The sequence below is a fragment of the Paenibacillus daejeonensis DSM 15491 genome (assembly GCF_000378385.1).
Classification (GTDB): Bacteria; Bacillota; Bacilli; order Paenibacillales; family Paenibacillaceae; genus Paenibacillus_D; species Paenibacillus_D daejeonensis.
In genome coordinates, this window is the sequence record NZ_KB899659.1 from 896,818 (window position 1) to 1,352,869 (window position 456,052).

Consider the following 456,052-nt stretch of genomic DNA (forward strand, 5'->3'; position numbering starts at 1 on the left):
GTCCTTTGTTGTAGAGCTGGATGAAAATCCATTGCGTCCACTTGTAATAATCAGGATCAGTTGTGCTGATCTCGCGGTCCCAATCGTACGAGAAACCAAGGGATTTGATCTGACGGCGAAAATTGTCAATGTTGACAAAGGTAATGTCTCTCGGATGCTTGCCGGTATCCAGAGCGTGCTGCTCCGCCGGCAAGCCGAATGCGTCCCAGCCCATGGGATGCAGGACATTGTAGCCCCGCATACGCTTATAGCGCGAGACGATATCCGTTGCGGTATACCCTTCCGGGTGACCGACATGCAGTCCGGCTCCTGAAGGGTAGGGGAACATATCGAGGGCGTAGAATTTCGGCTTGGCCGGATCCTCGGTCGTTTTGAAGGTTTGCTTTTCATCCCAGTATTGCTGCCATTTCGGCTCTAAGGTCAGCGGTTGATAGCCCGCTTGCGCTTGTCTTTCATCGGTCATGCTCGTAAGCCTCCTGAAATAAAATATGCGTTCGTACCACTTAAGTCTGTGTTCAAAATGGTTTAACAACCTCTTTAAAAACAAAAAAACTCCCGCCCCAGCGCATTGGCTAGGGACGAGAGAGTTATTCCCGTGGTACCACCCTAGTTAGCGGCGGACATGCTTTGCCCGTCACTCACTTTGAATCCCTTATCGCGGGACAGACGGCGACGACCGGTACCGCGAGGTACTCAGGCCACGCAGGCTCCAAGGCGAGTTCATCCGCTCTTCCGGTTCGGCTCGCACCACACGCCGACTCTCTGATCCGGTTCACGCACTACTACTCCTCTTCCTTGCCCTGACTTATCGGTTAACTTTCCCTTATTCTAATCAAGGCCCCAGCCGCTGTCAAGCTTGATAGCCCGCCTATTTCACCGCAGCGAAAAATAGCCGTTCGCTATCCGCCTCAGGCGACTTCAACTGAAAGTCGGCAAATGTCTCTATCCTGGAGAAGCCCGCCCGCTTAAGCGCGGCTGTCAGCCACTCTGGATCATAAGCCCGCTGAATATGAACTTCCTCAATCCGGTGAAACAAGGCCTCTCCCGGACGTTCGGTACGTGCGAAAATCGTCAGTTGATGCTCAATTTCTCTGCGCTGGGCATCGTAATCGCTTGTCCAAATATAAGCGATATCCCGCTCGTCCAGCGTAAACGGCTGCTCCTCTGCGTAACGCTGGAGTTGCAGGGGCGCATGCACGTCAAACAGGAACACGCCGCCTTCCTTCAATCCTCTCCAGGTCGCCTGCAGTGCGGATTCTACATCATCCGGTTCCGTCAAATAGTTGAGACAATCACAAAAGGAGACGCACGCATCCACCGGTTCGGGCAGCTCCCATTCTCTCATATCCTGCTGCAGCCATCGGATGGAGCCGCGGCCCGGCATCAGGGCCTCGCGAGGCGACTCCTCCCACTTGCTGCGCGCCACAGTTAGCATATCGGCGGAGAGGTCGATGCCATAGACCTGAAATCCCGATCTAGCCAGCGGAATAGATAAGCTCCCCGTCCCGCAGCCCAAATCGGCAACCGATTTTGGAATTCCGTATCGCTCCCAGCACTGGCGCATGAAGCCCAGCCAATCGGGATAAGGCATGTCTTCCATCAACCGGTCATAGACCGATGCAAATTGTCGATAGGCTCGCATAAATCCTCCAAAGAGTTAGTCGCTGGCCGGGCTAGGTGACGGCCCCTCTCCTGCCTGTTCTTGATCTTGGCCGGCGAGATACGTCCAGCTGCCATCCTGCGTGATCAGGCGCTCACGCATCAGCTTGCCCAGCGCCCGTTTGAACGCAGACTTGCTAATCCCGAAGCGCTGTTTGATAATATCGGCTGGTGTCTCGTCAGAGTAAGGCATTGCTCCGCGGGGCCGTTCCTTCAAAAACGCCAGAATCCGTTCAGCATCCTCGATTCGGCCCACTTGCTTGAGCGGCGCCGTCGACAGGTTGACCCGCCCATCCTCACGAATGAAAGTCACTCGGGCCTGTACACGTTCTCCCAGCCGAAGTGGCTTGATCCGCTCATCGGCTGGAATGAAGCCATACGCACCAAAGCCGACAACACCGCCATCAATCAGAACAAAAGAACCGATCTGCAGTGTCTTGGTTACCCAGCCTTCTACTGTCTGGTTGCGCCAAGTGTCTGGTGCTGCAAATACAAGGGGAGCAAGCTCCTGTTCACCTGCCAGTTTGGCCACCAGCCGACCAGCCCGGTCATGAGCCAAGGTTACAAACACTTCATCACCCGGCATTGGACGGTATTCACGCAGCTCCGGCAATTCCGAAATCGGCAGCAGCAGCTGCCGTCCCAGCCCAATCTCGAGAAAGCAGCCCAGACGCGCATGGATATCCGCAACCTTAAGCCGCTTCATTTCGCCGAGCTGGATGAGCGGTTGGCGCATCGTAGCTGCGATCCGATCTTCCGAATCATGATAGACAAACACCTCAACCGTGTCACCAGCCTTGGGCCGGTGGCCAACGATCTCCGAGTAATGTAGCAGCACCTCGCGTCCCCCTGGCTCGCTGCTCAGATAATAACCGTTCGGCGGTGCCTCGCGGACAACTGTCAGCTGCTGGGTCTGTCCGGCGGTCAGCGTCATGCGAACTCCACAACCTTGGCGTCCGACCATAGCCGTTCGATATTGTAGTAGTCCCGCTCGTCGCGGTGGAAGATATGGACCACCACATCCCCCAAATCCATCAGAACCCAACGGGCAGAATCCATGCCTTCAATTCCGCGGATCATGCCGCCTTTGGCCTCCACTTGCTTGCGAACCTCCGTAGCAATGGATTGTACCTGGATGTCCGAATTTCCGTGACAAATCACGAAATAATCGGCCACCAGCGAAATTCCGGTCAAATTCAATGCAATCAACCGATTCGCTTTTTTCTCTTCTGCTGCACTTGCAGCAATTTGCATTAACGCTTCCGAAGTCAATGTCATGCCTCAGCCTCCTTAAGAATCAAGTTATTGCGTGCGAGCAATGTCAAGGGATAGATACGTTTGCCTTTTTCAATCAAAAACAAGATTGTTGTGTCCAGTCCTGCCAGGATCGCCTTCTCCAAGCTCTGCTCCGCCAGTTCACGAATATCGGACACCAGCGGGAAGCTCCGGCCCGGCTCAATCAGATCAGCCAGCCAGACAATCTTCTCCAAGTGAGACATCCCCGGACGACCGGAGGTGTGAAACCGGATCGCATCCAGAACCTGCGGATCTGTAATCCCATAATCGCGGCGGGCCGCGTAGGCTCCAGCGTAAGCGTGCCAGAGCTCTTTATCATGATCGAGCACTTCCAGATATTCGCCTTCCTCCCGGATCGCTTCCGCCATCTTCTCCACAGGCCATTGTTTGGCCACATCATGGAGGATGACCGCGAGCTCGGCCTGTTCGGGATCCCCGCCATACCGTTTCACAAGATCGGCTGCCGTGCTCATCACACCTTCAGTATGATACCAGCGCCGTGATGACATCTGTGCCTGTACGGACTCCATTAGTGCCTTACGATCCATAGAGTTCATTCCTTTTAATGAATTGATACACTTTATCAGGTACCAGAAAACGGATAGATCGGCCTGCCCCGCGCCGCGCGCGAATATCGGTCGATGATATATCAATGAGCGGCATCTCGCAGCGCTGCAGTTTCTCACGCACACCAGCAGGCAAGCTGCCGGTATCCATTGTGACGCCTGGGCGTTCCACCACGACAAAGGAGACCAGCTCTGCCAATTCTTCAATCTGATGCCATTGCTGGAGATCATTCACCCGGTCGGCACCTATGATAAAGGAAAATTCCCGGCCCGGGTACAGCTCACGCAGCGACTTCACCGTATCAATCGTGTACGACGTGCCGCCACGCTCCAGCTCAAGGTCCATTGCCCGGAAGTGTGGCTGAAAATCAATCGCCCGGTATACCATCTCCAGACGCTCTTCGGAAGATGCATGCGGTGCATGATCCTTGAGCGGTGGCGTGGCGGCGGGAATAAACCAGATTTCGTCGAGTCCACAAGCCTCGCGGGCCGACTCGGCGGCAAGCAAATGTCCATAATGTATCGGATCGAAGGTGCCGCCCATTAAACCAACCTGAATCATACTTCACCCTCCCCCTGTATTCGGTTTATTTCAAGCATTCCGTGATCGAACAACGAGGAGTCGCTGCGAGAAAGAGGGGGCTTCCGATCGCTGTTGTCCCCAGATTTTATGATTTGTACCGCTTTAGCGGTTAAAATCCGGGGACAAAGGCGAGCGTTTCACTTCTCCAGCCGCCCTCTTCCTCTCCGCTCTTCCGACTTTGTTCTTATCAAGTCTGAGAATAAACGCTCATGTTAACAAAAAAGCCAAATCGACTCCCGCCATTATGGCAGTTCGATGGTTTTGTGGTCGGTGGACTCTTTGTAGAGTACGATGGTCTTGCCGATGACCTGTACCAGCTCGGCGCCGGAACCAGCTGCCAGTTCAGCTCCGATAGCTTTGGGGTCTTCATCACAGTTGTTGAGGACGGAGATCTTCATCAGCTCCCGTGTCTCAATCGCTTCCTGGATATGACGGATCAAATGCTCGTTGGTGCCACCTTTGCCGACCTGGAAGATCGGGGTCAGATGGTGCGCAAGCGAGCGCAGATGACGCTTTTGTTTGCCTGTTAACATAAGGATGGTTCCTTCTTTCTTCGTCTAAGATTGACCTAGGGCGGCAAGCACGCTCTCCCGCATCGCTGCAGCGGGGGCTGGTTTGCCGGTCCAGTATTCGAATGCATAAGCACCCTGGTAAATAAACATGCCCAGGCCGCCGTGAATCCGGCAGCCTCTGGCTTCGGCTTCTTTCAATAACGAGGTCTTCAGCGGATTGTAGATCAAATCGCTGACAACGGTATCTGGTCGCAGCCACGCCGGATCCATCGGCAGCGCATCGACTAGCGGGTGCATGCCAATCGACGTCGTATTGATTACAATATCAGCTTGTCCGCACCAGTGAGACAACTCCGCCTGGGAAATGGGCACCAGCTCGCCTTTATCTTCATAAGCCGCCGCGAGGGCCTGGGCCTTGTCCGACGTGCGATTGCTGATGACGAGTCGACCAGGGCGCTCCTTAACGAGAGCATGGATGATCCCTCGTGCGGCACCACCGGCCCCAAGCAGCAAGATCGTTTTGCCCTCCAATTCAGCGGTCGCTTCCTCTTTGAGCGAGCGTACATAACCAATGCCATCCGTATTATAACCTGTTAGCCGGCCATCCCGATTTACAATCGTATTTACTGCGCCAATGGCTTGTGCACTGGCGTCGATCTCGTCCAAAAACGGAATCACTTCCTGCTTGTGCGGGATGGTGACGTTCACACCGGCAATCCCCATTGCTCGCACCCCGCCGATAAAATCCTTCAGCATGGGCGGCGTAATATGAAAAGCCATATAGGCGCCATTCACTCCGGTCTCTGCAAATGCCCTGTTCATCATTACTGGCGATTTGGAATGTCTGACCGGATCTCCAATGACCCCGTACAACGTCGTATGGCTGTCAATTGCAGCAATTGTCATAGCTTGGTTGCTCCCCTTTATTCCCGAGCTTATATAATGGCTTCCCGCAGCAGCACCTTGACCCCCTTGGGGGCATAGATGTCCACGAGCGCGCCTGTTTTGCCGTTGGCCTGAATCCAGCCGAGTCCCGAGATGAAGATATCCTGCCTCTTATCCCGCGGAATCCGCAGCGAATGTCTGGTCCACTCCGGTATTTCCCCAAGCATGTCCTCGTTCGGCGGTGCCAGCACGGTCCCGGCATGGGTCCGGTACAATTCATCCGCCCGCTCCAGCTTGGTCCGGTGCGGCTTGATGCCCGGAGCTATATAGACCGTAAAGGATTGTCGTTCCCCCTGGACAAAATCAAAGCGTGCCAGGGCGCCAAAGAATAAAGTCTGCTGCTCATTCAACTGGTACACAAGCGGTTTAAGCGTATGCTCCGGCAGAATAGTCTGCAGAATCTGTTTGGGAACCATCTCGGTAAGCCGGCTCGGGTATACAATACCCGGCGTATCAATGATTGCTTTGCCGTCTTCCAGCGGAATCCGCACAGCATCCAAGGTTGTACCCGGGTAGCGTGAGGTAGTCAGCTCGCGATCGAGATCGCTGTAATCCCGAATCAATCGATTAATTAGCGTAGATTTGCCTACATTGGTCGCTCCGACCACATAGACATCTCTTCCATCTCTGTATCGATCCAGCGCCTCGATCACCCGGTCGAAGCCGAGATTGCGCTTGGCACTGCATAGCAGCACATCGACCGTCCGCAGGCCGTGGGCCTTCGCTTGCTGCTGCACCCAGTTCCGAAGCCGGTTCAGGTTGGTCACCTTCGGCAACAGATCCACCTTGTTCACGACCAGGAGAACCGGATTGTTGCCGACAAAACGCTGCAGTCCCGAGATGAGGCTGCCTTCGAAATCGAACAAATCGACAATATGCACAACCAGGCTGTCTGTTGCAGCAATTCCGCTCAACAACCGCAGGAAATCATCCTGGTCAATCGTGACGCTCGCGGCGTCATTGTAATTCTTAATTCGGAAGCAGCGCTGACAGATAGCCGGATCGCGCGTCAGCGCAGTTTCCGGCACATATCCGGACCGATCCTGGTCCGTTGTCTGCAGCTTAACTCCACAGCCCGCACAATGCTCGGACGTTACGGTTTCTTGCTCTTTCACTTCTTGTCCTCCTCGGGCCACAGCCCTTTTTTGCGTAGTCTCGACAGGGCAATCTTCTCGATCTGCCGGTTCACCCTCGTCATAATGCCTTCATCCTTGGGCGCAATGGGGGTGACCAGAATGGTGTGCAGCCCCATTCTACGGCCGCCCAGTACATCCGTGAGCATCTGATCGCCAATGACGACTGTCGATTCAGCCTTCAGCTCCAGTACTTCCAGCGCCCTGCGAAACGAGCGGTTGGCCGGCTTGCGGGCCGCATGGATAAACGGGATATTAATCGGATCACAGAATTTCGATACCCGCGTCTGATTATTGTTGGACACAATGACAACTCGAAACCCAAGATCGCGCACAACATCCAGCCAGGCAACTAGTTCTGGGGTCGCGATCGGGTCGCGAGCACCGACCAGCGTATTATCGAGATCGGTAATAATGCCCCGGATGCCCTTTTCCTTCAGTTTATGAAGATCAATATCATAGACGGTATTGACAATTGTATTCGGCAGCAGCCGTGTAAACATAGCTTCGACTCCCTTGCTTTACGTACCTTCATCTTAGGGAAAACTATACCATAGAAGAGGAATTTGTTGCAAAGCAGCATCTCTGCATGCAAACCGCCGGAAGCAGCCTGCCTTCATGGCAGGCGCCCCCGGCGGCTGGGATCAGAGTCGTTCTCTGATCGATTTCACTTTGGCAACAATTCGTTCTGCCTCGTCAGATGTCGCTTCGGTTCCGCTGTATTTAGCCTTCTCAAACTGCAATAATACCTCTTGAAAATCATCACGCAGGAAGTTGCGTCGCTCGGACCAGACGGCCACGGCTTCGCGAAGCGTTTCATGCTCATTATAGTCAAGGCCGTTGCGCTTGCAGTAACGCAGCAGCTTCTCGGTCTCCCAAATAATCCGTTGATTGGCCGAGTACGAGCGGAAACGGAACTTGATTACCGCATCTACGATTTGTCGGCGGCGCATCCAGATCAGGATGATACCGATGACTGCGGCAGCAATTGCGCCAATCAGTGGCACGTTGCTGGATTGGGCTTGTTCCTCTTGCACCACCGGCGGTTCAACCGGCGCGGTATCTTCGGTAATCGGAAGCTCTGGCGTCTCCTGGGAAACGGCATAAGGATAAGAAAATCCTGATGTCGGCTCGAACGGAATCCAGCCATACCCTTCAAAGTACAGTTCCACCCAGGAATGGGCATCGGCATTACGTACGGTATACGTACCTGCCCCGTCTGGATTAAGCTCGATCTCGGGTGGGATGCCCATTTCCATATCCGGAATACCAGAGGATATAATACCCGGCGCATACCCCTTTACCCAACGTGTAGGGATGCCTTCGATCCGCGTCATAACCGCCATTGCGGTCGAGTAATAATCGCAATAGCCTTCCAGCACTTCGAACAAGAATGCATCCACAAAATCCTCACTCACCCGATTGTCGATATCGGGCGTGTTGGTGTAGATGAAGTTGTCTCTAAGATACGTTTCGATCGCTTTTGCCTTGTCATAAGGAGTTTCGGCCTCTGCCGTAATGGTTGCTGTCAGTTCATATACCCGGTCCGGCACAGTGTCCGGAATTTGCAGGTACATATTATTCTTTTGACTATTGCCCAGATCGGTCGAGGCCGCCCTCAGCCCCTCCTCGTCCAGGACAGCCATGGTCGATGTGAGCGTGTAGCTCGACGGGTAAGACACAGGCGTGTTCTGACTGGGCCAGTGCAGCTCCCATGAACCCGGGAGCCAGGACACTCTTCCGGGAATCGGGAAGTTCTCGCCTTCGCTGTCTGCCACGGAGACAAGCGACGAAATCGGAGCTCCGCCAAACAATACGGGGAGCGGTTCCTCCCGGATCATGTTCACAATTTGGGTAACCTCAATCGTCTCGACGTCAGCGGTTGGTCCATCTTCAATCGGAAGCTGCTCCTCGCTGACAATCCCAATCATTGAGCCTTCCCGGCGCTCACCGGGAGCATCGACCCAGCCTTCGCCGGTATACTCCGCCTTGCTCTCCCCGCGCCAGTAGCTCTTACGATCCGTGGACACGGTCATGACGGAGGAATAGTCAAATTCAAAACCGCCACCCAACGTCTCATCGTTCCGGCTGTACCCCGACCGACTGTCTCCATTATTACTCTGTGTGGAGACGGGTCCTTTCTCACCCACAAACGATGGGACCGTCTCTCCGCGCGATTCCCGCCAGATCGTATAAGGATCCTTGAGGACGGGCGCGACATTAGGGACAAACAAACCAGAGGCCATAACAAGCGACAACACGAGTAGGGTCGGCAGCACCAAGGCGGCCGGATACTCGATCAGATGACCCCAGCTCTCCGGATGCTTGGATTGAAATTTGGCAAAGTGTTCTGCGACCAGCCAGATTAAACCGATAAAGATCGTCCAAGCTACCTTATCCCACAACACAATCGGTGTGAACGAATCGGCGATTAATAACGTCAGCATGCAGCCTGAGATAACTAGCACGACGTGCGAACGGGACGTCGCCCACTGACCGGCCAGCGAATAAAACAACCAGACGCCAAGTACGATCCACAGGAAAGGATGTACCTGTGTCGCGTGCGCTTCCAGCCAGAATGCCCATTCCCTGGAATCCGGCGGCGAATTCGCAAAGCCCAGCCAGCGAAAATCGGTAAACTGCAATGTCAGGGCGATAATTAAAGCGAGCTGGACTATGCCACGATAAACGCGACGGCCAGGCACCAGCAGTTCTACAATGACGCTGGCGATCAGCGTCAGTCCCACAATATAGTAAGTCTCTTCCCACCAGTATCCATCAAGGGTACCTAGTACTTGCCAGATTAGAACGGCGACAAACAGATACGAAAGACGGGGATACCATTGGTCGACGATGGAGTGAAACCAATCACGAGCCAATCGCACTCACACCACCTCCTTCCAGCTGTCCCGGCAGCTCCTGCAGGTGACGGACCGTGTAGAACGGCCAGCCGCGGCTGCGGATCAACCGCTGCCAGGATTCGTCCTGGCTGGCTGCACCGGGAGCCTGATCATCGGTGATATAGATCATGCAAGGCACAAGACCGGTACGCTCCAGCCATTGCATGGACTTGACTGTCTCTTCTCCGCCTTGGGGAGTAATAAGAACGGCAAAGGATCCTGGTGCCAGCAGGGTCCCCGCTTGCTTGAGCGCTGTATAGAGGGGCAGGGGACTGTCCGCAGCCACACCTACCAAATGGCTCATCAATACCTTGCGCTGTGCCGGTGTCGACCGTGGCGAGAACCCTTCGGCAGTATCGCCAACAGATACGAGACCCATAGCGGTTTCTCTGCGAATACCATGCTCAAACAGCGAGGCAGCCACAGATACAGCCAGCTCGAATCGGTCTCCCTGCGGATAAGCCTGCTCATTCCTGTCAAGAATGACAACAGTACGAGGCAACGCTTCCCGTTCAAATTCTTTGGATTTCCATTCTCCTGTCTTGGCTGTCGCATTCCAGTGAACCCTGGACAGCCGATCACCATAATGGTATTCCCGCACGCCGTTAAGCTGGGTTGTCTCTTTGGATGAACGGGAGGAGGCCGCATGGGAGAACGGTCCCTTCATCCCTCGATTGAGCTGCCGCCAATAGCGGATAGCGATCGTCTGGGGTAACACGCGGAATTCACCTGGAGAGGAGAACTGCCCAGTGTGCTCGAATAGGCCGAAGATATCCCAGGTTGAGCAGACCGTTGGCGCGAACCTGTAGTTCCCGCGAGCAAGCGGTGGAGTCAAATAGGATATCTCGCCTCCGCGACGCAAGTCAGGTACAAACGGAATCTCGAACGGCATCTCTCCCTGACCTTCGCGGACCAGCTTCTCCCGCACCATCACATAGGGAATTGGCCAAATCCCAGGTACTCGGAGTTGAAGCTTGACCTCCTGACGCGTGCCTGCAGGCAACGACTCACCTGTGCCGCCCTTGTGCTGTAACCGTCTGGTCCCCTGTGTACGGGCGACGCCGCTCCAGCGTCCAAGAATCAGATAGACCAACAACACGTTGACGATCATGAATACCATGAATGAGGTTTTGCCGCCCTGAAAAAGCAAATAGAACACACAGGTGATGTATAGCGAGGCCACCAGCCACCAGCGGGAGACTTTGGTTTTCAGGATATCCATCGGTTAACGCTCCAACCGGATCGGCACCTTTGTCTGTTGCACAACCTCTTCAATCACCTCATCAGGGGTAAGACCGTTGATTCGGCTTTCGGTATGCAGCAGCAGCCGGTGTCCCAACACCGACGGAACGAGATCTTTGATATCGTCAGGCAACACATAATCTCGTGACTGAAGAAACGCATAGGCCTTGACAGCGCCTAGCAGTGAAATCGCCGCACGCGGGCTCGCACCGAGCTGTACGCCTGCGTGTTCCCTTGTGCCTCTTACAATACGAATCAGATAATCTCCCAGCGCCTCATCAATGTGGACGCGGCGCACACGCTCCTGAATACGGAGAATATCCTCTACCTCTGCCACCTGCTCCAGCCGATCCAGCAGCTGGCCGGACTGATGGCTTAGCACCATTTGCAATTCGGTGGCTTCATCGGGATAACCCAGCGTCAGTTTGACCATGAAACGGTCAAGTTGGGCTTCTGGCAGGGTATAAGTTCCTTCGAATTCAATGGGGTTCTGGGTTGCGAACAAGAGAAAAGGCGAGGGCAGATCATGCGTAAAGCCGTCCACGCTGACCCGACGCTCCTCCATGACTTCCAGTAGTGCAGACTGCGTCTTGGTCGTTGCCCGGTTAATTTCGTCGGCAAGCAATATATTCGCCATAACCGGACCCGGACGGAAGACAAATTGCTCGTCGCGGGGATGAAAAATAGAAACGCCCGTAATATCGGTGGGCAATAAGTCAGGGTTACATTGAATACGACGGAATTGTCCGCCAATGGAACGGGCAAGAGCTTTGACAAGCTGGGTTTTTCCGGTGCCCGGCACATCTTCGAGCAGTACGTGTCCGCCTGCCAGCAAGGCCGTCATAAGCAGGCCGATTTCTTTACTTTTGCCCAAGATACAAGATTCGAGATTCTGCCTGATGACAGAGCAAAGCTGCATATCTGTATTCGGATTGTCCATGCGGATCCCTCCCGGATAGTGGATACAAGCAAAAAACGGCAGCCGCCAGTACAAAGACGGGGGGTTCCGTTTGAAAAAAATCTCGAGCTTTTGTAAACTCCTGAGCTCGAGATATGTACACAAAGCATCCTAAAAAAGACACTATAACTCTATTTTACAGGAATGACGGGATATAATCCAATCGTTGAACCTCCAAAAAAAATTGGAGGATCCCACAGGACCCTCCAAGCGGCGCAAACCGTTCTCCCGTATGGGATTCCGGTGCCAGTATTAACCTTTGGGCCGCACGATCAACGCAGCCAAAAATGAAAAGATAATCGCCGCGGATATGCCAGCGCTCGTGACCTTGAAAATCCCCGTTATGATTCCGATCCAGCCGCTTGCATGCAGCTCGGTGAGCGCTCCGTGGACCAAGGCGTTGCCAAAGCTCGTAATCGGGACGGTCGCTCCGGCACCCGCAAAGTCAACCAGAGGCTCATACCAGCCCAGTCCATCTACGATGGCTCCCACAACGACAAGCGTCGACATCGTATGCGCTGGAGTAAGCTTCAATACGTCAAACATCAATTGGCCGATTACGCAGATGCCGCCGCCGACCAGAAAGGCCCATAAAAATTGCATGCTTCTTCATCCCTTTCCTTCGATCGATACTGCGTGTGCGATACAGGGGATGGTTTCCCCTTGCTGATAGGACAACGGCGATAACAACGCGCCGGTTGCAACGACAAGCACCCGTCGCAGCTCGCCTGCCGCCAGCCGTTTGAGAAGATGACCATAGGTTACGACAGCAGAGCACCCACAGCCGCTCCCGCCAGCTTGTACCTTCTGCTTGGCTACATCAAAAATCATAAGGCCGCAGTCGTTAAAGACGGTCTTCTCCATCGGAATGCCGCTGCGCGCCAGCAAGTCCTTGGCGATTGGATGTCCCACTCCTGCGAGATCGCCGGTTACAATTAAATCGTAGTCGGCTGGGGTACGGCCAGTGTCATTGAAATGCTGGGTAAGCGTGTCTACTGCAGCAGGCGCCATAGCCGCCCCCATGTTGAAGGGATCTGTTACACCAAGATCGATAATCTTGCCAATTGTTGCTGACGTGATGACCGGTCCGTCTCCTTGCTCGGAGACAATGGCCGCACCCGCCCCTGTTACGGTGTATTGAGCGGTCGGCGGCTTCTGCGAACCATACTCCGTCGGGAAACGGAATTGTTTCTCCACAGTACAATTATGACTGCAGGTGCCTGCCAGCACATGATGTGCCGAGCCCGAATTCACCAGCTGCGCAGCTAGCGCCAGAGTTTCCATAGACGTCGAGCAGGCACCGAATACACCCAGATAAGGCACTCCCAGATCACGAGCGGCAAAGCTGCTGCTGATAATCTGGTTCATAAGATCGCCGCCGACATAAAACTGCAGATCATCCTTCTGCAGCCCTGAGCTCTGGATGGCAAAATCCGATGCCTGCTCCATAATTAATCGTTCGGCTTTTTCCCAGCTCTTCTGCTGCATATCCAACTCCGGATGCACAAGATCAAAATCAGCAGCAAGTGGACCCTCTCCTTCATCCGGACCGACAACCGTACCAACTCCGGTGATGACCGGCCGATTTTCGAACCACCATGTATGTTTGCCCTTCAGCATCTTATTGCCCCCCGGTTCCCAGAATCAGATGCACGATGCCAACGAAAAACGCCGCAACGGTACCAAATACGATAACCGAACCAGCCAGCTTGAACATGTTGCCGCCGACGCCCAGCACCAGACCTTCGCTGCGGTACTCCAGCGCTGCAGAGCACATGGAGTTGGCAAAGCCGGTTACAGGAACGGCAGAACCTGCTCCCGCCCACTGCGCCAACTTGTCATACACGCCGAGACTGGTGAGAATAACTGCGATAAGTATCAGGGTGGCTACGGTCGGATTACTTGCTTGGGTTTCTGTCATTTTAAGATAAGTCATATACAGATTTTGGATCAGCTGCCCGAAGGTACAGATAGCTCCGCCTACGAGAAAAGCCTTCACACAATTGGTGCCGATGGAGCGCGATGGCTCCCGCACTTGGGCAAAGGACTTGTACTCTTTGGCCGACATCGACATGGGCTTGAACTGCTGGCGTTCCTTGCTGGACATGAGGCTTCCTCCCGTCTGGATTCGTCTCTCTTCATTATGGATGTTTGCCGCCAAAGTTATGCTCACCTTTGCAGTATAGGTCCGCTATAACGATTTTGATTCCCACCTTAAGTCATGTATAGTGATAGGAAACAATGGAGATCATTCACGGCAATACGAAAGGAGTATGCTCTTATGACAACTAAAGCCTGGTCATGCCTCCTCGCTCTCTGTCTCCTGCTTGCCAGCGGCTGTGGTACAAACACGGGAAATCAACCGGTACCTGCGCCCAACCAGACAGAACCTGAACCAGTGCCAGCCCCGGCTCCTGGACCTGAAGAAGCTCCCGAGGATCCCGTCACGGCTCAATTAAACGCGATGTCGCTGGAGGAAAAGCTTGGCCAGTTAGTCATATTTGGCTTGGAAGGAACATCACTGCAGCAGGAAACAAGAGAAATGATGGATCGCTATAAGGTGGGCGGTTTCATTTTTTATCAGGATAATATTGAGGATATGGCCCAGACAGCAAGTCTGGTTAATGAGCTGAAAGAGGCGAATCGCGAACAATCCGTACCGTTATTCCTCGGTATCGATCAGGAGGGCGGGCGTGTTGACCGAATGCCTGCAGACGTCACAAGCGTCCCCAGCCCGCGCATGGTTGCGGAGCAAGATGATAAACGCTACTCCTATGCCAGCGGGCTTGCCTTGGGAACGCAGGTTAGAGCGCTTGGATTAAATCTCGACTTTGCTCCTGTCCTGGATGTGAACAGTAATCCCAACAATCCAGTGATTGGGGACAGGGCTTATGGGGACGTGCCTGAGCAAGTCATTCGTCATGGTCTGGAGGCCATGGAAGGCATTCGTTCTGCCCGTGTCATCCCTGTCGTCAAGCACTTTCCGGGTCATGGGGATACAGACGTCGATTCACATCTGGACTTGCCTGTCATCCACAAGTCTCAAGAAGAGCTGAAGAAATTTGAGCTCAAGCCATTTGAAGCAGCAGTTGAATCGCAGGCAGATGCAGTAATGGTAGCTCATCTGTTGATTCCTGACCTTGATGAGACGTACCCTGCATCCCTATCCCGTGCAATTATTAACGACCTGCTGCGTGAAGAGATGGGGTATGAGGGGGTCATCATGACCGATGACCTGACCATGAAGGGCATCACCAAGCACCGTACGGTAGGAGAAGCGGCGGTCCTCTCCTTGCAGGCAGGTAGTGACATCGTCCTCATCGGTCATCACCATGGCCAGCAAGCGGAGGTCATGGAGGCCTTGAAAGCAAGTCTGGATAATGGTCAACTTTCCCTTTCCGAGATTGACGCCAAAGCTGCTAGAGTGCTGCGGTTGAAGCAGGCTTTCCAGCTGACGGATGATCCCGTGGAGGCTATTGCGCCGAAGGCACTCAACGAACAGATCGAGACGATTTTGTCAGACGAGCGCTAATTATTTTTGGTGAAAACAAATAAAAAGGTGCCGCCGTCACAGTTCAATGACGTCGGCACCTTTTTCTACTCTGATTATGTTATAAAGCTTCCATCTTCTCAACAATTTGGTCGATCAGCAGATTGGCCGACATGATACCGCCCGAGAGATTCCAGATCACTTCATCGACCTGGAACGCCGTATCGTTCTTCCCTACATTGAGATTGGCGAACAACGGATCAGCCATCCAAGCCTGCTGATTTTTGGTACCACCCTTCTCCTCATCGTAGTCCGCATTAAAGAAGAACATGACGTCACCATCCAGCGCCTCAATCCGTTCCTTCTCGATGACTTCCATGAAATTATCCACATCTTGCGATTCCGGACGGGCAACTCCAAGGTCGCTCAGGATTGTACCGGCAAAAGTATCCTTTTGGTAGATACGCACCGTTTCTGGCAGGAAGCGCACAAGTGAGACTTTCAACTGAGTCTTGTCCCCAAGAGCTGCTGTGGCTTCTTCGATATGGGCATCGTAATCCGCCATGGCTTGCTCCCCTTCGGCTTGTTTGTTGACGGCCTCCGAGTAGAGGGCAAAATTAACCTTCCATTGGCCCGCCAAATCAGCGGACAGGACCGTAGGCGCAATTTCCTTGAGCTGCGAGTAGATTTCCTCATGACGGATTTTGTTGCCGATGATAAGATCCGGCTGCAGGCTCAGAATGAGTTCGAGGTTCGGCTGCGACTCGTCGCCCAGCTCCGTGACGCCTTCCATCTGATCGGCAATATGCGGGAACCAGCCATCGCCCAGCCCAGAGTTGACTGCACCTACTGGAGTAACCCCCAGCTCCAGCAAGGCCTCCGTCCCCTCTTGTGTCAGCACGACTACACGTTCGGGGGTGCCTGTGAGCTCTGTCGTTTCCATCGCGTGTTCAACCTGACGCGTCTGGTCTTGGGTTTCTTCTGCAGGCGGATCAGCAGGTTGCTCCGCGCCAGCCTCTGCATTGGTAGCAGCCGCCGGCTCCTCGGCCGGTGTATTGTTGCCGCCGCCACAGGCGGACAGGACTAAGAGCATTGCCAGCAGCAGCAGGGCCGCCGACCAGAGTGAAGACGTGCGTGTAGAAGCTTTCATGAGTTTCATTCTCTCCCTTATTTTGATCTCTAACGAAAATTACGACTTCTATACAACAAGTAAAAGAAAAACGGTGCCCCTATCGCAGCAGTAAATATCCCTGCAGGCAAATCGTAAGGCATAAAAGCCAGTCTGCCGATCATATCCGCTCCCACCATCAGCGAGGCGCCAATGAGAGCCGACATGGGGATAATCCATTGGTAGCGCACGCCGACCAGACTCCGGGCGATATGCGGCGCCATCAGACCAATAAATCCGACTGCCCCAGCCATCCCTACTGCCGCACCTGCCAGCAAGACACTAATGAGCAGGACGAAGAGACGGCTGCGGTTAACCGGGTCTCCCAGTCCGGAAGCGACGGGATCACCCAAGGCCAAAACATTGAGCTTGCGCGCAGTGAGCCAGGCGAGTGGCAGACACACAGCCACCCACGGCAGCAGCACATAAACCTCAACCCAAGAGGCGCCATACACGGTGCCGGTCAGCCAATTGAGTACCTGCGATGCCTTGAAGGACGAGCCACTAATCAGCAGGAACGTAGTCAGTGCAGACATCGCTGTCGATATGCCAACCCCAATCAGAATCAGCCGATGCGGCGAGGAGCCTCCCCGCCACCCTAAAATGTAGATCAGCGCAGCCGTCACGAAGGCACCGCTGATTGCTGCAACAGGCAGCCAATGAATGCTAAAGGCACCTCCGGTCAAGGTCAAAAACGCTACTGCAGCCGCTGATGCGCCGCCCCCTACACCCATAATGTCCGGCGAGGCTAACGGGTTGCGAAAGACCCCTTGCATTAGTGCGCCAGCGACGCCAAGCCCTCCTCCAACCAAAATCGCCACAAGTGTCCGCGGCAATCGCAGCCTGTGAACCAGCATGTGGCTCTGCGGATCACCGCCTCCGAAAAATGCGGCCACGACCTCGAAGATCGGCAAAGACAGAGCTCCGTAAGCAATACTGAGGACGGTTAGAATCCACAGGACAGCTATTGCTGCAATTAGCAGTAAGGTGTTCTTGGCGACAGCTTGTTTTTTGCCGTCTTGCTTCATTCGCTTCGCCTCCGTGCCAGATAGATCAGGAAGGGTACGCCAAGCAAGGCGGTGGTCACACCAACCGGCACAGAGCGCGGCATGAGCAGGAACCGCGAGGCCGTATCCGCAGCAACCAGCAGCGTAGCGCCTGAAAGGGCGCAGAACGGCAAGAGCCAAAAGTGATTGTTGCCAATCAGATAGCGGCATATATGTGGCACCATGAGACCCACAAAGGCGATCGGTCCCGCCAGTGCTACCGACCCTCCCGCCAGCAGCACGATGGCGATGAGTGTGAGGCCCTTGGCTGCAAATGCCCACTGTCCGAGACCTTTGGCTACATCATCGTCCATGGCCATGATATTGAGCGACCGGCCTAGCAACATGGCCATGCACCATCCGATAGCCAAATAGGGTAGCAGCTCCAGCAGACTGTCCAGCTTGCGTCCAGTCACTGAACCGACCATCCAGAACAGGAGTTCATCCAGCGAAGCGTTATTCAGAAGCATCAGCCCCGAAGTAATGGATGAACCAAAGGCTGCAAATGCAGTGCCTGCGAGCGTCATCCTCACAGGTCTGAACCCGCCTCTTCCGGCAGCCCCCAGTAAAATGACAAGCAAACTGCTGACTGCGGCCCCTGCAAATGCCACCCAGATCATGCCGGCCAAATCCAAATCCCAACTGGTCATTGTGACAACAACGACGATGAATAGCACGGCCCCCGCGTTAACTCCCAGTACCGATGGCGAAGCCAGCGGATTGCGGGTCAGCACTTGCATCATCGCCCCAGCGATCGCCAGACTGGCACCTACAGCAGCACCAATCAGCACCGCCGGGATGCGAACGGTACGAATGATCAAGTGCTCATTGGTACCGTCAAACCGGTACAGCGCGTCTTGCAGCTGCGCCAGGCTGAAGGTGTGATAGCCGTACAGGACTCCCGCCAGCATGACAACCAGCAGGATAATACCTGCCCCTGCCAGCGCAAATCCTTTAGCCACGGGATGTTTGATCAAACTGTTCACGTCGGTTGTGCTTCCCCCCATATTGCAACGTCTCTCTTTAGATCAATGAGAACAATTATCATTATAAGCGACCACTATAACTATGCCTATGGATGCCATTGCCCCCTTTGCATGGATGTTATTGCACAGCGCAATGGATTAGCTGCCACTTGCAGCAAGGGTTCCATGCTGCCGTGCACGCAGCCATGCAATATCTCTGGATAAGCGGCCGGTTGGATCAGGTCCGAACCACTCTACCGCGCCATAAATGGGCAAGGGGGCAAGCTCCGCGAGCAGAGATCGATAATCTATGGCACCTTCTGACAATCCACGCATGCCCTTGCGATTGCCGCTGGCGGCGTAGACCTGCTCTGGCGCAAAGACGCCGACATGATCCAGATGATCAATATTTTTCAAATGCAGACTGCGCGTCCAAGTCTCTAACTGGAGCCATCCCTCAAGGGGCGCCGTTCCCGTCTCCCATAAGTGCAGGACATCCAGATTTAACCCCAATACACCAGGACATGCACTTGCGGCTTGACGCATTATCTTAACCGTCACTTCCAGATGATCGAGCAGGGTGCCGGGGTGCGTCTCCATCAGCAGTTCTATCCCCGACTCGCGACAGCTCTGCCCTAGTGACAAGGCATGCTCGATAATGGCTTCACGCTCTCCATGCGTCAGGTCTCTGCTCGCCCGGTTGCCGGCAAAAATCCGGATACGTCGGGCGCCGAACCAGCGAGCACGTTCGATCTGACGGAGGCAGTGCTCCCGACTCGCCGCCCGATCGGCCTGAGGTGATATATCAATATAATCGCTGATCATGGAGATCTCCCTTCCAGTCGCGCGCAGATAGCGTAGATCCTCTGCCGCTTGCCGGCGGTCCAGATCATATAACTGGGATGCGTGCGCCCCCCACAGCTCGATGCCCTCATAGTCCAACCGATCAGCGAGTTCGATCAGTGTTCGAAATGACGTCAGCTGATGCCGGTAAGAGATGGTGCACAGCGCATGCCTCATCCCGTTCGACCTCCCTCCGCAACCGCTTCGGCCTGTGCCGATGCCGGCTGAGTAACGACTTTACGCCACGCTTGATATTGCCGTTGAATTTCTTGCTTTATCTCCCGCTCAATGGCATCCACTTCATCCAGATTGTCATACAGCACGGGTAGCAAGGCGCGGTTTCCTGTCATTGCGAGTTTCACGGACATGTAATGGGCCGTCGAATACCCTTGTGCCAAGTCTTCGATCTGGTTCGCCCAGCGGAGAAAATGGTCGCGGGAATATCCGAGCGTATCCTGAAAATACATCAATGCGTATTCATAGCCGTATTTGCGAACTGCCAGCACCTTGAGCTGCTTGAGTTGCTCCAGGAGGGAGCCTAGGCCAGCCCCTTGCTCGTCTGCATCCGCCTTACGGATAATCACTCTTACTTGCTCGGTGAGCGGATTGTAGTCTAGCTGGAAGGTATCAGCAAACCAACGGTCCACCATGCTCAGATCAGGCGAGGTAATCTGGTCCGCGTCAATCAGGTAGCCCGCTCCGTCCTCCAATCCGGCGATTGCCGCCAGCACATCGCTTTTGTCCGCCTCACCCTCCCAGCGGAAATCCGGATCAAAGACAAACCAGCGATTCTCGTCCGCCGTTTTAGACACCATCAGATAGTGCGGAAACGGACTCAGATTGGCTTTCGTTTCACGGCCTGGCAGCAGACACATATCCAACATGACCAAAACATAACGGTGCTCCGGCTTGTCCTCAAGCAAGCTTAGCAAGGTAGCCATATTGGTCTCTTTGGTGGCTTGTTTGTCATACCAGTTGCGGACCTTCAGTCCGAACATCCTCTCATATTGATCAAGCAGCGGCTGATGAGTAAGAGCCTCGTCATGATAAGCCAGTCCTCCGGCCTTCGAAATGGCAAAGGGAGTATCCCAGACGCCAAAATAAAACGGCCGATGATCGACTTCACTGCGTCGTTTAATAATTTCGCATAGACAGCTCATCAGACAATGGATTTTTATCATGCCTGCCGCACCTCCCCTTGCACCGCAGCGGGCGACAACGTCAACATAAAATCGAGCAAAGCGCCAATGGTGACATAGGCTTTGGGATTCACTTCATGCTCCGGAATATCAAGCTTCATCTCCAGCTCGATCCAGACAATCAGCTGCATCAGCATGATTGAATCCACGCCCAGATCCTCATGAAGTCGGTGTCCGTCCTCCAACGTTTCCGGTAATTGATTCAGCTGCAGCTGGTCGGTCATAACTCCGCGAAGCTGCGTGCGATATGCTTCTCTCTTCATCCTTGCTCCTCCTCTGTTAATCGATGGCGGCTGATTTTACCAGATGGCAACCGCGGAATGCGCTCAACCAGACGAATTTGTGCGGGGACCTGATACCCGGGGAGCCGCGTGCGGCAAGCGGCCTGTATAACCTGCTCCGTCAGTGGCTCCCGGCCCACAACCAACGCATGCACTCGTTCTCCCATGACGGGATGCCGCCCCCGATACACAACAGCCTCGGCCACACCCGGAATATCCAACAGCACATGTTCTACTGCGGAAGGCAACACTTTGCGCCCGGACACATTGATCAGATCGTCAGTTCTTGCCATTACAACCAGCTTGCCCCCCGCTTGGATGCTGCCGAGGTCGCCTGTCGCGATCCGACGATCCGTCGGTCGATGATGCACTATAATTTCTTGCGGCTGTGACAGGCTTGCCCCGGCTGACAATTGATGCGTATCAAGGGGCAGGCCGACGTCCTGTACCTCTTCGGCTTCGGTGCTGAGCGAGATGCAGCCCAGCTCCGAGCAACCATACTGCTGCATCAGCCGCCGGGACGAGCGCTGCAACCGTTCGAAGAGAGGCGGCGTCAGCGGGGCCCCGGAATTCATCAGGGTATGGAAAACCGGCTGCCCGCCTGCCAACGCGTCCAAAACATGCAGGAGAATGGGCACACCATAGACGAGATGCTCCGGGTGCTCTCGCAGCATGGCCAGCATCCGCTTGGGATTGCGGCTGTCTTCAATCTGTGCGGTCACTCCCCGCCGCTGCGCCGACATCACGCCGCAGATTAAACCGTAGCTATGCGAGACCGGTGCCAGAATAACTGGCGTGAGTTGCTCAATTCCTAGTCCCTGCTGCAATGCCCGGTTATAGGCATCACATTCTGTCTCAATTGATGACCAGCTCCTGCCGATAACCCGGGCAGGTCCCGTGGTGCCGGAGCTCAGCTGCAGTAGCCCGGGCTCTCTTGCGGCCGCAGGAGCAGGCAGATCCAGGACGCGCTCCGGCGAGCCGAATAACAAGACATGACAATCAGCTTCAATGGCACGTTCTACAGCTTCGTCGATCGTCGTTGTTTCCTGCAATAGCAGGACGGAAGCCCCCTCTTCCTTCAGATAAAGGGCCAGCGCCGCAGTCTCATGCCCGGAGTTCATACAGACCCCAAATGTTTTGCCAGTTGGCCTTATCAGATGAGGAAGCCGGCGAAATGCGCTCCACCGCTCTGATAACGTGTGGCTTAACATAAATTCCCTCCTGTCGTTATCTCTTGTTTTCTCCCACGCAGCGCCACTGCCAGCGGATTAGCTGCCGTGTGGGTATAGGTTGCATTGACATCCGGATATAGCCTGCCTCTGGTGAGAGATTCCACCTCGCAGAGCGGTACGTACAAGTCAAATTGTTGATATCGCTGCTCCAGCTCGGGATGTCTATCGCGGTGAGCCTCCAGTTCATCCACTACAATTGCCCAGCAGCGGCTCTCAGACAAGTCATAGTGCCGATCGAGTACCCAGGTAATCTCACCCAAGTTAAACAACAATAACGCGTCCATGAGCGTATCTCTTACCGTCTCCTCCGAGCTTTGCTCGAATAGCGCATCAACAGGAGCCAGTGTGAAGTTCTCGTGAATGGCAGCGAAATTCGGACAAGCCTCTGGGGCCGCTAACGCCGATTTGCAATAATAGTACCCCTCATGAAAATCCTTCAGCGCCGCTCGTGCAGGTAGACCATCCCGGTGAATCAGAATCATATTCTGACCATGTGACTCCAGCGCAACGCCATGGGCTATTAGCAGATGAGCTACGGGAAGCACTGTCCGGCGGACCAGCTCGCGCCACCATGCCTCTGCCCCCAACCGCTGAATCCAAGGATCAATATAGGCCACCCCTTGTTTATCCACATAGCATAATGAGTTGAAAGGAACGGCAGACTCCTCCGGCAGGAGTCGGAGCTCCAAATTGTCCCGCCACAGGCAAGCCAGCACGCCATAGATTTGTGGCTCAACACAGGGATCAGCTGGCGGCGGATCAAAGACCACGCCAGCGAATTCATGAAGCAGCACCAGTTTTGCTTCATCCCGCAAATAGGCATCTCCGTCAACCATCGACTGCAGCCACCCGGAGACAGCTGGCGCACTGGCCACCGAATGGGGCGACAGGTAGCGGGAGGCGGAGGTGTTAATCAGGCTCATGGCCAATTTGACATTGGGAGCTCCCTGCCGCTCTTGGTTGTGCAGTGTCCGGATGGACTGCAAAGGCTGGTACAGCTCGCCAGCCAAACCAAGGACGATGACCTCTCCAGCATGAATATACGGCGCCATCGCATGGGCCAGCTGATGCTGCCACTGCCAAGGATGAACGGGGAGAAGCTTATACTGCCGGGAATCTCTCCCTTGGGTTCGAATCATTTGCGCGAACCGTTCGACGGCTTCCTCGCCCAGTTCTTCAATCAGGAGCTCAGGAAAACTCCAGCCCTCGGCGATTGCGCTGTAGGTCCACTGCTCCGATACGGCCAGCCACAGCAACTGAAGCGCGGGTGCAAACTCCGGACCATAGGCCTGATTGTCTCGATAATCGAAGCCGATGCGGGATTTGTAGGATGGATGATAACGATGCCCGTCAGGAAGTGCAGCTTCCAGCTCATAATAAGTTAATTCTTGCAGCGTCTGTGGCGTATCTCCGGCGTGAAATACCGACAGTGTATCCTTGAGCAGCGTCTCTTCCAGTTCACGGATAAACACAGCCAGATGCGCTGGTTTCACTTCCGAATTCCGAAACAGTTCCGTCATCAGTAAAGCAAGCGAATCTGCGGGCCGCCTGCCCTGTTCATCTGAGCGGATGATCAGATGATTCAACCGGACGCGCCCGAAGCTGGCTGTAATGCGTCCTTGACACCGATAATTCACCCTCTTGCCATTGTTCTGGGTGCCCCGGAGTACAAAAACTCGCGTTGCCGCTTGATCCGGATTGCCTGTATGTCCGGTTTCCTCCATGGGTGCCGCAATGTCACAGGGCACAAGCTGCTCATAGATCAAGGACTCCAGTAATTGTCTCATGATGCGCTGCCTGCAATCTGTGTAAGCTCTGGATCGCAGTGCAGCTTGGACATGAAGGGCCTCTTGCTCCCATACCGTACTCATCGTCCACCTCCAGCCGCAGTTGCCAGGGCCGACTCGCTGCTGCGCTCCGGAGACAAACGGCGAGCGGAGCGGTTCATGAGGGGATTGGGAATGGAAACATAGACGGATTGATGCTCCAGTGGAAGCTCCAGTTCATCCATATCATGCAGACGGGTTAGCAAATTAGCCTTGCATGGCAAATGCTCCGCGCTCAAGAGACGCTGCAGAAAACGAGACGGCTGCCGGTCCATCGGCACAAACGCCGCCAATTCCCTGCGCAGCTCCAGTAGAAGCAGACGTTCATCGATCAGTCCCGAGCCGCCGAAGCCGCTGATCAGACCAAAGTGATGATTGACCATCAAGTAATAAATCAGATGCTCGTCCGTAACGGCATCCTCATATACATCCCCGCTCTCCGTCCCAATGCCGGGAAGCTCTTGCTCTAGCGACTCCTTCATTGAATGGCAAAAATAATAGCCTTGATTATCCCGGAAATATAGCTTGTTAGGGTACCCGCCGCTCATGTGGAGCACACAATTTTGCTGATGCGCCTCTAGCGCGATGCCATGCTTCAAGTAAAGCCACACGAAGGGCCGCAAGCCGATTTGCAAGTACCGGCGAAACCAGTCGATGCTCACTTCCGCTACAGGACGCCCCTCACGTTCTGCAATCGAGTAGATGATGTGTGCCAGATGGGAATCACCGCCAGGCAACGGGTCCTGCACCAACGCTGCAATCAGTGCGCAGTCCTGTTCTCCGCCACCCCGGAACGGATTGTCACGCAGCACCACCTCAAATCCGGAATCCGTAGCTTCCCCACCCAGACGAAGCGTCAGATAGGCGGGATCCCGAATAATCTGAAATCCCTTGAATCGCCGGATATCCTCTCCAATCCGTGTGGTCAGCAGACGGCTTATCTCCACCCCGCTTGCCAGCTCCTTGCGTCTCATGACACGCAGTGAATTTGTCAATTTCACACGAACCGAGAATTTCAGCATGTAGGGACTTCCCGGATGGTAGACAGTTCTCAGCGACGATGTTGCTGTGTAATGGCGCCCCTGTTCCCCTGCATAGTGCAGCTTGCCGCTTGCCAGATGCCGCTTGACCTCGGGTTGTTCCAGCAGCCAGGCCGCCTGGAGGGGATGTACAGGAATCGGTGTGTAAGCTGTATGAGTATTGTGTTGCACAAGGTCCGCTTCTTGCAGCTGGTTGAGCAGCAGCTCACGCACCAGCTCCGAAGCTGTGGCTGACTCTGCCGACTCCTCTTCCACCAAAGAGGGATGAGCCATGAAATAGTGAAGCTGGAACTGTCCTCCCAATTCAGGACAATAGCTCTCAGCCTCCCGGTCCGTCATCCCTTGTCTGCTCTTGGGTGTAGGGTGAAACTGATGACCGGTAAATAGAGACTGTTCGGCGGCGATATACCCTGCTCCCGGCTCCGCCAGTTGGCCTTCCATTCGGCAAGCCACATATTGCGCGGTGCACCGGCAGCTCTCGATCAGACGCAGCAATAACTCCCCTGATGGGACCGGCACCCCGTTCGATAATGCTAGCTCCTTAAAAAGCAACGCCCCGATTGTCACGTAATCTCCTGCTATTGGCTCCTGCTGCAACGAAGTACGATAGTAAACCGGGTGCTTAAAATGATGGCGTCCTGTCCGGGAGTAATAGTCCACACCGAGCAGCAGCTGCACACCTTGGTTACTCAGCTCGCACAGGTAGACACCTGCCTTGCCAGGGCACCATTCGGACGGAGCCTTGGCAGCTAGGATCCACTCCCCCTGCCCCGTTTCACGCAAATAACAATTCAACACCTGTTGCAGAGCCGCTTGCTCTGCAATGGCTTCTGCCGTTATCATCAAACCCCTCCTCGCTTCCATGTTATGGGTCGGTTTCCACCTCAATATAGCGACTATAGTCAGTTCCTGGGAATGCACCGCATTGTCCGGTTCCAATGGACGACATTGTCTCTGCTGTGTTCGTGCCGATGACATGAATCGCTGGGATCCCAGCTATAGCAACGGACAAAAGAGTTTGCTTTTGTACAGATAGTTTGGATATAATAATGATAATCATTCTCATGATAATTTTCTCATTAAGCATACTTCTATTAATCCAGTAAAGGATGTTAGCTCATGAGCCACGTGATCCAGCGATCTACATATGCATTAGCCGATCTTCACAAGCATCATTACACCCGCAGCGAGGCCATGCGACCCTTTCGTACCAGCGGCTATGCCCTGATCTTTCTCTATGAAGGAAGTGCAAAACTATCGATTCATCACCGGCGGCATGCGCTGCGTCCCGGCAGCTGCTGCTTGCTCGCGCCCGGCACATGGGTTAAATGCGAAGCAGGCCGCAGCGGCGCTGCTCTCTATCTCCTGACATACGACTCCCTGAATGCTGCGGCTGACGCAGGTCTGGCTGGTTCAGAGCTGCCACCGCATGATGAAGCTGTTCATATGCTCACCCACACGCCGGCTATGATTACCTTGCTGACGCAAATCGAGCAGCTCGCCCATCAAACAGACGATGCCTCCTACTTCCGTCGCCAGGCTTTATTCTATGAACTGCTGCATCTCATCAGTCTCGTACAGAGCTCTGAAGACAAGCCAGCTCATGACGCCATTCAAATGACCGTGCATTACATGGACAGTCATTACATGAATGATCTCCAAGTCGGCAAGCTTCCCGAGATGGCCAACCTGACCCCAAGCGCATACTGCCGGGCGTTCAAGAAATCCGTCGGCGTCTCGCCGGGTACGTATCTGACGCAGCTGAGAATCCGCAAGGCCAAGGAGCTTCTACGCGTAACGGGACGCTCCACACTGAAGGATATTGCCCAGAGTGTGGGGTTTAATGATGAGCTCTATTTCAGTCGTGTATTCAAAAAATCCGAGGGTGTTTCGCCGACGGTGTATGCCTCCTCCCGTTCCACCCGCGTAGCCGTCGTCAGCCATTTGTTCCTGCAGGATCACCTGCTATCGCTTGGCATCCAGCCGGTGGCTGCGCCAGCATTTCCCAGTGTGTATGCTGGGTCAAGCGGCTTCCCCCGTTATCTGCAACAGCAGCTGCAAGGGACGCGCCCACTTAATGCCGAATCGCAGATCGTACTGGGCGAAGTCCAGGAGCTTGAACCGGATATGATCATTAAGATGGCCTTCCAGGGTAACCCCAGCGACAGCAGCTGGCAGCGCGCCGAGAACGCCATCTGCCTCGAAGGCTTCCCCGAATGGTATAACTATGTCGAGGCACTCGGCTCTCTGCTGAGCAAGGAGTCTCAGGCCGAGGCTGTAATCCGCCGGGTCGAGCAGATCGAGAGCGTCTATCGGAGCAAGCTACAGCCTGTAACAGCCGCCGTTGGCGAGTTGCTCATCGTGCGTGCGCTACCGGGTGACTTTCGAATCTATGGGGCTCATAGTCATGCACTTAGCGGACTTATTTATCGGGTGTTTGGCTTTGAGGCCGATCCGCGGGCCTCTCACGCGTTTTATAAGCGAGATACCTGGGAGACCTTGCTGCAATGGGACCCAGCCAGCATTTTATTTGTCTGGAGCGATCCTCAGGAGTTGGCCCGGCTCCGTCAACTGCCATCCTGGCGTGAGCTGCGCGCGGTCCGAGAGGGACGCGTCTATTGTCCGGATACCAGGGAATGGGACCCCTGGGGACCTTCCGGACGCGAGTATACTATCTATGACGGGGCCCGTTACTTTCAGCAGGCGGTGCCGCAACGGCTGGTTCTATAGTCCGTCCAGGATAGCAAAAAAACCGTCCGATGCGGCCAAGACAGACGCTCTTGGTCGCATACGGACGGTTTTATGTTGATTCCTTCGCTTATCGGTCGATCAGCGTAATCCGTTCGCTGGCAGGAATTCGCGGCGCCGCATGTGGGATTCCTGCGGGATAGCCGACATGCAGGTTTCCTACTGCTCGCTCGCCTGGCTGGATGCCGACGGCCTCACGGAACACCTGCTCATTGAGCCAGGGATACGTCTCCCAGACCATGCCAATGCCTTGTTCCCAAGCCAGCAAGCTCAAGTTATGAATGACAATCGCCGTTGACGCGTAATCCTCCTCCCGCACCTGCAGGTAAGGATTCTCCTTCATGACGATGGTAACAATCATCGGATTGCTCATAATTTTTTTATAATACTTCTCGCCGGTTGCCTGCTTCTTCTGCGGATCCCACTCCCAGCGCTCATTCATTGTCCTGCAGGCCTCAGCGATCGCCTTGCGCCCGTCTCCACAGCTAATGATAAACCGCCAAGGCTGCGTCAACCGATGGTTAGGCGCCCACACGGCAGTATCCAACAGCTCCATAATAAGCTCAGCTGGCACTTCGCGGTCCTGGAACCTGTGCACGCTGCGGCGTTCCCGAATCAATTGCTTCAAATCCATAGGGTGCAAACCTCCATCCTCATAGTCCTCCTACACTATAGCCGAAGCTTGCGGCCAAGACTATGGACGGCATTGACCGATTGGGATGGATAATTCACCACCTGCCTAACTTAATCCAAGGTAAAGCTGCCGGAGCCCGTTCGTACCTCAAGCAGCACATCGCCGTTGCCAAAAGCTCCACGAATCCGCTTGCGGTCATCACCGTCCTGGACAAAGCTGTCCCAATGGATGCGTCCACGGCCGGAGCCACCGTCATAACGAACCTCGAGCGATTGAGGCTCGTGGGCCAGTTCAACCGTAACACTGCCACTGCCCGTCTCAAGCTTCGTGTCTTGGATCAGTTCATCCACTTCCATCTCAATGCTGCCGCTGCCTGCCCGGCCATTGACCTGGGCTGTTCCATCCTGCAGCTCGATACTGCCGCTGCCGCTATCTACAGTCAGCTGCCGCAGCTCATAATTTTCTACCTGGATGCTGCCGCTGCCGGTGCGGAGAGACACATCACCACCGTATATCCCATCCAGCTCGATGGAGCCACTACCTGTCTTCGCGATCAATTTCTCTGCCTGGATTTGATAACCTTCCACATCTCCTGAGCCGGCTTCCAGATCTCCTGTATCTGCCTGAATGTTGTCCAGCTCTATATCCCCACTGCCCGTGTTCAGTCGCAGCAGGCTGGCTGACACCTCTGATGCGTTCAGGTCGCCGCTGCCCGCAGAAGCCGCGAGCTCCTGCCACTGCCGCCGGGGCACTTCAACTGTAAGGTTCAGATTGGTGAACGAGAACCCAAAGCCGCTCTGCTGCTGCACCTGAACCTCGATGGCGCCGCCGCGCTCGCGCAGCGTCACATCCGGGCTGCTGGTTCCAACAGCGAATCCCCGCTGACGTCCGTACAGATGGACTCGGACTTCCTCTCCATCCACGGGAATCAGCTCAATGTCTGCAGATCCGGCATTGATTCGCAGCCGCTCTGCCTCCGCAGCATTTTGGCTTTTGCTAATATCTACTGCCGATCCCAGCCCAAGTCCATCGAGCGGGCCGCCACCCCTCACCATCGAAAACAAAATTACGACGCCTACTACAACGAGTACGATGCCCATTAACCGCTTCATTGCGCAACCTCCCTGAGTCGTTCTTCCTAATGTTGCTATTATACCAGCGTATCATTCCTGGAAACTACCGTCGCTCGGATGAAAAGTTCCCCCGACTCAGGTCCAGGTCCTGAAGGGTGGAAGGCTAACCATCTTCGCGATAGGAATTATTGCCTCTGGCATGATATAGTAGTCCATATGATTATCTCGTTTGGAGAGGAGGCATGCCAGTATGCCGCATCTTGTCGTTCGTGGCGTTTCTGCTGAAGCGCTGCGCTCAGTAGCCCCTGCATTAGTTCAGCAACTGGCCAAGCTGTGTGAGTGCGGGACCGACAACTTTACAGTAAACGGGCTGCATACAACTGCCGCTTGGGGTGGAGCACCCGACGATCCGCCCTTCGCTTTTGTCGAGGTCGGCTGGTTTGAAAGAGGTAACGAAATCCGTGATCGCTTCGCTCGCCTCGTTACCGAAAGTTTAATGCCTTTGGGCCTTGCCGAGGTCGAGGTTGTTTTTGTGACCTATCGCGAAGAGGCCTATTACATTAATGGTTCTGCTGTAAGTGAGCTTTGATCCCCCTTTCAGCAAGTGCTACAGCAGCTGGAGAGCCTGATTTGGGCACTAAGCCATTCTCACGATGTCCGTTAGAATTGCAAATGGGACGTTTCAGGCCTAATAGGTGCTGTGGCGACCGTTACAGAAAAAATGTATCCTGGGTGATGCGCGATAGCCGATACAGCATGAATCGACACTCTCCTCACAAGCGTTAGCTCATCAACCTGGGGAAGCCTTTATCCTTCTTACCTTCAAAAAAAGCTGTACCCTCCTGATTAGTTGAGGGTACAGCCTTTTTTTGCTTAACGCTTCGCCTTATAAAACTCATGGTACCAATGGTGCCGGTAGAAATGAGGTCCTCCAGATCTTAATCGGTTAGAGCCGTTTAACTATTTCTCCCTACGAGCGCTCGCTCAATCATTTTCACCCATTCTGGTAATTCTGCCGTGTGGTGCTTTATTTGAGTCCAATCAGCTTCCAGCATAATTTCGCCACCAGCACCACTATTATCAATAATAATTAAATGACTAATGAGCTCCAAATGGTTAATTAAATTGTTAATAGAAGTTTGTTGTCGACGGAGTATGTCTACTGTCTCGATATGATGACCACCATTTCGAACACGTGCTGCCACGCGCTCAATATTAAGCGAACATCACCAAGGCCTACATAGAACATAATGATCTCAAAACCATTCGCTTTCGCCTCGCGCATTTGACGGATTACATTACCGCCTGCGAGTGTTTTTTATTCATTTGGAAAGTTTAGATCGTTCATTCTAACGACTTCACCATTGCTGTATTCTTTTACAAATGCACCATCCCTGGTTTTATAAACAATGTATGTGTCATTTGCCTTTGCGTCTATTTTTGCACGGTCTCCCGTGAGTCTAATTAGCTTGCCTAAGTCTTTTGTGCGATTCATTCCAACCCAGCCTCCAATGCTAAGCATTTATTCGAATTATACCATAGCAGTGAATACGCCTGCAGACTGAAAAAGCCGGCATAGCCGGCTCTTCTTAGAAAATAAAGTCTTCACCGCTTCGCCTTATAAAACTCATGGTACAGCTTCATCAGCGCCCGCTTCTCGATCCGCGACACATAGCTGCGGCTGATACCCAGCTCCTTCGCAATTTCCCGCTGCGTCCGTTCGTCACCGCCGTGTACCAGACCGAAGCGGCCGATGACGACTTCCTTCTCCCGGTCATCCAATATATCGAGGTTTTTGTAGATTTTGCTTTTCTCGATCTTGAGCTGCACTTTGTCCGCTACTTCATCCGATTCCGTTCCGAGGATGTCAATCAAAGTAATTTCGTTGCCCTCTTTGTCCGTACCAATTGGGTCATGAAGAGAGACATCCTTGCGCGTCTTCTTCAAGCTGCGAAGATGCATCAGGATTTCCTCTTCAATGTCAGTAGGGGTGCTAAAAGGTATAAATATCCGTCCGATCCTTAAATACCCTTACTTCTCTGACCACGATGCGTATCAGCGCCTGTCGATCCTCGAAAGTCCACTCTTCGTCCGCTCTGGAGAAATAGAACGCTGCTGCTTCCTGCATCAAGTGTTGGCTGCGCTCCTTAGAGTTTTCCTGTTGCATCGTTGTACGTAGCTGCTCCACTTTTGCTGCCATCGTCTTCTCCCGGTCAGTCAATGCACGCATTTCCACCCGGATGGCTTCCTGGCTTTCCTCGTCATCATCAAAGGTTGTGAACAGCTTAATCAGCTTCTTGCGTTTTTCTCGACACTTCTCCACTTCATTCTGTAGACGATCTATTTCATTAACCTCAAATGATGATTGCTCTTGATGCTCTTCAGCTGCTGCAGCAATCTCGTCTGGATGATTAAGCCAACCTACAACTGTATCCCATACAAGCTTGTCGAGTGTCTCGCAGCGCATTCGCATGCCACAGCCCTTGTGCTTTGCGCCGGAGTAATTTTTTAGGTCAGTATATTCCAGTACATAAACTCCCCAACTCTTGTCCCGGCGTCCTGTCATCGTATTATTGCAATCCCCGCAACGAACAAGCCCTGAGAGAAGATACTTTCTCAAAGATTCTGGAGCAAACCGCCTTTTGGATTCTGCAATGTACAGTTGGGCTGTCTCAAATGTCTGCTCATCGATAATCATCGGGATTTCGGTATAGGCCCACTCTTCCTCTGGCCTCAATTTCATTCTGACTTTTTCGTCAGCATCACGATATTTGTTTCCTACCATACCTTCGGTGTTCCACCGGTTCTGCGCGTACTGTCCAGTGTATGAGCGATTGAGGAGGAGTTGCCTCACCACTTGCCGATGCCAGACGGCGGCACCTCGCTTTGTTGGTACGCCGTGCTCTGTGAGATATACGGCTATGCCGTTAATCCCCTTAACTAAGTTGTTGGGTTTAACAAACGCCTCAAAGATAAACCTGACGATCGCCGCCTCTGCTTCATTGATGACATATGTACTATTAACGGCGTCATAATCATAACCGTACATCTTGGAGTTTTTAACGACCTTCCCCTGGCTCGCTTTCTCCCGCCTGCCCCGGCTGGTCCGCTCGGTAATCTTGGCTTTCTCAAATTGGCTGAACGCACCGCGCATCTGGAAAAATAGAATGCCTTCCGGCGTCTTCTTGTAATCGTGATTGACGAAGACCAACTCAGCTCGTTTCTCGATCTCGTTCGCCAGTAGCAACTGGATCATCAGATCACGGCTCAGCCGGTCCGGATCCCAACAGATGACCTTTGTAATGATGCCATCCTTAATATCCTTCCGCAGCCGGTCCATTGCTGGGCGGGACATCAACGCCCCGCTGACGCCCTCATCTATATATTCAATGATTTCTTCCTCAATCCCGGCTTTCGTCCGGTTCTCCTTCATCTGGTCGCTCACGGAGTATTTGCTCTGCTCGTCGTCGCTTATCCGACCATAAAGCCCCGTTGCCATTGAGTTCCCTCCTAGCCATGGTTAGGAGATAATTGTAACACTCCCGTCTGACCCTGTCATTAGAGTCACCTTCTATCAAATTGACATGCATGGGTGCATCACCTCATAAAGATGATATGCAGCCATACATTGTCCACTTGCGAAAAAATCCACGGCAGCAACCGAGGCTCATCGATATTTATTTCGCCAATTATTGGGACCAGGCTCAAACGCATAGATGACCCTGGCCACCCCTGCCTCCCGATCCCACTCTATGTAGTCGGCCTGCTGCAGCTCAGTCAGTGCATCCATGATTGTCTCCAGATCACGTTGGGACATCTGGAGAAGCAGTAAGTAATCCATTTTGGTCGAATCGTGCCGGTTGCAGTTAAAGAGGATCCGCAGCAGTTTGCGGGCATGGTCGCTCAGCATGGCTCAACGGACTCGATGTCCCGCATGTCGATCCAGTACCCATCAACGAGTATTCGCTGCCGCTGCGCATGTACGCGGTCGACACGGCCAGTCACCAACTGCTCCTCGTACGGATGATAGACACGAACCTTCACGGCACTCCCGTGCTGCAGCGATTCGGCAAGGCGCTCTTGCATTTGCTCAAGCTCCTGTTCATCCAACTCGATGCGATCCCTCCGCTTAAGCTGCTGGCGTTGCTCCTGCATCCTGACACGATGCTCTGGCAGTATCATGCGGCTCGACTCCCATAGACCGTTCCCTTCCAACTTTTTAGGCATATGCACCCTCCCGGATTCTCTCGACGGCCATTATGTTACCCACGATCAGGATACGCGGTGCGCTAGCCTTATGGCAGTAGACATGAGCCCGGCCATTATTGACACTGCGCACTTCTACGATCCGCTTGCTAAAATTACCGCTCTGGTCCATGTAGATGATTTCAACAGTGCTGCCAACGTATTTACTAAACATGGTGACCACTCCTTCGAACGTTTGTTCTTATTATATGCGAATGTACGTTCGATTATCAACAAGAAAAAAGAGCCATGGATTACTCCGCTGGCTCACCTCTCATGATCTGCTGGACCTTTTGTACTTTCTCTGACATCCCAGGGTTCTGCTCAGTGTACGACCGGAATGCTTCCTGGAGCAGAACACCCTTTTCCGTTTGGCTCACGAAGGCCCAAGTATCGAGCAGATCGATAAAGTCATCGTCGAATCGGTAGCTTGTCGTCGTCTTGGATTTGGTCATTCTGCTTGCTCTGGGATATGCGTCATGATGTCGTTCGGCTGGCAACTAAACCTGCTGCATATCTTGTCGATCGTCTCCATAGATACGTACTCATCTTTGCCAAGCTTCGCCAGAGTCGCGCTGGATAGTCCCAGTTCTTCGCGCAACTGTGTGCGGTTCATGTCGTTCTCCAGCAGCATGTGCCAGAGCTTCTTATAAGAAAACATACCGTTCACTTCTTTCTAAATGATATATGTACATGATACATCTAAATGTTTAGATATGCAAATAATATCTTTACTTTATATTTAGAACATGTTATAATATATTTAGAAAGTTAAAGATTAGCTTTCCGAAAGGGTGAACAAGGGAATGCAAGATTGGGTGAACCTCCTCACGGCGGCTATACAGTTACTGGCAGCAATCATCATCTACAAGGCCGCTACGAAAGAGGACAACAAAAAAGGAACCCCACGCAAGCGCCGCAAACGCAAGTAAGGTTCCCGGAAGGTCGGATCGCACCCGGCCTTCCTCCCAATCTTAACATAAGCAGCACCAATTATATAGAGGGAGATGATCGGATGAACTACACAATGAACATCAATGAGGAAAGCATTGGGGCACTGAACATGGCGATCGCCGACCGGCGGCGGACCATTGAACAGATTCTTACGACCATGACCAGCGGCGGAATGAAGCAAGCATACGAGGCAGAGTTGGCGGCCCTCAATCAAGCTGGTGAAGCACTCGGAATGGCAACCATCTAATCTAGGGGCTCCGGCCCCTCCTGGAGGTGACGGTATGATCGAGACAATGTCCTACTATCTTTCAGTGGCGGCGCTGATTATGAGCTGCGCGGCGTTCGGAGTAGCGCTGAGAATGTATAAACGCAAATAGCCGGCGGGCTTACGCGGGGAGGATTACTATGCAAATTGAAATCTATAAGACAGCCTGCTCATCCTGCGGCGGCACGTTCTACGAGTTGGACGGTGCGCTGGACAACTGTCCCCACTGTAATGCAGAAACGGACGAAGCCACCACCAATGATACGTTGACCGCAACGGTGGAGATTGACTGGCGGACGGGTGTAGTAACGATTAAACAAGACAACTGATTACTTATGACCGACCTGCTGAGGTCGGTTTTTTATTGGAACACCTCCCACATATCGCCAAATATATAGTACAATAGTCTTATTTCATGCAAAAAAATATCATTAAAGGGGACTGTCATGACTTTAAAAGGAATCGGAATACGTATTTCACCTTCGGAAATTCATTATACAATTTTAGAAAAACTTGAGGACGATTCTATATCATACACCAACGAGATTATGATTGTACCAAAAGCTTTAGATCCCTCACGTCAACTTTCTTATATCAGAACTAATTTATTCTCATTAATATGTGAACTTAATATAACTAGAGCTGGACTAAAAACAGCAGAAGGATTATCGCAGAAAAAAAGCATATTCCGACTCAACCTTGAAGGGGTAGTTCAGGAACTTTTCTCAAACAGTTCAATTGTGAGCTACTATGCAGGGACACTGACCTCAATTGCATCAAGACTAGGAACTACCAGTACAATAATCAAAGGTTGTTGTGCGGGCGAAAACACCTTTAACATTAATGATTGGGATAGCATGACTAAAAATCATCGGGAAAGTTATCTTGCGGCTCTTGCTTCAATTCAAAATCGATAGTTCGGAGGATAAAAATGATAATTATTAACGGAGTTCAATCAACCTTAAGATTAGATAAATGGAGAACACTTGGTTTAGAGGGTAGAAATTCAACTGTATCTGTTTGTTTAGACACACAACTTAGCGAGGTATTAGTTCTAAAAGAAATAACCAAGGATTCTTTAGATGCTCAACAAGTTGATGACTATTTCTTGGAATCGAAAATGTTAAACGCTTCGAGTCATCCTCACATAATGCCCATTCGTCACGCCAGTAGTGATGAAAGTACTATTTACATCACAATGCCCTTCTACGAAAAAGGATCTTTGAATACTTTAATGGACACTAAATTTCTAACTCCAAAAGAAATTATTAAGTATTCCCTCGATTTCCTGAGCGGTCTACTATTCATTCACACAAAAGAATTGCTCCATTTAGATATCAAGCCTACTAATGTAGTTATAAATGACAACGACAGGGCTATCTTGACTGACTTCGGATTATCTAGATATCTAAATGAGAACGGGCTTGCGGATCAAGCTATGCAATACTCACGGCATAGATCACCTGAGTCATATTCCATTGACGCTAAATCAATAAAAGATGATATATATCAAACTGGCCTCACATTGTATCGAATGGCTAATGGCAATCAGGTTTTCAAGGAGCAATTCGAGTTATTACAACATCAATGTAACTTTGACCCCGTACAAATCGGAGTTCAAGTACAAGGAGGGGTTTTTCCGGACAGGAATTTCTTCCTTCCCCACATACCGAAACCAATTAGGAACATAATAAAAAAAGCTCTACACCTCAATCCCGATAGACGTTATAAAAACGTATTGGAAATAATAAATGCTCTAAGCAAGATTGACGAAAAACTCAATTGGGAGTACACTTTGGATACTAACACGAACACACATTCTTGGTCCCTTGATGAAGGCAACTCCATCACTAGTGTTATTTTGGATTCAAATTTGGTAGTGTCGTCTACAAAATTAACAAAATCCAGTCAGAGGACTAGGAACAATAATACAATTAGAGGAACGTTCGGCTCATTGCCGGAGGCTTTTGCATATCTTGAAGGTAAGTTAGAATAAAAATCTTGCAGAGGAGGGATTGGAGATGCATAAAGAGTCGAGAAAACTTTCTCGGGATTGGCTCGCAAATCCAAATAAGGACATTCCTCTGCAGGAGCTATGGAAAAAAAACAATTCCGTGGTTCTTACTGATAACAAGAAAATAATCGATTTGGGTAATGGTTACGATATCATAAAGCCCATTGATACTAGCAAAAAATTTAAATGAAGATCCGCCCAGCCCATAGGCTAGGCGGTTTTTTTTGCTATGCCACAAGAATGCTTGCTGTCTTACTTGGGCCGTCCCAGGACACGGTACCGCCCAGGACCTCTGCAACAGCCCGCAGCGCTACGTAAGTAACTCCGTCGATTAACTGACCATAGACCGGCTTTCCGTCGACGCTAGCTGTCTTCGTGACGTTATCCCAACTTACTGACTTCCCTGCCGCCTCTCCCACCGATCGCAGCGGCGCAAGGGCTCGATCAGCTATCAACACGCCGCTAGCGACTGCTCGACCATTGACCAAGATACGGACTGCTGGGTACTGCGGTTGGATGGCTGCAGGCGCAGCAACGTCCGCCCGGAATTTACTCATGCTTATGACCGGGCAAGCTTTCCAACTGTAGCCCGGGTACTCGCTGTGCCCCTTGATCTCTTTTGCTGATGGGATGTTGCCCTGCAGGTACCATACAAGCTTAATAGCCGCCTGGTACTGTGCAGTTGAAGGCTTCTGGCTGCGGAAGTCGCCGACCAAACAGATGCCCAGCGCGTGACGATTGCTGTTGCCCACGTGGAAGCCAACCTGCGTCCAGTCCAGGCATTGACTGACTGTTCCATCCTGGCTGATAACGTAAGTATAAGCAATGCCCGGCCAGTTGTTGGTGCCGACATGGTAATTTGCGAAAGCTGCAGCTGATCCGGTAAGGGTCAAGGAATGATGAATCGCAATAGACCTGATGTCGGTCAGTTTGCGCGTCGCGTAACGCTTTGAAGCATGCCGCGGCAGCTTACCGCGTAAGTCAGTGATGTTCAATGGAGAGCGCCCCCTTTTCCTTCTGTTGCTGCGCATTGAAGTCCTGAACCGCCTTCTCGATAGCAGCCTGAATACTCAACGGGTCAAACTCAATGCCATTTTTACGCAGCATGCCTTCTACATATTTGACCGCGTCACTCAGCTTCTCGGGGCCGCCTTTTTCCCTCCAGGTTGTCTCAGCCAGCGCCGCGCCTTCTGCGGCCAACTTGTGCAGGATCTCGCGCTGTGCAGCCGTTGTCCGGGATGCCAACCACTCATTGACCTTCGTACGCAGTGTAGCTGCAATGCCCAATAAAACAACAACGAGGATGCTCACAAGAGCATCCCCGATCGCACCGATATGTGGTTGTAATTGTTCCATTTATTCATCACCCTTATCATGTATTTTTTCGATCCACCTCAACCTCAAATTGAACGCTTTCCGCTTTGTGAGCCAGGCCATAATAACCAGTGCAGAGGTTGTACCGATCTGCGATACCATCCAAAAGACACGCTGCACACGCTCCAGATCATAAGTCCGATATCCAAACACATCGCTGGATCTCATCCAGACTGCAACAAGCATCTTCGTATCGTAAGAGACCAAAAAAAAGAACATCGCCATTATAAACAAATAGACGTGTCCCACTTTAAACTGTTTGATATAGATGCCTGCATGTGCCAGTATGACGTATGTCGCGCACCCCACTGCAATGATGTACAGCAGCAGCGTGCCCCAATCAATCCAATCTATCTCAGTCATTGGCATTTATCTCCTTCGGGGCATACTCAAAATATTTCGCAAAATTGTTGCTTCTGATCTCTTCACGCAGCTCCGCGTTGGCCGTTTGGTCTTGGATGATGCTAAGCCGGACTACGCGGTCTGCTCGGCTGATATCGGCCTCCTTAGCTCGGAGCTGACGGGAAAAACGGCGTAACAATCGCATGAACATGCAAATCATCCTCTCCGCGCCTCGTCTCTCTTAAGGTTATTAACCGCTATCGTGACCTGCTCAACCGCTTGTGTAGTAGCCCCCAGCTGCTTGACGGCATCGTCGCGTTGCTGCTCTACCTTGGTCAGAAACTCCCTCGGCACCAACTCCCCTTTTAGGATTTTTCGCATGATGAACATGAGCAATCCAAAGGATACGATAGCGAAGATTGGCACGATACCATATTTGTCTATTAACGAGGCCCACCCCGATACCTGATCATGCGTCACGCGCTGACCCCCCCACTCAAAATAAAAAGCCCTGCACAAGGCAGAGCTTATATAACTATAGATCAGCAATTACGCCCACGATTTTCCGCCACTTGCCGACCAACTCATGACTTTCTTGGCAACCTCCGCATCCTCATCGTTTTCAATGAGATTGCTTTTGAAATGGTGAGGAATCAATTGTCCCGACGCCTCTTTTCTTGCCGCAACCTCTTCAACAGAGGCGATGACACGTGCTGGGTTGCCTGCCACAACCATACCTTCTGGCACGTCTTTAGTCACAATCGCACCGGCGGCAATAATAGTGTTTGATTCGATAGTGACTCCAGGCAATATTATTGCTCCGCGACCAATGAAGACATTGTCCTTGATAACTACTGGCGCCACAAATCGTTTTCCATTATGCAAGACCAAACTATCATCATGCGCCAGAATTTCAGCTCGTGTAATCGTGCAACGGTTGCCAATTTTAATCAGCCATGGATAGACCGCATCGAAAGTGCTGTCATAAATCACTACACTCTCACCTATGACCATACCCAATTGCCGATACCGATCTATCCTCTCGGACATTGACGCGTCTTTCGCATAATAACCAAGAAATTTATTGATTTTGTTAGCGATCTTTTTCTTGATGCTCAACTGAACAACCCCATTCCCCGTATTTGATACATATTGTATCACGGAGGAATGGATTTTTCTAGGAGGATTATGGAGTGACCGCTACGTTGTATAACAATTCAGGTGCATGCTTATATAAGAGGGCCTCAATTAAATGTCCGGCTCCGAACACCATAAACTTAGCATATCCTAAAACACCTGTCTCGGGATGAATCGCCTCTGGTGTCGTGCCGTACTTGGCTTGAGTATTGACCCACTTGCTTAACACGATATCAGCCTCTGCGCGGAATCCGTAACGATACATGCCAGCAATCAAGGTGCCGTCGATCATAGGGCGACTGCCGCCATACATCCAGTTAGCTCCGTTGTATGACGGGTAGTCCCGGCTCATTGTGCGCATTCCGTACTGCCCAAAGAACATATTTGGATCCATGATATTCGGGAGCATGCGATCTGCTTGTGCCTGAGTTGCGATACCAGACCATAGAGCCAAATAACTACGGAATGTTTTGTATTGGTACTTAGCCATCTTGTCGGCACCAGCCACCCCAAGCTCCTTGAACCAACCTTGCGTGTCGTCCCAACAGTGCTGACGGAAACTGTCGCGCAGGCGTGTTGTCCAGAGTGTCCAGTAATCAATTTCAGCCTGAGGTTTGCTAAGGTACTGAGCAATTCCAAGCATGGACATGGCGTAGTCGTAGAGCTCGCACTGTGTCTTCACGTCAGCTGTAACCGTGGTCACGCCGCCCGGTGACAATGGTGATTCCTCTTGAATCTCTGTATCTGTCGGCGCGGTCAAGAGATAAACACCTTGCGCCCAATCTGGATGTTGGTAGCCCGGCTTTGTGATCCAGAAGGTAAAGACCAGCTTCATCTTGTCATAGATGCTGTTAATGAAATCCACTTCATCTGTCGCTTTGAGATACCGGAGAGCTGCGCGGCCAATTTGCTGGGCTGCATTCTGAACCCTGCCATTCACTCGGTCATTGCCAGTCCCCGTCCCCCAGAACGTTGGGTCACCTCGCCAGAACCCCGTAACAGGATCAACGATGTAATTAAAGTTGTAATCCAACTGGTCGCGGACCAACTGAGGATCGATGCCGACCATGCCAACAATCGCCTCTCCTGTGTCCCCGGACCAAGAAGCATTCCATCGTGCCAAGCTGGCAAAGAGGATGTTGAACTGCTTGCCGTTGTATGCCTGACGTTCCGGTTGATAGTTAGAGTTGCTGCGCTTGTTGTATTCCATTGTCCATAAGAACTGACGGTACGCTTTGAGATCGCGGCCACCCATACCTGTAGGAACGGGGAGTGCTGACACCCTTTGATTCCAGTAACGAAGCGTCCCTTCAAAACTTGTGTTCGGCACGTTGGCCGTAGCTTGCTTGGCTGCAGCCTCTGTTACACCGATTCCAACCACCCAGCGGAAGACAACCTTCTGAGTCCGATTATCGCCCAGGCTGGCGGATAAATATGCATTGTGATCCTGAGCCCCTGACATCTCCAATGTGTCAGTGCCGGTCGGCAAAGCGCCCGACGAGAAGTGTTGGTTATTGTCGTACGTCGTAGCAAAGTGATGTCCAGTGCTTTTATGGTTTATCGGACGCACAAACCGCCATGTCGCATTGTTCGGATTACCAATCGTAATGAACGAACTGCCATCCAACGCAGCATCATATCCGATTGTGATACCGGTTTGATCCGACCTGGACATTGCACCCCAGCAAATGCTGACTGCGTTTTGAAGGCGGATTTGATTATTACTCGCATCTGGAGCAACCTCAACTTCACAGTAAAGCGCGTCCCGGACGCCCGGTACCGCGTACCAGCGTTGAATGAGACGGAATTTGCTTTGTGGGTTTGCCCCTATTTGGATGATGCCGGACCAAATCGAAACCCCAGGATAACCGAATAGTTTTACATCAGTCGCACCATGACTCTTCCGGGACCATAATCCCAAACCAGCCATATGCAAGCATAGTGATCCATAACCAACCGAGTTGGTTCGGTTGAAGCTGTTTGCATATGTCGTTTCCATGCCAGATACAACCGCTAGTGGCTGGGTCGCACCAAAAAAGAAGTTGCCATCCAAACCGGTATCTCGTAGTTGCCCAACCGAAAACGGTAGTCCGTCACTGATGACCGGGATAGGCGCATCTTCCATAATGAACGAGGACGGCTGACCTTGGGTAATTCCTGATGCGATGACTTCGCCACCCGATTGATTCAGCTTAGAACGTACATCTGGTGACAATTTGTCTTCTGTGACTGCCCCTTCCTGCAGCTTGGCAGTTGAGACGCTGTCGTCGTCCGGCTCCCCGCCTCCCCCGCCCGAGCCTCCGACAATTCTTACGTTCAAACTGCCGTCCTCGTTAAACCCCTGGACGACTTGCCCGCCCTCGGTCATGTACCTACCATTCTGGAGGGAAACATTCTTTATGCTCATTGATTACTCTCCTTTCTGGGCTTCCCCTTGTTCTCTAATCAGACGAGCAATAGCCATCTCGGCACCCAAACCAAGTTTATTGATATCAACCGAAAGCTGCTGCGGCTGATTTTCAATGGTCTTGAATAACATCATTCCGGGTGCATCCTCGCCATTCAATTCCGTGACTACCTGGGCAATCCTCCGAAGGGCTTCGGCATACTTGTCGGCTAGGAAATGATTAGATCCGAAGCTTTCGAATAGGATAGTAACGGTAAGTTCCCCGACTTCGGCTTTTTGTTTAATCTCATAATCCTTGAAGCCAACCAGCAAATGCTGTTTCGCCACCTCTGCCATGGTTGTTTCCTCCCATAAGAAAAGGCCCCGCATTTGCGGAGCCCTTCGTATTATTTAATGTTGTCATACTCTTTTGGATACTCGAGATCGGCAAGGAAATCATTAATGCTTTGAATTGTCTCTTGCCCGTAAGTATAAACATTAAAGTCTTTCTTAAGCATGTACAGTTCAAGGGTTATTACGCGCACTTCGAGAGCGGCAAATGCTGCCCGACTGACTGCACTTCTAATATCTCGTTGTATTCGATATCCCGGAGAGGTTTCAAAATTTTTGAGTGACACTACCCTTTTGTCCAGTTCGCCAATAGCTGTGCGGAGACTGTCTTTTGACATAGATGTCTCAATAGCTACTGCATCACTCTTCATTCCGTTAATGATTCCATTGAACTTTTTGATGAACTCAATTTCTTCGCCGACCTTGCTTCGTTTGTTCCGGATCTCAGAGTCTTCTTTAACATCTAAGGCTTTCGTATAGACATCCCAGGATGACTGCAACTCCTTGGCCTGATAATGACCTTCCGCCTGAGTAACCAGTTCCTCAAACTCTTTATCCGTTGAACTGCAGGCCGTGATCAGCAAGGCTGTCAGGATAAAAGCCAATATAGTGTGCCTTTTCATTACTCCAGCTCTGCCTTCTGGGCTTCGAGCTCGGCCAGCTCGGCACTCAGTTTCTCGTGCTCTGCTTTCAGCTTGTTGTACTCGGCAACCTTTTCGGGAGTAGGATTCGTTTGATTCCGTATGGCGTCGTGCTGTATTTGCGCGGCTTGTTCCCAAACGATATCGACTTCCTTACGCTTATCGGAAATCTTTTGATTCAATTCATCCAATTCATTTGCAACAGCAACATTTGAATCGTCTGTTACAGAATCAGGAGCGCCGTTATTTGATGAAGCTGATTCCCCGTCATCTTTTTGATTCATAAGTATTTTTTTATCTACGAAGTCCACTTCAAATCCTCCCATCTCAGCAATGGACCGTACCGGCGCATAACTCTTTCCGTCGATTATAATTGCCTTCTCAACAGGGATTCCGGCAACCACAATTTCCGTTTCTCCTTGAACTTTCTTGCCCACGAGAGCTGCGATGTCAGCGCCGTATACACTAGTAGTTAGCATGACAGCAGCCCCTATAAATGCTCCAGTTAACAAGTAAGACAGCTTTTTCATGATTAAATGTATCCTCCTAATAAGGTATTTGGGATATTATACCTTATCGGCTAGGATCGGTCGATCATTAAGAGGATGATCCTGTTGTTCGGTATGTGCCTCCTCCTGTGTTTGGATTGTTCTGGAGATTGCCGTGGTTATGGTGAGCTGTGGTGACATCATGCGTATGTCCTTTTTCAGATTTGTTATCGAGTGCGGTGGTCAAGTTGTCGATCTGAGTTTGAAGACCATCCATACGAGTATCTTGGGACGTGTCCTTTAGCTGAAGTAAAGCCAGCATAAAGTCCAAGTGCTGTTGAAGAGTTTGCTGCCGCGATACGCTAAATAATCTAGTCCAGTCGGGAACTTCAACGTTAAATCCAGAGCCAGGGCGAAGCTTTACACTTCTGTCTGAACTCAGACTTAAATCTTTATAACCATGCAATGCAGGAAGGCCCAGGGTAGAACCCAAGGAAAAGCTACTCTCACCTAAAGTAGTCCCGACTATTCCCGGTTCCCCCAAAATACCTGGCATGAATTCAATGTTTGTCTGCGCATCCGTGTAGACTCCCAGTCGATTACCCACAATGTTCATCATCGATTTAGGGAAGCTTGCCGACGTTTGAACCGTCGCACCAGTCACCGTGCCGCCCTGGATAATCGCACCGATGACCTGACCGCCTTCTACGATAGATGCGATAACTCGACCTGAATACCTAGCGTCTCCCGTCTCAGCATCCTGCCAGACTGTTCTTGCCCCCGCCTTATTGAACAGCACCACACCGTACTCTCCCGGTGCAATCTGGCCCAACTGCGCCCGGATACGCTCCAGGTCATCCGATACCGTAATGCCGATACCATCGACCAGCGTAATGGAGTCGTCGTACTTGACGCCCTTGAGGACGGCGTTCTTGCTCGTATAGACCATGGCCTTCTTTGATGCCACGGTCGCCCGGAAGATGTAATCAGCCTCCGTCAGCTCCCGGAAGTTGGCGAGTGAGACGCGGCCTCGTTTGGGCTCGAACGGGTACCGCTCGAAGGTCTGGACGCGGGCATCAAAGTGATAGCCCATTTCTTCATCACGGACGGTCACCGTGTCTCCAGCGCCGCGGATCTGCTCTGCAAGGTACTCGGCATCTACTTTCTCCAGCTGCACAAACTCTACGTCATAGGTGGCCTTGGGAATCTCCACGTCTCTCAGATGCTTCTGCATGGCTGACAGCAGCGCCGCCTTGTCCTCGATCTCCGGGAACTCGACTTTGCCCTCATATGGACGGGACGGGTCGAAGTGAGGCGAGTCGATGTACTTGACGCTGTAGCCCGGGAGACCCTCAATCGTCAGGCCGTTTTTGCCGTAGCCGTAAAGTCTCGTGACACGCTCCATGTTCTGCAGCTTCCGTTTGATGCCGGCCATGTTTTTTCGATAGCGAATCTCGGCGCCCCGGTTCGCTCCGGCCCGGGTGGTCAGCGTGATCGTGTAATTGTCGTACTCGAGCTCGGCGTTGTACATCGCCCGGACGGTCTGCAGCAGGTCGTTCTTCTGAGCCTCGCCGAAATCGAACACGTCCTCCGGCTGAAAGCTGCCCTGCACCGCCATTTGGAACGGCGTACCGTTGCCCAGCAGCGCCAGCATAGCAGCAGGAGGCTGCGCTGCAAGGAACTCGATATAATCGTCCAGGTAAAACCTCGACAGCTCAAACGCGACGTGGTGGGCCTCCACAACCTTATAAATCTTACGACCTTGCCGGATCTCCTCAACTGACTTGATGGCGAAGTGTTGCCCGCGCTCAATGTCCGGAGGGAACCTTACCTCGTTCTCCAAGATCAGACCCTCGTAACGCTCCTCGTCGCCTTCCTCTCGCGGATAAGCAAACGTCACGTAGTAATTGCCGTTCAGTTCCTCCATGACGCGGACTTCCATGGCTGACGCCAGCACCGCCCGGCCCTGCGCTGTGTGCAGCTCCAACCGGCTTCGAAACTTGTTCATTTCATCCCTCCTACAAATACCGGTCCTGATGTGTGACACGTGTCTGGACGCTGCGTGACGGCGACGAATCGGTGTATCGGATCTCGTTGCGGCCCGGGTTGATGTTGAAGAAATCCCCGGTATAGCCGACCAGCACGCCGTTCTTGGTGACCTTCAGTTTGCGAACGTCGATGACAATCTTCTCGCCTGGCGCCAGCGTTCCGCTAATGGCGATCTGATCCACCCGCCAGCGGCTGCCCGCGCCCAGCACCTCGACGGCGAGTTCGACCGGCTGCGGATTGGCCTTCATTTCCCGCAGGAAGCTGCCCAGCACCTCAGTCTCGATCTCAATCGGCCCCGGTACCCCAACGACCTCACGGATGAAGCTACCCAGCACCTCGACAGCAGCCTCCACTTCCCCGCCTGCGCGGATCTCCCGGAGGAAACGACCTTCCACCTCAACCTCAGCTTCAACCGTACCGCCGCCGTAGATGACGGTCGAGAATGACGACGGGCGGTTGAACGGCGCTCGGTTAAACGGGGCGTACATCAGCATCCCTCCTTCCCATTAGAGTAGCCCCGCCTAAGCAGGGCCACGTCATTACTCTCCTTGCAGCGGTTGGCCGTCAGTGCCCAATCCCAGCGCCGTCAGCTCTGCCTCAACAGCAGGCTTAAGCGTTGCAGGGATCTGCTCATACTGCCGACGCCCGGCGATGATCAGCGTCACATATACCGTTACGATTGCCATGGTATCACCTCCCAGCAAATAAAATAGGAGCCTTACCAGGACGCGAGTAATCACGTCGGGTCAGCCCCTCCAAGCATCATTTCATATAGATCCGCTACCACTTCCATGAGCATAAGGTTTTGCGCCTGCAGCTCCTCGACCTGCTGCGACAACGGTGGGCGGTACACGGGCGGTGTTTCTTCGCCGGGCTCTCGGTAACTGAATATGAGATTACCCGTCTCCAGGTCGACCCGGTAGCCACTGGCCTGAGCGAAGTCCTCCGCCAGCTCGCCGTATTCCAACTCCAGCAGGCCGACAGTCTCCGGTACCCGTTCCGCTAGGGCGGTATAGCTCGCAAAGTCTTGCTCCTGCGTTGTCTCCACTACATCACCGCTGCGTTCCCCCGTGTCTACGAGGACATTGCCGGTTGATAATTCATAATAAATTCGTCTTCCGATGTCCATGTGGTCCTCCTATTCCTCATAAACTATATAAGAGAATGTGATATTTTCGTGAGCTGGCACTTGGATTCGCCCACTACTTCTAACGAAACCTGGCGATGCGGTTGTGTAAACAAATGATGTATAGTTTCTGCCGCCTACAAATATGTGCGGGAAGTACACAGAATAAATAACAAGTTCATCCATATCTCCCCTGCTCAGGACAATAGTCCCCGGCGTGAAAGCGAGGCCTGTTAAATTCACAACTCCCCGATTCATCGTTCCTCCACCAACCGGATAAAATTGCTGAGACGCAGAACTTGATGTTATCGTTCCGGTAGCCGTCCGCTTACCTGCTATTAAAGTCCCCGTTAACCCGAAAATGGTCATCCCAGCGCGAATATTCGCAGCCTGAAAAGTAGGATCAGAGATTGTTACACGATTCCCGGTGTCTCCTGGATAGAATCCCGGTTGGGGACGGATTTGAATTGATGTGCCGGAGCTAGTTCCCGATTGACCTGCCACAATGCCAGTCCGATTTACAATTGTCCCGTTAACCAATCCATCTTCGGTACCAATCGTCTTACCCGCCAACACGTCTCCTGCTGCGGCGTCACCGTACTCACCCCCTTCACCCGTTAATATAAAAGCCGCCGAACCGTCGTATACGAGCGAGTAGATGCCGCCGTTCTTCAGCAGGCCCGCAGGAGGCGCGGAGCCATTGGGACGCCGGATAGGCCGCGCACCCAGCCCGTTAACGTTGATCGTCGGTGTCGCGCCATTGTCCGCGTGAAGCTGCACCGTCACACGCAGGCCAGCCGATAATACCGGAACAGGCGAGAGCGTCAGCGTGTAGGCCGTAGCCGATCCCGCCGTGACTCCGTAACCGTTGCGGTTAGCGGATAGCGATTCTTGGGCCGTCACCCGTCCGCCCATTGTCGCGATATCGACCGTATTGTTATCCGTGTGCGCCTGAATGTAATCAAGCGCGAAGTCTACCGTATCCAGGTGCGTCATCACCCGCGCCAGCTGCTCTACCACCCACCCGAGGACGCTGCCGATGTTAGCGCCATAGGCGATCATGGCCTCGGACACGGCCGTGGTGTAGGTGTGGCGGTCCAGGACGGAATAGGAAACGTAATAATCTTTCGTGGCGTCATAATCAGCTTCACGGATCGAGGCGTTAGGGTATCCGTACGTAGCGTTCGGCGTGCCTCTTCGTCCGATTGTCCAACCGCTGTCCTGTTGTGCCTCTCGATAGATACCGATAATCTGGTCGGGACGCTGTGCAAACGGTGCGGTTGGCGGCACAAGGTTATTGATCCAGTAAAGCCGATTCGCTGCGTCATAGACCGGCACAACCTTTTCTCGTAGCACTCGACCTGTCGCAATCTCCACGATATTTGACCCCGGATGCACCGTCAGCGCTCCGCTATGCGGTACGGGCTCCCAGCCGGGCGCTGCGAGGCGATATATAACCTTGGCGGACATGTTGGCGGAGCTCTCGAACTGCTGCCGCGTCGTTCCCTTCGCGACGAAAAAATCGATTATGTTTGGCGATTGGTGTGTCGAGAAGGTGCCGATATTAGACGCGCTATCCGCCGGTCCTGGTTGATATGACATGCCTTCTATTGTCACCAATTCCCCGCGCGTGGGGACTGTCGAAGTGTCCATGTCCTGCGGCTTTGTGTATCTAATACGATCGACATTAGTTAAGGCCGTCGATATGCTATTAAACGTCAACTCCCCAAGCGTCGTCTGTCCCAGTGCCCGCCATACCTCGCCCTTAGTCGCGTCGTAGATGTCCCGGATACCGTTGGGAAGGCTAGGGAGCGTCACGTCCGCAATATGGCGCTGATCCTCCTGCGGTACAAAGGACGGGGGCAGTGCGCTGACGTCGCCGAGTACGAGCATTGGATTAATCATGTTAACCTGATCCGTTACTGTTGACTGCTTGTCAAATGTTACAGTGATTTCGTTGTGGATACCAGTGTTGAAAGTACGTACCTTCTCTGATGTCGCAGACAATAATGTTGCCACTCCACCACCGACTACGGATGTCCGGTTATCTCCGTCTCCTCTATCAAGTGTGTACGTCCGGTTAGGGACAACGGGAAGAGTGATTCGATTCGTCTGATTGCCGGATGAACCTGCCGCGATAATCGCCTTGTAAGGTTCCGTCTGTTGAACACCAGCGCTTAGTGTCCACGCTCCAAATGGCGGCAGCAGATTCCGCCCCTTCACCGACACCAACACGCCCCTCACCGATTGCATGCCGTCGATGTACGGATAGCGAGCCGCCAGCTTATCGCCGGACCATTCAGGATCAACGTTGATCAGCGCGTGTTCCTGTGGAGTTGTTTCGTAGAACGCAAAAGCGTCCATCCAAAACGTTGATCCAGTAGCCCCTGAAAGAAGCTGCAACTCACCAAGTTCATATACAAACTTATGAATGAACACGCCGGAAGAATCGTTCTCGGGTATGTTAACAGTCGTGTTATTTCTCCTGAATCTCCAAAGCCCAGACCCGACTGAACGATAAGGAATAATTGCAAGGTATGTTTGGCCGACTTTTAATACGCCTTCCAAAATCCAGCGGTATACAATGTTCCCGGATGCCGTAGCTACGTTCATGAGACTTTGAGTCCCAACCACCGCGAACTCCGTCGACTTCGTCATACCATACGTATTGGTCACGTTGTCTGAGTTACCTAGATTGCCCAGCAAGTTATACCGCGTCTGCCCCAGCACCACGACGCCAGCAGGTGACGCCTGATCCGCCTCGATGATCGTCTGGCCTTGCTTGATAGTGTGGGTTAGGGTGGATGCTTCTTTGTTCTGGTCGTTTAGGATTCGCACGTTCTCCTGCAAGGAAGCAAGGTCCTGCGCCGTCATCAGACGTGCTGCACGGGTGCCTGAGGGCCATGACTTGGCGGTGGTGCCATTATAGCCCCGTTCGCAGCCTGTGAGCGTGTTACCGCTCTTGGCTGTGTACAAGACGGTCTCGGCGGACTCGTCGGGCCCCGTAGATGGGTAGATTACGATAACGTTAGGTCCGTCCGGCAGGTCCGCTACCGACGTCAGCCCTATCGTTGTGATTGCCGCCGTAATGGCCCCGGATAGCTCTGTCGTCCGGCTTAGAGTGGCCGGGGCGTACATGGGCTGTAATTCTGGCATCTATGCTCCTCCTCTCTAAGGAAAACGGACAATGAAGCGGTTTTGCTCACCGATAAATTTGTCATTCTGAACAATTGAACGTGGATCTAGCGAATCATAGGACATCAAGTTGCCGCCTGTTAAAGCGTCGAAGATTCCGAAGTGAGAAACCAATCCTTGTGTTCCTGTCGCAACAGCAAAGGGGATTTCGGCAGGATTTTTTATCGTCATCTTGTTATTCTCGATGGCGGCAGCAGCAAAAGCGATTGGCCTACGAGCATAGCCGCCACCCGACACTTCCGTTCCTGTGTTGTTCTTCGTTGGATTACTGGTGAAGAGCGCTAGGTAAATGGTTCCAGGTGGTGTGTACGGTGTATTCCGGAATGCGTGATTAAGTAACCTCTGCTCAAGATGATAAGAGAGTGGCACGATATCGCCTCCTATTCAATTTTGTATTCGTTAATGATCGTGATTCCACTGACCGTCTGGGTGCTGCTTGTGTTGGTCAGCTCAATGACTGGCGGTGTCGCCTCGCTGCCCTCTGACAGGATCGTAATCAAAGAAGGCGACGCCGTAAGCGTCGTCTCGAAGATGGACTCCTGTCCGTAAGCAAATGGGTCCGTACACTTGAAGCTGAAGTCCAGGACGCCGTATTTGCCGAACTGCTCCGGTGTCAGGCGGCCTGATAGCTTAGCGTAATAGAGCCGATCCGGCACATCATCAAAGATCAGGACACCTGCAGCCAGCGTTGGCTTGAGCCAGGTTAAAATCTGTGACTGCCGGACCTTGAACTGAGCGTCATTGGGGTCAATGTCGATCTTGACGTCGATCGGCCGCTTTCCCCACTCACTGCCGTAGTCGATGACGCCCGCAATACCGTCAACCTGGTCCTCGTACTCTCGGATGTCCGGGGTATGGACCGTGTAGCTCAGCAGGTTCACACCAAACTCCGAGCAATGCCGCCCCCGGTAGGTAAAGCCGTATCCGTTAGCCAACGCCTCCACCCCCCGCCAGTTGTTTACGCAGCTGCTCAGCATGACCTGATGCCTGACGTTGAAGACTCTGGAGGTCCAACGCATCCTCAATGACCGTGTCGTGCATCTCCATGATGACTTGCCTTTCGATGATGGTCTGCCCGCCACCCTGTACCGCGCCGATCAAACTGCCAATTTGCTTATCCGTCAGAACATTCTCGCTACGCTTCAGGATTCCTAGGATCTCGTCAGGCATCAGCATGTCGGGCATGCGGAAATTGAACTCCCCCGCCCGGCCGCCGGTATGGTAGAGCGGAACACCGTTGAGCATCCATTTGCCGCTGCCGGGGTCATATGTCGCACCTACCAGGTTGCCAAGCTTCTCATTATCAGCTGCAAGGCTACTCTTACCAGCAGCATCCGCATTATGCCAGTTCCGGCTATTTGCCTGCATCTGATAGACCAGTGATTGCTTGTATGGGTCGAGGGCGTTGGGCGCTGGAGCCGTCTTGGTCGTTATGGCTTCCATTTCTTTTTGGAAGGCTTCCATCTCCTGCTTGATCTTTCCGTTGGTCTCAACAAACGCTTGGAACCGGACGTCTTCTGTCAGCAGGTAGATGTCGCGGAAGTCACCATTGAAGTCATCGATCGCAGTCTTGAGGTCCTCATACCAGGTATCCATGTCACGCTTCTGCTGGTCCAGGGCATCAAGCTTCTGGTCTCTCTCATCCTGCAGCGCACGCTTCTGGTCGTCCAGGTCCATCTTCCGCAATTGCTCCTGCAGTTCCTCAAACCGCTTGCGGCCTTTCTCGGATGTGGCCAACCGGTATTTCTCGGCCTCCTCAATGATTTCCTGACGATCCTTGCCGCGCTCTGCCTCATCCATGGCTTTGAGCTGATCGTCGTAGAATTTCTGAGTTGCTTTCCTACGCTCATCGAGTGCATCCAGCTCAGCCTTCCGCTGCTTGTCGATGTTGTCTAGGACAGCCTTGGTGGACTCCTTGCTTCGCTTCTCCTGCTCTTGGGCAAGGTCTTTCGCTAGACGCTCATCATCCTTGCGGAGCGACATTCTAGCGTCGTACATGGCCTTGTCAGCGCGCTTGTAGTGGTCGCTATCTTTATCGTACCGCGCCCGCACCCGCGTCCAGGCGTCCAACTGCATCTCCGTGATCTCGCGCTCAGTCGCACCAAGCTCCGTCATCCGGCGGGTCTCCATCTCGATCCACTGGGCGGAGGCATCAAATGCTTGCTTGGCTGCCTGCTCGTCGAGCTTGCGAAGGTTCATCCGCTGTTGGTACATCACCTTATCCGCATTCTTGTAAAAGTCAGTGTCCTTCTCGTAACGATTCCGGACCCGCGTCCACGCCTCCAATTGGAATTCAGTGATCGCCTGCTCGCTCGCGCCCTTCTCTGTCATGCGCCGAACCTCAGCTTCAATCCATTGTGTCGATGCCTCGTAGCGCTCCTTGGCAGCCTGCTCGGTCTTTTTCTTGGCTTCCTCATCTCTCTTCTTTTTGTCTGCGGCCATTTGATCCTCCAGCCGCTGGCGCCGGGACTCTGCATCGATCCAGATATCGTCGTACTTTTTATAACGTTCGGCCAATTCTCCCAGCCGTTTGAGTTCCTCCGCTTCAGACATCTTATTGAGTAGTTTCTGCTTCTCGATCCACTGTAGGGATGCTCGGTAGGCTTCCTGCGCAAGTTGCTCGGCTGTCTTTTCCTTTTTGCCCTTTGGCTCTTTCTTTCCCTTCTTCTTTTTGTCCTTGTCCGCACTCGCCGAGTCGTAATCTGGACGCTGGTACGTAAAGCGATCCCAAACCCCTTCGGTAATAGCAGCCAGGTCTTTGTCAATCTCGTTAATCAATAACTGATATTCGTTCTTTTCTTTCTGGACCTGCTGTGTCATACGCTGAATTTCCTCGGCGGACTGCTGCATGGATGGGTGTAATCCCATAGGTATCCCAAAAGGATTGGGCACTTGCGGCAGCGTCAGTGTCTTAGGCTTCTGAGATTCAGAGATCGCTGCGAGTGCGTTCAATTGCTTCTGAGCCAGCTTGAGCTTTTCCTCCGTCTCAATGCGCCAAGCATTCAGCCTGCCCCGTGACGCGGCTACCGTATCCGCAATGGAATCTCTTTCGGTTTGAATAAGCTCGGAGAGGTAATCAGTATTCTTGATGATCCACCGTCCGTGTTCATCCAATTCAGATACCAGACCAGGGTACTCTTTGGTAAGTTGCTGCACCACTCGTGAGAGTTGCGCCTGCTGCTCCTCATTGAGTTTGGTCTTGCCTGCTAGATCGCTGTATTCCCTGCTCAAGGCATTAATCGTATCTATCTTTTGTACCTTTGCTGCTACATCTCGCAGTTCTGCGCGCTCAATCTCTACAAGAGCAGGTACGGATTCTTGCAAAGCTGAATTCATCTTTTCAATTGCATTCTCAGCTTCTTCCACAGTAGAGTAATCCATTGATCGAAGCTCTTTATCTACAGCCTTTATTGCGTCCGCGAGCTCGAACATTTCATGAGTATTCTGGATCGTCCCTCGCCCTGATTCAGCTTCCTTCTCGCGCCTTGTATACTCCTCCATCAATGCATTTCTTTCAGCCAGGATACCGTTCAATGTATCGATATCCGACTGGAGCGCCTGCACTTCGCTAGTCGACCTGTCAAGCGGACTTTCAGCAAGCTTTGCATTCAATTCCTCTTGATTCTGAGCAAATTTCAATATTGACTCTGATGCCAGATCGGAGGCGGTTGAGTATGCCAACACGCCAGCTGCTATGGCACCAATGCCTGCAATAGCCCACCCTATTGGACCCATCGAGACATTCAGGGCCACCATAGCGGCTCTAACAGCTCCAAGCACTGTAACCAGGGATGTCAATATGGCAACCAATCCAGTCACGGCTACACCTGCAGCGGCCGTCCCCGCGACGACCTCGCGATTCTCCGCTGCCCACTTACCAAAATCTACGATGAGTGGCTGCAGTCGATTCATAACCTCTTCGAGCAGAGGCATGAAGGACTCGCCCAGTTCAGCTCGGGCCTCAGCAATTGTTTTGTTGAACGACGTCTGTGTTCCTGTGTAGCCTTCCAGAGCTCGCTCAGCGTTGCCAGCAAACAATGCAGCCTCTTGCATCATTCCGTTGTAAGCGGCTTGAGCCTTCTGGCTTTCCGTGAGCTTACCTGCTGTTGTTCCGATGGACTTAGCATATCGATCGTACATAACCGATAGGTTGGTTGTAATGCCAGCACTATCCGTCAGTGAGGAGTTTTGCATCTTGATACCCTGGGTAGCCCGCACAACTGCCTCGCCCCACTCAAAATGCGACTCCCGATTATAGGCAGCGGCATCCCCGAGGGCAATGATAAGGTCGATAGACTCCTGCAGACCATAACCAGTCGAGAGCGTTGTTTTCAACGCCTCCGCTGACTCTTTAAGAGTCATGAAACCACGGGCCTCCAATTGCTGTGCAGCCTCTGTCACATCGTCCACATTGTGTCCCAGTGAATTGGCGACCTCACCTAAGCCGGTAACGGAGTTTTGCAACTCCAGAGTTTCACCAGTCAGTGTCTTCATGACTCCGACCATTTTATTAAGCGCCACATTCGCCCCGAGAGCCACAAGTCCTGTTTGGATGGTCTCTATGCCCCCAGCTGCCTTACGAGCCTCATCGTCGGTTTCCTTTAGAGCATCGTTTACCTTGTCAATCTGCGTGCTTTGCTGGCCGACTTGGTTGATTGCATCCTCAATCTGCAATATTTCCTTGGCCGTCTTGTCGGACAAGGCCCAAATTCTTTGTGCTGTCTGATCTGATGTTGCGGTAAGACGAATGATTGAGGCTTCTGTATTCAATATTTGCTCGTGGAGTTTTGTTTTTCGCGCCTCGTTAAATGTGGTTTCATAGGATTGTTTCAGCTCGGTCAGTTTCTTTTTCTGAACGTCGATCCTGGCATTGACGTTTTCCAGTGTGGAAGTCAGTTGAGTTATCTGTCCACGAGACTTGGCAACATTAGAAATTGCCGTCTCAATGCCTCCAAAATCTGCTGCCGTCTTTTTTCCCTGCTCTCCGAGATCAGCAAAATCCTTCCGTACTGCGCGAACCTCTTGCTTCATCTGGTTGGCCTCTGCAGTTAGCCGGGCCCTCAGTTCGCCGATTACGCTTGACACATTATCACCTGCCCATCCTACGCGCTTTGAGCGCTTCGTATTGTTCCTTTGCTGACTTAGGCTGTTCCTTAGGTGGCTTCGGTAGCCGTTCCTGCAGTCGTTTAATCGTGCCCTCTCGCCCCTTCTTGTCGGAATGCGGGAACGAGATAACATCGATGTTATCTAACAGTTCCTTTGCCTGCCGCTGGTCCTTGATGGTAAGCAACTCCGGAAGGTCGATGAAGTAATAATCCTCCTCAATCTGTCGCTGCGATTTGTCGAGCAAGATGCAGCACCGCATCACGAACTCATCAACGGTTAAAGATTGCTTTGGCCCATTCCCTTCATCAAGCTCTGCACGAATTGCTTCGCCATCGGAGGAATCAGGCCGTCGACGTTTCCCAGGGCCGCATTCATATCGTTGCGTTCCCAGGTTAGTCGCAAAAACTCAGTGCATTGCGCAAAGCTGGCTTCTTCGTCTAGGTACTCTATAGGTAAATCGCTAAGTAGCGAAGTGAGTTCGTAGATTTCGTCAATGGCCACATCTGCGCCGGCCACGATAAATACAGCCCTGTCTTCCTCGGACTGCATGAATAATTTCACGAGGTAATCGCCGATCGTGCCGATATGCTCGGTCAGCTTCTTGAGTCGTTTACGTGTAAGCTTAGGGATCTCAACCATCTTATTGCCGAGCTTAACCCGGTCTTTCTTTTTTAAAAAATGATCTAACATAAAAGCCCTCCCCAAATGAAATAGGAGAGGGCGTGAACCCTCTCATGGCATTAATTATGCTGTCGCGCTGATGTCTCCCCAGGTGTAGAGCAGGCCCGGCGGCGTGCTGTCCAGGCTTGGGTAAGCCGTGGCTGAAATGGTGAATCGGCGGTTGTTGTCCAGTACGTACGAGGCATTCATGTCGAACTTGATGCCGACGGACTCGATGTAAATGAATTGGTTCGGGTCCGTCACACCTACTGGCATGATGACCGCCCGGCGCCGTGGCAATTCTTTGCCCGCCAGACCGTACACCTCGTATTTGACTTTAGTCGGAACATCGCCATCGACTACCTTTTCGGCGTTCGGGTTAAACGAAACAACTTTTTCGAAGTCAAGAATCGGCGTCTCAAAAGCAATCGTGCCCGTAGAGCCTGTATAAATTGATTTCACCGGAGCCGTACCCATCTGATCCACCGGAGGCTCGTAGTACGTGCTCTCCGTAGTGAACGTGATGCCGCCCTGCGTATAGTCGAAGCGCGCAGCGTCAGTATCTGGTGTGCCATCCTCGTCAACACCCCAGATGAAGATGCCAGGACCTGCGTAGATTTGATCTGCAATACTCATACGATTGCATCCTCCCTCACATAGAAAATAAAATTGGTCGAGTACATGGGCCGACTGTCATTATCCAATCCCAAGTGAATGGGGTTTGGCTGGACGGCAGTACTCGAAAAGACATGCGAACTGCCGGCGGCGTAGTTGACCCGTCGGTGTAAATGTTTGATAAGCTGCTTTGCATACGATGCAGCGCCTACCATATTGGCCGGGTTGGTTTTGTACGACTTGCCTTTGACAACGACTTGGAAGGTCGGCCGTTCAGTCGGCACATAGCCATGGGCCTCGAAGCCGCCGGTACCGAAGACGAACAGGCATGGAAATTTGCTCTCGGGAAGATCAGCCGGGATGAAGTTAGGGTCAGGATAGACGCTCAGGCCGATGCCCGTCAGATACTCGATAAGATCGGATTCTAACATCAGCGTCCGCCCCCTAACACCTTGGATAGCTCCTCAAGAATCAGGTCCTCGTTCATCTTCAGAGCGTTCTCCAAATACTTCTTGCCCGGCTGATAGCCACCGTGGCTACCTTTGCTGCGCGTCTTCTCGCCTGGCGTTAGCGTCACTAGCGTTCCCTTAGCCGTCTTGCGGAAGCCCTCGTGCTGCACCATGGCATAATCGTTAACCTCCGGACTCGCGCCCAGATCGACGTAAGAGACGCCGATCAACTGTTTGACCTCCCCAACCACCAGTGCTGACTCAAGGTCTCCGGAATCAATTGGTGCCAGTTTCTTAGCGTCATGAATTATCTTGAGTGCCAGCCTGGTCAGCGCCGCATCGATGTGCTCGTCGATATCGTCATGTAGGCTTTCCAGAGCAGAGACGATACTCTCCAGACCATCAAACCGAATCTGGAACACGTTTTTATTGGGCATAGACAATCACCTTCTTCACGTCGTCGGTGCCGATGAACTTTCGGATTTCGTAGTGCTCGACGTCGTATCGTACTTCCGCGCCAATAGCATTGAGATACATAAAGTAATCGTCGAAGCTGATTGGATGCGCGCCTTCAAGGTGGATTTCACCGTTAACTTGGACCTCCTCGCCACGGGCGTTCTTGATGATCTTTTGTTCCTCGACCACCTTGGCATCGAGCACCCGGGTCGTAGGCGGCAGAGGTCGGCCCCAGTCGTCTTTGGCGTGGTGATAATGCGTCACCCGCCCGGGATACCCGAATAGGCTCATATCAACGCACCACCAAACTGCCTCTGTGACGTCTCCTCGGCTTCCAAGTCCTCCAGCTCTTGTGCTGTCAGGCCAAGGACGGCCCGCACGTCAGGAGCGACGACAGGCCGCTCACCATCTTTGTAAGTGACCGTCTCCCCGTTATCCGTGACCGTTTTAATGCCATGCTTCTGGTATTTGAGCGCTGGGTCGATGCCCTGTAGCTCCCAAATGGTCTGATAGGCCACGATGTCAACAGTCAGCTCCACGTCCGGATACCAGCGTGCCAGGTTGCGCTCAGCCTGTGTGACGGCAACTGCCGGCTTCTTCGCCCGGTCCCAGGCTTCGGAGTCCAGGACGTTGGCATCAATCCACGCTCCGACAACAACCGGATCCATAACGATCACCTACTCTTTCGCGGCTGCCTTGTCTGCCCTGGCTTTATCAGCTGCAGCTTTCTTTGCGTCGGCGTCGGCCTTGGCCTTCTCCTCGGCTGCTTTCTTCTCAGCCTCTGCTGCCTGTTCTTCGGCTTCCTTTTCTTCCTTGGTCTTTGGCAGAAGCTCGGCAGCGCCGATGTCGATCAGCCGTTGACCTTCCTTGTCGTCGATGCCACGGATCTCTCCGCCAGCCTCCAGCCACTCGCCGCCGTGCTTGACCGTGCCCTTTACCTTGAGATTCACCTTCATCACCCTTTCTGTGGAATGAAAAAAGGAGCCCTATGAAAGAGCTCCTTAAACGACGGTTGCGGACATTACGCTGTCTGCGTAAGGGAAGACCGGGAATGCCAGGTTGACGCCGACAGTACGCAGGCGCAGTGGATGCTTGCTGACAAGATCACGGAACACGTAGATGCCCATGTCGCCTGTCACTTCAGCATCGATGCCATCAACCATGGATTCGGTGGTTTCAGCCCATAGATAGTTGCCAAGCGGACCGTCAGGCAGCATTACGAAACGATCTTGAGGCGCCATGCGCACGGTTGTAGTCGCCAGTCTGTTGCCAGTCAGCGCATCGTTCTCTGTACGAGCTTGAGTGTCGTACGTTGCGATACGTGGCAGACCCAGCGAATCCAGTACCGAATCCAGTTGAGCCATTGTAAGCTGTGGTGGATTGGCGCTGCCCGATGGGTCACCGTGGAATGCTACCCTGAACGATTTGTTCTGCAGCAGGAGCGCAGCAATCTTCTGGGTTGTGAATGCTCTGGTAAGTCGCACGCCTCGGTCGGCTTGGTACTGGTACCATCTTTGCATGTCCTCAATCGGACGGGAGTTCTCGGTGTCGCTCCAGCGATCTGTACCAGTCAGGACCGGCTTTTGATCATTGACGAAACCGTAATCCACACTGATCCTCACGTCACCCTCGGCGTAGCTGATCGCGCCCAAGCTAACGGCCTGCATGGCGATCCATTCACGGCGTGACCGGATGGCGTCAACCGCATACTTCCCGTCATCCAACTGTTCACGAACGATACGTTTAATCTCTTGGGTTCGAAGGCCGCCACCTTGGTTAGCCATCAACAGCAGCCTGATAAGTTTCTCATCCATCCAGCGGCCACGCTGCAGCTTAGGAATCTCGACTTGCGTACCGCTCACGCCTTCACGCGAACCGTAACGGGTTTCCGTTCCAAGTTCAGCGATCTGCGCCATAACAGGCAGACGGGAAGAGGCTTTAATAACATCGACAGTCAGTTCGTCCGTCTGTTGAGGCGGGAACAAGATTGACTGCCAGTAGTCGTTTGGTACCGAGATATTACTCGCATAGGTAAGCAGTTCCTCACCGGAAAGTGCTTCCTCAAGCATCAGCATTTCATTCATAAGTTCATCTCATTCCTTCCTGGATGTATTGATTAGGCAAATACAATGTGTGGCATTTTATCGCGTAGCGCTTGATTGACAGTAACAGGGATGCGAGCCGCAACAACCTTAGCGACTTCGAAACCACCGACAACCTCGTCGCCATCCTTAACGTTGACCGTGCGCTTAAGGATGACAGTCGGGTTCTGGCTGCCGTTAGTGCCCGATGCGTTATAAGGAACATATTTGCCGGACGCGGTCAGTTTCGCCATCGGCATGCCCTTCAAGATGATCTTGTTACCATCGCTGTCAGCTGTAACGGCTGCTGAATCGATTGTGATACCGTTGTTCACCTCGCGCACCACTTCCAGCGAAGCGAGAAGCTCATAATCCGAATCAACTTCGAATCGATTTCTTGGCTGCAATCTCATGCGTGTCCACTCTCCTTATCGTTTCCAGGGATCGTTAGCCGCCGGCGCTGATGTTCCCTCGCCTTGAGCCAACTTTTTCATGCGTTCCATACGATCTTTCTTAGATTCACCACTACCGCCACCGACTTGGGCTCCAAAAGCACCACCAGGCTTTTGCTTTCCCAGGTGCGGTTTCTTTTTAAGCAGCTCTTCCAGCGCTTCCTTCACACCTTCAAGCTCACCCTTGTCGTTCTCCTTGACCTGGTCCAGATCAGCCAGCTTGCGCGCATCTTCCCAGTCCGCGAACCCGAGTTCGTTCGCCAAAACCTTCACCTCGGCATTCAACAGGCGGTTGAATGTTTTCTCGTTGTTTGCCTTCTCGCGCTCTTTCATCTTGTCTTCGAGCAGCTTTTCGATGTCGGCAGGATCTGGCTTGCCTTCTCCTCCAGCGCCGCCCTTGCCGCCCTCAGGCTTCTTGAGCGCCTCTTTCATGGCCTCGACCGAGTCATAGCCCAGTTCCTTAGCCAGCGCCTTCTGAGCGGCCTTCTCAGCGCGTGGCAGTCGGCTTTGCACATGCTGGTCCAGGTCAGCCTGGGTAAATGTCTTCTCCCCGCCGCCAGAGCCTCCAGCACCTTCGCTACCTTCTCCACCGCCGCCAGCTCCTCCACCTTCCCCGCCGCCGGTATCGGCAAACATCTGCAGGTTCAGTCTCAAGCCGTATGGTTTCGTTCCAAATTTAATCATGTTAACCTCCTGTTTTAAGTCCGGGTGGACTGCCGGGTAGCAGTTTAATGTCATGCCACGTTTTGGACATAAAAAAAGCCGTGCTTCACGGCCTGGACAGTTGAATGGTATGATTGCCTAAAAAAGGAAGTGCTACAGTAATGTATAGAGGAAAATGGACTCCGGCTCAAAATGCTCTTATCATAGGTGTTTTGCCTGAGTTTAGGCATCGTGTTAGCAGTGGTCAGACTCAGAGATCCGCCGCATTACTTCTTGCTAATCATCTGATTAGCCACAATGCACCTTTCCAGTTTCTAAACAACAGAATTAATAACGTAAAGAGTCCCGATAACACAATTGCTCAGCATATTATTCGAATGAATAAAATTGCAAAGGGACAACATCCGTCCCGAAGAGCCATGCCCCACGAGATGCCTTGGTTTAATGTGTATCCTTGATTTGTCGGTTCGCATCTCTGTAAAGATCCTGCAGCTCTTTGTACTTGGCCGTCCCTCTCGCCTTATGGCTGGCAAACTGTCGTAAACTTGGCGTGTCATCAGGCAGCAGCGCTTTGTATCGGATCCACTGATTACGGGTGGCGTTCTTCCTCGATTTGTCGCGCTGCAGTTGCTCGTATCGCTGTTTTGCGTGCGCTGTCCGGTTGTCATTAAACGGTCGATTGGATAGTTCCAGCATCCGGCTGACTTCCTCAGGCTCCGTATACTCTTCTATCCAAGCTGATACCGAGTGGACGCAGTGTGCATGATATGGGGGCCGCTGCTCGAGCTTGGGGAAGCGTGGGTCATTACCACTGATGCTGTACACCCGGCCCTGCATGGTCGCGCAGTATCCACAGGTTATCCCCACGTAGTTCACGTAGACGAGGTCGAGGCCATTCTGCACGATCATGTTCTCGGCCCCAGTGACGTGCGCCTTGCGCTGATGATACTGCACCACGCCCGCCATGTACTTATCAGCCGGTACCTTCGCGCCACTCTTGGTGATGATGCCCGTGATCTGACGCTCTGAGAGGCTGCGTACAGCGTCCTTGGTTGCCTTCCTCCTGCTGATGCCATCAACCAACGAACGCTCGTTAGCGCGGCGCACGGCGTCTGTGATGCGCTGTTTAGCATCGGCACTCATGTTGTCGCTGGCCTCTAAGATGCTATAAAACGATTCGTCCATGATCGACTGCACCGCTTGCTGGTGTATGATCGGTCGGATCGACGCGTTCAGCGTACCCGCCGCCACACCTGCCGCAACAATGCCCTCCACGGCCCCGCGAACGCCCAGCATGTAGCTGTCACCCAGTATGTCGGCCATCTGGTCCCCTGCCCGCTGGGTTAGCTCGTTGATGATCTCATCCACTTGCCTAAGCAGCTCGGCAGCCCGGCGCCACGACCATGAGCCCTCCTCCATTTGCTGCAGCAACTCCAACAGCCTGTCACCAGCGTCAGCATAGAGGATGACCATGTTTTCAATCTTCTTACTCATTCAGCCTCACCCTCGGCGGTTGTACCATTGTGGGGCTGAGACTATCAACGGATTCATCATTCTGGATCTTCTCCATCTCAGCCAGAATAGCTTTTTCACTCCACTTCTTGTTCATCTTACGAACAGTTGTCTCAAGAGACTGCACACCCTCCCGGTACTTCTCGATTTCTTCCCGGTCAGCCTCGCTTTCAGCCTTAGGCAACATATCTCCCCACTCAATAACGGGGTCGCTGACTTCCATATCGGTGTTACCCAGCGCGTTCTGAAGGATCATGCTTTTGCGTATAGCTGCCTTTAGCGCCTCGTCAAACTTGGACTGGATCGATTCAGCCTTGATTACCGACTGGATCCAGAGATAGAGAAGCGCGACGCCGGTTTCCCCGCGGGCCTCCTCCAGTCCGGCAGCCTGCGCCGATGTCTTGGATATCGCCAGCAGGTTTTCAATCATCCTTTTGACGTGTTCGAAGGACTGCTCCATCTTCGCATCCCAAGTGATGTATTGCGGCACCGCACCTGTTTGCTCATCAAAGGATACTACTTCCAGATCAGCACTACGGACGAATCGACCGCCATAATGCCTGTTGTTCTGGTTTGCCACCTCATTCCAGAGCGAACGGGGGATAGCCAAGCGTGGCTTTCCGTGCTTCTCGAAGACAACAGAGTCTCGGGTGATCGTCCAGTTGATCTCCTCCTGGATAATGTCGATGTCGCGCAGTGCTGAGCGGCCCCGGGGCTGCATCAGCGTGGCGTCGTTGGTGATAAGCCCGCACATCAATTCCCCGACTCCAGGAAGGTCCTGGTCTTCTGGTATCTCGAGCTCGTAATCAGCAGCGTACTTCCCGGTATCGATCTGTTCCGCGACGTTGTCGCCCTCCATCAGAAAGGTCAGTTGCTCAATGTTCAGATCGTCGCCATCCAACCGCTGCCGTTCAACTCGCAGGAACTTCTTTTTGTTCTGGTCATCGCCTTGCTCCTCAACCCAAGCAATGTCCGCGCCGCGCCCGTCCTCGTGCTCAAGGTATTTGTCGCCCAAGAGCCACTCAAACCAAACCTTGCCGCGCTCATCCCGGCGAATCCGGTAAGCGATCAGTCCGTCGACCTGGTGCTGTGTCACTGCTGACCAGATCTTACTGTTGGCTGATGACGCCTTGACGACAGCAGAAACAAATTCAAGCTCCGCCTTACCTTCCTCCGTGTCCGCTGATATGTTACCAAGAGATCGGTTGATCAAGTCGGCCGGCACCTCTGCTACGAGCGAGCAGAAATTGACCGTGACATACGGGTTGTGCCTGGTTACATTGATCGCCTCAATGCGCGGTCGTCTTGTAAAGCTCGACGATCTCCGGCGCAGTATCCGTTCAGTTGTCACCGTTTGACCAGCCCGGGGGAAAATCAGCTCGTGTTCGCCCTCATACAGCATGCGGTAATACCACATGTCTGTGATTTCCTGATCGTATGGCGGCGGCGGGAACCGCTTCTTCGTATAAATGATGGTCACGCTTCAGACCTCCTTTCCAGGCAATAAAAAAAGCCGCTCAGTTGAGCGACTGCAGGAATTCTGTTACTTCTTTGACCAATTCGTCATAGACCTTATCTCTGCTAACTTGGCTATTAGAGTTAATGTGACCATAGTAATCAAACTCATAAGAACCGATCTTCTGGTTGTCTTCCCAGACTTCTATTGCAAGCAGGTCAGTTGTAGCCGCAAATGCTTGAGGCAACGAATCTAGCATGAACTGCTGGTCTGTCGTAACTATTTCAGGCAATGAGTAGTTGTATAACTCTCCTACCAGGACAATATATATCCGCATCGACGCACCTCCATAAGCCATATTATAGCAGATTACCAACCTGCAGGTCGCTCGTTAGTGTAACGCATCTCCGGCCGTCTCAGCGGCTCAGCCGAATACCTCAGCGCAGCCATGGCGTCGTCGAATGCGTTGACCGGTTCGTCCAGATAAAGCCCCGTCTTCTTATCCTTCTTCCAGGACCACTGCTGGATCTCTTTAATCGTGTTGACGCAGTCCGGATGAATGTGAATCTTCCGCTGCTTCAGGTAGTCAATCTGCGCCTGGACGCTGCCGGGCTCCTTGACGACTGCTGAAGCGTTGTACCCGGCATTCTGCCACATCATGATCCGGTCCGGCTCCGCCGAGTCGCAATACATCGCCAGGTACTTGCTCAGCTTCTTGCGGTCTGCTATCTCGATAATGGCGTCTGTGGCCATCTCATGCACGTATATCTCGTCGCACACGAAAAACTCACCGTCTTTGATGCCGACCGTGAGTATCGCATTCGCATGGTTAAAGCCGAAGTCTTGCCCGTGATGCATCGTATCGAACATCTCGAATGAGGTGTCGAAGTCATGGATAACGAAGTTCTTGAAGATCAGGCCGCCCAGCTCGCCCCATTCACCTTCTCCGTATATCGCATAACCCTCCGGGTCCTCTTCCTTCCTTCGCAGCATCCTGCGATGATAGGCCGGATCAATAAAGCGATTCTGCAAGTAGGTCGAGTGGTGCGTTAATACGTCCGGGCTCTCACGGTCAAAATATTTGGGCTTGATCCAGTGAGTGGCTGATACTGGGTTGAATGTGAATGTAATCTGGTAGTATAGGTTTGGGTTCAGCAGCAGGCCGCGAAGCCGGTCATCAAGGATGTCGATGTCCGATTCCTGCAGTTCCGTCGCTTCCTCTACCCAGATCCATACCAGCTTACCGACCGCGAAGTTGATCGATTTGAGCTTCTCCCGGTCCCGGGCATCGTTAACGCCACGAAATATAATCTCGTTGCCAGTCACCCGGCTGCGGATCGTTAATGGCGACCGCAGGACCTCCCAATACTCCTCTGCGCGATCTCCATATATCCGGTTGATTGCGCCTGTCAGTTCTGCAAATGTGCTGTTGCGGTTGGTCTCGTTGACCTTGCGGACACATAGCAGGTTTGCACCGGCATACTTCGGGTCGCCAAGCTTCAGGATGTAATCCTGAGCGATGTTGACCGACTTGCCAGAGCCCGCGCTGCCGCGTAGCGCCCGGTACCGCCGTTGTGTACGGTTGACCTCTTGGAAGTGACGATTGAATTGCACCTTAACCGCGCTCATGGCTCACCATCTCCATAGTCGATCTCGATGCGCAGCGGCTCCTTGTTGGTGTTCTTTTTAAGAACGTTAGCCTCTGCCTGCGCTTTGTCGACCTGAGCCCGCAGCAAGTTCACGCGCTGCCGTTGCTCCTCTTGCACTTCCTCAGCTGGCAGACTGCGCAGCATCTCCTCATATTGCTTGATCATGGAGGAGAGCCGGGCCATGGCGGCTGTCTGGGCGTTAAGGGCTGCAGCTTGCTTATCCCAGGCGAACTGGATTTCCCATTCTTCCTTTTCAACATCCATATCGCCCATTGCCATGGACTCGCGTTTCTTGACTTCCTTCGTCATATCGTCGCGATCAAGAACAAACATGATCTTCTGGGCCCTAACAATGTTGGTCCAGGCAATGCGGATGGAGGTCCACAACATTTCGAGCTGAGGGAATTCGGCTGTAGCATCGAATATCTCCAGCGTTTCCTCATCGTCCGGCATGAACTTGCGGAAGAGACCGTGTTTAACCGCGTTGTCGTTGCCAGGCGGAGCCCCGCCGTTGTTGCCGGCTGCGTTCTTGTTGCCTTTCGGCGCGCCTCGACCACGGGGCTTCGGATCCGGCTGTTCTTCCCACTTATAGTAATTTTTCCACTTGCGGATCAATGCAGGAGTGACACCAAGCTCGGCAGCTATTGCTGCAGGCTTCATCGTTCGGCCGCTGCTGCACCACATCTGGAAGGCTTTCTTCTGGACCTCACTCTGTTCTCTTGCCATCAGATCATCAACCCCACCTCCAGATGAATTGAGTTGTTTTCACGTAATGATTACGTTTAAGGATATTCCACTTCCAGTTAGGAGCTCTGAACTCCACGAAATACGCTCTCAAATCCCCTAATAACTGTAACTGGAGTACAACACAACCTATTTTCTGTTGCACTGGTCTATTTTCGTTTTGCTTGTAAAATCAAGCTTTCTGCTTCCTGACCATTTGAGTGCAACATTAACCGGATTGTGTGTAACTCAGACGTAAGATAGCGCGATCCATCGCATCCTGAGTGAGCCCCAAATACCTCAAAGTCTCCTCCTGCGTCTCGTGACCAAACATCTCCATTAGTAACGCCATGACGAAAGCTGACTGTTCTGGCGGCGTGCTCATAACCAGCTGATAGCCCCATGTCTTGCGGAGCGAGTGTGTTCCGATGTTCTCCAGCCCAAAGCGTTCAGCGACGTTACTAATCATCCGCCAGGCCGTCTCCCGGCAGATCGGTTCACCAACCGCCCCGGTATTTGTCTTGCGCTGCCGGGAAGCGAATAAATATGCATCGTCCGGCATATCCGCGATGTAAAGCATCAGGTCATCGAAGTATTCCGGGTGGATAATGAACTTCTTCCGTTTGCGCTTCTTCCGGCGGTTCTTCGTCTTCTCCGCCACGAAGTTGATGTGCATCTGGTCGCGAACCGCGCCGACCTTCAGGTTGAGTAGGTCGGAGACGCGCAGGCCGCTATGAATGCCCATCGAAAACAGGATGTAATTGCGGAAGCTCGTTACCTTCAGGTAGTTCTTAATCTGTCGGATCGTTTCTTTACTGCGTATCGGCTGGACTTCATTCACGGCCCACACCTCCCATCATTTAATCAGCAGCCACACCACAGTGCCCCAGAACGGCAACACCGCGAGTCCGCCGAAGAATATACCACGAAAAACCTTGACCCTATCGGCCATGGCTATCAGTCCTTTCTATGGGAAATAAAAAACGCCACGATGGGCGCGTTTCCTGTCGACATATTAAATTTCTCTCTGTTCTCTTCTAACATCGGGTGGATCAGGCTCTTTGTAACCAACCTTTCCATTTATTTTATGCACTATCGATGCCAATCCCAGTTGAATGTTTCTGTCTTCACAAGTAATGTGATTAACATTTCCATCTTTATCTTTAAAGTGTATTTTCATTTGTTGGTAGGGGTCATATTTGTAGTTTTTCACCCCAAACGAATAATATGAATATTTTATACGCTTATCGCTAATATATTCCGCTTTTATAACTCGATGCAACGGAATATATTCTTTTTTGTCTATAGATATTTTGTCAGTATGAAGATGAACGCTGTGTTCAAAACCTGTCAATGAGACAGCACCTGAAACATGAAGATTATCACAGTATGCAATTATATCATTTTTTTCTTTCCAGACACTCTCCCACGTATAAAAAGCAATGATAGGTATCAAAAACGGAAGTGGGTATGCGATCAAGCCCGGAACTTTTAATGATACTAACCAGTTTCCGACGTTGTATACGATTGTAAAATAAATAACCACAAAAATTAAGCCGAAACATCCCATCTTCGTAAGTCCCCAATCTAGTATCTAATCACACCAACTCATTAATCATACATCATCTTCCAAAATCGGACAATATATGATATGAATTGAGAGAGGTGATCAAATGCCAGAGTACCAGCGTCTCCGCACCGCGGCGGACTTTGACCGTGCCTACCTTGAGCAGCTGCGTGTTGAGGTCTGGGACGATGAGTCTATAGAAGACTACGGCGGCCCGATCGAGTTGCACATCAAGGATGCAGTCCGCATAAATGGGATGTACTACGTCAAGTCGATGTATCAGTTTTACGTTAAGCCGGCTTCGCCTGGTCCTTCTGGCATTTGATCCGGCTGCAATACTGCACACTGCCTTCCCAGCGGCCCCACAGGCATCCTCTGCACTGCAGCGGCTGGGTGATGGGCGGCGGCACCTTTTTCCGTTTCATGAGCTATACGCCCCCTTGTCCGTTCTTCAACGCTGTGAAGCCGTCCCGACTGGACCAAGCGAAGCTTGACCGTTAGCGCCTAAGATAGCTCCACAGCATTGAGGAAGGGACAAGTCAACCTTCCCAGGGATTCAAACCCAATAGCCTCTCCACACGCTTGGCGACTCGCGCCTAAGGTCATAGACCCACCGCATGGCCGGCTGTCGCATAGATAAGGGTACAGCGACGTTACCCCAGTTGCACCGCAACTGTATGTAAGTCAACTGTACCCTATTAGCGCTGTGAATTAGCGACGTGGTAAAGACATGAACGAGACACGTTACAGACAAAATTTAGAGGCATCCCCACGTTTTCAGGCTGTTCGCTACAGACTCGCAACCCTCCACGATTTTACGGTCGAATGTGCGATCCGTGAAGAACGGGTATTTCACCAAAGCAACCTTGCGCTCGTTCCCTTGGATATACCGGTATTGCATGATACCTCTGATTTCACGATCACTAATGGCATTAACAGCGCGCTCCAACATATTCAGCATCTTAAACTGATCCATTTTAGCCTGCTGCTCTACAGGCGAGCTGATTAGATCATCCAGCCACTCTTTATATTTGCCGAGCATAATCCGCGTCCGAGCAATATCAATGCTGGTGGCCTCTGGAAACAACGTATCCATCATCAATAGCATTAAAATCACCGCTCCCCTATGGTATAATTTCCATAGGATGTTCCGTCCTGGCCCTCCACCCGTTCCCCAACGATCTGGAGGGCTGTTTTTATTGCTTCTGCCTTCTCAATGGCGGGTGCCTCGCCGCCTCTTCAGGTGGCCAGCCTCGCTTGATCCTGCAATAGAACGTATCACGTGCGATTCCATTGCTGGCTGCTTCCTCAAGAAGTTCTTTGGGATACTTCCCCCGAGCTGCATGTGCTGCTTTGATAGCTGCCTTTCGGCTTTCCGGATGACCTGGAGGCTCAGTTGCAGCCCGCTGTGGCGTCCAACCATATTGCTTGACGCGAACCCGGTACATAGTTTCAGTTATTCCATTGCTGCGCGCCATCGCTTTGTAGTGCTCTGAATGTTTTATTTGCTTCTGTGGCCGCTTGGTGGTGGCCTTATCCATATCCCAGTTATGCTGCCAGATTCGTGTATTCAGCGTATCCCGCTTTATTCCGTTGGCAGCTGCCTTGGCGTACTCCTCATCCGTGATGTAGCGTCTGTGCGGCATTCGCTTCCCTCTCCTTCCTCGAGCCGACAAGAGCGGCTGATATCGCCGTACCACCCAAGAGCCATATGATTGCTACGATTATCCATATCATGTCTCTGTCCTCCCCTCCGGGGTGTCCGGGTGGTTATCCTCCCCCAGACCTGATACGGCCTCCGGCTTCGCCTGGGTTGATTCGGTCGGGACGGAGCCCTTCGGCCAACCCCGTTCATCCACCTCGACCACCGCAGGTCCGTACCTATCGAAATCCCATCTACTTTCCCGTGAACAGTTCGTGCATTTGTACTCTACGAATTCCTCGTCCTTGACCAAGCTTCCGTTGCTGCAAAGGTCTTTACCGCATCCCGGGCAATACACCCACAGGGTTTGATTGGTCTTTTGGACCTTGAACTTAGCTACGAGACGACCGAACCAACCCAGTGAAACGGCAGCCGTATCCATGTTTGTCATTGGGTGTCCTCCTCACCAGTTTTGATTGCGGATTTCTTTGTGCAGATGTAAGAGCCCGGCATCGTCCACTGTCGCTTCAAAATAAACCTTATCCCGATCTCCAAGCGCGGTTTCAATCGCTCCCTCATTGGGCAATTCGCCGGAAACGGAACGATCTTTGTTATAAATCAGCACAGTATTTTGACCCATGATAGAACGTTGAGCTTTAACGATTATCTTGGACATGTCTGGTTATCCTCCCTCCTAATCTTCCCAGCCTGCGATAACAGGGAACTCCGTGCAGTCGGAGACCAACTCACGCAACGTCTTCTCCCCGGCATCTTCCCATTCGAGTTTTTTGTCAAGCGGAAACTCACTGACGCTGTAGTCGGTCCGCTCGTCCTCGTGCAAGCTCACCTCTGCGTAATACCATGCCGCCAGTTCCTCATTGGTTCCGTGTCCCACCACAATGTCAACACGATCCGGCCCGATGGCCACTGCTCTCAATTGTTCTGTCATTGTCTGTTATCCTCCCTTAGTGCCCTCAGGGGGCGTAATGCCTGCACCAGCAATCAGTGCCATGGCTATTGCCATCGTCGCGGTCCTGCCACTGCCGATCACCATAAACGACTTCCTTGGCTCGTTGTCCATGCTTCGTTCAGGGAGTAGCTGGCAGCAGAAGCCGCATAAGAACCTTCCATCCGGCATCTGTTCAACTTCAAACGCGCTCCGGCAATCATCACACTCGGGCATGCACCAATACATCCCCTTGTCCTTACGGCGCTTTGCCTCACCCATTGCTATCCTCTCCCTTCGGTGCTGGCTGGGGACGGGCATTATCAGCAATCATCATAGCGAAATTTGCAACATCCGCAGCTTCTTTGGTTATTTTTTCAGAAGGCTGACCACGGACAAATGATTCAATAAGCTCCACATACTCCTCTTTCAGGCGTCTATAGAGATAATCCGTTGTGCATTGGCTCCAGCCGCCCTTGTGGTCGTTCTGTATTAGCTTCTTTTGCATCTGCTCCGCGAACCAGCGTACTGGTGGACGCAGTTCGACGTGTTTGGTGTCTGGCTGCTCTGTCTGATGGGATACGGAACCTTCCTCAAGCCACTTGATACGCTCTTGCAATGCTTCAATATCGGCGTGGCGCACTCTATTCACATTCATCAAATCTTCTTTTTCTGCGTGTAGCCGCTGGATCTCTGCATCCCTCTCTGCCAGGAGGTCGGGTGCATCAAATTGTCCTGATTCCACGAAGTTGTTTACTGTTCCATAAGCGCCGGCCCTACCAAACTTACTTTCTGCGTTAGCCTCAAGCTGTTTCTCTTCAAGCCAATCAATTAACATGTGTTTGTCTACGTACTTACTCATGGGCTCCTCCTTGTACGGTGACTGCCATGACATATGGCTTGCCTCCCGGTCCGTACCTCATCGCTTCGGCAACATGCGTTAAATGCGCATGATGTTCCTCGAAGATTTTATCCCTCGATGGAATGATCGTTGTAGTGCAGTACATAGCTGCGTTTTCGACGTCATCGTCTGGATGCTGCTGCTTTAAGTAAAACTGTGCGACCATGGGCAATTCTTCCCGTTTACAGATTTCAATGATTTGCTTCATAAGTGGCGCGATCTGCTCATCGTAGATGGATTCTTTATCGTACTTACTCATAAAACCTCCCCGGCCCTATACGGCCTCGCTTCGCTTAGTATTTCGGTCGTTCCGATGGCGCTACGCGCTATTCGCATAAACCATACTGACTGCTGCACATCACGACTTCCTCGGACTCGATCAACTTAAGCAGGTCATAGTTCCGTCCACCATGTGTGGTTTTGCTCCACTCTACTTCGCTGTGAATTCCGTCTGTGTTCCGGTTGTTTGCTAATGGGAAGAATGTTGCGCCCCCCCCCTTTGCTCGCCTGCTTTACGATCTCTTCCCACGCTGCAATTCGTTCGATTTCAGCCGGAAACCGTCTTGATATCTCGAACAACTCCTGTTTCCCGCAGTTGATGCAAGGCATGCATCCGACACGACCCATGCCTTGCTTGTACAGAGGATTGGGTTCTATTCCGTATTTCTCGTGTATTGCGAATACATCTTCGACACTCCAGTGAAGCAACGGACGGTAAATCTCGTAACCTTCTGGCGTATCCTCTCGTTCAGGTAGCTTGGCACGAGCTGCGCTTTCCTGTGCCCTCACGCCTTGCCAACTTATAACCTTGTGACCATTCTCCAACAGAGGCATATATACTTGTTCCATATTCGGGATCACTTTTAATTCTTGTGTGCAGAAACGCATCATGGTTGATGGAAATCTACCTTTCCAAATACACATGTCCAAGAATGGATTTCCCGTGGGATGGAGCATATTCAATGCGCTTTGGATGACTTCTTCGGGCACTCCCTCGGCTCTCCATTTGGTTTGCACGATCATTCGTTTTCGTTCTATCTGAGCGGAGAAGTCCGGTCTCACCCTACGAATTGGTCCTAACTCTTCTTCAATGTATTCTAAATAGTCATAAGTCAAAGGGTGCTCGTTCCCTGTGTCGCAGAATACGGCCTGTATATCTACACCTAGTTCTTTGACGGCGTAGATAAACATCGCTGTGCTGTCCTTACCTCCGCTGAAATTAAGAATGTTCGCGACTGGTTTACTCATCCGCATCCCCTCCCCGGGGGTCTAGGGTGGCTTTACCTCCCTCTATGGTGGATAGGGCGGACCGGGCGCGCTGCCCGGCGTCCTGGTCAATCGGGATATATCCATGCAGGTCGAGGTGTGCTGGGTCATAGTTGCTTTCGTCTCCGTACCACGCCAGCGCTTTCTTCATGGCCTCTTTTTCGCCCTCAACCTTCTTGATCCATGCCCCGTCGATCTGCTGCTTCCTCATGCACCAGGCGATACCTTCGTCCTTCTCGTCCATTTGCCTAATGCCTTCGGTCAACAACTCCACACCTTCGGAAATTTGCTGCCGGAGCCCGGCAATCTCTTCAATCGTGGACTGGAGCAGTTCGGGGCTGACGATAATCCGCCCGTGCCCCTCTGCCCCTGCAAGCAAAGCCTGGAGTGCCTGTGTGTTATCCATGGGACTCTACCCCCTTTGGAGTGATCGCTTCAATTGCCGTCCAAGCTGAGTCATACCCAGCCAGCACCCGGCGCAGCGTATGCATATGGTTTGGATCCAGTTCGAGCTCGGCGTCCAACTTCTGGAGATAATCTTGCATGGCATCCACCTGTTCATCCGGCACGCGGCCGATCTCTACTTTATGTGTTGTCTCAGGCATCTCCATTCCCCTTTCCGGAAATCCACTGTCTGTATTCTTTCAGCTCCTCATGGAGCATGCGGTTTTCTAGCCGTACATCGCTGATCGTCTTGCAGGTGGTGTGCTTCATCCGGTCACCGCTCCAGCCCAACTGATCCTCGTAGACATGGTCATTGCAGACGAAGCACACACCCAATATGCAGCCGCTCGCCATGCTTACCCTACCGCCTTCCTGCCGATCATGCCGGAGTCCTCCAGATCCTCCAGAACCTTGTTAAATGCAACGCCGCCAAGTCTCGGGACACCTATGATATTCTCTGTCCTTGCCCACGCCCGCAGCCGATCCGGGTGGTGCTCGCCCAGCGTGTACATCTCGTCGTCGCCAGCAAATGGGCAGCCAGCGCACGCCACGCGCTTGATCCAGTGATAGACCGGGTTATACGGGGCGCGGACCCAGAACAGGAACTCCCAAACATCCTGAATGCTCCACTCGAGTACCGGGCGGGCCGTGATTCGCATCAGCGTCTCGTCTCGCTCCGGCTCGAGCTGAATGTCCGACCGCGCCAGACCCTCCATACGCCGCTCTCCAGATAGCAACAGGGGTGCAGGGTACCTAACATCTACATCCGCACCTTGGAGCTCGTGTGTAGGACGGAAGCGCGCTCCTCGTTTGACCTTGAGCACCTGGTCGTAGCCTGCAGTATCGAGATGGTCGCGCATCGGCAGCAGCTTAAGGTTCTTCGTGCAATGCCGGCGCTTGGCGATCGGCCAGCAAGGGATCTTCTCTTCCAGCAGCGTGTGGATGCCCATTGACTCAAGCTGCCGGAAATCCCGGACGCCTATCCAGCGGATGAACTCCGGGATGTGTTGGTACGTCTCCGGCCATTCGTCCTGCGTGTCGGCAAACATGGCGAATATCCGATCCTTTGGGTACCGCATACGAGCCAGTACCATGATGGCTGCCGAGTCCTTGCCGCCACTATAACAGGAGGCGACTTGCTGGTCGGTCTCCAGATCGGGGAGACTCGCCAGGCTTGTGAGTATCTTGTCGACCAGTTCGCTCCTTATGTGTACGCACTCCCTGGCTACGTCCAGGCGGATCTGCCACTCTTCGAGGCTGAGGTCTTCCAACTGTACGGATGGCCGGTATCCTGCCGGCGGTGCAAAGGTGAAGTCCAGATCCCGGTCGAACATCTTCGGGACGTTTAGTTTTACCTCTCCGTCCTCCACGCCGAAAGTGTACTGTAGCCGTTGGCCTTTGTAGTCATCCGTGAATGCGGTCATGTTTCCTCTCCTCTCAGCGGTATGCTGGTACTATTTTGTGCTGCTCCCGGGGATACTTCTTCCGGCTTGCCTTTTTCAAGATTTCATCTCTTGCCGCGTCCCGATCGGACGTGGTTGCCATCTCGTCATAGAACAGGATGACCAACAGTTCCTCTCGATTCGCTTTGCTGATATCCGGTTTCATGCGCTCCACCTCAATCCAAGCAGTAGTATCCGTGTCCGATGCGCTCCATGTCGTCGTCCGAAGCCGGAGAAACGACGAAAGCCCGGCCCTTGATGAAAATTACAAATTCGTCCCCTTCTCCCAACTGGAGAAGATCCTTTTCAAACGGGAATTGATTATTCATGCTGTCTATTTGACCTCTTTCGTGTGCCACTGGCCGCCCTTGAGCGTTACCAATACCAGCGGCATATGTGGATTTCGATTGCGGAACATCTTGGCTTTCATGCGGAAGTCCTTGGTCTGGACACCCTTCACGTCGATTACTTCCTGACGCCCGTCGCTCCAGGTAACGAGGAAGTCCGCTTTATACACGATCGAGCGCGGCCCCTCCTCGAGCTGGTAGGCTGGCTGCAGTCCGATCTCCTTGATCTGCCCGGCCTGCTGCAGCATTAGCAGATGGATGTAATACTTGGCTTCCATCTTGCTGTCAAACTTGTTGCCAGTTACATCCGTAATGCCGTATCGCTTAAGCTCCTCCACTTCGTAAAGAGTGCCGTCTGCGGTTACGATGCATTTTTTCGAGCTGTATTTGTTCCTGCTTGCGAATCGTCTCATTGCGCCGTCCCTTCTCTGCGACCGGCATCGCTCTGAATACCTCGCCGATCAGCAGGCCATTGTCATCGTGTATCTGCTGCCAGGGCGTCTGCTCAAAGTACGGGTCACTCATTGGCCGCTCGTATGCTATCACCCCACACGCCCCCTGTCCTTTTGTGTATGCGCCGCTTCCGCGCCTGATCGATCGCCAGGATAGCTACCTCATCGGGGCAGCGCTTGAGCTTAGCCGCGATCTCCGGCAGCGATAGGCCGTCGTGCCACATCCCCACGAACCAATCGACATCTTCCTCGCCCCAAGTAAAATCCATCTCCTCGCAGGCGAGGTACACTGCTCTCCGTTGCTGCTTCATAGGCCCTCCTGCTCAAGCCGCCGGAGCAGCTGCTTAATCTCTGCCACGTACGGTGCCAGGTACTTGGTGCGCCAGTATTCGTAATCTGCATATGACTCCCACGTCCAGCCGTCCTTGATGACCGGGCGGAACTTGAGACTGTCATCCTCGCGCATCAGCATCAGGCCGAATGACCGAAAGGTCCAAAGCGTACTGAGCAACTCGTGGGCTCGGTCCGCATCCTTGATTGTCAGGAACACGATGCGCAGCAGCCGTTGCCACCTCTTGCTGTCTGCCGGAAGGTCCGGCCGGGGATCGATCAGGTAGTCTTTCAGCTCCATGACTTTTCTGCTTTCTTTGTGAGCATCTGCCGAATCTCTTTTATCGCGGACACTGCTTTTGGATCCATCTTGCTCCGATCAATCTCCGGTTTGGTCGCAGCCGGTGGTGCCGGCTCCTCGCCCATTTCAGATAGCTTCACTATCCGTTTGGCTACCCTTTCTTCGCCCCATATCCGCTGCGCTGGCGTCAGATCGCGGCGTTCCAGAAACGCCTCTCCGTCTTTGATGCTCTGCATTAACTCCTGTCGGCTCACTGGGCCTCAGCCTCCCTGTAACGAGCTGCGCGGGCTTTAGCGACCTCCAGTCGGTAGCTCGATGCTGAATTCTCGATGATCATGCTGGCTTCAAGTATCCTGTCATGCAGCCGCTTGGCCTTGATCTTGTCGGCCTCATCGCAATTTTCCGGCCTGTCGGGCAGGAATTGATTCAGCAGGCCCGTGGGAGAGAAGTTAGTCGTAAATAGCGTCGGCTTCTTCTGGCGGTACCGGCCATCGATAACCCGGAACATAACGTCCATGACCCAATCCGTTACCTTTTCCGAACCGATGTCATCCAGGACCAGAAGGTCGCAATCCCGCAGTGCGTTCATGATTTCTTGCTCTGTCTCGTTCTTTTTGCTTCGGAATGTTCCTCGTATTCGTTCCAAAAGTTCCGGCACGCTTTGGAACACTGGAACGTAACCCTTGGCTGAGATGACATGGCAGACAGCTGCAGCCAAGTGGGATTTCCCGTTGCCGGATTCTCCCCAGATCAGGAGAGAGTCACCGCCGTCTTGTGGGAAGTTTTCCGCGTATCGTTCGGCAAACCGTCTAGGCTTGTCGGATCCTCCCCGGTCTTTAAAGGTGCCGAAACGGCAATCGTCGAACCGCTCTCCAAGATTGGAGATTGAGAACTTGCGCTTAATCTCATTGCGGCGCTGCAGCTCAACCGACTCCTGCACTTCACGCTCCATCTTCTGGACCTCGCATTTACAGGCTGGCTGCACGACTTTTGGTATGCCGAGCGGATAGATGGTCAACTTTGGGATTACCTGATCGCAGATCGGGCAGATCACGTCATCAGAGGGACAGTTCGTCATATTCTCCACGAACTCTTTCATCGCTTCGCCCACGCTCATCATTGCTCGCTCTCCTCCTCCACGGTGTGACTTTGTTATCGGATCTACGGGCATCCCGAGCGTTCTTGTTGGCTTCGTAAGCCACATCGAATTCGATCGCTTTATCCAAAGTGATAGCTCCAGCAAGGTGATAATCGTGTAAGATGCGCGTTATTAGCGCGAAGTTGTAACCCCCGCCTTTTGCGTCAGCCCTTTCAAGCGCCCTAACGACAACTGCCTCATCCAAGCCCTGAACGTCGATGAAATCATTCAACTGGTCGCGTTGAGTCTTGGAAGGCGGGAAACTGAACAGCCTCTCGTGGGCTTTGAAATAGGATTCGTAAACGGGTTTGGTATGCTCTATTGGCTCCTCAATCCTTGGATCTCCACTTTCGTTTTCCTGTATAGGAGGAGGAGGGTTATTAATAATGGTTTGGTTAGGTACGGTTAGGTACGGTAGCCCTGTGACTCCGTCGCCCGTCTCACTACTGTCCGCGTGACGGGCGCGTGACGGGCGCGTGACATCTTCGCTATCACCTGTTCCGTCCTGAGCCTTTTTGCGTGACCGACGCTTCCTTTCCTTGTTCTGTTCGCGCTTTTCCATGAGACGTCCCGCATAGTCGTACCAGTCGTGAATCTTCAATCCATCGGCTTCTTTATCAATAAATCCTGACTCAATCAGGGCCGTAACGAGGACGTCAGCTGGACCATCCCACTCGACTGCATCGGCTATATCCTCAGAATCAAACCGGCTTATATCGCCATCCTGCGCATAGTCCATTGCCCACCACCAGAGCATATGCAAGTGACCAACTACTGTCGGTGAGCTGACGCCCAGCCTTCGGATGAGTTTCTTTGTCTTGGGATGTTTGATCAGCTCCTGGTGGCTTTCGATCCATGCCATGATATCGCCTCCGATTTTATCCTTAATTCCTTCCGGTACCGAATGCCCTCGGGCGTTGCATCAAGCCAACGATGGCATTCGGAGCACAAATGCAGGAGGTCCGTTACAGTCGTCTTGTGACTCAACTGCTTTCGTCCAGTGATGTGAGCCCGTTCCACTGCCCGAGCCTTCCTGCATCTCTCACAAACGTATCCGGACCGTTCCTTTAGTTCCGCATCGACTGCCTTGCTGATCTCCCCGAGCTGCCGTTGAGTGGGCTTCTGGCGGCTGCTCTTGGTCTGCATTTGCTTTGTGATTGTCCGTGCCGGCTGATCTGCGAGACTCGTTACAATCGCCATCTGCGCCGCCTCCTATGCTGGGATGATTTTAATAGTGCCGGTGTTCCGATGCTGAACGTGAAGCCGTTCATTCTCTACTTTGCATACCAGCCAGTTGGCCGGGTTCAGGTTGACGTATTGTAGTGCCTGCTTCTGGCGCCGGGTTGGCTTCTTTCCGCCTTTCATACCAATCACCTCTCCGCGATATAAATTGGTTTTCCTGTCAGCTCCTGCAGCTCGCGCTTGAATGCGGCTTCGTCGCTGTTTCGATCACTCAAGTGCAGCAGGTGAATCTCCTGCACCTTGCTCATGTCGTTAGCTCGAATGAAGTCCTTGAAATTCTCTAGGCTGAAGTGTGAACGCTGCAGCCGTTTCTTCTGAATGGCCGGGACCCGACCGTCTATGATATTGCTGTCCAGGATCGCCTCAGAGTAATTGCACTCCACCATGATGTGAGTCAGTCCTGGAAAGCGATAAGGGATGTAGTAAGTGTCAGTGGCGAAAAGCAGCTTCTCGCCTGCCTGATTGCCTAGCAGGAAGCCCAGCGGCTCCTCTGCATCGTGTCGTACATCAAAGGGCAATACCGTCAAACTTCCGATTACAACCTGCTTCTTAGCTGTCAGGGCCGTTGTGCGGTGCCTGGGTAGCTGTAGCGCACCGAGCGTTCCCTGAGAAGCGTAGATCTCGACCCCAGCCTTTGCTAGGTCAGCTGCTGCTTTCCGGTGGTCCCCGTGCTCATGAGAGATTAGGCAGCCTGCAATCTGCGACATCCGGAAGCCCACGGCCCTCTGTATGTCCCGGAAGTGGATCCCTGCCTCCAGCAGCAGGGTTGTGTTGCCGTCCGTAACCGTGTAGGCGTTACCGGCGCTACTGGAAGCAAGTGTCTTGATCTCGATCACCAGGGATCTCCCCCGCCGGAACCATCCGGCATATCAGCTGAGAAGTCATCCAAGCTCGCTTGCTTCGGATCTTCTGTCGGTGGCAGTTCTTGTTCTTGCTGCGCCGGTTCTGGCTGGCTCGCTTCCGGCTTATTAGGCGACTCTTGGAGCGGCGCAGGTTCAAGGTCGATCACCTCACGATTGGCCTGCTCATTAATTTCCTGCCGCACTGCGCTGTAGTCCGAATCCGTTGCTTCACTGTGAATCAGTTCCAGGTATCCGTTACCGAAGTCCTTGGGGATCTTCTTAACGACGTTGTTCCGCATCTTCCGGATCAGCATCGACTCGCGGCTGTGGTACTCTGTCCACGCCGGGCTAATCCACTGCTGCAGATCTGGATCATCCAAAGCGGCGATACCAAGCTCGCTGGCACGCTTGAGGATTTCAGACTTCTTAGCAGCGATTTGACGCTTTTGATCAGGGTTTGCTTTATAACGATCGGCACAGATTCCGAAGGTTTCGTTCATCATTCCGTTATTGATGTGAGCTACAAGATTCTTGGCGACGTCGGCGCGTTCTGAAATGTGGTATTCGATGATGTTGTTCTTCCGGATGATCGGGTAGACGATCCGTACTACCTCGCCCTGTCCCTTCGGCGTCCACTTCGGCGGGCTCATTTCCAAACCGTTGAAGGTCGGATATTCGAATCCATCGCCCTCACGCACAAGCCAGAACTGCCTGACCTCTTTGACGTCGCGGCCGAACCGGGCGAGGATGGCGTCGTTGCCATCCCCCTCGATCCCCATCTCGATTTGCTTCTTCCAGATCTCCTTGTTGTCTGGGGTCTTGACCTTCACGTTTCGCAGCTGGAAGAACACTTCCCGAGGGCTGGCTGCCGCATTGAGCTTGAGAGCCGCGATCTGCATCAGAATCGTCGTGACGTTGTTGCGGTCGAGTTGATCATCATTGAACGATATTCCTTTGCTGTCCAGGATGCTGTTGATGGACGAAAGAGCGTTGAGCACGCACTGCTTGGCGTAGGGGTCCATGTCGATTCCCTTGCCAGTAAGCTGGCTCTCAATCATGGGCAGGAATGTGTCGTTGACCTTTGTCAGGCCGGTTGAGTATGTCATCTATACAGCCTCCTTGCGGGCGTTTTTGGCGCGCTCGACGCGCAGCTTAGAATTCTGTTGTTTCCACGCTGCTGCAGCTTTCTCATATGTCCCACCATTTTGAGAAATAAGATGGGATCTCGCTTCTGCTGGGAGATTATCGAAAGCAGGCGGCACAATCAGCCGGATCTTTTGACCGTGCGTTGCAATCAGCTTCGTCACTGCTTCGGCGTTGTCGATGAAAATCGGCGCCGTCACCCCGTAATGCTCAGACAGTGTGTTGATGATGTCCAGGCCGACATTGATGCGCCCGGCGTTGTTCAGTCCGCTGCTGTACGGCACGCCCTCATAGAGCGTCTCGCAGTCTTCTTTAATGCCGCCATTGATTTGAGATTCAAACAGCCGGAACCGCGCAAGCTTGAACTTGCTGTTGATCTTGCTCTCAAGCATGGAGACCTTCGTCTTGATGAACTCGGCGGCCAGATAATCCTCGTGCTCGAGCCGCTCGTATTCGGCGGCCAGTGTCTTCTCCTGCTGCTTCAACTGCTCGATGCGCTCGTTTGCGGATTTGACCATGTCCAGCTTGGATATGTCTCGCTCGACGGCTGCCGCAGCCTCCCTAAGCCCTGCAAGCTCTGTCCGAGTCTGCTCCACTGCCTGCTGGACTTCTGATCGTAAGCGCTGGATCTCTTCCCGGACCGCCCGGACCTCCTCCTGCTTAGCGATGTATGCTGGATCGTCGTTGACGTCCTGCACGGCTGCCTGCAGCGCCTGTACCTCGGCGTCAGCTGCATCTGCTGCCTTCCGGAGTCCGGTGCGCACCTCTCGGAGGCCTTCGAGCTCCTTGTCTAACCGATCACGCTCGGCTTTCAGCCGCTCAGCTTCGTTCTTGGACGCGACACCCTTGGCTTTGTATTCTTCTAGGCGTTCAGAGCGGCTGCGGTTAAAATTGGCTTCCGCCTTGTCGTGTGCCGCCTTCACCTTCTCGGCTGGCAGCGCCTGCCCGCAGGCTGCGCAAGACTCGTCATGGTGCTCCAGCAAGAATCTCTCGGCGTCTACTGTCTTCCACATGCCCAGCATGCGCTGGTAGTTGTTCGAGTGGTCGGTGATCTCCTGATCGATCCCTTGAATCCGGCGCTCAGCCGAGCGGATGTCGTAATCCGCATCCTCAACCTTGCGACGCTTGTCGGCGGCTACTCGACGCATATCCGCGACAGCGCGCAGTGAGTCGGCCTGCACGTCGTTCTTGATCTGCTGCAGCTCGCCTTCGATCTCGCGCAGCCGGTTTTCTTTCACCGTAACCTCGCCGCCGTTCTGGACCCGGCTCAGCTCCGCCTCTTTGGAGGATACAGCCGCCTTGGCTTTTTCCAGTCGAGCAGTAAGCTGCTGTTCGTTCATTCCGTCCGTGTCCGGCATAGAGCGGTAAACCTCGTCGATCCGTACCGGGATTGTGCTGATTTCCTTGTTCAACTCGGACTTACGTGAGGCCAACCACTTCTGATGATTCTCAATCGTCCGGTCACCCAGGATATCCGGCAAAGCAGCCAGTGCCTGATTGCCAGCGATAACATCGCCGTCTGAAATATCACCACACACCGTCAGCAGCACGTCCCGGCGCTTCTTTTTGTCCAGATGCTCATTGAAGTAGTTGGGGTTGGTCAGTAGCTTGAAGGTGTCCTCGTCGATGATTGCGGCCACCTCGGACTCGTATTCGCCTTTCTTGACTGGAACGCCGTCCACATGATAATCAGTGGTATGTCCGGTGAAGTCCGACGTTGCTGATCCGCGCTTCTTAGTCCAGGTCTCCTTGTGGACCTTCCGGAGCGTCCGGCGCCGTCCGTTGACGATCAGGACGCCTTCTACTTCGTGCTCCAGCTGGTGAAGCTCGTTGCCATCCTTGCCGATCGTCTTAATGGAGAACTTGCTTTTGTTCTGGCTGTCCTTATCGAACAATAGCCAGTGCCAGCCATCGTTCAGCGTGGTCTTCCCTGTGGCGTTGTCGCCGAATACATCCGTATCTTCGGCCCCGGCTTTCAGTGCGAAATCGCGCGCTCCCTTGAAATTGCGGAACCTCAAATCTTCAAGCTCAATTCTTTTCATAGGATCCTCCTTGAAAATATGAATTTAACGTGCTACGATTGGGGTAGTTAATTTCGAATCGACCGGACCCGCTGGCAGGCGGGTCTTTTTCATGTCTCCAAACTGATTCCATAACGATTGAGCTCATCCCAGGTGTAAAACGACGTGTACTCGAACGTTAGGCCGTATACCGCGCCTTTGTAATCCCAGCGAAGGGCAACGCCTTCCTCGTCCTGCTCCACAACCTCTGCCGTCTTGCGGCCGTTGGTTGCCTGCATGGCGATCGCTCCTTTCCTATGTATTTGCGGATTTCCGCGACCATCGCCCCAAGGGGCTAGGTTTCGGCTGGTATCCCTCCAGCCATCATCAGGCGTTTATCTATTGGCGGCAGACCGTATCGCTCAGCCATGCGTTCATAGTGACTTTCCTGGTAGCTAACCCTTACACTCTCCAGTCGATCCGCGAGGTTGTTATAAAAAGCAGCCTGAGGATTATCATCCAAATCAGTAGCTTTGGACCGGAGAGCGTGGCAAATCATCATTGCCTCCTGGCTGTCCAGACGGGCCTCAAACCGTTCGTCCATGCCACTCAACACCTTTCTTGCGGTCTTCCTTCATGAGTGCTATAGTAGAAATCAAGAGAAGCTTTAACCGGGTTCTCAGTGGCAGCTGTCTGGCGGACGGCTGTTTTTTCATGTCTTCTTCAAGTTCTGCTTTCAAGGCATCTACTTCGTTAATCCCTCCATGCCAGCGTTCTTCCCCAATCACATGCGGATGTTTCAGGAGCCATTCACGGTATTGTTCATTCCTGGCCTTCCATTTCGCAGCCTCTGTCTGCAGCTGTATGATGTTCTTCAATCCAATCAGCCTCCTATTAGTGGTAAGACATTCTGGATGATGCTCATCCCGTCCATTCCGAATATGTAAGCGACGACGACCTCTTTGGCATTCGTCACTTCTGCCCAGTGCAACATCGTTTTGATGCCGGGCTCTTTCTGATCGCGCTCAATCTTGCTGATGTCTGATTGGGATTTGTACATAAGCTCAGCCATTTTCTCCTGGCAGTAACCTGCTCTCACTCGACATGCCTTCAAGACTGCGCCCAGGTTTAGCTCTTTCAATGCCTTCACCTCCCTTCCTATTCCAAAATGGAATACCTGGGCCCGGATAAGCTATAAATGAATTGTTCTAGATGCTTTATAATGAAGCTATACCGTTCCCCACTCGCCGCCGGCCACTCAGATCGGCGGCTCTTTTTATAAAATCTGGCTTGCTCATTTCTTGGCGGACAAGCTTACTTGCATGAACCTGAGCAGCCTTTTTGACTCTCTCTGCATGGGGGCCGAGGATGAAATTGACTTTCATAGGGCGCCTCCTATGCCAGCTTCGCTGACTGGCTCAAGAATTTGTTAATGAAGTAAATCTGACCTTTGCCGGTGATTTTAGTTGTTCGTGTTTGCTTCGTGCCCTCACTGGCACTTGAACGAAGTCCGATTTTCACTTCCATGATGCCGAGATCCATCGAACGCTGCGTAGGCATGTTGTACTCGCTGCCGCCTTTAATGAGGTAACCGTTCTGACGGAGCCAATCGAAAAGCCGTTTCTCACCAGTGTTGATCCCGTTTTGGCGCAGCAGCTTCGAAAGATCCGCGACCAGGATTGAATCCTCGGATACTTGTAGCGATTCGGCAAACACTACTAGAGGACGTTCAGCCTCGATCTGACCTTGAAGCATGCTGTTCTTTTCCGCTAGGTCAGCAGCCAACCTCAGCGCTTCTGGTAGGGTTCCTGGTAAAACGAACGGATTAACATTCAACGCATCGCGCATCCGGTTAAACTCAGCAATATACCTTTCCTTGAACCGAGCTGCTTCGCGGCCGGTGTAGCCCATGACCAGGAATGCAAAGCCGTCTTGAGTGATGAGATACTTCGGGTAAGTACGACCACGATCGCTCCGGTATGTTGACTCGCCAAAATTGGCGGTTGAGAATTCCGGACTGCAATCTAGGGTACGTATGTCCCGGATTACCTTGTCGTGATCCTTGCCGAACGTTTCGGCGATGGTCAGGCTGTCGGTGATAGGGCGGCCGTTTTGTATAAAGACTAAATTTTGCATTATTGTTGCCTCCTATATGTGCGTTTTACGCACTTTCTGGGCGAAAAATAACACTGATATTTTTTTTCAATTCTCTAGCTATAGCTTGGGCTACTTTTAAAGAAGGGTCATGCTCGCCTCTTTCGATATTCGCTAAGTAAGCTCTTGTAATTCCAATTCGCTGGGCAAGCTCCAGTTGCGTCAAGCCTTTTGATTTTCTAGCAGCTATTAGCTCGTTACGTTTCATAAGATGCAACTCCTTTCATGTTCGTTATTCGCACCTCTTATTCATAGTATATGTTCGTTTAGCGCACTTGTCAATAAAAAGTTCGTTTTACGCACTGTTTATTTTACGAACACTGAATGTTAATATATTTCGTGAGGTGGATTAAAGTGAACTTTCCGCAAAGACTAAGGGAATTAAGAGAATCGAGAGGTTTATCGCAAGAGGATTTAGCTGAGATTTTGGGGATTCCTCGTTCTTCTATAACTCATTATGAGCAAGAAGATCAGGATCGTTTACCGCGAAGAAAAAGATTAGAGCAAATCGCCGATTATTTCAAAGTGAAGATTGATTATTTATTAGGAAGGGATAACGAAAAAGAAGACTCCGCCATTGTTGATGAGGAATCATTTCGTTATGAAGCTCAGGAAAATAAAACAGAATCCATTTTAAGAGAGATAGTTAAAAAATACGACCTAGATCTGACCAATCCAGGAGAAAAGGAAAAGCTCGAGAGGATTATTGAAATTGTTACTGGAGATTCAAAAAAGAAATGAAGTCAATTAAGTCATTAGTTTCTACATCTTCAAGCCCTTTAATTTTTGATTTTAGTTTTTCGATTTCATCTCTATCTTTCTGTTTCATAATGACACCGCCCCTTTTTTATGTAAAATACGATGACCGCGGTTTCAAAAAAACAATTATTGATCAGTTTATGTCACTGTTTGTCCATTATATGCGAATGCCTGTTCGCATTCAAGGTTAATATTAGAAAATAAATACGGGGAGCAGTATGATGCGGTATTTACCGGATCGCTGCCGCCTTCTCGAATGGTATAAAGAATCAGGTATTTCACAGCGTGAAGTGTCAATTATAACTGGGATATCAGACAGCCATCTATCCGATTACGCACATAATCGAAGAACGATGAGTCTTCCCACATTAATGACAGTAGCCATGGCTCTGAAAATGGAGAATCCGATTCAATTATATACCTGGAAGACTAAATGAGAAGGCGCGGAGGGAACACCCTCCCGATCCGGCCAAGATTTCCCCATATGGGGAAACAAACCCCGCACCGCTATGTGCTCCTCTTCATTATAGATGGGTATGTCAGAAAAATCTGTCGAATGAAGTCGAATAAACGAGAGTGGACAGTTCAGGGGGGTTGAACTGTATCACTTTCCCTCAACCATGCGGGATCTCCCCGAAACTAAAATTTCGACATTATCGATAAATGTTATGCGCAATTCCTTCCCAACTCGCTCAATCTTCTTAACTCTGCTGTTGTTTATTATTTTGGATCTGTCGTATTGGACAAATCCATAGTCTGCGAGAGCTTGAGATAAGTCCTTAAGCGTCATGAGTGGAGCGTAAGATCCGCTAGCAGTATGATAAACCGGCACCAGGCTAGAAGACGTACGCGGCCGATACAAATCGATGTAATCGACGGCCGACAATGCGAACACTTTGAAATCTGTTTCATCACCTTTTCTACCAACCGTTTTAACCCCAACTATCTTTATGACCATCACCTCTGTAGATTCTAGTTGCCCCAACCTATATTAGTTGAATTTTCCAGAGTGGTCATCGGTCAATATGTGGAAGCAAATAAATATAATAAGGAGATTTTGAAATGGCTGACAATCAAGGGTCCCCTAAGGTGAATTCGAATAAAGGATGTCTGTTCTTTATATTATTTTTTGCGCTCGTCGCACTCTTCGTTGCAACAAATTTAAAAGAGGAATCGCCGGATGCTGCTCCAAAGAAAAGCACGAAGAGCGAACCCAGTTCTACGCTGGTCATGAGTGGCCAGAATGGAAAATTGAAAACCACGACTTACATAGGCTTAGGGGAGTCCAAGGACAACTATAATGAAATGATGAAGTATATCGTCGCAGACAATTTGGACGCAGTAGGTAGGATGCTGCTGGATGGAAGAATAACGATGGGTAAGGCCGGGGATGCCGTAACAGTGATTGACCGGGGTATCATGAACACAAAGATAGAGCTGCTAAGCACAGGTCAGCGCGGGTGGGTGCCATCAGAGTTTGTTATCAAGTGAAGTAAGAAAGGAGCCTCGCAGCTCCCTTTTTTTATGATCCCATGCCCCTCTTCTGACATTAAAGACTCATTTTCTATACATCTAGCCGCGAACGTCGCCAGCTTCGTGCCTTTGCCCGTCTGGAAGCTCTCGATTGCCTTGATCAGGCCAATGGTGCCGATAGAAATGAGGTCCTCCAGATCTTCGCCGGTGTTATCGAACTTCTTGACGATATGGGCAACCAAACGGAGATTATGTTCAATAAGCAAATTACGTGAGTGTTGATTGCCCTGCGCAAACAATGCCAGATGCCGGGCCTCTTCCTCTTCCTGCAACGGCTGTGGAAACGCGTTATTTTTTACGTACGAGACGAGCATGGACAGCTGCTTAATGAATAAAGCAACCGCCGTTAATAAACCTGGCATGTCATCGGCCACCCCCACCATGTGATGCCGGGGTCCCTGCTCCCCGGAACAAGACTGTTGTACAGTGTATGTGGGCGGCGGCCTATCTGTGCCTGTACGGAATTCTTTTAGTCGATTTGCATGATCAGGCTGTTGAAAAAGAAAAGCCTACAGTTACGGATATGTATTAGGCGTATCATACTTGGCGAATAGCTCCTTTAGCGAAGCTTTAATTCGACCAGGTTATCCCGTGCGTTCCAGGTTAGCTGGATGCCATAAGCTTCACAGAATGCCCGCAGCGGAATCAACCCCGTCTGTTCGTCCTGCGGCGGCTTCACCCCCTGCAAATTGGAGATCGTACCATCTATAACAAGCGTGGGAACGCGTGCCGTTGTTGCCGCAAGGTCGGTCACGGCATCGGAAGGGACTTCAATCTGATAGGCTTGCAAGTGTGACAACAACGCCTCTCCAACACTGGGCGCATTGATACGGAAACCAAATGGCTCACCGGGTTGGTTGCTACCCGGGCGAGTAGTGAAGGAGAGCGGTACGCCGAGCTCCTGGAGCGTTTGCTGCAACATGTCATTGAATGCACCGTAAGGGAAAGCGAATACTTGGCTACCCTGTCCAAGCTCCTCCTGCAACCGCTGCTCAGCCAGCTTGAGGTCGGCCTTGATGCGGCGCAGATATTCCGTATCGCTCTCGTTGCGTTCCTCCCGTTCCAGATAGAGGTAGTTGGAGAGGAGTGGCCCCTTTTTATGTTTCACATTGACTTCGCCATATTGGTGAGAGTCATAGGAATGACTCTGGAAGCTGAAGCCTTGTTCTTGCATCTCTCGCATCTGATCCCAACTCATCTTGGGGCGTCCGCTCTGGTTGTCGATCGATGAGACGATGACGAAGTTGGTGGCTGTGTATCCATACTCGCGCAGCAGTGGATAGGCCAGTGTGTAGAAGGTCTCATAGCCATCGTCGAAGGTGAGTAATACGGCATTGTCCGGCACCGAAGCGCCTTCCAGCATGAAGGCCGTGTATTGCTCCATCGTGATGACGTTGAATTGATGCTCCTTTAGCAGACGCATCTGATTGGAAAAATCTCCTATATACATTTCATCCGGGGAATTTGGATCTTCTGTCAGATCGTGATACATCAATACAATAACTTTGTTGGAATAATAATTATCGCTTTTGTCCGGTGGCATGTCGATCCACTGAATAGGCACATCCAGCTTCTCCCGGATGAAGCTATCCGGGACATATAGAACCCTTTTTTTCCTGACCACTTCCAGTTGATCGATCCGTTCTCCGTTGACAGACACACTTACCGGTTCGGATTGGCCGCATGCGGTCAATCCGATGCATAGCAACATTAGGCCAATCAGCTTTGTTAATCGTCGCGCTTGAATATCCATTATGACGTCTCCTTTACTCTGGGGAATGATTGCAGCGATACTCAACTGACACCCATTGTAAGGAGGACATCTTAACGGAAAGAAACTCAAATGCTTAATAATTGCTTACGGTTTGCTGAAGTTCTGTCCAGTCTTTAGCTTGTAAAAAGAATGTCGGACGCTTAATACACAATCAGCGCATTACTGATTTTGCGTCCCGGGTTCGTGATATAGCTGCCGTTATAATACAGCCCGCTTGATGCCCCGCCATCTAGGTTCATGGCCTGGTAGGCGCCCACCTGCTTCATCAGCTGGGCAAGCTGGGGAATGGTCGCTCCCCGGGAGGTCAGCAGGATCAGCTTGTGGTCCCGCGTCAGCCCGACTGCACTGCGGGCACCCCCGTTGCTGAGGATCTTTGGATCCTTAAATCCGCCCAAATCGGGATGGGACACTTGACCATTCACGACCAGCCGCGGGCCTGCCTGAAGCGCACCAAACAGATCACCTTGCTCGTATCTGCTCGTAAATTCGCCTCCCGGGACAAACTCTACATTGTTATGCTTATCGAAGACGAGAACCGTCCGAGGATCGCCAGAAGCTTTTTTGACCAGATCGCCCTTGTGAACAATATAGCCATAAGGCGTCTTGTGAGATTGATCGGTGTACGCATCGAAGAACGTACCATTAATGGCCGCCAGCGCCTTATAGCGAGCAGCAATGGATTTAAGCTCTTCGGTGCGCCCCACCTCGCCACCGGCCAGCCCAACACCTAGGTTCACCTGGGGATGCAGCAGGGTGACTGTCAGCATCTGAACGTCAAAGGACTGCCTGCCAATCTTCAGCGTCTTCTTGCTCTGAACGATCCGAGGCTGGTTCTCCGGAACCGCCCCGCGCGGTACGACGGGGAGTCTGAGTGCGCCTTGGGCACGCTCGGCCACTACTGCTCCGAGGTCCGCTCGCCATTGCAACGCGATTCCGAGCGCTTCTCCGATAAAACGAAGCGGAACATAAGTGACCCCTTGTTCAATAAAGGGAGCTGCCTCCAACTGAAAGGCCTGATTGCCGCGCAGCGCTTCCTTCTTGCCTACATATAAACGGATTCGTTGTTCACCCTTGGAGATATCCACTCGTTGATTGGGCTTGTCCCACGCCACTTGGGCGCCAAACGCCTCACCAATCAGGCGAATCGGGACAAACGTGCGGTTATGAGCGGTATCCATCAGACCATAAGGCTTCGCCGCTGCTCCAGCATTCCCGGCTTGCAGCAGCAGCCCCAAACATAATAAGAGACATAACGAGACTTTCTTCATAAACGATTCCAAGCTCCTCTTCGACAAATTTCGCAACATTCCTATTCTAATCCCCTGCTGCTAAATTGTAAATTGTTCCAGATTCCGTGATATCGATAACATGACTTTTTTGCAGGAAATGTCGCGTTCCTGTCGAATTCGTACAGACAAGGTGAAACGACTATCCAAGAATAGAAGGTGAATCGATGCAGCTGGACAATATTACGGTTCTGGACTTTGAGACCAGCGGCCTGAATCCTTCCCGCGACCGGGTCATTGAGATGTGTGCCATCCGTTGTGACAAAGGGGAGATCGTCGGACGCTTCAATACCCTCATCCAATTCGAAGGCCCGTTGGCGCCTAAAATCACAGAGATTACGGGGATTACCTCACCTATGCTAGAAGGGGGAATGGATGAAGAGACGGCCTTTCGCATCCTGAATCGGATGATTGGCTCCAATCTGATCGTTGCGCACAACGCCGCATTCGACCTTAGTTTTTTGCATTATACGTTAATGAGACTGGCTGGCCGCTCGTTCAGCAATCACTTCATTGATACGTTGACAATCAGCAGATTGTACCATACCTACCCCCATACGCTGCAGGATATGTGCAATACGTATGGAATCCAACTGGACCAGGGTCACCGGGCCGATTTTGACGTACTAGCTACCTGGGAGCTGCTGAAGAAATTCAACCGTCAGTATGATCTGAATGCCATGGTTAATCGCCTCGGCTACGTCGAGAAGTACGGACCGCCCAAATGGGCACCCGACTGGGCCCAACTCGAAGGCATGCGACTCAAATTTGCTTAAACGATACATAAAAAGCCCTCGCCTGAGCCAATGGCTCTCAGCGAGGGCTTTGTCATTATTTAAGATTTATCATCAGATCAGTATACTTTTCAACACCGCGGTTTGCTTTTTGTCCCGCATCGTAAGAGAGCGAATCGCCACGGCCACGACTGTTCGAGTAACTCCGCCAATCCGATTCCAATTCGGATTTGACGAACTTCTTCAGACTTTCATAGGACGCGTCATGTGCTTTGAGTGCATCCGAATACATCGTGAGTATCTGCTTCAGATCGTTACGCTCATTGTGACGGTTCATCCATGCCGTCAATTCGTTCACGGAATCTACCAATTCATTATATGTATCCCGTACATCCTCGAAAGGATCATAATTAGAATTCAGATCTTCTTGATCCGTCAGCAAGGCAAACATGACGTGCAAATCCATTTTATCCTCTAATGCTTCCAGTGCACGGTACTGCATGGCAATCGAAGCGTAGAGCTTCGCCTTGTCCAACGTCTGATCGTGGACTTCCGGCGCAATACCGCCTGGCTTTTTAATATCAACCGTCTTGGTATCATTATCCCATTTGTACTCCAGACCCGCCTGCTGCAGCAGATAGAGCGGCACCAGTGTCCGGTTGTCATAGTTGATAGCTGGCGCATCGGCTACCTTAACCGGCACTCCTTCAACGGTGAGTCTTACGATGTCATTCCCTTTATAGGTCCCCCACAGACCTGCTGCACTTACGACCCCACCCAAGCAAAGGGCAAATAAAACCACTAACAAACCAATTTTCTTCTTCAAGCACATGTTCCTCCTACACATAAGTTAGCTGCCTTATTTCTCCATGGGTTGTTTTGCACACACTGGTCATAAGAGCATCCACTACCCAATAATACCATTTGGAATCAATTTGGGATATATAGGAATACAGCAGTCAAAACCAGGACTATTGAATTAATTTTTCATAGAAATTGCGCCATGAATAAGGCCTCCGGAGGGAGGCCTTCACGTGCAATATAATATTTTCAACTCTGTGACTCGCCTACCTCATCTTGGCGTTGACACAATCTTGCTGATTAGACGAGTCAGCTCCAGGACCTCCGGCTCCTCCAACTCCTTGACCAGCCGCTCCATGATGCCGATTCGCTTGGCATGGATCGCTTCGACGAGCTGGTGGCCGGCAGGTGTGATATCCAGCAAGACGACCCTGCGGTCCGATTCCGGTCGCTCCCGACGGATCAGGTCCATCTCGATGAGCTGGTCGGCCAGCCCCGTTACGGCTCCGGACGTAACAAACAGAGTTTCCGCTAAAACTGACGCTTTGAGCGGTCCGCTCTCGGCGAGAATAATTAAGATGCGTGCCTGGGTCACATTCAGGCCGCCAATGCTTTCTTTATCCCATTCTGCTGCGATCAGCTTCCGTAACTGTCGAAAAGCTTCATCGAGCGCGATCATTTCCTTGCGATCCCATTCGCCCACCCGGGATTCAGCTACCATGACATGTCTCCTTCATGCGGGACTGCTGTCGGCCAGCCGTCCGGCTACACAATTATCCATTTGAACACCTTATTATACCCGCAGTTGCCCTGATCCGCAATAAAACCGCTGCGTAATGGCCGCAGCGGTTGAATGCAGAATCACTTGCGGAACTGAAGCGGCGCTGCGTCAAGCAGCTCCTTGCGAATCACGGTCCATGCCGCTTCCAGCACCTCCTGCAGGTGCCACGCCGCGCGTCCCGCTGCGAGCACGGCTAAACCGTACCGATGTGTCAACGACACACCACAGGTTAACCTGTCGTCACGGACGGGCAGTCGATCAAGCGCTGCCCGTACAGCCTCCACATGCTGTACACCAATGCGCTCGGAGAACACATAGAATGTCCCCGTGTGCGTCAGGTCCTCCCAGGCTCCAGCCGATTGCAATTGGTGCAAGGCTGGGTCAATGCGCTGCCGCTGACCAAAGATCAGCTCTCCCTCATAGGAGACCTGCAGCCGGTTGTCCAGCCACTGATAATCGAACGTCTCCCCGCGCAGCGTGCGCCCGGGACATAACACCTCTGCTTGCATCCATACCGAACCGCGGCCCATCTCTACCTTCGTTTCATTGCGAAAAGCGGCATCCTTGTACAGCATCACTGGCTCCATCATACTCTCAACAATTGCATCCGAAGCAAGCGTGAATTGTTGCTTCATCGAGGCACAGCCGCCGACGTCACAGGGATGTACTTTGGTATAGCTCTGGTTGGTCAGATACAGATGCGTACCGGGGCCAGCTTCCCAGCTAAGCTCATAATGATCGCCTTTCAGCAGACCCGGCGAGACGTCCAAGACGATCGCACCGAGCTGTTCCTCCAATTGAAACGTTTTGGCGATCTTGATCGGGGCGGTATGATACTTCTCTGCCAGCACTGTACGTCCATTGCGGTGCGCAAATGACGCTCTCAGCTCCGCACGTCTCAGTGGATGCGCATCAACCGTGAGAATGGGTATGCTCCTCACCACGGGCATGCGCCATTTCATGCTCGATCCAATCGATAATCGCTTGAACGCCTACGCCGCCATGCAGGTTGGAGAATACATAAGGTCTGTCTCCGCGCATCCGCTGCGTATCGCTCTCCATCACTTCCAGGCTGGCGCCTACATAGGGAGCTAGGTCAACCTTGTTCACCAGCAGTAGGTCCGATCGCATAATGCCGGGTCCGCCTTTGCGGGGGATTTTCTCTCCTTGAGCAACATCGATAATATAGATGAAGCGGTCAACCAGCTCCGGGCTGAAGGCCGCTGCCAGGTTGTCTCCACCGCTCTCGATAAAGATAACGTCGAGCTCTGAGAAGCGTCCCTGCAGCTCTTCAATCGCTTCAAAATTCATCGAGGCATCCTCGCGAATGGCGGTATGCGGACAGCCGCCGGTCTCGACTCCGATAATACGTTCTTCCGGCAAAACCCCTGTTCCAAGCAGAATCCGGGCATCCTCTTTGGTATAGATGTCGTTGGTGATGACGCCAAGCGAATATTTGTGGCTGAGCTCTCTGGCAATGACCTCAACCAGAGCCGTCTTGCCCGATCCAACCGGCCCGCCAATCCCGATTCGCAGCGGTCCCGACCGGCCCAGTGCCGGCGCTTCCCAGCCGCCATGATGATGAGTATGTCCCTGTCCTTGACACATATCGCATTCCTCCAAATGTAGTCTTCTGATCGAGCCTTTAAGACATGAATAACCGTGAATACAGCGTCTCGTGTCTGATCATTGCAATCTCGACCAGCGGCATATTGGACCACGCCTCTTGTGGTTGCATGCCACGAACCATTTCCCACGCCGCTGGCGTCTGAGCCGCGCAGCGGGCGATGATTGCCTGCCCCTCGGTCTGGCCGATTGACATCAGTCGTAATGCACTGCCTATCGAGGTCACTATACAATTGTACATATATCCTTGAACCGCTTGCTCTAACGAAATATTCAGCTCTGCACACAAATAGCCATAGACCAGCGGGTAGGTCCCCAGCGTTTCTCTCTCAGCCGCCGCGCTCGATAACCGGGCCATATCGAGCTGTGGAAAAACGGCCTCGGAGAGCTTGATCAACCGGCGTCCCATCTTCTCCATACCCGACCGCGTCTCTACGGCAAGGCGCTGCACATGCACCAGCCGTTCCACGTGCCAAGTTTCCTCCCAATGTCCGCTCTCGCGGGCGTTGTAGACCGCCTTGATAATCATTGCATCGGCAGGTGCCCAGCTCTGCATCATCATGGTTACCGTGTAGGCCTCCAGTTGCTCCGATGTACGCACACGGCCCTCTTGAACCAATGTCTCCAGTCCAAACGAATGCGAAAACCCGCCGATGGGAAGCGCTGAATCGAGCAATTGCTGCAGAGCCAGCCAAGCTACCGGCGCATTCATGAGCACTCCGCCTTCCCTTGAATCAGAATAAGAAATAGCGCTGAGCCATCGGCACGACCTCGGCAGGTTCGCAGGTGGCCAGCTCGCCATCTACCCGAACTTGATACGTTTCGGGGTCCACATCAATCGTTGGCGTGGCATGATTGTGAATCATATCCTTCTTGCCGATGTTGCGGCATCCCTTCACAGGCTCAATCCGCTTTTGCAGGCCAAGCTCGGTTGCAATCCCCCGGTCGTATGCAGCCTGAGAAACGAACGTAATGGAGCTTTTATACTTGGCTTTGCCCAGAGCGGCGAACATCGGCCGGCCAAACACAGGCTGCGGCGTCGGGATGGATGCGTTGGGATCTCCCATCTGAGCGTAGGCAATGCTGCCGCCCTTGAGCACCAGATCCGGCTTGACCCCGAAAAAGGCGGGACTCCAGACGACCAAATCCGCAAATTTGCCGACCTCAAGGGAACCTACCAGATGCGAAACCCCATGTGTAATCGCCGGATTAATCGTATATTTGGCAATGTACCGCTTGATCCGAAAATTGTCGCTTGCTTCATCATCCGGTGCCAGCGGCCCTCGCTGCGCTTTCATCTTATCTGCGGTCTGCCATGTCCGAATCACGACCTCGCCCACCCGTCCCATCGCCTGGGAATCGGAGCTGATCATGCTGAACACGCCCATATCGTGCAGGATGTCTTCGGCCGCAATTGTTTCTGGACGAATGCGCGAATCGGCAAACGCCACGTCTTCCGGAATCCGACTGTCCAGATGGTGACAAACCATCAGCATGTCCAAATGCTCTTCGATCGTGTTGACCGTAAACGGACGAGTCGGATTAGTTGAGGACGGCAACACATTGCCCTCCGCTGCTGCCCGGATAATATCCGGCGCATGGCCGCCGCCTGCCCCTTCGGTATGATAAGTATGAATCGTGCGGCCGCCAATAGCCGCCAGTGTATCTTCCAGGAAGCCACCCTCATTCAAGGTATCGGTATGGATCGCAACCTGAATATCATGCTGATCCGCCGCTTGCAGACAGGCATCAATGGCCGCCGGTGTCGTGCCCCAATCCTCATGAAGCTTCAGTCCGATCGCCCCTGCCTCAATTTGTTCAATCAACGGTCCAGTAAACGAGGCATTGCCTTTACCCGTGAACCCAAGATTCATGGGGAACTCTTCGGCAGCTTCCAGCATCCGCTGCATATGCCAAGCGCCCGGCGTACAGGTCGTAGCGTTGGTGCCAGTCGCAGGCCCTGTGCCGCCGCCGATCATCGTTGTGACCCCTGAAGAGAGGGCTGTCTCGATTTGTTGTGGACATATGTAATGAATATGCGAATCTATGCCGCCTGCTGTAACGATTTTGCCCTCGCCGGCAATTACTTCGGTACTGGCGCCGACGACCATATGCTCGTCCACACCATCCATCAGATCGGGATTGCCGCCCTTACCGATACCGACAATCATGCCGTCCCGCAAGCCAATATCGGCTTTGATGATGCCTGTATGATCAATAATGACAGCATTCGTAATCAGTGTATCCAATACGCCATCGCTGCGCAGCGCGCCGCTCGACTGACCCATACCGTCCCGGATGACCTTACCGCCGCCGAATTTGCACTCATCGCCGTAGACGGTGTGATCCTTCTCGATACGCGCCCACAACCCGGTATCCGCGAGCCGGATGGCATCGCCTGTCGTCGGGCCGAACATCTGGGCATAGCTCTTGCGGTCCATCATGCTCATGATTGTTTCCCCTCCCACTGCTGCAGCCGCTGGCGCACATCCTCACCCATTGCTCCGGCTCTTGCCTCGCCCCGGGTAAGGTTATTCAATCCGTAGGACAGCTTTCGTCCGCCCAGCTCGACAAGCCGTACCGGCTTCTCCTCTCCCGGTTCAAAGCGCACAGCGGTGCCTGCGGGAATATCCAGCCGCATCCCGAAGGCCTGCTCCCGCTCAAAGCGCAGACCGCGATTCACTTCAAAAAAATGAAAATGCGACCCGATCTGAATGGGTCGGTCTCCTGTATTTACAACAATCAGCTCCACAGTTGCTCGGCCGGCATTAAGCTCAATGCTTCCCGGGGCTGTTCTGTATTCTCCTGGTATCATGCCATTCCTCCCGTTCGTCAAATCGGATTGTGTATGGTCACCAGCTTCGTTCCGTCAGGGAAGGTTGCTTCTACCTGCACCTCGTGAAGCATCTCGGGAATTCCGGGCATCACCTGATCCGGTGACAGGATACGCGTCCCGTATTCCATAAGCTGGGCGACAGTTTTGCCATCCCGTGCCCCCTCGAGAATCTCGGAGGTGATGAGCGCGACACTCTCTGGATAGTTTAGCTTGACGCCCCGGTTCAGCCGTCTTCTCGCCAGATCCGCAGCGATGGTTATGAGTAATTTTTCCTTTTCTCGTTCCGTCAAATGCAAGATAATCACCTCATAGGGATCAGATAGTTTCATTATAATGCACGCGCTTCCCGTAAGTAAACCGTTTTATGTCAGCTTAAATGACGCAAATGACAGAAGTGTGAAAGAGTAGTAGACTTCCTTCATTTAGATTAACATTTACTTCACATCGTTTTCCTGATCCTTCCTCCCCTTCCTGTCTGTATACAACCGCTCCAGCTCCCGCAGATTGCCTGTGGCCAAGCCTAGCCAGCAACGGGTGGATATGATAGACTGAAGGGAATGTACTATTCATATAGGAGGGACATCCATGTCTAAGTCAAAAATGCGTTCAGACATGATCAAAAAAGGTTTCGACCGCGCTCCACACCGGAGTCTGCTTCGTGCGGCGGGCGTCAAGGAAGAGGACTTTGGCAAGCCGTTTATCGCGGTTTGTAATTCATACATCGACATTGTACCGGGTCATGTGCATCTGCAAGAGTTCGGCAAGATCGTTAAGGATGCGATCCGCGAAGCTGGCGGCGTGCCTTTCGAGTTTAATACCATTGGTGTTGACGATGGCATCGCCATGGGTCATATCGGCATGCGTTATTCCCTGCCGAGCCGCGAGATTATCGCTGACTCCCTGGAGACTGTTGTCAATGCCCACTGGTTCGACGGCATGGTCTGTATCCCGAACTGCGATAAGATTACACCAGGCATGATGATGGGCGCGCTGCGCGTTAACATTCCGACACTATTCGTAAGTGGCGGTCCGATGAAAGCGGGCAAAACTTCCGATGGCAAGTCGATCTCGCTCTCCAGCGTTTTCGAAGGCGTTGGCGCTCACCAAGCTGGCAAGCTTGACGATGCTGGCCTGTTGGAGCTTGAACAGTTCGGCTGTCCAACCTGCGGATCCTGCTCCGGCATGTTCACCGCCAACTCGATGAACTGTCTGGCAGAGGGTCTGGGTCTTGCCCTGCCGGGCAATGGCACGATCCTGGCTGTCGCTCCGGAACGCCGCGAGTTTGTCAAGAAATCGGCTACGCAGCTCATGGAGCTGATCAAGCAAGACATCAAGCCGCGTGATATTGTCACCATTGAAGCGATCGACAATGCGTTTGCACTCGACATGGCGATGGGCGGCTCCACGAACACGGTATTGCACACCCTTGCCCTGGCCCATGAAGCCGGGTTTGAATATCCGGTATCCCGGATTAATGAAGTGGCTGAGCGTGTACCTCATCTGGCCAAAATCGCTCCAGCATCGGACTATCATATTGAAGACGTGCATAATGCCGGTGGCGTTACTGCCGTTCTCAATGAGCTGTTCAAAAAAGAAGGCGCCCTTCACGGGGACTGTATCACTGTCACTGGCAAAACGTTGCGTGAGAATGCAGCAGGCCATGAGATCCTGGATACAGATGTCATCCACACCATTGACAACCCGCACAGTGAGCGCGGTGGCCTGGCCGTTCTGTTCGGCAACATCGCTCCTGACGGAGCAATCATCAAGGTTGGTGCGGTGGACAAGTCGGTCGGCGGTTACCACAAAGGTCCTGCTATCTGCTATGACTCCCAGGATGATGCGCTCTATGGCATTGCCAATGGCAAAGTCAAAGAAGGCCATGTGGTCGTTATCCGTTACGAAGGTCCAAAAGGCGGTCCAGGGATGCCTGAGATGTTGGCCCCAACCTCGCAAATTGTTGGCATGGGTCTCGGCGCCAAGGTTGGCCTGATCACCGATGGTCGCTTCTCCGGCGCATCTCGCGGTATCAGTATCGGTCATATCTCGCCCGAAGCAGCCGAGGGCGGACCCATCGCATTCATCGAGGATGGCGACATCATCGAGCTTGATTTGGAGAACCGCAAGATTGAGCTCCTGATCAGCGACGAAGAAATGGCTACTCGCCGTGCCAACTGGAAAGGCTTCGAGCAGAAGATCAAGACCGGTTACCTGGGACGTTACTCCAAACTGGTTACTTCGGCCAGCACCGGCGGCGTTATGAAGATCTAACAGTTTTAGCACAAGAATAACCTCCCTTCCCGTGATAACGGAAAGGGAGGTTTTTTCAATATTTTTATCTTCAAGCGGAAGTGAGCGGTGCAAGCAAGACCATGGTTCCTCGCGGGGTGTCGCCAAGCGCGTCTGGTTCGCGGGTAATGGCAATCGTATCGTAGTCGTCGGGAGAGAAGGTATAATACAACGCACCCGTGCCATTATAAGGCTTGAAGGTGCCCGCATTGACAGGCTGACCCTCCTTCAGCAACCAAACCTGGTACGCTTCTTCATTAGCAAGTGCAGGTAATTGCTCCGCCTGAACGATCAGATGCATGCCTTTGTCGTCAATGACGATGGTGGCCAATCCACGCGCGACGATATCACTTGTCGCTGGGTCCAGCTGAACGACGTTATTGGCAAGCAGCGTCGCACCCGGCTCATCCACGGTGGCCAGCAAGGCTTCCAGCTCGCGAACCTGCTCAGCTAACCGGTCGGATTCACCGCCTAACTCCCTTACTTGTTGGACCATCATACCGGAGAAGATGACAAGCGCACCCACCGCTGCAGCCAGTCCGCCGGTCAGCCAGCGGCCACCACTTTTTCTCGGAGCTGTACGAGGTGACGCTTCCGGTCTTGGTGCTGGTGTCGGAGGTGTCTGCGGTTGTTCGTCCTGTTGCAGAACATGGGCAAGAATGCGCGATTTCATCCCGGTCGGGGGCTCTACATCATCGACGGCCCAAGGCAATGTGTTCACAACCGGCATCCACCGATCCTTGAGCTCACGGTTGCAGTCGGCACATGATTTCAGATGCATTTTGAATTGTCTAGTTTCTTCGTCATCCAATGCACCCAGTGCATACAGCTCGACATTTTCACACGGATTTTGAGAATCTGTCATCGCCATGCCCCCTCCCTTCCCGCTTCTTCAAAACGTTTTCGCAACTGCCGCAGCGCCAATCGTACACGGCTTTTCACGGTTCCCAGTGGAATATCGTGCTGACTGGCAATTTCCTGTTGTGTATATCCTTTATAATAAATGAGCTCCAACACTTGCTTTTGTTCATCCTTCAGATCACGGATCGCCGCTTTCATCTGCTCGCCCAGCATGCGTTCCTCCACTACTTGTTCAGTAGAAGCCGATTCGGCTGCGCGCTCCCACGCATCCTCCTCATGCGCTTCGATAGGCCGTCTGCCGCGTTTGCGCAGCCAATCGATAGCCAGGTTGCGTGCAATTGCAAAAATCCATGTGCTGATCTTGCCTTGCTTGTCCCGATCCAAACCATGGGCAGCATTCCAAATCCGGACAAACAATTCTTGTACAACTTCTTCAGCTGCCATTGCGTCTTTCACCATTCGAATGACAAACGCATATACAGGCCGCTCGTATCGGTCGTATAATTGCTCAAGCGCTGTGCTGTCCCGTTTGGCGATTAATCCGATGAGCACCTCATCCGATATCGATTCCGGCATCGTAGTCCCCCTTCACGCACATCATCAATAATAATTCTAATCTCATCATACCCTGAGCGTGAAGACAAGTCCATTTGTTACGCGAAAAGCAAAAGCCGCCTAGGGGACAAGCTCCCTGGCAGCTTTTTCTGAGGCCTCATATTCTTCTTGCTGCTCCTGCTTCAGAGGGGCTCTCTTGTCGGGCAGCTTCCATCCAGTCTCAGCAGGCACAGCCGCATAACGTCTCCGAAATTCAGGCATGGACATGGCAATAATTCGAGGAATCAGGGTTTCCTTCTTCTCGCGTACCCGCTGATTGCCCCCGGGATGCAGCACGCGCAATAGCAGCTTAAGATACAGTCTGGTCATCCGGCTGAACAGTCCGGGCGGCAGGTCAATCGTGCTGAATCCAAACGACTGCGATCCGCGATTAATCATACTGATGCCGTATAGCCCTCTTACTTCCCGGAACTCCGGCTTGCCCGCCATCTCTGCCGCCAGCTTAGGCAGTGCCTTGCCTACCTCACGTACAACATAGATGGCCATACGCATGACAGATCCCGAGGAAGCCACAGTCTCAAATAGCTTGCGGTTGTCAAAATGCAGCTCTACGACTTCATCCCCGTCACGAATCGTTTCCCCGTCATCCAGACGGAGCTGGGGACCGTGGTACTTGCGAATCCGATAATGGAAGACCGCGTCGCCCTGCACCGGCTTAACCCGAAACACCCACTGAAATATCCGTTCCCAGGTCAGCCACAGAGCAACCGCTGCCCGTTTGAGCAGTCCCATGCGCGGCCGAGCTCCTCTGCTCTCTAGCTGCGTCCGCAGCCGTTCAGCATGACGTGCTCTACGCTGGTCCGAAACCTCGATCATTTCTTCGATTTGAACAAAACGGTAGCCGCGCTTCGCACCTTCTTGCAAGTAATGCTCTAACGCTTCCAGCATATGCGCAGGTGCATCATGGTCCGCGCCAAAGGTTGTGCCGCAATCATGCAGTAACAATACCTCGCCAGGTCTAAGCTTCTTCATCATCCGCTTCGTCAACCGCTTAACACCGACCCGCTTGCGCCAGTCATTGAACATTGCCGACCAGAGAATAATCTGGAGATGTCCAAGATTCGAGAAATCAAACAAATTAACAATTCCCCAAGGCGGCCGATAATAAAAAGAACGCGTCCCCGTGGCCTTGCGGATCACCTCAGAAGTCTGATGGATCTGACGCTTGACCGTCGCTGGCCGCATAAACCAATTCGTCTTGTGTACATAATTATGAATGCCGATAATATGTCCTTCATCGATCATCCTGCGCAGAATCTCGGGATGACGTTCCGCATTGGCTCCCACGACGAAGAACGTCGCTTTGGCATCGTAACGGGCCAACAGATCAAGCAGCTTCGGTGTATAGATCGGGTCCGGGCCGTCATCAAACGTAAGCGCAATCTCCCGCTCCGCTTTGCCGCGCTTGAATACCCGGAATCCAAAAATACGACTGATGAGACCTGGCAGAAAGGCGTAAAATGTCAAAATGTAAAAACCCAAGAGCAATAAACTCTCCATATGCAAATTCCCCACGATCCTGGTTACGTCCCGCGCCCCTTCTGCCGAGGCGCCTTTCGGGCATACCTAAATATTGTATCACACCTAACTATAAATAGGCATCATTTAAAAAGTATAGTACAATCATAATGATAATTCACGTTCAGGGAGGTAGAGCATGCTCACGTTTTACAAAAAGTACTGGCGCACGGCGTTTGATATCGCCCTGATCGCACTTACCGTGTATCTGATTATGTTCGCGTTCAGCTATCTGTACAAAATTGCGACGCCGGTGTTCTTGTGCTTCATTATATTCATGATCATTGAGCCACTGGCCAAGCGTCTTAACAAGCTGGGAATTAAAAAATCGATTGCCGCGGCGATTTCCATCCTGTTTTTTACAGTGATCATTTTGGGTGCCTTTGTTGGCGCCGGATTCGTACTCACCAATGAGATTACGTATCTGGTAGAAATGCTGCCCCAATACCAGCAGCAGTTCGGTGAACAAATTGCAGCCATCGGTACATACTTGACCGAACGCTATGAATCGCTGCCGCCGGATATTACAGAAAACTCGCAGGAGATCATTAACTATGTGACTACATGGGGCGCGGGTATAGCTTCTGGCTTCTTGACCGGAACAACCAAATTCCTGACCTCCTTCTCTTCGTTTTTAATCAACTTCGGGATCGGCATCATTTTGGCCTTTTTCCTTAGTATTGAGATTAAGGACTGGAGACGCACCGCAGAGGAGAAAACGCCAAAGACCTTTAAAAAAGCCTTCTACTTTTTGAAGGATAATGTCTTTAAGGGAATCGGGGTTTATCTGAAAGCTCAGTTCAAGCTGATTTCCGTGACGTTTGTCGTCATTCTGGTGGCGCTGCTCATTTTGCGGGTTGAAAATGCCTTTACAATCGCTACCCTGGCAGCCGTCTTCGATCTGCTGCCGCTGCTTGGTGTTAGCACAGTCTTCGTGCCGTGGATCGTATATCTCTTCATCGTCGGCCAGACGGGTCTGGCGATTTGGCTAACCGTGCTGCTGCTTGTCGTCTTGATTACGAGACAAATCCTCGAACCCAAAATCACCGGGGATTCGCTTGGCGTCTCCGCCTTCACGATGTTTGTGTTCATTATTATTTCCCTGTCACTGTTCGGAATTGCTGGTCTGATCATTTCACCACTGCTGGTCATTCTGCTCAAAGCATTGTACATGCAGGGTTATCTGCACCGCTGGATTCGAACGCCAATTAATGAATATGATGTGGAGCCTACACCGCCCCAAGATCCCGGTGGTCCGGATGCTCCCGCTGGCCCTGCCAATCAGGATCCTCCTCCACCACCGCCTACCACAGGTAACGGTCCTCTGCCCGTTAAGTAAACCTCAAGACCACAGCCCGTTGGACCAGATATACTGGTCTGACGGGCTGTTTTACTGGCTGGGGACATCATACTGGGCCAAGGTATCCATGATGGTACGGAACAGGCTCGTTGCCTGGTTATTCTCATGTGGCCGACGGTTCTCGACCAGCACGGCGACAGCATAACGCGGGGCCTGCACCGGGCCATACCCCGCGAACCAATGATGGTTCAGGGTCCCAGCGGCCCCATCCGTTTGAGCTGTGCCGGACTTGCCCGCTACCTGCCATAGCCCATCACGAATCGCTTTCCCTGTCCCCTCTGCTACTACAGCCTTCATACTGCGCAGCAGCACGGCTGCCGTTGCTGGTGCGATTTGTCCTTCTTTGGACGGAACAGCTTGCGAAGGCAGACTCATCATCTGTTGACCGTTGGCATAGCGAATCTCACTAACCAGTCTAGGCGCCAAGACATCCCCGCCCCGTAGCAGCGTCACGACCAGATTGGCAGCCTGGAGCGGCGTCATGCGGACGTCACGCTGACCGATCCCGGTCTGCGCCAGCTGACCGCCGTCACGTACGTAAGGGGGAGCCATAAAAACCGCTCCTGCCTGTTCCTCCTGCAGCAGCCGCAGCGGCTGCTTGAGTGGCTTCAGCGGCTGCTCCGTCGCCCAGCCGACTCTGCGGGCGATGCCAAGCCGATCAGCCGTCTGAAGCAGCTCCTCCCCGCTTAAGCGTTCGGCAATGGTGGCGAAGGCGATATTACATGAATGAGCCAGTGCGTCCTCTAGCGCCAGTATGCCATGCCCGCCCTCCTTCCAGCAGGAGAGACCATAACGACCGTATTGCCCGTTGCAATGAAAGGTCTCATGCGGATGCAAATGACCATGCTCCAAAGCAGAGGCGGCTGTAACCAGCTTGAACAAGGAGCCTGGGGGCTGTGCAATCAAAGCATGATTAGCCCAATCTGTACCCGATTGAACAGGGTGATCGGGATCAAAGACGGGTCGTGAAATCATAGCAACAATATCTGCCGACTGCGCATCCAGTACAACGACCGCCCCTTCCTCCAGGCCCGCCTCATCTACGGCCGTCTCGAGCTGATTCTGGAGGTTTAGGTCAAGCGTCGTTCGGATGTGCAGGGGGTAATACGGATTGCCCGGCTGTCCGACACGCATATCCAACCCGTGCATCGGCACACGCCTGCCGTCTACATAGTGGGAAACCACAGATCCTCCCAGTCCTCGCAGCAGAGGCTCCAGCGACCGTTCAAGTCCAGCACCGCCAATCTTGTCATCCAACTGTATTCGGCCGGCAGCCAATAGTCCGGCATACTCATCCGCAATCCATTCGGGGTGCTGACTAATAAACCCAATCGCATGCTTAGCCTCAAAATCATCACGATAACGGCGTTCGTAAGGGAGCACGCGGAGCCCGTCCAGTTGCAGCTGGCCGAGCGCATCCAGTTGGCGGGGAGACAAGGCTAACGGCTCCTTGCTCCCGGGCTCATGCCAGAACGTCGGCTCTTTCAGCTGAGAAAGCCAGTTCAGCAGCTGATCCTGTTTCACTTCCAACACACCGGCCAACTGCTCCAGCTCGGATGGCGTCCCCCACGTCCCGTACCGCACAGGGAATGCGGCCAGCGCTTGAATCGTCTCTCCTGTGATTGGAGTTCCATGCCTGTCTGTAAAATGACCGCGCCCGCTGGAAAGGACAATGGCTTTTTCCCGCTGGTGGACCGACTCGCCGCGCCAATGATCGCCATTTGTGCCAGGAATAACAGAGGGCATCCACTGCAGCCAAGCCAGTCTCCCGATAAGGAGACCGGCAGCAAGCAGTGCTCCGAGAGCAATTCCTGTCAGCCTTCGCCTCATTCTATTCCTCGTATGGGCTTTGCGTGAGTGTTCTGGATGCAGCATTTCGGGCACCCCCTCTAGGTTTCGCTAACTTCATCCATAGTATGGACATTATCGGACATGCCTAAGCTTGTCTCTCCCACTCTTTCGACAATAAAAAACCAGTGCAAGCCAGGGGCCTGCACCGGATACTAAGCTAAGCAGCAATCAGTCTATTGTAAAACGAGACAGCGACTCTCTGAGACCGTTGGACACTCCCTCCAGCGTATCTGATAGCCGCACAAGCCCTTCGCTAATACTTAACTGTTCAGTGCTGAGAGAAGCCACCTCTTCCGAGGTAGCCGAGGACTCCTCTGCGACGGCGCTGACACTGCCCATGGCTTCCATCAGCGTGGTCTGGGACTCATCCAGCTCGCCGATCGATTGCGTTACCGAGTCCAGACGGTTGACAAATGCAGTCATCTGATTTTGCACCGAATAGAATAGCTGATTGGCTTCCTTTACGGAGACGATCTGTTCCTGGAGAATCGGATAAGCCTCAGACAAGACGCCAACCGTTTCATCAATCTCTCGCTGAATCGTCTCGGTAATCTGACCGACAATATCAATCGATTGACGGGACTGATCCGCCAATTGCCGGATTTCATCAGCGACAACCATGAAGCCGCGTCCCGCTGCTCCCGCCCGAGCTGCCTCGATCGTGGCATTGAGCGACAAAATATTCGTTTGCTTGGTCAGGTTGTTCAGTACCTCAAGGATCTTCCGAATCGAGCCTGTGCTTTCCTTGAGCTTGTCGACCTTGTCGACCATGGAACGGGTCATTTCCTCGGTAAGTCCCGTCTTCTCGATCAACAAGTCCATATAATGCGTACCTTGTTCACTGGATTGCTGTACGCTGCTCGCCGAGACGACCATCTCGCTGTTCGCCACGATGACTTGCTTCATCTGACGGCCGATATGCTCCGTTAAATCGCTACCCCGCTCCGCTTCCATCGCAAGGCTGGTCGCCCCGCCGGCAATCTCTTCCGTAGCTACTGCAATTTCCCTGGCAGAGACCGCGGTTTTTTTGGAGGAGTCGCCAAGGGCTTCAGCCGTTTGCAGAACATCCGTCGCCGACTGATAAGCCTGACTCGCCAAGGCGGATATCTGCGTCATCATCTGGTTGAAGCTCTGAGCCAGCTGTCCGATCTCATCGCTCTTGCGCAGCGAGGACCGTACAGTTAAATCTCCACGTTCCCCGCGGGTCATGAGATCCCGCAGCTGACGCAGCGGCAAAGCAATCATTCGAACAACCATATAGCCGATGCCTAGTGCCAGTAGCGACGCTAGCACGCTTGCAATGATTGTGATCTCCCGGATTTGCTGGGCATCCTTGACCAACTCATTTACGGGAATCTCGCCGAGCAGCCACCATTCCACACCTTGAAGTTTCTTAAACACAGCCAATACTTGATCATTCATTTCATTCTGGGACCTCAGTGCAAACGGACCGTCTGCTTTTTGATTCTCATCAAACAACACATGGTTGGCTGTCCCGAGCTCCTCCGTACCATCCGTGTAGATGATTCTACCTGCTTCATTAACAATCTTGATCTCACTGCCACTACCAAGTACTAGTCCGGATAGCAGTTCCTGCAGCTCGCTGTAACGAATCTCCAGCAGCAGGACGAATACATTCTGCTTATTGATGTTATTTCTTACCAGCCGCGCTACACCAATCGTCGGTTCGCGAGAGACACCGCTGATGCCCTCTACTTCTGATGGCAACCAGAGCGGCTGGCCTCCCCGCTCGATCACCTCAGGAAACCATGATGCCTCCTTTAGCGCCGCATAATTCACCTCTGCGGCACCGCTGCCTATTCCGTTAACCCCTTCGTTTAATGGGATCAGATAGCCTGCCTCAATCGCTGAACTGGCCATCAACACCGAAGTGAACTTGCTCCGTACCTGTCTCCCTGCCTCAAAAAGAATCATGGTGTCGGTATTGGGGTTGTTCAATGTTCTCAAGCTGGACTGAACTTCAGCATCAAATATAAATTGCATCGTGGTTGCATTGAGATTATCAAAAAACAAATCAAGCTTGCTTGCCGCTTGATTCACGGTTTGCATGCTGGCATCTGCCACCTTATCCTCAATAATCTGCCTGGAAATTTGGTAGGATAATATACCTACAGTAACAACGCATACCAGAATGCTGCCAAAAATAATTAAAAACAGCTTCGTGCCGACAGACCTGCCTACCAACCCTGATCGGGAATACTTCACCGTGTGCCACCACTTTCCAATTTATAATTGTTAGGTTTACTTACGTACAAATAACATTTATAATTGGTTTATCGGCACGGAATAGGACTTTTGTAACAATAAATATCAAAAAATGCTTTTCTGATCCTAGCCGGATCAACAAAGCACGTCGTTTCCACCATATTTATCACGTTTGTTGTCAGGTATAACGTTATGAATAAAAAAACCGGTCAGGCTGATAGCTTGCCTGGACCGGTTTTTGATGGTTAGTTAATCTTGAAACGAGACAACGATTCTTTGAGGCCGTTGGAGACGCCTTCGAGTGTATCCGATAGTTGTACAAGTCCTTCACTGATACTTAATTGTTCGTTACTGAGAGAAGCCACTTCTTCCGAAGTTGCCGAGGACTCCTCTGCGACGGCGCTGACGCTGCCCATCGCCTCCATCAATGTGGTCTGTGACTCATCCAGCTCGCCTATTGAATGTGTTACGGAATCCAGACGATCTACAAAGGCTGTCATCTGATTCTGCACAGAATAAAACAGCTGGTTGGCTTCCTTCACGGAGACAATTTGTTCTTGGAAGATTGGATATGCTTCAGACAAGACGCCAACCGTCTCGTCTATCTCACGCTGGATCGTCTCTGTGATCTGACCGACGACATCAATCGACTGCCTTGATTGATCCGCAAGCTGACGGATCTCGTCAGCGACGACCATGAATCCTCTTCCTGCGGCACCCGCGCGAGCTGCCTCGATCGTCGCATTGAGCGATAGAATATTCGTCTGCTTGGTCAGATTATTCAGCACTTCAAGGATCTTGCGGATCGACCCTGTACTGTCTTTCAGCTTGTCGACCTTCTCCACCATCGAGCGGGTCATTTCCTCTGTCAGGCCTGTCTTCTCAATCAGCAGATCCATATAACGCGTGCCTTGCTCACTGGACTGCTGCACGCTGCTCGCCGAGACAACCATTTCACTATTCGCGGCGATGACATGCTTCATCTGACGACCGATATTATCTGTCAAATCACTGCCCCGCTCGGCTTCCATCGCCAGACTGGTTGCTCCCCCAGCAATCTCTTCCGTCGCCACTGCAATCTCCTTGGCAGAGATGGCTGTTTTCTTGGAGGAGTCGCCGAGTGCCTCTGCGGTCTGCAGGACATCAGTTGCAGACTGGTAAGCCTGACTTGCCAGTGCAGAAATCTGTGTCATCATCTGATTGAAGCTCTGGGCCAGCTGACCGATTTCATCGCTCTTGCGGAGTGAGGATCGGACGGTTAAGTCTCCGCGCTCTCCACGGGTCATCAGGTCTCGCAGCTGACGCAACGGCATCGCAATCATCCGTACGACCAGGTAGCCAATGCCAAGCGCCAATACGGCCGCAACCAAACTGGCAATAATGGTAATATTCCGAATCTGTTCTGCATCCTTGACGAGCTCGGATACCGGAATTTCGCCAAGCAGCCACCAGTCCATATTGCGGAACTTCTTGTACACTGCGAGCACTTGGCCATTGGTTTGGTTATGGCTCGTAATAGAGAACGGCCCATCCGCACGTTCCTCTTCCTTGAAATGCACCTCGTTGACTACCCCGAGCTCTTCCAGATTCTCGGTGAAGACCAAGTTGCCTGCTCCATCGACCATCTTGATGGCACTGCCTGTTCCCAGCTGCAGCCCAGACAGTTGAGACTGCAATTCACTGTATTTCACTTCTAGCAGAAGGACGAACATATCTTGGTTGCTGTTGGTGCTCTTGACCAGACGGCTGACGGCCAGTGCCGGTTCATTCAGTGCGCCTCCGACACCTTTTGCCGCGGAGGGCAACCAGACCGGCTGACCGCCGCGCTCAATGACCTGCGGGTACCAAGACGCTTCCTTGACAGCTGCAAAATCCAGATTACCCGTTCCGCTGCTAATTCCGTTCAAACCGTCCTTGATGGGTATCAAATAACCTGCCGCAATCATCCCATTAGACATCAACATGGATTGAAACTTGCTATCAATTCGTTTGATGGCTTCGAACTGCTCATAGGCATCTTGATTAGTATTGTTGAGCGTGTTTAAGCTGGATTGAATATCATTGTCGAAAATAAGCTGCATCGTCAAATCATTAATGTTCTGGAACATCAAGTCGAGCTTGCTGGCGGCTTGAGTAACCGTTTGCATACTTGAACTTGCCACTTTGTCTTCAATAATATTTTTGGAGATCTGATAGGAAAATGTACCTACCGTAACAACACAAATTAAAATGCTGCAAAAAATAAGCAAGAACAGCTTCGTGCCTACTGATTTTGTAATGAATCCACCGAAGGACCTCTGCCCATTACCGGATGCGGACTGCTGCTTTTCAGGCTTGGCGCCCTTTGTCTCCTTACGCGTATTGGACAACTTTGCTTTTGTTTTCTCTACCCATTTCACAATGTGACACCACCTGGTTAGTATGATCGACTGCTACGTTTACAACTACTTCATATATGTACAATTAGAATATCGGCAAATACCGGGACTTTTGTAATAGGAAATAAAAAACTCTTCTCCCAATCCATGAAAAAGAATGAAAGAAGAGCGTAACCAGATATGTCATTATATTGAACTCACTTGTTGATTCGCTTGCGCATCATATCCATGGGGCGCACAGGATGCTCTGTACGCAGCCGGACCAGCTGTAGCGGATGTCTTGCCGCATTCAGAGGCTCACCTTGATCATCTGTCAATTCACCAACGATTTGCTTGAAGAAGCCCTCCGGTCCAAAAAATTCGATTTCTTGCCCCGGCTTGAAGTGATTGCGCTGCTGAATCGTTGCCCAGCCCGTGGCTGGATCGTAATCCATGACCACGCCTGCAAAGTCGTAAGGCGCCGCCTTATCCTCTGCCTCATAGATATGGTCCTCTGCCCCCGGCGTATCAAAGAAAAAACCGGTGTTGAGCGGACGATTGGCCGCTTTATTAATTTCTTCCACCCATGCCGGGTTTAATTCATAGCTGTCGGGATTCTCGAAATACGTATCGATCGCCTGCCGGTAGGCATTCACGACCGTAGCGACATAGTGAAGACTTTTCATTCGTCCTTCAATTTTAAAGCTGTCCACGCCGGACTCGATCAAAGCAGGCATATGTTCAATCATGCACAGGTCCTTGGAGCCCATCGTAAACAGGTCTTCTTCGTCTACCGCTCCCTGCTCTGGGACATGCAGGTCATACTTCCAACGACACGACTGACAGCACCCGCCGCGATTGGAATCCCGGTCTGTAAAATGATTGGACAATACACAGCGGCCTGAAAAAGAAGAACACATCGCCCCGTGGATGAATGCTTCAATTTCGATATCCACATTCGCTTTGATTTCTGCAATTTGCTCAAGACTGGTCTCCCGACCAAGGACGACACGCGGCAGACCTTCATTTTTCCAAAACTGCACCGCTTGCCAATTAAGAGTGGATTGCTGGGTACTCAGATGTACCTCCAGCTTCGGGGACACGCGCATCGCTGTCTCCACAATCAGCGGATCCGCCGCAATAATGGCTGCAATTCCAGCGGCCTCTAGCTCGCGGAGATAGTCTTCCAGGCCTTCGATATCTTCGTTGTGCGCATAAATATTGGTAGCGACGAACACTTTGGCACCATAGCGGGCAGCAAATTCTACACCCTCACGCATTTCATCAAACGTAAAATTATCGGCGTTGGAGCGAAGTCCGTATTTCTGGCCACCGATGTAGACGGCATCCGCACCATAATGCACGGCATATTTGAGCTTCTCCAAATTCCCAGCAGGCGCCAGCAGCTCAGGCCGCTCCAAACGATGGCGCTTGCCTTTCAAACGGGGCAGCACTTCTGTAGCCATATCCCGGCTCCTTTCTTATTAATTCTAAACAAGGCTGCCCTCAACGTATGAGCCTACAGTCACGGATCGATCTTACGATCGCTGTTGTCCCCAGATTTCTTGAATTGTTAACCGCTCTAGCGGTTGAAATCCGGGGACAAAGGCGAACGCTTCGCTTCTCCAGATTCGATCCGTGCCTCTCCGGCACGTTGGGAACAGCCTGAAAACTTCAATTAATATACTTGTTCTTTATAGAAAAATCCGAATGACAGCTCTCGGTCGGGGTCCTGTAGCGCCTGAATGGGCTCCAGTGCCGCTTCGTCAAACTGATAGCCTGCGGGATCCGCATAGTAGGCGTCGATGGCTTGACGATAGGCACGCACGACCGTTTCATTGTAGATGGTGCTCTTCATAAAGCCGTCGATTTTGAGGCTGTCTATGCCCGCCTCCAACAGCTCATGCAAGTTCTCCAGCATGCAGATGTCGTCCGAGCTCATGACATGGGTACCGTTGCTGTCTTCAAAGATGGGAAACCGCTCTTCCGGACGCTCGGCTTCCATAAGAAAAAGCCCTTGATCCTTGCCGGTTACTAATTGTCCAGGCGGGAGGTCCGCAGGTTTTGTCGTTCGATTATGGTCTGCGTAGCTCTGCAGCAAATATCTTTTGGAATGATAGATGTTTGTCATGCCGTGTACCTGCACTTCGACTTGCAGCTCCGTATGCTGCTTCATCTCCACAATCTGATCCATATTGAGCTCACGCGCGACTACAAAGCGAGTGGCGCCACGCCGCCCCCAGAAGTTAGCTGTGGCATAATTGGTCGAGGTCATCTCAGCATTCCAGTGCAGCCCCAGCTCAGGATGTGAAGCTCGTACTGTCATCAACACGGCGGGGTCACCGAATACAATGGCATCGACACCAGCCGCAGCAAGCGTATCGATATATCCTGGCAGCTCCGGCAAGCGTTCATTCTCAATCAGATTATTAATGGATACGTAGATCCGAACGCCTCTCGGCTTAGCCATGGCAACCGCAGCTGCGATCTGAGCCTCCGAGAATTCACCAGCAAGTCTCATCCCGTATCGGGTCTCGCCGATGACAAACGCATCGGCTCCCGCTGCTATTAGACGCTCCAGCTCATCGAGGGAAGCTGCCGTACAGAGCAGCTCCGTTCTCTTACTCATACTGCAACTCCTTTCCTGTGAGAATGTTATTGATTGGCCTCACTTAACCGCTTATTACGAAGATGCTCATTGTAGGTAACGGAGAAATAATGACCACTTGTCCCATCCTTTTTGGTCACATAAAAAAAGTATTCCGTATCTTCCGGGTACAAGGCAGCTTCTATTGCTGCAAGACTCGGGCTTGCAATCGGGCCTGGTGGCAGTCCCGTCTGTTGATAGGTATTATATGGGCTCTCAATTAGCAGATCGCTCTCAAACAGTCTGTCCTTCTGCCTGCCCAGCGCGTATTGGACCGTTGCATCAATCTGCAGCATCATATTGTCCTGCAACCGGTTGTAAATGATACCCGCAACGACGGGGCGTTCCTCCGGCAGCACAACCTCCCGTTCAATCATTGAAGCAATGGTCATCATTTCGTGAAAAGAAACCCCCAGCGTTTCGAGCTCATCTTCCCAGCCCTCCGGAAGCTGTTGCAGCTTACGATCCAGCTCCGTCAACATCCGTGTGATGATGTCCTGCTCAGTGCTGTCCTTCACAAGCTCGTAAGTCTCAGGGAAGAGATAACCTTCAAGCAGTTGATTCATTTGATCGGATACCGTAATTTTGCCTGCCGATACCGAAGCGGCCAGCATCGTCTGTGAAGCGGCAACTTCTAAAAACCGCTCTTCGTCGACCAAGCCTTGCGCTGCCAGTCGCTCCGCCATTTGCGTCACGGTATAGCCTTCCGGAACCGTAAAACGAATGGTATCCTCCAGAAGGGTGTCGCCGCTGTTCAGCTTGGCGATAATCGCATCCAGCTCCATTCCCGGGTGCAATTCGTAGGCACCTGCTTTGAATGCGGGACCTTCATCTTTCAGACGCAAATAATATTTGAAAATAAAACTATTGCGAATGATGCCTTCCTTCTCCAACGTCTCGGCTACTCGGCCAGGCGATGAGCCTCGTGCAACCTCAACCCGTACCGCTTCTCCGGTTGGAGCCGGACGCAGTCCGTTCCAGAGATATAATGCCACACTACTGATTCCAATCAACATCACGCCCAGAATCGAGCTGATGACAATCAAGGTGATTCGATTCTTGCGTTTGCGACGATAGGTTCTAGCATCCACGCCTTCAAGTCCCCCTTGCCATATCTAAGCTTACAAGTGCATAGCATTTCAAAAAGGACGGGGGTCGCCGTCCTTTTTGAAATGCTATGATCAGTCGATCAAATCTAAGGCCGTTCCTCGTCTCTGAACAACAGATCGTCATAAGCCTCTGCCGCCGCTTCCCATTCATCCTCGTCAGTCACAGCATCGAGTTCGAATTCACCGTCAGGCTGTTCAGCGATCCGAAAAAAAGCAAGCTCATCGAGCTTCTTCATCGCTGCGGTCTGCAGAGCTGCGTAGGCTTGACCGTTCAAGCGGTATTCGGCAGCGATGAGATACATCTCCTCGCTGCCGTCCTCCGCAACCAGAGCGAGCTGTCGGCCATACTTGCTGCGCAAGGCATCCTGAGCGCCAGGCCAACCTGAGACTTCATCGCTCGACATGTTAAGCTTCCTCTTCCATCTCGGCAAGCAGAGTATTGAAGGTCTCTTCGACCATATTCCACTCTTCTTCGCTCTCAATGGTGTACAACTTGAGGTCGTCGCCGTCTTCTTCGTACCGGAAGGCATACACTTCTTCAGACTCCTCGTCCTCGCCCTCTTCTTCATGCAGCGGCACAACCATCATGTATTTTTGTTCGGAGCCGTCTACTTCGAATTTCATAATGACTTCGAATTCTTCTTCATTGCCCTCTTCATCCGGAATATAAATAATTTCCGGCTCTTCGAACTGCATGTCGTCATTTGTCATCTTTACCCTCACCTTTTCGTTTTAGAGTCGAGATAATTTTGCAAAATGAGCGCTGCCGCCATTTTGTCCACCACTTGCTTGCGCTTCTTGCGGCTGATGTCCGCTTCGAGCAAAGTGCGCTCTGCGGATACGGTGGTCAGCCGTTCATCCCAAAGGTGAACAGGTAAGTTCAGTTGCTCGCGCAAGGATTGCGCAAAAGCGATGCAAATTTCGCCACGCGGGCCGATCGTGCCATTCATATTCTTGGGCAGACCGACGACGATCTCGGACACCTCATGCTCCTTGACAAGCGATGCTAGCTCCTCAAGCTCCGAGTCGTCCCTGCGTTTGTGTACGACCCCTAAGCCCTGGGCTGTCCAGCGAAACGCGTCACTGACCGCTACGCCGATGTTGCGGTCGCCGTAATCCAATCCCATAATGCGCATTAGCTAATCCGGCCTCATTTCGAATAAGGTGTTCGCTTATCTGTGCTGACGAAGATAATTCCGGACGAGCTCTTCAATTAATTCGTCGCGCTCTTTCCTGCGGATCAGACTTCTGGCGTTGTTGTGACGCGGAATGTAAGCCGGATCCCCGGAGAGCAGATAACCGACGATCTGGTTGATCGGATTGTAGTCCTTCTCCACCAGCGCATCGTACACGCTCAGCAGGATTTCCTGCGAAGAGGATTCCATCTCTTCCGGGTTCACATCAAACTTCATCGTTTTATCCATGGAACTCATTGCCAGCACCTCGCTTTCAGGTAAAGCAGTTATGCTAACTCTATCATATCACACTTGACTGCGAAAGAACCAGTTCTTCCGCAAGCTGCAAGGCTTCTTGAAGCTTCGATGGATCCTTGCCGCCAGCCTGCGCCATGTCCGGACGACCGCCGCCGCCCCCGCCGCAGCGGGCAGCAAGCTCTTTAATCAGCTTACCGGCATGGAAGCCTTGCTTCACTAGCTCGGGAGAAACAGATACGACGAGATTTACTTTGTCCTCCTGTACAGCTCCAAGCACCAGGATGCTTTGCTGCAATTTGCCCTTGAGCTCGTCGGCAATCCCCCGCAGCGCCTCCATTCCGGATACTTTGACTTCAGCGGCCAGAAGCGTCACGCCTCCGACTTGCTTAGCCTGGTTTTCCAGCGAACCCGCTTCAATGCGGCCCAGTCTGGCTTGCAGTGCTTCCTTGTCCCGGCCTAGCTCTTTGACCTGGACATACAAGCCTTCGATCCGCTTGGGCACGTCCGGAAGCGACGACTTGAGCAGGTCCGCAGCCTGCTTGAGCAGGTCCAGTTGCCCATCCATATGAGCGTATGCAAACTTGCCGGTTACCGCCTCAATCCGTCGTACGCCTGAGCCAATGCCGGACTCGCTTATCAGCTTGAAGATGCCAATCTGCGAAGTATTGGCCACGTGACAGCCGCCACACAGCTCAATGCTGTAATCCCCGACTTGAACGACACGGACAATGTCACCATATTTTTCTCCGAACAGCGCCATGGCGCCCATAGCTCTGGCTTCGGCAATTGGCTTGGAGGCAATCGACACCGGCGTCGCCGTCCAGATCTGCTCATTCACCCGGCGCTCGATCGCCGTGAGCTCCTGCTCACTGATGCTGCCGAAGTGAGAGAAGTCAAACCGCAGGCGCTCAGCTTCAACCAGCGACCCCGCTTGGTTGACATGATCGCCAAGCACTTCTTTGAGCGCTTTGTGGAGCAGATGCGTAGCCGTATGATTCTTGATAATATCTTCTCTTGCTTGACGTGACACCTCGGCACGAACTGTATCGCCGACACGGAGCACACCCGAAGTAATGACCGTACGATGTACAGGTTGACCCTGAGGCGCCTTGAACACCGCCTCGACGGAAGCCTCCAGACCGCCAGCAGCCTGCAGAATACCATGGTCGCTAATCTGGCCACCGCTCTCCGCGTAGAACGGAGTTACGTCCAGCACGACAAGCGCGGTGCTGCCTGCATGTGCGAAATCAACATTTTGCTCATCAACAATAATCGCCTGAACTACGGCATTCGATACCAATTCATTATATCCAATGAACTCGGACTTAACCGCCAGCTCGGAGAGCGGTCCACCCTGCACTTTCATGCTGCCTGTATCTGCACGAGCCGCCCGCGCCCGCTCCCGCTGCCGCTCCATGGCCGCTTCGAAGCCTTCGCGATCGACTTGCAGTCCATGCTCCAAGGCGTAATCCTCGGTCAGATCAAGCGGGAATCCAAAGGTATCATACAGACGGAAGCAATCTTCGCCGTCAATGACCTGCGCTCCTGCCTCCTTGGCTTTGTCGGCCAAATCCGCCAGAATAGCCAAGCCGTCTGAAAGGGTTTCGTGGAACCGCTCTTCCTCCGTGCGGATAACCCGTTCGATGAATTCACGCTTTTCGACGATTTCGCTGTAATAGCTACCCATGATTTCGCCGACAACCGGGGTCAGGCTATACAGGAAGGGACGATCGATGCCCAGCTTTTTGCCGTAGCGCACAGCCCGTCTGAGCAGACGACGCATGACATAGCCGCGCCCTTCATTGGAAGGCATAACACCGTCTCCGACCGTGAACGCAACGGTGCGGATATGATCGGCAATGACTTTCAGCGCGATATCCGTCTCATTCTGCTCCTGGTAACGGACGCCTGCGATCTCGCAGGTGCGGTCAATAATCGGACGGAACAGATCGGTATCGAAGTTCGAGTCCACGTCCTGCAGGACAGAAGCAAAGCGTTCGAGTCCTGCGCCGGTATCAATATTTTTATTTGGCAGCGGTGTGTAGCTGCCGTCTTTATTATGGTTGAATTGAGAGAAAACCAGATTCCAGATCTCTAGGAAGCGCTCGTTCTCCCCGCCTACGGTGCAGTCCGGATCAGACAGATCGCCGTACTTCTCGCCCCGGTCGTAGAAAATTTCGGTACAAGGACCACAAGGACCTTCTCCAATATCCCAGAAGTTGTCTTGCAGCTTGACGATCCGTTCAGCCGGCAGACCGATCTTCTCGTTCCACAGGCGGAAGGCTTCCTCGTCTTCAGGGTAGACCGTAACGGAGAGCCGTTCTGGATCAAAGCCGATCCACTGAGGACTGGTGAGAAATTCCCACGCCCATGTAATGGCTTCTTCCTTGAAGTAGTCGCCAATCGAGAAATTGCCCAGCATCTCAAAAAACGTATGATGACGTCGGGTTTTACCGACATTCTCAATATCGTTGGTGCGGATACATTTCTGCGAGTTGGCAATCCGCGGATTGTCCGGTGCCACGCGGCCGTCAAAGTACGGCTTGAGCGGCGCCATCCCGGCATTAATCCACAATAGCGAAGGATCGTTGTGCGGCACAAGCGATGCGCTAGGCTCGATCGTATGTCCCTTGCTCTCAAAAAACGCGAGCCATTTGGAACGAATTTCACTTGCTTTCATAGTTGTCACAGCCCCCATTGTCATAAAAAAATTAAAAAAATCGCCCCTACAATTGCAGGGACGAATCTCATTCGCGGTACCACCCTGGTTATCTCAGTCCAGCCGTCCATACTCGGTTAGCGGGATCGTGATCGCCTTCGTTGGACGATAACGGGTCCTCACCGGTAGAGTTCGTCTACACTCCAAAATTGGCTTTCGGCGGTTCTTCGTCAAGAAGTTCTTGCAGCCGACTATCAACGCCTGACAGGCAAATGGATAGCGGAACTCCCTCTCTGGATAACGGGCTACAGCCTACTTCATTTCATCATCGCTTTTGGTAATTTAAGTACAGTATAGCCGCAGCTGCCGCAAGCTGTCAAATCGTCTTTCGACGGATGTAATACGCAAACAAATGCTGAAGGATCACCTTCAGAGCAGCAAAAATCGGAACTGCGATAATCATGCCCGGAATGCCTGCTGCTTCTCCGCCAACGAGCAAGGCAAAAATAATGAATAAAGGATGCATGTGCAACGTCCGGCCGACAACCTGAGGCGAGATCACGTTGCCTTCCAACACCTGACAGATGAGATTGATGACCAGCACCAGGAGCACCATTTTCCAAGATATCGTTGCTGCCATGATCAGAGCCGGCGCTGCGCCGAAAAAAGGCCCTACATAAGGAATAATATTGAATATCGCTACAATTCCGGCAAGCAGCAGTGGATACGGCAAGCCGATTGCCCAGTATCCGATATACGCAAGCAATCCGACCAACAGACAGACGATGACTTGTCCGCGGATATAACTGCCCAATGCCTCGTCGATTTCCTTCAATAAACGGATGACTCCCTGTCTGTGGGAGCGGGGCACGTAGGTAATCACTGTGCGCTCAAATACGTCTAGATCCTTCAATATATAGAACGCTAAAAACGGAATGATAAATACAATAAAGACGGCCCCCAGCATCGCACCCAAGTTATTAACGAACTCCAGCAGTGCGGTAGAGGCCCGCTGCTCCAGTTGCATCAACGAGTGCCGGATGCCCTGCCTTAGTCCTTCCGGAATCAGCGAGTGGTTACTCATCTGATCATAGTATTGCTGCGCTCTGAGCGTCAGCTCCGGCATATGGTCATTCAACTCATTCAGCTGTCTGATCAGCAAGGGGATGGCATGCATCAGTATAACCGTTATGGCAGCCAAAAAAACGGCATAGATCAGCAACACGGCGATCGCGCGGGGCACTCGACGGTCTGATAACAGGCTTACAATGGGATTCAAAATATACGAGACAATCATCGCTAGAATAAACGGCCCCAATACGGCTTTGCCGAAACTGTAAACGAACAGTAAAATGGGTTTGACGAGCAATAGCAAAAAAAGAGCCAACAGGCCAAGAATTCCGAATATCATGATGCCCATTGCCCTGCTCCGCATCCATCTCTCCACGTTACTTCCGCTCCCTTCCCGCATTACTGCCCCAGCATGTCCTTACAGTATATGTAATTTTGCGAGTGGTCATCCGGGAATGTCAGAGCAAAACAAAATAACCCCACAAAGTGGAGCCTTTTCTTCGAAGATTAGCCAGAACCTATGCGGGGACCCCGAGAATCATAAAAAAAGGACAGCCCGCAGGCCGTCCTCTGGTTTCGTTACATATGCATTTGCGGCATTTCCTCTTCGAAGAATAGATCGTCAAGCGAGCTCAACGTGCCGTCTTCCTCTACTTGGTAAACAGACATTTTGTCGCCGTTCACCGTTAGCTCAATGAAGCAGCCCCAACAGTAAAACTGATGGCTGCCAATCTTGCCAATATCCTTTGAATTGCAGTTGGGACATTTCATACCACTGGTCTCCCTTATCGATCCGATTCGGAGGTGGTCATATTATGCAGTTCATGACTAGCGCTCTCCGGCACCAGAACCGCTTTCTCGCCTAGCGTAATCTCATCAGCGAACTGCGCAACCCTGAGCCAATGGCGCCCTTCCATTACATCTGAAATAAAACCATCCGTTAGTTCATAGCCTATTATAGGTGTACCCTTAATCGGATTAAAATAAACATCCGATATCCGCCCTAATTCTTCGCCGTTGGTCGTGATGACGGGCAAGTCTTTCAGTTTGCTCTCTCCCCAGCAATAACAGCGCGTGATTTCGCCTGCCGCTAGCCGTATAACCGCATCGGACCGGCTTACAATCAGCGCATCCTTGCCACAAGTCAGAACATCCTCCCAGTCGACGGCATAGGCTCCCTTGCGGGGCCAACTACGGCTACCCGTAATGATTCCCCTGAGCTGCCAGTGTTCGTCAAACCAGATATCTTTCACTTTGCCTATTGTCTTCCCGCTCCCGCTAACGATCAACGGGAGACCGATCAAGTGCTGAAGCTTGAGCACGGGCAGGGCCTCCTAAGCAGTAGTACGAATACGAAGCACAAGCGTTGCAACAATTTGCGCTGAATATTCGATCTCCTCCATAGTATTGCCCAATCCAAAGCTGAACCGTACGGCGCTGCCCGCGAGCTGCTCAGACAGTCCCATGGCTGTGAGTACATGAGAGCGGCTCAGGGCGCCTGAACTGCAGGCAGAGCCGCCGGACACAGCAATGCCTTCGATGTCCAGATTCATTAATAGCGACTCTGCCGAGACGCCAGGAAAGCTGAGATTCAGAATATCTGGAACCTGCTCCGATGACCCGCCGTTCAGGATAAATGCGTCCCTGCCGATCAAGTCCGAGAGCAGCTCCAGAAAGCGTTGACGGAGCTGCAGCATCCGCTCCCGCTTGCTCTCCCGCCGCGACTCTGCCAGCTCCAACGCTCTGGCGAATCCGCAGGCGCCCGCTACATTCTCCGTGCCGGCCCGGCGGTTGCGTTCCTGCGGACCGCCCAGAAGCTGCGGCTCAAAGCGCGTACCCTTGGCCACATAGAGTGCCCCTATCCCTTGCGGACCATTGATCTTGTGCGCCGAAAATGAAGCCAGATCAACAGGCATTTCACGCAATCGTAGCGGCAGCCGCCCCAACGCCTGGATCGCATCAACATGAAAGAGAATCCCACGTTCCCTGGCCGCCGCTCCGATCTGTTCAATTGGTTGAACGGTGCCGGTCTCGTTGTTGACAAGCATCACGCTTACTAGCGCCGTCTGCTCGTTCATCGCCTCGATCACTTGCGCAGGGACGATGGCTCCGCTAGCGTCAGGCAGCAGCCGCGTCACGCGAAATCCCTGCTCCTCCAGACGATCCACTGCATGGAGAACGGCATGATGCTCGATAGCAGTCGTAATGATGTGGTCTCGGCCCGCTTTGCGCTGAGCCCAAGCTGCTCCGGCTAGACCGAGATTATCACTTTCGGTACCGCCAGAGGTGAAGATGAGCTCGGCAGGTGAGCAATGCAGCTGCGTTGCAATCCTGTCCCTGGCGCGTCCCAGCTGCTGCTTGGCGTTCCGGCCGAATGCATGGACGCTGGAAGGGTTGCCTCCCGGCCCCTGCCAGATCACCGTCATTTCCTCCAGCACTTCGGTCGCGAGCGGCGTTGTCGCCGCATGATCCATATAAATGCTCTGCATGGCTGCGACCGTTAAATGTAGAACATATAGCTGTCGAGTTCGCTCTCATCCTTGAAGGAGATCATATCCGCGAGCGTGGTCGAATCCAGCACTTCGGCAATGCTGTCACGAATTCGCAGCCATAGGTGACGCTTGGCCGGGTCGTCTTCCTCTGTGAAATCGACTGGCGAGATCGGGCCTTCCAGGATGCGAATGATGTCTCCCGATGTGATCTGCTCCGGTTCCTTGGAGAGAATGTAGCCGCCATATGCGCCTCTCACACTCTTAACCAAACCTGCATTACGCAAGGGGGCAATCAGTTGCTCCAGGTAGTGCTCCGAGAGAGAGTTTCGCTCCGCGATGCTTTTCAAAGATATCGGGCCTTCCCCGAACTTCATTGCCAGTTCCATCATAATGGTTAAGCCATAACGGCCTTTAGTTGAAATTTTCAAGGCAATCCTTCTTTCCCGGTTCTATACACCGTCAGATTTTAAGTGCACGCACTTGTCAGTAAAATGCATGTCACCGCATATTAATTCATGGTATTCCCATATTGCTTCTATGTTAACATATCCAGCAGTCGTGTGGGTGAAAAAGCTTGGTCGACTTCGTGAAAAAGTTCGCCCGGCATGATACAATAAGGGGAATGCACCATCCCTGCAGGGACAGTGCGGATCGTCAAGCCAATTCAGGTGGTGAATGGAAATGAGCGCAAGCCATGCGTCAACACGTATTGTAGTCGGCATGTCCGGCGGCGTCGATTCCTCCGTAGCCGCTCTGCTGCTCAAGCAGCAAGGCTACGATGTGGTCGGCATATTCATGAAAAACTGGGACGACACCGACGAGTTCGGTCATTGCACGGCGGAAGACGACGCCGAGGACGTGGCCCGGGTCTGCGAACAGATCGGTATCCCTCATTATACGGTTAATTTTGAGCAAGCTTATTACGACAAGGTATTCACCTATTTCCTGGATGAATACAAACGGGGACGTACGCCAAACCCCGATGTCATGTGCAACCGCGAGATCAAATTTGGCGATTTCCTGGCCAAAGCCATGGATCTCGGCGCAGATTATCTGGCGACCGGCCACTACGCCCGCACCGAGCGCACAGACGGTCAGACCCGGTTGCTGCGAGGGGTTGATTCCAACAAAGACCAGACCTATTTCCTGCATGCACTAAGAGAGCAGCAGTTAGCCAAAGCCATGTTCCCTATTGGTCATCTGCCAAAATCGGAAGTGCGTGCCATTGCTGCCGAGGCCGGCCTTGCCACTGCACGCAAGAAAGACAGCACCGGCGTGTGCTTCATCGGTGAACGGAATTTCAAAACATTCTTAAGCCAATACCTGCCTGCACAGCCTGGGGAAATGATTGATATTGCAACCGGCGAATTGAAGGGCCGTCATGATGGTCTCATGTATTATACGCTGGGTCAACGTCAAGGACTAGGCATCGGCGGTTCAGGAACTGGCGAGCCATGGTTCGTCGCAGACAAGGACTTGCAACAGAATCGACTCTATGTCGTTCAAGGCGAGCATGCCAGTCTGTATTCGGAAGGACTGCGGGCAAGCGGCGTCACTTGGCTCGGTGCAGAGCCGATGACAGGCAGCTTCCGTTGCACCGCCAAATTCCGTTACCGTCAGCCGGATCAAGGGGTGACGGTGACCCTTCAGGAAGACGGGGAAAGTGCCGAGGTTCATTTTGACCAGCCTCAAAAAGCCATTACTCCCGGACAGGCTGTCGTCTTCTACCAAGGCGATGAGTGCCTGGGCGGCGGCACCATTGATGTTGTGCACAAATCAGCTCTAGCTAGCATTCGGATTTGATGTAACACTTCCTGAGGATTCAGGGTTCACACACAAAAAAAACCGGCGGTTCGCCTTGCTTCAACTTGAAGCAAGACAAGACCGCCGGTTTTTCATGGTGTTTAATTAATCGAATTAACCGGAACCAGCCTGGAGCCATTCTCCTTCGTCATTCTCTTCTATCCGCTTGCGCACCCCTATTCGGGAAATCCGCAAATGATCCGTTTCTTCAATGACAAATTCGAATGCCCCGTATGTGACCTTCTGCTGCTTCTTCGGCGGAATCTCAATCTGCGAATAAATCCATCCGCCAATTGTGTCATAATTCTCACTGTCAATATCTAGTTCGAAGAAACTGTTCACTTCCTCGATCAGCATCAAGCCATTAATGGAGTAACTGTCCGACGTTTTCTTCTCGATATCCGGACGCTCCTCGTCAAATTCATCCTGTATGTCACCCACGATTTCTTCCATGATATCCTCCAGGGTGACCAGGCCTGATGTTCCGCCGTATTCATCAATCAGAATAGCTATCTGCGTCTTTTTCTTCTGCATCAGCTTGAGCAATGTACTGATCTGCATGGATTCCGGTACGGTCGTAATCGGACGCAGGATTTGCCGGATATCGTCAAGACCTGGCGACTCGGACTTAAGAATATCCTTGATATGAACAAAACCGATGATATTATCTTTGTCCTGATCACATACCGGGAAACGGGTATGCATCTCCTGCAGCGCAATCTTCTTGTTCTCTTCGTAGGAACGGCCGGCATACAGGCAGCTCATTTCGGTCCGAGGAATCATAATCTCGCGGGCGCAGGTCTCGGCAAAATCAAAAATATTATCCATCAGTGTCAGCTCTGTATTATCGATCAGTCCGCTCTTGTGACTCTCCTTCATCAGGATTCGGATTTCTTCCTCCGTATGCGCTGAATCATGCTCGGAGGCTGGCTCGACCCCTACTCGCTTAAGGAGCCAATTGGCCGTGCCATTGAGAAACCAAATGAACGGAAACATGATTTTGTGGAACAGCATGAGTGGTGCTGCGGTAAGCAGCGTCACATTCTCCGACTTGCGGATGGCCAGCGTCTTGGGTGCCAATTCGCCCAGCACAATGTGGAGAAATGTAATAATCGAAAAAGCAATCAGAAATGCAATCGTATGGACGAGCACATCATTCAGTCCGAACCATCCCTTGAGGTAGGGTTCGATAATCTTCGCGATTGCTGGCTCGCCGACATAGCCCAAACCCAATGATGCCAGCGTAATTCCCAATTGACACGCAGACAGATAGGCATCGAGGTTATTGGTCAGATGGGAAGCGAATTTCGCTCGACGGTTCCCCTCGGTCACCAGCGTATCGATCCGGGTCCCCCTCACCTTCACCATGGCAAACTCGGCAGCAACGAAAAAACCGTTCATAAAGACAAGAAACATAATAAGCATCATGTTTAATAGTAACGGCACTATCGGTAATGGGTCCTCCAACGACACCCTGTCAGCTTGCCCCGGCAGCCGGGATGCAAAGTGACAGGCGCACCTCCTTCAAATTGTAAAATGAAAATCTAGCGGAAGTTACGCTTACTAGTCTCTATAGAAATGTAAGTTAACTTACATTCTAGCTTAGTCGATCCGTTATCTTCTAGTCAAACGTCAATTTCGGCTTGTTATCGATGTTTATTCGCCATAGGATGGACTTTATACATCATTTACTGGCTGACGCAGCAGTTTTCGCAACACAAGCTCCGTAATACGCAGCTGTTGAAAAAGAAGCCTACAGTCACGGATCGATCTTACGATCGCTGTTGTCCCCAGATTTCTTTGATTTATCACCCCTTTAAGGGGAGAAATCCGGGGACAAAGGCGAACGCTTCGCTTCTCCAGATTCGATTCCGTGCCTCTCCGGCCGTTCTTCAACAGTCTGTTTATACTTTGCCGTCTCTGTCAGGACGGTAATTCCGGTACCGGCGCTGGCGGTTGATCCGGATTTTCTCTTCCATGCCCTGCTCGGTTGCTTCATAGAGCTGCTTGCCATCCAGTTGATCCGGCAGATATTGTTGGTGGACATAATGGCCCGGATGATCATGCGGGTACTGGTAGCCCACATGTCCCAGCTGCGTGGAGCCTGCGTAGTGTCCGTCGCGCAAATGCAGCGGCACCTCCACACGACCAAGCGCATCCATGGCACGCATCGCCTTGTCAATCGCCGTCACCACACTGTTGGATTTTGGGCTCTCGACAGCAAACAGAATGGCCTGGGTAATGTTCAATCTGGCTTCCGGCCAACCGATCTTGTGGTAGGCATCCATCGCCGTTACCGCCTGCACCATCGCTTGCGGGTTAGCCAGACCGATATCCTCACTGCACGCAACGATTAGGCGTCTCAAAAAAGTCATGGGGTCCATGCCCAGCTTCTCGACAGCGTACAAGAACCAGAACAACGCGGCGTCACTAGAGCCGCGAATGCTCTTGTGAAAGGCTGAGAGTACGTCGTATTGCGTGGACGCATCCGCCTTTACGGTACGTTGTCGGATGGATTCCTCTGCGACCTCGAGCGTCACATGCACGGACCCGTCCGGCTGAGATGGCGTGGTCACTGCTGCCAGCTCCAGCGCATTGAGCGCCCGCCGGATATCGCCGCTTGCCTGACTCGCTATATGCTGCAGTGCCTCTTCTTCCACGTCCAGCGTCATGAACCCCAGTCCGCGTTCCCGGTTAACCAGCGCACGCTGCATAGCGAGCAGCGAATGCTCGCTGGTCAATGCTTCCAATTGAAAAAGCGTAGACCGGGAGAGTAGAGCCCCATTCACATGATGGAACGGATTTTCTGTCGTGGCCCCTATAAAGATGATGATCCCTTGTTCGACTGCCGGCAACAGAGCATCCTGGCGAGCCGTATTGAACCTGTGAACCTCATCCAAAAAAAGAATGGTCTTGCGGTCGTACATCGACTTGTTCAGCTTGGCCTGCTCAATTGTCTCGCGGACATCCTTAACGGTGGCATCCACTGCATTCAGCTTCACAAAAATGCCAGAGGTCCGCTCTGAGATAATGTGAGCCAGCGTTGTCTTCCCGCAGCCTGGAGGGCCATACAACAAAATCGACGACACCTGGTCGCTCTCAATTGCCCGGCGTAATAGCTTGCCCTCGCCTACAATATGCTCCTGGCCGATATATTCGTCCAATGTCTGCGGACGCATCCGGTCGGCCAACAGCCGTGCGCCGCTTCCGGCTGGTTTGTCTTCTCGGAAGGAGAATAAATCCATTGCGATCGCTGCCTTTCTATATCCTGTATGCAGGAATTAATCCCGATTCTGTTCCTTGATCATATCACATCCGCACATACGTTCGCCAGCGTACTTGGCTCCATAAGCAAGAGGGGCATCGCTGACGATGCCCCTCCTGATTGCACTTTTTAAACGTGAACGCCGCCGCGCGCCAACAAATCGCGCACGGTTTCGCTTACCATGATGAGCCCTGCCACCGGCGGAACAAATGCATTGCTCGCTGGCGGTTGTTTGGCCTTGCGGATTTCCGGTGCATTCTCCGGTACAATCCGCTGCGTGACATCCTCTCTGGGCTTTTGTGGCTGCTCTGTCGAGAACACCACTTTTACCCCCTTGCGAATGCCTTCTTTACGCAGCTTTTGCCGGATGACCCGAGCGATTGGATCCATCGTCGTCTTGGAGATGTCGCCGACTTGGAACTTGGAAGGATCCATCTTGTTGGCTGCACCCATGCTGGAAATCATCGGAATGTCGCGTTTGAGACATTCCTTGATGAGATGAATCTTGTACATAATCGTGTCCGAAGCATCAATGATGTAATCCGGCTTGTATTCAAACAATTGCTCGTACGTCTCTTCTGTATAGAACATCCGCAACGATATCGCTTCGCAATCCGGGTTAATCAATTTGATGCGGTCACGCATCAAATCCGCCTTGGGCTGTCCAATCGTGGTCGTCAGCGCATGAATCTGCCGATTGATGTTTGTGATATCCACAACATCCTTATCGATCAGGATGATCCGGCCCACCCCGGTGCGCGCCAGCGCCTCGGCTGCAATGGAGCCCACCCCGCCAATGCCCAGTACAGCCACTGTGCTGCCTTTCATAATATCCAGGCCTTCCGGACCGATTGCGAGTTCCGTGCGGGAGAATTGATGTAGCATCGCCATACCGCCTTTCGAATATAAAATTTACTCTGCGGATTCTTGCGCTGCTCCAGCTGCTACTGGGGTCTTCGGCGCCGGCTTCGGCAGCGTACGGATATGCAGCTGCTCCAGCTGGGACGGTTCAACCTCAGACGGCGCGTCGCACAGCAGATCGGTGGCGCTTGCCGTTTTCGGGAACGCAATCGTCTCACGCAGATTGGTCCGGCCTGTCAGCAGCATGACCAAACGGTCAAATCCGAAGGCGATTCCGCCGTGCGGCGGCGTACCATATTCAAAAGCATCCATCAGGAAGCCAAATTTCTCATGAGCTTCCTCCGGGCTAAATCCGAGTGCCTGGAACATTTTCTCCTGTACTTCACGCTTGTAAATCCGCATGGAACCGCCGCCCACTTCATATCCGTTAAGCACCAGATCATAGGCTTGCGCCCGGATCTCGCCCGGGTTGGTCTCGAAGAGATGGACGTCTTCTTCGTTAGGACGGGTGAACGGATGATGCTCTGCCACATAACGCTTGCCCTCTTCATCCCAGCCAAGCAATGGGAAGTCAACAACCCAAGCGAACTTGAACTTCGACTCGTCGATCAGACCCAGATCGCGGCCGATCTTCAGACGCAGATTGCCAAGCACGTCCGCCACGACCTTCTTCTTGTCAGCAGAGAACAGAATGAGGTCGCCTTCTTCTACCTGCAAACGCTCGGTCAAGGCCGCAATTTCCTCCGGCTTGAAGAACTTGACGATCGGTCCGCGCCACTCGCCTTCCTTGACGGTGACCCAAGCCATCCCCTGACCACCGTAACGCTTGGCGAACGGCTGCAAGTCGTCAAGCTCTTTGCGGCTCCAGGAAGCACAGCCTTTGGCATTCAGAGCCTTGACTACGCCGCCACCTGCAGCAACACTGGCGAATACTTTAACCTCGCTGCTAGCTACGATGTCTGTAATGTCCTCTATCTCCAGACCAAAGCGCAGATCCGGCTTGTCAGAGCCATACTTGTTCATGGCATCTGCGTAAGAAATCCGCTGGAACGGCAGTTCCAGCTCGACGTCAACCGTCTCTTTCAGCAAGCGAGCCATCAGCTGCTCCATCATTCCGAGCAATTGATCCTGGGACAGGAAGGATGTCTCGATATCCACTTGCGTAAATTCCGGCTGGCGGTCCGCACGCAAATCTTCGTCACGGAAACAACGAGCGATCTGATAGTAACGCTCCAGTCCGCCTACCATCAGGAGCTGCTTGAAAATTTGCGGCGATTGCGGCAGAGCGAAGAATTCTCCCTGATGCACACGGCTTGGTACGAGGTAGTCACGTGCGCCCTCTGGCGTGCTCTTGGTCAGAATCGGCGTCTCTACCTCAATGAACTCTTCGCCATCGAGGAAATCACGGAAGATCTTGGCTGCCTTGGAACGCAGACGCAGCGTTTGCTGCATTTCCGGACGGCGCAGGTCCAGGTAACGATACTTGAGGCGAATGGACTCATCGACTTCTACACCATCTTCAATTGCAAATGGAGGCGTCTTGGCCGCATTGACGATTTCAATCGCTGTCACGCGCACTTCAATTTCACCGGTCTCCAGGTTCGCGTTAAACGTTTCCGGATCACGCTCCACGACCTCTCCGGTTACAGCCAGAACATATTCACTACGCGCGCGGTCTGCAATTTGCAGCGCATCGCCGGAGAATGCCGGATTACAGACGACCTGCACGATACCGCTGCGGTCTCTAAGATCGATAAAGAGTACGCCACCCAGATCCCGTCTGCGCTGTACCCAGCCGTTCAGTGTTACCGTTTGTCCGACGTCCGCCTTGGTCAAGCGGCCGCAATCATGTGTTTTTGCCATCAACATATCGTTTCCAACCCTTTCAAATGTGTTTAGTTAAGAACGCAATAGACGTTCAGCCAGCTCGGTCAGCTTGACCATTTCTTGGGTGCCGCTGGCCATTTCCTTAAGTGCAATTTCCCCCTTGGCCAACTCATCGTCGCCCAGGATCGCTGTATAGCGGGCATGCAGTCGGTCTGCTGACTTCATCTGTGCCTTCATCTTGCGGCCGAGATAATCCCGCTCGCCAGCAATGCCTGCCAGCCTTAATTGATGAAGCAGCTTGGTGATCTCTTGCTCAGCCGCTTCGCCAAGCGCAACCAGATAGATGTCAATGGATGCATTCGACTGCGCGGCGCCTTGGCTCTCCAGCAGCAAGAGTGTCCGCTCGAGTCCCAGTCCCAGACCGATGCCCGGCTGGTCCGGGCCGCCAACATCGGCAACCAGTCCATTGTAGCGGCCGCCGCCTCCGATGGTATCGATAGCTCCAATGCCTTCAGCCTTATACTCAAATGCAGTATGGGTGTAGTAGTCGAGCCCGCGCACCATCCGTGGATTGACTACGTAGGGGATTTCCATCGCATCCAGATGCGCCTTCACTTGTTCAAAGTGCGTCGTACACGCTTCATCCAGACTTTCCAGAATCGAAGGTGCGCCTTCAAAATGGTGCTGATCCTTCTTGCAGTCCAGCACACGCAACGGATTGCGATCCATGCGGGATTGGCAGTCTTTGCACAGAAGTTCTCGTTTTGGCTCCAGAAATGCCAATAGCTTGCTGCGGAATTCAGCACGAATCTGCGGCGTGCCTACCGAGTTCAGTTCAACTCGAACGCCCTTCAGACCTACCTCGGTATAGAAGAGATAGCCAAGTGCAATGACTTCTGCGTCAATCGCTGGGTCTGTCGCGCCCAAGGCCTCTACGCCAAACTGATGGAACTGACGGTATCTTCCGGCTTGTGCCCGCTCGTAGCGGAACATAGGCCCCATATAGTACAGCTTGGTCACATCGGGCTCGCCATATAGTTTGTTCTCGACATAGGCTCTCACGACCCCTGCCGTTCCTTCAGGACGCAGCGTGACACTGCGGTCGCCTCGGTCGGTGAAGGTGTACATTTCTTTTTCGACGATGTCCGTTGTCTCGCCTACCCCTCGCTGATACAGTTCGGTGGATTCAAAGATAGGCGTGCGGATTTCGTTGAAATTGAAGCGGCGGCAGATCTCGCGGGCAGTAGCTTCTACCCGCTGCCAATTAGCCGACTGTCCAGGCAAAATATCCTGGGTGCCCGGCGGTTTTTGAAAACCCATTGCTGTTCCTCCTCGATATAGTTCGTTAGCCTGGATGAACGGGCCGGCGCGTCTGCAACAAAAAAACTCCCGCCCCGGGCATCGCTATGCCAGGGACGAGAGTTGTTGTCTCCCGTGGTACCACCCACATTCCGAACCCAGCATAGCCGAATCCGCTCAAGACGGTTAACGCCCGTTACACGCAAGTCATTACTCTATGGCCCAGCTCCAGATGGAACTGTCCAGGTTCATGACTTGTTCTCCAGGAGGTCATTCGTCCATTGGCCATAAGGATGCTTGCAGCAAGCACATCCCTCTCTGTGTATGACGGCATGAAGTACTGTTCCTGTCATCGAATGTTTGTCATCAATATTCATAGATTGTACATTCTGCCTGCGCGAAAGTCAAGCCGAACAATGGCGAACAGTCAGAAAGCGCAGAAAAAAACCTGCAATCGCTGCAGGTCCAAAGTGTATTATAAAAAAGGGGTTCATGGAACAGTATAGCCCCTTGATGTTAAGGAATGATGGTAATCACATTACAAAATTATTACAAAAACGAAAGCGCTATGTTTAATTCGTTTTGGCCCGCTGGTTCACAGGAACCCCTACCGCTTCATCGCGGCTCCGACGATCGCCAGACTCGCCCTCTTCACGAGCTAGCAGAGTCGCCTCTTTGCCCGTCTGACCCAGCAGCTGGCGTACAACCGCTGCCCACGTCCAAGCCTTTTCGCTATGACGCACGATTTCCACCTCCTACTAGAAGAAATGCTCTAGTAGTGTGCGCCGCGTGTGGGCATTTTAATCCAAGGTATGGACAAAGCTAGCGGTCTTGACTATCCAGGATGAGTGTAACCGGACCCCAATTCACCAGGTTGACGTCCATCATCGCACCAAAAACGCCCGTTGCCACGGTAAGACCATGGCCTTGAAGCCGCTCATTGAATCCTGCATACAGCCGCTCCGCCTGCTCCGGTCTGGCCGCAGCCATATAGTTGGGCCGGCGCCCCTTGCGGCAATCCGCATACAACGTGAATTGCGAAATCGACAGCACCTCGCCTTCGGCTTCAGCAATCGACAGATTCATCCGTCCCTCCGCATCGTCGAAGAATCGCAAGCCGGCCAGCTTGGCCGCCATCCATTCCACATCCGCTTCGTTATCGTCATGTGTAATCCCGACAAGCAGCACCATGCCCTTGTCGATCTCCCCGACGACCTGCCCATCGACACGGACAGCAGCGTTCTTGCTGCGCTGTACTACGACACGCACATTTGCTCCTCCGTTCTATTGCATGATCCGCTGAACTGAATAAACATCCTTGACCCGTTTGATTTTCTCCACTACAGCATGCAGATGCTCAATATTGCGAATCAGGATGGTCATATGAATCATGGCCAGCTTGTTCTTGTCCGAACGGCCCGACACGGCGGCAATGTTCGTCTTGCTCTCGGAGACAGACTGCAGCACCTCATTGAGCAAGCCCCGGCGGTCGTGACCGGTAATTTCGATATCGACGCTGTAGTTGGCTTCCACTGATTCTTCCCATTCCACCTCAATGACCCGTGCTGCCTCGTCGCTCAATTCCTCGCCGGTCTGCACATTTGGACAATCGAGACGGTGGACAGATACGCCGCGACCTCTTGTAATATAGCCAACGATGGCATCACCAGGCACTGGGTTACAGCAACGCGCAAACCGAACGAGCACATTGTCAACGCCTTTGACCCGCACCCCATGCGTAGGACGCTTCTTGTCCGGTGAGCCGCCTGTCTTCACTTCCTTGACTTCGGAAGTCAGCTCAATCTGTCCAGCTTCCTCCGTTTCCTTGCGCAGCTTCTCCGTCAACCGGGTACAAATCTGCGCCGCCGTGATCCCACCAAAACCGATGGCCGAGAGCATATCCTCCAGATCGTTGAAGGTGAACTTCTCCGCGACCTCCTGCAGCTTGTTATCCGATGTCCAATCGGATGGCTCCAGGCCCAGCCGCTTCAGTTCCCGCTCCAGCAGCTCACGCCCCTTCGCGACATTCTCTTCGCGGCGTTCCTTCTTGAACCACTGCTTGATTTTGCTTCGAGCGTGCGAGGATTGCGCAATTTTCACCCAGTCCTGACTTGGACCGTAGGAATGTTTGGAAGTCAGAATTTCGACAATATCGCCGGTTTTCAACTTATAATCCAGCGGCACGATCCGGCCGTTCACCTTGGCGCCGATCGTACGATTGCCTACCTCGGTGTGGACTCGGAAGGCAAAATCCAACGGGACGGAACCCGCAGGCAGCTCGAACACTTCGCCTTTGGGCGAGAAGACAAAGACCAGATCCGAGAAAAAATCCATCTTGAGCGATTCCATAAATTCGGCCGCATCGCTTGTCTCGTTCTGAAGCTCAAGAATTTCGCGGAACCAGGACACCTTGTCTCCAAAACCAGCTTCCGGTGACAGGCTTCCTTCCTTGTAGGCCCAGTGGGCGGCAATCCCGTACTCGCTCGTGCGGTGCATTTCCCATGTACGGATCTGAACTTCCGTCGGTTCACCATTGGGACCAATGACCGTCGTGTGCAACGACTGATACATATTTGCTTTGGGCATCGCAATATAATCCTTGAACCGTCCCGGCATTGGGCGCCAAAGGGTATGGATAATGCCTAGCGTGGCATAACAGTCTTTGATATTGTCAACAATGATGCGGATGGCGAGCAGATCATAGATTTCGTTGAACTGCTTGTTCTTGTCCGTCATCTTCTTGTAAATGCTGTAGATATGCTTGGGTCTGCCGGAGATGTCTCCGCTGATCCCCATTTCCTCAAGCTTCTCCGTAATATCGCCGATCACATCGGAGATATAGCGCTCCCGTTCGGTACGCTTCTTCTTCATCAGATTGGCAATCCGGTAATACTGCTGGGGGTTGAGATAACGCAGTGCGATATCCTCCATCTCCCACTTGATGGCCGACATACCCAGCCGATGAGCAATCGGACAGAAAATCTCCAGCGTCTCATAAGCGATCCGGCGCTGCGACTCCTCCGATTGAAATTTTAACGTCCGCATATTGTGAAGCCGATCCGCCAGCTTGATCAGGATGACACGAATATCCTGTGCCATGGCGACGAACATTTTGCGGTAATTCTCATTCTGCTGTTCTTCCTTGGAACGGAACCGGATTTTCTCCAGCTTGGTCAACCCGTCCACCAGCATCGCGCACGTCTCGCCGAAGCGGGAACGCACTTCATCCAATGCGACCGTCGTATCCTCAACGACGTCATGCAGCAGCGCAGCGATAATCGAGATGACATCCATGCGCATGTTGACGATCAGGTCGGCGACGGCGACCGGATGAAGAATATAGGGTTCCCCTGATTTTCGCACTTGGCCGTGATGGGCTTGTTCAGCAAAATCGTAGGCTTCCCGGATGCTTTGCAATTCGTGCTCTTTAAGATAGGCCGATGCCTTTTCGAGTAACTGCTCTATGCCCATGAAACGTCCCTTCCCGAAAAAGAGTCTTCAGAGACCCTTACTCCTGCGCTTTTCCGATTTTTATAATATTATGCCTGTTATGCTATGCAATCGTCAACCGTACCTTTGCAATCCCCGCAAAAACGCCCGTTCCGCAAAGGTGACATGCACTGCGGAACGGGCGTCTATGGATTGAATTGATTTAGTAGGTGACCAGGGAAAACACTGGCGTATCGCCAATTTTTTCACGGCCGGGCAAATAGCTCAGCTCAATCAGGAACGCCGCGCCAACCACTACGCCGCCGAGTTGCTCGATCAGATTAATCGTCGTTGCAATCGTACCGCCCGTCGCGAGCAGATCATCGGCAATCAGTACACGCTGGCCTGGTGTGATGGAATCCTTGTGGAGCGCCAATTTATCCTTGCCGTATTCCAGATCATAGCCGGCCTCAACTGTCTCGCCAGGCAGCTTGCCGCTTTTGCGGATTGGCACAAAACCGACTCCCAGTTCCAATGCCAACGGCGCGCCGATGACAAAGCCGCGAGCTTCCGGACCTGCGATGAGATCAACCGGCAAATCACGTACTTGCTCTTTCAAAGCTTGGATCGCAGACTTATAAGCAACCGGGTCCTTCAGTAACGTTGTAATATCTTTAAAGCGAATACCCGGTTGGGGATAATCGGGAATAACCCGGATATAATCTTTGTAATTCATGTTCTGTTGTCTCCTTTGTAGGTGGTGTTCATTAAGATTCGTCATACCTATTTTTTATCCAGTCCGCCAACTGCACGGCTGGTGCGCCAAGGATGGCATCCTCCTTGGCCTGTTGCTCTGCAGCCTGGTAGACAGGGGAGCTGGTCAGCTCCCGCTTGCCGGGCGAGGCATGGACACCGATCCGGCGATCCTGACGATAGAGAAATTCAAGGTCCAGGAACACATCCAGCATCATCCGGCATGTCTCGGGGGGCCAGCCGGTCGCTGCTGACAGGCGGCGGGGCAGTTCATCCTCGCCAAGCTCCTCCTCATTCATGCGGCGCAGACGTTTGTAGACATCCGCGAAATGTTGCCGATCTGGAAAAGTACCATAGGGCGATTTGTTTCCGTTAGGATAACATGCCACGACCCACTCCAGACCTTTGCATGACTGCAACAGACGTTCCAGACACGCCGCCGAAGGCGGAGAATCCGCAAGGACCAGCACCTGAGCTTGAACCTCGGTAGGCAGCTGTCCGTAGTCCAGCAATTGCTCGGCTGTTCCCAATGCGACAGGCTCGAAGGATGCCGCAGCCGACTGCGCCCAGGAGGCTTGGCCCGAGGTTCCCAGCACCGTGGCCAGCTTATGACCTTCAAACCGCTTGCGCAGCTCCTCCTCACGGCCTTGCCGCACCCCACGCATATCCAGCAGTTGGACATGATTGATTCTCAGATCGCTCAGCATCAGCTGGGGCCGCCGTGAGCCATTCCATTCATTGACGGCAAGCTCACCTATCAGGTCCGCTTTTGCATCGGCGGTCAGCAAGTCAGCCAATGCCCCCTTGCCAAAGCATACTGCCTCCAACTGCGCGCGTCCGCTGCGAAGTCCGAGCTTCAGGTGCTTGCCCTCCTTGCCCATTGTTCTGCGTTCGTTGATCTCAACGCCAGTCAGCAGGAGCTTGGGGGCGGGGTTGCCATTCCCATAAGGCTCCAGCAGTGAGAGCTTGCCGATTGTCTCTAGATTAGCTTCAGCTAACGGGCATTCACCATCGACAAGCGTACGGCGGATCCAATCCTCTTCGCTCAGCCAACGGTCCGCCAGCTCACATAGACCCTGCTCCAGATCAGGCAGGCGATCCCGATGCAGACTCATGCCAGCGGCTGCCTGGTGCCCGCCATAATGGTCCAGCAGCTCCTCACATGCGGTGAGCGCGGCATGAAGGTCATAACCGGCAATAGAGCGGGCGGACCCTTTGCACATGCCGGTCTCCGCATCTATACCAAGGATGACGGTCGGACGGTAATGACGGTCCAGCAGCTTGGAAGCGACAATGCCGATGACACCGACATTCCAGCCCTCGGCAGCCAGCACAATGACGGACGGCTCGGGCAATCCGGCTTCCTTGCATGAGGTGCAGCGGCTAAGCCACATCGCTTCCGCTTCGGTGACCATCTGCTCGACAATTTGCTGCCGCTCTTTGTTAAGGCGGTCCAGCTTGTAGGCGGCAGCGAGCGCGTCGCTGCCGTCTGTCGTGGTTAGCAGCCGCACTGCGTCGTCTGCATGGGCCAGTCTGCCGCTGGCATTGATTCGGGGCGCCATGCCAAATGCAATTTGCGTAGAAGTCACATGCATCAAATCGATGCTGCTTACTTCGGCCAGAGCCCGGAAACCGGCACTCCCGCCCTCAGCCAGCCGGCGCAGCCCCTCGCGAACCAGGATGCGGTTCTCCCCTTGCAGCGGCATGAGATCCGCTACTGTCCCGAGAGCTACCAGCTCCGACCATTCCAGCGGCGGCCGGTCCAGCAAGGCTGAAGCCAATTTGAACGCAACGCCAACACCAGCCAGACCCTTGAAGGGATAGCTGCATGTCGGCAGCTTGGGGTTGATGATAGCATCTGCGGCAGGCAGCCTCTCCGGCGGTTCATGATGGTCGGTAACCACGACCTGCATCCCGAGTGACTTGGCATATTCAATCTCTGTAACTGCACTTATCCCGGTATCGACGGTCACCAATAACTGGACGCCTGCCTCCGACGCCCGCAGAATGGCTTCCCGGTTTAGTCCGTAGCCTTCCAGCTTTCTGTCCGGTATGTAGTAGTCGTAATCAAAACCCAGCGCAGAGAACAGATGGATCATCAGCGAGGTGCTGCTTACGCCATCGGCATCATAATCACCATATATTCTTAGTTTGCGACCGCTCTCTCCCGCCTCGCGGATGATCTGGACAGCGTCGCTCATGCCGTGCAGCATATACGGATCGTGCAGATCCTTCTCGTCCCCGTACAGAAAAATTCTAGCCTTCTCCACATCCTGAACGCCTCTGCGAACAAGCAGCGTCGCAACCAGCGATGGCAGTCCAAACTCCCTGGCTAGTTCATCGGCCAGACTTGTCTCTTGCTCCTGTGATGTCGGCATCACCCATCGTGTCTGTGCATGAATCACGCGCAGTCCTCACCTCGACAATCTAAAAAAGTTACTGCAGCAATGTCGGCATCGGCTCCTGATTCGGATCATGATTGGATTTGTATGGATAACCCGGATCATAAGGATCAACCGAAATATATACATCGCTGATATGAATAAACCGTTTGAGCAAAAGCTCCTTCACCCGCTTGGCAATGTCTTGCCCTTCCAGTACGCTGATCCGGGGATTGACGCTAATGCGCAGTTCAACAGCTACATAGTGCCCCTGCTCCCATGCCTTCAGGTCCTCAACGGTAATGACCCCTTCGATTCGCTGCACCGTCTGCATCAGCTCCTCCGCATCTTCCTCCTGCAGGGACACCTTGTGTCCATGGAGAACAAGACCGGTAATCAGACGGTAGCCACTCAACAAGACAACAATGGCGATGATGAATGCAGCCGCAGGATCAAGATAGTATAACGACGGCAGGGCAAACAGCTCTCCGCCATAGGCACCCGTAATGCCGACTAGCGCCACGCTGGAGGCCAGCAGATCGGTGCGGCGGTTTTTGCTTGGCATAACAAATTGCTGGATAAGCATCGACACCACAATGCCAGCGATAGCCGTCCAGTGCGGCGCTGCATCGACCCCCAGCATAACCGATCGAATGGTTTGAATGGCGATTTCCAAGCCCAGCAGCAGGAGCAGAACCGAAATGATGACGCCCGATACGGTTTCCATCTGACCCTGAGCTCGCTGAGCTGTTTTTTTGTCTTGGCTCTGCACAGTCTGCCCACGGCTCTTGCGCAGGCCGGTCATTGCGGCAAAGCAAGCAGCTGCCTCCGCGGCCGATCTTACAGCATCGGCCAATAGCGCCGTGCTGCCCGCCAGAATCCCCGTTGCTCCTTTGAGCAGCGCCAGTCCAGCATTGCCGGCCAGCCCGAATGTCGCAGCAGCTTCAGCTTCCGCATGTCGCGGCTTTGCCACCATCTTGACCACCCCTTCTTTGCTTGCCCAGTGCAAAGCTTATCAGTCCTATTATAACGATGCCCCAAAATCCCGTCAAAAAAAAGAACCGTCCATTAAAAGGCGGTTCCCTTAAAAGCGCTAATTGTCATGAAATTCATAAAGGCTGTCACTTTCAAGGAGAGAATATCATTGACAATTCGGTAGAGCGGCGGCTCTTCTCCTTGTCTATAGCCGTTACTGACGCACTGCCAGATCTCCTCTGCCGTCACATGCTCATAGCCGATCAAGTGAAATTCCTCCGCTTTGCTCCTGCATAGCGACTCGATGGTTTCATTCAGCTCCCGATCGTCCATCGGCATCCCCTTCCTTGTTACCTTACCTATTCGACAGGGCCTGTCCATTTCCTGCCGGATAGGATTTCCTTCTGACAAGCTCATTTTGTGAGCATTGAATCGGACATGCCAAGCATAAGCTTGGATAGGGCCTGACCCAGCATGAATGTGCCGGGCCTTGTCAACCCGCCAGGAAAGTCGAGGAGATCACGTGACCAAACAGACATTTATTAAAGGCGCCATGATTTTACTCGCAGCCGGTATCATCAACCGCATCCTCGGGTTCATCCCGCGCATTGCGCTGCCGCGCATTATTGGTGCCGAGGGCGTAGGTTTATTTCAGCTCGGCTATCCGTTTTTGATTGTGATGCTAACCGTGATTACAGGCGGTATACCAATTGCCGTTGCCAAATGGGTGGCAGAGGCTGAGTCACTGGGGGATGAACACAAAGTCAGACAAATCTTCCGCACGGCGATCAAGCTCACGCTTGTGCTAGCGGTTGTCTTCACAGCCGTCACAATAGCCCTGGCCCCTTGGATCTCAACTCATGTGCTAACGGATGAACGCGTCTACTATCCGTTTTTATTCATGACACCCATGTTGCTGATCGCTGCCATCTCCTCCGTGTGCAGAGGTTATTTTCAAGGCAGACAAAACATGATCCCCAGTGCGCTTTCTCAAGTCATTGAAACATTATTCCGAATCATCTTTGTCCTGTACTTTGCCCAGCTGTTTTTGCCGCTTGGCTTAGAATGGGCTGCTGCCGGAGCGATGATTGGGGCTGTCATTGGTGAAATCTGTGGTTTGCTTGTGTTGTTATTTCAGCTGGCCCAGGACAGGAAACGTCGCCAGCGCTTGTCAGGAACACCTGCCGAGCCTGTGCTGAAGCGTCTGGTCGGATGGTCAGTGCCAGTCACTCTCAGCAAAATGACTGGCTCGCTCTCCTATTTGTTCGAGTCCATCCTAACCGTACGCGCTTTGGCTGTCGCCGGTATCGCCACAGGCGCAGCAACCGCTCAATATGGGGCACTACAGGGCATGATCATTCCCATCGTTCTGCTTCCTACCGCGCTCACGTACTCCTTGTCCTCGTCGCTCGTTCCCTCACTGTCGGAAGCCGCTGCTCGTAATGACTTAGCTACCATCCGCAAGCGAATGCACCAGACGATGCGGCTCGCGCTCGTCAGCGGAGCACCGTTTATCGTCTACATGGGTATGCTTGCCGGACCCATTTGCAGTATTCTCTACGATTACGAAGAGATTGCACCCATGCTTCGCCTCATTGCACCCGTTGCATTGTTCATCTATCTTCAAGCACCGCTTCAAGCCGCTTTGCAGGCCTTGGATAAACCAGGCACGGCATTGCGCAACACGTTGGTCGGAGCCATCATCAAGCTATCGTTAATTACGTTGCTCGCCTCGCGCCCGGAACTTGGCATCTACGGTGTTCTGATTGCTATGGCTGTCCAGATTGTCATTGTCACGCTGCTTCATTGGTCCAGTGTTATTCGGCTCATTGGCTTCCACATGAAAATGCTGGACTTTGTGAAGGTAGGTGCATCCATGGTCATCATGGGCGCCGCAGTGAAGTTCAGTTATGCCTATCCTTTTCCAGGGGGCGATTGGCTGCAGCTACTGGTGGCACTCGGCGGTGGAATGGTCGTTTATCTGCTTCTGATGGTGCTCCTTGGCATTATTGACAGAGATGATCTGTCACGCATCCCCCTCATCGGCCGCTGGGTAGCCAAGTGAGTCATGAACGCCCTTCGGTATCAACAAACAGCTTGCCCTTATGGTCCATCGTACAAAGAAATACGTCCTTGAGGTCGGTCACACCTTTTTTTCGCAACTCATTTTTGAGCCAGAACATATTTTTTTCAAGCTTGACCAGATTTTCATGCTGAACTTTTCCATCCATTACGAGAGGAAGCGGCAATATTTCATAGCGAAACCGGGGCGGGAATATATCCGGCCCTTTTTCTTGCTGGCTTTGCTCCTGGTTTTGGTTTTGGCTCTGGTTTTGGCTCTGGTTCTGTAATTGTGAAGAAGCATCATCTTTTTTAATGACGGACAATTTACCACTTGTTTCGAGAATCGCAAATTCAACATCTGATATGGCGGAGACTTGATTTTCCCTTAACTGGAGCAGCATATCATCCAGATTGTAACGTTGTTTGGCCATAATTTTGCGGTTCAACTTCCCCCTGGCGATAATGACACTAGGTTTGCCGTCAAAGAGCAAACGGAGCTTGCGGTTTTTAAGCGTGACATAAGCCAGACCTACCTGAATAATCATGAGCGCCAGCATGGGCACAATGCCGTGAAGCATCGGCACCTTGGTATCCTCAATGACAATGACCGCAATCTCTGCCACCATGACGGAGATGACCAAGTCAAAAATAGAGAGCTTGCCGATTTCCCGCTTGCCCATGAAGCGCATGACCAGCAGCACGACAAAGTAAATTAATACCGTTCGCAGTAAAATTAGTCCGAGCTCGGACACGACAACCACCCCTTCGGAAGATTAAGCGCAGTGATTCATGCGATAACCATACGTAAGGGGTAGTGTAGCCGCCGAAGCCAATCGGCATGCAGATAAAGGATGATGAAATAATGGCAACACTCATTTATAAAACTACATGTGATAGTAATAAAGGTACAATGCGCTAATGGCAAGGGACAAAAGGGTTACAGGCACGCCGATCGCACAGTAACGCCAAAAGGAAACCGGCTTTCCTTCCTTGCCAGCCATCCCTGCGGCCACGATACTTGCTGAGGAGCCGAGTAACGTTGCATTGCTTCCGAGTCCTGCACCCAGCACCAGTGCCCACCAGCCCCCCGTCCAGCTCTGTGAATCGCTGTTCAGATAATTGCCCATTTCCTCGATAAGGGGGATCGCTCCCGCGACCAATGCCAAATGATCTGCCGCAATTGAGACCAGGCCAGACGTCCATAGCACCAGCTGCGATGCGACCTTGCCTTCGCCTTCTGTGATTTGCAGCGCCATGCCTGCCAAGTGATAAATAATGCCTGTTTGCTGCAACGCTCCCACGACTACCAGCAGTCCTGCGATGTAAGCTAGCGCGTTCCATTCAATCAGCTGCACCGTTTCCTTGACGCTGCCTGCCGCCCCAGCGACCAGCATGACGACTGCCCCGCCCCATGCCACAGCATAAGGGGGAATACTGAGCCAGTCATGCAGCAGAAAGCCAGCCGTTGCCGCCGCGAGAACAACCCAGCCTATGACGCGATGCCGATTGTCCTTCGCTTGCTTTGCAGCTACTTTGGCCTGCTTGAGCAGGTGTTGGCGGTCTTTTTCAGAAACCGTCAGTTTCTTCCGGTACACAAGCATGAGCAGCAGCGTCGCTGCGAGCAGAATGAGCAGCAGCAGAGGCCCTAGTTCGCTTATGAAGGCAAGGAAAGATAGGTCTGCAGACGAGCCAATCAGTATATTGGCCGTGCTTCCGACGAGTGTAGCGGTACCGCCTATGTTACTGCTAATAATAATGCCCGCCAAAAACGGAAACACCGGGATGCGTAACAGACTCGCTGTCGATAGCGCAATCGGCACTAGAATTAAAATGGTTCCCAACTGGTCAACAATGGCCGACAGCAACGCGCCAGTTAGCATCATTAAGCCAAGCAGCAAGATTGGACGTCCTTGTGCCCATGCGATAATTCTGACGGCTGCTTGCAAAAAAATTCCACTTCTTCCGAGAAGACCTGTAAGCAGCATCATCCCGGCAAGCAACAGCAAAGCATCCCATACCATAAAGGTGGAGAGTGCCTGACCAATCGGCACGATGCCCAGAAATATTAGTAGACAGGCTGCCGCTACAGCAGCCCATGCCCGACTTAGCTTCTCGGTTATTCCAGCAAAGTAGGTGACGCCAAACAAAATCGCAGCGACAATCCACTGCCAGCCTCCTCCGAGCCATTGATCGGTTGTTGTATACTCCATTCGTTGTGTACCTCCTGTTGTAAGCCCCAAACCATATAAGTGCGTGTTCAGCAAAGACCCTCATATTATACTAAAGCGGTCGAATTGAAGCCAGCCGTACTAATTTGATCAGCTTGACCATATGCTGTACTACGACGTTTGTCCGCTCGCCGCCTGACGACGGACTGCTCTCCTATTCCCTCGGAAAGGAAGTTGCATGATGAATCCTATCAAGCATGTACCCAAAGTCAAGATTGGCTCACCGCTCCTGGCCGGTTTGATGGTTGCTGCCATTTGGTTGACCGCCTCCGTCTTGCTGCTGTCGCTGCTGCTTCATTTCAGCAGTATGAAAGAGCAATCGCTACCACAGCTTTCTCTGATCGTTCACAGTCTATGTGCATTAGCCGGTGGTTTTGTCGCTGGTCGGCGCTCTGGTCAAAAAGGCTGGTATCATGGCAGCGTGCTTGGCGTCTTCTATGGCCTGCTGGTGCTAATCGCCGGTTTTCTGGCACTGGATTCGTCATTTGGTCTCAACAGTCTGACGCTATTCGCTCTTACGTTAGCAGCGGGCGGACTTGGCGGGATGGTCGGCATTCATGCTCGAAACGCCAATTAGCAAAATCGCTTCCGAGGATGATTACCATCTCCGGAAGCGATTTTTTTTTGGTGGTCTTAAGCTTGAGATTTTTCGGTTTGCGGCCGGCTCTTGCGTTCCTCGGCAATCGCCATTTTCAGATCGTCGCGGACGCTTTTTTGCCACATCGGCACACCAGACATATAAGCGGCTCGCTCTATCAAGTGACCAGCAACCGGTGCTGTGATGAACACGAACACAATGCCCAGCAGCATCTTCGCACTGATAAGTCGCTCAAAAAAAACAAAATACAGAAAACCTCCACCCAACACGCAAAGCACACCTAACGTAGCACTCTTGGTGGCGGCATGCGCTCGCAAATAAACATCAGGTAAGCGTATCAGCCCAAAGGCGCTTAGAGCGCCTAATATGGCGCCTATGAGGATCAGAATTGCAATGACCGGTTCAGCGATCGTCTGTACTGTCTCCATGATCCACCACCACTCCCCTCTGAATAAACTTGGAAAACGCTACAGTGCTTAGAAATGCCAGAATGCCAATTAACAAAATCAATTCCAAGTAGGCTTGTGTCCGATAAATAATGGATAAAATCGTAACAATCCCTATTAAATTAATGCCAATTGTATCCAGAGCAACGACGCGATCCGGCATTGACGGCCCTTTAATGACCCGAAACAAACATGTTAAAGTGGCAAGCGAAAGAATAAGCAAAGAGATGTAAAGTGCAACGTCAAGCATTATCGCGTCACCTCCAGAATTGCTTTTTCAAAAATATCGCGAATTTGTGAAACATACTTCTCTTCGTCTGCCATGTTCATCGCATGCAAATACAAGGTTTGTCGTTCCTTGGAAACCTCCAAGATCAACGTTCCTGGGGTCAATGTAAGCAAGCAAGCTAGCACCGTTAGCTCCCAATTGCTGCTAAGCTTCGTCTCATATGCGAAGATACCGGGACGAATCTTAAGCTCCGGTTGGATAATGTGCCGGATCACTACAATACTCGAGAGCACTAACTCCCGTAGAAAGAGCAGCATCAGCTTCACACATTTCCATACCCGGTACATGTAGTATCGTCCACCGAAAAATCTCCGAAATACAAAGACAAAGCCTGCACCTACAAGAAAGCCGACGATAAAAAAGGAAAAGGTCCATTCATTGTGAAGGAACATCCATATAAAAGCGATGATCATATTGATAATAAATTGAAAGGCCATCGGGATCTACTCCTTTAGCACGGCTTCGATATAGAGCTCAGGTTTCATGAGCACCTCCGCAGCCATTGATACATACGGGTAAAGCCACTGTGCACAGACGCCAATCAATATTACCAGTAAGCCTAACCCTAAGACAGGTGTGACGAGTCCTGCATTTAGTTTGAGCGGCTGCGGGGGCTTCACTCGGTGCAAATTGTCGCTCCAAAACACTTGCAGGAAAACACGGATTAAGGACAACAGGACAAGTAGACTCATGAGAAGGCTGATTCCAGTCGTCCAATACCAGCCACCTTCCAGCCCACCTTGTACAATTAACAACTTGCCGATAAAGCCACTCAACGGAGGCACCCCTACCAAACTGATGGTTGTTAGCAAGAACAGCCATCCAATCAAAGGATACTCTTTAATCATACCACCCATTTTGGACAGTTTATCTGTGCCCGCAGCAGCGGTAATAATACCGCCGAGTAGAAAGAGTAGCGCTTTGGCCACCATGTCATGCGTAAGGTAATAGATTGCACCCTCAAGTGAGGATTGATTGGCGATTGCCAAACCAAACACGATAAATCCGACGCCAGCCACAATATTGTAAACTAAAATTCGATTCACATCTCTATAGGCCAGCGCACCGATAACGCCGAGTAACATAGTCAATGCAGCTAAGATGCCAATGAACGTATGCGTTATGCCAGGATCATGATAAAAAATCAATGTAAACGTTCGGATGATCGCGTAGATCCCTACCTTGGTCAGCAATGCGCCGAACAGAGCTGTCACAACTGGCGAAGGAACCGTATAAGACCCAGGAAGCCAGAAAAACAGGAATAATCCGGCTTTCATGCCAAATACGAAAAGAAAAAGGATAGCAACCAGCGTCATCATGCCACCCTGGCCTGCTTCCGCCACACGTACAGACAGGTGTGCCATATTCAACGTTCCCGTGACGCCGTATAAATAAGCAATCGAGGTTACGAACATTGCTGAAGAAACAATATTAATTAGCAAATATTTAAGGGATTCGCGCAGCTGGCGCTTCTTACCGCCCAACACAATCAAAGCGTAAGAAGAAATCAGCATCACTTCGAAACAGACAAAGAGATTAAAGATATCTCCTGTCATAAATGAGCCAATTACGCCAACAAGAAGGAATTGGTAGAATACATAAAAATAGTGTCGCTCCTTCTCTTCTTCCACCGTTGCAAATGCATATATAAGACATGCAGCACCAATAATGGTCGTCGTCACTACAAGAATCATAGCAAACATGTCGGCTACGAACACGATGCCGTACGGTGGTGCCCACCCTCCCATATTAAGAGTGAAAATGCCTTTATGATAAACTTGGTAAGCCAAATATAGTGAAACGGCTACGTTTAGAAATACACTGATTAGGCTAATTACGCGCAGCCATATCCGTTGGTTACGGAAGAAGACAAGCAATGCTCCCGTCGTCAATGGAATCAACAAAGGTATTATCGTTAGGTTACTCATCGTCTCCTCCCCTTAACTGCTCCATGTCGTCTGTTTTGTTCTCTTGGTAAGCCCGGTATGCAAGAACGAAGAAAAACGCAGTTACGCCGAAGTTGATGACGATGGAAGTCAAAATAAGCGCTTGTGGTAGCGGATCGACGTATGCACCAATATCTTCGCTCCAAATTGGTGCGACACCCGTCTTCAGTCTCGACATGGTCAACAGCAGTAGATGTACACCATGGGTGAGCAAAGAGGTTCCCAGTATAATCCGGAGTAGGTTGCGGGAGAGGATCATATACGTTCCAATCATGAACAGTACACCGGTCGTTACGGACATCAGTATTTCCATCGTTATCGATCCTCCCCGATGGACAGAATAATCGTCATGGTCACGCCCACAACTGCAAGATAGACACCAAGGTCAAAGACCATGGCCGTGGCCAGCTCTACATTCCCCAGGAGGGGTAAATCAAAGTAATCATAGGCTTGAGAAAGAAATGGAGCATCAAAAACGAACGAGCCCATGCCAGAAAATATAGCAATCAACATTCCGGTCGCAGTCATATAATGGAAATTAACAGGAAGTGCCTGCTTAACCGTTTTTAAATCATAAGACAATGCTAGCAATACTAAAGCGGCAGCGGACATCAGACCACCGATAAATCCCCCGCCGGGGTTATTGTGCCCGGCTAGAAATAAGAAGGCTGAGAATGTAATAATGATGAACACAGTGACTTGCGAGGTCGTCTGCAAGACGACATCATCGGTTCGTTTCATATCAGCGCTCCTCCTTTCTTTCGTGAGGGGTACGGTCGCGAACTTTAATCAGAGCGTAAATGGCCAGAGACGCTGCTCCGAGCACCATAATTTCCAAAAACGTATCAAATCCGCGGAAATCAACAAGAATGACATTGACAATATTCTTGCCACCAGCCGAGCGATAGCTTTCTTCAACGAAATAATTGGAGATCGAATCAAACATTTGGTGGTTGGATACTGCGAGCGCAATTAATGTCACCAGTAAACCAACGGAACCGGAAACAATTAACTTGAAAATTCTCATCCCCCGGGATGACTTCTCCTTCTGCAGCTTGGGCAGATGATAGAAGCAGAGCAGGAACAGAGCAACAGACACCGTTTCTACAATCATCTGTGTCAAGGCAAGGTCCGGCGCACGGAAGATGATAAAGAACAACGTCACCATGTAGCCTACCGCCCCAACCAGCACAATCGCAGCCATTCTGGATTTGGCCAACGGGACCGCGATAGCCGCAATGAGAAGAACGATGGTAAGAATCACTTCGTAAATGGACACTTCAGCAAATACCACTTCGCCGTGACGCTCAAACGGATTAATGCGCGTCAGGAAGTAACCTCCGACGAGGACAAGGAAGACAAATATATAAATCATATAGTGTCTGAGTGAGCCCGTCATATACGTATCGGTGATGATACGCGAAAAGCGTTGCGACCCTTTCAGCAGAAAATCGTATACTCTCGAGAAGGACAAGCTTCCTGGAAAATAGGAATACAGACGCTGCCAGCGTTTGAGTGTCAGGTAGAGCAAGATACCAGCGACCGCTACGCCGATTGTCATCCACAACTCAGGAACAAAACCATGCCACATACTGATGTGCTTGGCTTCCACATTGTCCAGTGTCGGCAAGATGGCCTGCATCGCCGGTTCAATAAGCGAGTGCGTCAGCAGGTTCGGGAACAAGCCAAACACAATGACCAGCAATGCTAAGATACCTGGAGGAATCAACAGCCCAAGCGATGCCTCATGCGGTGGCTCTCCCAGTTCTTCCTTGGGAAAACGGCCGGTAAATGTCTTGAGCAGGATAATCAACGAATAGATAAAGGTAAATACGCTGGCCACCCAGGCGACAACCGGGAATAGAATAGACCATGATTGAACGCTGAAGAAATCCATTTCCGCTACCGAAAGCAAAGCGGTAAAGAACATTTCTTTACTCAGGAAGCCGTTAAATGGCGGCAGCCCCGCCATCGAGAGCGTGCCGATTAATGCAAAAGTAAACGTTACGGGCATGAAGGCCATCAAGCCGCCAAGCTTGCGAATGTCCCGGGTACCGGTCTCGTGGTCCACGATCCCGACGACCATAAACAACGCGCCCTTGAAAGTTGCATGATTGATCAGATGAAACACGGCTGTCATGATTGCTGCGGTGTAGAGTGCAATATCCGCTCCTCCGGTATAAAACGAAGCGGAACCCAGACCGAACAAGCACATAATCAAACCGAGCTGACTGATCGTCGAGTAAGCAAGTATGGCCTTCAGGTCCGTATGCCGTACGGCAGTATACGAGCCCCATAATAGTGTAACCAGTCCGGTTAGCGACACGATCCAGAACCATAGCGCATCCCCTGCGAAGATCGCACTGAAACGCGCGACAACATAGAGTCCGGCCTTGACCATCGTAGCCGAATGCAGATAAGCGCTGACTGGTGTCGGTGCTTCCATCGCATCTGGCAACCAGATGTGAAACGGGAACTGGGCTGACTTGGTAAACGCGCCAAGCAACACAAGAATCATCGCCGGAACGAACATATCCTGTCCAGGCAGTGTCGGAGCCAGATCAATGATCTCGCGTATACTGAACGTACCCGTCATCGTATAAAGCAGAATAAAGCCGGTTAACATGGCAAATCCGCCGAAGACAGTGATGAGCATCGACTTCAGCGCTCCATAGCGCGAATGATCCCGGTTATACCAGAAGGCAATCAACAGGAACGAGGAAAGACTTGTCAATTCCCAGAAGCCATATAGCACGATCAGATTATCGGAGAGTACGACCCCCAGCATCGCGCCCATAAATAGAAGCAAATACATATAAAACCGATGGATGGCTTCTTTTTCTTTGGAGAGGTAGTAGATGGAGTAGATGACGACAAGCGTCCCTATGCCGGTAATTAATAAGGAGAATAACAATCCCAGTCCATCCAGATAGGCCGTAATATCAACGCCCAGGGAAGGAATCCAGGAAACCGTGGATTGTATAGCTTCACCCTCTCGGATGGTAGGCATCGAAAGAATAAAATATACAAATGCCAGTAGCGGAACCGGCAGTACAAACCACCCCGTATGAATTCTTCGGAATAGCTTGTAAAACAGCGGCACGATAGCTGCCGCAACAAAAGGAAGTAAAATAACACCATGAAGCATAGACAAGCAGCAACACCCCCAAATTGAGTCCCCATGCTAAACTATTAGTCGTTCCTATAGGAACGCGTATACAGCGTGGAATTTTCAGACTGAACCGCATGAAGCCTTGTCGTCAGATGAGTCCGAAAAAAAGCACTTCATCCGTAATACGTATAACTTGCCCATAAGTTTCATTTTTCAGCATGTACATCAGACGCTCTAATCTAAAAAAACTGCACGACTGGCAGCCGCCACCCGTGCAGTTTCAGATGCCTACTCCGTCAACGATGTGCTAGGTTGAGTCACTTGATTGATGGAGTCCCGGTTGAACGTAAGCTTCGTCGCATCATTTACCCGAAGCACGACGATATCGTCCGTAATTTCTTGAATGGTTCCATGCAAACCGCCAATTGTTGTGACTTTATCACCCTTTTTCAATTGCGTGAGCATGAGGTTGCGATCTTTTTGTTTTTTCTGCTGCGGCCGGATCAACAGGAAATAGAAGACGGCGAACATTAGAATAAACGGTGCAATCGAAACTAGCAGATTAGCGCCACCTGCTTCTGCAGCGATGAACATCGATATCCCCCCTTTCAAAAACCTTTCTCATTATGGTCAAGTCCGTACTTCGAGAAAAACGCATCCCGAAAATCAAGCAAGCAGTCATCTGCGATGGCTTGTCGTACGTCCCGCATGAGTTGAAGCAAGAAATGCAAATTGTGAATCGTCGTCAGACGAATGCCGAAGCTCTCATCCGCCTTAATCAGATGACGAATATAGGCTCGCGAATAGTGCGTGCAGGTATAACAGCTGCACTCCGGATCCAGCGGTCCAAAGTCCTCGGCGTACTTGGCATTGCGAACCACCAGCCTGCCTTGACTGGTCATGGTCGTGCCGTTGCGGGCAATTCGGGTCGGCAGCACGCAGTCGAACATATCGATCCCGCGAATTGAACCTTCCAGAAGCGCGTCCGGCGAACCTACGCCCATCAGGTACCTTGGCTTGTCTGACGGGAGCAGCGGAACCGTGTGATCCAGCATGTCATACATGACCGGTTTGGGCTCGCCCACACTTAGTCCTCCAATAGCATACCCCGGGAAATCCATGGAAGTCAACTCATGAGCGCTCTGCTTGCGCAAATCGGCAAACATCCCGCCCTGGACTATCGCAAACAGCGCCTGGTCGGAGGCTCTACTATGGGAAGCAAGACATCGCTCTGCCCACCGGGTTGTCCGCTCCAGGGACTGCTTCACGTACCCGTGATCTGCTCCGGCAGGCGGGCATTCATCAAAGGCCATCATAATATCGGAGCCTAGCGAGTTTTGGATTTCCATCGCCTTCTCCGGTGACAGGAAGAGCTTGTCCCCGTTTAAGTGGGAGCGGAATTCGACGCCTTCTTCCGAAATTTTGCGCATCTCGCTAAGACTAAACACTTGAAAGCCGCCGCTATCCGTCAGAATCGGCCGGTCCCAGTTCATGAACTTGTGCAGACCGCCCGCTTGCTCGACGAGCTTGTGGCCAGGCCGCAGAAACAGATGATACGTATTCGAAAGGATAATATGCGCATCCATCGTCTTAAGCTCTTCCGGACTCATCGTCTTGACAGTTGCTTGAGTACCGACCGGCATGAATGCCGGGGTCTCGATTACACCATGCGGCGTATGAATCCGGCCCAGACGGGCACCGGATTGTTTGCATTGTTTTATGAATTCATATTTTATAGCCACGGTTTCATTCACTCTTCCATTCTTAGAAGTGGTCTCGTAATGCTTAGGAGATGAACATTGCATCGCCAAAACTGAAAAATCGGTATTCACGCTCTACCGCTTCCTGGTAGGCAGCCAATACTTGTTCTCTGCCAGCAAGGGCACTAACCAGCATGACCAGCGTCGACTTCGGCAGGTGAAAGTTGGTAAGAAGCGCATCCACAAGCTTGAAGTCGTAGCCGGGATAGATAAAGATATCTGTCCAACCGCTGCAAGCTTGGACAGGCCCTTCGCCTGCCCGGGAAGCTACGGTTTCCAGCGTCCGCGCCGAGGTCGTACCGACCGCGACGATTCGTCCCCCGCGTTCCCGTGCCGCTTGCAACGTGGCTGCATTCTCTTCGTCCAAGTTGTAGTACTCGGAATGCATGACATGCTCTTCGACAGTTTCTGCGGACATCGGACGAAAGGTTCCCAGACCAACATGCAGCGTAAGGTAAGCCAACTGGACGCCGCGGCTTTCTAATTCGCTTAGATAGTCTGTAGTAAAATGCAAGCCGGCGGTGGGCGCAGCTGCCGATCCCTCATGGCGGGCAAACACAGTCTGATACCGGTCTTTGTCCTCCAAGCGCTCTGCAATATAGGGCGGCAGCGGCATTTCTCCAAGCCGGTCCAGGAGCTCATTGAATATCCCTTCATAATGAAAGACGACCGTTCGCGCGCCCATATCGCCTTCCGACTCCGCTATTGCGCGCAAGAGCGGCTGTCCGCTGCCATCGTCTCCAAACCACAACTCTGTGCCCGGCTTCACCCGCTTCGCAGGCTTGGCCAGGGTTTTCCAACGATCACCAGACAACTGCTTCAAAAGCAGCAGCTCGATTTTGGCACCGGTATCTGCCTTCTGGCCAATAAGACGCGCGGGCAGAACCTTCGTATTATTCAAAACCAATGTATCGCCTTCACGCAGCAGATCCGACAAATCTGTGAACATACGATGATTGATCTCTCCGCTCTTGCGATCCAGTGTCAACAGCCGGGAGGCTGTGCGATCGGTCAGCGGCGTCTGAGCAATAAGCCGCTCAGGAAGCTCGAAGTCAAAATCCTCTACCTTCATTCGGCTGTCATTCCTTACCTATAGTTACATTAGTATAGTAGTATTGCAAAATCCGTTTGTAATCATACCCTTGCTCGGCCAGGCCGCGTGCGCCCCATTGTGACAGCCCCACACCATGTCCGTTGCCTCGTCCAACAAAACGGAAGAATGGTTCTTTGGTTATTGCACGAAGCGTCCCCGTTCCATCCATAGCGTAATAATTCACTTCATCCAGCGTGCTCACTTGCCCATTGGCTCCCAGCACCGCAACTGCAGATGAATCAGATGGCTTCTCGGTCTTGGCGCCTCCTGCTCCCTGGATGGTTACTCTTGCCGTCTCGTCAATGACAAACCTTGTACTCGGCAGTCCACCAAGCGCAGAACGGAAGGTATCAGGATAGCGAATATCCAGACGAGCGCCATTGGCTTGAAGCTCTGTTGCCCGCTGCGAAGGTCCATACTGGCTAACCTCTAACGTACGAATAGGACCCGTAAACGGCGTCATCAGCTTGCCCTGCATGGAAGCGACCAGTTCAGAGGATGTAAAGGGGCCACGTACCCAGGTGTTGGAATTGGACTGCACCGTTTTCTCTAACACCGTTACAAGCGTTCCCTTACTCAATCTTGCGACGGGCGCTACACCTTCCTGGATGAGTGGAATCGGCCGCATATTCGTCTGCTCTTCCTTCACGCGCATCATTGCCGATCCCGCTGCTGTCCGCTCACTGACTGGCTCGAGAATGTCCTCACGGATATAGCCATTGCGACCATCAGCCAGAGCCACTCGGTACCAGCTGTACAGCCCTGCCTCGGACGCCTCATCGGGACTGGTCACACTCACAAGATAAGGCACCTGATTTCCCCACACTTCCTCTGCATTGGCAGTAGCCCCGCCGCTGCTGGAAGAAAACAGGGTTTCAATCAGTCGACCATTATACTTCGCTACTTCGCCTGACGTTGCATCCACAGCCTGATTGGTTGCTGGCAGCTCATCCGATATGCCCCGGTACACCTGACTCAAGACGCTGTCTACGACATCCGCAATCTCAAATCGTGTTCCGTTGTACAGGGCATAGGTACGTGCCGCTACCGCTTGCGCCTTCAGGGCCTCAGCTGGCCAGGAGGCCGGCATCTCCGCAGGTACTACAGCATAGAGGTACTGATCCAGCGGCACTTCATTGATGACCGCAAGTCGATTGTTGAAGCGGCTTAATTCAAACCCGCCGCGGTACGTTCTGGCGGATCGTTCAGTGAGTTGAATTCCCTGTCCGCTCGCGTCGCTCACCCAAGCCGTGGTGGCAGCGTTCAGCAGATACAATCCATCACTGTTGCCGGCCGTCCCGGTGAGGCTGTGATCCTCCCGAAGCACCAGCATCGCGCTTTGCGCTGCCGCCTTCAGAGCATCCATACCCGCTTGTGTACGCACCTGCTCCAAGGCCGCAGCATCCGTGGCTCGTCCAGTCAGGACTACATACTCCATGGCACCAGAAGCAGCGGGACGCACCCCAATATCACTGCTCAAGCCTTTATCTCCAATTGCAGCCTGGGTGGCTCTGGCCTTGGCCAGCGTATCGTAAGGCGTCGACTCCAGCTGCAGTGGGCCGGACAGCGCAGCCTGCGGATAACCGCCTCGGCTCCACCGTTCGACGGAAGTACGTGCCTCTGCCAAGGTGGGATAGCTGCCTTCGGTCACTTCATACAGCCTGCCAGTGCCTCCTGGCGAAGAAGTAAGCCAGACAGCAGGCGTACTCTCACGAACGCGCTTGTATGCCGCTTGGGCAGCGGCGAAGTCCGAAGTCTGCAGAATGGTTACTTTATAATCATTCAGCGTGAATCGGGCCGCCCCACTATGGGCCCCATAGCGAACCTCCCCGGAGGGCTGGCGGATTCCTACCTGCAGCCCCTGGCTGCCGCTAAGAGTAGCCACCGGTGTTGTCGTCGTATACTTGCCCGGCAGATTAAAGAACAAGCCTACCCTGATGCTGCTCTGCTCCGCCGCTACAGCTGTTGGCCAGATGCCAATCAAGGCTACTGTCATCGATAAGACCAGCAGTCCGCTAATCGTTTGGAATATGTTGTGCGGCCAGTGCTGATCCGATCCCCGTCCCTTCATGTCGCGCACTCCTTTGCTCATTGGCTGTTCCCCCCGCCGTCTTCCGGTACCGGGAGTCCTAAATGCACATAGGCCTTGGGTGCAACGACCCGTCCGCGTGGCGTTCGCTGCAGGAATCCGATTTGCATCAGATAAGGCTCGTATACATCCTCAATCGTTTGGCTCTCTTCCCCAATCGTTGCAGCAATCGTATCCAGACCTACAGGCCCGCCACGGAAGCTGCCGATCATCGCCTGCAGCATCTTGTGGTCAATCGTATCCAGTCCCATGGGATCTACCTGAATCAGTTCCAGCGCCATACTTGCAAGCTCGTGGGTAATGACGCCGTCTCCCCTCACCTGCGCAAAGTCCCGTACGCGCTTCAACAGCCGGTTAGCAATACGAGGCGTTCCCCGGGAACGCAAGGCAACCTCTTCAGCGGCCTCGCCTACCATTTCCACGCCAAGAATATCTGCCGCCCGGGAAACGATGAACGCCAGCTCGTCCACCGTATAGAATTCCAGTCGGCTAACGATGCCGAAGCGGTCTCTCAGCGGGGCCGAGATCAGACCAGCCCGCGTCGTCGCACCAATCAATGTAAAGGGCGGCAAATCCAGACGCACTGATCGCGCACTTGGCCCCTTGCCAATCATAATATCAAGCGCGAAATCCTCCATAGCCGGATATAATACCTCTTCTACCGTACGATGCAGACGATGAATCTCATCGATGAAGAGCACATCGCCTTCCTGCAGATTGGTTAGAATCGCTGCCAGATCACCAGGACGTTCGATAGCTGGACCTGATGTGGTCCGCAGCTGCACACCCATCTCGTTAGCTATGATGTTGGAGAGCGTGGTTTTGCCCAGACCCGGCGGGCCATACAGCAAGACGTGATCGAGCGCTTCCTTCCGAAGCTTCGCCGCCTCGATGTAGACCTTGAGGTTGCTCTTGGCACTCGACTGTCCGATGTACTCCGCGAGGTACCGTGGCCGCAGACTAAGTTCTACCGCCTCGTCCCCCATCATCAGGTTGGCGGAGATAATCCTGTCTTCCATTGGTAATCGCCCTCCTGTCAGCCTTTAAATAAATGTTGGAGCGCCTTCTTCATCAAGACCTCCACCGACGCGGCCTCTGCCTCATCCTTGACTCCATGCCATGCCCGATCAAGCTCAGCCTGGCTATAACCGAGGGCAGCCAGTGCTTCTCTGGCCTCCTGCCATGCCGTTCCTCCATCAGCTCCGGATGGAGAACCTGGCTCAGCCCCCCCTAGCAACCCGCCTTCAGCAGGGAGCGCGCCCAGCTTATCCTTGAGATCCAGAATCATGCGTTGAGCCGTCTTGCGCCCAATGCCTGGCAGTTTGGTCAGGAAGCCGATATTTTCTTGCTGCACCGCAGCAACAACTGCCTCCGGCCTGCCCCCTGCGAGAATTCCCAGGGCCACACGCGGACCGATGCCGGACACCTCCAGCAGCTGCCGGAACAGCCGCTGCTCCTCCCGGTTAGCAAATCCGAAGAGCAGGATTGCATCCTCCCGCACATGATGATGGGTATAGACTGTCACTGCTTCCTGCTTGCCGGCAAACGCAAAGGGACTGGGTGTAAACACACGATACCCTACATCCCTGACGTCAAGCACAATATATTCTGACTCGATATGTGCAACATTTCCCCGAATAAAATCAATCATCTCGGCACCCCATTCAACTTGTTCTGCAGCACTGCCGAGTGTGCATGGCAGATCGCAATCGCCAGCGCATCGGCCACATCGTCGGGTTTGGGGATGACAGACAGCTTCAACAGCATCTTAACCATCTCCTGCACCTGCCGCTTCTCGGCCTTGCCATAGCCGACGACTGCCTGCTTCACCTGGAGTGGAGTATATTCAGCAATTGCAATCCCGTGCTGCGCGGCAGCAAGCATAATCACGCCGCGGGCCTGACCAACAGCAAAGGCGGTCGTTACATTGCGATTGAAAAAAAGCTTCTCCACCGCAACGGCATCCGGTTTGTATTGGTCAAGCAGCGTATTCATCGCCTCATAAACCTGCTTCAATCTCGTTTCCTGAGGGGTATGTGCTTCCGTCTGAATGGAGCCATACTGCACAGGAACCAGCTTGTGGCCCTGCTTATCGATACATCCGAATCCGGCAATCGCAATGCCCGGATCTATTCCCAGTACACGCAAAGTGTCCTCTCCCATCTGGTGTTTCCGATTCTGCATCTCTATGTAAGTCATTTTTTCTATCCTTTCATTATAGCAAATGTTCGTAGGAATGAGAACACTGGGGAAGTCCCCTTACGAATCACTTAGGCCGCACAACACAAAAAAGCCCCGCCGCTTATGCGGCCGGGCGTGAGTGATCTAAAGCGCGGAAGGTCAACCGGGTGTTTTATTGCCTTGATCAGCATGAACGGCATATTCGCTGAATGTGGACAACACACTATTGTATTCATCTACATCACTTACCCGAATGCCTTCATTCAAGGCTTGCCAATGCTGCCTGGGCAGGCTGCTTTCTAAGTAATGCGTGTCCAATTGAAAAAACGTACGGATGACGCGATCCTCTTCCGGGGGCCCTTCAAATAACGAAAGATGGCCCAGCTTGTCCAGGCTGAAGTAAGCGCGTTGCTTACAGGTTTCCGACAAATCCGCAATTTGCTCCAACACGACAATTTCGTCCTCGCCAGCCGGTTTTATTGTCCACTCGGGGTTTTCTTTAAGCAGCTGCTCCACCTGGCCGGCATCCAGCTTGCCCAACATGGTCATTTCCTCACCACAGATATAACTTCGCACATGCTTGACCGTTCGCGGCTGCTTGTCCTGCCGCCAAGCTTCCATCCAGCTTTCTGCAGGCTCCCCTGCGGCGTGTGCCGTAGGCATGCCTTGCAGCGAGCCAAGCAGCAGCATCAAGGCGCCAAAGCTGCCTAGCAGCTTTTTGCCTCGTATCCACCGTTTTCTGATCTGTATCCATCGTCTGAATGCGATCATCGTCTGAACCCCTCTGTTTTTTTAGTAGCTTAACCCAGGCATTGAAGGAATATGCACGCCTTCCTTGCCCATGACTACAGCCCCGTCACTGCGCTCAAGGCAGACAACGGGGCTGCGAATCGTGCTAATTATTGATCCAGGGCAAGCTTTGACCGTTGCGGCGGTTAGAACGCTTGGTGGATGCCCGCTCAACCGGCTTCTTCGTTCTGTTCTTCTTGCTTGATGATGCTGCCCGTTTGGGAACTGCCGTACTTGTTACCACTCTAGACTCCTGCTCTTGCGCATCATCTTCCTCACGTTTGTCTGAGCACCCGCAGTTACATGGTTTTTTGGCCGCTCCCTGCTCTCCGCCGACTTGCGAGTATCCCCCGTACCCCTGATCTGCAACGCCCAGCGTCTGAGGATGCCCGTAGGCTTGGGGCGAATAATAGTTCGTCATTGGCTGCTGGTAGCCCATCAGCTCTGCCGGTCCGCCCATCATACCCGGGTGGCCATAGGCTCCTGGACCCGCGCCATATCCGTACATACCGCCGGACCAAGGTCCCATCGGCTGCCCCCATGCAGGCGGCATGCCCCCAGGGAAACCATATGGCATGGCTCCCATTCCAGCGCCAGCGTTGCCTATTGGCGCAGAGCTGACAGGACTTTCCCATGATTGCTGAGGCGTGTAATCATAGCCCGTTGACATCTCGCTACCCACCGTCGTGCTCTCAAGCGGCATCTCATAAGGGGTGTAGGCGCCAGGTTGACCGCCATATCCACCATAATTGCCGGACATATCAGGCAATACTTGATGTTGGGGCCCTGCATAGCTGTAGCCATGATGTCCATAGTTAGCCGCTGCCCCCTGTAGATCAGGAATTCCAGGCCACTGTGATGTGCCCCCGACCGCAGGCGCGTAACCGCCATAGGACATGGTTGGAGCCGGTTCGTATGTTTTTGGCGGTTCCTGCGCTCCTGCTTCGACAGCCGGCTGCGGTGTCTGCTGAAACAGATTCGTCGATTTATGGTATTCCAGATGGATCGGATACATATGATGTTCTTGGACGACCTTCGGCGGCTCTGCAGGCATGGGCTGTGGCATCGGCTCAGGCTGAGGCGCTGGCATCACGGGCGCAGTGGACGTCTTGCCGGGCAGTTCCGCAATCGGAGCGGTTGAGGTCTTGCCCGGCGGCGATTCCATAATCGGCATTGTAGGCAATTCAGGCATCATTGGCATCTCCGGAAAGTGCAGATCCGTTTCCTTGCCGTTTGCTGTTTTTGGAATATTGACCATTTCACCGGTAAGTAAGACATTCGGATTTTTCAGCTGCGGATTGGCTTTGATCATATCTCCCAGCGGTACCCCCCAAGCCTTGGATAACTTCCACAATGTGTCTCCTTGCTTGACAACATGCTGATGCGCAATTTCCATATCGGTTGGTTTACTTGCAGACGATGGGACTTTGATTTTCATTCCTACCTGCAACTCATCCGGATGGCTAATGTTGGGGTTTAACTTCAGCAGCTCCTCTACCGTTACCCCGTATTTGCCGGCCAGCTGGTACAAGGTATCACCCTGTTTGACAATATGGATTTTCAATGACCGTACCTCCTGTCACGTTCTCGTTCGCGGCCAAGAGGGTGCCAGGCACAGCGCCCTGCCGCCAATCATTACATCCTATGCACAAAGTGGGCTGGTGTCCCCTAGAATTGAAAAAAAAACAGGCTGCCCTCCTGTCCTTCGACAGAAAAGCTTGCCTGTTCTTGTTGTTTCTTAGTCAATCTTGACGCCGTCCACTTCTACGATATCACGGAACTCCTGCAGCAAATGTGTCGTTATCGGTCCGGCTTGACCGGATCCAATAATGCGGCCGTCCACTTCGCGAACGGCGATAACTTCTGCCGCAGTTCCGGTGAAGAATACTTCATCTGCCACATAGACATCATGCAAGGTAAACGGCTCTTCCTTCAACGGATACCCAAGCTTCTCACATAACTCCATGATAGTGCCTCGCGTGATTCCCTCAAGTGCCCCAATGTAGCAAGGCGGGGTATAGACAACCCCCTTCTTGATAATGAAGATATTGTCGCTTGATCCCTCCGCCACGTACCCTTGGGCATTCAACATAATGGCTTCTCCGACGCCAGCCAGATTCGCCTGAATCTTCACAAGGATGTTGTTCAGATAGTTCAAGGATTTGATTTTCGGGTTCAAGGCATCAGGGATATTGCGGCGTTGAGTAACTGAAACAGAGACCAGTCCGTTCTTGTATGCCTCTTCCGGATAGATCGCCAGCTGTTCCACGATGATAATGACCCAAGCCGTCGGACAACGCTTGGGGTCCAGTCCGAGATTACCGGGACCACGGGAGACGATCAGGCGAATATAGCCATCGCGCAGCTCATTGCGCCGGATGGTTTCGACGAGCGCTTGCTCCATTTCGTCATAAGACAACGGAATATCAAGCATGATGGATTTGGCCGAGTCATATAACCGCTCCAGATGCTCTTTGCATTTAAAGATATTGCCGCCATAAATCCGAATGCCTTCGAAGATTCCGTCTCCATACAAAAATCCATGGTCATACACTGAAACCTTGGCGTTTTCTTTTGTCACATACTCACCGTTTATGTAAATCCATTGCTCCGCCATTTCGTTATTGACACCTCCGGTTATATAATGCTCACCGGCCTAATTCGGCCGTTGAATCAGCTTTCATAGCGAAAAGAAGGGTAAGATCCCATGTTCCGTACCTGGCAGCCAATGGCCCGGATCTCTTCCAGAGCCGACGGCAGCAATACCGTGTCCATGGACATCTCAATGTCGATGATGAAGTAGTAACTCCCCAGCATGCGCTTGGTGGGTCTGGACTCAATCCGTGATAGATTGATTCGGCGCCACGCAAAGGCGGAGAGCACTTGATGAAGCGCGCCTGGATAATCCTCAGGCAGTGTAATGTGAATCGTTGTCTTATGCACATCCGAGGTGCGTGCCGTAAACGGCCGATCTCCGATCAGCAAGAAACGAGTGAAATTATTGTTATGATCAGTCACCGATTCTTGCAAGATATCCAGCCCGTGCAAGGCCGCGCCTGCACGCGTCCCGATTGCAGCCCACCCCTGACCGGGATTCGCTTTGACAGTTGCTACAGACTCTACCGTACTGCTGATATGCTCCGTTTCGGCATGAGGCAGGAGCGTACGCAGCAGCTTGGTGCATTGCGCCATCGCCACGGGGTGGCTGAGCACTTTTTTTATTTTAGCATAATCCAGCTCACCCTGCTCGTCCACAAACTCTTCCCTGCGGCCAATCAAGTTCTGTAGCGACGGAAAGACCCATTCCGCCTGAATCGGCAATTGCACCTCATGCACCAGCCAATCCATATGCAAGCTGACGGAGCCATCGATTGTATTCTCAATCGGAATGATACTGTAATCGGTACTGCCCCCGGCGGTGGACAAGAACACATCAGCGATGGATTTGTAATAACTCCAGCTGACTTCCTGATCTGCGAACAAATATCGAGCTGCCTCATCCGAGACGCTGCCTTGCGGCAACAATGCTGCGCTTAACATGCTGTGATATCTCCTTTGATCCACTCCATGAGCGTAATATCGTCCTCGGACGAGTCAGGTACAGTAATGACCGGTCCCTCCAGGCACGGCACGAGCCAGCGTGCCTCGGCCCCGCTGTGCTGATGCTGCAACGAGGTGAGAAGGAACTGCTCCAGCTCCTGCTTGCGGCGGCTGCGTCTGTCTACAAGAGCCAGCATCGTCGGACCGGCGCCACTGAGCGCGGCCCCCAGGGCTCCATACTCCGTCGCTTCTGCCAGAATCTGTTCCATACCGGGAATCAAGGATGCCCGATAGGGCTGATGCAGACGATCCTTCATGGCATGACGAATCATCCCGAGCTCGCCGGAAGCAAGGGCTGCCACCAGCAAGGAGCTGCGTCCGACATTGTATACGGCATCCTGCTTGGTATAACTCTCCGGCAACGCATGACGCGCCTTGTCCGTGGACAACTGGAAGTCAGGAATCGCTACCAGCACCTCCAGGTCAGGATGCGGCTCCAGCCGTATGGCTTCTGCACGCTCGCCGTCCCAGGCTGACACAATGATTCCGCCCATGAGCGACGCACCTACATTATCCGGATGTCCTTCCAACTTCGTGGCGATCTGCAGCAGACGGTCTTGACTCAGTTTGGAGCCAGTCAGATGGTTCGCAGCCGCCAGGGCGCCTACAATGGCGGAAGCACTGCTCCCAAGCCCTCTGGTGAGTGGGATATCGCTGTACATGCCGATCCTCAGCTCAGGAATCGACACCCCTACCTCTTGGAAGACCTGCTGGGCCACCTTATAAATGAGATTGGACTTGTCGGTCGGAATTCCGGACATGCCGCTGCCATACAAGGTAATCTCCGTCTTCTCGGAAGCACTCATCTCAATCCATGCGTACAGCGATAAAGCCATGCCTAGCGTATCAAAGCCAGGACCCAGGTTGGCGGTACTTGCAGGCACTTTGACAATAACTCTGGGATGAACGGTTTCTATCATCCGCTATCCCTCAACCCGGTAGACGCTCTTCACCTTGCGAATCACGCCAAGTGTACGGAATTGATCCAGCACCCGGTCGACAGCCGCTTTGTTGGCATCATGCGTAATAATGATAATCTCGGCCTCCGGATTGCTCTCGTTCGGCTGCTGCAGCACCGACTCCAGACTGACCTCATGGCTTGCGAAGATCTGCGTAATTTGAGCCAGCACGCCCGCACGATCTTCAACATGCAGTAAAATAAAATACTTGGATGAGATCTGTTCATCGGTTTTGAGCTTTTTCTCTTTGTAGACTGGCGTCTGCTGTAACCCGTTGACACCGAGCTTGAGGTTTCTTACCACTGCCACCAAATCGGCTACAATGGACGTTGCCGTCGGCAGCTCTCCCGCGCCGGCTCCGTAGAACATCGTCTCGCCTACTGCTTCGCCATAGACATACACGGCATTATAGACACCGTTTACGGACGCAATGGGGTGTGTGTTCTTAACCATCGTCGGCTGAACAGAGATGCTGAATTGGTCATCCTGCCGCTCTGCGATGCCTAGCAGCTTGAGGACATAGCCCAAACGATTGGCGTAGAGGATGTCCTCCTTGCTAACGCCTGTCATGCCTTTGGTGCTTACATCCTCCAAGGCTACATCCGCACGGAAACCAAGCGTAGACAGAATCGTCATTTTGCGAGCCGCATCGAGTCCTTCGACATCGGAGGTCGGATCAGCCTCTGCGTAACCCAGCAGCTGCGCTTCCTTCAACACATCATCATACGATACGCCCTCTTGCGTCATCTTGGTCAACATGTAGTTGGTGGTACCATTGACGATACCCATAATCTTCGTAATACGGTCAGACGAAAATCCGTCAATCAGCGTCCGGATAATCGGGATGCCGCCGGCTACACTGGCCTCATAGAACACATCGCAGCGCTGCTCCTGCGCCTTGCGCAGAATCTCTGGCCCATGCATCGCCATCAGATCCTTATTGGCTGTCACGACGTGCTTGCCACGTGCGAGTGCCTCAAGAATGTACTCTTTGGTCTGCTGAACGCCGCCCATCACCTCAACGATGACATCAATCTCAGGATCCTGAATGATCTCGTACGGGTCCTCCGTCAATTTGGATGGCTCAATTGTAATGCTTCTGGCTTTCTCGCGGTTCTGGACAAGGATCTTCTCAATGACAATCGGCGAGCCGCTCTGGCTACGCAGGTCATCCTGATGTCCTTCCACAATACGCACGACGCCGGTTCCGACGGTGCCAAGTCCGAGCAATCCTACTTTTACAGGTTTCATATATTGTTCCCTCCACTGTCTTGTCTTCGTTATCCTTGTCCGGTCAGGTTGACCTTGCGGACACCGTCCTGCTGCCTGAGTGCCTCTATAAGGGTAGCAATCGGCTGCTGCATCGGAGCCGTATCGACGGAAATAACCACGCCAGCCATGCCCTGCAGCGGGATGGTCTGATGGATCGTAAGCACATTGCCCTCCGAAGCAGCCACTAGCGAGAGCACCTTGGACAATACACCGGAGCGATGATCCAGGTCCATGGCAATCGTAACAATCCGCTCCCGGTCCATCTGGTCTAGCATGTAGATGCCGTCTTTATATTTGTAGAAGGCGCTGCGGCTTAGGCCGACCCGCTCGGCTGCCTCATGTACGGTAGAAACCTCGCCGCGCTGCAGCATCTCCTTGACATGCATCGTCTTGACGATGCCTTCTGGCAGCAAGTCTTCACGAACGACATAATAACGCTCCGCCACGCTTCGTCCTCCCCCAATAGACATTCGTCTTCGTATAGTGGACATTATATCGAATTCTGTCGCTTGTGGCAATAGGCCTGACGAGAATCATCCTAAAAAGAAAAAGCTTCTGCGCAGAAGCTTTCATCTTGTCTTTATTCAAATATATAGTCGCTTCCTTCAAAGAACTCAAAACCGAAATCTCCGATTCTGACAAGGTCACCGTCTTTGGCTCCGGCCTTGCGCAGCGCAGCATCCACGCCCATCTTGCGCATCACCCGGGCAAAGCGCATCACTTCATCATACGAGTTAAGGTTATGGCGCTTGATGAATTTCTCAATATGGGCACTTTCAACGACGTAAATTCCCTCATCGTAATGAACCGTAAAGGATTCATCCTCTTTCTTCTCATACTTGAAGACCACGCGTTCACTTTCTTCAGGAGCCGTCTCGACCGAAGGCTCTTCTACAATACTATCCAATAAATCGGCGGCTTTGTATAACAGCTCTTGAATGCCCTGCTTCGTTAAGGACGAGATCGGCACGATATCATGCACTTTATCGTCCTGCGCCTGCGCCAGACGTTCCCGGAACATCTCCAGATGAGTCTCGGCGTCCGGCATATCCATCTTGTTGGCTGCAATTACCTGTGGCCGCTCGGCCAGCTTGGCGTTGTATTGCACGAGCTCCTCGTTAATGGTCACCCAATCCTCATAGGGATCACGACCTTCTGAACCGGACATGTCCACGACATGAATGATCACTCTCGTCCGTTCAACATGTCTCAAAAACTCGTGGCCGAGACCTACACCCTCATGTGCGCCTTCGATCAGTCCTGGAAGGTCTGCCATGACAAAGCTGCGCTCGTCCCCAACATCGACAACCCCCAGATTAGGTGTAATTGTCGTGAAATGGTAGGCGCCAATCTTTGGTTTGGCCCCCGAGACGACCGAGAGCAACGTGGACTTGCCGACGCTTGGGAAACCAACTAGTCCCACATCCGCCATGACCTTAAGCTCAAGGACAATCCAGCGTTCTTCCCCTTCTTCGCCATTCTCCGAAATGTGGGGCGCAGGATTGTTCGGCGTGGCAAAACGGATATTGCCGCGTCCGCCGCGTCCGCCTTTGGCTACCACAAGCTCTTGCCCATGGCGCGTCATATCTGCGATGATTTCTTGCGTGTCATCATCCACAATTACCGTCCCGGGTGGAATCCGTACGACCATATCCTCTGCTCCGGCGCCATGCATCCCCTTGATTTTGCCCTTTTGTCCACGCTCGCCCTTAAAATGCCGTTGGTATCTGAAATCCATTAGCGTGCGCAAGCCCTCATCGACCCGAAAGATGATGTCGGCGCCTCGTCCGCCGTCTCCACCTGCTGGCCCACCTTCAGGCACGTACAGCTCTCGGCGGAAGGAGACGATCCCGTCCCCGCCGTTGCCGCCTTTTACGAATATCTTTGCTTTATCAACAAACATGATTTCCCTCCGTTCGGTTAGCAGGTCTCTGCCTGCAGCACCATGCGATCCATCTGGGGTGCAAGCGTAACAAGGCGGAATTTGGAATCCGCTAGCATTGCTTTGACGTTCTGCTCCAGATGGGACACATTCTGCAGCTCACCTGTTAGCTGCATTGCAACTTCTACTACGCCTTCGTATTGCGCGAACTCCAGCATGAGGCGTGGCGCATCTCCATGTCCAGGTTGGATGCCAAGTCGATAGGCATCGACCAGCTCCCTCAGCACCTCTGCAAGAGGTGCGCTATCGCTTCCCAGCAACGTCCAGTCGACCTCTTCCTCCAGCACCACATCGAGCTGCAGTGACTGCGAAGCCGTCCGAAACGACTGTAGGAACAGCACGAGGGCAGGCTCACCCAGCTTGGCAATCCGGCTTTCCATCATCATCCTGTCCTTTATTCTCTCCACGCATTGAACCGTTTTATCCGGCTTCTGCAGTCTGATGTAGCCGTAGAGCACCTGAAGCTCATTCATCCAGTCATGTCGGTGATGGTTGAGCGTACGAATCGATGCCTCTTGCATATGCTGGACCGTTTGATCCAATCGTTCCGCATGCTCTTTTCGTTCGACAGCAATCCATAGAGCTGCTGCAGCTACAACCCAGATCATACATAGAAGCAATGCAATCTTACTATCGGCAGTCCAGATGACGACTGCGGGTACTACAAGCGACGCGGCTGCGCCGAATTTCAACCAACGCAAGCGATTCATGACCCCGTTCCCCGTTTCTTCTGCGTTCACAACTTTTAACAGTATAGCATGTCCGGCATAGGCGGGTCATCTACAAGATGCAGCGCTCCCGAATCCCGTAAAACATAAAAATAACCCCGGCCGCAAATTCATGAGGCCGGGGTTATTCGTCGGTATTAATTTTCGACTGCTGCAGCTACTGCTGCCGCATCAACCGGGTACACGCTCACTTTCTTGCGATCGCGGCCCCAGCGTTCAAACTTGACCACGCCTTCCACTTTCGCGAACAGCGTGTCATCTTTACCGATGCCTACGTTGTTGCCCGGGTGGATCTTCGTTCCGCGCTGACGGAAAAGGATGCTGCCGGCTGTTACCGTCTGGCCGTCTGCACGCTTGGCACCCAAGCGCTTCGATTGGCTATCGCGTCCGTTCTTCGTCGAGCCTACGCCTTTTTTGGAGGCGAAAAGCTGAAGATTCAGTTTCAACATGGTGGTTCCCTCCTTCTATCTCAGATGTTCGTGTATCACGACAAATCTGCCGTACGATTGGTGTATGGTGTCCAGCATGACTCGCATCGATTCGAGCAGCAGCTGTACCTGGGCGTCCTTCTCCGGAGATCCGGTAGAGGGGATGTCCGAGGACAGCCAACCGTTCTTCATCGTAGCGGGAAGCACTACGCCGGCCAAAGCCTCAATACTGTTCACCGTTCCCACCGATACCGCCGATACGCCAGCGCAGACAATATCCTTGCCTGCCCGGGCATACTTTGCATGTCCCTCAATGGTAAAGGCTGCAATCGTGTTGTCAGCCTGCCGCCGTACGAAGGTTACTTGAATCATCGCCGATCCTCTTAAGCTTGAATCTTGCCGATGGTAACTTTCGAATACGGTTGACGATGACCTTGCTTACGACGATAGTTTTTCTTCGGTTTGTATTTATACACGACGATCTTCTGACCTTTGCCGTGTTTCTCTACAGTTGCCGAGACGCTTGCGCCTGCTACCAGCGGCGTGCCCGTTACGAGCCCTTCGCCATTGGATACGGCCAATACTTTATCAAACGTAATGCTGTCGCCAGCAGTTGTGTCCAGTTTCTCGATGAAAAGCACATCGCCTTCTTGAACTTTGTACTGCTTGCCGCCTGTCTCAATAATTGCGTACATGGATGGTGCACCTCCTCATGTCTAAGACTCGCCTGATGCAAGGTGGCAACGGCTGATGCCGCAGCGCTTCATAACCCGACCGGAGCGGTTGTAGCATGACTAGCATTAACACTAGACACACTGGAGTATTCTATCATATTGCCAGTTCGAAATCAACCCTAATTACGATTATGCTGCCATCATTCCCGGGAGCCGGCATGAACACCGTACAGACCAACATACTGCTTGCCCCGTCCGCGACAGGCGGAGCATGTATCGTACAGTCGGCTCACGGCATCCTCCCGCGTCTTCTTGCGCGTGAGCTCCATCAATCCCAGCCTTGTCCAGCCCAGCACATGGCTCTGTGTCTTGTCTCTCGCCAGTTCCCTCTCCAGCAGCTGTCTGACTGCACTGCGGTGCGTCTCCAATTCCATATCAATAAAATCAATTAAAATAATGCCTCCGGTGTCACGCAGTCGCAGCAGCCGGGCAATCGCTTCGGCCGCTTCGAGATTGGTTTGATACACCGTATCCTCCAGCGTATGAGAACCGACGAATTTGCCGGTGTTCACATCAATGACCGTTAACGCCTCCGTCTGGTCCCACACCAGCTCGCCGCCGCTCTTGAGCCTTGAACGCCTCGCAAATGCACGCTCGAGCTGCTCGGGTACCGCCCGGCTCTCAAGCAGATTCACGTCCCCCTCATAGAGTCGAAGGCGCGGGAGCAGCTCCGGTGCAGCCTGACTCAGAATAACCGTCGCCGCCTCATAGCCGGCCAGGTCATCAATCCACAGTTCGTCCGGCTCCTGCTCCATAAGCTCGTCAGCGATTCGCTCAGCCAGTGTTCCGCCGCCATAGAGCAAAGCGGGCGCTTCCGCGAGCTGCCATACCTCGGATATGTTTTCCCATCCCCGGCGGAGCGCGTTGACATCCTGCAGCAGCTCCTCATAAGAGGCATGCTCTGCCATCGTACGGAGGATCAGCCCCTCACCCGGCTGCCTCAGTTCTTCTCCTGCGGCACGCAGCCTTGCGCGTTCATGTTCCGGGCCGATTTTCTTGGACACGCCCACATAGTCGGCGCGAGGCATAAAAACAACCGAACGTCCGGTCAAGGAGATCTGCGTGGACACCCGAGCCCCTTTCCCGTCGATCGGTTCCTTGACGATCTGAACCAGCAGCTGATCCCCGGCCCGGACCAGCTCCGTAATCGGAGGTTTGCGGCCCACCATTCGTTCACTGGCGGCCGGAGCCATCAGCTCGTCAATGTACAGGAACGCATTCTTGCCCTGGCCAATATCGACAAAGGCGGCTTGCATTCCGGGAAGCACATTGACGACCCGGCCTTTGTAAATATTGCCGACACTTTGTTTCCCTTGCGGTCGCACGGTTTGCAATCGGGATACTTCTCCAGCCTCTAATCCTACAATCACTGTCAGCTCATTATTTTTATGAATCAGCATATGTTTCATGCTGCCGCTCACCTGCCCGTGGTCATGAGACCGAATTGCCTGTATGCTCCTAACAGGCGTCAGCCTTATTCTACCTGAAAAGCTCCCGGACTTCACGCCCAGGCTTTCCATACGTCAGGTAACCGTCAACCAAGCGGCTCTCCGGCAGCATCAGCAGCTCCCCACTCGCAGAGCCTTGAACATAAATAAGATGATACTGATTGCGGCGCAGCAGCCTTAAGATATCGATCACGGAGCTGCTGCCGCTAACGATGATTGGCTTGGCCGGTTCACCCAGTCTCAACCGGCGCTCCGCGTTCTCGTTGCGGCGCATCAGAAAGCGAATAAACAGGAAGGAGAGACTGCGATAGTAATGCCAGTTGGTCATCATCAAGAACAAACCGATGACCAGCAGATTCATTTGCAGCCCCCCGCCGCTCACCAGCGGTACAAACGCAGCCCCTATCATCAGAATGCTAAATATCAGGCTGATTCGCGCGCTCCACAGCAGGGTCCGATGGTAGGGAAGCCGACAGCTGATCAGCGCCTGCAGCAGCCGCCCTCCATCCAGTGGAAGGATGGGCAGCAGGTTGAACAAGCCAATCATCAGGTTGGCTTGGATTAAATGATCCGCCCACGCCGCTGACATCCATCCAAGCTCCCCCATCGCCCAGGCAGCGGTGCCCATCCACACGTTCTGCAAGGGGCCAGCCAGCGTCACCACGATTTCCTGCCTTACGGGCATGTGATCCAGTTCCTCAACCTCCGCAACACCGCCGAACGGGAGCAGCTTTACTTCTTTGACGTTCCAGCCGTAGCCCTTGGCCGCCAAGACATGTCCCAGTTCATGGACGAACACGATAGCAAACAACGTCATCAGCTCAATAAAGTAGCCCGTCACCACAGATGCCAGCATGACCATCACAAACAGGGGATGGATCGACCATCGGATGCCGAACCAACGATTAGTCAAACGGAACCACATCTGCCGGATCGACATAGCGGTCCTGATCCCGCACAGCAAAATAGAGCTGGCTCTGACCGCCTTCTATTGCAGGCTTCAAACGACCGATCACACCGCCTGCTTCTACCCAGTCATGCTGCGCAATCTGGACGGAATCGAGTCGACCGTACACTGACAACCGCTGGTTGGGATGCTGAATAATGACTGTCTCTCCTTGGGCCGAGTCCGATGAAATAATAAGAATACGCCCCGTTTCAATGGCCCGCACCTCGGCTCCAGACACAGCAGCAATTTCGACGCCACTCCCCATATCAGCAAAATCCCGCACAATGACCCCTGCGCTTACGGGAGCGATGGCCGCACTGCGGATACCGGCCTGCGCTCGCTCGGCTGTCTGCTCCCGTTCACCGAAAATGGGAATAAAGGCCGGCGAGCCTGCAAATGTCCGATCATACCAAGCCGCCGCCGCAGAGAAATCCATATCCGTTGTCAGCATACCGACAACCACACTCTGACCTGTCTTCGCCCAAGGCATGTCCAATTGAAACAGTCCAAAACCACAGCCAAACAGCGCCAGGCTTAGCAGAATCTTAATCCTCAGCTCCTTGGCGAGTTGACCGGATCCGTCGTGTGGCGGCGATGCATCGCCACCTCCGCTATCCTCCGTCCCGCCAGACCAGCCCCTCCAGGGGTTAGGCTGAGATTTCCATAGCAGCTCCGGATCAGCTTCGCCCTTAGCATCTGAGGCTTTTGATTTTTGTACGGGTGTTGGGGCTGTTGGGGCTGTTGGTACAGTCTCCCTCATCAGAGCGGGTACCGAGCGTTCAGGCGTGAGGCTCGCGGGCTTGTCCCCGCCGCTCGTTAACTGGCGGATTCTCTCTTGTCTGCGCTGCCGCACAGTATCTTTTGTATCCATCCGTCATCCCTCCAAGGCTGCCGCGTCCGGAGCGGTGAGCCCGGCCGTGCATAATGCTTATAGGTATGAAGAAGAGGGCTTGTTTATGATTCAAGAATTGCTTGCCACATGACGTTAGCGGCATAATTGGGGTAGTTGTAACAGGTTTATCGGTTCTACGGCTCTGTTGCAAGCGTGTCGATTAATTGCTGTCCCCAGTTGGAACGTGCTAACGGCCGCCAGAGCCGCTATTTCGCCCAAATCGAATCACTTTGAATTCTAACGGCCACCAGCGCAGTTATTGGAGGGTTTTCGAGGTTCCAGCGGTCTGTTTGGCCACAATAGGCGCATATATGGCCGTTAGAAATAATTAGCTACCTTTTCAGGGCAAATAAGCGTATATATGGCCGTTAGCCGGGAGCGCAGCGGGGACGCGTAGGGTAGGTGATACCTTAGCAGTAGGTCGGCGACTGGACAACCACCCTCCTCTGCTCTGACGGACAAAGCGCTAGAGCCAAAATTACACAAACAGCCTCTCCATGACGGAGAGGCTGCGAGATAACGCTGCTAGGCTTGCTCTGGATTTTCCTTTTCCTGATGCGCTCTTATACTGAACACAAGACCGATACACAGCATATTGAGCAGCAGCGAGGTCCCCCCGTAACTTACAAAGGGCAGCGTAATCCCTGTAATCGGCATGATACCGATCATCATCCCGATATTCTCGAAGATCTGAAATACAAACATCGACACGATTCCAATGATGATAAATGAACCGCGCCGATCATAGCACTGAAAGGCAATGATGATCATCCTGTAGATAAGGAAGAAGTAAAGGAGCAGCAGCACCGCCGAGCCCTGGAAGCCGAACTCCTCGCCAATCACGACAAAGATGGAGTCCGAGTACGGATACGGGACAAATCGGCCGTTCTTGGAATCGCCCTGCATATATCCATCGCCAGTCAAGCCGCCGGAGCCGATGGCGATCATAGCCCGCTCCAACTGATAGCGCTCGTCGCTGGATGCTTGCTCAGGGTTGACGAACGTGTTGATGCGCTGATACCAGTGCAGCCGGTTCTTTTCACTCAAATATCCTTTGATCTCGTCATTGAAAGTATTAAACAACGTCGAGAACGCCATAACACTGCCCACTACAATGACTATGCTGATCAACACATGCAGGTATTTGACATTGCCAATCCACAGCATCCCGAGCACGATCGCTACATAGATGATGGCATTGCCGAGGTCCGGCTGAATCATAACCAGCAGGAAGGGTACGAACGAGACGATGAAGATTGGAATAATATCCTGGGTTAACTGCAGCGTCTCGCCCTGGCGGCGGTTCATAATGACCGCGATTGCCATAATAATGGTCAGCTTCACCAGCTCGGCAGGCTGCAGCTGAAATCCGCCAATGACGAACCAGCTGCGTGCACCGTTAATGGGCTCGGTGAACATGACCGCTACCAGCAAGAGCAGGCCGATGACGTAAGGCACATACCAGAACCTAAGCAGTATTCGATAGTCAAAAAACACGGACACAATAATGACAGCAAAGCCCGCGATAAAGTAATTTAACTGTTTGAACTCGAAATTATTAAAGCCCGGATCGTTGAAGGTTGCGCTTCGGACGGCCATAAAGCTGATGACCGCGAACAGCCCCAACAGCAGCAAAATGCCCCAGTCCAGTTTTTTAAGTTTACTTAGTAAATGCACGTGCAATCATCCTATTCCAAGGAACCTGCGGAACCGCTTGAACACACCGCTCTTCTCATCCAGCGGCATAAGCGGAACCATATCCCCCAATATGCGTCTTGCAATGTTGCGATAGGCGATGGCAGCACGTGAAGAAGGGTCCATAACGGTCGGTTCTCCAGTATTAGCTGCTTTAATAACCTTTTCGTCGTCCGGTACAATGCCCAGTAGATCAACCGCCAGTACTTGGCAAATCTCATCGATATCAAGCATTTCACCTGACTTGATCATGCCCGGACGAATCCGGTTAATGACCAGCTTGGCGGTCAGCTGGGACTGCTCCAGCAGACCAATCACCCGATCCGCATCACGTACGGCTGCATTCTCAGGCGTCGTGATAACAATGGCACGGTCTGCCCCGGCCACAGCATTTCGGAAGCCCTGCTCGATTCCGGCCGGGCAATCAATGATGACGTAATCATAGTCTTTCTTGAGCTCCAGCACAATATCCCTGACCTGCTCCGGCGTGACATCGTGCTTGTCCTTGGTCTGGGCAGCGGGCAGCATATACAGTTCATCGAAGCGTTTATCCTTGACCAGAGCCTGGTTCAAGCGACAGCGTCCCTCAGCGACATCGACCAGATCATAGATGATCCGGTTCTCCAGTCCCATCACCACGTCAAGATTACGCAGGCCGATATCGGTATCAACCATGCACACCTTTTTGCCGGTCAGGGCAAGCGCCGTTCCCAGATTAGCCGAGGTGGTCGTCTTGCCGACACCGCCCTTACCCGATGTTACCACGATCGCTTCTCCCATGTCTTACACTCCTTTGAACACAATCGGATCTTTACGAAAACGGTACAGCTGCGAGATCTTGTCAATCTGCATTTGTGCTTCATGCAAATAAGCGAACTCCATCGCAGCATCCGTGCTTACCCATTCATCCGGCGGTCTGCTGATGACCTCGGCGATCCTTAGCTGGGTCGGCCTCAGGAGCGAAGCAGCGATAATCGCGTCTTCTCTTCCCAGTTCCCCCGCATGGGCCATGCCCCGCAGCGCGCCCAGCACATAGATATCTCCCGAGCAGCGAAGCGTGCCGCCGGGATTGACATCGCCGATCAAGAGAAGATTGCCATCATGCACAACTGTCTGGCCGGATCGAATGACGCCTGTCATCAGCTTCAAATTTCCGGAATCCGTTTCCGGTTCCAGCTCTTTTAGCTTCTCCGCCTCAATCGACTGCACGAGCAGATTGCCCTGATTGCGAATGATATCCAGAATCGCTTCTTTTTGCTCTTCACTGCACAGACGTGCGCCGAGTTTTACATGAACATGAATGAGCGGTCCCGTCAACACCTGCTGGTGGGATTTCTCAAGCTTATACCGCAATTCCTCAAGCAGCGCCGAAAAATCGCAAGCATCGTCAAGCAGGAATACAAGTCCCTCCTTGACGCCTTTGATGGTAATATGCTGCTTGTCGGTCACCTGAGTCCCACCTCCACCTTGTACCATTCTTTATCGACAGGCGCAAATCCTGCCTGCATCCGATTCAAACTGCGTCGTCCAGCTGTTTTTTTTGACTATAGCCGGAAAACCAGCGCCGCACGGGTATGTAAAAGGCGAGCGCAAATGCCAATTGGAGGAACAAACTGGGCATAATGTGGTTCATTAGTGCCACAACATACGCGTCTTGCGTGATGCGGAACACACGGTAAATCCCGTAAATCACCGAGTCATACAGGAGGCAAGCCATCCCAATAATGGAGAGCACCGTCAGCATCGGGATGCGCTTGAACGCCAGCAGCAAGCCAACCAGGTAGCCGCACAAGCCCATTGCAAACGAATGCACACCAATTAAATGGCCGTAGAACACAAGATCCTGGAGAAGACCGAAGCTGATTCCCAGTAGCAAAGCTGTATGCCTCCCGGCGTAGAGGGCGGCATACAGCACAAAAATAAACGTGAATTGTGGCACAATCCTGCCGATCCAATCTATCGGGATCAGCCAGGGCATGATGGTCCCTTCAACAATGAATAGAAGCAGCATGATCAGAATCACCCAGCGCTTCCTCATTCAGCATCTCCCTCGGCATCCGGAACCTTGACGACCAATACCTCAGAGAGCTTGTCGAATTGGGCAGCCGGATCGATAAAAGCCGTGCGGGTCAAGCCAAAATCGCCCACCTGTTCAGATGTTACCGTACCGATGACGATGCCGACAGGAAACACCTCGCCCTTGCCAGAGGTTACAACGACATCCCCCTCTTTGAGCGGGTCCTCTTCGGCAATCTTGGTCATCAGCAATTGACCGTTCTCAATATTGTAGCTTTCAATAATTCCGAATGAGGCTTCTTCATTGCCTTCCACGGTTGCGGAGATCCACTTGGCATTGGCGGATTGACCGTCGAGCTCCGTGATCGGCATCACATTGGACGTGAACGGTGACACACTGCTGATCAAACCAATCAGCCCGTGCTCAGTTACTACCGCCATATTCTCTTTTACCCCATGACGCGAGCCCAAGTTGATTTTCATTGTCTTATTGTAGGCATCCGGGCTTACAGAGACGACCTGGGCAATCATGTACGTATAATTATTGCGGTTTTTCTGTTCTTCCGTAAAATTCAGTTTTTCTTGCAGTTCCGCGTTCTTCTGCTCAAGTGCATTGTACCTGATCTTGTCACGCGCATAGCTGGCTACTGTCATACGAAGCCGCTCATTCTCCTCGTGCAGCTCCCGCATGGAACGGATATCTTCGAACAAGCCCGCTATATAACCTGCGGGCTTGTAAAACCATTGCTGTACATAACCTACCGTATCATTCAAGAACTTCTCTGGCCAGGTCAAATCCTTGCGGTCACTGAGCGAGAAGCCCATGACCGCAATAAACAGAATTAACCCGATTAGAAGTATGAACAACCGCTTATTGCGCATCATTTTAAACAGTCCGATCACCCGCTCGCATGCTCATCCATCTCCCCCTCCGGATGATGATTCTATCGCTTGGAACGCGACGACGCGCCACCCTTGGCTTTGAACAGATGAATGTTGTCAAGCGCTCGTCCCGTACCGATCGCTACACAATCTAGCGGATGCTCGGAGACGATGACTGGCATGCCGGTCTCGCGGGCCAACAGCTTGTCCAGATTTCGCAGCAGCGCTCCACCGCCAGTCAGTACAATGCCGCGGTCCATAATATCAGCAGACAGCTCAGGCGGACATTTTTCCAGTGTGACCTTGACCGCATCAACGATAGAATTGACTGTGTCAGTCAATGCTTCTGTAATCTCATCCGCTGTTACAGTGAGAGTCTTCGGCAACCCGGAGACCAGATCGCGGCCGCGAATCTCCATCGTTTCCTGCTTGTCCGATGTCAGGGCGGAGCCCAGGTCCATCTTCAGCTGCTCCGACGTACGCTCGCCTATCATCAGATTGTACATCCGCTTAATGTACTGGATGATTGCTTCATCCATCTCATCGCCAGCAATTCGGATGGAGCGGCTCGTTACAATTCCGCCAAGCGAGATAACGGCCACTTCCGTTGTACCGCCACCGATATCAACGACCATACTGCCGGTTGGTTCCCACACGGGGAGATCCGCTCCGATCGCTGCCGCGAACGGCTCTTCAATGGTATAGGCTTCTCTTGCTCCTGCCTGTTTGGTTGCATCCTCAACCGCCCGCTTCTCAACAGCAGTAATACCGGAAGGTACGCACACCATGACATTGGGATGACGCGGGAACATGGAACGTTCCTTCTGCGCTTGCTTGATAAAGTATTTGATCATCGTTGCCGTCGTTTCAAAATCCGCAATGACGCCGTCCTTCATCGGCCGGATGGCCCGAATGTTGCCTGGCGTTCTGCCGATCATCTTTTTGGCTTGCTCGCCAACGGCCTCAATTGTTTTTGTATCGGTACGCAGAGCAACCACAGATGGTTCTCTGACGACAATGCCTTTTCCTTTGACGAATACGAGCGTATTCGCAGTTCCCAGGTCGATCCCCAGATCCTTTGTGAAGCCACCAAACATGTCTGATCTCCCTTTCTTCATAGCAACCCCTTACTGGAGGTTAAACTCGCACTTTATTATATTACATAAGTCCCCGCTCCTTCAAACTTACGAAAGACTGTTCACCGATCACCAGATGATCCAATACATCTATGCCGACTAATTCACCGGCTTCAACCAGTCTTCTCGTCAGAGAGACATCCTCGGGACTGGGCGTAGGATCGCCGCTTGGATGATTGTGGACGCAGATCAGCGAAGCGCTGCTGCACTTGATTGCGGCCCGAAACACTTCCCTGGGGTGGACAAGCGAAGCGTTAAGCGTACCCACCGACAAGGTTTCTTGCGCGATGAGCTGATTCTTGGTATTGAGAAACAAGCAGATAAAATGCTCCTTCTTCAGATACCGCAGCTGCTCCATTAAGTAGTCCGCCGCATCCTGTGGTCTGCGAACGGTGAGACGTTCTTCGCGGCCAGCGCGGGACAGTCGCCGCCCCAGTTCGATACCAGCGCGCAGCTGGACAGCCTTGGCGGGACCAATCCCGCGAATTGCGGTTAGCTCCTCCATACTCATGTCAACCAGCCCGCCCAGTGAACCGCAGCTCTGCAGAATTCGTCCTGCCAAATGTACGGCCGATTCACTTCGCGTCCCTGTACGGAGCAAAATAGCAAGCAATTCGGTATGACTGAGTGCTTCAGCCCCAAACTCCATCATGCGTTCCCTAGGTCGCTCTTCACTTGGGACATCTCTCATCCCATATCCAGCCATCTCCATGTCGAGTATCCAGCCTTCCCTATAAAGTAGGGGCAATACGATAACGTCTTGCACCATCAATACAGGTCTGTACGGGTACGACAGTCACACGGACTCGACACCATACTCAGAGAGCATGTCCGACAGCAGCGTCAGCGACATGCCTACTACATTAAAATAACAGCCGTCGATGCCTTCAATTAGTGTTGCTCCCAAGCCTTGGATGCCATAACTTCCAGCTTTGTCCATAGGCTCGCCGGAAGCAACATACCGCTCGATCCGACGGGCATCGAGCGGTTTCATGTGTACTTTAGTCATGCGGTGGCGCACTAACGGTTCGCCGCTGCTGGCATGCAGCAGTGTGATCCCGCTGTAGACTTCATGCAAGCCGCCCTGGAGACGAGTTAAGGTACGCCTTGCGTCCTCGACATCCTGCGGCTTGCCCAATACCATTCCGTCCATGACGACAATGGTGTCTGCACCGATAATAAGAGAATCCGCCGCTTGGTCTCCTGCAGCATGCAGCGCCGCCCGCGCTTTGCGGAGCGAGAGCTGCTCTACAATCTCGGCAGGCTGCCAGTGCGTTGGCGTCGATTCATCGGTATCCGTTGGCATAATCTTGACCGGCAATGAGAGGGCGAGCTGCTCCAGCAGCTCCCGTCTCCGCGGCGAAGCGGAAGCCAGTACGAGCTGATTGATCTTCAGCTCGGATGATCTTGCTTGGCCAGGCACGGCAATCCTTCTCCCTCTTGGTTATAATCTGCGGTAAATCCAGATTGCCGCCACAGCACCGATAATGCTCAGCAGGCTCAACTGAATATGTACGTTTAAGTCAAAGCTGAACACAATCAGATCGGCTGCAGGCGACCACCTGGCCTCGACCGAACGGGAGAGCACTTCCATTCCCGGTACAGTTGCAAGCCATCTCGCTGCCAGCGTGCCGGCAAGCAACCCAAGCCATGTGAACAATAGCAGCACGATCGTATTTTTCTTCATCATCCAACGTCCTTCGTCAGGTTTAGACACCTGGTTCCTATTATACGTTGGAAGCCGTCCTATGACAATGCGTCGATTTGCGCAAGCCATTCCTTCTGGATAATTACAGCTTCCATCAGCGCAGTTTGCGCCGTCCACAGATGAGCCCGAGACGGATGCTTGTCATATTCCTCCATAGATACGGCTGCAGTCTGAAGCTGGGTAACCAGTAATTCAGCCGGCCCCTTAGCCGAGTCATCCCATGCCTTCGCAATGGCCGCAGCGGAGGCGGTCCATTGCTGATGGGACGTTCTCCACACCTGGACATCGCGTTCCTGCAGACGTTCAGGCTGCTCCTGAGATAACAGAGTTAGGGTTAACTCATTAAATAGACGTATCAAGTCACCCGTCTGTTCAAAAAATTGCTCCGCTTCGCGGGCATCTCCTAAAAAGGGAAGCCGGGACACTTCTGGTACTGTTATTTCCTTCAGATATACCTCCGAATTGCCCAGTTGTTCACTTAGCAAGACCGCACTGTTGCGGTTCGTCCCCATACCTGCGAATACCCGATAGCCATCGGTTTTCGAGGAGGCCGCTGCCAGCCCTTTTTGCCGCAGCTCGCCAAGTGCAGCAAGCATGCCCTCTTCATTGCTGAACACGCCATACTGCAGCATATAATAAGTACTACCAGCCACAGACACAGCTGTCAAGGCATCCTCGTTGACTGGAGGCAGCTCGACAGCCGCTCCATCCGGCTGCAGCTCCGGGGCGATGTTTCCTTGACTCGTGGCGGCTGCAGGTACCTCTGAATTGTTGACAGGGGGAACTGTCTCTCCAGAGAACAGGGATAACACCATATAGCCGAACAAGGCACCGGTGGCAATCGCTCCGGCAACCGAGGCGAATACCTTGAGCCAAGAAGGTCCGACCGGATGACGCCGGATGACCGGCTGTTCCAGCCGCTGCATGTGCTCCCGCTCATTCTGCGGCAGTGCTGGGACCACTCGTGGCGCAACCTCCCGCTCTCCCAGCTCAATATAGGGCTGGTGTCCCGCCTCCTGACGCTGTTCCCCTTTGATTTCGTTCGATGTATAGCGATTCGCAAGGGGGTCCGATTCCCGAATCAGCCGCTCCAATGCAAAGGCATCATCTTGGAAAGGGCTGACCCACGGCGGCAAATCCTGCTCTCGCGTAAATGTGAGCTGTTCCTGCAGAGGAACCTGCGTCTTCTCTTCTTCCTTGCCGTTGGTATGAACGGCTACTGGATCAACGGCTTGTATCACCGGACGGGGCAGTATCTCCCGCTGCGGCACGCTGGAGGCGCGCGTTATACCATCCCGTTCCTTCAAAGGCCGGACGGGCTTGGGAGGTGGATTGTCAAAACGGTACGTAATTCGGGCTTTCTGGCTCATCGCAATCGCTCCTTGTCCCATATCGTCTATTGCTACTCTATGAAACAAGCTGTGCGAATATGACATCCTTTGCAAAGCACGAGAGCGTAGAGCCCTCGGCAGCAAGCTGCCGAGGGCTCTCATGCATCAAGACCGGGCGCGGTCTCTCAAATGCTCTGCCAGATGCTCGGCAGCTTTCCAAATGTCGCCTGCGCCCATGGTGATCACCAGGTCTCCCGGCTTGACTTCACCTGCCAAAACGGATTGCACCTCTTCTTTGGTAGGGATGTATCTGGTATTCGGGTTGCTGTTGGTCTTGATCATTTCCACCAGCTTGCCTGAGCTGATCCCTTCGATCTGCTGCTCGCCCGCAGGTGAATAAATGTCGGTGATAATGACCTCATCTGCTTCCGAGAATGCCCGACTAAACTGATCGAACAGAAAAAACGTCCGTGTATAGCGTTGAGGCTGAAAGACGGCTACAATCCGTTTGCCTGTCGACTTGGCCGCACTAATCGTTGCCTGGATCTCGGTCGGGTGATGGGCGTAGTCATCAATGACCAGCATTTCGTCTACTTCTCCAAGCACCTGGAACCGGCGCTTCGCGCCACGGAATTGGCGAATCGCAGCAGCGATCTGGTCAAATGACAAGCCTGCTGCCAGACATGTGACAATCGTAGCCAGCGCATTATAAACATTATGTCTGCCGGGAACGGAAATCTCGACCCTGCCGAGCGATTCTCCTGCATACACCACATCAAAGCTGGCTTTCCGGTCGCCAAGCTCGATCTGCTCTGCCCGATAATCGGCGTCACGGTCAATGCCATAAGTAACCAGTTCGCCTTCAACAACTGCACTACCTTCCGCCTGCAGGGCAGACAGCATCTCCTGGATGTTGTCATCATCCGCGCAGAGGAACGCTTTGCCTCCCTGTTTCACCTGGGACAGGAAGGTAACATAAGCCGCCTTCAATTTATTAAAATCGCTATCGTAATTTTCGAGGTGATCCGCTTCGATGTTGGTAATAATCGCCAACTGCGGATGATACTGCAGAAAAGAGCCATCGCTCTCGTCCGCTTCGGCCACCACGTACTCCCCTTTGCCAGCCTTGGCGTTGGTCCCCATATTGACGACCTCTCCACCAATGATGTAGGTCGGGTCGAGCTTGCAGATTTCCATGACAAGCGCAATCATCGATGAGGTTGTTGTCTTGCCATGGGCACCCGCCACAGCGATGCCTTTGCCGGCGTTCATCAGGCGCGCCAGCATTTGTGCGCGGTGCAGAATCGGGATCTGCTGATCCTCTGCCGCACGCCGCTCCACATTGTCACGAGACAGCGCAGTCGAGTAAACGACCAGGTCCGCGCCTTGCACGTGCTCCGCCTGGTGTCCCAGATAAATTCGCGCTCCCTTGGCAGCCAGCTTCTCCGAGAGCTCCGCGCGAGCCACATCCGAGCCGGTTACTGTATATCCCATCTCCAGCATGACTCTGGCGATGGCGCTCATCCCGTAACCACCGATGCCAATGAAATGCACATGTTCTGCTGTATTCAAAAGCGATTCACCAACCTTTTTCAGAATCCAAATGGTCTAGCAAACGGGAACGTACATCGGCAATCAGATAGAGCGTGCCAGTAACGACGGCGAGGTCCTTCGGACCCGTTCTCGCTTGCAGTAGATCGAGCCCATGTCGCCAATCCGGCTCCACGATCACCTCGCCAGCAAAGCCTTCCTCTGCGATCAACTCAGAGAGTGCCTGAGCTGTCATTTTTTTGCGAAAATCGGGCTCGGTCACGATCAGTGAATCCACTAGTGGCAGTATATGCCGAAGTGTCTCCCGATGATTCTTATTCGCAAGCATCCCCAGCATGACATGCAGCTTCTCGTACGTATACGTATCTTTCAGTGCATCAGCGAGAGCCGCCGCTCCCTCCGGATTGTGAGCACCGTCCAGCAGCAGCGGTGGCTGCTGCTGGACCATCTCAAGCCGGCCGGCCCATGCCGTATCCTTCAAACCCGCCTGCAAATCCTCTTCGTCAATGATGACGGCATAATATTGCCGCAGTACCTCCAGTGCCATGACAGCTACCGCTGCATTGGTCACTTGATGGCGTCCATTCATCGTAATGGTTAGCGGTTCAATGGAACGCAGCAGACCCTCAAAGCCGAAGACCTGCTCGTCCTGGCGGGTAGAGAGCTGCCGCTCGCGGAATTGTTCCCCGAGCAAATAAAGCGTGCTTTTGGCCGCTTTGGCTGCTTCTCTCACAACCGCTATCACCTCAGGCTGCGATACACTGGCAACGACCGGTACTCCGGGCTTGATAATCCCCGCCTTCTCACGGGCAATCGATTCCAGATTATCTCCGAGAATATCCATATGGTCGTGCCCCACATTGGTAATGATCGACACCAGCGGCGTGACCACATTGGTGACATCGAGGCGCCCACCAAGCCCGGTCTCCCAGATGACAAAATCCGGGTAGGTCCGCTTGGCATAGTACAGAATAGCCAACAATGTAGACACTTCAAACATCGTCGGAGAACCAAGCTCCGAGTTGGCCATGGCTTCGACATGCGGATGCACCTCGTTTACAAGCTCCACCAGCACAGATGTCTCCATGTCATTCCCGTTGTATTGCATACGGTTCGTAAACGATGTGATATATGGGGAGGTATACGTCCCAACATCATACCCGGCCTTGACAAGCACGTTGGTTAAATAGGCACATACTGAACCTTTGCCGTTGGTGCCGGCCACATGTACGAACTTTAATCGGCGTTCCGGGTTGCCGAACTTCTCCAGCAGCAGCCGGATTCGGTCAAGGCCTGGACGGATGCCGAAGGGAACCAGCGATTCAATCCAGTCCCGGGCTTCTTCATAGGTTGTAAATGGCGATTCGACTGTCATTTTATCCCGCATAGGTTTCGCCTTCTTTCTGCTCTAACCGCGGAGCTCGGCGATTCTCGCCAGCACTTTGTCGCGTTTGGTTGCATAATCATCCATCTTGGCTCGTTCCTCTTCAATCACCTTGGCAGGCGCCTTGGCAACGAAGCCCGGATTGCCCAGCTTCTTCTCGACCCGCTCGACCTCTTTGTTCAAATGGTCGATCTCCTTGTTCAGTCGCGCAATTTCCTGCTCAATGTCCAGCAGACCCGCCAGCGGCAGGTACAGCTCCACACCTGTAACAATCGCTGTCATCGCTTTGTCCGGCGCGTTCTGCGATCTGTCAATCTTCAGAGATGACGTTCCGCAGAAGCGGATAATATAATCTTCGTTGCGATGCAAAATCGCCTCGGCTTTTTCATTGGATGGTTTGAGCAGGAGCTCGATTTTTTTACTCATGGGGACATTAACCTCAGCCCGGATGTTGCGGACGGCCCGAATGACTTCCATCAAGAGACCCATCTCCTCCACAGATTCCGGAGCTTCCAGCGCAGCCTCGTATGTCGGCCATTCCGCCAGTGTGATGGTATCCCCTTTATGCGGCAAGTGTTGCCATATTTCCTCGCTTATAAACGGCATAAACGGGTGAATCAAACGCTGTGTCCGGTCCAGAACATAGGCCAGTACCGACTGGGTCGCTTGCTTGGCTTCTGCGTCTGTACCATAAAGGCTGAGCTTGGCAAATTCGATGTACCAATCGCACAGATCATCCCAGATAAAGTTATACAGCAGTCGGCCTGTTTCCCCAAACTCGTAACTATCAATGAGACGGGTAACGTCCCGCGAGGTTTCATTGAGACGATGCAAGATCCAGCGGTCAGCCGTCCCGAGCTTGCCGTCAAGCCGGATATCTTCCACATTCACGCCTTCAAGGTTCATCAGCGCAAAACGGGAAGCATTCCAGATTTTGTTGGCAAAGTTACGGGCTTGCTCTACCCGTTCCCACCGGAAGCGCAAATCCTGCCCCGGCGTGCTGCTGGTGGAAATCATATAGCGCATCGCATCTGCCCCGTACTTCTCAATGACCTCCAGCGGATCAACGCCATTGCCCAGCGACTTGGACATCTTGCGGCCGTCTGCATCGCGCACAAGCCCATGCATCAGCACGTCCTTGAACGGAATGGAGTCGGTAAACTCGAGCGCCGTAAAAATCATCCGGGCGACCCAGAAGTAAATAATATCGTATCCCGTCACCAGGACGCTGGTCGGGTAATAACGCTGCATATCCTTGGTGTCTGCAGGCCAGCCGAGCGTGGAGAACGGCCACAAAGCCGAGCTGAACCACGTATCAAGCACATCCTCGTCCTGGCTAAGCGAAGCTGACCCGCAAGCGGCGCATGTCACAACCGCCTCTTGGGCCACATGAATCTCTCCACAATCCTCGCAGTACCAGGCCGGAATGCGGTGTCCCCACCAGAGCTGGCGCGAGATACACCAATCTCGTACGTTTTCAATCCATTGCAGATACACTTTGTCAAAGCGCTCAGGTACGAAATTGACGCCATCGCCGGATTTCTGTACCTTGATGGCCCGCTCAGCCAGCGGCTTCATATCCACGAACCACTGGGTGGACAGGTACGGTTCGACAACCGCGCCGCTGCGCTCACTGTGGCCGACCTGGTGGACATGATCCTCAATCCGGACGCACACGCCTTGATCCTGAAGATCCTTGACGATTCGCTTGCGGCATTCGGCACGGTCCAGTCCCTGGTACGGGCCAGCCTCTTCGTTCATCGTGCCGGACTCATCCATCACAATGATTTGCGGCAGGTCGTGACGCAAGCCCATTTCAAAGTCATTGGGGTCGTGAGCAGGTGTGATTTTTACCGCACCACTGCCGAATTCACGATCCACGTATTCGTCGGCGATAATCGGAATCTCACGGCCAATCACTGGCAGCACCAGCATCTGACCGATCAAATGGCGGTAACGCTCATCTTCTGGATGTACGGCAACGGCAGTATCTCCCAGCATGGTCTCTGGTCTTGTCGTTGCGACAGTAAGGGTGCCGCCACCCTCTTTAAGCGGATATTGCAGGTGATACAAGTAACCCTGCACTTCCTTGTGCTCGACCTCAATATCGGAGAGCGCTGTACGGGCCGTCGGATCCCAGTTAATAATTTTTTTGCCTCGGTAAATCAGGCCTTTTTGGTACAGCTGAACAAAGACCTCTTTTACGGCTTGCGAAAGGCCTTCATCGAGCGTAAACCTCTCTCTGGAATAATCCAGCGAGAAGCCCATTTTTGCCCACTGTTCGCGGATAGTTTCGGCGTAATGCTCCTTCCAATCCCATACCTGCTCCAAAAAAGCTTCGCGGCCCAGATCATAACGGGACTTGCCTTCCTCGCGCAGCTTTTGCTCTACCTTGGTCTGCGTTGCGATTCCCGCATGGTCACTTCCTGGCAGCCACAAGGCATCATAGCCCTGCATCCGCTTAACACGTACGAGGATGTCCTGAAGTGTAAAGTCCAGAGCATGGCCAATATGCAGCATGCCTGTCACATTGGGCGGCGGAATAACGATGGTATACGTCGGTGCATCCGGACGCTGACCCGCCTCGAAGAACTTGCCTTCCATCCAATAGGAATACCATTTTTGCTCGGCCGCTTGCGGATCGTACGTCGTCGGCATTTCCAAGGTTGCATTATCCTTAACATCAGACATTTACAGAACCCTCCATTAGTCAAAAATCAACCTGAACCCTATTCATCGCTAGAATTACAAAAAAGCCTTTCGTCCTCAAAGGACGAAAGGCTTAAGCTTCCGTGGTACCACCTTTGTTTCGCAGCACAAAATCACTACGACACTCAAACAGATAACGGCTGCTACCGGCCTGTATTAGCAAACGCATGGTACAGGCAACTCCGGGGCGACGGGCTCACAGCTACTTCCTGCAGAACCTCACAGCGCAGACAGTTCCACTCTCTGAAGGCTTCACTGCAAACATTCCCCTTCAAGGTTGTTATTATCATATGAAGATGTGCACGCAGCACACCTTCTATGATAACCCTCTTGCGCATCGGAGTCAATATGGAAGCAGCAGATTGCAATCGGAACCCCAGGCGCCATTAAGGGATGTGAAGCACCTGGCCCTCGGACACACTGTGGTCCGGCAGACGGTTGTAGAGCACGATTTCACGCGATCCCAGCTGATACCGTTCAGCGATTTCTTCGAGCGTTTCCTCTCGCTGGACGATACACATCCGGATTCTCCGGAACTCGGTCTCTTCTCCTGCATTACTGAGGAAGAGACGTTTCCACTCCACCTCGTCACCGTTAGAGGCTGACGCAGCCGGCTCTGGCACTTCTTCTTCCGCAGCCGGTCTTGACTCCTGTTCTTTGCGGCTGGAGGAGAGCAGGCTCTTGAGGCCAATTCCGCTCTCCGACTCGGCGCTTTCCGGTCGTTTGCCCGAAAAGGCGATCTTCATCTCCTGCTTGGCCGGCAATGCTTCTTCCGGCTGTACAGCAGCCAGTGGCTCCGGCAGTGGGTCAGGCACGTCCTCGGGTTCAGCCGCCTCGATAGCAGCTGGCTCCTGCAGAGGCGACAAGACCTTCTCACGCTCGTCCGCCTCCGCAAAGCTGGTCCATGATACAGGCTGGATGTCAGGCTCCGGAGCCTGGGAAAGCACTGGAGCTGATTGTGGAGCCGGTTGCGGGTCAGCTCCCTTGGCTGCGGCAGGTTCTGCGGCCTTGGGCGGTGTCTCCGCCTTGGCTGGCCGGGCAGCTGCTGCTTGTGGCGGCTCCGCTGACGGTTCCGCTACCGGAATCGGTTCACTGATGCGGGCAGGCTCAGGAATTGCAGTCGCCTCAGAGACCGCTCTGGGCGGCTGTGGCGACTCACTAGGCGGTCCGCCGGGCTGTGGGCGTGTCCGCTTGGCTGCCGGCTCTGGTACAGCATGCAGCGGGCTCTCTGGCGGTGCATACGGACGGGATTGACCGTCTGTAGCTCGTGGCACGGGATCAGCCTGCGGCTGCTCTTCCTCCGGTTGCTGCTGAGCGCGATGCACGACGGTAAAGGGTTCTTCCGCTGGCTCCCACTCGGTGTAGGCCGACTGCTCCTCCCCCAGAATTCCCCGTAAAGACAAGACCCCCGTAATGCTAAGCGTACGCGCGGAGAGCAGATCGACATCGAAATTATCGATATCGACGGCAAGGTCCTCCAATCGGTGAACCCGGTTCATGGGTAAGGTAATCTCGACCGGAATCCAGTATTCGAGCAACTGCGTACCACCTGCCTGCTGTGAGTTGTAGAGCCCGCTCAACAGCAAATTGCCCCGCAGCAGCACCTGCTCCTCCTGATCAATAATTTCAATATGAGGGGTTAGTTCGATTTCTTCCAGCTCATCGATGGCCGCGACCTCATCGGACAAGTGTACGCGCTCATAGACATCAAAACGCAAACCTTGGTTGGGATCCAGCACGCTTCATCCTCCCTTCAGTGTGTATGCTCTATCGCATCATTCACTATCTATCTATATGGGATTAAGAGGACGCGCATGCCTATGAAATTTCAGAGGCTCTGGAGCTCCTGCCACAGCGGGGCAAGCCAGGAAGGACGCCCGGCCTCGACCGTAACGGCATCCAACGTCCATGGATGTTCAAAGCGAAGCTGCTCGCCATGAAGTGCCTGATGGGCTAACCGGGCTGTCGAACCGCCATAGAGACCATCACCGACCAACGGGTGGCCAAGGTGACCAAGATGAACACGAATCTGATGCGTTCGGCCGGTTTCCAGCTGTACCCGGACCAGCGTCGCAGCCCGGCATCGCTCCAACACTTCGTAATGGGTGATCGCCGGGTCGCCACCAGGCGAAACTCTGCGACGGGCCGGATGATGCCGGTCTTTGCCGATTGGCCAATCCAGCGTCCCCCGCTCTTGCTTTATACGGCCTGTGGCTACAGCCAGATAAATACGGCCCATCGTTTTGCGGCGCAGCGCTTCATCCAGCTGCCATTGTGCGAGGTCATTTTTGGCGTACAGCACAGGACCTGACGTATCCTGATCCAGTCGATGGACATGACGAACTGACGTATGTTGCCCGGTCTGCAGCATATGCCGAAGCGCTGCTTCGTCTAACGTTCCTGCCTCGCCGGGGCGGGACGGATGAACAGCCATGCCCGCAGGCTTGTTAAACACGAGACTATGGTCATCCTCGAACAAAATATCCGGTACGGACACGGATGCATCGCGCGCAAGCCTATACAAGGGATGGCTCTTTAGATCCATCGCAGGAAAGGCATGCAGCCGGATGCCATGCTCCGACACTGCAATGCCGCCCGTGGAAAACAGACGATTAATCCACTTGGCCGGCAAACCGCTGGCTTCCAATAGGAGACGTCGTGCTTCATGAGGGTGACGGGGCCTTTCACCTTCCAGCACAAAAGGGAGCGGCATCTCCAGCCACTCCCCTATGCGCTGTGCAGCGCGACGTGCAATGATCCATTCATTCATCTAGACCCTATAGGCTCGCAAGCACACGATCATGCGCTGCAATCGTCTGTTCGATATCCGACTCGGTGTGCACCCCAGAGAGGAACATTCCCTCGTATTGGGATGGCGCAATGCTGATGCCCGCTTGCAGCATACCGGCGAAGTAAGTTTTGAACCGTTCAAGATCAGACAGCTTGGCTGTCTCATAGTTGATGACATGCGTATCCGTGAAAAACGGACAGATCATCGAACCGACCCGGTTAATCGTCGTAGGAATGCCATGCTTCTCTGCATTCGCCTCCAACCCCCGTTGGAGCTTCACGGCCAGCCGTTCCACTGCCTCATAACGCTCCTTGGTCATCAGTTGCAAGGTGGTATAGCCTGCAGCCATGGCCAGCGGGTTGCCCGACAGCGTGCCCGCCTGGTAGATAGGACCGGCTGGTGCCATCTGTTCCATAATTTCACGCTTGCCACCGTAAGCACCTACCGGCAGTCCGCCGCCAATCACCTTGCCCATGCAGGTCAGATCCGGCGAAATGCCGTACAGACCTTGGGCACTATGATAGTGCACCCGGAACCCTGTCATGACTTCATCAAAAATCAGCAGGCTGCCATATTGCTCCGTAATATCGCGCAGACCTTGCAGGAAGCCAGGCAGCGGCGGCACGACACCCATGTTGCCGGCAACCGGCTCCACAATGATGCATGCGATTTCTTCGCCAAAGCGTTCAAAGGCAAGCCTAACCGAGTCCAAATCGTTATAAGGCACGGTCAAAGTATGGGTGGCGACGCTATCCGGCACACCTGGGCTGTCCGGCAGCCCCAGGGTAGCAACACCGGAGCCCGCTTTAATCAGCAAGCTGTCGGCATGGCCATGATACGAACCTTCAAACTTCAGAATTTTGGTACGCTTGGTATAGCCGCGTGCCAAGCGGAGCGCACTCATTGTCGCTTCCGTACCCGAGTTGACCATCCGCACAACTTCAACCGAAGGCATACGCTCTGTGACAAGCTCGGCCATCGCGGTTTCCAGTTCTGTCGGCGCTCCGAAGCTGGTTCCCTTCTCAGCTGCCTGCTTGATCGCTTCGACCACTTCGGGATGGGCATGGCCCATGATCAGCGGCCCCCAGGAGAGCACATAGTCGATATAGCGATTGCCATCGATATCCGTAATTCGGCTGCCTTCACCGCGCTCGATAAAACGAGGCGTTAGCCCTACCGATTTGAACGCGCGTACTGGAGAGTTGACCCCACCAGGTATCGATTGCTTGGCACGTGCGAAGGCTTCGCGCGAGCGCGCGTCCGAAAGTCCTGCTTGGTTGTTGCTCATCGGAATCCCACCTGTCTGTCGTATTGGTGTTGCTCAGAAACGATTCTAACTAGTTGAGCCAGCGAGCCGCATCCTTGGCAAAATAAGTGATGATGAGATCAGCTCCGGCCCGCTTCATGCCGAGCAATGTCTCCAGCACAATCGCACGTTCGTCTAGCCAACCGTTAGCTGCTCCAGCCTTGATCATCGAATACTCGGCGCTCACATTGTAGGCCACGACCGGCAGATCGAAATTCTCTTTGAGCGCCCGGATGATATCCAGATAGGCGAGAGCCGGCTTGACCATCAGCATGTCGGCCCCTTCCAGCACATCGGACTCCGCCTCCCTCATGGCTTCGCGGCTGTTGGCCGGGTCCATCTGATAGGTCTTGCGGTCTCCAAACTGAGGTGTGGAATGTGCCGCATCGCGGAATGGACCATAGAAGGCGGATGCGTATTTGACGGAATAGGACAGGATCGGAATCGCTTCATAGCCTGCCTCGTCCAGACCGGCTCGAATCGCATGCACGAAACCGTCCATCATGTTGGAGGGTGCGATAATATCGGCCCCGGCTTCGGCTTGCGAGATGGCTGTGCGAACCAGCAAGTCCAGCGAAGCATCATTATCCACGGTGGCCTCTCCCGAATCCAACTGGCGGACGACGCCGCAGTGGCCGTGATCCGTAAACTGGCAAAGACACGTATCCGCAATGACAATCAGCTCCGGCACCAACGCTTTCACGCGGCGGGTCGCCTGCTGCACAATGCCATTCGCATCGTAGGCGGAAGTTCCTTCTGCATCCTTATGATCGGGGACACCGAACAGCAGGACGGCTTTGATGCCCAGCTCCGCAACCTCACGGATTTCCTCATCCAGATTATCCAGCGAATAATGATACACACCAGGCATAGATGAGATTTCTGCCTTCACGCCTTCTCCTGTCGTCACAAAAATCGGATAGATGAAATCGTCGACGGCTAGCGTATTCTCTCTGACCATCGCTCGCAACGCGCCGCTGCCTCGCAACCGGCGATGTCTGACTGTTGGAAAACTCATTTGGCATCCCCTCTCGTTGGGTAGGTGTGAACCGAACTCCGTGGAACGGATCGTGCTTCCGATCGCTGTTGTCCCCAGATTTCTAGAATTTCTAACCCCTTATCAGGGGAGAAATCCGGGGACAAAGGCGAGCGCTTCAACGCTTTCTGCAAGAAAGCGGCTTCGAAAGCATAGGCTCTTCTCCAGCACAATTCCGTACACTCCGTCCGTTCACACCAGTAATTTATATATGATCTCATAATCGCTTGAAAAATATAGCTTATTCCAAATTAAAATGCGAGTTCAAAAAGGTCACAATTCAGCACCGAGAAGGTTGCGATAACCTGCAGAAGGAGGAGCGGAGTGTAGGCAAACCTACATGAGCACCGGACTTCAAAGGTGAACGCAAGATTCGATGTCGAGTTAGCTTCCTGATTCTCTTCGTGATCAATTGAGGACTTTTTGAACAACCTCTTAAAGTTACCTCTGGTTATGTCGGTAGGTAGCGATGGCGGAGAGGAGGGCGTCGACGGTGGCTTCCTCGGGTTCGAGGGCCACCTCCAGGCCAGCCTCGCGAGCGGTGGCCGCCGTTACGGGACCGATGCAGGCTGCCGTAATGCCGGCCAGCAATTCCGCGGGCGCTTCCACTCCCTGCTGCCGCAGCCGCTCTAGCAGATTGGTAACGGTAGAGGAACTGGTAAAGGTGATGACATCAATCTCCTTGTCCATTAGCTGCCTCAGCACTTCATCGTCTTCTCCGGTCTGTGCTAGAACTGTCTCGTAGACCGGCAGCGCGACCGCGTCTACCCCTGCCCGGCCAAGCTCCTGCGGGAGCACGTCCCGAGCCAGATCACCTCGGGGCAGAAGCGCCCGTTGTCCAGGCTCCACCAGCTCAGCGAGCTGCGCTGCCAGTCCCTCCGCCTGGTAGGTCTGGGGCAGTTCGTCCGCAATCAGGCCATATTGGAGCAAAGCCTTGGCTGTGCCCGGGCCTACCGCCGCCAGTCTGGCGCGGTGAAAACGCCGGATATCTACGCGCAGCTCTCGCAGCCAACGGAAGAAGTAATCCACACCATTGGAGCTGGTAAAGATCAGCCAGTCAAAACTATCAGCCGCTTGCACGGCCTCTTGAACAGCCGCTGACGCTGCGGTATTGGCGCGCATTTCAATGACCGGATACTCAACCGGTTCACCGCCCAGCTCTTCAATCTGTTCTGCCAGACGGCTCGCCTGGGCCCGTGCTCGCGTGACCAGTATTCTCGTCCCGAACAATGGTTTGCGTTCGTACCACATCAACTGCTCCCGCTGTCTGACTACCTCGCCTACCACAATAACAGCTGGCGGCTGAAAATTCGCTGCCAGAACCTGCGATTCTATCGTTTCGAGCGTCCCGACCAGCGTCTGCTGCTCCGCCCGTGTCCCCCACCTGATCAGTGCGACAGGCGTGGATGCGGGCTTGCCATGACGGATCAGTTGTTCGCTGATATAGCCGATCTTGGAGACGCCCATGAGAAAGACGAGTGTCCCCGTAGCCAGCGTTACCTTGTCCCAATGGATGGAACGGTCCAACTTGTCCGGGCTTTCATGTCCCGTAATGATCGACATCGAGGATGCCAGGTCGCGATGCGTAACCGGAATGCCAGCATAGGCTGGTACAGCAATCGCCGAAGTGATGCCAGGCACGATTTCAAAAGGAATGCCGTGCTCCCGCAGCAGACCCGCTTCTTCGCCGACCCGTCCGAAAATTGTAGGATCTCCGCCCTTGAGACGGGTTACGATTTTGCCCTGAAGCGCCAGGTCAACGAGCAGTTGGTTGATCTCCTCCTGCTTCATCGTATGACGGTCCGGCAATTTGCCTACGTACACTCGCTCCGCACCCGGCTTCAAGTGCTTCAAGAGACGCGGACTAGCCAAGCGATCATAGACCACAACATCGCAAGCCTCAATGCATTGAAGGCCGCGTACAGTAATCAGCTTCGGATCGCCGGGACCCGCGCCAACCAAATAGACGATTCCATTTTCCACCGTCTCAGCCCCTCACTTCTGCCAATATCTGCTCCGCGCCTTTGGCCTGCAGAGCCGCGGCGACTGCCAGTCCGAGAGCCAATGGCTCTTCGCCGGTAGCCGTGTGCCGCAGCATCGTTTCCCCGTCCGGTGATCCGACCATCCCGGTCAGTTCGATGGTGCCCGAGCTGCTCAAGGTTGCGTGCGCTCCGATAGGCACCTGGCAGCCACCATTAAGGGCGCCCAGGAAGCTTCGTTCCGCCTGTACGGCACGATCCGTCTCGGGATCATTGTACAAGGCCAGCAGCTCACGAACCTCCGTGTCGGATGCGCGGCATTCAATGCCGAGCGCACCCTGGCCAACTGCCGGTATGCATACGTCTGCTGGAAGAATGCTCGTTATCCGGTCGGTCCAGCCCATACGCTGTAGTCCGGCAGTTGCCAGCACAATGGCATCAAACCCTTCGGTCTGCAGCTTGCGAATACGCGAGTCAATATTCCCTCGGATCCATTTTACCTCTAGGTCCGGACGGGCATGCAACAGCTGGCAAGAACGGCGCAGGCTGCTTGTACCAATGACCGCACCTGCCGGGAGATCCTCCAGCAACTGGCCATCCCGCGTGATCAGACAGTCTCTAGGATCGACACGCTTGGGCGTTGCCCCGTTCATCAGGCCTTCGGGCAGCTCGTAGGGCATGTCCTTCATGCTGTGGACGGCCATATCGATTACGCCATCAATAAGCGCTTGCTCGATTTCCTTTACGAACAAACCTTTGCCGCCCACTTTGGACAGTGTCACATCGACGATCTGGTCGCCCTTCGTTACAATCTTATGCAGCTCAAAGGTATACCCCAGGCCATGAGCATCACTTAACTCCTGAAGCGCGTCAATGACGTGGCCGGTCTGGGTTAGCGCCAGAGAACTTTGTCTTGTGCCTACAATAATTTTTCTTTTGTGCTCATTCACGATATGTACCTTCCTCTCTAGGGTTGGCTGAGACTGATAAGAAGCTCGCGCCACCTGTCCTCGCTTTGTTCCGGTTGCCAGGCTGTCTCCGGCAGCTCCAGAGCCCGTCCCAGCATTTCCCGACGGGTCTGCGGGGGCTTATCCAACGCATGAATTCGCCGTCTTAGTTCGCCAAGCCAAGCCGTAAGGCATTCATACTCAGGACCATACTGCTGCTCCAATTCCCCTCGAATACGTGCGGCAAGCATCGGGCTAGCGCCCGAGGCGGAAACGGTTAGAACCAGTTCCCCACGGCGGACGATGGCAGGCGTCACAAATGAACTCGATTCCGGACGATCCGCAGCGCTATGCAAAATATCCAGACGTTGCGCCTCCATGATCACTTGCCGGTTGACCTCAGGCTTGTCCGTAGCAGCAAATACCAACATGGCATCCGCCAAATCACCTTCCTGATAGGGTCTGTTGGAATACGTAATAGCTCCGGCGACCGCCAGTCTGGATAGCTCCTCTGTCAGCTCAGGACTGATGACGCTCACTTGGGCTCCCGCAGCAAGCAATCCTGATACTTTTCGCTCAGCCACATTGCCGCCACCCACCACGACACAGCGTCTTCCCTCTACCTGCAGCATTACGGGATACAACCTGGCCATAGCCTAGGCCTCCTCACTGCCTCAGGTCCAATCATGAAATTGTGAGGCCGAATTCAAAAACAAGTTGATGAGCAACAACCCGAATGAAATCAGGTTCCATTTTGCCGTGCTGACTCCAGAATGACGCAGCACATTGCGGCGAATCAGATAGAAAATATAAAACCCAAGTCCCAGAACGGACGTAAAGACCTTCCAATCAAGCAGCATGGCCGTCTGTCCTTCGACAATGATGGAGGCTATGGCGACAGCCAGCGACAAAATGAGCAGCGGCGTGCCAATCAATGCGGTCCGGTAGATGCTACGTTCAATGACTTCCAGGGAAGGCAGGCGCCTCATCGAGGCCGACCATTTGCGGCCTTTGAGCTTGCCATGCAAGAACAGATACATGCCTGCAAATATGGCACCAATCGTCAAAATAGCATAAGCGCATGTAATGAGCGTGATATGAATATAGAGTAGTTCAATTGCTCGCTCCCAGGATTGCAATCCAATCACGGCAGCCGGACGACTGAAGAGGTTAACCGCAAGCAGAACGAAGCCGATAAGATTGACAAAAAAAACGAGAAACTCGACACGAAAAAAACGGCTCATCATTAACGAAATAGTTATTAATAGCCAAGAGAACAAAAACAAATATTCAAACAAGGATACCGTCGACATATCTCTGTGGGTCGTAAGTCGATATACGAGAAAACAAGTCTGCAATACCCATACGAAAATAAGCAGCCCTGTTCCCATCCGCTTAGCTCTCCGGCTTGCATCTGCAAGATCGGAGAAGTAAAACAGTAGGCTCAGGGCGTACACATAAATCATCATATCATACAAATAATTGTTGAACACTATTCATGCGCCTCCCGAACGATCCGGACCTAAGGCGTGACGACAGCCAGCCCAGAGGCCGAGGCGCTGCCTTTGTCTTGCGCCTTTGCCCGTAGCTGCTTCATCTCGGCAGCCGCATCAAGCTCGGCTTGACGCTCGGCAGCTGCAGCTTGAGCCAACGGCTCCTCCAGAGCAAAGAGCTTGACAAACATGTCCATCGACTGGGCGGCATGCTTCTCACCGGCCATCTCTTTGACGCGGAGAATCGGATCCTGGAGCAGTTGATTAACGATGCTCTTGGTCAGCTTACGAATCACCTTCAACTCCCGTTCATCAAGATCAGGAAGCTTGTTGACGAGGCTCTCCATCGTGTCTTCATGTATCGTTGCAGCTTTGGTCTGCAAGGAACGGATAAGTGGAATCACACCCAGCGTCTTATACCATTGCCGGAATGCATCCATTTCAATCAGAATCATGGTCTCAATCTTCGCTGCTTCGGTACGACGCAGTTCCAGATTACTCTCCACAATGCCTTCCAGGTCGTCGATATCATACAAATAGACACCGCCAACCTCAGCAATTGCAGGATCCAAATCACGAGGCACAGCAATATCAATCATAAACAAGGGACGAGACGGCCGGCGCTGCATCGCAGCCTCAACCTGGTCCCGGGTCAATACGTACCCGTCAGAACCTGTCGAGCTAATGATGATGTCTGCCTCATGCAACCGTCGCACCGCATCTTCCATAGATAGAGGCACGCCATTGAACTTGTCCGCCAATTGCACGGCGCGATCATACGTCCGGTTAACCACCAGCACTTCATCTGCCCCGTTAGCGTAAAGATGCTTCGCTGTCAGCTCACTCATCTTGCCCGCACCGACAATCATAACGGTCTTATGATGAAATTGGCCAAAAATGCGTTTGCCGAGCTCGACTGCGGCATAGCTTACCGAAACGGCTGCTTCACCGATCGACGTCTCCGAATGCGCCCGCTTGGCCAATGTAATCGACTGCTTGAACAACATATTGAACAGCGTTCCCGTCGTCTTCTGTTCCTGAGCGAGGAGGAAGGCGTTGCGGATCTGTCCAAGAATCTGTGTCTCGCCAATAATCATGGAATCCAATCCGCATGTCACATGCATCAGGTGCTCGATCGCCTGATCATCCTCATACATGTAGAGGTGATTGGTGAATTGCTCGCGCGGAAGCTCGAACCACTGCTCCATAAAGGAGCGGATATGATGTCCACATAGCTGATGACGGTCCACGACCGCATAAATCTCCGTTCGATTGCAAGTCGCTACAATGACACATTCCATAATACTGTTCGTCTGCTTCAGCTTGCGCAGCGCTTCCGGCAAATCGCGCTCTGCGAACGTAAACTTCTCCCTGACTTCTACCGGAGAAGTCTTATAATTCAGACCAACCACTACAATGTGCACTGCGCAATCACCTGCCTTATAATCATTCTAAAGTAAGTATAGCATAGTTCGACAAAGCTAACGTCCGCATTTATGAAGAAAGTATGAAAACTCTACCTTCTATTGTAAACGATCCTAAGAATCTTATACCCCCATTTGAAATGAACCGATTCACTCGAATACTAACGTAGATCCTGATAGTAACAAAACAGCCATGGAGCGAGCTCCATGGCTTGTGGGTAATAGCCGGGTTAGACCAGCTCAGCTTGCTTCAATTGCGGTTCTTCCACCTGCAGTTCACCAAGGCCGCGAATAAGTTTCTTGGCGTGGGTGGATGTCGGCTTCAGTACAGTCAGCATGTAATCAATCGCCAACTGCGGATCAACGGTTTCGCCACAGGTATAGCAATCAAGCGCGGCGAATCCTCTTTCGGGATACGTATGGATGGACAGATGGCTTTCCGACAGCATGACCAATACCGTTGCCCCTTGGGGCTCAAATTGCTGGGCTTGCACAGACAGTACGGTAGCGCCGCATGCTTCAGCAGCCTCCACCATGTGGGCTTCTAACAGTTCCGAGCTGTTCAGGATATCGAAATCTACACCCCAAGTATCAACAGCTACGTGTCTTCCGAAAGTTGAGTATTCCATCTTTCGGTTCCCCCTTCCTAGGAATAAAATGTTTGAAAAATTTCATCCGCTAGGACCTACGTCATTCACTACCCGAGGGAGTTATCTCTCGCAACATACCATGTCCTGAGTGAATCCTGGTTCCTAATATTCATTTCAACGAGAATAAAAATAACATCTATCACGAAGAATTGCAACCTATTTTTCGAAATTTAACAAAAAAGAATTTCGAAGCGGTTCTAAACCGGAAAAACTGGGGTTTTTCTCAGCCGTATCCAATCTATGATCGTCAGGCAGCCGAGGTGCTTTACAAAATAAAAAAACTGTCCCGGACTCGCCACGCAGGCAAGTACCGGGACAGTTGGTCGTCAGGTCAGGCTTCCAGAACAAACAGCTTACGGGTCAATTCAGCCAACCGGATATCGATCGAGTGGATCTCTTCCGGCGACGCACTCTGATTCCGCAAATCCAGAAGCTCGTTAATCGCATTCTGCGCCATCGCAATCTCCTGCTCCACAAGCCGACTGTTGAATTGCTTCTCCAATTGGCCCAATGTATCCTTCCACTCAAAGATCAGTCGCGATTGTCCCTTGGACTGCTCCATGATTTTCTTGACGGCACCTTGTGTATAATGGTAAACCATCGTATACGTTGGATAAATGCGATGCACAACGGCATCACCTTTGAACATAGAAACGGCTTTGCGCATGGCATTGGTCAATTTCGGTTTGAGCAAGCGGCACGTAAGCACACCAACGTAAAGATCCTTTTGGCGCTCAAAGGTCAGATGCACTTCCTCACCGCCAGCAACGTCCTCCAGCACCAGCTCCTGGTTTCCGCCCTCGAGTACTCGCACACCCAATCTCACATGTTGATCACCAAAAAAGCGAATGAAGCGATTCATTTCATCACTTGTCAATTGCAGACGGCCTTTAACATATTCCGTGGCTAACCGCTGAGCCATAAAAATCTCCTCAATTCTTTAGTCTTGCACAGTTTATTACAATCTGCCTAACTATATTATACGTGATCCCATAGCAATATGCCTGCCTGGGAGCCGCTGAATTCCCGCATATTTCAGAATAATCGGGTATAATCCACGATAAGTCCAGCGTTTTAGGATGTATCCTCGGTTTTCGGCCATTAGATTAACACCTTACAACCTTATTCTTCAATTGCCTGCAGGATTACCTCCCACAGCTCCTCTCTTCCCTTACCCGTTTCTGACGAAAATAAAACCACCTGCTCCGAAGCATCCATTTGCAGCGTTTCACGTACCACTTTCAGATGCTTATCCCAGCGGCTCCGGGGAATTTTATCTGCCTTGGTCGTAACAATACAAATAGGGATGCCAAAATGCTTCAGCCAAGCGTACATTTGCTGATCATCCTTGCTGGGGGGATGGCGCAAATCGATCATCTGCAGCACAAGCTTAAGTGGTTCACGCTGCTTCAAAAACGTTTCAATCATGACGCCCCAGGCTTGTCTTTCGGTTTTGGAAACCTTTGCATACCCGTATCCCGGAAAATCAACAAAATAGAGTTGATCGTTCACGCGATAATAGTTCAACTGTTGGGTTTTACCTGGCTGCGAGCTGGTGCGCGCCAGATTCTTGCGTAGAATCAGCTTGTTAATGAGTGATGACTTCCCCACGTTGGAACGCCCTGCCAGAGCAATCTCTGGCAAGGCGTCCTCGGGGTACTGGTGCGGTTTAACCGCACTGATAACAAATTCAGCTTGCGTAATTTTCATTGTGTATCCCCTGCTTTCCTAGTGCACATCCATTGGTACTTCTGCAAGTGCGTGCTGCAGCACTTCATCCATATGAGCCACCGGCACGAACTCCAGATCAGCCCGGATACTTTCCGGGATATCCCGGAGATCCCGCTCATTGTCTTTTGGCATTAGCACTTTGCGGATACCCGCTCGGTGGGCTGCCAGCGACTTCTCCTTCAGTCCGCCGATGGGCAATACTCTGCCGCGCAGCGTAATCTCGCCTGTCATTGCTACTTCACGATTGACATAGCGGTTCGTAAGAGCAGAGATGAGCGCTGTGGCGATCGTAATGCCAGCCGAAGGTCCGTCCTTGGGAATCGCTCCTTCGGGGATATGGATGTGAATATCATTCTTCTCATGGAAATCATGGTCGATTTGCAGCGCGTCAGCCTTGGAGCGTGTATAGCTGAAGGCTGCCTGCGCGGATTCCTTCATGACGTCTCCAAGCTGACCTGTAAGGGTCAGTTTGCCGCTGCCGGGCATTACGGTTACTTCAATAACCAGCGTATCGCCACCGACCTCCGTCCACGCAAGACCTGTCACTGCACCTATCTGGTTCTCTACTTCAGCCATGCCGTATCGGAATTTGGCCGGACCGAGCCAATCCTTCAGCCTCGCTTCATCCACGAGGATTGGACCAGCCTCTGGCTCAGTAACCAGCTCCTTCGCCGCTTTGCGACAGAGAGCCGCCGCCTGCTGCTCCAAATTCCGTACGCCAGCTTCCCGCGTATACTCCCGGATGAGGCGCAAGGTTGTCTGCTCGTCAATAATCAGCTGCTCTTCCTCCAGTCCGTGCTCCCGCTTCTGCTTGGGCAGCAGGTAGCGCTGGGCTATCTGTTGCTTCTCCAGCTCGGTATAACCCGGAATATAGAGCACCTCCATGCGATCGAGGAGCGGACGAGGAATATTGTGCATCGCATTGGCTGTCGTGACGAACATAACGTTGGACAAATCGAAGGGCACCTCGACGAAATGGTCGCTAAAGGTACTATTCTGCTCAGGGTCCAGCACCTCCAACAAAGCAGAGGCCGGATCCCCCCGGAAATCCATAGCCATCTTGTCAATCTCATCGAGCAAGAAGACAGGGTTAACGGTGCCTGCCGTCTTCATGCCTTGGATGATGCGACCCGGCATGGCACCTACGTAGGTACGGCGATGCCCGCGAATCTCAGCTTCGTCACGAACCCCGCCAAGCGAGATACGGACAAATTTGCGCCCCAGAGACTTTGCAATCGAACGCGCCATAGAGGTCTTACCCACACCAGGAGGACCGACAAGGCACAGGATGGGGCCCTTCAGCTTGCGAACCAGCTTTTGTACCGCCAGGTACTCCAGCACCCGCTCCTTCGGTTTGTCGAGGCCGTAATGATCCTCGTTCAGAATTTCTTCAGCACTCTTAATATCGAGATGATCTTCGGTTTGATGAGTCCATGGCAACGCGAGCAGCCAATCGATATAATTGCGGATAACGCCGCCTTCAGCTGAAGTGGAAGGCATCTTCTCCAGCCGGTCGATTTCTTTCTCTACCTTCTCCTGGACCTTCTCCGGGACGCCCGCAGACTGGAGCTGATTGCGCAGCTCTTCCACTTCTCCGGCGCGTCCTTCTTTGTCGCCAAGCTCTTTCTGAATCGCCTTCATTTGTTCACGCAGATAATATTCCTTTTGGGTTTTCTCCATCTGCTTCTTCACGCGCTGGCTGATCTTGCGCTCCAGCTCCAGAACTTCCCGCTCGTTGTTAAGGATGTCCAGCAGACGCTCCAGGCGGGCGGTTACATCAACTGTCTCCAGGATGTCCTGCTTGTCTTTGATCTTGAGCGACAGATGACTGGTGATCACATCTGCCAGACGCCCTGGCTCTTCGATATCCGACACTGCGGCGAGCGTCTCGGGTGTGACTTTTTTAGAGAGATTGATATAATGCTCGAACTGCGTTAATACGGACCGCATCAAGGCATCGATCTCCGGATCAGCCGATTCTTCCTCCGGCAGCTCCTTGACATTCACCTCATAGAATTCATCATTGTCGGCATAGTCGACAATCTCCGCGCGTACCACGCCCTCCACCAGCACCCGAATTGTCCCGTTCGGCAGCTTCAGCATCTGCCGTACCCGAGCAATCGTACCTACTCTGTAGATATCATCCGTTGTGGGCTCCTCTATGTTCACTTCAGACTGTGAGCATAACAGAATCATATGATCATCGATCATTGCCCGCTCGAGGGCACGAACCGACTTCTCCCGGCCTACATCGAGATGGAGCACCATGCTGGGATACACGAGCAGCCCCCTGAGCGGCAACAGGGGCAGCTTCCGACCTTTTACTTTGCCAGGTCCCATACCAGCACCTCCCTAGATTTGAGTCTTCCGCTATTTTATCACTCCGAGGATTCCGCCTGCAAATAAGAAACGCCTGCGCCCATAAATCCATCATGGACGACCGCTGCGGAATCTGCCTCCACTTGCTCGGATTGCACCTGTGGCAGTGCTTGTTTCAACACCTCTTCTATCGTATCCACAGGAATAACTCGCAATCCTTTGAGGTCACTAAAAATTGCCTGCCAATTGTCTCTTGGTATAATAACCGTATCGGCTCCCGCTTGAAACGCGGCTTCTACCTTCGCCAGCACGCCGCCAACAGGCTTCACATTGCCGTGGATGCCGATTTCACCTGTCATGGCAATCTTGTTGTCCACCGGCTCGCCACTGATCGCAGAGGCGATGGCTACCGCCATAGCAATCCCAGCCGAAGGTCCGTCAATCGGCGTCCCCCCCGGAAAATTAATGTGCAAATCAAAATTGTGTGGCTGCCAGCCTACTCTCCTCAGAACCGTCAGCACATTTTCCACAGAGCCCTTCGCCATACTTTTACGCCGCAAGGTCCGGGAACCGCCCCCGCCGATTTCTTCTTCATCCACTACACCGGTGATCGTATAGCTTCCCTTGCCTTCTCTTACCGGGATGGCACTTACTTCGATCTCCAGCAGCGTGCCCATGTTTGGTCCGTAGACGGCCAATCCATTCACAAACCCTACCTGTGGCGCAGCCGGCACCTTGCGATCCGGTCTTGGCGGGATTTGACTGCTGTTGACTACCCATTCCATATCCGAGACCTCGATGTCATCACGCTTTTCCGATAGAGCTAGACCCGCTGCCAATTGGACGACATTTACGGCCTCACGACCATTTGTTGCGTATTTCTTGACCACTTCGATTGCTTCAGGGCAGGGCCGGAAACCGATTTTGCGAACCGCGTTGGTCGCAATCAGCCCAATTTCTTCAGCCAACAGGGGCCGAAAATAGATTTCCATGCAGCGCGAACGGATCGCGGGCGGAATATCCTGCGGCGAACGGGTAGTTGCACCGACCAGACGGAAATCCGCTGGCAGCCCGTTCTGGAAAATATCATGAATGTAATTGGGAATATTGACGTCCTCAGAGTTGTAATATGCACTCTCCAAAAACACCTTCCTGTCCTCCAGCACCTTCAGCAGCTTGTTCATCTGAACCGGATGCAACTCGCCGATTTCATCAATAAAGAGAATGCCCCCATGAGCCTTGGTCACAGCTCCTGGCTTAGGCTGCGGAATGCCCGCCACTCCCATGGCGCCTGCTCCTTGGTAAATGGGATCATGGACCGATCCGATTAGGGGGTCAGCGATGCCCCGTTCATCAAACCTTGCCGTCGTAGCATCAATCTCGGTAAATTTAGCCTCATTCAAAAATGGCGAGGCTTGATTTTTTTTGGCCTCCTCCAGCACAACACGTGCCGCTGCCGTCTTGCCGACGCCAGGAGGACCATAAATGATCACGTGCTGCGGATTAGCACTGCATAATGCAGCCTTGAGCGCCCGCAAGCCGTCTACCTGGCCAATAATATCCTGCATGGCCTGCGGCCGCGTCTTCTCGGCCAGCGGTTTGGTTAACGAAATGGACCGAAGCTTGCGCAGCTTATCCATTTCTTTGCGCGACTCACGGTCAACTGCACTACGGTTGGTCTTCTGGTTGCGCAACAGATTCCAAAAGTAGAGACCAATCACAATGGCAAAAAACACCTGTACCAGCATTAACACCAAATTTAAGCTCATCGTTTCTCCGCACCTCCGGTTATCGCCGACTTTCCTAAGAACGCAAAAAATCGGCAGAAAGGACTAATACTTGGTAGTATTGCCTCCTGCCGACCGTAATAATCGTAACCTTGGAAAAAGCGTGCGAGGAATCGATAATAGCTATTGCAGTTGCGCATGCTTGCGACCAGGGATTTCTCCTGTCGCCTCAAAAACACGCACAATTTCGTCGATTTCTTTCTTCAATTCAGACAATAGATCCGCTTCAGGTACTTTGCGAATCATCTCGCCGTAGCGGAACAACATCCCTTCGCCACGGGCGCCAGCAATACCGATGTCCGCCTCGCGGGCTTCACCGGGACCATTAACCGCGCAACCCAGGACAGAAACCTTGATCGGTACCTTGATGTTCGAAATATACTCCTCCACCTCATTGGCGATGGCGAACAGATCGATGTCGAGGCGGCCACAGGTCGGACAGGATACAAGTGTGGCTGCATTTGAGATCAATCCATAAATCTTGAGCAGCTCACGTGCTACCTTGACCTCTTCTACTGGATCGGCACTTAGACTGATTCTCACGGTATTGCCGATGCCCATAGCTAGCAAGGCACCAATTCCTGCTGAACTCTTGATTGTTCCGGAGTAGAGCGTGCCCGCCTCCGTAATACCCAAGTGGAGCGGATACTTGATCTGCGTGGCAGCCAGCCGGTACGCTTCAATTGCCATAGGCACGTCAGATGCCTTGAGCGAAACGATAATATCGTGAAAATCCAACTCTTCCAGAATTCCAATATGGAACAGTGCGCTTTCTACCATCGCCTCGGCCGTTGGATAGCCGTACTTTTCCAGCAAGTGGTTTTCCAAGGAACCAGCATTAACGCCAATCCGGATTGGAATGCCCTTGGCCTTGCAAGCCTTGACCACAGCTTCGATCTTCTCACGCCGACCAATATTACCAGGATTGATCCGGACTTTGTCGATGCCATTTTCAATAGCCTCAAGCGCGAGCCTGTAATCAAAATGAATATCAGCTACCAATGGAATATGAATGCGTTTCTTGATTTCCTTAATAGCGGCTGCCGCTTCCTTGTTGTTGACGGTGACACGTACGATCTGACAGCCCGCTTCTTCGAGCCTCAGGATCTCGGCTACCGTAGCCTCCACATCCGCGGTCTTGGTTGTACACATGCTTTGTATGAGGACCTCATTGTTGCCGCCGATCGTCAGATCGCCAACTCGAACCGGTACTGTATCCGTACGCATGAACATCTCTGATCTCTCCCATCGGGCAGTCCCAAATCTCTCCACTGCCGCAAATTCACCCATGCCCTGAGCCCCCCGTTAGCGGGGGCTGGACACGGGTGGATATAGAAGCCGGTGAGCAAGCATTTCAATTACCTGCTCACTACCGGCCATATTGAAGCCTGATTATCGTCAGGCACTCTCTTCTTTTTTCTTCGGCTTCTTACTCGACAGCTCCGGCATAATCCGATCTTGTACAACCTTCTCAGTGATGAGGCAGGTATTCACATCTTCACGGGAAGGCACCTCGTACATGACATCCAGCATAATGCCTTCGATAATCGCCCGCAAGCCGCGCGCACCTGTATTGCGCTTAATCGCTTCCTTGGCAATTGCCTCCAGAGCCGGTTGTTCAAAATCAAGATGAACATTATCCATCTCCAACAGCTTCTGGTACTGCTTAACTAGCGCATTTTTGGGTTCGGACAAAATCCGTACCAATGCTTGCTCATCCAGCGGCTCCAGAGTAGAGATAACCGGCAAGCGGCCTACGAATTCAGGAATCAAGCCAAATTTCAGTAAGTCCTCCGGCAATACCATCGACAGGTACTCACCCGGCTTCAGATCTTTTTGACCTTCACCCGCTGTGCTGAAGCCAATGACTTTTTTACCGATTCTCCGTTTGATCATTTGCTCAAGACCGTCAAAGGCTCCACCGCAAATGAACAGGATGTTGGTTGTATCAATTTGAATGAACTCCTGATGCGGGTGCTTGCGTCCGCCTTGCGGAGGTACCGAAGCCACCGTTCCTTCCAGGATTTTCAGCAAGGCTTGTTGAACGCCTTCACCGGATACATCGCGTGTAATGGAAGGATTCTCGGATTTACGTGCGACTTTATCAATCTCATCGATATAGATAATGCCGCGTTCGGCCTTCTCTACATCATAGTCGGCAGCCTGAATTAGTTTCAAGAGGATATTTTCTACATCCTCACCGACATATCCCGCTTCGGTAAGCGAGGTTGCATCAGCGATAGCAAACGGTACATTCAATATTTTGGCCATGGTTTGCGCCAGCAATGTTTTACCAGAGCCTGTCGGACCAAGCAGCAGAATGTTACTCTTCTGCAGCTCAACATCCTCGATCTTGCTCTGCGAATTTACGCGCTTGTAGTGGTTATATACAGCAACGGACAGTGATTTCTTGGCCTGCTCCTGACCAATGACATATTGGTCGAGAATTCCGCGAATCTCTTGCGGCTTCGGAATATCCTTGAGGTCAAGCTCTTCCTCGTGACCGAGCTCCTCCTCTACAATCTCTGTGCACAGCTCGATGCATTCGTCACATATATATACACCAGGACCGGCGACGAGCTTGCGCACCTGATCCTGCGATTTTCCGCAGAAGGAACATTTGAGCTGGCCCTTTTCGTCGTTGAATTTAAACATCTGTTCACCCCTTAGAGTAAATTAATCAAAGCTCTGGCGCTGCGACGACTTTGTCGATCAGACCATAAGTCTGAGCTTCGTCCGCGCTCATGAAGTAATCACGATCGGTATCACGGTCAATCTTGTCATAAGGCTGACCAGTACGCTCGACAAGGATCTGGTTCAACTTCTGCTTGGTTTTCAAAATCCAATCCGCATGGATTTTAATATCCGTCGCCTGGCCACGGACGCCGCCTAGCGGCTGATGGATCATGACTTCGCTGTTCGGCAGCGCAAGGCGTTTTCCCTTGGCTCCTGCAGCGAGTAGAAGTGAACCCATGCTTGCAGCCATACCAACACAGATCGTCGACACATCCGGCTTAATATATTGCATTGTATCAAATATACCCATTCCCGCCGTCACCGAACCGCCGGGGGAGTTGATGTAAAGATGGATGTCTTTCTCCGGATCATCCGCTGCCAAGAACAACAGTTGGGCAATGATGAGATTGGCGACGTCATCATCGATAGCGCTCCCCAGAAAAATAATCCGGTCTCTCAGGAGTCGGGAGTAGATATCATAAGATCGTTCTCCGCGATTGCTCTGTTCGACCACGATAGGCACAAGATTCATACGACCAACCTCTTCTCTTTTTTGATTTCTACTCAATCACTTGGATGCGTCAGCCGTTTTCGCCTTGGCATAAATCCATTTTACCATGTTCACTCCTTCGGTTCCAATCCCCCCGTTTTCGTCGGAATCAGGACAAAAAAAGTGACGTCTTGCCATATGTAGTTTGGGAGGCATCTGCACCTGCCCGGATTTTAAAATAAGGCACGCGCTCAAACACGTGCCTTATCTTCTATGTTCACATTATGTTATGCAACGGTTGTGACAGACTTGCTGTTTTCAACCAAAAATTGAATCGTTTTGCGCAGCGACAGGTCATCCTTCATGTTCTCAAGGTTGCCATTGCTTGTGAAAATCTCGCGGATCTCTTCAGCAGGACGGTTATACGCTTGAGCAAGTTTCTCCAGCTCTTCGGTCAGCTCGTCTTCGCTTACTTCGATACCTTCTGCTTTGGCAATTGCTTCGAGCACAAGGTTGTTGCGAACGCGCTTCTCAGCGTCGCCTTGCATTTGGCCGCGCAGAGCAGCTTCGTCTTGACCGGAGAATTGGTAGTACAGGTCCAGATTCATTCCTTGGCTGCGCAGACGGTTTTCAAAGTCCTTAAGCATATGGCCTGTTTCGTTCTCGATCATAATTTCCGGAATTTCGACTTCTGCCAGTTCGGTAGCTTTGTCGACAACAGCTACTTCGCGAGCTTGCTCGGCTTCCTTCTGCTTATTCTCCAACAGGTTTTTCTTCAGGTCTTCCTTGTATTCTTCCAGCGTGTCGAATTCACTAACGTCCTTGGCGAACTCGTCGTCAAGTGCCGGCAGATTCTTGCGCTTGATCTCATGCAGCTTAACCTTGAACACTGCAGCCTTGCCAGCAAGTTGTTCTGCATGGTAAGACTCAGGGAAGGTCACTTCAACATCCTTGAAATCGCCAATGTTCATGCCGACCAGTTGCTCCTCGAAGCCAGGAATGAACGAACCGGAACCAATCTCCAGCGAATAACGTTCACTTTTACCGCCTTCAAAAGCTTCCCCATCGACATAACCGTCGAAATCAATAACCGTGGTGTCGCCTTGCTCTACTTGACCTTCGTCAATGACAACAAGCTCTGCATGGCGTTGTTGCAGACGCTCCAGCTCAGCCGTTACATCCTCGTCAGCTACTTGAGCTTCAGCGGCAGGCACTTCCAGGCCTTTGTAATCGCCAAGTGTAACTTCAGGCTTCACGATAACTTTAGCTTTGAACTTGAAGGTTTCGCCTTTGGCAAACTGCTCCACTTCAATTTCAGGACGGTCGACAGGCGTAATGCCAGTCTCATCAAGTGCGCCAGCATAGGCGTCAGGCAGCAGGATATCTACAGCATCCTGGTACAGGCTTTCCACACCAAAGCGTTTCTCGAACATAGCCCGCGGTACTTTACCTTTGCGGAATCCAGGAACGCTTACTTTGTTAACGACTTTCTTGAATGCCTTGTCCAACGCAGCAGAGACTTGATCTGCTTCCACTTCCACATCAAGAACCACCAGGTTCTTCTCTATTTTTTCCCAAGTTGCTTTCATTTTATGCTTTCCCCTCCAAAAATGCGCAATCGCACCTACTTGTTCCGTTTCATAAACCACTCCATTATAAACAACATCCGCTCGAATATCAAGGCTCAGAATCTGGACCCGATTCTTGACTGCCCTCTGCGACGTGACGCATCATGCGACAAGCCTGTTCATAGCGGAAACGCAGGGACTCCGTAATCCCATAGGCCTCGCGGATTGCTTCCTCGTCCGCAGTGCCATAAGCGGCAGTTGCAAGCGCCAAATGAAGCGCAGCTGCAAAGCAATCTACCATCTCGTCGCGCTCGTCCAGCATCCAGCTGTAAGTGGAGGTGCCGTACAAAAATTGCAGGCATTCCTTCCAGAGCTCACGGGCAAAATGCGGCAAGCTCGCATCAATAATTTCTGTCACCCGTTCAACGCGTTCAAGCACGGCAAGCACCGGCTGCGGGAAGTCATCGAGCGATAGCGGCGTGGCCTCAATCTCCAAGCTCACCTGCTCGCCAAGTCGTTCCATCGACACATTTCCAAGCTCTCCGCGCTTGCGCAAGCACTGCAGCGCTTTGAACTGGACGACTGGGTGAAGGCTGGCCTCTACAAGCCATGAACGGATCTCACGACTTACCTCGGCAGAATCCAATAACGCCGCCCGCTCCAATGCAAGCATTTGTTGGTCGATCATTGGGTGATGCTTCATAATATACAGCACTTGATTTATGTATTCTTCGTCCTGCTCCCCGGGGTCGAGTGCCTGCCTGCGCAGATCGTCCTCGTTGTCTGTCGTCTGGCTCCCGTTCGTGCCTGAGAGGCTCTCGGGAAACGCCATTTCGACCCATTTCAGCAGATTACTCCATTCCTCATAGTGGCGCTGATCTTCGCCTTGGCAATGAAGTAGAAATTGAAGCAGCTCCCGGGCTTCCCCGTATTGCTCCGCTTCCAGCATCCGTGTCAGCTGAAACTGGTAATGATCCAGCATATTGGGAAACAAATATACATTGTCCTTGACTCTCTCGCCATCCGGCGAATTTGGAGTAGTAATGATATCACCGCCTTCATGTCTGACGACATCTTACGAAGTTATTAACACAAATCGTGATGATTATACCACGCGGACGCGAAAAACACGATGTGGTGCTTTCGATTGCAATGGGTGAGAGGATGTGCTATTATTATTTGGCTGTCGACTGCCTTGAACTTGCCTGGTGAAATTTTCATTGCATTTTAAAATCAGCCGTGGTAAGATAATTCAGGTCAAAGTTGACCACTCATGTCTCAGTAGCTCAGCTGGATAGAGCAACGCCCTTCTAAGGCGTGGGTCGGGGGTTCGAATCCCTCCTGGGACGCCATTTTTTACTACTATGCTTGGACCATAATACATAGAATAAACCGTCAAGCCCTGAATTACACGGGTTTGGCGGTTTTTTCGCATAAGGGACGACTCTTGCTTGACCGACTGTATTTACCAGCATTCCCCTCGTCTGCCTGATGGGTCGTTTCATCAATAAAAGCAGGGGTAATTAACATCATAGTGAATCCTGCGGATTTCAACCGTTTAGTGAGGGGGCCATGCGATGACAAGAAAAGAAAAAACCGTTGATTTTGTGAAGCGGATGATTGCCCGTTTTCAAGCTGATGAGGTTCCGGCACTGGGGGCACAGCTCAGTTATTACCTCGTGCTGTCGTTCTTTCCATTTCTGATTTTCACCGTGACGCTGCTGGGCTTCGCTCAGGTCTCAGGTGATCAATTCATTCAGGAAATGGTGATGCTGTTGCCGACCGAAACGGCTAACACGGTAACTTCTATTTTGGATGAGGTTGCTGTCAATAGCAGCGGAACTGTATTGTCCTTTGGTATCCTTGGCACAATTTGGGCTGCTTCCAATGGCGTTAATGCCATGATGAAGGGACTCAACAAAGCCTACGATGAAGAAGAGACGCGCCCATTCTGGAAAGTCAGAGGCATCTCTATTATCTTGACGCTGGTGCTGTCGGTTGTCATTATTCTTGCGATGGTGCTGTTGATTTTTGGACGGGGCATCGGCTCCTACCTTTTTGAGCTTCTCGAATATCCTTCCGGTTTTGAATCAACATGGAACATTGTCAAGGTAGTCGTTCCACTGCTCGGTATGATTTTAGTCTTCACCATGCTGTTCTGGATTGCACCCAACCGGAAGATCCGCATTAAAGATGTAATTCCCGGTGCCATTTTCACGACATTTGGCTGGATCGTCACTTCTCTTGGTTTTTCCTTCTATGTTAATAATTTTGGTAATTACACGAACACGTACGGCAGCATTGGCGGCGTCATCGTCCTGCTGATCTGGCTGTACATTAGTTCCATCATTATTATCACTGGCGGCGAGATTAATGCTGCGCTGACATTCAGAAGAGAGGGACGAGAAAAAGCCGGTACCAAGACGTTTAGTATGGACCTGCCGTGGGCAGGAAAAAAGTCCGATGATCTTAAAACTTAATTCCGTTCTATCCTTCCAAGCCTGCGGGCGCGGGCTCCTGCATTACCATGCAGAGACTGACGCCCGCGGGCTTTTTTTTCTTCGGGGGGATTTATCTCGATAATTCACGCGCCAGATCCTCACGCACGACACCACTCGCCAGGATCTGTGCCTTGAACGATTCCATCCCTTCCGATCCGCCAGCGTCCTGCAGCAGTTCCGTTGTCTGGTCGGTAAAGGCATCATGCAAATTATTATCATACCAGTCGATCTCCATATCGGCGTCATTGCCCAGTACTGCAATCATCTCATATTCATCACTGTAGGCCGGCGCCATATAGGCCAGCATAACAGGACATTCAGGATCGTCGGTTTTAACCTCCACTTCGCCACATATCACGCCCCCGCGGTTCACAATTCTTCTCAGGCTCGCTCGCAGTACATTCATGGTTCCGATTCCTCCTTCTCCCCTTTGGTCTCCAGGATGTGCATGGATTGGATATGGCGCTTGGTTTCTTCTGTACCTAATTCATGCAGCTGCCCGTAGACTTTCTTCAAGAGGATCTCGTATCCCAGATTAATCCGGTCGGTAGAAAACTCAGTGTATGGCGTGCTGGCAAAATGGAAGGCCTGAGCTCCATCCCAGATTTTTAGCTCATCAAACAGCTCTTGCAATCTGCCCAGCTCTTCTTCGTTGGCGAGAATCTCCAGTTCATAGGCAGCTGCCTCAGGATCCTCCAGAATCTGGCCCCCGCCGACCGATACATAATAATGGTTGCGGATGAGCATGGCCTCTCCTCGTCCTGCCGTTTGCGAATCTTCCCGATGTTGCTCCCTATCATAGTCTGTCATTGCCTTGCTCTCCTTCCATTACAACGGATGTTTGCACCCGAGTATAGCTTCCCAGCCGGACAGACATTTTATGCTTGGTGAACGCATATACCTCTTAGACCTTATGTCATAAGCCCTGCAAAATCGACAGGAGAGGAATGAACGCTATGTGCGGTATTACCGGGTGGATCGATTGGACCCATGACCTGACTCAGCAGAGCGCAACTCTGGAGCAGATGACAGAAACACTGGCGCTGCGCGGACCCGACGCTTCCGGCTCCTGGATCACAGCTCATTGCGCGCTGGGACACCGCCGTCTCAGCGTTATTGATCCTGAGAACGGCGCTCAGCCCATGGTCAAGCTGATGGGTGAGGATACGTTTGTGATTGTATATAATGGAGAGCTGTACAACGCGCCAGAGCTGCGGGTGCAGCTGGAGAGCGAGGGCATCCGCTTCCAGACTCAATGCGATACCGAGGTGCTCCTGGCCGCTTATATGGTATGGGGCGGCGCTTGCCTGGAGCGGCTGAACGGTATTTTCGCGTTTGCGGTTTGGGACGACAAGGAGCAGAACTTGTTCCTTGCACGGGACCGGCTTGGCGTCAAACCGCTGTTCTATAGTACTGTGGACGGCCTTTTCTTGTTTGGATCGGAGCCCAAAGCGCTGCTCGCTCATCCCGCATGTCCCCCGGAGGTGGGAAGCGAAGGCTTGGCGGAGATCTTCATGATCGGTCCCGCTCGCACGCCTGGCCATGGCGTTTATCGTCATATCAGCGAGCTGCGCCCAGGACAGTACATGAAGGTCGATCGATCAGGGAGCCGGATCGGCACCTATTGGAAGCTGGAGAGCGCCCCCCACTCAGACAATGTGGAGCAAACGGCCGAGCGGGTACGCAGCCTGTTGGAGGATACTGTGAATCGGCAATTGGTGTCCGATGTGCCGATCTGCACACTGCTCTCCGGAGGTCTTGACTCCAGTGCGCTGACCAGCTTTGCTGCCCGCCATTATGCGCAGCAAAACTTGGGGAGCGTCGATACGTACTCCGTGGATTTTGTCGATAACGACAAGCATTTCAAAGCCCATGCGTTCCAGCCCGGCAGTGACGGTCCCTGGATTAAGCGAATGACAGAGTACCTGAGCTCTGTTCATCACAATATCACGTTCGATACGCCTGAGCTGGCGGATGCACTGGATGATGCCATGCGAGCCCGTGATCTGCCAGGCATGGCTGATGTCGACAGCTCCTTGCTCTTGTTCTGCCGAGCCATCAAAGAGGATGCGACCGTTGCGCTGTCTGGTGAAGCTGCGGATGAAATATTCGGCGGCTACCCTTGGTTCCACCGCGAGGAAGCGCTGAATTCCGGCACCTTCCCCTGGGCGCTGGCTTCCGGAATGCGAGCGGATCTCCTCTCCCCCGACATTGCAGCCTGGATCCGCCCGGAGGAGTATATCGCGTCCCGTTACAGCGATGCGGTTGCCGAAGTGCCTCACTTGGCAGGAGAAACGGAGGCTCAGCAGCGAATGCGGACGATGTCTTATCTGAACATCACCCGATTTATGCCTACCCTTCTGGATCGGAAGGACCGGATGAGTATGGCTGCCAGTCTGGAGGTCCGCGTACCCTTTTGTGATCATCGCCTGGTTGAGTATGTATGGAATATTCCTTGGGAGATCAAAACATCTGGCGACCGCGAGAAAGGCATTCTGCGTAAAGCATTGCAGGATGTGTTGCCAGAGGACGTACTGAAGCGCAAAAAAAGTCCCTATCCCAAAACACATAACCCTGGGTATCTGAATGCCATGAAGCAGCGCGTATTGGACATTCTGGATGATCCGACTGCTCCCTTGTTGCCGCTAATCAATGTGAAGAACGTCCGGGCTGTTGTTGAATCGGCGGACCCGACGTCCCAGCTGCCATGGTTCGGCCAGCTCATGTCGGGCCCCCAGCTGTTCGCCTATCTCTCGCAGACCAATACCTGGCTAAAAGAATATAAGGTTACGATTCGCTGAGTGTTCAAATCGTACGCCAAATAGCCAGATCCCGCAGATGCGGGGCCTGGCTATTGTTCTATCCATGACGAGTCAGCTAGTCCAACAGGGACAACAGACGAGACAATGCCCGTCCCCGGTGACCGATTTGCTGCTTCTCATCCTTGGTTAATTGGGCAACGGTTTTCCCATATTCCGGCACCCAGAGAAGCGGATCATAACCAAAACCGCCTTCGCCAGCTGGCTTGTTGACAATAATACCGTCCATTGTGCCTTCCGCTTCAATGAATTGTCCGGTAGCAGGGTCATACAACGCCAACGCGCACACAAAACGTCCTGGACTGAGGCCTTCTACCCCGACGGGCAGAGCAGACCCCGTTGTATCCATCCTTTGTCCAGACAGCGCAGTGAGCAGCTTGGCATTATTGTCAGCGTCAGCTGCCCCTTCCCCCGCATAACGCGCCGAATACACGCCTGGCGCGCCTTCAAGCGCGTCTACGCACAGACCTGAGTCATCCGCCAGCACGGGAATCTGCAACGCCTCACCGACGGTTCTGGCTTTCTTGCGGGCATTCTCGGCAAACGTGCTGCCATCCTCAACGATGTCAGGCAAGTCCGGATAATCCGCCATGCTCTGCACCTGGATGCCAAGCTTGGCAAACGCATGACGGAACTCAACGGTCTTCCCATTGTTCTGGGTGGCTACGACAATTCGATCGCTTATCCGACTCATACCGTCTCCCCGCCAATCCTGTCGCCGGCTTCACCCAGTACCTCGCGTTGATGGCCGATCAGACCGCGTATGCCTTCCTCAGCCTGCTCCAGCATGTCATTCAATTCCTGACGCGAGAAAGGCGCATCCTCGCCCGTGCCCTGGAGCTCTACAAAATTCCCCTTGCCGGTCATGACCACATTCATGTCAACCTTGGCTTTGGAGTCTTCTTCATAATTCAAATCCACCCGGATGGAATCTGCAATGACCCCTACACTGACAGATGCAAGGAAATCCGTCAAAGGATAGCGAGCAAAGCGATTGTGCTTGTCGAGCTTGTGGACAGCCAATGCAAGAGCAACAAATGCCCCTGTAATGGACGTTGTCCGGGTGCCGCCATCCGCCTGAATCACGTCACAATCCAGCGTAATGGTCCGCTCCCCCAACGCTTGCAAATCTACTACCGAGCGCAGCGCCCGGCCGATCAGCCGCTGGATCTCCATCGTGCGACCAGTCAGCTTGCCTCGCACTGCTTCTCGCTGATTACGCGTATGTGTCGAGCGGGGCAGCATCGCATACTCCGCATTAATCCAGCCTTTGCCCTGACCCTTCATAAAAGGCGGGACCCGTTCTTCAATGGTCGCTGTACAGAGTACCTTCGTGTCGCCAACTTCAATCCATACGGAGCCCTCAGCATATTTGTTGGGATGAAGTGTTATCTTAACCGGCCGCAGCTGAGAATTCAGCCGTCCTTCTAATCGCATGTAATAGCCTCCAAACGTATTTTTGCCTAATTCCTATCCATTCTACCAAATCTCCCGGTCAAAATCACCTTGCGCTATCCGAAACTTCCCCTTCCGGGAAAAGAAAAAAGAGAGGGAGATCCCTCTCTTAGCTTGATGCTCCTGACTAAAACTTCAATGCATTCACATGCTCTGGACGGTTGACAGGCTCGTTATAGGAACGATTGTCGGTATCCTTGACGTTGGAGGTGCCATTGAACTGGATTTTCACCTGCTTGGCCCCTGTGTTCTCTGTCAGTGACAGCACCACCGCTTGAAGCATTTCCGAAGGCAGTTTTTGATCGTCTTTGTACAGTTCATCCTTGAGATCAACTGTAACGACTTCGCCCGCAATCCCCAGCTCATTCACTTCAATATCCTCGGTAATGACCGCGTGCAGCTTGCTGAATGGTCCAGGGCCCGCAATCAACTGTTCCATTGCCGCCTTGGCCGGATCGGAACTGCGCTCGATCAGACGGGTAACCGGTACATAGTACTGTTCGTCCTCCTCAGACACGGCCGAGAAATAGAGCGTAACCGGCATGGATCTAGCATAATCCACCCCTTCGGCTTTCTCCAGATTGATGCCCATCTTGCGCGACAATGGTCCTGTCAGCGGCAGGCCATCCACTGGCATCTCGTCAAGTCGCTCTCCCTCATTCCAGATTTCCACCTGATCGATATTCGGGAAGCCTGTCAGTGTCCAGGTCAGCGCTTCAACAATTTTACGCTCATCAGGCAAGTTGTAATCGAGGAACGGACTGGAGAAATCTACGATGGCCTTGTGCTGTTCTTGAATGACATTGAAGGTCTCGACCTCTGTACCTTGCGGTAGAATTGGCTGAAAGCCTTCTGGCAGCTCTGCGGCATAAGCCCCATTCTCCACCATCATCTCAAGCGCCCGCTTCTCCACACGCTCGTCCGGCTTAAGCACGGTCTGCAGCGTGACAGGGGCAATGTAGCCATTAGGATCCTTGAGGAACACTGTCAATTCTGTTCCGCCCTCCAGTGGTGCAGAGGGCACCTCTTTGCCCATGACCGGATCTGCTATGGTCTGAGGCGGGTCAATCTCCTGGCTCGTCGTTGTCGATAACAAGCTGCAACCGGACGCCGCCGCCATCACGACAGCCATTCCTCCTGAAATCAGGCTGAGCCGCATCCATTGATACTGTTTCATAGTCACCGTGCCTCCCTGTCGACTTAGGTTTCATTTGGAGCAACTTCTGTTTTGTAGTACTATGTATACGAGCCCGTCCCCGTTTTAGACCAAGTTTTGTCCCACTACAAGATTAAAGGGGTGTCAACATGTCCGATCCGAGCAAATACAGCCTCAATAGCAAACAGGTTGCAGAAGCGACGCAGGAATGGCTGGAAAAACGCGGCGTCACCAAGCTTCAAATTGCCGAGCTTGTCATGCTCTTGCAAAAGAATTATTTTCCTGAGCTCTCCATGGAAGAATGCCTTCATAACGTGGAAGCCGTCCTATCCAAGCGCGAGGTGCAAAATGCGGTGCTGACCGGCATTCAACTCGATATTCTGGCGGAAGAGGGCAAGCTGCTGCCGCCCCTTCAGGAAATGATTGTTCACGATGAAGGCCTCTATGGCTGCGACGAGATCCTGGCGTTGTCGATTGTTAACGTGTATGGAAGTATCGGACTGACCAACTTCGGTTACATTGACAAGCTGAAGCCCGGCGTCCTGGTCCAGCTGAACGAGAAGAACGGTGAGCATACCCACACCTTCCTTGATGATATTGTTGGTGCGATTGCTGCTTCGGCCAGCAGCCGCATTGCGCATCGCAAGCAAGCCGAACGTGAAGGAAATACTACACCGCCGCTCGATTGACAGTAGGGGTATTCCCCTGGTTGCATAATCTCCCCATACCAAAAACAACGGTCCCGCCGACAGTCGACGAGGCCGTTGTTTTTTTGGTTATGCTTGAACCATTCTCGCATAATGCAGACGAGCGGGTGCCCCCGGCACTTCCTGCTCCTGCACACGTCCCAGCCGTACGAGATGTCTCAGATGCGCAAGCGTTTCCGCCATTGCAAACCGCAGATTATGACTATCCGTTCCGACCCGGGCCCCAAATAACTGCTGACAAATCTCATACCCGTCTCGCGGTTGCTCCAATTCATCAGCAATAACCGTTAATCGCTGCTCATGATGGCTGCGAATCTCGGCAATGCGTCCTGCAAAATCGCTGAATGGATCGCGGTGACCCGGGAAGGCTTGCTCCACAGGGAACCGTGAAAGCTCCTCCAGGCTGCTCAGAAAAGAAGCCAGCGGGTCGTCGTCCCCTCCCGGCACCAGACTAATGTTTGGCGTAATGTCGGGGAGTACCTGATCGCCGCAGATCATGAGCTTCTGCTCCCGTTGATAGAAGCACAGATGACCTGCCGCGTGTCCTGGCGCGTCCAGCACATCCCAAGAGAGGTCTCCGAGCGTCAGGGGCTCTCCAGCCTCAAGCAGCTCTACCAGCTGCGGCTGGGGCGAAACTAGCGCGACAAACCGGTCCAGATGCTCCCGAATACCATTCAATTGATGCTGAGGCATCCCATGCTGCGCATAAAGGGCAAGCAGACGCTCAGGAAACGCCGGGTGCTCGCCCCACAGCTCGGACGTATAGGCGCGAGCAGCTGCTGACATGCGTACGGGCGCCCCGCTGCGCTGCTGCCACCAGCCAGCCAGACCGTAATGATCCGGATGCTGATGCGTTAACACAATCGTATGTATGCTGGAGTAGGCAATGCCTCGTTCAGCCGTCACCGTCTCCCAGATTTGGACAGCTTCGGGCGTATGCAAGCCGGGATCAACCAGCGTATATCCTCGTTGGTCCGGGATCAGATAGCTATTGACCCAGCGCAGGGCAAAGGGCAAGGGCACCTTCACCTGAATCCAGCCATCTAGCCATTCCCGTACGGTCTGGCGGGATCGGGGGACACTCATTGGCCAGCCTCCCCCACCATAATTAGCCGCTTGGATTGTTGCTCATTGTACCGTGACCCATCATAATCGCCATACCATTCCGTCACCCGCAGATCCGCTGCCTGCAATTGTGAGGTGAACCAGTCCAGTTCGTAGAGCCGGACCTGCTCGTCATAATGACGCTCCCCGCCATCCGGCAGTTGGATGGTGATATGCTTGCGGACCCAGCGCTCGTCCGCCCGCCGTTCCTCTATGATCCGCCAGCCCGTCTGCTCATCCAGCCGCTCGGACCGGGGCACAAGTGTACGCCGCACCTGAACAGGGTTGAGATAATCAATCAGAAATTTGCCGCCGGGTCGCAGTACCCGGCGCAACTGCCGGAGTACAGCCTCGTTGTCTGCCTCCGAATCGAAATAACCAAAGGAGGTAAACAGATTGACCGTGGCATCAAAGCTGGCGTCCTCGAAGGGGAGCTGTCGCATATCTCCCTGTACCCAAGTGACCGCTTGCTGGTGGTCTTGTTCGCGGGCTTCGCGAAGCAGTGCCTTAGACAGATCGACACCTGTCACCCTATAGCCAAGTGCATGAAGCGCCAGCGCATGACGTCCCATGCCACAGCCAACATCGAGCAGCCTCGCTCCCTCCGGCAGTTGAAGCCATCCGACCATCCGGCTCACCTCTTGTGCCGCCTGCTCCCAGTTTCTGTGCCTGTAAACGACTTTGTAATCGTCGCCAAAGCTGTGTTCATACCAACCCATCCAGCTTCCTCCTCCCTCTATCTCTGCTACTCAACTAATGCTGGTCGGCCGTCAGTGCGCACCAATCTAGTCGTTTCTTGCAACTCGGCGATGGAGCCCGCACCAATGCCGAACATGGCCGCCCGCAACTCAAATTCAATTCGTTCGAACTGCTGGAGCAGATCAATTGTTCCTGCATCGGCTGTTTGAAGCGCTGCGCCAGGCAACAGAGCCCTTCCGAAACCCGCGAGATCCGCTCCCAGCGCCAGAGCCTTGGCTGCGTCTACACCCGTATGCAGACCGCCGCTTGCGATGATTGTCGCGTTACCGGCATGCCTGCGCACCTCCATCAGACTGTCAACGGTGGAGATGCCCCAATCTGCAAAGGCGGCCGCCGCCTGACGACGGATCGGGTCGGTCGTGCGGAACTTTTCTACTTGACTCCACGAGGTCCCGCCCGCGCCAGCGACATCGACAAAGGCTACACCTGCGAGCTGCAGGCGTTTGGCAAGCTCGCCATCCATGCCCCAGCCGACCTCCTTGACGCCAACAGGCACAGAGAGCTGCTGGCACAGGTCCGCGATTTTGTCCAGAAGTCCACTAAAATCTGTATCACCTTCCGGCTGAAACACCTCTTGCATACTGTTCAGATGCAGCACCAAACCATCCGCCTCGGCCAGCTCTACAGCGCGCTGACAGGTGTCGACACCGTAGCCATAGTTGAGCTGAACCGCTCCAAAGTTGGCTAGAATCGGAATCGTAGGCGCTTCGCTTCGCACATGAAACGTTTCTGCCAGCGACTCGTCTTCAATTGCAGCCCGCATGGAACCAAGGCCAAGCGCCCAGCCCCTGGCTTGTGCCGCCTCTGCCAGTCTGCGGTTGATGCGTTCGGCTTGTTGGGTGCCCCCTGTCATGGAGCTAACGAGCAGTGGTGCCTGAAGCGGCTTGCCCAGAAACGAAGCTTGCAGTGAGATATCTTCGAATGATAATTCCGGCAGAGCATTATGACGGAAGCGCAGCTGATCAAAGCCGCTGCCGATGCCAACGGATGTGACCGGCTCCTCCAGGCAGATCCGGATGTGCTCGCCCTTTCGCTTGGCCGTCGCGGCTTCCTCGTGATGTTCAAATCTCTCTTTCGTCATCCTAACCCTCCTTCGGATGTATCCCATTTGTCTTGCGTAGATCTATCTAGGACCCGTACAGCTTGATCAGGTGCTCTGCTACCAATTGTCCGGAGCGGGTGACAATCGGTGTGCCGCCTCCCGGGTGCGTAGTACCGCCGACAAACCACAATCCCTCGACATCCTTGGAGCGGTTGGATGGCCGCAAAAAGGTCTGACGAGCGCGATTGGAGGAAATACCATAAATCGCTCCCCGGTAGGCTGATGTGTCCCTGTGCAGATCTTCCGGCGTATAGACCTGTCTGACTGTGGCCTGCTCCAGACCTGCTACCCCCAGTCCTGTCAGCTCCGCTTCGATCCAGTTCGCGTAGGACTCCCGCTCTTGCTGCCAGGACCACTGCTGTGACAAATACGGCGCATTGGCCAGCACAAACAGGCTGCTGCCTCCCGGAGGCGCGGCCTCCGGCTCGGAAATCGCGGGATGACAGACGTAAAGAGTCGGCTGCTTCGGCGCTCGCCGTTCCCTGAAAATCGCTTGGAATTCACTGGGGTACTGATCGGGGAAAAACACCGTATGATGCAGCAACTTGGGCTGGGAGACTTGCGTCCCAACCAACATGACAAATCCCGATAACGAAGGCTCGTAAGCCTGAATGCGTGAATTGGACAGGGAAGGCCGATCTTCCTGGCGCAAGAGCTTCTCGCAGATCGTCAGGACATCACCGCCGGCAATGACAAGATCGGCCTCCAGCGGGAAGCCATCCGTCTCCACGCCTGTCGCTCTGCCGTTATGAACGATAATTCGCTCCACTTGGACGTTATATTGAATGTCAACGCCCAGCTCGCCTGCCAGCTTGGCATAGGCCTGGACGATTGCGCTAGTGCCGCCTTTCACCCCAAACACGCCAATCTCACTCTCCACATGGGACAGCATCGCAAAAATTGCAGGGGCTTCATAAGGGGAGGAGCCAACATAGGTCGCATAACGGCCAAGCATCGCCAGGGTGTTCGGATGACGGAAATAACGCCGCAGGAGACTCTGCAGCGAGGTAAAAGGACGGATCTTCATGAACGCAGCAGCCATCTGCGGGCTAACCATGTCCCGCCAGCCGAGCATTAGCTTGCCCAGAAACTGTTCCTCCGAGATCCGATACAACCTGGCTGCTTCCTGAGTGAAGCTGCGATAAGCTGCGGCATCTTCCGGACTATACATAGCAATCTGAGAAGCCATCACATCCGCGGAACGATGCAGGTCCACGACCGAGCCGTCACGAAATATATTGCGAACAGAAGGCATCAGGGGGTAGAATGATACATAATCTTCCATCCGTTTGCCTACTTCCGTAAATACCTGCTCGAACATATGCGGCATCGTAATGGTGCTCGGTCCGCGGTCAAAGCGATGACCCGCCTCCGTCACCCGCTGCAGCTTGCCCCCGGCGCATGTCTGCTGCTCCAGCACCGTAACGTTGAACCCGTGCGCTGCCAGACGAATCGCTGCGGAGAGTCCCCCCAGTCCCGCGCCGATGATAATCACTCGCTTCTTCACTGGTAGATTCTCCCTTTCCATTCATAGCCTTTGCCCCGGCCAGCTGACAGCCAGGAGGCGACCCCAATCGCAACCATACAGGCGATGCTGGCCGGCAGGAGCCAAGCCAGCCAACCAGGCTGATCTTGCATGCGATCAGTCGTGCACTTGATTGCCACTCCCAGCAGATAGGCTGCGGCAGCAGGCACCAGCCAGTCAGTGATAATTGGTGAAAGCAGAAGTGCAAGAAACGGCAGCAAATAAAGACAGGAATACAACCCAAGCACGGCGGCCAGCAATACAGGATTGCGCCCTGTTCCAGCATACATGTTCTTGCGGAAGCCATGCCACACCTCGCGGGCATCATGGTACATCCTCATATGAACAACCGGTTTTACATCAGCCAAGGTCACCGCATACCCCTGCCGCTTCACCTCACGGGCGAGTGCCATGTCATCGACCAGATTGTTTCGATTGGCAGCATGCCCCCCAATCGCCTTGTATGTACCGCTGTTGATCAGCATCCAGGCTCCATGTGCAGCAGCAAATCGGGCATCCGAAGAACCGCGTACTAATCGGATCGGCAGATGGCATCCGATGGTGAAGCCCATCATGGGGACAACGAGTCGTTCCATCCAGGTTTTCGTCAATTGGCGAGGAAACCCCGTAATCAGTCCGTCTCCTTGCTTTTGTGCCGCATGCCAAGCGGCCTCTACAGCGCCCTTCTCCATTCGGGCATCCGCATCCAGAAACAGCCACCACTTGCCTGTTGCTGCTTCGGCCAGTTGGTGACAGGCATAAGCTTTGCCAATCCAGCCTGCCGGAGGTTCTTCCCCGCGGATCAACGTGACGCGCGGGTCCCCGCCTATTGCCTCGACGGCTAAGCGGTTGGTGTCATCCTCGGAACGGTCATCCAGGACAATGACCTCGTAGCTGCCATTAGCGGGACCGGCTTCTAGTACAGATGTCAGACAGGCTCCAATATTGCGGGTCTCATTGCGGGCCGGGATCAGAATCGACAGTCGAGGCTGCTGCTCCGCTTGTGCATCGCCTGGTTTGTGCTGGGGCTGCGCCAATAGCGGCAGCTGTCTGACATTCCACAAGGCGAAGGCAAGCTGCAGGAGCAATACGCCAACTACGAGCCAAAGAATGATTTCCATGCCCGCACCTTCTTCTTCATCGTTAAGAACGCTTCACTGGTGGAGCCCCCGCTTGACAGCAGCGGCGAGAAATCGTTCGCAAGCTGCGGATCTCCGTCAATACATCGGCTGCGATGCCGCTCCAGCTGCTCGCTAAACTTTTGCTCAATCAAGGCAGTGGCTGCCTGCTTGCCCATATGGCCCCAATCATGACGAAGCGGTGTCCCTGCCAACAATGAAACCTCGGTTTTCTGGTGGTGATAAGACGAGTAGTATAACGTTACCGGCAGAACTGTGGTCTGTGGGCAACGCTCCAATACATAGCCGATGCCGGTCTGAAATCGAAGGGGGCGGTGCTCCAGATGTTGGATCTCGCCTTGAGGAAACATCCATACACACTTCCCTGCTTCCAACAGACCTTGGGCATAACGCAACGAGACGAGCATCCTCCTCGGATGACTTTTGTCGATGGAGAAGACGCCCAGCTTACGGAAAAAGCGAAAATCGCGCATTTGCTTTTCGTCCATCATAACGTAATGATCGCCGCGCGAGCAAGTTCGGAACGCATGATAGAGAACCATGCCGTCCCACCAAGAGCTATGATTGGCGATAAAAAGACAGCCGCCACTCGGCAATGCGGCATCCAGGTCCCCCTGCAAACCGACAAAATGAAAGTGGCGGCGCAGCAAATAGTGCTTGTTATAATGGAAAAACAACCGATCAAAAGGCGCAGATTTAGCAGCTTCAATCACGGCGGGCCCTCCATTCCATGACGGCAAACGCGAGGATAGCCATAATTACTGGCCCAGCAAGGGCTTCTTTCCACCCCAGCAGTCCAAACATGAGACACATCCCGCCGTAGAGTCGGTACGCCTCTCGCCGCAGTCTGCCGTTCGTTTTCTGCATCGGGAACATGAAGGAGAGCAACGCGGCCAATACGAACCAGCTGACGAAATTCTGGGTAGGAATCCCGTAATAGGAGCCCCAGGCCCCCGGATCAAGCCAAATCCAGAATTCTCTGCTGAAAGCGACGGGATCGAGTATCAAGTCAAACCAAAGCGCGTAGGTTCCGACCTCGAGCGCTCGACCGATCCGACTGGAGGCACGGCTGATCAACAGTGCGCTGCCCACCACTCCAATCCAGGCAAATCCAATCGGGATGGGCACCTCCCACGGTCCAAGGCGGAGAATATCTGTATAGTAGTAATGTCCAAAAGGAAAACCGGTTTCCGTACCCAGCCATTCGGCAAACATGGTTGTCACGCCAACAACTGCAGCGAGCGCAGTTAAGCGCCAGGGGGCCGGACGGAAGCGCTGCTGTTCGGCCCGGTGAAGCAAACTGAACGTATACAATCCAAAAAAGACAAGAAACAAACCATTGCTGAATGCCAGTGCGTCAGGCACTCTGTAGAACAACATCAACAGCAAGCCGATCAGCATCCAGAACCAGAACACCAAACGGATCGTTTTGCCAGGCATGGAGAGACGTTCTTCCGTAGGTGCAATCATGACTTCTCTCATACTAGACCGCTGCGGTTTCTTTGGTTTGTGGATCGGGAAGCGCCACGCCGTGCTTCTTGACAAGCCGCTGCAGAATACCAAGCTTGGCCAGAGCCGACACATATGCCCTTCTATGGAACACCTCGTAATGATGCGTAGCGACATCATCCAGGATGGCTTCATACATCCGCGAGGACAGCTCCACACAGAAAGCGCTCATGCGGGGGTAGCCGCTGGTGTGATTCAGACCTTCGTTGAACCACTGCCTGGCAAGCATCGTCAACTCCTGAATCATCCCTGCCCAAGCTTCGTTCGTGACGCCTCGCTCGAACTCCTCCTCCGAATACCCATGCGCGTGCATGATCTCCAGCGGGATATACCGGCGTCCCCGCCGTTGATCCTCGCCAACGTCTCTAATAATATTCACAATTTGCATGGCTTTGCCGATTCGGATGCCTGCTTCAATCACTTCTTGGTCTGGATGATCATGAAGCACCGGCAACAGCATCTCGCCTACTGTACCCGCAACCAGGTAGCAGTAGCGCTCGAATTGCTCCATCGTCTCATAACGCGTCAAGTGCGCATCCAGCCGCTGACCTTCAATTTGTCTCCAGAACGGCTCTTTGGAGATGGGAAAGGAGTCGAACAGCCAACGCAAGGCCGGCCAGATGTAATGACCTTCCGCCTGCTCCAGGTGTTCTAGCCGATAAGCCAACTCATCCAGTGTATAAGGAGACTGTTCCGGTTCATCCATGGCATCGTCAATCATCCGGCAAAAAGCATACAAGACGAAAACCGCTTCTTTGCGAGGGCTGGGCAATAAGCCGAATGCTTTGTAAAACGTCGTGGAACCATCCTTGATCTTCATCTCACATGCCTTCAATACGTTCCTTAGGCTCCTGTCCATGAGACTCTCTCCTTTGTTAAATGATCTGTGAGCAGCTTGGCTCCTTGCAGCACAATAGGCACTCCGCCGCCAGGGTGAATCGATGCACCGACACTGTACAAGCCTTTGATCGGATAAGGGACGATCTGGGGACGAAACGGCCCGGACTGGGATAACGTTGGGGCAATACCGAAGCTGCCCCCTTGGTACCAGCCTTCCGCTGCACCGTCTGCAGGTGTGCGGATGTTCATCCAGCGAATAGACGCCTTCAATCCAGGGAATGCCCGTTCTTCCGCATCAGCAATAATTCGCTCTGCCAGCATCGACGCCGATTCCCGCAGTCGCTCTCGGGCGCCCACATCTTCCTCAAGGTAAGGGACCGGAAGCGGAATCAGCACATAGAGTACAGAATGACCAGCGGGAGCGGCCTCTGGATCGGCGGCCACCGGGTTGAAAATATAATACGGAGGCAGCTCATCCGAGTCGCCAGGCGGCTTGAGCCGGGCAGCCATTTGCTCCAAACTGTGGTTCAGGGACTGCGGTAAAAAGTATTGATGCGGAATGACCGACCGGTCGGTCGGCGGTTCGCCGATAGGTCCGCCGTCGTCTGACCAGCGTTTCTCTGCTCCTATATATAACAGTATACAGCCTGAGGACGGCTTAAACGAGCGCGGTTTAGCTTTACCTGCAGGCAACAACTTTGACAGGTTTGGAAAATCACCATTGTAGATGACATGATCATAGGAATGAAACCCGTTGTTCCTCGTATGAAAGCCTTTAGCCATGGAATCTTCGATCTGAATCCCGGTTACGTCGCCGTTATCCCCTTGGTGAATCTGTACACCTTGTGCAATCAAATGCTTTTCCAGCAGCGGTACGAGTGATGCGTAGCCGCCCTTCCAATACCAAATCCCAAATTCATGTTCAGCATACGGGATAAAGCTATATAGAGAAGGTGATGCTCCAGGCAATCCCCCAATGTATAACGTCTGCAGAGAGAAAGCATCAATTGCCCGTTCGGCTTTGAAGTATCTCGCTGCCAATTGGCGCGTGCTCTGATACGCCCGTAAGCGGCCCAACAGTTTCAGATTATCGATGGAAAAGAAATCCCGTTTGCGCAAGAAGGATCGATCAAGAAATTTCGTCTTCCCTTCTGTAAACGCCGGAGCCATATCCTCCATGTACCTTCTCATGCCCTGACCGTCTCCAGGAAACAATCGCTCCAGTTCTTCTGCCATTCGATCCGGGTCACGATATTTGGTTAAACACATGCCGTCCGGATAATGAATACGGTATAAAGGATCACATTCAATCAGTTCATATTCTTCAGAACCAATGCCTACTTCGGCCAGTAACGATTGCAGCATCTCGGGAAGCAGCACTATTGTGGGTCCACGGTCAATCTGGTACATCCCACCATTGCTCTCAAATGCTAATCGCCCTCCTAATTGCGAGGAACGTTCAAACAGGTCAACCTCCCAGCCTGCTCTTGCCAGCTGCAGCGCACTCATCATGCCGCCCAGCCCACCACCGATTATCCCGGCTTTCATCGAATTCCCTCCTTCTGAAGAAGTGTTAGGGCATGCTGCCCGCTTGGTGCGAGCGTCTGATCAGCAGCCGGTGCAAAGGTCCGTCCGTCCTGTCGCATGAGCAGCTCCGAACTGATGCGCGCAGACTCCAGAATGGTCGGTAACCCGCTGCCCGGATGCGTACCTCCGCCGACGAGCCAACAATTCTCGGCATCCTCGAATCGGTTATGGGGCCTGCGGATCATCATCTGATCTACGGAGTGAGCGAGATTAAATGCTGCTCCCTTGTACACGTACATGGATTGTTGCCAATCCAGCGGAGTAATGACATGCTCTACCTCAATATCCTCTGCTATCCCTCTCATCTCTGGTTCTCGTTCTAGTCGATCAAGCATCTGTTGTCTGACCGCAGCCAATTGCTCGGGACTGCTCCAGTCTGTCTCACCTTGCAGATTGGCTACCGGCATCAGCACATAGAGTGCGGTTTTGCCTTCTGGCGCCAAGGTTGGGTCTACAGCTCCCGGATTATGTACATAAATGGAAGCATCCTCTGACAATCTGCCTTGCATCATGTCCCTCACATTACTTGCATAATCATCTGCGAACATTACTGTGTGATGCGGCATATCGATCTTGCGCTTTACCCCGAGATACAGCATATACGTAGAGCAAGAGAGCTTCATCTTCTCCAGCTTTTCAGGGCGGTATTTGCGCAGCTGCTCGGGTCGGAACAGCTTGGTTGCTGCCGTACCGAAATCGGCATTGATGACAACATGATCAGCCATCACCCGCTCGCCATTGTCCAATTCGACACCAACAGCTTTGCCTTTGCTTGTAATCACGCGGGCTGCCCCGGTGTTCAAATGAACTTCCCCATTCTGCTCCCGAACAACCTCCGCCATCGCCTCGCACATCCGGTTTACACCGCCAATCGGGTGCCACAGTCCATAAGCATGCTCAATATAGGACAACATAGTGAAGGTACCTGGACATTCCCATGGCGACATGCCGAGATATTTGGATTGAAAAGCAAAAGCATAACGCAGACGTTCATCCTTAAAATATTTGGACAGCCTGCCATACACGGTGTCTGTCAAATGCAGTCTTGGTAGCGCCTTCGCAAGATCGCCGCGGATATAATCCGTCAGTCTGGTGAAAGGGCGCTGCAGTAAAGGCATTACTCGCTCAAACTTGAGGCCTTCTTCCCGCAGATAACGCTGGTAACCGCTCCATTCCCCAGGAAATAACTGGTTCATCTGCTGTTCCATTCGGGACTTGTCACGAGTTGGTTCAAACTTCACATCGCCAAATTGCAGACGATAAAGCGGGTCTACTTCAACCATATGGAGATAATCATGCAGGGATCTTCCGACAGAACGGAACAATCCTTCGATAATTTGGGGCATCATCATAAATGTAGGTCCGCGGTCAAATAAGTATTCTCCTACCTGCAGACGAGAGGTCCGCCCGCCGACATAGCCCTGTTTTTCAAACACTTGCACGCGATAGCCTTGAGAGGACAGTAGCATTGCGGCCGCCAGACCACCAGGCCCAGCCCCGATAATAACAATGTTCTTGCTTGATCCCATTGGAGTCCTCTCCGATCCTGAAAGATTAGTCAAAAGGTTATACAATCATTATACACACATCGTTATACAGTGTAAAATACTCCATGAGCCGGCGAGAAAATGATCGATAGAATCATCAATTTGAAATTTACAATCAATTTAATTTGAAACTCAATCATTTAGGTTCTATAATGAAGATAGAAATGACGGTTGGTGGATTTAACTCGCGAATTCTAATAAGGAAGTGATTTGTGATGAACATTACCATATTCGAGTCCAATGAAGCGTTAGACAGACAAGCGGCTGAACTGATTGCCCGAACCATAACTGAACGGCCAGATGCCGTGCTTGGCCTTGCTACAGGATCAACGCCAATTGGCGTTTACCGCGCCTTGATTTCTTTATCGGCTGAGCAACGCCTTTCCTTTGCTGATGTGACGACGTATAATTTAGATGAATATGTTGGCTTGCCTCCTGCACATGATCAGAGCTACGCTTACTATATGAAACAGCATCTGTTCGATCATATTGACATTCCACTGGCTCAAACCCATCTCCCTGATGGCATGGCGCAAGACTTGGCAGCAGAATGCGTCAGGTATGATCAGATGCTGGAGAACCAACCCATTGATTTACAGCTGCTCGGGGTGGGACATAACGGACATATCGGATTTAATGAGCCTGCGGGGCAACTTGTTGGGGGAACCCATCTTGCTGAGCTAGAGCCCGCTACGCGTGCGGCCAACGCCAGATTCTTTGAACGTGAAGAACTCGTGCCCCAGCAGGCGATCACTATGGGGGTTGCTTCGATTCTAAAAGCCAAGCATATCCTGCTGGTTGCCCGTGGGGCTGACAAGGCTGAGATCATCCAGCAAGCCCTCTGTGGACCGATTACAACTGCCATTCCTGCTTCGTTGCTGCAGCTGCATGCCAATGTCACCGTCCTGTTGGACAAAGATGCCGGAAAGGATTTGATGCAACATGACTCGTCCCTACACTTGGTCCATTCATAACGTTCACCTTGTTTTGGAAGATGAAATTGTCCATGGCACGGTTCACTGCGTCGATGGTCTGATTCAGATGAACCGGACCGAAGCCGAGGCACTGCCTGCTTCCGACAGTCCGATGTCCATTGATGGCGAGAGAGGATATCTGCTTCCCGGCTTCATTGATATGCACGTACATGGGGGCTACGGAAGTGATTTTATGGACGCTAATAGCGACGCTTACGATGCTATCAGCCGCTTCCATGCTGGTCACGGTACCACGGGTATGCTGGCAACAACGATGACCGCGCCCCACTCGGATATCGAGGCGGTGCTGTCCAGCGTCGCCAGCTATCAAGCCCGTACAATGCCCTATGCTCAGCTGCTCGGCGTTCATCTCGAAGGCCCTTTCATATCGCCGAGCTGGCCCGGGGCACAGAACCCAGATTATATTGTTTCACCACAAATGAATTGGTTGAAACAGTGGGAATCGCAATTTCCGGGGCTGATTCGTCAACTGACACTCGCTCCAGAGTCGGATGCTGCCGATGAGATGATTGCATGGCTGTCTGCCCAAGGTATAATCGCAGCGGCGGGACACACCGATGCCTCCTACGAGCAGATCATCCATGCCGTCAGCCAGGGACTGACACAAGCGGTTCATACTTATAATGCCATGACACCGCTGCATCACCGCAAGCCCGGAACTGTCGGAGCCGTGCTTACCGAGGATGCCATTTGCGCAGAGCTGATAGCTGATGGACACCATGTCCATCCAGCAGCCATTCGTCTGCTTGTTCGGGCCAAGCCGGCTGAACAGCTTGTCCTCATTACGGATGCCATGTCGGCTGCCGGCCTCGGTAACGGCAGCTATGAATTGGGCGGCTTGGGCGTTGATGTCCAAGACGGCGTTGCACGTCTCCAGGAGGGCGGAAGCTTGGCAGGCAGTACATTGACTATGATTGAAGCGGTACGATTCATGCGCAAGCATACGGAGCTGACCTTGCCAGAAGTCACTAAGCTTGCCAGCCTCAATCCCGCCCGTCGACTGGGCCTTGATCGTCATACCGGCAGCATAGCTGACGGCAAGCAGGCCGATCTCGTCTGGTGCGATGAGCAATTGAACGTTCGCCAGACCTGGATTAAAGGTCGAAGTGTAATCTAATATTGTTTCTTCCTCATGGGACGCCCTGCTCAAGGGCGTTTTTTTCATACCTATGCCCAAACATCAAAAAACATGCCCTCAAAAAAGGACATGTTTAGGAATCAGCTACATATATTCGGGCCCCACGCTCTTGCGCATAAGCCGCTAATGGTCCCGTCAGCGGAGCATCGGTAATGAATGCCTGTACATCTTGCAGGGAAGCAATTGAGAAGAGTGAAGTCTTCCCGACCTTTGTGTGGTCGAATACAGCGTACGTTTCTTGCGCCCGCGTCATTAACGCTTTGGCGATTTGTGCCTCCTGCTCTGAATAGGAAGAAATGCCTCCGTCAATTGAAATGCCATCGACGCCAATGAACATCTTTCCGATATGCAGATGAGCAACCATCGCTTCGCCCAGCGGACCGCACAGTTCAAAACTGTTATGCCTCATAATGCCGCCCGTGACAACGACCTGGATCGCGCTGCCCGCCAGCTCCATTGCCACATTGACAGCATTGGTAACAACGGTGATGCCTTTGCGCGATTTGAGCAGCTTGGCCAGCAGATAATTGGTCGTGCCGCCGGACAGTCCGATGACATCGCCTTCCTCAATTAGAGCTGCTGCCTGCTCTGCAATGCGTTCTTTTTCCAGATACGATAGCCCCTTCTTCTCCTCAAAAGGCAGATCGCGGACACTATTCAAGCCATCATACATGGCACCGCCGATCGTGCGGATCAGCGGCTCCGTCTTCTCCATCATCTCAAGGTCGCGACGCGCTGTCGCTTCTGAAATTTCCAGCCGTTCTACAAGCTCTTGAATGGTTATCCGGCCTTGCTGCTTGAGCAGCAGCATAATCTCCGCACGCCGCCGCTCGCCCTTGGAAGGTTGAGAGACTGGCATCTTACCGTTCCACCCATGCATGTCCGAGCAAACGCTGCTCCACGGCTTTCCATACTGGCAGCGCTTCCCAGTCTCCTCGGCTCTGGACGACCAGGGACCCGTTAATGCTGGCCAGTTGAACGGCTTCCTTTGTGCTTTTGCCTTTGAGAATGCCAGCCAGAAAGCCTGCGCAGAAGCCATCACCAGCGCCTACTGTATCCACCACCGTATCCGCGGGGTAGAAAGGCACCTCCGTGATGCTGCCGTTTTCAACAATCAGCGTCTTTTCCCCATAGCCCTTGATGATGACTGTTGCTTGCAGCTGCTTGACGCGGTTCAGAATAGCATCCGCATCCTCGGTATCATATAGCAGCTGCAACTCATCCCAGCCTGGCAGAAAATAATCGGCCTGCTCGCTTAGCGGCAACAACACCTCACGGGCCTCCTCCACCGACCAGAGCTTGAGACGAAGATTCGGGTCAAAGCAGACCTTAACTCCTGCCTCACGGGCCGTCTTGACGGCATCCTGCACGGTCTGACGGCACGATTCGCTCAGGGCTGTCGTGATGCCAGTAACATGAAGAATCTTGCTTCCTTGTATGTAAGCGGCATCGAGATCCTGAGGCTGCATACGGCTTGCCGCAGAATTCTTGCGGTAATAATGTACTGCCACCCGTCCGGCCACCTGCTCGCGGAACATTAATCCCGTCGTTTCTCCCTCAGCTTGCCGGGAACGGGACACATCCACGCCTTCGCCACGCAGCGTTTTGGTAATCGTGGCTCCGAATGGATCATCGCCTAGCCGTCCAAACCAACCGACGGAGCAGCCCAGTCTGGCAGCGCCGATGGCGACATTGCTCTCCGCGCCGCCGAAGCCCTGCTGCAATACCGGGCTTCGCTCCAGGCTGCGGTGATCGTCAGTCGGCATGAAGAGTGCCATTGTTTCGCCAAACGTAATCAAATCCGGTGAAGCTTCTCCCATGATAAACCCTCCTAGAATAGGCTTGTCTAACTTAACGATAGACAGGATATTTCATCATGTACACAATCACTAGATACAGCACGAGCACAATAAAGCTCATGGTGCGTGCTTTGCGAATATGGCCGCTAGCGCTCTGTCCACCTTGAATAGCTACGGCAATGCGCTTCAATGGTCCGGTCATAATGCCGGCAACAGCAGCGATAGCAAGGAACAACAGAATGACCAGTACGATCCAGACTACGGCATATTCGGCTTGCGAAATCAGGTAGCCTCCGGTAAGGAAAGACAGAATCAAAAAATACTGTGCAATTCGGTTGCCGCTCACCAAGCCTTCAGACAATCCGCTCTGGCCCTCTCCCGCGAGCCGCGAAGCGCGGCCGACGAGGAATGGCAGCACCAGGTAGAAGCCAAGCCCGGCAGCACCAATCACGTGTAAAAAGATGACAAAGTTAACCATGTGAATCCTCCATTTCATTAATGACTACCCTTTAGTATACTAAAAGGCTGGACTAAACACAAAGAATCCTGGATGAAAATCAGCGAATGTCATGCTTGCACATAACCCCATGAATCGCGAAATAAGTAACCTCGGCCGGAAGTGCATCCTTGATTGGCTTCAGCTTATCTATCCCTTGCTCCTCTATGGCTTGCAGTATCAATTCTTCCTGACCCTCCGGTATGATGGATGGCCAATCCACGGCCTCTCCTTCTCCGGCAGCCCGAATGATATGACCTTCAATCGTAACCTTGCCCATACCTCGCAGCTCGGAGATCTCCTTCACGGTATGCCCCGCCTGAAACAAAGCCATGGACACCAGATGGCTTGGCTGATCTTCCGTGCCTTCGAGCGTCTCTCGCTGCGTTCTGGATGACTGATCCTTGCCCGCCGGATGGTCGGCGGCGCCGGCATGCGCGCGAATCACCTCGATGATTTCATCGCCATATTTTTGCGCTTTGGCGCTCCCCACACCTTTGATGCTAAGCAGCTCTTCATGCGACTGCGGCTTGGCATCCGCCATTTCGCGGAGTGTGGCATCAAAGAACAAAATAAACGGCGGTACATTCTCTCGTGCTGCGGCTTCCTTGCGCCAGCCACGCAGAGCTTCGAACAAGGGAGAGCTGGCAGCCGACACAGAAGTGGAAGCCCTGCGCTTGATCTCCTTGCGTTTTTGAAATACTTGCTCTTTGCCCTCCAAGACGGGCAGCGCACGAGCAGTAATGGAAACCGTCGGATAGGCACCATCACTAACACGCATATAGCCTTCGGCGACCAGCCAATACAACCATTCTGTGATCTCTTTTTCCGCCCAATCGCGGAACAAACCATAGGTTGTCAGCCGATCGAGTCCCATTTCCAGAATGCGTTTGTCGCGTGAGCCCTTCAATACCTTTGCTACCATCGTCAATCCGAAGCGCCCTTTCATCCGACCTGCGCAGGAGAGTGCTTTTTGGGCATCCGCCGTCATGTCAGTAGCCACAGTATCATCAAGACAACTGCTGCATCGTCCACAAGCCGCTACATCCGCTTCGCCGAAATATTCCACAATGTACTGCTGCAGGCAACGTTCGGTCCGGCTGTAATTCATCATGGTGTAGAGCTTGCTCATTTGAATGGCCCGTCGATCATCATCGCCTGTCCCTTGTTCAATCAGAAAACGCTGAACCTGCACGTCCTGCGGACTGAACAACAGCACGCATTCACTATCGTCCCCATCGCGACCCGCACGGCCTGCCTCCTGGTAATACGATTCGATATCACCTGGCATCTGCCAATGGATGACGAAGCGAACATTAGGCTTATCGATCCCCATGCCAAAAGCATTGGTTGCAACCATCACCCGCACGTCATCAAAGCGGAATTGTTCCTGCGCCTGCATCCGTTCCTCATCGGCAAGTCCACCGTGATATTTGGCTACTGATATGCCTTGCTTCTGCAGATCATCGCAGACCTGCTCCACTTCTTTGCGAGTGGCCGCGTAGATGATCCCTGACTGATCTGGCCGTTCCGCCAAAAAGCTGCGCACAAACCTGCGTTTGTCGACGCCGCCCGCTACAGACAATGCCAGATTGCTGCGGGCAAAGCCCGTCACAAATACATTCGGCGAACGCAGCGCCAACATTTCCGAGATGTCCCGGGCAACCTCACGAGTGGCTGTTGCCGTGAAGCCTGCTACCAGCGGACGGTCTGCCAGCCTCGAAATCCAACCAGCCAACTGTCTATAGCTCGGTCTGAAATCATGTCCCCATTGTGAAACACAGTGGGCCTCGTCTATGGCAATCAGAGGAATGGACATCTGCTCCATCAGCGAGCTGAACATGGGTGCATCCAACCGCTCAGGCGCAATATAGAGCAGCTTGTACTCTCCTTGAGCCGCACCGCGCAGGACGGTCCGGTATTCCGCAGCACCCAGCGAGCTATTGAGAAAAGCTGCCGGAATGCCTAACCGATTCAAGGCGTCCACCTGATCCTTCATCAAGGAAATCAGCGGCGAAATGACAATGGTGGTACCTTCCAGCAGTAACGCTGGAATCTGATAACAGATGGACTTGCCTCCGCCGGTCGGCAGAATTGCCAGGGTATCGCGCCCTTCAAGCAAGCCCGTGATGATATCTGCTTGCCCCGGCCGAAATTCGTCAAATCCATAGACGCGTTTCAGCAAGGCGCGAGCTTCTTCCAGCATACTTGTGTCCTCCTTCTCTAAACACTCGGAGACCCTGGCCGCGAAGTCAGGGTCTCCCGAGTTAAACCACTATAGAATTGCATCGCCGCGTAACAGCGACTAGCCGGTAATAATCTGTATGACCTTGCGGACAGAATCGGCAGATACATCGAGGGCCGCCTTTTCCTCTGCAGTCAAATCCAGCTCAAAGACCCGCTCGATCCCGTCCGCGCCAAGAATAACCGGTACGCCCATGAACAACTGATCGTAGCCGTATTCTCCCTCCAGAAGAGCAATGACCGGAATAATCCGTTTCTTGTCCTTCAGAATCGCTTCGGCCATCTGGACAAGCGAAGCGGCTGGCGCATAATAGGCGCTGCCATTGCCAAGCAGGCTGACGATTTCCCCTCCTCCGGTGCGGGTGCGAGCTACAATGGCCTCGATCCGCTCTGGAGAAATCAATGTATCAATGGGGATCCCACCCACACTGGAGTAGCGCACGAGCGGCACCATATCGTCGCCATGTCCACCCAACACAAATCCCCGCACATCCTCAACGGAAACGTTGAGCTCTTGTGCGATAAAGGTACAGTAGCGAGCCGTATCAAGTACGCCAGATTGACCGATAACCCGATTCTTTGGAAAACCAAGTGTTTCAAAAGCCACATAGGTCATGGCGTCCACCGGATTGCTCAGAATAATTACCGTCGCATCCGGACTTGTCGCTTTGACTTGCTCGCATACCGATCGGACAATGCCTGCATTTGTATTCACGAGGTCGTCCCGGCTCATGCCAGGCTTGCGGGCGATACCGGCCGTAATGATGACGATATCTGAGTCCCTGGTATCCTCGTAATTGGAGGTTCCGGTAATCTTGGCGTCTACTCCCTGGACAGGGGTAGATTCCATCATATCCAGCGCCTTGCCTTTGGTCGGGTTCTCCAGTTGCGGAATATCGACCAGTACGACGTCACCGAGTTCTTTTTGAGCCAGCATCAGCGCAGTCGTCGCACCCGTAAACCCTGCCCCGACTACCGTAATTTTGTTACGCTTGATTCCCATGCTTCTGATCTACCTCCTTCATGGATTCCGACCCTGCACAGCAAAAACAACCGAAATTGGAGAAAGACGGCATCACCCGAAGATGATGCCGACCTTATAGAGGTTAAACACGTACTTATAGTGTGTTACATGTTGGCAATAATTTGGTTGGCGAACTCGGAGCATTTCACTTCAGTTGCGCCTTCCATCAAGCGGGCAAAGTCATAAGTAACGGTTTTGTTGTTGATGGACGTTTCCATGCCTTTGTAGATCAGGTCAGCCGCTTCTTGCCAGCCCAGATGCTCAAGCAGCATAACGCCGGACAAGATGACGGAACCAGGGTTTACTACGTCTTTATCAGCATACTTAGGCGCTGTGCCGTGAGTTGCTTCAAAGATAGCATGTCCAGTCAGATAGTTGATGTTCGCGCCAGGTGCGATACCAATGCCGCCGACTTGAGCTGCCAATGCGTCGGAGAGATAGTCGCCGTTCAGGTTCAAGGTTGCGATAACGTCAAAGTCAGTTGGACGGGTCAGGACTTGCTGCAGTGCGATGTCGGCAATTGCATCTTTCACGATCAGCTTGCCAGCTGCTTCTGCCTCAGCTTGTGCTTTGTTCGCAGCATCCACGCCTTCAGCTTCTTTGATGCGGTCGTATTGTCCCCAAGTGAAGGTTTGCTCTGCGAACTCTTGCTCAGCCACTTCATAACCCCAGTTTTTGAAGGCACCTTCAGTGAACTTCATGATGTTGCCTTTGTGAACGAGTGTCACGGATTTGCGGCCATGCTTCAGCGCATATTCGATGGCTGCGCGAGCCAGACGCTTGGAGCCCTCGGAGGAAACAGGCTTCACGCCGATACCGGAAGTTTCAGGGAAGCGGATTTTGTTCACGCCCATTTGCTCTTGCAGGAACGCGATCACTTTTTTCACTTCTTCCGAACCTTCTTGGTACTCGATGCCTGCATAGATATCTTCTGTATTCTCACGGAAAATAACCATGTCGACCAGCTCTGGACGTTTAACTGGCGATGGTACGCCGTCAAAGTAACGGACAGGACGGAGGCAAGTGTACAAGTCCAGCTCTTGGCGAAGCGCAACGTTCAGGGAACGGATGCCGCCGCCGATTGGCGTAGTCAATGGACCTTTGATAGCAACGATATATTCACGGATGGCAGTCAGCGTGTCAGCTGGCAGCCACTCACCATATTCATTGAATGCTTTTTCGCCGGCAAATACTTCATACCATGCGATTTTCTTGTCTCCGTTATAAGCTTTCTCTACAGCTGCGTCCAGTACACGCTTGGATGCGGCCCAGATGTCGCGGCCTGTGCCGTCGCCTTCGATGAATGGAATGATCGGCTGGTTAGGTACCTGCAGAGCGCCGTCCTGGATTGTGATTTGTTCGCCTTCAGTTGGCAGTTGGTATTTTTCAAATTGAGCCATTGTTAAAATTCCTCCGTTTTCTGGTTTGGATTTGAGCTTGGATCGGTTTAGCGTTCGTTGATCGGAATATAGCGAGCGCTGGAAGGTCCGGTATATTCGGCACGCGGACGGATCAGACGGTTATTCTCATACTGCTCGAGAATATGCGCTGTCCAACCGGACAGACGGCTGATTGCAAAGATAGGCGTAAACAGATCGCGGGCAATTTTGAGCGTCGTATACACGGATGCCGAGTAGAAATCGACGTTTGGCTTGAGCCCTTTTTGGCCTGTCACGATATCTTCAATCTTCACGGACATCTCATACAGCTCCATGTTGCCGGTCAGCTTGCCCAGCTCGCGGGACATCTTTTGCAGATGCTTGGCACGCGGGTCGCCGTTTTTATAAACACGGTGGCCAAAGCCCATGATTTTTTCTTTGTTGTTCAGCTTGTCTTGGATGATGGACTCGACACGATCCAGAGATCCGATCTCCTCCAGCATAACCATGACCGCCTCGTTCGCCCCGCCATGCAGCGGGCCCTTGAGTGCGCCGATTGCCGATGTCACGCCGGAGTAGATATCCGAGAGCGTGGCTACGGTGACACGGGCAGCAAACGTAGAAGCGTTAAGCTCATGATCAGCGTGAAGCACCAGTGCCTGATCAAGTGCCTTAACGGCCACTTCATCCGGTTCTTCGCCGTTCAGCATATACAGGAAGTTGTGAGCAATGGACACGCCCGACTTGGGTGCAATCGGCTCCTTACCCTCGCGAATGCGCGAAAATGCCGCAACAACCGTAGGCAGCTGGGCTTGAAGCTTGATGGCTTTCTTCAGGTTGGCCTCTGCAGACATATCTCCTGCTGCCTCATCATACAGAGCAAGGCTGGAGACAGCCGTGCGGAGCGCCGCCATCGTATTCGTATCTTTGGGATAAAGGCGGATTGCTTCGATCACTTCTGCGGGAACGCTTGCATAGGCATCCAATTCCTTGCGCAGGCCGTTAAGCTCGGATTGGGAAGGGAGCTTGCCGTACCAGAGCAAATAGGCAACCTCTTCAAAGGACGCGTGCTCAGCAAGTTCGTCGATATCGATACCGCGATAGGTTAATACGCCATCAATTATGGAGCTTATGGAGGAGGTTGTAGCTACAATCCCTTCCAGACCTTTGGTTGCTGTCATATTGTTCTCTCCTTTAACGTCGTAATTCGCCATAGAAATCCCATTATTCAACTTCGATTTCTTATCGTCCTTTTCATCATAAAGGATTTCGACAGGGATGTGAACTAAAACGCGAATAAAAAAGATTTATCGGCGCCATAAATTATTTCATTGACGAAACATTTTCATTTATGCATGGCCTCGGCAAGCCCCGCTTTCTTCTCGTTCCTCACAGTGGTAGAATGACGTACAAGGTACCATAGAACGCTATGATTAATCGGAGGCCAAGCATGACTCAAATACGCAACGGTATTATCGACATCGGTTCCAACTCCATCCGTCTGGTTATCTACGAGCGGACGCTATCCGGAGCGAACCGGGTTATAGACGGCAGCAAACGTCCTGCCAGATTAAGTGAAAAAATCGACGCCGACGGCAAACTCCCGGAGTCGACCATCCGGCAGCTCGTCGGTACCCTGAACCACTTCAAGCTGATCTGCTCCCATCAAGGTGTAACCTCGATCCGGGCGGTGGCGACAGCTGCCATCCGCAACAGCGCCAACCGGGACGAAGTCCTGACCATGCTGGAGCGCGAAACGGAGCTGCCGATTGAGCTGCTCTCCGGCGAGCAAGAAGCTGAATTCGGCTTCCTGGGCATGCTGAGCACCCTGGATATACAGGATGGGCTTCTCGTCGATATCGGCGGCGGCAGTACAGAGCTGACCCTCTTCCGCAATCGTGAACGGCTTCGCAGTATCTCCTTCCCCTTCGGATGCGTTAATCTCAATCGCCGCTTTATGGAGAACGGCATGATGAGTGACAAGTCACTGAGCGAGCTGGAGCAACATGTGCAAGGCATGCTGCAACGGGAGAGCTGGATCAGCGAAGCAGCCGGACTGCCGGTGATCGGAATTGGCGGAACGGCGAGAGCGTTCGGCAAGACCCATCAAGGGAGCACGGACTACCCGTTCACTCAAACGCATAACTATCCGATCGCAGCCGCCGAGGGTGAGCGGTTGTTGGCTCAATTAAGAGCACTGCCGCTGGACAAGCGCAAAAAATTTCCCGGCTTGTCCAAGGACCGTGCTGACCTGATCGTGCCGGGGCTGGCTGCGCTGCAGACCATTCTGCGTTTCAGCGGAGGCAGCGGGTATCTCATTTGCGGAGCCGGTCTTAGGGACGGGCTGTTCCTGCAATCGGGTCTGATCAGCCGGGATATGCTGCAGGATGTACTCGCCTATAGCATCGATAACTTGGGCGCACTTCATCCCGAAGCGCCACCCGTTCACGTCGAGCAGGTTCATCGGATGGCCATGCAGCTGTTCGATACGACCGGTCGTCACTATTCGTATCCGGCACGCGCGCGGCGCTGGATGGAAGCGGCCTCCCGGCTGTTCCGGATCGGTGCAAGCATCGATTACTACAAATATGCCCAGCATTCGTTCTACCTGATTATGAACACGCATCTGAACGGGATGAGTCACCGGGAAATTATCCTGACTGCAGCCATCGCCTCCTACAAAAACAAAGGCAAAGCCAAGCAGGCGATTCAGCCTTATCTGGCCATCCTGGAAGCTGAGGATTTGGAGCATATTTGCCGCCTGGGCACACTGCTTCAGCTGGCCGTTGCCCTAGACCGCAGCGAAGCACAGACGATCCGCAAGCTTCAGATCGATCTGACTCCTCCGCTGCTAACGCTGCGGCCGCTGGAGACGACCACAACGCTGGAGGTCGAACGGCGTGAAATCGACGCTATGGCAGACGATTTCAAAAAAATCTGGCAGCTCTCCCCTGTACTTCAACGCTAATTGGCTTCCCCGCTCTAACGGCTATCCTTCCAGCTCTCGATCCGTTCCGATTCAAACTGACTGCGGAATGGCGGGAGCTGGTTGTTTACCTGCTCATACATTCCGCTGGGTTGCAGCTCCCTGGCTTTTACGTTGTCATTAAGATTGAATTGCAGCATCCGAATAAGGTCCTGCCGCAGTGCCGAGTCAAACACAGGGCACATTAATTCAATTCGACGCGTCAAATTACGTGTCATCCAGTCCGCGCTGGATAGGTACACCTCTTCCTCCCCGCCGTTCTTTAAGTATACGAGACGGGAATGTTCGAGAAACCGGTCGACAATACTAATGACCCGTATATGCTCGCTGATGCCCGGTACGCCGGGTCGCAGGCAACAAACGCCCCGAATGATCAATTCGATGCGTACACCGGCTTGGGACGCCTCATAGAGCTTATCAATCATGTCCTGGTTGGACAGAGAGTTCATCTTGGCTACGATGCCGGCCGCACGTCCGGCCTGCGCATGGGCAATTTCCCGGTCAATCAGCTCGAATAATTGATCCTTCAGATCCGTCGGCGCGACGGCAAAGGCTTTCCAGTCATGAGGAGCGGAATAGCCGGTTACTTCGTTAAACAAGGCCGAGGCATCGACCCCTATAATTGGATGAGATGTGAAAAGACCGACATCGGTATAAAGTTTTGCCGTACTGTCATTATAATTGCCCGTGCCGACATGGACATATCGGCGCAGTGCTCCCTGCTCCCTGCGCACCACGAGCAGGATTTTGGCGTGGGTTTTCAAGCCTACCAGGCCGTACACAACATGACAGCCCGCCTTCTCCAATTGCCGCGCCCAAGCGATGTTGCGCTCTTCATCAAAACGCGCCTTGAGCTCCACAACGACCGTCACCTGCTTGCCTGCTTCGGCTGCTGAAGCCAGCGCCTGGACCAGCTCCGACTTGCCGCTGACCCGATAAAGGGTCATTTTGATGGCCAACACATCCGGGTCCTCGGCTGCCTGACGGACGAAATCGTTAACCGGCTCAAAGGACTCGTACGGATGATACATCAATACATCCCGTTGCCGCAGCACCTCGAACATGTCCTCCACTTCCTCCAGCTCCTGCGGGTACACAGGCTCGATCTTGGGATAGCGCAGATTGTCCCGCCCTGGCAAGCCACTGCTGAATTTCATCAGGAAGCTGAGATCAAGCGGTCCATCAATCTCAATGACATTGTCTCCCGTCTCCAGCTCTTCCTTCAGCAGCTGCAGCGCGTACGGGTGCATGCCCTTATCAATCTCCAGACGGACCGGCATGCCCCAGCGCCGGCGCCGCAGTTCTTTCTCGATCTCTTCCAGCAGATCCTCCGCGCCTTCTTCATCCAGCGTCAAATCTGCATTGCGAGTCAGCCGGAAGGGATGCACCGCTTGCGCAATATAACCGTTGAACAGCGTATCCATATATTTCTCGATCAGTTTCTCGAGGAGCACAAACTCTGTCTTTTTACTGTTGCCGCGCCCCGGCACCTGCACATATCGGGACAGAATGGACGGCACCTGAACAATGGCAAACAGCGGCTCTTCGTCCTCCGCCTGCTCCTCATGCCGCAGCAAGACGGCAAGGTATAATTCTTTGGTATGTACAAGCGGGAACGGGCGGCTCTGGTCCACAGCCATCGGCGTTAGGACCGGAAACACGATCTCGCGGAAATGGAGCTCCATCGCGGCTTGCTGCGTCGCATTGAGCTCATGCAGCTCTTTAAACGTAATCCCTTCGCGCGCCAAACCGCGCATCACTTCGCGATAGGTACGGTACTGCTCCGTCAGCATCTGGGTCGTCCGTTTAAAGAGACGCTTCCATAAGCCCGAGGGCGTGTACCCTGTGAAATCGGTTTTATTGTAGCCGGCTTTCAACTGATCCTGAATCCCGGCAACCCGTACACTCATGAATTCATCTAGATTGCTGGTGACAATCGCCAAAAACTTGGCCCGCTCCAGCAAAGGCGTAGCCTGGTCTTGCGCTTCTTCCAACACCCTCCGGTTGAACTCGATCCAGCTCAGGTCACGGTTCACATATTGAGATAATTGCTGCTTTGTCATGTCTAACGCCTCCCTGGTATCCCCCTATTCGAGGTTGTTCAAAAAGCCCGCTTTTGATCACGAGGTGATGCAGGGAAGCGGATTCGACGTCGAATCTTGAATGCAGTCGGAACTTCCGGTGCTCACGTAGCCTCCACTACGCTCCGCTCCTCACTTCCTCCTGACTTCAACCTTCTCGGTGCTGAAAACCGTCCTTTTTGAACTCTAACTATTATCCTCTTCAATTGTTATACTCATGTTAATGTAATGTAAACCCAGGGTAAATCGGTGCGGCGTCAGGCTGTTACCACCTGCGGATCATAAAAACTCCGCCTCCTCCACCACCGCCGCGCATCCTGCGTTCCAGCCAGTTCAAAATGTGTTGACGGAAATAAGGGCGCGTAAAGGGAATGACCAGCGCCAGCCCAACGATATCACTGAGAAAGCCAGGAATGATCAATAAAATGCCGCCGATTAGAATACACAAGCCATCCAATAGCGACAGCCCTGGGATCTGGCCCGCTTGCATCTGAAGCTGGGCTTCCTGCCACACTTTGCGTCCTTCCAGTTTGATCAGGACAAAGCCTAAGAGGGCAGTCCCAAGGATCAACAAAAAGGTCGGCCAGCCCCCGATCCATGACCCAACCAACGTTATTACCCAAAATTCGAGTATCGGAATAAGCAGTAGCAACAAAAACAACCATCGCCTCATTTAGTCTCCTCCTTCACAAAGCTGTTTGAGCGCCTCATACACTTCAGGCGAGTGCCGGTCCAAGCGGGCGGGCCTCCACTCCCGGTTGACCCATACATGACGCGTAGCGCCGCTGACCAGCAACTCCCCCGGCCGCTCATCCGTTGCAATCAGGCTCTGCGGCAAGCCATCCCAGGAAGCAACCCGGCGCACCTCCGATTCAAAGGTCAAACGAAGCGGCGAAAAGCTGGCGATACGCGTGCAGATGATCAACTGCTCATCGTATCGCGCAGGCAGCAGAAAGCGGGATTCGAGGTCTATGAGCGGAAGCAGTAGACCAGACTGCTCAATATCAGCGTAACGATATCCCGCGTGACGAATCCATTCCGTTCTGCCAATTTCAAACCAGTTCAAATAATTGATATGATACACGACCGCCATCTGGTCCGTCTCCTGGTAACGGACCCTCAGCGGATGCAAATGCCAGCGTGATGCCATTGTCCAACCTCCTGTAGTATTAGTGTATGCTAATCGAACATGCGCTAATGAAACTGGAACGTCTTATTCCCCTCCGAAACGTCCTTTTGTATGATTTTGAAGCAAATAAGATGATCTCGTTTCGTTAAAGTTTGCATAACCTGCTTTTTTGCCAAATAAGAATCTGTAGTTTCCTTAGCTATCTCAGTGCCAGCACTGGACCGTCCTGGAGAGGCTTCTTCTAGTTTGACATGCTTGATCACCCAAAAGCAAGAGCGACGACCCGAAGGCCGTCGCTCTTGTATGTCATCATAAGCGAGTGCTGCTTTTGTTAACAAAAGCGAACTCGTCAACTATCTTTATAACCCGTTTAAAAAGTCGGTTTTCAGCACCAAGAAGGTTGAAGGCAGGAGGAAATGAGGAGCGGAGCGTAGTGGAAACTACGTGAGCACCGGAAGTTCCGACTGCATTCAAGATTCGATGTCGAACCAGCTTCCCTGAATTACTTCGTGATCAAAAGCGACCCTACAAGACGTTGGCTTGTCCGGTGTAGATGACGCCCACTTCACCGTAGATCGTCACTTCCATGCCGTCATGCATCAGCTCGAAAGCGTCAGCTATGCCGAGAACGACCGGGATACTGATGTTCAGCCCCACCACTGCAGCATGGCTTGTGATTCCGCCTTGTGTCGTGATGACAGCAGCAGCCTTCTCGAGTGCAGGCATATAGTCCTTATCGGTCTGGTTGGTGACCAGAATCGAGCCACGTACGGTTTTGGCGTTGGCTTCTTCGGCATTGCGTGCGATGACCACCTTGCCGGTAGCGCTTTGGCTGCCGATGCCTTGACCTTTGGCAATCAGATCGCCAACATGGTGAACCTTGATCAGGTTCGTTGTTCCGGAGCGGCCGACTGGCACACCTGCAGTAATAATGACGGTGTCGCCCAGCTTGATCAGACCTGTCTCCATTGCGCCGTTAACCGCAATATCAAACATTTGGTCCGTGGTGTCTGCCGATACGCCTTTGGCTGGGATGACGCCCCATGTCAGTGCAAGACGACGCATCACCTGATCAACTGGCGTTACGGCGATGATTGGTGCTTTTGGACGATACTTGGAGATCATCCGTGCGGTATAGCCGCTTTCCGTGGAGGTAACGATCGCCTTCACATCGAGGTCCAGGGACGAGTTCGTAACGGATTGGCTGATTGCCTCAGTCACAGTCGAGCGTTGTGCAGTTGCCTGCTTATTGAAAATCTCACGATAGTTCAAAGCCGATTCGATCCGCTCTGCAATGCGGGACATGGTCAAAACAGACTCAACCGGATATTTACCTGCAGCTGTTTCGCCGGAGAGCATGATTGCATCCGTTCCGTCGAAGATGGCATTAGCCACGTCACTCGCCTCGGCGCGTGTTGGACGAGGATTGCGTTGCATGGAATCCAGCATCTGCGTCGCAGTAATGACAGGCTTGCCAGCCAGGTTGGATTTGCGGATCATCATTTTCTGAACGAGCGGCACCTCTTCAGCCGGGATTTCTACACCCAGGTCACCACGCGCTACCATCAGACCGTCAGACACTTCCAGAATAGCATCCAGGTTGTCTACACCCTGTTGGTTCTCGATTTTGGAAATGATTTGAATGTGGGAAGCATTATGCTTCTCCAGCAGTTCGCGAATTTCCAGAACGTCGCTGGCTCTGCGGACAAAGGAAGCCGCGATGAAATCGACGCCTTGCTCGATGCCGAACACGATGTCGCCCGCGTCTTTTTCCGTGATGCCGGGCAGCGAGATATCTACGCCTGGCGCGTTAACGCCCTTTTTACTCTTAATTTGTCCACTGTTCACGATGCGGCACTTGATCTCTGTGCCTTCAACCTCTTCAACGGTCAGACCGATCAAGCCGTCATCGATCAGGATCGTCGAACCGACTTGTACGTCCTGAGGCAGGTTGGCATATGTAACCGGGATCCGATTACGGTCGCCAAGAATTTCTTCTGTGGTCAACGTAATAGCGTCGCCCTGATTCAGATCGATTGGCTCTTCCTTCAGCTTGCCCAGACGAATCTCAGGCCCCTTCGTATCCAGCAGGATCGCAACTGTGCGTCCCAGCTCTTCGCAAGCGATACGGATGTTTTTGATCCGGTTGCCATGCTCTTCGAAGTCCCCGTGGGAGAAGTTAAGACGAGCAACGTTCATGCCCGCAAGAATCAGCTTTTTTGTGTTTTCCAGCGATTCGCTCGCTGGTCCAATAGTACAGACGATTTTTGTTTTGCGCATTTGTATGTTTCCTCCGTTTTTGCTCTCATGCGTAAACGACTTGGCCCACAATCGGTCAAGTCTCGTTTCGCTTGTATGACAGGCTTGTTCTACCTAAAATTACACGATTCGCAGCAGCTTGTACAGTGTCATTCACAAAAAATTAACCATTTACAGACTGCGGAGCCTGAAGATCAGCCGTCTCTGCGGGATCTTCCAGCGTCGAGAAGGTCCCGATTTTGCGGAACTTCTCATAGCGGTCGAGGGTCAGTTGCTCAGGCGTCATCACGGTCAACTCCTGAATATGACGCCAGATCGCATCCTTCAGCGATTCAGCTTGTGCCACCACATCCCGGTGAGCACCACCTTGGGGCTCCGGCACGATTTCCTCGATAATGCCGAATTCCAGCAGGTCCTTGGCTGTGATTTTCATCGCTTCCGCCGCCTGGTCTGCCTTGGAAGCATCCTTCCAGAGGATTGAGGCTGCGCCATTGGGTGAAATGACGGAATAAATCGCGTTCTCCAGCATGAGCACACGGTTGCCAACGCCAAGAGCAAGCGCGCCGCCACTGCCGCCCTCGCCGATGACCACACATACGATCGGCACGCCGAAGATCGCCATCTCTCTGAGGTTGCGGGCGATGGCTTCAGACTGCCCGCGCTCTTCCGCTGTATTGCCAGGATAAGCTCCCTTGGTATCAATCAGGGTAATAATCGGGCGATTGAACTTATTGGCCTGTTGCATCAGGCGCAGCGCCTTGCGGAAGCCCTCAGGGTGGGGACTGCCGAAGAAGCGGGCGATATTGTCCTTCGTATCCTTGCCCCGCTGATGGCCAATGACCGTTACCGGTACGCCATTCAGCTTAGCCAGGCCGCCTACGATCGCCAGATCGTCGGCGAACAGACGGTCACCATGCAGCTCGATAAAATCGGTGAAGATATGCTGAATCAGGTCCAGCGAAGTTGGACGCTGCTGATGACGGGCCAGATGCATCTTCTGCGCCGGGGAGAGCTCATCGTACAGCTCGTCCTCCATTGATTTGTAACGCAGCTCCAGTCTGGCGATCTCGTCAGCAAAATCAATACCTCGCTCTTGACCGAAACGCTTCAGTTCGTCAATTTTTTGCCGAAGCTCATTGAGTGGCTTCTCGAATTGAAGTTCACCCGCCATGGACAGCATCCTCCCTTACCGTGTGCATATCAAGCAGCTTGGTCAGCATCTGCTTCAGCTCCTTGCGATGAACCACCTTGTCAATTTGGCCATGCTGCATATTGAACTCGGCCGTTTGGAAATTGTCGGGCAGCTTCTGGCGAATCGTCTGCTCAATGACAATCCGGCCGGCAAATCCGACCAATGCTGCAGGCTCGGCCAAATTATAGTCGCCCAGCATGGCAAAACTCGCCGATACCCCGCCCATTGTCGGGTCTGTCAACACGGAGATGTACAGCCCACCAGCCGATTGAAACTTGGCCAGCGCCGCACTCGTCTTGGCCATCTGCATGAGGGAGAGAATGCTCTCCTGCATACGTGCACCGCCAGATGTCGAGAAGATCAACAGCGGCAGATCTCTGTCCATCGCCGTCTCGATGGCCCGCGTAATTTTCTCGCCGACAACCGATCCCATACTGCCGGAGAAGAAGTCAAAGCTCATCACGGCGAGAATGACAGGGAAACCGCCGATGGCTCCTTGACCTGTGATAACACCGTCAAGCAAGCCGGAGTTTTTCTTCTGCTGCTCCAGCTTCGCAGCGTACCCTGGGAACTCAAGCGGGTCCTCGGATACCATCCGGGCATCGAACTCTTCCAGCTGTCCGTCATCGACAATCAGCTGGATCCGCTCCCAGGCGCTCATGCGGAAATGATGCCCGCATGATGGGCAGACTTTCAGGTTTTTCTCCAGCTCTTTGCTGAACTGAATCGTCCCGCATTTGGGACATTTGTTCATTAGCCCTTCCGGAATGTCACGCTTCGTATTCTTGGAAGGGATGGTTGCGTATTTTTTTTTATGGAATAAGTCCTTAAACATGAACAGGACACCTCTCAAGGCGCAAAAGTATTGTGACGAGAAAGCGGCCGGCCGCTCCTGAACGTTCGCGTTCTAGATGGAGCAAGCTTCCGAACATGGCCGATTCTCCTCACAACCGGGGGCTCTGTCTTCTACGAGTGGAGAATGGAACTCAGCACTTCCTGTACTTCTTCCAATTCACCGGAGGGCACCAATATCTCGAACTGCTGCTTGGAGAGACTAACTGGTCGCGATTGGACCATAAATCCTTCTTCGGTCAGCCGCTTCGTAATGTTCTCCGCGATCCTAGCGGTAGGCGCGATATAGATAACCGTCCACATGAAGGTACCCCCTAAATCTCTGGTTCAGGCCGCATAATGCAATAATGATACCATAACTACGGTTTTTACCGCAAGAAAGCGATAGTCAATCATACAGGGCCGTAGGGAGGCTCGGCCAATGTGTAGTGATTGGCAGCGGGGTCCTTGTGGGCAATCCGGGCGGAAGCGGCGGCTGCGAGGCCGGCGACGAGATCATCCAAAAACACGTGAATACCCTGATCTTTGCGGTTCAAACGCTGGATGATGCCGGGCTTTACTTTGTCGAGATAGCCAAAGCTTGTCAACCCGATCATACCGTAAACATTTGTAATCCCCAGCGCGAGTGTCTCATCTACACCATACAGCGATTCGTCTGCAGCCATAATGGACTGCAGCGGCTCTGGCAGCAGGCCTTGCTCCGCCAGTTCGTCCAGAGCAATGCCGGTATACATCACGTACTGGACCTCCCGTTTGCCGAGCACCGTTCTAACGCTCTCCATACACTCTTCCAGCGTAAGCTGGGCATTGTACGGTCGCTGCAGCGTATACACAATATCGGCCACCTCTGTTACTTCGACGCCACGCCTTTTGAGCCATTGCTCCAGTCCTGTCGACATCTGCATCCCTCCTGCGCGGTCACAAGCCTGCTGGCATCTCGCCTGTGCATGCTTGTATGTCTCCTAAATGTATGCAGGGACAAGCGGAGATGTTCCACAAAAATTTGAGCGGCGCGCTATTTGACGACAGCCGAGCCTTCGCCAAGCAGCCGTTCGATAGCGGTGGTAAGCTCTGGCGATGGCTTGACCCGGTAACGCTCACTGAGCGCCACTGTCCGTTGACCTTCCTCGTAGAACAGCACGGTAGCCAGCGAGCCCGGATGACGCACGAGCAAGGACTGTAGCTGCTCCATCCGCTGCGGCTGGCCGCGGTCCGCGGCTACCTTGACATACAAGCGCTGGGCCTGCGAGCGCGGCTGCGTTGGTGAGGTTCCAGCCGAGGAAGCCGCTGTCTTGTTATCCCCTTCAGGAGCAGGGGTGCCAGAACCAGCTGGACGGGCAGTACGCGAACGGTTGGTTCGGGATTGCACCTGACGTCTCAACCGCTGGACCTGTTCCTTCAGGTCTCCAGTTGATAGCGGGACCGCTTCTTCACAGATCAGCTTGAAATCCTCATCCTCCTGCTGCACAGTTGCCAGCACCAGCAGCAGGGCGCCGCGCGAGAAGTGCTGTCTACTTCGCTTCCACAACGAGGGGAAGGCGACGGCCTCCACCCGCAGCATCCGATCCTCCAGCTCCAGAAAAGCCATCGGCTGGCCTTTCTTGGTCGTAAAGGGCTTCACAGATACCAGCATGCCCGCCAATACCGCCTGCGTTCCATCGGGAGATTCGGCCAGATCAAGCAGACGATCCAGGCCAAGCGGCTCCAGCTGAAGATCGAACGAATCCAGCGGGTGACCGGAAATATACAGCCCCAGCAGCTCACGCTCGAACTCCAGGATCTGCGATGCCGAATACGCCTGTACATCGGGCAGCTCCACCCGCCAGTTCTGCACTTCGGCAAAACCAAACATCTCGATTTGCAGTTCCTCTCGTTCTTTGCGCCACTTGAGCGCCGCCTCCACCGTCTCGTCGAGCGCTGCCAGCAGTTGTGCCCGGTGGCCCGGTAACGAATCTGCCGCGCCTGCTTGAATCAAGCTTTCCAGCACACGTTTATTGACGACCCGAAGATCGACACGTTGACAGAGATCCAGCAGATCGGTGAAAGGTCCGGACTCCCGTTCTTTCATTAAACCCTGGATAGCTTGTGTACCGACATTCTTAATGGCCGCCAGTCCGAAACGAACCGCATTAGCCGTCGGTGTGAAGGAGACGCCGCTCTCCTGCACATCCGGCGGCAGCACCTCAATCCCCATGCGTCGGCACTCATCGACGTACTCTGCCGTTTTGCGCTGATTGCCGGTAAACGAAGCGAGCATCGCAGCCATGAACGGCACCGGATAGTGCGCCTTCAGCCACGCCGTCTGGAAAGCCAGCACACCATATGCCGCGGCATGCGCCCGCGGGAATCCGTAGTCAGCGAAGCGAACAATCATATCATAGACACGGTTTGCTTCCTCCGCCGTGTAGCCCTGATCAGCACTGCCGTTCACAAAATGCGCCCGCTGCTCGTCCAGCACCTGGCGTTTCTTCTTGGACACGGCACGCCGCAGCAGATCCGCTTCACCAAGCGAGAAGCCCGCCATCGTTGAGGCGATCTGCATGATCTGTTCTTGGTACACGATGATGCCATACGTATCAGCGAGAATCGGCTCCAATGCCGGATGCGGGTACGCTACCTCGGCACGCCCATGCTTGCCCGCGATATATTTGGGGATAAACTCCATCGGACCTGGACGATACAGCGCCAGCACCGAAATGATATCCTCAAAGGCTGTCGGCCTCAGCTCCCGCAGCACTCGCCGCATGCCATCCGATTCCAGCTGGAAAACGCCCGTGGTGTCTCCCTTGCCCAGCATTTCATAGGTTAGCGGGTCGTTGTCGGATAGCTTGGTAAAGTCGATGTCCTCTCCGTAAATCTCCCGGACCCACTGCAGGGTGCGTTCAATTACCGATAAGGTACGCAAGCCCAGAAAATCCATCTTCAGCAGGCCCACTGTTTCCAGCTGCTCCATGGCGTATTGCGTAAGCGGTGTTGTCTCGGAGCCCTTCTGTAGGGGGACATAGTGGGTAAGCGGCTCTCCCGAAATGACGATGCCTGCTGCGTGTGTGGAGGCGTGTCGCGGCATCCCTTCCACCTTGGCTGCCATATCCAATAGTTTGGAGGTCGCCGGCTTGTTGCTCGCCTCCTGCAGCTCCGTGCTGCGCGAGAGCGCGGTTGCGAGAGTAATGCCCGGCTGCTGCGGAATCAGCTTGGCTGCCCGGTCGACATCGGCGTACGGGACGTTCAGCGCGCGGCCCACATCACGTACCGCGGCGCGCGCAGCCATCGTACCGAACGTAATAATCTGCGCGACATGTTCATCGCCGTATTTGGCCGAGACGTACGCAATGACCTCATCACGACGCTCATCGTCAAAATCGATGTCGATATCGGGCATCGAAATCCGTTCCGGATTAAGGAAACGCTCGAAGAGCAACTTGTAATGCAGCGGATCAACATCCGTAATGCGCAGCACGTAAGCGACCAAGCTGCCCGCAGAGGAGCCCCTGCCAGGTCCAGTCCGGATACCTTGCTGATGCGCATAGCGGATAAAGTCCCAGACGATCAAAAAGTAATCGCTGTACCCCATCTTGCGAATGACGGACAGCTCATAGCTGAGGCGTTCGCGGGCAGCGTCGGCAAAACCCGGCTCCTGCCATTGCGGAGTGTCCCCATATCTTGCCTCCAGCCCGTCTGTACATAACAGTCGCAGGTAGCTGTCTGAATCCTTCCCGTCCGGGATCGGGCTGAAGCTCGGCAGGAGCGCCCTGCCGAGCGACAACTCCAGCGTGCACTTATCAGCAATCTTCACCGTATTCTCAATCGCCTGAGGCGCATGGAGAAACAATCGTTCCATCTCCGAAGCACTCTTCAGATAGTTCTGATCACTGGTCATACGAAGCCGGTCCTCGTCGTCGACCGACTTGCCCGTCCCAATGCAGATCAGCACATCCTGAATCTCCGCATCCTCTGCATGGACATAATGCACATCATTGGTCGCTGCCAGCTGAATCCCGGTTTCTTCAGACAAGCGAAGCATACCTTGAATGACCTTCTTCTGCTCCAGCAAGCCGTGATCCTGAAGCTCCAGATAGAAGTCATCTCCGAATATCCGCCGGTAGCGTTCGGCTGCGGCCCGGGCTTCACTGTATTGCTCGTGCAGGAGCAGCTGCGATACTTCTCCGCGCAGGCAGGAGCTGAGACATACAAGCCCCTCCGCATGGCGCTCCAGTACCTCCAGATCAATCCGCGGCTTGTAGTGAAAACCCTCCAGATGGCCAATCGATACCAGCTTCATCAGATTGCGGTACCCCGTATCATCCTTGGCAAGCAGAACCAAATGATACGTAGGCTGATCCTTACGGGGCGCCCTGTCCCAACGTGAAGCCGTCGTCAAATACACCTCGCAGCCGATGATCGGCTTAATGCCTTGTGCCTTGCAGGCTTGATAGAATCCGATCGCCCCGTACATAACGCCATGATCGGTCAGAGCCAATGCCTTCATCCCCAGATCGGCCGCCCGAGCGGTCAGGTCACGGATACGGGCAGCGCCGTCCAACAGGCTATATTCACTGTGCACATGCAAGTGCACAAATCCGTCTTCTCGTTCCATAGCTGTAACCCTCTCATGTCGCACCGATATTTCTTTCATTTTATCATAATGTTAGAGGCACCGCCCATAAAATGAACTAGAGAGAGGCGGTGATGGGACATGCAGTACTTTTTGAGCAAAGCGGCACTGGACTTTTTTATCGCATTCGGCGTCGTCATTGGCGGCTCCATGCTTGCAGGGATCGGCGCAGTCCTGGTCTTCCTTCCCCCTACCAGCGAGATGCTGCTGGCGGCGGACAAGCTGAAGATCTGGGCCATCGTGGCTGCAGTTGGCGGCACGATTGATCCGATGCGGGTCATTGATACCCATATGATGGAGGGTCAGCTGTCCCCGGTTGTTCAGCAGCTTTGTTATATTGCGAGCGCCTATCTGGGCGCGTATATGGCAACCGAGCTGGTTCGGCTGATCTGCCGGGACGGCTGGTAGCGCCATGCGAGTGCCCCAATTTGATCGGTTCGTCAAAAGCATGTACACGTTGGGCGTTTTCACCCTTGGAATTATTGTGGGTATCGCACTGTTCAATGGCATCTATCATTACCAGCTCAATTCGCTATATGTACAAATCGGCGAGTTGGGGAGCACGATTGATGAGAAGCAGCAGGAAATTAAACAGTTGAACCAATTCAAGGACAAGCATACAGTGGTACAGACGATTCAAGTGTATATCGAGGAAGAGAAGTTGGTGGGAGGTCTGGAGCTGGATGCCCGGACCCAGACGGAGCTGAAGCGAAGGATTGTTACTGATTTAGGCGTATTCCTCGGCCGCAGCATTTACGAGATCGATTCAGAAGCCAAGATGGCCCGGGTACTGCTGGACCGCAAGCTGTATTTGAATGTATTTGAGAAAGACTACAGCATGGAGGTCAAAACGATGCTTGTTGTCGATAACCAGTTGAAGGTTTGGGTCAAGGTGAGTAGGCATACGCGGGACTGACGTGGTACAATGGAACTCGTATGTAAATTGAATGAACAACCTCTTCAAAGGAGTGTACGTTAGATCAATGGAAATTCTTCAATGGCTATTCATTGCAGGCATCCTGTCGGCCCTGCTGCTGTCGGTATTCTTCAGCCTGCGCTCCCGCCGGGCCTCAGAACCGCGGCTGCGGGGACTATATGCTGCGCGGATGAACATCTGCATGGGTATCATGCTACTCTTGATGGCTGGGATTCAGATGATCATGTTTACCGGGGATACGGTGCGAGTCATCGTCGGCTCACTATTCCTGCTGCTGGGCTTGTTCAACCTGTTTGCCGGCCTGCGCAATCACAAGCATTATTCTGCCCTCAAGTCTTGAGCAAGGCGGACGGGGCTGACCCCCGTTCGCGGACCGTTCAATAGGTATCAATCATCTGTGCCGTCATCATGGCCTTAGCGGCAAGTCCCCGTTCGTCCTCGATTTCAATCTCCAGCTTGGCCGACTTGCGGCTCATCTCGAGCAGCTTGGGCACGACCGCAATTTCACTGTCAATCTGGATTGGACGGACAAAATAAGTTGTGATGCTCTCCAGCACGTGATCCCGCTTTCCCACCTCACGAATCAAACGCCGCGCCCCCTGCATCATCAGCGTCATCAGTACACCCTCGGACAGCGTCCCCAGCTGACCGGACATCTGCGGGGTAATCCGGCCACGGTACGAACGTCCATCCTCACGCACTTCCCCATCCTCCATGGCAAACCGTTTCCAGATCAAATCATCGAAGGTTTCTCCAGACTGCGTCTGCTTGTTGGCAAATTGAAGTGCCGCAAGAACTTCATGCCGGCTGACGACTGCCAGCAGCTTGCGCTGACGATCCACTATGGGCAGCAGATCGATGCCTTCCGAAGCCATGGTATGCGCCGCTGAGGTGACAGTCGTTCCCGGATGAATCGTAATGGGGTGACGCGTCATCAGCTTCTCAATCGTCTGATCACGCGGCGAGCCTGCCACGTCCCTGGCGGTTACCATGCCGATCACCCGGTGCCAATCGTCTACAACCGGAAATCTGGCATGTCCTGTCTCCTGCTGCAGGTTATCAAAGGCCTCCACCGTATCCCGTGCGCGCAGCAGCTCCGAAGGGCGTCCCAGCGTGACGATTTCTTCAATGAGCATAATTTTGCGTTTAATCACCCGGTCATACATAGCCCGGTTAATTAGCGAAGCAACAGTGAACGTATCATGACCGGATGAAATGATTGGCAGCTGTCGTTCATCGGCCAGTTTTTTGACTTCTTCACTCGTATCGAAGCCCCCGGTTATAAGCACGCCTGCCCCTTCCAGGAGCGCCATACGATGCACGTTCTCACGGTTGCCTACAATGAGCAGACTGTCGGCATCAATATAGGCGAGCATCGCATCTAGCTGCATCGCACCAATCACGAATTTTTGCAGCGTTTTGTGTAGACCCTGCGCGCCTCCGAGCACCTGGCCGTCGAGGATATCCGCCACTTCTGCAAAGGTCAGGCGGTCGGGCCGGCTCCGATGCTTTTTCTCGATGCGCACCGTGCCGATTCTTTCCTTCGTACTGACAATACCCAGCTTTTCTGCTTCTTTAACCGCCCGGTAAGCCGTCCCTTCACTAACCTCCAGTTCCCTGGCGAGAGAGCGAACCGAGATGCTGCTGCCCACCTTCAGGTTTTGAATATGTTGAATAATCCGTTCGTGTTTGGTCAGCGCCTCCTGCTCAGGATTACCTGGTATCATGTCATGAATTCCCTCCGTTTGTAGATTTCCGTAAAAAAACGTTCCATTTTGCACCAAAAGCAAGTAAAGTTAAGGTTGGACTATCCGGTACTGCTTCGACAGGGGAGATAGCATTTCCTTTTTCCTATATAGAAGGGGTTTGTGTATGGAATACGTTTTGGCTACACTCAATATTCTCATTTTTATCTCGATTCCGCAGACATTTATCCATACGTGGCTGGCTTGTCTAATCTGGGGAATACGCATGAGTCGGATGGTGCCGAGACTGCTGCTTTTTACGGTTGTGACCGCTGCACTTTTTGACATTGCATTTCTCGCACTCCCCACGCATCTACATATGATCAACGCCAATATTATTTACTTTCTTGTGATGCTTCTGATGTTCCGCGAGCTCAAGCTGTCCCATCGGATTCTGATTCAAGTCACGATGTCTTCAACCATTATCCTGTCTGATTCTTTGCTGGTTCTGCTAGATATCTACTTGTCCAACGGGCTGATTGAGCAGATCAAGACGGGAGCCTTTATTTACAAAGTCATCTGGATTTGGCCAGCATTGCTGGCATTCGGTCTTATCTGTCTGCTCATGCACCGCAAACAGTTCGCGCCGGCTGAGCGGGTCCTCCATTACATCCAGAGGCAGCGCCGGCCTTACATTTTCTTGTTTATTCTGCTCATCTTTTTGCAACTTTCGATGCTGGTGCTGTATATGTCAACGCGCTTCTTGAATGGCAATGACAACCATTTGATGATTGTGTATTACCTTGGCCTTATTACCATCACAGCTGTGAGCATTACATCCATTTGGCTGCTGGTTAAGACCCGTGATGATGCGATTCGTTCAACGCAACAAGCCTATGTCGGTGATTTGCTGCAAATGATAACCACAATCCGCGGTCAGCGTCATGACTTCATCAACCATGTACAGGTCATGTATTCCCTGCTGAAGATGAAGAAGCATGACCAGCTCAGTTCTTATATGGAGGAAGTTGTCGATCAAATTCAGATGGTCAGCTCCATGTCCAGACAGATTCCCACGCCGGCACTGTCAGCTCTGGTTCAGGCGAAGTCTGCCATTGCCCTGGACAAGAAAATTGCATTCGAGTGCGAGTGTACAGATCTTCCCGAAGAGCTGCCGCTGGTCAAAAGCGTCGATCTGGTCCGAATTATCGGGAACCTGATCGACAACGCCTTCGATGCCGTGTTCGAGCTGCCCGAGGATGAGCGGTATGTCAAGCTCACGATACAAGTTGCCCAAGGCAGATTGACGATCCGGCTCGCCAACAGTGGCTTCCTGACCGAGCGTGAACGCCGTCATATGTTCAAACCGGGCTTTACAACCAAGCACGAAGAACATTCCGGGTTGGGCCTTGCGATCGTTAGCGACTTGGTTAAGCACTATGGCGGCAAGATTGAAGTAGAGACAAGTGCATCCAATCCCATTGTGTTCCAAGTGACGCTCCCGATGGAAGCTAGGTCAGCTTGAACACCAATAACCGCAGCAGCCCCCCTGAACGACGAATCGTCAAAGGGGGGCTGCTGCGGCTTGTCCTGCTCATCCCGTGACCATAGTACATGCTGGTTGGTTAGCTGCCCTTGGCTCGCAGCAGTTTACCTGCATGCTGTTCGAGCTTGCGCTGCCAGGCAAGTCGTTTGGCCAGCCGCACGCGCTCCAATTGCTTGGCTGTCTCTTCATCAATCCCCAACAGGGTATACAAATTGGCTGCGATGATGAGGAGCACAAACAACACCCAACTAAAACTGAATACGACATGAGCCGACCATTCGGCCGCGAACCTCAATTCCGGCAAACCTATAGCCAGCATGCCCAGAGCAAGCACCAGATAAATCACATGCCGCCACTTCTTCGGTTGCATCTCTTCATCTCTCCCTTCATCTTGTCCGCCTCCATGCGGTCAAGCTGTATAGGGATATATATGCGCCAATCCGGGCTGATATGTACCGCTCGCCCACACCTCGTCTCTCTACTCGTACACGTTCTTGAGCGATTCGGTAATGATCTTGTTCACATCGTCGAATACGATGCCGAACCTGCGCTCCGCCTCAAATAACCGATGCAGCAGCGGGTTCAGGCTCAGCTCTTCATACAGTTGATTCATATCCGCCATCTCATCGGGACTTGGCTCCTCGCCTGCCATCATTTGCTGCTGGAAGCCTTCCTGACGCAGCCGGAAATCATCCATCAACAGCTTGGCCCTTGCATCCCCTTCCACTGCTAGTCTGGCCCCCTTCAAATCATGGGCCTCCGGGCATTCCTTCATCGCTTTGGCCAGCTCGTAGGCTCTGTCATATACATTCATCCGTTTCCCTCCCATGTGCGCACACCTGAGACGTGCAGCTAATTCCGCTACTTAGATCATACCATTGCAGACGGGGCCTCGCCAAGTCATCCCAAGGAGGCACAAGGCACTGCTGATTTCAACTTATTGGACGTGGCACTAGACCGTGCAGGGATTTTTTTATCCTGGGCGGCCAATGTGGCCAATCACCAAGGGATAGATGTCCTCATATGATGGAGTAATTCATGAGGCCAACAACCTTCACAACGCCACTCTCTATGCCGGTTGGAAGGAGTACCAGGATGCTCAAATCGAAAGTCGCCATACAGACTGTAAACTCCGGCATACTGCCGGATGATGTACTCATGGTCGGAGAAAAAGTATTAAAACAGTGGAAAATTCCGCAAGGTCAATCGCTGACGCTGCAATTCGGTTCCTTTCGGCAGCAGGTCAAAGCGATCCCTGTACAGCGTTATGACGGATTGCGTATGAGCCAGGGGCTCGCCCGGCGGATGGGCATCCATATGGGTGTCAATCTGCGGCTTCGTTATCAATCCGCATCTTACACACTGGCATTGGGACCTCTCATCGGCGTATTGATCAGCCGGGATTATCCGAATCAGCCCGACAAGCCCTTCGGCTCGATAACCATGTTCTGCCGCGAGCTTGTTGATGCCTGTCAAGCACAAGGCGCCTTTGTCTATTTCTTTACCCCCGACCAGATTGGCAGCAGCACGTCTACCCTGCAAGCCTGGGTCTATGCCGGTTCGTGGCGTCCGATTACGGTGCCGGTTGCGGATGTCATCAACAACCGGCTAACGTCCCGCAAACTGGAGAATAAACCAAGCGTACAACATTTCCTGAAAGAAGTAAAATCCAGGTGGCGGGTGCACGTCTTCAACGAAAAATTCCTCGACAAATCCGAGGTTTTCGACGCGCTGCGCCATGACTCTTCCGTGCAGCGCTACCTGCCCGAGTCCCATGTCCTGCGCACCCTGCCTACACTCAAGACGATGTGCGGCCGCTACGCCACTGTCTTCCTGAAGCCTGTCCGTGGCAGTCTGGGCAAGGGAATCATTCGTGTTTCCCGTCTGGAGTCCGGCGGCTGTCAGGCGTTGTATGCCACTGCCGCGGGCACGAAGAAGCAGCAATTCCCATCGCTGCCGAAGCTGTTTCAATCGCTTAGCGGCAAGATGAAAACTGTTCGATATCAGATCCAGCAAGGTCTGCAGCTGATTGAGATTCAGAAGCGGCCCGTGGATTTTCGTGCGCTGGTTCAGAAGAATCTCACAGGAGCCTGGGGGTTAACCTCCATTGTTGCGCGGGTAGCCAGCAGCCAGCATTTCGTATCGAACCTGGCTCGAGGCGGTACACTTAGCCCGGTGAAAGAAGCGGTCATGCGTTCCAATATGAGTGCTTCTGGCAAGTCGGACGCCAATTCCCGCCTGCAGCGGGCCGCGCTGGATATCGCCAAAGCAATTGAACAGCACATCCCGGCACACTTCGGAGAGCTCGGGATTGATCTGGCGATCGATACGTCTGGACGTGTCTGGCTGTTAGAGGTCAATTCCAAGCCATCCAAGAACGACAATACACCGCTTAACGAACAAAAAATCAGACCCTCTGTTAAACAAATGATTCATTACGCACGCTACTTGTCCGGGTTCTAATGCGTGTTCATTAGGTGGGGATCCCATGAAGGAAAAGATTTGGACGCTTGGCATTCTGGTCGCTCCTGGTGACATCGATGGTGAAGCCAAGGCACACGGGAATGCTCAGCGTCCCCCCGAGGAACGCTTGTGCCGTGCTTTGAGCCTGCGTGCACCTGCCTACGGAATGCGAGTGATCGTATTTTCCGCAACGGGTTTCGATGAGGAGAACAGAAGACTGTGGGGGTGGCAGCTGCGGCATGATGCATGGCAGCACATGCCAGTACCCTTGCCAGATATCGTATATAACCGCAGCTTCTGTGCCTCCCCAGAGGAACGCCGGCGAAGCCGGGACGGCCTGCTCGCCCTATCGCGCCACCATTCCTGGATCAGTCTGGGGGGGCAGCTGCCAGGTAAACTGCGTGTCGACCGCTGGCTTCGATCAGAACCGGATAGCCGCCGGCTCCTGCCTCCCTCTGCGCTGCTCAAGGATACTACGCAGCTGCTTCAATGGCTGGCGGCTTATCCAGGCGGATTGTTCGTCAAGCCGGATGGCGGCATGCAAGGGCGCGGTGCAATGAAGCTAAGCCGAAGCGCCCGCGGGCTTCCCCTGCTTCTCGAAGGCCGTACACGAACGAATCAATCCTTCCGTCTGAGCTCTCTGCCCGAGAACGTCATGGAGCAGATCCGGAGTATCGGGGGGCGGGGACGTTATGTCATGCAGCCATTCCTACAGCTATCGGATCCCGAAGGCCGTCCCTTCGATCTCCGCGTCCTCGTACAGAAGGATGGCAGCGGCCGCTGGTCCCTGACGGGCTCGGCCGTTAGACGCGGAACTGCCGATTCCATCACCTCCAATCTGCACGGTGGCGGAGAGGCCATCTCTGCGGCCCCGGCACTTACGCAGTGGTTCGGGTCCGAGCGCGCAGCCCAACTGCTTCCGGAGCTGACAGACGTCAGCTTGCGGCTGGCTGCGCGGCTGGAAGAGCGGGCGGGCCGGCTCGTAGAGTTGGGATTGGATTACGGTTTGGATCGGAGCGGCCGCTTATGGCTGCTGGAAGCCAACAGCAAGCCCGGACGGAGAATCTTTGCCTTGACAGATGATCAAGTGGCCGATGAACGCTCGGTTCATCGCCCGTTGCAATATGCCCGCGCATTGGTTGACCGCAAGCCGCGCTGCGGGAACAACTTTCAGGAGGTCCATTCATGAGCTTGACTTATTGCAATGTGCATTTTTCCCAGCAACCCGATAAAGTGGTCTACCTGTCTGCCCCACTCATCAAGCAATTGAAACTGTCGGGCAAGAAGTCCTTGCATATCAAATTGGGGAAGGAAGTCGTTACTGCTGCCGTCCGTTCGGTGAAACGCCAAGGCAACCATCTGTATTTGTCGGCAGGTGTGCGGCGTTCCATTCGAGTCCCCAAAATCGGCAACATCCAGCTGAACATTTCGGAAAATGAAGTGCAACTGGGACCGCTGATCGGCGTATTGACGGATTCCGGTTTTCGCTCTTCCGGCATGCCGTTCGGCTCCCGGACCGGTTTTATCCGGCAGCTGCTGAAGATTGGCGAGAAAAAAGCCTATCTGTTTGCTTTTACACCTCGTGATATCAATTGGCAAGACGAAACGATCAACGGTTATTTTCTGAATGCGCAAGGTGGCTGGTACCGCAAAGTCGTACCCCTGCCAGATGTCGTCTACAATCGTTTGCCGAGCCGCAAAGCGGAAACCACCACCTCCATCACCTCACTGCGGGAGCGATTCATACGCAAGAAGATCCCGTTCTTCAATTGGAGCTTCTTCAATAAATCGGATGTGTATAAATTGCTGGATGGCGATTTGGAGGCTGCCAAACATTTGCCGGAATCGTATTCCAATCCCTCCCCCGAGCGGATCAAAGAGCTGCTGGAACGCCATCAATTTGCCTATTATAAGCCGTCGGCGGGCAGTCTCGGCAATGGCATTTACAGATTGACCTATCATCCCAAGCGGGGCTATTTCGCCAGATACCGCCGTGGCGGCAGCAACGTGCTGCTGCGCTTCAACAGCTTCAACAGCCTCATGCGGATGCTCAACGCCAGACATGGCAGCGGCGGCACGAGCCGCTATGTGATCCAACAGGGAATTCGACTCGTTGAGATCGACGGGTGCCCCCTTGATTTTCGTTTCCATATGCACAAGAACGGTAAGAACGAGTGGGTTCCTGCCGGAATTGGCGCCAAAAAAGCCGGTCGCGGCAGTGTAACAACCCATATCAAGAATGGCGGCTCGCTCATGACGCCCGAACAGGCACTGGGGCGCACATTCGGCGAACGATCCGGCGAGGTATTGGATTATGCCAAACGTATCGCCATTAAACTATCGGAAGCCATTGAGCGCAACTTCCCGCATACGCTGGGTGAACTGGGCCTAGATCTGGGGATCGACAAAGAAGGCGAGGTTTATATGTTTGAAGCCAATGCCAAGCCTGGACGCTCGATCTTCAAGCATCCCGCGCTACGGGAGCAGGGCCGCGCTTCGCTGACTTATATTCTTGAGCACAGTCTCTTCCTGAGCCGTTTTCGCAGGAGGGATAATTAATGGAGCTTGAAGTATCGCAGAGTCCAACCATGGGCTATCTGACGCATAGCAAGCCTGTCATGGCCATCTTGACAATCGAAGATGATCTGCATGAGTTTCGCGGTAACCGCAACAATTTCGCTGATTTGATCAAGGCGGGCCGCGATTCCGGCTTTATCGCGTATGTGCTGACTACCAATCAAGTGAAGCTGTCGCAAAAACGGCTCAAAGGCTTCACCTTCTCTGAAGAAACGAAAACCTGGGTCCAAAAGCTCTTCCCCCTGCCGAATGTGGTGTACAACCGCATTCCGCAGCGGGAGGATGAGCTGCAGCCGGTCGTTAGAAAAAAGCTGAACGCACTCATGAAGCATCCACAGATCCATCTATTTAACCCGGCCTTCTTCAACAAATGGAGTTTGTTCGAATGGCTCAATCTTTCACGGACAACCAAACCCTTTATCCCAACCACAAGACGTCTGGTAACACCGGTCGGACTGGGACGAATGCTGCGCAAGCATTCGTTCCTCTATCTCAAGCCCATCAGCGGCAAGGCAGGCATGGGGATCATGACCATCAAGCTGCAGCCCGAGAAGACCATGCCGTACCGGTTAAAATATCAGGAAAAGAAGAAAAGCGTCACCTATCGCTGCGCCAATCTTGCCAAGTTGTGGGTTCGCATCAAAAAGCAGGGCACGGGTGAAGCCTATATCGCACAGCAAGGGATTGAGCTGGCATCCTACCAGACCCGTCCCTTCGACCTGCGAGCCTTGCTTCAAAAAAACCAGCGGGGTCAGTGGGATATAACAGGCATTGGCGCCAGGCTGGCAGGAACCGCCAGTATCACTACCCATGTGCCCCGCGGTGGTTCCATTGAAGACCCAGAAAAGCTGCTCATCCACTTCTTCGGCCATGAGCAAGCCCGTAAAATCCTTATCCATGTGCGTAATAACGCGCTGCTGATTGCCAAGCAAATTGAACGGGGCAGCGGCAGCCGGCTGGGTGAGATGTCCATGGACCTGGGCGTGGATGTGAGCGGGCAAGTCTGGTTTTTTGAAGCCAATTCCAAACCGATGAAATTCGATGAACAGCATATCCGCAAGAAATCTCTGGAACGCATCTATCATTACAGTATGTACCTGATTAAACAACATGCCGGGCGTGCAGCAGCAAAAAGCTAAATCACTCTGAGGAGGTTAAGGCATGCCCCAGCCTGTACTAGGCATACTGACTCTGTATTTGAATGATAACCGGCTGCTGGAAGAAAGAAGTATCTACCAGAAGATGACCGTAGCCGGAGCTAAAATGGGGCTACGGGTACTCGTCTTCACGCCTGAAGATGTCAACTACAAGCAGCATCGGATTCATGCGATGTTCTATCACCCGGAGACCCGCCAATGGACGCGGAAGTGGACCCCTTTCCCGGATATGATCTTCGATCGGTGCCGAATTCAGAGGAGCTACCGCTTTGAGCAGCTCAAGCGTTTCCGCTCGGTTTATGGTCATCTGACATTTCTTAATCGGCCTCTTCGTAACAAGTGGACCGTCTACAAGCGTCTGTCCGGTGAAAGCCGGTTCCGTCCATACCTGCCTTATACCCGCATGATCGAAGGTAAACGAGATATCCAAGACATGCTGCTCAAATATCCGCTGCTCTATCTCAAGCCGATTAATGGCACCGGGGGACGTGGGATACTCCGGATCGAGCGGCAGCAGCGTGGTACCTGGCTGATTCAGGGCCGGGATCACAGCCGCCGCATTATCAAGCCAAGCACCGTCTCTGCTTCAGCGCTCCACAACAAACTGGCCGCATGGGATATGAAGCAGCGCAAGTACATTATCCAACAGGGAATCGCCATTAAGCTCTCTGGGGGACGGGTCCATGACTACCGGATGCTTGTTCAGAAAAACCGGCAGGGGGAGTGGGAAGTAACCGGATGTGCAGGAAGGGTCGGAGCACCCGGCAGCATCACTTCAAACCTGCATGGCGGCGGCCATGCCATGATGATGTCTACCCTGCTAAAACGGTGGATTGGCGATGAGGCCAAGCAAAAGAAAGTAGTGGAGGATGCGGAGCAGTTCAGTGTCCAGGTCGCTGCCTATCTAGAACAAAGCTATGGGCGATTATGTGAGTTGGCACTGGACCTGGCTATTGATCGAAGCGGTCAGATCTGGCTGCTGGAGGTTAATCCGAAGCCTGCACGGGAAGTGTTCGCACGCGCAGGAGACCGGCATACGTACCAGCAAGCCATCATCAAGCCCTTGGAATATGCGCTAGGGCTATACCAAAGAAAATCGCGTCGTTCGGACAATGACCCTATACAAACAGGACCCGACAATGCGTAAGCGCATTTCGGGTCCCTTTTATTCAACGCCCATTTATTTAGAAGGGAGCAGCTCAAGCAGCTCAGGAAAGGTGTGTATCAGCGCATCTGCTCCAGCGAGTTCTTCGTCGCGTCCGAACCCGGCATACTGACAGCCGATCACAGGCAGCCCGTTGTTCTTGCCTGCCTCGACGTCAGAGGAACGGTCCCCTACCATCCAAGCCGTCTCAAGCTGGTGATCCTGTATTAACCGGGCGACCAGATCCACCTTGGAGGCCGTTGCATACTGGCCCGCGCTGTACAAGCCGTCGAACAGCGAATCCAGCTGCTTCACCTTGGATATGCCCCTTACGTAATCTTCCAGCCCATTGCTGGCAACAAATAGCTTGATTCCCCGGCCATGAAGCTCTCGCAAGGTTTCCTCGACACCAGGGTATAGATCGCCTTGACCGGCATCCAGCCCTTCGAGCTCGTACTGCAGCATAAGCTCGTCAGCCCGTCTGTGAGCCGCGCTGCTGCCGCCGGGCATGACCCGGTGCCAGATATCCTCCAGCAGCATCCCCAGGCAGCCCAGCATAATCTCGACGGGCGGCGTCGGCTCGGTATACAGCCCCTCCTCCCGCAGTTGGTTGAACAACCGTTCATGCACATGAATGAGCAGGGTTTCTGTCTGCAGCAGCGTACCATCCATATCGAATATGATGGCTTGCGGCTGTGGTCCTATTTTGTCTGTCATGTTCATACTCCTCTCCAAGCGTAGTAACCAGAATGCTGCTGCCTTAGCATGTGCTAAACAGCAGAAAAGCTGTCAACACGGCCTGTCGGCCATGCTGACAGCTTCTCTAGTTGCCCGCTGCCAAGCGTGCAGACTAGCCTTCCAAAAGCAGGGATTCCGGATCTTCCAACAGGTTTTTGATGGTTACCAGGAACCGTACTGCTTCACTGCCGTCTACGATTCTGTGATCATAGGACAGAGCGATATACATCATTGGGCGATTCTCCATGCCATCTTCGCTGGTTGCGACCGGACGGCGTTGAATCGTATGCATGCCCAGGATGCCGACTTGTGGCGTATTGAGGATCGGCGTCGAGAGCAGCGAGCCAAAGACCCCGCCATTCGTGATGGTGAAGGTACCACCCTGCAGGTCGGAGAGCGCCAGCTTGTTCTCGCGAGCTTTGCCCGCCAGTTCACCAATGTTGCGCTCGATATCAGCAAAGCTGAGACGATCCGCATCACGTACAACCGGAACCACGAGGCCTTCTTTGGAAGCTACGGCAATTCCGATATCATAGAATTTCTTAACGAGAACATCCTCACCGTCAATCTCAGCATTAAGCAATGGGAAGGCTTTGAGCGCACCAACTACTGCTTTGGTGAAGAACGACATGAACCCGAGATTGACATTATGCTTGTCTTGGAAGGATTGCTTGCGGCGTTTACGCACTTCCATAATTGCAGTCATATCGACTTCGTTGAATGTAGTCAACATCGCTGCCGTACGTTGAGCCTCTACCAGACGGTTCGCAATCGTTTGTCTTCTGCGGGACATCCGCTGACGGTCGACAGGCTTGGCCGGGTTCTGCTCAGCTGCACTCGATTTTTGAGCAGGTGCGGAAGGAGCTTGCGCAGCAGCTGCCGGTTTATTCGCCGAGCTGATCGAGTCCTTGGACACTTTACCTGCCAGGTCAGAAGCTTCCTGCAGGCTGATGCCGCGTTCGCGAGCCAGCTTGCGCACAGACGGGGAAGCGTGCATCGCTGCCGTATCCGCAGCCTGAGTCGGTGTAGGCTGTTGCTGTGCTTGCGTTTCTTTCGCCTCTTTGGCCTCAGACGGGCTCGGAGCCGCTTCGCTTTTTGCAGGTTCAGCCGGAGCTGCTCCTGCACCGCTTGCCTCACCTGCACGAATCAGACCTACTGCTTCACCAACTTGGACCGTGTCGTTTTCGTTTTTATAAATTTTCTCTAGGATGCCGTCGGCTTCTGCATTGATCTCCAGATTAACTTTATCGGTTTCCAGTTCGAGCAGCAACTCGCCGAATTTGACGGTGTCGCCTTCTTTTTTGCTCCAGCTCGCAATTGTCCCTTCTGTGATCGATTCGCCCATTTCAGGTACTTTGATTTCCATGAGTTAGCTGCCTCCTGTGTGATCTGTATTAGGATTTAACTTTGCTGTATTGTTCGGTTGGCGTAACGGCTTGCGAGATCAACCGGCTCTGCTCGAAGGCATGGACGGTCTGATATCCGCTAGCTGTACTGGAGCGCTCGGGACGGCCGATATATCGTACTGTGGTACCTTCAGGCGCCAGCGCACGCAGCTTCGGTTCCATGTAAGTCCAGCTTCCCATGTTTTTGGGCTCTTCCTGCAGCCAGACGATTTCTTTGAGCTTCGGCAGATTGCCGACAATGGCCTGTACTTCCTCTTCAGGGAACGGATAGAGACGTTCGACTCGGGCTACATGGACCCAGTCCTTGTCTTTCTCCGAAGACAGTGCCTCGTCAAGATCGATAGCTACTTTGCCTGTGCACAGAACCAGACGCTCTACCTGTTTCGGTACAGCAGGAGCCGGCTCAAGCACCGGTTTGAAGGTACCTTCCGCCAGTTCCAGTCCCGGAGAGGCAACACGCGGGTTCCGGATCAGACTCTTCGGCGCCATGACGATCAATGGTTTCGCATGTACGGTCTCTGCCAGTCCAGCCTGCAGTCTGAGCAAATGGAAATATTGCGCGGCGCTGGTCAGGTTGGCTACGGTCCAGTTACCTTCTGCCGAGTTCTGGAGGAAACGCTCGAGCCGAGCACTGGAATGCTCTGGCCCCTGTCCTTCATAACCATGCGGCAACAGCATGACGAGACTCGATTTTTGTCCCCACTTGACGCGACCGGCTGCGATGAATTGGTCAATGATAACCTGGGCGCAGTTCACGAAGTCGCCGTATTGCGCTTCCCACAGCACGAATGTTTCAGGCGAGAACACATTATAGCCGTACTCAAAGCCCAGGACGGCAACTTCGGAGAGCGGACTGTTATGAATGGCGAAGGACGCATTAGCCTGCGGCAATCGGTGCAGCGGCGAATAAGGAGCGCCCGTCTTCGCGTCGGTCAGAATCAAGTGGCGATGCGCAAACGTACCGCGCTGCACGTCCTGGCCGCTTAGACGAATCGGCTTGCCGTCCGAGAGAATCGTCGCAAAAGCTAGCGTCTCAGCCAATGCCCAGTCCACCTTGCCACCATCTTCCAAAGCATCAGCCCGGCGTTCCAGGATGCGCTTGAGCTTAGGATACACATTGAAATCCTTAGGGAAATCAAGGAGTTCCTTGTTAATGGTTTGCAGCAGCTTCAGGGAAACGGCTGTTTCCACATCTCCCTGGTGAGAGATACGCACAGGCTCGCTGACATGCTGTTCATTGTCGGAGCTTTCCTCGCGCTTGATTTGGTCGTATGCCTCCTGCAGCACTTTCCACCCTTCATCGCGCATAGCGGCAGCCTGCTCCTGCGTGATGATCTTCGCCTCAACAAGCTCGTTCTCATACAAGGCGCTTGCCGTGAGATGATTGCGGACTTTCTCATACATCAGCGGTTGGGTGACATCCGGGTCATCCGACTCGTTATGTCCGAATCTGCGGTAGCCTACCAGATCGATCAGGAAATCTTTCTTGAACCGGATGCGGTATTCCGATGCCAATCTGACGGCGGCGATACAAGCTTCCGGATTATCTGCATTGACATGGACAATTGGAATTTCATAGCCCTTGGCCAAGTCACTGGAATAATGCGTTGAGCGGGCATCCTTGTTATCAGTTGTGAAGCCCAGACGGTTGTTGGCAATAAAATGAATCGTACCACCGTTGCGGTAACCGGTCAGTTTGTTGAAGTTCAGCGTTTCTGCTACAACGCCCTCGCCCGGGAATGCCGCGTCGCCGTGAATGAGAATCGCAACAGCTTTGGCAAATTCCAGATCGGGGAAGCCCCGCTTGCTGCGATCTTCCTGGGCAGCGCGTGTGAATCCTTCAACAACCGGATCAACATATTCAAGGTGACTCGGGTTGTTGGCAAGTTTAATCCGCGTCTTGCCGCTCTCTTGCACTGAACGGTAAGCGCCTAGATGGTACTTGACATCACCGGTCCAGCCGTAATTAATACCAATCGAGCCCTCGGAAGGAATGAGATCCTTGTTCGGAGCATGATGGAATTCCGAGAATATTTTGCTATAAGGCTTGCCGAGCACATGCGCCAGTACATTAAGACGGCCACGGTGAGCCATTCCCATCAGGATATGTTCTGCACCCTCATCAGCGAAGCGGTTGACGATGCCGTCAAGCATCGGTACCAGTGCATCGAGTCCTTCGATAGAGAACCGTTTTTGGCCAACGAATGTCCGGTGCAGGAATTGTTCAAACTGCTCAACCTGAATCAGCCTTTTCAGTAGCTCTACGCGCTCCTGAGAAGACAGGGTGAACAGTTCTTTATTCGTCTCGACTTGCTCGTTCAACCATTTGCGTTCTTCTTCCACATACACGTGGCTGAATTCATACGCAACGGCATTCGTGTAAATTTTGGTTACCTTTTGAATGGCATCCCAGGCAGTGGTCACATCATCTTGGGCATTTTCCCAAATCAGGGAAGCAGGAATAGCCTTCAGTGACTCCGGGCTCAGATTGTATGTCTCCGGCTCCAGCAGGCGGGTGTCCGAAGGGGTACGGAGACTGAGCGGGTCCGTATCTGCCGCAAGATGTCCGTGCGTCCGTATATTCCACATCAGCTTGTCAGCGGCTACCACGTCTTTGAGCAGGGCCATTTGATCCCGCTGCACGGAGACAGGGGATGACTGGGAAACAGGAGACGCTTCCAAGCCTGCAGGCGGTGCTCCCCATTCATCGAACAAGGCGCGGGTAGCAGGGTCTACCGACTCCGGATCTCGCACATACAGATCATATTGCTCATACACATAACCCAGGTTCGGACCGAAGTAGGACGCCCAGGGGCCTTCCTTCGTATCACGTGTTGTCATACGTAAATCTCTCCATCCTCTGTTATATTCATAGTCAAGCATCTATAGATAAGCACTAATATTAATAATACCCTTTTTGGCGTCAGAAGAAAAACATGAATCCATGAAAATAAAAATTCAATCGTCAATCACGCTTAAAATGTGACAAATTCAGTACAATTTTAATTTTCTCCCGCTTGGATATAAAAACAGGTGGCTCCCAGCCTGCTTTTCGACTGTTCGCACACCTGCACAAGAGAAGCTGAGCCGATGCACTTAGCGTCCAATCGCCAGCTGTAATACAGTCAACAGCACACCAACAACAAATCCGCACAACGCACCATTGACTCTGATCCACTGCAAATCCTTGCCTACCTTCTGCTCAATCATTGCTACCAATGTTTTGTTGTCCAGCTTCTCCAGATTTTCCCTTACCAGTACACCGATCCGGTAGTGATGCGTCTCAACCAGCTCCACAACATAGCCAATGACACGTTCCTCCCATTGCTTGGGCAGCTCAGGACGTCTACCCAAATAGCGCACGAAGGAAATGTAGCCGCGTAACACGATTCCGCCGCCCTGCTCTTCTTCGTTGGATAGTCTTGTAACAATCGACGATCGGAGCTCCTCCAGACGCGCCAGAATAAAAGCACCAAAACGTTCGCTCTCTAGCTGTTCTTCCGCGGCGCCCTTAAGCTGGGCAACCAAAGCTTCGTTATCTGGGAGCATAAACAATCGGATACGCAACTCCCGCAGCAACGCTGCCCTGGATTCGTTATCCGCATCCCTGAGCTTGCGCAGCTCTTCCAGCACCATATTTTGCAATAATGGCCCCAGCTTGTCTTCACTCATGAAACCCGAGAAGGCCTGAATGGCAAACCCCATCAACCCACCCATTTGGATTTCGGAGAGTTTTTCACTGACACGTTTGCCCAACATGGCTTGTGTAGAAGGCTTGCGCGCCCATTCAATCGCTTCCTCCAGTACATAATCCAGCGCCTTCTCGTCATAGCCCTTCTCCATCATTCGACTGAGCAAATCTTGCCCCGTCCCTGCCAAGTCGGCTTGAGCCACATAATTGCGGACAGCGGACTGTACCGGTGCCACCGCTTTGTCCAGCGGCAGCTGGCCTATCACCTCTTGAGCGGAGCGGAGAACCGCTTGCCGAAATGCCGGCTTCCGCAGCTGGCGCAGCACGGCACCAGAGAGGACTTCCATGAGCTTGAAGCTGCGCAGCTTATTTTGAATACTCTCTTTGTTTAGCAGTTCATTCTCCAAAGCCGAAATCAGCGATTGAATGATCCGGACACGATTCTTGATCAGCAGAGCCGTGTGGGGAATCGGAATCTGCAGTGGGTGATGAAACAAAGCCGTTACTGCGAACCAGTCTGCAATTCCTCCAACCAGCCCCGCCTCAAATCCACCCTTCAGCAGCTCAACGAGCAGATTATCCGGCAAAAACAGCATCACCACAAACCCGAGGGCCATAGCTAGCAGCGACAATGTCGCAATATTCCTGGTGTTCATCTCTTCATCAGCCTCCAACAGCCTTGCTTAGCAAATCCAAAATGGTTCCGTACTTGGTAAGTCCTTTCCCTTTCGTCTAACCTTGTATACCTGAGCCCCTCCATCAAACACTGCCGCTCATACGCCCTGAGGCAGCCTCAGGCCTTCGTTCAACACGCCCGCGGACTAACAACTGCAAGCCTGCGCGGACACACCATAAGGCGATAGCCACGAACAGGACGGCCCAAAATGCAGCGGGAATCCCCGTCAGCCGTTGCAGATTCGCCGCATCACCAGCTGCTGACGGCTGCGTCAGAGCAGCGACCAGAAGGAACAGCGCGGATACGAATGACTCCGTGAGCGCCAGTATGGCAAGCATCAGATAATAGATGTTCTGTATCTTTGGACCCAGTAATAAAATAACACTGTTTACCACCCCAAAACCGACAAGCCACCAAACCCCGTACCCCGAGTGGACAAAAAACACCAGCATCACAGCTGCTATTGCTGTCAAAAGGATCAGTCCCATTGCCGCTTTGCGCTTGTGATACAGGTAAAATAACAGAACGCTGAACAGTGATGCCGCCGGATAACCGGCAAGCGATGCAACGATGAGCCGCCAATGGGAAGATAAAGCCGAATAGGTGACTCCACTATGGTCGCTGTTCAATTCGATCCGTTCCACATGACCCGATAGCATCAGCGTAGCAATGGCATGACCGAACTCATGAACCATCGTATCCAGCATTCGGAAAAAGGAGGAAAACGGCAGCAGCCGGGTGAGGATCAGCGCCCCGATCAATACGAGCAAAATGGTTGACCATTTTCTCATGTAGCTCCACCGCCTCTCGGTTCTCTAACGTTCCAGCGCAAGCCAGACTATTGTACCATGCCAAAGAACCCCAGAGAAACTGTCCTGCTGCAAAAAAGCGCAGAAACAGAAGCTAATGCTGCGCTTCCGCATCTATCCGAGTTGTCAGAAGGAGGTAACCGCGTGAACAATCAGATACGATCATGGCAGCCATTTCGAAGTCCGCTCGACCCCTGTCCGCCCATCTTGGTTAAAACCTACGTTGTGCCACCCAATCAGTACATGGTATTTCAACCGATGAATCTGCCGCAGTTTCCCCTCGCCGAAGCCTTGCGGGCTGGCACGCTGTGGCCGGCGCTGTACAGCCCCTATGAGCCGAGGTCCAGAAAGGGGGAGCCCCAGTGACCACAACACTGGATGAACAATACTACAGCAGTCTGCTTGAACTGCAGCAGCTGGACTTTGCGCTGGTGGAGTTAACTCTGTTTTTGGATACCCATCCCAATGATATGCAGGCGCTGCAGCAATTTAATCAGTTGGCCCAACAGCGTCAGCAATGCGCTCATGCCTTCGAGCTTCGTTATGGACCCTTGCTGCAATTCGGTCACAGCTACAGTAAATTTCCCTGGCAATGGTCGCAAAGTCCCTGGCCATGGCAAGTCTAAAAAGCGAACCAAAAGGAGGCTAGGCCATGTGGGTCTACGAAAAAAAACTGCAGTACCCTGTGAAGGTTAGTAAGTGTGACGTACGAATGGCCAAGTACCTGGCCGAACAATACGGCGGAGCCGATGGAGAGCTTGCTGCCGCCTTGCGTTACCTTAACCAGCGGTACACCATACCAGACAAAGTCATTGGTTTGCTAACCGATATCGGCACAGAGGAATTCGCCCATCTCGAGATGATCGCCACGATGATCTACAAGCTGACCAAAGACGCATCTCCCCAAGAGCTGGAAGCTGCCGGACTAGGACCACACTATGTCAGTCACGACAGTGCCTTGTTCTATAACAATGCTGCTGGCGTTCCATGGACTGCAGCCTATATCCAGGCCAAGGGCGACCCGCTTGCCGATCTGTACGAGGATATCGCTGCCGAGGAAAAAGCCAGGGCAACCTATCAATGGTTAATTGATATGACGGATGACGTAGACCTGCAGGACAGTCTGAAGTTTCTGCGCGAACGTGAAATCGTGCATGCGATGCGGTTCAAGGAAGCCGTCGAGATCATCAAGGCCGACCGCGAGCAGCAAAAAATCTATTAACTCCATGGTCCCACTCCACGTGGGCAATCAAGCTGTCAAGAAGCTGTAACAATCCACTGTTGTGTTCCTTGTCCAATATCGTCTATTCTAGAAAGTGAACTGTTCGTTCTCGGAATCTAGAATGGAGGCTTTGGACCTGTGGGCAAATCTCGGAACTACACCTTAGCGATTTACATCTTCTCGGTTGTTTTGATTGGAGCGATCGCTGCCTTATTTTTTCTGCCACAATATGATGGCGACGTCGGCTTCGACATCACGATTCTTCCTTTAATGAATGCTATCTTCAACGTGTTTACGTTCTCCTTCCTGATGCTTTCGCTATTTGCTATTAAGAAGAAGAACATCAAGCTACATCGAAATTTCGTGTTTGCCGCCTTCGTGACGACCTTCTTTTTTCTGATTTGCTACGTCACCTATCACTTCCTGACTGAACCGGCGGTATTCGGAGGCAGTTCTGTGATGCGGGCGATCTACTTGTTCGTTCTGATCAGCCACATCCTGCTGGCCATCCTCAATGTGCCGCTAGCCCTCATTACTGTGTTCAAGGGGCTGACCATGAAGGTTGAGCAGCACCGCAGAATTGCCAGATGGACCATGCCAATCTGGTTGTATGTGAGCGGGACAGGAGTTATCGTCTACCTGCTGATCTCGCCATATTATTGATCGCCATTAGCATAGGAATCTCAGCAAAAAACGGCAAGTCTCCGGGACATTTCGGTGACTTGCCGTTTTTGTGTCGATCACTCTTCGGCGCTCGTCTATTTGGCGTTGCCATAATCCTCTACCGTCTCCCAGGCACCCGCATCATCGAATCTGCCGCTCCCCGCTTGCCGCCCTTCGCCAGCACCGGCAGGGGGGCGAGTCATAACCTCTTCCTCCGGAGGTCGTTCCTCGTTTATTGGCGCCTCGTCCACATGCTCTACCGTACGCGTCGTATACGGCACCGCCTCCAGTCGTTCAAATGGAATGGGCTCACCACTGACTTCACAGTGCCCATAGGTGCCATCATCCATTCGGACCAGGGCTGCCTCGATTTGCTCCAGACGTTCCTCCATGGATTCATCAATGGCCATGTCCCTGGCCTTCTCGAAGGTTTCGGTGCCCAGATCACCGGGATGATTGTCATAGGAGGACAATTCTCCTGCTTGCTCTTCTTCAGTGGCTGCTGCTTCATTCAAATGGTTCTCAATATCCTTCTTCTCTTGCTCCAATTGGCTTCGTAGCTGCTGGAGCTGCACAGATGTTAAATGAGACATCTTGTTCCTCTCCTCTCAGGTTGGGCTCAGCGCGTTTGGACGCCTTTGGCTGACGCCAAAACTTCATCGGCGGCTTTTCTCATCTCAGCGAGTCGTTCCCATACCTCTCCATCCTCCAGATAGGTCAGTGATAAGGGGCCTTGGAATCCGCTGTCAGCGGTAATTTCTACACAACGTCGGAAATCCTCCACATCGAGAGTGCCGCTATTCGTCACATCTGCCTTGGCATGGACCGTCTCGGCATAGGGCATCACTTCGGCAAGCTGACGATACTTGTCCGTCTTGAAGTTGCCATAATCAGCCGTAAAACCGATCTTTCCATCGCATCGCTCCATGAGGGCCAAGCAGCTCTTGGCATCCGAGAGCAGCGGACCCAGATTTTCGGTCATGACGCGTACGCCTTTGGACTTGGCATCTTCGGCCAGCATGAGAAAGCCGTCTGCCGCTCGCTGGATCGCCTCAGCGTCACCCGCATCCGAGGCTCCGGCACTAAACCTGATTCTCTCAAAGCCTGCAGCTGATGCGATACCAATCCATTTGCTGAACCAGGCCGCTTCTACCCTGCGGCGGTGCGGATCGGAGCTTGACAGATCGCCATCGTCGATCAGCAATGAGGCCAGCCGCACCCCCGAACGTTCTGCAACGGTTCGCAGCTCTTCCAGATACTCAGGCGTGCTCTCTTGAAATTGCGCGTAGGACAGCTCCAACGCCTCATAGCCCGCTTCACCCAGACGAATGATAAACTCGGGAAGTGTCATCCGCTCAGGGTGTGATTCAATGGTCAGCGTATGTTCACGCTTCTCGCTATTCCAACTGATCATCCGCAAGGGACCCAGATCACGTTCAAACGACCAGCTGTTGACAGAATACAAGGTCATATCTATCCCTCCTCATCCATATCCAGGCGTCCTTCAAAAGGAGCCTACGGTCACGGATCGGTCTTACGATCGCTGTTGTCCCCAGATTTTTTGATTATTGACCGCTTCAGCGGTTGAAATCCGGGGACAAAGGCGAACGCTTCGCTTCTCCAGACTCGATTCCGTGCCTCTCCGGCCCTTTCGGCAGCCTGGTAATCGGGATTGCTTCTTGAAGGTACTTACCCTTCCCAGTCGGCTTTCTAACGCGAATGGGCAGATCGGGTTCGTGGTCATAGCTTGATTTTGACCTGGAAGAGCCCTGCCTTGCGTGCAGCCATGTAGATGATGACGACCAATGGACCAAGGAACACACCAACAATGCCAACCAGCTTGAATCCCGCATACAGGCTGATTAAGGCAGCCAGCGCGCTGATGCCGACGGCATCGCCAAGCACCTTGGGCTCCACAATTCTGCGAATGACGGTGATAACCAGAAAGAGAATGATCAATCCCATGCCGGTAGAAGACTCGCCTGTGGCAATTAGATAACCGGCCCAGGGGACAAGAATGGAACCCGTACCAAGGATCGGCAGGATATCGACAAGTACGATGAGGAGAGCGATGGCGAGTGGATATTTGATATTGAGGATGAGGAGTCCAATTAAGGAAATCAGGTAGGTCATGGCGCTGAGCGCCAGTTGTGCGCGCAAAAAGCCGAAGATCGAGGAACGCAAATTTTGCAGGACAACATCGACTTGCACACGTGAGCTGTCATCGAAGAAGGAAAGGAAGGTTGATTTGATGGCAGGCAGACTGAAGCTGAACAGATAGACAGCGACGAGAAACACAATGAAGAAAATAAACAGGCCCGGAATACCGGCGGCGAAGTTGACGAAGGAGACAGATATCGTACTCACCATTCCGGTCACCGAGGAAGAAAAGCTGGACATCCAGCGTTCGAGTTGGACAACCGTTTCCGGCGAGAGCCCGGAGTAATACGTCTGTAGTCCGGAAAAAGCCTCTTGCGCGTATCGACTGGCATCACTGGCATATTCCGGTACACGTTCCCAAAAAGCAATCAGCTCAGCGATGACCTTGGCTCCCAGGATGAGGATTAATCCCAGCAGTGTAATGGTAAACAAGGAGCTGGCAACGGCACCGGCAGCCAGCCTGTTCATACGGCCCCGCCGAACAAACAGCTGGATAAACGGCTCCAAAAAAATGACCACAACCAAGGCGAGCATAAACGGTGCACCCGCCGTAAACAACAAATACAAAAGAACAAGCCCGACGACAATCATGGCCAGCGCACGCAGGGACATCCGATGCACTTCCTCCTCCGGAGAGCGATTATACCGGGTCTATAGCCTTCCTGATCCTGAAATCGACTTCGTTGTAGTACATATCCTTCACCAGAAGATTCGGCCCGCAGCAGCTTGCCGCTGGGCAGCGACAATCCACACTCTGCGCCAACTCGCTCTCGCACCAGCGCCCGAACAAATCATCCAGCCGGTCATTCGCGATATTGCCGAATGAAGCCACGTCTGAAAAATCGGTCACAAATACATCTCCCGTGAACAGATTGACGTTAAGCCGATTGCGTCCATCCGGATCGTTGCGAACCGTTACGCCAGGCGTCTGCTGCAGCGTTCGCAGCAGTATCCGTTCGGCTTCATTATCGCTGCAAGCGTAGAACGGCAGCGTACCGAACAGCATCCATACCTCGGGATCCCTATGCTCGAGCAGCCTGGCAATGGCGTCCATCATTTGCTGCCTCGTGATGACCGGCAAATTGGCGGCAAAAGCGCTCGGATACATCGGATGGACCTCGTGCCTGAGACAGCCCATTTCAACAATCAGACGGTGGATTTCCGCAATCTTCTCGTGGGTTCGGTAGTTGATCATCGATTCAGCGGATACAAATAAACCGCCCTTGCTGAGCTTCTGCGAGTTATCGATCATCCGCTCATACATCTTGGCTGCTGTCCCACGCTGTACAGCATGCGGAGAGTTGGCGAAGCCGATCTGGTGGAAGTCGTCCAACCCGGTATAATTAAATGATATGTGCATGACGTCCAAAAAAGGAGCAATTTGTTCATATCTGCCCAAATCAAGCGTGAGGTTCGAGTTGATCTGCGACCGTATCCCTCGTTCACGGGCATAACGCAGCAGCGGAACGATATACTCTTGCACCGTCTGTTCGGAAAAGGTAGGCTCACCGCCTGTAATGGAAATGGTCTGCAAATGCTCGACTTCATCAAGGCGGCGCAGCATATTGTCAAGCGGCAGCTTCTGCGGCTCTTTCCAGACCAATGTATCGCCAACAGCGCAGTGCTCACATCGCATATTGCACAGATTGGACATCGTCATCTCCACACTGGTTAACACGTGTTTGCCATGCTCACGCAGCGACAATATTGGATCCCAAGGGTCCCATGAAGGGGATATCGCAGGAAGCATACGGCTTCCGTCCGTTAGTACTTGCATCATTATCAGCACCTGACTCTTGAAGTATTCCTTGCTGATCTTATTGTAAAGGTCAGCGATGCGGCATGCAATGCCAAAAACGGCCCCCGCGCCTCTCTTGCTCAAGAGGCAGGGGAGCCCGGTAGTATTTCCTGCAAACCTCTATCCCATGGTTTTCTCCACAGTTGCAGGGGTGGCCACGTTTTGCTCATTCACGCGGGTAATCATGACAGACAATTGCTTCATCATATCGATTTCGAAGGGCTGGGACAGCTCACGCCCCTCTTCATCGTACAGAACTCTTACAACCGGTCTATGCGGGCACAGCGGATCATAGCCTGCGACAACACCTGCAGCTCCTGTATTGAGTCGCACCGTGACCCCAACCGGATAGATGACGATTTTGTCACGGAACAGACGTACCATCCGCTGTTCATATAAGGTCCCGGTACCGGCGTACAGCCCCTCGATGGCTTGATGCGGAAGCATCGGACTCCGATACACCCGGTTAGTCGTCATGGCGTCATAGGAGTCCACCAGACCAATCCACTTGGCGTAGTCGTGAATCTCTGAGCCCTTGATGCCTCTCGGGTAGCCACTTCCGTCGAGCCGTTCATGATGCTGGAATGCACAATGCGCGACGATGAGCGGAAGATTGGGTTCATCCTTAAGCAGACGAAATCCAAGCTCCGTGTGCTTCTTCATTTCATTGTACTCTTCTGCCGTGAGGCGGCCGGGCTTCATGAGTACATCCGTAGAAATCTGCGTCTTTCCGATATCATGCAGCAATGCTCCCATGCCGAGCGTAATGAGCTCCTCCTGGCTGAGGCCGTCCGACATGCCGAGCAATGTCGTGTAAATACACACATTGAGAGAATGCTGAAATAGATAATGGTCGACCAGCCCCATATTCATTAACATGAGCATGGCACCCTTGTGATCGCTAATCTCCTCCAGCACCATGGACATCACACTGCGAAATTGCTTGGCTATATAAGGGGTATGCAGACCCTTATTCCGTCTGGAAGGACTCATAAGCTCCCTAAAGCCGTTTCGAATCTCGCTTAGCGCCTTGATTCTGGTCTCATCGCTGATCATCTCCGGGACAACCAGATCCTCTGTCAGAGCATCTTCTATGTAGACGAAATCCACGCCGCACTGCTGAAGTCTCATGATCAGCTGCTGTGTCAATTCTACCTGCTTGCCCAACAGCACGAGCCCATCCTCCGAAAATATTCGTTTGGCTAATCTCATGCCGGGTTGGCACATTGTAATGGGCACCAAGCGCATAATTATCGATCCCTGCCCGTCGTCATTTGTCGTGCCTTTATTATCGGCAACTCCCGCTCGTAATGTTAATGTAAGCTCGGCAAACAAATGAAGCTGCCTTCAACAATACGGCAGTATTAAGCATCGTTAAACGGTTCGCCACCGTTTTCTGCGACTATCTGCAACCGCGTCCGAATCAGCCAGTTCATGCGCCAATACATCACGGATAAACTCAGGCAAATAAAAGATGGTCTCTTCACTCTCGCGAAGACTCATATAACCGATTCCGAAGGTGAACATATCGATCGTGCCCACAATATAACTGCAATCATCAAGAAGCGGTTGTCCATTTACCGTAACGGAGGTCAGCTTCGCATAATCGGCGGCCGAGGCATCATAACGAATCTCCAGACCGTCCACCGCTAACGTCCCGAGCACCAGCCCCCGAAAGCCGAAGCCGCGAATTGCCAGCCCCGTGTAATCTGGCAGCAAGGCTTCCTCAAGCGCCTGGCGGATGTGAGCACCGCGCAATCGGACGCGGCAAGGATTGATTGGCGAAGGACACAAGGCATGCAGTTGCCCCTGTGTCACATCGCCTTTGGCCAAGCCTCCCAACAATTGTCCATTGTTCACAATGCCAATATCGGCTCCAGTCCAGCGCCTGATTCCTGCTGCCAGCAAATTGGTCAGCGGCGACTCGCGTTCACTGTTTGCCGGCAACGGCTCTACCAATCGGGAGACACGTGCACTCAGCCTCTGCTCGCCTGAGGCCCGATAGCTCCGGATGATGGCATCAGCTTCCGGGTCGAGCGGAGCGGCAGCCACCGGCACGCAACTTCCCTGAATGATCGGACGTCCGGTAGCAGGATCGATCGTAATCTCCACACGGCCGAGATACTCGCCGAATTTGCCTGCAGCACAGATCGTGGTCTGACCGATCTGGAGAGGCTCCTCCAGCAGATGATGGGTATGCCCGCCCAGAATCAGGTCTACTCCGTCGATTTCCCTGGCGATTCGTTCATCAGACGATAAACCGAGATGGGACATGACGACGATGACATCGGTGGCCGAGCGAATTCGCGAGACCGCCTCCCGGATCGCCTCCAGCGGGTCTCGGGCATCCCAGCCCAGCAGCGTATAGAATTCGCTAAATGGCGCTGTCACTCCTACCAGCCCAAAACGAATCCCGTTCTTGGTCACAATCAGGCTGGACATAAGCCATTCCGGCAGCTCGCCTGTTCGTCGGTCAATGAGATTGGCGCACAACGCCGGGAATCTAGCATGTCTGCGGTAAGCCTGCTCCAGATCAGCCATACCGTAAGTCAATCCTTCATTATTGCCGAGTGTTACCGCATCATAACCGGCTTCATTGAGAAGCGCGATATTGACCAGACCATCGCTTCCCTCGGTTTCGAGGCGCATTCGGTCCATATGGTCTCCGATATCGAGCACCAGCACACGATCGCTGCCGCGGCTGCGGCGCTCCTCAGTAATAAGTGAGGAGATGCGGGCCGCTTGCTCCAAGCGGCTGTGAATGTCGTTACTGTGAAGCAAGATTACTTGTCTAGTAGGCGCCGCGTTGAATTCCATACTGACCTCCTCCGCATGTGGCATGCATTCGAAGATTCAACTACCCTTTTCTTAACTCATCCGGTGAAAATACGTTCTTGAACCCGTAGGTTGCCTCGTCATTGGGCAGTGAGGTGTGTGCGAACTGCAGCAGCACAAGCTGCTTCACATGCAGACAGTCACTGGAACCGCTCGGCACATATAGGCGTACCGGGCCGCCCCTGCTAAGTGGACTGCCATCATCATCTGCAATCCCCAGTGCGGCATCCGCCAGCTGCGACCAAGGAATTTGCGCCTCGAAGGTGTCCTGGGCCTTTACGTGCAGGGACGCTGGCTCCTGAATTGAATCGGCTGACCCGAGCTGCTGCCGCCACGCTGTATACCAGGTGCGAAAATCAACAGCCAGGCCAGACGCACCCGATACGCGCTCACGAATCGGAAAACAAGTGCCGCCCTGCTCCTTTATCTCATCCACCGAGACCGCGAAAGATCCGAGTCCTTCGTGTTCGATCCTTATTTGCCATGGTTCTGTGGTCATCTGTGTCCTCCTGTATCCTTAACCGCCGATTTGGGACATTCTCCGGCTTGTCGGCTCATGGCTTTGTGATTCATCCGCCAGCTTCGCCGCCATTTCATGGCTTTCGGGCTTCAGATCCATGGCTCGCGAATAGAGCTCCAGGAGCCGGCTCCGGTCGCCAAGCGCCGGCCGTACATCCAGCTCATCCATCCAGTACAGACAGGGCTTGATGAACCCGTCCGCCGTCAGTCGCAGACGATTGCATTGACTGCAGAACTGGTCGCTGATTGGGTGAATCAGGCCAAATGAGCCTTTGCCTCCAACCAGTGTCCAATTCTCCGAAGGACCGTTGCCGCTGATGGCATCTCCGGGAATGACATTGTATCCTTGCTCCGCTGCAATTTCATGGACACGCGAGAGCGGCAAATAATGTTTTTTCCAATTCTCGTCGGCATGCCCGATCGGCATGTACTCGATAAATCTTACATGAAGCGGCTGCTCATAGGCCAACTTGAGAAAAGACGCGATTTCATCCTCGTTGATCCCTTTGAGCAGAACACAATTCAGCTTGATGGGAGCAAATCCCGCTGCAGCTGCAGCTTCAATGCCCTGTAGCACCTTCTTCAATTCGCCGCGCCGGGCAATCATGCGAAAACGCGACGACTCCAGGGTATCCAGGCTAATGTTGACCCGGGACAAGCCTGCCGCCCGGAGCGCTTCCGCTTGGGGAGCCAGCAACAGGGCGTTGGTGGTCAGAGCAATATCTTCAATTCCGGGGATGTTCGACAGACGGCTGATCAAATCGGCCAATCCCGGACGCACAAGCGGTTCACCGCCTGTAATGCGCAGCCGGCTAATGCCAAGCTCGGCGCCTGCCTCTACCACTTCGACAATCTGATCGTATGACAGCAGAGTCGATGTGTCCGCAAACGCTACCCCTTCCTCAGGCATACAGTACAGGCAGCGCAAATTGCAGCGATCGGTGACGGAAATACGCAGGTAATTATGAACCCGGCCAAACCGGTCAGTTAATCCAGTCATCGCTTGCACTCCTTTCTTGATTCCACTGCCCTAGCATAACATTTTTCGTCCCGTTATGATATGCTAGTTCTACTCTAAACTTTGTGTATGCGAGGTATTCTATCATGAGCTATACATTCACTATTCAGTTATTCGCCGGATTGTCCGAACGATTCGGCCAGACCTTTCTCCAGCTCATCGCTGATCATGCAGAGTTGACTGTGCATGAGCTTAAATTGAAGCTTGCTGAACACTACCCCGAGCAGCAATCAGCACTGCGTGCCAGCTTCTTGGCCCGCAATCACGCCTATGCTGCCGATAGCGATACCGTTCATCATCAAGATGAGCTGGCTTTGCTTCCCCCGGTGTCTGGCGGCGAGGATACCGAACTGGGAGATGACTATTTACACGAGTCTGACGGTCCTTATTTGATCAGTTCCCTGCCGCTCTCCCCCCAGCAGACCGAGGAATCCATCATTGTTCCGGAGCACGGTGCCGCCCTCAGTTTTATTGGCACGACGCGGGAGTGGACAGCCGGCCAACGTACGGTTTTGCTGGAGTACCAGGCTTATGTCCCGATGGCACTCAAATCCATGCGACAAATCGGCGATGAAATTAGCGACCGCTGGCCGGGCACACGCTGCGCGATCGCCCACCGGATCGGCAGTGTCCCGGTTGGCGAGATAAGCGTTGTCATTGCCGTCTCCGCTCCTCATCGCGATACGTGCTATGAAGCAAGTCGGTATGCCATTGAGCGCCTCAAACAAATTGTCCCGATTTGGAAAAAAGAGATCTGGGAGGACGGGTCTGAGTGGAAAGGACATCAGCAAGGACCTTGGAATCCTTTGAGCGAACAAAAATAGGACAAAAGATCCAAAAATTCAACAAAATTCGAGTACCTTATATTGCCATATGTCGCGTCACTTGTTAAAATAGGACAAATGACGTAAATGAGGTGTCATATGAAGGTGCACGTTACAGAATTGCGAGAAGGCGATCGCCTCAGCAACGACATTTTTAATCCAAACGGCTTGAATGTGCTTTCTCAGGGCACAAAACTTTATTCGCAAGATATCTCCAAGCTATATCAGCACCAGATCGATTATGTCGATATTGAACAGCGAGCAGTGGACACCGACGAACTGGCAGACGCTGCAGCCGATGTGAACCTGGTGTATCAGGAAGCTACCCGTCAGTGCGAGGCACTCTTTGCGGACGCGCGCCGGGCGGGAGCCGTTGATCCGCTAGCTGTGGAGGTTGCATTTCATCCACTCGCGGAAACCGTGCGCCAGCAGCGTGATGTGGTCTCCATGCTATTGCAGCTCGGTACCAAGGACGATTATACGTATCAGCACTCCGTACAGGTGGGCATGCTCTCATACTACCTCGCCAATTGGATGGGGTTGGATGAGCAAGAGGCGCTGGTAGCCGGCAGGGCAGGCTTTTTGCATGATATCGGAAAATGCCGGATTGAAAACGCTATCTTAAATAAACCCGGGAAGCTGACCCCGGCTGAATTCGATGAAATAAAAAAACATCCCCAATACGGTTACGATATCATCCGCCAATCCTTTGCGGAAGAGGAGCTGGCTATTCCTGCGCTGCAGCATCACGAACGGATGGACGGCAGCGGCTATCCGCACGGTCTGAAGGGCGAGGCCATCTCGCAAGTCTCTAGAATCGTAGCCATTGCTGATGTGTATAGCGCCATGATTTCATCAAGGGTGTATCAGCAAAGCAGAGACCTCCTCTATGTGCTGCAAGAGCTGCATATGCTTAGTTTTGGCCAGCTTGATCCTCATGCCGTGCATTGTTTTATCCGTCACATGATTCCCAACTTCATCGGCAAGCAGGTTGAGCTTACCTCGGGTCGTACCGGGGTTATCGTCATGACAAATGCCAATGATTTCTTCCGGCCATTAATCCAGCTCGAGACCGGATTTCTGGATTTGTCTCATCACCACGGCGACGCCATTGTCCATGTCCGCATGTAATAGTGCGCAGGACAATATAATACAAATTAAAACGGCTAGCGCGCCCCATTCGGAGGTGCTAGCCGCTTCATTCTGTTTTGTTCCCGTTGGCCTCTTGCTCTAACGGCCACCCACGCGCTTATTTCACCCTTTTTGCTTGGTTCACCAATCTAACGGCCACCCACGCACTTATTTCACCGAAATCATACTTAAACAGGCACCAACACGGCAAATAGGTGCTTATATGGCCGTTACAATTTCAAACGACCGATTTGGAGTGAAATAGCGGTCATGGTGTCCGTTAGAGATGAACAGTCATGCCCACCGCATTGTGTTCCGTATAGAAACCCCAGCCCCAATCTAGTCCGGCAGACGCTTGGCGAACAAGAAGGTTTCTTTCCAGTACGCTTTATTGATGTCAGTGACTTGAACTCCATCCTCCGGCAATGGGCTGGAGTGAATCATTTTCTGATCTCCCATGTAAATGCCGACATGCCCCACTTTTTTATTGCTTTTGAATCGCCCGGGAACATAGAAGTACATCAAGTCTCCAACACGCAAAGAAGATCGCGGCACATACACGCCTGTTTTCGCTTGGGCTCTTGCTGTACGTGCGAGGGAGTGTCCAAATTTGCTATAGATGTAACGGGTAAAGGAGGAGCAATCGAAACGCTTCGAGCTTCTATATTCCTCTGCTCCAAATGAATAGGGCACGCCATCGTATTTGGCTGCTTCTTGGATTATCTCACGGCCGTTGCTCACCAGCGCCTTCAACACCGATTGATCCTCTGGTGCAGCACGTCCCGCCTGACGGGCCTCACCCTGCTCTGGCTTATCCACCTTGGCAGGGGTCCGTGAAGGGTCCTGTGGGTCATCTGCGAAGCTCTCTCCTCCACCGGACTCGGGATCCTTATAATCCGGGGACGGGAAGATGATAATCTCCTTCTCCTGCAATGCAAAAACCGCTTCATCGCTAAATAAAGCTTGAACAGCCGCTACGGGAAGGGCCAAGCTATTGTTGTGCTTGCGTGCCGGAGCTTCCATTTCGCTGTCGGCTTCTTCTTTATTCGCCTTGCGCGAATCCGGAGTAAAACGCCAGATCACATCGTGATCACCAATACGATATTCTCTTCTATCCTCTGACCATGCCGTTTTAAAGCCAATCTGTTGCGCCATTTGACCAATATCCACATAATCGAGCCCTTCCAGCTCAAATACCTCAACTGCTGACTGTCCCTGTGCAAGTAAACGCAGTTGGCTCGTTCCTTGCTCCTGTGGCTCTGAATTTCGCGCTTGTGTCCCGCACCCTCCTAGCTGCAATGCCATTACCAGACAGCAACTAGTCAAGAGCAATGTCCGCCCCCGCTTGCGAAGGCTTGTTTTGTTCATGTTAATGCCCCTCCTGCACTATTCTCATCCTACTTCAGATAGGATGTTCCAGTACGGGAGATTTATTCTTTGCTGGAGGACGAAATTGCATAAATTCACCAAAAAAAAGCATTCTCCCGGCGGGAGAATGCTGTTGATCTTCATAGGTCAATATTAACCAATCGAACCTTCCATCTCGAACTTGATGAGTCGGTTCATTTCGACCGCGTACTCCATCGGGAGTTCTTTGGTGAATGGCTCGATGAAGCCCATAACGATCATCTGGGTCGCTTCGTCCTCCGACAAGCCGCGGCTCATCAGATAGAAGAGTTGATCCTCTGATACCTTCGAGACGGTGGCTTCGTGCTCGAGTGTAATATTGTCGTTGAGGATTTCGTTGTACGGAATCGTATCCGACGTGGACTCGTTATCCAATATCAGCGTATCGCACTTGACGTTCGCCTTGGAGCCCTCGGAGTTGCGCCCGAAGGAAGTCAGTCCACGGTAGGTTACTTTGCCGCCGTGCTTACTGATCGATTTGGAGACGATCGTCGACGTAGTGTCTGGTGCCAGATGCGTCATCTTCGCGCCTGCATCCTGATGCTGACCTTTACCGGCAACAGCGATCGAGAGCACCATACCTTTGGCACCACGGCCTTTAAGGACAACCGCAGGATATTTCATCGTCAGCTTGGAGCCGATGTTACCATCAACCCAGTCCATTGTCGCGTTTTCTTCTGCTACCGCGCGCTTGGTTACGAGGTTGTAGATGTTCGGTGCCCAGTTCTGAATGGTTGTATACCGAACACTGGAATTCTTGAGACAGAGGATTTCAACAACCGCACTGTGCAAGGAATTCGTGCTGTAGACCGGTGCCGTACAACCTTCGACATAGTGGACCGAGCTGCCCTCGTCCGCGATAATCAACGTCCGCTCGAATTGCCCCATATTCTCCGAGTTGATGCGGAAGTAGGCTTGCAGAGGTACGTCGCATTTTACGCCTGGAGGAACATAGATGAAGCTGCCGCCCGACCAGACCGCGCTGTTCAGCGCAGCAAACTTGTTATCGGTCGGAGGAATCACGGTACCGAAGAACTTCCGGAAAATTTCCGGATGCTCACGCAACGCCGTATCTGTATCCGTGAAGATTACGCCTTGCTTCTCCAGATCTTCCTGCATGCTGTGATAAACAACCTCGGATTCATATTGCGCCGAAACCCCGGCCAGGAACTTTTGCTCCGCTTCCGGAATCCCCAGCTTATCAAAGGTCTCTTTAATTTCGGAAGGGACTTCCTCCCAGGTTTTACCTTGCTTTTCTGAAGGGCGAACATAGTACTGAATTTCATCGTAGTTCAACTCATCGAGATTGCCGCCCCATTTTGGCGTTGGCATTTTGTAGAATTGCTCCAAGGACTTCAAGCGGAAGTCCAGCATCCATTCCGGCTCGCCTTTGATCTCGGAGATGGTACGGACGATTTCGGGGGTCAGACCTTTGCCTGATTCGAAGATCGCCTTATGCTCGTCACGGAAACCATATTTGTACTCTTCCATTTCCGGCATTTTCTTCGCCATTGTGCTCTACCTCCTGTTGTTTTAGTTAGCCGTTCTGTCCATCATGCTCAATCCCTTTGCGCAATGCATTCCAAGCCAGAGTCGCGCACTTGATCCGCGCAGGGAACTTACTGACGCCCGAGAGAGCTTCCAGCTCCTCGTAATCGAACTCGACAGGCTCGCCTTGCATCAGCGAGGAGAAGCGTTCCGCCATCTCCAGCGCTTCTTCGTACGTCTTGCCTTTGACAGCATCCGTCATCATGGAAGCGGAAGACAGGGAGATCGAACACCCTTCGCCTGTGAATTTGGCCTGCTTGACAATCCCGTCCTGCAGCTGCATCTGTAAGGAGATGCGGTCACCGCAGGTCGGGTTATTCAAATTAACCGTGACCGCATCTTCTTCCATTGAACCGCGGTTACGGGGGTTTTTATAATGATCCATTATGACTCTGCGGTACAAATCATCCAATTGCATGACCGAAGAACTCCTTTGTCTTTAGTAATCCGTCTACCAAGGCGTCTACGTCCGCTTCGTCGTTATAGAGATAAAAACTGGCCCTAGCCGTTGCCGTAACTTCCAGCCAACGCATGAGAGGCTGGCAGCAGTGATGTCCGGCACGGACAGCAATGCCTTCGGCATCCAATACAGTGGCCACATCATGGGGATGCACATCGCCGAGATTAAAAGTAATCAAGCCGACCCTGCCGCTTGTCGGACCGTAGAGGGAGATTCCCTCAATCGTGCTCAGACGGTCGAACGCATAGGCAGCCAAGGTCTTCTCATGCTGGTCGATGGCATCCATGCCGATCTCCTCCAGGAAGTCGATTGCAGCCGCCAGACCAACCGCTCCAGCGATAATGGGCGTGCCACCCTCGAATTTCCAGGGCAGCTCCTTCCAGGTGGAATCATACAGGTCGACATGATCAATCATCTCGCCACCGAATTCAACCGGCTCCATCCGCTCCAGCAGGTGTTTCTTGCCGTACAGCACACCAATGCCCGTCGGTCCGCACATTTTGTGACCGGAGAAAGCGTAGAAATCACAGTCGAGCTCACGTACATCCACCTTCAGATGCGGTGTGCTCTGCGCGCCGTCGACTACCATAACCGCTCCGTGACGATGGGCAATCTCCGTGATCTCCTTGATCGGATTTATCACGCCCAGCACATTGGAGACGTACATGACGGATACGACCTTGGTACGGTCGGTAATGGTCGCTTCCACATCCTCGATCCGGATGGTGCCATCCGATTGAAGAGGAATGTAGCGGAGCACTGCGCCCGTCGCCTTGGCCACTTGCTGCCAAGGAATCAGATTGCTGTGATGCTCCATCGGGGTGAGGACAATCTCATCGCCCTCGCCGCAGGCTTCGCGCGCATAGCTGGCAGCCACAAGATTGAGCGCCGTGGTTGTTCCACGGGTGAAGATAATCTCCTGCGTGCTGCCAGCGCCGATAAAACGAGCGACACGCTCACGCGCGCCTTCGTAAGCGTCGGTAGCGCGTGAGCCGAGCGTATGCACGCCGCGGTGAACATTGGAATTGCTAAATTCATAATAACGGCTGACCGCGTCCAGCACCGCCCGCGGCTTCTGCGAGGTCGCCGCATTGTCCAGATACACAAGCGGATGTCCGTTCACCTGCTGCTGCAGGATCGGAAACTGCTCGCGCAGCTCACGGGCATTCATGACAGCAATTTCCTTTCGAGCAGCTCACGAAGCTGGGTGCGGACAGCCTCGATTGGAATCTCTGACACAACAGGCGCCAGGAAGCCATAAATGATAAGACGCTCGGCCTGGGCCTTGGAAATGCCGCGTGACATCAAATAATGGATTTGTTCCGGGCTCACTTGTCCAACGCTCGCTGCATGACCTGCTGTTACGTCATCCTCGTCAATCAGGAGAATCGGATTCGCGTCGCCGCGGGCTTTGGGGCTAAGCATCAGTACTTTTTCTGTCTGTACGCCATTAGCCTTGGTTGCGCCTTTTTCAATCTTGGTGATGCCATTAATAATCGCCGTCGCCTGCTCTTTCATGACCGCGCGCGTAACCATCAACGAGTCGGTATTCTTACCGAAGTGAACAGCACGCGTAGTCAGGCTCATCTTCTGATCAGAAGCGCCAATGCTGATGACCTTAACATCCGAGGTAGAGCCCGCGCCGTCGAGGCTCGAGGTGGTGTCGGATAACACATTGCCATCATTGAGGTCGCCGATAATCCACTCGATGCGTCCGTCGCGCTCTACATTCGAGCGGCGTACAGAGAGGTCGATGACTTGTGGATGCATATGGTGAATAGACGCAAAACGAACTTGTGCTCCCGCTTTGACGATGACCTCGACAGCGCCATGATGAATCGAAGGGGCTGCGTCGCCTGTACGAGAGGAAATGACGCGATCCACGTACGTCACGCGGCTGTTCGATTCAGCAACAATCAGAATATGCGGCGCAAAGGTCGCTTCCGGATCGTCGGTCAAGAACAGTGCCTGTACGGGCAATTCCACGTCCACATTCTTGGGCACGTACAGGAAGATGCCGCCGTTCCACAGTGCCGCGTGCAACGCGTTCAGCTTGTCCTCGTCCTTCTTGACTGCACTGAACAGATACGGTTGAACCAGTTCCGGATGCTCGGCGGCGGCCGTCTCCAGATCCGTGAAGATCACGCCTTGCGCTTTGAGCTGCTCCGATAGCTGACGGAAGACGATGCCCGAGTTGCGTTGGACAATGAAGTCTGCTCCCGCGTCCTGAGGCACGTAAGGCTGGACATCTGCCGGCAGATCCTCTACTCGTGTCAGTTGCTCGGCTGCCTTATACTCGCCCAGCGCGCCAAGCGACCAGCGCTCGATCCGTGTTTTCTCCGGTTTCGGCCAGGCCAGCGTCTCGGCAAGCTCTGCCGCCTCGGCTCGCAGGGATGCCAGCCACTGGGGCTCCTGCTTGCTGCGGGACAACGCCTCAGCCGAACTACGATTAATCGGAGTCGATAGTTGTGTACTCATAGATTTGCTCTTCTCCTTTCGTTCGGCCTAGGCTTGCCCGACAGTTTCATCGACGATGCCAAGCTCTTCCTTGACCCAGTCGTAACCTTCATTCTCCAGACGCGCTGCAAGCTCAGGACCGCCAGATTTGACGATACGGCCTTGCATCATAACGTGGACATAGTCAGGTGTAATATAGTTCAAGAGCCGCTGATAGTGCGTAATGATGAGGAATCCGCGATCTTCGGATCTCATGCTGTTCACGCCGGCAGCAACGATTTTGAGAGCATCAATATCCAGACCGGAGTCAATTTCGTCAAGAATAACGATTTTTGGGTCCAGCATCAGCATTTGTAGAATCTCATTCCGCTTCTTCTCACCGCCGGAGAATCCTTCATTAAGGTAACGATGCGCGAACTCGGGATTCATATCCAGTTCTTTCATCTTGGCTTCCATTTGGCGGATGAACTTGATCAGCGAGATCTCGTCCCCTTCTTCGCGACGGGCATTGATTGCGCTGCGCAGGAAGTCCGAATTGGTCACGCCGGAGATTTCACTTGGATATTGCATGGCCAGGAAAACGCCAGCGAGCGCGCGCTCGTCGACATCCATTTCCAGCAAATCTTCTCCGTTCAATTCAGCAGTTCCACCGGTAACCTCATATTTAGGGTGCCCCATCAAGGCCGAAGCCAGCGTACTTTTACCTGTTCCGTTCGGTCCCATGATGGCGTGAATCTCGCCGCCTTTTATCTCCAGGTTGATTCCTTTCAGAATCTCCTTATCTTCAATTGTAGCTTTCAGCCCGTCAATCACAAACTTCGTGGACATGATTTATTGCTCCTTCCGAATGGTGTCAAATTTTCTGAACGCCGCGCGGGCGTATTCTCAATGATTCTCAATCTAATCTTATAATAATTCCTGTTACAAAGCAATCAACGCCGTTAAAATAGCCAGATCTAACTTTGACCCAATACTTGGCGGATCTCGCGGCACCTGGATTCGTACGCTTGCTGAGACAGCACTTCTTCAAATGTGGATTCAGGTACACCGTCCTCCAGCCTTACCCAGGATTTGCAGCCCAGGTAAGGCTCTCTCACCGGAACCTCAGCAGGCTCCTTCAGGCGCCAGGCCCGGATAAACAGCAAATGCAGCGGCTGCTTCCGCTTCCACTTCAACCGCTTCTCGGCCAGCTCCTCCGTCCAAATGTGGTAAGGATAGAGCTTGTCCAGGGTCTCCTGATCACGAATCTCCAGTTCTTCTGTCACTTCTCCATAGAGGGACAACCGCATCTGTGAGGCGTTCTGCTGCCAGTCCTGGAGTGTTTCTTCCAATACCGGCCGGGCCGGCTCCTTGAGAAGCTCGGCTTTCTGATGCTCATAAGTCTCCATCAGATAGAATGTTGGACTGAGGAGCTGGAAGTCGCGAGTTTCTTCGACAATTCCCCCTTTGCGCAACAGGAAGATCTGCTCCCCCGATGCCAGTGCCCGGACCACTACCGCCCACTCCTTCAATGCCACAGGCTCATTATGCCCGCTTGTTGATAAATTGTACATGTCCGTCCTCCTAAAAGTTTTCCGAAGGAAAACTCACTTCGGAAGCATAGGCTAAAAAGTTTTCCGTAGGGTCTATTATATCAGTTGAAGGTATTCCAACGCGAAATAATATTCGCTATACTAAGCTGAGACGAATACCAAACCCGCGATTTCGTACTATTATTGGAGGTGGGACCCCCTTGTCAACATATCATCCATTAACGGAACAGGAAGCGATTCGGCACGCCCGTTCGCTCGAAGGCTTTTTTCCTGCAGACGCCGAACTGGCATGTCAGGAAATCGGAGACGGCAATCTGAATCTCGTTTTTCATATAACTGATGCCATTAGCGGCAAGAGCTTGATACTGAAGCAGGCCCTGCCCTATGCCAAGGTCGTCGGCGAATCCTGGCCACTGACACTCGATAGAGCCCGCATTGAGAGCGAAGCTCTTATAATAGAAGGCAAGCTGGCACCCGGACTGGTCCCGCAGGTGTACCATTACGATGCCGATCTGGCCCTTACGGTTATGGAGGACCTGAGCGATCATGTTATTATGCGCCGGGCCTTGATTGAGGGACGTCGTTTCCCACAGTTCGCTGAGGATATCTCCACGTTCATGGCTAACACGCTCTTCTTCACCTCGGATCTGGGCATGAACCAGCAGGAGAAGAAATTGCAGTCTGGCCGTTTCATTAATCCGGAGCTGTGTAAGATTACGGAGGATCTCATCTTTGAAGACCCGTACACGGACTCGCCTAATAATAATTACGATGCGGCCATTGCCGATGCGGCCGAGGCGCTGACTCGCGACAACGAACTCCATTTGGAGGTTGCCATTCTACGGAACAAATTTTTGACTCAAGGTCAAGCTCTGCTGCATGGCGACCTGCACACAGGCAGTATCTTCGTCAAAGACGATTCGACAAAAGCCATCGATCCTGAGTTTGCCTATTATGGCCCGTCAGGTTTTGATGTGGGTGCGACCATTGCGAATCTGCTGCTTAATTATGCCGCTCACGAGCACTGGCATCAGGACGCTCAGGAACGAGCCGATTACCGTTTGTATCTGCTGGAGACGATCCGCGACATCTGGACGCTGTTCGAGCGCAAGTTCCTTCAGCTATGGGACGAGCACGGCATTGATCGTCTGCTGAATTCAGCAGACGGATACAAGAAGCTGTACCTGTCGAACTTGCTTCAGGATACCACAGGCTATGCCGGGTGCAAAATGGTACGCCGGATCGTTGGTCTCTCACATGTTGCCGATATTGATACGATTCCTGATGCGCAAGCTAAGGAGCGCGCCCAGCGGTTGGCCCTGCAGATCGGCACTTCGCTGATCAAGCGCAACCGCCGCATCGAATCGATTGAAGAACTGATCGACGTAGCAGCATCTGCTGCTCAAGCATGACACCTCAGCAATGTCTAATTCAAGAAAGGGTAATGAACCATGCATAATACAACTGAAGCTTTGCAATCTGTCATCTGGACAGGAGAGCGGGTCGAGCTGCTGGATCAGCGGCTGCTGCCCGAGGAGATCGTCTATCTCCCATTAACTACACCGGAAGATGTATGGGAGGCGATTCGCCACCTTAAGGTTCGCGGGGCGCCGGCCATCGGCATTTCCGCTGCATATGGCGTTGTATTAGGCAGTCGGGGTGCATTTGATACCACAGAGGATTGGCTGGCTGCCGTGAACCAGCATGCCCAATACCTTGCCACCTCCAGACCAACGGCTGTGAACCTGTTCTGGGCGCTTGACCGGATGAAGGCACGTGCTGTGCAATTGGCTGCCTCGGGGAGTCCGGTAGACGAATGTCAACAGGCCCTCGTTATGGAAGCCGTAGCTATCCAGAGCGAAGATGAGGAGACCAACCGCCTGATTGGCGAGCATGCCTTATCTCTCTTTAAGGATGACATGGGCGTATTGACGCACTGCAATGCCGGTGGACTGGCTACCGCCAAATACGGCACTGCGCTTGCCCCGTTTTATCTGGCACAGGAGCAAGGGCTCAAGATTCGTGTATTTGCGGATGAAACGCGTCCCGTGCTCCAAGGCGCCCGGCTCACAGCCTTTGAGCTGCAGCAGGCTGGGGTTGACGTCACCCTAATCTGTGATAACATGGCCGGCATGGTTATGTCCAAAGGCTGGATCGATGCCGTTATTGTCGGCACCGACCGTGTTGCTGCCAATGGCGATGTGGCCAACAAAATCGGAACCTACAGCGTAGCTGTACTGGCCAAGGCCCATAACATTCCGTTCTATGTCGCATGTCCAATGTCAACAATTGATATGCAGACGCCAACAGGCGCGGATATTCCAATTGAAGAGCGCCCGGATGAAGAAATCACGGAAGGCTTCGGCAAACGGACCGCTCCCGCTGGCGTGAAGGTGTTCAACCCGGCATTTGACGTGACACCTAACGAATATGTGAGTGCGATTATTACCGAGAAAGGCATTCTCCGCCCGCCGTTTGATGCCAGTCTCAAGAAATTGTTCGAACAATTGTAATCCAGCATACGATCAGGCTAGCCAGTCATTTCATATCTAATAACAAAATCAGCTCCAGACCCTGTGGTCTGGAGCTGATTTCGCTTGCGTGTTTATAGCATTTTGGCGAGCGCTTCCCTGCCTGGCATCCCTTTATGGATACCCATCGTTTCCGCCTCCACTGTCACGGACTCCAAGGGTGCTTCCAGCAGCTCCTCCAGTGTCCGTACACCTACTGCCCGGCCGGCTATAATTCCCCGATCCCGTAATTTCTCATTAAGTAACCCTACATCGAGCGCGCCGCACATAATATAGCCCTGATCAGTAGAGATGCTCAGCAGCGTCGTTTTGGGCAGCTTCACCTCTACACCTAGCGCCGTCGCCGATCCGATCGTAATAGGCACCATCCGGATCATTGTAATCCCTCCACTCTTCTGTGCCTGCTTCCTGCAAGGCAAGGATCAACTGACTGTATACTATATGCCAGTCTGCGATCTCCGTGTGGGGAGCCGCCTTGTCAGACCAATACCTATGGGATATCAACTAAAAAAAGATGACCCTGATGTCAAATTTAGGACTATGTACTCAATTTCATTCATGGTATATTAGTAATAGTTATGTAAGAAGTAGTCCCTGTGAACTAGAGCCAAACTATTGAAGGGGGAAGTAGGGCGTTGATGACGAAAGAAAAAACAACCAACAGCTCCTATCTGTTTAACGTAGATATTCTTATAGAGGATGAGAGCAACGCCCGAGCGTTGGAACGTCTCTTGAGCATCCTTAATCAGACGGGTGCTGCCGATTTTCGCATTCAGAGCGGAATCGAACTTGGCCGGGTGATTGAATCCATGATGACACGAACCAAGCCACCTCAAGAGCATGCTGTTCCTCATCTGAATCTTGTGCCTCCACCATCGAAATCAGCTCTCGCACGACCCACCACTCCTGGGCCAGACACTGGAATGGCTGTGGACGCGAGAATCCGCGCCTATATTGATCAGAACAAGCTGATTCGGTTGCATGTGAATAAAGGATTGGGCGTCAAGCTCAGCATCCCTTGCCGAATCGTCAAGTTTGATGAAGAGAACGGAAATGTCACTGTCTACCATGTGGATGAGAAACAAGTATATACCTTTTCCATTAATGAAATTGACGATTTCATTGAATAATGTCATTCACCACACACAAAACCCGCCCTTGCATACACAGGAGGCGGGTTTCTTGGTCTATCTTTCAACAAGCTATCCAGTTTGTAATAGTCTCTCGACTTGCTGGCTGGTCACGGGAGCGCTCCAGAAGTAACCTTGCATTTCATCGCAGCCATGACGCTTCAAAAATTGCAGTTGGCCTTCATTCTCTACCCCCTCAGCGATAACCTGCATATTGAGGTTATGAGCCATAGAGATAATCGCTGCCACAATGGCCGCGTCTCCGGGATCATGCTGAATGTCTCTGACAAAGGAGCGGTCAATCTTCAGACGACCAATTGGCAGCTTCTTCAAGTAATTGAGCGAACTGTAGCCCGTGCCGAAATCATCAATGCTAATATTGATGCCCATTTTTGTCAGCTCCAGCAGGCACTGTGTAGCGTGGTCCACATCCATCGTCATCGATTCGGTAATTTCCAGGTCGAGGTGCTCAGGTGAGAGACCTGTCCGCTCCAGAACGCTGGCAACCTTCTCCGTTAAATTCTGTTGCAGAAACTGCCGAATTGACAGGTTTACAGAAACCGGAACAGCAGATAAGCCTGCATCCTGCCATGCTTTATTTTGGCGGCACGCTTCTTCCAGCACCCAATCACCCAATTGGACAATCAGACCGGTTTCCTCTGCAACGGGAATAAACTGCCCAGGGGGTACCAAGCCCCGCTCCGGATGTTCCCAGCGAATCAAGGCTTCGAGTCCAATGACTTCCCCACTTGAGAGATCGTATTGCGGCTGATAGTGCAGCACAAACTCCTGACGCTGAATCGCTTGCTTCATTTCATGCTGGAGGGTCAAGCGTTCCAGAGATGAATTACTCCAGCTATCCGAGTACAAAATATAACCGTTCCTGCCGCTGTCCTTGGCTTTGCTCAGCGCTTGTTCCGCTTTCCTTAACAATTGGCCCGGCTCATCCTTCGTTTCACTTGCAGCTATGCCAACACTCGCCGTTACATGAAGCGGGAAACCCTGCAGTTCAAAAGGCTCCTCCAGTTCAGCCATCAACTCTGTTGTCCGCGCAACGAGCTCTTGCTCGGATTCAACAGCCATCAGGAGCACGGCGAATTCGTCTCCTTCCATGCGTGCCGTCATATCCTGCTCGGACAATCGCCTGGTAAGGCGTTCAGCCACTTGCAGGAGCAGCATATCGCCAAATTCGCGGCCAAACGAATCATTGACCAGTCGAAAATGGTCCAGATCCAGGTATAACAGTCCGACCTGCCCCTCATGTCTCTGGGACCGGTCAAGCGCCTCAGTCAGCTGTATCATGAACATTCTCCGGTTAGGCAACCCTGTCATGTCATCATAATAAGCCATATACCGGATACGCTCCCGATTGCGTCTGCGATCACTTGTATCTTGAATAATCAGCATGGTGCCGCTCCACTTGTCCTCCTGGTACAAAGGACAGGCAATAACCTGAATATCAAGGGGCAGTCCCGATCGGTTGACGAGAGTCAACGGAAAATGCCCGCCTGCTGATTCAACATGCGCGTCCTCCAGCCAAGCAGCTGTCTCGGCGCTCGTCTCTAGCAAGGACTGAAGCTTCGTGCCCAGCAATTCTTGCTTCTCGTAACCCAACAGCTGTGCTGCGCTGTCATTGACGTCAAGAAATTGCCCTTGGGTATCCAGAACGACAACCGGCATTGGGCTGCGAACCAGCAAGGCATCGGCAACCTGATGGCGGATCGAACGCCATGCGGACCGTGTCTGTCGCAGCTGCCGAAGATACACGAGTAACAGGATGATCACTGTGAAGGCTACCAGAGCAGCTGACAGCCACTTGGCTCCCTGTGAACCGAAGAAATCCAGCGATACGCCCATCCAGAGAGCGATGGCCAGGACGACAAGCCCTATCGTCCAGACTGCCAGCATGCGGGCACGGTCAAAGTTGGGTTGTTGATGAGTAGGCCGTACTTTACGATCCGCCACACACGTTCTCCTTCCTGTCTGCACTAAATGTCAGCTACGCAACATCTAACTATTTGCGTCGCGTGACGGCGATGATCATCATGAGCCAGCCAGCAATAAAGGCAACTCCGCCGATCGGCGTGACCATCCCGAGCTTGGTAAATCCAGTCAGCGTCAGAACGTACAGGCTGCCAGAGAAAATCAGAATCCCGGCATGGAGCAGTCCGGCAGCCCATGTCAACAAACGGCGGTCAGCCGACGATTGCGGGATCAAACCTATCAGAATCAGCCCGATGGCATGGTACATCTGATAACGAACCCCCGTCTCGTAAGTTGCGAGCATGGACTCGGTCAGCTGCTCCTCCAACGCATGTGCGCCAAAGGCTCCAAAGGCTACAGCCAGCATGGCATAGATCGCACCGGTAACAACATACTTTGAAGTCATGTGTAGTTTTCACTTCCCTGTATTTGGTGTATAATTCTACAAAAACCTATAAAGGAGCAACGCAATGGATCAGAATCCTTACCAATCCCCAGATCAACGTAGCCCTTCCGGGCCTTTTCAACCCTATTCCGAACATGATCAGGGCGAGCCCTATCCCACCAAGCAATCCGGGCTCGGTATTGCTTCGTTCGTCATTGGGCTTCTCAGCATCCTTGGGATTATTGGCGTTGTTGTCCTTTCCATGACAGCCGCGTACTCCATTTTTGAATCTCTGCCGACTGACGGCTCCGTGCCAGATCCTGAGACCATTGCTCAGGCATCCGGAAGCGGCGTCATGCTATTAGGCATCCTGCTGCTGTTCACTGTGCTTCTCAGTGTAGTCGGTCTTATTCTGGGCATCATCGGCTTGTTTATTAAGAACAGGCGCAAGGTGTTTGGAATCATCGGCGTCGTTCTGAACGGAGTGATCGTCTTTGGGTTTGGCGGTCTGCTGATCCTGGGCACCTTCGTTCAAGGTATGTAAATAAAAGCTGAATAAGGCTTGTGCAAAGGCTTCGCAGAATCGATTATACCATGGTCGCCCATCAAACGCATAACGCGAACCTGCGCCACCAACCTGGCGAGCTCTGCTCCCCGGGTAGTTCGCGTTTGCGGCCGGCCGTGTTTTAAGGAGGAAAGCTATGGCCAGAGAACAGTTTGACAAGGAGATTCAATTTCTGCGCATGCTTGCCATGACCGGCGGGGCTTACAGCAGACAACAATATGCCGAGCGACTGGGCATTTCCGTACATACGTTTGACAAGACGCTCCAGCGGCTGAAATCAATATCTGGTTCCTCTCCCCTTGCCAGCTCAGACAAAGACAAACAGGCGTTTACGGCCACGTTCCGATATAACTATTATGATGCCGTCGATCCCCTGCTCCTCCTGCTCTTTCAAGGCAAGTCGATGAAGATAACCGAGAGCCGCCGACTGGTCTTGCTGCTCGAATCACTCCAGAAGCGCTCGCAGACCGTTACCGAATTGCTGGACTGCTGCTCGGACGGTCAGGTCGAAAGCGACACCCCTCCAGACGAAAAAACGATTCGAGCCGATCTCCGTTATCTGGAAACAACCGGTGTCATCCGCCGGGTCGATGCCAAGCGTCCGTTCCGTTATCGTCTCCAGGACGAGCTCGGCCGCCTCACAGCGGAGCAGCTGCTGGAGATTTTCGCCTTTGTAGATATTATGGCTTCCACCCAGCTACCATCCGTTCACGGCTATCTGCTACGCGACAGCTTGAAGAAACTACTCATGAGGCAAGGCATGAATACGGAGGCACTGGACGCCTTTCTCTACAAATATCATTATTATTCTCGCATTCTGGATGAAGCTCATGTATTTAGCCTCATTGAAGCGATGCGCCAGCGCCGCCTCATCCAATTTCTCTATTTTACGCCGAAGAGCCCCCACAGCTACAGCGCCAGTCAAACGAATCCCCTCTTTCAGCGGGAACACAAGGGGCGGGAGAAAACGGTTCTCCCCTTGCAGATTATCTACGACCACCAATTCGGACGATGGTATCTACTGGCTCACCAATCAAGACTTGGAATCGTCAAGTTCAGACTGGAGGGCATTACACGTCTCTCGGAGGCAGAGGCCGTCTCGGAGCACGAGTACGCACAGCATCGGGATCGGTTAATGGCGAGGATTCGAAATAGCTGGCTTATCGATACCGGCCCTACCGTGCGAGTACGGGCCCGTTTTTTTCACCCGGGGGCCGGCATTCCCAGCTTTGTGAAAGAACGAGTGCAGCTGCAAGGCCAATGGGGAACCATTACCGAGGAGTCCGGAGGCACTTCATTTCTGTATGAGATTGATGTCAATGACACGACAGAAATCAAACCGTGGCTGCGCAGCTTCGGCTCCAGCTGCGAGGTGCTGGAACCGTCAAAGCTGCGTCAGGAAATGATTGAAGACTGGAAGGAGATCGCTGCCAGCTATGAACCTGTTCGAGAAAATAACCAATCATGAGCTGCTTGCCCAACTGGATGAGCGAGACGTTTTCTTTACCACCAGCGCTGAACGCAGCTGGCTGAAAACAATGCTGGAGCACCCAGCTGCGCAAGAGGCTCTCAGTAGAGCAACGCTGCAGCAGCTGCAAACCCTGCTCGTGAATGACGAACCACTGCAGCTGCATGAGAGCTTGACCGAAAAAGCGCAAAGCCGCGAAAATCAGGTGTTCCATCCGCTCATTCATTCCGTCCGGGAAGCCATACAGAAGCACAGGAAACTCCGTTTTCTGCCCGTCGGCAAATACGGTGTTGCAGGACAACCCTGTCTGTGCATTCCGTACAAACTGGAATATTCGATGGTGAAGCGGGAATGGTATTTGCTCTGGTACAAGCATGACCAGCGCAGGCTCATGAGCACAAGGCTGGACAAAATCAGCGAATGCCGGGAGGAGCCCTGTTTGGAAGCCGAGTGGCACGAGGCGCAGCAGGAAATACGCCGCCGACTTGAGCTTCAGCGTGATTCCGTTACCCTGGAGATCCCCAGACAATATAATCAGGAGCTCTCCCGCATCCTGTCCGCCTTCTCTTGCTTCGAGAAACAGGTCCGGCACGACGAGAACGAGAACTGCTATTCCATCATCCTGCATTTTAGCTCCAATGAACGCGAATACGTACTCTCCAGGCTGCGCTTTTTGGGCCGGAGAGTCCGGGTACAGGATCATCAAGCCATGCAGGCGCGGATGCACCAATCCGCTACGATGGCACTGTCTCGCTACCAGGAGGGCTAGAGCTCGGCAGCGATTGGTCACATAACCTTCCTTCGCTTGAATATAGTAGATATACGAAGCATTCGACGAGGGGGTAACCGCAGATGGATTCTAGTCGCGAACCGTTGTATATCGTCTCCCGTGATGACTGGTCGCTGCATCGCAAGGGCTATCAGGATCAGGCCCGGCATCAGCAGAAGGTCCGGGAAGCCATCAAGCAGAACCTGCCAGACCTGGTATCCGAGGAGAGCATTGTGCTGTCGGACGGCAAGCAGATTATCAAGGTGCCGATCCGCAGTCTGGACGAATATCACTTTGTGTACAATCACAATAAAAACAAGCATGTGGGGCAAGGCGATGGCGACAGCAGTGTAGGCGACGTATTGGGTACCGACCCGGCCTCGGCCAAAAAGGGAGGCAAAGGAGAAAAAGCCGGCGACCAGCCCGGCGAGGATGTGATAGAAGCTGAAATCAGCCTAGCCGAGCTGGAGATGATGCTCTTCGAGGAGCTGGAACTGCCTTTCCTCAAACGCAAAGATAAGGACCTGCTGGATACGAAGGAAATCCGATTTAACGATATTCGCAAGAAGGGTATCATGTCCAATATCGATAAGAAGCGAACCATTCTGGAAAATTTGCGCCGCAATAGTACCACTGGCAGCCCTGGCATTCACGGTATTTCGCCCGATGATCTACGCTACAAAACTTGGGAAGAAATCATTAAGCCGCAATCCAATGCCGTCATCTTGGCCATGATGGACACATCCGGTTCCATGGGGAGCTTCGAAAAATATGCCGCCCGCAGCTTCTTCTTCTGGATGACCCGATTCTTAAGACACCAGTATGAGAAAGTGGAGATTGTCTTCATCGCCCACCATACCGAGGCCAAGGAGGTCAGTGAAGAGGATTTCTTCACACGAGGCGAGAGTGGCGGCACCATCTGTTCCTCGGCGTATATCAAGGCACTGGAGATTATCGACAGCCGCTATCCTTCCCAATTATGGAATGTCTACCCCTTCCATTTCTCCGATGGTGATAATCTGACCTCGGATAATGAACGATGCGTCAAACTGATCGCGGAATTGATGGAGCGCAGCAACATGTTCGGTTACGGTGAAGTCAATCAATACAACCGGAGCAGTACGCTGATGTCGGCTTATAAGCATATTCAGAATCATAAATTCATCTACTCGATTATTAAGGAAAAGCAGGATGTCTATCAGGCGCTCAAAACGTTTTTCTCCAAAAAAGAACCCGTTACTTAATGCCTCATGTCAAAGGGCACCTGCTCGCTGCAATGCGAGTCAGGTGCCCTTTCCATTACACTCATGGCTTAGGAGCGAGGGAAGCCTTGAAGCCAGCCTACGATCCCCTCCACGGTCTGACGCAGCTGCTCATCTCCTCCGATGGCAGGCTCGCCATCTCCTCGCTGTGGACCATACATTCCGAATTGGGCATGGTTGCCGCCTTCAATCTCCAGGTAAACAGCATCCTCCGGCAAATGACCACGACTGTTCTCCCAAACCTCGCGATTTAATACGTTATCCTGTGTACCGGTGATCTGCAAGGCTTGCAGGCCGGACGCACTCAGATTCGCTTTGTCGTCGGCATAAGAGGCAAGGAAGAAGATCCCGTCGATGGCATCTGGGTGGGAAGCCGTAAACCGCGCCGCCATCGAACCGCCCAGCGAATGACCACCGATGACGTAGCTTTGATTGGGTGCCAATTCAATAATTTCGGAGGCTCTGTTCTGGGCAAACACAGCTAACTGGAGCGGCATCTTGACCAGGAAGGCACGATACCCTTGCTCTGCCAGACTGAATAGAAACGGCGCGTAGCTCTCCGGCTCCACCAGGCCGCCCGGATAGAAGATAATGTTCTCGGTTTGCGCCTGACCCGCAGGCTCAAAGCTGATCCAATGCTTGGTGTTGGTAACAGCGACTTGCTCGGAGCTTCCTATGTACTGCAATGCAGCCTGTTCCGGCTCATAGGTGAGCCAGTTCAGGGCGACGACGAGCGCTATGGCCAAGACGGCCAAGATGGCAACCAGCCACAGCAACGCTTTGCGCCATCGTCCTGCCCGGGGCTTGGACCCGGCGACTGAGATGGGTGTCATAATTATGCTCTTCCTCCTCTGACTGTTTCCTCTCTATTCTAGCCCAGAAGAGATGGAATAAGCCAGTGACACAGCTGTGAAGTCCATGGCCACCGCATAATCGGCCCGGCCCCCCCATACACATAGAATAGGAAACTTATCGCTACAACTGGAGGGGACGAGAGATGAAGCAAGACGAGATACGCCAGCTGGAACGCGCAATTGACGAAATTACCGAGGTGGCGCAAGGCTTTGGCCTGGATTTTTATCCGATGCGCTATGAGATCTGTCCTTCCGACATTATCTACACCTTCGGCGCTTACGGCATGCCGACGCGTTTCAGCCATTGGAGCTTCGGCAAGACGTTTCATAAAATGAAAACCCAGTACGATTTTGGTCTCAGCAAAATCTATGAGCTCGTCATTAACTCCAATCCGTGCTACGCCTTCTTGCTCGATGGCAACTCTCTCATTCAGAACAAGCTGATTGTTGCCCACGTCCTGGCCCACTGTGACTTCTTCAAGAACAATGCCCGATTTAGCCGCTCCAACCGCAATATGGTTGAGAGCATGTCCGCGACGGCAGACCGGGTAGCTCAGTATGAGCGGGATTACGGCACCGATGTGGTCGAACAATTTATCGATGCGGTACTAGCGATCCAGGAGCATGTGGACCCCACACTGATCAAGCCTTATCAGATGGATAAAGCGCGTTACATTGAGCTGCAAGAAAAACGGGAAGGCGACCGCAAAAAACCGCCCGCTCCCGTACTGCCTTACGACGATCTCTGGTCCTTGGACCCCGACATGAAACCAAAGCAGGAAAGCACCAAGGAAGGAAAACGAAAATTCCCCCCGCAGCCGGAGAAGGATCTGGTCTGGTTCATTGAAGAGAATTCCGAAGTGCTGAAGGATTGGCAGCGCGATATTATGTCCATGCTGCGTGACGAAATGCTCTATTTCTGGCCGCAAATCGAGACCAAAATCATGAACGAGGGCTGGGCTTCCTACTGGCATCAGCGGATCATCCGGGAGATGGATCTCACGAGCGAGGAAACGATCGAATTCGCCAAGCTGAATTCAGCCGTTGTCCAACCCTCCAAAAATAGTCTAAACCCTTACTATCTGGGGCTGAAAATATTCGAGGATATCGAAAAACGCTGGGATGAGCCGACAAAAGAAGAACAGGAACGCTTCGGTCGTCTCCCGGGACAAGGGCGCGACAAAATCTTCGAAGTCCGCGAAATCGACTCCGACCAATCGTTCATTCGCAACTATTTAACCAAGAAGCTCGTCACCGATCTGGACCTCTATATTTTCGAGAAAAAAGGACCTGAATGGAAAATAACCGATAAGTCCTGGGAGAACATTCGAGATCAGCTCGTCTACTCGCGCGTTAACGGCGGTTTTCCGAGCCTCGTGGTTACAGACGGAGATTGGAACCGTTCCGGGGAGCTATATATGAAGCATCAGTACGAAGGCGTGGAGCTGGACTTGAAATACGTAGAGCGTACCCTGCCTCATGTGGTCAAGCTGTGGGGAAAATCTGTCCATTTGGAGACCGTCGTGGAAGATAAAACGCTCGTATTCAGCTGCGACGGCAACAAGACGAGTCGCAAGTTCATTTGATGCCTATTTGTCCAGCATGCCCCCTGTAGTTGATTCACGCCCTCAGTACGCGGGTATTAATAATCAACACAGGGGCAACCCCCCGGATACAGAGGTGATTCAGATGATGGAAACAATCCTTATTGTATTGGGTGTGTTACTGGTAGTAGGCATAATCGTAGTTGCAAGCAAAGGCCGTTGGATTACCCTCGCAACCGCAAGAGGCAATCAGGCAGAAGAGCTGCAATCCAAATATTCATATCTTCAATCGAAGGACATTCCTTCTCGCCTGAAATCTGAAACAGGAGCTGGCGCTTCCGGATTTGCATCGCAAGGCGGAATGGCCATGAATGCTGTAGGCAGCCAAGCCGGGCAGCATGAAATGATGAAGCTCCAGATCAAACCGAAAGACCGCGAGCGTGCGGAAGAAGCACTGCAAGAGCTGGATCGCGAACGCGTCCTACATCAGTCGACTTCGTTGTAATCCGCGCCACTCACAGAGCAAATTAAACGGACCTGCAAAGGTCGAAAGGCTGTCGGGAACATCCCGACAGCCTTTTTCATGGCTCGCTTATGATCTACCCATCCAACTGCTCAACGACCACAGAGACATCCAGGTGCGCTCCGCTGCTTCCACGATACACTCCCTTGACGGGGACAATATCTTTGTAGTCCCGCCCATGGCCGAGCTTTACGTACCGCTCACCTACAATCGAAGGGTTGGTCGGATCATAGGAACACCAGCCACGATTGGGAACATACGCCTCGACCCACGCATGAGAGGCATGCTGTACTGCGGTCCCCTCCTCCTGCAAATCTCCAATGAACTGATATCCGCTCACATAACGCGCCGGAATATTGCGGCTCCTGCAAATGGTAATCATCAGATGTGCAAAATCCTGGCATACGCCCCGCTTCGAACCAATCATGTCTGCTACCTTGGTCTTCACATCAGTTGCATCTGCATCGTAAGTAAATTCCTGGCGAATTCGCTCGGAGAGCGCAGACAGCCATTCGTGGACGATGGCAGGCTCCTCGGCCGTACGCTCGTCCATCCCGGCAAATACCAGCACTTCCGGTGTTGCTGTTGTATAAGAGGTGGGCAGCAAATATTCGGCAAACCGGTTCTGCGCTTCATCCTTATCCAGCCAAGCCCAAGCTTCTGCCGGACTGAATAGCCGGCCCTTGCGCTCCGCCTCCCGCTCACGTCCGGGTTCCGTTGTGACGACGGTCATCTGGGTGCGAATCGTAAGCTTGGTGTGCGGCTCGTTGACTGAAAAGGCGGTTACCCGGTTGCCGAAAAAATCCTCATACGATTGCAAGGGAGTATTCGGTTCAACGGCGATGGCGTGTTGATAGCAGGATTGCCACTCATTCGTACAAGGAGTCAGCCGCACTTCATTGACACTGTCCGTAACCGGCTCGGCATACGTGTACTCCGTGACATGCATGATTTTCAGCTTCATGCACTGGCCTCCCCGATCCGAAAAAAGGTTTTGGCAAAGGCACTTCCGAGCTGCTGACACGCACCCAGCAATACCGCAATCATCAGTCCTTCTCTATCCTGCTGCAAATCCTCGCGCTCCAGACAGGACAATTCCGCGATGACCTTGCCAGCCTGACGGACCACCTTGCCATGGGCAAGCTTGAGCGCCGTCTCCTGCAATTCCAGGCTGCGCAGATGCTCATCCATCGCATGCAGAGCAAAGCTGACGGAGCGCGGGAATGCCGGATGCAGCACAAGAAATTCAATAATTCCGTCGGGAGACATGCCGTCTGCATAATACCGCCGGAACACCTGATAACCACTCACCGATCGCAGCGTAGCTTGCAAATAAGGATAGGCCTGCGGAGCACCGTCCTCCCCCTTATCCAGCGTGCTCCGAATGGCTTGCATAATACGAAGCGTGTTCTCGGCCCGTTCCAGGTAACGGCCGCACTCCATAAAATGCCATTCGTTCTCACGGGCCATCACAGACTGGGCAACACCCTGATACAGTGCCGTCCACTCTTTGATTCGCTTGTACAGCTGGTGGGGAGAATCCTTCATCAGCTCGTCGCGATGCCGCTCCCGCAGCCATAGATAAAAACTGTTAACGACATCCCAAATTTCAGTAGGAACCTTTTCCCGAAGCGTCCGCAGATTGCCTCTGGCATAATTCACACAAGCGACTAGCGAATTGGGATTGTCCCGGTCAAGGGTAATATAGTGTAGGACATCCTCTTCATTATAGCCTCCATACTGCTGTTCATAAGCCATACGGCTGCCGAGCGCCTCTACGATTCGGGCCCACTTGTCACCTTGCAGTTGTGACAGCTGGTCTTCATGTTGCCGATGCTCTTGCTGTAGATGGTAATGGACATCGATCAGCCGGGCATGATTCTCTGCCCGCTCCATGTATCTGCCTACCCAGAACAATGCTTCTGCATTCCGATTCAACATCGCCATCGCCTCCAGATCCTAATAGTAAGCTAGCGGTTAAGCACCCACGTATCCTTGACCCCACCACCTTGCGAAGAATTGACCACCAGGGACCCCTCCTGCAGCGCAACCCGTGTCAGCCCGCCCGGAATGACATGCAGATCCGAGCTGCCCATGAGCGTAAACGCACGCAGATCAATATGACGCGGACTCATGACACCATTCTTCATGATCGGGGCGCGCGAGAGCTTCATTGTTTCTTGGGCGATATAGCGCTCCGGAGATTTTCTGATTTCTTCTGCAAATACCGCAATCTCCCGTGCAGAAGCCTGCGGCCCAACCAGCATACCGTAACCGCCGGAGAGCGAGGTTTCCTTGACAACCAACTGTTCTAAATGAGCAAGCGTATAGTCGAGATCTTCCTTGCGGCTGAGCAGATAGGTCGGAACGTTGCCGAGAATCGGCTCTTCCCCGAGATAATAACGAATCATGTCTGGAACATACGCATAAACCGCCTTGTCATCTGCCACTCCTGTACCCGGAGCGTTGGCGATCGCTACATTGCCAGCTCGATAAGCATTCATTAATCCCGGAACGCCCAGCATCGAATCCGGTTGAAAAGCCAGCGGGTCAAGATAGTCGTCGTCGATTCGCCGGTAAATGACATCCACCTGCCGCAGTCCACGAAGATCCCGCAGATAGATTTTCTGGTCTTTGTAGACGAGATCTCTTCCCTCAACCAAATGAATGCCCATCTGCTGGGCGAGAAAGGTATGCTCAAAAAAGGCTGAATTATAGGGCCCTGGGGTTAGCAAAACAATAAATGGATCACGCTTGCCCGACGGGGCCAGCGAGCGTAACGAGCTGAGGAAAACATTAAGGCTTCGTTCAATACTGTGGACAGAACAGGAGAAATACAAGTCGTGGAACAATTCGCTCATCAGGGAGCGCCCGGTATAAAGGTAGGAAAAGCCGGAGGGCGATCTGAGATTATCCTCAAGCACTAGATAGCGGCCGGTTTCATCGCGGATCAGGTCGATACCTGTCGTGGTCATATAGGCATTGCCGGGTACATCCAGGCCTGCCATCTCAGGTCGATAATACTTATTGCCCATCACCATTCGCCTTGGGACCAGACCGTCGGCGATGATGTGCTGCCGATGATAGATATCCCTGGTGAAGGCGTTGAGGGCGCGAACCCGCTGCTTCAATCCCCGCTCAATTTGCTCCCATTCCTCTGCCGGGATAACCCGCGGGATATAATCGAACGGGATCGTCCGCTCCAGCGGCTCCGGCTGATCCGGGGTATAGAGGGTAAAGGTAATCCCTTCTTCGAGCATCCGTTGGTCTAAAGCATGCTGGCGGGTCGTCAGCTCGGCCGGTTTCAAGCGTGAGAATAATTGATGGATCGTATCGTAGTGCGGGCGTATGGAGAGATCCGAATCGTACATTTCGTCATAAAAAGATCGGGCATCATAATAATACGGCTCCGGCTGTCTGGCAATCGACATGCAATCCCTCCTCCATATATGCAGATGCCGTTCATTCCGAAGCGCAAACTCCCGCTTCACCATGTCAAAAATATGTAGTACTATTTGACAAAAATGGCGACATCAACATGATTTATACTTTCAATCATACTGATGCCGCCTATATATGTCAACTTATTTAACATCAAATTACAAAGGAAAATTAGACGTCTAGGAAGTCTCGGATTTGAGCTGTTCCAGCTCCCTCGATACCTTGTCGATCGTACTCACAAAGCTCGCCAGTTCTTGGGAACGGGCTGCCTGCAAGCGGGCCTGCTTACTGGTGGATTCTGACTCTACGCGCACCTCGGACACTTTGGTGACAATACGCTCCAAGCGCCCCTGAATATCCACAAGCGTCTGCTTCGAGGAGGCAGCCAGCTTACGGACCTCGCTCGCCACCACTTCGAAGCCTCGCCCGTGTTCACCGGCATGGGCCGCTTCGATGGCTGCGTTGAGTCCTATTAAATGGGTCTGATCAGAAATACCGCGTATCAGCGTCCCCATCGCACTAATGTTATCGATCTCATGACGCAGCTCTCCCAGCAGCTGATGCGACTTGTCTTGCGACTCAGCCGTCGATACTGCGGTCTCGGCAATGTTCTGCGAGCTGGCATCGAGCTGGACGATCATGCCTGCCAGCTGCTGCACCGCTTCGGCGATCGTCTGGAGAAGACGATCCTGCTGCGCGGTCAGGTCCTGGAGCTGCTGCTGCTCAGCCTGCTCGTAAGCCTCCAGAACAAGCTGGGAATCCAGATTGAACATCTTGGTAATCGCGTATAACACGCGTTGCCACTGCTCGGGCAGTACTTGCTGCAGGATGTCCGCTGCGAGATCGGTATAAATCATATAAGTACCCAAATACCAGTCTGTTGTCAGTCCAATACGCGAGTGCACCAAACCGATACGAATCCGATTATCGATATAGTTGTCATCCAAGTGGCCGGTTGCAAGAGACAACCAATAATCACGCTGAGTTTCTTTGAGCCGGGGAATCGTGCTGAAGCGCTCAATCAGCGCGCGCAGCTCAGGCTCCTGCTGGATCCGCTCATAGAACCGGTCCACGACGTCCGTTACAATACGTTCAAAGACGGAACGATGCTGCGCCAGTAAGGCAAGATCCGCATCAGTAATGCCGGTAAATTGGACTTGCTTCAATCGTTTGGGGGATAAGTTCATCATTCGTTAGGTCGATCCTTCCATATCATTGGTGTTGTGCCATATCCTTCTCTCCATTATATACATAAGAGCAAGACATTCAACCATGATATTGAAAGCGGTTCACTAGCAGCTGGTCTATACTGCTCAGGCCGTTACCGAATAAAAATAGCACTCAGACCGCTCACGCAGGTGGTCTGGCAGCTTGCGGGTGCTCGAGGTAGATACCGAAGCGCGGATTGCTTGCTCCTGGTCAGCACCGAGATGGACCTCTCTGAACTCTTCATTATAATGATGGATGTAGGCCGTATTGACAATGTTATTGCGGTCCAGCGACTCGAAACCCATCGCTTGCAGCGATGGCAGCAGCGCGGAACGCGTCATGGCATAACTGTATTCGCCGCTAGTCGTGTAGAATAGCGGACCTTTGCTAGTCAGCTTAATCATGAGCACGTCCGAGATTGCCACCTCTTCCAGTGTACCATCCTTCCCTGCCAAAACAAATTTCACCGTTCTCCCTCCGTTCTAATTACCTACTCCCCATTATACAGAACATACGTTCTGTTATCAATGACCTTCTTATCGCACAAAAAAAGCAGACCGCTCGGGTCTGCTTCAGTTGACTGCCTGTTCCTTAGCGATTCAGCAAGCTGCCGACATAGCGCAACAGCTCATTGGCACACACCGGGCAATAGCCGTGATCGTCCATCAGACGTTTGGTTACTTCATTGATCCGCTTCAGCTGCAGTTCATCCGGTGTTTTGGTGGAGGTGGTAATCTTCACAATATCCTTCAGATCCGTGAACAGCTTCTTCTCGATCGCTTCGCGAAGCCGGTCATGACTGGCATAGTCAAACCGCTTGCCTTTGCGGGAATAGGAAGAGATACGAATCAGAATTTCTTCACGGAATGCCTTTTTGGCATTTTCCGAAATGCCAATTTGCTCCTCAATGGATCGCATCAGACGCTCATCCGGATCCATCTCTTCGCCAGTGAGCAGATCTTTGATCTTGGCCCAATTGCAGAAGGCCTCGATGTTATCCAGATAGTTTTCGAATAGCGTACGTGCCGACTCCTCGAAGGAATACACAAACGCCTTCTGAATTTCCTTTTTCGCCAGGTTGTCGTATTCCTTGCGGGCCACAGAAATATAATTGAGATATTTCTCCCGCTCTTCCTTGGTAATGGATGGATGCTGATCCAGTCCGTCCTTCAGCGCTCTCAACACGTCCAATGCATTGATGCACTGCAGGTCCTGCTTGATCAGCGCACTGGAGATCCGGTTGATGACATATCGCGGGTCGATGCCTGACATGCCTTCATCGGTATATTCATTTTGCATTTCTTTGAGGTCGGCTTCCTTGAAGCCCTCGACCTCCTCGCCATCATACATGCGCATTTTTTTGACGAGATCCATGCCCTGCTTCTTGGAATCCTTCAGACGGGTAAGTATGGAGAAAATCGCGGCCGAACGCAACGAGTGCGGCGCAATATGGATGTGCTTCATGTCACTCTGCTGAATCAGCTTGCTATAAATTTTCTCCTCTTCAGACACCTTCAGGTTGTAGGGAATCGGCATGACGATCATCCGGGACTGCAGCGCCTCGTTTTTCTTATTGCTGATGAATGACTTGTATTCCGTCTCATTGGTGTGCGCAATAATCAGTTCATCGGCCGAAATCAATGCGAAGCGTCCCGCCTTGAAATTGCCTTCTTGCGTCAGCGACAGCAAGTTCCAGAGGAACTTCTCGTCGCATTTGAGCATTTCCTGAAACTCCATCAGTCCGCGGTTTGCCTTATTCAGCTCCCCGTCAAACCGGTAGGCACGCGGATCCGACTCGGAACCAAATTCGGTAATTGTCGAGAAGTCGATGCTGCCTGTAAGATCGGCAATATCCTGCGACTTGGGATCCGAGGGGCTAAAGGTACCGATGCCCACCCGATTATCCTCGGAGATCTGTACGCGTTCTACCAGCACATCCTCGATCCGACCGCCATACTCGGTGCGAAGTCGCATCTGGCAGGAAGGGCACAGATTGCCTTCAATCCGAACACCCAGCTCCTTCTCCACATCTCCCCTTAGTTCGTGAGGAATCAGGTGCAACGGCTCCTCGTGCATCGGGCAGCCTTTGATCGCATAGACAGCGCCCTTCTCGGTCCTGGAGAACCGCTCCAGCCCTTTTTTGAGCATCGTCACAATGGTCGATTTCCCCCCGCTGACCGGCCCCATCAGCAGCAAGATCCGCTTGCGGACATCCAGTCTCCGGGCTGCGGAGTGAAAATATTCCTCCACCAGCTTCTCAACCGCCCGGTCGAGACCAAAGATCTCCTGCTCAAAAAACTTGTAGCGTTTGCGCCCGTTTATCTCCTCGGTCCCCATGGCTTCAATCATCGCATAGACCCGTGAGTGGGCCGTCATCGCCGGTGTGGGGTCCTTTTTGAGGATATCAATATATTCCTTAAATGAACCCGTCCACAATAACTGTTCGCTCTCTGCGTTATACTGCGTAATTTTCTCAAAAATATCCATACCGAACCTCCTCCCATCGCTCCTGCTGCTCTAGTCCTTCTCTTTGTGTCAGGTCATGCCAGCCTCCGCCACCAGTGAACACTATCTTTTTTTGAAGTAATACAATCCTATGCAGTGGGCGCTTCGAAATTGCCCTCTTTTTAAAATCCGCCACGGTCGTTTTTGCCCCGGGCGAGTCGCAGAGCCAAGCCGGGATGGGATGAGTACGGACAGGCAGTATGCTATAATGGAGCATTATAACAGGATTCATCGGTCCGGGAGAGGAGACGAGAATACCTAGTGGCAGTAAAAGAAGAGGCGGAGCTGTACTCTCCGCTCAAGCAATTTTTTGAAGCTCGCGGGTACGAAGTCAAAGGAGAAGTCAAGCATTGCGATCTGGTTGCCGTGCGACCCGGCGAAGATGAGATGCTTATTGTAGAAATGAAAAAGACGTTCAACCTGGCCCTGCTGCTGCAGGGTGTTGAACGTCTTCGTGTAAGTGAGCATGTGTTTCTCGCAGTCGAACGGAACCGTAAAAAAAGCGGCGCCCACAATCAGCGATTCGGCGAACTCACCGAGCTCTGCCGGATGCTCGGACTGGGCCTCATTACCGTCACCTTCTATAAAACCAAGTCTCCGTTCATCGAGGTGCTGTGCGAGCCCGGGGAATTGCCGAGAGGGCTTCGGAGGAAGACCCGCCAGGCGAGACTGCTGAATGAATTCAGGGAACGCAGCGGCGACTACAACACGGGTGGCATCCGCAGCAAGCAGTTGATGACCGCCTACCGCGAGAAGGCGCTGCGCTGTGCCTACGCCCTTCAGGCAGAGGGCTCCGCCCCGCCCCGCCGAGTCGCAGAGCTGAGCGGCTGCAGCAAAGCGGCCAGCATCCTGCAAAAAGATTATTACGGTTGGTTTGAGCGGGTGGAGCGAGGGGTCTATCGCCTTCGGCCAGCCGGCTTGTTGGCCCTGGATCAATATGCCGAGCTTATCCGTGTGTGGCATACGAAGCTGACAGACCCTGTACCGGAGAATCCTTAACAGCGGGCGAGAAATTCGTCAACCGCTTCGGCGAAACGCTCGATGCCCTGGCGCATCCGCTCACCTTCGGTATAGGTAAAGTTCATACGAGCCGTATTGCGCTTCGGCGTTCCGGCAAAGAAAGGAGCACCCGGTACAAAGGCAACGCCTTTGGTCACAGCAGCCCGCAGCAGCGCTTCCGCATCAAGTCCTTCAGGCAGCTCTAGCCACAGGAACATGCCGCCCTGCGGTTGAACCCAAGTGAGATCCTGCCAGTTCCTCTGCAGCAAGAGCTGCTCCATTTGGCGCATCCGGGAGCCATAGGCAGCCGAGATCTTGCGAATATGATCATCGAGCGGGAAGTGGGTCAACAGCTCACTGACCGTCTGCTGATCCAGCGTGCTCGAGTGCAGGTCCGAGGCTTGCTTGGCCTTGGCGAGCATGCCAATGATGCCGCGATCCCCCATTGCCCATCCCGTACGCAGGGCCGGAGCGACCGTCTTGGAGAAGCTGCCCATATAGAAAACCGTACCACCGTCCGCTTCCCCTTCCAGGGAATACAAGGTCGGGTAATCCGCCTGCGGGTCGAACCGGATATCGCCATACGGATCATCCTCCAGAATCGGCACGCCAAATTGCCGGCTCAGGGCCAGCAGCCCTTGGCGGCGTTCCAGGCTCCACACTCGTCCCGTCGGATTGCCGAAGGTCGGCACAACATAGATCATGGCCGGACGGTGCTGCCGCAGCAGGGCTTCCAGCGATTCCATGATCATGCCGTCCTTGTCGCTTTCTACCGGAATAACGGTGAGTCCATGCATGCTAAATACCTGAAGGCTCGACAAATACGTTGGATTCTCGACAAGCACAATGTCCCCAGGGTTGGTCAAGACACGCGCGAGCAAATCCAGCGCTTGCTGGGAACCGGTCGTGAGAATCATCTGTTCCGGCTCAACCTTCATTCCTTTGACTGCCATTCGGGTGCATAGCTGCTCACGCAGCGACAGATACCCTTCCGTTACCCCGTATTGCAGTGATCCGCTGCCCTTCTGGAACACGCGTGCAGCCGCGTCCCGCACGGCCTCAAGCGGAAACAGCTCTTCAGCTGGCAGCCCTCCGGCAAATGAAATAATCTCGTTGCCTTGCGTAAGCTTCAAAATGTCACGTACGGCAGATGAATGCAACTGGCCAATACGTTCAGATATACGATATTCCATGTGTACTCTTCCCATCTGTATCAAAATGTCCGCGGATGAAAGCGGCAAAAATTCGGCTACCATACATTGTACGCCTAATCCCCTGGATGGGCAACTGGTGGGAGCCACCCGAAATGTAACAATCTGTTCACAAGATTTGAAGTTTTCTTTTTTGTCCGATTTGGGTATAATATAAGCAGCTTACTGGAGGTGTACGTTATGGATTTCCCAATGGAGTTTACGCGAACGTTCTGGGTCATCATGATTGTAATGGTGATGTTTTTGATCGCTATCTTCACCTCATCCTACAATGATGACAAGACCAAAGGACTGTAAGCCTTAAATCGAATATCAAAGAAGCCCCCGGATCCCCGGGGGCTTCTTTGATAGGCGACAAAGCTTGATTAAGCTCGCATCTGACTCATATCCTGGGCGCAAGCGGCGCACAGATAACGCTCCTTGAACTCACGGACATCCTCCATGGACGTACAGAATACACATCTTGGACGATAGCGCTCCAATATAATATGATCACCCTGCACCAAGATTTCTACAGGATCGCCTTCATTCATTTGATATCGTTTGCGCAATGATTTGGGAAGCACGATACGGCCCAATTGGTCAACTTTGCGTACAACTCCTGCTGGTTTCACTGTATTCACCACTCCTGTGTCTAGTATTAATTGTTTGTATGGGAGAACCTCCGTGTACCATAACCTTCGAGACATCGTCCGGGTTTCCTTCCTCATCCCGTTATTTCCTAGTTTTCTGCAAGCGCCGGGCACCTGCAACATCCAAAAGATGGAACGGATGCTCATTTTATGTTTTTAAACGACGACCTCTCTTTTGAAACAGGCAAGATGTAACAGCTATCGTCGTCCTTCACAGGTCTTCACAGGTGATACCTACTAATTCATCCCCGGGAAGTCTAATTGTCTCAGAGCTTCGAACACAACGATCGCCGCAGCGTTCGACAAATTAAATGACCGTACGTCGCCCGTCATGGGCAGCCGCAGGCACGTCTCCGGGTTCGCTTCAAGCAGCTCGTCCGGCAAGCCTTTGGTCTCCTTCCCAAACACGAAAACATCCCCATCCCGGTATTGGAAATCCGTAAACCGTTTCTCCGACCTGGTGCTTGCAAAGAAAAAACGCCCGCCTGGAAAGCTCTTCTCTACTTCGGCGAAGCTGTCATAGTAGGAGACGTTGACCGCATGCCAATAATCCAGACCCGCCCGTTTCAGTGTCCGGTCGTCCGTTTGAAACCCCAATGGCCTGACGAGATGCAGGTGGGCTCCCGTTGCTGCACACGTGCGAGCAATGTTCCCCGTATTTGCCGGAATTTCCGGTTCAACCAGTACGATATGTAATGCCATGATAGTCCCCCCACTACGATTGTGATTGATTTGTCCAAAGATGATCAGCTGCTCTGCAAATTTTACATTGGGTTAACGTTTGCTTAACCTGCCGCATAATGTCCCATGCCATAATGGGGGTACATAAGCCGAAAAAGGAGCTTAAGCGATGAAAAAGAAAATCCTGGTCGTCGACGACGAGCCCTCCATCTCGATGCTAATCGAGTTCAATCTTAAGCTGGCCGGCTTCGATGTCCGATGCGTTGAGGACGGCGAAGCGGTATTCGATATGCTCAAGCCTTACCGCCCCGATCTAATTGTATTGGATCTGATGCTTCCCAAGATGGACGGCATCCAAGTATGCCGCGAACTTCGCAAACAGCAAAATGCGGTGCCCATCGTCATGCTTACCGCCCTTCAAGATGTTACTGATAAAATCGCCGGCCTCGATAACGGAGCCGATGATTACATGACCAAGCCCTTCAGCCCCCAGGAGCTTATCTCTCGCATTCAGGCCGTTTTCCGCAGGGTGCAGTCACTCCCGAGTGCCGGAGATGGCCAGAGCTATGAATTTGGACGTCTGAGAGTCAATGCGGAGCAGCGTGAGGTTCACCTGGATGGGCAGCTGGTTGAACTCACGCCAAAAGAATTTGAATTATTACTATTCCTGTGTAGTCACAGAGGCAAGGTGCTAAGCAGACAACAACTGCTGCATGGTGTCTGGGACTATCATTTCCTGGGTGACACCCGGATCGTTGACGTTCACATCAGTCATCTGCGTGACAAAATCGAGAAAAACGCCCGTTCTCCAGAATATATTATGACCGTTCGCAATGTCGGCTACAAGCTCACAGGTCCCCAGCTCAAAGATTCTTCAGGCTAGTCTGCCCCTCACTCTTGGAATTGGAAAAGAAGCCTTCTTCCGCTGCGACGCAGCGGCAGGAAGGCTTCTTGCCTGTTCTGAATCATGGAACCGGTAATCCGCACCGGTTAACCGTTGTTCTTCTGGAACTCTTTCATGAACTCCGCCAGCGCTCTGCAGCTCTCCAGCGGCACGGAGTTGTATGTCGATGCCCGCAGGCCGCCAACATCACGATGCCCTTTCAGTCCGACGAAGCCTTGGGCTTCCGACTGCAGGATGAACTGCTTCTCCAGCTCCGCATCATGAATACGGAATGTGATGTTCATCGTCGAACGACTCGCTGCCTGAGCCACGCCGCGGTAGAAGCCGCCGCTCTGATCAATCGCGTCATAGATAAGGTTGGTCTTGTCGCGATTGTATTGTTCGACCTGGGACACGCCGCCTCTTGCTTCAATCCACTCCAGCATCAGCTTTACCATATAGACGGAGAAAGATGGCGGTGTATTGTATAGGGAGTTAGCCTTCACATGCGTATCGTAGCGCAGCATCGCAGGCAGATGTTTGGGACTGGAGGCAGCCAAGTCTTCACGAATAATAACCAGCGTGACACCTGACGGTCCAAGGTTCTTCTGGGCTCCAGCGTAAATCATCCCGAACTGCTTGATGTCGACAGGACGCGACAGAATGTCGCTGGACATATCCGCAATCAAGGTTGCATGGTCCGCAACATTAGGATATGCCCCGTACTGTGTTCCCTCGATCGTCTCGTTGGAGGTAATATGCAGGTAGGCGGCTTCGGCCGGTACTTCGATATCGCTCAAGCTTGGAATCCGCGTGAAGCTATCCCCTTCGGAGGTTGCCGCAATCGCTGTTTCTCCAATCAATTGCGCTTCCTTGAGTGCCTTCTTCGCCCAGCTGCCGGTCATAACGTATGCTCCGGGACGGCCTGGCTGAAGCAGATTCATAGGCAGCATAGCGAACTGGGTGCTGGCTCCGCCTTGCAAGAAGAGAACATGATAATTGTCCGGAATATGGAACAGTCGTCTCAGCAGAGATTGTGCATCGTTGTTCACTTGCTCATATTCTTTACTGCGGTGCGACATCTCCATAATTGACATGCCCGCTCCGTGATAATTGACGAATTGCTCCTGGGCCTGCTGCAGCACCTCAAGCGGCAGCGCAGCTGGTCCGGCATTAAAATTAAACGCGCGTTTGGTCACCGTTCTCCACCTCTTACTTCCTTCATTAGTAGCTATCTATGTACACTATGGCTAATGATAGCAAGTTTGGCCTTAAGCATCAAGTCCCATCCGTGCTAGGCTACTGATGCTGAAGCACTAAAACAGCAGAAAAAGCGAATCCTGTTGCCAGGATTCGCCTTTCTCAACTAGTTAAGAATAGAATCATTGCGGATTAGCAGCCGAAGTAGAGGCTGTACTCGTGCGGATGAACACGGATCGATACCGCTTTGGCTTCTTCACGCTTGAACGCCACGTAGTTGGCGATGAAGTCTGGCGAGAATACGCCGCCTTCAGTCAAGAACTCGGAATCAGCTTCCAGAGCGTCCAGCGCTTCGTCCAGCGAGCCTGGTACGCTGCGGATTTCGCTCTTCTCTTCATCAGAGAGCTCATAGATATTTTTGTCGAAAGGACCGTAGCCCAGTTCTTTTGGATCCAGCTTGCGCTTGATGCCGTCCAGACCAGCCATCAGCATGGCAGCAAATGCCAGGTAAGGGTTAGCTGTGGAGTCCGGTGTACGGAACTCGATGCGGCAGCCTTTAGCTGTAACAGCAGCAACCGGAATACGTACAGCTGCAGAGCGGTTACCTTTGGAGAATACCAGGTTAACCGGAGCTTCGTAGCCAGGTACCAGACGCTTGAACGAGTTCGTGCTTGGGTTCGTCAGAGCGATCAGCGCTGGAGCATGGTACAGGATACCCCCGATGTAATGCAGAGCCAGCTGGCTCAGGTTAGCATAAGCGCCTTTCTCGTAGAACAGCGGCTCGCCGTTGTCGAAAATGGACGTATGCACGTGCATACCGCTACCGTTATCGCCAAACATTGGCTTCGGCATGAAAGTTGCAACTTTGCCGTACTGGCGCGCAACGTTATGAACGATATATTTGTATTTCAGCAGGTTGTCAGCTGTTTTGGTCAGCGTGTCAAAACGGAAGTTGATTTCGCCTTGGCCGGCAGTTGCAACTTCATGGTGATGACGCTCAACGCGCAGGCCTGTTTCTTGCATCAGACGAACCATTTCACTACGGATATCCTGTTGCGTATCCATTGGTGCTACTGGCACGTATCCGCCTTTAACGCCAACTTTGAAGCCCAGGTTGCCGCCTTCTTCCTTGCGGCCTGTGTTCCAAGCAGCTTCTTCGGAATCTACGGAGTAGAACGAAGTATTCATGGAGCTCTCATAGCGAACATCGTCGAAAATGAAGAATTCGGACTCTGGTGCGAAGAAAGCATCTGTACCTACACCTGCGGATTGCAGGAATTCTTCAGCCTTGTGAGCGATGCTGCGCGGGTCGCGGTCATAACGATCGCCTTCTGGCGTATGAATATTACACATTACGTTCAATGTCGGATGATCGGTGAAAGGGTCGACATAGACCGCTTCGGTATCCGGCATCATAACCATATCGGATTCTTCAATACCGCGGAAACCAGGGATCGAAGAGCCGTCGAATGCAACACCGTTAACGAATGTATCAGCATCCACCTCTGTAGAAGGCAATGTGATATGGTGCGCGCGACCGGAAAGGTCAACAAAACGGAAATCCACGAACTGAATGCTGTTTTCTTTAATCAAGTCCAATACTTTTTGAGCTGACATCTAATATTTCCTCCATTTCCGAACATTAACATAGAATAAAACGGATATTGTTCAACTTTCGCTTTAAACTCTGTCGTAATTATAAAACGAGCGACTACCCTCGTCAATACTTATGTCAGGTATTTTTTAAGCGAGTGTAAGGTATGCTTACATTTTTTATTGAATGTTCACATTTCCGTCAAACCGAATGTTCAGGTTTAGTGAATCTCTTGTCTTTAACCACTATCAGACCAAATAAAACCGCCATGATCCCCTAAACGGGCAATCATGGCGGCAACATTCGACATTATTTCTTCCAGGTAGCAAACGCTTCAGCCGGTGCCTTCTCCGTGTCAAAACGACGTCCGACCAATTCACCTAGCTTCTCCAGATCTTTCAATAGTGCTGCGAACTGATCCGGGAACAACGATTGAACGCCATCACCCGTCATCGAGTTGTCCGGGTCCGTGTGCATTTCGATGATTAGTCCGTTGGCTCCCGCAGCAACCGATGCCTTGGACATCGGCTCGACCAGCTCCCGACGGCCGGTACCATGGCTCGGATCCGAGATGACCGGCAGATGGCTCAGCTGCTGAAGGACAGGAATAGCGGTTAAATCCAGTGTGTTGCGGGTGTACTGTTCAAAGGTGCGAATGCCGCGCTCGCAGAGCATAACGTTCGGATTGCCTCCGGCCAGGATGTACTCCGCTGCATTAAGGAACTCATCGTAGGTTGAGCTGAATCCGCGCTTGAGCAGGACAGGTGTCTGAACTGTTCCCAGCTTGCGGAGCAGATCAAAGTTCTGCATGTTGCGCGTGCCTACTTGCAGGATATCCGCGTATTCGGCGCATACATCGACATACTCCGGTGTCATGACTTCTGTAATCGTCAGCAGGCCGTGCCTCTTGCCCGCCTCGGCCATCATGGCCAGCCCCTCAACACCAACACCTTGGAAGCTGTAAGGTCCGGTACGCGGCTTGAAGGCTCCGCCACGCAGTACCTGCCCACCCGCTGCCTTAACCAGTCGTGCGATCTCATCGATCTGCTCCGGGTTCTCGACGGCGCAAGGCCCGCCCATGACAACCATATGCTCCCCGCCAATCTTGACGCCTTTGATCTCAATAATGGTATCGTCGGGATGGAAATCACGGCTGGCAAGCTTGTAGGATTTTGAAATTTTGATGACGTTCTCTACATCCTTCATCTGCCGCAGCTGCTCGGCCAGGGTTGGCTCCGCCTGACCAATGATGCCGACAACCGTGCGATCTTCCCCGCGCGAGACGTGAGCTTTGACGCCTGTTTTTTCAATATATTGAACGATTTCTCCGATTCTTTCTTCCGATACATTCTTGTTTGTAATAACGATCATGGTTATCTCTCCTTTTCGCGCTTCAACGCTTATACGCTTTTAAGCTTTTATGCTGTTATGCTTTTAATCGATAAAGTAAATATACAAGAAAAAAAAGCCTCCGTCAACCCCCTTTGATCAGGATTGGTACGAAGGCTTTGCACTAGAAACCTCTTACAATGGCTTAAGCTTTGGATTTCTCCCGTATCTTGGGCAGCAGCTTGCTCATATTGATTGTGCGCTTAAGCTCCCACGTCTCCGAGTCATTCGGATCGTACTGCTCCAGATAACTGATTACTTCCTTGGTAATGGGCGTGGGGGTAGAGGCGCCGGAGGTGACGGCCACCAATTCCACACCTTCCAGCCATTCACGCTTCAGCTCGCTAAGGTCGGAAATCCGGTAAGCCGGCACGCCCCCGATCTCCTCCGACACCTGAGCGAGCCGGTTGGAGTTGTTGCTCCGGGGATCGCCCACGACGATGCAGAGCTGTGCATCGCCTACTTGCTCCGCGACCGCTTCCTGGCGAACCTGTGTCGCCAGACAGATCTCATTATGCACCTCTGCGGTCGAAAAGACCTCCAGAAGCCGCTTGATTAGATGCTTGACATCCCACTGGGACATCGTGGTCTGATTGGTGATAATAATCTTATCGCTGGTAAGCACCAGACGCTCCACATCCTCCAGACGCTCAATGAGGTGGACACGCTCAGGCGCGACGCCGATCGCCCCCTCCGGCTCCGGATGGCCACGCTTGCCGAGATAGAGGATTTCGTAGCCTTCTGCGGTCTTCTCGCGTATCAAGTCATGGGTACGCGTAACGTCCGGGCATGTCGCATCGACAACGGTCAGCCCTTTTTCCCTCGCCCGTTGACGTACCTCCGGCGAGACGCCGTGCGCGGTGAAGATGACGGTTCCCTTCTCCACTTGTTCCAGAATCTCCAGGCGATTCTCTCCATCCAGCGTAATAATGCCTTCCGTATCAAACGATTCGGTTACATGCCGGTTATGGACAATCATGCCCAGAATATAAATCGGTCTCGGCAAATCCAGGTTCTTGGCCGTCTGCATGGCCAGCACCATGGCATCGACGACGCCGTAACAATAACCTCTTGGCGATATCTTCAGTACCTCCACTGCTGTTCACCTGCTTTCTGACCCCATGTGTAACTAGCGGTCGGTGTCTTCTATTATATCGGAATCTCCCTCTTCTGCAAAGGAGATCGGCAGCCAGATGACGAAGGTTGTTCCCTCGCCGAGCCGGGTCTTCACCTCAATAGAGCCGCCATGCTCATCAATAATCCATTTGGCAATTGATAACCCCAGACCCGTGCCCGCGGTTTTGCCGCGTGACTCATCCGCCCGGTAGAAGCGTTCGAAGATGTGCGGTACCTCTTCCTTGTCCAGACCGATCCCTGTATCCTTGATAATCAGTCCGGCTTGCCCGCTGACAAGAATGGCCTGCAGCTCGACATAACCTTCGGGCGTGTACTTGAAAGCATTTTCGATGAAGATGAAAATCAACTGCCGCAAATAATCCTCACTGCCGTAAACATGAGTCTCCGCCAGCGAGGCAAGACTGTCTCCAAGACGCAGCTCAACGGTCCGGGGCAGCAGCTGCGCGCGTCTCGCGACTTCTTCGACCAGTGGCAGGAGGGCGACGTCCGACTTCTCCATCTGATAACCGGCATCTGCCCTAGCCAGCGACAACAAGTCACTGACGAGACGCGTCATGCGTTTGGCTTCATCGGAAATATCGCGCATTGCCTCCATGGATAGCGCAGCCTTGTCGGCATCCAGACGAATAAAGGATTCCTGCTGTTCACCTGGCGCTTGCAGCTCCGGCACCCACATCTTCTCCAGCAGGTCGATATTGCCACGAATTGTCGTCAGCGGCGTCCGCAGCTCATGCGAGGCATCCGAGACAAAGCGGCGCTGCGTCTTATAGGCACCATCGAGCTCGTTATAGGTGGTCTCCAGCCGCTCCAGCATTCCGTTTAACGTATCTGTTAGCTGCCCCATCTCGTCATTCGGCCCTTCCCTGGCAATCCGGACACTCAGGTTGGAGCCGTTCTCAATCTGATTGGTAGCTCGAATCACATTCTCGATGGGCTTCAATGCCTTCCGCGCTAGGAACAGTCCGATGGTGAAGGCAGCCAGCACCAGGAACAACGAGGATACAATAAGAATGGTCTGTACATTGCGCAGCAGACTTTCCTCACGCTCCGTAGTAGCCGCCACCTGAAGCAATCCCACAAGGGAGCCATCATTCAAGATGAGCGGATATTCATAGACTAGAAACGGGTAGTTCTCAACCCGGATATTGCGGAATGAGCCCTGCCGAGTTAACTCGTCGCCTTCTTCCGGATACGGAAAATGCCTGATATCCTGAAGATTGCGTGTCCGATAGCTCTGAGCAGGATTTCTGTAATTGACGACCTGGATAAAAAACTCGTTGAGCTGAATCGTGGATCGCCGGTTATCAATATTCAACTTGAATTTTTCAATAAAGTCGTAGCTCGGTTCAATATAAATAGTCTGGGCCTGTTGAATGATCCGGCTCTTCAGGCCAGTGTACGTATAGTAATTAACAAACAGATAGATCGACACGCCGAATATAATAAGGGTGGACGCCAGCAGCCCGGAATACCATAGTGTCAGCCGCAACCGGATGGACATATGAATTTATCCTCCTTCTCCCTTCAGCACATACCCCGTCCCGCGAACGGTCTGGATCAGCCGTTTGGCCCCTCCATCTTCTGTTTTCTGCCGCAGCATGGCGATATAGACCTCCAGAACATTGGACTCCCCGCTGAAGTCATAGCCCCAGATTCGTTCCATAATTGTCTCCCGGGTTAATACCCGTCTTGGGTTCTGCATAAACAAATGGAGCAGATCGAATTCCTTGGCTGTCAGCTCCACGCTGCGGCCCGAGCGAATCGCCTCTCTTGAGTCCAGATCCAGGATGAGATCGTCAAAGTAGAGACGGCTACCCGGCTCCTCCAGCTTGTCGGGCTTGCGCCGCAGCAGTGCCCGCACTCTCGCCAGCAGCTCCTCCAATGCGAACGGCTTCACCAAATAATCGTCGGCGCCGAGATCCAGTCCCCTTACACGATCATTAATATCATCCTTGGCCGTCAGCATCAGTATCGGCACGCCGCTGCCGCTCTCCCGTACGCGCCGGCATACCTCCCATCCATCAACCTGCGGCATCATGACATCGAGCACCAGCAGATCTGGATCATGGGCAAGCATGGTCTTCAGCCCCTCCAGCCCGTTGCTCGCGGTCGTTACTTCATAGCCTTCAAAGGCCAAGCTGCGTCTCAGCAGCGAAGTGATTTTCTCATCATCATCGACAACAATAATATGCGGTCTCACGCGCAGTTCCCCCTTTTGCATCTCTTCCTTACCCTGTCCCCTGCCAAGCCTGAAAGAAAGCGCAGGCCGGCCAGCGGCCTCCCTGCGCTCTCTCGACGTGCACTTGTCTGTTTGTTCTCTATTGCTCGACCTGATTGAACTCGTTCTTATCGCCAAGCTCTATTGTCAGCTCCAGCGCGCGGCCGTCTCGCGTAACGTTGAGCGTGATGTTGTCGCCGACTTGACGCTTCTGAATCTCTTCAATAAGCGTTTCTGTGGTGTCGATGTCCTGACCGTCAATGCCGGTAATGACGTCGAACTGCCTTAGGTCGCCTTGGTAGGCTGGCGATCTGTAGTACACCCGGTTTACAAGGGCGCCACGTACATCCTCCAGTCCCAGCTGCTCGGCAAAATCTTCTGTAATGGTCCGCAGTTCGGCACCAATGAACGGCACCGGTTCTTTTGGAATTTCTTCATTCGCCTTGAGCGTATCCACAACTTCCTTGATCGTGCTCGTAGGAATCGCAAAACCGATTCCTTGCGCATCCGTGCTAACCGCCGTGTTGATGCCAATGACCTCACCGCTGGTATTCAGCAAAGGTCCACCAGAGTTGCCGGGGTTAATCGATGCGTCGGTCTGCAGCAGATGCTCATATTGTCTGACGCCCTGCGCATCCGGGATGTTGATCGGACGTTCCTTGGCGCTCAGCACGCCGACTGTTATCGTATGATCGAAGCCGTGCGGGTTACCGATGGCAACCACCCAGTCGCCGATGTTAATTGCACTGGAGTCACCCAGCGGCAAGGTAGGGAATGCTTCATCGTCTGTAATCTTCAGCACTGCCAAATCCAGCTCGTAACTGGAACCAAGCTTCTCCGCTTCAAAGGCCTTGGGATAGCCCTGGAGAGTAACCTCAATCTTGGATGCATTGGAGACCACATGCTCATTGGTCAGAATATAGCCGGTATCCTCAAAGATGAAGCCGGAGCCTACACCTGTAGGTACCGTGCTCTCGCCACCGCCGTTCGGTGCCGATGGTTCTCTGAAAAACTGCCAGAACGGATCCATCCGCGAGCCGCCTTGTCCGTTATTGACGGAGGCATAGGTCTCAATCTTGACGACCGCCGGTGAGGCTTGCTCGAAGATCTGGGCAATATTATTGGGCCGTGAGGTGTCCAGCACACTAGAGACCGGAGAGGAAGGCGCATTGTCTCCCGATGAAGTCGAAGCGAGCTCCGTGTTCTTGGACGGCAGAATCCCATTGCTGGTAAACCAGTTATTATAATCGGCCAGTCCCATCAGCGTGCCTACGACGAGAACGCCTGCAAGGAAGGAAGCAAACATCGCTTTAAACGAGGTTCGGCGCTTCTCCTTCACCTGCCAGCCGTTCTTGCCGCTATGCGAGGATGAAGCAACAGGTGCATACGGACGAGGACGCTGCGGCGGCGTAATCTGTACATCTGTCTGATGCGAAGCGCCAGAATCTGCTTGACTGCGGCCTTGGTCCTGATAACGGCTTGCAGGTCCTTCCGTTTGCCCGTCCCCAGCCTTGAATGGACCATAGGAATAGTAGTAAGAGGGTTTCCGCTCCGACTGCTCCTCTCCTTGTTCAGATGCCTCGGAACGCTCGTACTGTTCCTCATCCTTCGGTTCCTCGGGATGGCGGGAACGAAAAAAATCATCGTACGATTTTTTGTTGTTGTTGTCTTCCATCGCTGCTTACCTCCCGTACATGATAATTTGTGCCAGGTGCTTATCGTTTCAGCGGGGATTCGCTGGTATGACATATCAGCGTTTGTTTCGCTACATCTATCATGCACATTGTACCTTAAATGAAGCTTAAAAGGAATTTAAACGAATATAAAATTAAAAAAACCTTCCTCATATGCAGGAAGGCCGACCCGGTCTGATAGTCCCGGATTTTTTGTGGTTATCTTGCGATTAAACGCTCCACCTGGGCAAGCAGTTTTTTGCCCGCTTCGACCCATTCCGGTTCGATTTCTGCGTCGGAGTCGATCGGCTGCGAGAATTGGTCGAAGAGTGCGCCGACGATGTTCACTCTTGCTTCCTGATCCAGTCCTTCGTTGTACACATGCTTCAACACATAAGGCTGTCCCATCCGAATTCTGACATTCTGTGCCGACTCTACGTCCAGGTCCCCGGACACCACATCAAAGGGCAAGCGCAGCCATACTTTATGAGCGCCGTCCAGGTAGCGGTCTAATGAGCCATGCTTGTAATCCCATGCGCCGCCTAGTGCAAATTCATGCGGTTCTAGCAGCTGCAGCAATTCGATATATTCATGTTCGGTCGATTCCAGTCGGGAAGGCAAACGGATCATCGCATTCGTCTCCTTTACAGCATTCGTTACTGTATAGGTTGCCCAGCCCAAACTTTGTTATGTATGGCTGCGAAGGCAGCGCATCGATTCATAGGTCAGGCTTTGCCTGCCCAACCCTTGCGATGGGCATAGACGGCCAGCTGCGTCCGGTCCTCCAGCTCGCATTTCATCAGCAGATTACTGACGTGCGTCTTCACCGTCTTGATGCTGATATGGAGCTCATCACCGATCTCTTTATTGGTCCGTCCCTCAGCAATCAGCAAAAGCACCTCGCGCTCCCGCTCCGTCAATCCCTCATCATCGCCCTGCGTCGAGCGCAGTCTCAGTCCCCGTGTGAGCGCCTGCGAGACATCGCTGGTCATAACGGGCATGCCTTTGACCGCGCCCGATAGCGCATAGATTAGCTCTTCGGCCGAGACGGTCTTCAGGACATAGCTGACTGCTCCCGCTTCAATTGCCGCAACCACCTTCTCATCCTCCAGAAAGCTTGTCAGCATGACGATACGCATGCCAGAATCCCAAGCCATAATCTGTCGGGTGGCCTCCACCCCATCCATGACAGGCATCATCAAATCCATCAGGATAATATGAGGCTTCCCCCCCGGTAATCCTTCCTTCAGCATCTCCAGTGCATGGGCGCCATTCGAAGCTTCAGCAATCACTTCAAATCTAGGGTCAAGCATCAAATAGGTTTGTAGACCAGCCCGCACCATGTCATGGTCATCGACGATCATAATCCGCCAGCGCTCGGATTCACTCATGGTCCTCTTGCTCCTTTACGTTGTATTTGGGAATGCTCACACGCACGCGTGTGCCGCCCCCGGTCTTGCTAATAATTTCGGCATCGCCGCCAAGCCGCTGTGCCCGCTCCCGCATGGTTGACAGTCCGTAGGAGCCCCGTTTCACCTGGTCAGCCCGGAAGCCTGCGCCATCATCCTGAATGACTAGAATCAACTGGTGCTCCGACTCGGACAAGGTCAGGGTGGCTTTGCTGGCCGACGCATGCTTGACGATATTGGCCATCGCTTCCTGGATAATCAGGAAGAACTGATGCTCCTTGGCCTCCGACAATGAGTCGTCAACCCGCCAATCCAGCACGCCCTGCAGATGATTCTGCCGGCAGTAGTCAGGAAACCATTTGTCCAGCGCCTGCTGCAGCGACTTGCCTTCGAGCTCCATCGGTCTTAGCTGCGCAATAAATCCGCGCATCTGTTTTTGCGCGGAAGAGGACATCTCGATCAACTGCTGCATGAGCTGTGCCGATCGCTCCGAATTCATCTCCAGCAGCTTGGGCAGGGAGGACGCCGACATATGAATGGCAAACAGCTGCTGGCTTACGGTATCATGCAAATCGCGAGCCAGCCGTTTGCGTTCCTCCATCACCGCCTCCTCATTGGAGGCCGCCTCCCGCATCACTTGTTCCTCACCGATGCGCTGGAGCAGTTGCATCCGCTGCTGCATCGCCTTGGCCATCACGTTGAACTCATGATAGGCAGCGGTAAACGAGCGAGCCCCTTCCTCCGGGATGCGAATGGCTAGATTGCCATTGGCTGCCTGCTTGAGCGCAAGATGCAAGGTATCAATACGGCGCTGCCAGCGCTGGGCCACCCAGTAGCCAAGAGCCAGGTTCAAGAGGATAACGATGAGCGGGATGGTCAGACGGCTTTGCTCTTCTCCCATCCCCGCTTCCTCTAATAGGCCCCCTCCCCAATACCACAGGGTACAAGACACAATCGAGGATAGAATAAAGAACAGGATCAGCTCCCACTTGGAGCTGCGCAGCATTTGCACCATCATCGATCAATCACCCGACCTTTGTTACCTTGACATCGCCAATAAACGTACTGACGACCAGACGAATTTTTTTGTCACATTCTTCATAGGACTTGCTCTCCACTCTCGTATTGAGGAAAAAGCCGCTTTCCTTGCGCTCCAGAATTTTGGCGTCCCCGATGAAGGCGCTGGATACAACATCAATGCCAACCTCGTAATCATTGGGCAGAAACACCTTCACGTCACCGATAAAAGCGGAGATGGTGAGACGTGTCTCGCCGTAGGGAATCTGGGCTTTGGTTAAATCCAAGGTCGTATCGCCAATAAAATGTGAGATGTTCATCGGCTTGAGCTCCCAGTAATCCTTCCCCATATGGATATCGCCAATAAAATTCGAACGTGTCTGAACGCCGGGATCATTATTCCACCATTCCACGCGCTCTCGTCTGCCATGCCCGGACTTGGTGTGATAATGCTCATGTCCTTGACCGTGTCCATGCCCATGCCCATGTCCTTGATTGTACTCGTGACCATGGCTATTGTAGTTACCGCGGTCCTGGTGATTGTTCTCATAAGCTCTACCCGCCCGGCTGGTATCGTCATAGCTTGGCGGTGCTTCATAGGGTCCCTCTGATTTGGTGGGGTCCGGATGAAGGGGCGGAGCGGGAGGGATTGGCGAGGGATCGTTGGGATATGCCTGCCATTCCTCTTCCTTATGCGCCTTACCAGTGTCCCGTTTCTTGAATATCATCGTTAAACCGAAGCCAATGATGGCTACCGGAATGGCATACCGAATCAAATCGCCAAAAGAAAAATTGACCATTCCCAGGTTGCTGCCCAGGAAATAGATACCGATAACGAGCGGAATTGCATACTCCCAGGTGCTCTTGCGGTCAAGCAAGCCCCCGATTCCGATGACGATCAGAACAACTGGCCAAAAGGTGCGTATCAATTCACCCAGACCAAAGGAAATGAATCCGGCTTGGTTGAACAGGAACAATACACCTGCACCGACAACCATTAATCCAATAAATACTCGCATGAAAACCCCTGATTGCATGACCATCACTCCCGTTTGTTTACTGCTTATGGTTAGTATAGCGGAAAAGCAAGGTTCGATGTAACGGACGGCGGGTTGATTTGGCCCTACGTCTGTAGACCGAGAGAGTGGGATTAATTTACAAATTAAGCAACAAAAGAAAAGGCAACCTGCTTCACTTCAGGCTGCCGCAACACATTCTTTGGAGGGCTACTTGCCAACACGCACGTCAAGACCAATTACGCCGACTGGCTTCCCTGTATGGTCTTTGATAGGGAGAGACAGCGTCATGCAGGCTTGCTTGGTAATAGCGGAGATATAAATCTCCGAAGTGAAAGGTCGTCCCGCGATTGCGGCCTTCCACCATTCGCGATTGCGGGCATTGACCAGTCCGGCCTCAGGCAACGAGAAAATGAAAGAGCCATCTGCCCGGTTGGACCAGACCGCCTCAATATCGGAAGAACCGAGCATGATGGCTGCCAGCCGCTCCTGATGCGCTGTCTCTTCCAGCGAGGTCAGCGCTTCGTCACTTGTTAATTGCTGCAGTTGACGCATCAATGCTGACACTTCTGTCATTGCACGCTGTTCCCCGCGTTTCACGCCGGCTCTGCCAATGGAGTCCGCGAGCTCATGAGAAGACTTTTGTAACGTGCGGCTAACCAGATCCAGCTTGCCAATCTGCCCGCGCTGCTGTTCTGTCAGTTCCAGTGTCTCATCGACGCGCTGCAGCGTCTCGTTGACTGTCTCCACCACTTCACCGAGCATGACGGTGGTCCCTGTCGTCAACTCACTCTGTCCACTGCTGGCCCGGCTGGACTGCAGCGCCAGTTGATCTACCTCATGAATACGACCGACAATACGATCCATATGATCCTTAATCAGCGTCATTTCCGAGATGCCGCTTGCCACTGCCGCCTTCTCCACTTCCACGGAAACGACAACCTGCTCCACGCCCTGCTCAATCTCTTCCACAATCGTAGTCGAGCGCTTCACGGCTTCGCTGCTTTGTTCCGCCAGCTTCTTGATCTCCTGGGCAACGATCGCGAATCCGCGACCAGCCTCTCCAGCATGCGCGGCCTCGATGGATGCATTAAGCGCAAGCAGGGAAGTCTGGGACACAATGTTATGTATAGAGGAATTGATTTCATGAATTCGTGAGGTCTGTTGAATCAATTGGCCGATATGACGACTCATGGTCATATTCTGCTCATAGAGCTCGTTCATCACCCTGTCTGTCGTCGTGAGCGAACGGCAGACGTCCAGCACCACATCCTTGGTCTCACGACTCTCATCGCTCAAACGCCGGGACGTATCCTGAATCTGCTCCGCCGCGGCGGCAACCTCCTGCAAGGAAGAGAAGGTTCCTTCGATTCGCTCAAGCGCCTGCTTGCTCTGACTTCGCAGGAGTTCCTCCTGAATCGCGGAACGGTCGGCGATAGCGGTCAGCCGGCCCATCGCGAGCTGCACTTCTTCAACTGCGGCTTGCAGCTGATCTACCGTCACCTGAGATTCATTAACCAGTCTTTCCAGAGCAGTCTCTTCCTGTGGACTGCGGCCGCTCGCTCCCGTAAGCGATTTCGTCCTCCACCATGCTTGAGCCATATTGGTGATTCCCCTCCACATTCCGACAATAGGTTACAATTATTAACATTATATCGAATGAATCAACAAATGAAAAGAGGAATCCGGTGTGGATTCCTCTTGTTGTATGCAGGCATCTATTATTTGTTGTTATTTTTGTTCACTTGTTTAGCCGGGTTGTTGTTCGCCACGTTGGCATTCAACTCTTCTGCGAACTCTTCATTCAGCTGGTTTTGTTGATTTTGATTTTGGTTTTGCTGGATCTTGCCCTTGTTGTTCTTAGCCACGATGATCACCTCCCTGCCAGATAGTATGGGAGGGGGGGCGCAAAATTATGTATGTCTCAGTTGCTGAAATCTAAATGCTCATTCGGGTTGAGGCGAAGCAATCCAGGCCTTCAACCGCTCACGGCTGCGGTGAATTCTCGCTTTGACTGTGCCAATGGGCATATTCATGGCATCGGCAATCTCTTGATCCTTAAAGCCATAATAAAATTTGTAGAGAATCATTGTCCGAGACCTGGGATCCAACGCCCCCAGCAGCTCGGATATCTCCACCATGAGCTCTGCTTCGGTCGGGGATTGCGATGAATGAACATCCCAATCTTCCAGCCATTGCCCGGCTTCTCGTATATACGAATGCTGGCGATTTACATTGGATGCAATGTTGGCAGTTATCGTCTTGGCCCAAGCCGCCAGCTTGCTCTGCTCGCGCAGGGTATCGTGCTTCAGCAGCATACGAACCCACGCTTCCTGAACCACATCATGCGCATCCGATTTGTTGTGCACCCTGGAATAGGCCACGCGAATCATCTGGTTGTACAGATCGCGCAGCAGCTCTTCCTGCTCGTCCGCTCCGCCGGTCTCGCGGCCATGAGATAACCATTCATGCATGGTCTAATCCGCCCCATCAACATTCTCATTTGATGAACCTATTATAGCATCAAACGATGGAAAAAAAAAGAAGATTCACCCCGAAATTTGGCACGGGATGAATCTTCAAATCTTAAGACTTCAACATGGACATCGGAATCCGCTGATCGGTAGCCATGGCCCGGTTAATCTCCTTAAGCCATGCCTCGGTCAGCTTGCCTTGCCCTCGATATATGACTTCGACAGTGACTGTTTTCTTGCCCCACTCCTGATACACCTGCTTAATGGTATCGAAGTAAAGATCGATTTTATGACCTTTGATTGCCGAACCGGTGTCAGCCACTACCCCGTAGCCATAGCCCGGGATATGGATGAGAGAGCCAATTGGCAGCACCTTCGGGTCTGCGGCAATCGTCGATACATGATCCCGCCGTACACGTACGCCAGAGTAAGTGATTCCATATTGGGGATGTCCTGGCCGTTTGCCAGTAGATTCGTAGCCTGCTGTATAACCGGTTGCCATAACTTCCATGGTAGCGATAGATTCAGCAGCCTGAAGCTCTCCGGCAGGCTGTTCCCCGGCAGCTGCTGTCTGGGAGCCGCTTGTCAGCGTCCACAGCAGCAGAATACCGGCGAACGTAAGTTTATGCTTAGACATGTGGTCAGACCTCCTGAATCAAAGGTTCCCCCATGTCCAGCATCTTATACGCCTTAAATTCGCTTGGTCCGAATCTCTTCCGCCAATTGTCCCGCCAGTTCGACGACCGGCTGAGCCCCAATGTCGCCCTCGCCGCGCTTACGCACGGATACCGAGCGCGCGCTCATCTCCTGCTCGCCGACAATCAACATATACGGCACCTTCTCCAGTTGGGCTTCGCGAATCTTATAGCCCAGCTTCTCGTTGCGCAGATCGCTCTCGACACGAATTCCGGCTGCCTGGAGTTGCTCCTGCACCTCACGGGCATACGCCTCGTAAGCAGTGGATACTGGGATCACCCGGGCTTGCTCAGGAGACAACCACAGCGGCAGCGCACCGGCGAAATTCTCCAGCAGGAATGCAGTCATGCGCTCCATGGTACTGATAATGCCACGGTGGATAACGACCGGGCGGTGCTTCTTGCCATCCTCGCCGATATACTCCAGCTCAAAACGCTCCGGCAACAGGAAATCCAGCTGAGCAGTAGAAAGCGTTTCTTCCTTGCCCAGTGCGGTTTTGATCTGCACATCGAGCTTCGGTCCGTAGAATGCAGCTTCGCCCTCGGCTTCGAAGAACGGCAGCTCCAGCTCTTCAACGACCTCGCGCAGCATGCGCTGGGACATTTCCCACATTTCATCATTCGGGAAGTATTTTTCGGTATCCTGCGGATCACGATACGACAAGCGGAAGCGGTACTCGGTAATGCCGAAGTCCTCGTATACCTGACGAATTAGCTGAATGACCCTTGCAAACTCTTCCTTGATCTGATCCGGACGGCAGAAGATATGCGCGTCATTGAGGGTCATGGCCCGTACCCGGTGCAAACCAGTCAAAGCACCGGACATCTCATACCGGTGCATAGTGCCCAGCTCGGCGATCCGTAGCGGCAAATCGCGGTAGCTGCGCAGATCGCTCTTGTAGACCATCATGTGATGCGGACAGTTCATCGGACGCAAGACGAGCTCTTCATTATCCATGATCATCTTGGGGAACATATCTTCGGAGTAGTGCTCCCAGTGTCCAGATGTCTTGTAGAGCTCCACATTGGCCAATACCGGGGTATATACATGATGGTAGCCCAGACGTTCCTCCAGATCGACAATGTAGCGCTCCATGGTGCGGCGTACACGTGCTCCGTTAGGCAGCCAGAGTGGCAGACCTTGACCCACTTCGCGGGAGAAGCCAAACATCTTGAGCTCGCGGCCCAGTTTGCGGTGATCGCGTTTCTTGGCTTCCTCCAGCAGATGCAAATGCTCTTCAAGCTGCGATTTCTTGGCAAACGCTGTGCCGTAAATCCGCTGCAGCATTTTGTTCTTGGCATCGCCGCGCCAGTATGCGCCAGCTACGCTGAGCAGTTTGAAAGCTTTGATGCGGCCTGTCGAAGGCAGATGAGGCCCGCGGCACAGATCGAAGAATTCACCCTGATCGTAAATCGTGATAACCGAATCCTCGGGCAGATCGCGGATCAGTTCCAGCTTCAGGTTGTCCTCCAGCTTGGTATAGATATCCAATGCCTCTTGTCGGGAGACGACCCGACGGCGAATCGGCAGATCCTCTTTGACGATCCGCTCCATTTCCTTCTCAATCTTGGTCAGATCCTCAGGCGTGAGCGATTGCTCCATATCGATATCATAATAGAATCCGTCCTCAATAACCGGGCCGATCCCTAGTTTAATGGATTGATCCTTGAACACGCGTTTGATCGCCTGGGCCATCAAATGCGCAGTACTGTGACGATATACCTCAAGTCCCGCTTCGCTATCAACAGTTACGATCTCGATAGTCGCTCCCGGTACCAGCGGCTCATACACATCAACAACCTTGCCGTCGAGCTTGCCTGCAATGGCCTGCTTTCTCAGTCCGCTGCTGATCGAAGCGGCTACGTCCTCGATCGTGCTCCCTGCTTCATATTCCCTTACGGCGCCATCTGGCAGTTTGATTTCAATCGACATCTGTATTACTCCCTCCGTTTTCATCGTGACAAGCGGCGGGCGCACGCAAAAAAAGCACGCATCCCGCAAAAGGGACGAGTGCTTGAATGACCCGTGGTTCCACCCTCATTTAACCGGTGCCACGCAGGCTGCCAGTCCTTGAGCATCCGATAACGGGGATGATCCGTTGCCGCCTACGCACTTGCACAACACACAAGCTTCAGCCGCACAGCTGTGAAGGGGTATCTCTGCCAATGCCACGGAAGGAACTTGCAGCCGGGTTTCCTCTCTCTGGACCGTACAACTAGCAGAACATTGTCTTCAGTCGATGCTGTTAATGTACAACATTATACAATCCGGTGCCAAGGCGGTCAAGTGGCTACTTTTAAGATTGGCAATCACCCAGCCGCCCGGCTCCAGCCCGGCAATTCCCGCATATCTCAACTTTGCCCTGAAAAATCGATTCGATGGTGGCAATCACCTGAAGCTGGGGCTCTGTAGTGTGAATGAGAATGCGTCGGGGCGACGAAGCAATCAAGCCACTGACAATTCGATCATCCGCCTGCATCTCACTCTCCAGCATCTCGGCCACCGACCGATCGGCTGATAGCGTATCAAGCGGCTCAAATTCGGCATCGTATAACCGGAACCGTGCGTCCTCTTCATGAACCAGATGCACCAGCGGCAATCTAATCTCCTGAAGACTGACAAAATAGCGGAGCAGCGCAAGAAAGTCCTGGTATTGCTTCTCCATCACGAACTCGTCCACTGCATACTGGACGATCTCGCGCAAGACAGCGCGGTAATCGGACAAACGGAACGTTAAAAAACCGTGAATATGCAGCTTGCCATGGGTCATCAAATAGTCTTCCGTCTCTTTGGCTACAACTTGCTTGCGTTTCTCCCGTTCTTGCTCGCCGCTCTTGGGCGCCTCGCCGCTGCCCCCATCATAGAGAAGCTGCCAGCAATAACCCTCGATCTTCTGACGATCACTTGGTTCTTCATAACTATAATGACGACTGATGAGTCCACGCAAAACGCCTGCCTCCAACTCGCTGACAATATAATCCGCAATTCCGAGCGCCGTGCGGCGACAGAGCATCGCCCGATGCTCATGAGCACTGTATGTGAGTGCAGAGGCATGGCAAACCACTTCCATACGGTCGGTATCAATGTCCCAGTGCAGACTGGGCAAACCTGGCTCCATTGTGAGAGGAGCAAATGCTTCGCTGAGGCATCTCGACAGCTTCCATACCGCTTGCTCCCCTTCGGGAGCGATCCCGATTGTTATCAGTTCCATCGCTTTCCCACCTCCGCGCAGGCTCAGCTGTGATACCCCAAGCGACTGCATCTTCCCTACCTGAACAGTATATGGTTGAGGGGAAGCGAGTATACGAAGAAGGATGTGGTATGTACCTCCAAAAGTAAGGGTGATGGAAAGAAAAACCCGGCCAAGTGGCCGGGCTACAAGGTTGTATGATTAGTTCTGCATCATGAAGTCGCGGGCAACCGCATCGGACTCGTCGTAAACTTTGAGCAGTTCGTAACGGGTATTGCGCTGGGCTGGAATCTTGCCGCACTCGCGGATCAGCTTCAAGATCAGCTCGATGTTGACCTTGTGTGTCGTTCCAGCAGCCGAGACTACATTCTCCTCGATCATCGTGCTGCCGAAGTCATTGCAGCCATACGATAACGAGAGCTTACCGATCTCCGGACCCATTGTCACCCACGAAGACTGGAAGTTATCGATGTTGTCCAGGGCCAGACGGCTGATTGCCAATGTCTTGAGATACTCTTCCGGCGTCGCTTTCTCCCGCTTCATATTGGTGTTGTCCGGCTGGAAGGTCCACGGAATGAAGGCCAAGTAACCTGTGGAATCATAACCGTTCGCCAGGCAGATGTCCTGGGAGTCACGAATGCGTGTCAGGTGAAGCGCGCGCTCCTCCATCGACTCGCCAAACCCGATAACCATAGTCGCTGTCGTGTTCATGCCGATCCGGTGAGCGGTCGACATGACCTCAATCCAGTCCTCCCATGTTCCCTTCAGGCGGCTGATCTTGCGTCGGGTCCGGTTATCGAGAATCTCGGCGCCTCCGCCAGGCAGAGAATCCAGGCCCGCCTCATGGAGCTGGCGCACCACTTCCTCAAGGGACAATCCGTCTGAGACAGTCTGCATCTTGCGAATCTCTGCAGGCGAGAACGAGTGCATCGTAATCTCTGGGAAACGCTGCTTGATTCCGCGCAGCAGGTCCGTGTAATAACTGAAGGACAGATTTGGATTCGTTCCGCCCTGCATCAGAATCTCGGTACCGCCGACATCAATCGTCTCTTGAATTTTTGCGAATATCGTCTCATCTGGAAGGACATAGCCCTCCTCAGAGCCAGGTGCCCGGTAGAAAGCACAGAATCGGCAATAGACGTCGCATACATTGGTATAGTTTATATTGCGTCCGACCACAAAGGTGGTAATCGGCTCGGGATGCTTGCGAAGCATAATCTGGTTGGCCGCGTGCCCCATCTTCTCGATCTGATCGGATTCAAACAGCGTGATGATATCGTCTACTTGCAGGCGCTGGCCTGCTAGAGTCTGATTAAGTATGGTATCTATAGTTGGCATGGAACAGCCTCCTTCTCCATGACAGATCGCCGCATCAAGCCGGTGTCTGTACTTGCCTTGCATATTACTCTCTATCATAACATAAACGGCGGCGCTCCGTCATCCACGGGGCACCGCCGGCTTGCTCTATTGCGCTGCGATCTCCAGACGCGCCTCTTCGAGGGCATGAGCCAGATCAGCAATCAGATCCTCGACATGCTCAATGCCTACCGAGAACCGCAGCAGCCGATCGTCCACGCCCACCCGGCGACGAATCTCCTCTGGAATATCGGCGTGCGTCTGCACCGCAGGATAGGTCATCAGAGATTCCACGCCGCCCAGACTCTCTGCGAACGCGATGAGTCGGATATGGCGCAGCACCGGCTCCACATAACGGGCATCCTTCAAGCGGAAAGAAAAAATCCCCGTATTGCCCGATGATTGACGGTTTTGAACCTCATGGCCGGGATGATGCTTGAGCGCCGGATAGTAGACTTCCTCAATGGCATCATGCGCCAAGAGATACTCTGCGAGGCGGGTAGCATTGTATTGATGCCGTTCCATGCGCAGCGCCAGCGTCTTCATGCCCCGCATCAGCAGCCACGAATCCTGCGGTCCGAGCACGGCGCCGATTGAATTGTGAAGAATCGCCATTTCCTGGGACAACGCTTCACCCTTGGTCACGATCAGGCCAGCCAGCACATCATTATGGCCACCCAAATATTTGGTTGCACTGTGGATAACAATATCTGCTCCCAGTTCAAGCGGACGCTGATAATATGGAGTCAGGAGCGTGTTGTCGACGATCGTCAAGTACCCTTGCTCTTTGGCCCAGTTACACACGGCAGCCAGATCAGTAATCATCATAAGCGGGTTTGTCGGTGTCTCGATTAAGATAGCCCGAGTTTCTGGACGTGCCACGTTCGCCATCTCCTGAATATCATTCGTGTCCACGTAGGACACTGTCACGCCAAAGCGGCTCATAATGCGCTCCAGCAAGCGATATGTACCACCATACAGGTCCAGGGACACAATCAGATGGTCGCCTTGCTTGAACAGAGCAAAGATGGTCTGCAGTGCAGCCATGCCCGAGCTGCAAGCAAAGCCGGCATCGCCGGATTCGAGCTCAGCGGCTGCCTGCTCCAGAACCGTACGGGTCGGGCTTTTGGTTCGTGCATAATCGAATCCGGTACTTTCCCCCAGACGGGGATGACGGAAGGCGGTGGATTGGTAGATGGGATAGCTGACAGCGCCGGTAACCGGCTCCTGCACCGATCCGATCTGAGCCAGACGGCTTTCAATCTTCATAGATAACAGTCTCCTTTAACATGCGAAGTAGTAAGTTGCTTCATACGGATTGTCCAGAGCTTAAATGCCTGCACCCAGCTCCAGCTCGTACGGGGTTTCTTGGTAGACGTAATAGTTCAGCCAGTTGGAGAACAGCAGGTTCGCGTGTGCCCGCCAGCTCGAGAGCGGCTGACGGGACGGGTCATCGCCTGGATAATAGTTCTTGGGGATCGCTACGCGAAGACCTTTTGCCAAATCCCGATCGTACTCCCACTTCAGCGACAATGGATCATATTCGGAATGACCGGTAACAAAAATCTGTCTGCCGTTCTTGGAAGCAGCGATATAAACGCCCGCTTCCGGCGACTCGGATAGAATCTCCAGATCCGCGACCTGTTCGATATCGCTTCGCAGCACCTCGGTGTGACGAGACTGTGGGACAAAATACATCTCGTCAAATCCCCGCAGCAGCTTGACGTTGCGCTTCTCGATGGTGTGAGGAAACACGCCGAATAGTTTTTCCGGAAGCAGATGCTTCTCGATGCCATAATGATGGAACAAGCCAGCTTGGGCGCCCCAACAAATATGCAGTGTTGACGTCACATGACGGGCGCTCCAGTCCATAATCGTCTTGAGCTCTTCCCAATAGGTGACTTGCTCGAATGGCAGATGCTCAACCGGGGCTCCTGTAATAATGAGCCCATCGTAGTGAAGATGGGAAATCTCATCAAATGTTTTGTAGAACGACTCCAAATGCTCAGACGATGTATTCTTGGAGACGTGCGTCCTTGGATGCAGCAGCACAACCTCAACTTGCAGTGGTGTATTGCCAATCAAACGCAGGAGCTGTGTCTCCGTTGTTTCCTTAGTCGGCATCAGGTTCAGAATCGCAATTCGCAGCGGACGGATATCCTGCAGATAGGCGACACTCTCGTCCATGACGAAAATATTCTCGTTGTTTAGAATTTCTTTGGCAGGCAAACTGTCAGGAATTTTGATAGGCACAGGAATCACTCCTTTAAGGGTTGTTCAAAACCCGGCTTTGATTACGCATGATTATAAAACGAAAGACCCCCTCTGGTCAGAGAGGGGGTCGTATGGGCAGAGCTCAGACGCCTCTCTCATCTCTCAGAAACCACCGGTCTCCGCAAGAATTAGCACCGTACATATAAATATGCCGGTTGCCGGGCTTCATCGGGCTAGTCCCTCCGCCTGCTCTTGATAAGAAAGTTCATATGCAATTGTTGGTATGGTCTAACGTTCCTAGTATCTATCGTTTACTTTAGCGCATTCCGTTATACACGTCAAGACGATTTACACAGAACATATATGGATTGTACCTGATATACCGTCACATGAATGCTCCGTGAAGCACCGCGTCCGCTCCTGCCGCATATACTTCAGAAAAGCACTGGCAGCCGGGCTTGTCCGCCCCGGGGGATGGAAGTATAATCGAAGAAGGTCATCAGTGGGAGGAGCTGCGAGAGATGAAAATCCGGTGGGTGCAAAATGGCGTGTTTACGGTCGTGGAGGACATCGAGACGGCGCTGGCTCCGCCTCCTTCGGGCTTCTATTGGGTCGATGCGGATCTTGACGATCTGGTTGTCCTGCAGCCGTTATTCCGGATGCATGACCTGGCGGTTGAGGACTGCCTCAACGAAGCCGAGCAGCGACCCAAGATTGAATATTACGACGGCCATTATTTTATTGTCATGAACAGTATCCGCTTCGATGACGAGGAAATTTTCCTGCGCGAGCTCAATATCTTTTTGGGCCGGCATTATATTATTACGGTCACGGACCAGAAAATCAACGAGCTGCGTTCACTCAAGCCGCTGCTGTGGGAGCATGAGGTTGATCATCCCGACCGCTTCCTGTACCATCTGCTCGACCTGGTGGTAGACAATTATTTTCTGGTCGGGGACCGGATTGAGGCCCAGATTGAGAAACTCGAAGAAGACATTCTGATGCGTACCAAGAAATCACATTTGACCGAAATCATCGGATTGCGAAGCGAGATTCTGTGGCTCAAGAAAACACTCGGGCCGCAGCGCGAGGTGATTTCGACGCTTCACAAGAAAGAGCTGAAACTGATTGACTCCAAGCTCAATCCGTATTTCAACGACGTCTATGAGAATGCGGTGAAAGTCGTGGAAACCTTTGATACGTACCGCGATTTGATGGGAAACTTGCGAGAGGCGTATCAGTCCTCATTGGCCGGCAGGGCCAACGAAATTATGCGCATCTTCACTGCGCTGACAACCATCTTCATGCCGCTCACCTTTATTACGGGCATCTACGGCATGAACTTTGATTTCATCCCCGGTCTTCATTTCCGCTATGGCGCCTATGTTCTGATCGGGATGATGCTGTTCCTCGCGGCCAGCATGTTCTACCTCTTCCGCAAGAAGGATTGGCTGTAGAATCAACACCTCGTCGCATAGACGAGGTGTTTGCTATTTAACCACCAATACGCGCTTCAAAGGCCAAGGCCTCCCTGCGCCCCTTCTCCAGACTAACAAACCTGAGAAGTACGATGCCAATGACGAAAAAGGCGATCAGCGACAGGATGGCCAACCTGCTCGAGCCGGTCAGTGTGCCGACGATGGAGAATAACAGCGGCCCGGCGACGGACGAGAACTTGCCCGACAAGCTCAGGAAACCGAAGAACTCCGCCACCTTCGAGGCTGGTACCAGATTGGCATACAGCGAGCGGGCCAACGCCTGGCTGCCGCCCTGCACCAAACCCACCATGACGGCCAGTGCATAGAAATACGCGGCATTGGTCATGAAATAACCGAGCGTGACAATGACCATATAGAATAGCAAGGTGGCATAAAGCGCGCGCTTCGCTCCAGTCCGCGAGGCGAGTTTGCCGAAGGCCAAGGTTGCCGGGAAACCGACAAATTGTGTAATCAGCAGCGCGATAATAAGATGCATCATCTCGATTCCAATGCCACTGCCGTAGATGGTCGCCATAATGATGACGGTATTAATGCCGTTGTTGAAGAACCAATAGGCAATCATATACTTCAGCAGCTCTGGGAACCGGGCAATCCCTCGCATCGTGTCACCGAGCCGGCGCACACCCGTACGTACCACGGAACCAATTCGCTCGCCATGGGCCCTTGGGACGTCCCTCACGTTGCGGAATAGTGGAATCGAGAACACCAGCCACCAGATGCCAACTGTAGCAAATGCGGCTTGGGTAGCGACCGTCTGGTTTGGAAAGCCAAACATTTCCCAGCCCTGGATCATGGCAACGTTGATCGCCAGCAGCACTCCGCCGCCAATGTAACCATAGGCATAGCCTTGACTGCTCACTTCATCGCGCTTGCTCTCCTCAGCCAGCTCCGGCAGAAGCGCATCATAGAAGGTGTTGCCTGCCGAAAATCCGATGGAGCCGATGATTGCCAGTATGGAAGCCAGCAGCCAGTCGCCTTCTCCCGCCAGTGCCAAGCCTGAACTGGCAAGCGCCCCCATCAGCATAAAGACGCCGAGAAAACGGACTTTTGCGCCGATATGGTCGGCAATGGCTCCAAGGATCGGCGAGAGAATGGCCACACAGAGCATGGCGATCGTCTGGGTATTGGCCCAATAGACCTCTGCCTTGTTGCCTGGCAGATCAATACCGGCAACCGTTTCATAGAACACCGGCATCACCGCGGCAAGAATTGTCGTCGCGAAGGCCGAGTTGGCAAAGTCATACATTAACCAGCCGCGAATCGCTTTGCGTTTCACCTCACTACCCCTTTCATATATTCGAGTTGAACTACCTCTTTATGTACAGCTGGACCAAAACATTCGACGGCGGCTTTGCTTTTCCTCCCTTTATCGTGTTTAAGATTGGGTAAAGAATGACCTCGTCCGAGCTACACGGCCAAAGCCCCAGCTTTGCCCAATCTCCTGCAATCGCCTATAATAGAGTATTAGCTACCGTAATTCTACGGTCTTTGATCAGGAGGAATGCCGATGAACATCAGCCAGCTCGAAACGCTATTGACCATCTCCCGCACCATGAGCTTTCGCAAGGCAGGCGAACAGCTCAATCTGACCCAGCCTGCGGTCTCCGCGCAGATGAGAAGCCTCGAGGACGAATTCAAGGTTATCCTGCTTGACCGGAACCAGCCTGTCACGCTCACAGACCAAGGCAAAGTGTTCCTTGACCATGCCGAGCGCATCCTTGCCATTGTCGCAGAGCTGCGGCAGAAGTTATCCGATCTGAGCGACACCCCACAAGGCCATATTACGCTTGGGACGACCGCGACAATCGCCATTCAGATTCTGCCGCGCGTCCTATCGTACTTCCAGGATCAATTCCCACTCATTAAGACGACCATTCATTCCATGCCCTCGTCTATGGTCATGCCAAGCGTGGAGAACGGCATCGTCGATATTGGCATTACTTATCTGGGTGAACGCAATCCTAACCTGGAATCCTCCATTCTCTACTATGATACATATGAACTGGTGGTCTCTAGCGACCACGAACTGAGTCATCTTAAGCATACGACCGTTGACCGACTCAAAGACCTGCCGTTTATTATGCTCTCACCGGATACGCTTGGCCGCCGCTTTATTGATCAGATGTTCCGCAAGTACAATATCGAGCCCAATATTGTCATGGAGTTATCCAGCAGTGAGGAAGTCAAACGGATGGTCGAGATTAATCTCGGGGCAGCTGTTGTGTCCAAGCTTTCGATTGCCAAGGAGCTTGGTCTGGGTACACTAAAGATGATCAAGGTCAATGAGCTGGAGCTCAGCCACCCCGTAGGCGTCATTTACAAATCCGGGCGTTATCTCAATTCAGCCATGCAGCAGTTCCTGAGCGACCTCAAAGGCATGCCCGAGGACCAATTTATCAGCACGGAATAAGACGATGGAACAGGAGGAATCGCCATGAAATTTGATCTTCACACCCATCACCTTCGCTGCGGACACGCAGAGGGGGCTATTGAGGATTATATTCTTGCCGCAATTGAAGCCGGGCTTCAAGTCATCGGCATTTCTGATCATTCACCCTACTTTGCCAGCGCCGAGGATCAACCCCACCCTTATATTGCGATGGGCAAGAGCCATTTTCAGAGCTACATCGACGAGGTGTTAGCCTTAAAGGCCCAATATGCCGACCGAATTGAAGTTTTGCTGGGCGTCGAGTCTGATTTTTTCCCGGAACACCTGGACATCTATCGCCAGTCTTACGCCGCTTATCCCTTTGACTATATTATCGGCTCCGTCCATCAGACGAAGGGCGTCAGCATTTTTAACCGAAACCGCTGGAAAGGGCTCGACGAAGCTGCCAAAATCGAGCACAAAGAGCATTACTATGAGTTGATCCGTCAGTCGGCCCGGAGCGGACTCTTCCAGATCCTTGGCCATATCGATGCGATGAAGGGGTATTATCCGGCGTTCTCCGCAATTCCTGCAGCGTCCGCTATTGATGCGACGCTGGCCACGATTGCGGAATGTGGAGTCGCCATTGAGATTAATACGTCTGGCGGCACCAAAGATGTCGGTGGCTGGTATCCGTCCGACGAAATTCTTGAGCGGGCTTTCCATTACGGGGTTCAGGTTACCTTTGGCTCGGATGCTCACAACCCTTGCCGGATCGGCGAGGACTGGGAGCTGGTGCGCGCCAGGCTGAGGGAGATTGGTTACCGGGAGTGGGTGTTCTACCGCCAGCAGCAGCCTGTTGTGGTGCCGCTGGATTAGCGCAAAAAAAATGGACCCGCCTCGGCGGGTCCCAATAGTTTATATAAAAAAAAGGGGGTCTTGTTTATTATAATAGCCGATCATTGTGAACGAACGATAACAGCAATATTTCATTTGTGTAACAAATGCTAACGAGACGAGGAATGATGAGATCATGTGGATGTTGGTTGCCGTCGGCAGCGCCTTTATTTTTGGCTTAGCAGGTCTGGCGATGAAGATTTCACAAATGCGGGGCGGGTCCAACGCCGCGCTCTTGCTTGCGCTCTATATTAGCGGTACGGTAGGTTTTGCCGTCCATGGCGCTGTCAGCGGATCGTTAGCCGGTCTCTTCGCAGACTGGCGTATATGGGTTGCAGGCGCCGTCATCGGCGCAGGCTCGGCCTGGGGCAATGCCGTATTTATGAAAGCACTCGCCTATGGCCCCGCCTCATTAACTTCACCACTCGTCAATATGAACATTATTCTTGTGATTCTAATGGGAACCTGGGTATATCATGAGCCAATCACGAGAGGAGAATTATCAGGTGTCGCTTTGCTTCTGTTGGCGGTTGTCCTGATTGCTATTCGACGTAAAGAGTCGTACACCATTAAGGAGAGAACATGGGGGCTGTACGTTGCAGCAGGCATCTTTCTCTTCAGTCTCCGCAACGGCGGGCTTAAAGTAACCGAAGAATTACAGCTGGATGGTACCTTGATCCTGCTGGCTGCATATCTATTGTCTGCGCTGTGGTTTTTGCCGCCGATTCTCCGTGAGCAGGATGTGACTGCACGGCGTACTGGCTGGCGGTGGGGACTGTTGGCGGGTGTATTCTCTTATGGGGGACTACAGCTGTATGCAATGGCGCTCGCGACGGGCAAGGCAAGTCTGGCTGCCCCGATTTTTGCCACCAACGCGCTGGTTATCGCCCTCGGGGCCATTCTGATTTACAAAGAACGTCTGACGCCCTTGCAAACTGCTGCTTTTGTGTGCACAATGGCCGGGCTGATTATTATCCGCCTCTAGCCCTTCTCGCCCGGTCGGCCGAACCAACGCTTCACAGCCTGCATGGAGCCGATTTTGCGGCCAGCAGACAATCGCAACCGTTTCAGCCAGGAGAGGCGAAGCATGGCTCCCCAGCCATCGTATCTGCCATCTACCTTGCCTACCAGCTCATGCAGCTCGCCTACCCGTTCGTTGACCGTTTCCAGCCGTACATCCTCCCACCTGCTCACAACGAGGGAGTACGGGTACCCGGGCCGTTCCTCGGGCACCTTGCCGTCCTCTACCGTGTAACCCAGCCCCTCAACCGCCTGCTTCATCGCGCTGCGGTCTTCGTCTTGCTTGAACAACAGCCAGTGATAGACATGACGCGGGCGTTCGATATGATCTCCCTTATGAATAAGTGCGTATACCATCTGAGCATTATGAATGTACATTTCCTCCAGGGCATCCGGCAGCAGATAGCGATAGAAGGACCAGTCCGAGTCTGGTTTGCTGTAATAGACGATTCCAGAATCCCGGAACAAGGAACGAAGCTCACGCTGCTTCTCATGCTGGTCCTGGTGAGGTGGTGTATAATAATAGAATTCCAGCCGTTTGGCCGTATTGATTCGGCCAATATAGACGGCCTTCATAGACGCCTCCGCAGCTTCCTCGAGCTGCGACTCCAGTCGCTCCAGCACGCGCACGGCCTCTCGTCTGTCCTTATGCTCGGACATGAGCTGCATTAGGTTTACTGTTGCAGATAATAGCTCGGTATGGCCTGGGGGTGGTGATTGCTCGCGCCAAGCCAAATTAACGAGTATGCGCATCTGCTCCCGATCGGTCCGCCGTTCAAAAAATCCCCAATTTTCGGCCATGACGATCCCCTCCCTTCTGCGCTTTTTAGAGGTTGTTCGTATTGTCCGCCAGTCTTACTAATTCTCGGCAGGATGCACCATATCCTCTGCCCGGACCACTTGATCAAACTTCTCTGCACTGATTAGTCCGCTCGCGATTGCCGCCTCTCGAAGCGTTATCCCTTCCAAGTGCGCTTTTTTGGCAATCGTTGCTGCATTCTCATAACCGATATGCGGATTAAGGGCAGTGACCAGCATCAGCGACTCGCTGAGCAGCTCTGCAATTCGCGTTTCATTGGCCTCGATACCGCTGGCGCAATGCCGGTCGAAGGAACGAATGCCATCTGCCAGCAACCGTACCGATTGCAAGAAATTGTAGATGATCACTGGCTTGAATACGTTCAACTCAAAATTGCCCTGACTAGCCGCAAACCCGATTGCCGCATCGTTCCCCATTACTTGGCACACAATCATCGTAAGGGCTTCACTCTGGGTCGGGTTGACTTTGCCCGGCATAATGGAGCTCCCCGGTTCATTGGCTGGAATCGTCAGCTCGCCGATGCCGCAGCGGGGGCCACTGGCCAGCCAGCGGACATCGTTGGCAATTTTCATCAGATCGGCTGCCAACGCTTTGAGCGCGCCGTGCGCGAAGACCAGCTCGTCATGACTGGTCAGAGCATGGAACTTGTTGTCGGCGCTGCGGAAGTGTCCCCCTGTTCGCTCGCTGATCAGTGCTGCCGTGCGTTCACCGAAGCCTGCAGGACTGTTGAGACCTGTTCCGACCGCCGTTCCGCCAATCGCCAGCTCCGCCAATTCTTCCTTGCTGGTGCGGATCATCCGGGCAGCTTTCTTAAGCATCTGTACCCATCCACTGATTTCTTGACCCAGCGTGAGTGGTGTAGCATCCTGCAAATGCGTGCGTCCAATCTTAATAATGGACTGAAAAGCAGCACGCTTGCCTTCAAGTGTTGCAGTCAAGCCCTCAAGAGCTGGCAGCAGTTGTTCTTCTATCGCCAGACTGCCTGCGATATGCATGGCGGTCGGAAACGTGTCATTGGAGCTCTGTGATCGATTTACATGGTCATTGGGATGAATTGTACCGGGGCTGCCTGCTGCCTCTAACAGTTGGTTGGCCCGGCGCGCAATGACCTCATTGAGGTTCATATTGGTTTGCGTGCCGCTCCCGGTCTGCCAGACGGACAAAGGAAACTCATCTTCCCAACGCCCCTGCAGGATCTCCTCTGCTGCTTCTGCTATGCGATCAGCCAGATCGCCCTCCAACGTCTGGAGCTCTTTATTGGCTTTGGCGGCGCTCTGCTTCAGTATCGCCATGGCATGAATCAGCTCTCGGGGCATGCGTTCACTGCCAATTTGGAAGTTATGACGGCTTCTTTCGGTCTGCGCTCCCCACAACCGTTCCTGGGGGACGCCGATCTCGCCCATCGAATCCTTTTCGATCCTTTGCTTCATCATAAAACGCCTCCTATCCTGGGTTTCACCTGTCTATTGCTAGTCTAAACCTTTGATCTGCTTGCATCAACTTACCCCTACTTAACCGATTCAAACAGCTTTATAAAGGTTAGTATATATATATTAAGCAGTTTATTATGTTTTTACAAATTTGCCTTACGTTTTGGGGGCCGGCGTGTTACAATAGTTGTATAAAGTGGGGTGATATCTGTGGACTATTCAAAAATGTGTCCGAAGTATGAATCCGCGGCGGAGATTCTCTGCAAAAAGTGGACGGGTCTTATCATCCGGGTTCTGCTGGACGGGCCCAAACGGTTTAAAGAAATGAAGGAACAGATCCCTGATATGAGTGACAAAATGCTGACGGACCGCATGAAGGAGCTCGAGACCATGGATATCGTGAAGCGGACGGTCTATCCTGAGATGCCGGTCCGCATCGAATATGAATTGACAGACAAAGGACGCGGTCTGGAGCCCGTCATTCAATCCATTCAAGGCTGGGGAGAACATTGGATGTGACCCTCCGCCTCCTGCCATAAGCAAGCCCATGCCCTCGTCAGAGCTGACAGCGGCATGGGCTTTTTACTGTGCCCCGCCCATTAGATTTTGCTCAGCAACCCTGTATCCGACCCTGCGCTTGATAGAAACCCGCCGAATTGGTTTATAAAGAGGAAGGGTACGGATTGATGAACATCAAGAGTACTGATGCTATCGGGAAGGGACGGATGTTGCATGGCAAACGAGGCAAAAGGACGGCCCATCGTAGAAGAATTCAATCTTCTCCGGGCGTTCAGTATCTTAGGCGTGCTTATGGTGCATGCCACCTCAGAAGCGATTGCTATGGTGGAGAAGACCTCCAAGGCCTATCCCGTTTATGTGGCATTGAACACATTTGCCATGTTTTGCGTACCGGCCTTTATATTTTTGACCGGATTTGTGCTGTTCTATAATTATTACCGTAAGCCGATCACAGCATCTATGCTGAGAATATTCTATTCCAAACGGCTGATGCAAATACTGATTCCGTATCTTCTAATTTCGATTCTATTCTTTTTTGTCAGGAAAGCCTTAAATGATGACCTGGCGCCAATAAGTGTGATGATTCCGGACCTGTTAGGCAGGCTTTTGAACGGAACGGCCTATACGCATCTGTATTATATTTTTGTATTGATCCAGTTTTATCTGCTGTTCCCCTTGCTCTTATTCGCTTTGCAGCGCTGGCCGCAGCTGGGGCGCTGGGCGATTGCTGTCGGTTTCGGTGTTCAATGGGCCTTTTATTTCGTCAATAAGGTATGGCTCGATGTCCCATCCAAAGGCAGTGTCTCGCTGGCGTATTTTGCCCCTTTTATGCTGGGGGTATTTGTCGGTATCTACTATGAGCGTATCAAGTCATGGTTTACTCCGTTGGCCAGCTCAGGCTCTCGCACCTTCAGATTGGCTCAGGGCACACTCTGGTTAACCTGGATTATTGCTTCAGTAGGGTATATCTGGCTCTGGTATGCGAATCGCACAGAATGGATGATCGTGAATTCCACCTGGTATGAACTGGGCTACAATATATTTACAATGACCTCGATTCTAGTCCTGACCCAGCTGGCTTATAAGCTGTACAAGTCTGGCCCACAGCTGATGATCAGCAGCCTGCAGCGTCTAGCCGCCTTGTCCTTCGGCATCTATCTGATTCATCCGATGCTATTACTGCTCTACCGAGCGTATCCGCCGAATCAGCTGACGCCAGTGATCTATCATGTCTGGAAAGCCGGAGGCTTTGTCTTCGCGCTGCTGGGATCAGCGATCCTGCTCGTTACTTTATATCGTCTGCTGCCTCCGGTCTGGCTTTTGTTCGGCCCACGGCCCAAGATGAAATAGCTAATCTACCCTGCGATTCAAGCCGGTTGGCCATGTGGCCAACCGGCTTCTTTGGGCGCGACGATTGACAGATGAACAGACAACGATTATATTGTTAATAATGAGAATCATTTTCAAGTAGATGTTCTGGACATACAAACCCTAACAAAAAAGCTCTCTGCAATGTCCTGAGACACCACAGAGAGCCATTGAATATTAAATGACTTACATGCCCAGCCATTTCTTGAACATATGCTTGGTTGTATCTTTATTGAGCGCTGCAATCGACGTTGTCAGCGGAATGCCCTTCGGACATGCGCGTACACAGTTCTGTGAGTTACCGCAGCCCTCGATGCCGCCGTCGCTCATCAATGTCTCCAGTCGCTCGTCCTTGTTCATCTCCCCTGTCGGGTGAGCATTGAACAGCCGGACCTGCGAGAGTGCTGCCGGACCGATGAAGCTGGTACGGTCATTGACATTGGGGCAGGCTTCGAGACATACGCCGCAAGTCATGCACTTGGACAGCTCGTAAGCCCATTGACGCTTGGCTTCGTTCATCCGTGGACCAGGACCCAGATCGTACGTACCGTCGATTGGAATCCACGCCTTAACCCGCTTGAGCGCGCCGAACATCCGCTCACGGTTGACGATCAGGTCACGAACAATCGGGAAGGTCTTCATGGGTGCCAGCTTGATCGGCTGCTCCAGCTTATCGATTAGTGCGGTACACGCCTGTCTTGGTTTGCCATTTACGAGCATGGAGCATGCGCCGCAGACTTCCTCCAGACAGTTGGAGTCCCAGCATACCGGGGAGGTCGACTGGCCACCAGCAGTGGTCGGGTTACGCTGAATCTCCATCAATGCGCTAATGACATTCATATTCGCCCGGTATGGGATTTCGAATGTTTCCGTGTAAGGCTGGGAATCCGGCTTGTCCTGGCGGGTAATCTCCAGTTTAACGGTCTTGTTGGCTACTGCTGCATCCGCCATCGTTATTCTCCTTTCTTCTTCTTGTCCGTAGTATAGTCGCGTTTGCGCGGCGGAATCAGGGAGACGTCGATATCCTCGTAAGAGATATTAGGACCGTCCTGTGTCCACGACGCAATCGTTGTCTTCATGAACTTCTCATCGTCCCGCTCCGTGAACTCTGGCTTGTAGTGCGCGCCGCGGCTTTCATCACGGAGCAATGCACCTTTGGTCATAGCCTCGGAGAGCTCAAGCATGTTCCACAGCTGGCGTGTGAAGGCAACGCCTGCATTGTTCCAGTTGGCTGTATCGTTCATGTTAATCTTGGCGTAACGCTGCTTGAGCTCCTTGATCTTATTGATCGTCTCCTGCAGCTTGTCGTTGTAGCGGACCACTGTCATATTGTTGGTCATCCACTCGCCAAGCTCCTTGTGAAGCACGTACGCATTCTCCGTTCCGTCCATCTTCAGTAGAGAATTGTACTTGTCGGTCTGTTTTTTCTTCTCCCGGTCGAATACCGAAGATGAGATATCCTCCGACGATTTGCTGAGACCACGGATGTACTCGACAGCCTTAGGTCCTGCAACCATGCCGCCGTAGATAGCGGATACGAGCGAGTTGGCTCCGAGACGGTTGGCCCCATGGTATTGATACTCGCACTCGCCGGCAGCGAACAGGCCAGGAATATTGGTCATCTGATTGTAATCGACCCACATGCCGCCCATCGAGTAGTGGACTGCCGGGAAGATTTTCATTGGAATCTTGCGCGGGTCGTCACCCATGAATTTCTCATAGATTTCGATAATGCCGCCGAGCTTCACGTCCAGCTCCTTCGGATCCTTGTGGGAGAGATCCAGGTAGACCATGTTCTCGCCGTTGACACCGAGCTTCATGTCCACGCAGACGCCGAAGATCTCGCGCGTTGCGATATCACGCGGTACCAGGTTGCCATACGCCGGATATTTCTCCTCAAGGAAGTACCAAGGCTTGCCGTCTTTATACGTCCAGATCCGTCCGCCTTCGCCGCGTGCAGATTCAGACATCAGGCGCAGCTTGTCATCGCCTGGGATGGCTGTCGGGTGAATCTGGATAAACTCGCCGTTCGCATAGTTAACGCCTTGCTGATAGACTGCGCTCGCCGCCGTACCGGTATTAATCACCGAGTTGGTCGACTTGCCGAAGATGATACCAGGACCGCCAGTTGCCAGGATAACCGCATCCGCAGACACAGCATGCACTTCCATGGTCCGCAGATCCTGGGCCGATACGCCACGACAGACGCCATCGTCATCAATGACCGCGCCGAGGAATTCCCAATGCTCGTACTTGGTTACCAGACCTGCCGTTTCCCAGCGGCGGACCTGCTCGTCCAGCGCATACAGCAGCTGTTGTCCGGTTGTTGCCCCTGCAAAAGCAGTCCGGTGATATTTGGTACCGCCAAACCGGCGGAAATCAAGCAAGCCTTCTGGTGTCCGGTTGAACATAACGCCCATCCGGTCCATCAGGTGAATAATACCTGGCGCCGCATCGCACATCGCCTTAACGGGCGGTTGATTGGCGAGGAAGTCGCCGCCGTACACTGTATCATCGAAGTGCTCCCAAGTGGAGTCACCTTCACCTTTTGTATTGACTGCGCCGTTGATGCCGCCTTGCGCGCACACCGAGTGAGAACGCTTTACAGGGACGATCGAGAACAGATCGACATGCATCCCAGCTTCAGCAGCCTTGATGGTCGCCATCAAGCCGGCCAGGCCGCCGCCAACGACGATTACTTTATTTTTTGCCATTGTCTATTCGCTCCTTGTCTTCCAGTTAAGCTTGGATTGGTTATACGTGCCGGATGATATCCAGCGCAGCCGCAGCTTCCTTGAACTCATCGCCCCGGAACGCAGCCAGCGACATCATGAACATCGCAGTCACAATGACGAATACGACCATCCATACATAGGAGGAAATGCGCTGTGCCCGCGGGCCCACCGTAATGCCCCAGCTCACAAGGAATGCCCACATGCCGTTGGCAAAGTGGAAAACAGCTGCAATGACGCCAATAGTGTACAGAACGAAGAACACCGTGTTAACGGAAATCAAATGCATGACACCGCCAAGCTCTTCATGGGATACTTCGCCAATGGCTACCTGGAAACGGGTCTGATACACGTGCCAGACGATAAAAATGAACGTAATCACGCCGGTGATGCGCTGCATGGTGAACGCCCAGTTCCGTCCGTACGAGAATTGTCCGGTGTTGCTGTTGGACTGATAAGCAATGTAGAGCCCGTAGATGCCATGGAACAGCAGCGGCAGGAAGATGAACACAAGCTCGACGAGCCAGACCATCGGCAAGCTGTTGATCAAACTAACCGCACTGTTGAAGCGTTCAGGCCCTCCTTCAACAGCCGCAAAATTCGTCAGCATGTGTGAAATGATGAACAAACTAAGTGGAATCACCCCTAGCAAGGAATGAATCCGGCGAGCGTAATACGAATTTCCCTTCATGACATTTGTGTTCTCCTTTCCAGACTGGACGTGCAGATGTTGTACAAACTCGTACATTGGTAAACAACGTCTTTCATTGTACTCCTGACCCCATAAAGCGTCAACAAAAACTCCCACCCCATGACACAACTTAGTCACACTTTCAATGGTACTCCTTTTTCGCTTATAATGGAATTGCTTATTTAGTATAATATCTTATAACCTAGGGTTATATGTATGCGATATCATCATAAGCTGAATAGAGAGGAGTGTTCTTTTGCTTGAACAAATGCACATTTTCGCCACAGTTGTTGAGCAGTCGAGCCTGAATAAGGCCTCGGCTTTGTTGAATGTGTCACAGCCTGCGCTCTCGCGCAAAATTGCCAAGCTGGAGGAGGAACTGGATGTTGAGCTCTTCCGGCGCGTTGGCAAACGGCTGGAGCTGACCAGTGTCGGCCAGCTGACCTATGCGTTCGCCAAGGAGCTGCGTGCGCTGGAGCTGAATTACATGCAGAGCGTTGCCGAATACCGCCACACCGAGCGCCGGCAGTTAACGATCGGCGCTTCACTGACGACGCTGCAGACGACACTGCCCGATTTGATCCAGGTCCTTACCCGTGTAAGCCCCGAGCTGGAGATCAAGGCGGTCACTGGCAAGACGCATGAGATTGTTTCTTTGGTCAGGGACAAACGAGCGGATATGGGATTGGTTGCTTCCATTATAGATGAATCCCATCTGAACTGCGTGCCGCTGTTCGAAGACCAGTTGCAACTGGTGCTGCCCCGGAACTTGCTGGTTACAGATAAATCCGTGCCGGAGATTAGCATCCTGAACGGACTTCCGATGATTCTGTTTTCCAAGGGCACCTGGTATCGCGTGCTGACCGACGAGCTGTTTCAGACCTTCCGCCTCTCACCCGACGTACGGATGGAAATCGACTCGTTTGAAGCGATACTCCGTCTGCTGCACACCTGCCGGGCCGCCACGCTGCTGCCTCAATCGTATCTGCGTGCGCAACTGCTCGAAGATAATGACCTGATGTTACTGCCCATTCGCGAACTGGCCCAGGCCAGACGGACAACGACCCTGATCTATTCTCCGGATGATCAGCAGAACGGCGCTTCAATGCGGCTCTGGCTCGATGAGATCAAAACCCATTTTACCCGCAAAGGCAGTCGCTGACACTCAGCCCCCGCGCAATTGGAATTGTCAGCCATTCCTATGGTAAGGTTATCCTAAGAGAGCAAATTGTCCAAATCCGAACTCAGAGGTGCAAACATGAATTCACTACCGATTGAACCCCCGTGGCGGCGGCTGTTGGTATTCAGCATGATCTGCCTGGCCATCTACCTGCTGCTGCAGATTGTGCCGCAGACTGCGGCTACCTTCTTCAGCTCATCGGCGCCCGAGGTCATGGACAAAGCGGAAGCCGAGCAGAACGCCGTTGCCTTCGTCAGAGAACAGTTCGACGCGGTTGTTGCAGATCCGCATGCGGTCTACCAGACCGACCGGCTGCTAAACGGCTATCTTGCCAAAGAGAAACAGCTCGAAGCTTATCATGAGCAATATGGTGGCAAGTATCCTCCCGATACATATCAGGTGAGCGTTCGTACTCCGCATGAGACGAACTTCAACATGGATACCTACTATTTTGTCTATCTCAACATGGAGACCGGTGAGGTGGTCTCCTGGAACCGTAAAGGCAGTACTCCCGAAGGGGAAATGCAAGTCGGTGTTACGGAGCAAGCGATGGACAACGCCATTGCGTTTGCGGAGACCCAGGGATTCTCCAGGGATGAACTGTCTCCACGCGGCATGGATCGGGAGGGCTTCGCCATCCTCGATGTAAGCGGCAGGACGATTGGAGAAGCAGCCCTGGAGTTGCGGATCCGGACGGTGGAATCCAACTCTGGTGAGTTTGTAACTGTCGGCTACAAGCCTTCCTTTGTCCCCCCGACTGACTACATTACATACGTCCAGGGACAAGACGAGCTTGGCACGATGATGACACTGCTCGGATATCTGGGTCTGACGATCGTGCTGTTCATCCTGTCCATCGTCTACGCGGCCATCTATCGCGGTCACACGTCCTTTGCCAGGGGACTGTTCATGACAGGGTTCTTCCTGGTGTTCTACATTATCAACAATTTAAACATGATGGACGGCGTCCGGGCTGGATTGGGTGAAGAACCTGGGCAAAGCGCTGTTCTGATCTTCGGTATGGCCATTACGATGCTCCTGTCTGTTGCCATGGCCGCCTCGGTTTACTTTGCCCTTGTCGCTGGAGACGGCCTGTGGCGGGAAGCAGGACGCAATCTGTGGCCCCGCTTCGGTGAACCCGGCTATGGTGCCCATGTGTGGCAGAGCATGAAGGTTTCCTATCTGTGGGCATTCATTTTGCTCGGACTGCAAACCCTAATTTTCCTACTGCTGGAGCAAGGGTTCGGCACCTGGACAACGACAGACAGCGCTACCTCGGTCTACAACCTGAGCTGGCCTTGGCTGTATCCGATGCTGGCCTGGTGCGCGGCAATTTCGGAGGAAGCCGTGTACCGGCTGTTCGGCATCGGTCTGCTGCGCAAATGGTTCAAGAACCTGTTTGTCGCATCCCTGATCCCCACCGTCATCTGGGCGCTTGGCCATGTGTCCTATCCGTTCTACCCGGCGACCACTCGGCTGATCGAGCTGACGATTATCGGTTTGCTGTTCAGCTATATTTTCCTGAAATACGGCTTCCTCACTGCCGTCTTCACGCACGCGATCGTCAACAGCATTATGATGGCGCTCATGCTGATATTCCTCGGCGAGCCCGTAAATATTACAGCCGGTATCTTCTACATTGTCTTGCCGGTTCTGGTTGCATGGGTGATGCGTTGGTGGTCAGATACGAGAAGCCCGCGGCATCCAGCAGAAGAAGAGGAACCGCCGGTCACGGTTCCTCCCTCAACGCTGTAAGGATTTGATTCGCCAGCTTTTCCCCAATCGATAGAGGCTTGAAGTCCTGGACTTCAGCCTCTTTTATTTTTTTGAGGGAGCCGAAGTGCTTCAGCAGCTGCTTGCGCCGCTTCTCTCCAATGCCCGGAATAGCATCCAGCCGCGAGGCGACCATCGACTTGGCTCTTGTCTCGCGATGGAAGGTGATAGCGAAGCGATGCACTTCATCCTGAATTCGCTGCAGCAGATAGAATTCCTGACTGTCGCGGGGCAGCGGCACGACCTCTGCAGGATCGCCCACCATCAGCTGCGCCGTCTTATGCTTGGCATCCTTGACCAGACCGCAAACCGGTATATGCAGACCCAACTCATCCTCCAGCACCTCGATGGCTGCGGAGATCTGGCCTTTGCCGCCATCGACGACAATCAGATCGGGCATGGTCAGACCTTCCTTAAGCACCCGCTCATAACGCCGCCGGATGACCTCCCGCATCGTGCCGTAATCGTCCGGACCTTGCACAGAACGGACCTTATACTTGCGGTATTCCTTGCGGTCCGGCTTGCCGTCTGTGAACACGACCATCGCCGATACGGGATCGGTGCCTTGAATATTGGAATTATCGAACGCTTCAATGCGTCTGATCTGCTCCAATCCGATCCACTCTGCCAATCCGGCCGCAGCCTTGACACTGCGCTCCTCATCTCGCTCGATGAGCTTGAACTTCTCCTCGAGCGACATCTGGGCATTTTTCTTGGCCATCTCGACGACCTGCTTCTTTTGCCCCTTGAGGGGGACGATCACTTTTACTTTGAGCCACTTCTGGAGTATGCCGCCTACATCCTCGGCAGCCTGCTCCGCCCCGCTCTCTGCTGCCTCCGCCTCCTCCGGCTGCTCTGGCAGGAAGATTTGCTTCGGAAGTGCAGGGTTGTCGCTGTAGTACTGCGTCACGAAGGTCATAAAATCACTGTACTCTGTCCCATAGTAAGGAAAAGTCGTCGCATGACGCTCAATCAGCTTGCCCTGGCGCATGTAGAGGATCTGCACGCACATCCAGCCCTTGTCTGTGGCATAGCCGAATACATCACGATCGAGGGCATCATTCATCGTAATCTTCTGCTTCTCCATGACGGCCTCAATCGCAGTAATCTGGTCACGGTATTCCTTAGCCCGCTCGAACTCGAGCGCCTCCGCCGCCTCTGCCATTTTCTGCTGCAGCTGTTCCTTGACCACATCCTGGCCGCCGCTTAGAAAACGAGAGATGTCCTGAATCATCTCCTCGTACACGTTAGGCTCTACAGGGTACTCACATGGCGCAATGCATTGCCCCAGATGATAATACAGACATACTTTGTCCGGCAGTGTCTTGCATTTGCGCAGTGGATAGAGCCGGTCCAGCAGTTTCTTGGTTTCCTGCGCGGCGTACGCATTGGGATAAGGACCGAAGTACTTGGCCTTGTCCTTGACGATTCGGCGCGTGACCTCCAGCTTGGGATGCTTCTCATTAGTAATCTTGATGTACGGGAATGACTTGTCATCCTTAAGCAATACGTTGTACCGGGGATGGTACTGCTTGATCAGGTTGCACTCCAGAATGAGTGCCTCCATATTGCTGGAGGTGACAATATATTCGAAATCGCGAATCTCTGAAACCAGCCGCTGTGTCTTGCCGTTGTGGCTGCCATTAAAATACGAGCGTACGCGATTTTTGAGAACTTTGGCTTTTCCGACGTAAATGATCGTGCCTCCGCTGTTCTTCATCAAATAACAGCCGGGCTGGTCAGGCAGAAGCGCCAGCTTGCTGCGGATCAGCTCCGCCGCTTCTTCCCGGGTGCGCTCAGGCACAGAGACATCTATTCGGTTGTCCGGCTTATCGTTCATGCGCTGGCCTTCCTTTCTCTCGTGACACGGTAATGCGAACGTATACTCCTATTGTAGCACAGCCGGGCCCCGCACGGCATCCCGCCTCAATTTTGTCACGAAGCCCGCCTTTACATTTATCCTGGATGTTGGGTATACTATGAGAAAGTGCGTTCTGCTGCACATCGATTGTAAGGATGGACAGCCTGGCTTGCGCCACTGCTTCATCGTCCGTGAGGAGGTCGTAAGAAAAATGGAGAATATCAGAGATCCCAGAGAGCATGTGAACGAGGAACCTCGTCACGATTTTAACGACGTGGCCATGGGTGCCGTAGCTATGGGCGGTTTTATGTTCGTGGTCTTTGCGGTAGCTGTCATCGTCAAATTCATCATTACGTAACAAGGCATCAAGGTGAAACGGCTGTCGCCGCCAGCGGGCGGTGCAGCAAGTTTCATCCTGAACCTGAATATGGCACTCAAGCCCTTCCGCGCGGCGGAGGGGCTTTTTTGTATCCAGCTATCCACACAAAACGACTGCTCCCCTCCAATCTAGAGGGAAGCAGTCGTCGTCGTAACCATAACTTAAGATGGTTCAAGATTTGTTCGCTGCACTTGTGTTGGTAGCGGCAGTCTGCGCCTGGGCGGTATTATGATTGTCAAACCGCTTGCGCTCGGTGCGCTCGATCTGGACGATTCGGCCGTCATGCACCGTAATCAGCACTGAGCCGTATTCCAGCCCGCTCACCTGACCCAGTATTCTCTCCTGCCACACTTCATCAATCTCCAATGGTTTTGCCATGCTGATCTCCTCCATCCTGTAGCTAATGCGCTTCTTTGGCGGTTTCCCGGTGGGATTTCCATTCGATGAATGATTTCATAATTAACGTGAATACGGCCAGCAGCACCAGCAGCGATGCCACCGCAAACGACGCGGAAAACTGATACTCGTTATACAAAATTTCAACATGCAAGGGCAGCGTATTCGTCTGTCCGCGGATATGACCGGAGACGACCGAGACAGCGCCGAACTCCCCCATCGCCCTTGCATTACACAAAATCATGCCATAGAGCAGTCCCCATTTGATATTCGGCAGCGTGACGCGCCAGAATATCTGCCAGCCCTTCGCGCCGAGCGTCACGGCCGCTTCTTCCTCATGCGGTCCCTGCGCCTGCATCAAGGGAATCAACTCCCTGGCGACAAACGGAAAGGTGACAAATGCGGTCGCCAGGACGATGCCTGGCAGGGCAAAGATAATCTGAATGTTACGGTCATCCAGCCAGGGGCCGAAGAAGCCCTGAGCGCCGAACAACAAGACGAAGATCAGACCGGCAATGACCGGCGATACGGCAAAGGGCAGATCGATCAGCGTCACGAGAAACTGCTTGCCGCGGAACCGGAATTTACTGATTGCCCAGGCCGCCGCGATACCGAACAAGGTATTGATCGGCACCGAAATGACGGCAGCCAGCAGAGTCAATCGAAGCGCAGAGAGCGCATCCGACTCCGTAATCGAAGCCACATAGACATCGACTCCCCGCTTGAAGGCCTCTATGAAGATGGAGACAAGCGGCAGAGCAACAATCAAGAGCATAAAGAGTAAAGCAAGACCGATCAACAGCCACTGCACCCATCTTGGTTCATTGCGGTGTCTGGGACGCAGCTCTGGATCACGCGATAAATGTGCGGTAACTACTCCAGCCATGGCAGCCTCCTATTCCGCAATGACGCGGCGGCCTGCCCGCCACTGCAAGTAGTTGATCAGTAACAACAGCAGAAAAGACAGCACGAGCATGACAGCAGCGATTGCCGTTGCGCCCATATAGTCATACTGCTCCAGCTTGGTCATAATGAGCAATGGTGCAATCTCTGTCTTCATCGGCATATTCCCGGAGATGAAGACGACTGAGCCATACTCCCCGATCCCCCGTGCAAAGGCCATTGCGAAGCCTGTCAAGAGCGGCGGAATCAGTTCCGGCAGAATTACGGAGCGGAACGTACGGGCCCGGTAAGCGCCGAGCATGGCCGCTGCTTCCTCGGTATCCTTCTCCAGATCCTGAAGGACTGGTTGGACGGTACGCACGACAAACGGCAAGCCGATGAAGATGAGTGCAATCGTAATCCCGATCGGCGAGAATGCAACCTTGATGCCGAGCGGCTCCAGGAACTTACCGATCCAGCCGTTAGGTGCGTAGATAGCTGTCAGGGCAATACCCGCCACAGCAGTTGGCAGCGCAAACGGCAGATCTACCAGACTGTCAACCAGCCGCTTGCCGGGGAACTGGTAGCGAACCAGTACCCAAGCGACAAGCAAACCGAAGACGAGATTGACCAATGCTGCAAAAAAAGCCGTTAAGAAACTGATTTTGTAGGAAGCAAGTACCCGGGGAGCGGTGACCGTCTCCCAGAACTCGCCCCAGGACAGACCCGAGGTCTTGATAAACACCGCGGAGAGCGGTATGAGTACCAAGAGCCCCAGATAGAAAATCGTGAAGCCCATCGATAATCCAAACCCTGGCAGCACACGACGAGACTTTCGTTTGGAACCTTTCATGTGAAGTCAGCTCCTTTGTATGCCCTCATGCTTAGGAGCCCGGGATATAGATTTTGTCAAACGTGCCGCCGTCACTGAAGTGCTTCTCTTGCGCAGTCTGCCAGCCGCCAAAATCATCGTTGATTGTCAGCAATTCGATTTGCTCATACTGGTCTTTGTACTTCTCTGCAATTGCCGGCAGGGTTGGACGGTAGTAGTGCTTGCCTGCAATATCCTGACCTTCCTCTGTGTACAGATACTGCAGATAAGCTTCAGCCACTTCGCGTGTACCACGGTCATCTACAACCTTGTCTACGATGGCTACAGGCGGCTCAGCCAGAATGCTGAGCGATGGCGTAACAATTTCGAACTCTCCTTCGCCGAATTCATCCAGCGAGAGCAGAGCTTCATTCTCCCAAGCGAGCAGCACATCACCGATTTTGCGCTCAACGAAAGTGGTCGTGGATCCGCGCGCACCGGAGTCCAGTACCGGCACATTTTTGAACAGCGCACTTACGAATTCTTCGGCTTTGGCTTCATCATTGTTGTTGTGCTTCAGGGCATAACCCCAAGCTGCGAGATAGTTCCAGCGAGCGCCGCCGGATGTTTTCGGATTGGGCGTGATGACTTCAACGTCCGGCTTAATGAGGTCATCCCAGTCTTTGATCCCCTTCGGGTTGCCTGAACGGACCAGAAACACGATGGTGGATGTATATGGCGAGCTATTGTTCTCAAATTGTGACTGCCAGTCCGGCTCAATCAGGCCGGGTTCAGTAATCGCATCAATATCATAGCCCAGAGCGAGTGTTACCACGTCAGCCTTGAGACCGTCAATGACCGAACGGCCCTGCTTGCCGGAGCCGCCATGCGACTGATTGATGGTAACAGTTTGACCAGTTTCCTCTTTCCAGTGCTTCGCAAATGCTTCGTTAAATTCAACGTATAATTCCCGGGTTGGATCGTAGGATACATTCAAGAGTTCAACAGGCTTCGGCGGATCTGTCTTCGCTTCTCCATTATTTGGAGTCGTAGTTGTCTCTGTATTGCCGCCGCTAGTTCCTCCTGTTTCTGTGTTTCCTCCACCGCCGCCGCAGGCTGATACGACCAGTACAACAGCGAGCAAGAGCAGTGTCAAACGAGCAGAAATCATGGTTTTCATTGTAAAAACACCCCTTAGCGTTTTTAACAGATCCTGTCTCATTTCTACTCCGGCGGTCCGGTGGCAAGAAATTATTCCAATCTGTTTAGTTGGTAATGGATGAATAATACCAGTGACTGGTCGTCTTTGTCAATAAAATTTATAGCTATGATCAAAAAAAATAATTGCTTCAGACAGCAAAAAGGCTTTGTCCTCCGTTTCGTATGCAACGTGAGACAAAGCCTTATTAGGTGTTTTACTTAAGGACGTAATCTTCTATCGCCCATCAGATGCTGCTGTTACCGGCCGCGCTTGTTCTCGCCGGCCACCACGACGAGCTCTACAAACGGCCGAATCCGGTCCATCAGACGCTGCCCCTTGTGCAGCTCATCCCCATCCTTGCTCGTAAAGCTGAAATGCCTCTCCAGGACGTCCAGATTCTGATTGGAGGTATAGAACGTCGGCTTGCGGTTCATCCGATAGTTCAATATCGTCCCCAACACATGATCCCTAACCCAAGGACTCAAATTCTCGGCGCCGATGTCATCGAAAACCAACAGATCGGTCTGCTTCATCATTTCGACCGTTTCCTTGATCCGCTGCGGCTCATTGAACATGGATTTCAAGTCCTCGACAAACTCGGGTACGTACACGATGACACCCGAGAATCCTGTCTTGGCCAGCTCATGCAGCATATAACACATCAAGAACGTTTTCCCAGTACCGAATTTACCCGCCAGATACAAGCCTTTGGGCTGGAGTCCTGATTCCTTGGTCTGATCAATATAACGCATAATCTGGCCGACAGCTTTGATTCGCTCGGCATCCTTGCGCATGATTTCATCAGCAGAATAGCCTTGCTCCAACGCCCGATCGTCCACATAGAAGCTGCGCACCCGGCTGCGGATACGGCTCTCCGTCTCCCGAGCCAGCTGCAGCTTGCACGGGACCTTGCGGTCATTCAGCTGCGGCTGTCCCGATGGACTCTCCACATCCAGCAGCGTGTAGTGTCCCTCAAAATCATTGGGGCAGTTGTCCAGCCCCGGACAGTTGCTGCAATTGCGGTGTTCCTTGACGTATTGGTATACACGGTTCAGATTGAGTTTGACAAGCGAATCATCGAGCTCGGGATGCTGCATTCTGAGCCGCTTAATCAGCGGTTCAGCCATGAGCTCGTTCAATAGCTCGTCCGCCTTCTTCGTCATCTGTCTTCCACCCGGCCATTGCTTCAAAACCTGACTTAACGATTCCACTTGTCCTTTCCTCCTTTATCCCTTGCCATCCAGTTTGCGCGCAAGCTGTCGCAGCTCCTCCAGCTCTTCTTCGCTGATATCGGCCTTCTCGCCGCTATCATCAATAATCGGCAGCTCCGGCTTGCGGCGACCGCCATTCCAGCCTGTGTTCCGCCGGCTGGCCGCTCCCGCAGGATTGTCTCGTTTGCGCTGCTCCTGTTGTTCGGTCTGCACATCCTTGGCATCCTGCTCCCTGACATAGCTGACGGCCTTCTCGAAGGTGTCCACTTGCTTGAGCAGCATGTTGGAGGCAACAGCGTCAATAAATGATTTGTTCACCCGCTTGTTGTCGGCCTGGCCCAAAACATAGTGGATAAGTACGTTAATGACCGGCCCGGGAAGCCGGTAATTCAGATCGATTCGCTCGAACACCCGATCCATCCATTCTGGTACCGCTCCCGGGAAGAAGCGCTGCAGGAAACGCGTGTGGGGCTCATTGCGCATCAGCATGTTATACTGCGCGATATCGCAGCGCCCGGTCAGCTGAGCCGGTACATCCAGCCGATGATTAGAGTCTACGCCGTGCTCGTCGGGCAGCTCCTCCTCCTCCTGCTCGGATGATGTCGTGCCCGTTGTCATTCGGGCAAGAACACGCTGCCTGTGCCCCTCCCGTTTGCGTTCCTGGCGGTATGTGCGGTTGGCACGCAGCTGCAGTTCGTCCTCCAGCAGCTCACCCCGAACGGTGAAGATCCCATCCTCATCCAGCAGACGACACAAATCGACAACTTTAAGACTGTATTTATAAGCGATATAGTTCAATGTAGCCATACCTTCGGTATCGCTCCGGAGCTTCTCCACATACGGCCGGTTGGCCGAATGTCTCGGGAACCGCATGATGATCTCACCGTATTGAATGCCTGCCGTCTCCGCCGCAGCACGGGCAACCGGCGCCCTTGCCGGAGCAATCTCGGTCAGTGCCTGCTCCAGCTCATGATCAATTGCCGCCGTCCCCAACTCGAAGAGCTCATAGAACGGCACAGACAGATTCTCCTTGGCCGGCTCCGCCTGAGCCAGCTCGTCCGGCTCCGGTGCAAAAAACTGCTCGCGCAAATGAATAACCGTGTACTTGCCCACTTGATCGCGCAGATACATCGTCAGGTGCTGATTGCGAAAAAACTCCAGCGGAGATTGCGGTGGCAGCAGCTCATATTCATAGATAACATCTTCCCCGTCGGGCACAATAAGACGCGAGCTCTGCAGAAGCCCTACCGCTTCCAGCCGGGACGCCTGGTCCGCCAGCTGGCGCCGGCCGGCATCATTCATCTCCAGACCGAGTCCAAGGAACAGCCTGCGCTGCGGCTCCAGTCCCGAATATCCGACACGATCCGACTCTACCTGATAATACAGCAGTTGATATAAACCAGCCGCCACAGCGCCAATCATTGGTTGATAGATAAGCTGCAGCATTTTCAAATCGATCCCGCTCAGCGAAAAATCCCGATACATATAAAATCGATGATGCTCGGTAAATTGATGTATATTCCTGATGCGCATTGCATCTACCCCATCCGTCCTATAGACTTAGATAAATATGGCCGTCCGGGGACGGCTGTTTTGTTGGTGCGATTCGAGAGATCCCAATACGTTCGTTCTGTCCGTATCTCTAGTGTATCACAAGCGATAACGGTTCACCTGTTAGAATTTAAAAATCCTCCTTGCGGAGGATTCTGGCTTGCTACTAATAATACATCTTATAGCCGCTCTTGCGGAGCAGCTTGATCGCCCAACCGCTGACGATAGCTCCGATCAATGCCGCGACGGCCGGCAAAACATCCACATAGGTGTATGCGGTAATATTGTCTTGCCACGACAGATTGGAACTCCACGTATAATAGATCCCGAGCGGCAGAAGCACCAGGATAAACAGATAGATCGGAAACCAGGTTGTCTTCATCAGCATGTTCAGGATGAAGCCGATTCCGAACATCATGACAAAAAACAACAGCATCGCAATAATAACCTGCAGCACAGCATGTAGCCCCCTTCTGACTTCATCCACTATGGCCAACGCACATGCGGACCTCTTCTATGTTAGTTTAGGGTAAGGGGCAATTGAAGTCAATGAAGCAGATGTGAACAACGTATGGAGAAGGTGACCTTTTCATTTTGGAACTTACATTAATGATCTACAACATTCATCATGGCCGGGCGATGAACGGCACGATTAACCTGGACCGAATCGCGGCTCTCATCCACCGCCACCAGCCGGACATAGTCGGCTTTAATGAAGTCGACCGCTTTTTCTCCCGCCGCAGCAAATTCGAGGACCAGTTCGCCTGGCTCAGCCAGACGCTCGGGATGGAAGGCGCCTTTGGCGCATCGATTGTCCGTCGCAGGCAGGAGCAGGTACGCGAATACGGCAATGCCCTGTTATCACGGTTTCCCATCATTCAGCATACCAACCATGGGCTCAAAGCCCGCGCACTCACCATCAGTGAGCCTCGCTCCGTGCTGGAGGCGGATCTCGCCATCGCCCCGGACAAGCAGCTCAAGGTGTTCGTTACCCACCTGAGCATCGTCCACCTGATGCAGCGCGTCCAGGTCGATCTCTTGGCCAGGCGGATCGCTGAGGCGTCTACCCCGTCCGTGCTCATGGGAGACATGAACATGCCCTCTGGCGGCAGCCTGTGGCGCAAACTGATGGCCAAGGCTAGCGATGTCTGCATCAGCCAGCCGCAGAGCACCTATCCGACCTTCCCGTCGATTCGGCCGGTCACACAAAAAGACTATATCTTTGTGTCTCCGTCGATCGAAACGATTGAGGTAGCAGCCGTCTCCACTGACCCTTCCGCCTCTGACCATCTGCCGCTACTGGCCACCATACGGCTATCGTAGCGTCAGCGCCCAGAGACTTGTCACAAGCTTGCCATTTGCCACCATTCCTGCTTGTACGCTACAATTACCCCATAAGAGCATATTACCAGGCTGCCCTCAAAAAGAAAGCCTACAGTCACGGATCGATCTTCCGATCGCTGTTGTCCCCAGATTTCTTGATTGTTAACCGCTCTAGCGGTTGAAATCCGGGGACAAAGGCGAACGCTTCGCAGCTTATGCTTCCGAAGTCGCTTTCTTCCAGAAAGCGTTGACCAGATTCGATTCCGTGCCTCTCCGGCACTTTTGAGGCCAGGCTGAAAATAAGTAAATAAAGGAGACTGAAATCATGAGTGAAGTAGCACAAACCCTGGAAGGCTGGTATGCCCTCCATGATTTTCGCCGTATCGACTGGACGGCCTGGAAAGAAGCCGCACCAGAAGCAAGACGCCGCGCCGAGGATGAACTCCACAGCCTGATCGGAGAATGGAGCGCTTTGGAAGAGAACCGTGCTGGCAGTACCGCGGTGTATGCGATCGTCGGCCAAAAAGCCGATCTTGTCTTCGTTCATCTGCGGGAGACGCTGGAGGAGCTGCAGCAGCTCGAAACAGCCTTCAATAAAACCGAACTGGCCCGCTTCACCATTCCTGCTTATTCTTACGTAAGCGTCGTGGAGCTCAGCAACTATATGACTCAACCGGGCTCAGACCCGATGGCCAACCCTGAGGTCGTTGCCCGTCTGAAACCAATTATGCCGAAGGCCAAGCACATCTGCTTCTACCCGATGAACAAACGCCGCGAGGGCAATGACAACTGGTACATGCTCAGCATGGACGATCGCCGCACGATGATGCGCAGCCATGGAATGATTGGCCGCCAATATGCTGGCAAGGTCAAGCAGATCATTACCGGCTCAGTCGGGTTTGATGATTGGGAATGGGGCGTGACGCTGTTCGCCGACGATGCCCTGCAATTCAAGAAGCTGGTGTACGAAATGCGCTTTGACGAAGTCAGCGCCCGCTATGGCGACTTTGGCGATTTCTACGTCGGCAATCTGCTGACCACAGACGGCATTCGCACGATGCTGAGCGTCTAATCGCATAACAAAAGGATGTCCCTGCCGCTTGACGGCTCGGGACATCCTTTTTTTTCAGCTCTCTTCGCTATCTTCCAGCGCTTGACGCTCCTTGGCGGCCAGGTATTCCTGGGTCGCCCGGTCGCGGTCTCTGCCTTTTTCCTTGAGACGCTCGATGCCTGGCTGAACGAGCAGATCGACTTCCTTCTGCACCGTATAGACCAGATCGTAGCGGCTCTGGGATTCCAGGAAGGAGCCGACTTCCATTAATGCATTGTAGCGGTCCAGTTCATCCCTTGTCAGCAATCCTCGGACTTGTACGCTGCAATGACGCATTAGAAAAATTTACCTTTGCGCAGGACGAGCGGAATACCGCCGATAATAAACAGGTAGCGGATATCGATGGCTTTTTTAAGCCATGCAGCTACACGTCCTTTATATTTTTTGCCGAAGGCGATACCGATGGCTTCGCCTTTGCCGAGTGAAGCAACAACGCCCTTGTTGTTGAACTCGAAGCCTTTGAGCGGCTGGTTACGGATGGCTGCTACAAGGTTATGCGCGCACACTACGCCTTGCTGCATGGCGATTTGTGCAGTTGGCGGGTATGGGCGGCCTTCCGGATTGAACATCAGGGAGTTATCGCCCACGATGTAGATATTCTCATGGCCCGGAGCACGCAGATGCTCGTCAACCTTGACGCGTCCGCGCATGGTTTCGAAGCCAGCTTCCTCAATGAGACGGTTACCGCGGATGCCGCCTGTCCAGATGACCGTTTGCGAACGAATCTCTTCGCCTTCGCCAACAATAACGCCTTCTGGGGAGCACTCTTTGATAGCCGTGCCAATGCGGAAGGTTACACCTTTGCGAGAGAGCACTTCCATAGCGTACTCAACCAGCTCTGGGTCAAAGCCCGGCAGTGCGGTAGGCGCCGCTTCAATATTGTAGATTTTGACGATCGCCGGATCTACGTCAAACTGCTTGCACAGCTCGGGTACGCGGTCAGCCAGCTCGCCGATGAACTCGATACCTGTAAAGCCCGCACCACCGACGATAAATGTCAGGTAGTCGGTACGATGAGGCTCGCGCTTGTAGCGTGCGAATTGATACTCAATATGCTCGCGGATCAAGCGAACAGAGTTGATACTGCGGATATTCATCGCATGCTCGCCAAGACCTGGAATGCCAAAGGTTTCAGGCTCGCCGCCTACACCGATAACAAGATAGTCATAGGAAAGCGTGCCGTCTTCGAGAATAACCTTTTTATCTTGCGGACGGATTTGTACGACAGTCGATTTCACAAAATCGATTTTGAACTCATCGATCAGCTTGGAGATGCTGACGCGAGCATTCTCCGGATTGTCCGTACCTGCGGCCGGCATATGAAGATGCGTTGTGATGTAGTGGTAATCATGCTTGTTTACCAGCGTCACGTCGGCCTCATTGTAGTTTAATTCTTTTTGCAGGCGCAGTGCAGTCAAAATCCCGCCGTAGCCCGCTCCCAGAATGACGATTTTCGGTATGTTGCTCATTTTGTTAATCCCTTCCATTCCTCTTTTATCTTGTTCACACTTTGTGAAAAATTACACAAACTTGGTTAAACGAGAAAGTAATGCATCTTGTGTTCCTTTAGTTTGTGTCTTGCCGTCCTTCCTTATGACAAGGTCCAGGGCGCGGCAATCGTCCCGTTCCGACATACACATTGAAATAATATCGGCTTTTCGATAAAAGTTCAAGCACAAATTATACGAAAAACTTTAGAACAATATACAAATCTGTTTTTTTTTCGAATAAAAGCGTATGATGGTAGTGAGACAGATATAATTTTTGGAGGTGCCTACTGTGACAAGTCAGAAGGAAAACAACGCGGTGGATATTATTATCATCGGCGGGGGACCTGCGGGGATGTTCGCAGCGTTCTATGCAGGCATGCGTCAAGCATCCGTTCGCATTCTGGAGAGCATGCCCCAGCTTGGCGGCCAATTGGCTGCACTGTACCCCGAGAAATACATCTATGATGTGGCCGGATTCCCCAAGGTGACGGCGCAAGAGCTGGTCAATCTGCTGAAGCGGCAGATGGATCATTTTCAGCCGGAAGTTTGCCTGGAAGAAAAAGTGCTGCAGGTTGTCAAAAAAGAAGAACGTCTCTTCGAAATTACAACGAACAAGGGGACGCATACAGCAAAAGCAGTCATTATTACTGGCGGCGTAGGCGCCTTCGAACCGCGGCGGCTGGATCTCCCGGAAGCAGCACAGTTCGAGAAAACCAATTTGTACTACTTTGTTAATGACTTGCATCAGTTCAAAGGTCAAAAGGTGCTAATCAGCGGCGGCGGTGACTCTGCTGTTGACTGGGCTCTTATGCTGGAGCCGATTGCCGAGCAGGTGACGCTCGTGCATCGACGCGACAAGTTCAGAGCACATGAGCATAGCGTTGAAAACTTGATGAACTCCAAGGTACAGATCATGACCCCATACGAGATCACTAAGCTGCATGGCGATGAACGGATTCAAGTTGTTACCCTGGAGCATATCAAAACCAAGGAAGTGACTACACTGGATGTTGACGCAGTGATCGTCAATTTTGGTTTCGTGTCCTCACTGGGTCCTATCGCTGAATGGGGCATTACGATTGAAGGCGGCTCCATCGTGGTTGACTCCCGGATGGAAACCAATATTCCGGGTCTGTTCGCGGCAGGCGACATTACAACATATCCAGGCAAACTCAAGCTGATTGCGGTTGGTTTCGGTGAGGCCCCAACAGCTATTAATAATGCCAAGGTGTATATCGATCCAAATGCAAAATTGTCTCCAGGCCACAGCAGTAACATGAAAATGTAGTTAAAAGCCCTCATTTCTTCACAAAGACAGGGTATGTCGATCCGCCGGAACCGCAAGAGCCGGGCAGGATGAGACATACCCTGTTAGGGGTGTCTAACTAGAATGGAGGTGTCGATATCATTCATGGGGATTACGATCAGACACCGACAAGCGAGCAGTCAGCTGGAATCTCGCGACGACGGATCTCGGTGAGCAGCAATTGCAAAAAATCCGGTTCCAGTTCCAGATGCACCGCTGTCTCATAGGTGTCGATGAGCATTTCATCCGAAAGAATCTCCATTACCAACCCTTCCTTTCCTATTTGTTCCTCACATCTTAGCACGTTGCGAAACCAGGAACAAGTGTTCCGTTATCCACAGCCTGTTGTGGACAGCTTGTGTGCAATTTGTGAGTAGCTGCTATAAATTCAAGCGTGTCCAGTGGGGATGGTGTGGATAGCGTTATACACACCTGTCAACTCACTCTATCAATAAAAAAATTTAATAGATTCACCAAAATCTATCAATCTTTTAAATATCCTACTGAGGTCGCGTATTGACTTCGAAGATCCATATTTTCCCGTGTTTGTCGAGACCATAATCGAAGCCTAGCTGGCCTATACCAGGCAGCCGCGTCTCCAGCACTTGAGTCGAGAGCGAGGTTAACTTGCGCATTTCGCGCTTTTTACTCTTCACCATGGCTGTAGTCAGAGAGCGACGAATGCCTTCTGCGGCGGGCATCTGCGTACCTCCCCGGCACAGGTTCGTGACGAACAGCCCTTCTTTGGCCAAGCGCCCAACCATGGCACGACAGCTCCACCCTGTGCCTTCTTTTACGTATTTGACCCGATAATCAATCGGACGTCCACTGATGGTGGCCAGTTGTATCCCTTTCTGAATCAGATAAGGACGTTTGCGTTTCATCCGTGTAAGCGCTGCTGTCATTGCGCCAAACGTATCGTAAAAACGCCGATCGTGATAGTGGCTCACAGCGTAGCGTCCATCCTGTTTCGATACTTTGATGACACCATGACCGCCTGCCCCCCTAACGGGCTTGATAACGACCATGCCATGAATGGCTAGCATCGACTTCAGATTGCTTTCATTGTACATGCGGGTTGGCGGTATATGAGGGGCAATCGCGGGATGAGACAGTAATGCTGCCGTTTTGACCCACTTGCTGGCGTATTGCCTGCCTGTAGCTTCACCCATCTCCCATTCTCCTTTGCACGTTGATATGCTAGTATATGAATGAGAGTGGATATTCTCTTGTATGGTTGACTAGTTTTATGTGAACTCGCGATAGACCACTAGAGTTTCGTTGTTAGAGGTAGAAGGTTACACAGTGAGCCATGATCACGAAATTTTGCAGCATAAGAGTCGCAGTTCAATCCAATTGCCGGCGCGTGTCTTGACAAAAAAAGCGTGCCCTCTTCGTTTTCCGCTCGTGAACATGCTGCTCCCCTCCTTTTTAAAGGCATCTAGCCCTTATGTCCTTGGACTTCACTTCCATATGCATCCTATTACCCACATTTTCCCTCCTATAAACGCCTGCCTATTCAAAATGAGAACTGATTTTCTCAAGCCTGTCTGCTTAGGCAGCAAAAAAAGCCTCTCGCAGGAATACCCTGAAAGAGGCCGGTAACAGGTATAGGTGAATCAGATTAGCATTCGCCAGCTTCGCTTGGCTTGCCTGCATCGGTAGCTGTACGGAAACTAGAACCACAACCGCAAGTGACGGTCGCATTAGGATTCTCAATCGTGAATCCCCCGCTCATAGCTGTTTCTTTGAAGTCGATCTGCAAGCCATTCAGATACTTGGCACTGTCTTCGTCGACGACAACCTTCAGGCCCTCAATTTGCAGCTCGCGGTCATTATCGCGCAGCTCGTCATCAAATCCCATGCCATACGAAAAACCGCTACAGCCGCCTTCGTTGACCCCAATCCGCAAGAACAATTCAGGAGATTCTTCCTGGGCCAGCATTTCCTTTATCTTTGAAGCAGCAGGTTCACTGATTACAATCATGTTCATTCCTCCTATCCAGGTGATGCCTTGGGAATACATAATTTCATTATACTCCATCTTTCCTTATGCCTCAAGATGGCACATGCGATTGGGCCGATTCTCTGTCGTTTTCACCTAAGAATTCGATGCTGAGACGTTTTTTGCTTGTTGCCGCCCACCTATGGGAGGTTTATAATAGATGGAAGGTGTTTTGGCAGACGGGGATGTTCTTTTTTTCACAATCCCCCTGCTCACGTTATTTTAAGGAGGCTCCTGCTATATGAATGTTATTCTATCCACACCCGAGAAACAGATGCAGGACATCGCTGACAAAGTCCGCCAAGGGGAACGCTTGACGCTCGAAGACGGCGTGTTTCTGTACCAGTCCGATGACCTTCTGTCGATCGGCCAAATGGCCAACGAAGCCAACTTGCGCAAAAACGGCAAGCGGGTTTATTTTATTGAAAATATGAGTTTATATTTTACCAATGTCTGCGAATCACGCTGCGCGTTTTGCAATTTCCGCAAAGATGAGGGCGACGAAGGCGCCTATACTCTAAGCGGTGAAGAGATGATTGAGTACGTTGAACAACACATCCATCCAGGGGTCCGCGAGTTTCACATTGTGGGCGGCCATAATCAGCATGTGCCTTTTCAATATTATGTTGATTCACTACGCGCCCTGCGGGACAAATATCCTCAGGTGACGTTAAAGGCTTACACCGCGGCAGAGATTGATTTCTTCGCCAGAATCAGTGGTCTGTCCTACCGGGAAGTACTGGAGCAATTGATTGAAGCCGGACTCGCGACCCTCACCGGGGGCGGGGCAGAAATTCTATCGGATCAATACCGCAAAAAAATGCGCGTAGACAAAGCAGACGTGAGCGAGTACCTGGAAGTTCACCGGACGGCTCATTCGCTTGGCCTGAAAACTCATACAACGATGCTGTATGGCTCGATTGAAACCCATGAGCAGCGGATCCAGCATATGATGCATATCCGCGATCTTCAGGATGAGACCGACGGCTTCCAAGTATTTATCCCGCTATCCATGCAGCCTATTAATCCACGCGCGGGCATCCGCCGGCGGAATTCGGCTTATGAGGATTTGAAAACCATCGCTATCAGCCGTCTCATGCTGGATAATATTCAACATATTAAAGCGTATTTCATCAATATCGGCACACAGCTAACACAGGTTGCCCTGACTATGGGTGCAGATGATGTGCACGGCACAATTGTCAAAGAGCGAATTAGCCATGCGGCAGGTGCGCTGACGCCTGAAGGCATCACCCGCGAGGACTTGATCTGGCTCGTCAAAGGCGCAGGTCGCATACCGGTAGAGCGCGACACTTTTTACAATGAAATCAAAGTGTACGAATAAGGGGCCGCAGCGCATACTATAAAGGCTGCGACCGAAGGCGCGATTCCCAGCATTGAACAGTAAGGTTGGTGTGCTTATGAAACGATTTGTCATTTTGGGCGGGGGTTACGGAGGCATCACGATCGCCCAGACGCTGCTTGAGGGGCACATCCCGGACGATACGACGGTAATGTTAATTGACAGAATGCCTTTTCAAGGTCTCAAAACGGAGTATTATGCTTTGGTAGCAGGGACAGTATCGGATTATGATCTCCGGGTTCAATATCCGACGGATCCAAGGCTTGTGCTCAAGCATGGGGAAGTCCACGATGTGGATCTGGCTTCCCGTCTGATTCATATGGAAGGCGAAGACCCGATTAGTTATGATTGGCTGGCGATTGCACTCGGTTGTACGGACCGTTACCATGACATTCCCGGCGCCGAAGAGCATTCGACGTCTCTGCAGACCTTCTCTGCAGCCAGGCAGACTTACCGCTTGTTGAACGACATCAAGCCCTATGGGCAGGTCACTATCGTCGGCGGTGGTCTCAGCGGTGTTGAAGTGGCTGCAGAGCTAAGGGAAGCACGCAGGGATCTGAATATTCAGATCTTGGATCGTGGCCAGAACATTTTGTCCGCTTTCCCCGGCAAGCTGCAGCGTTACGTGTCCAGTTGGTTCAATGAACATGATGTCCGTACCGTGGGCGGCGTATCCGTCAGTCGTCTGGAGCGGGGGATTATCTACAACCGCAATGAACGGATGGACACGGATGTCACAGTGTGGACAGCGGGCATTCAGCCCGTGCCGCTTGTTCAGCGCATGAATTTGCAGAAGGATGGCCAAGGCCGCTTAATCATTGATGAGCATCATCGATTGCCCGACCACCCGGAGGTGTTTGTGGTGGGGGACTGTGCTTCTCTTCCCTTCTCCCCCAGCGCCCAGGCGGCCGGGGCGCAAGGCAAGCAGATTGCCGAGATCATCTCGGCTGAATGGCGGAATCGGCCGCCTAGATTGTCGCGCATCAAGCTCAAAGGCGTGCTTGGATCGCTCGGCAAAAAGGCCGGATTCGGCCTCATGGGTCGCACAGCCATCATGGGTCGTGTCCCCCGTGTCCTGAAATCCGGCGTCTTATGGCGCTCCAAGCATCATTCCGGCTAACCAGTAATGAGGCCTGAGTCGTATTCTGTCCGAATGATCAAAGGTCGTCTAGCAGCTTGTCCAGCGCATCCTGGTGCGCTTGCTGTTCTTTCACCGCTGCTTCGATCTTTTTGGAGAGCTCCTCGACCGTCTCGGCCGCGACGATCTCTCCATTCACCAGGACAAACGGGAACAAATAACATTCGCCGCAGTTGCCCAGGCATCCATATTCAATGGCATCGATTGTCGGGTCTGCCTCTAGCTGCTCCAGCAGTTCGTCAGTCCCGTGATGCATATTGCTGGCACAAAATTCTACGATAGGATTCATATCTTTTTCACCTTACCTTTTCGCCATCCATTTTCATTTGCTTCGATTTGTACTATAATAAAGAAAGAAAGGAGTCGATAAGCATGAGTGATAATACACAAACCTCTTCCAAGTATGATGAAGTACTGGATGTATTGGATAAGCTGCGTCCGTTCCTACAGCGTGATGGAGGCGACGTCGAACTCGTTGAGATCGAAGACGGAATCGTCAAGCTGAAATTGATGGGTGCTTGCGGCAGCTGCCCGAGCTCCACGATTACCCTCAAGGCAGGCATCGAACGCGCCCTGCTGGAAGAAGTCGAAGGTATTGAAGAGGTCGTACAAGTATTCTAAAACCCATTAAGGGTTAACGACCATTCGTAACAAAAAGTCTTGCTGCAAGACGTATTCACGTCTGCGGCGAGACTTTTTTTGTATGCCTATAGGCATCCGATGCGGATTACCCTTTCAAGGTGCGGCGTATGGGATCGAGCCCGCCGGTTACATCCAAAATATTGCCTGTGATAAAATCGGATTTGCTATCACAAAGAAAACAGATTGCCCTTGCAATGTCCTCACCAGTTCCAGGACGGCCGCGCGGCGATTCATCATCAATCAGCCCTTCAACCTCATCGATCGTCTTCTCCTTATTCTCCCCCCGAATATCCCCGGGACAGATCATGTTCACGGTGATGCCATGAGCGGCTTCCTCGACAGCCAACGTCTTGGTAAAGGATACTAGTCCGGTCTTGGCGGCAGCGTAGACGGCCCGGTGCGGCCAGGCTCTCGCCTCTCCCGCATGACCAAAACCAAAATGGATAATGCGCCCCCAATTGCGAGACCGCATGAGCGGCAGGACCCGGTGGTCCAACAGCATGACGCCGAGCAGATTACCATGGAGCAGGCCTGTAATTTCAGAGCGCTGATATTCCGAGAAAACTCGACGCTCACGAATAAATGGGCCAGCATTATTAATTAGAATATCAATGCCGCCGAACGCTTCCTCTGCCTGATCGGCTAACTGTTCAGCCTGTTCGGGGTCAGCGATATCAGCTTGCAGAGCAATGCAGTTGACGCCCATGGAACGGATTTGTGCTTCCAGCGCTTTTGCAGCGTCTTCACTTGTGACATAGTTCAATATAATATTGCACCCGTAGCTTGCCAGCATGACAGCGGTGCTTTTTCCCAGTCCTTTGGCACTTCCGGTTATGAGGGCCGTTTTGCCGCTCAAGTCCATGGCTACTCCCCCTTGTCATGGCCTTATTCCTGCCCTAGTATACCATATTTCCCGTGTTTCCTCATCATGGTCTGCGCATAGGAGAAGGTCTCTGCGAGCGTCCGCATGACCATCTCGCAGCCTTGATCCAGATCGGCTAGCTGCGAGGCGATATCCTCGAGAGGAATATCCTGACCGTAAGCGCCCCTGCTGTGCCGCAGATCATCCTGCAGCTCTGAGTTCATGTAATGAATTTCCGTGTTGCGCCGCTTCCGCAGCCGTGACATGGGCTCGCGGTACGTTTCTTTGATCTTGAACAACCGCTCGCCAAGCCTTGGCTCGATCCGCCTTTCCTGCATGCGGCGCAGCACCGTAAAATAAGAAAAGTGTTTCTTGCTCTCTCCTGTATCCAATGTCAGCCACTCATTTAAAAATGTGCCCAGCTTGTCCAGCAGCGCAAAGATTCGGATAAAAGCATTTTTATCAAAATAAATATGCCGGTAATAATCCATCATTTCTTCAGAAGACATCACGCTTAGGTAACGAGACGTGATTCGCTTGCCGAACCAGTGCGCAGCAAATTGACTCTGTTCCAATTCATCCAACGAGCCCAGCAGACCCGCTGTCCAAATTTCCAGCTTGCGGTACTCATGCTGGCGAGCATCTCCCGTGGCTATGCGTTTCTGCAATTCCGTCATGAGCTGTTCCATTTGCGTCATGGCTGCCAGAAGCAGCCCTTCCGCCTGGCGCGGCTCTCCGCCGAGTAAATCTCGCAGCACGTCTGCTCCCCCTCATCAAGTTCTGTACTATAGGATGCCCTGCTCCCTGAACGCAAAACCGCCAATCCTAAGGAATGGCGGTTCATAGCATTTACCTGCGCCGCAGCTTCCAGGAGCGGATGGAGAGCTCTGCCAGCAACCCGAACAAAACGGATATGATGACATTGTGCAGCAGACTGGTAAAGATATAGACTTGCTCATTGCCAAGCGTTGCCGTTACTAGCGCGCCACTTAGCACCTGGGTCAGCACAAGCGCAAACGCCCAGGCTGCGGTACGTTTCAAGCCTTCATGACCTGTGGCTTTCTTGTGGATGTAATAGGCCAGCGCGGCAATCAATATGAAAATAATCAAAGCAGCCACGCGGTGCAGGAACACAAGTCCCGTGGCTCCACTGAGCTCAGGAATGACTTGTCCGTTACATAACGGCCAGCCAGCACAGCCACCCGCTGATTTGGTATGGCGGATATAGGCGCCAATGTAGACCACCACATAAATGTATCCGAATATTGCCCAAGCAAACTTGTAAACGGAATGCGGAAGGTCCGTCAGAGCCGTCTTGCCCAGTCCCCGTTTCATCCGGTAGGCCCAGATGACCAATAATAACGTACTGGCAAATGCCAGTAGGGAAAAGCCAAAATGCAAAGCCATCACGGGTGGCGATTGCGGCCACTTCACAGCTGCAGCACCCAGCAGCGCTTGCAGAATCGTGAAGAACAACGCACTGGAGGCATATAGCACAGGCTCCCCTTCCCTGCGATGCTTAACCATTGTAAGGATAAAGACGGCGAGCACGAGGAAACCGACAATCGCGCTAACAAGGCGATGGGAGTACTCCAGCATGGATTCGAGCGTATACGCCGGGACGAATTTACCATAGCAGAGCGGCCAATGATCGCCGCAGCCTCGTCCCGAGTCCGTGTTCGTGACGAGCGCTCCCTGCAGGAGAACAATCAGCATGCCAATACATGCAACTATGATAAGCACGCGAGTGCCCTTAGTTACCAAAAAAATCACCACTTCTTGTCGAATATGACCATCAATTTATTATAGCCATAAGAAAAGTTAAAAGCCATGTTGAAAATGTGACAATCCGCAGCTTATTCCATTAAAGCTTGGCTTCACGGGGCAAATGCAGATAAAAATCCAGATCCGCTTGAAGATGCTGCTTCATCAGCCGCTCTGCCCCGTCTGCATCGCGTGCGCGGATGGCATCCAGAATGTGTTGATGCTCCTCAATCAACATCGGTCGCTTGTAGAAAACGACGGCTTTGCGGAACAGGTACACGATGGACTGCATACGGTCAATAATTTTTACGATTTCCGGATTACGGCTCGCTTCCACGATTAGGTCATGAAAACTTTTATTGGCGTCCATCGTCTCTTCATACGTGCCTGCAAACGCCCGGTCAATGCAGTCCTGGAGCCGGGCCATGGTTGCTTCATCGAGATAGTTTGCCGCACAGCGTGCAGAGAAGCCCTCCAGCAGCATACGGACTTCAAAGATATGACGCAGCTCTTCATCGCCAGGCTTGACTACGCGTTTGTTTTTTATAAGTCCCTCTTGTTCCAGTCTGCGAATCGACTCTCGAATTGGCGTCCGGCTGACTCCCATATCCTCGGCCAACCGCTCTTCTACCAGCTTGGTGCCTCCTGCGAGTTCACCTGTCAATATTTTATCACGCAGCTGCTCATAGCACTGGATGTTGGCGGATTGTGAAACTTGCTTGCTCAATTGCATGCCCCTTCCCCTTCAATGCTTTCCTCTAAAATCTCATATTAGAATTATAGCCTCTACCGCTAGTGAATTCAAAGAGGAAACAATAAACTGCATTCATTTTTAATAAAATTGTATACAAAAATGAATTTATTGTGTACACTATGTCCTGAGCTCACCTTTTGAAACCCTTATCATTTTAGGAGGACTATTCATGAACATCGGATTCATAGGTCTTGGCATCATGGGCAAACCCATGGCCAAGCACGTAGTTAACAGCGGTTACAATGCGATTGTGTATGATCTTAATACAGAGGCGGTCGCCGAGTTGAAGCAAACCGGGGCAGCTGCCGCAGCATCAGTTGAGGCTGCAGCTGTTGAAAGCGATGTCATCATTCTCATGCTGCCCAACAATGCTGTGGTTCGCCAGGTGGTCGGGACCATCGCAGAATCAGCCGCAGCCGGCAGTATTGTCATCGATATGAGCTCGACCTCGCCTGTCGTTTCCCGCGAGATGGCGGGTCTGCTCCAGTTGAAGGGCATAGCCATGCTAGACGCGCCTGTCAGCGGAGGAGAACCCAAGGCGATCGACGGCACGCTCGCTATTATGGTGGGTGGGGATGAGGCTGTCTTCGAGAAGGCACGACCGGTATTGTCCACCATGGGCAAGGATGTCACCCGGGTAGGCGGCAACGGCAGCGGATCAACGGCCAAGCTGGCCAATCAAATCATTGTGAATGTCAATATTGCTGCTATGTCCGAGGCCCTGATCCTTGGCGCCAAGGCAGGTATTGATCTGCAGCAGATGTACCAAGCCATTCGCGGAGGCCTCGCCGGCAGCGCCGTGCTGGATGCCAAGGTACCAATGGTGCTGGAGCGCAACTTCAAGGCTGGCGGACGCATCGACATCAACCTCAAAGATTTGAACAACGTCATGGAGACTGCCGATGCACTTGATCTGGAGCTGCCGCTCACACAGCATGTGCGCCATGTTTTTGAGACACTTGCTGCCGAAGGCAAGCAGGCTGATGATCATGGAGGCATTGTGAAATACTATGAAAATCTCGCCGGAGTCCAAGTCGGCGTATCTTCTTAAGCGTCATATCCATTTGTGGGGGAGTGTCATCCATGTTAACAGGTCCATTGCTTATAGGTGTTTTCGTCCTTGCTCTTGCTTTTCTATTCTTACTTATTATGAGATGGAAGGTTGAACCGTTTCTCGCTCTCATCTGTACCGCATTTGTTACCGCCATCGCGATCGGCATGCCGATCGCGGAGGTTCCCGGGATCGTAACTGCCGGGTTTGGCAACACGCTCGCAGGTGTCGGTATTCTGATCGGTCTGGGCGTCATCTTCGGCCAGTTCCTCGGCGCTTCGGGTGCCATTGAACGGATTGCCGATGTCCTGCTGAAGCTGTTCGGCATCCGGCGTTCGCCAGCCGGTCTGTCCATTGCAGGCACCATCGTCTCCATTCCAGTATTCTTTGATGCTGCATTTGTGATTCTGAGCGGGCTTCTGAAGAGCCTGGCAACCCGGACAGGGATTTCGGTGATGACCTTTGTAACCGCTCTCGGTATCGGCCTGATCACATCGCATAATATGATTGCACCTACACCTGGTCCGATGATTGTTGCGGAGAATACCGGATCCGACCTCGGGTTGTTTATCATCTACGGCATTATTTGCGCCCTTCCCGCTGCACTCGTCGGTGGTTACCTGTACGGCATGTATATTGGCAAGCGTGTCCAGTCAGACGTATCGCTGGAGGACGAGGCTGTTGAACCGGACGATGACCGCAAGCAAATTAGTACCGGTTTGTCGTTTGGTATCCTGTCGCTGCCTATCGTGCTTATTTTGGCCAATACGGTCTCCAAAATGCTGATCCCCGACACAGGCGTGGCTACAGTCCTTGGCTTTATTGGCGACAAGAACATCGCATTGTTGATCAGTGTCATTGCAGCCATTCTGCTGCTTCGCCCCTATATTCGGGAGAGTCATACCAAGCTTTACAATGAAGCAATTGCCAGCGCAGGGATGATCGTACTCATTACTGGCGCGGGCGGTGCCTTCGGAGCTGTTATCAACAAAAGCGGCATCGGCGACTATCTGATCTCCACCATGCAGAGCTGGAGCATCCCGGTTCTGTTGCTGGCCTTCATCTTCTCACAGATCCTGCGGGCTTCCCTGGGCTCCTCCACAGTAGCTCTGGTGACAACCTCCAGCATTATGGGTCCTCTCATCCTGGAGCTGGGCGTGTCCCCTATCTTGCTGGGTCTGGCGATCTGTGCTGGCGGTATCGGCTTGTCGCTGCCGAACGATTCCGGCTTCTGGGTCGTTAACCGCTTCGGCAAGCTCACAGTGGCGCAGACGCTGCGGATCTGGACGATTGGCGGATTTATCGCCGGCCTGACCGCCTTGGCTGCTGTATATGCCCTGAGCCTCTTCAGCGGCATTTTGCCGGGACTATGACAAGAAGCTGCGCGGGAGAGGGGGCTTCCAATCGCTGTTGTTCCCAGATTCCTTGAACTATTCCCCTAACGGGGGAATCCGGGAACAAAGGCGAGCGTTTAACGCTTTCTGCAAGAAAGCGACTTCGGAAGCATACGCTTTTCTCCAGCCTCCCTCTCCCACTCCGCTCATGCCAAGTACCACAAAATATATAAATATAAAAAGGATGGGATAGTAATGGGAGAAACCTACGAGAACAAACTGGCAGCCTGGCCGGAGTGGCCAGCCGCCCGGCGACAGCAAGCTGAACAGCTGCTGGAGGACGCGCTGAGCGGGCTGCAAGGCAAAATCATCGTGCTCGATGATGATCCTACCGGTGTCCAGACCGTGCACGGCGTCTCGGTGTATACCGACTGGTCACTAGAGACGATGCTGGCTGGCTTTCGCGAAACGAACCGGATCTTCTTCATTCTGACGAATTCCAGAGGACTGGTCGCGAGCGAAACCACTGCAGTTCATCGTGAAATCGCAGCGCATGCCGCAGCAGCCTCCAAGCAATTAGGAATGCCGTACTTGATCGTCAGCCGGGGCGACTCCACCCTGCGCGGCCATTATCCGCTGGAGACCGAGGTGCTGCGAGAGACCATTGAATCGGTGTCGGACACCAAGTATGATGGCGAAGTCATTCTGCCATATTTCCGTGAAGGCGGACGTTTGACAATAGATAATACTCATTATGTGAAGGACGGCGACCGTCTTGTACCGGCGGGTGAAACGGAATTCGCCAAAGACCGGACCTTCGGCTATACCAGCTCGGACTTGGGAGAATGGGTGGCGGAGAAGAGCGACGGTGCGTATCGGGCTGCCGACACCACCTTCATTACACTTGAGAGTCTGCGGGCGCTGGATCTGGACACGATTGTCGGTCAGTTAATGGGCGTGCAGCATTTCAACAAAGTCGTTGTGAATGCCACCGAAGATGCTGACGTCCGGGTGTTCGCCGCAGCGCTGATCCGTGCAATTGGGGCCGGCAAGCAATTCTTGTTCCGCACCGCGGCCTCATTCACCAAAATCATTGGCGGTGTCAGCGACCGGGCGCTGCTAAATGCTCAAGAGCTGCTCAAGGACCAGCCCGATGGCGGCGGTTTAATTATCGTCGGCTCCCACGTCAAGAAAACAACCGCCCAACTCCAAGCTCTACAGCAGCTCAGCGGTATACATTGTATTGAATTCAATGTGCATCTTGTGACAGATACGGCGGCCTTTGAGGCAGAGACCACCCGTGTCATAGCAGAGACTGAACACCTGCTGGCAGAAGGCAAAACGGTAACCGTCTACACGAAGCGGGAACGTCTTGACCTTGGCGACGGGCGGCAAGAGGATGAGCTTAAGCAGTCGATTCGTATCTCCGATGCGGTCACCAGTATCGTGCAGCGGCTGCAACAGCGTCCGCGCTATCTGGTCGCCAAGGGTGGCATTACTTCCAGTGATATCGGCACCCGAGGCTTAAGCGTTCAACGGGCAACGGTGGCCGGACAGATCCGGCCAGGCATCCCAGTCTGGCTGACCGGCAGTGAAAGCAAGTTTCCTGGTCTTCCCTACATTATCTTCCCTGGCAATGTAGGTGAAGTCGATACGTTAAAGGCTACGGTTCAGCAGTTGGACGCTTACTCATCTTAATTCAAAGGTACGAAGGAGGGATCAACCATGCTTGCCCGAACACAAGATTTGCTGCTGGAAGCGCAGCGGCAGCAGAAAGCCATTGCTGCAATTAACGCGTTTAACATGGAAACTGTGCAAGCGGCAGTCCATGCCGCGGAATTATCGGAGCGCCCCGTCATTATTGCACTGGGCGAACGTTACCTGCCTACCACCAGAATTGAAGGCTTCGCCGCCATGGTGCGTGCGATCGCCGAGACGGCCTCTGTTCCCGTCTCGCTGCATCTTGACCATGCATATGAGAAGAGCTCCATTGAGCAGGCGATACGTTGTGGCTTTTCTTCCGTCATGTATGACGGGTCGCGTTATGAGCTGGAGCAAAACATCGCCCAGACCCGCGCCATAGTAGAGCTCGCACACGCATTCGATGTGGCCGTCGAGGCCGAAATCGGTTCAGTAGCGCGTGGCGCTCACTCTGACGAAGAAGAAGGCGACGGCCGCCTCACCTCACCTGCGGATGCCAAGCGGTTTGTAGCGGAGACCGGCGTCGACAGCCTGGCCGCTGCGATCGGTACCGTACACGGAATGTATACCGGTACGCCCAACATCAATCTTGAGCTGCTGGCGACGCTGCGCGATTCGCTCCAGGTACCTCTTGTCCTGCATGGCGGTTCAGGTACACCTGAAGCCATTATTGCCCAGACGGTACTGTCGGGGATTTGCAAAGTCAACGTCAACACGGAAATCTCGCTGGCCGCAGTGGACCGGTTGAGACGTGATGCGGAGCCCGGTTCGCCACAGCTTCACTTGTCGGTCATCACATCCGGGCTGGAGGAAGCCATGATTCCCGTCATTAGCAAATTCATTCGATTACTCGGCTCACCAGCTGATGCCTTGGTCGTAAACCCTTAGCAAGATAAGCAGAAGCCTCACAGCCACAGAGCTGTGAGGCTTCTTTTTGTTGCAGGATGCGTGGGTGCGTTACAGCAGCCGACCAGCGGTTTGCGAGGCAAATAGAGGAACAAAGGTGCGTTACAGCGGACAAGCATCAGCTTGTCAGGCAAATAGAGGAACAAAGGTGCCTTACAGCGGCCGAGCAGCGGTTTGACAGGCAAATAGAGGAACAAAGGTACGTTACAGCAGCCAACCAGCGGGTCGCGAGGCAAATAGAGGAACAAAGGTGCGTTACAGCAGCCGACCAGCGCTTGGGGACAAAAAAACCTGACCCATGAAATCGGGTCAGGCTTGAATCAATACATGAGTTAGTTAGGCAGGGCTTCGGCGACCTGCAGGGCACGATCGGCAAATTGCTCAATCTCCTCACGCGACTTGCGCAGCTTGTTAACAAAACGGACAATCTCCTGCCCTTTGCGGAAGGCAATAAAGCTGGGAATACCCAGAATGTTCAACTCACTGCACAGGTCCGGCAGATCGTCGCGGTCCAGTTCCACAAATGAAACTCGGCCAGCATACTGCTGCTCGATGTCGGGCATGAACGGCTCAATATAGTGGCAATCCACACACCATGTCGTTTTGAATACAGCGATCGTCAGCTGCTCTTGAGCAATCTGCTCACGAAAAGCAGCCTCTGTTTCGATCTTTTGCAAGCCTGATCACCTCATCTTCCTATTATTCAACCGGGTCGGTTCTACAGCTCACGCTCCAGAACCAGGTATTTCTCATCCTCGGCAAAGTAGAACGTATCCCAATACAGGGTGCCCCCAAGCGCTTCGATATAATTCCTCGCTGGCACGTACATAGTACCGCCGATAATTGTCGCCGGGTACGACCAGTTGGTATCGACATCGTTCACTGTTACGCGATTGCTTCCCTTGCGGAATTTCAAGTAGGTCCCGGTAGCCGGATCGTACACATCGTACGTGTTCGTATCAGCAAGATACGCCAGTTGTGCACCCAGTGCTTCCGTCGTATCGCGGAGCGGGATCAGCGTGATGCCATCCGGCGTCAAGATTGGTGGATTAGGATCGAACTCAGGGTACAGCTCGACAGTCTGCAGTGCAAATCCCATCTGACGCAGCAGATCGTTCATCAGCGTATCCTCATCGAACAGTCGTACCAGCTCATAGGATTCCATCTCGAACAGCTTATCGAGCGAAAGATCGGTGCGCGCCGTGACCAGACGCTCCGGCGTGACTTCGCCATTCACATTCCACTGCTCACCGCTAGTACGAATCACAAAGCCCTCAAGCGGAAAGTCATACCAATACTCATCATCCTCAGGGAACGATGGCTTGAATACAATCTCCGAAGACTTCTTGCGGATATCGAGTTTGCTATCCACATAGATCTCTGTCTTGAAATAGGAGTTCTCATTAAGCAACACGTCGAAGGATTCCGGCTCTTCTGCTTGCGCGGTGCGCAATTCCGTCTGCAGTTCACCCAACAGACCAAGAATTTCTGTGACGCCTTCTTGAATAAACTCTTCCTGGGATTGCTCTGTCAGAGAGCTTTCAAACGGATCAGGGACACCAGCAGCCTCCCAGATGTCGGTTTCCTCCGAGAAGAGTGTGATGACTGCAGTGACCAGCTCAGTCAGACCCTCTTCGTCAGCAATCAGGGCATCGAGGTAAGCATGGACAAGCGGCAATACCTCATCGCCACCGATTTCGGCTTGCACACGCATCGTCTGCAGTGTCTCGCCATTCACTTCGGTTTGAGCAGGAGCAACGGACAGCTTGGACGGGTTGGGCAGGTTATCGATCGCATAATTACCTATGTAGTCCAACAGCTCATTCCCGCGTTCGATGAGCGAAGCCTCGGCTTCTTCATCCAATTCATAAGCTTCTGCGTCCTCCCACTCTTGCAGCCCTAGATCAGCCAGATCGAGATAGAATGCCCGCTTGGCACCTTCCAGCTCAATGCGCACACGTTCCTCTTCAGCCACGACTTTGAAATCCATATCCTTGTCGCCCAAGGCCAGATTGCCCTTCAAGGACATATTTTCTGCATCCTTCATTCGGATATCATTCAGCTCCAGCTTGATGTTCGAGAGCAACGCCAGCATCGCCATATCCTCGGCACCCAATCCCACGCCCAGATCATCTCTGAACAACAGCTGCACTTCGAACGACTCTTTGCCTTCCATAGACGTCACTTTCATAGCTTGCTTGAGCATGCCATTCAAGTCCAAACCGCCTAATGCCTGACACCCAGCCACAATGACCAGCACAGCAGAGAGCATAAGCGCCGTCCAGGCCTTTCTGCCGAATTGCTTGAATTTCATAAAAAAACCTCCCCCATCGTAAAATGCCATTAAAACATTCTACCATGGAGAAGGAATGATTGGAAGATTTGCAATCGAACCAGAGCCATTTAAATCTAACGCAGCTGCTATCCGCCGCTTGCGCCCCTTGCTTTTGCCGGGACAAGCCTCATTAACAGGCCGAATACCTTGCGAAGCGGACCAGGGAAACTCTTCACGTCGCTCTCTCTTACCACACGCATTACGATGAGCAAGAGTAGGTAGAGTCCCAGCATCGCCATGCCCGTTACAGCAGCTGTCGCCAGATAGGCCAGACGATCGGGCCACGACTGCAGCAGCTGGCGGCCGCCCCAGTCGAGTCCGAAGCCTGCCGCCCCAGTTAGTACGATAACCGTAAGATAAGCCGCCCAGCGGCTACCCAACACCTGCAGCTTCACAACCCCGCCGATCGTACGCAGATTAAGCATCGTGATGAGGATGAAGCAGAGGGTTGACGCGATGATCAGACCGTATACGCCCAAGATCGGTCCGAGTGCGATACTGGCGATAATCTTCAGAACAATGCCCAGAATTGTATGAATCATCGGGGCACGGGCATTACCAAGTCCGAACAGCATGGAATTGCTCGTCATCATCGTAATTTGAAAAATCGTGCCGGCCGTCAGAGCCGCTACGATCGCGCTGCCTTCGGCCGTTTCATAGATCGAGCCGGTTACTGACGTAGCGGCAACAGTGAGAGACAACGCCGCCGGTATGCCGGTGAACAGGACAATCCGCATGACCAGCGAGCCCTGGCGCTGCACCTCCTGCAGATTGCCCGTGGCAAACGCAGAAGAAATGACTGGAATAATCGATGTACTGAGCGCAATGGCAAGGATTGGCGGGATGCCTGCAATCGCCTGTGCTTTAATCCCCAGCATCTTCAGCGCGTGATCCGCTGCCTCTGGCGTGTAATAGCTGGCCGTCAGCGGATTAAAGAAGAAGGAATCGATCATATAGATTAGCTGAACCGTCATGGCTGTCATGACGATCGGAATCGACATTTTGAAAATTTCCTGATAAATCGCCTTGTACTTGAGCGGTGAACGAACAGCCCGCTTGGTGTCAACCATCGGCCGTCCGCCGGCTGCGGCCTCTGCCGCATCCTGGCGCTTCAGCTTGTAAGCGTACCAGAGCATGACCCCAAAAGCGCCGATGCTGCCGAATACACTGCCGACTGTAGCGGCTGCCGATATCCATTCCTGATCATAACCAAGCGATACGACAATGAGAGCCAAGCCCACACCGGTGACCACGCGCAGAATCTGTTCGATAATCTGCGAGATCCCGCCAGCCGTCATCATCTGCCGCCCCTGGAAATAACCGCGCATCATCGCAATGACCGGGAATAGCAGCAGCGCCGGTGCAATCGCCTGTACGGCGAGGGTAGCTCCCGGATTGCGGGCAAGCTTGTCCAGAATTAGCGGCGCCGAGAAGAAGAGTCCACACGACATCACAATACCGGCCACGATACCGAACCGGAGTGCCGCGCGATAGATCTGCTGCGCTTCGTCAATCCGCCCCTGGGCATACCGCTCCGAGATCATCTTGCTAATTGTACTCGGTATTCCTCCCGTAGCAATGACCAGAAGTAGTAAATACGTATTGTTGGCCAGCGTAAAATAAGCCCCGCCAGCCGCATCGAAGATGTAGTCAAACGGGATGCGCTGGAACAGCCCCAAGAAACGGGCGACCAGCGCTGCCGCTGCGAGCACAAGCGTGCCTTTGATTAGGGAATCCTTTTTGATCATGAATAATGACTCCTGCCTGTTTTCTTCAGACCACCAGCCAGATAATAAACAAGATAATCATGATGGTCTGCAATATAATTTTGACTAGCGTGCTGGTGAACAGCCCTACTACTGAGCCGTAACCGACCCGCAGCGACTGCTCCAACGAAGCCCGCGACATGAGCTCCCCGATAACGGCGCCGGCGAACGGTCCGATCAAGAGACCGAAGCCCGGGATGACAAACGGACCGATGAGCACCCCGATCGTACTGCCGATGACCGAAGCACGCGACCCGCCATAGCGTTTGACGCCCCAGGCATTTACCGCATAATCGGCAAAAATCAATACCGCAACGATCAAGGTCTGCAGCGTCCAGAACACCCAGCCGAAGGGCTCGAAGCTGATCATAAACCCATACACGAAAAATGCGCCATAGATGGCCAGCGCACCAGGCAGGATCGGGAAGATCGCTCCTGCCATGCCTACGGCAAACAAGATGACGATCAGCACCCAAGCGATGATCTCCACACCTATTCCTCCAATTAGAAATCAGGGATCGACTCTCAGCCTAGCGGCTGTTAAATATATATTCCTCGATGACGCGTGCAATCGCGTCTTCATTGTTGGAAACCGTGACGGCATCAGCCGCTTCTTTGATGGACTCCTGTGCATTCCCCATGGCGATGCCGAGGCCTGCCTCCTGAATCACTGCGAGATCATTGAGACTGTCTCCAACCGCGATGACCTGCGACATTTCAATACCTAGCATGCCACAAACCTCGCGGACGCCGTTTGCTTTGGATACGCCTTCGGGGTTAATCTCCAAATTGGTCGTGGAAGAATTGGTTATCTCGAGCCCGCCCCAGCTCTCGATTTCACTGCGGATGGCCGCCCGGGCTGTATCGTCAGGGGTATCGAAGCCGAATTTGAGCCAGTGCTTGTCACTGATTTGTTCGTTTTTGGCCAGCCAGCGTTCGGAATTGTAAATATCCTCGACCGCATAAGCCCAATACCAGGCATCATGCGTCTGCGCCAGCTCACGCAGCTTGCCGACAATTGTATCCGCCAGGTACGTACGCTTGTGCAGCACATGTGGCTTGTGCCAGATCTCCCCGCCGTTAATTGTAACCATCGGGGTTGTCAGTCCCAGCTGCTCCGCAAAGGGAAGCGCGCTGCGGAATCCTCTGCCCGTTGAGAAGATGACCGTGACGCCAGCGTCAAGCGCCTTGTGAATCCATGCGGCATTTTCTTCGCTAATCTCGCTTCGGTCATTGAGAAGTGTTCCATCCATATCCAATGCAATCAATTTGTATTTATTCATCAAGCGTCTCCTTTCGGGCACAATAGCCTAATTTTATCACATTCGGCGGCAATTCCAAATAGCCTCGCTCCAATGCCAAAAGACCGCCGGATACCGGGCTCATGAGCCTCAGGTATTCTGGCGGTCTGTTGAAGCGGCTGTTATGCTACTTCAGTCCTTCAATAATCGTCTCAATGTTGGTGCGCATCATATCGAGGTAGGTGTCTCCTGTCTCGCCTGGTTTACCCAGAGAGTCCGTGAACACTTCACCCACAATCGGCACACCTGAATCACGGGATACCGATTCCATGCTGCGGGGGTCTACACTGGTTTCCACGAACAGGCCTTTTACATCCCTTGACTTGATCTCGTCAACGATCGCCTGTACCTGAGCTGGCGTACCTTCACTCTCGGAGTTGATCTCCCAGATGTACCCGGCTTCAATGCCATACGCTTCGCTGAAATATTTGAAGGCACCCTCACTTGTAACTAGGAATCGTTGACTCTCCGGGATTTCCTGGAACCGTTCAACCGCCTCATCATGGAGCTGCTCCAGCTCGGCGATGTAGCTCTCTGCATTGGCAGCGTAGTCTTCGCTGTTGTCGGGATCGATCTCCGTGAGTGCCGCTTGTGCATTTTGTGCATAGATCACGCCGTTGCGAAGGTCAAGCCAGGCATGAGGATCACTCTCGCCTTCATTGCCAGCCTCCGTTAAGTATTGGACTTCCACGCCTTCACTGATCAGGTACACCGGCGCGTCTTCGCCATCCTTGCCTGCTGTTTCCAGCAGCTTCTCGAACCAGGAGTTCCCTGCCTCCAGATTCATACCGTTATAAAAAATAGCGTCCGCATCGGCGGTATTCGTGACATCGGCCGGGCGGGGATCGAACTCATGCGGGTTGGAGCCAACAGGCGCGAGCGAGATCACATCGACATGGTCGCCGCCTACCTGTTTGACGATATCATAGACGATGGAATAGGTCGCCACTACCTTCAGTCTGCCGTCCTGTCCCTCATCTTCCCCCTCACCGCTTCCCTGATTAGCACCTGCCGGTCCGTTGTTCGCACAGCCAGCCAACAGCAGTACCGCAAGTAGGCCTGCCCACAGCAAGCCCCCTGTTTTCTTCCATCTGATACGTTCTCTCATCTCTCCCACTCCTTACGTTAGCTTGATCTATTGATTCAACGCCTGCCCTCTCACTCGTTCCCGTTGCTGCCGCTTGCGAATCGATTTCATCAGCATGCCCTGCTTCGGCGAGAACACGAATACGAGGAAGAACATGACGGTTGAGGTGACGACAATGGTGGCGCCGGAAGCCAGGTTGTAGACGTAGCTGAAATACAGTCCACCGACCGCAGCCAGCATTCCGAATAGCGCCGATAAATACAGCATGACCCACAGACGGTCTGTCAGCAGATAGGCTGTGGCAGCCGGTGTAATCAACATGGCAACCACGAGAATGATACCTACCGTCTGGAGGGAAGCAACGGTCACCATGGTCAGCAGGGTCATCAGCAGATAGTGAATGAATCGGACCGGCAGACCATACGCCGCTGACATTGTTGCATCGAAGGTGCTGATCAGCAGCTCTTTGTAGAACAAGTAGATACAGCCTACGACAATCACACCGATAATGAGCGTGAACCACATCTCGGAAGGCCGTACGGCCAGCACGTTACCGAAGAGGATATGGTACAGATCCGTACTGCTCTTCATCATGGTGATGAGGATAATCCCGATCGCGAAGGCAAAGGTGAACATGATGCCTATCGAAACATCATGCTTGATCCGGCTATTCTGACTGACGAAGCCAATGCCGATAGCGGTCAGCACGCCGGTGATGACGGCCCCGATAAAAAAGTTGATGCCCAGCATATAGGAGATCGCCACGCCTGGCAGCACGGCATGAGAGATCGCATCGCCCATCAGCGCCATGCCCCGAAGGATGATGAAGCAGCCGATGACGCCACAGATCATTCCTACCATCACGGCTGTAATCAGTGCTTTCTGCATGAAACCGTAATTTAACACCGCATGAATGAATTCCATCAGATGCTCACTCCCAACTCCCGCATGAATGAAAACTCGCCACGATAGGCTTGCGACATAATTTCTGGCCGGAATACATCCTGCACCTCGCCGAAGCTCACAAGCTCCCGGTTAATGAGCAGCAGCTTGTTGAAATAGTCATTGGCCTTGCTCAGGTCGTGATGGACGACCACGACCGTCTTCCCGTTCGCCTGTTGCTCCTTCAAAATCGCAATGATCGTCTGCTCACTAGTCAGATCGACGCCAACAAACGGCTCATCAAGGAAGAACAACTCGGGTTGCTGCGCAAGAGCCCTGGCCAGGAAAACACGCTGCTGCTGGCCACCGGACAGCTCGCCGATTTGACGGTTCTGAAAATCAGCCATACCGACCTGCTCCAAGCAGCTATAGGCCCTTTCCCGCTGCCGCTTGCCCGGACGCCGGAACCACCCCAGGGTCGGATAGGTACCGAGCAGAACCGTGTCCAGTACCGTGATTGGGAAGTTCCAGTCAATCTCGCTGCGCTGGGGTACATAAGCAATCTGCTTGCGCAGCGCCTTGATTGACTGCCCAAGAAAAGAAATCTCGCCGCGATCCCTTGGAATCAGATGGAGCATTGCCTTAAGCAGCGTCGACTTGCCGGCGCCATTGGGTCCGATGATGCCGACCAGGTTGCCCGTACCCAGATCGAAGCTGACGTCGCGGATGGCTTCCACGCCGTTGTAGGAAACATGAAGATGTTCGACAGAGATGGCTGCAGTACTCATCGTTTATCCTTCTTTCCGTATAAGATGCCGGCGGCAGATCCTGATATGAATAATCGGCCGCCTGCTTATGCTTGCAAGATCATCAGCAATACAAACAGAATCGTCATCATACCGCGCTGTACAGGCGCTGGCAGCTTGAGCTTCATGGACAATCCCTCCTTTGCAGGACTTCATATTGCCTGGACGAACAAAAGTTTGTCAAAGGAATGTTTATTAACCTTATGCCTCTTTTTTTATATTATACAAAAAAGTTTCTCTTGTGCAACATTTTCTTTAAAAAAAGGTCAACAACGGTTTGGTATCCGCTGTTGACCTTGTCTTCTGGCTATTCTTGTTGTTCGTCTTCATTCGTTTCCTGCTGAAGCTTGGGGCTTCCTGAGAGCCCATAATAATCATCATACGCATCAAAGATTTGACGGGCAATCGGAGCTGCTCCATAACCGCCAGACCCGCCTTCCGGTACGATAACCGCAACCGCAAGCTTGGGATTGTTGGCAGGCGCATAGGCAATGAATACGGCATTCTCGACCGTCTTGCCAGCCACTTGCTGCTCAGATGTTCCCGTCTTACGGAGATAGGAGTAGTCCACGCCTTCGAAGCCTTGGGAGTTGACTCGGCTCATCCCGCGCTCAATCACATTCCAGTAGCTATCTGGGATATCGATTTCATTCAGAATCTCAGGCTCCATCACCTGCACCACATTACCCTCGCTATCCGTAATCTTCTCGACAAACAGGGGCTTCATCCGCTTGCCGCGGTTGGCCATCATTGACGTATATTGCGCCAGCTGAAGCGCCGTATATCTGCCCTGCTGTCCGAAGGAAGACCGGATCAAAGCTGACTGCGAACTGGCGTTTTCGGCCTCATGGAAGTAGTCGACCACACCTGCAGACTCACCCGGCAGACCGCTTCCAGTCACAACACCAAGACCAAATTGCTTCATGTAGTCGTCCCACAGCTCGACGCCCTTGAAGCCATCTCTGGCATTAAGCCGGTTGCCAATCATTTCGGCCATGAATGTATTGGAGGACTTCTCAATGGCCTTAGCCCCGTCCATGGTGCCGTAAGCACGGCGCCCTGCATTCTGGATCGAGGTGCGGTGTGTGCCTTCCCGGCCGAAATAGAAGACGCCTCTGTCATTATAGGTCGTGCCGGGACTGAACAGCTTTTCATTCAGACCGATCAATACGGTCAGCGGCTTGATTGTCGACCCCAGCGGCACCAGGGAGGAGGGATGCTTGGCTCTCTCGTCAGGATCCTGATAATTCTGGTATACCTGACGGATGGCTCCGTTCAAGTACAAGTACTCAATATCGCGAAAATCATCTGTACTGATGCTGCCGCCGTGCCACAGGTTCGGATCGTAATCCGGCATGCTCGCCATCGCGACGATCTTGCCTGTATCGACCTCCATGGCTACTGCCAGACCCGTCTGGGCATGCGGCGCCCGCTCCTGACGGCGCGGTGAGGTACGAAGCTTATTGAGATGGCTCATGATCGCTTCCTCGGTCCGCAGTTGAACCTCGCGGTGGATCGTCAGATGCAGATTATTGCCCTTCTCTGGACTGGTCAGCTCCATCGGACCAACGATATGGCCGACCGCATCAATCGGATACGTCTTGAGTCCATTGCGGCCACGCAGCTCATCCTGATACATAAACTCTAGGCCATCCATGCCCACGTCTTCATGATCAAGATAGCTGTCTCTCATATCCTCAGCCCGGTCGAGATTTTTGTATCGCTCTACCGATTCTTTGACGCCCCTGTATTTCTTAAGGTAGCCTACCAACTGCACGGCAACCGAATCGGTATCATAATGACGAATGCTGTCTTCCATAATATCGATGCCGGGAAACTGGTCCCGGTTCTCTGAGAAGTAGGCAATCTCTTCTCTGGTCAGATCAGACTTGATGCGGCGCTGTGTAAAGGCGTTGTTCATCCGTAAGCTCAGGTCCATCTGTTTAATGATATCCTCGACTTCCATATGTTTGGAGGGGTCGCCATATCGTTCAAAAACCTCAAACAGCTTCCGGGCATACGCCTCGCCTTGCTCGCTCGTAATGCCTTTCTCGATCTGATAATATAGCGACATCGTTGATGAAGAATACGCAATCTCCTGGCCCGAAGCATCGTAAATATTGCCCCGGATTGGTGCAATGCGCACATCCCCCGTCGTCAAACGTGCCTTCTCGGCAGCATAGGTTGGTCCTTCTACGAATTGCAAAATGGCGAGTCGGATAATTAAAACACAGAACAACAGAAACGTACTAAAGAAAAAGATGTTCAGCCGAAACGAGAAGCCCCGCCGTTTGGCGGCCTCCCGCTTGTGCGGATCATCGGAAAATCCTGTCACTTGCATTCCCTCCCAAAAGCATTGGCATTGCTACGCATCACGAAGATGCGTGTCATCAAAATTCGGCGGGTTAAACCAATCGCCTGAGCGGGCCCACGTGGCATCCAGCGGGAGCCAGTTCCCGTCTACCCGTACTTCGTTCCAGGCATGCGGCCCGAGATTGCCGCCCTCACCGCCCATGCCGGTGACGACCCGCACATCCAGACCAACCGAGCGCGCCATCACGGCATACAGCCGCGCGACATCGATGCAGACGCCTTGGCGCATGTCAAAAGTATCCTGCGGTGTCTGCTCGCGCCATGTACCGTAGTCAATGTAATCGTTGGCTTTATCCCAGTCATAGGCAATGCGGGTGCCAACCCAGTCATACAGTGCCCTCGCCTTGTCTTCATCCGAGGACAGTTCTTCTGTGACATGACGGGCTGCTTCCCCGATCTCTGCCGGCACTGCGTGATCAATAATCTCGTATCTGCGCTGCAGCATCTGACGGAACTCGGTCTCTACCGCCTTGGTAATGACAGGACCATGCTGCGTCAGTACCGGACCAGCCAGCGGGGCGATCAGACGCTCCGTCGTCTCCCGGTATGTGGGGGAGGCCTGAATCTGATCAGCGAACGGACCGGTTGGCAGCAGCGTCACATAAATGAAGAACAGAGCCAGCAGCACAAAGGCACGCCCGATGCCATGGATGGCTCCGATCAGTGCTCCTGTCAACCGGCTCAGCACCCGGGCCAGCCAGCCTGAGGAGACGATCGCTTCGCCCCGGGTGCCCTGCTTCTGCAGAACGATCGGCGTCAACAGACCGAACAAGCCTCGCAGCACGGCATAGGCAAGCAGGAACAGTACCCCGAAGCGCAACAATGCAAAATCGCGCAAGCCCGTAATGAACGCATACCAGATTTGCAGCAGCATGTTCATCTCTTCATCGGGGATACGAATGCTCTGATCGATCAGCCATCGCTGCAGATGTGGCGAGAGATAACTGGCAGCTTGCGCGGCCAGCAGCAGTGAAATGACGATCCAGAGGGATTCCCAGAGGAATCGGAACAGCCGTTTGGCTGAGCCCGATGCACCTTGCCCCAGTCCTTGAATCAGTGAACCTGCCAAGACGAGCAGCAGCAGAATCGAGATCCATTCGAATCGGAGCAGCGGTTCCAGCCATTGTGCCATGTTATCCCTCCTGCTCTAAGCTGTAGTTCGCATCCCCGTGTTACCCGTGCTGTCGGGCCTGATCGATCAGTCCCCGGATCGTTGCGTCCATCTTCCACTTGCCCAGAGACGTGCCGCGATAGGTCACGGCCACTTCCTCATCGCCGCCTGTCCACTCCAGCGTGAGCGTAGGCGTCGCAACTGTGTGCGTGCCGTCGCCATTATTGGTATAGACAGCCTTGTCGGCTTCGCCCGCCATTGCCTGAAGCGCCTCCTGCTTGACAGTGTCCGCCACCTGTGACCCCATCGAGCGCAGGTCATCCAGACTGCCGCTGAGATCCTGCAGGTTATACCCGCTGTATGCAATCACGGCAATGATGATCACGGCAACAATCGCCCACTTGACTAATGTCCGCACGACCTTGATGACGATCAGGAGCACGACAAGCGCAATCAGCAGCACCAGCCAGTTTTCCTGAAAAAATAACGACCATGTCTCCCAATCATAATTCATGGTAATCCCCCTTTATGTACATAAAACCTTTCTTTCTCTGTGACAAGCTCATTGACATGCTACTCTCCATTATACCTTACCGTACCGGGGGCGTAAACGAGACGGCCTGCCATTTTCACAGGATTGGCATATCCGCTCGTCCACAGGCGTACAAGTTAGGAGTATCCTGTATCTCCGCTAAGGTACAGACTTACGTTTCGTCAGGAGGATTCCGCCTTATGAAAACAGCCATCTGGCTCTACTTGTTTCTCTTCGTAGCGTTTTTTGATCTGCATGCGCAGTATCCGATCCTGACGCCGTTCGCGATCTCCATCGGGGCGGCCCCCTCGTTCATCGGCCTCATGATGGGCATCTACTCCATTACGCATCTGCCCGGCAATTGGATCGCAGGCTTCAGCGTGGACCGTTATGGCAGCCGGATCTTCATCGTCTTCAGCCTGATGACGGCAGGGATCATCTTGCTGCTGCAGGCACGGGTCACCGACCCTTGGCAGCTCCTTGTGCTGCGCTCGCTTAGCGGTTTTGTGCTAGCTTTTCTTTCACCTGCATGTATGGCCTTGCTGGCTCGGCTTGCTTCCAATCCATCAGAACAAGGCAAGCTCATGGCCGGTAATTCCCTGGTCCATACCCTCGCTTCAGTAGTCTCCCCTGCCGCCGGCGCCTTTTTGGTAGCCAAAATCGGTTTCGACACGGCCTTCTTTATACTCGGCTTGCTGCTCATCGTGATCTCCCTGTGCGCCCTGTTCTTCATCCGCGATGTTCCGGAAGCCCCGAAGCTGCCGACACAGGACACCCATCCAGCGATTGCGCCAGCCGGGTTACCTACGCCTGTACCGCTGATCATTTACGTACTTCCAGTTGCCATGGCCTGCGCCCAGGGTATTCTCTCCTTTGAGTTGCCGCTGCTCGCCACCAGCAAGGATGCGATGATGACGACCGGCTTATTGTTTTCTGTCGTCAGTCTAGGCGCTCTGATTACGCTCAGCATGCTGTTTCTCAACCGATACTCTGCCTATCACCGTTCCTTGTGGGGAGCATTCATGCTGGCGATCGCTTATTTTGCGCTGGCAGTAGACGTCCCGCTTCCGGTGTGGACCCTCTTGCTGGTGCTGGGCATGGCCAAGGGGATCATCTTCCCTGCACTTTCGACCTTGCTCATTCAACTTAGTGGCGGCACGCGCTATGGACGTACCTTCTCGCTCCTCTCTATCGCATTCTCCATTGGCGCCTTTCTTGGTCCTATGCTGGCCGGGCAGCTGCGTGAACAGGTGTCGCCTTACTTATTGGCCTTCATTGCGCTGATGATTGCGGTCACCCTACTCCCTTTTCATGCTTCCCGTCCCCCACAGCCTTCCACCCGTCTGAACTGAGTCCATTGTCCGGGCTGGTGTACCATTGTGCCTGGACGGGGTACAATAAGGGTGAGGTGAGGATCAATGTGCATTGCTATCATCGTAGAAGGCAAAAATGACCGGCGTCGGCTTCGTCAGGTGCTCTCCGAGGAAGTAACCATTCACTGCTCCTTCGGCACCCCGGGGACAGAGCAGATTGAACGGCTTCTGCGCCAGGCCAAGGACTGCGACGTGTATTTGTTCATGGACAATGACGCTTCGGGCAAGCGGATTCGCGGCAAGCTGCGCGATGCTTTTCCCGATGCCGAGCATATCTACACCCGTCGCGGCTACCCTGGCGTGGAGGGCACGCCAGTGGAGTACTTGGTCGAACAACTGGAAAAGGCGGGACTCGGCGAGTACATCCTGTACCCGGATACCGGTCCCGCCCCCATTTGGAGCAAAGAAGATCAAATTTGAAGCATAAAGATGACAAGTGTGACCGTAAAGACGCTGAGCAACGTGGAGAGGAATACCGCCTGCGACGAGAACTCCGCCTCATTGTCGAACTCAACGGCCAACAATACACTACTTAATGAAGTTGGTACTGCTGAAGAGACAATCAACGCAGCCGCCATCATGCCCTCAATGCCAAGTCCCCATACGATAACTGCTGCCAATGCTGGGCCGACAAGCAAGCGCAGGAAACTGGAGATGCCGACGTCAGCGAGCAACGAGCGATTAATCTGCCACTTCATACTGCCCAGTTGTACGCCCAGGGTGAGCAGCGCCGTACCGATGAACGCATCGGCCATGTAATCAATCGGCGTCTCAACGAACTGGGGCACGGGTACGGAGAAGCCCCGCAACAGCAAGGCGAGCGGAATCACATAGATGATCGGCATCGACAGAATTGTCCGCCAGACGGCACGCAGATCACTGCGGTGCGCATTAACACTATAGATTCCATAGGTATTCGGAATCAGTGACTGCATCATCATAATAATAATCTGTATCGCCAGCGTATCGGGATTGCCGCCAAATGCCAGCTGGTTGATGGGAATGCCATAGTTCGCACTATTATAGAACAATACACTGTTGCGCATCGCCGCCCGCTTCCCCGCATTATACCTTCTCAGCCGAACGACAATCTCCAGCACCCCATATTGCAGCACCATGAATAATAAGAAAAATAACAGTACACTCCCCATGACCGCAAGCGTGATATTGGTGGTGTAGAGCAATTTGAATATAATGGCTGGCGAAAACACATAAAAGTTCAGCTTGGACAAGGTTTTTATATCCAAATGAAAAGCCCGCATCATGATGACGCCGATGGCAATCATCACAGATAGCGGGAGCACATTGTTCATGAGGATATGCCAGAATATCGTCATATCATCTCTTCTCTTCTCTCTTATAAGAGCCGTTTAACACGACCTTAGTCTTTTAGCACTTTCTCGACATCCTCGATAATCGACTCGACCGTTAACTGTTCATCGGCGCGAATATATTTGCGGACCTGGCCCTCACGGTCAACCAGGATGAAGAAATTGGTATGCGTGAAGTCCCCGTTAGGATCCTTAAATACGCTGACGCCGTAGGACTTGGCCAACTCGGCCGTGTAGGCTTCATCACCGCGCAGAAAATCCCAGCCGCTGAAGTCAATAGCTCCGAATTTCTCGGCGAACTCCCGAATTCGCTCCGGCGTATCCCGTTCTGGATCAATTGTAATGGAGTTGATCATGAAATCGTCGCCGTAATGGCCCTGATCAATCATCTCGTTCTGTACCTGAATTAGTTGGGCCGTCGTAGGTGGACAAACATCCGGACAGTAAGAGAAATAGAAGTAATATAATCTCACCTTGCCGTTCGTGTCCTCTAAGGTGACGGTATTGCCATCCAGATCAGTCAGCTCATAGTCTGGTGCAGCCGATAAGGCCGGCAGCTTGCTCTCCTCTGCTGTAGACCAATACAGGTATCCAGCCATCAAAGCACAGAGCGCCAAGATTGCAATTTTGAACCCGTGCCGCTTCAGCACGTTCATGTGTCTTCCCTCCTGATGTTGTGCTGCCGTCCTAGACGGATCCACTCGTCGCTTAATCCTAACGATGAGGGTCAGCATCAGATATTCCTCTGCTCTTAATCGTCCTTAATCATACCGAAAATACAAGCCTTTGACAATGTTTCAAGCGGGCTGTTCATCAGATTGCCACGACTGTTCCAACGGACAACGCGCACATTTTTTTTCAGTGGCTCTGGCACCATTTTGCATCTGGGCCAATACAATGACAATGTGGTGTTCGCCCAGAAAGGAATCAGGCGAAATGCTGAATTGGCCAAAGAGGGAAGTGAAAAACAACAACCATGGCTGTCATCAAAACGAATGAAGAAGAAGTTAAGATGCTGGCTCGCTTAATGCGTGCCGAAGCCGAGGGCGAAGGCGAGCTTGGCATGCTGATGGTCGGCAATGTCGGCGTCAATCGCGTGCGAGGCGATTGCATTGACTTCCGCAACGTCCGCTCCATTCCCCAGATGGTCTTTCAAAATCCCGGCGGATTCGAAGCGACGCAAAAAGGCTACTTTTATCAAAGGGCTCGCGAAAGCGAGATCCGCCTGGCCCGCCGTGTCATCAACGGCGAGCGGCAGCATCCCGCCTCCAATGCCCTGTGGTTTTTTAGACCAACCGGCGCCTGTCCGGCCACCTGGTATGATCAAGCCAATACCGGTCGTTTCAAAGCGCACTGTTTCTTCGCCCCAACCCCCGAAGATTGCCCAGATGTCTATTAATTTAAAGTACGAGTTCAAAAATTCGTTTTTCAGCACCGAGAAGGTTGGAGGTAGGAGGAACTGAGAAGCGGAGCGTAGGTGAACCTACGTGAGCATCGGAAGTTCATCATGCATTCAAGATTCGACGTCGAATCAGCATCCTGAATCACTTCGTGATCAAAAACGAATACCATTATAAGATGGAAGTGAGGAATTATCATGTCTACACCTTATGGCTACCATTCCAGTTACGGAGGTTACACTGCCCCGGGTAGCGGGTATGGCTATGCCATGCCAGCTCCAGCGCCTATGATGTCCCAAGGAATGGCAGCTCCTCAGCAAATGTCAGGCGGCATGCCTCCTAATGTGCCAAGCGGCGCAGTCGTTACACCTGGCGGCGGCAATATCATCACCGCACCACTGGTGGAAGAGTCCTATGTCGAGAACATCCTGCGTCTGAACCGTGGCAAACTCGCGACCATTTACATGACCTACGAGAACAATCGGGAATGGAATGCCAAAGTGTTCAAAGGTATCGTCGAAGCGGCTGGCCGGGATCACATCATCCTGAGCGATCCCGTCACAGGCATGCGCTTCTTGCTGCTCACGCTCAATCTCGATTACATCACGTTTGATGAGCCGATTGCGTATGAGTATCCTTTCCATGGCGATGTTGTCTCCAACACCACACCGATGACTAACGGAACGGCTACCGTAGGAACGGTCAAATCCTCGCGTTAATTTGACGGAATGACCAGGCATTGATCTTTCCGTTCACCCAGAGCGGAAGCTTCGACCAGGGCGCCTCCCCCGCACGGGCGGCGTCCTGAATCCGATGAGCAGCCTCCTCGCTATCAGCCGACCATATTTCCACGAACAGACCTTGCTGATCTGTCCCTTCATATAATAAAGGCTGAGGCTCCAAGCCCCCCATTTCCTCCACCCAAGCCAGGTAGTCCTCCCGGTATTCCTCTTTCACACGATACTCCATCATACATACATGCATGCCATTCTCCTCCTTGATAATCTGCGCGGTTTTTGAAAATACTGATCTTAACCCAGTATAGCGCAAGAAGGAGGCTTCCCGCATGGATAGCGGTACACATCTCATCATGGGACTGGGTCTGGCTGGTCTGGCCTGTGTCGATCCCGTGATCGCTTCAAACCAAACCGTTTTTTTGGCCGCAATGGTCGGGACAATCGCCGGTTCCCAAGCGCCTGACCTCGATACACTGCTGCGGCTCAAGAGCAACGCTGCCTACATCCGCCACCATCGGGGTCGATCGCACTCGATTCCAGCCATTCTGCTGTGGACCCTACTCATCACAGCCGCATTGCAGCTCGGCTATCGCGGGTCCCTACCTTGGCTTCACATTGGAGGGTGGGTCCTGCTTGCAGTAGTCATCCACGTGTTTACCGATTTGCTAAATGCATATGGTACGCAAGCGCTGTGGCCCTTCTCGAAGAAGTGGATTTCATGGAACATTCTCCCGATCTTCGATCCGGTCATTTTCACCACGCATCTGGCCGCTATCTTGATCTGGGCGCTGGGCGGAGCGGAACCTGCCATCGTGTTTCCGATCCTGTACTTGTTTGTCGGTATCTACATTCTCTGGCGCAGTTGGCTGCACAGGACGACCTGGAACATGCTGCTGCGCGCAGATGACGGACCTGATGATGACAAGACGGACTATCATCTGATACCAAAAGTGTCCATCTACGATTGGCATGTGCTCAAGCAGCTGTCGGACGGAAGCTATGACGTGGGGAGTTTCAAGCATGGCAAGCTGGAATGGCTGGACCACGCGAAGTGCTCTGACCACCCGGCAGTCGAGCAATCCAAAAGTGATCCCTCCATCCAGGCCTTCCTCTACTTCACCTCCTTCGCTTGTGCCGAGGTGATCGAGCATGCCTGGGGTGTGGAAGTACGGTGGTCAGATATCCGCTACCGGCATCGCAAGCAGTACCCGTTCGTTGCCGTCCTGCTCATGGATCACAGCTCACATACCTTAGGCTCTTTTGTAGGCTGGCTTAGCGACGAGCGACTCCAGAAGCGTCTCCGAATGAATACCTATTGACGGACAATAGCCCCTTCCTGCAAAATGAGGAGGGGCTTTGTTTTTTTCCTTTAGGATTTTTTAGATAAACATTTTCATTGTTGAAACGAAGGAAAAGAGGGAGGCTGGAGAAATGAAATGCTCGCCTTTGTTTCCAGATTTCAACCGCTAGAACGGTTGTAAATAAAGAAATCTGGAAACAACAGCGATCGGAAGTCCCCTCTTTTCTAAAGTTGCGTTTACATTGAATTGTTTTGCATTAAAAAACTCCGCCCTCTTACGAGGGCGGAGCTGTGTGATGGAACAACCTATTAACGGGATTGACCCGCCAGTTGTTGTTCAGCGATTTGGACAAGCTTTCTTGTGATGTAGCCACCAAGGGAACCAGCGTCGCGTGTAGCAACGTTGCCATAGTAGCCGTCTGCAGGAATTTGGATCCCCAGTTCTTGTGCTGCTTCCATTTTCAGTTGTTGCAGCGCTTGAGTTGCTTGTGGTACCACCAGAGTGTTGCTGTTACGGGATTGGCCTGCCATATGAAATTCTCCTTTCATCCTCTGCGAATGTTTGTTGTTGCAAGCTTAGTATGCGCGGGATGTTGAAGAATATTCTTCGATCTTAAAAGATTTTAAAAATTTTTTTCTGGCTCCATATTTCTGCCGAAAGGAGTTGAGCGTACCGCCATGTCTAAACAGATGTCTCTATTTTTCGCCGTGATTGGGGTAGCCTTCATGTTCGCTACCGCCATCGCCATCAGTCATAATGGTTGGCTCGCTAGCGGACTCGCACTGCTGACCCTGGTCTGGATTGGATCCGGGTTTGTAATGCGCGCCCGCCTGCGCAGACAATCGCAGTAGACTTGTTTCTTATTTGGGCAGGACGAAGCCCATACGCTCTTTGACGTCCAACAGCGTCTGGTTCGCAATGAGCGCGGCTTCCTCCGCACCTGCCTTCAAGATGGCCGTCAGCTCGCCCGAGCTGCGAATCTCCTGATATCTGGCCTGTAGCGGTTCCAACACAGACACGACATGTTCAGCGAGATTCTTCTTGAACGCACCATAGCCTTGACCCTCATACTCTGCCTCAACCTCTTCTACGGTTTTCCCTGCGCAATGCGCATAGATCCCCATCAGATTACTGATTTCCGGCTTGTTCGCAGGATCGTATTTGACTTCTCGACCGGAGTCCGTCGTGGCCCGGCTCAGTTTCTTGCGTATAACATCCGGCGGGTCCAGCAAGGCAATATAGCTCGCCGGATTTGGATTGCTCTTACTCATTTTTTTGCTGGCATCGTCTAGCGACATAATCCGTGCGCCTACCTTAGGCGTATACGGTTCAGGCACCTTGAAATACTCGCCGTATTTGCTGTTGAACCGCTGAGCCAGATTACGCGTCAGCTCCAGATGCTGCTTCTGATCGTCGCCTACCGGAACAAGATCCGCATTATAGAGCATAATGTCGGCCGCCATGAGTGAAGGATAAACGAACAAGCCTGCGCCTACCGAATCCTTGCCCTCCGATTTATCCTTAAATTGCGTCATCCGTTCGAGCTCACCCATATAGGAGAGCGTAGTGAACAACCATCCCAGCTCGGCATGTGCAGACACATGCGATTGCAGGAACATGCTTGCCTTGGCCGGGTCAATCCCCGAGGCCAGGAACAGTGCAGCCACCGACTCGGTTTGCTCACGCAGCGCCTGCGGCTCCTGAGGAACCGTGATGGCATGCATGTCAACCACCATGAAGAAACATTGGTGACTATCCTGCAGCTTCACAAAATTTTGAATCGCCCCGATATAGTTGCCCAGTGTCAGCTGCCCGCTTGGCTGAATGCCAGAGAGTACTCTTTTCATCTGTGATCCTCCGTTTCGTTAATAAACACAAAAAGGCCCCTCGCCGTAAGGGACGAGAGACCGTGGTGCCACCCTAATTCGCCTGTCTATCGCTACCCATGAGGAAGCAGCAGGCCTTCATATCCCTTAACGCGGGACCAACGGGATACCCTACACAGCTCACTAGCCAGCCTTCAAGTATTCGACTCCAGGATCCATTCCGCACCGCCACTGCTCCGGTTCACACCACCCACCGGCTCTCTGATCCAGCATGCTACGAGCGTACTCTTTCCTGTCATCGTCGTTACAGACGATTATACGGACCTCCTCATATTTGTCAAGGGTTCATATACCTGTCTGCTCAATAAAAAAACCTGATTCAAAGTGCCTATCACACGTGTAATATTTAACTATCTATGCTATTATTAGTCCATTAGAACTATTATGTCGTGAGACAGGGAGGCGTGGACCTATGTTGACCGAGCTTAAGGTAGCCCATTGTTCTGACTGTGGCCGGATCTACCAAAAAAACCTCCGCGGCCTCTGTCACAGCTGTGCATCAGAATCAGACCGCCAATTGCAGGCGATTGACCGCTTTATGGTACGCTACCCGACCACTGACACCGAGACGGTCGCCGCTCACGTCGGGATCTCTCCTTCACGGATTCGCAGTTGGCTGCGCCAAGGCAAACTGCGCAATGACAGCTATCCCAATTTGTGCGACGCTTGTGATCTCTGTCAGACACCTATTCAAGCCGGCCACCTGTGCCATGATTGCTCTGTTCGCATTCAGACAGATATCAGCCGTCTGTTGACGCAAGAGCAAGAAGACCGGGAGCGCCAACGCGCGGCAATCAGTTACCGATTCCGTGCCTAAGTTTCAATCAATCATCATTAGCCCTGCCAGGACGGCAGGGCTTTTTTCGTATGATCTAAGTTTTCTGGGCCCCTGCAAAGGTTCTGGCGAAGCTTTTTTTTCATCAGGTTTGTCCTATAGACGGGGTTTTACGCATAGGCTATACTATAAATCGTAATGTTTACTGGAAAAGAGGCGGATGTTTTTGAATACTTTCCTCCTTCGGGTACTGCCGCCGCTCCTGACCATCGGCTGCCTGGGACTGGCGGCGATGCTCTTTACGGGAACAAAATTCTCTGATTTTGCAGCCTGGCAGCCTGATATGGTTCACGTGCAATCTTTTAAAATTATGTTTATTAGTCTGATTCTCGAAGCCTTTCCTTTTATTCTGCTCGGGGTTCTCTTCTCTTCGCTGCTCCAGGTATTCGTATCGGATGAGATGATCCGGCGGCTGACCCCGCGTCATGCACTGGGAGGGGTCTTATTTGGCAGTCTACTGGGTGTCATTTTCCCCCTATGCGAATGCGGCATGATTCCTGTAGTGCGACGATTAATTCGAAAAGGGATGCCTGCCTATATCGGAATTGTCTTCATCTTAGCGGGCCCCATTCTCAACCCGATTGTCTATGCCGCTACGTTTACTGCATTCCGGTCGCGTCCTGAAATTGTTTATACCCGAATGGGACTGGCTTTTGCCGTAGCCGTTACCATTGGATTGCTGCTCTATCGCTTTATGAAGTCCAATCCACTGCGGGAGCCCAAAGCCGCCCAAGCTCTTGCCGCTAGTAGCCATGACCATAGTCATGATCATCAACATGGCGGAGACGGCAAGGCGCGCGGGAAGCTTGCTTCTACGTTCTCCCATGCTTCGGATGAGTTTTTTGAGATGGGCAAGTATCTGATCTTCGGCGCTATGCTCACGGCCCTCATTCAGACGGGGCTGAGCCGGGAAGTGCTGATCGGTATCGGCAATCATCCATGGTTTGCCCATGTGTTCATGATGGGATTTGCCTTCATTCTGTCGATTTGCTCCACTTCTGACGCGTTTGTAGCCGCATCGTTTGCCGGCACCTTCGGTGGTGGCTCCCTGCTCGCGTTCCTTGTCTTCGGTCCAATGATTGATCTGAAGAGTACGTTAATGCTGTTGTCCGCCTTCAAGACCAGGGTTGTGCTGTGGCTCATTGCGCTGACCTTCGTCTTCACGCTGGCCGGCTCCATGATTGTCGAACGGTTATTTTTGAACTAAGGAGTTGTTAGCTATGAACCCTGCTTCCGAAGCGCGACGTACCATGCTGCATCAATTGCTGCGGGCGGCCATCCTGGCCAGCTTCGCCTTTCTGATTGTTCAGTTGGATCGGAGCGGCAATTTGACGCTATATATTGCACCGCGCATGACCTTGTATGTGAAGCTGTCGGCGTTGGGTCTGTATGCAGCGGCTATCTATCAGCTGTACGCTGCACTGCAGACCTGGATGGGGCGAAATGCCGCAGCCTGCGATTGCGATCACTCCCCTTCGCCCTCCAAGGTGAAGAATACCATTATCTATAGTCTGTTTCTTTTTCCACTGCTGCTGGGCTTCTTACTGCCAGACACGTTGATGGGAAGTACGCTTGCAGCCAAAAAAGGCATGAGTCTCAGCGGCTCGGAGAGTGTCAGCCGCCAAACGCCTACAGCTGATGCTGCCCAGACGCCTCCCCCGGTTTCGGAGGCCTCACCGTCAGTAGAGCCGGAAACACCGTCCGAACCTGCCGATCCGCTCGATGCCATGTTCCCTGCTGATCTGTATACAGAGTCTTACGCTCGCAATGCCAAGAAGCTCTACAAGCAGGACCACATTGAAGTGGTCGAAAAACAGTTTATAGAAACCTTGACGACCCTAGATCTATACAGAGAGCACTATTTAGGCAAAACTGTACAGATCAGCGGCTTTGTTTATCGGGAGAGTGCCATGCCGTCTAACCAGTTCGTCGTTAGCCGTTTTGCCATGAATTGTTGCTCAGCGGACTCCATGCCCTATGGATTGATGATCCAATCGGATAACGCGTCCGCCTATGACGATGACAGCTGGTTGCAAGTAACGGGAACCTTGGAGCTGACCGAATACAATGGCAATGAAATTATGATCTTGCACGCGACAAGTGCGGAATCTATCGCCCCGTCCGACACACCTTACGTGTACCCGGATTATGATTTTGGCCTAGAATAATTTCCACAAACCTTCTGCTTCCCCAAATGTTATGTTGACCGCATATATTTTCCTGCGCTGAACATACTAAGGGTCAAAGGAGGTGACTTCCATGGCTAATTCCCGCAGCAGCAACTCCCTGGTCGTTCCGCAAGCAAGCGCGGCACTGGACCAAATGAAATTCGAAATTGCCCAGGAGCTGGGTATCCAGATTCCACAAGATGGCTACTACGGTCATATGACTACCCGCGACACCGGTACGATCGGCGGTTACATCACCCGTCGCTTGGTCCAAATGGCTGAAGAACAGCTGGCTGGACGTTTCAACCGATAAGTTTTTTCTTCCATGAACATACATGCAACAGTCAAAAGAACCTTCAACCACACGGTATGTGGAATGAAGGTTCTTTTGTTGTGCATCCAGTACGCGTCGTTTAATTTGTTTCGCGCAAATGCTTATGCTTGCTGGGCGACTGATAACGGAACATGCCGTTAGCCGTATTATAATTGGATTCGTACTGCACACTTGCAGACCAAGACTTGGCTTGCGGACGGACCGAGAAATCGTACATAATCTCCCCATGCGTCCAGCTCCGCTTATAGCGCAGCGCATCAATCGCCATTTGGCGGAACGCCATTACCTGAGCAGCTGTGAGTCCCCTCTCCGTATGTTCAGCGTTGCCATTGCGGAATTCGATCGGGTTGTGTCGAATGCCGTATTTGCCGATTGCATTGTTGCGGATATGTATGGTTACCGTGCCTGCAACCGCATTCGTCAGCTCGTCTTCTAATTGACGAAATACATAATCAATCTGTCTGGCTAATGGTAGTTCCTCCAAATTCATCGCTATTCACTTCCTTTCCACCTGTTTTACATGATGTTTCCATCTAGTTCTTAAGACTCATTATAAGACCGCATAATTGATAAAGCAATGCTTTTTTACGGCGAAATTCACGTTTTTCAGCTGTTTTTCGATCTTTTTTCGCAAGACTTAAAGATTATAAGGCGCAATTATAGACCTATTCCGACAGGAGGTGCTATAATATGGCTATTCTATATAAAAGAGGAGCAAAGACTATGACGTGGATAAAAACATTGTCCATTCGGAACAAGATCATGTTGGGAAGTTATACGATTGCCGCCTTGTTCTCTCTTGCCATTATCATTATGACACTGGCGAGCGGCGGCAACCTGTGGGTCGGATTTCTCGTCATTTTAATTATGGCAGGACTCACATTTCCTATTACGCGGTTAATTGAGAGAGCGCTTACAGAAACGATTGATGAAATGACCGCCGTTGCGTTCCGCATTGCCAAGGGCGATTTTTCGCAAAAGGTCGATATCACCTCCTCTGTGGGCGAACTGGGTCATTCCTTCAATAGCATGATTGACAAACTGAAGGAAATTCTCAATGAAACCTCTGGCATTACACGTCATGTCTCGGACACGAGCCGCAACATCTATGAAAAAAACCAGTCGCTCAAGATGGTCATGGAGCAAGTCGGCCAATCCTCCGGTGAACTTGCAACAGGCGCAAACCAAATATCCGAGGATGTATCTGGTATGAGCGAGTCGATCAGCCAGATTGAGTCGATGGTCGCTGGCTACGCCCGCTCCACGAAGCAGATGAACGAACGCTCCGAGCATACGCTTGACCTGGTCACCAAGGGCAAACGCGCTGTAGAAAGCCAGTCAGAGGGCATGCGTAAAAATGTGGAGGCAACAGCTGTCGTTGCAAGCACCATTGAGGAACTATCCAGACAGGCTGACAACATTACCAAAATTACACGCTCCATTTCCGAAATCGCTGAACAGACTAACCTGCTTTCCCTTAACGCTTCCATTGAGGCGGCTCGCGCAGGCGAACATGGACGGGGGTTTGCCGTCGTCGCCCAGGAGGTCCGCAAATTGGCTGAGGAGTCCGGCAGCTCGACCAAAGAGGTATTCGGCCTGGTTCGCAGTATAGAACAAGGAGTCCAGCAAGCCATTGAGAATATTGCTGTTAATGAAGAGGTTGTCCGCCAGCAAAACGAGATGATCCGTGAATCTGAACAGATCTTCCAAGAAATTGTACATAGCGTAGAATTTATCGGTGCAGAGATTGCCGCCTTTACTCGCGAGAGTGACGCCATGCTGCAGTCGGCTCGTCAGATCTCTGATCGCATTCAAAATATCTCAGCGATTACAGAGGAATCTGCTGCGGGTACCGAGGAAGTCTCCGCCTCCATGAACGAACAGATTGCCTCTGTCCAAGCTGTTGTGGATGAGACAACCAAGATGCAGCAGATGGTAAGCCAGCTGCAGCGAACCATTTCTGTATTCAAGCTGTAATCATTCCACCTAAAAACGCGCTGTTGCCTTGGGTTTACGAAGCCAGTTTGCTTCGTAAACCTAGGCGCAGCGCGTTTGTGTTATTTAACGCTTCCCATAATCGAATTCGATGGCATCCAGAAACGCCCGGGCAATTACCGTATGACCCGGCATTGAGGGATGAATGCGATCCCAGGCCAGTGTCGCCGGGTAGATATGCTCCAAAATCCGGTCGTAAGCAGCCTGTGTATCAACAAAGTGGGTACCATGACGCTCTGCAATTTCTCTAACGATTGCACCGTACTCGTCCATCCGCGCCCGCATGCGATCTGTCTGGTTTGGTTCAATATGGAACGGTGTCATCAGGATCAGGCCTTGCAGCAATGGCTTGGTCTGCACGACCAGTTCCTCCAGGGTAGCCCGGTATTCATCCGGATAGACATGAGATTCTGTAATTGTCGGCTGGTCAAATTGACGCCATACATCGTTGATGCCAATCATGATAGAAAGCCAGTCGGGTTGCAGGTCAATCACGTCGGTCTGCCATCGTGCCTTCAAATCCCGTATCGTATGCCCGCTCGTCCCCATATTAATGAGGCGCAGTCCCAGCTCGGGATAGCCCACCTGAAGCCAGGCATCAACTTGGGCAACATAGCCTTTGCCTATGCCTTCAAACAACCCCTCGCCATGGGGCTGCCTGCGTCCGCAATCCGTAATCGAATCACCGATCAGTACCACTTTGTTGCCTGCGGATAATTTCATTGATCTCTCGCTCCCCTTTACATCACAGCCTATGTATTCGAATCCATGAAAAATTGAATGGTTTTATCGATAATGCCAGGCAGATGCTCATGTCCAAAGTCGGGGTAGATCTCCAGACGCTTGGGGGATTGAATACGATTATAAGCCGCAAATTGTGTTGACGGAGGACAGGTGGTATCCATGAGACCAACCCCCATCATCACTTCTCCACGAATCCGTCCCGCCAAATGCTGGATGTCAATATAACCAAGCTTGGTAAACCACTCTTCTTCCTTCAGATGCTGCGGGTCATAATGACGGAAGAAGTTGCGCAGCTCCTGATATGCGCCCTTGGCCAAGTCCATCTGCCACACCCGTTTGTAGTCGGACAAGAAAGGATAGACCGGTGCCAGCTTGCGAATCCTTGGTTCCAGCGCAGCGCAGGCAATCGTCAATCCCCCACCCTGTGATCCTCCCATCGCATAGACTTCGTCTGGATTCACCTCGGGCAGCTCCATTGCGATACCTGCCAGCTGTGCGGTATCCAGGAAGATATGACGGAACAGCAGTTGGTCAGGCTCATCATTCAAACCACGGATAATATGACCATTCAAGGTGGTTCCCTGTACACCACCCGTGTCCTCGGATAAACCACCCTGTCCCCGGCAATCCATGGACAAGACCGAATATCCAAGTGAGGCCAGCCCCAGCTTGTCCGACCAATCGCCCGAATGCCCGCTGTATCCGTGGAACTGTACGATCGCCGGGTGCTTGTCAGGCGCGTTCTTGGGACGTACATACTTGGCATGGATGCGGGCGCCGCGCACCCCCGTAAAATACAAGTCAAAGCATTCTGCCTGTGGTGTCTGGAACGGACCAGCGATGATCTGGATATTCGCATCAACCGCTTTCATTTCATTCAATGCGCGTTCCCAGTAGGTATCAAAATCATCCGGTTTGGGATTAATGCCTTGGTATTGGGTCAATTGCTCCAGTGGCAAATCAATTAATGGCATGCTGCTCCTCCTAGTAGGTCGAATAAATTCATGTTACCTCTGAACCCCTTACCTTGTAAAGTCAGAAATCTCAGCAGAAAAAAGCCCTGTCCTCCACAATGAAGGACAAGGCTGTAACGTGTCATACTAACCGGTAAACATTTGAACCCATTCGTTATTGTAGTATGCTACACCGATGGTTGTGAAGTTGGTGCTCATGATATTTGCCCGGTGGCCTGGGCTGTTCATCCACGCCGTTACAACTTCTTGAGGGGTGCGTTGACCGCTGGCGATGTTCTCGCCTGCATAGGAATAGGAGATCCCATAGGAACGCATCATATCAAATGGCGAACCGTAAGTCGGCGATTGATGGGAAAAGTAATTGTTATGATACATATCCTTGGCTTTGTCCATGGCCACACGAGCCAGCGCCGAGTCGGACGTCAGCGGCGAAAGACCGGCAGCTGCACGCTCCTGGTTGACCAGATTGACAACCTCGGCTGCATAAGCGCTGTCTTGGCTTTGCGAACCGTTGTCTGCTGGTTGTGTAACTGTATTGCCAGTGTTACCTGTGTTACCTGTGTTGGTAGTCGGTGGTGCCGTTACTTCGGTAGCAGGCTCAGCAGGTGTTGCCTCTGGGGCCTCTTGCTCAGTTCCAGGATTCTGTTGCTGCGGATATCCTTTGAACCATTCCTGGAGATCGATACCGTATTGCTGGGCAATCTGATTTATCGTGTCTTGATTGATGACCTGATAGTAAGTATTGCTTGGAAGAGTGGAATTGCCCGTGGCCGCTTGAGCTGTGCCTCCGCCTACGGCAGCTCCTGTGAGCAGTACACCGGCTGTCAGTACACCAGCTAGAGAGCGACGCAGTTTACGACTGTTCATAGATGGAAAAGCCTCCTCTTACGATAGTTTCAGATACGCTTTGTACCCGACGCCATTCATCGTAACATGGATCAGAGGAGGTTTCATGCCATAATTATTGGGAAACCAGGTAACGTTCTCGCAAATACTCAGCCATTCGACTGTGCTTTCGCATCGACTTTTCGTGAACCAAATTAAGCTTGCCATTGTCCAGCCGGCCGAATAATTCGCTCAGCTCCGGGTTGTTGTGCGTCCAGTCCAAGTCTCGGAGCACTTGCAGACAAGATGTCCATTCCGGATTGTATTGACCATCCCGATAGAGAAACTCGTGTGCGTATAAGGCAATCGATTCCTGAACCACCCGGTTGGAGGAGATAAATTGCGACTGACCCGGCTGCTCCGGCATGTGCGGCAGCACAGCATGCAGCAATTGGTGCACAATCTCTGTATGCGTCGCCAGATCTCGACGAATACGGCGGGCCAATTCATAAGAAGGCTGCATTTTTCCGGTGAATAACAGGGTTGCGGTAGAGTACAGCCAGCTATAGCACGTATAATTTTTATTGAAAGCCGTCAGGTTGTTCCGTCGCTCAATTCCTGCCGCCTTTAATAATTCATTATGCTCCGCTACCTGCTGCAATACCAGATTCATCGGGTCAGTCGAATCAAAGGAATGGCCCAGTTCTTTACTGACCAGTTGAACTTTGGCATTGATATCACCAAACAGCTGACGCTCCTCCTCCTCATTCAAACCGATATAAACCTGAACAGATAGCTCACTTTCGTTCAGATCCAGACGACGAGTCTCAATCTCCGCCAGCAAGCCCTGAATTTGAGACAGCTCTTCCACCAACGCCGTATTTCCCGGGTCTCGCCGGCATTGCAGCTTAAGCTGCGCCGCTTTTTTCTCGTACCGCCTTCCTTCCTTTAACAGCTGCTCATTGACATAGCCGAGCGCCACTATTCGGTGCTGACCGTCAAGGATACTCAGCTTGGAACCATGCTTCAGCACGAGAGAATCTGCGTCCCTGGCGAGCAAGCTCACATCGCGCAATGAAAGCGTTACCGTTCCGAAAAACACACGGTCCAAATCCCGCTCTTGCAGGTAGGTTGCGATCTTGCGTCGTTGCAATGTGCTCAGTTTACGCTGCACCATCGGATCAATTGACGTATAGTTCAATAAATCCTGCACTCTGAGAGATACCGTTGCCAGACCAAACCGCTCGCAGAACGGGTGAATGGCCATTTTCAGCTGCAATCCATCCATTACCCATTCTCCTCCTTGTCCTTAATTAAGAACAAATGCTGCTCCTGAAAAAACGTTTGTATAAAATTATGGGCCTTCATGATCCGGCTCCTGCGCGGCAGACGGTCCTTCTCATCATCTTTGTATATCCGCTCCCATTGCACGTGCGGCAAAATTCTTATCGCATACTTCAGATGATATGGATTGAATTGGGACGTCTTGAACGCCTCTTGATGCAGGAATAGCGCTAATGCTATTTGTACATTCTCCGACCAGCACACGGCTCCTCTATCCGGTTCAGGAAGATGTGCGAGGAGTTGCTCCATATACGTTGCAGCCTGACCCAGGGCTTGCTCCAGCTCTTGCTCGGTGTAGTGATACCCGTTATGACGAGCGGCAGCCTTCAGTCTGCCCTCAAACAGGGCTATCATCAGCTCAATGAGAAGCGCGTAAGAAAACAAATACTCTGGGCCCTTGCCACGCTCTGTCAGCATATCCACAGGAAGCCGGTTCATCACCTCATATTCCTCAACCAGCCGACTGGCCAGAATATGATAATACCGACGCTGATCGCGCATAACCGCAAGGTTACCACCAATTTTGCGCGGAAGCTTATTAATGTCCGAGAACAATTGGCGTTCCTGCTTGGCGTCGATATCCCGATAGATCATAACCGATATCGGAAAATCATACAGCTTGCGCAGCTTCGCTGTGATTTCCTCCATTCGGTCATATTCGCGGCGGTCCTTGGCTCTGGCCATATTGGATTGAAGTGTTTCTGCGAGTCGCCGAAATGCCGCTAAGCGATGCTGTCCGTCAACCACGTAGCATTTCTCCATCGGCTGCAGATACAGTGCGGAGGTTGCTTCATCATAATGGCCTGCTCCCCGTGCAGACAACAAAATACCAGGAAAATAAATCGTCTGGTCATGATCCAGATATAACAGCACATAGTCCATGAGCCGCGAGAGGTTCTGCGGGATGAGTTGCCTTTGAACTTCCAAATCAATTTCATAAATGGAGAAGAGCTTACTCACTGGAAGGGTTGTAGACAGCGTCGACTGGCCGAAGGTACGCGCCATAGTGCCTGGCACCTCAATTAGTGAAGCTTGTTTATTCTGGGAGATCAATTCCGATAACGATGCAATGGACTCCAAGCCATTCACTCCTTTCATACAGGTATCTCCTGTTTTTCCTCATTATATCAAAGTTTAATTTGGTGAAATAGGATTATTTTTCCTAAGCTTCATATAGGATATCTGCTCTGCTGCACTAGGATACGTATGCCGATTGCCGTTCATTTAGAACAAAAAAAGGCCTCTGCCGATTGGCAGAGAACCTTGTTTTTTCCTATTTATTGGTCAAGCGTACCCAGAAGCCGCCTTTGAATTCCTTCGGCTCATGGGAGATGACAAACGCTTTGGGCGATAAATTGCGGATGCTCTTCATCAACCGCTTCTCATTGCTCCGTTTCACCAATACCTGCATCACCAAGCGCTTGCCGTCCCGGCCGTCAGCTGCCCATGAGGACACGCCATAGCCGAGATCCCGCAGCTTGTTGGGCAGCTCGACTTCGAGTTCATCAACGATAACCTGCACGACCAGATAACCGAGTGCCAGATACTCCTCGATCCTGCTGCCCAGATACACGCCTATACCGAAGCCTATACAATAGGCCGCCATATTGACCGGGTTGTCCAGATTGGACAACACCAGATTCAAGCCCGTGAGATAGACGAATACTTCCGCCATCGCCAGAAAAGAGGCTGCGCCTCTTCTGCCCTTAATGACCAGAATGAGACGCAGCGTAAATATGGAGACATACACCATATTGATGACGATGATGGTGCCGACAAGCGTCCAGGAAATCATTGTTCGCGGGTAGCGATGAACTCCGGTCTAGGCTTCTGTCCGGAGAACGGCTCGACCACTCGGTTGCTCTCATGGTTGAAGACCATGAAGACATTACTGCGTGGCAACGGAGTAATATTACTATTGGAACCATGCATCGTGTTGCAATCAAATAACAGGATGGAACCCGCTTTTCCGACTGCCGTATCGATGCCGCCTTCTTTGACGATCTTCGTCAAGCTCTCCTGATCCGGCACGCCATATTCCTGGCGGCGGAGGGATTCCTTGTAATGGTCATCAGGCGTTTGACCGATGCAAGTAATGAATTTTTTGTGGGAACCCGGCACAACCATCAAGGCACCGTTATAGTCAAAATTGTCTTCGAGCGCAATGGAGCAGCTGAGTGCCCGCATGTTAGGCATGCCATCTTCTACATGCCAGGTCTCAAAATCAGAGTGCCAGTAGAACTCTTTGCCGTTAAAGCCTGGCTTGTAGTTGATGCGGGATTGGTGAATATACGTTTCTCCGCCCAGCAGGTAAGATACGATCGCCTGCAGTCGCGGATGTTTCGCCACCAGACTGAACACCGCATTGTTTTTATGAATCGCAAAGATCGAACGAACCTCTTTGCTTTCCGGCTCTAGAATGACTTCGTCAGCTGGATTGTTCTTGAATTTCTCTTGCAGACGGCCAAGCTCTGCGCGCCAATCGGCAATCTCTTCTTCATTGAAGAAACTGTCCAGCAGCAGATAGCCATTTTGCTCATAGAAATCGGACTGCTCTTTGGTGAGTGGGCTGTTCGGCGACCACTCGGAATAGACGACAGGGTCTTTGCGATCCAGTAATTCCGGCTTATCGCTCACCCGTGAAGGGTACTTATCGACCTGATTTGGGGTTTGAACGGTTGAACTCATCGTAACATCCTCCTTCTATTTATAGAGAAATAGTGTGAATCCATTAATCAACTGCAACCGGGTAGACGCCTTCAGCGTCATGCACCTCTTGACCTGATAACGGGGGATTGAAGACACAGATCATGCGCATGGTCTTGGTGGCACGCAGCAGATGCTTTTCATTCCCGTTAAGCGCATAGATCGTGCCGGGGCGAATCGGGTAGATCGGCCCGCCCTCGGGCTCGATCTCTCCCTCGCCTTCGATACAGTAGACAGCTTCCAGGTGGTTTTTATACCAGATCAGCGTCTCCGTACCTTCTTTAATCAGGGTATCGTGCATGGAGAACCCCATGCCGTCTTTCTTAAGCAGCAAACGCCGCGAGTTCCACGTTTCTGTATCCACATCGTCCTTGGTACCAAGGACATCTTCCAAATGTTTGACGATCATGATCTAATCACACTCCACTTATCAGCTTATAGTTATTGCAGCACAGGCTGCTTCGTCTGGTTCATAACTTCTTCCATCGCCTCGGACACCAATGCCAAGCCGCGCGCCAACAGATCCGCTTCGATCGTCAGCGGCGGCATAAGTTTGGCAACCTCGTCCCTTGGTCCGGAAGTCTCCATAATAATGCCGCGCTCGAAGGCTGCTTTGCACAGGGCAGCTGCCTGCTCTGGTTCATCGAAGGCTAGACCAAGAATCATCCCTTTGCCTTTAATACGAGCCCCGCAATCCTTGTTGGCGTCGATCATTTCCTGCAAGCCCGTGCGAATCATCTCGGACTTGATCTTAAGATCTGCTTCCATACGGCCGTTCTCCCAATAGCTCAGTGCTTCTGTCGCTGCGATGAAGCTCAGGTTGTTGCCTCGGAAGGTGCCATTGTGCTCACCCGGGTTGAAAATATCGTACTCCGGCTTAATCAGGGTCAAGGCAAAAGGCAAACCAAAGCCGCCAATGGATTTGGACAGGCAGATAATATCCGGTGTGATACCGGTATTGTCAAAGCTGAAGAAGCTGCCCGTACGGCCGCAACCCATCTGCACATCATCAACGATCAGCAGAATTTCGCGCTGCTTGCAGATGCGAGCAATGTCTTTCAGCCAGGCTTCACTTGCCCGGTTCAGACCGCCCTCACCCTGTACGGTCTCCAGAATGACCGCTGCCGGAGTCTCAACTCCGCTGCCCGGGTCATCCAGCATTTTCTCCATCACCCGTGCCGTATTGACCCCTTCGCCCAGATAGCCGTCATAAGGCATGAACGTCGCATTATCCAAGGAAACGCCAGCGCCACCACGCTTGAACTTGTTACCCGTAATGGCGAGTGAGCCGAGAGACATGCCATGGAAAGCATTAGTAAAAGCAATGATGCCCGTGCGACCTGTCACTTTGCGTGCAATTTTCAGCGCACTCTCTACCGAGTTGGTTCCTGTTGGACCAGGGAACATCACCTTGTGGTTAAGTCCGCGAGGCCGCAAAATTTTATCGTTGAATTGCTGCAGGAAATTCTCCTTCGCATGGGTTGCCATGTCGAGGCTATGTGTAATTCCGTCATCAAGCATATACTCAATCAGCTTCTGCTTGATTTTCGGGTTGTTATGTCCATAGTTGAGCGCTCCCGCCCCCGCAAAGAAATCGATGTATTCATTCCCGTTTGTATCCCATAGTCTGGCGTTTTTTGCCTTATGAAATACAGTGGTGAAATTCCGGCAATAGCTGCGCACCTCGGATTCCATATCCTCGAACACCTGCATGGACGGTTTATCTTCACTCTGGTTTAAATAATTCATCAAAAAATCACTCCTTAGTGGTTTTTACTTCCTTGACTGACCGCGAAAAGGTCCTATGCGCAACAGCGGCTCTGCTTCGTGCGACTGGGCATCCGGGAACATGGTCGGGGCGTACCCTGACTCATCCAGCTCCCGCAAGGGAACCTGATACACATCGGCAAAGGATTGAAATAACCTTCGGGATGCGGTATTGGACGGGCTCACAGTGGCTTCTACATATTCCAATGGCTCAGGATGCTCGCGGGCGAGCAGCTCCTCCAGCATGGAAGAGGCCAGCCCTCGTCCCCGCATGGCGGAGTCGACAGCGGCTTGCCATACGAACAGCGTAGATGGCTGTTCCTGACGGTAGAAGCCTGAGATAAAGCCTACGATGCGGTCATCTTCCTCCGCAACTACACAAGTCTGGCTGAACATATCGCACAGCAAAAGGTAGCAATAGGCCGAGTTGAGATCCAGCGTGCCTGCCCTGCGGATCAAGTCATACACCTTCGTGCCGTCTTCTTTGACGGGCTGCCGAAGGGTCAAGCTTGCTACTTGGGACATGGCTCGTTTAACCCCCATTTTCAAATTATTTGATTCGTCTTAGAAAGGTTTGCAGCCGCTCACTCTGCGGATTTTCAAAAATCTGCTCGGGCGGCCCCTGCTCGACGATCAAGCCGTCGGCGCCGAACACGACGCGATCAGCTACTTCTCTAGCAAAATCCATTTCATGCGTAATTAGCATCATGGCCATTTCGCCTTCATCGGCAATCTCTTTGATAACCTCCAGCACCTCACCGACCAACTCAGGGTCCAAGGCCGACGTCACTTCGTCGAATACCATCACCTTGGGACGCATGACCAGCGCCCGCGCAATGGCGACCCGTTGCTTCTGCCCGCCTGAGAGCTTCGCCGGATACACATCCAGCTTCTCCTCCAGACCGACTTTGCGAAGCATTTCTACTGCACGATCGTGAGCTTCTTCCTTAGAGAGCCCCAGTACCTTGACTGGCGCTTCTGTGACATTGTTGATAACCTTCATATGTGGGAACAGATTAAAATGCTGAAACACCATGCCGATTTTTGTCCGCATCATATGCAGATGCTTTTCATTGGCCGGCACCAGCTTCCCCTTACGCTCCATATGCCACAGATGCTCACCCTCCACCTCAATCGTTCCGGATGTCGGATGATCGAGCGTCATAAGCATTCGCCCCAAGGTCGTCTTACCAGACCCGCTGGGTCCGATAATGGCGATCTTCTCGCCAGCAGCCATTTCAAGGTTAATGCCGTGAAGCACCTCCAGGTCGCCGAAGGACTTCTTCACGTCCGTGTACTTAACCATCGGTACGGTCGCCTCTGCTGCAGCTACCGTTGGATCGACCGTCTCAGGGGCTGTCTGGGGCTGCTTCTCCATCGTTGTGCCCAATACTTCCACCCCCTGTTCTTTTGATATATAACCAGCTATTCCTATCGATAAACGTTAATTTTGAGTAAAACAAATCCCTATCCAGAGAAGCTTTTACTTACTTTGCCGTTGCGCCATCTTATACTCCAGCAGACTGACAAGAGCTGCCAGTAACAGGCTAATCACTAGGAACAATATCCCGACCAAGGTGTAGGGCTCAGTAGGGCGCCAATCGCGAGACACGATGTTCTTTGCTCGCGACAACATTTCCATTACAGTGATGGCAGCAAGTAGAGGTGTTTCTTTGAACACCACTATTAAATAATTCCCCATAATAGGAAGAATTGGCGGTATGGCTTGAGGCAGAATAATTCGGGTCCACGTTCGCTGTTTGGAGAAATTCAGAGCTCTTGCGGCTTCCCATTGCCCCTTCTCCACCCCGTTGATCCCGGAGCGGTACACCTCAGCCAAGTAGGTGCTATAATGCAAGCCAAGACCGATAACACCTGTCGTAAATGCTGACATCGAAATGCCCAGCGACAGGGGTAAAGCGTAAAACAAGAAAAACAATTGAACGAGTAGTGGCGTGTTGCGCACAAATTCAATGAATCCATTAACCGTCCACCTGATGACTCGGAACCTAGATCGCCCCAGGACAGCCAGAACCATCCCGAATGTACAAGCAATCAGGAAACCAAACAATGTCGCAAGCAACGTGGTTCCGATTACATCCAGAAGAAGAGGCAGCACGGACCATGCATATTCCCAACTCCATATCATACGTTACAACCTCCCCGCTGACAGTTTGCGTTCGAGCAGCCGGGCGGAATAAGAAATCATCGATGCCAAGATGAAATAAATCACCAGCAGCGTTGCGTAAAGCTGTGTGCTTTGCTGCAAATATAATCCGCGCAGAACATCTGCTTGGTAAACCAGATCTGTCATGCCGATAAAAAATAACAGGGAGGACGCCTTTAACAGCTCAATCATCAAGTTGTTAAACGGCGGAATCATCCGGATCAGTGCTTGTGGGAAGATAATCCGGAACATTCGCTGGGCAGGAGTCATATTCAGTGCCCGTGCCGCTTCCCATTGTCCCTGGGGCACGGCCAATATTGAGCTGCGGACGATCTCCGAACCGAAAGCGCCGTAGTTAAGGCCTAGCGCCAATACAGCGGCCATGGTTTTCGATAGCTCAATATTCATGTATGGCAAGACATAGTAAATCCAAAATAGCAGCACCAGCAGGGCTATACCGCGGAAGGTCAGCACATAGACCAGCGCCAGACCCCGAATCAATCTAAACTTAGACAAGCGGCAGATACCCGTCAATGCCGCGAGCAGCAGAGCCAAGGCTGCGGAAAGCACGGTCACTTGCGCTGTCGAGACCGTTCCTTTCCACAGCAATGGCATCCACTCTAGCCAATAGTCAATCATTGGTTACCCGCACAGCTCCGCAGCGGTCATATCGCCGGGCAGCTCTTCTTCCGTAAATCCGAACTCTTGGAGAATCTCGAGTAATTGACCAGACTCTTTCATCTTCTCCAGTTCTTCGTTAAATGCTTCTACGAATTCCGTATCTGCCTGACGGAAAGCAGATGCGCCGTAGCCTCTTACACTTTCACCATCAATAACCGGTTGTTCAAAATCGGCAACACGTTCAAGGTTATCGTCACCAGCAGCGTCCAAGCGGGATTGCAAGGCCGGACCAGTCATAGCCATGGCATCCACACGATCAGCTTGGAGTGCACTTACTGCTGCATTTTGATCGGGCACGACAACAATTTGCTCATCAGCTACGCCCATTTTCTCGAGATACTCAATTTCAATTGCACCTGTCATAACCGCTACTTTTGCATCGCTGTTTGCGATATCTTCATAGCTGTTCAGACCGAGCGGATTACCAGTCTTCACGGCAAGTGCTTCTCCGATGCTATACTCCGGGTTGGCAAATGCCACTTCCGCACAACGGTTCGGATTAATAAACATACCCGCCGTAATCATATCAAAGCGTCCAGCCTGCAGACCACCAATCAGTCCACCGAACTCAGTCAATTCTCCGCGCATTTCTTCAATACCGAGATTCGTCAGAATGACACGGGCGATTTCAACTGCCTCGCCAGTTAATGTACCGTCTGCTTCCTGGTACGCATAAGGGTTCTCATTAGCAAAACCGACGTTGATGTAGCCTTGTTCTCTAGCTTTTTCCAGCGTGCTCTCACCTGCACCCGCTTCACCGTTTTCTCCACCGTTTGTTTCATTGGCTTCATTGCCCGGCGGCGGCGGTGGTGGCGTCGATGTCTCCGGCAAATTATTGCCGTTGCCTGAGCCACAAGCAGCTAACACCATCATCATCACAAACAAAACTAACAACATACTCTTCTTCACGTTTGTCTCACTACCCCTCTTCATTTTTGTGGAAATGACAAGTTATTTAGCTACTCGTCATCCCCAGGCGCAGCAAGGATTTTCCCTGATCGACCGCTCCAGCTTGGCTTTTTCGCTTCTTAGCTAGGAGCTCGGGAGTCCCCCGCGCAACAACACTAATAATGCTAACATGTATCGGGTGGTAGGTCATTTCCAGTAAACTATCATAATTCAAGCGATTTCATGCTGACTTGGAAAGAGAAGGGTTCAGCTACCATCATTCTCTTTATTCCTCCCGTATCTTCCCGTATCTTAGCAATTACAACGGTTTACCCACCCCAACAAGTATGTTATTAGACCGATCTTGGGCGAGCTAAACAAAGAAAAATCAACAAACGGACTGATATTCCAGTCAATTTGTTGATTTTTCGTTTTTTTTGATGAAATTTGAGCATATTTAAGGAATAAGCCTATACAAACCTTAATCAAGAGCTGGTACTAAGGCCAGCCCTTGATCTGTTATTACCCTATAATCGCGATTTGAATCAATTTTTGCCGAATTGTCTGCCCTGCAGCCAGAGCCCGCACACCTGACTCCAGTTGGCGATGTGAGAATCCTCCGCCGCAAGGCCCAGACCATGACGGCCATGGTCGTAGACATGGAGATCAAACGGAACCCCCGCACGGCTAAGAGCAGCTGCAAAAGATAAGCTGTTCTCCACAGGTACCGCCGCATCCTCCGAAGTATGCCACAAAAATGTCGGCGGGGTCTGCTCGTTCACATGAAGCTCATTACTAAGCAATGTGATTTGCTCTTCCGTCGGCTGGTCCCCCAGCTGATTAGTCCTTGAACCTTGATGAGTGTAGGGATCCTTCATCGTGATAACCGGATAACACAGGACGATCAGATCCGGTCTCGATGACACGCGGTCAACGGGATCCGCAGCATCCGGATTCCCCTCATCGTGGCGCGTTCCGGCTGTCGCAGTCAGATGCCCACCTGCGGAGAAGCCCAGCAAACCGATCTTGCTCGCATCCAGCCCCCAGACTGCTGCGTGAAAACGCACATAGCGGATCGCCCGCTGCGCATCTTGATACGCATGCGGGTACGGGTATGGCGCCACGCGGTACCGTAAGACAAAAGCCGTAATGCCAAGGCTGTTCAGCCACTGGGCAATCGGCTCTCCCTCATGCTGGGCACGCATGCCATAGCCGCCGCCTGGACAGACAACAACTGCTGACGTCGCTCCATCTACCAGATAAGGAGTCAATGCAGGCGTATCCTCAAGCCCCGCTCCCCGGGCGCCAGGTGTTCCTTCCGGCCATAAGATATGTTCTACGCTCTCAGATCCAGCCATTTGATCTCCTCCGGCGTCAGCTTGATATTGGTCGCTTCGCTGCAAGATTGCATCTCCGCCTCATTGCGCGGTCCAATTAAGGCTGCAGTGGGGAACGATTGATTGAGTACATAGGCCAATGCGATCTGAATAGTCGTTACGCCCTTCTCTCCCGCCAGCTGCTCAGCTCTGCGGTAACGCTCCCAGTTGTCATCGCTGTAGAATACACGCACGGTATCGGCATCCGAACGGTCTTCAGGCGTAAAGCGGCCGGTGAAGAACCCGCGTGCCTGCGAAGACCAGGAGAACAACGGCAGACCAGTACGCTCATGCTCAGCCAACAATACGTCATCCACACTGATGGCATCCCGCCAATACGGCTCGTTGGCCTTGGCCAGACTAAGGTTCGGGCTATTGAATTCGAAGCCCCTCAGTCCATGTTCAGCTGCATAGCGATTTGCCTCTTGCAGTCTCTCCCATGTCCAGTTCGATGCACCAAAAGCCAGAATGCGACCAGCCTCGACATGGCTGTTGAGAATCTCCAGGATTTCTCCCACTGGGACAGCAGGGTCATCCCGATGCAGAGCATACAGATCGATATAGTCCGTCCGCAGCCGCTCCAGGCTGATGCTTAGTTCTTCATCAATAGCCTGTTTGTTTACCCGGTTGCCGTCCTTATTGGGATGGCCGCCTTTGGTCCAGATATTGATCGACTTGCGATTGCCTCTCTCCTCTACCCACATCCCCAGTGCTTGCTCACTCTTACCCCCGCAGTAAATGAAGGCCGTATCAATGGTGTTGCCGCCAATCGCAACGTAAGCATCCAGGTTGGCACTCGCCAGTTCATAGGTTTCAGGTGTAAAATAATCCGAGCCCATAATCAGGCTGGAGACGTCATTGTGTAGACCAGGAATTTTGATATGTTTCATCGCTCGTCATCCTCTCTATTCTATGATCACGCGTTTCCGCTCGTAAGCCGAACGCAGACATGCGTCAATAGCCTTCATATTTAATACGGCATCGTCAGGCGTATAGCGGTTTGGAATTTGACCCTGTACTTGAGCAGCAAAAGTATCGGCCTGCAGTGCATATTGGTTCAGCTCGGGCTGCCGCTCTTCACGCCGTCCTTCTTTGGTTTCTACGAAGAAATGCGGTGACCCGATAAAAGCCGCAGGCACCTCAATTCTCCCTTCTGTACCCAGTACCTCCAGTGTGTTGCGGAATGCCGCCCACATGCCGCAGTCAAAGGTCAAGGCGCGGCTGTCCGGGAATTCCAACAAGCCAGACGCCATCATATCTACATGATCATGCTCTGGTGAAATCAGAGCGTGCACAGTTGCGGCTACAGGCTCGCTGCCAAAGATTAGACGGGCAGCGCTAATCGGATAACATCCCACATCATAGATGGAGCCGCCGCCCCATTCGCGCTTGAACCTTACATTGCCCGAGGAGCCTGCACTATTGAAGGTGAAGGTGCCGTGGATGCCCCGAAGCTCGCCGATTTCCCCGGATGCCACAATCTTCTGAATGTGATCGTAGCGAGGGTGATGGCGATACATGAAGGCCTCCGCCAAATGCACGCCTTGCTCCGACGCACAATCTGCCATTTCCTGTGCCTCCGTGCTATTAAGGGCAATTGGCTTCTCGCACAGCACGTGCTTGCCTGCTTGCATCGCCCGGATCGACCATTCTTTGTGCAGATGATTGGGAAGGGGAATATAGATTGCGTCAATCGCCGGATCAGCAAGGATCTCTTCATAGCTGCCATAAGCCTGTGGGATTCCCAGCTTGTCCGCCAGCTTGCGGGCCTTCTCGATATCCCGGCTGGCAATCGCAGCCGCTTCTCCCGTTTCCGAGGCCTGGATGCCTGGAATTACAGAGCGCTCAGCAATACCGGCACAGCCAATAATGCCCCAGCGCAATAAGGTTGACACATGCTTCAGCTCCTTTTTTGCTATTAAGTGAATCTGACTCCTATTATAGTCGAGCCGCAGCCGAATGGATATAGAAGTGTTTTCACGAGGATGTAACGATTTTCATCCTTTTAGGCTTATATTCAAAAAGCCACGCTCCTAAGAGCGCAGCTTGATGATATAGGTGACTGGCTCGTAGCCGTCCCCCTCTCTGACCATGGTAGCCGCCATCAGCTGCTCACCCGAGGGGCTCCATTGCAGCTGATTCGAGATATCCTCCAAATCGACGGTCACCTGTGTGACTTTGCCGGTGACAGCATCCGCGACGTACAATCCGCTCGTTCCGTTTTCGGCATTGATGAGATTGTAGGCGAGACGTGTGCCGTCTCTGGACCAGGCGGTACCAAAGATCTGCATGCCTTTACTCAGAACCGCCTTGTCCTTGCCATCCAGATCGGTCAGGTACAGCGTCATCTCTCCTTCGCGCGTCCTGCGGACCATCGCCAGCGACTGATGGTCAGGGGAAGGGATAACCCAGATGACCTGCTCCATCAGAAGTCGTGCTGGTTCCTCGCCTTCTTGGATAAAGAGTTGTTGTCCGGATCCAATGTAGTAGAGGCGATCACCAATCTTGTGAACATCGTGGATGGTGAGATCGCCAGTATCAGCCAGCATCTCTGTGTGGCCTTCGATATTGGCGGTATAAATTTTGCCAGACATCGTAGGGAACAGCACATGCTCGCTATCGAGCCATTCGCCCTCATAACCCTCGATCAGCTCATCAGGCGTTTGCCGCTCCGTCGCCGGTACAATGTCCCCTGTCTCCATATCCCGCAGATAACCAAACCCTACGGACTCCTCCATGACTTTATAGAACAGAAATCTTTTGTCAGGGGAAAGCATCCCGGCGTGCTGATCTTGATCGGCAGGCTGCAGCACAGTCTCGCTGCCGTCCGTTAAGGTATACGAGACCAGATTGACCGGATAGCGTTCCTTCTCTTCGATCACTTGCGGCGTCCGCTCCGTATTTGCTTTCGCGGCCAGGACGGTATCGCCATCTAACCAGTCCATTCCCCGAATGCCAGGCACCTTTTGCAGCTGTTCAACGGCAACCGACTGATCCGTACCAGGCACTGGACCATCCAGCACGGTAATTTGTTTGTTATTCCCATCGATGACCTGCCGATCCGTCTGCGGTTGTACCCCGCACCCTGTCGATGAGATCGCAAGGATGGCAATGGCTGCGCCAATCATCATTTTGTTTGAATAGTCGTTCATTCCGCTTCCTCCTCTCCATCCATCTCCGCCCGGTGGCGGTGCAGCGGCAGACGTACGGTGAACACTGACCCCGGCTGCTCCGGCGGTCCGCTGCCCTTTTCGACGGACAGCTCTCCGTGCAGCTTCTCTATCGTTTCTTTAACGAGAGCAAGGCCCAGACCGCTGCCGCCCGATTGCCGGGACCGGTCTTTATTCACAGTATAGAATGGCTCAAAAATACGCGCTTTCGCTTCCTCGGGGATGCCGATCCCCGTGTCGCTTACCCGCAGAACAGCCACTCCCTCATGTTCGAGGCTCTCGACCACGACGGATCCGCCAGACACATTATATTTGATGGCGTTGTCCAGCAGGTTAATGAAGATCTGCGTCAGACTCTCCCGATCTCCCAGAATAACAACAGGCGTAAGCGATGTCGCAATTGTGACGCCATGCCGGGCAGCCTTGCCGCGCATCCGCTCGCACAATTCTTCGAGTAAGGCACCCATTTCAAGTGCCACAGCCTCCTGTTCAAACTCATACTTCTCCAGCGATGACAAATGAAGCACCTTTTCAACCATTTCCTGCAGCCGTTGCGCTTCCTGACCAATTTGCGTATGAGCTTGTCGGGTAAGACCCGGGTCATCATCATACATGTCCATCAGATCGACATAAGCCTTGATAGAGGTGAGCGGCGTTTTGAACTCATGGCTGATGTTGCCAATGAACTGCTTTTGCTGTCGTTCCAGCAGCTGAAGCTTGCCGATCGCCAGCTTCAACTTGCGCTTCTCCTCCTCGAGCGTCGCAATGTTCCCCTCTAGTTCCCGACTCATATGGTAGATGTCCTCGCTAAGCTCCCCTAGCTCATCCCGGCCACGCAGCGGCTTTTCCTGGAGAAACCGTCGTCCCCGAATTTTGCCGGCAGCGTTCCGCAGCTTAGCAATTCGGGCGGTCAGCCAATGAACAAACAGGGTGCCGCACAAGAGTCCTCCCATGAGAACAGCCAGTCCCGTGACCAAAAACAACCGTTCAATCCGTTTTAAAAACGCCTGTTGTTCCGAGAGTGAATAATGGAACTGCACAATGCCGATCTGTCCGGAGGCCCCTTGCAGCGGAGCCAGATAGTCCAGCGCATCCGCTGAGGACTGATAGACGATTTTGCCTTCCAGAGCATAGGACAATATATCTTCAATCTTGGTATCGATTGGGGAGAGCAAGGCATTGCCAACCGGGCGTCCCTGAAGATCATAAATGATAACAGGCAGACCTGTCAGAAGACCTACATTGGCCGCCAATTCCTGCCCGCGCAGACGCAAGAAGGTCTGATCCTCCATTCGCTCCCCCAAGAGGAACGTCTGTCTGACTCGCAGATTGGCAATCTCGCTATGCTGGAGCAGATTCTGTTCCAGCTCGGTCAACTGCTGTCTTTCGATCCCTTGCAAGACAAGCAAGCTGAGCAGCCAAGTCGACACGGTGAGCAGAATGGCCAAGCCCAGACCGAGCTGGAGTTTCAAGCTAATTCGGGGCAGACGCCTCATGACCAGGCGGAGGCGCGGTAACCGACGCCGTACACGGTTTGCAGCAGTTGCTGATAAGGCTCGCCCAGTTTCTTGCGCAAGCGCTGCATATGAATATCTACCGTGCGGGTCCCGCCGGCATAATCCATGCTCCAGACCAGCTCCAGCAGTTCATCCCGCGTATATACGCGCTCCTGATGAGACAGCAGCAGGACCAGCAGGTCAAACTCTTTGGGCGTTAGTTCAATGGAAGCGCCTTTTATTTTTACGGTACGCTGCGGCACTTGAACAACCAAGTCGTCCACAACGAGTTCCGCTGTTTTATCTTCGGCCACCGCCCGCTCCATCCGCCGAAATAACGCCTTGGTACGCGCCAGCAGCTCGCGAAGATCAAATGGTTTGGTCATGTAGTCGTCTGCTCCGAGCTCCAGTCCCAGAATCTTATCGACAATATCATTCTTCACCGTGAGCAGGATAATTCCCAGGCCATGTCTGTCTTCCAGTTTACGGCAGACCTCATAGCCATTCAGCTTGGGCATCATTACATCCAGAATCATCACCCTTGGTTTAAATTCGGCTGTCAGTTTCAGTGCCTCCTCGCCGTCATGCGCGACTGCAACAGAATAGCCTTCCCGGCGCAGGGCATAGGCGACTGCCTGAGCTATGCTTGCTTCGTCATCTACAACCAATATACGTTTTTCCATCATGCCGCCTGCCTCCGTCGAATTTCATTCACTTTACCATACAGATATCTCCTGATTGCGTCTTAGTTGTTTCCAAAATGTATCCATGCTCATACGGCATTTCAAAGTGCCAGGCTCTTGGGTGTCCACTCGGCTTGCATGCGTATCTCAATAACCTCACCTGCCTCCGAGCTGCACACCTGCATGCTGGCCCCATGATCGGTGAAAATATGATAAGCCACCATATACGCGAGTCCTGTCCCGCTGGTTTTTGTATCATAATAGAGCTCGCCTTCCCGGAAGGCTGGTGATGAGGTGATCTCCCAGCCGCTGCCTTCACAGAGAAAAGTAAGACATACATAACCATTATCCCGCCCCAACAGCAGGACGGGTCTGCCCCCTGCCTGGACAATGTCCTGTAGCTCAACCAAAAGCCTTCGCAGCGAGCGAACGAGCTTGATTTCATCTGCGTGAATCCAAGCTGTATTGTCCTTAGACTGGTCAATCAGCTGCCAAGTACCGCTGTCATCCGCGCTCTCCACTGCTTCTTTAACAAGCTGTCCAAAGTCTATTCTCTCACGCAGCTCCGGGGTCTCGGATGAAAGCATCAGGAAATCTGAAATAATAGCTTCAATTTGTAATATCTCCTCCATTAGCAAATCATAGTGAAATTGCATGCCGACGCGATGACGGTTGAACTGGATTAATCCCTTGACCACTGTCAATGGATTGCGAATCTCATGCGCGATCCCGGCCGCAAGATTGCCCAGTGCCGCCAGCTTCTCGTCCTGACCGTTCGGCCAGCAGGACTCATTCCCGGCAACCACATGCTTGCCCAGCATATAGATTCCCACAAGCCGGCCCCGCCTCATCGTCGGCAGCAGAGTCAAAAATAGACGGACTACACCCCCTTCCTTATGATAAAGATAAACATCCAACTGCTGGGGGACGCCTTGGCCTGCCTGTTCCATACCCGCTTCGTAAGTCGCCCGGTAATCGGCATATAGCAGACGTCCTACACATTGCCCCATCAATTCTTGCGTTTCATAGCCAAGCAATTGCCCCGCTATCGAATTGACTTGCTCAATACGACCGTCCGGTGCTACCAAGAGAAGCAGGCCCGGGTACCGATCCGGCCCACCCTCAGCATACTGTGATGATCCCCCGCCAGGGACCGGCCCTGCTCCGAATCGCGGCTGCAGCATGCCTGCCGAAGCCGCCGCCGCTGTCAAAACCACCCCGCAGCCGATGAGCATTAACAGTGCAGAAGGGAGTAGCCAGCCATAATGTGCTCGGAACAAGGTAGCTATCATCGCGCACATGGCAAGTAAAGTACCTAAGCCCCCACTAGTCAGCAACAGCCGGATGCGAGTCAAACGAAGGGGGGATAGCCCAGCAGCACTTCGATGTGTATACACACTGATGTAACAGGCTGCGACTGCTGAAACCAGCGATAAGAGCAGTGTTAGGACAACAAGCGGCATTTCCTTGATTGTTGACGGACCCTGAATAATCGCTGCCTGAATATCCATGGACGACCCTCCTCGCTTGATGCTCTTGTCATTCCTTTGCCTAGCAAGCCTGGGAAAACAATTGCAAAAAAGCCCATTTTGCTTACGGAGAGCAAAATGGGCAGCGGATAGCTACACTAAATCACAGGCCTCGGCTGGCATCCAGTGGGCATCCTTGCCATCCCACTTGACATTGCAGCCAATTGGATTGGTCAGGCTCACACTGATCGGTTGACCCGTGAGATGCTCGTGCAGGACTCGATCCAAATCATTAACCTGCATCTGAGAGGTGTCGCGCGGCTGGTCAACGCCCCGGCCGGTATAAATCAGCTTGCGTTCTTGATCAAACACATAGAAGTGAGGCGTGCGCAGCGCGCCATAAGCCTTCGCGGTTTCCTGACTTTCATCGCGAAGGTATACCCAAGGAAATTGTTGTTCTTCCATACGCTCGATCATGTGCTCAAAGGAATCATCTGGATGGGTATTGACGCTGTTTGCGTTAATTCCTGCGAATCGCACGCCCTGACTCTCATATTTGAGCGCCGTAGCTCGCGTGACCTCATCTGAGCCAACAACAAACGGACAATGATTGCAAGTAAAAAAAACGACGAGTACCTTTGCATCCTTAAAATCGTTTAGCGTGTACGTTTTACCATCTGTAGCGGGTAGCTCAAATGCCGGCGCCTGCTGGCCCTGCGTCAAAGTAAAAGACATCCCTGATCTCCTCCTGTTATACGCCTTAAGATGATGGCGGTTTCACTTGAAAGAAAACTACTGATAGGTTTCATGAGCTTTTCACCTTGGAGTATAGCAAACGGGCTCTCATTCGGCAAGACAAGCCCTGTACGTTCATTATATAATGAAACTGGACCTTTGCCATACGGGGCCAATCTATTTTTTGGAGGAGATGCAACACGATGACTACACCTGCCATTGAACGTATTGACTATTTAGGCGAACCGGCTGTACGCGTACATACACCGGAGCTATCCGGCATCGTTGTCCCCGGATGGGGCAGTAATCTGATTAGCCTGACGTGGCGAGAGAGTGAACTGGAGCTGCTCCGCACACCGCAGAGTGCTGAGGCGTATCATGCCAAGCCACCGCTTTACGGCACGCCTGTCCTGTTCCCGCCGAACCGGATCGAGGATGGCACCTTCACCTTCAACAATCAGACATACACGTTTCCAGTTAATGAAACGGAGCGTGGTAATCATATTCATGGGGTGTTGATGCGCTCCGCATGGGAAGTCACTCGGACCGATATCGAAGGTGATCAAGCGATCATTGAGACCACCATCATTTCTGAGAATGTACCGGCCATCTTTGATAGTCTGCCTCACCGGTTCACGGTAAAAATGTCCTTTGTTTTCCAGGGCCCCTCCGTCAGCATTCAATTTGCAATTGACAACCGCGATGAGCAAGCGCTGCCATGGGGATTGGGGTATCATACCACCTTCCGTTTCCCGCTGTCGCCGGAGGGCGATCTGGGTCGCTGCACCTTCCAACTGCAAGCCGACCGCCGCTGGTCGCTTAATGAGCGCAATCTGCCGACCGGGGAGATTACACCGATTAGTAACCAGGAGCAGTTAAATAGCGGCCTGACCCTGGCAGATACGCTCCTAGATGACGTATATTCGATCACCCCGGGCGCTCCCAATGAAGCGGTACTGACCGATCCGGATGCCGGACTCGCGATTATCTACCGTGCCGATGAGCAATTTGGCCATTGGGTTATCTATAATGCGGACGGCAAATCGGGCTTTCTCTGCCCCGAGCCGTATACGTGGGTGACCAACGCCCCTAACGTATCTCTTCCTGATGAACTGACAGGCTTCCGCGCCCTGGCCCCTGGCCAGCAAGTCAGCACCTTCACGGAGATTGCGATCAAGCGCGTCTAAGCATTCGTTCGCACGATCGTCGGTACAAAAAAAAGCTTGCGGGGGGCGGTCCTTAGACCGCCGCTCCAGCAAGCTTGTGCACTGCCCGCAGGGCAGCCTCGATTTCACGCTCTACAGCAAGGGCAACGACGTTGGTGTGCGGATCGTACTCTGCCGCCAGATCTGCATCTGCATATCCGTCCAAAGCCACGATTGCTCCCGCCCGAACTCCTCTAAGCGAGGCGATGACGAAGAGTGCCGCGATTTCCATCTCAACTGCCAGTACCCCTGCCTGCTTATAACGCGCATGCGGGATTTCTTCCACACCGGCAAAGAATACATCCATCGTTACGGTAATGCCTTTCTTCACGGTTCCGCCCAGGGCAGTGGCTGTTTCATAGAGCGCGCCTGTTACTTCATGATCGGCCACCGCCGGGTAACCCGGTGGCACCAGTTGGTGTGTCAGCCCTTCGGCACGCACGGCTGCCGTGCTGACGATCAGACTGCCTGCCGGATGCTCGCTGGAATAAGAGCCTGCTGTTCCGACGCGGATCAGGGTCGTCACACCGGCGCGGATCAGCTCTTCGAAGCAGACAGCTGCACCTGGTGAACCTACGCCATGACTGACAACCGCCAGCTCGGTTCCATGATATGTGCCTACAAATGTCCGGTACTCCCGGCTAAAAGCCAGCTCCCGGGCATTTTCCAATTTGTCTGCGATCAGCTTGGCCCGGCCCGGGTCGCCGCAGACGATAGCGAAGGCGGGAATGTCTTCGCTATTCACTTGCAAGATTGGCATTAACATTGGTGCTAATCAAACTCCTTTCGAACCCATTCATCCTCAGGGATCGGCAGGTCCTCGCCAGAGAAACGCTGCTCCAGGAACGGGTCCGCTGTATTATGAAAGCCATTGCGTTCCCAGAAGCCAGGGCGATCTTCGCGCATGAATTCGATCCCGCGGATCCACTTGGCACTTTTCCAGAAATACAAATGAGGCACGATCAGGCGCATCGGCCATCCATGCTTGGGCGTGAGCGGCTCGCCATTGTAGTGGGTCGCCAGCATGACATCGTCTCGCATGAGATCCTCCAGTGGCAGATTCGTATCATAATCCTGGTCGGCATGAATCATAACATGCTTAGCTTCGGGCTTGACGTTCAAGAGTGACAGCAGATCCTTGAAGCGGATGCCCTCCCAATCGGTATCGAACTTGGACCATCGGGTGACGCAGTGGATGTCATTCACCTGCTGGGAGCGTGGCAGCTTCATCAGGTCATCCCAGCTAAAGGTACGTTCTTGCTCGACCTCACCGAAAATACGAAGTGACCATGTCCCCAGATCGTACTCCGGCACATCCCCTTCATGCAAAATCGGAAACCGCTCGGTCAGCATCTGTCCCGGCGGCAGCCGGTGAGCGAGCTGCGGGTCTACATGGACTGCGGGGGAGGGCTTGGCTTTCTTGAGTCGTTCAGCTTTGCCATGTTGCATCGGTTGTACACCTCCATTTTAGCGAGAGCTTTCATTCGATCTTCTCGCATCAGCGAGTTGGCTTTTGTTACGGAAGAAGAACATCGCCAGCAGCGTGACGACAAATGGCAGCATGGACGTGAACTGCGTTGGCAGTGCCATCCCTTGCAGTCGGGTGCTCAGACTACCCATGAATCCAAACAAGAGACTGGATGCTCCGACGCCAAGTGGATTAGACTGTCCAAGCATCGTAGCAACCAGCGCGATAAATCCACGACCGTTGGTCATCCCTTCGGTGAACAACGTCAGCTGGCCTAACGAGAGCTGGGCACCGGCGAGACCGCACAGCGCGCCACAGGCAATCATGGCTCCATACTGGTATTGGGTTACCCGGATCCCAAGTGAACGCGAGGCAATCGGATTCTCCCCGGCTGCCCGCAGCCGGAATCCGGATACGGTACGGAACATATACACGTAGAGCAGCACAACCATAAGCAGCCCGAAATACACAAGCGGCGAATGTCCGGAGACCACACGCCCAATCCATGGAATATCATGAATGAGCGGGATCTCCCAGCGGGGCAATCCGACCATATTGCGGTCGACATAAGAACCCTTCACATCAAATATGGCTCGTAGGCTAAACGTGGTGAGGCCAAGGGCCAAGAAGTTGAGCGCTACACCGACGACAATTACATTCGCCTTCAAGTGGATGGTCATATAAGCAAATAGCAGCGAGAACATCATGACGCAGGTCATGGCGAACAGCAGAGCCAGCCAAATGTTGCCGGTCAGATGATTGCCGACAATCGCCGAGAAAGCGCCAATCAGTATGAGCCCTTCCAAGCCGACATTAAACAGGCCAACTCTGGCACACAGCGCGCCGCCTAGAGCTGCCAGCAGAATGGGCGTAACCGCGCGTAGCGTCGAGCTGTACAACGTGGCGTCAAGTAGAAGATCCATCAGCGGCAGCCCTCGCTTTCTTCCGATTTTTGATGAAGCTGTAGCTGATTCGTGCCGATACAAACAGAATCAACACAGCCTGGATGAGACTTGAGATCTCCAGCGGTACATCGGTGTTGCGCTCCACACCCATGCCACCGGTCTGCAGGGCTGCGAGCAGCAGCGCTGCCAGTGCCGTACCAATGGGATGCGAGCTGGCCAGCAGCGTTGCCATGATGCCGGACCACGCATAACCCGGCGCGGACAAGGAGCCGTCGATAAAACGGTACTGCGTGCCCAGAACCTCAGCTGCTCCAGCCAGACCGGCGAGTCCACCGCTGACGAACATGCTGATTAACATCAGCCGGCCCCGGCGCACACCGCCGTAGGAGGCGAATAGCGGATTGCCGCCGAGCATACGAACCTCGTAGCCCGACACGGTATAGCGAATATACAGAAACAACAAGATGGTGCCAATCATAGCAAACAGGAAACCCGCATGCACACTCATGCCCTGGAACAGCTTGGGCAGCCAGGCCGCATTCTCGACCATCGGCGTCTGCGCCATAGCCGCAGAACCGGTGCGGTCCATGAAGGGATGCGATACCATGTAGCTTGCAAAGTAAACCGCAATGTAATTCAGCAAAAGTGTCGTAATGAGCAAATTCATTCGAAACCGGGTATCCAGCCATCCGGCAAAGGCTGACCAAATGCCCGCTGCGATAATGCCTGCGATAATCGCCAAGGTCAGCTTCAGCCAGCCTGGACCAGGAACATGCAGCGCCGTCAGCGCTGCGCTAAGCCCGCCCAGAATCAGCTGACCTTCCGCGCCGAGATTAAAGAACCCCGCCCGGAATGCCAAGGCAACACCCAGTCCGATCAGAATAATCGGCGTGGCCCGCGCTAGCGTATTCGTAAAAAAGTAGAAGCTGCCAAAAGCGCCCTTCCACATCTCGGCATAGGTATCGACGACCGAACCGCCAACAATCATGATGGCCACCGCTCCGGCAGCCAGTCCCACCAGGATGGCCAACAGCGGCTGCAGCAGTGACTTTGCAATCTGATTCACAAGATTCATTGCCTTTTCCCCCCAGCCATCCACAAACTGATTCTTTCCTCTGAGGCTTCTTCGGCGCGTGTTTCCCCAACAATACGCCCTTCATACATGACCAGAATCCGGTCAGAGAGCTTCAGCACCTCTGTCAACTCCGAGGATACCAGCAGCACGGCCCCACCATCATCGCGTCGCTTCAGCAGCTCGCCATGAATGACCTCCATGGCCCCGACATCAACGCCGCGCGTCGGTTCGGCTGCAATCAGAAACGGGGAACGGTGCTCTAGCTCACGGGCAACGATCAGCTTCTGCAGATTGCCGCCAGAGAGATGCTGCGCTTTGGTGTCGAGCGAACCTGTCTTAATGGAGAAGCGCTCCACCCAGCCCCGTACCATCTCACGTACCTTGCCGCCTTTAATCAATCCATATTTAGTATAGCGGTCCGTATGACCCATTAAACCATTGTCGGCCACCGTCGCTTCCTTGGCGACACCCCACTGGTAACGGTCCTCGGGAATATGCGCCAGTCCCTGCTCGCGGATTTGGCGAACCGAAGCATCTTTGATGTCTTTGCCCTGCAGCCGCAACGCACCTGCATCCGGCTTGGCGAGCCCGGATATGACCTGCAGCAGCTCGGACTGACCATTGCCAGAGATGCCTGCAATTCCGACGATCTCTCCGGCATGAACGGACAGGTTGATATGATCCAACACAGGTTTGCTGCCGCTCCCGGCAAGCGTGATACCCTCAAGCTCCAGAATAGGCTGCCCTGGAGTCTGCTCCTTGCGCTGCAGATTCACCAGGTCGCGTCCTACCATAAGCCGTGAAAGCTCGTCCACATTGGTTCCCGAAGCATCCACGGCCCCCGTGACTTCTCCATCCCGCAATACCGTAATCCGGTCAGCGACGTCCATAACCTCTTGCAGTTTATGAGTAATAATAATGAAGCTCTTGCCGCTTCGAGCCAGTCTGCGTACCGATTCAAGCAGCTCTTTGACTTCCAGAGGGGTCAATACGCCGGTCGGTTCGTCCAGGATAATAATTTCAGCCCCCTGGTGCAGCACCTTGAGAATTTCTACACGCTGCTGGACACCAAGCGAGCAGTCGCCGATGACCCGCCTGGGATCAACCGGCATGCCGTATTGCCTGGAGAGCTCGGCTACTTCAGATATCGCTCTGAACTGATTGATGAATCCGAATCTCCGCGGCTCTCGTCCAATGACAATATTCTCTGCAATGGTAAAGGACGGATATAACATAAAATGCTGGTGCACCATGCCAATTCCATTGGCAATCGCATCAGCTGGGGAAGAGAATTGCAACGGTTTTCCGTTTAGCGTAATCGAGCCGTCTGTCGGCGTTTCCATGCCATACAAGATACGCATCAAAGTGGTTTTGCCTGCACCGTTCTCGCCGACAAGCGCGTGCACTTCGCCTTTCTTTAGCGAAAAATCCACGTGTTTATTGGCGATGACGCCTCCGTAGGCTTTGGTAATGCCCTTCATCTGGAGCAACATGGGGCGGCCTCTCTCCTTTCAGGGGTGTGCAACAGGAAACCGGCTGCCAATAGCTGCAGCCGGTATATGGATGTATTGGTCTACTATTGGGCCAGCGGATTAGCGACAACCAGTTCGCCAGACTTAATCTGCTCCGCCATTTCTTTCAGCTGGTCGATTGTCTCTTGACCGATGAAATCGCTCAGCTCGGATTCGGATTCATGCGTTACAAATGTGATACCAACGCCGCCCTCTTCCAGGCCGTACTCCACTGCTTCAAATGTGAAGTTGTCTTCGGCAAACGATTTGACAGTCTCATAGGCAACCGCATCGGTACCTTTCAACTGCGACAATACGATATGTTCAGGGTCGAGCACTGTACGGTCGGTATCTTGTCCAGCAGTGTAGAAGCCTTCTTCGCTTGCTGCTTCAAACACGCCATTGTCGCCTACAGCAGCCATGCCTGCGATGAAGTCTGCACCTTGGGAATGCTGTTGCAATGCCAATTCTTTGGCCTGGGCTGGATCATTGAAGCCGCCGACATAGTTGACCAGGAACTTCGCTTCAGGGTTCGTTGCTTGCAGACCCTGCTCGAATCCGCCGGTGTATTTCTTCAGCAGCGGTGTATCCATTGCAACGATAGCGCCAACGGTATTCGTCTGGGTGGATAGACCTGCAGCCGCGCCCATCAGATAAGCTGCTTCATACTCACGGAAACCAACGCTGCGCACATTCGGCAGATCCACAAATGTGTCGATAATGGCGAAGGTCTTGTCCGGATTTTCTTGTGCCACTTTGTTCAGCGCGTCTTCCGCTTGGAATGTTGCCGTTACGATCAGATCGTAGTTCTCGGCTACAGCTGCACGAAGGTTTTGCTCGAATGCTGCCGGATCGGAGGATTCAATCGTCCGAACCTCAAGCCCGAATTCCTCGCCGCCGCGCTTGAAGCCTTCATCCATCAGTTGGAAGAACGGGTTTACACCAATCTCTTCTGGCAGGACCAGAACAGCTCTTCTTGTCTCTTCGTTGCTATCGCCGCCAGCGTTGCCTTCCGCAGCGCCGCTGTTGTTCGGTGTGTTGTTAGGCGTGTTGTTGCCGCCGCCTGAGTTGCCGCCGCAAGCAGCCAGCATCGCAGCTACTACCAGCAGGGATACGATGACCAAAAATTGTTTTTTCATGAGATTCTCTCCCGCTCCTTTGATAAGCACTTTTTCTTATATCCTAGTAGATCGATCGGAATGTGTCAATATATCTATTTTTCGACATCTTTCGCCATCCTTCTACCTTTGCAATTATAAAACATTTTGCACTTAATTACTATCTTTGATTCCATTCTCTTTTCATTTGCTGCGGATTTGTTTAATAGTTCTCAGGACCTCAGTGTCGTGATGTACTATCCGCCTCAAGGCACAACAAAAAAGTCTGAATGATCACAATTTTGTAAACCCTTTTTAAGAATCTTTTAACAATCGTAATGTATACTGTTTACACATTAGAACAAATGGATTGGAGTGATTGCCCGTGAGAACCATGATTCTGTTCCAGAACAAACCCATCCCTGTATATCTTACTGAGACCAACAAAAAAGCGCTGGACAAGCTGGCTGATACCCTCAACCGTAAATGGACCAGCGGCAAAAATGCACTCAGACACTGTCTCCGTTCCCTGATTAGCGTTGAGATCGAAGGCAGCGAGGCTACACTGCACGCGATTAATGAAAAAGACACACTCACGATTTCATTATACTAAGTACAAGCTTAAAATGACATAAGCCCTTTGCCCCTCCGGAACCGGAGAGGCAAAGGGCTTTTACTTTGTTTTACAATTCTACAACCGCCTTGATGACGCCACTCTCGGGTGACAGCCACCCTTCAAAGGCGTCAATCATCTGTTCAAACTCTGCCCGGTGTGTAATATAACGGTCAATATCAATATGCCCGCCAGCCATCGCCTGGCGTACCGCATCGAAATCCTCTCGCGTCGCATTACGACTCCCCATCAGGGTGAGCTCCCGCTTATGAAACTCCGGATCATGGAAGCTGATATCCGCCTTCACCAGTCCCACATAAACTAGCGTTCCGCCATGAGATGTATAATCAAATGCCTTGCTCATGGAGCCTGCATGTCCTGTCGCATCGAATACCACATCCGGGTAAGCTCCACCCGTGAGCTCTATCAGCTCATCCGCGGCTTCGGAACCCGCGATAACCGTCGCCTCTGCCCCCGCCCATGACTGACAGAAGCGCAGCCGGTCCGCTTGCAGATCCATAGCGATCACACGGGCTCCCCGCTGCCTGGCCATTACCATCACGCCAAGACCGATAGGCCCAGCGCCAATGACTAACGCAGTGTCACCCGCCTGCAGCCCGGAACGTCTGACCGCATGGGCCCCGATACTAAGCGGCTCTAGCATGGCAGCCTGATCTAGAGACAGATCGTCTGCTGGCAGCAGTTGTTCTACAGGCACCACAATGCGCTCCCGCATCCCTCCATCCACATGGACACCAAGCACCTGCATCGACATACAGCAGTTGGTTTTTCCTTTGCTGCAAGCTACACATTGCCCGCATGCCAGATAAGGGATGATACTCACCCGCTGGCCTACGCGCAGCGATTGGCTGCCCTCTCCTAGCGCCTCAATCTCGCCGGACAATTCATGTCCCAGAATACGCGGATAGGAGAAGAAAGGCTGATTGCCCTTGTAGGCATGCAGATCCGTACCACAGATGCCGATCCTCCGAATGCGTACGACAGCTTCTCCGCTCCCGCATGTCGGCGTCTCGCCTTCCGTCATGACCAGGGAATCCGGTGCGTTGCATACGATCTGCTTCATCCTTCTTCTCCTCCTTGTTCTGCTTCATTATATTCCGCCCGCCCACTAGGCCAGGTGCGTCCCTGAACAGGCGCCAGAATCGCTAGAACTTCTGCCAGCAGCTGCTCGTCCAGCGGCTCCTCCACCCAGGCTGCATTCCGACGGATATTCTCCTCACTTGCGGAACTGACCAGTGTGGTTGGAATGCGCTCATCTCGGGTCGCGTATTGCACGGCCAGCTTGGCGATATCCGTCCCTTGAGCAGAACAATACGCTGCGGCCTCCAGGCAAACCTGCTTGAGTTCTTCATCGGCCGGGTGCCAAGATGCCGTCCCCCGCTGACTTAACAGTCCCATAGAGAGCGGTGAAGCATTCATCAGTCCGATCTGCCTGGCTTCCAGAAGCGGCACCAGGTCCAATAAGGTGCTGTCGTTTAGGGAGTAGTGACAGTAGGACAGAATGACATCCACATCGGGGCGGTTCTCCATTAGCGCCTTCTTGAAGGCTGCCAACGGCAGTGCAGACAAGCCGCCGAAGCGAATTTTGCCTTGTCTCTTCAGTTCTCCAAGCGCAGGAAGTGCCTCTTCCTCCACTTGACGCCACGGCACGAATTCGAAATCATGCAGCAGCAGAATATCCAGATAATCCGTATGCAGTCGCTGCAAACTCTCATCCACGCTGCTCAAGATGCGCTCATACGAATAATCAAAGGTATTCTCCCCATAGCGTCCAGCCTTGGAGGAAAGTATAAATGCATCGCGGGGCAGCTCACGGAGCGCCGCTCCAAGTACTGTCTCCGCCTTGGTCAGACCATAATAGGGCGAGACGTCGATCAGATTCATTCCCACCTCGATTGCCGTGTGGACAGTACGAATGCCTTCTGCAGGATCTACCTCGCGAAACACGGAGCCCACCGATGAGGCGCCAAAGCTTAGGACCGGCACCTCCAATCCTGTATTTCCTAGTGCTCTATATTGCATAGCAGCTCCTCCTAACGTTCTTTTCTTTCATTCTAACATCAATGATGTATAATGAAAGAGCTTATAATTGCAGAAACATACTCTATATTGATGTTATTGGAGGGGATCATGTTGCAGGCTCGCCGCACCATTCCACATGAGACAGGCTTTCCGGTCGCCCTGGTGTACCGGGATACCAAGAGTCCCCAAGCGGAGTTGCCGGATCACCAGCACGATTGGTATGAGCTGGTTTATGTATACAACGGACAAGGCACCTTCCTGATCGATCAAAGTCTCTATACGATGAGGGAAGGCGATCTCTTCTTGATTCCAGGCGGCACCATCCATCATGCCCAACCAGATGAGCTGGTCCCCGTCACTTCAACGGCATTGTTCTTCCTGCCCTCGCTCCTGCCGATCGCAGCCGGCGAGACCGATGCGCAGCCCTTAGCAACCTACGCACACGCCAGCCAGCGCCGTCATTACCGGCTGTCACTCGCGCCTGAACAGCAGCAAACCGTCGCCGACGCCTTGCTTGCCATTCAGCAAGAATTGCACACCCGACAGCATGGGTACCGGCAAGCCGTCCGGATTCTTTGCCTGCAGCTGCTATTGACCGTATATCGTGAGCAGCGGCGGGACCCTTCCGCCGCAAGCCCCCCGCCTCAAGTAGCGGGACCTGTATGGATGCAGGAAAGCCTTCGGCATATTGATGCGCATCCATCGGCTGACCTTGGACTAACCAGTCTCGCACGCAAGGCTGCGGTATCGGCAGCTCATTACAGCCGTGTCTTCAAACAATTGACGGGCATGACCGTCTCGGATTACGTAACGGCCAAACGCATGCAACGGGCCACTGAGCTGTTGCTGCATTCCGATCACCCGGTGAAGACGATTGCCGAGCTGTGCGGCATGGCGAGCATGCCCTATTTTCACCGGATGTTCCAGCGTTACCTCGGTACGACCCCATTGGCGTACAAGAAAAAGAAGCTCACCTCCGGTCAAGATTGACCATGGGGTGAGCTTCTTGTATACGAGAACCGATTACTTGTGGAACTTAACGAGCTCGTCAATGCTTACCGACTGTCCGGTGCGGATGGAGCGGTTGGCAGCAATGCCGGTCAGGATCGAACGGGCACCGTCCACATGGTCAGCCGCCCGGTTGAATTCATCCTCGGTCGGTGTACCAAAGATATCATTCAGCAGAACAGGGTCTCCGCCTCCATGACCGCCCGCTTTCTCTTCCACCTCTACCTCATAAGGGGCGTCGAACATCGGGAATACCCGGATCGACTTGTTCTTCAGCGCACCCTCCAGCGCTTTGTCGCCGCCGGAATTCACATAGGATTGCTCAACGATGTTCATTTCGATACGGCCCTTCGTTCCATTAAAGGCAATGCGATAGCCTTCCCACGGCAAGTAAGCATTAAGAGAATACGTTAGAATCGCTTTGTTCTTGTAGCGCACCATGACGCCCATTGTATCCTCGATATTGATTCCATCGCCGAATACGCTTTGGTCACGGATATAACCATCTTCGTGCTCCGCATCCAGGTAGAGTCCCTTGAGCGATTCATGCTGGTCCATATGCAGAGCAAATGGATCCTCCTGAGCATTCGGGTTGCCTGTAGATCGAGTATAGAAACGCGTCTCGCCACGCTTCTCTGCATTTTCCTTGCCGTAGAACAGCAGGTCGCCAAAAGCAAACACGGTATCCGGCTGGGAACCGATCCAGAAGTTGACCAGATCGAAGTGATGCGTCGATTTGTGCACCAGCAGACCGCCGCTGTTGCGTTTATCGCGATGCCATCTGCGGAAGTAGTCGGCACCGTGGCGGGTATTCAGCAGCCATTCGAAGTGAACCGATGTCACCTCGCCGATTGCACCATCGCGAATCAACTCGCGGGCCTTCGTGTGATGCGGCGCATAACGGTAGTTGAACGTCACCCGCACGTTGCGGCCTGTTCGCTCAACAGCATCCAGAATGTCCTGACATTTCTCCTCATCTACCGTCATCGGCTTCTCGGTAATGACATCACAGCCGAGCTCCATCGCGCGGATAATATAGGTATGATGGGTACGGTCAACACTCGTGACAATGACCGAATCAGGCTTTTCTTCTGCGATCATTTTCTCGAATTCATGCGCTTTGTACGTGTTGACCTCATGGTAATCATATTTCTCCTTCAAACGCCGGTTCGCATAATCCATCCGGGTCTGATTCGTATCGCAAAATGCCGTCAATTCCGACGTGTCTCTATATTCTGTCGCAATGGCACTATAGAAAAATTCAGCTCTGCCCCCTGAACCAACCAAGACGTACTTTTTTTTGCCGCTCATGATTAAAGCGCCTCCATTCCTGGGATATGGTTCAAGGTTACAGCAAATTTTGAAGAAAATCTCCGCATTTTTTGACTTTATTATGCGAACCCCGCATAATTTGTGGTACGGAGGTGCATTGATGGACAACCAAGTGCTATATGAATCGAAGGAGCCCGTCCTTACCCTTGAATACATGAAACGAATGGCCGATTTTTCCATGCACACGGATCATTATCATGCCAGTTATGAGATCTATTACCTGATTTCCGGCGAGCGGTTTTACTTCATCCGTGACAGCTCCTATCATGTGCGCAAGGGAGACCTGGTCTTCATTAATAAACGTGAGCTTCACAAAACATCAGGCACCGGCAGCGCCGGGCATGAACGGCTGGTTATCTATTTTCATGAGGAATGGTTGGATACGCATTTTGCAGAGCATCGGGAGCTGCTGGAAGCACCGTTCCTGCAACAGCCGCCCGTCGTGCGGCTGCCTGTCCGGGATCAGCTGCATGCGGAACAACTGGTTGAGCGGCTAATGGGCGAGATGACAGGCACAGCGGCCGGACGGGATTTGGCCATTCGCCAGACGGTTGCCGATCTGCTCCTGCTGGCCTCCAGACATGCGTCAGCTGGCGACGGGATGTCTGCTGAACCGCTCGATACGCCGCTTCACTTGAAGATGTCGGAGATCGCCCGCTTCATCAACGAGCATTATGACCAGCCGATCCATTTGACAAGTCTAGCTGAGCAGTTTTTCCTCAGTCCCTACTATTTAAGTCGGACCTTCCGCAAAGTCATCGGCCTCACGATGAATGAATATTTGAATTTGGTGCGAATCCGGGCTGCAGAGCAACTGCTGAAGGACACAGATCTGCCTGTGACCGAAATTGCTGCCAAAGTGGGCTATGACAATTTCTCTCATTTTGGGAAAACCTTCAAAAAGATCACCAAAGCGTCGCCCCGGATGTATCGCAAAGTCCAGTAAATAACCCCACATAACAAAACGCCTCATCCTGGTTGGATGAGGCGCTCCGCCCACCGGCGGCTATGCTGCAATGAAGGGACCGGCTAGTTGTCCGAATCGTCCGAGTCAGATTCATCCTCGGATTCGTCTTCTTCTTCCTCCAGCTCGTCTTCTTCTGCTTCCTCTACGTCGTCTGCCTCTTCAGCAGCCGCTTGTTCGTCGAACACCAACTCGATACCGCCTGATTCTTGTCCTTCTTCCACCGGGAGCTGCTCTGCCTCACTCATACCGATCCCTCCATTGATTCATTGTTCATTGCAGAATCAGTATAGCATGGGGAATCGGCGAAGCTTGTCTAACGGTGACGGACAACATTACAATTTCATGACGGCAGGATCACAACTGCTCGACCGTTCTTTATGACTTGTCAAAAATCCCCGCGCGGTCCAAAACGACAGCCATCCGCATGAAGCTGTGATTGCCAATCGGATCGCTCAGATATCCTAAGCGAACCAGCTTGTCGATTGTTGGTTTGGCCCAGGCTGGTGCTTCCTTCTGGACGAGCAAGCTTTGAATCAGTTGCGCCTGCTGCTGCACTTGCTGCTGCAGCGCTTCAAATGCCTGTTTTTCTGCCTCTGTCATCGGCGCATCCTCTCCTCTCGTAATGATCTCCATTGCGGCATCCAATTGAGCCTGAGTGGGTCTGCGGCCAGCCCGGTACTGGGCTGTCGTCAGTCCGAAGGTCATCTCCAGATGGGGATAGTCCTTGAAGCTGACCCAGTCCCCCCCCCAGCTGAAGCCAAGCCGCTTGGCCTCCTCAACCACTTCCATCCAATCTGCTTGCCCGTCGCCATCACCATCTCGCTTCATATCCCAAGAAACATTGCGTCCATCCGGCAGCAGCAGGGCAAAATCTAACGCAACGCCATAGTTATGATTACTGTAACCGCCACGCGCATTCGTGACGATTGGACCAGGAGCTGTCCGACCTTGCGCATAGAGCGCATCCTGCTCAGCGATCGTCCGGAGCCCTTGGGTAATGACAATCGGCACGCCTCTGCCATAACTGCGGTCCACCAAACGTTTCGCCGCTTCCTGTACGACCGGGAGGAGTCCCGCAATCGCCTTCGCAGATCTGTTTCTTACTTGCTCTAACGTTACCAATGCCAGTCCCTCCTCTCTACAGCATTGTATGCAGCTGCGGTGGCAGACTTCGCGGCGGTTGTCCAAAGACAGACAAAAAAAGCCAACCGGACACACAACCGGTTGACCCTCCAGTTTCCTCGATTTAATTAAAATAGACAGCCATCCGCCGGTCCATCAGCATGACATTCTTGGCCTTGCCGTCACTGTCAAACACAGCCGAGACGACCAGCGTCTGTTCCATGGCCTCAGGCGTCTTTTGCTTCATCAGCGTGTCTACCCCTAGCGGCGTCTTGCTCTCCATATCATAAAAGTAGTCCAAGTTTGGCGCAGCCTCATCAATGGCATATTGCTGACCATATTGCGACTTCATCTCTTCCTTGGCAGTGCCAACTCCCGGCCCTCGAGCTGTTGTGTAGGCAACCTCGTCCCCCTGCAGTGTCAAGAACACGGCCTTGTCGCCCCGATATCCAATCTTGAGGCCGCCTGCATACTCATGTCCTGCCATCATCCGATCGGATTCTTCGCCTACGCCGGCAATAGCTTCCACCTCGGACATCTTCATGCCATAGCAAATTTTCTTGGACGTATCATCAATTCTGACGATACAGCCTTCATCTGCTGCCATAGCATCCGGTGGTGCCTCTTCCTGGGCGCTGCTGCCGCATCCGGTCACCAGCAAGACCAGTCCTGCAATTATCCACCTCTTTGTCCGCATCTTCTTTTTCTCCCCTTCATCCAGTCCCGTATGTGCACAACAAACAAGATTCCCTTACCCGCTGCTCTTCTCCATGAAACAGCCCCGGATAGATTCTAGGCCCGCACACTATCTTTTCTTGAGGCACATGGGCGCCCGGGCTTATAATAGAAGGAACAAAAGAACAGCCTATCCAGCAGGAGGGATAACTATGCGTCAGCAACCCGTACCCCCAATGACTATGCCGCACTCGCCTTCCCTTACTGACGGAGCGCCGATTGCAGTGCCCAGAAGGTCCCTAGTCTACAAAGGCACCCGTTCGTCCGTACCCAGGCAAAGACGTATCGGCACATGCGCCTTATTATATATTAAACGCGGCAGCGGCGAACTGGTGATTGACGATGCCCGTGTCCAGCTAAGTGACAACCTGTTGCTATTGTTGACGCCAGGCATGCATGTCACGGAGAAGTGCGAGTCCCACAGTGATTGGGAGGTCTACTATCTGGCTTTTCAGGCTATGCAACCGGTACGATCACACGGGAATTGGAGGATGGAACCGGTCCAATCGCTCACGAAGCCAATGTGTCATCACAGATCCCTCACGGATACTCCCGATATTCAGCGACTGCTGGGCGAACTAACCGGTGGAGAGAGCGGAATCTGGCCTCACCGTTGGCGGCAGCAGCTCGCGCTGACGGAGCTGCTGTATCATCTGTTGCTAGATGACCCCGCTGGTGCTAGCCCCTCAATCTCCGACTCCATTGCCCGCTCTGTCACCTATATTGACAGGCAGTATGCCGATCCCATCCGGATCGAGCGGCTAGCAGATTCTTGCGGTTTGCATCCCAGTACGTTCTCCCGGCATTTCAAGCAGATCGTCGGCATGTCGCCCAGCGACTATCTTACCCATGTCCGCATTGAGGCAGCCAAAGGCATGCTGAGCAGCGCACGCCCCTTACGCGAAGTAGCACACAGCACCGGCTACTGCGACGAATACTACTTCAGCCGCATGTTCAAAAAATCAACCGGCGTTTCTCCTTCCTTGTATTTGAGGACCAATCGTCCTCCAAGCTCAACTATCAAAGGGCGGGGGCTTGTCCTGGAACCACGCAATATTGCCGTTACTTATGTTGATGAGGCGGACCATATGATTGCGCTCGGTCTGCTGCCCGCTGCCGTACCATCCGATCATGGATTCGATGGCGGTACAGATAGGATCTCCTATTTGCAGCGCTATGTACGCAATCTGCCTTCGATCGGCTGTGAAGAGTCGATTGACAAGATGTTGCTCCGCAAACTCCGTCCCGAGCTGATTATCGCCTGCCGTTATATGGAGCATTGGGGCGTCACAGGATTGGAAGAGATTGCGCCTACCCATTACTATGCCTGGGAGGTAGATTGGCGCAGCGTGCACCGTGAGCTGGGTCAGCTGCTGGAGAGAGAAGCGCAGGCAGAGCACAATATTATTGCATTTGACCGACTGGTGCGAACGGCCCGCGCCCGCTTGTTCCCGGCTTGTAGCAACAAATCCTTTGTTTTTCTGGAGACTACGCGGGGCGGCATTCGCGTCAGTCCGTTCGCCAGCAACGGCGGTTGGCTGCTCTATCACCAGCTTGGCCTGAGTCCCGCCCCGGCCGTCAGCTACAACAACTGGGAGCATTTTGTGTCTTCGGAGGAAGCGGCGCTTCTCCAGGCTGATTATCTGTTCGTCGGTCGGCGCAGTGGCTCTCAAGCCACCTATACGTCCCTGATGACCCATCCTGGCATCAGGCAGAGGCGCGGACGCGTGTTCGATGTCCCTCGTTATCCCTGGGGTAAGGGCGGACCGCTCGCCTTTTCACGGGGCATCCACTATCTCCTGTCGCTCTATGAAAAACTACACAAATAATTCGTTGTAATCCTGCATGGCTATGCAACGGAAAATCAGATAACCTTCTTGTTGATAAGAATTATCATTATCAATCATGAGGAGAGAAAACAAATGAAGTTGATTTTACACCGGGGATTTCTACTCAGCCTGACACTTTCCCTGCTGCTTGTTCTTCTGGCAGCCTGCGGCGGGACAAACGAAACGACGGACACCAATAGCGGTACCATCGAAGCCCCTCCCGCCTCAGAGAGCCCTGACGTTCCTGCCAATGAAACAGAAACCGAGGACATACCGGAGACGGCAGGTACCCGTACAGTTACGACGGCGGCGGGCGAAATAGATATTCCTGTTCAACCGGAACGGATCGTCTTGACCTACCACGATGATATTGATCATTTCATGGCACTGGGTCTGCGACCTATCGGCGTTCCAACCTATGAACGCGCAGGCAATATCGACGGCTACCTGCCTTACCTGGCCGACCAAATGGAGGGCATTGAGAAGCTTGGCAATGCACCAATGCCGGAGCATATTCTTGGTGCCAACCCCGATCTGATCGTCGCAGGTTATCATCATATGCCCTATGTGGACGAGCTTAACAAAATCGCACCTACCGTCGGCTACGATTGGGTGGTGGACTGGCGCAAGACCCATCTGGACATGGGCCGGACCTTCGGACTCGAAGAGAAGGCTCAAGCGAATATCGATGCCTTTAATGCGGAAGTGGAACAAACCAAAGCCTACCTGCAGCCGATCATCGGTGACGAGCCCACTGCCTTTATCCGGGTACGCCAAAAACAGCTGGAGCTGTATGGGGCGGCCAATACCGGGTCCTCTGCCTCCTTCATCCTGTATGATCTGCTGGAGCTGACACCTGTTGAAGAGGCCCCTACCGAAGAGCCGGTCAGTGTGTTCGCGCTGGAGAGTTTTGTCGATCTGAAGGCGGAGCATATCTTCCTCTATGTTACCGATGGCGATGAGAATCAACAGCTGGCCGAGGATTTGTTAACGAATGCGCTCTACGCCAACGTGCCTGCTGTCCAGAAGGGACAGGTCTATCTGGTGGAGAGCTTCCCTTGGGACCGCGGCGGTCCGATCGCCTTCACTCTAGGCATGCAGGACATCAGAGACTTGGTGAAGCCATGAGCGAGGCACATGAGCGGTACGATGTCACGATTATTGGCGGCGGTCCGGCGGGCATGTATGCGGCCTTCTATGCCGGAATGCGCGATATGAAGGTTAAATTGATTGAAGGCAAAGACTGTCTGGGCGGCTTCCTCCATCAGTATCGCGAGAAAATGATCTGGGATGTCGGAGGTCTCCCTCCCATGCGCTGTGAGCAGCTCATCGAGTGGCTGTCGCTCCAGGCCCAGACCTTCCAGCCCTCACTTGTCTTTAACCGGCGGGTGGATGGTCTGGAGCGCCTGGGGGATGGTACATTGCGGCTCCGAACCGATAACGGTGATACGCATGATACCCAAACCGTTATCGTGGCCGTGGGGCGGGGAATTACGGAGATGACCAAGCTGGATATCGAAGGCGCGGAGCGTTATGAGTTGACCAATCTCCATTATACCGTTCAGGATCTTGCCCGCTTCCGCGGTAAACGTGTGCTCATATCAGGCGGCGGCAACTCCGCGGTCGACTGGGCCAACGAGCTGGCCGAGGTCGCTGGCGAGTTGATTGTTGTACACCGTCGCGATCAATTCCATGCCATGGAGGGCAGCATTGCCCGGATGCGGAAGGTAGCAGACGTCCGGACTCCCTATCAGCTGCATAAGCTGCACGGGTCTGGAGAAGCGATCCATGTCGTCAGCGTGGTCCACGCCGAGAGCGGCGCGGAGGAACGGATTGCCGTCGATGAGGTTGTCGTCAGTCACGGCTACGCCAAGGACTATGGCGACCTGCTGCACTGGGGCATGGATATCGGCCACAAAGGCATCCGGGTCAGTCAGCAGACGGAGACAAATCTGCCGGGCATCTTTGCGGCTGGCGATTGCGCGGACTATGACAACAAGGTATCCCTGATTGCCGGCGCATTTACAGATGCCGTGCTAGCCGTCAATCGTGCCATGCGTTACATTAACGCCGATGCCCCTGGCATGGCTTATGTCTCCTCGCATAACGAGAAGTTCCGCCAGCTTAACCGTCAATTGACGCAACAGCATGAGGACGCGCCCTCCCGGTTGTAGAGAACAGATAGGGTTGGTGCATAGTTTTGAGTCTAATTGGTGCTCCTCCCGAAAACGTGGTATACTTGGGCCAACGCTCTTGAAGTTTGGCGTTTTTGGAGGGATATACTTGCAAACCGTTTGGACGTGTGAAAGTGTCGAAAATTTTGAAGAACTCCTGGAGCAGAAGATGCAGGAAATGAAAGCTATCGGAACCTGGAACGTCTACTCTTCAGATGAATTGCTTTTATCGTGGACGGAAGCCATTATCCATTATCCGGTCATACAAGACTCTGAGAAAGTAACTCGGATTCAGAACTTGTTCACTGCCCGTAGTGCGATTAATATACACGTGTCATAAAGCGAAGCCCTCACCGATGATTTAGTGGTGAGGGCTTTTTTTGGTACTGAGCACATGGCACCCATCTCAATCCCAGGGCTCTCTTCTGTATGCCACGCGGCCTGCCGAGGCCCCAAACAAAAACAAACAAAAAACATGGTATCCTAATAATCCCGGTAAATCAGCTTTTTTCGCATATGGCAATTCTTCATTTGCGTTTCTTCTTTTATATCCGATAAGTTCACTGTCAAAATTCCTGTCACCGTCTTGTTTAAATCTAATATTACTCAAAAGCATGAATCACTCTGGCGATCCAAGCCTCCCGATCCCACTTTATGTAGTCGGACTACTTTACCTAGCCAAGGATCCATGGTCGTCCCCATACCCCGTTGGGACATACGGAGTAGGGTGAGATATTTAAATGGATCCAGCCGTCAACGAATATTTGCTGCTGCACGGATGCGTTATGAAACAAAAAGCCCCGCAATATGCGGAGCTTTAAATCAACAAATTAGAAACCAGTCAGCAGTACATTATAATTGCTAGTTGGATCTACTGAAGATCTTGCACTAATCTCAAAGTACAATGTCGCACCTGGTGGTACGAGAATGTAATTAAGGGTAGTGAATCCGCCAACACCAGCATCTGCCGCATACACTTTTGTCGAAAGCGCTCCGTTAGTATACCGAATTTGATAGGCAACGGTGTAATTCGCTGTTGCGGGAGACGATAAATTAATTGAAGTATATTTATCGGATCCCGTGTTATTCGACCAAGTAAACCAATCCACATCAGTGTTAGACTGTAATGGCAATGCTATCGAGGAGCAGCTACCAGTACATAAGGAAATTGGGATTGCTGTTGACAGTGTGTCTCCAACACCAATTACTTTTGTTGAGGCTTCAGATGCAAAAGCTGATTGAGAAAATGTCAACAAACAGACGGAGACCAATACAAAAAATAGTTTTTTAATTTTCAATTTAAACGCCTCCCATTAGAAATGATATTTAAGAGTTTACCGTGAAATCCAAATGATAATTGATTCCAGTGGGATTCGACGATCTTACTCTAAAAAATATCTTTTCGCCTGGGAGCACCTGCAGATTGTCGTAGTATTTAATTACGTCACTGCCAGAGCCGTTAATGAATCCCGACTCAAAACCATTTGTGTATCTATACTTCGCTTCAAAAAAATAAGAACCGTTTGGTAGTGAAGCAAAAGCAGATAAGTATCTTGTTGTGCTATTTGTGTTGGTGTATACGTACCAATCATGATCAGTGTTACTGTCAATCCAAGCTACCTTGTCAGTAAATGGTACAGGGAATAGATCGATCGCTGTGGCTTGAGTATCAGCATAATCTGTAACCGCAAAGGCTGAAGGCACAACAGACAGCATACAAACTAGAGTAATTGCGACAATGAATAGCTTCTTAATCTTCATTATGTCCCTCCATCTAACTTGAATTAGATGCTGGCCAGCTATCTGCAACCAATGTTACCACAAGATTCCAAATGCTGGGTATGGGACGAACCTACCAAAAAGTTACATAAAAAACCAACAATAGTGTCGGATTGCGTCAATTTGTGTCGGTTTTCAATTCTGCGCTGTGCATGCCCTTCCGGCGATGCAGTCACCATCTGACTACGTGTATCCCCATTGACGCAATACAGCGAAAAAAGGTGGACAATTAGTCCAGAATAAGAAAACAAAAAAAGCCTTGGATCCCAAGGCTTTCGAAGTTTAAGTATGATGCGGTCGAGAGGACTCGAACCTCCACGGGCGTAAGCCCACTACCCCCTCAAAGTGGTTTCTCCCACTATCTGAAATGGAACGAATGGCAGGAATGCAGTGGTATCAAGGGTTTAACCCGTTCTCAATTTGTTCCCATTAGGACAGTATTCTTACCTTTGACACACTGTCCGTCCCCCATCCGTCCCCAAATTGTCCCCAGAAAGGTCTCGACATTCGTCGGGGCTTTTTGTGTAAGTTTGATTATTTTCCAACTATAGCCAAATGATATTTTCTGTCGTATAATGTTGTCGAACGATACCACTCCAAAAATGCGGAGATTTAAAAGGGGACTGTATGAGTAAAAAAATTTTTGTGACGTTAATGGCTACGATGATTTTGGCAGGATGTAGTAACACGGGTGGAGAAGCGCCTGTTCAAACAGTAGTTGATCTAACACTGAATGAAACTGAGTCACAGACCCAGACCATTCTTGATGAAGTGGCAGAGAAAGAAAATAATGAAATTGATAATGTTATTGAACAGGAAACTCAGGACGTTAGCGAACCTGAGGTTCTAGAAGAAAAGTCTTCACCAGAAAAGAAGCAGACGGATGGTTTTACTAATATCATTTCCACTCTCGACAAAACTGTAGTAGAAGAAACCATCAAAGCGGATGCAAAAGAAAGATGGGATGACGATTTTAAAATGCAAGCTTATCAGGTAGAAAAACAAACAACGGCCTACAATAATCTCACTAGTTTAAATATAGAGAATGAAGTTAAAGAGACTATACTTCAAGATGCATACTCAAGATGGGACTATGATTTTGCCATGATTGAACACACCTTTGAAAGCCAGTTAGAAGCTTATACAGAAGTCCAAAATTTTTCCTTAGAAACTGCGGATGAAAGAAAAATCCTAGATAACGCCCTTGCTAGATGGGGCAATGATTTTAAAATGGTTGTTTATGAATTCAACAAACAACTGGAAGCTTATAAGAGTCTTCAATAGCAATATAGAATGATAGCCCGGGACACTTTCCCGGGCTATCAGTGTTTTACCGCTAATTGTTGGGACTTGGCTCGAAGGCTTGTATCACCCTAGTTGCCCCGGTCTCTCGATCCACTCGATAATTCCGCTCTCTTGAAGCTCAGCCAGCGCGGTCATGATCGTCTCTAGATCGCGCTGGGACATACGGAGTAACTCCAGGTAATCGATCCTGGCTATGTGGTGCTGGTTGCAACTCCATAGGATGCGGAGCAGCTTTCGACCGTTGTCGCTCAGCACTGTTCGACGGCCTCAATGTCGGCCATTCCGATCCAGTAGCCATCAACAAGGATACGCTTCCGCTGGACGTGGATGCGCTCGACATGACCGGTTACTAGCTGCTCCTCATACGGATGGTAGACCCTAACCTTGACGGCCGTCTTGTGCTCCTGGGACTCCAGCAAGCGATGTTGTATTTGCTCAAGCTCCTGCTCATCCAAGACGATGCGGTCCCGGCGCTGGAGCAGCCGCCGTTGCTCTTTGTGCTTGGTACGATGCTCCGGCAGTATCATCCGGCTCGACTCCCAAAGGCCGTTTCCCTCAAGCTTCTTTACCATGAGTCTTCCCCTTTCTCCTAGCAGACAGGATGTTGGCTACAATTAGCACCCGCTGTGCACCTGCCTTGTGACAGTAGACGCTGGCCCGACCATCCTTCACACTCCGTATCTCAATCACTCGTTGGCTTAGCTGGCCGTGTCGATCCAAGTATATAATCTCCGCTGTCTCGCCTACCCATCTCTCAATCACGACCAGCCCTCCCGAACATCCGTTTCCATAATACTAACCGAACGCGAGTTCGTAAATCAAGAAGAAAAAAGAGCCATCACGGATTATTCCGCTGGCTCTTTTAAATCAATATATGTCATTACGGTTTCGCTTAAGATTTTCTTCATCGATTATCTTTTTTATCGAAGCATGGATTGTTTTACGTTCATCGTCAATTGCTTGTTCAATCTCTGAATACATCATTTCACGTTCTTCCTCTAGTGCATCAATTTCGGCTCGATAGCAGTCAAAACATAAATCTGGAGGGTCACACTTGGGAACTTTTCCTCTTGAGTAAAGCTTATGCTCAGGGTCAAACCAAACCACAAAAAAAACGTTTTTAATAATGAATCCATGCACTCTTCCGCTTCCAGTTGAAAGAGCGAATTGATACGATTCATCCTTAACTTGTTCAAATAACTCAGGGTTGAGATCGTAAATGGCTCGCACATCATTCCAGTCGTGAGTATGTACCCTTAATGGTTTTCCACCGCTCTGCTTAAATTCCATCATTCTCATGGTTGAAATATCTTTCATCGTGTCTATACATTTCAAATACCAATCGGCGTCTATGTTGCCGCAATTAAAGTAATCGTGTTGCCTATCAAAGTATTTCCATGAAAAAATGACGTTTTGCTCAATAGAATTTTGTGTGACAAGTTGGCCCTCAGAAGAAATAAGAGGCCCCTGCCTACGAGCAGGAGCCTGTTTTTGAGGAATGCTGTTGGGTGATCGGTTTTTCTTAGGCCTATTCATCCTCCAGATCCTTTTCGTGCTGCTCTATCATGTCATCATCTAAAATTGGATTTTGTGAAGCTTCGTAGAACTTCAGACCCTTCCTAGCTCTGGACCATGGCAATTCTGAATGAGTCAGCGCTTCGAGTTCATCCCCATCAAGGTGACCATACGAATCGTATACGGATTCAAGAATTTCTGCAATTTCAGGGTTCGAGCTAATTTCTTTTGGAATCTTTTTTTCCTGAGGTATCAGAGCCCAACCATACTCCTTGTATTGATGATAAAGCCCAGGATCCACAGGACCATGCACCCACGCTTGAAATCTATTTTCAAATAAGCTCTCGCCTTTAAACATAAGATGCCATGAATACGCGTAGAAGCAAAGCTTCTGTAACTTTTTTGGAGTCATTGATTCCATGTTCAAAAAAGCCTTCGCCACGCTTTCTATCGCAACCATCTTCCTCCCCCTTCCACGGAAGAAAATAAGGGTTCCCATTTACATTACCCCTTTGTAAAAGAATACTACATAGTATTCTCAAGACAGAGGTATTGCCAAACCCCTTATTTCATTTAATTTTCCACCCTCTACTGGTAGGTAGTGGAGTAGGTTTATTTTACCATCAATCACCATATTACGGTCAAGACCGATTTAGGGTTCTTTAGTGCCTTTTTGGGCTTAATTATGTACATTTTGTTTACTTTAGCGAACTTTTCGCCTATTTATAAAAAAAGAGCCATCCGGATCACTCCGATGGCTCCTGTTTGTCCTTCACATACTCGATTAGCTCAGTAACATCTTCAATATCTAGGGCCTCCATAATCTTTGTCAGATTTTCTGGCGACCAAGCTTTTGATTTATTGAGCTCCATATCACGTACCGTGGAATACCTAATTCCAGTCATCTCTGAAACCTTATTCGCATTGAGACGACGGGCGTGCATTGCATCATCCAATTTTAAGCGCAGCATAGACACTCACCCCCTGACAACCATTTTAAACGATTATCGTTTTTTATTCAACGATAATAGAAAAATATTTAGACTAATATCGTGTTATTTTATACGAAAATAGTTGAATATTATACGATAATCGTTTATAATAAGAATATAAGGAGGTGAGAGATATGAGGCAAACGAGAAAGAAGAAGCACAAGATTAGAAGACACGAAGTCATCAGGTTTGTGGTAGCAGCCATTCACCTGATCGCGTCACTAATCACCCTCATCGCCGCGATGCGATAGTCACAACGGGGACGGGAGCCGAAAGGCTCCCAGAACCACCGGAGATGAAATATAAGGGGCTTCTTCTCTCCTCATTATAACACAAAGGGGCTGAGAACATGAATAGATCACACATCAGAATTGCTACCTGCATTATGACAGTGGCCGCAGTGGTCATCAGCATTACAGCCATCGTTATAGCACTAAGTTAAACAATGGAGGTAGCAGATATTGACCATTAACAGAGCGGCCCAACTGGCCCCAACCAAACCGGCCCGTAACGTGACCGGCGAGTACACAAAAGAGATTGCCGTCATCGTGTACCAAGCTGGTCGGGATCCCCGGGTATCAACCTACCCTATGCCCGCCAACAGCCGCGACATGCAAGAAGATGTACGGGAGACCATCAAACAGGCGTTTGAATGGGCGGTCGAGCAGTACATCCGGACGGAGGCAGAAGCTGTCTATGTCCAGGAAATCACGACGCATGGCACGGCATTCAACATTGGAGTTTGGGAGTAGGCTTCGGCCCCACTGGAGGAATGAATAATGGATATGAACATCGGTGACATCATGACACCGGAGGATGTAGAGAACTGGATTAACGTTCTGCCACCCGCAACGCAAAGAGCCGATCTTGTGCAGCTTGGCGAGCCTTACAGCCATAGGCCAGACGCTGAAGGACACTGGCGGGCGACCTACCCAACGGCTGCAAAGGTAGCCGGTGAGTGGCGCTACATGGGTAACTGCTTCTTGGGGAAGACGATCAGTCGTTAATACCGGGGCTTCGGCCCCTCCTGGAGGGATAGAAACGATGGAGGTAGTAACGTATTATCTATCTGTGGCAGCAATCATTATCAGTTGCATTGCATTGGGGCGGACAATTCCGCGTAAGAAATAGCTGGCGCGCTTTAAGGCAATGTAAGGTATAAAAAAACACCGGAGATAACCGGTGGAGTAATTAAAATTATTAATTTTTCAGATCGCGATTGACATCTGCGAATTTTTTTATATACTTAAGACTATAATAGCAAAGCAAGAGCAGAGAGGTAACGGCAATCACACTTCGTGGTTAGGCGTTACCTCTTTTGTTTTTAACGATATCATAGAGGAGTAGAACTCTTCTCATTTCTGTATTAAGTCTTATCTCTCCTTTCTCTTTAAGTTCTTTAAGCTCACCGACTAGAAAACTTTTCACGCCATCTAAATTTAAGTGTTTTATATTGAAGGATATAGTCTCATAAATTTTTTGCTTTTTTTCTTTACTAGAAATAATAGCATCTAAATCAGCAGTATCTCTTCTAAAAACGGATGATTGTGTTATTGTGTTATAGTTGGATTCAAAATTACTAAAAGTTGATATCTTTGCGATGAGTTTTTCTTTTTCAGATGAATGCAACGTACTAGCCTCTATCAACTCTCTTTTCAGTAGCTTATTCATGGGCAAGCGAGCCCTAGAGTTTTGTCCAACCAGCAATCTCAATCTAATATCTGTATTTATTTCATCTGTATCGCTGATGTAATCGAGGCAATAGCTTATTAAATCTGGTATCTGAAAAATGTATTTTGCATCCCCAATAGCAACAGTTATATTTTTTGTTAGCAGCCCCTGCTCCAAGCTGTCCAAGTCCTCCGGAGATAAAAGTACAGAGTGTAAAGCACCTTTCTTTCCCCTATCAATAATCAATTCCTTAATAACATGTTTATATTTTCTCACCTCAGAAGGAGACACGCCCTGATTAATTGTACTTATAGTTGAAAATAACTTCTGGAAATTATCAGTCTTTATCACCCTGAGTTTGCAACCGAGATCCTGATCATTTACGACTTCTTCCACAAAGAGCTGTTCATTTTCCTTCCATTCCACCAATACTAGTTTATCTTCAAGTATACTTAACTCATGGTCGGTTAATGAACGCGTAAACTCTTTAATTATTTTCCTCACATTTATGTCAGTTAAAGAATAACCTACAAAAATAATAGACGAATTCATCATCATGGATATTATTTTCGCACTGATTAGAACAGAATTTTTCTCGAAATTCTCATAGTCATTTTCGGTTATGATAATGTTTTCAGGGCTATCTACACAACCATGCAATTTATACAACTCGGCATAGCCAAGAGTGTCTTGAAAAAAACCTTTCTGGCCAATATACTTGGTTATTTGGTACTCACTGATGTTATCGTAAGATTCCTCAATGAATTTATCATAGTTAGTTGATAAAATAATCTGAGCTTTAAGGAGCATTTTTTGAAATGATGAATACTCTTCTTCCACTCCATTTTTAAATGTGTACATTTTAAACTTTTCAGAAATAGCCTTTTTAAATGGGGAGATCCTAGAATAATAAGCATCGCGGGCTGAAAAGTTAGGAATTGAAACTTTACCATCATTGAAGGCACCGTTATAATTCTCCTCCAAGATTGAGCCCATTCTAATATTAGAGTAGTGATTTAATTCTTTATCGGAATAGTGAGGGTTTTCCTTTCCGATTGAATCTCTTACTTTATTAAACTCTCCAAAAAAGTTACTTAGACCAAGTTCTTTCCAAAAATCTTCCAATAAGGTTGTCCAATCCGGAAAATCGTTCAGGAACCTTTTCGATAACCCCGCACCCACAAAAACTACAGGAAATTCATTTTTTTCAATCATAGAATCTAATATCGTAGCCACGTCTCCACCCCCTTCTTTTAATCAAAAATATACCATAATTCAACAAATTGAGACAGTAAAAAATTAAAAAAAGCCCCCACCGACGAAGGTCAGTGAAGGCGTTATCTATGCCACTTTGATTGATGCCGTCTTGCTAGATCCGTCCCAGGACGCGGTGCCACCTAGAGCGTCGGCAACCGCCCGCAAGGCGACATATGAAACGCCGTCGATAAGTTGGCCATAGACTGGCTTGCCGTTGATGCTGGCCGTCTTGGTCTTGTTGTCCCACCCGACGACTGCACCGGCCGCCTCCCCAGCTGCCCGTAACGGGGCAAAGGCGCGGTTGTCGATCAGCAAGCCGTTGGCCACCGCCTTGGCATTGACAAGGACGCGAGCTGCCGGGTATTGTGGCGCTACGGCTACAGGCGCAGCCACATCGGCACGGAACTTAGCCATATCAATAACCGGGCAGGCTTTAGACGCATAGCCCGGATACTCGCTGTGTCCCTTGATATCTTTTGCTGAAGGAATCCGACTCTGCAGATACCACACAAGATTGATGGCAGCTTGGTATTGCGCCGCCGTTGGCTTCTGCGTCCGGAAGTCACCGACAAGGCAGATTCCCAGCGCGTGCTTATTGCTGTTGCCCACATGCGCCCCGACTTGCGTCCAGTCCATGCATTGGTAGACCGTGCCGTCTTGGCCAATCACATAGGTATAGCCGATGCCAGCCCAATTGTTTGTCGTCACATGGTAACGGGCAAACGCCTCGGCTGATCCGGTCAATGTTAACGAATGGTGGATGGCCAATGATCGGATGGCCGACAGCAAACGCTGAGCGTAGCGCTTGGTCTTGTGTACCGGCAGCTTGCCGCGCAGATCAACTATTTTCACCCGACTGCCCCCTTCGCCGCCTGCTTGACCAGCTCATAACCGTACACGGCCACGGCCCCACACAGGAAGCCCTGCAGGTAAGACAAAGTGCTGTTACCCAACAGCAGGACGGCCAGCACGATCGCGACTCCTGTCACGACGTAGACGATGCTCCAGTTGGGAACACGCGGTGTCGTCTTGAGGATCCCGCCGAGGATCCAACATGCAACCAGCACTATGGCAAGCTGCGGATCCAGCAACTCCTCGATAACTTTCCATTCCACTCCAATCACTCCTATCTTATAAAATTGACCCCGAAGACGTAGGCCACAATAATAAAAATCGTCCCGCCCAGGACGTACTGTAGGAAGGTCATCCATGATTTAAGCGTGCTCTGACGCTCCTCCGCACTGTCCTGCTGGGCAGATTTGATCAAGTCCGCATTGTCTCGTTGCATTTGCTGCATCCAGCTGAAAAGCTTGCTCTCTAGTTTGTCGATTTTCTCGCCCAGGCGGTCATACTGTTGCTGCAGGCTCCTGGAGAGTTCCTTCAGCTCTCTCAATTCCTCGGCGTGCCGGGCGCTGTTTTTCTCCAACAGATCAATACGCGCCTGGACAGCCAATGCTTCTGTGGAAGCTTTGAGCATCTCTGCTTGGTACTGCTGCAGTTGCACCTCCATAGCCTGCATCCGATCTGCTGTCTCTTGACTGATTAATTCCACACCCTCACCGCCCTCCATGAGTTCCCCCTTACCAAATTGAAAGACCCCGCGCATGCGAGGCCTTATTATTGCAGTTTCGTTTTTTCAGTTTTTCTCTGCTCTACGTCCTTAGCCGTCTCATCCGGCTGCTGCTCTGCCGTGACCTGCTCCCGTTCTTCTTGTTGTGTAATGTTCAAGTAACCGGCCAGTGCTCTTGCCTCATCCTCAAGTGCCTTTTGCTGCTGGCTCAGTCCGTATAGTTGAGCGTGGATCTGGCTTAGTCTAGATTCTGCATTTTGTCTCGTTTGGCTTTTCATTTTGTTTTCCTCCAATTAGTGCGTATATTTTTGATAGAACAATCAAGGTAATCTGTCTATGAACAAAACGCCGCTCCCTAACGCGCCATTTGTGGAAGTTGAAGCATCTGCATTAATTGAATAAATAAAAGAACCGGACGACACTCCCCTACCCAATGAAGTAAAGCCAGGCGATCCTGTAGCTCCGGTTTTTCTTCCGACAAAGTAGCCGAAGCTTTGCGCGTTGTTCACGAAGTACATGTAATGTATCGTAAACAGAGTATTGGGACTGAGTTCTGCTATAAAAGATCCAAAGGGATCAGGACCGGAATCTCCGTCAAATGTCAGGGCATACCTAACATTTTTAGCTCTATCCCCCCCTTCACCCTGAAAAATAAAAGCCGATGTAACGCTATCCCACACGAAAGTATATATACCACCTGCCGACAATTTAACTGCTGTTCCGTCTGGGTATCTTAGAGGTGATGCACCAGTTCCATTTGCGTTCAAAGTCGGGGATGCCCCGTTAGTACTAGCGACATGCGCCCTAATTCTTACTGAACGTCCTGCCACCTTTGAAAAAGAGGGCGTAAAACTCGCTACATACGCCATACCACTTCCGGTTGTAACAGCGTATGGGGTAGCTAATTCATGCAAGTGCATCCCATCCAACATGTCTGCGTTTAGGTTTGTAATAACCGTCGTTGAACTTACATATAGCGGCGGTTTACCTTGTGGAGCCAATGCAATAAGATGGTATCCTCCTACGCTTCCGTCAGGGTCCCGCACCGCAAGCGTAAACGGCGTTATGTCCATATCGGCATGACGGCCATCCACCATGTCAGCGTTTAGGTTTGGAACTACCGTAGTGGAAGTCACCACAAGCGGCGCGGTCCCGTTGGCCATGTTGGAAATTAACCGGCGCACGGTAATGTCTTGGTTGGCATCCTGGACGACAACGGAATTGGCGGCGCTTGTTGCTGAAGCATGGAACCCATCCAACAGGTCGGCATTCAGGCTCCCCACCACGGTCGTGGAGGATACCGCAAACGGTGATGTACCTTGTGGCGCATTGGCCGTAACCCTCCGCACGGCAATGTCTCTGTTTGAATCCTGGACGACGATTGTGTTGGCCGTGTTGGATGTACCGGCGTGGTACCCGTCTAGTAGATCAGCGTTTAGATTGTCTACTTTAGTTGTGTTGCTAACAATCATAGGTGACGATCCCGTTGACCTCGTAAGTATGATATGGTCGGCTGACATTTCTCCATTTGCGTATATTCTGTCGGCGTCAATGGCAGCATTCACCATTAGCCTATCTAGGAACGCGTTTCCACCACTTACTATAAATTCACCATTAACTCTAAGCCCAGCAAATTGAGGTCCTGCTGTAGTCCGTAAATCTTGGTTCAGGTGGTATCCGTCCACCATGTCCGCATTCAAGCTTGTTACCAACGTTGTACTAGACACGCTGAGCGGTGCACCCGTCGTGGCTGTCGATACGAATCTAGCCGCCCCCAAATCGCCCGTTAATGTCCGCTGTGCTATGCTTCGCGGCGTATCTCCTTGTGATGGCTGCTGGCCGTGTAATTGGTCGGCATTAAGGCCGCTCCCAGGTCCGTGGTTCTTGTCGTTCCAGATTCTCGCCCAATCTCTCCAAGCTCCGTTGCCTCCGACTTCTGCCGGTGAACCCACCCTGAAATAAGGGTCGTCACTGCTGTACGGAAATACCAGTTGCGCTATTGTGTCCGATCCCGGACGTCTCATGACTAACATATTCCCGTATGCTGATCCCGGCGGAAAATTCAACCCAGCCGCAAGATTCTGCATTCTGTGTGTTCCGGGCGCGACAATAGTATTAAGGTCGGCTGTAGGCGGTATTTGCAAAGCCTGCAT

At 52.6% G+C, this 456,052-nt stretch carries 476 protein-coding genes, 1 tRNA gene, 2 pseudogenes, 1 riboswitch and 4 other annotated features (2 of these 484 running past the window's edge); of the genes and pseudogenes, 92 read left to right on the forward strand and 387 right to left on the reverse strand.

Features of this window, described 5'->3' with window-relative positions; all coding sequences use genetic code 11:
• From leuS to spoVAC, 16 genes are all read right to left on the reverse strand, one after another.
• Positions 1 to 463 carry the start of a leucine--tRNA ligase gene (leuS, locus tag F556_RS0104325; RefSeq protein WP_020615674.1) on the reverse strand. The gene continues 1,982 nt to the left of window position 1, outside the view, so only the first 463 of its 2,445 coding nucleotides appear in the window; the start codon lies at positions 461 to 463; its stop codon lies beyond the left edge, outside the window.
• Between the two features lie 108 nt (positions 464 to 571).
• Positions 572 to 805 (reverse strand) — a binding site (T-box leader).
• 63 nt (positions 806 to 868) lie between these two features.
• Entirely contained in the window at positions 869 to 1,642 is a 774-nt protein-coding gene (locus tag F556_RS0104330) for a class I SAM-dependent DNA methyltransferase (RefSeq protein WP_020615675.1), read from the reverse strand.
• A 15-nt stretch (positions 1,643 to 1,657) separates the two neighbouring features.
• Positions 1,658 to 2,593: a CvfB family protein gene (locus tag F556_RS0104335; protein ID WP_020615676.1), complete on the reverse strand. Its 936-nt coding sequence runs from the start codon at positions 2,591 to 2,593 to the stop codon at positions 1,658 to 1,660.
• Entirely contained in the window at positions 2,590 to 2,937 is a 348-nt protein-coding gene (rsfS, locus tag F556_RS0104340; RefSeq protein WP_020615677.1) for a ribosome silencing factor, read from the reverse strand. Before rsfS ends, F556_RS0104335 begins: the two co-directional genes overlap by 4 nt.
• Positions 2,934 to 3,503 (reverse strand): bis(5'-nucleosyl)-tetraphosphatase (symmetrical) YqeK, encoded by a 570-nt coding sequence (gene yqeK, locus F556_RS0104345; protein WP_020615678.1) that lies wholly within the window; start codon positions 3,501 to 3,503, stop codon positions 2,934 to 2,936. The genes rsfS and yqeK overlap by 4 nt, the downstream gene beginning before the upstream one ends.
• Complete coding sequence (gene nadD / locus F556_RS0104350) at positions 3,493 to 4,083, reverse strand: nicotinate-nucleotide adenylyltransferase (RefSeq protein WP_020615679.1); 591 nt, start codon at positions 4,081 to 4,083, stop codon at positions 3,493 to 3,495. The genes yqeK and nadD overlap by 11 nt, the downstream gene beginning before the upstream one ends.
• 263 nt (positions 4,084 to 4,346) lie before the next feature.
• Positions 4,347 to 4,637 carry a ribosome assembly RNA-binding protein YhbY gene (yhbY, locus tag F556_RS0104355; RefSeq protein WP_020615680.1) on the reverse strand — a complete coding sequence of 97 codons (291 nt, stop codon included), beginning with the start codon at positions 4,635 to 4,637 and terminating at the stop codon, positions 4,347 to 4,349.
• A gap of 24 nt (positions 4,638 to 4,661) precedes the next feature.
• Positions 4,662 to 5,522, reverse strand: coding sequence for a shikimate dehydrogenase (locus tag F556_RS0104360; RefSeq protein WP_020615681.1), 861 nt, complete (start codon positions 5,520 to 5,522; stop codon positions 4,662 to 4,664).
• Between the two features lie 29 nt (positions 5,523 to 5,551).
• Positions 5,552 to 6,676, reverse strand: a complete 1,125-nt coding sequence (yqeH, locus tag F556_RS0104365; protein WP_020615682.1) for a ribosome biogenesis GTPase YqeH — start codon at positions 6,674 to 6,676, stop codon at positions 5,552 to 5,554.
• The gene (locus tag F556_RS0104370) at positions 6,673 to 7,197 is read right to left on the reverse strand and encodes a YqeG family HAD IIIA-type phosphatase (RefSeq protein ID WP_020615683.1); all 525 of its coding nucleotides are present in this window, start codon (positions 7,195 to 7,197) and stop codon (positions 6,673 to 6,675) included. The genes yqeH and F556_RS0104370 overlap by 4 nt, the downstream gene beginning before the upstream one ends.
• 141 nt (positions 7,198 to 7,338) lie before the next feature.
• Complete coding sequence (locus tag F556_RS33210) at positions 7,339 to 9,579, reverse strand: DUF4129 domain-containing transglutaminase family protein (protein WP_020615684.1); 2,241 nt, start codon at positions 9,577 to 9,579, stop codon at positions 7,339 to 7,341.
• The gene (locus F556_RS0104380; protein ID WP_020615685.1) at positions 9,563 to 10,816 is read right to left on the reverse strand and encodes a DUF58 domain-containing protein; all 1,254 of its coding nucleotides are present in this window, start codon (positions 10,814 to 10,816) and stop codon (positions 9,563 to 9,565) included. Before F556_RS0104380 ends, F556_RS33210 begins: the two co-directional genes overlap by 17 nt.
• Positions 10,817 to 10,819: 3 nt before the next feature.
• On the reverse strand, positions 10,820 to 11,776 hold the full coding sequence (locus tag F556_RS0104385; RefSeq protein WP_020615686.1) for an AAA family ATPase: 957 nt from the start codon (positions 11,774 to 11,776) through the stop codon (positions 10,820 to 10,822).
• Between the two features lie 270 nt (positions 11,777 to 12,046).
• Positions 12,047 to 12,397, reverse strand: a complete 351-nt coding sequence (spoVAE, locus tag F556_RS0104390) for a stage V sporulation protein AE (protein ID WP_020615687.1) — start codon at positions 12,395 to 12,397, stop codon at positions 12,047 to 12,049.
• A gap of 6 nt (positions 12,398 to 12,403) precedes the next feature.
• Complete coding sequence (spoVAD, locus tag F556_RS0104395; RefSeq protein ID WP_020615688.1) at positions 12,404 to 13,414, reverse strand: stage V sporulation protein AD; 1,011 nt, start codon at positions 13,412 to 13,414, stop codon at positions 12,404 to 12,406.
• Between the two features lies 1 nt (position 13,415).
• Positions 13,416 to 13,901, reverse strand: coding sequence for a stage V sporulation protein AC (gene spoVAC / locus F556_RS0104400; protein ID WP_020615689.1), 486 nt, complete (start codon positions 13,899 to 13,901; stop codon positions 13,416 to 13,418).
• A gap of 174 nt (positions 13,902 to 14,075) precedes the next feature.
• On the opposite strand from spoVAC, the gene nagZ reads away from it, so the two are divergent.
• A complete protein-coding gene (gene nagZ, locus F556_RS0104405; protein WP_020615690.1) occupies positions 14,076 to 15,326 on the forward strand; it encodes a beta-N-acetylhexosaminidase in 1,251 nt (416 codons plus the stop codon).
• A 79-nt stretch (positions 15,327 to 15,405) separates the two neighbouring features.
• Here nagZ and F556_RS0104410 read toward each other — a convergent pair whose 3' ends face one another.
• The 9 genes from F556_RS0104410 to F556_RS0104450 form a co-directional block, all read right to left on the reverse strand.
• Positions 15,406 to 16,434 (reverse strand): ABC transporter substrate-binding protein, encoded by a 1,029-nt coding sequence (locus F556_RS0104410; protein WP_020615691.1) that lies wholly within the window; start codon positions 16,432 to 16,434, stop codon positions 15,406 to 15,408.
• Between the two features lie 29 nt (positions 16,435 to 16,463).
• Positions 16,464 to 17,480, reverse strand: coding sequence for a FecCD family ABC transporter permease (locus tag F556_RS0104415; protein ID WP_020615692.1), 1,017 nt, complete (start codon positions 17,478 to 17,480; stop codon positions 16,464 to 16,466).
• A complete protein-coding gene (locus F556_RS0104420) occupies positions 17,477 to 18,505 on the reverse strand; it encodes a FecCD family ABC transporter permease (RefSeq protein WP_020615693.1) in 1,029 nt (342 codons plus the stop codon). The genes F556_RS0104415 and F556_RS0104420 overlap by 4 nt, the downstream gene beginning before the upstream one ends.
• Before the next feature lie 117 nt (positions 18,506 to 18,622).
• Positions 18,623 to 19,483: a sugar phosphate isomerase/epimerase family protein gene (locus F556_RS0104425; RefSeq protein WP_020615694.1), complete on the reverse strand. Its 861-nt coding sequence runs from the start codon at positions 19,481 to 19,483 to the stop codon at positions 18,623 to 18,625.
• Positions 19,480 to 20,487, reverse strand: a complete 1,008-nt coding sequence (locus F556_RS0104430) for a DUF6005 family protein (RefSeq protein WP_020615695.1) — start codon at positions 20,485 to 20,487, stop codon at positions 19,480 to 19,482. The genes F556_RS0104425 and F556_RS0104430 overlap by 4 nt, the downstream gene beginning before the upstream one ends.
• On the reverse strand, positions 20,484 to 20,768 hold the full coding sequence (locus tag F556_RS0104435; RefSeq protein ID WP_020615696.1) for a phosphopantetheine-binding protein: 285 nt from the start codon (positions 20,766 to 20,768) through the stop codon (positions 20,484 to 20,486). Before F556_RS0104435 ends, F556_RS0104430 begins: the two co-directional genes overlap by 4 nt.
• Complete coding sequence (locus tag F556_RS0104440; RefSeq protein ID WP_020615697.1) at positions 20,765 to 21,997, reverse strand: AMP-binding protein; 1,233 nt, start codon at positions 21,995 to 21,997, stop codon at positions 20,765 to 20,767. The genes F556_RS0104435 and F556_RS0104440 overlap by 4 nt, the downstream gene beginning before the upstream one ends.
• A complete protein-coding gene (locus F556_RS33215) occupies positions 21,991 to 23,889 on the reverse strand; it encodes an IucA/IucC family protein (protein WP_020615698.1) in 1,899 nt (632 codons plus the stop codon). The genes F556_RS0104440 and F556_RS33215 overlap by 7 nt, the downstream gene beginning before the upstream one ends.
• Complete coding sequence (locus F556_RS0104450) at positions 23,886 to 25,727, reverse strand: IucA/IucC family protein (RefSeq protein ID WP_020615699.1); 1,842 nt, start codon at positions 25,725 to 25,727, stop codon at positions 23,886 to 23,888. Before F556_RS0104450 ends, F556_RS33215 begins: the two co-directional genes overlap by 4 nt.
• Before the next feature lie 276 nt (positions 25,728 to 26,003).
• On the opposite strand from F556_RS0104450, the gene F556_RS33220 reads away from it, so the two are divergent.
• Complete coding sequence (locus F556_RS33220) at positions 26,004 to 27,614, forward strand: helix-turn-helix domain-containing protein (RefSeq protein WP_020615701.1); 1,611 nt, start codon at positions 26,004 to 26,006, stop codon at positions 27,612 to 27,614.
• Positions 27,615 to 27,702: 88 nt separating this feature from the next.
• Here F556_RS33220 and F556_RS0104465 read toward each other — a convergent pair whose 3' ends face one another.
• Together F556_RS0104465 and F556_RS0104470 are read right to left on the reverse strand one after the other, a co-directional pair.
• Complete coding sequence (locus tag F556_RS0104465; protein ID WP_020615702.1) at positions 27,703 to 28,266, reverse strand: nitroreductase family protein; 564 nt, start codon at positions 28,264 to 28,266, stop codon at positions 27,703 to 27,705.
• Between the two features lie 110 nt (positions 28,267 to 28,376).
• The gene (locus tag F556_RS0104470; RefSeq protein WP_020615703.1) at positions 28,377 to 29,378 is read right to left on the reverse strand and encodes a DUF4097 family beta strand repeat-containing protein; all 1,002 of its coding nucleotides are present in this window, start codon (positions 29,376 to 29,378) and stop codon (positions 28,377 to 28,379) included.
• Between the two features lie 211 nt (positions 29,379 to 29,589).
• Here F556_RS0104470 and F556_RS0104475 point away from each other — a divergent pair, with 211 nt between their 5' ends.
• Positions 29,590 to 29,928 carry a DUF1904 family protein gene (locus F556_RS0104475; RefSeq protein ID WP_020615704.1) on the forward strand — a complete coding sequence of 113 codons (339 nt, stop codon included), beginning with the start codon at positions 29,590 to 29,592 and terminating at the stop codon, positions 29,926 to 29,928.
• 367 nt (positions 29,929 to 30,295) lie between these two features.
• On the opposite strand, the gene F556_RS37000 is transcribed toward F556_RS0104475, so the two are convergent.
• The 9 genes and pseudogenes from F556_RS37000 to F556_RS0104525 all read right to left on the reverse strand — a co-directional run bounded on the left by F556_RS37000 (position 30,296) and on the right by F556_RS0104525 (position 34,218).
• Complete coding sequence (locus tag F556_RS37000) at positions 30,296 to 30,544, reverse strand: hypothetical protein (RefSeq protein WP_245583011.1); 249 nt, start codon at positions 30,542 to 30,544, stop codon at positions 30,296 to 30,298.
• A 113-nt stretch (positions 30,545 to 30,657) separates the two neighbouring features.
• On the reverse strand, positions 30,658 to 30,834 hold the full coding sequence (locus F556_RS38270; RefSeq protein WP_020615707.1) for a hypothetical protein: 177 nt from the start codon (positions 30,832 to 30,834) through the stop codon (positions 30,658 to 30,660).
• Positions 30,835 to 30,944: 110 nt separating this feature from the next.
• Positions 30,945 to 31,319 (reverse strand): annotated as a pseudogene (locus F556_RS0104495) (sigma-70 family RNA polymerase sigma factor); the annotation flags it as partial.
• Between the two features lie 13 nt (positions 31,320 to 31,332).
• Positions 31,333 to 32,838 (reverse strand): recombinase family protein, encoded by a 1,506-nt coding sequence (locus F556_RS0104500; protein ID WP_020615709.1) that lies wholly within the window; start codon positions 32,836 to 32,838, stop codon positions 31,333 to 31,335.
• A gap of 168 nt (positions 32,839 to 33,006) precedes the next feature.
• A complete protein-coding gene (locus F556_RS0104505; RefSeq protein ID WP_020615710.1) occupies positions 33,007 to 33,249 on the reverse strand; it encodes a hypothetical protein in 243 nt (80 codons plus the stop codon).
• Positions 33,243 to 33,566 (reverse strand): YolD-like family protein, encoded by a 324-nt coding sequence (locus F556_RS0104510; RefSeq protein WP_020615711.1) that lies wholly within the window; start codon positions 33,564 to 33,566, stop codon positions 33,243 to 33,245. The genes F556_RS0104505 and F556_RS0104510 overlap by 7 nt, the downstream gene beginning before the upstream one ends.
• Positions 33,559 to 33,759 (reverse strand): hypothetical protein, encoded by a 201-nt coding sequence (locus F556_RS0104515; RefSeq protein ID WP_020615712.1) that lies wholly within the window; start codon positions 33,757 to 33,759, stop codon positions 33,559 to 33,561. Before F556_RS0104515 ends, F556_RS0104510 begins: the two co-directional genes overlap by 8 nt.
• Positions 33,760 to 33,838: 79 nt before the next feature.
• Positions 33,839 to 34,039, reverse strand: coding sequence for a hypothetical protein (locus F556_RS0104520; protein WP_020615713.1), 201 nt, complete (start codon positions 34,037 to 34,039; stop codon positions 33,839 to 33,841).
• Positions 34,036 to 34,218 carry a helix-turn-helix domain-containing protein gene (locus F556_RS0104525; RefSeq protein ID WP_245583012.1) on the reverse strand — a complete coding sequence of 61 codons (183 nt, stop codon included), beginning with the start codon at positions 34,216 to 34,218 and terminating at the stop codon, positions 34,036 to 34,038. Before F556_RS0104525 ends, F556_RS0104520 begins: the two co-directional genes overlap by 4 nt.
• Before the next feature lie 172 nt (positions 34,219 to 34,390).
• On the opposite strand from F556_RS0104525, the gene F556_RS39035 reads away from it, so the two are divergent.
• The 6 genes from F556_RS39035 (at position 34,391) to F556_RS0104555 (ending at position 37,007) form a co-directional block, all read left to right on the forward strand.
• Complete coding sequence (locus tag F556_RS39035; protein WP_020615715.1) at positions 34,391 to 34,516, forward strand: hypothetical protein; 126 nt, start codon at positions 34,391 to 34,393, stop codon at positions 34,514 to 34,516.
• A gap of 83 nt (positions 34,517 to 34,599) precedes the next feature.
• On the forward strand, positions 34,600 to 34,785 hold the full coding sequence (locus F556_RS0104535; RefSeq protein WP_020615716.1) for a hypothetical protein: 186 nt from the start codon (positions 34,600 to 34,602) through the stop codon (positions 34,783 to 34,785).
• Between the two features lie 158 nt (positions 34,786 to 34,943).
• Positions 34,944 to 35,132 (forward strand): FmdB family zinc ribbon protein, encoded by a 189-nt coding sequence (locus F556_RS0104545; RefSeq protein ID WP_020615718.1) that lies wholly within the window; start codon positions 34,944 to 34,946, stop codon positions 35,130 to 35,132.
• Between the two features lie 117 nt (positions 35,133 to 35,249).
• Positions 35,250 to 35,720, forward strand: coding sequence for a hypothetical protein (locus tag F556_RS37610; protein WP_157272606.1), 471 nt, complete (start codon positions 35,250 to 35,252; stop codon positions 35,718 to 35,720).
• A 14-nt stretch (positions 35,721 to 35,734) separates the two neighbouring features.
• Positions 35,735 to 36,799 (forward strand): serine/threonine-protein kinase, encoded by a 1,065-nt coding sequence (locus tag F556_RS33230; RefSeq protein ID WP_020615719.1) that lies wholly within the window; start codon positions 35,735 to 35,737, stop codon positions 36,797 to 36,799.
• A 25-nt stretch (positions 36,800 to 36,824) separates the two neighbouring features.
• On the forward strand, positions 36,825 to 37,007 hold the full coding sequence (locus F556_RS0104555) for a hypothetical protein (RefSeq protein ID WP_020615720.1): 183 nt from the start codon (positions 36,825 to 36,827) through the stop codon (positions 37,005 to 37,007).
• Between the two features lie 37 nt (positions 37,008 to 37,044).
• Here the strand turns inward: F556_RS0104555 and F556_RS0104560 are convergent, their stop codons facing one another.
• The 36 genes from F556_RS0104560 to F556_RS0104740 form a co-directional block, all read right to left on the reverse strand.
• Positions 37,045 to 37,812 (reverse strand): N-acetylmuramoyl-L-alanine amidase, encoded by a 768-nt coding sequence (locus F556_RS0104560; RefSeq protein WP_020615721.1) that lies wholly within the window; start codon positions 37,810 to 37,812, stop codon positions 37,045 to 37,047.
• Complete coding sequence (locus F556_RS33235; protein WP_020615722.1) at positions 37,799 to 38,173, reverse strand: phage holin; 375 nt, start codon at positions 38,171 to 38,173, stop codon at positions 37,799 to 37,801. Before F556_RS33235 ends, F556_RS0104560 begins: the two co-directional genes overlap by 14 nt.
• A complete protein-coding gene (locus tag F556_RS0104570) occupies positions 38,174 to 38,554 on the reverse strand; it encodes a hypothetical protein (protein ID WP_020615723.1) in 381 nt (126 codons plus the stop codon).
• Positions 38,547 to 38,738, reverse strand: a complete 192-nt coding sequence (locus F556_RS33240; RefSeq protein WP_157272607.1) for a hypothetical protein — start codon at positions 38,736 to 38,738, stop codon at positions 38,547 to 38,549. Before F556_RS33240 ends, F556_RS0104570 begins: the two co-directional genes overlap by 8 nt.
• Positions 38,739 to 38,749: 11 nt before the next feature.
• Positions 38,750 to 39,013, reverse strand: coding sequence for a hypothetical protein (locus F556_RS0104580; protein ID WP_020615725.1), 264 nt, complete (start codon positions 39,011 to 39,013; stop codon positions 38,750 to 38,752).
• Positions 39,014 to 39,082: 69 nt separating this feature from the next.
• Positions 39,083 to 39,652, reverse strand: a complete 570-nt coding sequence (locus tag F556_RS36035; RefSeq protein ID WP_020615726.1) for an acyltransferase — start codon at positions 39,650 to 39,652, stop codon at positions 39,083 to 39,085.
• 67 nt (positions 39,653 to 39,719) lie between these two features.
• The gene (locus F556_RS0104590; RefSeq protein WP_020615727.1) at positions 39,720 to 42,077 is read right to left on the reverse strand and encodes an MGH1-like glycoside hydrolase domain-containing protein; all 2,358 of its coding nucleotides are present in this window, start codon (positions 42,075 to 42,077) and stop codon (positions 39,720 to 39,722) included.
• A gap of 3 nt (positions 42,078 to 42,080) precedes the next feature.
• A complete protein-coding gene (locus F556_RS0104595) occupies positions 42,081 to 42,413 on the reverse strand; it encodes a hypothetical protein (RefSeq protein ID WP_020615728.1) in 333 nt (110 codons plus the stop codon).
• A gap of 50 nt (positions 42,414 to 42,463) precedes the next feature.
• Positions 42,464 to 43,012: a hypothetical protein gene (locus tag F556_RS0104600; RefSeq protein ID WP_157272608.1), complete on the reverse strand. Its 549-nt coding sequence runs from the start codon at positions 43,010 to 43,012 to the stop codon at positions 42,464 to 42,466.
• A gap of 17 nt (positions 43,013 to 43,029) precedes the next feature.
• Positions 43,030 to 43,578 carry a hypothetical protein gene (locus F556_RS36040; RefSeq protein WP_020615730.1) on the reverse strand — a complete coding sequence of 183 codons (549 nt, stop codon included), beginning with the start codon at positions 43,576 to 43,578 and terminating at the stop codon, positions 43,030 to 43,032.
• Positions 43,579 to 43,645: 67 nt separating this feature from the next.
• The gene (locus F556_RS0104610) at positions 43,646 to 45,544 is read right to left on the reverse strand and encodes a phage tail spike protein (protein ID WP_020615731.1); all 1,899 of its coding nucleotides are present in this window, start codon (positions 45,542 to 45,544) and stop codon (positions 43,646 to 43,648) included.
• Positions 45,545 to 45,554: 10 nt separating this feature from the next.
• The gene (locus tag F556_RS36045) at positions 45,555 to 46,073 is read right to left on the reverse strand and encodes a phage distal tail protein (RefSeq protein ID WP_020615732.1); all 519 of its coding nucleotides are present in this window, start codon (positions 46,071 to 46,073) and stop codon (positions 45,555 to 45,557) included.
• A gap of 51 nt (positions 46,074 to 46,124) precedes the next feature.
• Complete coding sequence (locus tag F556_RS38275) at positions 46,125 to 46,271, reverse strand: CD1375 family protein (protein WP_020615733.1); 147 nt, start codon at positions 46,269 to 46,271, stop codon at positions 46,125 to 46,127.
• A gap of 50 nt (positions 46,272 to 46,321) precedes the next feature.
• Positions 46,322 to 46,714: a hypothetical protein gene (locus tag F556_RS0104625; RefSeq protein WP_020615734.1), complete on the reverse strand. Its 393-nt coding sequence runs from the start codon at positions 46,712 to 46,714 to the stop codon at positions 46,322 to 46,324.
• A 9-nt stretch (positions 46,715 to 46,723) separates the two neighbouring features.
• On the reverse strand, positions 46,724 to 49,867 hold the full coding sequence (locus F556_RS36050) for a hypothetical protein (protein WP_020615735.1): 3,144 nt from the start codon (positions 49,865 to 49,867) through the stop codon (positions 46,724 to 46,726).
• A gap of 15 nt (positions 49,868 to 49,882) precedes the next feature.
• On the reverse strand, positions 49,883 to 50,275 hold the full coding sequence (locus F556_RS0104635) for a phage tail fiber protein (RefSeq protein WP_020615736.1): 393 nt from the start codon (positions 50,273 to 50,275) through the stop codon (positions 49,883 to 49,885).
• An 11-nt stretch (positions 50,276 to 50,286) separates the two neighbouring features.
• Positions 50,287 to 50,841, reverse strand: coding sequence for a distal tail protein Dit (locus tag F556_RS0104640; RefSeq protein ID WP_020615737.1), 555 nt, complete (start codon positions 50,839 to 50,841; stop codon positions 50,287 to 50,289).
• Complete coding sequence (locus F556_RS0104645) at positions 50,834 to 54,991, reverse strand: hypothetical protein (protein WP_157272610.1); 4,158 nt, start codon at positions 54,989 to 54,991, stop codon at positions 50,834 to 50,836. Before F556_RS0104645 ends, F556_RS0104640 begins: the two co-directional genes overlap by 8 nt.
• Before the next feature lie 4 nt (positions 54,992 to 54,995).
• A complete protein-coding gene (locus F556_RS0104650) occupies positions 54,996 to 55,271 on the reverse strand; it encodes a hypothetical protein (protein ID WP_020615739.1) in 276 nt (91 codons plus the stop codon).
• Between the two features lie 17 nt (positions 55,272 to 55,288).
• The gene (locus tag F556_RS0104655; RefSeq protein ID WP_020615740.1) at positions 55,289 to 55,702 is read right to left on the reverse strand and encodes a hypothetical protein; all 414 of its coding nucleotides are present in this window, start codon (positions 55,700 to 55,702) and stop codon (positions 55,289 to 55,291) included.
• A gap of 54 nt (positions 55,703 to 55,756) precedes the next feature.
• Positions 55,757 to 56,308, reverse strand: coding sequence for a hypothetical protein (locus F556_RS0104660; protein WP_020615741.1), 552 nt, complete (start codon positions 56,306 to 56,308; stop codon positions 55,757 to 55,759).
• The gene (locus F556_RS0104665) at positions 56,305 to 56,718 is read right to left on the reverse strand and encodes a minor capsid protein (protein ID WP_020615742.1); all 414 of its coding nucleotides are present in this window, start codon (positions 56,716 to 56,718) and stop codon (positions 56,305 to 56,307) included. The genes F556_RS0104660 and F556_RS0104665 overlap by 4 nt, the downstream gene beginning before the upstream one ends.
• Complete coding sequence (locus F556_RS0104670) at positions 56,718 to 57,173, reverse strand: HK97 gp10 family phage protein (protein WP_020615743.1); 456 nt, start codon at positions 57,171 to 57,173, stop codon at positions 56,718 to 56,720. The genes F556_RS0104665 and F556_RS0104670 overlap by 1 nt, the downstream gene beginning before the upstream one ends.
• Positions 57,163 to 57,483: a hypothetical protein gene (locus F556_RS0104675; RefSeq protein WP_020615744.1), complete on the reverse strand. Its 321-nt coding sequence runs from the start codon at positions 57,481 to 57,483 to the stop codon at positions 57,163 to 57,165. Before F556_RS0104675 ends, F556_RS0104670 begins: the two co-directional genes overlap by 11 nt.
• Positions 57,480 to 57,860 carry a hypothetical protein gene (locus F556_RS0104680; protein ID WP_020615745.1) on the reverse strand — a complete coding sequence of 127 codons (381 nt, stop codon included), beginning with the start codon at positions 57,858 to 57,860 and terminating at the stop codon, positions 57,480 to 57,482. The genes F556_RS0104675 and F556_RS0104680 overlap by 4 nt, the downstream gene beginning before the upstream one ends.
• Before the next feature lie 9 nt (positions 57,861 to 57,869).
• On the reverse strand, positions 57,870 to 58,142 hold the full coding sequence (locus tag F556_RS38280) for a hypothetical protein (protein WP_169447535.1): 273 nt from the start codon (positions 58,140 to 58,142) through the stop codon (positions 57,870 to 57,872).
• Positions 58,143 to 58,193: 51 nt separating this feature from the next.
• The gene (locus F556_RS0104690) at positions 58,194 to 59,276 is read right to left on the reverse strand and encodes a major capsid protein (RefSeq protein ID WP_020615747.1); all 1,083 of its coding nucleotides are present in this window, start codon (positions 59,274 to 59,276) and stop codon (positions 58,194 to 58,196) included.
• A gap of 32 nt (positions 59,277 to 59,308) precedes the next feature.
• Complete coding sequence (locus F556_RS0104695) at positions 59,309 to 59,686, reverse strand: head decoration protein (RefSeq protein WP_020615748.1); 378 nt, start codon at positions 59,684 to 59,686, stop codon at positions 59,309 to 59,311.
• Between the two features lie 15 nt (positions 59,687 to 59,701).
• A complete protein-coding gene (locus F556_RS0104700; RefSeq protein WP_020615749.1) occupies positions 59,702 to 60,409 on the reverse strand; it encodes a hypothetical protein in 708 nt (235 codons plus the stop codon).
• A 420-nt stretch (positions 60,410 to 60,829) separates the two neighbouring features.
• Positions 60,830 to 61,882, reverse strand: a complete 1,053-nt coding sequence (locus tag F556_RS0104710; protein ID WP_020615751.1) for a phage minor capsid protein — start codon at positions 61,880 to 61,882, stop codon at positions 60,830 to 60,832.
• Positions 61,875 to 63,380: a hypothetical protein gene (locus tag F556_RS0104715; RefSeq protein ID WP_020615752.1), complete on the reverse strand. Its 1,506-nt coding sequence runs from the start codon at positions 63,378 to 63,380 to the stop codon at positions 61,875 to 61,877. Before F556_RS0104715 ends, F556_RS0104710 begins: the two co-directional genes overlap by 8 nt.
• 37 nt (positions 63,381 to 63,417) lie before the next feature.
• Positions 63,418 to 63,693 carry a hypothetical protein gene (locus F556_RS0104720; protein WP_020615753.1) on the reverse strand — a complete coding sequence of 92 codons (276 nt, stop codon included), beginning with the start codon at positions 63,691 to 63,693 and terminating at the stop codon, positions 63,418 to 63,420.
• A gap of 32 nt (positions 63,694 to 63,725) precedes the next feature.
• Positions 63,726 to 64,985: a PBSX family phage terminase large subunit gene (locus F556_RS0104725; protein WP_020615754.1), complete on the reverse strand. Its 1,260-nt coding sequence runs from the start codon at positions 64,983 to 64,985 to the stop codon at positions 63,726 to 63,728.
• Entirely contained in the window at positions 64,982 to 65,731 is a 750-nt protein-coding gene (gene terS / locus F556_RS33270; RefSeq protein WP_020615755.1) for a phage terminase small subunit, read from the reverse strand. Before terS ends, F556_RS0104725 begins: the two co-directional genes overlap by 4 nt.
• Before the next feature lie 226 nt (positions 65,732 to 65,957).
• Positions 65,958 to 66,569, reverse strand: a complete 612-nt coding sequence (locus F556_RS0104735) for a tyrosine-type recombinase/integrase (protein ID WP_020615756.1) — start codon at positions 66,567 to 66,569, stop codon at positions 65,958 to 65,960.
• 174 nt (positions 66,570 to 66,743) lie between these two features.
• A complete protein-coding gene (locus F556_RS0104740; RefSeq protein ID WP_020615757.1) occupies positions 66,744 to 67,298 on the reverse strand; it encodes a hypothetical protein in 555 nt (184 codons plus the stop codon).
• A 103-nt stretch (positions 67,299 to 67,401) separates the two neighbouring features.
• Here F556_RS0104740 and F556_RS0104745 point away from each other — a divergent pair, with 103 nt between their 5' ends.
• Positions 67,402 to 67,620 carry a hypothetical protein gene (locus F556_RS0104745; protein WP_020615758.1) on the forward strand — a complete coding sequence of 73 codons (219 nt, stop codon included), beginning with the start codon at positions 67,402 to 67,404 and terminating at the stop codon, positions 67,618 to 67,620.
• Here F556_RS0104745 and F556_RS39040 read toward each other — a convergent pair.
• The 33 genes from F556_RS39040 to F556_RS0104910 all read right to left on the reverse strand — a co-directional run bounded on the left by F556_RS39040 (position 67,586) and on the right by F556_RS0104910 (position 84,093).
• Positions 67,586 to 67,720, reverse strand: coding sequence for a hypothetical protein (locus F556_RS39040; RefSeq protein ID WP_281167884.1), 135 nt, complete (start codon positions 67,718 to 67,720; stop codon positions 67,586 to 67,588). The genes F556_RS0104745 and F556_RS39040 overlap by 35 nt on opposite strands.
• Before the next feature lie 332 nt (positions 67,721 to 68,052).
• Positions 68,053 to 68,403, reverse strand: a complete 351-nt coding sequence (locus tag F556_RS0104750) for a hypothetical protein (protein WP_020615759.1) — start codon at positions 68,401 to 68,403, stop codon at positions 68,053 to 68,055.
• Positions 68,404 to 68,491: 88 nt separating this feature from the next.
• Positions 68,492 to 68,941: a hypothetical protein gene (locus tag F556_RS36055; protein WP_020615760.1), complete on the reverse strand. Its 450-nt coding sequence runs from the start codon at positions 68,939 to 68,941 to the stop codon at positions 68,492 to 68,494.
• An 87-nt stretch (positions 68,942 to 69,028) separates the two neighbouring features.
• Complete coding sequence (locus F556_RS0104760; RefSeq protein WP_020615761.1) at positions 69,029 to 69,388, reverse strand: hypothetical protein; 360 nt, start codon at positions 69,386 to 69,388, stop codon at positions 69,029 to 69,031.
• 12 nt (positions 69,389 to 69,400) lie between these two features.
• On the reverse strand, positions 69,401 to 69,613 hold the full coding sequence (locus tag F556_RS0104765) for a hypothetical protein (RefSeq protein ID WP_020615762.1): 213 nt from the start codon (positions 69,611 to 69,613) through the stop codon (positions 69,401 to 69,403).
• A gap of 18 nt (positions 69,614 to 69,631) precedes the next feature.
• On the reverse strand, positions 69,632 to 69,886 hold the full coding sequence (locus tag F556_RS0104770) for a hypothetical protein (protein ID WP_020615763.1): 255 nt from the start codon (positions 69,884 to 69,886) through the stop codon (positions 69,632 to 69,634).
• Positions 69,887 to 70,157: 271 nt separating this feature from the next.
• Positions 70,158 to 70,745, reverse strand: coding sequence for a hypothetical protein (locus tag F556_RS38695; protein ID WP_020615765.1), 588 nt, complete (start codon positions 70,743 to 70,745; stop codon positions 70,158 to 70,160).
• Positions 70,738 to 71,043: a hypothetical protein gene (locus tag F556_RS0104785; protein ID WP_020615766.1), complete on the reverse strand. Its 306-nt coding sequence runs from the start codon at positions 71,041 to 71,043 to the stop codon at positions 70,738 to 70,740. The genes F556_RS38695 and F556_RS0104785 overlap by 8 nt, the downstream gene beginning before the upstream one ends.
• Before the next feature lie 134 nt (positions 71,044 to 71,177).
• Positions 71,178 to 72,032: a phosphoadenosine phosphosulfate reductase domain-containing protein gene (locus F556_RS33285; protein WP_245583013.1), complete on the reverse strand. Its 855-nt coding sequence runs from the start codon at positions 72,030 to 72,032 to the stop codon at positions 71,178 to 71,180.
• Positions 72,025 to 72,456 (reverse strand): hypothetical protein, encoded by a 432-nt coding sequence (locus tag F556_RS0104795; RefSeq protein ID WP_020615767.1) that lies wholly within the window; start codon positions 72,454 to 72,456, stop codon positions 72,025 to 72,027. Before F556_RS0104795 ends, F556_RS33285 begins: the two co-directional genes overlap by 8 nt.
• Positions 72,449 to 72,655, reverse strand: coding sequence for a hypothetical protein (locus F556_RS0104800; protein WP_020615768.1), 207 nt, complete (start codon positions 72,653 to 72,655; stop codon positions 72,449 to 72,451). Before F556_RS0104800 ends, F556_RS0104795 begins: the two co-directional genes overlap by 8 nt.
• Positions 72,648 to 72,848, reverse strand: coding sequence for a hypothetical protein (locus tag F556_RS0104805; RefSeq protein ID WP_020615769.1), 201 nt, complete (start codon positions 72,846 to 72,848; stop codon positions 72,648 to 72,650). Before F556_RS0104805 ends, F556_RS0104800 begins: the two co-directional genes overlap by 8 nt.
• A 2-nt stretch (positions 72,849 to 72,850) precedes the next feature.
• The gene (locus F556_RS0104810; protein ID WP_020615770.1) at positions 72,851 to 73,918 is read right to left on the reverse strand and encodes a phosphoadenosine phosphosulfate reductase family protein; all 1,068 of its coding nucleotides are present in this window, start codon (positions 73,916 to 73,918) and stop codon (positions 72,851 to 72,853) included.
• Positions 73,919 to 73,931: 13 nt separating this feature from the next.
• Positions 73,932 to 74,102, reverse strand: coding sequence for a hypothetical protein (locus tag F556_RS37620; protein ID WP_020615771.1), 171 nt, complete (start codon positions 74,100 to 74,102; stop codon positions 73,932 to 73,934).
• Between the two features lie 10 nt (positions 74,103 to 74,112).
• Positions 74,113 to 74,265 (reverse strand): hypothetical protein, encoded by a 153-nt coding sequence (locus F556_RS37625; RefSeq protein WP_020615772.1) that lies wholly within the window; start codon positions 74,263 to 74,265, stop codon positions 74,113 to 74,115.
• Positions 74,266 to 74,270: 5 nt separating this feature from the next.
• Positions 74,271 to 74,621, reverse strand: a complete 351-nt coding sequence (locus tag F556_RS33290) for a DUF1064 domain-containing protein (RefSeq protein ID WP_020615773.1) — start codon at positions 74,619 to 74,621, stop codon at positions 74,271 to 74,273.
• Positions 74,608 to 74,829: a hypothetical protein gene (locus F556_RS38530; RefSeq protein ID WP_211222540.1), complete on the reverse strand. Its 222-nt coding sequence runs from the start codon at positions 74,827 to 74,829 to the stop codon at positions 74,608 to 74,610. Before F556_RS38530 ends, F556_RS33290 begins: the two co-directional genes overlap by 14 nt.
• Entirely contained in the window at positions 74,801 to 75,046 is a 246-nt protein-coding gene (locus tag F556_RS0104830) for a hypothetical protein (RefSeq protein ID WP_020615775.1), read from the reverse strand. The genes F556_RS38530 and F556_RS0104830 overlap by 29 nt, the downstream gene beginning before the upstream one ends.
• Positions 75,043 to 75,366 carry a hypothetical protein gene (locus tag F556_RS0104835; protein WP_020615776.1) on the reverse strand — a complete coding sequence of 108 codons (324 nt, stop codon included), beginning with the start codon at positions 75,364 to 75,366 and terminating at the stop codon, positions 75,043 to 75,045. Before F556_RS0104835 ends, F556_RS0104830 begins: the two co-directional genes overlap by 4 nt.
• Complete coding sequence (locus F556_RS0104840; RefSeq protein ID WP_020615777.1) at positions 75,357 to 75,620, reverse strand: hypothetical protein; 264 nt, start codon at positions 75,618 to 75,620, stop codon at positions 75,357 to 75,359. The genes F556_RS0104835 and F556_RS0104840 overlap by 10 nt, the downstream gene beginning before the upstream one ends.
• On the reverse strand, positions 75,617 to 76,486 hold the full coding sequence (locus F556_RS0104845; RefSeq protein WP_020615778.1) for an ATP-binding protein: 870 nt from the start codon (positions 76,484 to 76,486) through the stop codon (positions 75,617 to 75,619). Before F556_RS0104845 ends, F556_RS0104840 begins: the two co-directional genes overlap by 4 nt.
• Positions 76,425 to 77,366, reverse strand: coding sequence for a DnaD domain protein (locus tag F556_RS36065; RefSeq protein WP_020615779.1), 942 nt, complete (start codon positions 77,364 to 77,366; stop codon positions 76,425 to 76,427). Before F556_RS36065 ends, F556_RS0104845 begins: the two co-directional genes overlap by 62 nt.
• Before the next feature lie 350 nt (positions 77,367 to 77,716).
• On the reverse strand, positions 77,717 to 77,869 hold the full coding sequence (locus F556_RS37630) for a DUF6906 family protein (RefSeq protein ID WP_020615781.1): 153 nt from the start codon (positions 77,867 to 77,869) through the stop codon (positions 77,717 to 77,719).
• A gap of 5 nt (positions 77,870 to 77,874) precedes the next feature.
• Positions 77,875 to 78,582 (reverse strand): MBL fold metallo-hydrolase, encoded by a 708-nt coding sequence (locus F556_RS0104865; RefSeq protein WP_020615782.1) that lies wholly within the window; start codon positions 78,580 to 78,582, stop codon positions 77,875 to 77,877.
• Positions 78,579 to 79,694, reverse strand: coding sequence for a hypothetical protein (locus tag F556_RS0104870; protein WP_020615783.1), 1,116 nt, complete (start codon positions 79,692 to 79,694; stop codon positions 78,579 to 78,581). The genes F556_RS0104865 and F556_RS0104870 overlap by 4 nt, the downstream gene beginning before the upstream one ends.
• Complete coding sequence (locus tag F556_RS0104875; RefSeq protein ID WP_020615784.1) at positions 79,695 to 81,773, reverse strand: coiled-coil domain-containing protein; 2,079 nt, start codon at positions 81,771 to 81,773, stop codon at positions 79,695 to 79,697.
• An 89-nt stretch (positions 81,774 to 81,862) separates the two neighbouring features.
• Positions 81,863 to 82,030 (reverse strand): hypothetical protein, encoded by a 168-nt coding sequence (locus F556_RS37635; protein WP_020615785.1) that lies wholly within the window; start codon positions 82,028 to 82,030, stop codon positions 81,863 to 81,865.
• 56 nt (positions 82,031 to 82,086) lie between these two features.
• Positions 82,087 to 82,335: a hypothetical protein gene (locus tag F556_RS0104885; RefSeq protein WP_020615786.1), complete on the reverse strand. Its 249-nt coding sequence runs from the start codon at positions 82,333 to 82,335 to the stop codon at positions 82,087 to 82,089.
• Positions 82,319 to 82,609 carry a hypothetical protein gene (locus F556_RS0104890; RefSeq protein WP_020615787.1) on the reverse strand — a complete coding sequence of 97 codons (291 nt, stop codon included), beginning with the start codon at positions 82,607 to 82,609 and terminating at the stop codon, positions 82,319 to 82,321. The genes F556_RS0104885 and F556_RS0104890 overlap by 17 nt, the downstream gene beginning before the upstream one ends.
• A gap of 5 nt (positions 82,610 to 82,614) precedes the next feature.
• Positions 82,615 to 82,872 (reverse strand): helix-turn-helix domain-containing protein, encoded by a 258-nt coding sequence (locus F556_RS0104895; RefSeq protein ID WP_020615788.1) that lies wholly within the window; start codon positions 82,870 to 82,872, stop codon positions 82,615 to 82,617.
• A 76-nt stretch (positions 82,873 to 82,948) separates the two neighbouring features.
• Positions 82,949 to 83,116 (reverse strand): hypothetical protein, encoded by a 168-nt coding sequence (locus F556_RS37640; protein WP_020615789.1) that lies wholly within the window; start codon positions 83,114 to 83,116, stop codon positions 82,949 to 82,951.
• A 10-nt stretch (positions 83,117 to 83,126) separates the two neighbouring features.
• Positions 83,127 to 83,867 (reverse strand): Rha family transcriptional regulator, encoded by a 741-nt coding sequence (locus F556_RS0104905; RefSeq protein ID WP_020615790.1) that lies wholly within the window; start codon positions 83,865 to 83,867, stop codon positions 83,127 to 83,129.
• Between the two features lie 25 nt (positions 83,868 to 83,892).
• On the reverse strand, positions 83,893 to 84,093 hold the full coding sequence (locus tag F556_RS0104910) for a helix-turn-helix transcriptional regulator (RefSeq protein ID WP_020615791.1): 201 nt from the start codon (positions 84,091 to 84,093) through the stop codon (positions 83,893 to 83,895).
• A gap of 146 nt (positions 84,094 to 84,239) precedes the next feature.
• Here F556_RS0104910 and F556_RS36070 point away from each other — a divergent pair, with 146 nt between their 5' ends.
• Entirely contained in the window at positions 84,240 to 84,626 is a 387-nt protein-coding gene (locus F556_RS36070; protein ID WP_020615792.1) for a helix-turn-helix domain-containing protein, read from the forward strand.
• A 239-nt stretch (positions 84,627 to 84,865) separates the two neighbouring features.
• Positions 84,866 to 85,081: a helix-turn-helix domain-containing protein gene (locus tag F556_RS39215; protein WP_211222541.1), complete on the forward strand. Its 216-nt coding sequence runs from the start codon at positions 84,866 to 84,868 to the stop codon at positions 85,079 to 85,081.
• 167 nt (positions 85,082 to 85,248) lie between these two features.
• Here F556_RS39215 and F556_RS39220 read toward each other — a convergent pair whose 3' ends face one another.
• The gene (locus F556_RS39220; RefSeq protein ID WP_020615793.1) at positions 85,249 to 85,602 is read right to left on the reverse strand and encodes a LytTR family DNA-binding domain-containing protein; all 354 of its coding nucleotides are present in this window, start codon (positions 85,600 to 85,602) and stop codon (positions 85,249 to 85,251) included.
• 104 nt (positions 85,603 to 85,706) lie between these two features.
• Here F556_RS39220 and F556_RS0104925 point away from each other — a divergent pair, with 104 nt between their 5' ends.
• On the forward strand, positions 85,707 to 86,135 hold the full coding sequence (locus tag F556_RS0104925; protein ID WP_020615794.1) for a hypothetical protein: 429 nt from the start codon (positions 85,707 to 85,709) through the stop codon (positions 86,133 to 86,135).
• Between the two features lie 56 nt (positions 86,136 to 86,191).
• On the opposite strand, the pseudogene F556_RS33305 reads toward F556_RS0104925, so the two are convergent.
• The 3 genes and pseudogenes from F556_RS33305 to F556_RS0104940 form a co-directional block, all read right to left on the reverse strand.
• Positions 86,192 to 86,539 (reverse strand): annotated as a pseudogene (locus tag F556_RS33305) (sigma factor); the annotation flags it as partial.
• Positions 86,540 to 86,736: 197 nt separating this feature from the next.
• Positions 86,737 to 87,930 (reverse strand): polysaccharide deacetylase family protein, encoded by a 1,194-nt coding sequence (locus F556_RS33310; RefSeq protein WP_020615796.1) that lies wholly within the window; start codon positions 87,928 to 87,930, stop codon positions 86,737 to 86,739.
• Positions 87,931 to 88,091: 161 nt separating this feature from the next.
• The gene (locus tag F556_RS0104940; protein WP_020615797.1) at positions 88,092 to 89,219 is read right to left on the reverse strand and encodes a phosphodiester glycosidase family protein; all 1,128 of its coding nucleotides are present in this window, start codon (positions 89,217 to 89,219) and stop codon (positions 88,092 to 88,094) included.
• Between the two features lie 185 nt (positions 89,220 to 89,404).
• On the opposite strand from F556_RS0104940, the gene F556_RS0104945 reads away from it, so the two are divergent.
• Positions 89,405 to 90,013 (forward strand): 3'-5' exonuclease, encoded by a 609-nt coding sequence (locus F556_RS0104945; protein WP_020615798.1) that lies wholly within the window; start codon positions 89,405 to 89,407, stop codon positions 90,011 to 90,013.
• Positions 90,014 to 90,068: 55 nt separating this feature from the next.
• Here the strand turns inward: F556_RS0104945 and F556_RS36075 are convergent, their stop codons facing one another.
• The 8 genes from F556_RS36075 to F556_RS0104985 form a co-directional block, all read right to left on the reverse strand.
• Complete coding sequence (locus F556_RS36075; protein ID WP_020615799.1) at positions 90,069 to 90,797, reverse strand: stalk domain-containing protein; 729 nt, start codon at positions 90,795 to 90,797, stop codon at positions 90,069 to 90,071.
• A 246-nt stretch (positions 90,798 to 91,043) separates the two neighbouring features.
• On the reverse strand, positions 91,044 to 91,493 hold the full coding sequence (locus tag F556_RS0104955; RefSeq protein ID WP_020615800.1) for a MarR family winged helix-turn-helix transcriptional regulator: 450 nt from the start codon (positions 91,491 to 91,493) through the stop codon (positions 91,044 to 91,046).
• 140 nt (positions 91,494 to 91,633) lie between these two features.
• A complete protein-coding gene (locus F556_RS0104960) occupies positions 91,634 to 92,515 on the reverse strand; it encodes an urease accessory protein UreD (protein ID WP_157272616.1) in 882 nt (293 codons plus the stop codon).
• Complete coding sequence (gene ureG / locus F556_RS0104965) at positions 92,466 to 93,161, reverse strand: urease accessory protein UreG (protein ID WP_020615802.1); 696 nt, start codon at positions 93,159 to 93,161, stop codon at positions 92,466 to 92,468. The genes F556_RS0104960 and ureG overlap by 50 nt, the downstream gene beginning before the upstream one ends.
• A 37-nt stretch (positions 93,162 to 93,198) precedes the next feature.
• The gene (locus tag F556_RS0104970; protein WP_020615803.1) at positions 93,199 to 93,891 is read right to left on the reverse strand and encodes an urease accessory protein UreF; all 693 of its coding nucleotides are present in this window, start codon (positions 93,889 to 93,891) and stop codon (positions 93,199 to 93,201) included.
• 22 nt (positions 93,892 to 93,913) lie between these two features.
• Complete coding sequence (gene ureC / locus F556_RS0104975) at positions 93,914 to 95,629, reverse strand: urease subunit alpha (RefSeq protein WP_020615804.1); 1,716 nt, start codon at positions 95,627 to 95,629, stop codon at positions 93,914 to 93,916.
• Positions 95,626 to 95,994 (reverse strand): urease subunit beta, encoded by a 369-nt coding sequence (locus F556_RS0104980; protein ID WP_020615805.1) that lies wholly within the window; start codon positions 95,992 to 95,994, stop codon positions 95,626 to 95,628. Before F556_RS0104980 ends, ureC begins: the two co-directional genes overlap by 4 nt.
• Before the next feature lie 17 nt (positions 95,995 to 96,011).
• On the reverse strand, positions 96,012 to 96,311 hold the full coding sequence (locus F556_RS0104985; protein ID WP_026297110.1) for an urease subunit gamma: 300 nt from the start codon (positions 96,309 to 96,311) through the stop codon (positions 96,012 to 96,014).
• A 289-nt stretch (positions 96,312 to 96,600) separates the two neighbouring features.
• Between F556_RS0104985 and ilvD the strand changes: the two genes are divergently transcribed.
• Positions 96,601 to 98,286, forward strand: a complete 1,686-nt coding sequence (ilvD, locus tag F556_RS0104990; protein WP_026297111.1) for a dihydroxy-acid dehydratase — start codon at positions 96,601 to 96,603, stop codon at positions 98,284 to 98,286.
• Between the two features lie 70 nt (positions 98,287 to 98,356).
• On the opposite strand, the gene F556_RS0104995 is transcribed toward ilvD, so the two are convergent.
• The 3 genes from F556_RS0104995 to F556_RS0105005 form a co-directional block, all read right to left on the reverse strand.
• On the reverse strand, positions 98,357 to 99,169 hold the full coding sequence (locus tag F556_RS0104995; protein WP_020615808.1) for an anti-sigma factor: 813 nt from the start codon (positions 99,167 to 99,169) through the stop codon (positions 98,357 to 98,359).
• A complete protein-coding gene (locus F556_RS0105000; protein ID WP_020615809.1) occupies positions 99,166 to 99,741 on the reverse strand; it encodes an RNA polymerase sigma factor in 576 nt (191 codons plus the stop codon). Before F556_RS0105000 ends, F556_RS0104995 begins: the two co-directional genes overlap by 4 nt.
• Positions 99,742 to 99,840: 99 nt before the next feature.
• Positions 99,841 to 101,280, reverse strand: coding sequence for a polysaccharide deacetylase family protein (locus F556_RS0105005; protein ID WP_020615810.1), 1,440 nt, complete (start codon positions 101,278 to 101,280; stop codon positions 99,841 to 99,843).
• A gap of 157 nt (positions 101,281 to 101,437) precedes the next feature.
• Between F556_RS0105005 and ytvI (F556_RS0105010) the strand changes: the two genes are divergently transcribed.
• A complete protein-coding gene (ytvI, locus tag F556_RS0105010) occupies positions 101,438 to 102,637 on the forward strand; it encodes a sporulation integral membrane protein YtvI (protein ID WP_020615811.1) in 1,200 nt (399 codons plus the stop codon).
• A 51-nt stretch (positions 102,638 to 102,688) separates the two neighbouring features.
• On the opposite strand, the gene F556_RS0105015 is transcribed toward ytvI (F556_RS0105010), so the two are convergent.
• From F556_RS0105015 to cymR, 16 genes are all read right to left on the reverse strand, one after another.
• A complete protein-coding gene (locus F556_RS0105015; protein ID WP_040715891.1) occupies positions 102,689 to 104,488 on the reverse strand; it encodes a peptidoglycan D,D-transpeptidase FtsI family protein in 1,800 nt (599 codons plus the stop codon).
• A gap of 189 nt (positions 104,489 to 104,677) precedes the next feature.
• Complete coding sequence (locus tag F556_RS0105020; RefSeq protein ID WP_020615813.1) at positions 104,678 to 106,735, reverse strand: methyl-accepting chemotaxis protein; 2,058 nt, start codon at positions 106,733 to 106,735, stop codon at positions 104,678 to 104,680.
• Positions 106,736 to 106,980: 245 nt separating this feature from the next.
• On the reverse strand, positions 106,981 to 109,134 hold the full coding sequence (locus F556_RS0105025) for a methyl-accepting chemotaxis protein (RefSeq protein ID WP_020615814.1): 2,154 nt from the start codon (positions 109,132 to 109,134) through the stop codon (positions 106,981 to 106,983).
• Positions 109,135 to 109,310: 176 nt separating this feature from the next.
• Positions 109,311 to 110,558, reverse strand: a complete 1,248-nt coding sequence (locus tag F556_RS0105030) for a peptidase U32 family protein (RefSeq protein ID WP_020615815.1) — start codon at positions 110,556 to 110,558, stop codon at positions 109,311 to 109,313.
• Between the two features lie 212 nt (positions 110,559 to 110,770).
• Positions 110,771 to 111,721, reverse strand: a complete 951-nt coding sequence (locus F556_RS0105035; protein WP_020615816.1) for a peptidase U32 family protein — start codon at positions 111,719 to 111,721, stop codon at positions 110,771 to 110,773.
• Positions 111,722 to 111,747: 26 nt separating this feature from the next.
• Positions 111,748 to 112,830 carry an endolytic transglycosylase MltG gene (gene mltG, locus F556_RS0105040; protein WP_020615817.1) on the reverse strand — a complete coding sequence of 361 codons (1,083 nt, stop codon included), beginning with the start codon at positions 112,828 to 112,830 and terminating at the stop codon, positions 111,748 to 111,750.
• A gap of 104 nt (positions 112,831 to 112,934) precedes the next feature.
• Positions 112,935 to 113,252 (reverse strand): DUF1292 domain-containing protein, encoded by a 318-nt coding sequence (locus tag F556_RS0105045; RefSeq protein WP_020615818.1) that lies wholly within the window; start codon positions 113,250 to 113,252, stop codon positions 112,935 to 112,937.
• Position 113,253: 1 nt separating this feature from the next.
• The gene (locus tag F556_RS0105050) at positions 113,254 to 113,559 is read right to left on the reverse strand and encodes a DUF1292 domain-containing protein (protein WP_020615819.1); all 306 of its coding nucleotides are present in this window, start codon (positions 113,557 to 113,559) and stop codon (positions 113,254 to 113,256) included.
• An 8-nt stretch (positions 113,560 to 113,567) separates the two neighbouring features.
• Positions 113,568 to 113,984 (reverse strand): Holliday junction resolvase RuvX, encoded by a 417-nt coding sequence (ruvX, locus tag F556_RS0105055; RefSeq protein ID WP_020615820.1) that lies wholly within the window; start codon positions 113,982 to 113,984, stop codon positions 113,568 to 113,570.
• Between the two features lie 36 nt (positions 113,985 to 114,020).
• Complete coding sequence (locus tag F556_RS0105060; protein ID WP_020615821.1) at positions 114,021 to 114,281, reverse strand: IreB family regulatory phosphoprotein; 261 nt, start codon at positions 114,279 to 114,281, stop codon at positions 114,021 to 114,023.
• 43 nt (positions 114,282 to 114,324) lie between these two features.
• Entirely contained in the window at positions 114,325 to 116,961 is a 2,637-nt protein-coding gene (gene alaS / locus F556_RS0105065; protein WP_020615822.1) for an alanine--tRNA ligase, read from the reverse strand.
• 355 nt (positions 116,962 to 117,316) lie between these two features.
• A complete protein-coding gene (locus F556_RS0105070; RefSeq protein WP_026297112.1) occupies positions 117,317 to 118,387 on the reverse strand; it encodes an AI-2E family transporter in 1,071 nt (356 codons plus the stop codon).
• Between the two features lie 203 nt (positions 118,388 to 118,590).
• Entirely contained in the window at positions 118,591 to 118,782 is a 192-nt protein-coding gene (locus F556_RS0105075; protein ID WP_020615824.1) for a hypothetical protein, read from the reverse strand.
• Positions 118,783 to 118,796: 14 nt separating this feature from the next.
• Positions 118,797 to 119,333 (reverse strand): PRC-barrel domain-containing protein, encoded by a 537-nt coding sequence (locus F556_RS0105080; protein WP_020615825.1) that lies wholly within the window; start codon positions 119,331 to 119,333, stop codon positions 118,797 to 118,799.
• A gap of 12 nt (positions 119,334 to 119,345) precedes the next feature.
• Positions 119,346 to 120,500: a cysteine desulfurase family protein gene (locus F556_RS0105085; protein WP_026297113.1), complete on the reverse strand. Its 1,155-nt coding sequence runs from the start codon at positions 120,498 to 120,500 to the stop codon at positions 119,346 to 119,348.
• Positions 120,501 to 120,511: 11 nt separating this feature from the next.
• The gene (gene cymR / locus F556_RS0105090; protein ID WP_020615827.1) at positions 120,512 to 120,931 is read right to left on the reverse strand and encodes a cysteine metabolism transcriptional regulator CymR; all 420 of its coding nucleotides are present in this window, start codon (positions 120,929 to 120,931) and stop codon (positions 120,512 to 120,514) included.
• 253 nt (positions 120,932 to 121,184) lie between these two features.
• Between cymR and mnmA the strand changes: the two genes are divergently transcribed.
• Entirely contained in the window at positions 121,185 to 122,306 is a 1,122-nt protein-coding gene (mnmA, locus tag F556_RS0105095) for a tRNA 2-thiouridine(34) synthase MnmA (RefSeq protein WP_020615828.1), read from the forward strand.
• A 114-nt stretch (positions 122,307 to 122,420) separates the two neighbouring features.
• Here mnmA and F556_RS0105100 read toward each other — a convergent pair whose 3' ends face one another.
• From F556_RS0105100 to F556_RS0105155, 12 genes are all read right to left on the reverse strand, one after another.
• A complete protein-coding gene (locus F556_RS0105100) occupies positions 122,421 to 123,734 on the reverse strand; it encodes a hemolysin family protein (protein WP_020615829.1) in 1,314 nt (437 codons plus the stop codon).
• Between the two features lie 476 nt (positions 123,735 to 124,210).
• Positions 124,211 to 125,551 (reverse strand): replication-associated recombination protein A, encoded by a 1,341-nt coding sequence (locus F556_RS0105105; protein WP_020615830.1) that lies wholly within the window; start codon positions 125,549 to 125,551, stop codon positions 124,211 to 124,213.
• Positions 125,552 to 125,700: 149 nt separating this feature from the next.
• On the reverse strand, positions 125,701 to 126,456 hold the full coding sequence (locus tag F556_RS0105110) for a tRNA threonylcarbamoyladenosine dehydratase (RefSeq protein WP_020615831.1): 756 nt from the start codon (positions 126,454 to 126,456) through the stop codon (positions 125,701 to 125,703).
• Between the two features lie 27 nt (positions 126,457 to 126,483).
• Entirely contained in the window at positions 126,484 to 128,295 is a 1,812-nt protein-coding gene (gene aspS, locus F556_RS0105115; protein WP_020615832.1) for an aspartate--tRNA ligase, read from the reverse strand.
• 36 nt (positions 128,296 to 128,331) lie between these two features.
• On the reverse strand, positions 128,332 to 129,579 hold the full coding sequence (gene hisS, locus F556_RS0105120; protein ID WP_020615833.1) for a histidine--tRNA ligase: 1,248 nt from the start codon (positions 129,577 to 129,579) through the stop codon (positions 128,332 to 128,334).
• Between the two features lie 88 nt (positions 129,580 to 129,667).
• Positions 129,668 to 129,920, reverse strand: a binding site (T-box leader).
• A gap of 210 nt (positions 129,921 to 130,130) precedes the next feature.
• A complete protein-coding gene (locus F556_RS37645) occupies positions 130,131 to 130,301 on the reverse strand; it encodes a hypothetical protein (protein WP_020615834.1) in 171 nt (56 codons plus the stop codon).
• Between the two features lie 79 nt (positions 130,302 to 130,380).
• Complete coding sequence (gene dtd / locus F556_RS0105130; protein ID WP_020615835.1) at positions 130,381 to 130,827, reverse strand: D-aminoacyl-tRNA deacylase; 447 nt, start codon at positions 130,825 to 130,827, stop codon at positions 130,381 to 130,383.
• A gap of 15 nt (positions 130,828 to 130,842) precedes the next feature.
• Complete coding sequence (locus F556_RS0105135; RefSeq protein ID WP_020615836.1) at positions 130,843 to 133,029, reverse strand: RelA/SpoT family protein; 2,187 nt, start codon at positions 133,027 to 133,029, stop codon at positions 130,843 to 130,845.
• Between the two features lie 181 nt (positions 133,030 to 133,210).
• On the reverse strand, positions 133,211 to 133,723 hold the full coding sequence (locus F556_RS0105140) for an adenine phosphoribosyltransferase (protein ID WP_020615837.1): 513 nt from the start codon (positions 133,721 to 133,723) through the stop codon (positions 133,211 to 133,213).
• A gap of 31 nt (positions 133,724 to 133,754) precedes the next feature.
• The gene (recJ, locus tag F556_RS0105145; RefSeq protein WP_020615838.1) at positions 133,755 to 136,145 is read right to left on the reverse strand and encodes a single-stranded-DNA-specific exonuclease RecJ; all 2,391 of its coding nucleotides are present in this window, start codon (positions 136,143 to 136,145) and stop codon (positions 133,755 to 133,757) included.
• 31 nt (positions 136,146 to 136,176) lie between these two features.
• Positions 136,177 to 137,097, reverse strand: a complete 921-nt coding sequence (locus tag F556_RS0105150; RefSeq protein WP_020615839.1) for a cation diffusion facilitator family transporter — start codon at positions 137,095 to 137,097, stop codon at positions 136,177 to 136,179.
• Between the two features lie 92 nt (positions 137,098 to 137,189).
• Positions 137,190 to 137,429 carry a post-transcriptional regulator gene (locus tag F556_RS0105155; RefSeq protein ID WP_020615840.1) on the reverse strand — a complete coding sequence of 80 codons (240 nt, stop codon included), beginning with the start codon at positions 137,427 to 137,429 and terminating at the stop codon, positions 137,190 to 137,192.
• Between the two features lie 190 nt (positions 137,430 to 137,619).
• On the opposite strand from F556_RS0105155, the gene spoVB reads away from it, so the two are divergent.
• Entirely contained in the window at positions 137,620 to 139,161 is a 1,542-nt protein-coding gene (spoVB, locus tag F556_RS0105160) for a stage V sporulation protein B (protein ID WP_020615841.1), read from the forward strand.
• Between the two features lies 1 nt (position 139,162).
• Here spoVB and F556_RS0105165 read toward each other — a convergent pair whose 3' ends face one another.
• Both F556_RS0105165 and F556_RS0105170 read right to left on the reverse strand, forming a co-directional pair.
• Complete coding sequence (locus F556_RS0105165) at positions 139,163 to 139,912, reverse strand: YetF domain-containing protein (RefSeq protein ID WP_020615842.1); 750 nt, start codon at positions 139,910 to 139,912, stop codon at positions 139,163 to 139,165.
• Between the two features lie 132 nt (positions 139,913 to 140,044).
• The gene (locus tag F556_RS0105170) at positions 140,045 to 141,370 is read right to left on the reverse strand and encodes an ArsB/NhaD family transporter (RefSeq protein ID WP_020615843.1); all 1,326 of its coding nucleotides are present in this window, start codon (positions 141,368 to 141,370) and stop codon (positions 140,045 to 140,047) included.
• A 199-nt stretch (positions 141,371 to 141,569) separates the two neighbouring features.
• Between F556_RS0105170 and F556_RS0105175 the strand changes: the two genes are divergently transcribed.
• The gene (locus F556_RS0105175) at positions 141,570 to 141,965 is read left to right on the forward strand and encodes a TIGR04086 family membrane protein (protein WP_020615844.1); all 396 of its coding nucleotides are present in this window, start codon (positions 141,570 to 141,572) and stop codon (positions 141,963 to 141,965) included.
• A 56-nt stretch (positions 141,966 to 142,021) separates the two neighbouring features.
• Here F556_RS0105175 and mnhG read toward each other — a convergent pair whose 3' ends face one another.
• The 61 genes from mnhG to F556_RS0105480 form a co-directional block, all read right to left on the reverse strand.
• Positions 142,022 to 142,414 carry a monovalent cation/H(+) antiporter subunit G gene (gene mnhG / locus F556_RS0105180; RefSeq protein WP_020615845.1) on the reverse strand — a complete coding sequence of 131 codons (393 nt, stop codon included), beginning with the start codon at positions 142,412 to 142,414 and terminating at the stop codon, positions 142,022 to 142,024.
• Complete coding sequence (locus F556_RS0105185) at positions 142,389 to 142,682, reverse strand: Na(+)/H(+) antiporter subunit F1 (RefSeq protein WP_020615846.1); 294 nt, start codon at positions 142,680 to 142,682, stop codon at positions 142,389 to 142,391. The genes mnhG and F556_RS0105185 overlap by 26 nt, the downstream gene beginning before the upstream one ends.
• The gene (locus tag F556_RS0105190; RefSeq protein ID WP_020615847.1) at positions 142,682 to 143,158 is read right to left on the reverse strand and encodes a Na+/H+ antiporter subunit E; all 477 of its coding nucleotides are present in this window, start codon (positions 143,156 to 143,158) and stop codon (positions 142,682 to 142,684) included. The genes F556_RS0105185 and F556_RS0105190 overlap by 1 nt, the downstream gene beginning before the upstream one ends.
• A gap of 6 nt (positions 143,159 to 143,164) precedes the next feature.
• Positions 143,165 to 144,649 carry a Na+/H+ antiporter subunit D gene (locus F556_RS0105195; protein ID WP_026297116.1) on the reverse strand — a complete coding sequence of 495 codons (1,485 nt, stop codon included), beginning with the start codon at positions 144,647 to 144,649 and terminating at the stop codon, positions 143,165 to 143,167.
• Positions 144,642 to 144,980, reverse strand: coding sequence for a Na(+)/H(+) antiporter subunit C (locus F556_RS0105200; protein ID WP_020615849.1), 339 nt, complete (start codon positions 144,978 to 144,980; stop codon positions 144,642 to 144,644). The genes F556_RS0105195 and F556_RS0105200 overlap by 8 nt, the downstream gene beginning before the upstream one ends.
• Before the next feature lie 2 nt (positions 144,981 to 144,982).
• Positions 144,983 to 145,408: a Na(+)/H(+) antiporter subunit B gene (locus F556_RS0105205; protein ID WP_020615850.1), complete on the reverse strand. Its 426-nt coding sequence runs from the start codon at positions 145,406 to 145,408 to the stop codon at positions 144,983 to 144,985.
• Between the two features lies 1 nt (position 145,409).
• On the reverse strand, positions 145,410 to 147,815 hold the full coding sequence (locus tag F556_RS0105210; RefSeq protein ID WP_020615851.1) for a Na+/H+ antiporter subunit A: 2,406 nt from the start codon (positions 147,813 to 147,815) through the stop codon (positions 145,410 to 145,412).
• 252 nt (positions 147,816 to 148,067) lie between these two features.
• Entirely contained in the window at positions 148,068 to 148,373 is a 306-nt protein-coding gene (gene yajC, locus F556_RS0105215; protein WP_020615852.1) for a preprotein translocase subunit YajC, read from the reverse strand.
• Positions 148,374 to 148,387: 14 nt separating this feature from the next.
• The gene (tgt, locus tag F556_RS0105220) at positions 148,388 to 149,521 is read right to left on the reverse strand and encodes a tRNA guanosine(34) transglycosylase Tgt (RefSeq protein ID WP_020615853.1); all 1,134 of its coding nucleotides are present in this window, start codon (positions 149,519 to 149,521) and stop codon (positions 148,388 to 148,390) included.
• A 43-nt stretch (positions 149,522 to 149,564) separates the two neighbouring features.
• A complete protein-coding gene (queA, locus tag F556_RS0105225) occupies positions 149,565 to 150,611 on the reverse strand; it encodes a tRNA preQ1(34) S-adenosylmethionine ribosyltransferase-isomerase QueA (RefSeq protein WP_020615854.1) in 1,047 nt (348 codons plus the stop codon).
• Positions 150,612 to 150,618: 7 nt separating this feature from the next.
• A complete protein-coding gene (locus F556_RS0105230) occupies positions 150,619 to 152,724 on the reverse strand; it encodes a SpoIID/LytB domain-containing protein (RefSeq protein WP_020615855.1) in 2,106 nt (701 codons plus the stop codon).
• On the reverse strand, positions 152,721 to 153,740 hold the full coding sequence (gene ruvB, locus F556_RS0105235) for a Holliday junction branch migration DNA helicase RuvB (protein WP_020615856.1): 1,020 nt from the start codon (positions 153,738 to 153,740) through the stop codon (positions 152,721 to 152,723). Before ruvB ends, F556_RS0105230 begins: the two co-directional genes overlap by 4 nt.
• Before the next feature lie 17 nt (positions 153,741 to 153,757).
• Complete coding sequence (gene ruvA / locus F556_RS0105240; RefSeq protein WP_020615857.1) at positions 153,758 to 154,372, reverse strand: Holliday junction branch migration protein RuvA; 615 nt, start codon at positions 154,370 to 154,372, stop codon at positions 153,758 to 153,760.
• Positions 154,369 to 154,869 carry a crossover junction endodeoxyribonuclease RuvC gene (gene ruvC / locus F556_RS0105245; protein WP_026297119.1) on the reverse strand — a complete coding sequence of 167 codons (501 nt, stop codon included), beginning with the start codon at positions 154,867 to 154,869 and terminating at the stop codon, positions 154,369 to 154,371. The genes ruvA and ruvC overlap by 4 nt, the downstream gene beginning before the upstream one ends.
• Before the next feature lie 192 nt (positions 154,870 to 155,061).
• Entirely contained in the window at positions 155,062 to 155,673 is a 612-nt protein-coding gene (locus F556_RS0105250) for a BofC C-terminal domain-containing protein (protein ID WP_020615859.1), read from the reverse strand.
• A 124-nt stretch (positions 155,674 to 155,797) separates the two neighbouring features.
• Positions 155,798 to 157,255, reverse strand: a complete 1,458-nt coding sequence (locus F556_RS36080) for a LysM peptidoglycan-binding domain-containing protein (RefSeq protein WP_020615860.1) — start codon at positions 157,253 to 157,255, stop codon at positions 155,798 to 155,800.
• A 174-nt stretch (positions 157,256 to 157,429) separates the two neighbouring features.
• Positions 157,430 to 158,308: a branched-chain-amino-acid transaminase gene (gene ilvE / locus F556_RS0105260; RefSeq protein ID WP_020615861.1), complete on the reverse strand. Its 879-nt coding sequence runs from the start codon at positions 158,306 to 158,308 to the stop codon at positions 157,430 to 157,432.
• A 56-nt stretch (positions 158,309 to 158,364) separates the two neighbouring features.
• On the reverse strand, positions 158,365 to 159,231 hold the full coding sequence (gene pheA / locus F556_RS0105265; RefSeq protein ID WP_020615862.1) for a prephenate dehydratase: 867 nt from the start codon (positions 159,229 to 159,231) through the stop codon (positions 158,365 to 158,367).
• Positions 159,225 to 160,211 (reverse strand): homoserine kinase, encoded by a 987-nt coding sequence (thrB, locus tag F556_RS0105270; protein ID WP_020615863.1) that lies wholly within the window; start codon positions 160,209 to 160,211, stop codon positions 159,225 to 159,227. The genes pheA and thrB overlap by 7 nt, the downstream gene beginning before the upstream one ends.
• 3 nt (positions 160,212 to 160,214) lie before the next feature.
• The gene (locus tag F556_RS0105275) at positions 160,215 to 161,501 is read right to left on the reverse strand and encodes a homoserine dehydrogenase (protein WP_020615864.1); all 1,287 of its coding nucleotides are present in this window, start codon (positions 161,499 to 161,501) and stop codon (positions 160,215 to 160,217) included.
• Positions 161,502 to 161,530: 29 nt separating this feature from the next.
• Positions 161,531 to 161,968 (reverse strand): ACT domain-containing protein, encoded by a 438-nt coding sequence (locus tag F556_RS0105280; RefSeq protein WP_020615865.1) that lies wholly within the window; start codon positions 161,966 to 161,968, stop codon positions 161,531 to 161,533.
• 134 nt (positions 161,969 to 162,102) lie between these two features.
• Positions 162,103 to 163,425: a GTPase ObgE gene (gene obgE / locus F556_RS0105285; protein WP_020615866.1), complete on the reverse strand. Its 1,323-nt coding sequence runs from the start codon at positions 163,423 to 163,425 to the stop codon at positions 162,103 to 162,105.
• Positions 163,426 to 163,442: 17 nt separating this feature from the next.
• Positions 163,443 to 164,174 (reverse strand): Spo0B domain-containing protein, encoded by a 732-nt coding sequence (locus tag F556_RS0105290; protein WP_020615867.1) that lies wholly within the window; start codon positions 164,172 to 164,174, stop codon positions 163,443 to 163,445.
• Between the two features lie 155 nt (positions 164,175 to 164,329).
• Positions 164,330 to 164,641 carry a 50S ribosomal protein L27 gene (gene rpmA / locus F556_RS0105295; RefSeq protein WP_020615868.1) on the reverse strand — a complete coding sequence of 104 codons (312 nt, stop codon included), beginning with the start codon at positions 164,639 to 164,641 and terminating at the stop codon, positions 164,330 to 164,332.
• A 15-nt stretch (positions 164,642 to 164,656) separates the two neighbouring features.
• On the reverse strand, positions 164,657 to 164,992 hold the full coding sequence (locus F556_RS0105300; RefSeq protein ID WP_020615869.1) for a ribosomal-processing cysteine protease Prp: 336 nt from the start codon (positions 164,990 to 164,992) through the stop codon (positions 164,657 to 164,659).
• Between the two features lie 11 nt (positions 164,993 to 165,003).
• A complete protein-coding gene (rplU, locus tag F556_RS0105305; RefSeq protein ID WP_020615870.1) occupies positions 165,004 to 165,315 on the reverse strand; it encodes a 50S ribosomal protein L21 in 312 nt (103 codons plus the stop codon).
• 14 nt (positions 165,316 to 165,329) lie between these two features.
• Positions 165,330 to 165,415: a sequence feature (ribosomal protein L21 leader region), on the reverse strand.
• 79 nt (positions 165,416 to 165,494) lie between these two features.
• Positions 165,495 to 166,763 carry an Rne/Rng family ribonuclease gene (locus F556_RS0105310; protein WP_020615871.1) on the reverse strand — a complete coding sequence of 423 codons (1,269 nt, stop codon included), beginning with the start codon at positions 166,761 to 166,763 and terminating at the stop codon, positions 165,495 to 165,497.
• Between the two features lie 70 nt (positions 166,764 to 166,833).
• Complete coding sequence (locus F556_RS0105315; RefSeq protein ID WP_245583014.1) at positions 166,834 to 167,715, reverse strand: M50 family metallopeptidase; 882 nt, start codon at positions 167,713 to 167,715, stop codon at positions 166,834 to 166,836.
• Entirely contained in the window at positions 167,708 to 168,622 is a 915-nt protein-coding gene (locus F556_RS0105320) for a M23 family metallopeptidase (protein ID WP_020615873.1), read from the reverse strand. The genes F556_RS0105315 and F556_RS0105320 overlap by 8 nt, the downstream gene beginning before the upstream one ends.
• Positions 168,623 to 169,168: 546 nt before the next feature.
• Entirely contained in the window at positions 169,169 to 170,320 is a 1,152-nt protein-coding gene (locus F556_RS0105325) for an FtsW/RodA/SpoVE family cell cycle protein (protein WP_020615874.1), read from the reverse strand.
• 6 nt (positions 170,321 to 170,326) lie between these two features.
• Positions 170,327 to 171,118 carry a septum site-determining protein MinD gene (gene minD, locus F556_RS0105330; RefSeq protein ID WP_020615875.1) on the reverse strand — a complete coding sequence of 264 codons (792 nt, stop codon included), beginning with the start codon at positions 171,116 to 171,118 and terminating at the stop codon, positions 170,327 to 170,329.
• A gap of 3 nt (positions 171,119 to 171,121) precedes the next feature.
• Positions 171,122 to 171,814, reverse strand: a complete 693-nt coding sequence (gene minC, locus F556_RS0105335) for a septum site-determining protein MinC (protein WP_051108666.1) — start codon at positions 171,812 to 171,814, stop codon at positions 171,122 to 171,124.
• A 37-nt stretch (positions 171,815 to 171,851) separates the two neighbouring features.
• Positions 171,852 to 172,376, reverse strand: coding sequence for a rod shape-determining protein MreD (gene mreD / locus F556_RS0105340; protein ID WP_020615877.1), 525 nt, complete (start codon positions 172,374 to 172,376; stop codon positions 171,852 to 171,854).
• Positions 172,373 to 173,257, reverse strand: coding sequence for a rod shape-determining protein MreC (gene mreC, locus F556_RS0105345; RefSeq protein WP_020615878.1), 885 nt, complete (start codon positions 173,255 to 173,257; stop codon positions 172,373 to 172,375). The genes mreD and mreC overlap by 4 nt, the downstream gene beginning before the upstream one ends.
• A gap of 41 nt (positions 173,258 to 173,298) precedes the next feature.
• Positions 173,299 to 174,333 (reverse strand): rod shape-determining protein, encoded by a 1,035-nt coding sequence (locus F556_RS0105350; RefSeq protein ID WP_020615879.1) that lies wholly within the window; start codon positions 174,331 to 174,333, stop codon positions 173,299 to 173,301.
• Between the two features lie 61 nt (positions 174,334 to 174,394).
• Positions 174,395 to 175,063 (reverse strand): RadC family protein, encoded by a 669-nt coding sequence (gene radC, locus F556_RS0105355; RefSeq protein ID WP_281167886.1) that lies wholly within the window; start codon positions 175,061 to 175,063, stop codon positions 174,395 to 174,397.
• Positions 175,064 to 175,168: 105 nt separating this feature from the next.
• The gene (locus F556_RS0105360; protein WP_020615881.1) at positions 175,169 to 175,795 is read right to left on the reverse strand and encodes a Maf family protein; all 627 of its coding nucleotides are present in this window, start codon (positions 175,793 to 175,795) and stop codon (positions 175,169 to 175,171) included.
• A gap of 21 nt (positions 175,796 to 175,816) precedes the next feature.
• The gene (locus tag F556_RS0105365) at positions 175,817 to 176,059 is read right to left on the reverse strand and encodes a DUF4321 domain-containing protein (protein ID WP_026297123.1); all 243 of its coding nucleotides are present in this window, start codon (positions 176,057 to 176,059) and stop codon (positions 175,817 to 175,819) included.
• A gap of 59 nt (positions 176,060 to 176,118) precedes the next feature.
• The gene (locus F556_RS0105370; RefSeq protein WP_020615883.1) at positions 176,119 to 177,450 is read right to left on the reverse strand and encodes an SPOR domain-containing protein; all 1,332 of its coding nucleotides are present in this window, start codon (positions 177,448 to 177,450) and stop codon (positions 176,119 to 176,121) included.
• A gap of 126 nt (positions 177,451 to 177,576) precedes the next feature.
• Positions 177,577 to 178,983, reverse strand: a complete 1,407-nt coding sequence (murC, locus tag F556_RS0105375) for a UDP-N-acetylmuramate--L-alanine ligase (protein ID WP_020615884.1) — start codon at positions 178,981 to 178,983, stop codon at positions 177,577 to 177,579.
• A 7-nt stretch (positions 178,984 to 178,990) separates the two neighbouring features.
• Positions 178,991 to 180,337: a bifunctional folylpolyglutamate synthase/dihydrofolate synthase gene (locus tag F556_RS0105380; RefSeq protein ID WP_245583015.1), complete on the reverse strand. Its 1,347-nt coding sequence runs from the start codon at positions 180,335 to 180,337 to the stop codon at positions 178,991 to 178,993.
• Between the two features lie 33 nt (positions 180,338 to 180,370).
• The gene (locus tag F556_RS0105385) at positions 180,371 to 183,037 is read right to left on the reverse strand and encodes a valine--tRNA ligase (RefSeq protein WP_020615886.1); all 2,667 of its coding nucleotides are present in this window, start codon (positions 183,035 to 183,037) and stop codon (positions 180,371 to 180,373) included.
• 404 nt (positions 183,038 to 183,441) lie between these two features.
• Positions 183,442 to 184,794: a LysM peptidoglycan-binding domain-containing protein gene (locus F556_RS0105390; protein WP_020615887.1), complete on the reverse strand. Its 1,353-nt coding sequence runs from the start codon at positions 184,792 to 184,794 to the stop codon at positions 183,442 to 183,444.
• A gap of 89 nt (positions 184,795 to 184,883) precedes the next feature.
• Positions 184,884 to 185,825, reverse strand: coding sequence for an RluA family pseudouridine synthase (locus F556_RS0105395; RefSeq protein WP_026297124.1), 942 nt, complete (start codon positions 185,823 to 185,825; stop codon positions 184,884 to 184,886).
• A 7-nt stretch (positions 185,826 to 185,832) separates the two neighbouring features.
• On the reverse strand, positions 185,833 to 187,134 hold the full coding sequence (gene hemL / locus F556_RS0105400; RefSeq protein ID WP_020615889.1) for a glutamate-1-semialdehyde 2,1-aminomutase: 1,302 nt from the start codon (positions 187,132 to 187,134) through the stop codon (positions 185,833 to 185,835).
• A 49-nt stretch (positions 187,135 to 187,183) separates the two neighbouring features.
• Positions 187,184 to 188,170, reverse strand: coding sequence for a porphobilinogen synthase (gene hemB, locus F556_RS0105405; RefSeq protein WP_020615890.1), 987 nt, complete (start codon positions 188,168 to 188,170; stop codon positions 187,184 to 187,186).
• 459 nt (positions 188,171 to 188,629) lie between these two features.
• On the reverse strand, positions 188,630 to 190,171 hold the full coding sequence (cobA, locus tag F556_RS0105410; RefSeq protein WP_020615891.1) for a uroporphyrinogen-III C-methyltransferase: 1,542 nt from the start codon (positions 190,169 to 190,171) through the stop codon (positions 188,630 to 188,632).
• A gap of 4 nt (positions 190,172 to 190,175) precedes the next feature.
• The gene (hemC, locus tag F556_RS0105415; RefSeq protein ID WP_020615892.1) at positions 190,176 to 191,117 is read right to left on the reverse strand and encodes a hydroxymethylbilane synthase; all 942 of its coding nucleotides are present in this window, start codon (positions 191,115 to 191,117) and stop codon (positions 190,176 to 190,178) included.
• A 17-nt stretch (positions 191,118 to 191,134) separates the two neighbouring features.
• Positions 191,135 to 191,767, reverse strand: a complete 633-nt coding sequence (locus F556_RS0105420) for a precorrin-2 dehydrogenase/sirohydrochlorin ferrochelatase family protein (protein ID WP_020615893.1) — start codon at positions 191,765 to 191,767, stop codon at positions 191,135 to 191,137.
• Between the two features lie 21 nt (positions 191,768 to 191,788).
• Positions 191,789 to 192,607 carry a cytochrome c biogenesis protein CcsA gene (locus F556_RS0105425; protein ID WP_020615894.1) on the reverse strand — a complete coding sequence of 273 codons (819 nt, stop codon included), beginning with the start codon at positions 192,605 to 192,607 and terminating at the stop codon, positions 191,789 to 191,791.
• A 29-nt stretch (positions 192,608 to 192,636) separates the two neighbouring features.
• Positions 192,637 to 194,031, reverse strand: a complete 1,395-nt coding sequence (hemA, locus tag F556_RS0105430; protein ID WP_020615895.1) for a glutamyl-tRNA reductase — start codon at positions 194,029 to 194,031, stop codon at positions 192,637 to 192,639.
• A 230-nt stretch (positions 194,032 to 194,261) separates the two neighbouring features.
• Positions 194,262 to 194,660 carry an adenosylmethionine decarboxylase gene (gene speD / locus F556_RS0105435; RefSeq protein ID WP_020615896.1) on the reverse strand — a complete coding sequence of 133 codons (399 nt, stop codon included), beginning with the start codon at positions 194,658 to 194,660 and terminating at the stop codon, positions 194,262 to 194,264.
• Positions 194,661 to 195,012: 352 nt separating this feature from the next.
• Positions 195,013 to 195,603 carry a hypothetical protein gene (locus F556_RS0105440; protein WP_020615897.1) on the reverse strand — a complete coding sequence of 197 codons (591 nt, stop codon included), beginning with the start codon at positions 195,601 to 195,603 and terminating at the stop codon, positions 195,013 to 195,015.
• Between the two features lie 200 nt (positions 195,604 to 195,803).
• Entirely contained in the window at positions 195,804 to 196,391 is a 588-nt protein-coding gene (gene yihA, locus F556_RS0105445; RefSeq protein WP_020615898.1) for a ribosome biogenesis GTP-binding protein YihA/YsxC, read from the reverse strand.
• Between the two features lie 18 nt (positions 196,392 to 196,409).
• Positions 196,410 to 198,752 carry an endopeptidase La gene (gene lon, locus F556_RS0105450; RefSeq protein ID WP_020615899.1) on the reverse strand — a complete coding sequence of 781 codons (2,343 nt, stop codon included), beginning with the start codon at positions 198,750 to 198,752 and terminating at the stop codon, positions 196,410 to 196,412.
• Between the two features lie 38 nt (positions 198,753 to 198,790).
• Positions 198,791 to 200,500: an ATP-dependent protease LonB gene (gene lonB, locus F556_RS0105455; protein ID WP_020615900.1), complete on the reverse strand. Its 1,710-nt coding sequence runs from the start codon at positions 200,498 to 200,500 to the stop codon at positions 198,791 to 198,793.
• A gap of 141 nt (positions 200,501 to 200,641) precedes the next feature.
• A complete protein-coding gene (gene ispG, locus F556_RS0105460) occupies positions 200,642 to 201,751 on the reverse strand; it encodes a flavodoxin-dependent (E)-4-hydroxy-3-methylbut-2-enyl-diphosphate synthase (protein WP_026297126.1) in 1,110 nt (369 codons plus the stop codon).
• Positions 201,752 to 201,916: 165 nt separating this feature from the next.
• Positions 201,917 to 203,173, reverse strand: coding sequence for an ATP-dependent protease ATP-binding subunit ClpX (clpX, locus tag F556_RS0105465; protein ID WP_020615902.1), 1,257 nt, complete (start codon positions 203,171 to 203,173; stop codon positions 201,917 to 201,919).
• Positions 203,174 to 203,198: 25 nt separating this feature from the next.
• The gene (gene clpP / locus F556_RS0105470) at positions 203,199 to 203,786 is read right to left on the reverse strand and encodes an ATP-dependent Clp endopeptidase proteolytic subunit ClpP (protein WP_020615903.1); all 588 of its coding nucleotides are present in this window, start codon (positions 203,784 to 203,786) and stop codon (positions 203,199 to 203,201) included.
• Between the two features lie 245 nt (positions 203,787 to 204,031).
• Positions 204,032 to 205,333 carry a trigger factor gene (gene tig / locus F556_RS0105475; RefSeq protein WP_020615904.1) on the reverse strand — a complete coding sequence of 434 codons (1,302 nt, stop codon included), beginning with the start codon at positions 205,331 to 205,333 and terminating at the stop codon, positions 204,032 to 204,034.
• An 88-nt stretch (positions 205,334 to 205,421) separates the two neighbouring features.
• Positions 205,422 to 206,294 carry a hypothetical protein gene (locus F556_RS0105480; protein WP_051108667.1) on the reverse strand — a complete coding sequence of 291 codons (873 nt, stop codon included), beginning with the start codon at positions 206,292 to 206,294 and terminating at the stop codon, positions 205,422 to 205,424.
• Between the two features lie 293 nt (positions 206,295 to 206,587).
• Between F556_RS0105480 and F556_RS0105485 the strand changes: the two genes are divergently transcribed.
• Both F556_RS0105485 and F556_RS0105490 read left to right on the forward strand, forming a co-directional pair.
• Positions 206,588 to 206,664: transfer RNA gene (locus tag F556_RS0105485), tRNA-Arg, on the forward strand.
• Between the two features lie 225 nt (positions 206,665 to 206,889).
• A complete protein-coding gene (locus tag F556_RS0105490) occupies positions 206,890 to 207,792 on the forward strand; it encodes a YihY/virulence factor BrkB family protein (RefSeq protein WP_020615906.1) in 903 nt (300 codons plus the stop codon).
• 91 nt (positions 207,793 to 207,883) lie between these two features.
• On the opposite strand, the gene F556_RS0105495 is transcribed toward F556_RS0105490, so the two are convergent.
• Positions 207,884 to 208,219: a hypothetical protein gene (locus tag F556_RS0105495; RefSeq protein ID WP_020615907.1), complete on the reverse strand. Its 336-nt coding sequence runs from the start codon at positions 208,217 to 208,219 to the stop codon at positions 207,884 to 207,886.
• On the reverse strand, positions 208,216 to 208,623 hold the full coding sequence (locus F556_RS0105500) for a hypothetical protein (protein WP_020615908.1): 408 nt from the start codon (positions 208,621 to 208,623) through the stop codon (positions 208,216 to 208,218). Before F556_RS0105500 ends, F556_RS0105495 begins: the two co-directional genes overlap by 4 nt.
• Before the next feature lie 146 nt (positions 208,624 to 208,769).
• Here F556_RS0105500 and asnB point away from each other — a divergent pair, with 146 nt between their 5' ends.
• Positions 208,770 to 210,614 carry an asparagine synthase (glutamine-hydrolyzing) gene (asnB, locus tag F556_RS0105505; RefSeq protein WP_020615909.1) on the forward strand — a complete coding sequence of 615 codons (1,845 nt, stop codon included), beginning with the start codon at positions 208,770 to 208,772 and terminating at the stop codon, positions 210,612 to 210,614.
• 76 nt (positions 210,615 to 210,690) lie between these two features.
• Here asnB and rdgB read toward each other — a convergent pair whose 3' ends face one another.
• From rdgB to F556_RS0105520, 3 genes are all read right to left on the reverse strand, one after another.
• Positions 210,691 to 211,326 (reverse strand): RdgB/HAM1 family non-canonical purine NTP pyrophosphatase, encoded by a 636-nt coding sequence (rdgB, locus tag F556_RS0105510; RefSeq protein ID WP_020615910.1) that lies wholly within the window; start codon positions 211,324 to 211,326, stop codon positions 210,691 to 210,693.
• Entirely contained in the window at positions 211,323 to 212,069 is a 747-nt protein-coding gene (gene rph, locus F556_RS0105515; RefSeq protein ID WP_020615911.1) for a ribonuclease PH, read from the reverse strand. The genes rdgB and rph overlap by 4 nt, the downstream gene beginning before the upstream one ends.
• A gap of 145 nt (positions 212,070 to 212,214) precedes the next feature.
• A complete protein-coding gene (locus F556_RS0105520) occupies positions 212,215 to 213,264 on the reverse strand; it encodes a GerMN domain-containing protein (RefSeq protein WP_020615912.1) in 1,050 nt (349 codons plus the stop codon).
• 128 nt (positions 213,265 to 213,392) lie between these two features.
• Between F556_RS0105520 and F556_RS0105525 the strand changes: the two genes are divergently transcribed.
• Positions 213,393 to 213,932, forward strand: coding sequence for a phosphatidylglycerophosphatase A family protein (locus F556_RS0105525; RefSeq protein WP_020615913.1), 540 nt, complete (start codon positions 213,393 to 213,395; stop codon positions 213,930 to 213,932).
• Between the two features lie 87 nt (positions 213,933 to 214,019).
• Here F556_RS0105525 and F556_RS0105530 read toward each other — a convergent pair whose 3' ends face one another.
• From F556_RS0105530 to F556_RS0105575, 10 genes are read right to left on the reverse strand one after another with little or no spacing between them, the layout of a single operon-like run.
• Positions 214,020 to 215,036 carry an MBL fold metallo-hydrolase gene (locus F556_RS0105530; RefSeq protein WP_020615914.1) on the reverse strand — a complete coding sequence of 339 codons (1,017 nt, stop codon included), beginning with the start codon at positions 215,034 to 215,036 and terminating at the stop codon, positions 214,020 to 214,022.
• On the reverse strand, positions 215,033 to 215,773 hold the full coding sequence (locus F556_RS0105535) for a class I SAM-dependent methyltransferase (protein ID WP_020615915.1): 741 nt from the start codon (positions 215,771 to 215,773) through the stop codon (positions 215,033 to 215,035). Before F556_RS0105535 ends, F556_RS0105530 begins: the two co-directional genes overlap by 4 nt.
• A gap of 26 nt (positions 215,774 to 215,799) precedes the next feature.
• A complete protein-coding gene (gene fni / locus F556_RS0105540; RefSeq protein WP_020615916.1) occupies positions 215,800 to 216,894 on the reverse strand; it encodes a type 2 isopentenyl-diphosphate Delta-isomerase in 1,095 nt (364 codons plus the stop codon).
• A 46-nt stretch (positions 216,895 to 216,940) separates the two neighbouring features.
• Positions 216,941 to 218,443 carry a phytoene desaturase family protein gene (locus tag F556_RS0105545; RefSeq protein ID WP_040715555.1) on the reverse strand — a complete coding sequence of 501 codons (1,503 nt, stop codon included), beginning with the start codon at positions 218,441 to 218,443 and terminating at the stop codon, positions 216,941 to 216,943.
• Positions 218,419 to 219,561, reverse strand: a complete 1,143-nt coding sequence (locus F556_RS0105550; RefSeq protein WP_020615918.1) for a glycosyltransferase family 2 protein — start codon at positions 219,559 to 219,561, stop codon at positions 218,419 to 218,421. The genes F556_RS0105545 and F556_RS0105550 overlap by 25 nt, the downstream gene beginning before the upstream one ends.
• Complete coding sequence (locus F556_RS0105555; RefSeq protein ID WP_020615919.1) at positions 219,537 to 220,292, reverse strand: lysophospholipid acyltransferase family protein; 756 nt, start codon at positions 220,290 to 220,292, stop codon at positions 219,537 to 219,539. The genes F556_RS0105550 and F556_RS0105555 overlap by 25 nt, the downstream gene beginning before the upstream one ends.
• Positions 220,285 to 221,061, reverse strand: coding sequence for a carotenoid biosynthesis protein (locus F556_RS0105560; protein WP_211222542.1), 777 nt, complete (start codon positions 221,059 to 221,061; stop codon positions 220,285 to 220,287). Before F556_RS0105560 ends, F556_RS0105555 begins: the two co-directional genes overlap by 8 nt.
• A 1-nt stretch (position 221,062) precedes the next feature.
• Positions 221,063 to 221,947, reverse strand: a complete 885-nt coding sequence (locus F556_RS0105565; protein ID WP_157272621.1) for a phytoene/squalene synthase family protein — start codon at positions 221,945 to 221,947, stop codon at positions 221,063 to 221,065.
• The gene (locus tag F556_RS0105570) at positions 221,932 to 223,476 is read right to left on the reverse strand and encodes a phytoene desaturase family protein (protein ID WP_020615922.1); all 1,545 of its coding nucleotides are present in this window, start codon (positions 223,474 to 223,476) and stop codon (positions 221,932 to 221,934) included. Before F556_RS0105570 ends, F556_RS0105565 begins: the two co-directional genes overlap by 16 nt.
• Complete coding sequence (locus F556_RS0105575) at positions 223,473 to 225,044, reverse strand: phytoene desaturase family protein (protein ID WP_020615923.1); 1,572 nt, start codon at positions 225,042 to 225,044, stop codon at positions 223,473 to 223,475. Before F556_RS0105575 ends, F556_RS0105570 begins: the two co-directional genes overlap by 4 nt.
• A 233-nt stretch (positions 225,045 to 225,277) precedes the next feature.
• On the opposite strand from F556_RS0105575, the gene nagB reads away from it, so the two are divergent.
• Entirely contained in the window at positions 225,278 to 226,036 is a 759-nt protein-coding gene (gene nagB, locus F556_RS0105580; protein ID WP_020615924.1) for a glucosamine-6-phosphate deaminase, read from the forward strand.
• Positions 226,005 to 227,174 carry an N-acetylglucosamine-6-phosphate deacetylase gene (gene nagA, locus F556_RS0105585; protein ID WP_020615925.1) on the forward strand — a complete coding sequence of 390 codons (1,170 nt, stop codon included), beginning with the start codon at positions 226,005 to 226,007 and terminating at the stop codon, positions 227,172 to 227,174. The genes nagB and nagA overlap by 32 nt, the downstream gene beginning before the upstream one ends.
• Before the next feature lie 94 nt (positions 227,175 to 227,268).
• Here nagA and F556_RS0105590 read toward each other — a convergent pair whose 3' ends face one another.
• The 7 genes from F556_RS0105590 to citZ form a co-directional block, all read right to left on the reverse strand.
• On the reverse strand, positions 227,269 to 228,054 hold the full coding sequence (locus tag F556_RS0105590; RefSeq protein WP_020615926.1) for a DeoR/GlpR family DNA-binding transcription regulator: 786 nt from the start codon (positions 228,052 to 228,054) through the stop codon (positions 227,269 to 227,271).
• Position 228,055: 1 nt separating this feature from the next.
• A complete protein-coding gene (locus tag F556_RS0105595) occupies positions 228,056 to 229,015 on the reverse strand; it encodes a sugar kinase (RefSeq protein ID WP_020615927.1) in 960 nt (319 codons plus the stop codon).
• 31 nt (positions 229,016 to 229,046) lie between these two features.
• Complete coding sequence (locus tag F556_RS0105600) at positions 229,047 to 229,472, reverse strand: hypothetical protein (protein WP_020615928.1); 426 nt, start codon at positions 229,470 to 229,472, stop codon at positions 229,047 to 229,049.
• Positions 229,473 to 229,551: 79 nt separating this feature from the next.
• Positions 229,552 to 231,696 carry a DNA helicase RecQ gene (recQ, locus tag F556_RS0105605; RefSeq protein ID WP_020615929.1) on the reverse strand — a complete coding sequence of 715 codons (2,145 nt, stop codon included), beginning with the start codon at positions 231,694 to 231,696 and terminating at the stop codon, positions 229,552 to 229,554.
• A 99-nt stretch (positions 231,697 to 231,795) separates the two neighbouring features.
• Complete coding sequence (gene mdh, locus F556_RS0105610; protein ID WP_020615930.1) at positions 231,796 to 232,737, reverse strand: malate dehydrogenase; 942 nt, start codon at positions 232,735 to 232,737, stop codon at positions 231,796 to 231,798.
• A 125-nt stretch (positions 232,738 to 232,862) separates the two neighbouring features.
• Positions 232,863 to 234,158, reverse strand: a complete 1,296-nt coding sequence (gene icd / locus F556_RS0105615) for an NADP-dependent isocitrate dehydrogenase (RefSeq protein ID WP_020615931.1) — start codon at positions 234,156 to 234,158, stop codon at positions 232,863 to 232,865.
• A gap of 47 nt (positions 234,159 to 234,205) precedes the next feature.
• Complete coding sequence (gene citZ / locus F556_RS0105620) at positions 234,206 to 235,318, reverse strand: citrate synthase (protein ID WP_020615932.1); 1,113 nt, start codon at positions 235,316 to 235,318, stop codon at positions 234,206 to 234,208.
• A 269-nt stretch (positions 235,319 to 235,587) separates the two neighbouring features.
• On the opposite strand from citZ, the gene F556_RS0105625 reads away from it, so the two are divergent.
• Positions 235,588 to 237,105: a Ppx/GppA phosphatase family protein gene (locus tag F556_RS0105625; RefSeq protein WP_020615933.1), complete on the forward strand. Its 1,518-nt coding sequence runs from the start codon at positions 235,588 to 235,590 to the stop codon at positions 237,103 to 237,105.
• A gap of 14 nt (positions 237,106 to 237,119) precedes the next feature.
• On the opposite strand, the gene F556_RS0105630 is transcribed toward F556_RS0105625, so the two are convergent.
• From F556_RS0105630 to F556_RS0105670, 9 genes are all read right to left on the reverse strand, one after another.
• The gene (locus F556_RS0105630) at positions 237,120 to 239,186 is read right to left on the reverse strand and encodes an RNA degradosome polyphosphate kinase (protein WP_020615934.1); all 2,067 of its coding nucleotides are present in this window, start codon (positions 239,184 to 239,186) and stop codon (positions 237,120 to 237,122) included.
• Between the two features lie 283 nt (positions 239,187 to 239,469).
• Positions 239,470 to 239,877 (reverse strand): FxsA family protein, encoded by a 408-nt coding sequence (locus F556_RS0105635; RefSeq protein ID WP_020615935.1) that lies wholly within the window; start codon positions 239,875 to 239,877, stop codon positions 239,470 to 239,472.
• Positions 239,878 to 240,354, reverse strand: coding sequence for an acyl-CoA thioesterase (locus F556_RS0105640; protein WP_020615936.1), 477 nt, complete (start codon positions 240,352 to 240,354; stop codon positions 239,878 to 239,880). It abuts the gene before it with no gap.
• A gap of 504 nt (positions 240,355 to 240,858) precedes the next feature.
• Positions 240,859 to 242,613, reverse strand: a complete 1,755-nt coding sequence (pyk, locus tag F556_RS0105645; RefSeq protein ID WP_020615937.1) for a pyruvate kinase — start codon at positions 242,611 to 242,613, stop codon at positions 240,859 to 240,861.
• 142 nt (positions 242,614 to 242,755) lie between these two features.
• Positions 242,756 to 243,763, reverse strand: a complete 1,008-nt coding sequence (locus F556_RS0105650; RefSeq protein WP_020615938.1) for an acetyl-CoA carboxylase carboxyltransferase subunit alpha — start codon at positions 243,761 to 243,763, stop codon at positions 242,756 to 242,758.
• Positions 243,753 to 244,619, reverse strand: a complete 867-nt coding sequence (accD, locus tag F556_RS0105655; protein WP_020615939.1) for an acetyl-CoA carboxylase, carboxyltransferase subunit beta — start codon at positions 244,617 to 244,619, stop codon at positions 243,753 to 243,755. The genes F556_RS0105650 and accD overlap by 11 nt, the downstream gene beginning before the upstream one ends.
• Before the next feature lie 131 nt (positions 244,620 to 244,750).
• The gene (locus tag F556_RS0105660) at positions 244,751 to 244,939 is read right to left on the reverse strand and encodes a hypothetical protein (protein WP_020615940.1); all 189 of its coding nucleotides are present in this window, start codon (positions 244,937 to 244,939) and stop codon (positions 244,751 to 244,753) included.
• A gap of 89 nt (positions 244,940 to 245,028) precedes the next feature.
• Positions 245,029 to 245,535, reverse strand: a complete 507-nt coding sequence (locus F556_RS0105665) for a phosphatidylglycerophosphatase A family protein (protein ID WP_020615941.1) — start codon at positions 245,533 to 245,535, stop codon at positions 245,029 to 245,031.
• A 116-nt stretch (positions 245,536 to 245,651) separates the two neighbouring features.
• The gene (locus F556_RS0105670; RefSeq protein ID WP_020615942.1) at positions 245,652 to 249,230 is read right to left on the reverse strand and encodes a DNA polymerase III subunit alpha; all 3,579 of its coding nucleotides are present in this window, start codon (positions 249,228 to 249,230) and stop codon (positions 245,652 to 245,654) included.
• Between the two features lie 99 nt (positions 249,231 to 249,329).
• Between F556_RS0105670 and F556_RS0105675 the strand changes: the two genes are divergently transcribed.
• The 3 genes from F556_RS0105675 to F556_RS0105685 all read left to right on the forward strand — a co-directional run bounded on the left by F556_RS0105675 (position 249,330) and on the right by F556_RS0105685 (position 250,525).
• A complete protein-coding gene (locus F556_RS0105675) occupies positions 249,330 to 249,656 on the forward strand; it encodes a YtrH family sporulation protein (protein ID WP_020615943.1) in 327 nt (108 codons plus the stop codon).
• A gap of 4 nt (positions 249,657 to 249,660) precedes the next feature.
• A complete protein-coding gene (locus tag F556_RS0105680; RefSeq protein WP_020615944.1) occupies positions 249,661 to 250,164 on the forward strand; it encodes a sporulation membrane protein YtrI in 504 nt (167 codons plus the stop codon).
• A 67-nt stretch (positions 250,165 to 250,231) separates the two neighbouring features.
• A complete protein-coding gene (locus F556_RS0105685; protein WP_020615945.1) occupies positions 250,232 to 250,525 on the forward strand; it encodes a YtpI family protein in 294 nt (97 codons plus the stop codon).
• A 37-nt stretch (positions 250,526 to 250,562) separates the two neighbouring features.
• On the opposite strand, the gene F556_RS0105690 is transcribed toward F556_RS0105685, so the two are convergent.
• The gene (locus tag F556_RS0105690; RefSeq protein ID WP_020615946.1) at positions 250,563 to 251,912 is read right to left on the reverse strand and encodes a DRTGG domain-containing protein; all 1,350 of its coding nucleotides are present in this window, start codon (positions 251,910 to 251,912) and stop codon (positions 250,563 to 250,565) included.
• Between the two features lie 145 nt (positions 251,913 to 252,057).
• Between F556_RS0105690 and F556_RS36085 the strand changes: the two genes are divergently transcribed.
• Entirely contained in the window at positions 252,058 to 253,395 is a 1,338-nt protein-coding gene (locus tag F556_RS36085; RefSeq protein ID WP_020615947.1) for a Spo0B domain-containing protein, read from the forward strand.
• 100 nt (positions 253,396 to 253,495) lie between these two features.
• Here the strand turns inward: F556_RS36085 and F556_RS0105700 are convergent, their stop codons facing one another.
• Together F556_RS0105700 and F556_RS0105705 are read right to left on the reverse strand one after the other, a co-directional pair.
• A complete protein-coding gene (locus tag F556_RS0105700; RefSeq protein WP_020615948.1) occupies positions 253,496 to 253,786 on the reverse strand; it encodes a hypothetical protein in 291 nt (96 codons plus the stop codon).
• Between the two features lie 108 nt (positions 253,787 to 253,894).
• Positions 253,895 to 254,230: a YlbF family regulator gene (locus F556_RS0105705; protein WP_020615949.1), complete on the reverse strand. Its 336-nt coding sequence runs from the start codon at positions 254,228 to 254,230 to the stop codon at positions 253,895 to 253,897.
• A 281-nt stretch (positions 254,231 to 254,511) separates the two neighbouring features.
• Between F556_RS0105705 and F556_RS0105710 the strand changes: the two genes are divergently transcribed.
• The 5 genes from F556_RS0105710 to F556_RS0105730 are packed head-to-tail and all read left to right on the forward strand — an operon-like array spanning position 254,512 to position 260,760.
• The gene (locus F556_RS0105710; RefSeq protein WP_020615950.1) at positions 254,512 to 255,879 is read left to right on the forward strand and encodes a YheC/YheD family endospore coat-associated protein; all 1,368 of its coding nucleotides are present in this window, start codon (positions 254,512 to 254,514) and stop codon (positions 255,877 to 255,879) included.
• A gap of 25 nt (positions 255,880 to 255,904) precedes the next feature.
• Positions 255,905 to 257,068, forward strand: coding sequence for a YheC/YheD family endospore coat-associated protein (locus F556_RS33330; RefSeq protein WP_020615951.1), 1,164 nt, complete (start codon positions 255,905 to 255,907; stop codon positions 257,066 to 257,068).
• The gene (locus F556_RS0105720; protein WP_020615952.1) at positions 257,065 to 258,438 is read left to right on the forward strand and encodes a YheC/YheD family endospore coat-associated protein; all 1,374 of its coding nucleotides are present in this window, start codon (positions 257,065 to 257,067) and stop codon (positions 258,436 to 258,438) included. Before F556_RS33330 ends, F556_RS0105720 begins: the two co-directional genes overlap by 4 nt.
• Positions 258,438 to 259,595, forward strand: a complete 1,158-nt coding sequence (locus F556_RS0105725; RefSeq protein WP_020615953.1) for a YheC/YheD family endospore coat-associated protein — start codon at positions 258,438 to 258,440, stop codon at positions 259,593 to 259,595. The genes F556_RS0105720 and F556_RS0105725 overlap by 1 nt, the downstream gene beginning before the upstream one ends.
• 22 nt (positions 259,596 to 259,617) lie before the next feature.
• Positions 259,618 to 260,760 carry a YheC/YheD family endospore coat-associated protein gene (locus tag F556_RS0105730; protein WP_020615954.1) on the forward strand — a complete coding sequence of 381 codons (1,143 nt, stop codon included), beginning with the start codon at positions 259,618 to 259,620 and terminating at the stop codon, positions 260,758 to 260,760.
• 33 nt (positions 260,761 to 260,793) lie between these two features.
• On the opposite strand, the gene F556_RS0105735 is transcribed toward F556_RS0105730, so the two are convergent.
• The 5 genes from F556_RS0105735 to F556_RS0105755 form a co-directional block, all read right to left on the reverse strand.
• A complete protein-coding gene (locus F556_RS0105735) occupies positions 260,794 to 261,474 on the reverse strand; it encodes an HAD family hydrolase (RefSeq protein ID WP_020615955.1) in 681 nt (226 codons plus the stop codon).
• 133 nt (positions 261,475 to 261,607) lie between these two features.
• On the reverse strand, positions 261,608 to 262,861 hold the full coding sequence (gene odhB / locus F556_RS0105740; RefSeq protein WP_020615956.1) for a 2-oxoglutarate dehydrogenase complex dihydrolipoyllysine-residue succinyltransferase: 1,254 nt from the start codon (positions 262,859 to 262,861) through the stop codon (positions 261,608 to 261,610).
• Between the two features lie 28 nt (positions 262,862 to 262,889).
• Positions 262,890 to 265,742, reverse strand: a complete 2,853-nt coding sequence (locus F556_RS0105745; protein ID WP_020615957.1) for a 2-oxoglutarate dehydrogenase E1 component — start codon at positions 265,740 to 265,742, stop codon at positions 262,890 to 262,892.
• A 255-nt stretch (positions 265,743 to 265,997) separates the two neighbouring features.
• Positions 265,998 to 267,248: a DUF445 domain-containing protein gene (locus F556_RS0105750; protein ID WP_020615958.1), complete on the reverse strand. Its 1,251-nt coding sequence runs from the start codon at positions 267,246 to 267,248 to the stop codon at positions 265,998 to 266,000.
• 103 nt (positions 267,249 to 267,351) lie between these two features.
• Positions 267,352 to 268,059 (reverse strand): M50 family metallopeptidase, encoded by a 708-nt coding sequence (locus F556_RS0105755; RefSeq protein WP_020615959.1) that lies wholly within the window; start codon positions 268,057 to 268,059, stop codon positions 267,352 to 267,354.
• Between the two features lie 162 nt (positions 268,060 to 268,221).
• Here F556_RS0105755 and F556_RS0105760 point away from each other — a divergent pair, with 162 nt between their 5' ends.
• The 4 genes from F556_RS0105760 (at position 268,222) to F556_RS0105775 (ending at position 269,962) form a co-directional block, all read left to right on the forward strand.
• Entirely contained in the window at positions 268,222 to 268,443 is a 222-nt protein-coding gene (locus F556_RS0105760) for a spore coat associated protein CotJA (protein ID WP_020615960.1), read from the forward strand.
• Positions 268,440 to 268,703 carry a spore coat protein CotJB gene (locus tag F556_RS0105765; protein ID WP_020615961.1) on the forward strand — a complete coding sequence of 88 codons (264 nt, stop codon included), beginning with the start codon at positions 268,440 to 268,442 and terminating at the stop codon, positions 268,701 to 268,703. The genes F556_RS0105760 and F556_RS0105765 overlap by 4 nt, the downstream gene beginning before the upstream one ends.
• 26 nt (positions 268,704 to 268,729) lie before the next feature.
• On the forward strand, positions 268,730 to 269,299 hold the full coding sequence (locus F556_RS0105770) for a manganese catalase family protein (protein WP_020615962.1): 570 nt from the start codon (positions 268,730 to 268,732) through the stop codon (positions 269,297 to 269,299).
• Positions 269,300 to 269,437: 138 nt separating this feature from the next.
• Complete coding sequence (locus F556_RS0105775) at positions 269,438 to 269,962, forward strand: DUF420 domain-containing protein (RefSeq protein ID WP_020615963.1); 525 nt, start codon at positions 269,438 to 269,440, stop codon at positions 269,960 to 269,962.
• 95 nt (positions 269,963 to 270,057) lie between these two features.
• Here the strand turns inward: F556_RS0105775 and F556_RS33335 are convergent, their stop codons facing one another.
• The 8 genes from F556_RS33335 to moaA form a co-directional block, all read right to left on the reverse strand.
• Complete coding sequence (locus F556_RS33335; RefSeq protein WP_020615964.1) at positions 270,058 to 270,555, reverse strand: TraR/DksA C4-type zinc finger protein; 498 nt, start codon at positions 270,553 to 270,555, stop codon at positions 270,058 to 270,060.
• Positions 270,556 to 270,581: 26 nt separating this feature from the next.
• Positions 270,582 to 271,433 (reverse strand): sugar phosphate isomerase/epimerase family protein, encoded by an 852-nt coding sequence (locus F556_RS36090; RefSeq protein WP_020615965.1) that lies wholly within the window; start codon positions 271,431 to 271,433, stop codon positions 270,582 to 270,584.
• 269 nt (positions 271,434 to 271,702) lie between these two features.
• Positions 271,703 to 272,734: a sporulation integral membrane protein YtvI gene (ytvI, locus tag F556_RS0105790; RefSeq protein ID WP_020615966.1), complete on the reverse strand. Its 1,032-nt coding sequence runs from the start codon at positions 272,732 to 272,734 to the stop codon at positions 271,703 to 271,705.
• Positions 272,735 to 272,762: 28 nt separating this feature from the next.
• Positions 272,763 to 273,899 carry a radical SAM/CxCxxxxC motif protein YfkAB gene (yfkAB, locus tag F556_RS0105795; protein ID WP_026297130.1) on the reverse strand — a complete coding sequence of 379 codons (1,137 nt, stop codon included), beginning with the start codon at positions 273,897 to 273,899 and terminating at the stop codon, positions 272,763 to 272,765.
• A 141-nt stretch (positions 273,900 to 274,040) separates the two neighbouring features.
• Positions 274,041 to 275,168 (reverse strand): HD-GYP domain-containing protein, encoded by a 1,128-nt coding sequence (locus F556_RS0105800; RefSeq protein WP_026297131.1) that lies wholly within the window; start codon positions 275,166 to 275,168, stop codon positions 274,041 to 274,043.
• 126 nt (positions 275,169 to 275,294) lie between these two features.
• Positions 275,295 to 276,737 carry a bifunctional metallophosphatase/5'-nucleotidase gene (locus F556_RS0105805; protein WP_020615969.1) on the reverse strand — a complete coding sequence of 481 codons (1,443 nt, stop codon included), beginning with the start codon at positions 276,735 to 276,737 and terminating at the stop codon, positions 275,295 to 275,297.
• Positions 276,738 to 276,777: 40 nt separating this feature from the next.
• Complete coding sequence (locus F556_RS0105810) at positions 276,778 to 277,254, reverse strand: hypothetical protein (protein ID WP_020615970.1); 477 nt, start codon at positions 277,252 to 277,254, stop codon at positions 276,778 to 276,780.
• A gap of 18 nt (positions 277,255 to 277,272) precedes the next feature.
• A complete protein-coding gene (moaA, locus tag F556_RS0105815; RefSeq protein WP_020615971.1) occupies positions 277,273 to 278,274 on the reverse strand; it encodes a GTP 3',8-cyclase MoaA in 1,002 nt (333 codons plus the stop codon).
• Positions 278,275 to 278,378: 104 nt separating this feature from the next.
• Here moaA and F556_RS0105820 point away from each other — a divergent pair, with 104 nt between their 5' ends.
• Entirely contained in the window at positions 278,379 to 279,116 is a 738-nt protein-coding gene (locus tag F556_RS0105820) for a molybdenum cofactor biosynthesis protein (protein ID WP_020615972.1), read from the forward strand.
• Between the two features lie 99 nt (positions 279,117 to 279,215).
• Complete coding sequence (locus tag F556_RS0105825; protein ID WP_020615973.1) at positions 279,216 to 280,247, forward strand: HD-GYP domain-containing protein; 1,032 nt, start codon at positions 279,216 to 279,218, stop codon at positions 280,245 to 280,247.
• A 339-nt stretch (positions 280,248 to 280,586) separates the two neighbouring features.
• On the opposite strand, the gene F556_RS33345 is transcribed toward F556_RS0105825, so the two are convergent.
• The 7 genes from F556_RS33345 to F556_RS0105860 all read right to left on the reverse strand — a co-directional run bounded on the left by F556_RS33345 (position 280,587) and on the right by F556_RS0105860 (position 287,672).
• Positions 280,587 to 281,615, reverse strand: a complete 1,029-nt coding sequence (locus F556_RS33345; RefSeq protein ID WP_020615974.1) for a C40 family peptidase — start codon at positions 281,613 to 281,615, stop codon at positions 280,587 to 280,589.
• A gap of 153 nt (positions 281,616 to 281,768) precedes the next feature.
• On the reverse strand, positions 281,769 to 283,166 hold the full coding sequence (gene sufB, locus F556_RS0105835) for a Fe-S cluster assembly protein SufB (RefSeq protein WP_020615975.1): 1,398 nt from the start codon (positions 283,164 to 283,166) through the stop codon (positions 281,769 to 281,771).
• A gap of 25 nt (positions 283,167 to 283,191) precedes the next feature.
• The gene (gene sufU / locus F556_RS0105840; protein ID WP_020615976.1) at positions 283,192 to 283,620 is read right to left on the reverse strand and encodes a Fe-S cluster assembly sulfur transfer protein SufU; all 429 of its coding nucleotides are present in this window, start codon (positions 283,618 to 283,620) and stop codon (positions 283,192 to 283,194) included.
• A complete protein-coding gene (locus tag F556_RS0105845) occupies positions 283,607 to 284,833 on the reverse strand; it encodes a cysteine desulfurase (RefSeq protein WP_020615977.1) in 1,227 nt (408 codons plus the stop codon). Before F556_RS0105845 ends, sufU begins: the two co-directional genes overlap by 14 nt.
• On the reverse strand, positions 284,830 to 286,140 hold the full coding sequence (sufD, locus tag F556_RS0105850; protein WP_020615978.1) for a Fe-S cluster assembly protein SufD: 1,311 nt from the start codon (positions 286,138 to 286,140) through the stop codon (positions 284,830 to 284,832). The genes F556_RS0105845 and sufD overlap by 4 nt, the downstream gene beginning before the upstream one ends.
• Positions 286,141 to 286,167: 27 nt before the next feature.
• A complete protein-coding gene (sufC, locus tag F556_RS0105855) occupies positions 286,168 to 286,947 on the reverse strand; it encodes a Fe-S cluster assembly ATPase SufC (RefSeq protein ID WP_020615979.1) in 780 nt (259 codons plus the stop codon).
• Between the two features lie 128 nt (positions 286,948 to 287,075).
• A complete protein-coding gene (locus tag F556_RS0105860) occupies positions 287,076 to 287,672 on the reverse strand; it encodes a DUF1802 family protein (protein ID WP_020615980.1) in 597 nt (198 codons plus the stop codon).
• Positions 287,673 to 287,851: 179 nt separating this feature from the next.
• On the opposite strand from F556_RS0105860, the gene mtnK reads away from it, so the two are divergent.
• Together mtnK and mtnA are read left to right on the forward strand one after the other, a co-directional pair.
• Positions 287,852 to 289,063: an S-methyl-5-thioribose kinase gene (gene mtnK / locus F556_RS0105865; protein WP_020615981.1), complete on the forward strand. Its 1,212-nt coding sequence runs from the start codon at positions 287,852 to 287,854 to the stop codon at positions 289,061 to 289,063.
• A 39-nt stretch (positions 289,064 to 289,102) separates the two neighbouring features.
• Positions 289,103 to 290,164, forward strand: a complete 1,062-nt coding sequence (gene mtnA, locus F556_RS0105870) for an S-methyl-5-thioribose-1-phosphate isomerase (RefSeq protein ID WP_020615982.1) — start codon at positions 289,103 to 289,105, stop codon at positions 290,162 to 290,164.
• A gap of 92 nt (positions 290,165 to 290,256) precedes the next feature.
• Here mtnA and F556_RS0105875 read toward each other — a convergent pair whose 3' ends face one another.
• Complete coding sequence (locus tag F556_RS0105875; RefSeq protein WP_020615983.1) at positions 290,257 to 290,559, reverse strand: YunC family protein; 303 nt, start codon at positions 290,557 to 290,559, stop codon at positions 290,257 to 290,259.
• Positions 290,560 to 290,817: 258 nt separating this feature from the next.
• Between F556_RS0105875 and F556_RS0105880 the strand changes: the two genes are divergently transcribed.
• Positions 290,818 to 291,312 (forward strand): hypothetical protein, encoded by a 495-nt coding sequence (locus F556_RS0105880; RefSeq protein ID WP_157272622.1) that lies wholly within the window; start codon positions 290,818 to 290,820, stop codon positions 291,310 to 291,312.
• Between the two features lie 72 nt (positions 291,313 to 291,384).
• Here the strand turns inward: F556_RS0105880 and F556_RS0105885 are convergent, their stop codons facing one another.
• Both F556_RS0105885 and F556_RS0105890 read right to left on the reverse strand, forming a co-directional pair.
• On the reverse strand, positions 291,385 to 293,277 hold the full coding sequence (locus tag F556_RS0105885) for a putative bifunctional diguanylate cyclase/phosphodiesterase (RefSeq protein WP_020615985.1): 1,893 nt from the start codon (positions 293,275 to 293,277) through the stop codon (positions 291,385 to 291,387).
• 49 nt (positions 293,278 to 293,326) lie between these two features.
• Positions 293,327 to 293,701: a DUF423 domain-containing protein gene (locus F556_RS0105890; RefSeq protein WP_020615986.1), complete on the reverse strand. Its 375-nt coding sequence runs from the start codon at positions 293,699 to 293,701 to the stop codon at positions 293,327 to 293,329.
• A gap of 64 nt (positions 293,702 to 293,765) precedes the next feature.
• Here F556_RS0105890 and F556_RS0105895 point away from each other — a divergent pair, with 64 nt between their 5' ends.
• The 4 genes from F556_RS0105895 to yhbH all read left to right on the forward strand — a co-directional run bounded on the left by F556_RS0105895 (position 293,766) and on the right by yhbH (position 297,726).
• Positions 293,766 to 294,224, forward strand: coding sequence for a hypothetical protein (locus F556_RS0105895; protein ID WP_020615987.1), 459 nt, complete (start codon positions 293,766 to 293,768; stop codon positions 294,222 to 294,224).
• A 157-nt stretch (positions 294,225 to 294,381) separates the two neighbouring features.
• Positions 294,382 to 295,713 (forward strand): helix-turn-helix transcriptional regulator, encoded by a 1,332-nt coding sequence (locus tag F556_RS0105900; protein ID WP_020615988.1) that lies wholly within the window; start codon positions 294,382 to 294,384, stop codon positions 295,711 to 295,713.
• Entirely contained in the window at positions 295,682 to 296,482 is an 801-nt protein-coding gene (locus F556_RS0105905) for a WYL domain-containing protein (protein WP_020615989.1), read from the forward strand. Before F556_RS0105900 ends, F556_RS0105905 begins: the two co-directional genes overlap by 32 nt.
• Positions 296,483 to 296,565: 83 nt before the next feature.
• The gene (gene yhbH / locus F556_RS0105910) at positions 296,566 to 297,726 is read left to right on the forward strand and encodes a sporulation protein YhbH (protein WP_020615990.1); all 1,161 of its coding nucleotides are present in this window, start codon (positions 296,566 to 296,568) and stop codon (positions 297,724 to 297,726) included.
• A 68-nt stretch (positions 297,727 to 297,794) separates the two neighbouring features.
• Here the strand turns inward: yhbH and F556_RS0105915 are convergent, their stop codons facing one another.
• Positions 297,795 to 298,577: an alpha/beta hydrolase gene (locus F556_RS0105915; RefSeq protein ID WP_020615991.1), complete on the reverse strand. Its 783-nt coding sequence runs from the start codon at positions 298,575 to 298,577 to the stop codon at positions 297,795 to 297,797.
• Positions 298,578 to 298,741: 164 nt separating this feature from the next.
• Between F556_RS0105915 and F556_RS0105920 the strand changes: the two genes are divergently transcribed.
• Both F556_RS0105920 and F556_RS0105925 read left to right on the forward strand, forming a co-directional pair.
• Entirely contained in the window at positions 298,742 to 300,184 is a 1,443-nt protein-coding gene (locus F556_RS0105920) for a SpoVR family protein (protein ID WP_020615992.1), read from the forward strand.
• A gap of 103 nt (positions 300,185 to 300,287) precedes the next feature.
• A complete protein-coding gene (locus tag F556_RS0105925) occupies positions 300,288 to 300,647 on the forward strand; it encodes a hypothetical protein (RefSeq protein ID WP_020615993.1) in 360 nt (119 codons plus the stop codon).
• A 94-nt stretch (positions 300,648 to 300,741) separates the two neighbouring features.
• On the opposite strand, the gene F556_RS0105930 is transcribed toward F556_RS0105925, so the two are convergent.
• From F556_RS0105930 to F556_RS0105955, 6 genes are all read right to left on the reverse strand, one after another.
• Positions 300,742 to 301,629, reverse strand: a complete 888-nt coding sequence (locus F556_RS0105930; protein WP_020615994.1) for a transglutaminase family protein — start codon at positions 301,627 to 301,629, stop codon at positions 300,742 to 300,744.
• Positions 301,626 to 302,606 carry an alpha-E domain-containing protein gene (locus tag F556_RS0105935; protein ID WP_020615995.1) on the reverse strand — a complete coding sequence of 327 codons (981 nt, stop codon included), beginning with the start codon at positions 302,604 to 302,606 and terminating at the stop codon, positions 301,626 to 301,628. Before F556_RS0105935 ends, F556_RS0105930 begins: the two co-directional genes overlap by 4 nt.
• Positions 302,607 to 302,635: 29 nt before the next feature.
• Positions 302,636 to 304,096, reverse strand: coding sequence for a circularly permuted type 2 ATP-grasp protein (locus F556_RS0105940; protein WP_020615996.1), 1,461 nt, complete (start codon positions 304,094 to 304,096; stop codon positions 302,636 to 302,638).
• A gap of 189 nt (positions 304,097 to 304,285) precedes the next feature.
• Entirely contained in the window at positions 304,286 to 305,296 is a 1,011-nt protein-coding gene (locus F556_RS0105945; protein WP_020615997.1) for a globin-coupled sensor protein, read from the reverse strand.
• A 123-nt stretch (positions 305,297 to 305,419) separates the two neighbouring features.
• The gene (locus F556_RS0105950) at positions 305,420 to 305,782 is read right to left on the reverse strand and encodes a LytTR family transcriptional regulator DNA-binding domain-containing protein (RefSeq protein ID WP_020615998.1); all 363 of its coding nucleotides are present in this window, start codon (positions 305,780 to 305,782) and stop codon (positions 305,420 to 305,422) included.
• A gap of 124 nt (positions 305,783 to 305,906) precedes the next feature.
• Entirely contained in the window at positions 305,907 to 307,802 is a 1,896-nt protein-coding gene (locus F556_RS0105955; protein WP_020615999.1) for a PrkA family serine protein kinase, read from the reverse strand.
• 279 nt (positions 307,803 to 308,081) lie between these two features.
• On the opposite strand from F556_RS0105955, the gene F556_RS0105960 reads away from it, so the two are divergent.
• On the forward strand, positions 308,082 to 308,819 hold the full coding sequence (locus F556_RS0105960; protein ID WP_020616000.1) for a DUF2161 domain-containing phosphodiesterase: 738 nt from the start codon (positions 308,082 to 308,084) through the stop codon (positions 308,817 to 308,819).
• Here the strand turns inward: F556_RS0105960 and F556_RS0105965 are convergent.
• The 3 genes from F556_RS0105965 to trmL form a co-directional block, all read right to left on the reverse strand.
• Positions 308,816 to 310,012, reverse strand: coding sequence for an aminotransferase-like domain-containing protein (locus F556_RS0105965; RefSeq protein WP_020616001.1), 1,197 nt, complete (start codon positions 310,010 to 310,012; stop codon positions 308,816 to 308,818). The two genes, F556_RS0105960 and F556_RS0105965, sit on opposite strands and share 4 nt — an antisense overlap.
• 383 nt (positions 310,013 to 310,395) lie before the next feature.
• Positions 310,396 to 310,644 (reverse strand): AbrB/MazE/SpoVT family DNA-binding domain-containing protein, encoded by a 249-nt coding sequence (locus F556_RS0105975; RefSeq protein ID WP_020616003.1) that lies wholly within the window; start codon positions 310,642 to 310,644, stop codon positions 310,396 to 310,398.
• A 255-nt stretch (positions 310,645 to 310,899) separates the two neighbouring features.
• A complete protein-coding gene (trmL, locus tag F556_RS0105980) occupies positions 310,900 to 311,364 on the reverse strand; it encodes a tRNA (uridine(34)/cytosine(34)/5-carboxymethylaminomethyluridine(34)-2'-O)-methyltransferase TrmL (protein WP_020616004.1) in 465 nt (154 codons plus the stop codon).
• A gap of 148 nt (positions 311,365 to 311,512) precedes the next feature.
• Here trmL and F556_RS0105985 point away from each other — a divergent pair, with 148 nt between their 5' ends.
• Positions 311,513 to 312,226 (forward strand): response regulator transcription factor, encoded by a 714-nt coding sequence (locus tag F556_RS0105985; RefSeq protein ID WP_020616005.1) that lies wholly within the window; start codon positions 311,513 to 311,515, stop codon positions 312,224 to 312,226.
• 107 nt (positions 312,227 to 312,333) lie between these two features.
• Here the strand turns inward: F556_RS0105985 and serC are convergent, their stop codons facing one another.
• The 20 genes from serC to metA all read right to left on the reverse strand — a co-directional run bounded on the left by serC (position 312,334) and on the right by metA (position 334,848).
• Entirely contained in the window at positions 312,334 to 313,425 is a 1,092-nt protein-coding gene (gene serC / locus F556_RS0105990) for a 3-phosphoserine/phosphohydroxythreonine transaminase (protein ID WP_020616006.1), read from the reverse strand.
• Positions 313,426 to 313,618: 193 nt separating this feature from the next.
• Positions 313,619 to 315,043, reverse strand: a complete 1,425-nt coding sequence (gene glnA, locus F556_RS0105995) for a type I glutamate--ammonia ligase (RefSeq protein WP_020616007.1) — start codon at positions 315,041 to 315,043, stop codon at positions 313,619 to 313,621.
• Positions 315,044 to 315,329: 286 nt separating this feature from the next.
• The gene (gene aroF, locus F556_RS0106000; protein WP_020616008.1) at positions 315,330 to 316,391 is read right to left on the reverse strand and encodes a 3-deoxy-7-phosphoheptulonate synthase; all 1,062 of its coding nucleotides are present in this window, start codon (positions 316,389 to 316,391) and stop codon (positions 315,330 to 315,332) included.
• Positions 316,392 to 316,554: 163 nt separating this feature from the next.
• Positions 316,555 to 317,505, reverse strand: coding sequence for a 4-hydroxy-3-methylbut-2-enyl diphosphate reductase (locus F556_RS0106005; RefSeq protein ID WP_026297132.1), 951 nt, complete (start codon positions 317,503 to 317,505; stop codon positions 316,555 to 316,557).
• Between the two features lie 33 nt (positions 317,506 to 317,538).
• Positions 317,539 to 319,047 carry a sensor histidine kinase gene (locus F556_RS0106010; RefSeq protein ID WP_020616010.1) on the reverse strand — a complete coding sequence of 503 codons (1,509 nt, stop codon included), beginning with the start codon at positions 319,045 to 319,047 and terminating at the stop codon, positions 317,539 to 317,541.
• 6 nt (positions 319,048 to 319,053) lie between these two features.
• Positions 319,054 to 319,746, reverse strand: a complete 693-nt coding sequence (locus F556_RS0106015) for a response regulator transcription factor (RefSeq protein WP_020616011.1) — start codon at positions 319,744 to 319,746, stop codon at positions 319,054 to 319,056.
• Between the two features lie 118 nt (positions 319,747 to 319,864).
• A complete protein-coding gene (locus F556_RS0106020) occupies positions 319,865 to 321,439 on the reverse strand; it encodes a S1C family serine protease (RefSeq protein ID WP_020616012.1) in 1,575 nt (524 codons plus the stop codon).
• Positions 321,440 to 321,656: 217 nt separating this feature from the next.
• A complete protein-coding gene (locus F556_RS0106025; protein ID WP_020616013.1) occupies positions 321,657 to 322,067 on the reverse strand; it encodes a YugN family protein in 411 nt (136 codons plus the stop codon).
• A gap of 95 nt (positions 322,068 to 322,162) precedes the next feature.
• Entirely contained in the window at positions 322,163 to 322,828 is a 666-nt protein-coding gene (locus tag F556_RS0106030; RefSeq protein ID WP_020616014.1) for a response regulator, read from the reverse strand.
• Positions 322,821 to 323,864 (reverse strand): sensor histidine kinase, encoded by a 1,044-nt coding sequence (locus F556_RS0106035; protein WP_020616015.1) that lies wholly within the window; start codon positions 323,862 to 323,864, stop codon positions 322,821 to 322,823. The genes F556_RS0106030 and F556_RS0106035 overlap by 8 nt, the downstream gene beginning before the upstream one ends.
• Before the next feature lie 7 nt (positions 323,865 to 323,871).
• A complete protein-coding gene (gene liaF, locus F556_RS0106040) occupies positions 323,872 to 324,900 on the reverse strand; it encodes a cell wall-active antibiotics response protein LiaF (RefSeq protein WP_020616016.1) in 1,029 nt (342 codons plus the stop codon).
• A 189-nt stretch (positions 324,901 to 325,089) separates the two neighbouring features.
• Positions 325,090 to 326,481 carry a methyl-accepting chemotaxis protein gene (locus F556_RS0106045; RefSeq protein WP_020616017.1) on the reverse strand — a complete coding sequence of 464 codons (1,392 nt, stop codon included), beginning with the start codon at positions 326,479 to 326,481 and terminating at the stop codon, positions 325,090 to 325,092.
• 119 nt (positions 326,482 to 326,600) lie between these two features.
• A complete protein-coding gene (locus F556_RS38285; protein ID WP_020616018.1) occupies positions 326,601 to 326,747 on the reverse strand; it encodes a hypothetical protein in 147 nt (48 codons plus the stop codon).
• Between the two features lie 78 nt (positions 326,748 to 326,825).
• Complete coding sequence (locus F556_RS0106055; protein WP_020616019.1) at positions 326,826 to 327,353, reverse strand: RNA polymerase sigma factor; 528 nt, start codon at positions 327,351 to 327,353, stop codon at positions 326,826 to 326,828.
• Positions 327,354 to 327,465: 112 nt separating this feature from the next.
• Positions 327,466 to 327,990, reverse strand: a complete 525-nt coding sequence (locus F556_RS33350) for a 3D domain-containing protein (protein ID WP_020616020.1) — start codon at positions 327,988 to 327,990, stop codon at positions 327,466 to 327,468.
• Positions 327,991 to 328,043: 53 nt separating this feature from the next.
• Positions 328,044 to 329,981, reverse strand: a complete 1,938-nt coding sequence (gene thrS, locus F556_RS0106065; RefSeq protein WP_020616021.1) for a threonine--tRNA ligase — start codon at positions 329,979 to 329,981, stop codon at positions 328,044 to 328,046.
• Positions 329,982 to 330,345: 364 nt separating this feature from the next.
• Positions 330,346 to 331,260, reverse strand: a complete 915-nt coding sequence (gene ytxC, locus F556_RS33355) for a putative sporulation protein YtxC (protein ID WP_020616022.1) — start codon at positions 331,258 to 331,260, stop codon at positions 330,346 to 330,348.
• A 180-nt stretch (positions 331,261 to 331,440) separates the two neighbouring features.
• The gene (mqnC, locus tag F556_RS0106075; RefSeq protein WP_020616023.1) at positions 331,441 to 332,577 is read right to left on the reverse strand and encodes a cyclic dehypoxanthinyl futalosine synthase; all 1,137 of its coding nucleotides are present in this window, start codon (positions 332,575 to 332,577) and stop codon (positions 331,441 to 331,443) included.
• A gap of 126 nt (positions 332,578 to 332,703) precedes the next feature.
• On the reverse strand, positions 332,704 to 333,864 hold the full coding sequence (locus F556_RS0106080; protein ID WP_020616024.1) for a PLP-dependent transferase: 1,161 nt from the start codon (positions 333,862 to 333,864) through the stop codon (positions 332,704 to 332,706).
• 60 nt (positions 333,865 to 333,924) lie between these two features.
• Positions 333,925 to 334,848, reverse strand: coding sequence for a homoserine O-acetyltransferase MetA (gene metA, locus F556_RS0106085; RefSeq protein WP_020616025.1), 924 nt, complete (start codon positions 334,846 to 334,848; stop codon positions 333,925 to 333,927).
• Positions 334,849 to 334,961: 113 nt separating this feature from the next.
• A riboswitch (SAM riboswitch) is annotated at positions 334,962 to 335,071 on the reverse strand.
• 259 nt (positions 335,072 to 335,330) lie between these two features.
• Here metA and corA point away from each other — a divergent pair.
• Complete coding sequence (corA, locus tag F556_RS0106090) at positions 335,331 to 336,266, forward strand: magnesium/cobalt transporter CorA (protein WP_020616026.1); 936 nt, start codon at positions 335,331 to 335,333, stop codon at positions 336,264 to 336,266.
• 37 nt (positions 336,267 to 336,303) lie between these two features.
• On the opposite strand, the gene F556_RS0106095 is transcribed toward corA, so the two are convergent.
• A complete protein-coding gene (locus F556_RS0106095) occupies positions 336,304 to 337,584 on the reverse strand; it encodes an MFS transporter (protein WP_020616027.1) in 1,281 nt (426 codons plus the stop codon).
• 231 nt (positions 337,585 to 337,815) lie between these two features.
• Here F556_RS0106095 and F556_RS0106100 point away from each other — a divergent pair, with 231 nt between their 5' ends.
• The 3 genes from F556_RS0106100 (at position 337,816) to F556_RS0106110 (ending at position 340,558) form a co-directional block, all read left to right on the forward strand.
• Complete coding sequence (locus F556_RS0106100; protein ID WP_020616028.1) at positions 337,816 to 338,718, forward strand: LysR family transcriptional regulator; 903 nt, start codon at positions 337,816 to 337,818, stop codon at positions 338,716 to 338,718.
• Positions 338,719 to 338,742: 24 nt separating this feature from the next.
• Positions 338,743 to 339,555, forward strand: a complete 813-nt coding sequence (locus F556_RS0106105; RefSeq protein ID WP_020616029.1) for a histidinol-phosphatase — start codon at positions 338,743 to 338,745, stop codon at positions 339,553 to 339,555.
• 154 nt (positions 339,556 to 339,709) lie between these two features.
• Positions 339,710 to 340,558, forward strand: coding sequence for an EamA family transporter (locus tag F556_RS0106110; protein ID WP_020616030.1), 849 nt, complete (start codon positions 339,710 to 339,712; stop codon positions 340,556 to 340,558).
• Here F556_RS0106110 and F556_RS0106115 read toward each other — a convergent pair.
• Positions 340,555 to 341,394, reverse strand: a complete 840-nt coding sequence (locus F556_RS0106115) for a DUF695 domain-containing protein (protein WP_020616031.1) — start codon at positions 341,392 to 341,394, stop codon at positions 340,555 to 340,557. The genes F556_RS0106110 and F556_RS0106115 overlap by 4 nt on opposite strands.
• A 57-nt stretch (positions 341,395 to 341,451) precedes the next feature.
• Positions 341,452 to 342,843 carry a class II fumarate hydratase gene (fumC, locus tag F556_RS0106120; RefSeq protein ID WP_026297134.1) on the reverse strand — a complete coding sequence of 464 codons (1,392 nt, stop codon included), beginning with the start codon at positions 342,841 to 342,843 and terminating at the stop codon, positions 341,452 to 341,454.
• Between the two features lie 210 nt (positions 342,844 to 343,053).
• Between fumC and F556_RS0106125 the strand changes: the two genes are divergently transcribed.
• Both F556_RS0106125 and F556_RS33360 read left to right on the forward strand, forming a co-directional pair.
• Positions 343,054 to 343,362 (forward strand): winged helix-turn-helix transcriptional regulator, encoded by a 309-nt coding sequence (locus F556_RS0106125; protein WP_020616033.1) that lies wholly within the window; start codon positions 343,054 to 343,056, stop codon positions 343,360 to 343,362.
• A 213-nt stretch (positions 343,363 to 343,575) separates the two neighbouring features.
• Complete coding sequence (locus tag F556_RS33360; protein WP_020616034.1) at positions 343,576 to 344,712, forward strand: acyltransferase; 1,137 nt, start codon at positions 343,576 to 343,578, stop codon at positions 344,710 to 344,712.
• A 204-nt stretch (positions 344,713 to 344,916) separates the two neighbouring features.
• Here F556_RS33360 and sdhB read toward each other — a convergent pair whose 3' ends face one another.
• Genes sdhB through F556_RS0106145 form a run of 3 tightly spaced genes read right to left on the reverse strand, consistent with a single transcriptional unit; the run spans position 344,917 to position 348,153 of the window.
• Entirely contained in the window at positions 344,917 to 345,681 is a 765-nt protein-coding gene (gene sdhB / locus F556_RS0106135) for a succinate dehydrogenase iron-sulfur subunit (protein WP_020616035.1), read from the reverse strand.
• Between the two features lie 2 nt (positions 345,682 to 345,683).
• Positions 345,684 to 347,444, reverse strand: coding sequence for a succinate dehydrogenase flavoprotein subunit (sdhA, locus tag F556_RS0106140; protein WP_020616036.1), 1,761 nt, complete (start codon positions 347,442 to 347,444; stop codon positions 345,684 to 345,686).
• Between the two features lie 40 nt (positions 347,445 to 347,484).
• Positions 347,485 to 348,153, reverse strand: coding sequence for a succinate dehydrogenase cytochrome b558 subunit (locus tag F556_RS0106145; RefSeq protein ID WP_020616037.1), 669 nt, complete (start codon positions 348,151 to 348,153; stop codon positions 347,485 to 347,487).
• A 256-nt stretch (positions 348,154 to 348,409) separates the two neighbouring features.
• Between F556_RS0106145 and F556_RS0106150 the strand changes: the two genes are divergently transcribed.
• Positions 348,410 to 349,315 (forward strand): LysR family transcriptional regulator, encoded by a 906-nt coding sequence (locus F556_RS0106150; protein ID WP_020616038.1) that lies wholly within the window; start codon positions 348,410 to 348,412, stop codon positions 349,313 to 349,315.
• A gap of 96 nt (positions 349,316 to 349,411) precedes the next feature.
• The gene (locus F556_RS33365) at positions 349,412 to 351,088 is read left to right on the forward strand and encodes a CPBP family intramembrane glutamic endopeptidase (RefSeq protein ID WP_020616039.1); all 1,677 of its coding nucleotides are present in this window, start codon (positions 349,412 to 349,414) and stop codon (positions 351,086 to 351,088) included.
• On the opposite strand, the gene uvrC is transcribed toward F556_RS33365, so the two are convergent.
• Positions 351,063 to 352,946, reverse strand: coding sequence for an excinuclease ABC subunit UvrC (gene uvrC, locus F556_RS0106160; protein WP_020616040.1), 1,884 nt, complete (start codon positions 352,944 to 352,946; stop codon positions 351,063 to 351,065). The genes F556_RS33365 and uvrC overlap by 26 nt on opposite strands.
• Positions 352,947 to 353,178: 232 nt before the next feature.
• Between uvrC and F556_RS37650 the strand changes: the two genes are divergently transcribed.
• Entirely contained in the window at positions 353,179 to 353,325 is a 147-nt protein-coding gene (locus tag F556_RS37650) for a hypothetical protein (protein WP_020616041.1), read from the forward strand.
• Positions 353,326 to 353,517: 192 nt separating this feature from the next.
• On the opposite strand, the gene F556_RS0106170 is transcribed toward F556_RS37650, so the two are convergent.
• The 7 genes from F556_RS0106170 to F556_RS0106200 all read right to left on the reverse strand — a co-directional run bounded on the left by F556_RS0106170 (position 353,518) and on the right by F556_RS0106200 (position 359,855).
• Entirely contained in the window at positions 353,518 to 353,724 is a 207-nt protein-coding gene (locus F556_RS0106170; protein ID WP_020616042.1) for a YezD family protein, read from the reverse strand.
• 22 nt (positions 353,725 to 353,746) lie between these two features.
• Positions 353,747 to 354,628 (reverse strand): sulfate ABC transporter permease subunit CysW, encoded by an 882-nt coding sequence (gene cysW, locus F556_RS0106175; protein ID WP_020616043.1) that lies wholly within the window; start codon positions 354,626 to 354,628, stop codon positions 353,747 to 353,749.
• Positions 354,629 to 354,637: 9 nt separating this feature from the next.
• On the reverse strand, positions 354,638 to 355,477 hold the full coding sequence (gene cysT / locus F556_RS0106180) for a sulfate ABC transporter permease subunit CysT (RefSeq protein WP_020616044.1): 840 nt from the start codon (positions 355,475 to 355,477) through the stop codon (positions 354,638 to 354,640).
• 31 nt (positions 355,478 to 355,508) lie between these two features.
• A complete protein-coding gene (locus F556_RS0106185) occupies positions 355,509 to 356,615 on the reverse strand; it encodes a sulfate ABC transporter substrate-binding protein (RefSeq protein WP_020616045.1) in 1,107 nt (368 codons plus the stop codon).
• Positions 356,616 to 356,893: 278 nt separating this feature from the next.
• Positions 356,894 to 357,847, reverse strand: coding sequence for a primosomal protein DnaI (gene dnaI / locus F556_RS0106190; RefSeq protein WP_020616046.1), 954 nt, complete (start codon positions 357,845 to 357,847; stop codon positions 356,894 to 356,896).
• A gap of 15 nt (positions 357,848 to 357,862) precedes the next feature.
• Positions 357,863 to 359,380 carry a replication initiation and membrane attachment family protein gene (locus F556_RS0106195; protein ID WP_020616047.1) on the reverse strand — a complete coding sequence of 506 codons (1,518 nt, stop codon included), beginning with the start codon at positions 359,378 to 359,380 and terminating at the stop codon, positions 357,863 to 357,865.
• Between the two features lie 184 nt (positions 359,381 to 359,564).
• On the reverse strand, positions 359,565 to 359,855 hold the full coding sequence (locus F556_RS0106200; protein ID WP_020616048.1) for a YuiB family protein: 291 nt from the start codon (positions 359,853 to 359,855) through the stop codon (positions 359,565 to 359,567).
• Between the two features lie 152 nt (positions 359,856 to 360,007).
• On the opposite strand from F556_RS0106200, the gene F556_RS0106205 reads away from it, so the two are divergent.
• Positions 360,008 to 360,721 (forward strand): endonuclease/exonuclease/phosphatase family protein, encoded by a 714-nt coding sequence (locus F556_RS0106205; RefSeq protein WP_020616049.1) that lies wholly within the window; start codon positions 360,008 to 360,010, stop codon positions 360,719 to 360,721.
• Between the two features lie 325 nt (positions 360,722 to 361,046).
• Positions 361,047 to 361,793: a hydrogen peroxide-dependent heme synthase gene (hemQ, locus tag F556_RS0106210; RefSeq protein ID WP_020616050.1), complete on the forward strand. Its 747-nt coding sequence runs from the start codon at positions 361,047 to 361,049 to the stop codon at positions 361,791 to 361,793.
• Between the two features lie 54 nt (positions 361,794 to 361,847).
• On the opposite strand, the gene F556_RS0106215 is transcribed toward hemQ, so the two are convergent.
• On the reverse strand, positions 361,848 to 362,108 hold the full coding sequence (locus F556_RS0106215; protein ID WP_020616051.1) for a hypothetical protein: 261 nt from the start codon (positions 362,106 to 362,108) through the stop codon (positions 361,848 to 361,850).
• On the reverse strand, positions 362,108 to 363,301 hold the full coding sequence (locus F556_RS0106220; RefSeq protein ID WP_026297136.1) for an NAD(P)/FAD-dependent oxidoreductase: 1,194 nt from the start codon (positions 363,299 to 363,301) through the stop codon (positions 362,108 to 362,110). Before F556_RS0106220 ends, F556_RS0106215 begins: the two co-directional genes overlap by 1 nt.
• A 310-nt stretch (positions 363,302 to 363,611) precedes the next feature.
• On the opposite strand from F556_RS0106220, the gene F556_RS0106225 reads away from it, so the two are divergent.
• Positions 363,612 to 364,610 (forward strand): NAD(P)/FAD-dependent oxidoreductase, encoded by a 999-nt coding sequence (locus F556_RS0106225; RefSeq protein ID WP_020616053.1) that lies wholly within the window; start codon positions 363,612 to 363,614, stop codon positions 364,608 to 364,610.
• A 136-nt stretch (positions 364,611 to 364,746) separates the two neighbouring features.
• Here the strand turns inward: F556_RS0106225 and sda are convergent, their stop codons facing one another.
• From sda to F556_RS0106240, 3 genes are all read right to left on the reverse strand, one after another.
• Positions 364,747 to 364,890 (reverse strand): sporulation histidine kinase inhibitor Sda, encoded by a 144-nt coding sequence (gene sda / locus F556_RS33370; protein WP_020616054.1) that lies wholly within the window; start codon positions 364,888 to 364,890, stop codon positions 364,747 to 364,749.
• Between the two features lie 238 nt (positions 364,891 to 365,128).
• A complete protein-coding gene (locus F556_RS0106235; RefSeq protein WP_020616055.1) occupies positions 365,129 to 365,800 on the reverse strand; it encodes a YheC/YheD family protein in 672 nt (223 codons plus the stop codon).
• Positions 365,801 to 366,252: 452 nt separating this feature from the next.
• Positions 366,253 to 366,615: a HesB/IscA family protein gene (locus F556_RS0106240; RefSeq protein ID WP_020616056.1), complete on the reverse strand. Its 363-nt coding sequence runs from the start codon at positions 366,613 to 366,615 to the stop codon at positions 366,253 to 366,255.
• A 259-nt stretch (positions 366,616 to 366,874) separates the two neighbouring features.
• On the opposite strand from F556_RS0106240, the gene mqnE reads away from it, so the two are divergent.
• A complete protein-coding gene (mqnE, locus tag F556_RS0106245) occupies positions 366,875 to 367,978 on the forward strand; it encodes an aminofutalosine synthase MqnE (protein ID WP_020616057.1) in 1,104 nt (367 codons plus the stop codon).
• 76 nt (positions 367,979 to 368,054) lie between these two features.
• Positions 368,055 to 369,116 (forward strand): NAD(P)/FAD-dependent oxidoreductase, encoded by a 1,062-nt coding sequence (locus F556_RS0106250; RefSeq protein ID WP_020616058.1) that lies wholly within the window; start codon positions 368,055 to 368,057, stop codon positions 369,114 to 369,116.
• A gap of 37 nt (positions 369,117 to 369,153) precedes the next feature.
• Here F556_RS0106250 and F556_RS0106255 read toward each other — a convergent pair whose 3' ends face one another.
• The gene (locus F556_RS0106255; RefSeq protein WP_020616059.1) at positions 369,154 to 369,423 is read right to left on the reverse strand and encodes a YuzB family protein; all 270 of its coding nucleotides are present in this window, start codon (positions 369,421 to 369,423) and stop codon (positions 369,154 to 369,156) included.
• An 83-nt stretch (positions 369,424 to 369,506) separates the two neighbouring features.
• Between F556_RS0106255 and F556_RS0106260 the strand changes: the two genes are divergently transcribed.
• Positions 369,507 to 369,755 (forward strand): NifU family protein, encoded by a 249-nt coding sequence (locus tag F556_RS0106260; protein WP_020616060.1) that lies wholly within the window; start codon positions 369,507 to 369,509, stop codon positions 369,753 to 369,755.
• A 106-nt stretch (positions 369,756 to 369,861) separates the two neighbouring features.
• Here F556_RS0106260 and F556_RS0106265 read toward each other — a convergent pair whose 3' ends face one another.
• The 4 genes from F556_RS0106265 to F556_RS0106280 form a co-directional block, all read right to left on the reverse strand.
• Positions 369,862 to 370,638, reverse strand: coding sequence for an SDR family oxidoreductase (locus tag F556_RS0106265; RefSeq protein ID WP_020616061.1), 777 nt, complete (start codon positions 370,636 to 370,638; stop codon positions 369,862 to 369,864).
• Positions 370,639 to 370,661: 23 nt separating this feature from the next.
• Positions 370,662 to 371,396 (reverse strand): Cthe_2314 family HEPN domain-containing protein, encoded by a 735-nt coding sequence (locus F556_RS0106270; RefSeq protein ID WP_020616062.1) that lies wholly within the window; start codon positions 371,394 to 371,396, stop codon positions 370,662 to 370,664.
• Between the two features lie 91 nt (positions 371,397 to 371,487).
• Complete coding sequence (locus F556_RS0106275) at positions 371,488 to 372,381, reverse strand: COX15/CtaA family protein (protein WP_245583016.1); 894 nt, start codon at positions 372,379 to 372,381, stop codon at positions 371,488 to 371,490.
• 121 nt (positions 372,382 to 372,502) lie between these two features.
• Positions 372,503 to 373,135, reverse strand: coding sequence for a GntR family transcriptional regulator (locus tag F556_RS0106280; RefSeq protein ID WP_020616064.1), 633 nt, complete (start codon positions 373,133 to 373,135; stop codon positions 372,503 to 372,505).
• A gap of 190 nt (positions 373,136 to 373,325) precedes the next feature.
• Here F556_RS0106280 and garR point away from each other — a divergent pair, with 190 nt between their 5' ends.
• The 4 genes from garR (at position 373,326) to F556_RS0106300 (ending at position 378,130) form a co-directional block, all read left to right on the forward strand.
• A complete protein-coding gene (garR, locus tag F556_RS0106285; protein WP_020616065.1) occupies positions 373,326 to 374,207 on the forward strand; it encodes a 2-hydroxy-3-oxopropionate reductase in 882 nt (293 codons plus the stop codon).
• Positions 374,208 to 374,239: 32 nt separating this feature from the next.
• Positions 374,240 to 375,580, forward strand: coding sequence for a GntP family permease (locus tag F556_RS0106290; RefSeq protein WP_020616066.1), 1,341 nt, complete (start codon positions 374,240 to 374,242; stop codon positions 375,578 to 375,580).
• Positions 375,581 to 375,796: 216 nt separating this feature from the next.
• Complete coding sequence (locus tag F556_RS0106295; protein WP_020616067.1) at positions 375,797 to 377,239, forward strand: four-carbon acid sugar kinase family protein; 1,443 nt, start codon at positions 375,797 to 375,799, stop codon at positions 377,237 to 377,239.
• Between the two features lie 27 nt (positions 377,240 to 377,266).
• Positions 377,267 to 378,130, forward strand: coding sequence for a class II fructose-bisphosphate aldolase (locus F556_RS0106300; protein WP_020616068.1), 864 nt, complete (start codon positions 377,267 to 377,269; stop codon positions 378,128 to 378,130).
• Between the two features lie 17 nt (positions 378,131 to 378,147).
• Here the strand turns inward: F556_RS0106300 and F556_RS37655 are convergent, their stop codons facing one another.
• From F556_RS37655 to F556_RS0106365, 12 genes are all read right to left on the reverse strand, one after another.
• Positions 378,148 to 378,396 (reverse strand): hypothetical protein, encoded by a 249-nt coding sequence (locus F556_RS37655; protein ID WP_157272624.1) that lies wholly within the window; start codon positions 378,394 to 378,396, stop codon positions 378,148 to 378,150.
• A gap of 84 nt (positions 378,397 to 378,480) precedes the next feature.
• The gene (locus F556_RS0106310) at positions 378,481 to 378,825 is read right to left on the reverse strand and encodes a thioredoxin family protein (RefSeq protein ID WP_020616070.1); all 345 of its coding nucleotides are present in this window, start codon (positions 378,823 to 378,825) and stop codon (positions 378,481 to 378,483) included.
• A 41-nt stretch (positions 378,826 to 378,866) separates the two neighbouring features.
• A complete protein-coding gene (locus F556_RS0106315) occupies positions 378,867 to 380,462 on the reverse strand; it encodes a copper amine oxidase N-terminal domain-containing protein (RefSeq protein ID WP_020616071.1) in 1,596 nt (531 codons plus the stop codon).
• 107 nt (positions 380,463 to 380,569) lie between these two features.
• Positions 380,570 to 382,231 carry a putative polysaccharide biosynthesis protein gene (locus F556_RS0106320; protein WP_020616072.1) on the reverse strand — a complete coding sequence of 554 codons (1,662 nt, stop codon included), beginning with the start codon at positions 382,229 to 382,231 and terminating at the stop codon, positions 380,570 to 380,572.
• Positions 382,232 to 382,256: 25 nt separating this feature from the next.
• The gene (locus tag F556_RS0106325) at positions 382,257 to 382,691 is read right to left on the reverse strand and encodes a DUF456 domain-containing protein (protein ID WP_425414002.1); all 435 of its coding nucleotides are present in this window, start codon (positions 382,689 to 382,691) and stop codon (positions 382,257 to 382,259) included.
• A gap of 88 nt (positions 382,692 to 382,779) precedes the next feature.
• Positions 382,780 to 383,532: a Cof-type HAD-IIB family hydrolase gene (locus F556_RS0106330; RefSeq protein ID WP_020616074.1), complete on the reverse strand. Its 753-nt coding sequence runs from the start codon at positions 383,530 to 383,532 to the stop codon at positions 382,780 to 382,782.
• Between the two features lie 145 nt (positions 383,533 to 383,677).
• Complete coding sequence (locus tag F556_RS0106335) at positions 383,678 to 384,658, reverse strand: metal ABC transporter substrate-binding protein (protein WP_020616075.1); 981 nt, start codon at positions 384,656 to 384,658, stop codon at positions 383,678 to 383,680.
• Positions 384,659 to 384,685: 27 nt separating this feature from the next.
• Positions 384,686 to 385,561: a metal ABC transporter permease gene (locus F556_RS0106340; protein WP_020616076.1), complete on the reverse strand. Its 876-nt coding sequence runs from the start codon at positions 385,559 to 385,561 to the stop codon at positions 384,686 to 384,688.
• Positions 385,561 to 386,307, reverse strand: a complete 747-nt coding sequence (locus F556_RS0106345; protein ID WP_020616077.1) for a metal ABC transporter ATP-binding protein — start codon at positions 386,305 to 386,307, stop codon at positions 385,561 to 385,563. Before F556_RS0106345 ends, F556_RS0106340 begins: the two co-directional genes overlap by 1 nt.
• A gap of 325 nt (positions 386,308 to 386,632) precedes the next feature.
• Entirely contained in the window at positions 386,633 to 388,660 is a 2,028-nt protein-coding gene (locus F556_RS0106355) for a peptidoglycan D,D-transpeptidase FtsI family protein (RefSeq protein ID WP_020616078.1), read from the reverse strand.
• A 30-nt stretch (positions 388,661 to 388,690) separates the two neighbouring features.
• Entirely contained in the window at positions 388,691 to 389,830 is a 1,140-nt protein-coding gene (locus tag F556_RS0106360) for a transglutaminase domain-containing protein (RefSeq protein ID WP_020616079.1), read from the reverse strand.
• A gap of 40 nt (positions 389,831 to 389,870) precedes the next feature.
• A complete protein-coding gene (locus F556_RS0106365) occupies positions 389,871 to 390,323 on the reverse strand; it encodes a hypothetical protein (protein WP_020616080.1) in 453 nt (150 codons plus the stop codon).
• Positions 390,324 to 390,541: 218 nt separating this feature from the next.
• On the opposite strand from F556_RS0106365, the gene F556_RS0106370 reads away from it, so the two are divergent.
• Together F556_RS0106370 and F556_RS0106375 are read left to right on the forward strand one after the other, a co-directional pair.
• A complete protein-coding gene (locus F556_RS0106370; protein ID WP_020616081.1) occupies positions 390,542 to 391,693 on the forward strand; it encodes an MFS transporter in 1,152 nt (383 codons plus the stop codon).
• Positions 391,694 to 391,759: 66 nt separating this feature from the next.
• Entirely contained in the window at positions 391,760 to 392,134 is a 375-nt protein-coding gene (locus tag F556_RS0106375) for a toprim domain-containing protein (RefSeq protein ID WP_020616082.1), read from the forward strand.
• Here the strand turns inward: F556_RS0106375 and F556_RS0106380 are convergent.
• Both F556_RS0106380 and F556_RS0106385 read right to left on the reverse strand, forming a co-directional pair.
• Positions 392,125 to 393,051 carry an AEC family transporter gene (locus tag F556_RS0106380; protein WP_020616083.1) on the reverse strand — a complete coding sequence of 309 codons (927 nt, stop codon included), beginning with the start codon at positions 393,049 to 393,051 and terminating at the stop codon, positions 392,125 to 392,127. The genes F556_RS0106375 and F556_RS0106380 overlap by 10 nt on opposite strands.
• 44 nt (positions 393,052 to 393,095) lie before the next feature.
• Positions 393,096 to 393,701: an SCO family protein gene (locus F556_RS0106385; protein ID WP_020616084.1), complete on the reverse strand. Its 606-nt coding sequence runs from the start codon at positions 393,699 to 393,701 to the stop codon at positions 393,096 to 393,098.
• A gap of 320 nt (positions 393,702 to 394,021) precedes the next feature.
• Here F556_RS0106385 and F556_RS0106390 point away from each other — a divergent pair, with 320 nt between their 5' ends.
• Positions 394,022 to 394,444, forward strand: a complete 423-nt coding sequence (locus F556_RS0106390) for a cell wall hydrolase (RefSeq protein ID WP_020616085.1) — start codon at positions 394,022 to 394,024, stop codon at positions 394,442 to 394,444.
• Positions 394,445 to 394,642: 198 nt separating this feature from the next.
• A complete protein-coding gene (gene gerQ, locus F556_RS33375; RefSeq protein WP_020616086.1) occupies positions 394,643 to 395,164 on the forward strand; it encodes a spore coat protein GerQ in 522 nt (173 codons plus the stop codon).
• On the opposite strand, the gene F556_RS36095 is transcribed toward gerQ, so the two are convergent.
• Entirely contained in the window at positions 395,148 to 395,429 is a 282-nt protein-coding gene (locus F556_RS36095; protein WP_020616087.1) for a hypothetical protein, read from the reverse strand. The two genes, gerQ and F556_RS36095, sit on opposite strands and share 17 nt — an antisense overlap.
• An 82-nt stretch (positions 395,430 to 395,511) precedes the next feature.
• Here F556_RS36095 and F556_RS0106405 point away from each other — a divergent pair, with 82 nt between their 5' ends.
• A complete protein-coding gene (locus F556_RS0106405; protein ID WP_020616088.1) occupies positions 395,512 to 396,501 on the forward strand; it encodes a metal-dependent hydrolase in 990 nt (329 codons plus the stop codon).
• Between the two features lie 290 nt (positions 396,502 to 396,791).
• On the opposite strand, the gene F556_RS0106410 is transcribed toward F556_RS0106405, so the two are convergent.
• Positions 396,792 to 397,013 carry an alpha/beta-type small acid-soluble spore protein gene (locus F556_RS0106410; RefSeq protein ID WP_020616089.1) on the reverse strand — a complete coding sequence of 74 codons (222 nt, stop codon included), beginning with the start codon at positions 397,011 to 397,013 and terminating at the stop codon, positions 396,792 to 396,794.
• Between the two features lie 147 nt (positions 397,014 to 397,160).
• On the opposite strand from F556_RS0106410, the gene F556_RS38290 reads away from it, so the two are divergent.
• On the forward strand, positions 397,161 to 397,334 hold the full coding sequence (locus F556_RS38290) for a DUF5325 family protein (RefSeq protein WP_020616090.1): 174 nt from the start codon (positions 397,161 to 397,163) through the stop codon (positions 397,332 to 397,334).
• Between the two features lie 9 nt (positions 397,335 to 397,343).
• On the opposite strand, the gene trpS is transcribed toward F556_RS38290, so the two are convergent.
• Positions 397,344 to 398,330 (reverse strand): tryptophan--tRNA ligase, encoded by a 987-nt coding sequence (gene trpS, locus F556_RS0106420; protein ID WP_020616091.1) that lies wholly within the window; start codon positions 398,328 to 398,330, stop codon positions 397,344 to 397,346.
• 45 nt (positions 398,331 to 398,375) lie between these two features.
• Positions 398,376 to 398,617: a binding site (T-box leader), on the reverse strand.
• Positions 398,618 to 398,781: 164 nt separating this feature from the next.
• Between trpS and F556_RS0106425 the strand changes: the two genes are divergently transcribed.
• The 4 genes from F556_RS0106425 (at position 398,782) to F556_RS0106440 (ending at position 401,685) form a co-directional block, all read left to right on the forward strand.
• Positions 398,782 to 399,186: a hypothetical protein gene (locus F556_RS0106425; RefSeq protein WP_020616092.1), complete on the forward strand. Its 405-nt coding sequence runs from the start codon at positions 398,782 to 398,784 to the stop codon at positions 399,184 to 399,186.
• A 178-nt stretch (positions 399,187 to 399,364) separates the two neighbouring features.
• Positions 399,365 to 400,411 (forward strand): permease, encoded by a 1,047-nt coding sequence (locus tag F556_RS0106430; RefSeq protein ID WP_020616093.1) that lies wholly within the window; start codon positions 399,365 to 399,367, stop codon positions 400,409 to 400,411.
• A gap of 13 nt (positions 400,412 to 400,424) precedes the next feature.
• Positions 400,425 to 401,372, forward strand: coding sequence for a TIGR03943 family putative permease subunit (locus tag F556_RS0106435; protein ID WP_020616094.1), 948 nt, complete (start codon positions 400,425 to 400,427; stop codon positions 401,370 to 401,372).
• Between the two features lie 91 nt (positions 401,373 to 401,463).
• Positions 401,464 to 401,685: an alpha/beta-type small acid-soluble spore protein gene (locus tag F556_RS0106440; protein ID WP_020616095.1), complete on the forward strand. Its 222-nt coding sequence runs from the start codon at positions 401,464 to 401,466 to the stop codon at positions 401,683 to 401,685.
• Positions 401,686 to 401,785: 100 nt separating this feature from the next.
• Here F556_RS0106440 and F556_RS0106445 read toward each other — a convergent pair whose 3' ends face one another.
• On the reverse strand, positions 401,786 to 402,196 hold the full coding sequence (locus tag F556_RS0106445) for a hypothetical protein (protein ID WP_020616096.1): 411 nt from the start codon (positions 402,194 to 402,196) through the stop codon (positions 401,786 to 401,788).
• A gap of 233 nt (positions 402,197 to 402,429) precedes the next feature.
• On the opposite strand from F556_RS0106445, the gene F556_RS0106450 reads away from it, so the two are divergent.
• Positions 402,430 to 403,683: a methyl-accepting chemotaxis protein gene (locus tag F556_RS0106450; RefSeq protein WP_020616097.1), complete on the forward strand. Its 1,254-nt coding sequence runs from the start codon at positions 402,430 to 402,432 to the stop codon at positions 403,681 to 403,683.
• An 84-nt stretch (positions 403,684 to 403,767) separates the two neighbouring features.
• Here F556_RS0106450 and F556_RS0106455 read toward each other — a convergent pair whose 3' ends face one another.
• The 22 genes from F556_RS0106455 to F556_RS0106560 form a co-directional block, all read right to left on the reverse strand.
• The gene (locus F556_RS0106455) at positions 403,768 to 404,424 is read right to left on the reverse strand and encodes an SGNH/GDSL hydrolase family protein (RefSeq protein ID WP_020616098.1); all 657 of its coding nucleotides are present in this window, start codon (positions 404,422 to 404,424) and stop codon (positions 403,768 to 403,770) included.
• 29 nt (positions 404,425 to 404,453) lie between these two features.
• Positions 404,454 to 405,419, reverse strand: a complete 966-nt coding sequence (locus tag F556_RS0106460; protein ID WP_020616099.1) for an acetylxylan esterase — start codon at positions 405,417 to 405,419, stop codon at positions 404,454 to 404,456.
• 126 nt (positions 405,420 to 405,545) lie between these two features.
• Positions 405,546 to 406,286, reverse strand: coding sequence for a CAP domain-containing protein (locus tag F556_RS0106465; RefSeq protein ID WP_020616100.1), 741 nt, complete (start codon positions 406,284 to 406,286; stop codon positions 405,546 to 405,548).
• A 94-nt stretch (positions 406,287 to 406,380) separates the two neighbouring features.
• Positions 406,381 to 407,532, reverse strand: a complete 1,152-nt coding sequence (locus F556_RS0106470) for a DNA sulfur modification protein DndB (RefSeq protein WP_020616101.1) — start codon at positions 407,530 to 407,532, stop codon at positions 406,381 to 406,383.
• Entirely contained in the window at positions 407,532 to 408,686 is a 1,155-nt protein-coding gene (locus tag F556_RS0106475) for a DNA sulfur modification protein DndB (protein ID WP_020616102.1), read from the reverse strand. Before F556_RS0106475 ends, F556_RS0106470 begins: the two co-directional genes overlap by 1 nt.
• 175 nt (positions 408,687 to 408,861) lie before the next feature.
• The gene (locus F556_RS0106480) at positions 408,862 to 409,383 is read right to left on the reverse strand and encodes a DUF2179 domain-containing protein (protein WP_020616103.1); all 522 of its coding nucleotides are present in this window, start codon (positions 409,381 to 409,383) and stop codon (positions 408,862 to 408,864) included.
• On the reverse strand, positions 409,380 to 410,276 hold the full coding sequence (gene thpD, locus F556_RS0106485) for an ectoine hydroxylase (RefSeq protein WP_020616104.1): 897 nt from the start codon (positions 410,274 to 410,276) through the stop codon (positions 409,380 to 409,382). The genes F556_RS0106480 and thpD overlap by 4 nt, the downstream gene beginning before the upstream one ends.
• A gap of 43 nt (positions 410,277 to 410,319) precedes the next feature.
• Positions 410,320 to 410,703, reverse strand: a complete 384-nt coding sequence (locus F556_RS0106490; RefSeq protein WP_020616105.1) for an ectoine synthase — start codon at positions 410,701 to 410,703, stop codon at positions 410,320 to 410,322.
• Positions 410,704 to 410,735: 32 nt separating this feature from the next.
• Positions 410,736 to 412,043: a diaminobutyrate--2-oxoglutarate transaminase gene (gene ectB, locus F556_RS0106495; protein WP_020616106.1), complete on the reverse strand. Its 1,308-nt coding sequence runs from the start codon at positions 412,041 to 412,043 to the stop codon at positions 410,736 to 410,738.
• Positions 412,044 to 412,067: 24 nt separating this feature from the next.
• Positions 412,068 to 412,586 (reverse strand): diaminobutyrate acetyltransferase, encoded by a 519-nt coding sequence (gene ectA / locus F556_RS0106500; protein WP_020616107.1) that lies wholly within the window; start codon positions 412,584 to 412,586, stop codon positions 412,068 to 412,070.
• Positions 412,587 to 412,611: 25 nt separating this feature from the next.
• Positions 412,612 to 413,367: an ectoine/hydroxyectoine ABC transporter ATP-binding protein EhuA gene (gene ehuA / locus F556_RS0106505; RefSeq protein ID WP_051108687.1), complete on the reverse strand. Its 756-nt coding sequence runs from the start codon at positions 413,365 to 413,367 to the stop codon at positions 412,612 to 412,614.
• Between the two features lie 177 nt (positions 413,368 to 413,544).
• Positions 413,545 to 414,210 carry an ectoine/hydroxyectoine ABC transporter permease subunit EhuD gene (ehuD, locus tag F556_RS0106510; protein ID WP_020616109.1) on the reverse strand — a complete coding sequence of 222 codons (666 nt, stop codon included), beginning with the start codon at positions 414,208 to 414,210 and terminating at the stop codon, positions 413,545 to 413,547.
• A gap of 3 nt (positions 414,211 to 414,213) precedes the next feature.
• Positions 414,214 to 414,843 (reverse strand): ectoine/hydroxyectoine ABC transporter permease subunit EhuC, encoded by a 630-nt coding sequence (gene ehuC, locus F556_RS0106515; RefSeq protein ID WP_245583018.1) that lies wholly within the window; start codon positions 414,841 to 414,843, stop codon positions 414,214 to 414,216.
• A gap of 27 nt (positions 414,844 to 414,870) precedes the next feature.
• Positions 414,871 to 415,785, reverse strand: coding sequence for an ectoine/hydroxyectoine ABC transporter substrate-binding protein EhuB (gene ehuB, locus F556_RS0106520; protein WP_245583019.1), 915 nt, complete (start codon positions 415,783 to 415,785; stop codon positions 414,871 to 414,873).
• 557 nt (positions 415,786 to 416,342) lie between these two features.
• Positions 416,343 to 417,155: an alpha/beta hydrolase gene (locus F556_RS0106525; protein WP_020616112.1), complete on the reverse strand. Its 813-nt coding sequence runs from the start codon at positions 417,153 to 417,155 to the stop codon at positions 416,343 to 416,345.
• Positions 417,134 to 418,063, reverse strand: coding sequence for an aldo/keto reductase (locus F556_RS0106530; RefSeq protein WP_020616113.1), 930 nt, complete (start codon positions 418,061 to 418,063; stop codon positions 417,134 to 417,136). Before F556_RS0106530 ends, F556_RS0106525 begins: the two co-directional genes overlap by 22 nt.
• A gap of 15 nt (positions 418,064 to 418,078) precedes the next feature.
• A complete protein-coding gene (locus tag F556_RS0106535; protein WP_020616114.1) occupies positions 418,079 to 419,068 on the reverse strand; it encodes a Gfo/Idh/MocA family protein in 990 nt (329 codons plus the stop codon).
• Between the two features lie 138 nt (positions 419,069 to 419,206).
• The gene (locus F556_RS0106540) at positions 419,207 to 420,325 is read right to left on the reverse strand and encodes a TolB family protein (protein ID WP_020616115.1); all 1,119 of its coding nucleotides are present in this window, start codon (positions 420,323 to 420,325) and stop codon (positions 419,207 to 419,209) included.
• The gene (locus F556_RS0106545; RefSeq protein ID WP_040715578.1) at positions 420,322 to 421,839 is read right to left on the reverse strand and encodes a sensor histidine kinase; all 1,518 of its coding nucleotides are present in this window, start codon (positions 421,837 to 421,839) and stop codon (positions 420,322 to 420,324) included. Before F556_RS0106545 ends, F556_RS0106540 begins: the two co-directional genes overlap by 4 nt.
• Complete coding sequence (locus F556_RS0106550; protein ID WP_026297144.1) at positions 421,836 to 422,522, reverse strand: response regulator transcription factor; 687 nt, start codon at positions 422,520 to 422,522, stop codon at positions 421,836 to 421,838. The genes F556_RS0106545 and F556_RS0106550 overlap by 4 nt, the downstream gene beginning before the upstream one ends.
• 101 nt (positions 422,523 to 422,623) lie before the next feature.
• Entirely contained in the window at positions 422,624 to 424,033 is a 1,410-nt protein-coding gene (locus tag F556_RS0106555) for a histidine kinase dimerization/phospho-acceptor domain-containing protein (RefSeq protein WP_020616118.1), read from the reverse strand.
• Between the two features lie 111 nt (positions 424,034 to 424,144).
• The gene (locus tag F556_RS0106560; protein WP_020616119.1) at positions 424,145 to 424,726 is read right to left on the reverse strand and encodes a thioredoxin family protein; all 582 of its coding nucleotides are present in this window, start codon (positions 424,724 to 424,726) and stop codon (positions 424,145 to 424,147) included.
• A gap of 203 nt (positions 424,727 to 424,929) precedes the next feature.
• Between F556_RS0106560 and F556_RS0106565 the strand changes: the two genes are divergently transcribed.
• A complete protein-coding gene (locus F556_RS0106565) occupies positions 424,930 to 425,913 on the forward strand; it encodes an aldose 1-epimerase (protein WP_020616120.1) in 984 nt (327 codons plus the stop codon).
• 52 nt (positions 425,914 to 425,965) lie between these two features.
• Here F556_RS0106565 and F556_RS0106570 read toward each other — a convergent pair whose 3' ends face one another.
• From F556_RS0106570 to F556_RS0106595, 6 genes are all read right to left on the reverse strand, one after another.
• Positions 425,966 to 426,697 (reverse strand): nucleoside phosphorylase, encoded by a 732-nt coding sequence (locus F556_RS0106570; protein WP_020616121.1) that lies wholly within the window; start codon positions 426,695 to 426,697, stop codon positions 425,966 to 425,968.
• Positions 426,698 to 426,702: 5 nt separating this feature from the next.
• A complete protein-coding gene (locus tag F556_RS0106575; RefSeq protein WP_020616122.1) occupies positions 426,703 to 427,380 on the reverse strand; it encodes a sulfite oxidase-like oxidoreductase in 678 nt (225 codons plus the stop codon).
• Positions 427,381 to 427,398: 18 nt separating this feature from the next.
• Positions 427,399 to 428,322 carry an ABC transporter permease gene (locus F556_RS0106580; RefSeq protein ID WP_020616123.1) on the reverse strand — a complete coding sequence of 308 codons (924 nt, stop codon included), beginning with the start codon at positions 428,320 to 428,322 and terminating at the stop codon, positions 427,399 to 427,401.
• Positions 428,306 to 429,379, reverse strand: coding sequence for an ABC transporter permease (locus tag F556_RS0106585; RefSeq protein ID WP_020616124.1), 1,074 nt, complete (start codon positions 429,377 to 429,379; stop codon positions 428,306 to 428,308). The genes F556_RS0106580 and F556_RS0106585 overlap by 17 nt, the downstream gene beginning before the upstream one ends.
• Positions 429,376 to 430,872, reverse strand: a complete 1,497-nt coding sequence (locus tag F556_RS0106590; protein ID WP_020616125.1) for an ABC transporter ATP-binding protein — start codon at positions 430,870 to 430,872, stop codon at positions 429,376 to 429,378. The genes F556_RS0106585 and F556_RS0106590 overlap by 4 nt, the downstream gene beginning before the upstream one ends.
• Before the next feature lie 83 nt (positions 430,873 to 430,955).
• The gene (locus F556_RS0106595) at positions 430,956 to 432,029 is read right to left on the reverse strand and encodes a BMP family lipoprotein (RefSeq protein ID WP_020616126.1); all 1,074 of its coding nucleotides are present in this window, start codon (positions 432,027 to 432,029) and stop codon (positions 430,956 to 430,958) included.
• Positions 432,030 to 432,372: 343 nt separating this feature from the next.
• Between F556_RS0106595 and F556_RS0106600 the strand changes: the two genes are divergently transcribed.
• On the forward strand, positions 432,373 to 432,600 hold the full coding sequence (locus F556_RS0106600; protein WP_020616127.1) for a hypothetical protein: 228 nt from the start codon (positions 432,373 to 432,375) through the stop codon (positions 432,598 to 432,600).
• A 70-nt stretch (positions 432,601 to 432,670) separates the two neighbouring features.
• Here the strand turns inward: F556_RS0106600 and F556_RS0106605 are convergent, their stop codons facing one another.
• Together F556_RS0106605 and F556_RS0106610 are read right to left on the reverse strand one after the other, a co-directional pair.
• Positions 432,671 to 433,684 carry a zinc-binding alcohol dehydrogenase family protein gene (locus F556_RS0106605; protein WP_020616128.1) on the reverse strand — a complete coding sequence of 338 codons (1,014 nt, stop codon included), beginning with the start codon at positions 433,682 to 433,684 and terminating at the stop codon, positions 432,671 to 432,673.
• The gene (locus tag F556_RS0106610; protein WP_020616129.1) at positions 433,681 to 434,643 is read right to left on the reverse strand and encodes an aldo/keto reductase; all 963 of its coding nucleotides are present in this window, start codon (positions 434,641 to 434,643) and stop codon (positions 433,681 to 433,683) included. The genes F556_RS0106605 and F556_RS0106610 overlap by 4 nt, the downstream gene beginning before the upstream one ends.
• Before the next feature lie 108 nt (positions 434,644 to 434,751).
• On the opposite strand from F556_RS0106610, the gene F556_RS0106615 reads away from it, so the two are divergent.
• Positions 434,752 to 435,633 carry an AraC family transcriptional regulator gene (locus F556_RS0106615; protein ID WP_020616130.1) on the forward strand — a complete coding sequence of 294 codons (882 nt, stop codon included), beginning with the start codon at positions 434,752 to 434,754 and terminating at the stop codon, positions 435,631 to 435,633.
• A 33-nt stretch (positions 435,634 to 435,666) separates the two neighbouring features.
• Here the strand turns inward: F556_RS0106615 and F556_RS0106620 are convergent, their stop codons facing one another.
• Complete coding sequence (locus tag F556_RS0106620) at positions 435,667 to 436,962, reverse strand: Gfo/Idh/MocA family protein (RefSeq protein ID WP_020616131.1); 1,296 nt, start codon at positions 436,960 to 436,962, stop codon at positions 435,667 to 435,669.
• Between the two features lie 175 nt (positions 436,963 to 437,137).
• On the opposite strand from F556_RS0106620, the gene F556_RS0106625 reads away from it, so the two are divergent.
• Positions 437,138 to 437,929, forward strand: a complete 792-nt coding sequence (locus tag F556_RS0106625) for a helix-turn-helix domain-containing protein (protein ID WP_211222543.1) — start codon at positions 437,138 to 437,140, stop codon at positions 437,927 to 437,929.
• 83 nt (positions 437,930 to 438,012) lie between these two features.
• Here the strand turns inward: F556_RS0106625 and F556_RS0106630 are convergent, their stop codons facing one another.
• The 3 genes from F556_RS0106630 to F556_RS0106640 all read right to left on the reverse strand — a co-directional run bounded on the left by F556_RS0106630 (position 438,013) and on the right by F556_RS0106640 (position 439,769).
• Complete coding sequence (locus tag F556_RS0106630) at positions 438,013 to 438,195, reverse strand: hypothetical protein (protein ID WP_020616133.1); 183 nt, start codon at positions 438,193 to 438,195, stop codon at positions 438,013 to 438,015.
• A gap of 130 nt (positions 438,196 to 438,325) precedes the next feature.
• A complete protein-coding gene (locus tag F556_RS0106635) occupies positions 438,326 to 439,072 on the reverse strand; it encodes a M15 family metallopeptidase (protein ID WP_020616134.1) in 747 nt (248 codons plus the stop codon).
• 124 nt (positions 439,073 to 439,196) lie between these two features.
• Positions 439,197 to 439,769 (reverse strand): hypothetical protein, encoded by a 573-nt coding sequence (locus F556_RS0106640; protein ID WP_020616135.1) that lies wholly within the window; start codon positions 439,767 to 439,769, stop codon positions 439,197 to 439,199.
• A gap of 190 nt (positions 439,770 to 439,959) precedes the next feature.
• Between F556_RS0106640 and F556_RS0106645 the strand changes: the two genes are divergently transcribed.
• The 3 genes from F556_RS0106645 (at position 439,960) to F556_RS0106655 (ending at position 443,810) form a co-directional block, all read left to right on the forward strand.
• Complete coding sequence (locus tag F556_RS0106645) at positions 439,960 to 441,636, forward strand: AraC family transcriptional regulator (protein ID WP_020616136.1); 1,677 nt, start codon at positions 439,960 to 439,962, stop codon at positions 441,634 to 441,636.
• A 93-nt stretch (positions 441,637 to 441,729) separates the two neighbouring features.
• Complete coding sequence (locus tag F556_RS0106650; protein WP_020616137.1) at positions 441,730 to 442,764, forward strand: ABC transporter substrate-binding protein; 1,035 nt, start codon at positions 441,730 to 441,732, stop codon at positions 442,762 to 442,764.
• Positions 442,761 to 443,810 carry an NAD(P)/FAD-dependent oxidoreductase gene (locus F556_RS0106655; RefSeq protein WP_020616138.1) on the forward strand — a complete coding sequence of 350 codons (1,050 nt, stop codon included), beginning with the start codon at positions 442,761 to 442,763 and terminating at the stop codon, positions 443,808 to 443,810. The genes F556_RS0106650 and F556_RS0106655 overlap by 4 nt, the downstream gene beginning before the upstream one ends.
• A gap of 830 nt (positions 443,811 to 444,640) precedes the next feature.
• On the opposite strand, the gene F556_RS37660 is transcribed toward F556_RS0106655, so the two are convergent.
• Together F556_RS37660 and F556_RS0106665 are read right to left on the reverse strand one after the other, a co-directional pair.
• Positions 444,641 to 445,108 (reverse strand): hypothetical protein, encoded by a 468-nt coding sequence (locus F556_RS37660; RefSeq protein WP_157272627.1) that lies wholly within the window; start codon positions 445,106 to 445,108, stop codon positions 444,641 to 444,643.
• Positions 445,109 to 445,136: 28 nt separating this feature from the next.
• Positions 445,137 to 445,571, reverse strand: coding sequence for a hypothetical protein (locus F556_RS0106665; protein ID WP_020616140.1), 435 nt, complete (start codon positions 445,569 to 445,571; stop codon positions 445,137 to 445,139).
• Between the two features lie 672 nt (positions 445,572 to 446,243).
• Between F556_RS0106665 and F556_RS0106670 the strand changes: the two genes are divergently transcribed.
• Entirely contained in the window at positions 446,244 to 446,873 is a 630-nt protein-coding gene (locus F556_RS0106670) for a hypothetical protein (protein ID WP_211222544.1), read from the forward strand.
• 269 nt (positions 446,874 to 447,142) lie between these two features.
• On the opposite strand, the gene F556_RS0106680 is transcribed toward F556_RS0106670, so the two are convergent.
• The 5 genes from F556_RS0106680 to F556_RS0106700 all read right to left on the reverse strand — a co-directional run bounded on the left by F556_RS0106680 (position 447,143) and on the right by F556_RS0106700 (position 449,380).
• Positions 447,143 to 447,466, reverse strand: coding sequence for a YolD-like family protein (locus tag F556_RS0106680; RefSeq protein WP_020616143.1), 324 nt, complete (start codon positions 447,464 to 447,466; stop codon positions 447,143 to 447,145).
• A complete protein-coding gene (locus F556_RS33385) occupies positions 447,450 to 447,656 on the reverse strand; it encodes a hypothetical protein (RefSeq protein ID WP_020616144.1) in 207 nt (68 codons plus the stop codon). Before F556_RS33385 ends, F556_RS0106680 begins: the two co-directional genes overlap by 17 nt.
• Positions 447,657 to 447,761: 105 nt before the next feature.
• The gene (locus tag F556_RS37665) at positions 447,762 to 448,430 is read right to left on the reverse strand and encodes a hypothetical protein (RefSeq protein ID WP_020616145.1); all 669 of its coding nucleotides are present in this window, start codon (positions 448,428 to 448,430) and stop codon (positions 447,762 to 447,764) included.
• On the reverse strand, positions 448,423 to 448,908 hold the full coding sequence (locus F556_RS0106695) for a Panacea domain-containing protein (protein ID WP_020616146.1): 486 nt from the start codon (positions 448,906 to 448,908) through the stop codon (positions 448,423 to 448,425). The genes F556_RS37665 and F556_RS0106695 overlap by 8 nt, the downstream gene beginning before the upstream one ends.
• Before the next feature lie 247 nt (positions 448,909 to 449,155).
• The gene (locus F556_RS0106700) at positions 449,156 to 449,380 is read right to left on the reverse strand and encodes a helix-turn-helix domain-containing protein (RefSeq protein WP_020616147.1); all 225 of its coding nucleotides are present in this window, start codon (positions 449,378 to 449,380) and stop codon (positions 449,156 to 449,158) included.
• Between the two features lie 482 nt (positions 449,381 to 449,862).
• On the opposite strand from F556_RS0106700, the gene F556_RS0106710 reads away from it, so the two are divergent.
• Together F556_RS0106710 and F556_RS0106715 are read left to right on the forward strand one after the other, a co-directional pair.
• Positions 449,863 to 450,153 (forward strand): hypothetical protein, encoded by a 291-nt coding sequence (locus F556_RS0106710; protein WP_020616149.1) that lies wholly within the window; start codon positions 449,863 to 449,865, stop codon positions 450,151 to 450,153.
• Positions 450,154 to 450,180: 27 nt separating this feature from the next.
• On the forward strand, positions 450,181 to 450,408 hold the full coding sequence (locus tag F556_RS0106715; RefSeq protein WP_020616150.1) for a hypothetical protein: 228 nt from the start codon (positions 450,181 to 450,183) through the stop codon (positions 450,406 to 450,408).
• 295 nt (positions 450,409 to 450,703) lie between these two features.
• Here the strand turns inward: F556_RS0106715 and F556_RS0106720 are convergent, their stop codons facing one another.
• From F556_RS0106720 to F556_RS36100, 6 genes are all read right to left on the reverse strand, one after another.
• Complete coding sequence (locus tag F556_RS0106720; protein ID WP_157272628.1) at positions 450,704 to 452,287, reverse strand: SIR2 family protein; 1,584 nt, start codon at positions 452,285 to 452,287, stop codon at positions 450,704 to 450,706.
• A gap of 126 nt (positions 452,288 to 452,413) precedes the next feature.
• Positions 452,414 to 453,181 carry an N-acetylmuramoyl-L-alanine amidase gene (locus F556_RS0106725; protein WP_020616152.1) on the reverse strand — a complete coding sequence of 256 codons (768 nt, stop codon included), beginning with the start codon at positions 453,179 to 453,181 and terminating at the stop codon, positions 452,414 to 452,416.
• Complete coding sequence (locus F556_RS0106730) at positions 453,178 to 453,444, reverse strand: phage holin family protein (protein WP_020616153.1); 267 nt, start codon at positions 453,442 to 453,444, stop codon at positions 453,178 to 453,180. Before F556_RS0106730 ends, F556_RS0106725 begins: the two co-directional genes overlap by 4 nt.
• 11 nt (positions 453,445 to 453,455) lie before the next feature.
• Positions 453,456 to 453,899 (reverse strand): hypothetical protein, encoded by a 444-nt coding sequence (locus F556_RS0106735; RefSeq protein ID WP_020616154.1) that lies wholly within the window; start codon positions 453,897 to 453,899, stop codon positions 453,456 to 453,458.
• Positions 453,900 to 453,946: 47 nt separating this feature from the next.
• The gene (locus tag F556_RS0106740; RefSeq protein ID WP_020616155.1) at positions 453,947 to 454,177 is read right to left on the reverse strand and encodes a hypothetical protein; all 231 of its coding nucleotides are present in this window, start codon (positions 454,175 to 454,177) and stop codon (positions 453,947 to 453,949) included.
• A gap of 42 nt (positions 454,178 to 454,219) precedes the next feature.
• A protein-coding gene (locus F556_RS36100; protein WP_020616156.1) for a phage tail-collar fiber domain-containing protein crosses the window boundary here: on the reverse strand, positions 454,220 to 456,052 show its 3' portion. It continues 1,458 nt past the right edge of the window; only the last 1,833 of its 3,291 coding nucleotides appear in the window; its start codon lies off the right edge, out of view; the stop codon is at positions 454,220 to 454,222.

What these genes read in the sequence shown, in the direction of transcription:
- F556_RS0104330 (WP_020615675.1), bottom strand. Translation starts at nt 1,642, where the DNA reads ATGCGAGCCTATCGACAATTTGCATCGGTCTATGACCGGTTGATGGAA.
- F556_RS0104335 (WP_020615676.1), bottom strand. Translation starts at nt 2,593, where the DNA reads ATGACGCTGACCGCCGGACAGACCCAGCAGCTGACAGTTGTCCGCGAG.
- rsfS (WP_020615677.1), bottom strand. Translation starts at nt 2,937, where the DNA reads ATGACATTGACTTCGGAAGCGTTAATGCAAATTGCTGCAAGTGCAGCA.
- yqeK (WP_020615678.1), bottom strand. Translation starts at nt 3,503, where the DNA reads ATGGATCGTAAGGCACTAATGGAGTCCGTACAGGCACAGATGTCATCA.
- nadD (WP_020615679.1), bottom strand. Translation starts at nt 4,083, where the DNA reads ATGATTCAGGTTGGTTTAATGGGCGGCACCTTCGATCCGATACATTAT.
- yhbY (WP_020615680.1), bottom strand. Translation starts at nt 4,637, where the DNA reads ATGTTAACAGGCAAACAAAAGCGTCATCTGCGCTCGCTTGCGCACCAT.
- F556_RS0104360 (WP_020615681.1), bottom strand. Translation starts at nt 5,522, where the DNA reads ATGACAATTGCTGCAATTGACAGCCATACGACGTTGTACGGGGTCATT.
- F556_RS0104370 (WP_020615683.1), bottom strand. Translation starts at nt 7,197, where the DNA reads ATGTTTACACGGCTGCTGCCGAATACAATTGTCAATACCGTCTATGAT.
- F556_RS0104380 (WP_020615685.1), bottom strand. Translation starts at nt 10,816, where the DNA reads ATGGATATCCTGAAAACCAAAGTCTCCCGCTGGTGGCTGGTGGCCTCG.
- F556_RS0104385 (WP_020615686.1), bottom strand. Translation starts at nt 11,776, where the DNA reads ATGGACAATCCGAATACAGATATGCAGCTTTGCTCTGTCATCAGGCAG.
- spoVAE (WP_020615687.1), bottom strand. Translation starts at nt 12,397, where the DNA reads ATGCAATTTTTATGGGCCTTTCTGGTCGGCGGCGGCATCTGCGTAATC.
- spoVAD (WP_020615688.1), bottom strand. Translation starts at nt 13,414, where the DNA reads ATGCTGAAGGGCAAACATACATGGTGGTTCGAAAATCGGCCGGTCATC.
- spoVAC (WP_020615689.1), bottom strand. Translation starts at nt 13,901, where the DNA reads ATGTCCAGCAAGGAACGCCAGCAGTTCAAGCCCATGTCGATGTCGGCC.
- nagZ (WP_020615690.1), top strand. Translation starts at nt 14,076, where the DNA reads ATGACAACTAAAGCCTGGTCATGCCTCCTCGCTCTCTGTCTCCTGCTT.
- F556_RS0104410 (WP_020615691.1), bottom strand. Translation starts at nt 16,434, where the DNA reads ATGAAAGCTTCTACACGCACGTCTTCACTCTGGTCGGCGGCCCTGCTG.
- F556_RS0104415 (WP_020615692.1), bottom strand. Translation starts at nt 17,480, where the DNA reads ATGAAGCAAGACGGCAAAAAACAAGCTGTCGCCAAGAACACCTTACTG.
- F556_RS0104420 (WP_020615693.1), bottom strand. Translation starts at nt 18,505, where the DNA reads ATGGGGGGAAGCACAACCGACGTGAACAGTTTGATCAAACATCCCGTG.
- F556_RS0104425 (WP_020615694.1), bottom strand. Translation starts at nt 19,483, where the DNA reads ATGAGGCATGCGCTGTGCACCATCTCTTACCGGCATCAGCTGACGTCA.
- F556_RS0104430 (WP_020615695.1), bottom strand. Translation starts at nt 20,487, where the DNA reads ATGATAAAAATCCATTGTCTGATGAGCTGTCTATGCGAAATTATTAAA.
- F556_RS0104435 (WP_020615696.1), bottom strand. Translation starts at nt 20,768, where the DNA reads ATGAAGAGAGAAGCATATCGCACGCAGCTTCGCGGAGTTATGACCGAC.
- F556_RS0104440 (WP_020615697.1), bottom strand. Translation starts at nt 21,997, where the DNA reads ATGTTAAGCCACACGTTATCAGAGCGGTGGAGCGCATTTCGCCGGCTT.
- F556_RS33215 (WP_020615698.1), bottom strand. Translation starts at nt 23,889, where the DNA reads ATGAGTACGGTATGGGAGCAAGAGGCCCTTCATGTCCAAGCTGCACTG.
- F556_RS0104450 (WP_020615699.1), bottom strand. Translation starts at nt 25,727, where the DNA reads ATGATAACGGCAGAAGCCATTGCAGAGCAAGCGGCTCTGCAACAGGTG.
- F556_RS33220 (WP_020615701.1), top strand. Translation starts at nt 26,004, where the DNA reads ATGAGCCACGTGATCCAGCGATCTACATATGCATTAGCCGATCTTCAC.
- F556_RS0104465 (WP_020615702.1), bottom strand. Translation starts at nt 28,266, where the DNA reads ATGGATTTGAAGCAATTGATTCGGGAACGCCGCAGCGTGCACAGGTTC.
- F556_RS0104470 (WP_020615703.1), bottom strand. Translation starts at nt 29,378, where the DNA reads ATGAAGCGGTTAATGGGCATCGTACTCGTTGTAGTAGGCGTCGTAATT.
- F556_RS0104475 (WP_020615704.1), top strand. Translation starts at nt 29,590, where the DNA reads ATGCCGCATCTTGTCGTTCGTGGCGTTTCTGCTGAAGCGCTGCGCTCA.
- F556_RS38270 (WP_020615707.1), bottom strand. Translation starts at nt 30,834, where the DNA reads ATGAATCGCACAAAAGACTTAGGCAAGCTAATTAGACTCACGGGAGAC.
- F556_RS0104500 (WP_020615709.1), bottom strand. Translation starts at nt 32,838, where the DNA reads ATGGCAACGGGGCTTTATGGTCGGATAAGCGACGACGAGCAGAGCAAA.
- F556_RS0104505 (WP_020615710.1), bottom strand. Translation starts at nt 33,249, where the DNA reads ATGCTGAGCGACCATGCCCGCAAACTGCTGCGGATCCTCTTTAACTGC.
- F556_RS0104510 (WP_020615711.1), bottom strand. Translation starts at nt 33,566, where the DNA reads ATGCCTAAAAAGTTGGAAGGGAACGGTCTATGGGAGTCGAGCCGCATG.
- F556_RS0104515 (WP_020615712.1), bottom strand. Translation starts at nt 33,759, where the DNA reads ATGTTTAGTAAATACGTTGGCAGCACTGTTGAAATCATCTACATGGAC.
- F556_RS0104520 (WP_020615713.1), bottom strand. Translation starts at nt 34,039, where the DNA reads ATGACCAAATCCAAGACGACGACAAGCTACCGATTCGACGATGACTTT.
- F556_RS0104525 (WP_245583012.1), bottom strand. Translation starts at nt 34,218, where the DNA reads ATGCTGCTGGAGAACGACATGAACCGCACACAGTTGCGCGAAGAACTG.
- F556_RS39035 (WP_020615715.1), top strand. Translation starts at nt 34,391, where the DNA reads ATGCAAGATTGGGTGAACCTCCTCACGGCGGCTATACAGTTACTGGCA.
- F556_RS0104535 (WP_020615716.1), top strand. Translation starts at nt 34,600, where the DNA reads ATGAACTACACAATGAACATCAATGAGGAAAGCATTGGGGCACTGAAC.
- F556_RS0104545 (WP_020615718.1), top strand. Translation starts at nt 34,944, where the DNA reads ATGCAAATTGAAATCTATAAGACAGCCTGCTCATCCTGCGGCGGCACG.
- F556_RS37610 (WP_157272606.1), top strand. Translation starts at nt 35,250, where the DNA reads ATGACTTTAAAAGGAATCGGAATACGTATTTCACCTTCGGAAATTCAT.
- F556_RS33230 (WP_020615719.1), top strand. Translation starts at nt 35,735, where the DNA reads ATGATAATTATTAACGGAGTTCAATCAACCTTAAGATTAGATAAATGG.
- F556_RS0104555 (WP_020615720.1), top strand. Translation starts at nt 36,825, where the DNA reads ATGCATAAAGAGTCGAGAAAACTTTCTCGGGATTGGCTCGCAAATCCA.
- F556_RS33235 (WP_020615722.1), bottom strand. Translation starts at nt 38,173, where the DNA reads ATGGAACAATTACAACCACATATCGGTGCGATCGGGGATGCTCTTGTG.
- F556_RS0104570 (WP_020615723.1), bottom strand. Translation starts at nt 38,554, where the DNA reads ATGACTGAGATAGATTGGATTGATTGGGGCACGCTGCTGCTGTACATC.
- F556_RS33240 (WP_157272607.1), bottom strand. Translation starts at nt 38,738, where the DNA reads ATGCGATTGTTACGCCGTTTTTCCCGTCAGCTCCGAGCTAAGGAGGCC.
- F556_RS0104590 (WP_020615727.1), bottom strand. Translation starts at nt 42,077, where the DNA reads ATGAGCATAAAGAATGTTTCCCTCCAGAATGGTAGGTACATGACCGAG.
- F556_RS0104595 (WP_020615728.1), bottom strand. Translation starts at nt 42,413, where the DNA reads ATGGCAGAGGTGGCGAAACAGCATTTGCTGGTTGGCTTCAAGGATTAT.
- F556_RS36040 (WP_020615730.1), bottom strand. Translation starts at nt 43,578, where the DNA reads ATGAAAAAGCTGTCTTACTTGTTAACTGGAGCATTTATAGGGGCTGCT.
- F556_RS0104610 (WP_020615731.1), bottom strand. Translation starts at nt 45,544, where the DNA reads ATGAACAAGTTTCGAAGCCGGTTGGAGCTGCACACAGCGCAGGGCCGG.
- F556_RS36045 (WP_020615732.1), bottom strand. Translation starts at nt 46,073, where the DNA reads ATGTACGCCCCGTTTAACCGAGCGCCGTTCAACCGCCCGTCGTCATTC.
- F556_RS38275 (WP_020615733.1), bottom strand. Translation starts at nt 46,271, where the DNA reads ATGGCAATCGTAACGGTATATGTGACGCTGATCATCGCCGGGCGTCGG.
- F556_RS0104625 (WP_020615734.1), bottom strand. Translation starts at nt 46,714, where the DNA reads ATGGACATCGGAAGACGAATTTATTATGAATTATCAACCGGCAATGTC.
- F556_RS36050 (WP_020615735.1), bottom strand. Translation starts at nt 49,867, where the DNA reads ATGCCAGAATTACAGCCCATGTACGCCCCGGCCACTCTAAGCCGGACG.
- F556_RS0104650 (WP_020615739.1), bottom strand. Translation starts at nt 55,271, where the DNA reads ATGCGGTGCTGCATCTTGCTCGACAAATCGCAGCGACAGATTGAGGAG.
- F556_RS0104655 (WP_020615740.1), bottom strand. Translation starts at nt 55,702, where the DNA reads ATGTTAGATCATTTTTTAAAAAAGAAAGACCGGGTTAAGCTCGGCAAT.
- F556_RS0104660 (WP_020615741.1), bottom strand. Translation starts at nt 56,308, where the DNA reads ATGAGTATTGCAGATCAAATCTACGCAGGTCCTGGCATCTTCATCTGG.
- F556_RS0104665 (WP_020615742.1), bottom strand. Translation starts at nt 56,718, where the DNA reads ATGTTAGAATCCGATCTTATCGAGTATCTGACGGGCATCGGCCTGAGC.
- F556_RS0104670 (WP_020615743.1), bottom strand. Translation starts at nt 57,173, where the DNA reads ATGCCCAATAAAAACGTGTTCCAGATTCGGTTTGATGGTCTGGAGAGT.
- F556_RS0104675 (WP_020615744.1), bottom strand. Translation starts at nt 57,483, where the DNA reads ATGAGCCTATTCGGGTATCCCGGGCGGGTGACGCATTATCACCACGCC.
- F556_RS0104680 (WP_020615745.1), bottom strand. Translation starts at nt 57,860, where the DNA reads ATGGATCCGGTTGTTGTCGGAGCGTGGATTGATGCCAACGTCCTGGAC.
- F556_RS0104690 (WP_020615747.1), bottom strand. Translation starts at nt 59,276, where the DNA reads ATGAATGAAATGCTGATGCTTGAGGAAGCACTTTCCGGTGAGGAACTG.
- F556_RS0104695 (WP_020615748.1), bottom strand. Translation starts at nt 59,686, where the DNA reads ATGAGATTGCAGCCAAGAAATCGATTCGAAGTTGATTCGGATTATGAG.
- F556_RS0104700 (WP_020615749.1), bottom strand. Translation starts at nt 60,409, where the DNA reads ATGATTAAATTTGGAACGAAACCATACGGCTTGAGACTGAACCTGCAG.
- F556_RS0104710 (WP_020615751.1), bottom strand. Translation starts at nt 61,882, where the DNA reads ATGAGTAAGAAGATTGAAAACATGGTCATCCTCTATGCTGACGCTGGT.
- F556_RS0104720 (WP_020615753.1), bottom strand. Translation starts at nt 63,693, where the DNA reads ATGCGGATATATATTGTCCTGGTAGGAGAGTTATACAACTACTCATTG.
- F556_RS0104725 (WP_020615754.1), bottom strand. Translation starts at nt 64,985, where the DNA reads ATGAGCGCGGTTAAGGTGCAATTCAATCGTCACTTCCAAGAGGTCAAC.
- terS (WP_020615755.1), bottom strand. Translation starts at nt 65,731, where the DNA reads ATGGCAAGAGAACAGAGTGAGGTCCAGAAGAAAGCCTTCCAGATGTGG.
- F556_RS0104740 (WP_020615757.1), bottom strand. Translation starts at nt 67,298, where the DNA reads ATGGGATGTTTCGGCTTAATTTTTGTGGTTATTTATTTTACAATCGTA.
- F556_RS0104745 (WP_020615758.1), top strand. Translation starts at nt 67,402, where the DNA reads ATGCCAGAGTACCAGCGTCTCCGCACCGCGGCGGACTTTGACCGTGCC.
- F556_RS39040 (WP_281167884.1), bottom strand. Translation starts at nt 67,720, where the DNA reads ATGAAACGGAAAAAGGTGCCGCCGCCCATCACCCAGCCGCTGCAGTGC.
- F556_RS0104750 (WP_020615759.1), bottom strand. Translation starts at nt 68,403, where the DNA reads ATGCTATTGATGATGGATACGTTGTTTCCAGAGGCCACCAGCATTGAT.
- F556_RS36055 (WP_020615760.1), bottom strand. Translation starts at nt 68,941, where the DNA reads ATGCCGCACAGACGCTACATCACGGATGAGGAGTACGCCAAGGCAGCT.
- F556_RS0104760 (WP_020615761.1), bottom strand. Translation starts at nt 69,388, where the DNA reads ATGACAAACATGGATACGGCTGCCGTTTCACTGGGTTGGTTCGGTCGT.
- F556_RS0104765 (WP_020615762.1), bottom strand. Translation starts at nt 69,613, where the DNA reads ATGTCCAAGATAATCGTTAAAGCTCAACGTTCTATCATGGGTCAAAAT.
- F556_RS0104770 (WP_020615763.1), bottom strand. Translation starts at nt 69,886, where the DNA reads ATGACAGAACAATTGAGAGCAGTGGCCATCGGGCCGGATCGTGTTGAC.
- F556_RS38695 (WP_020615765.1), bottom strand. Translation starts at nt 70,745, where the DNA reads ATGAGTAAGTACGTAGACAAACACATGTTAATTGATTGGCTTGAAGAG.
- F556_RS0104785 (WP_020615766.1), bottom strand. Translation starts at nt 71,043, where the DNA reads ATGAGTAAGTACGATAAAGAATCCATCTACGATGAGCAGATCGCGCCA.
- F556_RS33285 (WP_245583013.1), bottom strand. Translation starts at nt 72,032, where the DNA reads ATGAGTAAACCAGTCGCGAACATTCTTAATTTCAGCGGAGGTAAGGAC.
- F556_RS0104795 (WP_020615767.1), bottom strand. Translation starts at nt 72,456, where the DNA reads ATGGATAACACACAGGCACTCCAGGCTTTGCTTGCAGGGGCAGAGGGG.
- F556_RS0104800 (WP_020615768.1), bottom strand. Translation starts at nt 72,655, where the DNA reads ATGCCTGAGACAACACATAAAGTAGAGATCGGCCGCGTGCCGGATGAA.
- F556_RS0104805 (WP_020615769.1), bottom strand. Translation starts at nt 72,848, where the DNA reads ATGGCGAGCGGCTGCATATTGGGTGTGTGCTTCGTCTGCAATGACCAT.
- F556_RS0104810 (WP_020615770.1), bottom strand. Translation starts at nt 73,918, where the DNA reads ATGACCGCATTCACGGATGACTACAAAGGCCAACGGCTACAGTACACT.
- F556_RS37620 (WP_020615771.1), bottom strand. Translation starts at nt 74,102, where the DNA reads ATGAAACCGGATATCAGCAAAGCGAATCGAGAGGAACTGTTGGTCATC.
- F556_RS37625 (WP_020615772.1), bottom strand. Translation starts at nt 74,265, where the DNA reads ATGAATAATCAATTCCCGTTTGAAAAGGATCTTCTCCAGTTGGGAGAA.
- F556_RS0104830 (WP_020615775.1), bottom strand. Translation starts at nt 75,046, where the DNA reads ATGAAGCAGCAACGGAGAGCAGTGTACCTCGCCTGCGAGGAGATGGAT.
- F556_RS0104835 (WP_020615776.1), bottom strand. Translation starts at nt 75,366, where the DNA reads ATGGAGCTGAAAGACTACCTGATCGATCCCCGGCCGGACCTTCCGGCA.
- F556_RS0104845 (WP_020615778.1), bottom strand. Translation starts at nt 76,486, where the DNA reads ATGATGAGCGTGGGCGAAGCGATGAAAGAGTTCGTGGAGAATATGACG.
- F556_RS36065 (WP_020615779.1), bottom strand. Translation starts at nt 77,366, where the DNA reads ATGGCATGGATCGAAAGCCACCAGGAGCTGATCAAACATCCCAAGACA.
- F556_RS37630 (WP_020615781.1), bottom strand. Translation starts at nt 77,869, where the DNA reads ATGAAAGGCGGAAAGAAGCCAACCCGGCGCCAGAAGCAGGCACTACAA.
- F556_RS0104870 (WP_020615783.1), bottom strand. Translation starts at nt 79,694, where the DNA reads ATGACATACTCAACCGGCCTGACAAAGGTCAACGACACATTCCTGCCC.
- F556_RS0104875 (WP_020615784.1), bottom strand. Translation starts at nt 81,773, where the DNA reads ATGAAAAGAATTGAGCTTGAAGATTTGAGGTTCCGCAATTTCAAGGGA.
- F556_RS37635 (WP_020615785.1), bottom strand. Translation starts at nt 82,030, where the DNA reads ATGCAGGCAACCAACGGCCGCAAGACGGCAGAGGTTGTGGAGCAGGAC.
- F556_RS0104885 (WP_020615786.1), bottom strand. Translation starts at nt 82,335, where the DNA reads ATGGACGAACGGTTTGAGGCCCGTCTGGACAGCCAGGAGGCAATGATG.
- F556_RS37640 (WP_020615789.1), bottom strand. Translation starts at nt 83,116, where the DNA reads ATGAAAGTCAATTTCATCCTCGGCCCCCATGCAGAGAGAGTCAAAAAG.
- F556_RS0104905 (WP_020615790.1), bottom strand. Translation starts at nt 83,867, where the DNA reads ATGCAAAATTTAGTCTTTATACAAAACGGCCGCCCTATCACCGACAGC.
- F556_RS0104910 (WP_020615791.1), bottom strand. Translation starts at nt 84,093, where the DNA reads ATGAAACGTAACGAGCTAATAGCTGCTAGAAAATCAAAAGGCTTGACG.
- F556_RS39215 (WP_211222541.1), top strand. Translation starts at nt 84,866, where the DNA reads ATGCGGTATTTACCGGATCGCTGCCGCCTTCTCGAATGGTATAAAGAA.
- F556_RS39220 (WP_020615793.1), bottom strand. Translation starts at nt 85,602, where the DNA reads ATGGTCATAAAGATAGTTGGGGTTAAAACGGTTGGTAGAAAAGGTGAT.
- F556_RS0104925 (WP_020615794.1), top strand. Translation starts at nt 85,707, where the DNA reads ATGGCTGACAATCAAGGGTCCCCTAAGGTGAATTCGAATAAAGGATGT.
- F556_RS33310 (WP_020615796.1), bottom strand. Translation starts at nt 87,930, where the DNA reads ATGGATATTCAAGCGCGACGATTAACAAAGCTGATTGGCCTAATGTTG.
- F556_RS0104940 (WP_020615797.1), bottom strand. Translation starts at nt 89,219, where the DNA reads ATGAAGAAAGTCTCGTTATGTCTCTTATTATGTTTGGGGCTGCTGCTG.
- F556_RS0104945 (WP_020615798.1), top strand. Translation starts at nt 89,405, where the DNA reads ATGCAGCTGGACAATATTACGGTTCTGGACTTTGAGACCAGCGGCCTG.
- F556_RS0104955 (WP_020615800.1), bottom strand. Translation starts at nt 91,493, where the DNA reads ATGGTAGCTGAATCCCGGGTGGGCGAATGGGATCGCAAGGAAATGATC.
- F556_RS0104960 (WP_157272616.1), bottom strand. Translation starts at nt 92,515, where the DNA reads ATGAAATGGCGCATGCCCGTGGTGAGGAGCATACCCATTCTCACGGTT.
- ureG (WP_020615802.1), bottom strand. Translation starts at nt 93,161, where the DNA reads ATGTGTCAAGGACAGGGACATACTCATCATCATGGCGGCTGGGAAGCG.
- F556_RS0104970 (WP_020615803.1), bottom strand. Translation starts at nt 93,891, where the DNA reads ATGAATGCGCCGGTAGCTTGGCTGGCTCTGCAGCAATTGCTCGATTCA.
- ureC (WP_020615804.1), bottom strand. Translation starts at nt 95,629, where the DNA reads ATGAGCATGATGGACCGCAAGAGCTATGCCCAGATGTTCGGCCCGACG.
- F556_RS0104980 (WP_020615805.1), bottom strand. Translation starts at nt 95,994, where the DNA reads ATGATACCAGGAGAATACAGAACAGCCCCGGGAAGCATTGAGCTTAAT.
- ilvD (WP_026297111.1), top strand. Translation starts at nt 96,601, where the DNA reads ATGTCTAAGTCAAAAATGCGTTCAGACATGATCAAAAAAGGTTTCGAC.
- F556_RS0104995 (WP_020615808.1), bottom strand. Translation starts at nt 99,169, where the DNA reads ATGACAGATTCTCAAAATCCGTGTGAAAATGTCGAGCTGTATGCACTG.
- F556_RS0105000 (WP_020615809.1), bottom strand. Translation starts at nt 99,741, where the DNA reads ATGCCGGAATCGATATCGGATGAGGTGCTCATCGGATTAATCGCCAAA.
- F556_RS0105005 (WP_020615810.1), bottom strand. Translation starts at nt 101,280, where the DNA reads ATGGAGAGTTTATTGCTCTTGGGTTTTTACATTTTGACATTTTACGCC.
- ytvI (WP_020615811.1), top strand. Translation starts at nt 101,438, where the DNA reads ATGCTCACGTTTTACAAAAAGTACTGGCGCACGGCGTTTGATATCGCC.
- F556_RS0105015 (WP_040715891.1), bottom strand. Translation starts at nt 104,488, where the DNA reads ATGAGGCGAAGGCTGACAGGAATTGCTCTCGGAGCACTGCTTGCTGCC.
- F556_RS0105030 (WP_020615815.1), bottom strand. Translation starts at nt 110,558, where the DNA reads ATGGCTACAGAAGTGCTGCCCCGTTTGAAAGGCAAGCGCCATCGTTTG.
- F556_RS0105035 (WP_020615816.1), bottom strand. Translation starts at nt 111,721, where the DNA reads ATGAGTAAGAGAACGGAGCTGCTCTGTACGGCAGCTTCCCTCGATGAG.
- F556_RS0105045 (WP_020615818.1), bottom strand. Translation starts at nt 113,252, where the DNA reads ATGTCGAGCGATGAAGTCTCAGGTTGGCCTGGCGCTCAGGATGCCTTG.
- F556_RS0105050 (WP_020615819.1), bottom strand. Translation starts at nt 113,559, where the DNA reads ATGACAAATGACGACATGCAGTTCGAAGAGCCGGAAATTATTTATATT.
- ruvX (WP_020615820.1), bottom strand. Translation starts at nt 113,984, where the DNA reads ATGCGCATTATGGGATTGGATTACGGCGACCGCAACATCGGCGTAGCG.
- F556_RS0105060 (WP_020615821.1), bottom strand. Translation starts at nt 114,281, where the DNA reads ATGAGTTCCATGGATAAAACGATGAAGTTTGATGTGAACCCGGAAGAG.
- alaS (WP_020615822.1), bottom strand. Translation starts at nt 116,961, where the DNA reads ATGAAAGCAAGTGAAATTCGTTCCAAATGGCTCGCGTTTTTTGAGAGC.
- F556_RS0105075 (WP_020615824.1), bottom strand. Translation starts at nt 118,782, where the DNA reads ATGAAATGTCCCAACTGCAATTCAAAGGATATTGGCAAGATTGGCAGC.
- F556_RS0105085 (WP_026297113.1), bottom strand. Translation starts at nt 120,500, where the DNA reads ATGCAGAGCATTTATATGGATCATGCGGCGACAACGCCGCTCGCGACC.
- mnmA (WP_020615828.1), top strand. Translation starts at nt 121,185, where the DNA reads ATGAGCGCAAGCCATGCGTCAACACGTATTGTAGTCGGCATGTCCGGC.
- F556_RS0105100 (WP_020615829.1), bottom strand. Translation starts at nt 123,734, where the DNA reads ATGATGCTTATTATGTTTCTTGTCTTTATGAACGGTTTTTTCGTTGCT.
- F556_RS0105105 (WP_020615830.1), bottom strand. Translation starts at nt 125,551, where the DNA reads ATGGATTTATTCTCCTTCCGAGAAGACAAACCAGCCGGAAGCGGCGCA.
- F556_RS0105110 (WP_020615831.1), bottom strand. Translation starts at nt 126,456, where the DNA reads ATGCTACATCAATTCTCCCGCACGGAACTCGCAATCGGTCCGGAAGGC.
- aspS (WP_020615832.1), bottom strand. Translation starts at nt 128,295, where the DNA reads ATGGCAAAAACACATGATTGCGGCCGCTTGACCAAGGCGGACGTCGGA.
- hisS (WP_020615833.1), bottom strand. Translation starts at nt 129,579, where the DNA reads ATGGGTTTTCAAAAACCGCCGGGCACCCAGGATATTTTGCCTGGACAG.
- F556_RS0105135 (WP_020615836.1), bottom strand. Translation starts at nt 133,029, where the DNA reads ATGGGCATAGAGCAGTTACTCGAAAAGGCATCGGCCTATCTTAAAGAG.
- F556_RS0105140 (WP_020615837.1), bottom strand. Translation starts at nt 133,723, where the DNA reads ATGAATTACAAAGATTATATCCGGGTTATTCCCGATTATCCCCAACCG.
- F556_RS0105150 (WP_020615839.1), bottom strand. Translation starts at nt 137,097, where the DNA reads ATGGTGGCAAAGCCGCGACATGCGGAAGCTGAAGCTGCTGCGACATTC.
- F556_RS0105155 (WP_020615840.1), bottom strand. Translation starts at nt 137,429, where the DNA reads ATGGACGATCGGGAGCTGAATGAAACCATCGAGTCGCTATGCAGGAGC.
- F556_RS0105170 (WP_020615843.1), bottom strand. Translation starts at nt 141,370, where the DNA reads ATGGAGTATACAACAACCGATCAATGGCTCGGAGGAGGCTGGCAGTGG.
- F556_RS0105175 (WP_020615844.1), top strand. Translation starts at nt 141,570, where the DNA reads ATGAATCCTATCAAGCATGTACCCAAAGTCAAGATTGGCTCACCGCTC.
- mnhG (WP_020615845.1), bottom strand. Translation starts at nt 142,414, where the DNA reads ATGGAGACAGTACAGACGATCGCTGAACCGGTCATTGCAATTCTGATC.
- F556_RS0105185 (WP_020615846.1), bottom strand. Translation starts at nt 142,682, where the DNA reads ATGCTTGACGTTGCACTTTACATCTCTTTGCTTATTCTTTCGCTTGCC.
- F556_RS0105190 (WP_020615847.1), bottom strand. Translation starts at nt 143,158, where the DNA reads ATGGCCTTTCAATTTATTATCAATATGATCATCGCTTTTATATGGATG.
- F556_RS0105195 (WP_026297116.1), bottom strand. Translation starts at nt 144,649, where the DNA reads ATGAGTAACCTAACGATAATACCTTTGTTGATTCCATTGACGACGGGA.
- F556_RS0105200 (WP_020615849.1), bottom strand. Translation starts at nt 144,980, where the DNA reads ATGGAAATACTGATGTCCGTAACGACCGGTGTACTGTTCATGATTGGA.
- F556_RS0105205 (WP_020615850.1), bottom strand. Translation starts at nt 145,408, where the DNA reads ATGAAACGAACCGATGATGTCGTCTTGCAGACGACCTCGCAAGTCACT.
- F556_RS0105210 (WP_020615851.1), bottom strand. Translation starts at nt 147,815, where the DNA reads ATGCTTCATGGTGTTATTTTACTTCCTTTTGTTGCGGCAGCTATCGTG.
- yajC (WP_020615852.1), bottom strand. Translation starts at nt 148,373, where the DNA reads ATGTTCATCGCTGCAGAAGCAGGTGGCGCTAATCTGCTAGTTTCGATT.
- queA (WP_020615854.1), bottom strand. Translation starts at nt 150,611, where the DNA reads ATGAAGGTAGAGGATTTTGACTTCGAGCTTCCTGAGCGGCTTATTGCT.
- F556_RS0105230 (WP_020615855.1), bottom strand. Translation starts at nt 152,724, where the DNA reads ATGAGCAAAGGAGTGCGCGACATGAAGGGACGGGGATCGGATCAGCAC.
- ruvB (WP_020615856.1), bottom strand. Translation starts at nt 153,740, where the DNA reads ATGGAAGACAGGATTATCTCCGCCAACCTGATGATGGGGGACGAGGCG.
- ruvA (WP_020615857.1), bottom strand. Translation starts at nt 154,372, where the DNA reads ATGATTGATTTTATTCGGGGAAATGTTGCACATATCGAGTCAGAATAT.
- F556_RS0105250 (WP_020615859.1), bottom strand. Translation starts at nt 155,673, where the DNA reads ATGATCGCATTCAGACGATGGATACAGATCAGAAAACGGTGGATACGA.
- ilvE (WP_020615861.1), bottom strand. Translation starts at nt 158,308, where the DNA reads ATGGCGGAGCAATGGATTTACATAAACGGTGAGTATGTGACAAAAGAA.
- pheA (WP_020615862.1), bottom strand. Translation starts at nt 159,231, where the DNA reads ATGTTAAGCGCAGCATTGTTGCCGCAAGGCAGCGTCTCGGATGAGGCA.
- thrB (WP_020615863.1), bottom strand. Translation starts at nt 160,211, where the DNA reads ATGATAGAAACCGTTCATCCCAGAGTTATTGTCAAAGTGCCTGCAAGT.
- F556_RS0105275 (WP_020615864.1), bottom strand. Translation starts at nt 161,501, where the DNA reads ATGAAACCTGTAAAAGTAGGATTGCTCGGACTTGGCACCGTCGGAACC.
- obgE (WP_020615866.1), bottom strand. Translation starts at nt 163,425, where the DNA reads ATGTTTGTTGATAAAGCAAAGATATTCGTAAAAGGCGGCAACGGCGGG.
- F556_RS0105290 (WP_020615867.1), bottom strand. Translation starts at nt 164,174, where the DNA reads ATGAATCGCTTGCGTTGGTTGAAATTCGGCGCAGCCGCGTCGCTTGTA.
- rpmA (WP_020615868.1), bottom strand. Translation starts at nt 164,641, where the DNA reads ATGTTGAAACTGAATCTTCAGCTTTTCGCCTCCAAAAAAGGCGTAGGC.
- F556_RS0105300 (WP_020615869.1), bottom strand. Translation starts at nt 164,992, where the DNA reads ATGATTCAAGTAACCTTCGTACGGCGGCAGGCTGACAACACGATTGCA.
- rplU (WP_020615870.1), bottom strand. Translation starts at nt 165,315, where the DNA reads ATGTACGCAATTATTGAGACAGGCGGCAAGCAGTACAAAGTTCAAGAA.
- F556_RS0105310 (WP_020615871.1), bottom strand. Translation starts at nt 166,763, where the DNA reads ATGAAACATATGCTGATTCATAAAAATAATGAGCTGACAGTGATTGTA.
- F556_RS0105320 (WP_020615873.1), bottom strand. Translation starts at nt 168,622, where the DNA reads ATGGATACAAAAGATACTGTGCGGCAGCGCAGACAAGAGAGAATCCGC.
- minD (WP_020615875.1), bottom strand. Translation starts at nt 171,118, where the DNA reads ATGGGAGAAGCGATCGTGGTAACATCGGGTAAGGGCGGTGTCGGCAAG.
- minC (WP_051108666.1), bottom strand. Translation starts at nt 171,814, where the DNA reads ATGGTACAAGGTGGAGGTGGGACTCAGGTGACCGACAAGCAGCATATT.
- mreD (WP_020615877.1), bottom strand. Translation starts at nt 172,376, where the DNA reads ATGAGGAAGCGCTGGGTGATTCTGATCATGCTGCTTCTATTCATTGTT.
- F556_RS0105350 (WP_020615879.1), bottom strand. Translation starts at nt 174,333, where the DNA reads ATGTTTGGTGGCTTCACAAAGGATCTGGGGATCGACCTGGGAACTGCG.
- radC (WP_281167886.1), bottom strand. Translation starts at nt 175,063, where the DNA reads ATGAGAGATGTCCCAAGTGAAGAGCGACCTAGGGAACGCATGATGGAG.
- F556_RS0105365 (WP_026297123.1), bottom strand. Translation starts at nt 176,059, where the DNA reads ATGAAGAAAAATACGATCGTGCTGCTATTGTTCACATGGCTTGGGTTG.
- F556_RS0105370 (WP_020615883.1), bottom strand. Translation starts at nt 177,450, where the DNA reads ATGAGCCAGAAAGCCCGAATTACGTACCGTTTTGACAATCCACCTCCC.
- F556_RS0105380 (WP_245583015.1), bottom strand. Translation starts at nt 180,337, where the DNA reads ATGACAGTCGAATCGCCATTTACAACCTATGAAGAAGCCCGGGACTGG.
- F556_RS0105385 (WP_020615886.1), bottom strand. Translation starts at nt 183,037, where the DNA reads ATGTCTGATGTTAAGGATAATGCAACCTTGGAAATGCCGACGACGTAC.
- F556_RS0105395 (WP_026297124.1), bottom strand. Translation starts at nt 185,825, where the DNA reads ATGAATGAATGGATCATTGCACGTCGCGCTGCACAGCGCATAGGGGAG.
- hemL (WP_020615889.1), bottom strand. Translation starts at nt 187,134, where the DNA reads ATGAGCAACAACCAAGCAGGACTTTCGGACGCGCGCTCGCGCGAAGCC.
- hemB (WP_020615890.1), bottom strand. Translation starts at nt 188,170, where the DNA reads ATGAGTTTTCCAACAGTCAGACATCGCCGGTTGCGAGGCAGCGGCGCG.
- F556_RS0105420 (WP_020615893.1), bottom strand. Translation starts at nt 191,767, where the DNA reads ATGGCCAGGTTGTATCCCGTAATGCTGCAGGTAGAGGGAAGACGCTGT.
- speD (WP_020615896.1), bottom strand. Translation starts at nt 194,660, where the DNA reads ATGGAATACTCAACTTTCGGAAGACACGTAGCTGTTGATACTTGGGGT.
- F556_RS0105440 (WP_020615897.1), bottom strand. Translation starts at nt 195,603, where the DNA reads ATGGCTCAGCGGTTAGCCACGGAATATGTTAAAGGCCGTCTGCAATTG.
- yihA (WP_020615898.1), bottom strand. Translation starts at nt 196,391, where the DNA reads ATGAAAATTACGCAAGCTGAATTTGTTATCAGTGCGGTTAAACCGCAC.
- lon (WP_020615899.1), bottom strand. Translation starts at nt 198,752, where the DNA reads ATGGGACCTGGCAAAGTAAAAGGTCGGAAGCTGCCCCTGTTGCCGCTC.
- lonB (WP_020615900.1), bottom strand. Translation starts at nt 200,500, where the DNA reads ATGAGCTTAAATTTGGTGTTAATGCTGGTACAGGTGTTTTTTGCCATT.
- ispG (WP_026297126.1), bottom strand. Translation starts at nt 201,751, where the DNA reads ATGTTCATGCGTACGGATACAGTACCGGTTCGAGTTGGCGATCTGACG.
- clpX (WP_020615902.1), bottom strand. Translation starts at nt 203,173, where the DNA reads ATGTTTAAATTCAACGACGAAAAGGGCCAGCTCAAATGTTCCTTCTGC.
- clpP (WP_020615903.1), bottom strand. Translation starts at nt 203,786, where the DNA reads ATGAATCTTGTGCCTATCGTGGTCGAACAGAGCAATCGCGGAGAACGA.
- tig (WP_020615904.1), bottom strand. Translation starts at nt 205,333, where the DNA reads ATGAAAGCAACTTGGGAAAAAATAGAGAAGAACCTGGTGGTTCTTGAT.
- F556_RS0105480 (WP_051108667.1), bottom strand. Translation starts at nt 206,294, where the DNA reads ATGCTGGATCATTACCAGTTTCAGCTGACACGGATGCTGGAAGCGGAG.
- F556_RS0105490 (WP_020615906.1), top strand. Translation starts at nt 206,890, where the DNA reads ATGACAAGAAAAGAAAAAACCGTTGATTTTGTGAAGCGGATGATTGCC.
- F556_RS0105495 (WP_020615907.1), bottom strand. Translation starts at nt 208,219, where the DNA reads ATGAATGTACTGCGAGCGAGCCTGAGAAGAATTGTGAACCGCGGGGGC.
- F556_RS0105500 (WP_020615908.1), bottom strand. Translation starts at nt 208,623, where the DNA reads ATGACAGACTATGATAGGGAGCAACATCGGGAAGATTCGCAAACGGCA.
- asnB (WP_020615909.1), top strand. Translation starts at nt 208,770, where the DNA reads ATGTGCGGTATTACCGGGTGGATCGATTGGACCCATGACCTGACTCAG.
- rdgB (WP_020615910.1), bottom strand. Translation starts at nt 211,326, where the DNA reads ATGAGTCGGATAAGCGATCGAATTGTCGTAGCCACCCAGAACAATGGG.
- rph (WP_020615911.1), bottom strand. Translation starts at nt 212,069, where the DNA reads ATGCGATTAGAAGGACGGCTGAATTCTCAGCTGCGGCCGGTTAAGATA.
- F556_RS0105520 (WP_020615912.1), bottom strand. Translation starts at nt 213,264, where the DNA reads ATGAAACAGTATCAATGGATGCGGCTCAGCCTGATTTCAGGAGGAATG.
- F556_RS0105525 (WP_020615913.1), top strand. Translation starts at nt 213,393, where the DNA reads ATGTCCGATCCGAGCAAATACAGCCTCAATAGCAAACAGGTTGCAGAA.
- F556_RS0105530 (WP_020615914.1), bottom strand. Translation starts at nt 215,036, where the DNA reads ATGAGTGTCCCCCGATCCCGCCAGACCGTACGGGAATGGCTAGATGGC.
- F556_RS0105535 (WP_020615915.1), bottom strand. Translation starts at nt 215,773, where the DNA reads ATGGGTTGGTATGAACACAGCTTTGGCGACGATTACAAAGTCGTTTAC.
- fni (WP_020615916.1), bottom strand. Translation starts at nt 216,894, where the DNA reads ATGACGAAAGAGAGATTTGAACATCACGAGGAAGCCGCGACGGCCAAG.
- F556_RS0105545 (WP_040715555.1), bottom strand. Translation starts at nt 218,443, where the DNA reads ATGGAAAGGGAGAATCTACCAGTGAAGAAGCGAGTGATTATCATCGGC.
- F556_RS0105550 (WP_020615918.1), bottom strand. Translation starts at nt 219,561, where the DNA reads ATGGAAATCATTCTTTGGCTCGTAGTTGGCGTATTGCTCCTGCAGCTT.
- F556_RS0105560 (WP_211222542.1), bottom strand. Translation starts at nt 221,061, where the DNA reads ATGAGAGAAGTCATGATTGCACCTACGGAAGAACGTCTCTCCATGCCT.
- F556_RS0105565 (WP_157272621.1), bottom strand. Translation starts at nt 221,947, where the DNA reads ATGGACAGGAGCCTAAGGAACGTATTGAAGGCATGTGAGATGAAGATC.
- F556_RS0105570 (WP_020615922.1), bottom strand. Translation starts at nt 223,476, where the DNA reads ATGAAAGCCGGGATAATCGGTGGTGGGCTGGGCGGCATGATGAGTGCG.
- F556_RS0105575 (WP_020615923.1), bottom strand. Translation starts at nt 225,044, where the DNA reads ATGGGATCAAGCAAGAACATTGTTATTATCGGGGCTGGGCCTGGTGGT.
- nagB (WP_020615924.1), top strand. Translation starts at nt 225,278, where the DNA reads ATGAACATTACCATATTCGAGTCCAATGAAGCGTTAGACAGACAAGCG.
- nagA (WP_020615925.1), top strand. Translation starts at nt 226,005, where the DNA reads ATGACTCGTCCCTACACTTGGTCCATTCATAACGTTCACCTTGTTTTG.
- F556_RS0105590 (WP_020615926.1), bottom strand. Translation starts at nt 228,054, where the DNA reads ATGCCAGTCTCTCAACCTTCCAAGGGCGAGCGGCGGCGTGCGGAGATT.
- F556_RS0105595 (WP_020615927.1), bottom strand. Translation starts at nt 229,015, where the DNA reads ATGGGAGAAGCTTCACCGGATTTGATTACGTTTGGCGAAACAATGGCA.
- F556_RS0105600 (WP_020615928.1), bottom strand. Translation starts at nt 229,472, where the DNA reads ATGGTTAACTTTGTCATCTTTTTACACGTGATTGGTGCTGCCGGGCTT.
- recQ (WP_020615929.1), bottom strand. Translation starts at nt 231,696, where the DNA reads ATGCTGGAAGAAGCTCGCGCCTTGCTGAAACGCGTCTATGGATTTGAC.
- mdh (WP_020615930.1), bottom strand. Translation starts at nt 232,737, where the DNA reads ATGGGAATCAAGCGTAACAAAATTACGGTAGTCGGGGCAGGGTTTACG.
- icd (WP_020615931.1), bottom strand. Translation starts at nt 234,158, where the DNA reads ATGGCTCAATTTGAAAAATACCAACTGCCAACTGAAGGCGAACAAATC.
- citZ (WP_020615932.1), bottom strand. Translation starts at nt 235,318, where the DNA reads ATGACAGCAACCAAAGGTCTGGAAGGGATTGTAGCTACAACCTCCTCC.
- F556_RS0105625 (WP_020615933.1), top strand. Translation starts at nt 235,588, where the DNA reads ATGACTCAAATACGCAACGGTATTATCGACATCGGTTCCAACTCCATC.
- F556_RS0105630 (WP_020615934.1), bottom strand. Translation starts at nt 239,186, where the DNA reads ATGACAAAGCAGCAATTATCTCAATATGTGAACCGTGACCTGAGCTGG.
- F556_RS0105635 (WP_020615935.1), bottom strand. Translation starts at nt 239,877, where the DNA reads ATGAGGCGATGGTTGTTTTTGTTGCTACTGCTTATTCCGATACTCGAA.
- F556_RS0105640 (WP_020615936.1), bottom strand. Translation starts at nt 240,354, where the DNA reads ATGGCATCACGCTGGCATTTGCATCCGCTGAGGGTCCGTTACCAGGAG.
- pyk (WP_020615937.1), bottom strand. Translation starts at nt 242,613, where the DNA reads ATGCGCAAAACAAAAATCGTCTGTACTATTGGACCAGCGAGCGAATCG.
- F556_RS0105650 (WP_020615938.1), bottom strand. Translation starts at nt 243,763, where the DNA reads ATGGCGGGTGAACTTCAATTCGAGAAGCCACTCAATGAGCTTCGGCAA.
- accD (WP_020615939.1), bottom strand. Translation starts at nt 244,619, where the DNA reads ATGTTTAAGGACTTATTCCATAAAAAAAAATACGCAACCATCCCTTCC.
- F556_RS0105660 (WP_020615940.1), bottom strand. Translation starts at nt 244,939, where the DNA reads ATGTGGACGGTTATCTATATCGCGCCTACCGCTAGGATCGCGGAGAAC.
- F556_RS0105665 (WP_020615941.1), bottom strand. Translation starts at nt 245,535, where the DNA reads ATGTCGACAGGACTGGAGCAATGGCTCAAAAGGCGTGGCGTCGAAGTA.
- F556_RS0105670 (WP_020615942.1), bottom strand. Translation starts at nt 249,230, where the DNA reads ATGGAACGAGAAGACGGATTTGTGCACTTGCATGTGCACAGTGAATAT.
- F556_RS0105675 (WP_020615943.1), top strand. Translation starts at nt 249,330, where the DNA reads ATGCAGTACTTTTTGAGCAAAGCGGCACTGGACTTTTTTATCGCATTC.
- F556_RS0105680 (WP_020615944.1), top strand. Translation starts at nt 249,661, where the DNA reads ATGCGAGTGCCCCAATTTGATCGGTTCGTCAAAAGCATGTACACGTTG.
- F556_RS0105685 (WP_020615945.1), top strand. Translation starts at nt 250,232, where the DNA reads ATGGAAATTCTTCAATGGCTATTCATTGCAGGCATCCTGTCGGCCCTG.
- F556_RS0105690 (WP_020615946.1), bottom strand. Translation starts at nt 251,912, where the DNA reads ATGATACCAGGTAATCCTGAGCAGGAGGCGCTGACCAAACACGAACGG.
- F556_RS36085 (WP_020615947.1), top strand. Translation starts at nt 252,058, where the DNA reads ATGGAATACGTTTTGGCTACACTCAATATTCTCATTTTTATCTCGATT.
- F556_RS0105700 (WP_020615948.1), bottom strand. Translation starts at nt 253,786, where the DNA reads ATGCAACCGAAGAAGTGGCGGCATGTGATTTATCTGGTGCTTGCTCTG.
- F556_RS0105705 (WP_020615949.1), bottom strand. Translation starts at nt 254,230, where the DNA reads ATGAATGTATATGACAGAGCCTACGAGCTGGCCAAAGCGATGAAGGAA.
- F556_RS0105710 (WP_020615950.1), top strand. Translation starts at nt 254,512, where the DNA reads ATGCTCAAATCGAAAGTCGCCATACAGACTGTAAACTCCGGCATACTG.
- F556_RS33330 (WP_020615951.1), top strand. Translation starts at nt 255,905, where the DNA reads ATGAAGGAAAAGATTTGGACGCTTGGCATTCTGGTCGCTCCTGGTGAC.
- F556_RS0105720 (WP_020615952.1), top strand. Translation starts at nt 257,065, where the DNA reads ATGAGCTTGACTTATTGCAATGTGCATTTTTCCCAGCAACCCGATAAA.
- F556_RS0105725 (WP_020615953.1), top strand. Translation starts at nt 258,438, where the DNA reads ATGGAGCTTGAAGTATCGCAGAGTCCAACCATGGGCTATCTGACGCAT.
- F556_RS0105730 (WP_020615954.1), top strand. Translation starts at nt 259,618, where the DNA reads ATGCCCCAGCCTGTACTAGGCATACTGACTCTGTATTTGAATGATAAC.
- F556_RS0105735 (WP_020615955.1), bottom strand. Translation starts at nt 261,474, where the DNA reads ATGACAGACAAAATAGGACCACAGCCGCAAGCCATCATATTCGATATG.
- odhB (WP_020615956.1), bottom strand. Translation starts at nt 262,861, where the DNA reads ATGGAAATCAAAGTACCTGAAATGGGCGAATCGATCACAGAAGGGACA.
- F556_RS0105745 (WP_020615957.1), bottom strand. Translation starts at nt 265,742, where the DNA reads ATGACAACACGTGATACGAAGGAAGGCCCCTGGGCGTCCTACTTCGGT.
- F556_RS0105750 (WP_020615958.1), bottom strand. Translation starts at nt 267,248, where the DNA reads ATGAACACCAGGAATATTGCGACATTGTCGCTGCTAGCTATGGCCCTC.
- F556_RS0105755 (WP_020615959.1), bottom strand. Translation starts at nt 268,059, where the DNA reads ATGAGAAAATGGTCAACCATTTTGCTCGTATTGATCGGGGCGCTGATC.
- F556_RS0105770 (WP_020615962.1), top strand. Translation starts at nt 268,730, where the DNA reads ATGTGGGTCTACGAAAAAAAACTGCAGTACCCTGTGAAGGTTAGTAAG.
- F556_RS33335 (WP_020615964.1), bottom strand. Translation starts at nt 270,555, where the DNA reads ATGTCTCATTTAACATCTGTGCAGCTCCAGCAGCTACGAAGCCAATTG.
- F556_RS36090 (WP_020615965.1), bottom strand. Translation starts at nt 271,433, where the DNA reads ATGACCTTGTATTCTGTCAACAGCTGGTCGTTTGAACGTGATCTGGGT.
- ytvI (WP_020615966.1), bottom strand. Translation starts at nt 272,734, where the DNA reads ATGTCCCTGCGTGCGCTGGCCATGATTGTCGTCGGGCTTGTTCTTTTG.
- yfkAB (WP_026297130.1), bottom strand. Translation starts at nt 273,899, where the DNA reads ATGCAAGTACTAACGGACGGAAGCCGTATGCTTCCTGCGATATCCCCT.
- F556_RS0105800 (WP_026297131.1), bottom strand. Translation starts at nt 275,168, where the DNA reads ATGCGCTTGGTGCCCATTACAATGTGCCAACCCGGCATGAGATTAGCC.
- F556_RS0105805 (WP_020615969.1), bottom strand. Translation starts at nt 276,737, where the DNA reads ATGGAATTCAACGCGGCGCCTACTAGACAAGTAATCTTGCTTCACAGT.
- F556_RS0105810 (WP_020615970.1), bottom strand. Translation starts at nt 277,254, where the DNA reads ATGACCACAGAACCATGGCAAATAAGGATCGAACACGAAGGACTCGGA.
- moaA (WP_020615971.1), bottom strand. Translation starts at nt 278,274, where the DNA reads ATGACTGGATTAACTGACCGGTTTGGCCGGGTTCATAATTACCTGCGT.
- F556_RS0105820 (WP_020615972.1), top strand. Translation starts at nt 278,379, where the DNA reads ATGAGCTATACATTCACTATTCAGTTATTCGCCGGATTGTCCGAACGA.
- F556_RS0105825 (WP_020615973.1), top strand. Translation starts at nt 279,216, where the DNA reads ATGAAGGTGCACGTTACAGAATTGCGAGAAGGCGATCGCCTCAGCAAC.
- F556_RS33345 (WP_020615974.1), bottom strand. Translation starts at nt 281,615, where the DNA reads ATGAACAAAACAAGCCTTCGCAAGCGGGGGCGGACATTGCTCTTGACT.
- sufB (WP_020615975.1), bottom strand. Translation starts at nt 283,166, where the DNA reads ATGGCGAAGAAAATGCCGGAAATGGAAGAGTACAAATATGGTTTCCGT.
- sufU (WP_020615976.1), bottom strand. Translation starts at nt 283,620, where the DNA reads ATGCAATTGGATGATTTGTACCGCAGAGTCATAATGGATCATTATAAA.
- F556_RS0105845 (WP_020615977.1), bottom strand. Translation starts at nt 284,833, where the DNA reads ATGAATGCCCGTGAGCTGCGCGAGCAGTTTCCGATCCTGCAGCAGCAG.
- sufD (WP_020615978.1), bottom strand. Translation starts at nt 286,140, where the DNA reads ATGAGTACACAACTATCGACTCCGATTAATCGTAGTTCGGCTGAGGCG.
- sufC (WP_020615979.1), bottom strand. Translation starts at nt 286,947, where the DNA reads ATGTCCACGAAGTTTGTGATTGACGGGCTGAAAGCTACAATTGAAGAT.
- F556_RS0105860 (WP_020615980.1), bottom strand. Translation starts at nt 287,672, where the DNA reads ATGTACAATTTATCAACAAGCGGGCATAATGAGCCTGTGGCATTGAAG.
- mtnA (WP_020615982.1), top strand. Translation starts at nt 289,103, where the DNA reads ATGCATAATACAACTGAAGCTTTGCAATCTGTCATCTGGACAGGAGAG.
- F556_RS0105875 (WP_020615983.1), bottom strand. Translation starts at nt 290,559, where the DNA reads ATGATCCGGATGGTGCCTATTACGATCGGATCGGCGACGGCGCTAGGT.
- F556_RS0105890 (WP_020615986.1), bottom strand. Translation starts at nt 293,701, where the DNA reads ATGACTTCAAAGTATGTTGTTACCGGTGCGATCTATGCCATGCTGGCT.
- F556_RS0105895 (WP_020615987.1), top strand. Translation starts at nt 293,766, where the DNA reads ATGGATCAGAATCCTTACCAATCCCCAGATCAACGTAGCCCTTCCGGG.
- F556_RS0105900 (WP_020615988.1), top strand. Translation starts at nt 294,382, where the DNA reads ATGGCCAGAGAACAGTTTGACAAGGAGATTCAATTTCTGCGCATGCTT.
- F556_RS0105905 (WP_020615989.1), top strand. Translation starts at nt 295,682, where the DNA reads ATGAACCTGTTCGAGAAAATAACCAATCATGAGCTGCTTGCCCAACTG.
- yhbH (WP_020615990.1), top strand. Translation starts at nt 296,566, where the DNA reads ATGGATTCTAGTCGCGAACCGTTGTATATCGTCTCCCGTGATGACTGG.
- F556_RS0105915 (WP_020615991.1), bottom strand. Translation starts at nt 298,577, where the DNA reads ATGACACCCATCTCAGTCGCCGGGTCCAAGCCCCGGGCAGGACGATGG.
- F556_RS0105920 (WP_020615992.1), top strand. Translation starts at nt 298,742, where the DNA reads ATGAAGCAAGACGAGATACGCCAGCTGGAACGCGCAATTGACGAAATT.
- F556_RS0105925 (WP_020615993.1), top strand. Translation starts at nt 300,288, where the DNA reads ATGATGGAAACAATCCTTATTGTATTGGGTGTGTTACTGGTAGTAGGC.
- F556_RS0105930 (WP_020615994.1), bottom strand. Translation starts at nt 301,629, where the DNA reads ATGAAGCTGAAAATCATGCATGTCACGGAGTACACGTATGCCGAGCCG.
- F556_RS0105935 (WP_020615995.1), bottom strand. Translation starts at nt 302,606, where the DNA reads ATGTTGAATCGGAATGCAGAAGCATTGTTCTGGGTAGGCAGATACATG.
- F556_RS0105940 (WP_020615996.1), bottom strand. Translation starts at nt 304,096, where the DNA reads ATGTCGATTGCCAGACAGCCGGAGCCGTATTATTATGATGCCCGATCT.
- F556_RS0105945 (WP_020615997.1), bottom strand. Translation starts at nt 305,296, where the DNA reads ATGATGAACTTATCCCCCAAACGATTGAAGCAAGTCCAATTTACCGGC.
- F556_RS0105955 (WP_020615999.1), bottom strand. Translation starts at nt 307,802, where the DNA reads ATGGATATTTTTGAGAAAATTACGCAGTATAACGCAGAGAGCGAACAG.
- F556_RS0105965 (WP_020616001.1), bottom strand. Translation starts at nt 310,012, where the DNA reads ATGGAATATCGTATATCTGAACGTATTGGCCAGTTGCATTCATCTGCC.
- trmL (WP_020616004.1), bottom strand. Translation starts at nt 311,364, where the DNA reads ATGGCATTACATATCGTACTGGTTGAACCGGAAATTCCGGCAAATACG.
- F556_RS0105985 (WP_020616005.1), top strand. Translation starts at nt 311,513, where the DNA reads ATGAAAAAGAAAATCCTGGTCGTCGACGACGAGCCCTCCATCTCGATG.
- glnA (WP_020616007.1), bottom strand. Translation starts at nt 315,043, where the DNA reads ATGTCAGCTCAAAAAGTATTGGACTTGATTAAAGAAAACAGCATTCAG.
- aroF (WP_020616008.1), bottom strand. Translation starts at nt 316,391, where the DNA reads ATGATCGTTATTACAAACAAGAATGTATCGGAAGAAAGAATCGGAGAA.
- F556_RS0106010 (WP_020616010.1), bottom strand. Translation starts at nt 319,047, where the DNA reads ATGTCCATCCGGTTGCGGCTGACACTATGGTATTCCGGGCTGCTGGCG.
- F556_RS0106020 (WP_020616012.1), bottom strand. Translation starts at nt 321,439, where the DNA reads ATGGAAGACAACAACAACAAAAAATCGTACGATGATTTTTTTCGTTCC.
- F556_RS0106025 (WP_020616013.1), bottom strand. Translation starts at nt 322,067, where the DNA reads ATGATCCGTTTGCCTTCCCGACTGGAATCGACCGAACATGAATATATC.
- F556_RS0106030 (WP_020616014.1), bottom strand. Translation starts at nt 322,828, where the DNA reads ATGAGTGAATCCGAGCGCTGGCGGATTATGATCGTCGATGACCATGAC.
- F556_RS0106035 (WP_020616015.1), bottom strand. Translation starts at nt 323,864, where the DNA reads ATGATGGTGCAAATGCTGCGCAGCTCCAAGTGGGAGCTGATCCTGTTC.
- liaF (WP_020616016.1), bottom strand. Translation starts at nt 324,900, where the DNA reads ATGCAATCAGGGGTTTTCATGCGAGTATTTATTGGATTAATGGTTGTC.
- F556_RS0106045 (WP_020616017.1), bottom strand. Translation starts at nt 326,481, where the DNA reads ATGGCTCAAGCATGGTGGAGGACGAAATCGCTTACGGGAGCGAGCGGC.
- F556_RS0106055 (WP_020616019.1), bottom strand. Translation starts at nt 327,353, where the DNA reads ATGCATGAATGGTTATCTCATGGCCGCGAGACCGGCGGAGCGGACGAG.
- F556_RS33350 (WP_020616020.1), bottom strand. Translation starts at nt 327,990, where the DNA reads ATGTCTAAGCATAAACTTACGTTCGCCGGTATTCTGCTGCTGTGGACG.
- thrS (WP_020616021.1), bottom strand. Translation starts at nt 329,981, where the DNA reads ATGTCGATTGAAATCAAACTGCCAGATGGCGCCGTAAGGGAATATGAA.
- ytxC (WP_020616022.1), bottom strand. Translation starts at nt 331,260, where the DNA reads ATGGAACTGATAACAATCGGGATCGCTCCCGAAGGGGAGCAAGCGGTA.
- mqnC (WP_020616023.1), bottom strand. Translation starts at nt 332,577, where the DNA reads ATGCCAACTATAGATACCATACTTAATCAGACTCTAGCAGGCCAGCGC.
- F556_RS0106080 (WP_020616024.1), bottom strand. Translation starts at nt 333,864, where the DNA reads ATGAAGATTGAAAGCCGTCTGGCTCAGATCGGATCGGTGCAGGAGCCG.
- corA (WP_020616026.1), top strand. Translation starts at nt 335,331, where the DNA reads ATGAAAATCCGGTGGGTGCAAAATGGCGTGTTTACGGTCGTGGAGGAC.
- F556_RS0106100 (WP_020616028.1), top strand. Translation starts at nt 337,816, where the DNA reads ATGAACATCAGCCAGCTCGAAACGCTATTGACCATCTCCCGCACCATG.
- F556_RS0106105 (WP_020616029.1), top strand. Translation starts at nt 338,743, where the DNA reads ATGAAATTTGATCTTCACACCCATCACCTTCGCTGCGGACACGCAGAG.
- F556_RS0106110 (WP_020616030.1), top strand. Translation starts at nt 339,710, where the DNA reads ATGTGGATGTTGGTTGCCGTCGGCAGCGCCTTTATTTTTGGCTTAGCA.
- F556_RS0106115 (WP_020616031.1), bottom strand. Translation starts at nt 341,394, where the DNA reads ATGGCCGAAAATTGGGGATTTTTTGAACGGCGGACCGATCGGGAGCAG.
- fumC (WP_026297134.1), bottom strand. Translation starts at nt 342,843, where the DNA reads ATGAAGCAAAGGATCGAAAAGGATTCGATGGGCGAGATCGGCGTCCCC.
- F556_RS33360 (WP_020616034.1), top strand. Translation starts at nt 343,576, where the DNA reads ATGGCAAACGAGGCAAAAGGACGGCCCATCGTAGAAGAATTCAATCTT.
- sdhB (WP_020616035.1), bottom strand. Translation starts at nt 345,681, where the DNA reads ATGGCGGATGCAGCAGTAGCCAACAAGACCGTTAAACTGGAGATTACC.
- sdhA (WP_020616036.1), bottom strand. Translation starts at nt 347,444, where the DNA reads ATGGCAAAAAATAAAGTAATCGTCGTTGGCGGCGGCCTGGCCGGCTTG.
- F556_RS0106145 (WP_020616037.1), bottom strand. Translation starts at nt 348,153, where the DNA reads ATGAAGGGAAATTCGTATTACGCTCGCCGGATTCATTCCTTGCTAGGG.
- F556_RS33365 (WP_020616039.1), top strand. Translation starts at nt 349,412, where the DNA reads ATGAATTCACTACCGATTGAACCCCCGTGGCGGCGGCTGTTGGTATTC.
- uvrC (WP_020616040.1), bottom strand. Translation starts at nt 352,946, where the DNA reads ATGAACGATAAGCCGGACAACCGAATAGATGTCTCTGTGCCTGAGCGC.
- F556_RS37650 (WP_020616041.1), top strand. Translation starts at nt 353,179, where the DNA reads ATGGAGAATATCAGAGATCCCAGAGAGCATGTGAACGAGGAACCTCGT.
- F556_RS0106170 (WP_020616042.1), bottom strand. Translation starts at nt 353,724, where the DNA reads ATGGCAAAACCATTGGAGATTGATGAAGTGTGGCAGGAGAGAATACTG.
- cysW (WP_020616043.1), bottom strand. Translation starts at nt 354,628, where the DNA reads ATGGCTGGAGTAGTTACCGCACATTTATCGCGTGATCCAGAGCTGCGT.
- cysT (WP_020616044.1), bottom strand. Translation starts at nt 355,477, where the DNA reads ATGAAAGGTTCCAAACGAAAGTCTCGTCGTGTGCTGCCAGGGTTTGGA.
- F556_RS0106185 (WP_020616045.1), bottom strand. Translation starts at nt 356,615, where the DNA reads ATGAAAACCATGATTTCTGCTCGTTTGACACTGCTCTTGCTCGCTGTT.
- F556_RS0106195 (WP_020616047.1), bottom strand. Translation starts at nt 359,380, where the DNA reads ATGCGCATCAGGAATATACATCAATTTACCGAGCATCATCGATTTTAT.
- F556_RS0106205 (WP_020616049.1), top strand. Translation starts at nt 360,008, where the DNA reads ATGATCTACAACATTCATCATGGCCGGGCGATGAACGGCACGATTAAC.
- hemQ (WP_020616050.1), top strand. Translation starts at nt 361,047, where the DNA reads ATGAGTGAAGTAGCACAAACCCTGGAAGGCTGGTATGCCCTCCATGAT.
- F556_RS0106215 (WP_020616051.1), bottom strand. Translation starts at nt 362,108, where the DNA reads ATGCGTCATTGCAGCGTACAAGTCCGAGGATTGCTGACAAGGGATGAA.
- F556_RS0106220 (WP_026297136.1), bottom strand. Translation starts at nt 363,301, where the DNA reads ATGAGCAACATACCGAAAATCGTCATTCTGGGAGCGGGCTACGGCGGG.
- sda (WP_020616054.1), bottom strand. Translation starts at nt 364,890, where the DNA reads ATGGAGATTCTTTCGGATGAAATGCTCATCGACACCTATGAGACAGCG.
- F556_RS0106235 (WP_020616055.1), bottom strand. Translation starts at nt 365,800, where the DNA reads ATGGGTGAAGCTACAGGCAGGCAATACGCCAGCAAGTGGGTCAAAACG.
- F556_RS0106240 (WP_020616056.1), bottom strand. Translation starts at nt 366,615, where the DNA reads ATGATTGTAATCAGTGAACCTGCTGCTTCAAAGATAAAGGAAATGCTG.
- mqnE (WP_020616057.1), top strand. Translation starts at nt 366,875, where the DNA reads ATGAATGTTATTCTATCCACACCCGAGAAACAGATGCAGGACATCGCT.
- F556_RS0106250 (WP_020616058.1), top strand. Translation starts at nt 368,055, where the DNA reads ATGAAACGATTTGTCATTTTGGGCGGGGGTTACGGAGGCATCACGATC.
- F556_RS0106255 (WP_020616059.1), bottom strand. Translation starts at nt 369,423, where the DNA reads ATGAATCCTATCGTAGAATTTTGTGCCAGCAATATGCATCACGGGACT.
- F556_RS0106260 (WP_020616060.1), top strand. Translation starts at nt 369,507, where the DNA reads ATGAGTGATAATACACAAACCTCTTCCAAGTATGATGAAGTACTGGAT.
- F556_RS0106265 (WP_020616061.1), bottom strand. Translation starts at nt 370,638, where the DNA reads ATGGACTTGAGCGGCAAAACGGCCCTCATAACCGGAAGTGCCAAAGGA.
- F556_RS0106280 (WP_020616064.1), bottom strand. Translation starts at nt 373,135, where the DNA reads ATGCAATTGAGCAAGCAAGTTTCACAATCCGCCAACATCCAGTGCTAT.
- garR (WP_020616065.1), top strand. Translation starts at nt 373,326, where the DNA reads ATGAACATCGGATTCATAGGTCTTGGCATCATGGGCAAACCCATGGCC.
- F556_RS0106290 (WP_020616066.1), top strand. Translation starts at nt 374,240, where the DNA reads ATGTTAACAGGTCCATTGCTTATAGGTGTTTTCGTCCTTGCTCTTGCT.
- F556_RS0106295 (WP_020616067.1), top strand. Translation starts at nt 375,797, where the DNA reads ATGGGAGAAACCTACGAGAACAAACTGGCAGCCTGGCCGGAGTGGCCA.
- F556_RS0106300 (WP_020616068.1), top strand. Translation starts at nt 377,267, where the DNA reads ATGCTTGCCCGAACACAAGATTTGCTGCTGGAAGCGCAGCGGCAGCAG.
- F556_RS0106315 (WP_020616071.1), bottom strand. Translation starts at nt 380,462, where the DNA reads ATGAAATTCAAGCAATTCGGCAGAAAGGCCTGGACGGCGCTTATGCTC.
- F556_RS0106320 (WP_020616072.1), bottom strand. Translation starts at nt 382,231, where the DNA reads ATGATCAAAAAGGATTCCCTAATCAAAGGCACGCTTGTGCTCGCAGCG.
- F556_RS0106325 (WP_425414002.1), bottom strand. Translation starts at nt 382,691, where the DNA reads ATGGCAGGAGCGATCTTCCCGATCCTGCCTGGTGCGCTGGCCATCTAT.
- F556_RS0106330 (WP_020616074.1), bottom strand. Translation starts at nt 383,532, where the DNA reads ATGAATAAATACAAATTGATTGCATTGGATATGGATGGAACACTTCTC.
- F556_RS0106335 (WP_020616075.1), bottom strand. Translation starts at nt 384,658, where the DNA reads ATGAGAGAACGTATCAGATGGAAGAAAACAGGGGGCTTGCTGTGGGCA.
- F556_RS0106340 (WP_020616076.1), bottom strand. Translation starts at nt 385,561, where the DNA reads ATGGAATTCATTCATGCGGTGTTAAATTACGGTTTCATGCAGAAAGCA.
- F556_RS0106345 (WP_020616077.1), bottom strand. Translation starts at nt 386,307, where the DNA reads ATGAGTACTGCAGCCATCTCTGTCGAACATCTTCATGTTTCCTACAAC.
- F556_RS0106360 (WP_020616079.1), bottom strand. Translation starts at nt 389,830, where the DNA reads ATGGCACAATGGCTGGAACCGCTGCTCCGATTCGAATGGATCTCGATT.
- F556_RS0106365 (WP_020616080.1), bottom strand. Translation starts at nt 390,323, where the DNA reads ATGAATTATGATTGGGAGACATGGTCGTTATTTTTTCAGGAAAACTGG.
- F556_RS0106370 (WP_020616081.1), top strand. Translation starts at nt 390,542, where the DNA reads ATGAAAACAGCCATCTGGCTCTACTTGTTTCTCTTCGTAGCGTTTTTT.
- F556_RS0106375 (WP_020616082.1), top strand. Translation starts at nt 391,760, where the DNA reads ATGTGCATTGCTATCATCGTAGAAGGCAAAAATGACCGGCGTCGGCTT.
- F556_RS0106380 (WP_020616083.1), bottom strand. Translation starts at nt 393,051, where the DNA reads ATGACGATATTCTGGCATATCCTCATGAACAATGTGCTCCCGCTATCT.
- F556_RS0106385 (WP_020616084.1), bottom strand. Translation starts at nt 393,701, where the DNA reads ATGAACGTGCTGAAGCGGCACGGGTTCAAAATTGCAATCTTGGCGCTC.
- F556_RS0106390 (WP_020616085.1), top strand. Translation starts at nt 394,022, where the DNA reads ATGGCTGTCATCAAAACGAATGAAGAAGAAGTTAAGATGCTGGCTCGC.
- gerQ (WP_020616086.1), top strand. Translation starts at nt 394,643, where the DNA reads ATGTCTACACCTTATGGCTACCATTCCAGTTACGGAGGTTACACTGCC.
- F556_RS36095 (WP_020616087.1), bottom strand. Translation starts at nt 395,429, where the DNA reads ATGCATGTATGTATGATGGAGTATCGTGTGAAAGAGGAATACCGGGAG.
- F556_RS0106405 (WP_020616088.1), top strand. Translation starts at nt 395,512, where the DNA reads ATGGATAGCGGTACACATCTCATCATGGGACTGGGTCTGGCTGGTCTG.
- F556_RS0106410 (WP_020616089.1), bottom strand. Translation starts at nt 397,013, where the DNA reads ATGGCAGGCCAATCCCGTAACAGCAACACTCTGGTGGTACCACAAGCA.
- F556_RS38290 (WP_020616090.1), top strand. Translation starts at nt 397,161, where the DNA reads ATGTCTAAACAGATGTCTCTATTTTTCGCCGTGATTGGGGTAGCCTTC.
- trpS (WP_020616091.1), bottom strand. Translation starts at nt 398,330, where the DNA reads ATGAAAAGAGTACTCTCTGGCATTCAGCCAAGCGGGCAGCTGACACTG.
- F556_RS0106425 (WP_020616092.1), top strand. Translation starts at nt 398,782, where the DNA reads ATGTTGACCGAGCTTAAGGTAGCCCATTGTTCTGACTGTGGCCGGATC.
- F556_RS0106430 (WP_020616093.1), top strand. Translation starts at nt 399,365, where the DNA reads ATGTTTTTGAATACTTTCCTCCTTCGGGTACTGCCGCCGCTCCTGACC.
- F556_RS0106435 (WP_020616094.1), top strand. Translation starts at nt 400,425, where the DNA reads ATGAACCCTGCTTCCGAAGCGCGACGTACCATGCTGCATCAATTGCTG.
- F556_RS0106440 (WP_020616095.1), top strand. Translation starts at nt 401,464, where the DNA reads ATGGCTAATTCCCGCAGCAGCAACTCCCTGGTCGTTCCGCAAGCAAGC.
- F556_RS0106445 (WP_020616096.1), bottom strand. Translation starts at nt 402,196, where the DNA reads ATGAATTTGGAGGAACTACCATTAGCCAGACAGATTGATTATGTATTT.
- F556_RS0106450 (WP_020616097.1), top strand. Translation starts at nt 402,430, where the DNA reads ATGACGTGGATAAAAACATTGTCCATTCGGAACAAGATCATGTTGGGA.
- F556_RS0106455 (WP_020616098.1), bottom strand. Translation starts at nt 404,424, where the DNA reads ATGAAATTATCCGCAGGCAACAAAGTGGTACTGATCGGTGATTCGATT.
- F556_RS0106460 (WP_020616099.1), bottom strand. Translation starts at nt 405,419, where the DNA reads ATGCCATTAATTGATTTGCCACTGGAGCAATTGACCCAATACCAAGGC.
- F556_RS0106465 (WP_020616100.1), bottom strand. Translation starts at nt 406,286, where the DNA reads ATGAACAGTCGTAAACTGCGTCGCTCTCTAGCTGGTGTACTGACAGCC.
- F556_RS0106470 (WP_020616101.1), bottom strand. Translation starts at nt 407,532, where the DNA reads ATGGATGGATTGCAGCTGAAAATGGCCATTCACCCGTTCTGCGAGCGG.
- F556_RS0106475 (WP_020616102.1), bottom strand. Translation starts at nt 408,686, where the DNA reads ATGAAAGGAGTGAATGGCTTGGAGTCCATTGCATCGTTATCGGAATTG.
- F556_RS0106480 (WP_020616103.1), bottom strand. Translation starts at nt 409,383, where the DNA reads ATGATTTCCTGGACGCTTGTCGGCACCATCATCGTCATCAATATGGTG.
- thpD (WP_020616104.1), bottom strand. Translation starts at nt 410,276, where the DNA reads ATGAGTTCAACCGTTCAAACCCCAAATCAGGTCGATAAGTACCCTTCA.
- F556_RS0106490 (WP_020616105.1), bottom strand. Translation starts at nt 410,703, where the DNA reads ATGATCGTCAAACATTTGGAAGATGTCCTTGGTACCAAGGACGATGTG.
- ectB (WP_020616106.1), bottom strand. Translation starts at nt 412,043, where the DNA reads ATGAATTATTTAAACCAGAGTGAAGATAAACCGTCCATGCAGGTGTTC.
- ectA (WP_020616107.1), bottom strand. Translation starts at nt 412,586, where the DNA reads ATGTCCCAAGTAGCAAGCTTGACCCTTCGGCAGCCCGTCAAAGAAGAC.
- ehuA (WP_051108687.1), bottom strand. Translation starts at nt 413,367, where the DNA reads ATGGTTAAGTACACGGACGTGAAGAAGTCCTTCGGCGACCTGGAGGTG.
- ehuD (WP_020616109.1), bottom strand. Translation starts at nt 414,210, where the DNA reads ATGATATGGAGTTGGGAATATGCATGGTCCGTGCTGCCTCTTCTTCTG.
- ehuC (WP_245583018.1), bottom strand. Translation starts at nt 414,843, where the DNA reads ATGCCATTGCTGTGGAAAGGAACGGTCTCGACAGCGCAAGTGACCGTG.
- ehuB (WP_245583019.1), bottom strand. Translation starts at nt 415,785, where the DNA reads ATGATGATGGTGTTAGCTGCTTGTGGCTCAGGCAACGGCAATAATTTG.
- F556_RS0106525 (WP_020616112.1), bottom strand. Translation starts at nt 417,155, where the DNA reads ATGGCTGGATCTGAGAGCGTAGAACATATCTTATGGCCGGAAGGAACA.
- F556_RS0106530 (WP_020616113.1), bottom strand. Translation starts at nt 418,063, where the DNA reads ATGAAACATATCAAAATTCCTGGTCTACACAATGACGTCTCCAGCCTG.
- F556_RS0106540 (WP_020616115.1), bottom strand. Translation starts at nt 420,325, where the DNA reads ATGAACGACTATTCAAACAAAATGATGATTGGCGCAGCCATTGCCATC.
- F556_RS0106545 (WP_040715578.1), bottom strand. Translation starts at nt 421,839, where the DNA reads ATGAGGCGTCTGCCCCGAATTAGCTTGAAACTCCAGCTCGGTCTGGGC.
- F556_RS0106550 (WP_026297144.1), bottom strand. Translation starts at nt 422,522, where the DNA reads ATGGAAAAACGTATATTGGTTGTAGATGACGAAGCAAGCATAGCTCAG.
- F556_RS0106555 (WP_020616118.1), bottom strand. Translation starts at nt 424,033, where the DNA reads ATGGATATTCAGGCAGCGATTATTCAGGGTCCGTCAACAATCAAGGAA.
- F556_RS0106560 (WP_020616119.1), bottom strand. Translation starts at nt 424,726, where the DNA reads ATGTCTTTTACTTTGACGCAGGGCCAGCAGGCGCCGGCATTTGAGCTA.
- F556_RS0106565 (WP_020616120.1), top strand. Translation starts at nt 424,930, where the DNA reads ATGACTACACCTGCCATTGAACGTATTGACTATTTAGGCGAACCGGCT.
- F556_RS0106570 (WP_020616121.1), bottom strand. Translation starts at nt 426,697, where the DNA reads ATGTTAATGCCAATCTTGCAAGTGAATAGCGAAGACATTCCCGCCTTC.
- F556_RS0106575 (WP_020616122.1), bottom strand. Translation starts at nt 427,380, where the DNA reads ATGCAACATGGCAAAGCTGAACGACTCAAGAAAGCCAAGCCCTCCCCC.
- F556_RS0106580 (WP_020616123.1), bottom strand. Translation starts at nt 428,322, where the DNA reads ATGGATCTTCTACTTGACGCCACGTTGTACAGCTCGACGCTACGCGCG.
- F556_RS0106585 (WP_020616124.1), bottom strand. Translation starts at nt 429,379, where the DNA reads ATGAATCTTGTGAATCAGATTGCAAAGTCACTGCTGCAGCCGCTGTTG.
- F556_RS0106590 (WP_020616125.1), bottom strand. Translation starts at nt 430,872, where the DNA reads ATGTTGCTCCAGATGAAGGGCATTACCAAAGCCTACGGAGGCGTCATC.
- F556_RS0106595 (WP_020616126.1), bottom strand. Translation starts at nt 432,029, where the DNA reads ATGAAAAAACAATTTTTGGTCATCGTATCCCTGCTGGTAGTAGCTGCG.
- F556_RS0106605 (WP_020616128.1), bottom strand. Translation starts at nt 433,684, where the DNA reads ATGAAGCAGATCGTATGCAACGCACCGGATTCCCTGGTCATGACGGAA.
- F556_RS0106610 (WP_020616129.1), bottom strand. Translation starts at nt 434,643, where the DNA reads ATGCAATATAGAGCACTAGGAAATACAGGATTGGAGGTGCCGGTCCTA.
- F556_RS0106615 (WP_020616130.1), top strand. Translation starts at nt 434,752, where the DNA reads ATGTTGCAGGCTCGCCGCACCATTCCACATGAGACAGGCTTTCCGGTC.
- F556_RS0106620 (WP_020616131.1), bottom strand. Translation starts at nt 436,962, where the DNA reads ATGAGCGGCAAAAAAAAGTACGTCTTGGTTGGTTCAGGGGGCAGAGCT.
- F556_RS0106625 (WP_211222543.1), top strand. Translation starts at nt 437,138, where the DNA reads ATGAAACGAATGGCCGATTTTTCCATGCACACGGATCATTATCATGCC.
- F556_RS0106630 (WP_020616133.1), bottom strand. Translation starts at nt 438,195, where the DNA reads ATGAGTGAGGCAGAGCAGCTCCCGGTGGAAGAAGGACAAGAATCAGGC.
- F556_RS0106640 (WP_020616135.1), bottom strand. Translation starts at nt 439,769, where the DNA reads ATGCGGACAAAGAGGTGGATAATTGCAGGACTGGTCTTGCTGGTGACC.
- F556_RS0106645 (WP_020616136.1), top strand. Translation starts at nt 439,960, where the DNA reads ATGCGTCAGCAACCCGTACCCCCAATGACTATGCCGCACTCGCCTTCC.
- F556_RS0106650 (WP_020616137.1), top strand. Translation starts at nt 441,730, where the DNA reads ATGAAGTTGATTTTACACCGGGGATTTCTACTCAGCCTGACACTTTCC.
- F556_RS0106655 (WP_020616138.1), top strand. Translation starts at nt 442,761, where the DNA reads ATGAGCGAGGCACATGAGCGGTACGATGTCACGATTATTGGCGGCGGT.
- F556_RS0106665 (WP_020616140.1), bottom strand. Translation starts at nt 445,571, where the DNA reads ATGAAGATTAAGAAGCTATTCATTGTCGCAATTACTCTAGTTTGTATG.
- F556_RS0106670 (WP_211222544.1), top strand. Translation starts at nt 446,244, where the DNA reads ATGGCTACGATGATTTTGGCAGGATGTAGTAACACGGGTGGAGAAGCG.
- F556_RS0106680 (WP_020616143.1), bottom strand. Translation starts at nt 447,466, where the DNA reads ATGGTAAAGAAGCTTGAGGGAAACGGCCTTTGGGAGTCGAGCCGGATG.
- F556_RS37665 (WP_020616145.1), bottom strand. Translation starts at nt 448,430, where the DNA reads ATGAATAGGCCTAAGAAAAACCGATCACCCAACAGCATTCCTCAAAAA.
- F556_RS0106695 (WP_020616146.1), bottom strand. Translation starts at nt 448,908, where the DNA reads ATGGGAACCCTTATTTTCTTCCGTGGAAGGGGGAGGAAGATGGTTGCG.
- F556_RS0106700 (WP_020616147.1), bottom strand. Translation starts at nt 449,380, where the DNA reads ATGCTGCGCTTAAAATTGGATGATGCAATGCACGCCCGTCGTCTCAAT.
- F556_RS0106715 (WP_020616150.1), top strand. Translation starts at nt 450,181, where the DNA reads ATGGATATGAACATCGGTGACATCATGACACCGGAGGATGTAGAGAAC.
- F556_RS0106720 (WP_157272628.1), bottom strand. Translation starts at nt 452,287, where the DNA reads ATGATTGAAAAAAATGAATTTCCTGTAGTTTTTGTGGGTGCGGGGTTA.
- F556_RS0106735 (WP_020616154.1), bottom strand. Translation starts at nt 453,899, where the DNA reads ATGGAGGGCGGTGAGGGTGTGGAATTAATCAGTCAAGAGACAGCAGAT.
- F556_RS0106740 (WP_020616155.1), bottom strand. Translation starts at nt 454,177, where the DNA reads ATGAAAAGCCAAACGAGACAAAATGCAGAATCTAGACTAAGCCAGATC.